Below are 461,373 nucleotides of genomic sequence, written 5' to 3'. Positions count from 1 at the left end.
CGCCGCGGCCCTGACCACGCTCCTCATGGGCTTCGTCGGCAAGGTCCCGCTGGCCCTGGCCGCAGGCCTTTCCGTCTCGGGCGTGCTCTCCTCGCAGGTCGCCCCGCAGATGACCTGGCCGCAGGCCATGGGCATGTGCGTGATGTACGGCGTCGTGATCTGTCTCCTGGTCGTCACCGGCCTCCGGGAGATGATCATGAACGCGATCCCGCTCGCGCTCAAGCACGCGATCACCATGGGCATCGGCATGTTCGTCGCCCTGATCGGCCTCGTGAAGGCCGGCTTCGTCGGCAAGGGCTCCGAGTTCGGTCCCCCCGTCCAGCTCGGTTCGGTCGGTGAGCTCGCCGGCTGGCCCGTCCTGATCTTCTGCGTCACCCTGCTGACCATCTTCATGCTGCAGGCCCGCAAGGTCCCCGGCGCGATCCTGATCGGCATCGTCGGCGGCACCGTGCTCGCCGCGATCCTCAATGCCGTCGCGGACATCGACGCGAAGGCCTGGCGCAACGGTCCGCCCACCCTGGACGGCTCCGCGGTCTCGATGCCGGACTTCTCGCTCTTCGGCAAGGTCGAGTTCGGCGGCTGGGGCGACGTCGGCGTCATGACGGTCGGCATGATCGTCTTCACCCTGGTCCTCGCCGGCTTCTTCGACGCGATGGCCACCATCATCGGCGTCGGCACCGAGGCCAAGCTCGCCGACGACAAGGGCCGTATGCCGGGCCTGTCCAAGGCGCTGTTCATCGACGGCGCCGGTGGCGCCATCGGTGGCGTCGCGGGCGGCTCCGGCCAGACCGTGTTCGTCGAGTCCGCCACCGGTGTCGGCGAGGGCGCCCGCACGGGCCTCGCCTCCGTCGTCACGGGCCTGTTCTTCGCCGCCTGCCTCTTCTTCACCCCGATCACGCAGATCGTCCCGGGTGAGGTCGCCTCCGCGGCCCTGGTCGTCATCGGCGCGATGATGATGCAGAACGCCCGCCACGTGGACTGGGCCGACACCGCGACCGCCATCCCGGTCTTCCTGACCGTGGTGGTCATGCCCTTCACGTACTCGATCACCCCGGGTGTCGCAGCCGGTGTCATCTCCTACGTGGCCATCAAGGTCGCGCAGGGCAAGGCCCGCGAGATCGGCGCCTTCATGTGGGTCCTGACCGGTGTCTTCCTGGTCTTCTTCGCCCTCCACCCGATCGAGGCGTGGCTCGGTGTGAAGTAAGGCCGGGCCCGTGATCAAGACCTGACCCTCCACGCATCCGATACTGGAAACCGAACCTCTCCGAGGAGGCCGCACATGCTGGACATCGCCGAAGAACTGAACCGGTGGGTCGAGCAGGGACGTGACTTCGCCGTCGCCACCGTGGTGGCGGTCGGCGGGAGCGCGCCCCGGCAGCCCGGAGCCGCACTTGCCGTCGACGGTGAGGGCACGGCCATCGGCTCGGTTTCCGGCGGATGCGTGGAGGGCGCGGTGTACGAGCTGTGCCGGCAGGCGCTGGAGGACGGCGAGACCGTCCTGGAGCAGTTCGGCTACAGCGACGACGATGCCTTCGCCGTGGGTCTGACCTGCGGCGGGATCATCGACATCCTCGTCACCCCGGTCCCCGTGGGATCCCCGGCGCGCGAGGTGTTCGCGGCCGCGCTGGCCGCGGCCGCCCGCGGCGAGGCCGCGGCGGTCGCCCGGATCGCGGAGGGGCCGGCCGAGCTCAAGGGCCGCGCCGTACTCGTCCGGGGCGACGGCGGCCGCGAGGGCGGTTTCGGGGGCCACCCCGAGCTGGACCGCACCATCGCCGAGGAGGCCCGCGCCATGCTGGACGCGGGCAGGACCGGCGTGCTGGAGATCGGCGCCGACGGCCGGCTCTGCGGAGAGCCGCTGAAGGTGCTCGTCGAGTCCAGCGTCCCGCCGCCGCGGATGATCGTCTTCGGCGCCATCGACTTCGCGTCCGCCCTGGTGCGGATCGGCAAATTCCTCGGCTACCACGTGACCCTGTGTGACGCGCGACCCGTGTTCGCGACGAAGAACCGTTTCCCCGAGGCGGACGAGATCGTCGTCGAATGGCCGCACCGCTACCTCGAGGCACAGTCCTCGGCGGGCTCGGTCGACGGCCGGACCGTCCTGTGCGTGCTCACCCACGATGCCAAGTTCGACGTGCCGCTCCTGGAGCTGGCCCTCAAACTGCCCGTCGCCTACGTCGGCGCCATGGGCTCCCGCCGTACCCACGAGGACCGCAACAAGCGGCTCCGCGAGGTCGGCGTGACCGAGCTCGAGCTCGCCCGGCTGCGCTCCCCGATCGGCCTGGACCTCGGCGCCCGCTCCCCGGAGGAGACCGCGCTGTCCATCGCCGCCGAGATCGTCGCCAACCGCCGCGGCGGCTCCGGCGCGGCCCTCACCGGAGCGCACATACCGATCCACCCGGACACCTCGAACACGGTGATCGGCAGGATCGGCTCCGTCGCTTGAAGGACGTGAAGGCACGGGCGTGAAGGCGCGGGCGTGAAGAAACGGGCGTGAAGAAGCGGGTGTGAAGAAAAGGGCGTGACCCGAGGGTTGCGCCCTTTTGCTGTTCCGCCTATTTTACCGGCCGGTAACAACGCTTCCCTGCAACGGAGTTGAGCGGATGTCCAGGACCGCACGCACCGCCCGCACGGCCCGCACCGCCCGTACCCCCGTACGTACGCTCCTCGCCGGCTGTGCGCTGGTCGCGGCCTCGCTCGCCGGGGGCACCGCATCGGCCTCCGCCCCGGCCGCGGGCCCCGCCGCCGGCCCCGGCGTCCGCGAGGTGCTGTTCGTCGGCAACAACTGGGAGGGGACCGCCGATGTGCTCGCCTCCACCGGGGACCTCGCCAAGGTCGGCCGGATCAATATGATCCCCGACAAGGAGGAGCGGCTCCGGGAGATCTACCTCAATCCGATCAAGCTCGGCTTCTTCCTCGGCATCCGCAACACCGCGGGCGAGGGCCACGACCAGTTCGTGGACGACATGTACACCACTGCGGACGGCACCGCCGTGGTCGCCTCCCGTCCCAGCTTCGCCGACGTCGTCTCGATCGACGTGCGGACGGGCCGGGTCAACTGGCGCTTCCCCGTCGCCGGCTACCGCTCCGACCACATGGCGGTCTCGCCGGACGGCACCCGCGTCGCCGTCTCCGCCTCCACCGCCAACACCGTGCACGTTCTGGACATCGCCACCGGGCGGCAGCTCGGCTCCTTCCCGACCGGCGACAAGCCGCACGAGAACACCTTCTCCCGTGACGGCCGCTACCTGTGGAACAGCTCCATCGGGGACGTCACCTCCGCCCTCGACGCGACCTGGCTGGACTGGACGAAGGGCGACCGGAAGATCACCGTCGTCGACGCGCAGACCTTCCGCACGGTCCGCGTGATCGACATGCGCGAGCGCCTGAACGCCTTCGGCCGCCCGGACCTGTCCGATGCCGTCCGGCCCATGTCGTTCAGCCCTGACGAGTCCAAGCTCTACTTCCAGGTGTCCTTCTTCAACGGGGTCGTCGAGTACGACGTGGCCACCGACCGGATCACCCGGATCAAGGAGCTCCCCCGCAACCCCGCCACCAACGCGGACCGCACCACCTGGGTCAACGACTCCCGCCACCACGGCATGTCCATGAGCCCGGACGGGGCCAAGCTCTGCATCGCGGGCACCATGGACGACTACGCCACCGTCGTGGACCGCGCCACCCTCGCCGAGGGGCCGCTGGTCCAGGCCGACAAGCCGTACTGGGCCACCGTCGACGGGGACGGCACGGCCTGCGTGATCTCCGAGAGCGGCGCCGACCGGGTCACCGCCATCGACTTCGCCACCGGGACCAAGCGGGTCTCCGTCCCGGTCGGCGACCACCCCCAGCGCGTCCGCCTCGGCCACGTCCCGACGGGCTGGACGGGCCCGCAGTAGCAGGTTTCGCCCGCCCGGGTGGCGGTACCGGGCCTCTCCGAGCCCGCTGCCGGGCCTCCCCGCCGCCGGGCTGGTCCGCGACACCCGGGCACGGCGGCGGCACGGCGGCACTTGACACGGCGCACAGAGCTCCTGCCGCACACCGCGGACGAGTTCCGGGGGAAAACTCCCTGAGCAGGTCTTCAGGTCGACGGGCATATGGAGCCGACCGAATGGCCCGGCAAGTACGCCGTCCGTTCTCGCGGGGTGAGGTCGCGGTTGACGGCCCGGCAGATCCTCTGGATCGCTGCGGCAGGTCGTGGGAGGACGGCATCCCACAAGCGCGCGGTCTTGTCAGTGCTTCCGGTGGCGAGAGTGCGGCCATCGGGACGGAACGCCACCGAGTTCACGAGGCTGCTATGGCCGTCCATGGTCGTGCGGGTCTTGCCGGAATCCACATCCCATAGACGCACGGTGTTGTCGGTGCTTCCGGTGGCGAGGGTGCTTCCGTCGGGACTGAACGCCACCGAATTCACTTGGGCTGTGTGCCCGATCAAGGTGGTGCGGGTTTTGCCGGTGTCCACATCCCACAGCCGCACCGTCAAGTCGTGGCTGCCGGTGGCAATGGTGTGGCTGTCGGGACTGAACGCCACCGAATTCACCTGGTCGGTATGCCCGTCCACGGTGGTGCGGGTTTTGCCGGTGTCCACATCCCACAGCCGCACCATGTTGTCACGGCTGCCGGTGGCAACGGTGTGGCCGTCGGGACTGAACGCCACCGAAGGCACCTTGCCGGTGTCCCCGGCCAAGGTGGTGCGGATTTTGCCGGTGTCCACATCCCACAGCCGCACGGCGTTGTCGCCGCTGCCGGTGGCAACGGTGTGGCTGTCGTGACCGAATGCCACAGAACTCACCAGGCCGGTGGGTTTGGTCAGGGTGGTGCGGGTGGTGCGGGCGTCCACATCCCACAGTCGCACGGTGTTGTCGCGGCTGCCGGTGGCGAGAGTGCGGCCATCGGGACTGAACGCCACCGAGAGTACCGGGGCGGTGTGACCGGTCAGGATGGCCTGAAGCTTGCGGGTGCCCACGTCCCACAGCCGCACGGTGCTGTCGCCGCTGCCGGTGGCAAGGGTACGTCCGTCCGGACTGAACGCCACCGAGAGCACCGGGGCGGTGTGACCGGACAGGGGGGTGCGGGTTTTGACGGGGACCACGTCCCACAGTCGCACGGTGTTGTCGCGGCTGCCGCTGGCGAGGGTGCGTCCGTCCGGACTGAACGCCACGGAGAACACCTCGTCGGTGTGACCGACCAGAGTGGTGCGGGTGGTGCGGGTGCTCACGTCCCACAGTCGCACGGTGTTGTCGCCGCTGCCGGTGGCGAGGATGCGGCCGTCAGGGCTGAACGCCACCGAATTCGCCAGGCCGGTGTCCCCGACCAGGGTGCGGGTCTTGCCCGTGGCCACGTCCCACAGTCGCACGGTGTTGTCGCTGCTGCCGGTGGCGAGGGTGCGTCCGTCCGGACTGAACGCCACCGAGAACACCTCGCTGGTGTGGCCGGTCAGGGTGGCGCGAAGCTCGCCGCTGTCCCAATTCCACAGCCGCACGGTGTTGTCGCTGCTGCCGGTGGCGAGGGTGCGTCCGTCCGGACTGAACGCCACCGAGAACACCTCGCCGGTGTGACCTTTCAGGGTGGTGCGGGTCTTGCCCGTAGCCAGCTCCCACAGCCGCACGGTGTTGTCGCTGCTGCCGGTGGCGAGGGTGCGTCCGTCCGGACTGAACGCCACCGAGAACACCTCGCTGGTGTGACCTTTCAGGACAGCGTGAGGCTTGCCGGTGTCCGCATCCCATAGCCGCACGGTTTTGTCGCGGCTGCCGGTGGCGAGAGTGCGTCCATCGGGACTGAACGCCACGGAGAGCACTTCGCCGGCGTGACCAGCCAGGGTCACACGAGACCTGCCGGTTGCCACATCCCACAGCTGCACGGTTTTGTCGCTGCTGCCGGTGGCGAGAGTGCGTCCGTCCGGACTGAACGCCACCGAGAAGACCGGGGCGGTGTGCCGCCCGGACAAGCGCGGATGTACCGGGAGGGCTGCGGCGATCTGCAGGCTTTCCATGGATTCGGCGGTGGGGCTGGTGCGGTACGCCTGGACGGCCAGCAGTGAGGCGAGTTCGGGGTTTGCGTGCATGAGTCTTGAGGACTGGGCGGACAGCTGTCGGGACAGAGCCGCCTGCCGTTCGGTGACAGCTGCTTGCCGTTCCCTGACAGCTGTCCGCCACTGCCACAGGGCGCCGCCCGCTGCGAGGAGGGCGAGTACCAGCAGGCCGGCCAGGACCGTGTTGAGGCGTCTGCTCCGCCGGATGACGGCCTGTTGGCGGTCCTTGCTCGCGGCGAGGAAGGCTGCAATGCCTCCCGGGAGACGGCGTTTCTGTGACCAATCGAGGCCTTCCGCCAGCGCTGTGCCCCCGAGGAGGTCACCCGGGTCGGCTTTGTCGGCCCAGCGGTCGCGCTGTTCTCGGGTGTGGTCGAACCATTCCTGGAAACGGTGGTCCTGGCCGACCCACTCCCGCAGTGTGCCCCAGTCGCGGATGAGTGCGTCATGGATCAGCTCGGCCACCGGCTGCCCGGGAGGGGCGTCAGGGCGCCGGGGGTCGCGGAGCGTCTGGGTGGTGATGATGCGATGGCGGGTGAGGGCGGCGATGACGTCGTCGACGGCCTTGTCGCTTGCAGTTCCACCGTCGAGGCTCGCTGCCAGGTCGCGCAGTTCGTCGAGCGGGACCTGGGCACGGGTGGCGGGAATGTCGTGGCTCGGGTCGGCCGGGCGCACGAGGGAGGTCAGGATCCGCTGCGCGATGGGCCGGTGACCGGCGGGCAGCCGCTCGAGGGCCGTGTCGCACCAGGTCGTCAGGCTTCCGGTGACCGCTCCGATGCGCCGGTACTCGTCGTGGGTGAGGTATCCGTCCTGGCGTCGCTGCCACAGCTGGCTGAGGGTCAGCTCGAGCAGGGGCAGTACCGTGGCGGGCACGTGGTGGGCCACCGCTCCCTCGCGGGTCGTGGCGAGGACGTCGGTGATTATCTGCTCGGGCAGCCCCGGCTGCAAGCGGAGCCCCACGTCCAGGGCGGGCAGGGTGATGATGTCGTGCAAGTCCTGCCGGCTCAGCGTGCCCGGAACGTTGAGGAGTCCGGGTGTCGCGGCTTCCAGGAGCTGGGGAGCCAGGGCAGCCAAACGGGGGTAGAAGTCGTCGCGCATGATCAGGACGACGCTGAGCTCGCTGTACGCATGGACCTCCGCGGTGATCTGGTCCACGACGGCCAAGCCCCGCTCCTGCCGTTCACCGTCGGCCGGCTGGGTGAGGAGCTCTTCGAACTGGTCGATGACCAGCACGACACGCTGAGCCCCGGGTTCGGACGCCAGTCGGCGGGTCACGGCCGCGGCGAGTCCGGCGGTGGCGGCCCCGGGCAGCCCGGCGCGTTCGAGTTCGGCCGGCAGGTCCTGCCTCGGGCGGGCGATGACGGGCAGCCAGCGGTCGCTGCCCGGCAGCTCGCCCGCGGCCAGCGCACGCAGGACACCGGCCTGGATCAGTGAGGATTTTCCTGAGCCGGAGGGGCCGAGCAGCAGCGTCAGCCGTCGGTGCCGGGACAGGCTGTCCAGTACCTGCCGTACCGCGTCCTTCCGGCCTTCGAACCACCGGGCATGCTCCGCCGTGAACGGCTCCAGCCCCCGGTAGGGACACACCTCCTGCTCGGCCAGCGCCGGCCAGACCTCCCGCAGGACCTGTGTCGGGGTGGCATAGGCGATGCCCAGCCCCCTCCCGTGCTCGTCCGGGGCCGTGATCTCGGTGAGCATGCCGATGACCAGGCCGGTCACCTCGTCGAGGACCGGCCCGCCACTGAACCCTGTGGTCAGGTCGTTGGCACGGGTCAACTGCAGGTGTACGCCCCTGCCCTCGACGGCCGACAGCAGACCGCCGGCCTTGCCGTAGCCCCAGTGGCCGCCCGGCGGGGCCTGGGCGGGGAACCCGTACGAGCACACGTCGTGGCCCCGGCAGCCCGCCGCCGAGCCCAGCGGCAGCGCCTCCACACCCGCCGGGGTGGTGCTCAGGCGTACGACGGCCACGTCCTCGTCCTCAGGGGCCCGCCACGCCTCGTCCAGGACCAACCCCTCGACGCGGGGCGCACCCGCCGCGTGGGGGAAAGCCAGCCGTACGCTCTCGCCGGGCCCACCGCCCACGCCCTGGACGACATGTGCACACGTGACGACGATGTCTTCGGCCACCAGGAAGCCCGCCCCGGCCACCGCCCCATGGTCGCCGAGGATCTGGACCACGGCAGGGGGCAGTCCTCGGGCGCGGTCGCTGTCGGGCCCGGGCTCCCCGTCGGCGCTGACCACCGCCATGGCTACACCTCCGCATATGGTGCCGCTCCGCTGCCGGCGGGCCTGCATCGGGGTCTTGGCCAGCGTCGTCGACTCCAACGCCTGCCGCATCCCGGAATGGGCCGGGCGAGGGAGCGAGCCCGACCGGCGGATCCGGCCTCCGGGCGGCGGGGCGGCGGGGGTGGCGGTAGTGGCGAGCGGCCGCCCCGCCGCCGGGGCGGGATCAGGCGGGCAGGGAGATGCGGGCCGCCGACATGCCGAAGGAGGAGCTCCAGGCTCCGGGGGCCAGCCCGGTGGGCTTCGGGTACAGGTCCTCGTCGCGGTAACGGCGTACGCTCTGGTGCCAGTTGAGGACGGCGACCATCCAGTCCTCCAGCTCCCGCACGTACGCGTCGAGCGAGGCGCGCGCCTGCCGGTCGAGGCCGTGGTCCTCGTACAGCACCGGCAGCTGGTGGTCCCGGATGTGCTCGAACTCCCGGGTGCGCTGCTCCAGCAGGTCGGCGACGATCGCGAACGCCTGCGGGTAGTCGATGTCGAAGAAGTTCTGGGTGACGAGGACATGGTTGTGGACCTCGCCCTCGACCTCGATCTCCTTCTGGTACGAGTGGAGGTCGTTGACGATGCACCCGACGTCCGCCGCCGCGCTCTCCAGCGAGCGCATCACGCCGTCCCGGTAGACCTCGGGCGGGACGCCGTCGCCCTCGTGGCCGAACTTGGCCAGGAACATCGTCAGGTACGAGCCGAACGTGAAGCGGCGCATCTCGGCGTAGTCGACCGGGTCGGGAATCCGGTTCACGACGGCGTTGCCGATCTCCCAGACCCAGCTGTCCAGCATCCCGATCACGTGCCCGCGGAACTCCGCGCGCATCGCAGCGCTCATCCCGGCGACGGTGCGGGCCCACAGGTCCTTCAGGCTCAGCTCCATGGCGGTGACCGGCTCCGGGGCCTCGGCCGGGTCGACCGGGATCATGGAGATCAGCCGGTCGGTCGCAGCCCGGGCCGCGCCGGGTGACTTCGAGCCGCCGAAGACCTTGGGGTAGTAGTCGTCCGCGTACGTGCCCCAGGCCAGCCACTGCGCGCTCAGGCTCAGCGCCTCGGGCGTGGCGTCGGGGTCGATGCCCGCCGAGCACAGCGCGAAGTCCATGCCGACGAGCTTGGCCTCGTCCCAGATGTCGGAGCCGGGGTCGCCGGGCTGCGGATGCAGCAGGCCCATCTCCCGGCACCAGACCACCAGTTCCCGGCGCGCCCGGTCCAGGTGCGGACTGAGGGTGAGCGGGAACGGCATGTGGAACTCGGGCAGCAGCGAAGGGCCCACCTTCTGGAACGGCACGTGTGTGAAGCTGCGTCGGCGCATGTCCATGGCGCGGGGGGTGAACACCGAGCGCAGGTCGAGGGAGGCGGCTCCGGGCCCGCTGGGCATGAAGGGCAGGGTGAGCGGGGCCGCCGCCCCTGCCCTGGCCTCCTCGTTCATGTAGCGGCTGGAGACCATGTGCCATTCGTGGCCGCCGGACTGCCAGTCCTGCAGGCCCTTCGCGTACGCGAGTACGGACGCCTGCTCGACGGGGTCGAGTCCGTGCCGGGCGGCGAGCGCGGGGACCTCGGCGAGGGCCGTGTGCTCGAACTGCTGGAGCCGCGAGGTCAGCAGGTCGTTCGACAGGTCGGCGGCCTCCTGGGTGGTGCACTTCAGGAAGGTCTCCAGGACCAGGACGGCGTTGGAGAGTTCGCCCTCCTGCTCCACCTCGCGCTGGTAGGAGAAGATGTCGTTGCGGAGGTGCACCGCGTCGGAGAACGCGTCGCGCAGCACCTCGAGCGGGCGCGCGTGCGCCACCCGGGTCGGCACCTCGGCGGACACGTACTCGATCAGCCCCGCGGACCAGGGGGCGCCGCCGACCTTGCGGCGCATCTCGATGTACTCGAGCGGGTTGGCCACCCGGCCGATGTTGATGTTGTGGAGCTCCCACATCGACTCGTTGAGGAGGTTCCTCGTCGACTCGGAGAATCGTTCCCGCCAGTCCATCGACATCGCGGGCACCGTCCGCGACCACAGGTCCCTGAGGCCCGCCTCGACCGGGTTCGCGGGCTCGGGGAACCCGTCGGCGAGGTCCATCGGCATGAATGCGGCCAGCCCGTCGAGGTACTCCTTGGCGCCCTCGCGGTCCTGGGTGCGCTTGTAGACCTCCAGGAAGTGGTCGTCGAAGAAGAACACCCACACGTACCAGTCGGTGACCAGGTCCAGTGCGTCGCCGCCGCAGTCGGGGTGCGTGTACGAGCACAGCAGCGCGTAGTCGTGCGAGTCCAGGTCCTTCTGCGTCCAGACGCCGGACCCCTCCAGCATCCCGAAGTCGCGGGCCCACTGCCGGGTGTGCGTTCTCGCGGCCTCCAGGTGCGGGTTCTGTCGTGCCGGATAGGGCACGTAGAAGTCCGGCAGTCGAAACGGCTGTGTCACGGCGGGATGGACCTTTCCGTCCGAGGGCGCGGGGCCCTTGCCTGCGGCCCCCCGCACGAGATCAGCAGTGCCCTACCCCGGTTGCCGCCGGGACAAGGGAGAGTTCACCGCTTCAGGTGACGCACGAGCCGTTCCGGGGCGCAGGCGCCTGGCGGGATATATGGCACCCGTGCCGCGAGGGCCCGCGGCCGGCCCGCCGGGTGCCGGGTCGAACGCCGTATGACCGTCCACGGTTCGCGCTCACCCACATGTGCAGGCAATAAGCCAAATCCGAGAGGTTCCGGTATTCGTGCTGTCACGCGGCGTTCGATTTCATTCGAAGGCGTGGAGGAAGTCCTTCCGGGTATCGGATTCGGTCAGCGCCAAGGCGGAACCATTGACTACTTCCGTCACTTGCGTGTCTACTCGCTGCAACGGCCACGCAACACGGCGGGTGTACCTCCCGTGCATATCAACTGCCGTGCCCGGTCGGACCATTGATGTGCGCAAGCACACGTGAAATAGGGGAAAGACATGAAGAAGACGATTCTCGCCGCCCTGCGCAGCGCCCCGATCTGCCGGGACCTTTCGTTCGTCAAGAAGAGCGAGCCGAGCCTGAAGCAGAGCGCCTGGTACTTCTGGTACTAAGCCGGAAATACCAGCACCGGGCCCGTACCCGGCAGGGCCGACCCCGGCCCTTCCGGCCCCGCCGTGTACGGGCCTTCGGCATTCCCCGGAGCCCTCATATGCCAGCCACACCCCTGGCGCGTGCGCACACGCGCCGCGCCACCGTATTCGCCCCGCGACTCCAGGCACTCATCGACGATCATCTGGGAAAGGATCTCGTCCGGCTGGAGCCGGACACCATCGGAATTGCCGGAGCGGAACTCTCCGACAGAATTCTCGCCGCGCGAAAGGCCACCGAGACCGAGCGGCCGACATTCAAACCCCTGCACGGCCGGTCCATTTCCAAGACCGAGGCCTCTTCCGTGATGCGCACCATCGGAAAGGACGTGCGCAAAGCCCTTGAGCGCCCGATACCGCAGGACACGGATCTGTCGGGGCCGTGGCCCCTCACCGGCCACCACTTCCTCCGCGATCTGATCCTGCGCGACGACCCCGCGCGGCTGCGGATCCTGATGTCCCGGACGCTGGAGATCGACCCGAAGCTGACCTGGTCCACGATCGTCGCCGGAGCCGCGCTCCCGCGCAGGCCCCGGCCCGGCCCGCACCTGACGCACATCGGCAGCCTGTTCGCCGAGGCCGGGGGATACCACGACCGCCGGTACGCCATGGGCATGTACCGGCGCGCGGCCGCTCCCGTCTGCTTCACCGTCTCCACCCTCGTCGCGAACGCCCTGTGGCTCGGCTCCCCGTTCGACGACGGCGACTCGAACCGGAACATCCTCTACGAGGCGATGCGGCTGCTGCCGCCCTCCTGGAACCTGCTGCGCAACCGCAGCCCCGAGTACCCCGCCCTCGACTCCCGCATCGGGCCCGGGGACGACGTACTGGTGCTGCCGCTGCTCACCCACCGCGACCCCGCCCTGTGGGACGCGCCGCAGGAGTTCCGGCCCGCCCGGTGGGACGTCCTCGACCCGGACACCACCCCCGGATACATGCCGTTCGGCCACGCGAGCGAGCGCTGCTGGGGGCGGCACATGGTCATGCCGCTGGCGGAACTCCTGCTCGACCACATCCGCCGGACCGGACTCGTCGTGGCCCCCGGCCAGCGCACCGCCGACGTGCCCCTCGTCGGCCTCCTCGGGGTGAAGACCGTCCACGTCGGCCACAAGAACCGGGTGCACCATGCGTGACCGCAAGACCCACGACCGCCAGGGCCGTGACCGCAACAACGCCGAGATCCTGGCCGACGACTGGCAGGACCGCGCCCACGAGATCTATCGGAGCCGGCGGCAGGACGGCGGCATCCGGTACCTGCGCTACCCCGGCCCCGGAGCGGTCGAGGGCTGGGTCGTCACCGGCCACGCGGAGGCGAAGGCCCTCCTGGCCGACCCGCGGCTGTCGAAGAACCAGGCCGCCCAGCGGTTCGGCCGGCACATCGGGCTCACCGAGGGGCCCGGAGCGGCGATGTTCTCGCACATGCTCAACGCCGACCCGCCCGACCACACCCGGCTGCGCAAGCTCGTCCAGAAGGCGTTCACCGCCCGCCGCACCGCAAGCCTGCGGCCCATGGTCGAACAGCTCGTCGGCGGGCTGCTCGACGCCCTGGAGGGGAAGGCCGAGGCGGAGCTGATCTCGGAGTTCGCCCTCCCGCTGCCGGTTGCGGTCGCCTTCGAGCTGTTCGGCGCCTCCGACGCGGACCACGAGATCCTCCGGATACGGGGCAACAGCCTCGGCGGCGGCCAGGACGACGGCGAGGTCTCCGTCTTCACGGCGGAGAGCATGCTCGGCTACCTGCGCGCCCTCATCGCCCTCAAGCGCGAGAACCCGGACGACGACGGGCTGCTGTCCGCCCTGCTCACCGCCCGGGACGAGGACGGCGACGCCCTCACCGAGGACGAGATCACCTCCATGGCCTTCCTCCTCTTCGTCGCCGGCCACCAGACCACGGTCAACCTCGTCGCCAACGCCGTCCACGCCCTGCTCACCCACCCCGACCAGCTCGCCGCCCTGCGCGCCGGCCCGGAGCTGGTGCACGGCGCGGTCGAGGAGGTCCTGCGCTACGAGTCCCCGTCCGGCCTCGCGTCGTTCCGCTACGCCACCGAGCGCATCAAGGTGGGCGGAGTGACCATCCGGAAGGGCGAGTTCGTCCAGATCTCGCTGCTCGGCGCCGACCGGGACCCGGCCGTGTTCGCCGACCCCGACCGGTTCGACATCGGCCGGACCGACGCGGGCCGCCACCTCGCCTTCGGCCACGGCATCCACCACTGCCTCGGGGCGCCGCTCGCCCGCCTGCAGGGCGAGATCGCCCTCACCCGGATCCTCGAGCGCTTCCCCCGCCTGCGGCTGCACGAGACGCACGAGGCGCGGTGGCAGTCCAACCCCCGCCACCGCGGGCTCCTCAGCCTGCCCGTACGGCTGAGCTGAGCCGCCCGGGAGCCGGAACGCAAAGAGCCGGACCGGCCTTCCCACCCGTACGCGGTGAGGAGGCCGGTCCGGCTCCGTGCGGTGCGGACTACTCCGAGTCGCCTTCCAGGTTGCCCTCCGTGTCCAGGTAGACCTGGCGGAGGGATTCGAGGATCTGGGGGTCCGGCTTCTCCCACATGCCGCGGGACTCGGCCTCCAGGAGGCGTTCCGCGATGCCGTGCAGGGCCCAGGGGTTGGCCTCCTCCAGGAAGGCGCGGTTCGTCGGGTCCAGCACGTAGGTTTCCGTGAGCTTGTCGTACATCCAGTCCGCGACCACGCCCGTCGTGGCGTCGTAGCCGAAGAGGTAGTCCACCGTCGCCGCCAGCTCGAAGGCGCCCTTGTAGCCGTGGCGGCGCATCGCCTCGATCCACTTGGGGTTGACCACGCGGGCGCGGAAGACGCGGGACGTCTCCTCGACCAGGGTGCGGGTCTTGACCGTCTCCGGGCGGGTGGAGTCGCCGATGTACGCCTCCGGCGCCGTGCCGCGCAGGGCGCGGACCGTGGCCACCATGCCGCCGTGGTACTGGAAGTAGTCGTCCGAGTCGGCGATGTCGTGCTCGCGGGTGTCCGTGTTCTTCGCGGCCACCGTGATCCGCTTGTACGCGGTCTCCATCTCGGCGCGGGCCGGGCGGCCCTCCAGGCCGCGGCCGTACGCGTAGCCGCCCCACACCGTGTAGACCTCCGCGAGGTCGGCGTCCGTACGCCAGTCGCGGGAGTCGATCAGCTGGAGGATGCCGGCGCCGTACGTGCCCGGGCGCGAGCCGAAGATACGGGTCGTCGCGCGCCGCTCGTCACCGTGCTCGGCCAGGTCCGCCTGGGCGTGGGCCCGGATGTAGTTCTCCGAGGCGGGCTCGTCCAGGGACGCCGCCAGCCGTACCGCGTCGTCCAGCAGGCCGATCACGTGCGGGAACGCGTCCCGGAAGAAGCCCGAGATGCGCAGCGTGACGTCGATGCGCGGGCGGCCCAGCTCCTCGAGCGGGATCGGCTCCAGGCCGGTGACGCGGCGAGAGGCCTCGTCCCAGACCGGGCGGATGCCCAGCAGGGCCAGCGCCTCGGCGACGTCGTCGCCCGAGGTGCGCATCGCGCTCGTGCCCCACAGGGACAGGCCTACGGAGGCCGGCCACTCGCCGTTGTCCGTGCGGTAGCGGGTGAGGAGGGAGTCGGCCAGGGCCTGGCCCGTCTCCCACGCGAGGCGGGACGGGACGGCCTTCGGGTCGACGGAGTAGAAGTTCCGGCCCGTGGGGAGGACGTTCACCAGGCCTCGGAGGGGGGAACCCGAGGGACCCGCCGGGACGAAGGAGCCGTCCAGCGCGCTCACCACGTGCGCGATCTCGTCGGTCGTGCCGGCCAGCCGCGGGACGACCTCCCGGGCCGCGAAGTCCAGTACGGCCGTCACGTCCGCCGCGTACCCGGCGGCGACCGAAGCCACCGCCTCCGGGGCCCAGTGCGCGTCCTCCATCGCCTGCACCAGCGCGCGGGCCGCCGCCTCCGCCTCGTCGGCGGTCGTACGGGTGGCCGCGGACTCGTCCAGGCCGAGCGCCTCGCGCAGGCCGGGCAGGGCCGTGGTGCCGCCCCAGATCTGACGGGCGCGCAGGATCGCGAGGACCAGATTGACCCGGGCCTCGCCGGTCGGGGCGCCGCCCAGGACGTGCAGGCCGTCCCGGATCTGGGCGTCCTTGACCTCGCACAGCCAGCCGTCGACGTGCAGCAGGAAGTCGTCGAAGCCCTCGTCGTCCGGGCGCTCCTCCAGACCCAGGTCGTGGTGGAGCTTCGCGGCCTGGATCAGGGTCCAGATCTGGGCGCGGATGGCCGGCAGCTTGGCCGGGTCCATCGCCGAGATCTGCGCGTACTCGTCCAGGTGCTGCTCCAGGCGCGCGATGTCGCCGTACGACTCCGCGCGCGCCATCGGCGGCACCAGGTGGTCGACCAGGGTGGCGTGCACGCGGCGCTTGGCCTGCGTGCCCTCGCCCGGGTCGTTCACCAGGAAGGGGTAGATGAGCGGCAGGTCGCCGAGCGCGGCGTCGGGCGCGCAGGCCGCCGACAGGCCGGCGTTCTTGCCCGGCAGCCACTCCAGGTTGCCGTGCTTGCCCAGGTGGATCATCGCGTCGGCGCCGAAGCCGCCGTCCTCGGCGCGCGCCTGGATCCAGCGGTAGGCGGCCAGGTAGTGGTGCGAGGGCGGCAGGTCCGGGTCGTGGTAGATCGCGATCGGGTTCTCGCCGAAACCGCGCGGCGGCTGGATCAGGATGAGCAGGTTCCCGCGGCGCAGCGCCGCGAGCACGATGTCGCCCTCCGGGTTCGCGGAGCGGTCCACGAACATGTTGCCCGGAGCCTCGCCCCAGTGCTCCTCGACGCTTTCGCGCAGCTCGGCGGGGAGCTCGGCGAACCACCGCTTGTAGTCGGCGGCCGGGATCCGGACCGGGTTGCGGGCCAGCTGCTCCTCGGTCAGCCAGTCCTGGTCGTGGCCGCCGGCCTCGATCAGGGCGCGGATCAGCTCGTCGCCGTCGCCGGAGACCAGGCCCGGGATCTCCTCGACCGGGCCGAAGTCGTAGCCGCCCGCGATGAGGGTGCGCAGCAGTTCCACGGCGCTGGCCGGGGTGTCGAGGCCGACCGCGTTGCCGATGCGGGAGTGCTTGGTGGGGTACGCGGAGAGGACGAGCGCGAGCTTCTTGTCGCGCCGCTCGATGTGCCGGAGGCGGGCGTGCCGGACGGCGATGCCGGCGACGCGGGAGGCGCGCTCGGGGTCGGCCACGTACGCGGGCAGGCCGTCCTCGTCGAGCTCCTTGAAGGAGAACGGGACGGTGATCAGACGGCCGTCGAACTCGGGCACGGCGACCTGCGTCGCGGCGTCGAGCGGGGACAGGCCCTCGTCGTTCGCCTCCCAGGCGCTGCGCGAGCCGGTCAGGCACAGGGCCTGCAGGATCGGGACGCCGAGCGCGGCCAGCGCGCCCGCGTCCCACGACTCGTCGTCGCCGCCCGCCGAGGCGGTGGCGGGCTTGGTGCCGCCGGCCGCGAGGACGGTGGTGACGACCGCGTCCGCCGACTCCAGCGCGGCGATCAGGTCCGGCTCCGGAGTGCGCAGGGAGGACACGTAGAGGGGGAGGGCCTGGGCGTCCTGGGCCTCGATCGCATCGCACAGGGCGTGCACGAAGGCGGTGTTGCCGCTCATCTGGTGGGCGCGGTAGTACAGCACGGCGATGCGCGGACCCTCGGTGGTCCCGGGCGTGCGCTCCAGCGGGCCCCAGGTCGGCGCGGCGGCCGGCGGCTCGAAGCCGTGGCCGGTGAGCAGCACGGTGTCGGAGAGGAACCGGGCCAGCTGGTCCAGGTTGGCGGGGCCGCCGTGGGCGAGGTAGCCGTGCGCCTCGGCCGCGATGCCGATCGGGACCGTGGAGGCCTCCATCAGCTGAGCGTCCGGGGCCTGTTCGCCGGTCAGGACCACCACCGGGCGGGTCTGGGCCGGCGCCAGGAGCAGGTCGAGGCCGTCCTGCCAGGCGCGCAGGCCGCCGAGGAGGCGTACGACGACCAGGTCGACGCCGTCGAGCAGCCCGGGCAGGTCGTCGAGGGGAAGGCGGGACGGGTTCGCGAACCGGTACGGCACGGGGCCGTCCGCGGCGCGGGCGCTGAGCAGATCGGTGTCGGACGTCGACAGCAGCAGGATCATGCGGCGGCAGGCCTTCCTCGGGGTTTCCGCGCCCCGGGCAGTGAGGACAGCGGGAGTTCCTGACTCACCCGGCGGATTGCTCTGCAGGGTTCACAGTGGCGGGACCGCGCCGGATTCGCACCGGGCTTCCTCCCGGCGGGCCATGTGGCTCCGCCGCTGGTCATCTTAGGTGGCGATCTCCCTGACCGGGAGTGGGGGTGGCCCGCGCCCGGGCGCCCGGCCGGCGGACCCGCCCCCGCCCCCCGACCCCCCGCGCGCCCCCCGCTCCGCGGAGCGCCGAGCCCGCCCGCGCACCACCGCTGCGCGGAGGGGTGGGTGGTGACGGCCACAGGTCGGGGCGGGGGAATCGTGGGTATGCTCGCCGCCATGCCGCCCCAGCCCCCTTCCGCCGCATCGCGGGACGAACCCGTCATACGCGACCGCGGTGACGCCTGCCCCGGTGCGCTGCGGCTGCACGCCGCGGACGACGGGTTCCTGGCCCGGGTCCGGGTACCCGGCGGGATGCTCGACGCGGACGCGGCCTCGCTGCTGGCCGATGCAGCGGACCGGCTCGGCGACGGGCACATCGACCTCACCTCCCGCGGCAACGCGCAACTGCGCGGCCTCGGGGCGAGCTGCGGCGGCGAACTGCAGTCCGTGCTCGTCCGCGCCGGCCTGCTGCCCGCGCCCACGCACGAGCGCGTCCGCAACATCGTCGCCTCGCCGCTGACCGGCCTCGACCGGCGCGGCCTGCCCGACGTGGCGCCCTGGGTCGCGGAGCTGGACCGGCTGCTGTGCGCGAGCGCGCCCGCGGCCGGGCTGTCCGGCCGCTTCCTGTTCGCCCTCGACGACGGCCGCGGCGACGTCACCTCCCTTGCCGCGGACGTGAACCTGGTCGCCCGGGACGCCGACCGGGCCCTGCTGTGGACGGCCGACCCGGCCGACGCCCTGCTCGTGGCAGCGGCCGACGCGCCCCGGGCCGCCCTCGTGGCGGCCGCATACTTCCTCGACGCCGTCCGGGAAGCCGGCACCCGAGCCTGGCGGGTTGCCGAGCTGCCCGCCGAACAGGCCCTGGGTTCCGGTGAGTTGGGTGTGCGGCTGGCCGCCGCCGGGATCGAGGCCGCCCTCGTACGGGAAGACGCCCGGCGCTCCCCGGCCCCCGAGCCCGGCATCGTCGAAGGCCCCCACGGCACCGCCGCGCTCAGCGTCCTCGCACCGCTGGGCCGCCTGACCACCGCGCAGTGGCGCCTGCTGGCCGGCCTCACGGGCCGCATCCGCCTGACCCCCTGGCGCGGCATCGTCGTCCCCGGCCTGCCCGCCCGCGCCGCCGCACAAGAGCTGGCCACCCTCGCCGAGGCCGGGCTGGTCACCGCCCCCGACGACCCCTGGCGGTCCGTCACCACCTGTACCGGACGCCCCGGTTGCGCCAAATCCCTCGCGGACGTACGCGCCGACGCGCGCGCCGCCGTCACCCGTGCGACCGGCCCCCTGCCCGTGCACTGGTCCGGGTGCGAACGCCGGTGCGGGCACCCCCGCGGCACCGCGTGGGTGGACGTGGTCGCCACCCCCACGGGCTACGACCTCTCCGCGGCCGGCCGCACCCCGCGCCGCGGCCTCCAGACCTCCGAACTTCCCGCGGCCCTAGCGGACGCACGCCGCACCACCTCCCACGACGCAGCGAAGAAATGAGCGAGTACACAGTGTTCGAGTACGAGAAGGACGGCGCGGCGATCTACCGCCAGTCCTTTGCCACGATCCGCGCCGAGGCGGACCTCTCCGGGCTGCCCGCCTCCGTCGCCCAGGTCGCGGTACGCATGATTCACGCCTGCGGAATGACCGACCTGCCCCAGGACCTCGGCTACACCCCCGACGTCGTGCTGCGCGCGCGTGCCGCCCTGACCGCCGGCGCGCCGATCCTCTGCGACGTGCAGATGGTCGCCAGCGGGGTCACCCGCAAGCGGCTGCCCGCCGACAACGAGGTGATCTGCACCCTCTCCGACCCGGCCGTGCCCGCCCTCGCCGCGAAGATGGGCACCACGCGCAGCGCCGCCGCCCTCGAAGTCTGGCGCGACCGCGGCCTGCTGGGGGGCTCCGTGATCGCCGTCGGCAACGCGCCGACCGCGCTGTTCCGGCTGCTCGAGATGATTGAGGAGGGCGCCGCGCGCCCCGCCGCCGTCATCGGCGTCCCGGTCGGCTTCATCGGCGCCGCCGAGTCCAAGGACGCGCTCGCCGCCCACGCCTCCGGCCTCGACCACCTGATCGTGCGCGGCCGGCGCGGCGGCAGCGCCATCGCGGCCGCCGCCGTCAACGCGATCGCGAGCGAGGAAGAATGAGCAGCGCAGCCGGCACCGCAGCCCGCACCGGAAAGCTGTACGGCGTCGGGCTCGGCCCCGGCGACCCCTCCCTGATGACCCTCCGGGCCGTCCAGGTCATCGCCGAGGCCGATGTCGTCGCGTACCACAGCGCACGCCACGGCCGCTCGATCGCCCGCTCGATCGCCGCCGAGCACCTGCGCGCGGACCACGTCGAGGAGCCGCTGGTCTACCCGGTCACCACCGAGACCACCGACCACCCCGGCGGCTACCAGGGGGCGATGGAGGAGTTCTACGAGGAGTCCGCCGCCCGGCTGGCCGCGCACCTGGAGGCCGGCCGGACCGTCGCCGTGCTCGCCGAGGGAGACCCGCTCTTCTACGGCTCGTACATGCACATGCACAAGCGGCTCGCCCACCGCTACGAGGCCGAGGTGATCCCCGGGGTGACCTCGGTGAGCGCCGCCGCCGCCCGGCTCGGCACCCCGCTCGTCGAGGGCGAGGAGGTGCTGACGATCCTGCCCGGCACCCTGCCGGAGGAGGAGCTCACCGCCCGCCTCGCCGCCACGGACTCCGCGGTCGTGATGAAGCTCGGCCGCACCTTCCCCGCCGTGCGCCGGGCCATGGAGGGCAGCGGGCGGCTGGCGGAGGCCCGGTACGTCGAGCGCGCCACCATGGCGGGCGAGCGGACCGGCGTCCTCGCCGACACCGACCCCGACAGCGTCCCGTACTTCGCCGTCGCCGTCGTGCCCAGCCGCATCGGCAACCCCGGCAGCGTGCCGTCCGGGCCCGGCGAGGTCGCCGTCGTCGGCACCGGACCGGCCGGGCCGCTCTGGCTCACCCCCGAGACCCGGCGGGCGCTGGCCGACGCCGAGGTGCTCGTCGGGTACACCACGTACCTGGACCGCGTACCCGTCAAGCCGGGCCAGATCCGGCACGGCTCCGACAACAAGGTCGAGTCGGAGCGCGCCGAGTTCGCGCTCGACCTCGCCCGCCGCGGCAAGCGGGTCGTCGTGGTCTCCGGCGGCGACCCGGGCGTCTTCGCCATGGCCACCGCCGTCCTGGAGGTCGCGGGGCAGCCGGAGTACAAGGACGTGCCCGTACGGGTCCTGCCGGGGGTGACCGCCGCCAACGCGGCAGCCGCCGCGGCCGGGGCACCGCTCGGCCACGACTACGCCACGATCTCCCTGTCGGACCGGCTCAAGCCGTGGGAGGTCATCGCGGAGCGGCTGCGCGCCGCCGCCGCAGCCGACTTGGTGCTCGCCCTGTACAACCCGGGCTCACGCAGCCGGACCTGGCAGGTCGCCCAGGCCAAGGCGCTGCTGCTGGAGCTGCGTTCGCCGCAGACCCCGGTCGTGGTCGCGCGGGACGTGGGCGGTCCGCAGCAGTCGGTCCGCATCCTCGCGCTCGGTGAACTGGAGCCGTCCGAGGTGGACATGCGCACGATCCTGCTGATCGGCTCCTCGCAGACCCAGGTCACGGAGCGGCCGGACGGCTCCCGGGTGACGTGGACCCCGCGCCGCTACCCGGAGGCCTGACCGGCAGGCCGGGCGGCCCCCCTCAGCACTGCCAGAGGAACGCCGCCCGGCCGCAGGGCTCGCAGGCGTGCGCATAGGCGCTGCCGGAGCCGAAGTTGGGGGCGGTGAGGGGGTCCGGCCCCTCCTCCAGCCGGGCGACGAACTCCATCGGGCCGCCGCAGCCGGTGCAGTCGGGCGTCTCGTCGTACTGAAGCCAGTCGGGGGCGCCGCCGAGCTGTCCGAGGACGTGGCACGTCGGGCGTCCGCTCTTCTCGGACCAGGCCTTGGAGGCGGCCCGGTACTCCCGCTCCGCCACCGCCACCCGCTCGACGGTACGGACCGCCCGGAGCTGCCGAACGTCCTCCTCCTCGTCCTCGTCCCCGTCCTCGGCGGTGGGGAGTGCGGGCAGCGGTACCGGCACCAGCCCGGCCGGCGGGAAGAGGTAGGCCCTGTTGCCGCCGGCCGTTGCGCTCCAGTCCTTGCAACTGCCCGGATCGTTCGCGCACATGAAGACGGAGAGGACCCCGCGCCCGCCGTCGAGGACCATCTGCGCGATGAACCGGAGCGGCCCGGAGCAGGTCGTACAGGTGGGCCACTGCGTGCCGGCGGGCGCCAGCGGAAGGCCGCCGATGCGGGTGACCGGGGCATCGGGTGCGGCGGAGCCGTTGTGGATCAGCAGAGTGGTGGTGCTCATGCCGACGAGCGTAGGAGACCCCTCTGACAACGGCTGGGCGGGGTCTACCCCGGGGTTCCCGCGAGCCATTCCAGGGCTGCCTCCAGGCACTCCGCCTCCGCGACGCCCTCCGGGACGGGGGGCCTGCGGACGACCAGGACCGGGATGCCGGCCTCGCGGGCCGCGGTGAGCTTGGGGGCGGTCGCGGAGCCGCCGCTGTCCTTGGTGACCAGGACGTCGATCCGGTGCCGCGCGAGCAGCTCCCGCTCGCCGTCCAGGGTGAACGGGCCCCGGTCGAGCAGGATTTCGAGCCCCGGCGGCACGGGCGCGTCCGGCGGGTCCACCGAGCGCACCAGGAACCAGGTGTCGGCCAGGTGCGCGAACGTGTGCAGGCCCATGCGGCCGGTGGTCAGGAAGGCCCGGCCGCCGAGCTCCGGCAGCGCTGCGGCCGCCTCGGCGAGCGAGTCGGCGAAGTGCCAGTCGTCCCCGGGGCCGGGGGACCAGCCGGGGCGGCGCAGCGCGAGCAACGGGACGCCCGAAAGCGCCGCCGCCCGGGCCGCGTTGAAGCTCATCCGCTCCGCGAAGGGGTGCGTGGCGTCGACCAGGTGCGTGACCCGGTGGGCGGTGATCCAGGCCGCCAGGCCTTCGGGGCCGCCGAAGCCGCCGATCCGCACCTCGCCGGGAGGCAGCACCGGCGCCGCGACCCGGCCCGCGAGCGAGGTGGTCACCCGGTACGAGGGGTCGTGGGCCAGCGCCTCCGCGAGCCGCCTTGCCTCCGTCGTACCGCCCAGGATCAGGACGTGGCGGGCCGGTTCAGCCGCATCGGCCGGATCAGCAGACATGCCGGTCGCGCTCGGGGGAGTACAGGTGGCTGTCGCGGAACTGCTCGGCGCCGAGCGTACGGCCCACGATGATCACCGCGGTGCGGACCAGGCCCGCCTCCTTCACCTGGGCGGCGATGTCGGCCAGCGTGCCGCGCAGGATCAGCTCGTCGGGGCGGCTGGCCATCGCCACGACCGCCACCGGGCACTCGGCCCCGTAGTGCGGCAGCAGTTCGGCGGCGACCCGGTCCACGTAGCGCGTGGCCAGGTGCAGGACCAGCAGCGCGCCGCTGCGGCCCAGGGTGGCCAGGTCCTCGCCGGGCGGCATCGGGGTGGCCTGCTGGGCGATCCGGGTCAGGATCACGGTCTGGCCGACGGTGGGGACCGTCAACTCCCGCTTCAGCGCAGCCGCGGCCGCCGCGAACGCCGGGACGCCGGGCACCACCTCGTACGGGATGCCGGCCGCATCGAGCCGCCGCATCTGCTCCGCGACCGCGCTGAAGATCGACGGGTCGCCCGAGTGGAGCCGCGCCACGTCCTCGCCCGCCGCGTGGGCCCGTACGCACTCGGCGATGATCTCGTCGAGGTTCAGCTGCGAGGTGTCGACCAGGCGGGCGTCCGGCGGGCACTCGGCCAGCAGTTCGCGCGGGACCAGGCTGCCCGCGTACAGGCAGACCGGGGCGGCGGCCAGCATCCGGGCACCGCGCACCGTGATCAGGTCGGCGGCGCCGGGGCCCGCACCGATGAAGTACACGGTCATGTCGTCGGATCCTTTTCGTTCTCTTCGTGCGCTGCTGTGGGAGGGGCCGTCCGAGCCCAGGGCTTGGTCACGGACCACTGGGTGACCGGCATCGCCTGCCGCCAGCCCGTGAAGCCGCCGACCGCCGCCGCGTGCGCGACGGCGAGTTTGACCAGGTCGCCGCCGTGGTGCCGGTAGCGCTCGGTGAGGACCGCCTCCGACTCCAGGGTCACGGTGTTGACCACGAGCCGGCCGCCCGGGGCCAGGGCCGCCCAGGCGGAGTCCAGCAGGCCCGGCGCGGTCAGCCCGCCGCCGATGAACACCGCGTCGGGGGCCGGGAGTCCGGCGAGGGCCTCGGGAGCGGCGCCGGTGACCACGCGCAGCCCCGGGACGCCGAGCGCCGCCGCGTTGCGGGTGATGCGGGCCGCCCGCTCCGGGACGCGCTCCACGGCCACGGCCCGGCAGGAGGGGTGCGTGCGCATCCACTCGATGCCGATGGAGCCCGAGCCGCCGCCGATGTCCCACAGCAGCTCGCCGGGGGCCGGGGCGAGGGCGCACAGGGTCGCGGCCCGTACGTGGCGCTTGGTGAGCTGGCCGTCGTGCTCGTACGCGGTGTCGGGCAGGCCAGGGGTCGCACCGAGCCGCGGGACCTCGCTCTCCGGGCCGCGGCGGCAGTCCACGGCCACCACGTTGAGCGGATCGCCCGGCGCGTGGTCCCAGCTCTCGGCCTGCCCCTCGTACGTGTCCTCGCGCTCGGAGCCGAGCTGCTCCAGCACCCGCATCCGGCTCGGGCCGAAGCCCCGCTCCCGAAGCAGAGCAGCGATCTCGTCCGGGGTCGCCGGTCCGGCGCTGAGCACCAGCACCCGCCGCCCCTCGTACAGCGCGGCCGCGAGCCGGGCCACCGGGCGGCCGACCACCGTGACCACCTCGGTCTCCTCCACCGGCCAGCCCAGGCGGGCACAGGCGTACGACACCGACGAGGGGTGCGGGTGGACCCGCAGAGCGTCCGGCCCGAGCTCCTGCGCCAGAGCCCGGCCGATCCCGTAGAACATGGGGTCGCCGCTCGCCAGCACCGCGATCCGGCGGCCCGCGTGCTCGGCCATCAGCTTCGGCACGGCCGGCCGCAGCGGGCTCGGCCAGGCCACCCGCTCGCCGGCGCACTCGCCGGACGGCAGCAGGTCCAGCTGCCGCGGCCCGCCGATCAGCACCTCGGCCCCGGTCAGCGCGGTACGCGCGGCGGCGGTGAGCCCGGCCCAGCCGTCGGCGCCGAGGCCGACGACCGACACGGGCATGGGGGGCGGTGCGGAGCTCACTGCGCGGTACCTCGGGAACGGGAAGGGAGCGGGTGGACCCGCAGCCTACTGGCCGGGTGACCGGCCCCCGGCTCCACCCCCGCGAAGGGCGAGGTCTACCCTCGGTAACCCCAACGTGACCGCGCCGCTCGACCCACCTCGCGAGGGAGACCGCATGCCTGGCTGGAACGCCGAGAACATCCCGGACCAGAGCGGCCGGACCGCCGTCGTCACGGGCGCCAACAGCGGTATCGGCTACGTCGCCGCCCGGGAGCTCGCCCGGCGCGGCGCGGACGTGGTACTGGCCTGCCGCAGCGCGGCCCGCGGCCGGGCCGCGGTGGTGCGGCTGCGCGCCGAAGTCCCGGGCGCCGAGGTGGAGTTCGTACCGCTGGACCTGGCCGACATGGACTCCGTACGGGAGTTCGCGAAGGCCTACGGACAGCGCAGGCCCTCCCTCGACCTGCTGGTGAACAACGCGGGCGTGATGGCCCTGCCGTTCGGGCGGACCGCCGACGGGTTCGAGACCCAGTTCGGGGTCAACCACCTCGGCCACTTCGCGCTGACCGGCCTGCTCCTGCCACAGCTGCTGGCCGCGGACCCCGGAGCCCGGATCGTCACCGTCTCCAGCGGGTTCCACGCCCTCGGCGACATCGACCTCGACGACCTGAACAGCGAGCACCGCTACCGGCGCTGGATCGCGTACGGCCGCTCCAAGACCGCGAACCTCCTCTTCACCCACGAACTGGCCCGGCGCCTCGAGACCGCCGGCTCCGGGATCGTCGCGGCCGCCGCGCACCCGGGCTACGCCTCGACCAACCTGCACGTCGGGGCATCGCGCCAGGAGGGCCACCGGCCCATGTCCCGGCTGATGGGGGTCGGCGCCGCCGTCCTCGCCCAGTCCGCGGCCTCCGGGGCCCTGCCCACGCTGTACGCGGCCACCGCGCCGGGGGTGCAGCCCGACGCCTTCTACGGACCGCGGCTCGGCTGGCGCGGGGCGCCCGTCCGCTCCTGGCGGGCGAAGTGGACCCTGGACGACACCTCCGGCGAACGGCTCTGGGCGGCCTCGGAGAAGCTCACCTCTATCCCGTACGGCTCCCTCGCGCGCTGAGGTGATCCGGGCCGGGCGCCCCGCCGTGAGCCCGTCCGCCCCCGGGGTGCCCCGGGGCGCCCCGGGCGGGACCTGATCCCGGTTGCGTCCGCCACGGGAGACTCGGCGCCATGGACGACGACACGGACAACCACCCAGAAGCCCACGACCACGCAGTGGTCCTCGGCGCAGGCCTGGCGGGGCTGCTGGCGGCGCGGGCACTCGCCCAGCGGTTCGCGCGCGTGACCGTGGTGGAGCGGGACGAACTGCCGGACACCGGACCGGCCTTCCGGCCCGGTGTGCCGCAGTCCCGGCACGTGCACGTGCTGTGGTCGCGGGGCCTGGAGCTGATGGAGGAGCTGCTGCCCGGGGTCACCCGCGAGCTGCTCGCGGCCGGGGCGGCCCTGATGGAGTCGCCGCGGGACTTCCTGTGGCTGAGCTCCGCCGACTGGTTCCACCGGGTCCCGGGGTCCCGGATCCTGGTGGGCAGCCGGGAGCTGATCGACTGGACGGTCCGCAGGGAGGTCCTGCGGGACGAACGCATCCGGGTCCGCGCCGGATCCACGGCGACCGGGCTCGTCGCCGGACCGGACGGCCGCTCCGTGGCCGGCGTACGGCTGCGCGAGGGCGGCCCGCTGCCCGCCCGCTTCGTGGTCGACGCGACCGGGCGGACCTCCCGGGCCCCGGCCTGGCTCGCCGCCCTCGGCCACCCGGCCCCGGCGACCACCCGCTACGACTCCCGTCTCGGCTACTCGAGCCGCTACTACGAGGTCCCGCCGGATCCGGCCCGCCGCTGGCAGGGCATGTACGTCCAGGGCCGCCCCGACAGCCCGCGCGGGGGCGTGCTGGTGCCCCTCGACGACGGCCGCTGGCTGGCGACCCTGATCGGCAACGGCGAACACGCCCCGCCGACCGGGGACGAGGAATTCCTCGAGTACACCCGGACCCTGCGCACCCCGGCTCTGTACGACGCCCTCCGCGACGCCAAACCGCTCTCCTCGCCGACGGGCTTCCGGAGCACCGCGAACGAATGGCGCCACTACGAGCGACTCGACCGCTGGCCGGCCGGATTCGTCGTCCTCGGCGACGCCGCCTGCCGGTTCAACCCCGTGTACGGGCACGGGATGACGGTGGCCGCCCTCGCGGCGGACGCGCTGGCCGGCGCCATCCGGGGGCTGGCGCCCCGGGAGATCGCCGCGGCCGCCCGGCGGATCCAGCGGCGTACGGCCACCGCCGCCGACGTGGCCTGGCAGATCGCCACCAGCGAGGACATGCGCTACCCGGAGACCGAGGGGCCGCCGCCCGACCGGGCGACCAAGGTCCTGCAGGCCTACATGTCCCGGGTGATCGTGGGTGCGAACGCCGACCCGGAGATCTCCCGGCCCTTCTTCGGCGTGCTGTCGCTGTCGGCCTCGCCGAACACCCTGCTGAGCCCGGGCACGGTGATCCGGGTCCTGTCCAAGTGGCGCCTGCCGACGGCCCCGGAGACCGCCGCCTACCCGCCGCACCACCCCGGCCCGCCGGACTCGGGTTCGTAGGGTCTGCCCGGATACGGCGGGGTCCGGCCGGACACCCCCTGGCTTGATCTTCCTAGCGGGGGGCTGCCACGGCCCGCTCGTACAGGTCGCGTACCGCCTCGTCGAACCGGCTGCTGTACGAGGTCGTCTCGTCCCCGCCCCCGTCGCGGCCGCCGACCACCCCGATCAGGGTGTGCGCGTCGGTCAGCACCGGACCACCGCTCGTGCCGTCGGGTACGTCCGCGCAATCCAGCCGCAGCTGCGCGGGCCCCGCGGCGCGGGCGGTGTTGAAGCATTCCACCGGGTGCTCGGTGTCGTTCGGATAGCCCACGACCCGGGCCGGCGCGGGCAGTTCGGGCCGGAACCGGATCGTATGGGCCCCGGTGGCGTCCTCCAGGCGCTCGCCGGGACGGCCGGGCCGGCGCATCCGGAGGAAGGCCACGTCGTGGTCGGGGTCCTGGTCCTCGGTCCACCGGGGGTCCACGTCGATCCGGGTGGGCACCCAGATCCCGTACGGGGCCTCGCCGTCCCGGTAGCCCGGGGCGAAGACGAGGTTGGTGCGGAAGCCGAAGCTGCCGCGGTACACGCAGTGGGCGGCGGTGGCGATGAGGTCGCCGTCGGGGGAGTGGACCACGCCGGCCGAGCAGTGGTGGTCCTGGTCCCCGTCCTCGCCGGGCGAGAACAGCGCCCCGGTCGCGGGCTCGGCAGCCGCGGGCCGCGCGACCAGCGGGTCGGAGGGCTGCCAGCCGCCCGACCGCCAGTGCACGCCGGCCGGGGGGCCGCCCGTGCCCTGCGCGGTCGGGCCCGGCGGGGCGGATTCCGGCGCCGGGGTCTCCCGTACCGGAGCCTCCTGCGCCGGGACCTCCTGTGCCGGGACCTCCTGTGCCGGAGCCTCCCGCGCCAGGCCGTCCAGCACGGCCGCCGCCGCGCGGTCGGCCTGTGCCGGGTCCTGTACGTAGCTCCCCTCCGCGGGATCCCCGTCCGCGAGGTGCGCCGCGATGCCGCGCAGCTCCCACAGGAACCCGCCACCCCCGATCAGCGCCGCGCAGCACATGCCGACGAGCAGGGAGACCCGTACGGCCCGCCCGTGAACCTTGGTGAACATGTGGCTCTCCCGCCCGGAAACCCCGATCGGCATCCCGATCAACCCCCTGTTCGACGGACGGCGTGATGACGGCAGTTCCGGATCCGGAACGTGTCCGTTCTCACAGCCGGGCACCCGTCATCCGCCGTCCTTCCGAATGTCACCCAACTCACCTAATCTCCCGGCGAGTTGATTCATGGCGCACCGACTGGGCGGACAGGAGCCGAAAGCATGGGATTGCGGAACCGGATGGCGGGCGCGGTGACGGCGGGCCTGGCGGCCCTGGCCCTCGTACTGGGCACGGCCCCGGCGGGGGCCGCCGCGAGGGGGGCAGGAGCCGACCTCCCGTACGCGGGATCGACCGGCGTCGGCGTGCACAACGCGTACGAGAAGGCCAAGTACCCGTACTTCGCGGACGCCCTCGACTCGGGCGCCGCGATGCTGGAACTCGACGTGTGGACCAACTTCTTCGGCAGCTCCTGGCGGGTCGCCCACGACAACCCCTTCGGCAACGACAACAACTGCGAGAACGCCACGAGCCCCGCCCAGCTGCGCACCAAGTCCCGCAACCAGAACCTCGCGGGCTGCCTCTCCGACATCCGCAGCTGGCACGACGCCCACCCCGGCCACCGCCCGGTCGTCCTCAAGCTGGAGCTCAAGGACGGCTTCGCCGCCAACCTCGGGCGCGGCCCGGCCGAGCTCGACGCGCTGCTGGCCTCGAAGCTCGGCGACGCCGTCTACCGCCCCGGCCAGCTCGCCGCCGGCCACCCCGACCTGGACAGCGCCGCCCGGGCCGGCGCCTGGCCGAGCCGCGCCGCGATGGCAGGGAAGTTCCTGGTGGAGCTGATCCCCGGCACGCTGGAGGAGGGCAACGCCGGCGACACCCTGTGGACCGACCGGGAGTACGCCCAGCACCTGCGCTCCCTCGCCGCCGCGGGCCGGCTCGGCCAGGCCGCCGCCTTCCCCGCCGTGCACCGGGCCGAGGCCGGCGACCCGCGCGCCCGGTACGCCGACGCCTCGCTGCGCCCGTGGTTCGTGGTCTTCGACGGGGACGCGAGCGCGTATGCGGGAGGCTCCATCGACACCGCCTGGTACGACCGCAACCACTACCTGCTGATCGCCACCGACGCCCACAACGTGGCGCCCGCCATCGACGGGGTGCACCCGACCGAGGCCCAGGCCCGGGACCGGGTCGGCCTGATGGCCCGGCACCACGCGTCCATCGCCTCGGCGGACTGGTACCCGCTGCCGTCGGTGCTGGCGACGGTCGTCCCGCGCGGCTAGCACCCGGTACCCTTATTGCGAACTATTCGCAATAAGGGTCTGGTGCAGGTGTGATGACGGGTTCTCCGGTGGTGCTCGGCATCGAGTCCTCCTGCGACGAGACGGGCGCGGGCATCGTGCAGGGCGGCCGGCTCCTCGCGCACGTCGTCGCGTCGAGCATGGACGAGCACGCCCGCTTCGGCGGGGTCGTCCCCGAGATCGCGGCCCGCGCCCACCTGCACGCCTTCAACCCGGTGGTCCGCCAGGCCCTCGACCGGGCCGGACTGCGCGCGGACCAGCTCGACGCGGTGGCCGTCACCACCGGCCCCGGCCTCTCCGGCGCGCTCCAGGTCGGACTGGCCGGGGCCAAGACCCTCGCGTACGCGCTGGGCGTACCGCTGTACGGGGTGCACCACCTGGCCGGGCACGTCGCCGCCGACACCCTGGAGCACGGGCCGCTGCCCGAGCCCTGCGTGGTACTGGTCGTCTCCGGCGGGCACACCTCGCTGCTGCTCGTACGGGACCTCGTACGGGAGCCGATCCTGCACCTCGGGGACACCCTGGACGACGCGGCCGGGGAGTGCTTCGACAAGGTGGCCCGGGTGTTCGGCCTGCCGTATCCGGGCGGCCCTGCCATCGACCGGGCGGCGCGGGGCGGGAACCCGAAGGCGGTGGCGTTCCCCCGCCCGCTGACCGGCGGGCCGCGCGGGGAGGACCCGTACGCGTACTCCTTCTCCTTCTCCGGGCTGAAGACCGCCGCCGCCCGCTGGGCCGAGGGCTGCCGGCAGCGCGGGGAGCAGCCGCCGGTGGCCGACGGCGCGGCCTCGCTCCAGGAGGCGGTGGCCGACGTACTGACCCGCAAGGCGGTCGCGGCCTGCAGGGCGTACGGCGTGAAGACGCTGGTGGTGGTCGGCGGAGTGGCGGCCAACTCCCGCGTCCGGGCGCTGGCGGAACGGCGCTGCGCCTCGGCGGGCATCGAACTGCGGGTGCCGCCGATGACGTTGTGCACGGACAACGGGGCGATGATCGCGGCGATCGGCGACCTGCTGGTCCGCGCGGGCGCGGAGCCGGCGCCGTACGGGCTCACGATCGACCCGTCGGCCCCCCTGGAGTACGCGGCACTCCACCCGGCGGGCTGACCGTCAGCCGAGCAGGCGGGTCCGGTCGAAGGCCGAGTAGCCGTCGATCTCCGGCCGGAACGCGAACACCCCGTCGACGATCAGGACGGCGTCGGCGGGAACGGGCACGGTCTCGGCGGAGTGGTCCCGCTGGGTCAGCGGATCGATGGAACACAGGGCACAGGACGCGGCCTGCGCCGACCGGCAGGGGTCCGGCAGCAGCCGCTTGGCCGCGCGTTTGTCGTAGGCGTAGGCGTTGCGGTAGTAGCCCTCGCCGGACTCCCGGTCGTACAGGTGCCGGTCCTTCCAGGGCTTCTTGAAGTCGTCGAGCGTGGCCCGCAGTACGGTCCGCCGCCCGGCCGCGGCGATCCGCTGGGCCAGCTCGTGCCTACCTGTCGACCTGCCGGAACTGTGTTCCGGTGGGCCCCGGCCGCGCCACGGCGCAGGTGGGTCCCTGCCGTTGCCGTTTCAGGGGCGGCGTCGTTGGTCAGCGGGGTGATCCGGCGGCGCGGGGTCTCCCGACGGCATGACGGACTCGCGGAGGGGTGTACGGACGACATGAGCAGGACTGCCGACGATGTGAAGACGGTGCACCTCACCGCCGAGGTGTACGGGTACCTGGTGGCGCAGGCCGAGCCCCCGAGCCCGGTCCAGGAGCAGCTGATCGCGCGCACGCGCGAGCTCGGCCGCCCGGCGCAGATGCAGGTCCCGCACGAGCAGGGCGTCTTCCTCACCCTGCTGGGCAAGACGGTCGGGGCCCGCCGGATCGTCGAGGTCGGCACCTTCACCGGCTATTCCACGCTCGCCCTGGCCGAGGGCCTGGCGGCCGGCGGGCGGGTCCTGACCTGCGACGTCTCCGAGGAGTGGACGGCGATCGCCCGGGAGGCCTGGAAGGCGGCCGGGGTGGACGACCGGATCGACCTCGAGATCGCCCCGGCCCTGGAGACGCTCCGCGCGCTGCCGCAGGACCCGGTGATCGACCTGGTCTTCCTGGACGCCGACAAGCCCGGCTACCGCGCCTACTGGGACGAGCTCGTGCCGCGCCTGCGCCCCGGCGGGCTGATCCTCGCCGACAACGTCCTGTACGGGGGAGAGGCGGTACACGCGACCGCGCAGGGGAACGCCCTGGCCATCCGGGAGTTCAACGCGCACGTGCGCGCCGACGAGCGGGTCGAGTCGGTGATGCTCCCGATCGCGGACGGCCTCACGCTCGCGCGCAAGCGTGAGGCCGGGGGGGTCCTCGGGGCACCGGGGGCACCTGGGGCATCCTGGGGCGACAACCGCACCCCGAGGAGCCCCAGTTGACCGACCCGGCCATCGACCTGCCCACGAACACGCACCGCCGCCACATCGAGTTCGAGCGCCTGCACAACTTCCGTGACCTGGGCGGCTACCGTTCCGCCGACGGCCGTACCGTCGCCTGGGGCGCGCTCTACCGCTCCGACTCGCTCGGCAAGCTGGCGGGCGCCGACTGGGAGCGCTTCCTCGGGCTGGGCATACGGACCGTCATCGACCTGCGCTACCCCTGGGAGATCGAGGCCAAGGGCCGGATCCCGGAGGCCGAGCGGTTCACGTACGCCAACCTGAGCATCGAGCACCGCCCGTACGACCAGGCCGCGATCGACCCCGGCATCGACCCCTGGCGGTACCTGGCCGACCGGTTCGCCGAGGTGACCGAGGACGGCGTCGAGGAGATCCGCGCGGCGATCGAGCTCATCGCCGCCGACCCCGGCCCGGCGGTCTTCCACTGCACCTCCGGCAAGGACCGCACCGGCCTGATCGCCGCATTCGTCCTGACCCTCCTCGAAGTGTCCGAGGAGGAGATCCTGGCCGATTTCGCGCTCACCGAGCTGGCCACCGCCCGCCTCACGGCCGACTGGCACGCGGCCAACCCGGGCCGCACCATGCGCTGGCCCGCGTACGGCCGCGCCCCGGCGACGATCCTCTCCCTCGTCCTCGCCGACCTGACCACGCGCTATGGCTCCGCGGCCGGCTATCTCGCCACGCGCGTCGGGATCACGCCCGCGACGACGGGCCGGCTGCGGGAGCGCCTGCTGCGCTGATCATGGCCGGAACCTGACACCGGTGTGGCATCTGCCAACCGGGCGTACAGGCTTGTCAGTTGAGGCGGACTTCCCAACAATGCGCATGACAACCGGAGGATCTTCGGTTGCCTCGTGCATCGTGCTTCGTCATCAGAGGGGAACCCCCACATGAACAAGCCTCTCGCCGGCGCCCTGCTCTCGCTGCTCCTGATAGGAGCGGCGGCAGCTCCGGCCGTCGCCTCCGAACCCCAGGACAAGGCCGCGGCGGCCGTCACCGTGAACTACGCGGGGACGGTCGCGCTCAGCAACTGCTCCGGCTCCGTCGTCCGCGCCCCCGGCTCCCTGCCGACCGACCCCGCGCTCGTCCTGTCCAACGGACACTGCATCGAGACCGGCTTCCCGGGGCCGGGCGAGGTCGTCAAGGACCAGCCGTCCAGCCGCTCGTTCTCGCTGCTGGGCGCGTCGGGCTCGCGCGTGGCGACGCTGCGGGCCAGCAAGATCGCGTACGCGACGATGACCGACACGGACATCTCGGTCTACCAGCTGACCAAGACGTACGCGCAGATCCAGAGCCAGTACGGCATCGGCGCGCTCACCCTGAACGACGCCCGCCCGGTGCAGGGCACGGCGATCAAGGTCGTGTCCGGGTACTGGAAGCGGATCTACAGCTGCAACGTGGACGGGTTCGCGTACCGCCTCAAGGAGGGCGAGTGGACCTGGAAGGACTCCGTCCGCTACACCTCGTCCTGCAACACCATCGGCGGCACCTCGGGCTCCCCGGTGATCGACACGACGACGGGCAAGGTCGTCGCGGTCAACAACACGGGCAATGAGGACGGGCAGCGCTGCACGGAGAACAACCCGTGCGAGGTGGACGAGAACGGCACCGTCACCGTCCGCCAGGGCATCAACTACGCCCAGGAGACGTACCTCATCGTCCCCTGCATCGGCGCGGGCAACAAGATCGACCTGAACCGGGCGGGCTGCGCCCTGCCGAAGCCGTAACGCGGTCGGCCGCCCGCTCGGCGGGGCGGGCGGCCACTCGCCCCACCACGGTCGACGGCGGGTCGATCGCCGCGGTCGCCGTCGGCATGTGCCAGCGTTGACCCGATGCAATCCGCCCACGGTGTCCTCACGCCCTTCCTGCAGAGCGACGTCCAGTACCTGGAGAAGGCGCTCCGCACCGTCGCGGTCTACGCGCTGATCCTCGTGCTGCTCCGGATCGTCGGCAAGCGCCAGCTGGCGCAGCTCAGCACCTTCGACCTGGTCGTCATGCTGCTGCTGGCCAACGTCGTGCAGAACGCCGTGATCGGCCCGGACGACTCGGTCGTCGGAGCGGCCTTCGGGGCCGCCGTACTGCTCGCGGTGAACACCGTGGTGGTCCGGGCGGCGGCCCGCTACGAACGGCTGGGCCGCCTGCTGGAGGGCTCCCCCACCACCCTGGCCCGCGACGGCCACTGGCTCACCCCGGTGATCCGCCACTACGGCCTGCGCCGCGCCGACCTGGACGCGGCGGTCCGCCACCAGGGCGGCGACGACGTCACGGAAACCACGGAGGTCACCCTCGAACCGGGCGGCGCGCTGGTGGTCCAGCTGGCGGAACCGGAACAGTCGGCGGACAAGGCGGACATCGCCGCCCTGAGGGCCGACATCGCCGCGCTGCAACGGAAAGTGGACGGCCTGGCGTCCGGCGCCCGCTGAGGCGGTGTGGCCGGAAGCCATCGCTCATTCATTCCAACTTGAGGGTTTTCTCCGCGAGTTGAGGCGTCGTCCACTACGGTCTGCTGCGCAACCACCTCCGACGGGTGGTCGCTCCACATCATCGGGAGTCCATCCGCCCTCGCACGCCGCAGCAGGCGACGCGCCTGGCCGGCTCTGGTGACGGTCTGTGGAGGCGGCGCTTGCGTCGTCATGCAGTTGAGTTCCGCGCTCCTGCAGCGCACCGACGACGCACCCGTCCTCCACCGTGTCCTCCCTTACGCATACCCGTCTCCTCCACGGCCCTGCACCGGCGCCCTTCGCGCCGTCGGCCCGGGTGACCGCATGCGTGCTGGGGCTCCGCGCCGTGCCGGGTGTCGACCCTGAGGAGGTTGCCACCCATGGCTGCCCGTAAGAGCACCTTCCGGTTCCTCGAGCCCCGCCACGAGAACCTGATCTCAGACCCCGTTCCGCTCGACGGCGTGTTCCCCCTGCTGCCGCCGGTCTTCGAGCCCCTGCGCGGCGAACCCGCCCTCTCCGACGGGGAGCCGCCCACCGAACTCGGCAAGGCCGTCATGGAGTGGTACGCCAAGGCCCACGGCTGCCCGCCCGAGGAGACCCCCGCAGGGTTCGTCCGGGCCGTCGAAGCGGTATCGGCCGGCGGTCGGGAGAACATCGAGGCCGTGCGCCGGGCGCAATGGCGGCGCAACCATGCAGGGCTGCTGTCGGTGGCCCAGCTCGTGGTGTGCGTCCCGATGGTGCGCCCGGCCACCGTTCAGCCGCGCATGGCGGCCTCCGCCCAGCGGATCATGCGTGGCCACGGGCAGTCGCTGATCCACGAGGTCGGCTCCGGCCTGCGCATCGAGGCCCGCTCCGCCGAACACCTGATCAACATCACCAAGGCGCAGAAGCAGGTCCGCGACCCGGCCGCTTATGTGGCCGAGGCCGAGAAGGAGTTCACCGACTCGCTCGCCCTGGAAGGCATCCGCGAGGAGATCCGCGGCTTCGTGTACGACATGTACGTGTCCGACGACGAGCGCGGGCACCTCGTCGAGACCGACGACGGCTGGACCCGGGTCAGCGTCGCCCAGTCCTTCATGGGACAGCTGATGGGCACGCACGCGGACCTGTCCACGATGCACTGGGAGTACCCGGACGGCTCCCTGACCGTCCGGGCGCACACCCCGGACAGCATCGAGGCGGCCCACCGGACACTGCGCTTCGAGGAGGCGTCCTTCGCCGTCTGGCCGGCGGGCCGGACCAGGTCCGCGGTGCAGACTTGGCTCGACGGCGCCCCGCTCGAGGCCAAGGCCACGCTGCGCATGATGACGGCCCGGATGGACATCGGCATCGCCGTCCAGCCCTACCGGAGGAACAGCGTCCACGACGTGGTCTACGCCGACATGGCCCGCTTCCACGTCAAGGGGCAGAACCCGACCCTCTGGGGGAAGTCGGACGACGAGGCCTTCAAGGCCCGTACCGTCGTCAACGACCTCGTCCGTCGCAACTACCTCGCCGAGGAGCAGCGCGACGTCTTCTTCGGCGACACGGAAGTGCCCTGGGCGGACGACCCGTCGCGCATCCCCTATCGCAACCGCGTCGTGGCCACCACGCACGTCATGGTCTCCACGGTGGTCGACGATCCTGCCGTCCCCAGCCGGTACGCCGTGGTGCGAGAGACGCTCAAGCGGCTGCGGGTGCCCAACTCGCCCCTGCAGGCGGCGACCACCACCGCGTCACTGGCCGGTCTGGTCGCAGGCCTTGAAGGGGACGGCGAAATGGGCCAGTTCACCGCCGTGACCGCCCGCTCCTTCCGCAAACCGGAGCTGCGCGGCATCGAACACCATGACGGCAACTGGACCGAGCTGATCGACCGGGACGTCGAGGAGATCGCCGAAGGCGCCCGCAGGGAACTGGCGGCATCCGTACAAGCCCAGCGGAACCGCCTCGGCTGCCATCAGCGGGCCCTGGCCGTGCTCGCCCTCGTCGCACACGCAGCCAACCCGGCCCTGCGCAACTACTTCCGGAAGGACGGCGGCACGCGCTCCGACGGCGCCCCGCGCCTGGTCCCGCATCCGTCCTCGATGACCCTGACCGGCCGTGGCGGCCGTGGCGGGGTGACGAAGGTCGAAGCGGACGTCGTGGTCATGAACGCGGCCCGCTCTGCCGAGGGAATCGACCAGCTCGAAGCGATCGTCCGCGCGGCCATCGTCAAGGACCCCGTGGTCCCGCTCGATCCGGCGACCGGCGCAGAGATGCTGGAGGAATGGCTGCGGCGGGCCTGGGCCAAGTCTCCCGGCATCGGTGGCAGGCCCGGCGCGGGCGCGGACGGTTTCGCGGGATCCACGCTGCCCGCCGCCGAATTCCGGGCCGACGGCAGCGACCACCGGGACGGTCAGGGTCTCGGCTCCGCCGTCGCCGTCCCGTTGTGGGCGGACGGTCCGGAAGAGGAGGACGAGCGGCGAGACGCTGGTCCATCCGCCGAGACCGGCACGTGGGAGGAACAGATCTACGCCCTGGCCGACGGCATCGACAACTTGGCCGATCGGGCGCGTGGGCTCGCCAGCATCCGCGTGGACGCCGTAGGAGCCGGTGACGATGAGGAGGACGGGGAGGGCGAGGAGGCCTACGACCCCGACGACGAGAACCTGCCCCTCATGATCGACGAGGTGGGTATCGACCCCGACGTGGAGAACGGCACCGACGAATCCCTCGAAACCCTGCGCCGCTTCCTCCGCCAGGGCGTGATGGCCTACCTCAGGCAGCAGGCCCGCCGGTGACCTCGGCGGAGGCCGAGGCACCGGCCGAGGCGCCCGCCGAGGCAGAGGACCGTGGCGTCGCCAGTACACCGGCCGGGGCCGAGGCCGGCCGCGTCACCGGCACGGTGGCCGTGGACGACGCCGGCCGGCCCATGGTCCGGCGGCCCGAGCACGTCACCGACCGGTGGTGGCAGGACGTGGCTGCCCTCCTCGGCCCGGCCGTGCACGGCACGCCCGCCACGGCCGTGACCGCGGTCTCGATCGTCGTCCGCCGCGACCGGGCCCGGGCCCTGCCCCGGCTGCTCGCCCGCCATCCCGCGGCGGCAGCCCGCTGGACCTGGACCCCGGCCGCCGAACGGCTGCGCGCGGGCGGAGCCGCAGCCGCGGACGGACTGGCCGCGCTGCTCGCCGCCGACACGGCCGAACAGTCCGCGTGGCCGGGCGACATCGACCTCCCGGCCCTGGGCTTCGTCCGGACGCTGCTCCCCTTCCAGCGCACGGCCGCCGCCCGGCTGCTCCGCGCCGGCGGCGGCGCGAACTTCTCCGTGCCGGGCTCCGGGAAGACCACCGTGGCCTACGCCGTGTTCACCGCACTGCGGGCCCGGGGGGCCGCGCACGCCCTGCTCGTCGTCGCACCGCCCTCCGCGTTCGAGGCATGGGTGGAGGAGGCCCGCGCCTGCTTCGCGCCGGACCGGGCGCCCGCCGTCGCCGTACGGCCCCGGGTCATGGCGCGCACCGACACCGTCGTCGTACTCAACTACGAGCGCCTCGGCGACCCGGCGGTGCGCGCCGCGCTCGCCGGCTGGTCCCGCGGGCGGAAAGTCCTCACCGTGTTCGACGAGGCCCACCGCGCCAAGGCCGGCGCAGCCTCCCGGCGCGGCGCGGAGGCGGCGGAACTCGCCCGCCGCGCCGACGCCGTGATGGTCCTGACCGGTACCCCGATGCCCAACCGGCCCCGCGACCTGGAGGCCGTGTTCGACCTGGTGTGGCCGGGGCAGGGACACCGGCTCGTCCACGGCGACCTCGCCCACCTCCGGGACCGGGCCTACGTACGCGCCACCAAGGACGACCTCGAACTCCCGCCCCTGGACCTACGGGTGGAACGCATCAGCCTCGACGCCTCCCACCGCGCCCTGTACGACGCCATGACCAGCCGCGTACGGCGGTGGGCGCAGGACGCCGCCGGGGCCGGGGGATCCGCCTCGGGGGCGGTGGCGGCCCAGGCGGGGCGCGCCCTGTTGCACCTGATCGCGGCCGCGGCCAACCCGGCCGCGGTCTTCGCCCCGGGGCGGCCGTGGTCGCTGCCGCTGGACGGGCCCGGCCACGCGGACCTGGCCTCCCTGGTGGCGGAACCGACCCGGCACATCCGCCCGGCCAAGGTGGTCCGCGCCGCTCAACTCGTGGCGGAGCACCGCGCCCAGGGCCGCAGGACCGTCGTCTGGTCGGGTTTCCTCGGCAACATCGAGGCGCTGGTCACGGCGCTGGCCCGGCACCGTCCGGCCGTCGTCACGGGCGCCACCCCGCTGGACGGCCGCAAGGCCGAGCTCGACCGCTTCCGCCACGACGAGGACTGCTGGGCCCTCGTCGCGACCCCGCAGACCCTGGGCGAGGGGGTCTCCCTGCACCTGGCGTCCAGCGACCAGGTGCACCTGGACCGCGGCTACGCCGCAGGCACCTGGCTCCAGGCCCTCGACCGCACGCACCGCCTCGGCCTGCCCGCCGAGGCCCGCCCCACCTGCACGGTGCTGCTGGCCGCCGACACAGTCGACGAGCGGGTCAACGAGGTCCTCAACCACAAGGTCGCCGCCCTGGCGACAGCCCTCCGAGACCCCGCCCTCCACCCGGTGGCGGACCCCTCCCTCACGGACGGCGACACGGACGCCCTGCTGGGCGACACCGACGCCCTCCGCGAACTGCTCCGCCCCTGGTGACCCACGGCTCTGGCACAGCCGGTCGCGTTTCTCGCTGGTGGGGCGGGGAACGTCCCCGTTAGCATCCGACGATGATCACGTCGGCGGACAAGCCCTTCCACGATGCGGTGCGTCGAGCCGACGTCGGCTGGCTGGCCGGCCATCTTGACGCGCAGCTCTGCCCGCCGGCCGTCTTCGGACTCCTCATCCGGCACGACGATCCCAGCCTGCGGTATCTGGGGCTGGTCCTGCTGACCGAGCGCGTCACGTCGGGCCGGACGGGCGGCGGGCTTGAGACGGCCGAGCTCGCGGGGCTGTTGCCGGCAGTGGTGGAGGGACCGCCGGAGGCGGCGCTCGTCCTGGCGCGGCTCCATGAGCGACTGGGGCCGTATCGCCAGGGGCTCCGCCGGCCGTCATGGCGTACGGCCGAGCTGCCGGCACGGGTGCAGATCGCCTGGCTGCGCGCTGAGCTTCTGAACGAACCGACGGTGATCCGGAAGGAGCCTTTGGGCGAACTGCTGTACCAGGCCGTGCGGGAACTGACCATCACCTGCGCGCACCGGCCCGAGCAACTCGTGAACGAGCTGGTGGACAGCGCCGACCCGGTGTTGCAGGCCGCGGCGCTGCAGTTGGCCCGGCAGGGGCTGCACGCGGGCCTGCTGGCTCCCGCACTGGTTCGCGAGTATGCGATCAGCCTGCTCGGTGTCGACAGCGCAGCCGTCGTCGCCGCCGTACTGCGTGAACTCGCCGAGCCGTGGGCGGCGTTGGATCCCTTGGCGCCGGGACGCCTGTCTCCCTTTCTCGCTGCCGACTCGGTGATCACACGGCCTGAGGTGGCCGATGCCGCAATCCTGGCTGCCGCCCATCACGGGAACCTCGGTCTGCTCCGGCAGGTCGTTGACGATCCGGATCTGCCGCCGGGCCTTCGCCGGCGCGGGATGGAACTGCTCGGTGACCTGGCGGACCGCGGTGACATCGGCGCATTGACGGCCATCGCCGCACGGGACCCTTTGCTGTTCGGCGGGCCGGCGGTGGCATGCCTGCGCGGGCTCCACCGGCGCGGGCACTTCCCGGACGGCTCCCACGTCCCCTCCATCATCGGCCTGGCGCTGGCCGATCACTCGATCCCGCCCGACGACGTCGCCGCGATCCTGTTCACCTGCCGACAGGTGATGCTCCGCGTACTGCTTGATGCGGACGCCGACGATCCGAGCTGGCCGCGGCGGCTCACGCTGCTGGTCGCCCTGGCCGGACAGGGAGCGGGGGAGCTGCCGATCGGGGACGCGATCACACGGGTTCTTCCCTCGGCTCCCGTGCCAGGGCCGTTTCTCGACGCGATCCGGGCATTGCGCCATGTGGATGCCGAAGACGCCGTGATCGCTCTCCTGCCGTCCGCTCCCGCAGCGGCCCTGGAGGCTCTGGAGGCCATCGGCGGGCACCGGACCACGACGGCGTTGAGGGAAGGGCTCGGTCTCGCCACGGCGGAGAGCGTGGGCGTGATCGCGCCGCATCTCCGCGCAGTGCGGAACCGCGCCCTTGAAGTGCTGTGGCATCTGACCAGCGATCCGTCACAGCGACGTGCCGTCCTCGTCCGTCTCGATCCCGCCGATCTGCCGACTCGCATCGCGGCGGATCTCGGTGGCCCCGACGAGCAGGAACTGGCCCTCCTGAGTTCCCACCTGGACCCGGACGAGCCGGTGGCGGCACTGCACAGACTGGCCACCCACGGCGGCGCCGGCACGCTGCCGGTCATCGCGGACCTGCTCCTGCGCATCGTGGCCGACCTGGCGGCGTCCCGGGAACCGGGCGGAGCCGCCCCGCGACTCGAAAGCGGCCGGCCCGCCGGGGAGCCCGTGGTACCCCAGGAGATCCTGGATGCCCTGCACGGCCTGGGCCGCCGTCTCCACGAGCGGGGACGGATCAGGCCGCCCTGCCTGCTCGACGCGGCGACCGCACGAGAGGCCGGACACGCACTCGTCGCGACCATGGGCCTGGACCTGCTGGACCGGCCCGGACTGTCGAGCGTCGAGCAGGCGATCCTCCTCGAACTCCTGCTCCGAGCCCCCTACGCGCATACCCGTGCGCGGGCGCACCGCCTGCTGCGGCACCGCGACCGGCACGTGCGCAAGCACGCGATCGCGTTGCTCGCCCGCGACGCCACCGGCGACGATGCGCAGGCATTGTCGGCGACCTTGATCGCGCTGACCGCCGCCCAGGACATCCAGACCGTCCGGCAGGCGCTGCTCGCACTCGGCCACGCGCGGGCCCGCTGGGCCTCCACCGCGATCGCCGCATGTCTCGACCATCCGAACATGAACATCAAGAAGACCGCCGCCGAGGTCCTCGTCCGCGCGGGCACGCCCAAGGCGGTACCGGCACTGCTCTTCTGGCTCGGGCGACACGACAATCCAGGCCTGCGCAGCTCGCTCATCGAGGCGCTGCGCGCCATCCTCGGCGACGCGTACCTGGCGACCGTCCTCGCCGCCGCCGAACACAGCGAAGACGGCCGCGCCCGCGAACTGCTGCTGGCGGGACTCGACCGCACACTGCCGGCACGCTCGGTCCTCGCACTGGACGACCAGGCATCGCGGGTCGTACCGACCCTGCTCGCCCTGGTGGCGGCCCGCCGGGTCGGCCTCGCTTCCGGGACGATCGAAGAGCTGTCCACGGCCCTGGCCGAGCACGGGATCACCCCGCCCGCGGCGCCGGGGCCGGCGGCGGACATCGGAGCGGACCCGGACGTCAGGTCGCTGACGGTGGACGGCTGGAATCCGTCGGTCGCGCTACGCGTGGCCGAAAGGCATGAGCAGACGCACCCCGCCCGGCTGCGGGTGCTGCGGCCCATGCTGCCGGACTGGCTCTGCCTGGCCGGCTCCGAACCCGCCGTCCGAGGTCACGTACTGCGTCTCATCCTCCGGCTCTGTCCCGCACCGTGGACGACCGGGGAACTGACGGCCTTCGCCCGGTTCACCGGGGTCCTGCTCAAGGGGCTCGAGGGGCTCGACGGGATCGACGGGATCGAAAGGCTCGACGAGGCTTCGGCCGGAGACCGGCACGGTCTCATCGCGGTACTCGAAGCGGTCGCGCCGACGCTGCCGGCGGCTCTGAAGCAGGCAGTCGCCGACGCGGTACGCGCGCTGCGCCCTGCACCCGGGAGCCGGTCCGTACTGGGGCTGCTCCGCGCCCTCGATGCGGTGCTGGTCCGGGCCGACCTCGAGCAGGCTCTTGCTTCGGCCCGGCTGGACGCCAACCCCCGTCAGGCCGAGACCGCTGTGCTGCGGAACGCGTTCGCCGTCCCGCAGTCCCCTGCGCCCACCTCGCAGGCCGAGGCCGAGGCCGAGACGTGGCGAGCCGCGCTGGATACGGCCGTGCGCACGCCGAGCGCCCTGGAGCGATTCCGGCGACTGCGCCGGACGCACGAGGGCGTCCCGGGTTCCCGGGACCGCCTGAGCACACTGATCGATGTCCACGCCTTTGCCGGCCCCGAGGTCCGCCCCGTCCTCATCGACTGGATGACGGACATCCAGCCGCTCGACGTACCGTCCTGGACCATCACCGAGACCATGCACGCGACGGCGCCGCGACCGCGGACGGTCCACGCCGACGACCTCGACCAGCCCCGTTCGACCGCGCTGCGGGAGCGCCTGCTGACCATGCTGCACGCATCCGCTCCGGAGCGCCGGCACACTGCGGCCCTGGCGCTCTTGGAGTGGCCCGAGCCCGAGGCCAGGCTTCCCGTGCTCCGAGCGTTTCTGCGAGGCCGCATCGACGTACCCGTCGGTGTCGACCTGGCCCGCACGCTGAACGCCGTCGGCGAGACGGAGCTCCGCGCGGGTGACGTCCTGCACGACAGGGTCGCCCTCGCGGCAAGCCGGCTCGACCCGTGGGACCTGGAACCGCTGGTCCCGCTCCTGCTGGACTGGTGGGAGCACGATCCGCCGTCCAGCCGTTCCGCAGCCGGGCGGGCGCTGCAGCGGGTCCCCTCCGACGTGCTGGCGGAGCGCCTCGGTGGCCGGCTCGACGCCGGCGCCTGGGGGTTCCTCGACCTGCTCCGCGGGCGTCCCCTGCTGCGCACCCCTGCGCTGACGCAGACCTGTCGGCGGCTGCGTGCCGAAGGGCGCGACGACCTCGCGGACGGGCTGCTCCTCGTCGAGGGCCCGCTGCGCCGCCCGGACGCCGTACGGCAGGACGCCGTGGCGCTGTCAGCGCTCCGTGACCGCGCCCCGGCCGCGTCGACAGGAGCGTCACAACCCCCGTCCCGGCAGCAGCTGCTGGACCTGGCCCGTACCGGCGACCCGATGCAGATACGCCGAGCGCTCGTGCGACTGGCCGAGGGACACAGCGGCCCTGACCCGGACCAGGACCCCGGCCTGCGGGACCTGATCGGTGAGTTGCTGCATCATCCCAAGCCCAAGGTCCGCCTGCACGCCCACCGGACCTCGCGGGCCATGCTGGACCGGCAGACCTATCTGCACCACACGTCGATCTTGCTGGACGACCCACAGCCGGACGTGGTGCGCACGGCGATCCGGACCCTCTCCCACGCGAGTTGGGCACCCGCGATCCCCGCCCTGACCGGGCTGCTGGAACACCCCCACCCCACCATCCGCAAGGCCGCGGCCGAGGGGCTCACCGTCATGGGACCGTCCGCGATCCCCGCCCTCAGACATGCCTCCGCCCATGTCCGTCCCGACAGGCGATCCCTGTACACAGAGGTTCTCGAACAGATCACGACGGCCGAAGCCGAGTAGCGCGCCCTCCCGGTCGCCGATCAGTCACTCGACTCCATCTTCAGGGCGTCGCATCACAACGGAGCGAACGTTGTCTGATGCGATCGGCGGTCGAGAGTCGAGAGCTGTCGGCTACAGCCAGTCGCGCTTCTTGAAGATGACGTACAGGCTGACGCAGACGACCGCCATCAGCAGGATCGCGAAGGGGTAGCCGCCCGCGCTGATCGCGCTCGTCCTGTCCCCGGTGAGCCGACTACGTGGCCTGCCGTCGGCACCGGAAGAACCCGCCACGGCGACAGCGGACGGGCAGCCGGCCCGGCTGAAACGGAGAACGGCGAAGGGCCCCACCGCAAACGGTGGGGCCCTTCGCCCATGTGCCCGATGAGGCACGCCACTTCGCGTTTCCAGGGGTCGGTGGGCCGGTAGTCGTGGTGGTCCTGGGCCTCATGGCGGTACTGCTCGACCCTGCCGTCCCGGAGATGGTCGAAGTCGACCGCGCGCTCAAGTTCCCTGACAAGACCGGTCTCTGACGGCTCATCACTCGTTCCTGATGCTTGCAACCCTCTTCCACTGCCATGTGAACTGTGAAATTGTACGGTCACACTTTCCGCGGCTATGCCAGCTCCGGGAGTGCTCAACTTCCGTTGCCATCACGGTCCGCACCCCCCACCGCCGTGCCCCACGCACGGCTGCCGACCGGCCTGGAGGCCATCGCCATGCGCAAACCCCCCACCCTCAGGAAACTCACCCAACTGCTGATACCCACCGTGGCCGTCGCCGGCCTGGGGCTCGCCGTGCTCGCCCCCAATGGCGCGGCGACCCAGGCCGGCGCTGGGACACCCAAGTCCGCACCGAGGTCGGCCCCCGCCCCACAGCCCGCCTCCGCCACCGTGCTTGCCGCCGATCTCGCACCCGGACACGCCGCCGACCCCGCGCGATCGGCCTCGAAGGCCTCGAAGGCCTCGAACCCCGCGCAACGCCCTCCGCTCCCCGCGACCCAGAACGCCGCAGAGCGCAAGCAGGCTCGCTCTGCGGCGAAGGCCGCGGCGGACTGCAACGTCAGCGACTTCACCTCGAAGACCGGCGCTGCCCTGGTCGAGCAGATCAAGAAGTCGGAAACCACCTGCATCAACACGCTGTTCGGCGTGACCGGTGAAGACTCCAAGGCCCTCTTCCGCGAGGAACAGATGGTCACGGTGGCGAACGCACTCAAGGACGTCGCGACCAACTACCCGGGGGACAACAGCACTTTCGCAACCCAGGTGGTGCTGTACCTGCGCGCCGGCTACTACATCCAGTACAACCAGCCTGAGAACGTCGGTGAATACGGCCCGACGCTGAAGAGCGCCATTCAGGGCGCCCTGGATGCCTTCTTCGGCTCGTCCCACGCCTTCGACGTCACCGAGGCCAACGGAGAAACCCTGGGCGAGACGGTCACCCTGATCGACAGCTCCGGAGAGAACGCCCGCCACCTCGACGTGGTCAAGCGTCTGCAGAAGGACTACGACTCGTCGTACGACCAGTTCTACGGGATGCTCGCGGCAGTCAACAACACCTACACCGTGCTCTTCCGCGGCCACCAGCTGCCGGAGTTCGTGGAAGCCGTGAAGGCGGACCCGAGCGTCCTCACCGGACTGCGTGACTTCGCCGTCGCCCACGACGATCTGCTCGGCACCGACAAGTCCTACCTGGCCAGCAACGCCGGACGCGAACTCGGCCGCTTCCTGCGGCACGCCGACCTCAAGGACACCGTCAAGCCGTTGGTCAAGGAGCTGCTCGGCCGCAGCGAGATCACTGGACGCACCGCCCCGCTCTGGGTCGGCCTCGCCGAGATGACGGATGAGTTCGACAAGGGGAACTGCGCCGAGTACGACTCCTGTGACCTGCAGAACCGTGTGCGCGACGCCGTGCTGACGGTCAAGCACGCATGCGGTCCGAGCGCGAAGATCCTCGCGCAGGAGCTGACCGCGTCCGAACTCTCGGCAGCATGCGACAGCATCCTCAAGCAGGACCCGGTCTTCCACAACATCGTCAAGGACAACGGCCCGGTCAAGGACGACAACAACACCAGTATCGAGATCGTCGCCTTCAACTCCAGTACCGACTACAAGACCTACGCCGGTGTCGTCTTCGGCATCGACACCAACAACGGCGGCATGTACCTGGAGGGCGACCCGGCCGCTGAGGGCAACCAACCGCGCTTCATCGCCTACGAGCAGCCGGCCCAGGACGGCGCCTTCCAGATCTGGAACCTCAACCACGAGTACACCCACTACCTCGACGGCCGCCACGACATGTACGGCGACTTCGCAGCCGGGCAGACCACCCCGACCGTGATGTGGGTCGAGGGTTTCGCCGAGTACGTCTCCTACTCGTACCGCGGCATCACCTACGACAGGGCGATCGAGGAGGCGGGCAAGAACACCTACCAGCTCAGCCGGCTCTTCGGGACCACCTACGACAACGCCGACACCACCCGTATCTACCAGTGGGGCTATCTGGGCGTCCGTTACATGCTCCAGTCGCACCCCGCGGACGTGGCAACCCTGCTCGGCCACTACCGCGCAGGCGAGTACGACGCGGCCCACAGCCTGCTCCGCGACACCATCGGCACCAAGTACGACGCCGACTTCGCAGACTGGCTGAGCAAGTGCGCCGGCGGCGACTGTGGCCAACTGCCGGCCCGGAGCGGCCGGTGACCGGGGCCTCGGTCACCGACAAGAACTGAGGCAGGAGAGCCTGGTGTCCCGCGCATCGTTCGTGCGCGGGACACCAGGCCTGCCTTCGCGGATCCGGGAGCCCCAGCCGAGCGGCTGCAGTCCAGCATGGCCAACTGAAGGCAGCGGAAGAGCAGCGTCATAGCGCCCTTCTGCCATGGCAGGTGCGATGTCCGCCGACTGGGAGGCGGCCGGCGGCAGGGTGGATCGCTTGGTCTGCAGTCCGGCCGCCGCAATCCCCCCACGTTCCTGCCTCTACCCTTGAGGCCGCCGGTTGATGGACGACGAACAGCGATGGAAGCGATGGAACGGGGCGTGCGGTGAAGGCGGGGGAAGCGAATGACGGAGAACTGATAGGCAAGGTACTCGGGGGGCGTTACCGGGTGACCTCCGTGGTCGGGCGCGGCGGTATGGGAGTGGTCGCCCGGGGGGTGGACGAACTGCTGAACCGAGAGGTTGCAGTCAAGGTCCTGCGAGCCTTCACCGACGCCTCCGCGTCCGAACTTGCCGATCTGCGGACCCGGATGCAGCGGGAGGCGCAGGCAGCCGCCCGTATCCGGCACAGCGGTGTGGTCACCGTGCACGACGTGACCGAGGAGCAGGGTCTGCCGGTGATCGTCATGGAATTCGTCGACGGGCCCTCGCTCGACGACGTGTTGACGGAGCGCGGCCCGCTGGAGCCGCGCGAGGCCGCGGCGATCGGCGCCAAGCTGATGGAAGCGCTCGACGCCGCGCACCGGGTCGGCGTACTGCACCGGGACGTCAAGCCCGCCAACGTGCTGATGGAGCACGGTGGGAGGGTCGTTCTCACTGATTTCGGCATCGCCACCATGGAAGCCTCCGACGACGACGCCATGGCCAAGCTGACCCGCAGCGGTGACATCATCGGCTCTCTCGACTACCTGCCACCGGAGCGCGCGCAGGGCAGGGAGCCCGGTCCCGCGTCGGACATCTGGTCGCTCGGCATGACGCTGTACGCGGCTGTGGAGGGCACTTCGCCGTTCCGTCGCACGTCCGCGTGGTCCACGTTGTCGGCCATCGTCACCGAGCCACTGCCGGAGCCCCGCCGGGCTGGACCACTCACGCCGGTGCTCCAGGCGCTGATGGCGAAGGAACCGGAGGACCGGCCCACCGCAGACCAGGCGCGCGGCATGCTGGAGCGCGTCGCCTCGGGCCGGAGGGTGTCCGAGGGCCCGGCTCCCACGCCCATGGTGGTTCCCGGGGCTGCGGCCGCCGTCGTACCGCCCCCCGGGTTCGGCCCCCCGATGTTCCCCCAGCCCACCCCGCAGCCTCATCCTCCGTATGCCGGCTACGCGCAGCCCAACCTGCCGCCGACGCTTCCGCAGCCCGGCGCGCCGGTCGCGGGCCCCACTGGAGTCCCCACTCCCGAAACGAGCCGCACCGCAGCCCGTGGCGCACGCGGCCGCAGCCGCACCCTCATCGCATCAGCGGCCGCCGTCGTACTCCTCGCCGCAGGCGGCGGAATCACCTATGCCCTGACCGGCCAAGAGGGCGACACGACCGCGAACGGTGCGCAGGCGACGCCGCCCGCCGTCAGTTCCCCGGCGGGCAGCGGCCCGTCGTCCTCCGTTGCTCCGGGCGCCTCCTCGAAGCCGTCTCCCTCGGCGAACAAGACGGGTCCCACGACGACGCCCGGCAACAACGGTGCCAAGCCGGCCGCGAGCCCGTCCACCTCTCCGGAGACCAAGCCCAGTTCCACGGTGAAGGAGCCCGCCCCGGTGTCGACGGCCTGCACCGGCTGGAGTCACGAGAACCGCAGCAACGGCTACGGCTACCTGCTCGACAACTCCCACCTCTACACCGGGCCGTACGCGGAGTGCAGCTACGTGTCCGTGGTCAAGACCGGCGTGAAGGTCTATTACCACTGCTACATCACCAACGCCTATGGCAACAAGTGGGTCTACGCCCGTGCCGAGGGCACGAACACCGAAGGCTGGATGTCCAGCACCCACCTCACCCGGGAGAGCGGCACACTGGCCCGCTGCTAGCTTGACTCTGGCGGGGATCTCGGAGCTGTCGAGGTCACCGGGCCGCCGACCTCCGTGGCCGAGACCGCTTCCATGACGGCCGTGCCCAGAGAACGCATCAGTCGGGCCCGGCGCGGGGGCTCCAGCAGGGGGCCGTCGGCATCCTTTGAACGACGACGTACCTGTGAGTACAGCGTGCCCGGCCTGATCCCGATGGCTTGTGCCGCGGCCTGGAGCGAGGGGTGCCGGGGCGCCGTAGCGAACCGGAAGAGCCACTGGCTTCATTGGGGCCGGACAAGTACCGGGCGGAGGATCTCGAGTGCGGTGAAGGCGGTTGTGGCGGCGCAGCGGCGCGCCGTGACGTGGCTGCGGCCGCCTTTGCGGCGCGTGGGGATGCCGTAGGCGCTGGCGTAGGCCGCCTCCGGCTGCTCGTCGTCGCAGGCGAAGCCCTCCCCGAAGCGCGCGTGGACCGCTGCGTGGGGGCCCGCCGATCGGCAGCCCCGGAAGCGGTCCTCGCGGACATGGCGGTCAGCCGGTGCAGGACGACAAGTTCGGGGCGATCTATTCTCCCCAGCCGCGCCCCAGAGCGCGCCTCGCTTCCGATTTTCGGTGGTGCGGATGCACATTGGACATGCGGGCGGTGTCATTGCCTGCTGAGCCTAGAGCCAGTCCCGATGCTTGAAGATGAGGTACAGACTAAGGCAAACTACCGCCATTAGGGCCACGGCGAAGGGGTATCCGAACACCCAGCGCAGCTCTGGCATGGCTTCGAAGTTCATGCCGTAGATGGTTCCCACGAGTGTGGGTGCAAAGAGGATGGCGGCCCAGGAGGAGATCTTCTTGAAGATGTCGTCCTCAACGCGTTGACCTGCGCAGATCGCTGTGTGAGGCGTGCTGACCTGCGGCGTTGCATGTTTCCGACGCTTTCATGGTGAGGCCGAATTGTGCGGTCGATTCTCCCCAGCCGCTCCCCAGCGCTGCTTCATTCTCCCCAGATTCTCCCCAGCCGCAGCGGGTTCTCGACGGTGCTTCCGCTGGTGAGACGGCCCTCCTGGGGCTTGCTGAGCCGCTTCGCACAGTCGAGGCGGCGGCGTGTGGGCCGAGGAGGCGATTCACGGGCTGTCGTACGTGTCACCTCTCGGCCTCCTGCCAGACGGAGGTGAGCGCCGTAACGGGGTCGCTGTCGGCCGGTCCTGCCGGCCACCAGTCGCCGTCGTCATCCTGGAGGTAGGGGTACCAGCGGGCGTCAGGGCCCAGGCGCAGCTGGATGCCGTGGTCGGTGAGAGTGAGGCGGTTGCGCCAGGCCCTGAGGGCGGCCGGGGCGGTGGTCATTTCGGTGAGGGCCCCGGTCAGGGCGCTGCGGGCGGCTGTCATCGCCGTCGGGTCGGGGGTGTAAGGCTGTTCGGCGACGGTGATGCCGGTTGGGCCGCCATACCGCCAGGCGCGGGTGAGGCGGGCGAACGCGGTCGGTCTGGCACCGGTGTTCTGGATGAGGTGGTGGAACCACTCGGGTCCGCAGTTGCTCGCGGCGATCCGTGCCGCGTCCTCGCGCTGGGTCAGGTGCAGGCTGGTGGTGTCGCCCGTGAGTAGCCGGGCAGCGCGTGCGGCGGTGTCCGTCATGAGGCGTTCGAGGTCCGTGGTGGACAGACCGGTGCCGGGTGGCGGGGCGGCGGGCAGTGCGGCGGTGTGGGGGGCCGGTTCGGGGAGATCTGGAAGGGGTGGAGTGTGTTCGGCCAGGGCTGCCCAGGCCGCGTAGGCGCCGACGGCAGGGAGGCCGGCCGGCGCCGGTGGGGTGGAGGTCGCTTGGGCGGCCGTACGGCGGGCGCGCAGCTGGGCGAGGACCTCCTCCCGTCCGCGGCCGCGCAGGGCGAACACCACGAAGGGGTCGGCGTCGATGGTGGAGGCGGTGGCGTAGCAGAGTGCGGCGGCGTGTTTGCAGGGGTAGCCCCAGTCGGGGCAGGAGCATTCGGGGTCGAGTTCGGTGGGCTGCGGGAGCAGGGGGACACCGGCGTGGCGGGCGTCGTCGACGAGTTCGGCGGGCATCTCGCCGTCGAGGAGTGCGGCGAGATGCCCGGCCCGGGCTGCGATGGTGTCGAGGAGGGTGTCCCACTGGGCGTCGGTGAGGACGGGCAGGTGGACGGTGGAGCGGTAGGGGCGGGGCCTGCTGCCCTGGACGGCGGCTTTGACCTGGCCGTGGGCGATGGTGGTCGGGCCCACCATGCCCTGGCGGGCGTAGGTGCGTCCGCGGGACAGGCGCCCCGAGTCCATGGTGGAGTCCTCCAGGGCCGTCACCCATGCCTGGCCCCACCAGGTCTCGGCGAAGGCACGCCTGCCGCGGGCGGGCGTGCGGCGCGGGCCGGGGATCGAAGGGCTCATTCCTGCCTCCCCAGGGCGACGAGTTCGGCGAGATCGGCGTCGGACAGTTCGGTCAGAGCGGCCTCACCGGAGCCGACCACGGCGTCGGCGAGCGCGCGCTTGGATTCGAGAAGCTTCGACACCTTGTCCTCCACGGTCCCCTCCGCGAGGAGTTTGTGGACCTGTACGGGCTTGTCCTGGCCGATGCGGTAGGCGCGGTCGGTGGCCTGGTCCTCGACCGCCGGGTTCCACCAGCGGTCGTAGTGCACGACATGGGTGGCACGGGTGAGGTTCAGGCCGGTGCCCGCGGCCTTCAGGGAGAGCAGGAATACCGGCACCTCGCCGCGCTGGAAGCGGTCCACCATCTCCTCGCGCGCGTTGACGGGGGTGCCGCCGTGCAGGAGGAGGGTGGGGACGCCTCGTTCCGCGAGGTGCTTCTCCAGCAGGTTCGCCATCTGCCTGTACTGGGTGAAGACCAACACCGACTCGCGTTCGGCGGTGATGGTATCGACCAGTTCGTCGAGCAACGCCAGTTTGCCGGAGCGGCCGTGCAGCGGTGTGGACTGGCGCAGGTACTGCGCGGGGTGGTTGCAGATCTGCTTCAGCGCGGTGAGGAGCTTCAGGATCAGGCCGCGGCGGGCGATGCCCTCGGCTTCGGCGATCTTCGCCATGGTTTCGCGGACCACAGCCTCGTACAGGCTTGCCTGTTCGGCCGTCAGCGGCACGACGCGGTCGGTCTCGGTCTTGGCGGGCAGTTCGGGCGCGATGCCCGGGTCGGACTTCCTGCGGCGCAGCAGGAAGGGCCGCACGAGACGAGACAAACGCTCAGCGGCCCGCGGGTCCTCGCCCGACTCGATCGCGCGGGCGTGGCGGTCGCGGAACACGGCGAGTGGTCCGAGGAGTCCGGGGGTGGTCCAGTCGAGGAGCGCCCACAGTTCGGAGAGGTTGTTCTCCACGGGGGTGCCGGTGAGGGCGACGCGGGCGCGGGTGGGCACGGCGCGCAGCTCGCGGGCGGTGACGGCGTACGGGTTCTTGACGTGCTGGGCCTCGTCCGCGGCGATCAGCGACCAGGCGTTCTCGGCGAGGGTCTCCCGGTCGCGGCGCAGGACTCCGTAGGTGACCAGGACGATCTCGTCGTCGGCGAGGTCCTTCAGGTGGCGGTCGCCGCCGTGGTAGCGGCGCACGGGGGTGGAAGGCGCGAACCTGGCTGCCTCGCGCTGCCAGTTGCCGAGCAGCGAGGCGGGGCAGACGACGAGTGTGGGGCCCGCGGTGGCGGGGTCGGTCTGGCGGTGCAGGTGCAGAGCGAGCAGGGTGATGGTCTTGCCCAGGCCCATGTCGTCGGCGAGACAGCCGCCGAGACCGAGCTCGCACATCTCGGCCAGCCAGGCGAGGCCCCGTTTCTGGTAGTCGCGCAGCGTGGCATTCAGTGCGGTGGGCTGCGGGGCGGGGGTGCGGGATTCGGGGTCGCGGATACGGGCGACGAGGTCGCCGAGCGCACCGACCGCCGTGCAGCGAAAGGTCTCCCCGTCCCGCTCCGCTTCGCCGGTCAGCGCGGCGCCCAGCGCCTCCATGGGAGTGAGCGGTTCCATCCGGCGGCGCTTGGCGCGGGCCACCTGCTTCGGGTCGGCGACCACCCACTGGTCGCGCAGCCGGACGAGGGGGCGGCGCGTCTCCGCGAGGGCGTCCATCTCGGCCTCGGTGAGCGGGTCTCCGCCGAGCGAGAGCTGCCAGCGGAAGTCGAGCAGGGTGCCGGCGTCGAGCATGCCGCCCGCGCTGGAGCCGGGCGCGGTGCGTTGCCCGATCTCCGCGGTCGCGGTGAATGCCTTGACGAGCTCGCGCGGCCAGTGCACGTCGACACCGGCGGCGCGCAGGGTGTCGGTGGCGTCGCCCAGCAGCTCGAAGGCTTCGTCGTCGGTCAGCCGCAGCCGGTCCGGAGCAGCGTCCTTCAGCAGCCGGTCGAGCGGTGGCCAGACGCGGGCGCCGCGGCGCAGTGCGAGCAGCGTCTCGGTTTCGGCGTGCGGGCCGAGCAGGCGCTCGGTCTCGGCCGGCTCGCTCCACAGCTGTGCGGCCTCCACGACGAGCGCCGGATCCGCAGCGGTGTGCAGCTGGAGGACGGCCCGGAAGTGCCGGCGGCGTCCCTCGGGTACATCGACCCGCAGCGAGACTCGGACGTCGGCGGTGAACGCGGCAGCGGTCTCCTCGGCCCACTCGTGCAGGGTGGGCACGGCACGCGTCTCGCGCCAGGCGTACGGCAGGGCTCCCATGGCGAGCGGAGCGGCGGGGGTGCGGACCAGGGCGTCGGCGACCGCGTCGCAGAACCGGCGCACCAGCGCGGCCGGTTCGGCGATCCGCAGCGGGGCAGGACCTGGCTCCGGCAGGCAGTGGCCGTGGGGCGGGAAGGCGGCGGCGAGGGCGTCCAGCGTCCGACGCTGGGCCGCGTTGAGGGGGCCCGCCTGCCAGGTGTCGTAGCCGGCGGGGGTGAGGGCCGGGTGAAGACGGCCGTCGGCGAGCAGCCGGAGCGCGAATCGGGCGGCGGTCTGCCAGGCGGCGGCGGACGGGTGCGGTGGCTGTGCCCCAGACAGCGCGGCGACAGCGAGGGCGACGGGCAGCGCGTAACCCTCCGCCTTGCGCCGTCTGACCGAGCGGCCGTGCGGCAAGACGAGCTCCGCCGCCTCGGTCTCGATGCCCGCGGGTGCCGTGCCCTTGGCGGCGGCTGCCCCGGCGGGCTGCCAGAGCAGCAACCGGCCGAGGCGGGACGGCTCGCCGGGCAGGAAGACCGCCGCCCAGCCGTCGTCGAGCAGGCTCCGGGCCCAGGCAGCCGCCTCCGGTGTGGCCAATGGCGGCAGGCTACTCGTGCCTGTGCCCTGCTCCCGTACGAGGACTCGTGCCACTCGCTTTTCGCCTCACCGTCGTCCAGGCGGTCTTCACCGCGTCTTCGTCCACCAGCAGGGTCCGACCCCGCCGTCACCGGCGGGAGTGGGCCTTGTTCGCCGCGGTACGCATGCGCTTGGCCAGCCGCTTGTCGACGCCGCGCAAGCCCTCGCCCAGTTCGGCGAGCACCTGGGCGGTGGCTGGGTGCTCCACTCGCCACAGCTCGTCCACCCGCTGTTCGAGCGACTCCGGCGCCGTGTTCCAGTTCTCCAGGAAGCCCCGGGTCAGCTCCTGCCTCTCCTGAGCACCGGCGAGGATCGACAGTCCGTCGATGAGCAGCCACAGTTCCGACTGCTCCGCCCGCGCCGGGTCCACGTCTGCTTCTGCCCCGAGGCGTGCGCCCAGGGTCGCGGTGGCCACCTGGCGGCACCCCTCGGCGTCGGAGTCCGCTGCCTTGCGCAGCACGCGCAGCGCCCGCGGGTCGTCGAGGTCGGCCAGCACCAGTTGGGCCACGGCGCGCTTCGCCGCTGCCTCGCAGCCGTCTCCCACGCATGCGTCGAGCAGCCCTACCGCGGCATCCGTCGCCGAACGGTGTGCCAGCCACCCTTCGACCTCCCGGCGCATCTCCTCGGGGGAGTAGCCCAGGAGCCCTTGGAGCAGAGCGTCGGCGTCCGCTTCGGCGTACTCACCGAGCAGCGGCGCGGGCACACCGCACTCCATCAGGTACGCGCGGAGCCCGTAGCGGCCGAGTGGGGTGAGCCGCATGCGGTGCCCGCGCTGGTCGTCCCACGACCGGTCCGACGCCGCCGTCGAGGTTCCCGAACCGCCGCCCAGCTCCTGTCCGACCAGGGCGTTCTGGAGTGTGCGCAGATTCTCCTCGGCCGAATCGACGCCGTCACCGGGCTCGTACTCCACCGCGCCCAGCAGGGCGAGCCCTTCGCCGAGTCCCTGGAAGGACGCCGCGAACAGCGCCTGGAAGAGATCGAACTCCGGCCCGTTCTCGCCCACCTCGCGGGCCTTCGCACGCAGGCCGTCGACATTCACCCAGGCGTCGTCCGGGGCGTCGTACAGCAGGCCGACCAGTCCGTCGGCGATCTCGGCCGTCAGCTCGCCCAGCTCACCGTGCCACCCGTCCAGCAGCACCCCCGTCTCACCGATCTCCTCCAGCAGATCGCCCATCGTGGCGGCCCAGAACTCCAGGAGGCCCTCACCGGTGAAGTCGGTTGCCGCGCCACCCCACGCGCGGCCCCCGCTGACCGTGATCAACCCGCCGTCCACGGCGAGCCACCACGGATCATCGAGAACGGCCACGTCCTTGGCGCTGCGCAGCGACTTCAACGCACGAGCCCGCGCGACGGCATCGGCATACGGCGAGTCGTCGCCGGCCAGCTTCCACAGCTGGACCTCCTCGACGGCCGCACGGGCGAGCGCGGGCCGAAGCACCCGGCCGGCGGTGACCTGCCGTCCCTCGCGGCACCAGGCGGCGAGCCGCAGCGCAGCGTCGAAGAGCGGAACACCCCGCACGGCAGCGAAAAGGTCCTCCCGCGGAGCCAGAGTCACCGGGCGCAGCACAGGCACATCCTCAGCCGGTCCGTCGACTCCGGCATCGACCGGACCGCCCACCCCGCACTGCCCGCAGGTACACAACGCCACGTCCTCGGCGGTCAGCCGACGGACACCGCCGCGCCCGGCCCCATCACCGGTCGGCGGCTTCGCTTTGCCGGACACCGTGTCCGGCGTCAGCCGGGCCAGCCGCGCGGTGATCCCGTCCCGGTCGAAGGCCGCCGGATCGTATCCGGCCGCCCGCAGCTCGGCGACAAGCTCACCGTGCGGGCCATCCCCGGCCCCGCCCGGGGTGTCGAGGAACTCCAGCACCTCGGCCAGCCCCCACACGCCGCCGATGTCCTCGGCCGGTACGTCGGCGCGACGCCCGCCGACGCAGCGCACCGCCCGCTCCGCGCCGACCGGGCGCGGCAGTGTCTTCTCCAGCGTGATCCCGTGCTCCCAGTCGTCGCCGAAGTCGTAGACGTAGCGCAGCCGTGCCTTCTCCTCGGCCAGCACGTCGCCGAGCGCGATGGCGTCCTCGTCGCCGACCTCGTGGCCGAAGCCGAGATCGATGCCGGTGAGTCGGGCCGCCTCGCCGTACCCCCGGCCGAACTCGTCGGTGAAGAGATGCAGATGGCCACCCTGCCATCCGAAGGCGACCTGGATGGCGTCGTGCAGCGTCCCGAGCGAAGCATCGGACGGCAGCACGAGGCGCCGCCACAGGGGCGGTCTTGTGCCGTGCAGCACGATCTTCAGCTGGAGATCGGACGGGGCCGTCTTCCCGTCTCGCCGCATCTGCTGCTCCTACCGCACCGGTGCCACTCGAACGGCCCCATCATGGCGCTGCCGGTGTGCCGAGCTCAAACCCGGTTGCGGCGGCCACCGTCCTTCTGGGAACACACGGTCCCGACGCCGCCCGATGCGGACATCCTCTGCCCTCGCGACCTTTCGCAGGGCGGCACAGGCGCTCGGGAGCGCATGGCCCTACCGGCCACGGCTGTCGCAGCCCTCGACATGTGCGGACGCGGCGCGATGCCGGGTTTCGTAGCCCGTCCGGTGTCTGAAGTTCTTGGGGCTGGTCGGTCTTGTCGGCAGGCAGATGCGGTCTCGTCCGGATTCGATCAGTCGATGTCCGGATCACCGGACTCTTCGAGGAGTCGGGCCGCGAGGTCATCGGCCCACTCCACGGCCCAGGTACGAAGAGCGGCGATGGTGGTCTCATCCAGGCCGTAGGCCCCGAAGGCTTCGTCGTCAGTCCACTCGGCGCCCGTGAGGTTCGCCTGCAAGTCCTCGCGCTCGAAGCGGCCACGGGCGTGGCGGCGGCCGAACTCCTCGAGTTCAGAGTTCGTCCAGCGGCGGGAGGCAGCGAACACGTCGATCAGGTCGCGGGGCGCTCCGCGGTCGGCGAGGGCGCGAACCTTGGTCCCGATCACGTCCTCCTCCGCGAGGACGGGCCCGTACGGGCTCTGGGAGACGGGCCGCCAGAAGATTTCCTTCAGGATGTCGACTTCACAGTCCTGCCCGGTGACCGGGTCGGTCACGGTGAAGCGAGCGGACAGCGGGGCAGTTTCCAGCGCCTGCACTTTCCAGCCCCGGGCCTCGAGGCCGCGACAGACTGCGGCCGCGATGTCGGCCATGGGCGCCGGGTTCTCGGTGGCGACATCGAGGTCCTGGCTGGGACGGTTCACGAGGCGGTGCGCCCTCACGGCATACCCGCCGGTGAGGACCAAGGGATACGGCGAGCCGAGGGCGATCACATCCGCCAGGAGCCGCGTGTGCAGCTCCGGCATGTCCGTCACGCGGCTGCCCGGGTGCGGGAGGCGAGCTGGGGAAAGGCGTCCTCCCACACGGTGCGCACGGTGCGACCGACGAGCGTGCGCAGCACGGGCCACAGCTGGAGGAGTAGATCCTGATTGAGGTAGAGGGGCAGGTCGTCGTGCAGGCCCTCGTGCAGGACGGTGCGGTACAGGCCCACGCGCTGGCGAGGTTTGCCCAGGTCGTACGAGGTCATCCCGGACCAGGCCAGGTGCAGCGGCAGCTCTACGACACCGTGCGCCGGCCCGTGCAGCTCGTCCAGCGATTCCGGCAGACGGCGCCGGAACTTCTCCTGGTACAACGCGAGGTCCTCGGCTTCCGCGCCGGAGAGCTCCCTCGGCGCGGGTGCAGGATGCTGTGGGCTGGAGGACATGCCTCCATTATGGCGGCCGCAGAAGCGATGCGGGCCGTGATGCGCGGGCCTGCGCCCAAAGTGAGCCAGGTGTGGCTCCGTGCCGATGTCACTTTCTGTGATCAGTTGCGCGTGCAGCAAGGGCGCCGCGAGATGTTGAGCACGAAGAGGCGAAGTCGCGGATACAGGACGTGGATCGCCAGTCGATTCTCCCCGGATTCTCCCCAACGCCTACAGGAGGGCAAAAGTCCTGGTCAGGGCCTTGCTGGAGGCAGGTAGACGAGATCACCCGTATCTATTCCCCCCCCAGGGACCCCCCACGGCCGCTTCTGTGTCGATCTGTGAGTGATGCGAAAGCGAAGTGTGAAGGATGGCTGAGCGTGATGCGAGGGGCTTAGAGCCAGTCGCGCCGCTTGAAAATCACGTACAAACTGACGCAAACCATCCCCATGAGGCAGATCGCAAGGGGGTATCCGAAGGTCCAACCCAACTCAGGCATGGACTCGAAGTTCATGCCGTAGATGGTTCCCACGAGTGTGGGTGCAAAGAGGATGGCGGCCCACGAGGAGATCTTCTTGATCTCCTCGTTCTGTTCGAAGCCGGCTTCGGCCAGGGCACGCATTTCGGCGTTCTGTTGTTGGGAGACCAGGGTGGCGTTGACCGTCAGGATTTCCGTCAGGGCCTGGCGGAAGCCGTCCACGCGTTCGCTGGTGTGGGTGACGTGGTCGGCCACGTCGCGGAGGTAGCGCTGGAGCTCCTCGTCCGTGCCGTACTTCGCGAAGCCGGCCATCAGGGCGTGGAGCATGCCGACCAGCGGGCGGGTGGCGCGCTGGAACTCGACCATTTCGCGGGAGAGTTCGTAGATGCGGCGGGAGACCTCCGGGTCGCCGCGGAAGACCTCCGTCTCGATCTCGTCCATGTCGTTCTGGACGCCCGCGACGACGGGCGCGTACCCGTCGACCACCACGTCGAGGATCGCGTACAGGGCGGCCTCGGGGCCGAGGGAGAGGAGCTCCGGGGTCTCCTCCATGCGGCGGCGGACCGCGGAGAGGTCCGGGGCGGCGCCGTGGCGGACCGTGATCAGGAAGTCCGGGCCGACGAAGATGTGCAGCTCGCCGAACTCGACCTCCTCCGGGGCGTCGAGGTAGCGCGCCGCGCGCAGGACGACGAAGAGGGTGTCGCCGTAGCGCTCCAGCTTTGGGCGCTGGTGGGCCTCGAGGGCGTCCTCGACGGCGAGCTCGTGGAGGTTGAACTCGGCGGCCAGGGAGTGGAGCTCGGGCTCGGTGGGGCGGTGCAGGCCGATCCAGGCCATGCCGTCGGGCTGGTCGCGCAGCTGGCGGAAGGTCTCCGCGAGGGTCGCGGGGGAGGCGATGCGCCGACCGTCGCGGTAGACGGCGGAGTCGATCACGCTGCGGTGGTTCGGGGGAGGGGCCGGCGCCGGCGCGGGCTTCGGGCCGGGCGGCGGGGATGCGGGTGGCGAGGCGGGCGGGGGCGTGGGGCGGCGCCATCCCGGGCGCTTCCCGGACGGCGAGGGGCGGCGGTCTGGGCGCTCCGACATCGCAGGTCTGCTCCCGGTCGAACGTGTATGTCGAACATGTCTAATCGAACGTGGACTTCGGGCGAGCGGCGGGGTGTTCGGGATATCGGGGCCACCCCCGCTTGCGGACAGTATCTGTCCGCAACGGGGGGTAGCTTGCTGTCCATGGCCTCCCGGACTGCACATCCCGTACTCGACACCCGCTCACTGAACCGTGCCACGCTCGCCCGCCAGCTGCTCCTGAGCCGCGCCGCAATGTCCGCGCAGGACGCCGTCGCGCACCTGCTCGGACTCCAGGCGCAGAACGTGAAGCCGCCCTACTTCCAGCTGCACGCCCGGCTCGCCGGATTCCGGCCCGCCGAGCTCGCGGAGCTGATGGAGTCCCGGCAGGTGGTCCGGATGGTCACCATGCGGTCCACCATCCACACCCACACCGCGCACGACGCGCTGACCCTGCGGCCGCTGGTCCAGGGTGCCCGGGACCGGGAGGTCAACTACTTCCGCAAGGGGCTCGTCGGAGTGGATCTGGAACGGCTCGGCGAGCTCGCGCGGGCGTTCGTCGAGGCCGAGCCGCGCACGATGGGCGAGATCCGGGAGGAGCTGCTCACCCAGTGGCCGGACGCCGATCCGCAGTCCCTGTCCGTCGCAGCGCGGTGCCGGCTCCCGCTCGTCCAGGTCACGCCCCGCGGGGTGTGGGGACGCAGCGGGCAGGTACGGCTCACCACCGTGGAGCAGTGGCTCGACACGCCGGCCGCGGCCGCCGCGCCCGCCCCGCTTGCCGCGCCTGCCCCGCTTGCCCCGCCCGCCGCGCCGCCGGCCCCGCAGGCCGTGGACCACGTCGTGCTGCGCTACCTCGGCGCCTTCGGGCCCGCCTCCGTCAAGGACATGCAGATCTGGGCGGGGCTGACCCGGCTGCGGGAAGCCTTCGAGCGGCTGCGCCCCCAGCTGGCCGTCTTCCGCGACGAGAACGGCGTCGAGCTGTTCGACCTGCCCGACGCGCCCCGGCCCGACGCCGACACGCCGGCCCCGCCCCGCTTCCTCCCGGAGTTCGACAACCTGCTGCTCTCCCACGCCGACCGCACCCGAGTGGTCGCCCCCGAGATCAAGGGGCGCACCTGGGTGGGGAACCAGGCCTACTGCACCCTCCTCGTGGACGGTTTCGTCGGCGGGCTGTGGCGGCTGGAGGAGGGGACCCTGACCGTCGAGCTCTTCGGGAGGGTCTCGAAGGCGGAGAAGGAACACATCGTCACCGAAGGGGAGCGCGTGATCGCCGAGATGACCGAGACCGGCGGCTCCGGCTCCGTACGCTTCGGGTCAATCCACGGCTGACGCCGCTCTGGTGGGGCGTACGGGCGGCACGGCACGATGCCTTCCATGACGCACAACACCGGCGCCACCGCCGAGTTCCTCACCGCACGCGACTTTCTGCTCGAACACCGCGGGGACTACGAAGCCGCCCACGCCGGATTCACCTGGCCGCGCCCCGAGCGCTTCAACTGGGCCCTGGACTGGTTCGACCACATCGCCACCGGCAACGCCGCCGACGCCCTGCGCATCGTCGAGGAGGACGGCACCAGCCGGTCCGTCTCCTTCGCGGAGCTGTCCGTACGGTCCGACTCCGCCGCCAACTGGCTGCGCGACCGGGGCGTTGCGGCCGGCGACCGGCTCCTGGTCATGCTCGGCAACCAGCGCGAGCTGTGGGAGGTCATGCTCGGCGCGATGAAGCTGCGCGCCGTCGTCATCCCCGCCACCCCCCTCCTCGGCGCGGCCGACCTGCGCGACCGCATCGAGCGCGGCCACGTACGGCACGTCGTCGTGCGCGCCGAGGACACCGGCAAGTTCGACGAGGTCCCCGGCACCTACACCCGGATCGCCGCCGGAGCGGACGTACCCACCGGATGGTGCCGGCTCGAGGACATGTACGCGGCCGACTCCCACTTCAGCCCGGACGGCGACACGCTCTCCACCGACCCGCTGATGCTCTACTTCACCTCCGGGACCACCGCCCGCCCCAAGCTCGTCGAGCACACGCACGCCTCGTACCCCGTCGGCCACCTCTCCACCATGTACTGGCTCGGGCTGCGCCCCGGCGACGTGCACCTCAACATCGCCTCGCCCGGCTGGGCCAAGCACGCCTGGTCCAACCTCTTCGCCCCGTGGAACGCCGGCGCCACCGTCTTCGTGCACAACTACGCCCGCTTCGACGCCGAGCGGCTGATGGCCGAAATGGACCGGCACGGCGTGACCACCTTCTGCGCCCCGCCCACCGTGTGGCGGATGCTGATCCAGTCCGACCTCACCAAGCTCCGCACCCCTCCGCGCGAGGCCGTCGCCGCGGGCGAGCCGCTCAATCCCGAGGTCATCGAGAAGGTTCGCGAGGCCTGGGGCGTCACCATCCGCGACGGCTTCGGCCAGACCGAGACCACCCTCCAGGTCGGCAATTTCCCGGGGGTCCCCGTCAAGCCCGGCTCGATGGGGCGTCCGGCGCCCGGGTACGAGATCGTCCTCCTCGACCCCGTCACCGGGAAAGAGTCCCCCGACGAGGGCGAACTCTGCGTGGACCTGCGCAGCCGGCCCGCCGGCGTGATGACCGGCTACCGGGACGACCCGGAGCGCACCGCCGAGGCCATGGCGGACGGGCTCTACCGGACCGGCGACATCGCCTCGCGCGACGAGGCCGGGTACCTCACCTACGTGGGGCGCTCGGACGATGTCTTCAAGGCCTCCGACTACAAGATCAGCCCGTTCGAGCTGGAGAGCGCCCTGCTGGAGCACGAGGCCGTTGCCGAGGCCGCCGTGGTCCCGGCCCCCGACCCGCTGCGGCTCGCCGTGCCGAAGGCCTACATCGCGCTCGCCGCCGGCTGGGAGCCCGGACCGGAGACCGCGCGGGCGCTGTTCGCGCACTCCCGCGCAGTGCTGTCCCCGTACAAGCGGATCCGCCGCATCGAGTTCGCGGAGCTGCCGAAGACCGTGTCCGGCAAGATCCGCCGGGTGGAGCTGCGGGAGCTCACCGCGGCCGGCTCGGGCGCGGAGTACGACGAGGCGGAGCTCGGCGGCTGAGTCCGGTCCGGGTACTGCCGGGGGCGGCCGGCCGTACGGTCGGCCCGCCCTGGCTCCGTACGGCCGGTCAGGCCGGCAGCTGCGCCTCGATCGCGGCGATGACCTCGGGGGACTCGGGCTCGGTGCCCGGCCGGAAGCGCGCCACGACCTCGCCGGCCGGGGAGATGAGGAACTTCTCGAAGTTCCACTGGATGTCGCCCGCCTCGCCGTCGGCGTCCGGGGTCTTCACCAGCTCCTGGTACAGCGGGTGCCGGTGCTCGCCGTTGACCTCGGTCTTCTCCAGCATCGGGAAGGTCACGCCGAAACCGGCCGCGCAGAAGGTCGCGATGTCCTCGGCGTTGCCGGGCTCCTGCCCGCCGAACTGGTTGCAGGGCACGCCGACGACGGTGAAGCCCTTCTCCTCGTACTTGAACTGCAGCCGGGCCAGTCCCGAGTACTGCGGGGTGAGACCGCACTGCGAAGCGGTGTTCACCAGCAGGATCGCCTTGCCCTTGTGGGCCGCCAGGCTGGTGGGCTCGTCGGACAGGGTGGTCAGCGGGATGTCGTACAGGCTCATCGGGCTCTCCTCGGCAGGGAAAGGGCAGGCACGCAGGCACCCAGGCGGGCAAGCGGGCACGCAGGCAAGCAACCAACGGATACGGATATGTGTCCGAGCCTACGTCCTGCCCCGCGGCCTGACCGACCGGCCCGGCCCCGCCCTACGCCCCCGCGCCCACCAGCTGGTCCGCCGGGTCGTTGACCGGCTGCGGCATGCCCGTGAGGTCCATGACGAACAGCGGTATCCCGAGGTCGTCCGCGCGGGAGCGGGCGTCCTCCGTATATCCCGCGAGCGCGAAGTAGACGCTGGTCGCGGAGGCCGTGAGTCCGTTCAGCCAGACGCACTCGACGGCCCGCAGTCCGGCCGGAGCGGTGGTCGGGTCCACCTGCGCCACGAGCCCCGGGGCCCGCAGGTCCACGGCCGCCGAGGGGATGGGCCGCCCATCGGGCTGCCGGACGTCCTGGAAGCCGAGCCACCGCAGGTACAGCGCGGCCGTGGCCACCGCATCCCGGGCGGTACGGATGGTCACCGGGCGGAACGCCGGCCGCGGCACCGGCGCCGCCGAAGGCTGCCCGGGGGCCGGTCCGGGCGTGCCGGATGTACCGGACACGCCGTCCGCGCCGGCCGGCCCGTCCCGCCCCGGCGCGCCCGGCCGGGCCGGATCCGCCTCCCGCCCCTGTCCGCGTACGCCGGGCCGCGGAGGCAGCCCGTCCCGTAAGCCGATCCCCGGCCCCGACCCCATACCCGTCTCCACCGGGTGCACCGGAATCAGCACCACCGTCCCGCACGACGCGCATCCCAGCTCGGGGTGCGGCCACTCGCTCACCCGCCCGCACGCCGTGCACCGCACCGCCACCCAGGCGTCCGACCAGGTGCGGTGCGTCAGCGGCAGGGGCGGCGCCGCGAGGTCCAGGGGCGGGGTGACCGGGCTTCCGCAGGCGCACGGGAAGACCGGGGCGGCGTAGCCGTTCTCGCGCAGACATGCCGGGCAGCGCACCGGTACCGCTTCCGCCATGAGTGCTCGGCCCCCTCCGTCGCTGTGCGTAGGTCCATGCTCCATCACCTGCCACCGACGGGCGAGCCTGCCCTCGATTTTCCCCTCATATTCGGCCGGGTGCCGGTGGTTCGTACAACTCGCTTGCGTGAGACGCGGCATTTGGTGTGTTCCGGGGTGCTGAAGCTCCTTGACGAGCGAGGACTGGCCGCTTAGCTTGTTCCGTATAGCAGAACAAAACTTCCGGATTGTGGAAACGCCCCGGGAAGCAGTCTGACCGCCAGACCCGCAGGAGAACTCGATGCCTCGTATGACAGCCGCCGCCGCTGCAGTGGAGATCCTCAAGCGCGAGGGCGTTTCGCAAGCGTTCGGCGTGCCCGGCGCTGCGATCAACCCGTTCTACCGCGAGCTCAAGAACGTCGGTGGCATCAACCACACCCTCGCCCGCCACGTCGAGGGCGCCTCGCACATGGCCGAGGGCTACACCCGCACCAACCCGGGCAACATCGGTGTCTGCATCGGTACGTCCGGCCCCGCCGGCACCGACATGATCACCGGCCTGTACTCGGCCATCGCGGACTCCATTCCGATCCTGTGCATCACCGGTCAGGCTCCGGTCGCGAAGCTCCACAAGGAGGACTTCCAGGCCGTCGACATCGCCTCGATCGCCAAGCCGGTCACCAAGGCCGCGACCACGGTCCTCGAGGCCGCACAGGTCCCCGGCGTCTTCCAGCAGGCCTTCCACCTGATGCGCTCCGGCCGTCCGGGCCCGGTCCTGATCGACCTCCCGATCGACGTCCAGCTGACCGAGATCGAGTTCGACCCCGACCTGTACGAGCCGCTGCCCGTGCACAAGCCGGCCGCCACGCGGAAGCAGGCCGAGAAGGCCATCCAGTTCCTGCTGGAGTCCGAGCGTCCGCTGATCGTCGCCGGCGGCGGCATCATCAACGCCGACGCCTCCGACCTGCTGGTCGAGTTCGCCGAGCTGACCGGCGTCCCGGTCATCTCCACCCTCATGGGCTGGGGCGTCATCCCGGACGACCACGAGCTCGCCGCCGGCATGGTCGGTGTCCAGACCTCGCACCGCTACGGCAACGCGACGTTCCTCGAGTCGGACTTCGTCCTCGGCATCGGCAACCGCTGGGCCAACCGTCACACCGGTTACAACCTGGACGCGTACCTCGGCGACCGCAAGTTCGTCCACGTCGACATCGAGCCCACACAGATCGGCAAGATCTTCGCCCCCGACCTCGGCATCGCCTCCGACGCCAAGGCCGCGCTGGAGATCTTCATCGAGGTCGCCAAGGAGCTCAAGGCCGAGGGCAAGCTGCCCGACTTCAGCGCGTGGGTCGCCTCCCACCTGGAGCGCAAGGCCACGCTGCAGCGCCGTACGCACTTCGACAACATCCCCATGAAGCCGCAGCGCGTCTACGAGGAGATGAACAAGGCCTTCGGCCCGGAGACGCGCTACGTCACCACCATCGGCCTCTCCCAGATCGCCGGCGCGCAGATGCTGCACGTCTTCAAGCCGCGCCACTGGATCAACTGCGGCCAGGCCGGCCCGCTCGGCTGGACCATCCCGGCCGCGCTGGGTGTCGCCACCGCCGACCCGCAGACCCCCGTCGTCGCCCTCTCCGGCGACTACGACTTCCAGTTCATGCTGGAGGAGCTGGCGGTCGGTGCGCAGCACAAGATCCCGTACGTCCACGTCCTGGTGAACAACGCCTACCTCGGCCTGATCCGTCAGGCGCAGGGCGGCCTCGGCATCAACTTCGAGGTCAACCTGGAGTTCGAGAACATCAACGCCCCGGAGCTGGGTGTCTACGGCGTCGACCACGTCAAGGTCGTCGAGGGTCTCGGCTGCAAGGCGATCCGCGTCACCGACCCGAACGAGCTGGGCGCCGCTCTCGAGGAGGCCAAGAAGCTCGCCGCCGAGTACAGCGTCCCGGTGGTCGTCGAGGCCATCCTGGAGCGCGTCACCAACATCTCGATGAGCAAGACGGTCGACATGAGCGACGTCACCGAGTTCGAGGAGCTCGCGACCGAGCCGGGCCACGCCCCGACCGCGATCCGCCCGCTGGCGGTCTGACGCCCAAGGCGCAGTAGCGGCTGTACGTGACGGCCCCCGTCCCTCCACCAGGAGGAACGGGGGCCGTTCTGCATACTGCTCCGATGGAGAGATCAATGGCCTCGTGGCGCAACACGACGCACGACTGGGCGGCTTCCGTGGACGCCGACCACCTTGCCCACATCCGTGAGAACCAGGCCGTATTCGCCCCTGGCGGCCTTCCCCACCTGCTCTTCGAAGTCGTGGCGTACGCAGCCGACGAGGCGGAGTGCGTCGGCGGGGGACGGTGCACGGTCACGCTCCACGCCGACGGTTCGGTCTCCGTGGCGGACGAGGGCCGAGGCACCGACACCCGCCTCGACGATCACGGCCGGCCGGTGAAGAAGCCGATCATGGCGACGAAGGACCTCCGGTTCTTCGATCACCCCGACGCGCAGATCCTGCCCGACGGCCACCCGCGGCGCGGCATGTCCGTCGTCGCGGCGCTCAGTCAATGGCTCGTCCACACCAACCGCCGCGCAGGCGGAGCCTGGCTCCAGCGCTACGAACACGGCGTTCCCGCGACCGACCTGACACCGGTCGCCGACGACGGCACGACCGGTACGACCGTCCACTTCAGCCCCGCCGAGCCCCTGCGTGCAGCGACCGGACCCATGTCGGACGAACTGGCCGCGCTCACCACGCCGTGGCCGCACCTGGCCATCGACGTCGTCGACCGCCGCGCATGACAAAGCGCCGAGTCACGGGACCGTCCGTGACTCGGCGCTTTGGGTTTGACCGCCCGACGGTACGAGGCTGGCGCGACAGGACATTCGCATCGCCGGGCGGAGTCGTTGGGGAGGCTGTCCTCGGATACAGGGGACTCTGTACATACAGGGGACCCTGTGCACATACAGGGGACCCTGTGCGTGGCCCCTGTATATAAGGAGTGGCTGGGACCGCGACGGGCGGTGACGAGAGCTTCGGCTTCGTCTCCCTCAGGTCAAGAGACGGGCCTCGGCACCCATTACCACCGCACTGGCTCACACGCCCGTCGCGGTCCTCGTCCGGCCCTTACCGCGTACCACCCCTCATCCGGGTCCGCGGTTCGGGCTCGGCACCCGGGACCTGACCTCCCGCCAGGTCCCCGGTGCAGCTATTCGGCTCAGGCGTCGCGCAGGGCGCGGACGGCCTCCTCGACGCGCTTGCCGTAGTCGGCGTCCGCGGCGTGGAAGTGAGCCAGGTTCTTCTCGATGACGTCCTCGAGGGTGACCTGAGACAGGCCGCCGGCGATGTTCGCCACCAGACGCTGCTTCTCGGCCTCCGACATCAGGCGGTAGAGCTCACCGGCCTGGAAGAAGTCGTCGTCCTTGGTGTGGGCCGGGGCCTCGTGGGTGCCCGTGTAGCCGGAGACGGCCTTCGGGGCGCCGAGCGCCAGACCGGTCTCGGCCGGGCCCTGGTACGAGTTGGGCTCGTAGTTCTTGTCGTGGCGCGAGCCGTTGCGGAGCGCCATGACACCGTCGCGGCCGTAGTTCTCGGCCTGCGTCGCCTTCGGGGCGTTGACCGGCAGCAGGGTGTGGTTCACACCGAGGCGGTAGCGCTGGGCGTCGGCGTACGCGAAGAGACGGCCCTGGAGCATCTTGTCCGGCGAGGCGGTGATGCCCGGGACGAAGTTGTTCGGGGAGAAGGCGGACTGCTCGACCTCGGCGAAGACGTTGTCGGGGTTGCGGTCGAGGACCAGACGGCCCACGCGCTGCAGCGGGTAGTCGCTGTGCGGCCACACCTTGGTGAGGTCGAACGGGTTGAAGCGGTACTCCGCGGCCTCGGCGGCCGGCATGATCTGGACGTACAGGGTCCAGCTCGGGTTCACACCGCGCTCGATCGCCTGGAGCAGGTCGGTCTGGTGCGAGTTCGCGTCCTTGCCGACGAGCTCGGCGGCCTGCTCGCCCGACAGGCAGCGGATGCCCTGGTTCGTCTTGAAGTGGTACTTGACGAAGAAGGCCTCGCCCTGCTCGTTCGTCCACTGGTACGTGTGGGAGCCGTAGCCGTTCATGTGGCGGTACGACGCGGGGATGCCGCGGTCACCCATCAGCCAGGTGATCTGGTGCGTCGCCTCGGGGGCGTGCGCCCAGAAGTCCCAGACGTTGTCCGGCTCCTGCTTGCCCGTGAAGGGGTCGCGCTTCTGGGAGTGGATGAAGTCGGGGAACTTGATCGGGTCCTTGATGAAGAACACCGGGGTGTTGTTGCCGACGAGGTCGTAGTTGCCCTCTTCGGTGTAGAACTTCAGCGCGAAGCCGCGCGGGTCGCGGACCGCGTCCGCACCACCCAGCGAGTCGGCCACGGTGGAGAACCGCAGGAAGGTCTCGGTCTTCTTGCCGACCGTGTTCAGGAACGCGGCGCTGGTGTACGCGGTGACGTCGTCGGTCACCTCGAAGTGGCCGTACGCGGCCGAGCCGCGGGCGTGCACCACGCGCTCCGGTATGCGCTCACGGTTGAACCGGGCAAGCTTCTCGAGCAGCTGCTGGTCCTGGATCAGCAGCGGGCCACCGACGCCGGCGGTGGCGGAGTTCTGATTGTCGGCGACCGGGGCGCCGGACTCGGTCGTCAGCGTGCGCTTCGACATGGTGACCTTCCGTACGGGAACCTGCTGACGGAAAGCGTCTTCCGTCATGCGGAACAGCCTAATTTCAGGCCGAACGCAACGTCAACAGTTTGTTGAACAAAGATGGAGAGAGGTGATCCGGACGGTGCCGGCGCTTGGGCGCGACAGGACAGGTGTCAGCACCGGCACCATCCGGAAACTCAGGCCCCCCGAAGGGGGAGGGGCGGCGGCCCGGCGAGCGGGCCGCGGGCTCAGATCTGGGCGCCGGAGAGGCGCTCGACCGCGCGCAGCAGGGCCGAGTGGTCCAGGCCGCCGTCACCCTGGGCGCGCAGCGAGGCGACCAGCTGGGCGACGACCGCGCCGACCGGGAGGGCCGCACCGACGTTGCGGGCGGCGTCGGTGACGATGCCCATGTCCTTGTGGTGCAGGTCGATCCGGAAACCGGGCTTGAAGTCGCGGTTCAGGAAGTTGTCCTTCTTGCGGGTCAGGACCGTGGAGCCGGCCAGACCGCCGTTGAGGACGTCCAGGGCGGCCTGGAGGTTCACGCCCGACTTCTCGAGGAAGACGACGGCCTCGGCGCACGCCTGGATGTTCACCGCGACGATGAGCTGGTTGGCGGCCTTCACCGTCTGGCCGGAGCCGTGCGGGCCGCACAGGACGATGACCTTGCCGAGCGCCTCGAGGATCGGCAGCGCCGCGTCGAAGTCGGCCTGCTCGCCACCCACCATGATCGACAGGACGGCCTCGATGGCGCCGGCCTCGCCGCCGGACACCGGGGCGTCGATGACGCGGATGCCCTTCTCGGCTGCGTTCTTCGCGAGGTCGACCGAGGTCTGCGGGGTGATCGACGACATGTCGATGATCAGCGCGCCGGACTTCGCGTTCTCGAGGATGCCGTTCTCACCGTAGGAGATGGCCTCGACCTGCGGGGAGGCGGGCACCATCGTGATGATGACGTCGGCGTCCTTGACGGCCTCGGCGATCGAGCCGGCGGCGGCGCCGCCGGCGGCGGCCAGGCGGTCCAGCTTGTCCTGCTCCAGCGTGAAGCCGGTGACCGGGTAGCCGGCCTTCAGGAGGTTCTCGGCCATGGGGGAGCCCATGATTCCGAGGCCGATCCAGGCAATCTTGGGGAGGTTGCTCATGACGAGGATCCTTCTCTTAATGCTTTGTACGAAAAGTGCGTGACGTGCCTGGCTGATCGCCTGGACTTGGTCCGCCTACTCGGCGGCGCGGGCCTCGGCCGGCAGCCACGCGAAGGAGGCGGCGGCGTCGGCGGCCTTGTACTCCAGGCCTACGTAGCCCGCGTACCCGGCCTTCTTCAGCTGGTCGAGCAGCTCCTCGAGGGGCAGCTCGCCGGTGCCGGGGGCACCGCGTCCCGGCTTGTCCGCGATCTGGACGTGCCCGGTCTTGGCGGCGTACTTTTCGATGACCTCGGAGAGGTCCTCGTCGTTCATCGCCAGGTGGTAAAGGTCGAGCAGGAACTTGGCGTTCCCGAGGCCGGTGGCCTCGTTCACCTTGTCCACGACCTCGATGCCGGCCGGGGCGCTCACCAGCGGGTAGAGCGGCGACTCGGGCTTGTTGAGGGTCTCGATCAGGAGGATCGCGCCGACGCGGTCCGCGGCCTGAGCCGCCACGACCAGGTTCTTCAGGGCGAGCTCGTCCTGAACGGACGGGTCCACCCCTTCGACGCGGTTGCCGTAGAGGGCGTTCAGCGCCTTGCAGCCGACCGAGGCGGCGAAGTCCGCGGCCACGTTGATGTTGGCGTTGAAGCGGTCCGACTCCTCACCGGGTACCGAGACCGCACCGCGGTCCGGGCCCGGCAGCTGGCCGGCGTAGAAGTTCAGGCCCACCAGCTGGGTGCCGGCGTCCTCAAGAGCCTTCTTGAGGGCGTCGAGCTCCGTCTGGGCGGGGGTGGGGGTCTCGATCCAGGGCCACCACAGCTCGACCGCCGTGAAGCCCGCCGCGGCGGCAGCCGCGGGACGCTCCAGAAGCGGGAGTTCCGTGAAGAGGATCGAAAGGTTCACATCGAAGCGCTGGTCCGTGTATCCCATGAGGGGTGTGCGCTCCTTCCGTATTGCGGAAGTTAGTTTCTGCTTGATGGAAGACTGCATCGGGCTCGTCGCAGATGTCAAGTGCGGACTGCCGAAAAAAGCCGACCGGGAGGTAGCTTGACCAGCGTGCGATTGAGAGTGGAGTTCACGACCGAGCCCTTCGATCTGGAAGAGGCCCCTGCCCATGCCGTGGCTGCTCGCGAGGTCATCCAGAAGGCCCAGCTGGACGCGGTGGACGTAGGTCCGTTCGGCAACACCGCCGAGGGTGACGCCGACGAGGTGCTGACCGCGGTGGCCGCGCTGCTGCGTGACGCGCTGGGGTCCGGGGCCACGCGCGTCTCGCTCCAGGTCAACGTGATCGGGGAGGACGCCCCATGACCGAGCCCCGCGACCACCCGTTCGTCACCGCGGTCAAGCCGCTGGTCGACGCGATGGGCGGCGAGCTGATGGATCCGGCCCAGGCCCTGCCCGACGACGTGGTCCTGTCGTGGGAAGGCCGGGAGCTGCTGGCCGTACGCCTGCCCCAGCTGTCCGACTCGCTGGACCACATCCTGGCGGCGCTGGAGCGCCGGCACGGCGTACCGTTGTCACAGCTCGACCGGAAGTCCAAGCAGGACGTCGTCCGGATACTGGAGGCGCGCGGCGCCTTCTCCGTCCGGCATGGCGTGGAGACGGTCGCGGGCGCCCTGGGCGTAAGCCGCTTCACGGTCTACAACTATCTGAACAGGGAAAACCCCAACAAGAACAGCAAAGCGTGAAGCCTGCTTGACCCGCTGTGACGAGCCGCCGCCCAATTCACCCGGGCGGCGGCTTTTGTGTACGGGAAGTTTCAACAAAGTGTTGACGCCGTGTTGCCGAGGGCGTTAGCTATGCGCAGCCCGTCAAAGCAACAACAGGCCACGGAGGCCTACCGTGACTTCGAGTCCGACCCCGGGTCTCACCCGGTTCAACGCCTTGGACGACAGCGCGGCCACGGCCGAGCTGCACGAGGTGTGCGCCAGTTCGGCATGGGGGGGCAAGTTGCTCGCCCAGCGCCCCTTCGCCACCGCCGACTCCCTGTTCTCCGCGAACGAGGCCGCCATGGCCGAGCTCACCGCCGAGGACCTGGCCGAAGCGATGGCAGGCCACGCGCCGATCGGCCGGCCGAAGCCGGGGGACCCGACCTCCGCCCGGGAGCAGCGCGGCATGGCCGGTGCCTCGGAGGACCTCAAGAACGAGCTCCTCGAACTGAACCTGGCGTACCAGGAGAAGTTCGGCCACGTCTTCCTCATCTGCGCCACCGGTGCGACCGGTGAGTTCATGCGCGACGCGGTCAAGGTCCGGATCGACAACTCGCCGAAGCAGGAGCGGGAGACCGCCCGCGGCGAGCTCGTGAAGATCAACCGGATCCGCCTGACCCGCCTCGTCGAACTCGCAGAACAAGGAGCGTGAGCATGAGCACTGAGACCGCGGCATCGCCGAGAAATTCGGTGTCCACGCACATCCTGGACACCAGCATCGGACGCCCCGCCGAGGGCGTCGCCATCTCCCTGTCGGCCCGTACGGGACTCGACGGCGAGTGGGCGGCCCTGGGCGGCTCCGCCACCGATGCGGACGGGCGCTGCAAGGACCTGCCGGCGCTGCCGGAGGGCACCACCCACGTACGTCTCGACTTCGAGACCGAGACGTATTTCGCGAAGAAGCAAGCCGAGGCGCAGCAGGACGCCCCCCGCGTAAGGGACAGCGGTGCGTTCTTCCCCGAGGTCACCATCACCTTTGCGGTGAACCCGGGCGAGCATTACCACGTACCGCTGCTGCTCAACCCGTTCGGCTACTCCGTTTACCGAGGGAGCTAGCATGGCCACGATTCTGGGCCAGAACCAGTACGGCAAAGCAGAGAACCGCGTCGTCAAGATCACGCGGGACGGCGACACCCACCACATCAAGGACCTGAACGTCTCGGTCGCCCTTTCCGGCGACATGGACGACGTCCACTACTCCGGCTCGAACGCCAACGTCCTTCCGACGGACACCACCAAGAACACGGTGTACGCGTTCGCCAAGGAGTACGGCATCGAGTCCGCCGAGCAGTTCGGCATCCACCTGGCGCGCTGGTTCGTCAACAGCCAGGAGCCGATCCAGAAGGCGCGCATCCGGATCGAGGAGTACTCCTGGGACCGGATCGCCACCTCGGACGCCAACTCCAAGTTCATCGGCTCCGACGAGGTCAACCACTCCTTCGTCCGCCAGGGCATGGAGACCCGCGTCACCCAGATCACGTACGACGGTACGAACTGGGAGGTCATCTCCGGCCTCAAGGACCTGGTCGTCATGAACTCCACGAACTCCGAGTTCTGGGGTTACGTGAAGGACAAGTACACGACGCTGAAGGAGGCCTACGACCGCATCCTCGCCACCCAGGTGTCGGCCCGTTGGCGCTTCAGCTGGTCGGACGACGACCAGCGGATGCCGAACTGGGAGAAGTCCTACGCCGAGACCCGGAAGCACATGCTCCAGGCCTTCGCGGAGACCTACTCCCTGTCGCTGCAGCAGACCCTGTACCAGATGGGTTCGCGCATCATCAATCACCGTTCGGAGATCGACGAGGTCCGCTTCTCGCTCCCGAACAAGCACCACTTCCTCGTCGACCTCGAGCCGTTCGGCCTCAAGAACGACAACGAGGTCTACTTCGCCGCGGACCGCCCGTACGGTCTGATCGAGGCGACGGTCCTCCGGGACGGCGCTGACGCCCGCATCCCCGTGGACATGACCAACCTCTGAGGCACAGCCGAAGAGCGCGGCACGCGCGTCCCGGGGCTCCGCAGTGGCCCCGGGGCCGCGCGACACGTTTCAACTTCCTGAATCGGCACCCGGACGCACCCCGCGGGACGGCAGTACTGTCAGCTGTCGAGGTCCCCGGCTCCGGCACTCAAATCCCCTGGGTCCTGCCGTGCCCCCACCGCCACTGAAAGCACGAGGAAGTCCCATGGCAGCATCGGCAGCGCATGACGGCGCCGTAGAGCGCATCGTCATCGAGAACTGTGCGATTGCGACCGTCGACGCGAACGACACCGAGTACGCCTCGGGCTACGTGGTCGTCGCCGGCAACAAGATCGAGTCGATCGGTGCGGGCAAAGCCCCCGAGAACCTCGACAATGTGGTCCGCCGCATCGACGGCACGGGTCACCTCGTCACCCCGGGTCTGATCAACACCCACCACCACTTCTACCAGTGGATCACCCGTGGTCTGGCCACCGACCACAACCTCTTCAACTGGCTCGTCGCGCTGTACCCGACGTGGGCGCGCATCGACGAGCAGATGGCCTACACGGCCGCCCAGGGCTCCCTGGCGATGATGGCCAAGGGCGGCGTCACCACCGCCATGGACCACCACTACGTCTACCCCAAGGGCTCCGGCGACCTCTCCGGCGCGATCATCCGCGCCGCGTCCGAGATGGGCGTCCGCTTCACCCTCGCCCGCGGCTCCATGGACCGCAGCAAGAAGGACGGCGGCCTGCCCCCGGACCACGCCGTCGAGACCCTCGAGGGTGCGCTCGCCGACACCGAGGCGACGGTCAAGAAGCACCACGACTACTCCTTCGACGCGATGACCCAGGTCGCCGTCGCCCCCTGCTCCCCCTTCTCGGTCTCCACCGAGCTCCTGAAGCAGGGCGCCGAGCTCGCCCGCCGCCTCGGTGTGCGCATGCACACGCACGGCAGCGAGACCGTCGAGGAAGAGCAGTTCTGCAAGGAACTGTTCGGCATGGGCCCGACCGACTACTTCGAGTCGACCGGCTGGCTCGGCGAGGACGTGTGGATGGCGCACAGCGTCCACATGAACGACTCCGACATCGCCGCGTTCGCCCGCACCAAGACCGGCGTCGCGCACTGCCCGTCCTCCAACGCCCGTCTGGCCGCCGGCATCGCCCGCGTCCCGGACATGCTCGCCGCCGGCGTCCCGGTCGGCCTCGGCGTGGACGGCACCGCCTCGAACGAGTCCGGTGAGCTGCACACCGAGCTGCGCAACGCGCTGCTGATCAACCGCCTGAACCCGGTCCACCGCGAGGCCGCCCTCAACGCGCGCCAGGCCCTGCGCCTCGGTACGTACGGCGGCGCCCAGGTCCTCGGCCGCGCCGACAACATCGGCTCGCTCGAGGTCGGCAAGTGCGCCGACCTGGTGATGTGGAACCTCAGCACCCTGGCCCACTCCTCGATCGCCGACCCGGTCACCGCGCTGGTCTTCGGTGCGGCCGCCCCGGTGACCCTCTCGCTGGTCAACGGCAAGCAGATCGTCGAGAACAACCGTCTTCTCTTCGCCGACGAGGACGCCATCGCGGTGTCCACCCGGGAAGAGGCCCAGCGCCTCGCGCGGATCTCCGCGCAGGGCTGATCCCACGGAGTCCGGCCGGGGGGGACGGCCCCCGGCCGGCGGTCGCGGACCCGAGCGGGGTCCGCGGCAGCCGTTCCCGGGAAGCGCCCGAGGGTTTCCGAGGGTGCTCCCGGGGCGGTGACTCGTGCCACCGCTGTTTTCGTCTTCCGCGCGAACGACTCGGGCGAATCGTTTCCGCATGCCGTGGACCACGGCGACCACGGCACCCCCACAACTGAATACAAGGCTCGACTTGCACCGCTTTCGCACCACCTCCAAGACACCATGCCCCTGCCGGCGTGTTCAACCGAACGGAGGAAGCCGTGGCCCAGGCGCCCAGGTTTCGCAAAGATGCAGTCGCAATACCGGAGGAGAAGCACCCGGTCGACGAGACCCTGCCTCCGCTGAAAATGTTCACGAGCGGACTCCAGCACGTGGCCGCCATGTACGCGGGTGTCGTCGCCCCGCCCATGATCGTCGGCCCGGCCGTCGGACTCTCCGCAACGGAGACCGCGTTCCTGATGGGCGCCTCGCTCTTCACCGCGGGCCTCGCCACCCTCCTCCAGACCCTCGGCTTCTGGAAGATCGGGGCCAAACTCCCCTTCGTCAACGGCGTCTCGTTCGCCGGTGTGACCCCGATGATCGCCATCGGCAAGGGTGAGGGCGCGGACGCCATCCCCGTCATCTTCGGCGCGATCATCGTCGCCGGGCTCGTCGGCTTCCTCGCCGCCCCGTACTTCGGAAAACTCGTCCGCTTCTTCCCGCCCGTGGTCACCGGTACGGTCATCACCCTGATCGGCGTGTCCCTGCTGCCGGTGGCCTTCAACTGGTCCCAGGGCGGCAACCGCACCGCCACCGACTACGGTTCGATGAAGAACATCGGCATGGCCGCCGTCACCCTGATGATCGTCCTGCTGATGCGCAAGTTCCTGCGCGGCTTCCTCCAGCAGATCTCGATCCTGCTCGGCCTGGTCGCGGGCACGCTGATCGCCCTCCCGCTCGGCATGACCAGCTTCGACGCCGTCAGGAACGCCTCCCTGGTGGGCTTCCCGACCCCGTTCCACTTCGGCGCCCCGCAGTTCCAGGCCGCCGCCATCGTCTCCATGTGCATCGTCATGCTGGTCTGCATGACCGAGTCCACCGCCGACATCCTGGCCCTCGGCAAGATCGTCGGCCGCCCGGCGGACGCGAAGACCATCGAGGGCGGGCTGCGCGCCGACACCCTCGGCAGCGCGCTCAGCCCGCTGTTCAACGGCTTCATGTGCAGCGCCTTCGCGCAGAACATCGGGCTCGTGGCGATGACCAAGGTGCGCAGCCGGTTCGTCGTCGCCGCGGGCGGCGGCATCCTGATCCTGCTCGGCCTGTGCCCGATCGCCGCCTCCGTCATCGGAGTGGTCCCGCTGCCGGTCCTCGGCGGCGCCGGCATCGTCCTGTTCGGCTCGGTCGCGGCCAGCGGGATCCAGACCCTGGCGGGCGCGGCCATGGAGAAGGGCGAGAACGCCCTGATCGTCGCCGCCTCGGTGGGCATCGGCCTGATCCCGATCGCGGCGCCGGAGTTCTACCACGCGTTCCCGAAGGACCTGCTGGTCGTCCTGGACTCGGGCATCAGCACCGGCTGCGTGGTGGCCATCGCGCTCAACCTGGCCTTCAACCACTTCGGCGCCCAGCGGGCAGCCGGGGCAGCCGCCCCCGAACCGGTACCGGTGCACTGACCCTTTCGGGGTCCGACCTGCCACGGCGGTGCGTACGCCACCCACTGCGGGTGTGGCGTACGCACCGGCCGTCTTTCCGCAGCTGTCCGGGCGGGGGTGGTCAGCCGGCGGTGACGGGGCCGCCCGGAGGAGTCCAGAGCATCAGGTTGCTCATCAGCTCGGCCTGCTCGATCGCGTCGTCGAGCGCGTGGTGGGTGTGCCGGCGGCGGGAGAGCAATTGCTTCGGCATCCGCCCCTTGACGGCCGCGCGCAGCGGTACCCGCGCCTTCGCCGCGTACAGGGTCTTCATGTCGAGGCAGCCGGAGTGCCCGAAGGGGCTGTCGCCGCCGAACCGCATCAAGTACCAGTACAGGAAGGTCCAGTCGAAGGGGGCCGGGTAGCCGCACATCACGGGCTGGGCCCCGACGGAGACTTCCCGCACCCAGGCGCGGAACTCGGCCATGGCCGCCGCGGGTTCGGCGCCCTCCCTGACCAGCCGGTCCCGGTCGAGGCCGCTGACGGCGAGCGCCTCGGGGACGTACTCGTCGCTGATCGGCCGGAGTTCGCGGTAGAAGGTGTGCTGCTCGGGGTCTGCGGCCGTATACGAAGCGCCGTCCTGCCGCCCCGCGACGGCGGCCCCGAAGCTGATCATCGAGTACGGGCCGGGGATCGGGCCGTCGGCCTCGATGTCGACGGAGATGTAGAGGCTGGGACGTGCGGTACGGGCTGGCATGAGCGGGATCATGCCAGCCCGCCCCGCTCCGATCATCCGGTTTCCCGGCGCCGGACACCCCTGAGCCGCCGTCGACGGACGACCTATGGGGTCCGGGGGGTGGAAATCCGGTCCACCGTCCGTACGACCATGCGGCGGCTCGCGAGCCGTCCGCTGAAGGCCATGACCCGGTTCATGCCTCCGGAGATCACGCTCGGCGGCGGGTTCTTCCGGTCCAGCGCCTTCAGTGCGGTGCGCACGACCACCTCGGAGGTCTGCATCCGGGTGCCGCCGGCGGCGTCCTCGGTGCCGACCACGTCGAAGAACTCCGTCTTCGTCGCGCCGGGCGACAGCGCGATGACGCGCAGCCCGGTGCCGTGCGACTCCTGCCACAGGGCCTCGGTGAAACTGAGTACGAAGGCCTTGCTGGCGCCGTAGACGGCCATGTTCGGGACGGGCTGGTAGCCGGCCATGCTGGCGACGTTGACCAGGACGCCCTCGCCACGGCTGCGCAGCCGGCCGATGAAGGCGCGGCTGATGTCGACGACGGCCATCACGTCGAGGCCCACTTCCTGGCGGAGCCGCTGCGGGTCCTCGTCGTGGAAGCGGCCGTAGGTGCCGAAGCCGGCGTTGTTGATGACGCTGGAGACCATGATCCCGCGCCGGTCCACCTCGGCGGCCAGCAGTTCACCGCACCCGTCGACGGACAGGTCCATGGCGATCGGCTCCACCGCGACGCCGTGCGCCGCGGACAGCTGCCCGGCGAGCGCCTTCAGGCGGTCCTCGCGGCGGGCGACGAGCACGAGGTCGGATCCTCGTGCGGCGAGCTGGCGCGCGAACTCGGCGCCCAGGCCCGAGCTGGCGCCGGTGATCAGGGTGGTCCGGCCTCGGTAGTCGACCGCGTTCACAGTGGCTCCTGCCCATGGGATGACATCGTCGGTATCACTGTATGCCCGCTTGGCAGTGACTGCCAAGCGGGCAGTAGGGGTCAAACGGGCGACCCGCCTATATGCTGACCGGATGGGGACCATCGCAACGCAGCCGAGCCTGTGGGACCGCTCCCGGCAGGCCGTGGTCGCGAGCATCTTCGACACGGCCATGCGGCTCTTCGCCGAGCAGGGTTACGAGGCCACGACGATCGCGCAGATCGCCAAGGAAGCGGGCATCTCCCAGCGGTCGCTGTTCCGGTACTTCGGTACCAAGGAGGACATCGTCTGCGGCGAGCAGGAAGAGCTCGGCGAGCTGCTGCGCGCGACGGTGGAGGCCCAGCCCGCCACCGCCACTCCGTGGGAGGCCCTGCGAGCCGGTTTCGAAGTGCTCATGGGCGCGCACGGCGACCCCGGGCAGCTGCTGGAGATCACGGCGCTGATCTTCGACACCCCGTCGCTGCGCGCCCGTTACACGCAGAAGCGGCTGCGCTGGCAGGAATTGGTCCTGCCCGCCGTCACGGCCCGCATGGCCGCAGGAGAGGGCCTGATACCCGGGGTCCGCGCCGCGGCGGTCGTCGCGACCGTCTTCGCCTGCGTGGACGCCGCCACCGAGGCCTGGGTCCGCAGCGGCGGCAGCGCCGACCTGGCGGCCCTCTACGACGAGGCACTCGCCGCCGTACGGGGCTGATCCGGAAGGGCGCCCGCGGAGGTCTCCGCAGACGCCCTCGACCCGGAAGCCACGCCTCAGACGGTGGGCGTGAGGAACATCCCCGTCTGGTCCGCTCCGGCGGTGTTCTTGCAGCCGGAAGCGGAGTTCGCGGGCTGGGCGACGGCCAGGGCCAGGCAGCGGCCGACGGCGAGCTGGCCGAAGTAGTTCGGGTGCATGGACTCCTGGACCGGCCCCTGCGTCTCGCTGCTGTCGATCCAGCGCGCCCACTCGCTCGTCTTCGCCGAGGCGGGCGCCGCGGTGGTCACCTGCTTGCTGGCCTTCGCACACACCTCACGGCCCTGCAGCATGTCCCGCAGGTCCAGGAACTGCACGCCCTTGGCGGCGGCAACGCCCTTGAGTCGACCCGCTATCTGGGGCACCAGCGAGTCGCGCGCCCAGTCCGAGTCCCGGTTCCAGAAGGGGCAGCCGCCGGTGTTGAGCCGGCTCCAGTCGCTCTGCGTGTACCGGTTCTCGGCGCCGCGCGGGATCGGCGACGGGTAGGACTGCAGCACGATCCGGTACGAGGAGTCGGTGTACCCGGCGGCTCGCATCACGGCGCGGATCTCGTCCACGGACTTGCCGACGTTCGCCATGACGCCGTCGATCTTCTCGTCGACCCCGTACTGCTGGTCGTCGTAGCAGTACGAGTTCCAGAGGACGAAGTCGAGCGCGCAGTCCTTGATGATGTCGGCGAAGCCGAGGTCGTTGCCGCCGATGGACAGCGCGATGACCTTCACGTCGTTGGCGGCGGCCACGGCGGCCAGCTGATCGGCCTGCGGGGCCTCGCCCTTGAAGGGCACGCCGCCGTTGGAGGCGCGGAACACGTTCTCGGAAACCGCCCCGGAGCAGGCCAGGTTCACGGCCACGTCGGCGATCGCCCCGGCGCTCTTGACCTCGGCGGAGTCGGAGCGGTGGCACCCGCCGGCGGTGGTGCCGTACACCTTGGCGGGGTCGTAGGTGCTCCCGGAGACCCAGGCGCGGTCGGTCCCGGTGCGATTCCCGCTGTTGGTGAGGCTGTTGCCCTTCCAGCGGCCGGCCTCGCCGGAGATGTAGCTGTCGCCCATGGACACCACGGCGGTGGGCCCGGTCCCGGGACTGGCCACAGAGGTCCCGGCGGAGCCGGCGACCAGAGCACTGGCGGCGAGCGGCAGAACCATCCCGACCCCGGCGAGTCGTCGCACTCGACTGCGGGGCCGGTCCTTGCTGGCGGTGCGGAATCCGATCACGGCGGAACTCCTGCGGTAGGCCATGGCAAAGCCGGAGAGAACTCCGGTACATGGCTGGGGAAGTGGGGGTACCGCCGGCCGGTGGCATCGGAAAGGTGACACGGCGCGCGTTGTTACCGCTAGGTACAGGAAAGTTACGATGGAGTAACAACCGATCGATCGGTCGGCCCGCCAACCCGCTTCGCCCTTGGCCGGATTGCGCTGTTCCCTCGCCGTCCGTTCGCGCTCACCCTGTGAACAGAAGCGCAACCAAGGCGGTCAACGGGGGAGCCACCATGGTCGAGCCGCTCTACGTACCCGTCCTGCCGACGCGCCGCGGCCCGCTCGCGGCGTACTCCCGGCTGGCGCCGTCCCTGCATGCCGCCGTCTCACCGCTGTGGACGATCCCGCTGCGTACGAATCCGGCCGGGGCGCCCGGACTGGCAGCAGTCCGCCTGCGCGGACTTCGCCCGGGCCGGCGGGAACGGCCTCGGGCTGCGGGTCCGTGCGGCCGATGCCGCCTCGGACCAGGGCGCCGAGGAGGTGCGCCGGCTCGTCGAACGCTGAGCCCGACTTCCGCGGAGCCGGGTTCAGTGAGGGCGACCGCTGGCTGCACGAGTGCGCCACGGGTACGGGAACCCCGGGCGTCGGCAACGCCGAGTGGTGGATCCGGGCGGGCCACAGCCGGCACCTCGCCTACGCGGCATGGCGATTGACCGCCTGAAGCACGAAAACGGCTCCGCCCCCGGGCCTGGTGGCGCGGGGGCGGAGCCGGGGTCGACCGCTGTGCGATTCAGTCGACGTCGGGGGGTCAGCCGACGAGCTGGTCGTACGCGGGGAGGGTGAGGAAGTCCGCGTAGTCCGCGTCCAGGGAGACCTGGAGGAGGAGGTCGTGGGCCTGCTGCCACTTGCCGGCCGCGAAGGCCTCCTCGCCGATCTCGGCGCGGATCGCGGCCAGTTCCTCGGCGGCGATCTTGCGGGTGAGGTCGGCGGTGGCCGTCACGGGTTCGCCGGCGTGCTCGAATACGACACCGGCGTTGATCCACTGCCAGATCTGCGAGCGCGAGATCTCGGCGGTGGCCGCGTCCTCCATGAGGCCGAAGATGCCGACGGCGCCCAGGCCGCGCAGCCAGGCCTCGATGTAGCGGATGCCGACCTGGACGGCGTTGCGCAGGCCGTCGTACGTGGGCTTCGCGTCCAGGGAGTCGATCGCGATGAGCTCGCCGGGGGCGACGGAGACGTCCTCGCGCAGGCGGTCCTTCTGGTTCGGCTTCTCGCCGAGGACCGCGTCGAAGGAGGCCATCGCGATCGGGACCAGGTCGGGGTGGGCGACCCACGAGCCGTCGAAGCCGTCGCCCGCCTCGCGGTCCTTGTCGGCCTTGACCTTCTCGAAGGCGACCTTGTTGATCTCGGCGTCCTTGCGGGACGGGATGAAGGCCGCCATGCCGCCGATGGCGTGCGCGCCGCGCTTGTGGCAGGTCTTGACCAGCAGCTCGGTGTACGCCCGCATGAAGGGGGCCGTCATCGTCACCGCGTTGCGGTCCGGCAGGACGAACTTCGCGCCGCCGTCGCGGAAGTTCTTCACGATGGAGAACAGGTAGTCCCAGCGGCCCGCGTTCAGGCCCGCCGCGTGGTCGCGCAGCTCGTAGAGGATCTCCTCCATCTCGTAGGCGGCCGTGATGGTCTCGATCAGGACCGTCGCGCGGACCGTGCCCTGCGGGATGCCGACGTAGTCCTGCGAGAAGACGAAGATCTCGTTCCAGAGGCGCGCCTCAAGGTGCGACTCCGTCTTCGGCAGGTAGAAGTACGGGCCCTTGCCGAGCGAGATGAGGCGCTTGGCGTTGTGGAAGAAGTAGAGGCCGAAGTCGACCAGGGCGCCGGGGACCGGACGGCCGTCGACCTGGAGGTGGCGCTCCACCAGGTGCCAGCCGCGCGGGCGCATCACGACGGTCGCCAGCTGCTCGGCGGGCTTCAGGGCGTACGACTTGCCCGTGCGCGGGTCCGTGAAGTCGATTCGGCGCTCGTAGGCGTCGATGAGGTTGAGCTGGCCGAGGACGACGTTCTCCCAGGTGGGGGCCGAGGCGTCCTCGAAGTCGGCGAGCCAGACCTTGGCGCCCGAGTTCAGGGCGTTGATGGTCATCTTGCGGTCGGTCGGACCGGTGATCTCCACACGGCGGTCGTTCAGCGCGGCCGGGGCCGGCGCGACCTTCCAGTCGCCCTCGCGGACCTGTGCGGTGTCCGGGAGGAAGTCGAGGTGGGAGGTGCGGGCGATTTCGGCGCGGCGCTCGGCGCGGCGGGCGAGGAGCTCGTCGCGGCGGGGCGTGAACCGCCGGTGGAGCTCGGCCACGAACGCGAGGGCCGCCTCGGTCAGGACTTCGTCCTGCCGGGGCAGGGGCTCGGCGTCGACGATGGCCAGCGATGACGGCGCTGGTGCGGACATATCTGTCACTCCTTCAGCGGCGGTGCCTGGCGGCCGCGGGGAATGCTCGCGCAGGACGGCACGCAGTGCCGTCGGGTGTGGAGAGTTCCGAAATACGGTCGCGGGCGCCGTCTGGGGGTTCAGGGCGCTTCTGACCAGTGGATAGTAATTTCCTTATGGTGGAAGTTCAATGGTTTGTTGATGTCGAGATTCTCTGAGTCGACAGACTCCGGCGCCCGGTGGCCCTCAGTGCCACCTTCGTCACTGACCGCTCAACTGTCGCTCGACCTCCGCTCAAGCCAGTCGTGCCAGGTCGGGCGGGGTGTCGATGTCGAAGGCCTCGGCGATGTCCCCGCACTCCACCAGCGTGAGCTCGTTCGCGTGTTCTGTCAGGTGCACCCGCGCGCCCTTGTCCCCCGTCGCCGACGCCGCGATGTCCGCCCAGCGGTCCGCGCCGAAGAGCACCGGGTGGCCGCGCTCCCCGCCGTAGGCCGCCGCGACCAGGCTCGCGGGGGAGCGGTACGCCTCCCGGACCCGCGCCACTGCCGCGGGACCGATGCCCGGCTGGTCCACGAGCGAGACGAGGGCTGCCGAGGCGCCCGTACCGGCGAGCGAGGCGAGGCCGACGCGCAGGGAGGAGCCCATGCCCTCCGCCCAGTCGGGGTTGTCCACGACCACGCAGCCGGTCAGATCCGCCCGGTCGCGGACCTCGGCGGCGGAGGCGCCGAGCACCACGTGCAGCGGACCGCAGCCCGCCTCGCGCAGCACCCGCAGCGCGTTCTCGACGAGCGGGCGGCCGCGGTACTCGAGCAGGGCCTTGGGGCGCCCGCCCAGGCGGCGGCCGCCTCCGGCCGCGAGGAGCAGGCCCGCGATCACGGGGCTTGAGGTCGGGTCTGTGTTGGCTGGCATGTCAGCGATTCTCGCCCCTGTGGGGTGGCCCGTGGCCGCCGCGTCAGGAGGCGTCGTACGGCAGCCAGCCCGGGGCCGAGGCGCAGCGGCTCGCAGATCCGGTTCTCGACGGCAGCCGCCAGGGCGCGTTCGTCGCGGTCGGTCAGTGGGGTCGGCATGGCGGTCTCCTTGCCAATCGGGGGCCAATACCGCGAGTCTGGACTTGGATTGGCCTGGCCGGCAGAGCCAATCGGGGGAGGTTGGCATGGCAAACGGGCGAGTCGTCCAGACGGCGGACAGAACCATCGGCAGCCGCCAGCTCGCGGCCCTGCTGCCCTCCGAGGTGCTGGCCCGCCCCGGCTACCGGTCCCTCGCCGACGCCGTGCGGACCCTGATCCTGGACGGCCGGATCGCCCTGCACGTACGGCTGCCCGCCGAGCGCGAGCTCGCCGAGGCGCTCGGCGCCAGCCGCGCCACCGTCACCGGGGCCTACGACCTGCTGCGCGAGAGCGGCTACGTCCGCAGCCGGCGCGGTTCCGGCACCTGGACCGAGCTCCCCGAGGGCCACGGACCGGTCGGCGCGCACCTGCTGGTCGGCTCCGGCGGCTACACCGCCGACGGTGATCCCGGGATCGACCTGGCCATCGCCGCACTGGGCGCCCCGGAGGACGCGCTCACCGAGGCCCTCGCCTGGGCCGCGCCCCGGCTGCCGGGCCTCGCCCGGAGCCCCGGCTACAACCCCTTCGGGCTGCCCGATCTGCGCAGTGCCGTCGCCGAGCGGTTCACCCGGCGCGGGCTGCCGACCCGGCCCGAGCAGATCCTGGTCACGGCCGGTGCGCAGCAGGCGTTCTCGCTGGTCGTGAGCCTGCTGTGCGGGCCCGGGGACCGGGTGGTGACCGAGAGCCCCACGTACGCGAACGCCCTCGACGCCGTGCGGCACGCCCGGCTGCGGACCGGGTCGATCGCCGTCTCCGAGGCGGGCTGGGACATGGAGATCGCCGAGTCCACGCTGCGGCAGACCGTGCCGAGGCTGGCGTACGTGATCCCGGACTTCCACAACCCGACGGGCCTGCTCATGCCGCAGGAGCAGCGGCTGCGGCTGCTGTCGGCGACGCGGCGGACCGGGACCTGGCTGGTGGTCGACGAGACCATCGCCGACATCGCCCTGGACGTGCCGCCGCCGGCGCCGCTGGCCTCGCTGGCGCCGCGCGGCGGGGCGGACCACGTGGTGACGATCGGCTCGCTCAGCAAGACGCACTGGGGCGGGCTGCGGGTGGGGTGGGTACGGGCCACCGCGAAGATGATCACGGAGCTGACGGCGGTGAAGGTGGCCGTGGACATGACGGGGTCGGTGCTGGACCAGTTGGTGGCGCTGCCGCTGCTGGAGGGGCTGGAGCGGACCCTGCCGGCGCGGCTCGCGCAGTTGCGGGGGCAGCGGGAGGCGCTGGTGGGTGCGCTGGAGCGGCACACTCCGGAGTGGTCGTGGCAGGTGCCGCCGGGCGGGCTGTCGCTGTGGGTGGACCTGGGGGAGCCGGTGAGCTCGGCGCTGGCGGAGCGGGCCGGCGCCTGCGGTGTCCACATCGGGCGGGGGGCGCGGTTCGGGGTGGACCCCGGGACGTTCGAGCATCGGCTGCGGATCCCGTACACGCTGTCTGCGGATCGGCTGGACGAGGCCGTACGGCGCCTCGCGGCGGCCTTCCATGACGGAGTCCCGCTGGCTCCGGCGGTGGAGCGGCCGCACTGGGTGGCGTAGGGAGCGCCGTCAAAGTGGCGTCGCCCGCCCGAAGGGCGGGCCAGGCCCCGCCGGCCTGGGGGCACCTCCCAGCGGTAGCTGGGGGAGGGACGTCGACGACACGACCTAGGGCTGCCGCTTGCGGAAGTAGCCGTTCGCGGCCGGGCGGAACATCAGGGCCACCGCCGTGAGGACGGCGGCCACGTGGATGGTCCGGCTGGCGCCGAAGAGCCAGTCGAGGGCGTCGGCCCGGCCGAGCGCCGCTGATATCGACCCGCCGTCGAGGAGGTGGCCGAGGGGCTCGGCCACCATGGAGGCGGTGCCGAGGATGCCGAGGCCGACCGCGAGGGTCGTCCGGGCCCATCCGGCGCCGGCGCGCATGCGCCGCGCGATCAGGACGGCGGCGGTGAAGACGGTGAGGCGTACGGCCAAGCCGATGCCGATCCCGGAAACGGAGGCCGTGCCGTCGGCGGCCATCCGGCCGACGGCGAGGGCGGTTTCGAAGGCTCCTGCGGCGACGGCGGTCAGCCAGAGGGTGTGGGCGGTGCGGACGGCCTGCGGCGGGGTGACCGTGGCCGGTGCGGTCGTGGCGGACATCGGAGCTCGCTCTCGGGTCGGGGCTCGGTACCCGAATGCTTCCGGCCCGGCGTGCCCCGCGCCCACCTGTGCCCCGGTGTATCCACCCGGGGGCTGGCCCTACCCTCCCCGGCGGAGGGCGCCGCGCGGCGGAGCTACGGGGTGCGGATGAGGCGGCGGGATGTGGCTGTGGCCACCGCTGAGGTGCGGGAGTCGACGCCGAGCTTTGCGTAGATGTGGACCAGGTGGGATTTGACCGTGGCCTGGCTCAGGAAGAGCTTCTTCGAGATCTGCTGGTTCGACAGGCCGTCCGCGACCAGCTGGAGCACCTCCAGCTCCCGCTTCGTCAGCGCCTCCGCGGGCGTGCGCATGCGGTCCATCAGGCGCAGTGCCACCGCCGGGGCCAGCGCCGACTGGCCCGCCGCCGCGGTGCGGACCGCCGCCGCCAGCTCCTCCGGCGGGGCGTCCTTCAGCAGGTAGCCCGACGCGCCCGCCTCCACCGCCGCCAGGATGTCCGCGTCCGTGTCGTACGTGGTCAGGACCAGGACCCTGGGGGCTCCGGGCCGGGCGGTGATCGCCGCCGTCGCCGCCGAGCCGTGCATGCCGGTGCCGAACTGGAGGTCCATCAGGACCACGTCCACCGGCTCCGAGGCGGCCAGCTCCACCGCCCGCTCGGCGGTGGCGGCCTCGGCGACCACCGCGAAGTCCGGCTCGGTGTCCAGCACCGCGCGCAGCCCGGCCCGGACCACCGGGTGGTCGTCGGCCAGCAGCAGGCGGATCGTCATCAGGATGCCTCCAGGGGCAGCGGCAGGGTGACGGCCACGGCGGTGCCCTGGCCGGGGGAGGACTCGACCGTGAACAGGCCGCCGAGGGTCTCGGCCCGCGAGCGCATGGCGGGGAGGCCGAACCCGCCGTCGCCGGAGGGGGCGCAGGAGGGGTCGAAGCCGGTTCCGTCGTCGACGATGTCCAGCGTCACCGAGGCGTCCATGAAGGTCAGGGTGATCTCGGCGCGGTCCGCGCGCGCGTGGCGCACCACGTTGGCGAGCGCCGACTGGGCGATGCGGAGCAGGGCCACCTCGTACGGGGTGGGCAGGACCCGGGGCGCGCCGCTCAGGCAGAACCGGGCCCGCGGCCCCGGCGCGGCCGTGCACAGCCGCTCCAGCGCGGCGGCGAGGGAGCCGTGCTCCAGGTCGGGAGGGGTGAGCGCCCGTACGAAACGACGCGCCTCGGCGAGGTTCTCCTGGGCCGCCTCCCGGGCCTGGCCGATGTGTTCCAGGGCGGGAGCGTCCTGTGGAAGCGACCGCTCCGCCGCGCGGAGCAGGAGCTGGATCGAGGAAAGGCCCTGGGCCAGGGTGTCGTGGATCTCCCGGGCCAGGCGTTCCCGCTCCGCCAGGATTCCGGCGCCCCGCTCGGCCGCGGCCAGCTCGGCGCGGGTGGCGATGAGCTCCTCGATCAGCTCGCGGCGCCGTTCGCTCTCGCGGTACAGCGCCTGATAGCCCAGTACGGTCGCCACCGCCACGGCCCCGCCGAGCAGCGGTCCGAGGAAGGCCCCGGGCGACACCGCGCTGCTCTGCGCGTGCGCCAGGAAGCCGCCGATCGCCGCGCACGCGGTCACCGCGACGGCCGCGACGCCCCAGCGCAGCCGCAGCAGGTGCAGCTCCAGGAAGTACAGCGGGAACGCGATCCACAGCCCGTCGGGGGAGAGCACCAGCAGCCCCGCCCAGGCCGCGCCCAGCCCGGCCAGCCACACCGCCCCGGCGCGCGGCGAGCGGTGCACCGCGGGAGTCAGTACGCCGGCCGCGTACACGGCGGCGAGCACCGCGCAGGCGGCGACCACCCAGCCGGCGCGCGGCGCGGAGGCGGTGACGGCCCGCCCGGCGGCCAGCGCGAGCAGCCCGAACAGCAGCGCGTGCAGGCACAGGCGCAGGATGCGCGAGACGGGGGTGAGGGGACGTGGAGCGAGGGATTCCGGAGTAGCAGCCATGGCCTGAACAGCCTAAGCGGGGCCCTGCGCCCCCCGGTCAATCGAAAGTTTGATGTCCGGATGCGTCCTTCGATACCAGGATCACTACCGTGGCGCGATGCCCTGGGCCCGCGCCGAAGACCAGGGTGGGGATCATGTTCGTCGCATGGAGAGATCTACGGTTCGCCAAGGGCCGCTTCGCCCTCATGGGCTCGGTCGTACTGCTGATCACGCTGCTGGTCGGCCTGCTGTCCGGGCTCACCGCCGGCCTGGCCCGGGAGAACATCTCGGCCGTCACCGGCCTGCCCGCCACCCACCTGGCCTTCGCCGCGCCGACGGGGGACCAGAAGGTGTCCTTCACCAACTCCCAGGTGCCCGAGAAGGCCTGGCAGGCCTGGCGGACGCAGCCCGGTGTGAAGTCGGCGCAGCCGCTCGGCATCCGCACCACCAACGCGGCGGCGGGCGAGCGCACCGCCGCCGTCTCCGTGTTCGGCGTCGACCCGGCCGGCCCGCTCCCGCCGCGCGGCAGCGGCCTCGCCCAGGGGCAGGTGGTCCTCACCGAGAAGGCCGCGAAGGAACTCGGCGGCCTCGCCGCCGGCGGCAAGCTGAAGATCGGCCCGCTCGAGCTGACCGTGGCCGCAGTCTCCGGAACCGCCGCGTACAGCCACACCCCGGTCGTCTGGATGGACCTGGGCGACTGGCAGCGCATCGGCAACCCCGGCACCTCCATCGACACCCTCGCCACCGTGATCGCGCTCGACACCGCCGGATCGGCGGACCTCGCCGCCGGCGACAAGGCGGCCGCCACCAAGGCCCGGACCGTCGACGAGGCCCTCGGCGCCATAGGGTCCTACCAGGCCGAGAACGGCTCGCTCCAGCTGATGCGCGGCTTCCTCTTCGTCATCTCGGCCCTGGTCATAGGGGCCTTCTTCACCGTCTGGACGATCCAGCGCAGCGGGGACGTCGCCGTACTGAAGGCACTGGGCGCCTCCACCCCGTATCTGCTGGGGGACGCGCTCGGCCAGGCCGTGGTCATGCTCGTGATCGGCACCGGCCTCGGTACGGCGATCGCCGCCGGGTTCGGCGCGCTGATCAGCGGCGGCAACGTGCCCTTCGTCCTCGACACCGCGACCGTACTGGCACCCGCCGCGATCATGATCGTGCTCGGCGCCCTGGGCGCGGCCCTGTCCATCCGGCGGATCACCGCCGTCGACCCCCTGACCGCCCTCGGGAGCGCCCGATGACCCTCCTCGTGCACGACGTCACGCTCACCTATCCGGACGGCGAGAGCAGACTCACCGCCCTCGACCGGGTCCGGCTGGACGTGCCCGCGGGCACGCTGACCGCGGTGATCGGACCCTCCGGTTCCGGCAAGTCCAGCCTGCTGGCCGTCGCCGCCACCCTGGTCACCCCGGACTCCGGGCAGGTGGTGGTGGCCGGCCAGGACACCGCGCGGCTGAGCGCGGCCGAGAAGTCGGCCCTGCGCCGCGAGAAGATCGGCATCGTCTTCCAGCAGCCGAACCTGCTGGCCTCGCTCACCGCCGCCGAGCAGCTCCAGGTGATGGCGCACCTCTCGGGCCGCCCGTCGCGGGCGCTGCGCCGCCGGGCGCTGGAACTGCTGGACGCGGTGGGCCTGGCCGACAAGGCCGACAAGCGCCCCCACCAGCTCTCCGGCGGCCAGCGCCAGCGCATCAACATCGCCCGCGCCCTGATGAACGAGCCGGCCGTGCTCCTGGTCGACGAGCCGACGAGCGCCCTGGACCACGAGCGCGGTGCGGCCGTCCTCGACCTGCTGGTCACCCTGACCCGCGAGCGCTCCACCGCGACCGTGGTGGTCACCCACGACCACGCCCACCTGGAGCGGATGGACCGGACGGCGACGATGACGGACGGCCGCCTGACGGAGGCGGCATCGGAGCCGGAGTCCGTCCCGGCGGCCTGAGCGCCCGTACGCACGCGAAGGCCCCGCCCCTGGCACCACGCGAAGGCCCCGCCCCCCTCGCACCACGCGAAGGCCCCGCCCCCCTCGCACCAGAGGGGGCCGGGGCCTTCGTACGTACGGGGCCGGGGGCCCGGGCCGGAACCTACGCGGGGTTCTGGCTCTGCAGGGCCACGGACAGGTCGGCCGCGACGTTCTGGAGGATCGGCACGAAGGACTCGGCCACGGCCTCGGTCACGCGGCCGGCCGGACCCGAGATGGAGATCGCGGCGGCGGTCGGCGAGTTCGGCACCGACACGGCGAGGCAGCGGACTCCTATCTCCTGCTCGTTGTCGTCGACCGCGTAGCCCACCTTGCGGACCTGCTCCAGGGCCTCCAGGAAGCCCTCGGGCGTGGTGATGGTCTTCTCGGTCGCGGCCGGCATCCCGGTGCGCGCCAGCAGGGCCCGTACCTCGTCGGCGGGGGTGTACGCGAGCAGCGCCTTGCCCACACCGGTGGAGTGCGGCAGCACCCGGCGGCCGACCTCGGTGAACATGCGCATGGAGTGCTTGGACGGCACCTGGGCGACGTAGACGATCTCGTCCCCGTCGAGCAGGGCCATGTTCGCCGTCTCGCCGGTCTCCTCGACCAGACGGGCGAGGTACGGCCGCGCCCAGGTCCCCAGGAGGCGCGACGCGGATTCGCCGAGGCGGATCAGCCGGGGGCCGAGGGAGTACCGTCGGTTGGGCTGCTGCCGGACGTAGCCGCATGCCACGAGGGTGCGCATGAGGCGGTGGATGGTCGGCAGCGGCAGACCGCTGGCGGTGGAGAGCTCGCTGAGGCCGACCTCACCCCCGGCATCGGCCATGCGTTCGAGCAGATCGAAGGCGCGCTCAAGGGACTGAACGCCACCGCTGGCGGCGGTGGGCTTGGCGGAAGCGTCGGTGGTGCTGGCGCTGGACGTCGGCACGGCGCGGTCCTTTCGGTGCTGGCAGGCAAGGAATCAGCCTACCGGTCGGTCGGCGTCGGCCCTAGAGCCGGGTCGAAGCCGTCCCCGCCGGTCAGAGGGGGTTTGTCCGGGTGGCGGACGTCCTCGGGAAGTTACCCGCCCGCCCCCGGTGGTGATAGCTACATTCTGGATAGTGAAATCTTAATTCCATCCTGTGGAAACATCCAATTGCGACTCCGGTGTGTCAGTGCTCTGTCCGGACGCTCTTGACTGGCTCCGGATCGGCGGCGAGACTCCGTCAACAGAACGTTGAATTTCGCTCTGTGGAAGTAGATGGGGAGGTTCCGGCGTGTCCCACGACGTGGAACTGGTACTGCGCTCGACTCGCGTCATCACCCCCGGGGGGACGCGCGCCGCTTCGGTCGCCGTCGCCGCCGGGAAGATCGTCGCCGTACTGCCTCACGACGCCGAGGTGCCGGCCGGCGCCCGGCTCGAGGATTTCGGCGACGACGTCCTGCTCCCCGGCCTGGTCGACACCCACGTGCACGTGAACGACCCGGGCCGCACCGAGTGGGAGGGCTTCTGGACGGCCACCCGCGCCGCCGCGGCCGGAGGCGTCACCACGATCCTCGACATGCCGCTCAACTCCCTGCCGCCGACCACCACGGTCGACCACCTCCGCGTCAAGCAGGAGGTCGCCCGCACCAAGGCGCACGTGGACGTCGGCTTCTGGGGCGGCGCCCTGCCGGACAACGTCAAGGACTTGGCGCCGCTGCACGACGCCGGCGTCTACGGCTTCAAGTGCTTCCTGTCGCCCTCCGGCGTCGACGAGTTCCCCCAGCTCGACCAGGAGCAGCTGGCCACCTCCCTCGCCGAGATCACCGGCTTCGGCGGCCTGATGATCGTGCACGCCGAGGACCCGCACCACCTGGACTCCGCGCCGGTCGTCCCCGGACCCAAGTACGCCGACTTCCTCGCCTCCCGCCCGCGCGACGCCGAGAACACCGCGATCGGCAACCTGATCGCCCAGGCGAAGCGGCTGAACGCGCGCGTCCACGTACTGCACCTGTCCTCCTCCGACGCGCTGCCGCTGATCGCCGCAGCCAAGGCCGAGGGCGTACGGATCACCGTCGAGTCCTGCCCGCACTACCTCACCCTCACGGCCGAGGAAGTGCCCGACGGGGCCAGCGAGTTCAAGTGCTGCCCGCCCATCCGCGAGGCCGCCAACCAGGACCTCCTGTGGGACGCGCTCGCGGACGGCACCATCGACTGCATCGTCTCCGACCACTCGCCCTCCACGGCGGACCTGAAGACGGACGACTTCGCGACCGCCTGGGGCGGCATCTCGTCCCTGCAGCTCGGCCTGCCGGCGATCTGGACCGAGGCCCGTCGCCGCGGACGCTCCCTCGAGGACGTCGTGCGCTGGATGTCCGCCGCTCCGGCCGCCCTCGCCGGACTGGCGCAGAAGGGCGCGATCGAGGCCGGCCGCGACGCCGACTTCGCCGTGCTCGCCCCCGAAGAAACGTTCACCGTGGACCCGGCCGAACTCCACCACCGCAACCGGGTCACGGCGTACGCGGGCAAGACCCTGCACGGCGTCGTGAAGTCCACCTGGCTGCGCGGTGCGCAGATCGCCGACCACGGCACCCCGACCGAGCCCACGGGCCGACTCCTCGAAAGGCAGAACTGACTGTGACGGCGATCCCTTCCTTCACCGGCAACGCGAACCCGTACGGAGGCGGCGACCCGTACGCGGACTACCGCACCGCGGACTTCCCCTTCACCCAGTACGCGAACCTCGCCGCCCGTGAGCTGGGCGCCGGTGTCATCGCCGCGAACGACGAGTTCTTCGCCCAGCGCGAGAACCTGCTGATCTCCGAGGCCGCGCACTTCGACCCCGAGGACTTCGGCCACAAGGGCAAGGTCATGGACGGCTGGGAGACCCGCCGCCGCCGTGGCGTCTGCGCCACCCAGCCCTGGCCGACCCCCGACGACCACGACTGGGCGCTCGTACGCCTGGGCGCCCCCGGCGTCATCCGCGGCATCGTCGTCGACACCGCCCACTTCCGCGGCAACATGCCGCAGGCCGTCTCCATCGAGGCCGCCAACTGGGCGGGCGCCCTCGCGCCGACCCCGGAGGAGCTCCAGGGCGACGACGTGAAGTGGACGACCATCGTCGCCCGCACCCCGGTCGGCGGCCACGCGGCCAACGGCTTCGAAGTGGACGTCGTACAGCGCTTCACGCACCTGCGGGTCAACCAGCACCCCGACGGCGGCATCGCCCGCCTGCGCGTCTACGGCGAGGTCGTGCCCGACCCGAAGTGGCTCGACGCGCTCGGCTCCTTCGACGTGGCGGCCCTGGAGAACGGCGGCTCCGTCCAGGACGCCTCCAACCGCTTCTACTCCCCGCCGACCAACACCATCAACCCGGGCCGCTCCCGCAAGATGGACGACGGCTGGGAGACCGCCCGCCGCCGCGACAACGGCAACGACTGGATCCGCTACCAGCTGGTGGCCGACTCCGAGATCCGCGCCGTCGAGATCGACACCGCCTACCTCAAGGGCAACTCGGCCGGCTGGGCCTCGCTGTCCGTCAAGTCCGGCGAGGAGGGCGAGTGGACGGAGTTCCTGCCGCGCACCCGCCTGCAGCCCGACACCAACCACCGCTTCGTACTGGACACCCCGGCGGTCGGCACCCACGTCCGGATCGACATCTTCCCGGACGGCGGCTTCTCCCGCCTGCGCCTGTACGGCTCGCTGACGGAGGCCGGCGCGGCCGCGCTGACCGCCCGCCACCAGGAGCTGGGCGGCTGACGCCGGCCGGTTCCCCGTGACTGCCCCGGGGGCCGACACCCCCGGGGCCCGCACGGCCCGACGGGGCGCACCGCAGCAGCGGTGCGCCCCGTCGGCGTATCCCCGTAGGCGTTACGCCGCGTGGCCGCCGTCCACCGCGAACTCGGCGCCCGTCACATAGGCGGCGTCCGGACCGGCGAGGAAGGACACCATGGCCGCCACCTCCTGCGCGGTGCCGAAGCGCCCGAGGGCCGTCAGTGCGCTCTGCGCGGCGGCGTGGGGGCCGTCCGCCGGGTTCATGTCGGTGTCCACCGGGCCCGGGTGCACGAGGTTCGCGGTGATGCCGCGCCCGCCGAGCTCCCGCGCCAGCGCCTTGGTCAGGCCGGTCAGCGCGGCCTTGCTCATCGCGTACAGGGTGCCGCCCGGGCCGGGGACCCGCGCGGTCATGCAGCTGCCGATGGTGACGATCCGGCCGCCGGAGCCCATCCGTGCGGCCGCGGCCTGGGTGGTCAGGAACACGCCGCGCACGTTGACCGCCAGTACCCGGTCCACCTCGGCCGGGGTCAGGGCGTCCAGCGGCCCGAGTACGCCGATGCCCGCGTTGTTCACGAGTGCGTCGATCCGCCCCAGGCCCCGTACGGTCTCCTCCACCGCGGCGACCGCCTGCGCCGGGTCGCCCATGTCGGCCCGGACCGCCAGGGCGCGGCGGCCGAGCGCCTCGATCTTGCCCACGACCTCCGCCGCGGCCTCCGCGTCGCTGACGTAGGTGAGCGCGACGTCGGCGCCGTCCTCCGCCAGCCGCAGGGCGGTGGCCGCCCCGATGCCGCGGCTGCCGCCGGTCACCAGTGCCACCGCCGTGCTGTTGCTGCTCATGGTTCTTCTCCCTCGTTCTCGCTGCCCGATAAGTCGTTGCGAGTTCAATGAAATAGGGGGAGGGGGGCGGGCGCTGGCGGGAATCGGACCTCGCGTTCGCGCGCGCCGCGCCGATGAGTTCCGGGGCTGCCGGGAGTCTGAACCCGTGCAGGGGAAACCCGTGCAGGAGACACTGGACGCAAGGAGTGCAGAGCCATGGGCAAGCTGACCCTCACCACCTTCGTGACCCTCGACGGAGTGATGCAGGCCCCCGGCGGGCCGGAGGAGGACCCCGGCGGCGGGTTCGAGTACGGCGGCTGGCTGACGCCGTTCTACGACGAGGGCGTGGGGGCGTTCACCACCGAGCTGTTCGACCGGGCCGCGGCCTTCCTGCTCGGGCGCCGGACGTACGAGATCTTCGCCGACTACTGGCCGAAGAGGACCGACCCCACCGACCCGATCGCGAGCCGGCTGAACGGCCTGCCGAAGTACGTGGCCTCGACCACCCTCAAGGAACCGGCCTGGGCGGGGACCACCGTCATCGACGGGGAGCAGCTCCAGAGCGAGATCATGCGGATCAAGGACGGGCTGGAGGGGCACCGGGAGCTCCAGGTGCACGGCAGCGGGCAGTTGGCCAAGTGGCTGCTGGCGCGGGACCTCGTGGACGAGCTGAACCTGGAGGTGTACCCCGTCTTCCTGGGCGCCGGACGGCGGCTGTTCCCGACGGGCGGGCTGCCCACGGCCTATGAGCTGGCCGCCTCGCGCACGACGCCGAACGGCGCCGCCATCCTCACGTACCGCCCGACGGGCCGGCCCACCTTCGGTACCTTCGGCTGATCCCCGTCCACGCCGGCGCCGACCGGGGCCCGGCGTACGGGCCCCGGTCGGGCCCGGGTGAAACCGCTCGACCGCCATGATCGGCTCCGGTACGGTGAGCCGCGCCCGAGGGAGCCGCCGAAGTCTCCACCCGCTTCACGCCGATGGAGAGTCCCTGGTGAGCTCGTCCGCCCTCCTTGCACGCGCTGCCGCCCCCCGCCGGGCCTGGCTCGCCGATCTGCCCGTCCTCGCCGTCGCCGTCGTCTGGGGCGGCAGCTATCTCGCCGCCAAGGGCATCACCACGGGCCACACCGTGGTCGCCGTCCTCGTCCTGCGCTTCGCGCTCGTACTGCCCGTGCTCGCCGTCGCCGGGTGGCAGCGGCTGCGGGCGCTCACCGCCGGGCAGGTGCGCGGCGCGGGCCTGCTGGGGCTCGTACTCGGCGGGATCTTCCTGCTGGAGACCTACGGGGTCGTGCACACGTCCGCCACGAACGCCGGGCTGATCATCAGCCTGACCATGATCTTCACCCCGCTCGCCGAGGCCGCAGTACGGCGCACGGCGCCGTCGGGCGCCTTCCTCGCGGGAGCCGTGGCCTCCCTCGCCGGCGTCGTCCTGCTCACCCAGGGCGCCGGGTTCACCGTCCCCGGCACCGGCGACCTGCTCATCCTCGGCGCGGCGCTCGCCCGGACCCTGCACGTCCTGCTGATGGCCCGGATCAAGGCCGTCCAGGACGCCGACTCGCTGTCGCTGACCACCGTTCAGTTCGGCGGCGCCGTTCTCGTCTTCGCCGTACTGGCCGCCGTGCCCGGCACCGGCGACAGCCCCTGGGCGGCCGCCGCCGGCTTCGGGGCCGCCGAGTGGGCGGGGCTCGCCTTCCTCTCCGTCTTCTGCACCCTCTTCGCCTTCTTCGTGCAGATGTGGGCCGTACGCCGCTCCTCGCCCTCCCGGGTCAGCCTGCTGCTCGGCACCGAACCCCTGTGGGCGGCCGCGGCCGGCATCGCCATCGGCGGCGAACACCTCGGCCCGGCCGGCCTCGTGGGCGCCGCTCTCGTCCTCGGCGGCACGGCCTGGGGCCGCCGCGCCGTGGCCGGATGACCTCGGATGTCGTCCGATCTCGGGCGCATGACCGGAAATCGATGGTCCCAGCACCGAGCGGTCACATTAATGTGACCGCATGCCACAACCGGACATCAGCGTGAACGACGCAGACTTCCACGCAGACCCCTACTCCTTCTACGCCCGGCTGCGCGCGGCGGGACCGGTGCACCAAGTCGAGGTCACGGCCGCCGAGTACGCGCCGACCTTCCTGGTCGTCGGCTACGAAGAGGCCCGCCACGCCCTCAACCACCCGGGTCTGTCGAAGAACTGGATCAGCAGCGCAGTCCTGCCGGGCATTGCGACCACTCCCGCCAACAGCAACATGCTGGAGGCCGACCCGCCGCACCACACCCGGCTGCGCCGCCTGGTCGCCCGCGAGTTCACCGCCCGCCGGGTGCAGGCGATGCGCCCCCGCGTCCAGCAGATCACCGACGACCTGCTCGATGCGATGGCCGGCCGCCCGCAGCGCACCGCCGACCTGATCAAGGCCTTGGCCTTCCCGCTGCCCATGACTGTCATCGGCGAACTCCTCGGCGTCCCCGACCTGGACCGCGAGCGCTTCAGCTACTGGTCCAAGGAGGTCCTCGCGCCCACCTCCGTCACCCCGAGCACCACCGCGCACCAGAAGCTCGGCGACTACCTCGCGGAGCTCGTCGGGGCCAAAGCCAAGGACCCCGGCGATGACCTGCTCAGCGCCCTCATCCGGACCCGCGACGAGGACGGCGACGCGCTGTCGCCCGACGAGCTGATCGGCATGGCCTTCCTGCTGCTGATCGCCGGACACGAGACCACCGTCAACCTCATCTCCAACGGCACGCGCGCCCTGCTGGCCCACCCGGACCAGCTGGCCGCCCTGCGCGCCGACCCCGACGGCCTGCTCGACGGCGCGATCGAGGAGATGCTCCGCTACGACGGCCCGGTGCAGAACACCACCTACCGCTACGCCCGCGAGGACATGGAGATAGGCGGCACCGCCGTCCCGGCCGGAGCCACCGTCCTCGTCTCGCTGGCCGGCGCGGACCGCGACCCCGTGCGGTACGAGGCGCCCGACACGTTCGACATCCGGCGCGCTCCGCAGGGCCACCTCGCCTTCGGGCACGGACTGCACTTCTGCATCGGCGCCCCGCTGGCCCGGATGGAGGGCCGCATCGCGATCCGAGGGCTGCTGGAGCGCTTCCCGGACCTGGCCGAGGACCCCGCCGGGGAGGCGCCGACGTACATCGGGGGCAGCCTGATCCGGGGCGTGACCCGACTGCCGGTGCGCTGGTAGCCGCCGCCCGTGGCCGATCCCGTACCGCAGCCGTCCCCGGGGCCCCTACAGGTCCGGGAGCTCCGCCATCCGGACCGGGCGGCGCTCCCGGCGCGACAGCTCGCAGGCCTCCGCGATCCGCAGCGCGGCCAGCGCCTCCCGGCCGTCGCACGGGTTGGGGCCGTCGCCGCGCACCAGCCGGACGAAGGCCGCCAGCTCCGCCTCGTACGCGGGGGCGAACCGCTCCAGGAACCCCGTCCACGGTTTGCTCGCCGGGGGCGGGCCCTGCGGTTCGGTCGAGGCGATCGGCGTACGGTCGTCCAGCCCGGAGGAGACCTGGTCGAGCTCCCCGGCCAGCTCCATCCGCACGTCGTACCCGGCGCCGTTGCACCGGGTGCCCGTACAGGTGGCCAGGGTCCCGTCGTCCAGGGTGAGGAGGGCGACGGCGGTGTCCACGTCGCCGACCTCGCGGAACATCGCCGGACCCGCGTCGGAGCCGGTCGCGTAGACCTCCGTCACCTCGTGCCCGGTCACCCAGCGGACCATGTCGAAGTCGTGCACCATGCAGTCCCGGTACAGGCCTCCGGACGTCGCCAGGTAGGCGGCGGGCGGCGGCGCCGGATCGGCGGTCATCGTCCGTACGGTGTGCAGCCGGCCCAGGGCTCCGGAGCGCACCAGCTCGCGCGCGGTGCGGCAGCCCGCGTCGAAGCGGCGCATGAAGCCCAGCTGGAGCACCCCGTCCGCGGCGGTGACCTCGCGCAGTACGGTCAGCGTCCGGGCGAGATCGGTGGCCAGGGGCTTCTCGCAGAACACCGGGAGTCCGCCGCGGATCGCCCGCAGGACCAGCTCCGCGTGCCCGTCGGTGGCGCAGGCGACGACCACGGCGTCCACACCCCACTTGAAGACCTGCTCCACGGAGGGCGGCGGTCGCCCCCAGCCGGTCGGCGATGCGCGCCGCACGCGCGGGATCGGCGTCGGCGAGCAGCAGCGAGCCGGCGTCCGGGTGGCGGGCCAGTGCCGCCGCGTGGAAGGAGCCGATCCGGCCCGTTCCGATCACCCCGATGCGCATGCACTCAAAGTGACCCCGTCGGAGGTGGCTGTCAATCTGCCCGACAGTACCCGGATGGCCCAGATGGCCTCGAAGGCCCCGATGACCGCACATGGTCCACTGTGGCGGATACTGAGCGGCTGGAACCGGAATGACCGCTTTGACATCAGCAGCATGCAGGACGAGGGAAGGGCACGCAGACGTGGCTAGGGTTCGGACAGGGGTACGCGTCGTGGGCGCCGTGCTCGCGACGGTACTGGGAGCCTCCCTCGTGGGCTGCAGCAGTACCGGCGGCAAGCGTGCCGAGGACCGGGCGAAGGCCGCCCAGGCGGGCCGGCCCGCCGTGTCCACCCCGCGCTGGACCTTCGCGATGGTCACCCACGCGGGCGACGGTGACACCTTCTGGGACATCGTCCAGAAGGGCGCCAAGGAGGCCGCGGCGAAGGACAACATCAACTTCGTCTACGCCCATGACGACCAGGCACAGCAGCAGGCCCAGTTCGTGCAGAACGCCATCGACCAGAAGGTCGACGGGATCGTGGTGAGCCTGGCCAAGCCCGAGGCGCTCAAGGACGTCATCGGCAAGGCCGTCAAGGCCGGCATCCCGGTGATCACGGTCAACTCCGGATCCGCGCAGTCCGCCGCGTACGGCGCCCTCACCCACATCGGGCAGGACGAGGAGATCGCCGGCGAGGCGGTCGGCACCGAGCTGACCAAGCGCGGCAGGAAGAAGGCCGTCTGCGTCCTGCACGAGCAGGGCAACGTCGGCCACGAGCAGCGCTGCGCCGGGGCGAAGAAGACCTTCGGCGGGGAGATGGAGAACCTGTACGTCGAGGGCACCAACATGCCCTCCGTCCAGGCGGCCCTCCAGGCGAAGCTCCAGGCCGACCCGTCCGTCGACGCGATCGTCACCCTCGGCGCTCCCTTCGCCCCGACCGCGGTCAAGGCGAAGGACGCGGCGGGCAGCAAGGCCGAGGTCGACACCTTCGACCTCAACGCGTCGGTCGCCCGCGACCTCAAGTCCGGCGCCCTCGGCTTCGCCGTCGACCAGCAGCCCTACCTCCAGGGCTACGAGGCCATCGACCTGCTCTGGCTGTACCGCTACAACGCGAACGTGCTCGGCGGCGGCCGCCCCGTACTCACCGGACCGCAGATCGTGACGGCCGACGAGGCCGCCAAGCTGGAGGAGTTCATCAAGCGGGGCAGCCGATGAGCACGGCAACGGCCGGCGACGAGCGGCTCGCCCCCACCTCCCTGGTCCGCAAGCTGCTCGGCCGCCCCGAGCTGGGCGCGGTCGTCGGCGCGGCCGCCGTCTTCGTCTTCTTCTCCTTCGCCGCGCCCAGCTTCCTGCAGGCCTCCAGCCTGAGCACGATCCTGTACTCGGCCTCCACCATCGGGATCATGGCCTGCCCCGTGGCCCTGCTGATGATCGGCGGCGAGTTCGACCTCTCCGCCGGCGTCATGGTCACGACCTCGGCGCTGGTCAGCTCGATGGTCAGCTACCAGATGACCGCGAACGTGTGGGTGGGCGTCGGGGTGTCCCTGCTGGTCACCCTCGCCATCGGCTTCTTCAACGGGTTCATGCTGACCCGCACCAGGCTGCCCAGCTTCATCATCACGCTCGGCACCTTCCTGATGCTGACGGGCCTGAACCTCGGCTTCACCAAGCTGATCAGCGGCTCCGTCTCGACCAAGACCATCGCCGACATGGAGGGCTTCTCCTCCGCCCGCGCGCTCTTCGCCTCGCAGTGGAACATCGGCTCGGTCACGCTCAAGGTCACCATCCTGTGGTGGCTGGCCCTGGTCGCCGTCGCCACCTGGATCCTGCTGCGCACCCGCGCCGGGAACTGGATCTTCGCGGTCGGCGGCGGGGCGGACGCGGCCCGCGCGACCGGCGTCCCGGTCGTCAAGACCCGTATCGGCCTCTACATGGGCGTCGCCCTGTGCGCCTGGATCTCCGGGCAGCACATCCTCTTCTCGTTCGACGTGGTCCAGTCGGGCGAGGGCGTGGGCAACGAGTTCCTGTACATCATCGCGGCCGTCATCGGCGGCTGCCTGATGACCGGCGGCTACGGCTCCGCCATCGGCTCGGCCGTCGGCGCCTTCATCTTCGGCATGACCAGCAACGGCATCGTCTACGCCCAGTGGAACCCGGACTGGTTCAAGTTCTTCCTCGGCGCGATGCTCCTGCTGGCCACGCTGCTCAACGCATGGGTCCGCAAGCGGGCGGAGGCGAAGTGATGACCGAGACCGTGTCCCGGGCCGCGGACGGGAAGACCCCCGCGCCGGCGCTCGTGAAGATGACCGACGTCAGCAAGTACTACGGCAACATCCGCGCGCTCCAGGGAGTCTCCCTGGAGGTCCACGCCGGTGAGATCACCTGTGTCCTCGGCGACAACGGCGCCGGGAAGTCCACCCTCATCAAGATCATCGCGGGGCTGCACCGGCACGACGCCGGCAGCTTCGAGATCGAGGGCGAGGAGACGGCGCTCGCCAACCCGCGCGCCGCCCTCGACCACGGCATCGCCACCGTCTACCAGGACCTGGCCGTCGTCCCGCTCATGCCCGTCTGGCGGAACTTCTTCCTCGGCTCCGAGCCCACCAAGGGCCGCGGCCCCTTCCGCCGCCTCGACGTGGAGTTCATGCGCGAGACCACCCGCGCCGAGCTGCTGCGCATGGGCATCGACCTGCGCGACGTCGACCAGCCGATCGGCACCCTGTCCGGCGGTGAGCGGCAGTGCGTGGCCATCGCCCGCGCCGTCTACTTCGGCGCGAAGGTCCTCGTACTCGACGAGCCCACCGCCGCCCTCGGCGTGAAGCAGTCCGGCGTGGTCCTCAAGTACGTCGCCGCAGCCCGCGACGCCGGTCTCGGCGTGGTCCTCATCACGCACAACCCGCACCACGCCTACCTCGTCGGGGACCGGTTCGTGCTGCTCAAACGCGGCACCATGGCCGGCAGCCACACCCGCGACTCGATCACCCTGGACGAGCTCACCCGGCAGATGGCGGGCGGCTCCGAGCTGGACGAGCTGAGCCACGAACTGGAGCGGGTGGCAGAATCAGGACCGGACCACCCGTCCGGAGCAGCCGATCCGGCGTCCGGCACCACCGCACCCTGAGGGACGACACGACTCGATGAGCACGTACCGGGACTTCACGCTCACCCACCGGGGGTCCGCGCGAGGCACCGTCCTGCGGACCATCGGGACCCGTGAGCGCCGGTCGCACCTGACCGCCCCGCGCGTCCCGACCGTCGGCATCGACATCGGCGGCACCAAGGTGATGGCCGGCGTCGTCGACGCCGACGGGATCATCCTGGAGAAGATCCGCGCCGAGACCCCCGACAAGTCCAAGAGCCCCAAGGTCGTCGAGGACACCATCGTCGAGCTGGTCCTCGACCTGTCCGACCGGCACGACGTCCACGCCGTGGGCATCGGCGCGGCCGGATGGGTCGACGCCGACCGCTCCCGCGTGCTGTTCGCACCCCACCTGGCCTGGCGCGACGAGCCGCTGCGCGACGCGCTGCAGTCCCGGCTCGTGGTCCCGGTCATGGTCGACAACGATGCCAACACCGCCGCCTGGGCCGAGTGGCGCTTCGGCGCAGGGCGCGGCGAGGACCACCTCGTCATGATCACCCTCGGCACTGGCATCGGCGGCGCGATCCTCGAGGGCGGCCAGGTCAAGCGCGGCCGCTTCGGGGTCGCCGGCGAGTTCGGCCACATGCAGGTCGTCCCCGGCGGCCACCGCTGCCCGTGCGGAAACCGCGGCTGCTGGGAGCAGTACAGCTCCGGAAACGCACTGGTCCGCGAGGCCCGCGAGCTGGCCGCCGCCGACTCCCCGGTCGCGCACGACATCATCGCCAGGGTCGGCGGCAACGTCTCGGAGATCACCGGGCCGCTCATCACCGAGCTGGCCCGCGAGGGCGACGCCATGTGCATCGAGCTCCTCGAGGACATCGGCCAGTGGCTCGGCGTCGGCATCGCCAACCTCGCCGCCGCCCTCGACCCCTCCTGCTTCGTCATCGGCGGCGGTGTCAGCGCCGCCGACGACCTGCTGATCGGCCCCGCCCGGGACGCCTTCCGGCGCCACCTCACCGGCCGTGGCTACCGCCCCGAGGCCCGCATCGCCAAGGCCCAGCTCGGCCCCGAGGCCGGCATGGTCGGCGCCGCCGACCTGGCCCGGCTCGTCGCCCGCCGCTTCCGCCGCGCCACCCGCCGGCGCGTCGAGCGGTACGAGCGCTACGCGCAGTGGGGCCTGATCGACTCCCCGGCCACCGCGGACCGCAAGGCGGTGGACACCAAGGCCGCCGAGGCCAAGGCCGCAGACCCGGCGACCGCCGACCCCACGACCGCAGACCTCATGGACGGGGACACGCAGTGACACCGCCCACCCTGCCCCGCCAGGCGCCCGCCCCCGACGAGGGCCGCATGCGGCTCCCCGCGGAGGACCGCAAGCACGTCGTCCGGCGCCGCTGGATCACGGCGATCATCATCCTGCTGCTGGTCGGCGTGCCCGCCGGCTACCTCGCCGTGTCCGCCCAGCAGAGCCGCGAGAGCGGCCGCGACAAGGCCGCCAAGGTCGGCGCGACCAAGGTGCGCCCCGGCTGGCCGTCGAAGGTGCAGCGCAGCATCTACGAGGTGCCGATCCCGCCGAAGGCCTGGCGGGTCGGGTTCCTCGAGACCAACAACTGGCGCACCAGTCGGCTGTACGTGCAGTTCGCGGTCACCCCCGCCGACCTGGACTCCTTCCTCGCCGAGGTCGGCACCGGCCGGGCGGAGATGACCCGCGAGGTCTCCGTCGGGGGGCACGACGCCGCGGTCGCGGGCTGGAGCTGGGGCCCGCAGAACTCCTGGTACGGCACCACTCTGGAGCAGCCGAACCCGCGCCCGACCCGGGACGTCACGGTCGACCTCACGGACCCGGAGAAGCCCCGGGTCTACGTGGTGTCCACGGCGACCCCCTAGCGGCCGGCCCGGCAGCCCCGTGGTACCGCCCGTGTAGCCGTCGTCCCGCCGCTAGCCTGGGATCATGAAGCTCACCAAGCGGCTGCACTCCTGTGTCCAACTGGAGAAGGACGGGCGTGTGCTCGTCATCGACCCGGGCGCCTTCAGCGAGCCCGACGCGGGGCTCGGGGCGGACGCCCTGCTCGTCACGCACGAGCACCCCGACCACTTCGACGAGGGCCGGCTGCGGGCCGCCCTCGACGCGAACCCGGCCGCCGCGCTGTGGACGCTGCGCAGTGTCGCGGAGCGGCTGGCCCCGGCCTATCCGGGCCGCGTGCACACCGTCGGCCACGGGGACGCCTTCAGCGCCGCCGGGTTCGAGGTCCAGGTGCACGGTGAGCTGCACGCCGTGGTCCACCCGGACATCCCGCGGGTCACCAATGTCGGCTACCTGGTGGAGGGTTCGCTCTTCCACCCCGGTGACGCGCTGACCGTGCCCGAGGTGCCCGTGGACACCCTGATGCTGCCGGTGCACGCGCCCTGGAACAAGGTCTCCGAAGTGATCGACTACCTGCGCGAGGTCAAGCCGCGCCGGGCCATCGACATCCACGACGCCTACCTCTCGGACATCGCCCGGCCGATCTACGACCACGCCCTGGCCGCCCTCGGCGGCACCCACCACGGGCGGCTCGCCGCCGGGGACGCCGCGGAACTGTGACTGTCGGAGCCGGGCGGTAGGTTGGACGGCATGCGTATCGCCACGTTCAACGTCAACTCGATCACCGCCCGGCTGCCGCGCCTGCTGGCCTGGCTGGAGAGCTCCGGCACGGATGTCGTGTGCATCCAGGAGACCAAGTGCTCCGCGGAGCAGTTCCCGCACGAGCAGCTGCGCGAGCTGGGCTACGAGGCGGCCGTCAACGCCACCGGCCGGTGGAACGGGGTGGCCCTGATCTCCAAGGTCGGCCTGGAGGACGTGGTCCGCGGCCTGCCCGGCGGCCCCGACTACGAGGGCGTCGAGGAGCCCCGGGCGATCTCCGCCACCTGCGGCGGGGTGCGCCTGTGGTCGGTGTACGTGCCGAACGGCCGCGAGGTCGAGCACGACCACTACGGCTACAAGCTGGACTGGTTCCGCGCGCTGACCGCCGCCGTCGCCGAAGACGCGGCCGGCCCGCGTCCGTTCGCCGTGCTCGGCGACTACAACGTGGCCCCCACCGACGAGGACGTGTACGACCCGGCGGTCTTCGCGGGCTTGACCCACGTGACCCCCGCCGAGCGCGCCGCCCTGGAGGCACTGCGTGCCGCGGGGCTCTCCGACGTGCTGCCGCGCCCGCTCAAGTACGACCGCCCGTACACGTACTGGGACTACCGCCAGCTCGCCTTCCCCAAGAACCGCGGCATGCGCATCGACCTGGTCTACGGGAACGAGCCCTTCACCAAGGCCGTCACCGACGCCTACGTCGACCGTGAGGAGCGCAAGGGCAAGGGTGCCTCGGACCACGCCCCGGTGGTCGTGGACCTGGCGCTGGACGCGTAGCCGCGGCGGCGTGAACGGATCCCGCGCGCCCTGTGGCCAGCGCGGGATCCTGGTGCCAGGCTGGGCGGTATGAACATCCCCTTCCTGGGCAACTGGCTGAACCGGCACGAAACGGAACGGGGTACGGGACTCGCCGCCGCCCTCGCGGACGACCCCGAGGGCATCAACGAGTTGTTCTCGGAATGCGAGATGCTGCGCGTCCACGCGCGGGCGGCCGGGCTGGAACTCGACGAGAGCCCGGCCTCGTTGGAGGCGCTCGACCAGCTGATGCCCCGCTGGCGCCGGGACCCGGTGGCCGTGCCCTGGCTCGGCAACGACGCGGGCCTCTACCTCGGGACCGTGATCATCCGGACCAAGCTGGGCTCCGCCTGGCAGGCGTGGCCCAACGGCCAGCCGGTGATCCGCCTGGCCTCGGGCCGCGAGCTGAACGTGGTGGAGTGGGGGGTGTCCTGGGCGATGACCGGATCCCCCGAGCTCTCCCAGGCCTACGCCGAAGCCTCCGAGGGCTGACCTCCCCGCACCGTCAGGCGGCCACGCCGCCCTGGTGCGCCGGAAAGATCAGCTCCCCCTCGCGGCTGTCCTGGGCGTCGACGAAGAGGTTCCCGTGAACGGAACGCGGGGCTGTTTCATCACCGCGTGGGCTTTATGCCGTCTTTAGGCGTGTCGAGGCGAAGTGCTCTTCCGCGGCTGGATAGTTTGCGCTGACCTCGAGATTCCGACAGGTGGGCAGGGCAGCGCATGGCCGTCGATCCGTTGATCGAGCTGCGGGACGTCAACAAGCACTACGGGGCACTGCACGTACTCCAGGACATCAACCTCACCGTCGGCCGCGGGGAGGTGGTCGTGATCATCGGCCCGTCCGGTTCCGGGAAGTCGACCCTGTGCCGGACCATCAACCGCCTGGAGACCATCGAGTCGGGCACGATCAGGCTCGAGGGCAAGCCGCTGCCCGACGAGGGCAAGGAGCTGGCCGCGCTCCGAGCCGACGTCGGGATGGTCTTCCAGTCCTTCAACCTCTTCGCGCACAAGACCGTCCTCGCCAACGTCTCGCTCGCGCAGATCAAGGTCAGGAAGCGCAAGAAGGACGAGGCCGACAAGCGCTCCCGGGAGCTGCTCGCCCGCGTCGGTCTCGCCGACCAGGCGCCGAAGTACCCCGCCCAGCTCTCCGGCGGCCAGCAGCAGCGCGTCGCCATCGCCCGCGCCCTGGCCATGAACCCCAAGGCGCTGCTCTTCGACGAGCCCACCTCCGCGCTCGACCCGGAGATGATCAACGAGGTGCTGGAGGTCATGCGGCAGCTCGCCGCCGACGGCATGACCATGGTCGTGGTCACCCACGAGATGGGCTTCGCCCGTTCCGCCGCCAACCGCGTCGTGTTCATGGCCGACGGCAGGATCGTCGAGGACCGGACACCGGAGGCCTTCTTCACTGCCCCGGAGAGCGAACGGGCCAAGGACTTCCTCTCCAAGATCCTCAAGCACTGAGGGGCGGGCCGATGAAGCCAACCCGCGGCGCGGGGCCGCGCACCTGCCTCCGCCGCCTCCTCCTCGCCGCCGCCCTGCTGGCGGCCCTCGCCGGCTGCGGCAAGGAGGGCAGCCCCCCGGTCAAGGGCCCGCAGCCCGAGGACCTGCCGGTGTACGAAGTCGCGACGGACTTCCGGCTGCCGGAGTCCCCCACCTGGGAGAAGGCCAGGAAGCGCGGCCACCTGGTGGTCGGCGCCAAGGAGGACCAGCCGTACATGGGGGAGAAGGACCCGGCGAGCGGCCGCTACTCCGGCTTCGACATCGAGATCGCCAAGATGATGTCGGCCTCGCTCGGCTTCGACCCCAAGACGATCGAGTTCAAGACGATCGCCTCCGCCAACCGCGAGACCGCCCTCCAGAACGGCCAGATCGACTACTACGTCGGCACCTACACGATCAACGACAACCGCAAGAAGCAGGTCGGCTTCGCCGGCCCGTACTTCCTGGCCGGCCAGTCCCTCCTCGTCCGCAAGAACGAGAAGGACATCAAGGGCCCGGAGGACCTCGCCGGCAAGAAGGTCTGCTCCGCCGCCGGCTCCACCCCGTACCAGCGGCTCCAGAAGGAGTACCCGCAGGCGGTCCTGGTCGCCTACGACACCTACTCGGTCTGCGTGGACAACCTGCTGACCTACCAGGTCGACGCCGTCTCCACCGACGACTCGATCCTCCTCGGCTACGCGGCCAAGGTCCCCGAGGAACTGAAGGTGGTCGGCACGCCCTTCTCCGAGGAGCCCTACGGCATCGGCGTCCCGCGCAGCGACAACGCCCTGCGCTTCGCCCTCGACGACGCCCTGGAGGCGCACGAGAAGAACGGCGACTGGAAGAAGGCGTACGAGGCCACGCTCGGCCTGTCCGGCGTGCCCGCACCGAAGCCGCCCGCCATCGACCGCTACCCGGCGAAGGCTCGTGGGTTCGGCAATTCCGAAGGTTCCTCGGCCGGGAACCGGGCGGGGGTGGGTGCCTGATGGCGGGGGTACGGGGTGCGGGTTCAGGAACTGTGGCCTGGATGGTCTGTATCCGTTGTCTGGATGCCGCCGAGTTCGGTGTTGTCCAGGGTGCTGGTGTAGCGCTGGGCCGCTTGGAAGCTGAGGCCGAAGAGGTCGGTCAGTCGGCGGGTGTCGCCTCCTGTGGCGAGTGCTTCATGAAGGAATCTGTCGCTGCGCATGGACCGCGTGTTCAGCTTGGGGCCCAGCAGCAGGTAGATCCATCGGTAGCCGACGTGTCCGGTGTTGTTGGCCGTGCGGAAGTGGACGAGCAGGTGGGGGTTGGCCGTGTTGGGCCAGCGGCGGTTGCGGTAGTCGAGGTAGGTGGCCAGCCGTTGCCGGACGGGTTCGGCCAGTGGCACGGTGCGGTCGCCCAGGGTGAGCCGGCCATCGAGGATGTCGGCGAGCTTGAGCCGCTGCATCTGCAGAGACCGCAGTGCGTGGAAGGCGTGGAAGGCCGCGACCAGCGCGCGGGCCGGGTCGGGAGAGTCGAGTGCTTCCTTGATGTCGGTGACGTTCAGCGCAGTGGGGACGCTGTCCGGCTCATGGCCGGTCTTGATCTGGCTGATCGGGTTGGTGAACAGGATCCGTCGGGCTTTGAGGATTCGGAAGACCGACCGCAGCCCCTTGCCGGCTTGAGCTCGCTGGAGGCCGTCGGTGGGCAGGACACGTCGGACGTCGTCGATGCTGATCTCCCGCAGCGAATTCTTCCCCTGGGCTGCCCATGCCCGGATCGGTGGAAGGGCCCAGCCGAGGTAGAGGCGGATTGTTGTGGCGGTGCGAGGACGCTGGCGGGGTGTGGTCGTGCTGCCTTCGTCCATGATCCGGAACCAGGAGCTCAGTTCCTCGGTCATGGGCTCGGGCAAGCCGTGGACCTGGCGCTCGAACCATGTGGTCAGAGCGGGGACACGATCGTCCTCGAGCATTCCGGCTTCGCTCAGGATCGCCAGGACGTGACGGATGGGAAGGTTGACTTCCGTGAGGACGGCGACGTCGGTCGCGGTGATGGCCACTCCGGGGGTGTCCTGGAAGCCGAGCATGATGTTGACGCCGGCTCGGACGTCGCAGATGGTGCCGTGGCTCCAGCCGTAGCGGGCTGCCCGCTCCTTGACCAGCTGTTCGGTCAGGGCCGCCAGGCCGGGGTCCGCGGCCTGGGCCAGGCCGCGTCGGCCGCGGTGGCGAAGTGTGCGGGCCATGTCGAACAGCACCATCTGCCGGTGTGTGGCCGCAGGAAGGGTCGACGGTGTCGGGGGCGAGGAGTACGGTCGTCGGCCTTTGGGTGGTCCGTGGCGGGAGAACAGGTCGGCGATGAAGAGCTGTTGCCCGTGCTGGCTGGTCTCTTCCAGCGTTCCCAGTGCCCGGGCTCCGCGGAGCATGGCGGCCTGCTTGCGGCACAGACGGCACACGTTTTCGATGTCGAGGAGCGACGAGTGTCCGCAAATGCGGCACGGGCCCGAGACCGAGTAGGTGCGGCGCCAGCTGTTGCATCCCTTGCAGTGCCACCGCAGATGGCGTTCGGCGCCCCAGGCAAGGCAGTTGACGCAGGAATCGACCGGTGGACGCGCCGAGGGATGGCAGCGTTCGCAGAGACCGGAGGCGTAGTAGAGGCTGCGAGAGCCACAGCGCAGGCAGGGTGGCGGGGTCACCGGCCCGCCGGGCCAGCAGGTGAAGCAGTACTCGACCCTCGGCATGGCCAAGGGCCGGACGCCGCAGATACTGCACATCGTCTTCCACGGCTTGCTCATGCCGGCGGCGCCGATCGCGGCCTGCCCCACCGGGGTGCCACCGTAGCGGCCACCGTGGGAGCAGTTTCCTCCTGCGGTCTCCTGGCGGCCACGGCTTCAGGCTCGCGAATGAGCAGGTCCGTCGGGTCGCAGTCCAGGACAGCGCAGATGATGTCGAGGTCGTCGAGCCGGACCGACGTCGGCGTGGTGGTCCACAGCGCCGACATCTTGCCCGCGCTGATCTCCAGGCCGGCCTCTGCCAGGCGGCGGCGCATCTCGGTGGACTTCCAGATCCCGCGTTCGGCTGCCTTCATCCGCAGGTTCCAGCGCATCTCGTCATCCGATCTCCTGGCCCAGACGGGCTGCCACACGTGCGTTGGCGCTGGTCCAGGCAAGCTCAATGTGTTCTTCACGAACATGGATGTAGCGGGTCGTCGTCGACAGCCATTCATGGCCGAGCAGGTCCTGGATGGCCTTGAGGTCCAAGCCCCGTCCGTAGAGCGAGGACGCGCAGAAGTGCCGCATTCCGTGCGGCGTGAGCTGTCCCGACCAGGCAGGCAGCCATGTCCTGACGGCCTGGATGAATCCGGAACGCAGGGCATCCGCACCGACTCTCAGGCACCGGTCGGAGGCCGCATCCCGTCGCTCGCTGGGGAACATCGGTGCGTCCGGCTCGGCGTAGTCGGGGCCGTAGTGGGGTCGGACCTCGGCCAGCCACCAGTCCATCAGGTCGCAGACCTGGTCGATACCAGGCACCAGCCGTGTCTTGGGGCCCCGGCCCCGGCTGCCCTTGCCGTGGCGGACATGGAGCTTCCCGAAGTCACCGAAGTCGGGACGCCAGTCACGGATATCGAGCATCACCGACTCGGTGATCCGAAGACCCACCCGGCGCCACAACGAGGCGGCCATGTAGTTCCGGGCCGAAGGCAGGTACTTGCGTGTTCCGGGGAGCGACTGACGCCATGCATCGAAGAGCCCGCTGACGTCATCGGCCGACGGCGGCACTCGTCCGGCACCGTACTCGGCATGGCTGGGCCGGTTGTACTCGTCGATCGGCTGCGTCAGCACATAGCCGGTGCGGGCATGGACCTCGCCCTGGTACCGGGCCATGAGGAAGTCGTAGAACCGGGCGATGGCACGGGCCTTGTCGTAGACCGTGGCCCGGGCCTGCAGCCTCTCCTTGCGCAGGTAGGCAAGGAATCGGTCGGCGTCACTGGCCTGCACCGTCCATACCGGGCGGCCGGTGAAGCGGACGAACTCGAACAGGGCCGCGCGGTCACCGGCCAGCGAACCATCGGTGATCCCTGCGCCGACCCCCGCAAGCAGGAACTGGTCGATCAGCTCTTGTTCGTAGTCAGCGAGTTCCTCGATCGAGGCGGGAGTTCTCGCATCGGCCAGGGACCGCACAACGGCCAAACCCATTCTGGCCACCTCAGTTCATCGGAGACGCACATGAGGCAGGAATACCGTGGATCCCTCAGGAATCCCGACGGTTCCTCACAAACAGATCCCCTCCGAGTGAACCTCAGCTGGCCTGCACACACAGGTGACCTGGCCTCTCTATCCTCCGCCGAACCCACGGCATCTCGGACAAGCTGAGGGGACAGCACACCACCATGCACGTACTCACGGAGAACTTCTCGGTCTACGGGAAGGGCTTCCTCGGGACCGTCCAGCTCACGGTCTACGCCTCGCTCCTCGCCCTCGTCCTCGGCTTCGTGATGGCCTCCTTCCGCGTCGCGCCCGTCGGCTCCTTCCGGGTCTTCGGCACGGTCTGGGTCACCGTGCTCCGCAACACCCCGCTCACGCTCCTCTTCTTCGCGGTGCTGCTGGGCCTGCCGCGCTTCGGGGTGGTGCTGCCCTTCCAGGTGTTCGCGGTCCTCGCGCTGGGCTGCTACACGTCCGCCTTCATCTGCGAGGTCCTGCGCTCGGGCATCAACACCGTGCCCAAGGGCCAGGGCGAGGCCTCCCGCAGTCTCGGCATGACCTTCACCCAGACCCTGGGCGCGGTGGTCCTGCCGCAGGCCTTCCGCACCGTCATCCCGCCCATCGGCTCCACGCTGATCGCGCTCGCCAAGAACTCGGCGATCGCCGGCGCCTTCAGCGTCAACGAGCTGCTGGGCACGTACAAGACCCTCAACGAGCTGGGCTACAGCATCGTCTGGACGTTCTTCTGGATCGCCGTCGGCTACCTGATCATCACCCTGTCCATCAGCGCGCTCTTCAACGTGCTGGAGAAGCGCTGGGGGATCACCCGATGACCGCGCACGCCCTCCAGGGGGACCTGGAGTCCACCGCCCTCTACGACCTGCCCGGCCCGCGGACCCGGCGCCGGCACTTCCTCTACGGGATCGCCTCGACGGTGGTGATCCTCGGCCTGCTCGCCTGGATCCTCTACCTCCTCTTCGACACCGACCAGTTCACCGCCGCCAAGTGGAGCCCCTTCACGTACAAGGGCATCCAGGAGCTGCTGCTCAGGGGGCTGGGGAACACCCTCAGGGCCTTCCTGTACGCCTCGGTGTTCTCGCTCGTCCTCGGCGCGGTGCTCGCGACCGGGCGGCTGTCCGTGCACCGGCCGGTGCGCTGGGCGGCCACGGTGTGCGTGGAGTTCTTCCGGGCGATGCCGGTGCTGGTGATGATCTTCTTCATCTTCGTCGCACTGAAGGTCCAGCCGCTGCCCGCGCTGGTGGCGGGGCTGACCCTGTACAACGGCTCGGTCCTCGCCGAGGTCTTCCGTACGGGCATCAACTCGGTCGACAGGGGCCAGCGGGAGGCGGCGTACGCGCTGGGCATGCGCAAGACCCAGGTCATGACGTACGTGCTCAGCCCGCAGGCGGTCCGGGCGATGCTGCCCACGATCATCAGCCAGCTGGTGGTGGCCCTGAAGGACACCTCGCTCGGGTACCTGATCACGTACGAGGAGTTCCTGCACGCGGGCAAGCTGATCGCCTCGAACCTCGACTACGACCTGCCGTTCATCCCGGTCGTGATGATCATCTCCCCGATCTACATCGGGATGTGCATGCTGCTCTCCTGGTTCGCCGGCTGGGTGGCGCGGTTCGAGCGGCGCAGCCCGAAGACCGAAGCGGTCGAGGTCGTCGAGGACGAACCCGGAACGGTGCTGCCGGGCGGTCCTCGGTAGCTCCGAAGAGCCGCCCCGTCCGGCAGCAGCCGCAGATCACTGCTCGCGCAGAGGTACCGAGACGTACGAGGGATCGGTGCGCGGCGAGGAGAAGGTCAGCTGTGCGCCGGTGGGGTTGTGCTCGATTTGAAGTGCTCTCCTGGCTGAAGCCGGGAGATTCCTGCTTACCTTGCGGTAGCGGGCTTGACGCGCTTGGCGCGCCTGACGACTGCCCTCCCGGCAGCCGGGACGAGCGCGAGGCCCATCCGGTACAGGTGCAGGACGTTGCGGGCTGCGTTGTGGTCGGCGTTGCCCGACCAGCCGCAGTCCGGGTTCTTGCACACGAACACGGCCTGTGACTCCCGGCTCCCGGGCGTGGTGTGGCCGCACGCTGAGCAGCGTTGGGAGGTGCCGGGGGCGGGGACCTTGTGCAGGGTGCCGCCGTGCCGGGCGGTCTTGTACGCCAGCATGGCGGCTGTCCGCCCCCACGCCTCCCCGCTGATGGAGCGGTTCAGCCCGGACTTCTGGGCGACGTTCTTCCCCGGCACTTCGATGGTGCCCCTGGCCGACTTGACCATGTTCGTGATGGCGAGTGCTTCGACCACGACAGTGCCGTATCTGCGGGCGATGGCGGTGGTCGTCTGGTGCTGCCAGTCCACGGCTCTGCGCTTGGCTTTCGCGCGGAGTCCCGCGATCTGGTCGTATGTGTGGTGCAGTCGGCGGCTGGTGCGCTCGCCGGGCTTGCGGTGTGCCTTGCGCCGGGCGGCACTCTGCTCCAGGCGCAGGAGCTTTGCCTTCTCTCGATCGGTCAACCACTCATCGTGCTCGTACGTGTCGCCGTCCGACAGGGCGATCGGCACGGTGACACCCACGTCGATCCCGACCTCCGGCCCCTGGTGGGGTGCGGGCAAGACGTCCAAGGCCTGAACGCGGAAGGCGATGTGCCAGCCGAGCGCGTCCTTGACCAGCCGCGCTCCGGTGATCCGGTTTTCCGCGTTGGCATGCTTGCCCACGGGCAGGTCCTTGGTCCACCGGAAGCGGACCCGGCCCACCTTGGGAATGTTGACCAGGCCCCAGCGGCGGTGGACGCGGACGATGTTCAGGTCCCGCCCCTGTGGAATGTCCACGGACATCACCGTGCGGATGCGGCCTTTGAAGTTCGGAGCGTCTGCGCGACCGTCCCAGCAGTTCTTCCACGCCTGGAAGTACGTCTTCAGCACCGCTTGCGCGGCCTGCGCGGGAAGGGCAGCGAGGAAGTCGATATCCTCGCGGGCTTTCCGGATTGCGGCATCCGCGTTTCCGAGAGTCCGCTTTTCCTTCGACATCATCCGCCACCAGGCGTGCAGCAGGTTCCACATGGTGCGGGCCGCGTGTGCCTGGCGGTCGGCCTTCAACACCTCAGCAGGCGACAGCGCAAGCCGGACACGGTGCCCGAACTGCCGCTTGACCAGAGTGTCTTGACCCATGACAGAGAACCTAGCATTGGTTCATATCGCCAGGCCTGAACCCTGACCCCGACGTCAGAGCCGGTCGCCATGTTGTCCACCACCTGCACGTTCACTTGGTTTTTGTCACCAAGTACCGGCGGAACGCGTTCACCGACGCCATGCCGAACTGCACCGAAGAGATCATGCGGGAGGTATGCGCCGACTTCGAAGCCGAGCTGAAACAGTTCAACGGCGAACAGGACCACGTACACCTGCTCGTGCACTACCCACCCAAGGTGCAGCTCTCCAAGTTGGTCAACTCCCTCAAGGGCGTCAGCTCCCGCAGGCTCCGCCAGGAGTACAACAGCCACGTCCGCCGGTACCTGTGGGGTGGACACTTCTGGTCCGGCTCCTACTTCGCCGGCTCATGCGGCGGCGCACCCCTGACCGCCGTCAAGCAGTACATCGAAAACCAGCAGCGCCCCGTCTGACCGTCACCCCGCAGGCGCAGAGCACCCCGGCGCTCCGCGCCTCCGGGCCGAAGACGGCCTCCACCCCCGCCCTGAAGAGCGGAGCACCGGCCAAGATCAGAGGTAGATCGACTGGATGATGTCGGCCCAGCCGCTGAGCGCGACGACGGCTTTGATCCGGGGCCGTGCGCCGAGGCCAGCAAGCTGATGCCCGCGCCGTACGAGACCCCGCCGAGGCCGATGTGGCCGCCGTCGGCAGGGGTGTTGGCCAGCGCCCAGTCGATGACGGCGGAGACGTCGGGGGTGTCGGGCGGGCCTGTCCGCGGATCAGCCGTTCTGGGGAGTGCCGCCCGCACCGCCGGCCAGGGCGCTCTTGGCCTTCCACTCGTCCCAGGACAGGTTCCACTCGCCGTAGCCGTTGCCGATCTCGGCCTTGCCCTTGGAGCCGTCGCCGACGACCTCGACCAGGTCGCCGACCTGGGCTTCGGCGAAGAGCGCCTTCGCGTCGGAGTCGCTCATCCCGACGCAGCCGGAACTGCTGTTGGCCCGGCCGAAGTTGCCGCTGTTCCACGGCGCGGCGTGGATGTACATGCCCGACCAGGTCACCCGCATCGAGTAGTCGACCATCTTGTCGTAGGAGTCGCCCAGGCCCACCGTCTGGGAGTCCATCCGGATGGTGCCCTCCTTGCTCATCAGCACCATCTTCCCGGACCAGGAGGCCTTCTGGCCGCCGGGCGTGCCCGCCGAGATCGGAATGGTCTTCACCGCCTGGCCGTCCTCGGTCACCGTCATCTTGTGGGTGTCCAGGTTCACCTGGAGCCGGCGGTCCTTGCCGATCTTGAACGCGGTGTCGTAGTCCTTGACGAACATCCCGCCGCCCTGGCCCGAGTCCACCCCGTTGAGGTTCATCTCGACCTTGACCTCGGTGCCGGACTTCCAGTACTCCTTCGGCCGCCAGTCCACCCGGTCGTTGCCGGTGTAGTCCTTGAACCAGCCCCAGGAGCCCTCGGTGTTGTTCGAGGTGGTGACCTTCAGGTGCTTCTCGACCTCGGCCTTGTTCTTCACCGGGTTGTCGAACACGATCGAGACCGGCTGGGCGACGCCCACCACCGGACTGGCCTTGCCCGGGTTGATCGTGACCTTGTTCACCTTGTCCGCGGCGACCGTCTTGAACTGGGCGCCCGCGCTCTGGCTGTCGGTGTTCTGCGCCTCGACCTTGTAGTCCGTGCCCGGCGAGGCGTTGCGCTCGGAGGTCCACGTCTTGCCGTCGTCGGCTATCTTCCCGGGCAGTTCGCCGCCCTTGCCGTCGGACACCTTCACCAGGGACAGCTTCCCCTCGGCGAGGGTCACCTTCACCGGCTCGCCGGGCTTGGCCTGATCGCCCGTGAGGTTCACGGATATGGCCATGTCCGGCTTCTTCTTCATCTCCGCCTTGCCGGAGTCGTTCCCGCCGCCGCTCCCGCCCGAGCCGCCCCCGCAGGCGGTCAGCGCGGCGGCCATGAGTGCGGTCCCGGCCAGCATGGCGTGGCGACTGCGTGCGATACGGCGTGTGCGGCTCAACGAAAACCCCTCCAAGTAATGATCGTCCGCAAAAGGAGATGCGAACGGCACGACTGTAGGTTGCGTAATCCGCCGAAAAGATCCGACTTTCGGTTGTGACGTGGACCGCAGCGAAACGGTCATCGTCCGGTCACAATCGCCGCGCACTTCGGTCATGGACACCTGTGAGAGTCCTGTGCATCCCGCATCCGCATCCCGGGTTCCCGGACGTACAGGAAGGCCGATCCGTCGTGTGCGCACTGCTCGTGACCCCCGCCCAGCGACACCAGTCCCCGGACCAGGAGCTGAGTGTGCGTCCGCTGTCCGTTCCGGAATACCAGGCCTTCCTTTCCAGTAACCGGAACGCGAGCTTTCTCCAGTACCCGTCCTGGGCCGGGGTCAAGGACCTTTGGCGCTCGGAAAGGGTCGGATGGCACTACCCCGACGGGGAAATAGCCGGTGCCGGACTGGTCCTGTACCGCCAATTCCCCGGCACCCGTAAATACTTCGCCTACCTCCCCGAGGGCCCCGTCGCCGACTGGTCCGACCCGGACATCGACCGGTGGCTGGACCCCTTCAAGCGCCATCTGCGCGCGGCCGGCGCCTTCGCCGTCCGGATCGGGCCCACGCCCGCCTACCGCCGCTGGGACGCCGCCGCCGTCAAGTCCGGTACCGGACCCGGCCGGCAGATCTCCGACGTGCTCGCCACCGAGGTCGACCCGGTCGGCGCCGCACTCGCCGACCGGCTGCGCACCCGCGGCTGGAAGCGCTGCGGCGGCGAGGACGACGGCGACGCACAGCCGCGCCACGTCTTCCGCGTACCCATCGCCGGCCGGTCCCTCGACGAGCTGTGGTCCGGCCTCAACCAGGAGTGGCGGCGCAATGTGCGCAAGGCCACGAAGTCCGGCGTGGAGACCGTCCTCGGCACCGCCGCCGACCTGCCCGAGTTCTACCGGCTGCTGCGCATCACCGAGGAGCGCGACGGCTTCCGCCTCGGCCGCTCGCTCGCGTACTACCAGCAGCAGTACGAGGTCCTCAACGCCGAGGCGCCCGGCCGGATGCGCCTCTACCTGGGCATCCACCAGGGCGAGATCCTCGCCGCGCACACCATGATCGTGGCCGGGAAGCGGGTCTGGTACCAGACCGGCGCCTCCGCCGACCACCGCCGCGAGGTCCGCCCCAGCAACGCCCTGCAGTGGCGCATGATGCGGGACGCACACACCCTCGGCGCGGACGAATACGACATGCGCGGGGTACCCTCCACCCTTGACCCCGACGAACGTTCTTTCGGGCTGCTGCGCTGGAAGCTCGGCACCGGCGGGCAGGTCGTCGAAACGCTCGGCGAGTGGGAGACCCCGATGGACGGATACGCCAACACGGCGCTCCACAAGGCGTTCCAGGCCTACCTGGCCCGCCGGTGACGGCCACCGACACCAGACCGGCGACCGGTCCGTCCGCCGAAGGAACAGCCGCCGAAGGCACCGCGGAGCCGGCACCGGGGAAGACCTCGGTGCTGCGCAGCGGCGCCCTCATGGCGGCCGGCTCGATCGTCTCCCGCGCCACCGGCTTCGTCCGCTCCGCCGTCGTCGTCGCCGCGCTCGGCACCGGGCTGCTCGGCGACAGCTACGCCGTCTCCAACACCGTCCCGAACATCCTGTACATGCTGCTCATCGGCGGCGCGCTCAACGCCGTCTTCGTGCCCGAGCTGGTCCGGGCCGCCAAGGAGCACCAGGACGGCGGGGCCGCCTACACCGACCGGCTGCTGACCGCCTGCACCACCGCCCTGGTCGTACTCACCGCCGCCGCGGTCGTCGCGGCGCCGCTCATCGTCTCGGCGTACACCGACTACACCGGGAGCCAGGCGAGCACCACCGTGGCCCTCGCCCGGTACTGCCTCCCGCAGATCCTCTTCTACGGGCTGTTCACCCTGCTCGGCCAGGTGCTGAACGCGCGCGGCCGGTTCGGCGCGATGATGTGGACCCCCGTCCTCAACAACATCGTGATCATCGGCGTCTTCGGGCTGTTCCTCGTGGTCTCCCAGGGCAGTCATGGAGGTGCGGACGGGCTGACTTCCGGTGAGACCCGCCTCCTCGGCCTCGGCACCACCGCCGGCATCGTCCTCCAGGCCCTCGCCCTGGTCCCCTCGCTGCGCGCCGCCCGCTTCCGCTGGCGCCCCCGCTTCGACTGGCGCGGCAGCGGCCTCGCCCGCCCGCTGCGCAACGCGGGCTGGCTGGTCATGCTCGTCTTCACCAACCAGATCGGCTACTGGGTCGTGACCCGGCTCTCCACCACCACCGGCCGGCGCGCCGTGGAGGCCGGCCTCGCGGGCGGCGCCGGCTACACCGCCTACAGCAACGCCTACCAGCTGTGGATCGTCCCGCAGGGCATCATCACCGTCTCCCTGATCACCGCCCTGATGCCGCGGATGAGCGGCGCCGCCTCCGACGGCGACCTCGCGGCGGTTCGCCGGGACGTCTCGTACGCGCTGCGCTCCAGCGCCGCCCTGGTCGTTCCCGCCACCTTCGTGTTCCTCGCCCTCGCCCCGTGGGTGATGGGCGCCGTATTCGAGTACGGGCGCACCACCGCCGCCGACATCGAAGTGATGGCCGGCATGCTGATGGCCTTCGCACCCGGCCTGATCGCCTTCTCCGGCCAGTACGTCCTCTCGCGCGGGTTCTACGCCCTCTCCGACACCCGGACCCCGTTCTTCCTGAACCTGGTCATCGCCGCCCTGAACGCCGGGCTGTCGCTCACCGCGTACCTCCTGCTCCCGCCGCGCTGGGCCGTCACCGGCATGGCGGGCGCCTACTCCGTCGCCCTGTTCGCGGGCCTCGCGGTCACCGCATACACCCTCGCCCGGCGGCTCGGCCCGCGCGCGGGGACCCGTACCGAGCGACGCACCACCGCGGCCCGCACCCACCTGCGGCTGCTCGTCGCCTGCCTGCCCGCGGCCGCTGCCGGGTACGCGGCCGCCCGCGCGTCCGAGCGGTTCGGCGACTTCGCCGCCGTCGGCGCGGGAACCGCGGCGCTCGCGCTCGTCGTCGTCCTGCTCGCCAGGCCGCTGCGCCTCACGGAAATCACCGACCTGCTGGACTCCCTGCGGCGGAAAATCGGCCGTTAGCAGGAGAGCAAGCCCCCCATCACCTTGGACAATGACCGGATGCCACGCGTACTGCTGATCGAGGACGACCCTTCCATCAGGGAAGGAGTGAGCCTCGGCCTGCGCCGCCGCGGCCACGAGGTGAGCGCCGCCGAGACCGGCGAAGCGGGCCTCGCGCTGATGGGGAGATTCCTCCCGGAGCTGGTGCTGCTCGACCTCATGCTGCCCGGGATGAACGGCGTGCAGGTCTGCCGCCGCATCCGCGAGACCAGCCAGCTCCCGATCATCATGCTGACCGCCCGCGGAGACGACTTCGACATAGTCGTCGGCCTCGAGGCCGGCGCCGACGACTACATCGTCAAACCCGCCCGCACCGAGGTCATCGAGGCCCGCATCAAGGCCGTGCTGCGCCGGCTCGGCGCCCCTTCGGGCAGCCGTCCCGAGGTCGAGTTCCACGGAGAGCTCGCCATCGACCGCGCCGGGCTGACCGTCGCCAAGAACGGCGAGCGGGTCCCCCTCGCCCCCAGCGAGATCAAACTCCTGCTGCACCTGTCCGCCTCGCCCGAGCAGGTCTTCTCCCGCCAGCAACTGCTCGAGTACGTGTGGGACCACAGCTACCACGCCGACGCCCGGCTGGTGGACGCCTGCGTACGCCGCCTGCGCACCAAGGTCGAGGACCCCGACGGCAGCCCCCGCTACATCCAGACCGTGCGCGGCTTCGGCTACCGCTTCGGACCGCTGTGAGGCGCATCGCGCCGCTCGGGCTGCGCACCCGGCTGATCGCGGCCTTCCTGCTGGTCGCCGCGATCAGCGCGGTGACCACGGCCACGCTGACCTACCAGCAGGCCCGCACGGCGGTCCTCAAGCAGAGCCAGGACACCGCGGTCATCACCCTGCGGGACCTCGTGGGCAGCCAGCCCCTCGACCTGCCGCTGGACCAGGCGCAGCTCCAGCGCATCGTCAACGAGCTGGGCAAAAAGGGCAAGCCGAACCCGTGGAACGTCTTCGCCGAGTACGGCACCCTGCGGGCCTCCAGCACCACCGCGCCCACCTCCACCGTGGTGACCGAGCAGCTCCGCCGCCAGGTGACGGCCCATCCGCACGGCGCCTTCCAGCGGGTGACCGACGCCTCCGGCACCCCGTACCTCACCGTCGGCATGCCGGCCGTCTTCCTCCACCACGAGACCCGGGAACCCACCGGCCTGGTCATCTTCGCGACGATGCGCCTGACCACCGAGGGGAAGACGGTCGAGGCCATGGTCGAAGCCGCCCAGCGCGGCGCCGTCCCGGGCCTGGCCATCGCCGTCGTCCCCGCCCTGCTCGCCGCGCGCAGCGTGCTGCGCCCGGTACGGGACATGCGCCGCGCAGCCCAACGCCTCGGCCGCGGCCGCCTCGACACCCGCATCGAGGTCCGCGGCGCCGACGAGCTCGCCGGCCTCGCCCGTACCTTCAACGAGACCGCCCGCGCCCTCGAACAGTCCGTGAGCGAACTGCGGGAGGCCGAGATCCGGGCCCGCCGCTTCGCCTCCGACGTCTCCCACGAGCTGCGCACCCCGCTGTCGGGGATGCTCGCCGTCACCGAGGTCCTGGACGAGGACGCCGAGCGGCTGGACGCCGACACGGCCGCCGCCGTGCGGCTGGTCAGCGCCGAGACCGGCAAGCTCGCCGTCCTCGTCGAGGACCTCATGGAGATCTCCCGCTTCGACGCCCGCGCCGCCGAGCTCAACCTCGACGACGTGGACATCGCCGAGGCCGTGCAGAAGACCCTCGAGCTCCGCCGCTGGGACGACGAGCGGGTGGTCACCGACCTGCCGCGGCAGGTCCGCGCCCGGCTCGACCCGCGCCGCTTCGACGTGGTCCTCGCCAACCTCGTCGGCAACGCCCTCAAGCACGGCGGCGCCCCGGTACACGTCACCGTGCGCCCCGAATCGCGGATCGGCGGCCCCCGGCTGCTGATCGAAGTCGCCGACAGCGGGCCCGGCATCGCCCCCGAGGTGCTGCCGCACATCTTCGACCGGTTCTTCAAGGCCGACGCCGCCCGTACCCGCTCCGCGGGCAGCGGCCTCGGCCTCGCCATCAGCCTGGAGAACGTCCGGCTGCACGGCGGTACCCTGCGCGCCGCGAACGGGCCCGCCGGGGGAGCGGTGTTCACCCTCGACATGCCTCTGGAGGCCGGCGCGTGACCCGGGTACGGACGGCCGCGGCCGCCGCCCTGCTGCTGGGCGGACTGCTGCTCACCGGCTGCGGGATCAAGCCCACCGGGGTCATCGAGAGCGGAGACGCTGGGAAGGTGGTCTTTCCCGACCCCCACACCAAGGGGACGGTGTACTTCGTGACGTCCGACGGGCGGCTCTTCCCCGTACCCGAGAGCGAGCAGCCCGCCGAGTCGGCGGTATCCGTCCTCATGCGGCTGCTCATCGGCCCCCTCGACAAGGAGAAGGCCGCAGGCCTGGAGACCCGGGTGCCCGCGCCTGCCGACAGGAAGCCCCCCTTCGGCCTCTCGTCGAGCATCGTGTCCGGGGAGACCCTGGAAGTCCGGCTGCCGTTCGCGGTCGCCGGCCTGTCCGAGACGGCCCGCCGTCAACTCGTGTGCACGGCGGCCTCCGTCGACGCGCGGTACGCGGTGGTCCTGCGCGGCCCGGACACCTCGGTCGGACCCGCCCGCTGCGACCTCGGCCGCTGATCGCCCCCTTGCGGGACCGCCGGTACCCCGGCCACGGTGACCCCATGGACCCCGCCGCGTACGTGCCCGACGTCTTCGACCCCCGGATCTACGGCGCCGGGATCCCGTACGAGAGCTACCGGCTGCTGCGCGACCGGCACCCGGTCGCCTGGCAGGCGGAGCCGGAGATCCAGGGCTGGCCCGCCGGCCCCGGCTTCCGGGCCGTCACCCGGCACGCCGACGTGGTCCGGGTGCTGCGCGACCACGCCACGTACTCCTCCTGGCTGGGTGCCACCCAGATTCGCGATCCCGACCCGGCCGACCTGCCGTTCCTGCGGCGCACCATGCTCAACCAGGACCCGCGCCGCAGCGCCGGCGACCACGGGCGGCTGCGCCGGCTGGTCTCCCGCGCCTTCACCCCCGCCCGCGTCGACGCCTTCGCCGGCCGGGTCCGCGAACGGGCCCGGACCCTGCTCGCCACCGCACGCGCGAAGGCCGAGGACGGCGCCGCCGACCTGGTCCGCACGGTCACCGACGAGTACGCGCTGCTCAACCTGACCGACCTGCTGGGCGTCCCGGCCGCCGACCGGGGCCTGCTGCTGGAGTGGACCGTACGGATCATCGGCTACCAGGACCCCGAGGACGCGCCCGCGCCCCTGCTCGGGCCCGACGGAAAGCCCCTCAACCCGCGCTCCCCGGCGCTGCTCGGCGAGATGTTCTCGTACGCCCGGGAACTGGCCGCCCACAAGCGCGCGCACCCCGGCGACGACGTCATGACCGCGCTCGCCGAGGCCGGACTGGACCCGGCCGAGCTGGAGATGTTCTTCTTCCTGCTCACCGTCGCCGGCAACGACACCGTACGCAGCGCCGCGCCCGGCGGACTGCTGGCACTGGCCCGCGACCCGGGCGCGTACCGGCTGCTCGCCGACGGCCGGGCCCCGATGCACACCGCGGTCGACGAACTGCTGCGCGTGCACCCACCGGTGCTCAGCTTCCGCCGTACGGCCGCCGTCGACACCGAGCTCGCCGGGCAGCCGATCCGCGCCGGGGACAAGGTGGTGGTCTTCCACGCCTCCGCCAACCACGACGAGCGCGTCTTCACCGACCCCGGGCGCCTCGACCTCGGCCGGACGCCCAACGCGCACGTCTCCTTCGGGGACGGCCCGCACGTCTGCCTCGGCGCCCACTTCGCCCGGCTCCAGCTGCGCGTCCTCTACGAGGAGTGGCGCGCGGCCATGCCGGCCCCGGAACTCGCGGGCCCGCCGCGCCGGCTGGTGTCGAACTTCATCAACGGGATCACGCGGCTGCCGCTGCGGGTGTCCGGGCCGGCCGGGTGACGTCCGCCAGCAGCTCGACCACGTCCGGGCCGTACGCGTCGGAGTTGTTGACCTTCAGCACCACGCAGAAGGAGTCCCCGCGGTAGCGGCGCGCCAAGTCCTTGTGGTGGCGCGCCAGGTAGCGGGCGCCCGCCTGGTTGCTGATCGCGGTCTGCCCGGAGACCAGGAACACCGGCCGGCTTCCCGGCCCGGTCGTCAGCCGGGCCAGCAGCACGTGGTCGATCTGGCCCTTCTGCCAGCGGTACGTCTCCTCGCCGACGCGGATCGCCCCGCGGTCCGGACCCGGCTCGGTGGACAGGTCGACCCGGACGCCCGGCAGCATGGAGGCCAGGTGCGCCGCCGTCCGGGCATTGGACACCGGCCCGCCCACGCAGAACTCGGCGCGCTCGCCGAAGCCTTGGCGGACGGAGTCGTGGGAGACGATCTGGAGATTTGCCCCGCAGTCCTTGATCAGGGCGGATATCTCCAGCAGCGCGAAGGCGTCGTTGCGGTGCACCGACCCCTCGGTGCCGCCCATCTGCCGGTTGACCACGAACAGGCAGTCGGAGCCCGTGGGCAGGCCGAAGAAGGCCTGCTTGCGGCGCAGCGTACGGCGCCACAGATAGGTCCGGGTGAACCAGCCGAAGCCGCCGCTGATGGCGGTGGCCACCACCCCGAGCACGATGTTGCGCACGTCTTCGTTCATGGGCCGGATGCTAGCCCGCAGGGAGTCTTCCTGACGCGGGGGGTGCGGTGAAGTTAAAGTGCCGAGTTCAGGCCTGTCCGGTGGGGTCCGACAGGCCGTCGACTGGAGGTACGGATGCGTCGTTCCGCCACACGTCAGTTAGTGCTCGTCGCCCTCGCCGGAGCGCTGGTGTCCACCGGCGCGGCGGCCCCGCCGTCAGAGGCGGTGGCGTCCGCGGGGGGCACTCCCGCCAAGGTCCCGGTCGCCGCCGGCTACGGCGGGGCCGTCGCCAGTGTCGACGCCGACGCCTCCGCAGCCGGCATCGCGGTCCTGCGTTCCGGCGGCAACGCCGTGGACGCCGCCGTCGCGACCGCGGCCGCGCTCGGGGTGACCGAGCCGTACTCGGCCGGCATCGGCGGAGGCGGCTACTTCGTCTACTACGACGCCAAGTCCCGCCGGGTGCAGACCGTCGACGGCCGCGAGACCGCGCCCGCCACGGCCACCGCCGGCCTCTTCCAGGAGAACGGCGTCCCCATCCCCTTCGAGCAGGGCCAGACCAGCGGCCGCTCCGTCGGCGTCCCCGGCACCCCGGCCACCTGGAAGAGCGCCCTCGACGCCTGGGGCACCCGCCCGCTCGGCCAACTCCTGAAACCCGCCGAGAAGCTGGCGCGCGACGGGTTCACCGTCGACCCGACCTTCCGGGCCCAGACGGAGCTCAACCAGGACCGCTTCAAGGACTTCCCCGACACCAGGAAGCTCTTCCTGCCGGGCGGCGCCCTGCCGGTGGTCGGCTCCACCTTCAAGAACCCCGACCTGGCGGCCACGTACGCGGAACTGGCCCGCAAGGGCACGGGCGCGCTGTACTGGGGCCCGATCGCCGAGGACATCGTCCGGGCGGTGCGCAAGCCCCCCGTGGACCCGGCCGCCACCCGGATCGTCCGCTCGGGCGATCTGACCACCGGCGACCTGCGCGCGTACGAGACCAAGCGGCAGGCCCCGACGCAGGTGAGCTACCGGGGCCTCGACGTGTACAGCATGGCGCCCTCGTCCTCGGGCGGCACCACCGTCGGCGAGGCGCTCAACATCCTCGAGCGCACCGACCTGTCGAAGCTGTCCGAGACCCAGTACCTGCACCGGTTCATCGAGGCCTCGCGGATCTCGTTCGCCGACCGCGGCCGCTGGGTCGGCGACCCGGCCGCCGAGAACGTGCCGACGCGGGAGCTGCTCTCGCAGCGGTTCGCCGACTCGCGCGGCTGCCTGATCGCCCCGGACCGGACGCTGACCAGCCCGCTGGCCCCCGGCGACCCGCGTCACCCGGCGGCCTGCGGCGGCTCCGGCCAGGCCGCCCCGACCACGTACGAGGGGGAGAACACCACGCACCTGACGGTCGCCGACCGCTGGGGCAACGTCGTCTCGTACACGCTGACGATCGAATCCACCGGCGGCAGCGCGATCACCGTCCCGGGCCGTGGCTTCCTGCTGAACAACGAGCTGACCGACTTCTCGTTCGCCCCGGCGGCTCCCGGGGTCCCGGACCCGAACCTGCCCGGCCCCGGCAAGCGGCCGCGCTCGTCCATGTCCCCGACCATCGTGCTGGAGCACGGGCGTCCGGTGCTCGCGGTGGGCTCCCCGGGCGGGGCCACCATCATCACCACCGTCCTGCAGACCCTGATCGGGCACCTGGACCGGGGGCTGCCGCTGGTCGACGCCATCGCGGCGCCGCGGGCCAGCCAGCGCAACCAGACCACCACCGAGCTGGAGCCGGGCCTGTGGAACAGCCCGCTGCGCAGCGAACTGGAGGCGCTGGGACAGAGGTTCCGGCAGAACCCGGAGATCGGCGCGGCGACCGGGGTCCAGCGGCTCCCGGACGGGCGCTGGCTGGCCGCGGCCGAGACGAGCCGGCGGGGCGGGGGCTCGGCGATGGTGGTGCACCCGCACGGCAAGCCGTAGGACTCAGAGCGTGGTGAGGATCCTCGGGCCGTCGGCGGTGATCGCGACCGTGTGCTCCGCATGCGCGGCGCGGCTCCCGTCGACGGTCCGCAGGGTCCAGCCGTCCCCGTCGCACCGGTAGTCGTCCGTACCGCCGGCGACCAGCATCGGCTCGATCGCGAGGACCATGCCGGGGCGCAGCTTCATGCCGCGCCCAGGGCGGCCCTCGTTGGGCACGCCCGGGTCCTCGTGCATGCTGCGGCCGATGCCGTGGCCGCCGAACCCGTCCGGGACGCCGTAGCCGGCGGAGCGGCAGACCGAGCCGACGGCGTACGCGATGTCCCCGATCCGGTTGCCGGGCAGCGCGGCGGCGATGCCGGCCGCGAGGGCCGCCTCGGCGGTCTCGATCAGCCGCAGGTCGGCCGGGCGCGGCCGGCCGACGGTGAAGCTGACCGCCGCGTCCCCGACCCAGCCGCCGAGCTTCGCCCCGCAGTCGATGCTGACCAGGTCGCCGTCGCGCAGCCGGTAGCCGTCGGGGATGCCGTGGACGATCGCGTCGTTGACCGAGGTGCAGATCACCCCGGGGAAGGGCACCGGCGCGAACTCCGGCCGGTAGCCGAGGAACGGCGAGCTCGCGCCCGCCCCGGAGAGCACCTCGCGGGCCACCCGGTCCAGGTCCAGCAGGGACACCCCGACCCGCGCGGTCTTCCGTACGGCGGCCAGGGCCTCGGCGACGACCCGGCCCGGGGCGCGCATTGCATCGATCGACTCTTCCGTCTTCAGTTCCACCATGCCAATAACTATACCGGTATTTCTATCCCGGTATAACTTTCACGGGATAGTTATTGGGGGAGCGGGTAGGATGCGGGCATGGTCCGCACCCCTCTCACCCCCGAAGAGCGCGAGCGCGGCGAGCGCCTGGGCGCACTGCTGCGCGAGGCCCGCGGCGGCCGCAGCATGGTCGAGGTCGCGGCGAGCGCCGGGCTGTCCGCCGAGACGCTCCGCAAGATCGAGACCGGCCGTGCGCCGACCCCGGCGTTCTTCACCGTGGCCGCTGTGGCCGAGGCGCTCGGTCTGTCCCTGGACGAGGTGCTGCGCCGCTGCGCGTTCGTGCCCGCCTGACGCCGTTGTGGGCCCTTGCCGGCCCGCTGCGACCCTGCTCGGCCCTTCCCGGCCCGCGGACCTGCGGGTTCTTTCGGGCGGGCCCGGCGGGCCGAACGGCCCAATCGGTGGTGGGGGCGGCCGGACGCGGGGCAAGCGTGAAGGCGTGTCAGTCTCGAACGCTTCCACACGACTCGCTTTCGGACTCCTGGGCGCCGTCCTGGCGGCGGGTCTGCTGCTTGCCGTCTGCGCGGCGCCGGAGGGCCGGGCCGATGCCGGGCGCCAGGGTGGCGCGGCCCTCCCCGATGCGGGCGCCGCACCGCGCCCGCACCCCGCTCCGGGTGGGGGATTACGGGACAGCCCTTAGGCTCCGCGGATGACTCTCGATGAGCTGGACCAGGGCAAGTACGTCAGCCTCACCACGTTCCGCAAGGACGGCACACCCGTCGCGACGCCCGTGTGGGCGGTGGCGGACGGCGGTGAGCTGTACGTCTGGACGCGCAGCGATTCCTGGAAGGTGAAGCGGATCCGCAACAACGGGCGGGTCACGGTCAGCGCCTGCGATGTGCGCGGGCGGGTCGCGGAAGGGGCGCCCGTGCTGGAGGGTGAGGCGCGGCTGCTGGACGAGGCGGGGCTGAAGCGGGTGCGCAAGCTGATGCTGCGGAAGTACACCTGGCAGTTCTGGGGGCTGGACGTGCCGGCGGCGGTGTTCCGGCTCGGGAAGCGTCCGCACACCGCGATCGCCGTCAAGCTTTGAGACTCCCGTAGCCCGCCCGTAACACCGGTGGGGTCCAATGCGGGCATGGAGACCGCGACTTCGCTGGTGATCGGTCAACTCTCGGGCTACTTGCGCGGGTTGACGCAGAGGCTCGATCCGGGGGCAGGTTGGTACGGGGAGTTCCTGCGCCGGGATCCGGAGGGTCTGCGGGCCTGCCTGGACGGGGCTGCGATGCCGCCGTGGGACGTGCTGGAGTCGCTGCTCAGCGACCTCGCGGGGGCCAGGGGCGCCGAGTCCGCGCAGCGGGAGACGCAGTACGCGGCCCGGCTGCGGGCCGCGGCCGTCGAGGTGTGGGACCGGCTGCCGGGCGGCGCGGAGGAACTGCGGACCCTGCTGGCGGCGGCCGCCGACCAGCGGGCCGTCTCGGACGCGGCGACGCGCACCCTCACGGCCCGCCTGGCCGCGACGACGGACCGCACCGAGGCGGAGGCACTGACCCGGGAACTCGCCTGGACCCGCGACGACGCAGCCAGGGCCGCCGCCCGCCAGCAGGACCTGACCTCCCGCCTGACGGCCCTGTCGGCGCCCACCCCGGAGCCGGCCCCGGCCTGGCCGCCCGCCGACCCGCTGCCCGCCGCTGCTTGGCGTGGCGACCCGCCGGCCGAACGTGCCCCGTACCAGGACCCGCACGGCCCGGACCTGGGCAGCCGGGGCGGTGGCTCCTGGTCCGCCGAGGCCGAGGCCGAGGCTGAGGCCGCGGATGCGGTGCAGGCGCCCGGGGCGTGGGCCGGGGTGGGGGACGGTGGACCCTTGCCCGGGGTGCCGCGGCAGCGGGAGGCGGGGGAGGACCGGGCGGAGCCGCCCGTCGGGCGGGCCGAGGGGCGGTGGCTGCGCGGGGCGCGGCGGGCCGGCGGGGCCCGCTACGCCGGCGCCGCGGTCCCCGAGGCCTCTGCCTCCTTCACCCCGCCGCCCGGGCTCCCGGACGCGGACGCCGCTCCGCCCCGCGGCGCCCGCTTCGGCCGCCCCGACCCCGACCCCGAGCCCTCCGCTCTCCGCGGGACGATCGGCCGGGCCCGTTTCGCCCCGGCGAGGCCGGAGCCGCAGTCCGCCGACGAGTCCGGTTCAGCCTCGCCCGAGGCGCAGGCGCAGGTGCAGTCCACCGCCTGGGACCACTTCGCCCCGCCGGAGGCGGAGGTGCACGCCGCCGCCGGGGTCGGGTTAGCGGCGGCGGAGCCGGGCCGGCACTCCGCCGGCGGAGTTGCAGGGGTGGTCGGGCGGTTGGTGGTCTTGCGGGCTCAGGGGCGCAGTGGGGAGGCGCATGCGGTGCTCTGCGAGGCCGCCGCCGGGCCCGCCGAGTGGTTGCCCGGGTTCGCCGCCGAGCTGGTCCGTGCCGGGCTCGGTGCGGACTGGGCCACACTGCTGTGGGAGGCGGCCTCGCTCCCGCCCGAGCGGCTCGCCGCAGCCGCCGCCGCCCTCGGTGAAGCAGGCCGGCACGCCGACTGCGAGGCCCTGCTGCGTCAGGGCGCGTCCCGCCCCGCCGCCGAGATCGCCGACGCCGCCCTGGCCCTGGCCGCCGCCGGCCGGACCCACGAGGCCGACTCCCTGCTCGGCGCCTTCGTCAAGGTCCGCACCGCGGAGGAGGCGGTCCGGCTCGCGCGCCGCGATCCGCAGTGGTTCACCCCCCGGCTGCTCCGGGCCGCCGAGGCCCTGTCCGGCACGCATCACCGTGACCTCGTACACGCCCTGCGGGTTGCGAAACCGCCCGTCCATTGAGCGGATTCGACCGCCCGTTGTCATAACCTGATCGACTCACCCAACCGCGCACGGCGGTCTTGCCCCACGGTGTGACGAGGCCTACGTTCTACTCCCTACGCATATCGTCTACGTGCGTAGAACTCGGCGTTCCCGTCGCGAGGAGCAGCTCATGGCCCAAGTCGTCCGCGCCGCACTCGTCCAGGCCACCTGGACCGGAGACACCGAGTCGATGATCGCCAAGCACGAGGAGCACGCCCGCCGGGCCGCCTCGCAGGGTGCGCAGATCATCGGCTTCCAGGAGGTGTTCAACGCCCCGTACTTCTGCCAGGTCCAGGATCCCGAGCACTACCGCTGGGCCGAGCCCGTCCCCGACGGGCCCACCGTCCAGCGCATGCAGGCGCTCGCCCGCGAGACCGGCATGGTCATCGTCGTACCGGTCTTCGAGCTCGAGTCCGAGGGCTTCTACTACAACACCGCCGCCGTCATCGATGCCGATGGCAGCTACCTCGGCAAGTACCGCAAACACCACATCCCCCAGGTCAAGGGCTTCTGGGAGAAGTACTACTTCCGCCCGGGCAACCTCGGCTGGCCCGTCTTCGACACCGCCGTAGGCCGCGTCGGCGTCTACATCTGCTACGACCGCCACTTCCCCGAGGGCTGGCGCGCCCTCGGCCTGGCAGGCGCCCAGCTCGTCTTCAACCCGTCCGCCACCTCCCGCAGCCTGTCCTCCTACCTGTGGCAGCTGGAACAGCCCGCCGCGGCCGTCGCCAACGAGTACTTCATCGCCGCGATCAACCGCGTCGGCCAGGAGGAGTACGGCGACAACGACTTCTACGGCACCAGCTACTTCGTCGACCCCCGTGGCCAGTTCGTCGGGGAGGTCGCCAGCGGCAAAGACGAGGAACTCCTTGTCAGGGACCTCGACTTCGACCTGATCAAGGAGGTCCGCGACCAGTGGGCCTTCTACCGCGACCGCCGCCCCGACGCCTACGGAGGGCTCGTTCAGCCGTGACCGACCCGATCCCCCTGCACAGCCGCCACCAGGCCGTCCTGCCCGACTGGCTCGCGCTCTACTACCGGCGCCCCATCGAGCTCACGCACGGCGAGGGCCGCCACGTCTGGGACGCCGACGGTAACCGCTACCTCGACTTCTTCGGCGGCATCCTCACCACGATGACCGCCCACGCCCTGCCCGAGGTCACCAAGGCCGTCTCCGAGCAGGCCGGCCGGCTCATCCACTCCTCCACCCTGTACCTCAACCGCCCGATGATCGAGCTGGCCGAGCGGGTCGCCGCCCTGTCCGGCATCCCGGAGGCGCGGGTCTTCTTCACCACCTCCGGCACCGAGGCCAACGACACCGCCCTGCTGCTGGCGACCGCGTACCGCCGCTCCAACCAGATCCTGGCGATGCGCAACAGCTACCACGGCCGGTCCTTCTCCACCGTCGGCATCACCGGCAACCGCGGCTGGTCCCCGACCAGCCTCTCGCCGCTCCAGACGTACTACGTCCACGGCGCCGTGCGCTCCCGCGGACCCTTCGCGCACCTGAACGACGCCGAGTTCACCGCCGCCGCCGTCGCCGACCTCGAGGACGTGCTCGGCCAGGCCCGCGGCGGCGTCGCCGCCCTCATCGCGGAACCCGTCCAGGGCGTCGGCGGGTTCACCGCCCCGCCCGACGGGCTGTACGGGGCCTTCCGCCGGGTCCTCGACCGGCACGGCATCCTCTGGATCAGCGACGAGGTGCAGACGGGCTGGGGCCGTACGGGAGAGCACTTCTGGGGCTGGCAGGCCCACGCCCAGAACGGGCCGCCGGACATCCTCACCTTCGCCAAGGGCATCGGCAACGGCATGTCCATCGGCGGGGTCGTGGCCCGCGCCGAGGTGATGAACTGCATCGACACCAACTCCATCTCCACCTTCGGCGGCTCCCCGGTCACCATGGCGGCCGGCGTCGCCAACCTCGCGTACCTGCTGGAGCACGACCTCCAGGGCAACGCCCGCCGCGTCGGCGGCCTGCTCCTGGAGCGGCTGCGCGCCATCGCCGCCACCGTGCCCGCCGTACGAGAGGTCCGCGGCCGGGGCCTGATGGCCGGGCTGGAGCTGACGAAACCCGGCACCGACGAGGCCGATCCGGACGCGGCCGCCGCCGTCCTGGAGGCCGCCCGCGAAGGCGGTCTGCTGATCGGCAAGGGCGGCGGGCACGACACCAGCGTGCTGCGCATCGCGCCGCCGCTGTCCCTCACCGTCGCCGAGGCGGAAGAGGGCGCCGACATCCTCGAACGGGCCCTGAGCAGCATCGTGTAACCGGAGGCGCCGCACATGTCCATCCGCACCCTCATCCGCGGCGGCCTCGTCATCACGGCCGCCGACGAGCTCCATGCCGACGTCCTGGTCGAGGACGGCCGCGTCGCCGCCCTCGCGGCCCACGGATCGGCGGCCGCCGAGGCCTGGACCGCCGACCGTACGATCGACGCGAGCGGGAAGTACGTCATCCCCGGCGGGGTCGACGCCCACACCCACATGGAGCTGCCCTTCGGCGGGACCGCCGCCTCGGACACCTTCGAGACCGGCACCCGGGCCGCCGCCTGGGGCGGCACCACCACCATCGTCGACTTCGCCGTGCAGAGCATGGGCCAGGCGCTGCGCCAGGGGCTCGACACCTGGTACGACAAGGCCGACGGCAAGTGCTCCATCGACTACGCCTTCCACATGATCCTCTCGGACGTCAACGAGGGGACCCTGAAGGAGATGGACCACCTGATCGGGGAGGGTGTCACCTCGTTCAAGCTGTTCATGGCCTACCCCGGCGTCTTCTACAGCGACGACGGGCAGATCCTGCGCGCCATGCAGCGGGCCTCCGGCAACGGTGGGCTGATCATGATGCACGCCGAGAACGGCATCGCGATCGACGTCCTCGTCGAACAGGCCCTGGCCCGCGGGGAGACCGATCCCCGCCACCACGGCGAGGTCCGCAAGGTTCTCCTCGAAGCCGAGGCCACTCACCGGGCGATCCAGCTCGCGCGCGTCGCCGGCTCCCCGCTGTACGTGGTCCACGTCTCGGCGCAGGAGGCGGTCGCCGAGCTCGCCGCCGCCCGCGACAAGGGCCTGCCGGTGTTCGGGGAGACCTGCCCGCAGTACCTGTTCCTGTCCACCGACAACCTCGCGGAACCCGATTTCCAGGGCGCCAAGTACGTCTGCTCCACCCCGCTGCGGCCGCGCGAGCACCAGGCCGCGCTGTGGCGGGGTCTGCGGACCGACGACCTCCAGGTGGTCTCCACCGACCACTGCCCGTTCTGCTTCCGCGGCCAGAAGGAGCTCGGCCGCGGCGACTTCTCGAAGATCCCGAACGGGCTGCCGGGCGTGGAGAACCGGATGGACCTCCTCCACCAGGCCGTCCTGGACGGGCACATCAGCCGCCGCCGCTGGATCGAGATCGCCTGCGCGAGCCCGGCCCGGATGTTCGGCCTCTACCCGCAGAAGGGCACCATCGCGCCCGGCTCCGACGCCGACATCGTCCTCTACGATCCGCACGCCGAGCAGGTCATCTCCGCCGAGACGCACCACATGAACGTGGACTACTCGGCGTACGAGGGCAAGCGGATCACCGGACGCGTCGACACCGTGCTCTCGCGCGGCGAACTCGTCATCGACCGGCGCGAGTACACCGGCCGGGCCGGCCACGGGGTGTACATCCCCCGCTCCACCTGCCAGTACCTCTAAGGAACCGTGATGGACTTCGGCCTCGTCCTCCAGACCGACCCGCCCGCCTCACAAGTCATCAGCCTCATGAAGCGCGCCGAGCGCAACGGCTTCCGCTACGGCTGGACCTTCGACTCCGCCGTGCTGTGGCAGGAGCCGTTCGTCATCTACAGCCAGATCCTCGCGAACACGCAGACGCTGCACATCGGCCCGATGGTCACCAACCCCGGCACCCGCACCTGGGAGGTCACCGCCTCCACCTTCGCCACCCTCAACGACATGTACGGCAACCGCACGGTGTGCGGGATCGGCCGCGGCGACTCCGCGATGCGGGTCGCCGGGCGCAAACCGAACACCCTGGCCCGGCTCGGGGAGGCCATCGACGTCATCCGGGACCTCGCGGAGGGCCGGGAGGCCGAGGTCGACGGGAACCGCCTGCGGCTCCCGTGGATCCGGGACGGGAAGCTCCCCGTCTGGATGGCCGCGTACGGGCCGAAGGCGCTGGCCCTGGCCGGCGAGAAGGCGGACGGGTTCATCCTCCAGCTCGCCGACCCCTACCTCACCGAGTGGATGGTCGGCTCGGTCCGGGAGGCCGCCGAACGGGCCGGCCGCGACCCCGACGCGGTCAAGATCTGCGTGGCGGCGCCGGCGTACGTGGGCGAGGACCTGGCCCACGCCCGCGACCAGTGCCGCTGGTTCGGCGGGATGGTCGGCAACCACGTCGCCGACCTCGTCGGCCGTTACGGCGAGCACTCCGGCATGGTGCCGGACGCCCTCACCGAGTACATCAAGGCCCGCCAGGGATACGACTACAGCCACCACGGCCGCGCCGGGAACCCGTCCGCCGACTTCGTGCCGGACGAGATCGTGGACCGCTTCTGCCTGCTCGGCCCGCCCGAGGCCCACATCGAGAAGCTGCGGACCCTGCGCGGCCTGGGCGTCGACCAGTTCGCGTTGTACGACATGCACGACGCGAAGGAGGACACCATCGACGCGTACGGGCAGCACGTCATCCCGGCGATCAACGGCTGACGACTCGGTCCGCGCTCCCGGGAGTTGCCCCGAGCGCCCCCTGCACCGCCTGTGCCCAGGTGACGGTGCAGGGGGCGCCGCCGTTCTGTGTGAGGCGCACAACAATTGCTTTGTGCGCGGCAGCGCCTGGCTGTTTGATCACTCAGACGAGTGATCCAGTCCCAGGTGATCGCCTGGGACGCTGCCAGGAGGAAACTTGAGTACAGCCACCGAGCCCCGTCACCGCACGGGCATAGGCACGGACGGCATCCGCTACGTCCACACACTCGGCCCGCACGGGACGAACCTCGAAGCCGCCGCCCATGAATGGCTGCGCCGCCGGGGGGTCACGGGGGAGGTCGAACTCCACGCGTCACTCGAGGAAGCCCTCGAAGCGGTGCCCGACGACGGGGAGCATGCGCTCGCGGCCTGCGCCGTCTATCCGGCGTTACACACCCTGACCTTCGGGAACCTGCACCGGCTGCACATGGTCGACAGCTTCATCATGCCGACGCACAGCATGGTCCTGGCCAGCATGGGAGCGGACGCCCCGCTGACCGTCTCCACGCACCCCGCCCCGGTGGGACTGGTCTCGCCGCAGGCCGAGGCCCGCCTCGTGCTCAGCAATTCCCAGGCCGCCATCGACTGCGCCGCCGGCCTGAGCGAGGGCTGTATCACCACGATCGTCGCAGCCGAGCGGCACGGGATGCGCGTCCTGCGGGACTTCGGCCCGGTGCCCATGGTCTTCACCATCCACCAGGTGCTCGCATCGGCCGGCCGGCCGGACACCGCGGGAGCGGCGCTGTGACGACCGGAGCCCCGACCAGCGCCCCGGCCAGCGCCCCGATCGGTGCCGCCTCGCGCGCCGAGGCGAAGGACCTCACCGGATCGCTCATCCCCAAGGTCAACCGGTTCCGCCTCCGCCAGGCCGACGACGGTACGGTGACGGCCCCTCAGGCGGCCGATCGCGAACTGCTCGCCGGGATCCGGGACGAGGCCGCCGCCTGGTACGGCCGTAACGGACGGGCCCGCCAGGCCGATGCCCTCGTGGCGGACGTGGACGGCTGGATCGCCGCGGGCCTGGACACGCCGCCCGACTTCGCCCGCTCCCGGGACGCGCTCGAGCCGCCCGCGGACGGTGAGCACGTGTTCTTCCTGGCTCCCGCGCAGACCACCAACAGCGTCCCGCCCGTGGGAAAGCGGCTCGACTGCTTCTTCGCACTGCGCAAGGAACCCGACGTGCTGCCCCGGCTGGCCACGTCCTTCCCGCACCCCAAGAACAACTGCCAGTCCCTGGTGCTCATCGCGGGCAGCCACGGGTTCGCCCACGGCAACTGCATCGTGTTCTTCCCCGAGAACGTGGCCGCGCCCGACAAGGTCGAAGACCAGCCTTACGCGATGTTCTTCTACAACAAGATGCGGAAGATCCACGAGACTTACGCCCTGCCGGGCGCCGAGGCGGTCCTCACCGCAGAGTCCGTACCGCGGGCCTCGTCCGGCCTGGCCCCGGAGGTCTGCTTCGAGGCCCGTGCGATCTGGGGATACCTGCACGACTCCATGCACTACCAGGGCCGCTGGCCGTTCGATCAGCACATCACTCTGAAGATGAACTGGTTCGTCGGACTCCTGGAGGAGACCAAGGTCGACGCCAAGACCGCCCTCGCCTGCGCGGACGGCGGGGTCCCCTTCGCGCAGGAACAGATCGCCATGATCCTGCTGGAGCGGGTCTTCCGGTACCCGCAGGCCGATGACGCGACGCGCAACTTCGATTCCGGCACGGGCGTCTTCCTCTATTCCTGGCTGCGCGCCCACGGCGCGCTGACCGGGTCGCCCGAGGCCGGCGGCCTGCTCCACCTGGACTGGGACAAGACCCTCCACGCCCTGCGTGAGTACGTCGCCACCGTCGAGCGGCTCGAGGACCACGTACGCACCGACGACGAGTACCGGGCCGCGGCCAGGGAACTCGTCCGCGCGTACCTGCCCGCGGGTGAGGCGAAGCAGCGGTTCCGCTTCACTGAGGACCAGAGCGTCCTGCTGCGGGCCAAGCGGACGCTCGCCGGGCTGCCGCCGCTGCGGTTCGCGGACGCGGAGTGGTGAGTCTGCGCCATGAGCGGTGAGCGTCCCGGGAGGGGCAGCCTCGGCACCCCGGCCCTGTCCTGCCTGATGGTGCTGCTGCTGGCGACGGGATGGGTGGTCTCCGGCAAGCTGGTCAGCGACACCCCGCCGCTCGCGGTGGCGGCCGGCCGCACCGCGGCCAGTTTCGTCGTCATCAGCGCGATCTCCGCGCTGCGGCCCCGGACATGGACGGCGATCCGGGTCACCGGCGGCCGCCGCGGGGCCGTCGTGCTGCTCGCGTTCCTGGGCTTCTTCGCCTACTACACGGGCACCCTGCTGGGCATCGACCGGATGGGTGCCTCCCGGGTGGGCCTCGTGGTGTCGCTCCTCCCCTGCATCACCTTCGTGATCGGCATCGTCGCCTTCCGGGAACAGGCAGGCACCCGCCGGGTCCTGGGAACCCTGCTCGCCGTCGCGGCGGCCCTCGGCTACGCGCTGGCAGACGGCCCGGCGCGTACCGACGCCGGAACCGGAGTACTCGTCACCGGGGTCCTCTTCGCCCTCGCCGGCACGTTCGCGTACGCCCTGTACGGCTACGTCTACCGCAAGCACATGTCCGACGTCCCGCCGCTGGCCGCCCTTCCGGCGGTCACGGGCGCGGGCACGGTCATGCTCGGGGTGGCCGCGGCCGTATGCGTGCCGCTGGGCGGCATCAGCGCCGCCCGGTGGGCCGGAGTCGCCGTGCTCGGCGCGGTACTGACGGCGCCCGTCTTCGTCATCTCCCATGAACTGATCCTGCGCAAGGGCCCCCTGTTCACCTCCTCCGTCGCACTGGTGGTGCCGTTCCTGGTGCGCCTGGGGGAGTGGGCGTGGGGTGAGGCGGACGCTCCCGGTCCCGCCTCGCTCCTCTTCCTCGCACTCTGCTCGGCGGGCGTGTGGATGACCGTCGCCCCGGTCCGCCCGCCGGCCACGGAGGAAGACCCGCCCCTGAGCCCGAACCAGACCGAAAGAAGCACATCGTGACTGAGCCACACCCCCCACGCCCCACCGTCGTCCTGGTCTACCAGCGCACGTCGCTGCCCTGGATCTTCGCGGGCGCGCAACGGGCCGGCATCGACATCGTCCTGGTCCCGCGCCCCGACGAGTCCGTGTCCCCGGACCGTCTGCCACCCGCCGTGGTGGAGCTGCTCCACCTGGACGTGGAGGGGGATCCGGCCAAGGCCCTCGGCGTCCTGAAGCAACGCCATGAGAGCGCCCCGTTCGACGGCATCACGACGCTCTACGACCCCGCGGTGCCCTTCGTCGCCGACGTGGCCGAGGCCCTCGGCCTTCCGGGTCTGGGCCGCGAGACGGCCCGTGCCGTGCAGGACAAGCGGATCATGCGTCGCCGGCTGGCCGAAGCGGGCCTGAACGTACCCGGCTTCGTCGCCGTGGACGACCCGGGCGCGTGGACCGACGCCACCCGCCTCACCTTCCCGGTGGTGGTCAAGCCGGCCAACGGCTTCTCCAGCCTCGGCGTGACCAAGGCCGACAGCCCGCAGCAGCTCGCCGCCGTGGTCGACGAGGTGTGGGAGGTCTGCCGGAACAATCTGAACCACGTCGCGGGTCTCGTCGTCGAGGAGTACCTGGACGGCCCGGAATTCGCCGTGGAGTCCCTCGCACACCGCGGCGAGGTCCAGGTGCTGTCCATCGGCTACAAGGGCGAGCCGGCCGGCCCGCACTTCGAAGAAGGCGTCTACCGGGCCCCGGCCGCGCTCCCGCCCCACGTCCAGGAGGCCGTGGTACGCGAGGTCGTCGCCGCCCACGCCGCCCTCGGGGTGACCGACGGCCCGACCCACACCGAACTGCGGCTGCGCGGCGGCGAGAAGCCCTACCTGCTGGAACTCGGCGCCCGCATCGGCGGCTCCGGCGTCTCCCACTACATCGCCGAACACGTCGCCGGAGCCGATCTGGCCGCGGACGCCCTGCGCGTCGCCGCCGGCCTCGGCCCCGCCTCCCTGCCCGGCCCGCCGGCGCAGCCGGCCCGAGCCATCGGTGCGGCCGCCAACTACATCGTGCCCTGCGGCGGCTCCGGACGGATCACCGCCATCCACGGCCTGGACGAGCTGGCCGAGGACCCCCGGGTGGACCACGTCGTCCAGATGCTGCATCCGGGTGACGTCGTACGGCCCTACCCCGAGTTCACCGGCTATCCGGCGTTCGTCCTGTCCCACCACCCCTCCACCGAGGACGCCGAGGCGTTCCACGGCACCATCGAGCAGATCGTCCGCATCGCATACGCACCGGTGGAGGGCGCGCAGTGACCACTCCGGCTCTCGACGACCGTGACGGGCACATCTGGCTGGACGGCCGGTTCGTCCCCTGGCGCGACGCCCGCCTGCACGTGCTCACCCATGGTCTCCACTACGGCGGCGGCGTCTTCGAAGGGGAACGCGTCTACGACGGTCACGTCTTCAAACTGACCGAGCACTCGCAGCGGCTGCACGACTCGGCGCGTGAACTGGGCTTCAGCATCCCCTTCTCCGTCGCCGAGCTGGACGGGGCGACGCTCGAACTCGTCGCCCGACAGGGCATCGGCGACGGCTACGTCCGACCGGTGGCATGGCGCGGCAGCGAGCAGATCGGCGTGGCCGGTGCGGGCACCTCCGTCCATGTCGCGATCGCCACGTGGGAATGGCCGCACGTCTTCTCGGCCGACGCCAAGAACAGCGGCATCCGGCTGGGGACCTCGCGCTGGCGTCGCCCGGCGCCGGACACCGCGCCCGTCCGGGCCAAAGCGGCTTCCCTGTACAACATCTGCACCCTGGCACGGGACGCCGCCGACGCCGCCGGCTTCGACGACGCGCTGCTCCTGGACTATCGCGGCCTCGTCGCGGAGGCCACGGGAGCCAACATCTTCCTCGTGGCGGGGGAAGAGCTGCACACCCCCACCGCGGACTGCTTCCTCGCGGGCATCACCCGGGCGACCGTGCTGGATCTGGCGCGGGAGCTGGGCATCCGCGTCGTCGAACGTGATGTCCGCCCCGAGGAGCTCGGCGGGTTCGACGAGTGCTTCCTCACGGGCACCGCCTACGAGGTGCAGCCCGTCCGGTCGATCGACGCGCACGAGTACACGGTGGGCAGGACGACGACCGCCTTGAAGGAGGCGTACACCGAGCTGGTTCACACGACGAACCGGACCGCCGCTCTCCGTTGAGTGGTGGCCGGGGCCGCCGAGGCGTCAGGCGCCGCGTTCGCGCAGCGCGCGCGGACGCGGCGCCTGACGCCGCGGCGGCCCCGGCGGGGCCACCGTGGTCCGAGTGAGCCGCACCGCGTCGACGAGCGCGGCGTGCCACACCACGGCACGCGGACCGGCATGGGCCACACTCGAGGGCGCACGGCCCGCCGGCCGAGGAGACGGGACGGTCGCGGAGAGCTCACCGAATACATCGAGACCCGCCGGGGGTATGACTACAGCCACCGCGACAGCCACCACGCCCGCGGGGCGCGGCGCGAGGGAGGCCACCATCGACGCCTACGGGCAGCACATGATCCCGGCGCTCAGAACCTGACCCGGAACCCCACCCGACCTGAAGGGGCGTGCGCACATGCCGGACCACACGATCGGCGACACCGCGGACCGCGTCGAGCTCGCTCCCGGCGAGGTCCCCTCCGACGGCCGTTTCGCCAACCCCGACCTGCTGCCCGTACCCGTCGAGGCCAGGCGCTGGACGACGTACAACTTCACGGCCCTGTGGGTCGGCATGGCGCACAACATCCCGTCCTGGCTGCTCGCCTCCGGGCTGGTGGCCCTGGGGATGGACTGGAAACAGGCCGTCTTCACCATCGCGCTGGCCAACCTCATCGTGCTGGTGCCGATGCTGCTCACCGGGCATGCCGGCCCCAAGTACGGGATCCCGTTCCCGGTGCTGGCCCGGGCCTCGTTCGGGGTGCGCGGAGCCAATCTGGCCGCGCTGATCCGGGCGGCCGTGGCCTGCGCCTGGTTCGGGATCCAGACCTGGATCGGCGGGTCCGGGATCTTCGTCCTGCTCGGCGAGATCTTCGGGGGCTGGGAGGACGCGGGGCAGATCGCCGGGCAGCCCTGGCCGCTGTGGCTGTGCTTCCTCCTCTTCTGGGTCCTCGAACTCGCCATCATCTACCGGGGGATGGAGGCCCTGAGGCGCTTCGAGAACTGGGCCGCGCCGTTCGTCATCGTCGGCGCGTTCGCGCTGCTGGTGTGGATCGGGGTGAAGGCGGGCGGCTTCGGCGAGCTGCTCGCCCAGCCGTCCAAGCTCGGCTGGGGCGAGGACTTCTGGCCGGTCTTCTTCCCGTCGCTGATGGGGATGATCGCCTTCTGGTCCACGCTCTCGCTCAACATCCCGGACTTCACCCGCTTCGGCGCCGGCCAGCGCTCCCAGATCCTCGGACAGACACTGGGGCTGCCGACGACGATGACCCTCTTCGCGCTGCTGTCGGTGTTCGTCACCTCCGGCTCGGAGGCGGTGTACGGCGCCCCGATCTGGGACCCGGTGCAGCTGGTCGCCAAGGCCGACAGCGTCTTCGGGCTGCTCTACGGCCTGGTCACGGTGCTCGTGGCGACGATCTCGGTGAACATCGCGGCGAACGTCGTCTCCCCGGCGTACGACCTGGCCAACCTGGCCCCCCGCCTGATCAACTTCCGCAGGGGTGCGCTGATCACGGGCGTGGTCGGCGTACTGATCATGCCGTGGAAGCTGACCTCCACCCCCGAGCTGTACATCTTCACCTGGCTCGGCCTGGTCGGCGGCCTGCTCGGCACGGTCGCCGGCATCCTCATCGCGGACTACTGGCTCGTGCGGCGCACCCGGCTCTCGCTGCCCGACCTGTACCGGGAGGGCGGGCCGTACTGGTACACGGGCGGCTGGAACTTCCGGGCGCTGGCGGCGTTCCTGGTCGGCGGGGTGCTGGCCATCGGCGGATCGCACTCGGCCCCCGGCCAGGGCCCCTTCCCCGAGGAAGGCCTGATCCCCTTGCTGAAGCCCCTGGCGAACTACGGCTGGGCGGTGGGCGTGGCCTCGTCCTTCCTCCTGTACACGGCGCTCATGAGCCGGGAACATCCCGAGCGCTGACGTCCCGGCCCTGGGCGTCCACCGCCTCGGCGAAGCGGGTGTCGAGCACGATCTCCTGCCAGGTGCAGCAGTCGGCGGCCTCGACGGCGACCTCCGCTCCGCACCCGGCACACGCGAGGTTCGGCCCGTCGAGGCCCATGGGCCCGCAGCAGCCGATCCGGCGCCGCTCGATGGGCTCGACCCCGCGGATGTCGCCGGGGCTCACCACCACGGCCGTCCCCGGCGCGCGCGGCGCTCCACCCCGCGGCCGTCCCTTCGGCGCCGGGCCCCAGGAGAAGCGGGAGGGCTCCGGGTCGTAGGCGTACGTCCCGGGCGCCATCCGCGGCGGACACGGCTCCACGGGCGCCTCGAACGGGGCCCACGTCGAGCTCTCCGGGGGGATCGGCACCTCCCGCACCGCGGTGGTCAGCTCGGTCCGGCAGCGCACGCAGCGAAATACGATCACCGCTCCATGGTTCCCCACCGGACCGGACGCCTGCGCCGCCGTGGCCCGCGGCACCCGGAGTCCACCTGGAGTCCAACCGGCGGACGCCGATTGTCGGTGGGGTTTGTCAGCCGGGCGTGGTCTGATGGGGGCATGATCGAAGAGTTCCTGGCCCAGAACCTGTCCGCGGTGGAAGAAGCGGTCCGCAAGGCGGCGGCGATCGAGATCATGCCGAGATTCCGGCAGCTCGCCGAGCACGAGGTGGACCAGAAGAGCGGCCCGCACGACCTGGTGACCGTCGCCGACCGCAAGGCCGAGGAGCACCTCACGGCCTCGCTGACGCACCTGCTGCCCGGCTCCGCCGTGGTCGGCGAGGAAGCCGTGCACGCCGACCCGACCGTGTACGGGGCGCTGCGCGCCGACGCGCCGGTCTGGATCGTCGACCCCGTCGACGGCACCCGGCAGTTCGTCGCCGGCGACCCGGCCTTCTGCACCCTGGTGGCCCTGGCCCACCGCGGGGAGATCCTCGCCTCCTGGACCTTCGCCCCGGCGCTGGACGAGCTGGCGACCGCCGTGCGCGGGCAGGGTGCGTACGTCAACGGTGAGCGGATCCACAGCGGTTCGCCCGAGCCGGGCGCCGCACTGCGCGTCGCCATCGCCCACCCGCTGTACACCTCCGACGAGGACAAGGCGACCCTGGCCCGGCTCGACGTGCCCGGGGTCACGGCCCGCCCCTGCGGCTCCGCCGGCCTGGAGTACCTGAAGGTGGCCCGCGGTGAGATGGACGGCCTCGCCTTCACCTGGCCCTCGGCATGGGACCACGCGGCCGGACTGCTGCTGGTCGCCGAGGCGGGCGGCGCGCAGAGCACTGTCGCCGGAGTCCCCTTCCGGGTGGACCGGGACAACGAGCTGCCGTTCGCCGTGGGTCGCGACGAGGCCACGGCCGTACGGATCCGCGACCTGCTCCGCGGCGCGTAGGACAGTCCAACCGGGTGCGGGCCGGGGCGCTCGTGGACGGGCCGAATATCCTGGAAGCGCAGCCGCCGCCGGACGAAGGAGTCTCAAGGTGCCGTCGATTCTCGATGCGGTCGTGGTGGGGGCGGGGCCCAACGGGCTGACGGCCGCCGTCGAGCTGGCCCGGCGCGGCTTCTCGGTGGCCGTTTTCGAGGCCGCGGAGACGGTCGGCGGCGGGGCCCGCACCGAGGAGCTCACCCTCCCGGGCTTCCGGCACGACCCCTGCTCGGCCGTGCACCCGCTCGGCATCGGCTCGCCGGTGTTCGCCACCATGCCGCTGAAGCGGTACGGGCTGGAGTGGCTGCACGCCCCGCTGCCCATGGCGCACCCCTTCGACGACGGCACGGCCGCCGTGCTCTCCCGCTCCGTCTCCGAGACGGCCGCCTCCTTCGGGCCGCGGGACGCGGGCACGTACCGGCGGCTGGTGCAGCCGTTCCTCGGCAAGTGGGACACCCTCGCCCGGGACTTCATGTCCCTGCCGTCGACCGCCCTGCCCCGGGACCCCGTCACCCTGGCCCGCTTCGGGCTCGCCGGACTGCCGCCCTCCACCTGGCTGCTGAACCGCTTCCACGATGAGCGGGCGCGGGCGCTGTTCGCCGGGCTCGTGGCGCACGTCATCGCCCCGCTGGGCGGGATCGCGACGAGCGCCGTCGGCCTGGTCTTCGCCCTGGCCGCGCACGCGGGCGGCTGGCCGATGCCGCGCGGCGGCTCGCAGTCGATCTCGGACGCCCTCGCCGGATACCTGCGCGACCTCGGCGGCATGGTCCACACCGGCTTCGAGGTCAAGCGCCTCGACGACCTGCCGCCGGCCCGGGCGTACGTCTTCGACACCTCGCCGACCGCGCTGGCCCGGATCGCCCGGCTGGGGCGCGCGTACGACGGCTACAAGTACGGCGCCGGCGTGTTCAAGCTCGACTACGCCCTGTCCGGGCCCGTGCCCTGGACCGCCGAGGCGCCGCGCCGGGCCGGCACCGTCCAGATCGGCCCGCGCGCCCGCGACATCGACGCCGCTCTCCAGCTGGCGACCGGCGGGCGGGCCCCCCGCAACCCCTTCCTGATCACCGCCCAGCCCACCCTGGTGGACCCCGGCCGGGCGCCGGAGGGGAAGCACGTGTTCTGGGCGTACGGGCACGTCCCCGCGGGCTGGGGCGGCAACCTCACCGACGCCGTCGAGCGGCAGATCGAGCGCTTCGCCCCCGGCTTCCGTGACCTGGTGCTGGCCCGCGCCACCGCCGGCCCGCCGGAACTGGCCGCCCGCAACCCCAACTACGTCGGCGGCGACATCGCCTGCGGCGCCGCCTCCGGGATCCAGCTGCTGCTGCGGCCCAAACTGTCCCTGTTCCCGTACACGACGGCCCACCCGGCCGTGTTCCTCTGCTCCTCGGCCACCCCGCCCGGCCCCGGCGTGCACGGCATGTCCGGGCACAACGCGGCCAAGGCCGTCTGGCGGCACCTGCGAAAGGCCTCCTGATGGTGCGCATCACCCTCGTCCAGGGCGACATCACCGCCGAGCGGGCGGACGCGATCGTCAACGCGGCGAACTCCTCGCTGCTCGGCGGCGGGGGAGTGGACGGAGCCATCCACCGGCGCGGCGGCCCCGAGATCCTGGACGCCTGCCGGGCGCTGCGCGCCTCCCAGTACGGCAAGGGCCTCGCGACGGGCCGGGCCGTGGCCACGACGGCGGGCCGGCTCCCGGCCGACTGGGTGATCCACACGGTGGGCCCGGTCTGGTCCCGGGACGAGGACCGCTCGGAGCTGCTGGCCTCCTGCTACCGCGAGTCCCTGCGGGTCGCGGCCGAGCTGGGCGCCCGTACGGTCGCCTTCCCGGCCATCTCCACCGGCATCTTCGGCTGGCCGATGGACGATGGCGCCCGGATCGCGGTGGAAACGGCCCGCGCGGCCGCGGCGCCGCCCGTGGAGGAGGTCCGCTTCGTCCTCTTCGACGAGTCCGCCTATGACGCGTTCGCCCGCCGGCTCCCCTGACCGCCCACGGTTGCGACGTACCGCGAACGGCAGGCCTGCCGGGCGGACCCCGGGTGCTCATGGGTGCACGCAGCGTCGATACCATCACGGGGCTCCATACCCCCGAACCGTATCGGTGTCGCGGACACCGCAAGACTTCCAGAGGCTTCATGTCCGACACGCCCGTCCTTGCCGAGGACCGCGTCCCGGCGCCCGCCAGGGCTCCGCAGGCAGCCCCCGACTCCGCCCGGCGTCGCCGGAAGGTGTGGTCGAGGGGCGGCGGTGCCGGGCGGGCGGCCGGTGAGGCGAAGTCCGCGCGGGCGCCGCGCATTGCCGTGCTGGACGGGCTGCGGCTGCTGGCGGCGCTGTCGGTGGTCCTGTTCCACTACCTGGCCGGCACCGGGACGATCCCGTGGCAGCGGACGTCGGTCGAGCTGTTCCCCACGCTGCACCGGGTCGCCGGGTTCGGCTGGCTGGGCGTGGTCTTCTTCTTCATGATCAGCGGGTTCGTCATCTGCATGTCCGCCTGGGGCAAGTCGCTCCAGCAGTTCTGGCAGGGCCGGATCCTGCGGCTGTTCCCGCTCTACTGGGCGGCGGTCGTGCTCGCCTCGGCGGTCGCCCGTCTGGGCCCGCACACCCCGGGAGAGCAGCGGGTCACCGTCGGGCGGATGCTCACCAACCTGACGATGCTGCAGGAACCCCTCGGCGTGAACGGCATCGACAACGTCTACTGGACGCTCTGGGTCGAGCTGCGTTTCTACCTGATCTTCTCGCTGGTCGTCCTGCTGGGCACCAGCCACCGCCGGGTCGCGAACTTCTGCTGGCTCTGGGCGCTGGGCTCGGTCCTGGCCCCGGCGTCGGGCATCAAGCTGCTCGACCAGCTCCTGGTGCCCGCGTGGGCGCCCTTCTTCATCGCCGGCATGGCCTTCTACCTGATCCGCCGGGCGGGCCGCATCGAGGGCGAGACCCTGGGCATCCTGGCGCTGTCCTGGCTGCTGATGCAGCACTGGCTCCCGGCGATCATGGAGGGCGAGGGACACGGCATCAACTGGAAGGTCTGCCTCGCCGCGATCACCGCGATGTACCTGCTGATGGGCCTGATCGCCCTCGGGAAACTCGACTGGATCCAGTGGCGCTGGCTGCCCGTCGCGGGCGCCATCTCCTACCCGCTCTACCTCGTGCACCAGTCGCTGGGCGTGCGCGTGATCTGGCGATGGAACGAGCAGTGGGGCGCATGGCCGACCCTGCTCGGAGTGATCGCAGGCGCAGTGCTGATCGCCTGGCTGCTGTACCGCCTGGTGGAACGGCCCCTCGTCCCGCTGCTCCGCCGCCTGATCGCCCCGGCCACGCCGACATCCCGGTGATCCTCGTCGGACAACCCGACGGCCACACCACAACCCCACGCCACTCGACAGCGCCCGGCAGGCACACCGCTCCCTGCCGGGCGCAGGTGTTTCTCACGCCTGAAAAATGGCCGATTATCAACCATTGATTTCGCAAAACCGCTGCAACCATGCTGACCAGTGGCACAACTCGGCACTGCCGCCACGGAAACTCGTACCGAAGCCATCGCCGCGCGCGTCGACGACCTTGCCGACTGGGTACGGCAGATCCGCCTCACCACCGCCTCGGTCCAGAACGCCAACAGCAACCGCTGCCTGTACGTCGGCTGGCGTACGCCCGACAACAACGCCCCCGCCCTGCAGGCCGACTGTGCCCCGGAGTACGCCGACCAGCTGTGGAAGTTCGAGCCGGTCGCCGGTGGCGGTTACCAGATCCGCAACACACACAACAGCCGCTGCCTCGTGGTGTCGTGGCGCACCCCGGAGTCGGGCGCGCCCGTCACCCAGATCGACTGTGACCCGCAGTACGCCGACCAGGTCTGGAAGCTCTGACACCACCACGGAGGTCACCCTCGCGGACCGAGGGTGACCTTCGTGACCTCCGTGACCTTCCGTGATCTGCCGCACACCGCCCACCGGCCTTCCGGCGGAAGCGGCCGGGTGTGTCGGTGGAGGTCGCTAGGCTTCTGGGATGAGCCTTGTCGACGCGCCCACCGAGACCCCCGATGCCCTGCAGGTGCTGCACCGCGTCTTCGGATACGACTCCTTCCGCGGCGAGCAGCAGCAGATCATCGAGCACGTGGCCGGCGGCGGTGACGCGCTGGTGCTCATGCCGACCGGCGGCGGCAAATCGCTCTGCTACCAGATCCCGGCGCTGGTCAGAGACGGTACGGGCGTGGTGATCTCGCCGCTGATCGCGCTCATGCAGGACCAGGTGGACGCCCTGACCGCCCTCGGGGTGCGGGCCGGGTTCCTCAACTCGACCCAGGACCCGTACGAGCGGCAGGCCGTCGAGCAGGCCTTCCTCGCCGGTGAGCTGGACCTGCTGTACCTGGCCCCCGAGCGGCTGCGCACCGAGGGCACGCAGCGGCTGCTCGACCGGGGCACGGTGTCGCTCTTCGCGATCGACGAGGCGCACTGCGTGGCCCAGTGGGGCCACGACTTCCGGCCCGACTACCTCGCGCTGTCCATGCTGCACGAGCGCTGGCCCAAGGTGCCGCGGATCGCGCTGACCGCGACGGCCACCGAGGCCACGCACGCCGAGATCGCGGCCCGCCTGGGCCTGGCCGAGGGCGACGCCCGGCACTTCGTGGCCAGCTTCGACCGGCCCAACATCCAGTACCGGATCGCCCCCAAGAACAACCCGACCCGGCAGCTGCTGGAGCTGATCCGCACCGAGCACGAAGGCGACGCCGGGGTCGTCTACTGCCTGTCGCGGGCCTCCGTGGAGAAGACGGCCGCGTTCCTGGTGGAGAACGGCATCGACGCGGTCGCGTACCACGCGGGCATGGACTCCCGTACGCGCGCGGCGAACCAGGCGCGCTTCCTGCGGGAGGACGGGGTCGTGGTCGTGGCCACGATCGCGTTCGGCATGGGCATCGACAAGCCGGACGTGCGGTTCGTGGCGCATCTGGACCTGCCCAAGTCGGTCGAGGGCTACTACCAGGAGACCGGCCGCGCAGGCCGCGACGGCGAGCCGGCCACGGCCTGGCTCGCGTACGGCCTCCAGGACGTGGTGCAGCAGCGCAAGATGATCGAGGGCTCCGAGGGCGACGAGACGCACCGCCGCTCCCTGGCCGCGCACCTCGACGCGATGCTCGCGCTCTGCGAGACGGTCGAGTGCCGCCGGGTGCGGCTGCTGGCGTACTTCGGGCAGGCGGCCGCCGGGCCGTGCGGCAACTGCGACACCTGTCTGACGCCCGCCGAGTCCTGGGACGGCACGGTCGCCGCGCAGAAGCTGATGTCCACGGTGTGGCGGCTGGCGAAGGAACGGCGGCAGAAGTTCGGCGCCGGCCAGATCATCGACATCCTCCAGGGCAAGAAGACGGCCAAGGTCATCCAGTTCGACCACGACGCGCTGTCGGTCTTCGGGATCGGCGCGGACCTGAGCACCGCGGAATGGCGCGGGGTCGTACGGCAGCTGCTGGCCTCGGGGCTGCTGGCGGTCGAGGGGGAGTACGGGACGCTGGTGCTCACGGACGCCAGCGGCGAGGTGCTGGGCGGCCGCCGCAGCGTTCCGATGCGCAAGGAGGCGGCGCCGGCCGCGGCGTCCCGCAGGTCGTCCGGTTCGGGCTCCGGCTCCGGGAAGGCCGCCCGCGTTCCGGTCGACCTGCCGGCGGCGGCCGTGCCGGTCTTCGAGGCCCTGCGCGCCTGGCGGGCGGCGACCGCGCGCGAGCAGGGCGTCCCGGCGTACGTGGTCTTCCACGACGCGACGCTGCGGGAGATCGCGACCCGGACGCCCGCCACGGTGGAGGAGCTGGGCACGATCAGCGGCGTCGGCGAGGCGAAGCTCGCCAAGTACGCCGAGGGGATCCTCGACACCCTGGCCGGGACCGGCGGTACCGCCGAGCCCGCGTCCGCGCCCTCCCAGGCACCGCCGGAGCCTGCGGCCCCGCATGCCGACGAGGAACCGCCCTTCGACTTCGACGACACGGACCCGCCCTGGGACGACTGGGAGTAGCCGGGCCACAGGCCGGGGGAGGGCCCGAGGACTACGCCGCGTCGTCGGTGCGGTCCTCGTCCGGGTCCTCCTCCTCGGCCCCGTCGGGGTGCGCGGCGCACGGGGGGCACAGGCGCGCGTACTCCGCCATCACCTCCTCGACCGTCTCCCTCTGCTTGCGCTCGCACGCCTTCTTGCGCGATTCCTCCTTGCAGACGAGCTCGGCGCGGGCGCCCTCCAGTACGGCGATCGCCTGCCAGCCCTTGAGCACGCACAGCAGCGCCTTGCACAGGCAGTCGACGAACTCGGAGACCGTCTCGAAGCCCCGCCAAGCCTCCGCGATGCGGCGCAGCAGCACCAGCAGGCGCGCGTAGAGGCGTACGACGTCCTTGCCCAGGACCGCGTCGCAGACGTCCGCCAGCAGCTGGGCCGCCTCCGTCTTGATCTTCGCCGCGCGTTCGGGCAGCGCCGTCAGCTCGCCGTCCAGGTCGGTGAAGCAGGCCGCGGCCTTCACGGTGTCCGCCGTGTACCGGGCGATGCGCGCCGAGAGCGTCGCGACCGTGTCGTCCCTGCCGACCGTGTCGTCGAACTCGCACCCGCAGTCGTCCACGCAGCAGCCCCAACCGCCCTGGCACCTGCGGATGTCGTCGAAGACCTTGTCGACGGCCTGCTGCAGACAGTGGCGCTGCTCGTGCGTGACCCGGCAGCGGATCTGCTCGCGGACCTTGCCGAGCGTCGCCGCCGCCTCGTCCAGATCGGTCTTCGCGGCCAGCCGCGCCTTCGTGTACTGGGTTCGGGCGCTGTTGAACTTCTCCTGGAACTCCCGCAGCTGGGGCAGGTGTTCCTGGGTGACCTCGGCCCGGCGCTGGATGCCCGCGGCGACGCAGGCGAGTTCGTCGATCGCGCCGGGATCGCAGCCGCCGCCTGTGCTGGTGCCGGCCGGGTGGTGGTGCGGGGTGCTGCTCATGGTGGGCTCTCCTGGGTGAGGGGGCAGGCGCCCCCGAGTGTGGGCCGGGCGGTGTCACCGGCTCGTCGCCCGGCCATCGCCGGGGGCTCGCGGCCCGGCCGTCACCGGCGCCCGGCCTCGGGGGCCCGCAACGCCCCCGTGACGGGAGGGGCCGCAGCATCGGCCCATGGCTGGATACCGGGCACTCGCCGCCGTGGGGCGCAGCGTCGTCGCGCTGCTCAACCGGCGCTTCGCCGACGAGATCCCGGCGGGGCGCCGCCCGGAGGCCGTCCTCGCCGGGCCCGTCGACTTCGACAAGGTGGACACCCCGGGCTCCGTCATCCGCAACCCGGCGGTGTCCGTCTACTGCTACCGGCTGAGCATCGACCGCGAGACCCGGCCCGCGCTGGCGGCGATGGCGGCCCAGGACGGGCTGCCCCGGCTGCCGCTGCGGATGCACCTGATGATCGCCGCCTGGGACCAGTTCGTGGAGGCCGAGCTCGAATGGCTGGGGCTGGTCGCCCGCGTCCTGGAGAGCGAGGGCCTGCTCACCGGGCCCCTGCTGCACCCCAGCGGGGACTGGCTCGCCGGGGACTCGGTGCAGATCGTCCCCGACGAGCTGGCGATGGACTCGATGAGCGAGGCCTTCCAGGCGATGACCACCGACTACCGGCTCTGCCTGCCGTACGTCGCCCGGGTCATCCGGATCGACGGGCCGGCCGGGCCGGCTCCGGGCGAGGTCACCGTCGTCACCGCCGGGACGGCGCCGGAGCCGCGCCGATGACGCCGGGCGCGCCGATGACCCCCGGCGGGCCGGCCGGGCGGATCACCGTGGAGGCCGGCCGGGTCGACGTACTGCACCGGCTCGCGCTGGCCGTCCGGCCCCTCGACGCCAGGAGCCGCGCCGCCGCCGGGCCGGGGCTGCGCGTGGGGTACGAGGACCACCCGGTCCCCGGGCGCCGACAGCGCGGGGAGGACCTCGTCCGGCCCCTCGAAGGGCACGGCGCCACCGGGTTCGTGCTGCGCCACGCCACCGCGGGCAGCCTCCCCGCCGCCGTCACCGTTCGTGTCGACGACCCCGCGCGCCGCTGGATCCCGCGCCGTTTCTCCGTACCGCTGTGGACCCGCGCGGAACTCTCCGGCTCCGACGAGCAACCGCCCACCGCACCCCATGTCCGCGCCGACGCCCGCCTGTTGATCCCCTGGCTGCTGCCCGGCCCCGGTCACCCCGTACCGCAGGGCACGACCGGCCTCCGGTTCCGCGTCACGCGCCCCGACGCCGCCTCCACCCCCGTGCGCTGGCCCCGGGTGGACGCCTTCGGGCCCGGCGGCGTCCCGCTCGGCTGGGCCCACGGCGACGAGCACGGCCAGGTGCTGCTGCTGATCGACGGGGTCGGGGTGCTCCCGTACCCGGCGCCCTCACAGTTCCCCGTCGCGCTGCGCACGCATGCCCCCGACCCGGTGGCCGCCCCCCAGGCGGATGCGCCTGCCGATCCGCTGTCCGGCCTCGTCGCCGAGCCGGTCGTCCGCAGCGCCAACCCGCCCCGCCCGCAGGACCTCGACAACGAGGTGCTGCGCGGTACCTCCCGCCCCGCCGGGTACCGCACCGCCGCCGCGGACACCGTCCGCACCCTCACCGTCGGCCGGGTGGTCCGCGCCGCCGACCTGCCGCACACCCCCGCCTGACCCGTGACCGAGGAGACCCGTACATGCCCGAGTACCTGACCCCCGGCGTCTACGTCGAGGAGACCAGCTTCCGCTCACGGTCCATCGAGGGCGTGCCGACCAGCACGTTCGCCATGGCGGGGCGGACCGCGTACGGACCCGTGCCGTACATCCTGCCGGGCGGTCCCACCGTGCTGCCCGGACCGGCGCTGGTCACCAGCTTCACCGAGTACGAACGGGCCTTCGGCGGGCTGAAGATCGGCGAGGACGACTGCCAACTCGCCCTCGCCGCACGCGCCTTCTTCGCCAACGGCGGGCGCCGGCTCTACGTGTCCCGGGTCTTCCCGTTCGTGCGTACGAGTGCCGCCGAGGACGCACCGCCCGCCGTCGACGCCAACTTCGCCTCCCTGGCCGTCCCCGCGCAGGGCACCCCGCTGCTGTACTGGCGGGCCCGCTGGCCGGGCTCGGCGGGCGCCAGGATCTCCGTCGCGGTGACGTTCCGGCGCGGCAAGAACATCCTCGTCGCCGGCGGCGACGGAACGCCCCGGCTCACCGGGGTGCAGCAGGGCGCCGCCGTGGAGGTCGTCCAGCTGAGCGGCGGGGCGGTGCCGTCCCCCTCCGACGACACACCGCCGGTGCCCGACAAGGTCAGGACCGTCATCCGGCGCGCCGACGGAGTCCTCGGATATCTGAAGGGCCAGGCCGACTTCGAGCCCGTTGCGGCCGGAACCGCCGCCTTCCACCTGACGCTCGCCGTCACCGTGCGCCTGGACGACCGCGTCGACGTCTACAACGAGCTCGAGCTCGACGACCGGCACCCGCGCTCGGTGGGCCGCGTACTCCAGGCCGCCGACCCGGCCGACGAGTTCTCCCTCGTCTGGCTGGACACCGTGAAGCCCGCGGCCGGAGCGCCCCCGCCGGGCCCCGGCGCCCGGCTCGACGCCCTCCTGTCCCTCGGGCAGCCCGGCGTCCACCTGGTCCACGGCGGCGACGGGCTCGAACTGTCGGCGCAGGACCTGGGCGGCAAGGAGGCCAACCCGGACAGCCTCACCGACCCCGCGCGCGGCCTCGGCGCGCTCGCCGAGATCGACGACATCGCCATCGTCGCCCTCCCGGACACCGTCACCCTGGATCCCGGTGCACAGAAGACCGCGGTGGACCTCCTCATCGGACACTGCGAGCGGCTGCGCTACCGGATGGCGATCGTCGACCCGCCCCGCGACAGCTCGATCTCCGAAGTGCGCCGGTTCCGCGCCCAGTTCGACACCAAGTACGCCGCCCTCTACTACCCGTGGGTCCGGATCACCGACCCGGGCCGCCGCCCCGACCCGGGCGCACCGCCGCCCGTCCTGGAGGTGCCGCCCTCCGGGTACGTCGCCGGCATCTACGCCCGCAGCGACGTCGAGCGCGGTGTGCACAAGGCCCCGGCCAACGAAGTCCTCCTCGGCATCAACGACTTCACCGCGAACGTGACCTACGACCGGCAGGCCGTCCTCAACCCGGAGGGCATCAACGCCCTGCGCTTCTTCGAGGGCCGGGCCCGGCGCGTGTGGGGCGCCCGGACGATGAGCTCGGACCCGGAGTGGAAGTACGTCAACGTGCGCAGGCTCTTCATCTACCTGGAGCACTCCATCGAGAAGTCCACCCAGTGGGCGGTGTTCGAGCCGAACAACGAGCGGCTGTGGGCCTCCGTCCGGCAGACCGTCGAGGACTTCCTGATCGCCGTCTGGCGGACCGGCGCCCTGCTCGGCACCAAGCCCGAGGAGGCCTTCTTCGTCCGCTGCGACCGCACCACCATGACCCAGAACGACCTCGACAACGGGCGGCTGATCTGCCTGATCGGCGTGGCACCCACCTACCCCGCCGAGTTCGTCGTGTTCCGCATCGGACAGTTCACGGCCGACGCGCAGCGCAGCTGACCCCGGCACCGACACCGACGGGCCCAGGAGAGCGGGAGACACCCCATGGCCACGCGCAACAACCCCTACGGAGCCTTCAACTTCCTCGTCAAACTCGGTGACACCGGAGGCGAGGACCAGATCGCCGGCGGCTTCTCCGACTTCAGCGGAGCCGGCAACGAGGTGAAGTTCTCCGAGTACCGCAACGGCAACGACCCCGAGAACCACGTCCGGAAGATCGCCAACACCAATACGACGAACGACGTCACCCTCAAACGCGGAATCATCGGCGACCTGCGCCTCTTCAACTGGATCAAGGCCACCCGCGAGGGCGCGTACGACGCCCGCACCGTGACCGTCACCCTGCACGACGAGGGACGCCAACCGGTCTGCGCCTGGGTGCTGCGCGCCGCCCAGCCCAAGAAGTGGGTCGGCCCCACCCTCACGGGCAAGGGCGGCGGAGAGGTCGCGATGGAGGAGCTCCACCTCGTCGCCGAGCGCATCGACTTCCAATCCCTTTGAAACCTCCCCGCCCTGAAGGGCGGGGATTCCTAGCTCACTTTGCCTGACCCCTAGCAGGGGGCGGGTCTTACAAGATCAGCACTAGCCGGGTTGAGACCAGCCCGGACGAGCATCACGCGGGCGGAGTTCTTGTCCCTGGGAGACGAGACTCCGCATGCGGTGCACGTGTACGTCCTTTCGGAAAGGGGAAGTGCGTGCTTGGTTCTCGCTCCGCACTGTGCGCAGTCCATGGTGGTGTGCGGGGGGTGCACGAGGTGCAGATTCCGGCCGTGCTTGCGGGCCTGCTCGATCAGGGCCGACTTCGTGGCACTGATCGCGGCGTCGGCCGCCTTGCGGGCCATGGTGGACTTCGCGAGGAAGCGCGGCCGGAAGTCTTCCACGGCGAGGTGGTCGAAGTCCCGGACGATCGTCTTGGCCCACTTTCGGCCGGTGTCCTGCCGCTGACGGGCGATCTTCTTCGACACCTTCGCCGCAGCCTTCCGGGCCTTGCGGTAGCCGACGGTGTCGGGCCGGTTCCTGGGCGTCGCGCGGCGGGCCATCATCCGCTGGTAGCGGGCGAGCCTGGCGGTGGCGGTCCTGCCGTGCTCGGCGTGCGGGAGGTCATGGGCGTCGGAGGTGGTGGTAGCGGTCTCCTTCACGCCCCAGTCCACACCGACCACCGCTCCGGTCACCGGCAGCGGCTGCCTCTCGGCCGTCACGACGAACGACGCGTACCAGTGCCCGAGGCTGTCTCGGTACACACGCACGCTGGTGGGGGCGGATGGCAGGTCACGCGACCAAACGACCGACAGCACGGTCCCGCCCGCCAGGTGCAGACGACCGTGCTTGATCGAGAACCCGCGCCGCGTGTAGTTCAGCGACGGCGAGGCCTCCCGCTTCCGCTTGATCCGGGGCATTCCGGCCCGCTGCCGCATCGGCAGCCTCGCCCTGATGTCTTTCATCGCCTTGGCACGGGACTTCGCGAAGTCCCGGATGGTCTGCTGCTGTGGTACCGAAGCACCCTCACGCAGCCAGGCCATCGACCGACGGGCCTCGGTCAGCATCTTGTCGAGCTGCGCCGGACCGCACGTGATCTTCTGCTCGGCGTCCTTGTTGACGGCGTGGACCTTGCGGGACATCGCCACGCACTCGTTCCACACCCACCGGCACCGCGCCCAATCGGCTTCAAGCCGGGTCAGCGCGGTCGACGAGACGCGCAGCCGGTACGTGTACCGGGCGCGCCCGGTCACGTCATCGGCCAGTGGTGTCGTCGCCATGATCGCAACCTAACAGCCGCCACTGACAACGGAAGAGAGTGCAGGTCAGGGCAGACATGCAGAGAACTCCGCCGCTTCGTGGCTCCGCTCCAAGGACCCATTCCTCCCCGGCCTGAAGGCCGGGACGTGCTGGGAGAAATCAGGTGACCCCCGCCGGATTCGCCGGACTGCGCCTGGGGGCGCCCGGGGTGTACCGCGATGCGCGTCGGCCGCCGCCTTCCTTCCGGCCGGTGCGCCTGGACATCGCCGGGTTCGCCGGTGTGGCACCCCGCGGGCCCGTCGACGAGCCGGTCGCCGTCGACCGCTGGACCGACTACCAGCGGTACTTCGGCGGCTTCGAGGGGCCCGGGCTGCTGCCCTACGCGGTACGGGCCTTCTTCGCCCAGGGCGGTGTACGGGCCCATGTCCTGCGGGTGGCGCCGCTCCCGCGGGCCCCGCATCCCGCCGCGGAGGAGGCCTGCGCCCTGCACCGGGTCACGCTGGCCCGCGCGGACGCACCCGGCGCCGACCCCGGCAGCGGGACGCCCTGCGAAATCGGGCTGCGCGCCCGGAACGAGGGAGGCTGGGGCGGGCTGCTCTCGGTGCGCTGGGAGTTCACCGGCGCCGGGCAGTTCGAGGCCGCCGTGACCGGCCGGGACCTGGCCCTGCCCGAGGGGCGCACCCCGCCGGCCGGTTCCGTGCTGCGCGTGCGGGGCGCCGGGCTGCCGGCCGCCGGGAGCTTCTTCCGCATCCTCGAACTGGCCGAGCGCCAGGACGCGTCCGGGCAGCGCAGCCGGGTCGCGGTCCTCGACCGGCCGCCGGGCGGTGGAATCGGCCTCGGCCTCGGCCGCAGCGCCCGGCCGCCGACCGTCGAGGCCGAGCTCGTCACCGCCACCGTCACCGTGGCCGACGGCGACCCCGCCCACCCCCGCCGGGAGCGGTTCGCGGAGCTCGGGCTGGGCCCCGCGCACCCCCGGTACGCCGCCGCCGTACTGGCCGCCGAATCCCTGCTGGTGGCCCCCGACGGGACGTGGCCCCCGGCACTGCTCCCGCCGGACGCCTTCCTCGGCTCCGCCCTCTCCCGGCCCGTCCGCCCGGGCGCCGACCGCTACGGGGGCATCGGCGCCGACAGCTTCCAGGGGCCGGTCCCCGTCGAACTGCTGCCCGTCGGCGGCGCCGAGAGCATCGAGGACCCCGGATCCTCCGGGGCCGTCGGCATGGACCGGATGGCCCTCGTCCCCGAGGTCGCGCTGCTCTGCGTACCCGATCTGCTGTGGCAGTACGGCGAGGCCCTCCCCACCACCGAGACCCCGCCGCGGGACGTCGGCGCCCGCTTCGCGCCCTGCCCGCCGGCGCCCGCGCCCATGACCCTGCACCCGGCACGCCCGCGCGGCCTGCTCCTGGACGCCGCCCAGCTGCCCGAGATCCTGCGGCGCCAGCAGCGGCTCGTCGCCCTGGCGGAGCGACAACGGCGGTTCGTCGCCCTCCTCGACGTGCCGCCGGGGCTTCCCGTCCGCGCCGTCGCCCGCTGGCGGGCCGCCTTCGACAGCACGTACGCCGCCGCGTACCACCCCTGGCTCGGGGTCGTCGCGCCCGACGACCCGGAGCGCAGGGCGGTGCACGTCCCGCCCTCCGGGTTCGCCGCCGGGATCATCGCCGAGCGCGAGCGGAGCCTCGGACTGCCCTGGGGCCCGGCCAACGTCCTGGCCGCCGGCGCCGTGACCGCGGTGCAGCGGCTCGGCGACGCCGACTGCGACGAGCTGCACCTGCTCGGCATCGACGTGTTCCGCGCCGAACGCGACGGCTACCGGCTCGCCTCGGCCCGCACCCTCTCCCGGGACCCCGACTACGTGCAGCTCGGCGTGCGCCGGCTGATGACCATGCTGCGGCTCGTCCTGGACCGGCAGGCGCAGGGGCTGGCCTTCGAACCCCACACCCCGCAGCTGCGCGAGGAACTGCGCGGAGCCGTCGTCCGGCTGCTGCGCGGGCTGTACCGGAGCGGCGCGTTCGCGGGCGACAGCGAGGACGAGGCCTTCTTCGTACGCTGCGACGAGCGCCTCAACCCCGGCTGGTCCCAAGGGCTCGGACGGCTGGTCGCCGAGATCGGCGTGGCCCCCGCGCACCCCCTGGAATACCTCGTCCTGCGGATCGCACAGGACGCCGACGGCGCCGTGGCGGTGACATGAGGTGAACGTGCCCGAGCTCGTGCAGACCTTCAGATTCCGGGTGCGGCTCACGCGCAGCGCCACGCCCGGCCGGACCGCCGAGCCACCTCCCGTCATCCCCCGGCCGCCGTCCGAGGCCGGCGCGCCCGGTTCCGCGGCGGTCGGCCCCGGCGCGGCGGACCGGGCCCCCGACCGGCTCGGCGACGGCGGGTTCCAGGAGTGCGCCGGGCTGGCCCTGGAGGCCGACGTCCGCGAGTACCTGCAGGGCGGCGCGAACGACGAAGTGGTGCGCCGGGTGGGGCGGGTCAGGCTCCAGCCGCTCGTCCTCAAACGGGGCATGCTCGTCGCCTCGGACGGGGGGAGCGCCGACACGAGCCTGTGGGACTGGCTGCACGGCATGGTCGCCGGCGGCGCCCCCGTTCCCCGGTACGACGGCGACGTGGAGGTGCTCGACCCCGCGGGCCGACGGGTCGTCGCGCACTGGACGTTCGTCCGGGGACTGCCGCTGAAGATCACCGGACCGACGCTCAACGCCCGTACGGGGGAGATCGCCGTGGAGGAACTGCACATCGCCCACGAGGGCCTGCGCCTGGAGCGGACCCCGTGACGGCCCTGGTCCACGCCACCCTGCAGCGGCTCACGGTGACCGCCCAGCCCGGGAAGGACCAGCCGCCGCTGGTCAAGGAGGCCGAGGACAGCCGGCCCCTCGAAGTGCAGTTCAACCCGGCCACGCTGCGGATCAGCCGCAACAACAACGTCGACCGGGGTGGGACGACCACGAGGAACCAGAAGGTCCAGCATCCCGCCCAGGAGGGCTCGACCCTCACCTTCGACCTCGAATTCGACACCGCCGAACAGCGCGGCGGCGGTCAGTACGTCGACGTACGCCGCTGGACCGCCCTGGTACGGCAGTTCGTCGAACCCCCGGCGAAGACCTCCGACCCGCCGCCGGCCGTCCGCTTCGTCTGGGGCACGCTCCGCTACAACGGCATCGTCACGCAGGTCAACGAGGAGCTCGACCACTTCGCGCCCGACGGGACCCCGCTGCGGGCCAAGGTCGGGGTGACCATCGTCGAGCAGAACTTCGCGTACCAGGCGCACGCCGAGGGCCCCGCCACCCGCGACGCCCGGACCGCCACCGAGGCCGGCGACCAGCGGACCGGAGCCGCGCCCGGCACCTCCGGCACGAACCGGCCCCGGCAGGTGGTCCAGGCCCAGGACGGCGAGTCCGCCCAGCAGTTGCTGTCCCGGCTCGGGCTCGACCCGGCGGCCTGGCGCGGCGCGATGAGCGGGCTCGACAGCCCGCTGACCCTGGCCGCGGGGGCCTCCGTCCAGCTGGGCGCGGAGGTCTCGGCGGGGTTCGCGGCCGCTGCCGGGATCAGCCTCTCGGCGGGCTTCGCCGGGGACGCCGCGCCGACCTCCGTCGGGGGCCTGGCCGCGGCGCTGGGCACCGGCGGCGGGCCCGGGGCGGATCCGGCGCTCGCCGGCTTCGTCCTCAGCGCCGGGGGCGGGATCGCCGCGTCGGCGGACATCGTGGCGGGCGCCGCAGTGGACTGCGCCACCTCGCGGGCCCGGCAGAGCTTCGAGGTGCCGGCCGCCGCGGCAGCGGGCCCGCCGGGCGGCGCGGTCCCGGCCGGCTCGCCCGTACGCGAACCGGCCCGGCCCGGACCGGCCGGGTACGCCCCGCCGCAGGTCCCCGACCGGCGCTCCCTCGGCTACGGCCGGGGCATACCGCTGCGGGCCCGCGCCGATCCCGGGACCCTCGCCGAGGTCCGGGCCGGCGGCGGCCGCAGCCTCGCCGACCGGGCCCGGCGCGAGGAGATCGCGCCGCCCGACCCCGGGGCCGCCCCGTGGGAGCGGCTGCCGGCCGCCGCTCCCGGCCGGGCCGCCGCCGACTGCGAGCAACGCGGCCGTGACGCGGGCCGGACCACCCTGAGGTGGACACCGCGAGGAGGCCCGCCATGAGCGTGTACATCGGAGAGCTGCACACCGACGTCGTGCCCGCGGGCGGCGCCGCCCCGCCGGCCGCCGGCCAGGACCGGGCCGGCGGGAAGTGGGCGGCCGCCGAGCACCACCGCGAGGCCTGCGAACGGGCCGCCTGGCTCGCCGCCCGCGTCGCGGCGGAGGGCTTCGATGACTGAGCCGGCGATCGCGGTCGTCTCGCCCGTCTTCGAAGTGGGCGGCGCCCTGGTCAGGGACCTCGCGCGGGACTGCGTACGCCTGGAGGTCGCCGAAGGCGTCGAGGGACTGCGCACCCTGCGCGCGCACTTCCTCGCCGTCGGCGCCGGGGCCAAGGGCCCCCAGGACCGGCTGCGGCACCTCGACGGGTCCACGGTCGGCCTCGGCAGCGCCCTCAAGGTCGCCCTCGGCCCGCCCTCCCGCCAGCGCTACGTCTTCGAAGGCGTCGTCTCCGGCCTGGAACTCGTCCTCGGCGACGGCGAACCGCCGCTCGTCCTCGTCCACGCCGAGGACGCCCTGATGCGGCTGCGGATGACCCGCCGGATGCGCACGTACCACGACACCACCGACGCGGGAGTCGCCGAGGAAGTGGCGCGCGAGCACGGGCTCGCCGCCGACGCGGACGTCCCCGGGCCCCGCTACGACGTCCTGCAGCAGCTCAACCAGAGCGATCTGGCCTTCCTGCGGGAGCGGGCCCGGTTCGTCCAGGCCGAGCTGTGGGCCACCGGCCGCACCCTGCACTTCCGCCCCCGCGGCAGCCGCGGCACGACCCCGCAGACCCTCGTCTACGGCAGCGAGCTGATGTCGGTCCGGCTCGCCGCCGACCTGGCCCACCAGCGCAGCGAGGTCGTCGTCACCGGCTACGACGCCGACCGGCGCGAGGTCGTCGACGAGCGCGCCGGCCCCGAGGTCGTCGAGGCGGAGACGGCCGGCGGCCGCACCGGGGCCGGACTCCTGGCCCGGGCACTGGGGCCCGGCGCCAGCCTGCGCGTCCGGGAGGCCGCCCTGACCGCCGAGGAGGCCGAGACCTGGGCGCGCGCCGAAATGCTGCGCCGCGGACGCCGGTTCGTGACCGTCGCGGGCACCACCAACGGCAGCCCCGATCTCGTCGTCGGCGGCAGGCTCACCCTGCGCTCGGTCGGCGCGCCGTTCGAGGGGGAGGGGTACCACGTCACCCGGATCCGGCACACCTTCGACGCGGACCACGGCTTCCGCACCCGCTTCGACGCCGAACGCTCCAGCCTGAACGAGGTGGTGTGATGTCCCTGCCCGCTCCCGCGGACGGCTCCGCCCCCGGCTACTTCGGCGTCTACCCGGCGTTCGTCACCGACATCGTCGACGAGAAGCGGCTCGGCCGGGTCGAGGTCCGCTTCCCCTGGCTCGGCACGGACGGGGACCGCGACGTACGCGCCTGGGCCACGCTCTGCTCCCCGTACGCCGACGACGAGCAGGGCCTGCTGGTGCTGCCCGAGGTGGGCAGCCAGGTCGTCGTCGCCTTCGAGGCGGGCAACCCGCGCCGCCCGTACGTACTCGGCGCGGCCTGGAACGGCCGCACCGCCCTGCCGCACGAGCCGGAGGACGCCAACAACCTGCGCGCCCTGCGGTCGAGGGCCGACAGCAGGCTGGAGTTCGACGACACCCGGGGCGCGGCCAAGGTGCGGATCACCATGGCGTCCGGCCACGAGGTGACCCTCGACGACGCCACGCAGCAGGTGACGATCCGGCACAGCGGCGGATGCGTGGTGCGGCTGACGCCGACCGCCGTGGAGGTCCAGGCGAACGTGTCCGTCGACGTCAAGGCGCCCGTGGTCGCGGTCAACGCCCCGCTGTCCACCTTCAGCGGCCTGGTGAAATGCGGAACGCTGGTCACGGAGCAAGTGGTGATCTCCCCGGCCTACACCCCCGGCGCCGGGAACATCTGGTGACCGCCGCAGCCGCAGCCGCAGCCGCAGCCGCAGCCGCGGCCGCCGACGGGCACGGCCACGGCTTCAAGGTCCTCGCCCCCTGGTACGCCTGCGAGCGCGGGCACTTCGACCGCTTCGACCCCTCGGCGCACACCCCGGCGCTGCAGAAGTACGCCTCCGCCGAGTTCGTCCGGGCGCTCGTGGCGGATCCGCGCGACTCGCTGCGGTTCGACCCCGACGAGGACGTCTGGTCGTACCCCGTACCCGTCGACCTCACCGACCGAGGCCCGGGACGGGCCCGGTTCGCCACCCATCAGCTCGTCCGCACCCGGCTGCGCAAGCTCTACCAGCCCAGCCACGAGCGGTTCTACGCGGTCGTCGTCGAGCTCTTCTGCGACCGGCCCGGGCTGCCGCGCCCGCAGTCCGCGGAAGGCCTCGAGGTGGGGTTCGTGATGCGCCGGCGCCACGTGGAGATGAGCGCGCCGCCGAAGGTGCTGCGCACGCTCTCCCGCAGGCTGACCTCCGAGCTGCGCGCGGCCGGTAACCAAGCCGGCTCGGACGCGGGACCCTACCTGTCGGAGGCCCAGGACGTGCTGTGGGCCGACCTGGCGCACCGTACGGCGTTCGAGGAGGCGAACCGCGAACTCCTCGGCCAGGTCGATCTGAAGAAGAAGACCCAGGCGTGGATGGCCGGAGCCGCGGGCGGGCAGTGGCGCAGGCTCGGCGAGCCGCCGCCGGCCGGCCGGCCCGAGGACCGGGAGCAGGAGCTGCCGATGTGGCGGCTGCCCGCCCGCTCGGGCGACTGCGGGCACGGAGCGCCGCCGCCGGAGCGGTCGCTGTGGTTCGGGGTGGTGCCGACCGGCTCCGCCGACCACGACGACCGGGGCGCCCCCAAGCTCGACGACCGCTCCGTGTACGAACTGCGCTGCTTCGTACGGCGCACCCCGCGGCCGGGCCACGAGCACTGCCCGCCGCAGGTCTCCTGGAGCAAGCCCACCGAGCCCTTCCGGCTCGCCCCGTTCTTCGACCCCGAAGGCACCAAGAACCGGAAGATCTCCATCACGATGCCCGACTTCCGGGCGGTGGCCGCCCGGGCCGCCGCGCCGCCCGGTCCCGGCGGGGTGGCGATCACCAGCCCGCCCGGCTCGCAGATGTCCTTCGATCCGGGCGGCGGCACCCCGAGCGGCGGCTCGGTCGGCGGCACCGTCCCGCGGACCTGCACGTTCGCCCTCGAGATCTTCATGATCGTGGCGTTCTTCGTGTTCAGCATGTTCCTGCCGATCGTGGTGTTCCTCTTCCAGCTGTGGTGGCTGCTCGCCCTGCGCTTCTGCCTGCCGCCCTCGCTGGAGGCGGCCGCCGCGCTGAAGGCCTTCTTCGACGGCACCAGGACCCTGGCCGACATGGGACAGGCGGAGACGGACGCCTTCGACGAACTCCTCGGCGCCAAAGGCGCGGGCGCCCGCCTCAGGGAAGCGAGCGACGCCTTCGCCCAGGACGACCTCGACGACCTGGTGGACCTGGTCACACCGCCCGCCACCGCCCCGGTCCCGGCGGCGCCCCGGCCGGAGCCACCGGTCGACGACCCGCTGTGCGAGGGGGGATGAGATGGCCGCTCCGGCCCCCGCGGCCCGGGAACCGGCCCGCGCTCCCGTCCCGGCTCCCGCTGCACCCGCACCGGCCCCCGCGGGCCCCGCGCCCGCCGCCGCACCCGGAAAGCTCGCGGACGAGCTGTCCCGCGTCGTCGTCGCGCCCGACGTCCCGAAGGAGGAACTGGCCCTGCAGGGCGGGGCGGCGCTCGCCGTGCCCGCACCGGTCGGGGAGTACCTGGACCGCAAGGGGGCCGCGGGCGGGCCCGTACGGGTCCGCCTCGGCCAGGTCGCGGCCGGCACCCTCCACCTCCACAAGACCGACCAGGGGATCGTCACCGGACCCGGGAGCGGGTTCCAGTCGATCCCGCTGCTGCACCCGCTGCTCCTGCCGCTGCGCACCGAGGGCATCGAGCCGGTGCTCGCCCTGCGCGTCCACGGCGGCGTACTGGAGGGGCACGCCTCGGCGCGGGTGAAGGGCGTTCTGCTGGACGGCCCGCTCGCCCTGCTCGCCCGGATGGAGGGCTGCGCCAAGGCGCTGGGCTGGCACGGAGTGGGCGGTCTGCGCCTGCCGGGCGTGGAGAACGAGCTGCGCGGCGCGACTCTCGTCGTGAAAGCCGGCGGGATGTCCTTCACGCTCGGCGGCTTCCTCAGCGCCTCCGGCAGCCTCGGCATCGCGGGCGAGCTGGTCACCTTCGACGCCGTGGCGAAGGGCACCGTGGCCGGGCTCGGCTCCGTGGAGGTGCCGGTGGTCCGGGGGCCGGACGGGGCGCTGTCCGGGAAGGCGGTCGTCGACGTGGCGCTGCGCGGGTTCACCGGGCAGGTGACGGCCGCCTTCGCGGCGGGGCTCGTCGACGTACGGGGCACCGTGCGGTACGCGAACGACAAGTTCGACGGCCAGGTGACGCTGGTCGCCACCGATGCCCGGACCGCAAAGGAATTGACGGACAGTCAACTCCCCGAGCAGGTCAAGTCCTCGAAGGCGGTGACCGGGGAAGCGGCGGCTCCGGATGCCGCGGCGGCCCCGGCGGAGCCCGCGGGTCCGCGGCCCGGCCCCCGGGTGGTGGCCGGCTGGGGCGCGGTCAGCGTGCAGCTGGCGGACTGGCTGCGCGGTGAGGCGCTGATGGTCGTCGACCACCACGGTGATGTGACGGTGGTCGGCAAGATCCTGCCGAAGATGGACAAGCCGCTCTTCGAGCAGAAGAAATACCTCAAGCAGCTCGCGAAGTTCGAGGTCCGCGCCCTCTACGGAGTCCCGCTGGTCGGCAACGTCTTCCTGTTCGCCAGCATCGGCCTCGAAGCGGAGGCGAGGGTCGGCCCCGCGACGCTCGACCGGATGGAGCTGACCGGCACCTGGTCGACCAAACCGGAGGTGCTCAAGAGCTTCGGCCTGACCGGCACCCTCAACATCTCCGCCTACGCGGGCCTGCGGCTCAAGGGCGAGGGCGGCGCGGGCATCCAGCTCCTCGGCCACGACATCAAGGCGGGCATCGCGCTCATCGCGCTCGCCGGGGTCCGCGGCTACGTCGAGGCCACGCCGGTGATCGGCTACCGGGAGGTCGCCGATCCGAAGGCGGGCAAGCACGGGGAGTTCTTCCTGGCCGGGCACATGGAGATCGCGGCCCAGCCCTTCCTGGGTCTCGGCGGCGAGCTCTTCGTGGAACTGGACAGCCCGTGGTGGTCCCCGGCGCCGGACAAGCGCTGGAACTGGCCGCTGGCCCAGCTCGAATACCCGCTGCCCGGGGAGTTCGGCATCGGGGCGGATGTCGAACACGTCCTGGGATCGGGGAAGGTCCCCGAGATCACCTTCGGCGAGGTGGATTTCAGCGCGGACAAGTTCCTGACGGACCTGGTGGGCGACCACGTCCCGGCCAAGTCGGCCAAGGACGAGCAGAAGAAGGGCGCCTGGAAGGACCCCGGCGGCCCGGCAGCCCCCGCCAAGGCCCCGGCCAAGACCCCCGCCAAACCCGCGGCGAAGGCCCCGCCGAAGGCCGCGGCCCCCACCCCCGCCCCGGCCAGGGGCAAGCCGGCGGCGCCGGAGGCCGCGCCCCCGTCCCCGGCCGTCCAGCACCGCTGGCTCGCCGGGCTGCACGCCCTGGGTGCGCTCGCGGAGAGGTCCCACCGTGACCCGCAGGACGCGGCCGAACTGCGCGACGCCCTGGCCGGGATCAAGAAGACGCACGGCTTCACCGCCCTGGACGCGGAGCTGGTCGCGGGCAAATGGCAGGTCACGGCCGCCATGAACCCGACCACGAAGAAGGTCCCGCAGATCGATGCCGACGTCGGGGCGGCAGGACCGGGACGGACGGCGGTGGCTGCGGATCCCGCGCCGAAGACCGACGAAGAGCTGACCGCGTACGTGCGCAGGCTGTGGAACCGGATCCGCCAGGCTCGCCTCCGGCAGCCCGTGCCCTCCGGAGGGCCGATCGCGCAGAGCCTCAACGAGACCGACAGGAAGGTCCTGCGGAAGGTGTTCCCCGGGGTCCCTCAGGCAGGCATCACGCTCCGGGATCTCGCGGTGTACCTCCACGAGGCCGCGGAAGCGGCCGGCGCGGCCGACAGCGCGACGGCGCTGGCCAAGGAGCAGGCCGAGGCCCGTGAGCGCACGGCGTCGGCGACGGTCTACTCGACCCTGGCGGGTTCCAAGGTGCCCAGTGCGAAGGAGAAGGTCGTGAACAGCCGCGCGAAGGGCCTGGACGAGTATGCGCTGCTGCCTCTCGCTCCGGCCGAGATCTCGTACGACCACGTCGTGTCCAAGAAGGAGTTCTCCGGGCTGCCGGGCGTGGCCGAACTGAGCCACGCGGAGCGCATGGCGATCCTGCACAACGAGGCCAACGTGCGACTGCAGAAGCGGGGCCCCAACAGCTCGCGGGGGGAGACCCCGTGGCCGCAGGCCGAGTGGATGCACAAGTGGTACGACCCTGCGGCCATGGCCCGGGCCGTCCGGCTCTACCACGAGGCGCGGACGTACGTCGTGGGCCGGATCGCCGCCAAGGCGAAGGGGCGGACCTGACGGGGCATCCGAGACGCCACGGTGACGGCCGCCCGGCAGGATCGGGATTATGACCGTGAGCACAGCGACGACCGGGGCCGCGGGCCCGTTGGAGGCGGCGGCCGGCGAGGCCCGGCTCGGGACCGGGGTGCGGTTCCCGCTCCGGCCCGGAAGCGGCGGCGGGCTCGGGTGGGTCGCGGGGGCCGCCGCGGTCCGGCAGTCCGTCGAGACGATCCTCGACACCGAGCCCGGAGAGCGCATCATGCGCCCCACCTTCGGCTGCGGACTGCGCCGCCACCTCATGGCCCCCAACACCCCCGCCACCCGTACCGCGATCGCCGCCGAGATCGCCGAGGCGCTCACCGCCTGGGAGCCCCGGATCCGGGTCACCGAGGTCGCCGTGACCCCGGGGGAGGAGCCGACCCTGGTGTGGATCGACATCGCCTACGTACACCTGCTCGACCTGCGCCCGGCCAACCTCGTCTACCCCTTCTACCTGCGGTAGAGGCCGGGTGACGACGGTATGCCGCTGATCGGCCCCATCCTCGACGACCGCACCTTCGAACAGCTCCGGGACGAGCTGGTCAAGCGGATCCCGGTCTACGCGCCCGAGTGGACCGACCACAACGCGGGCGATCCCGGCATCGCCCTGCTCGAACTCTTCGCGCACCTCGGCGAGTCACTGCTCTTCCGCTTCAACCAGATCCCCGACGCCACGAAGGTCGCCTTCCTGCGGCTGCTCGGCGTCCGGCCGCGCCCCGCGCTCACCGCCCGCACCCTCCTCGTCCTGGAGACCGAACGCCCCGAGGGCGTGCAGGTGCTGCGCGGAGCCGAGGCCCGGGCCGGCGCGGTCGCCTTCGAGACCGACAACGAGGTCGTCGCCTGGCCCCTGGAGACCCTCGCCGTCGGCAAGACGCCCGCACCCGAGGCCCCCGGCTCCGCCGAGAGCCGACGCCGGCAGAACGCGGTCGAGGCCCTGCCGAAGGGCGAGCGCAAGCGGGTGGCCTCCGGGGCTCCCGTCTCCTTCTACGTCACCACCGCCGTTCCCGACGACCCGCTGGACCCCGACCTGCCGCCCCTCGACGTCAGCACCACCCTCGACCGGTCCCTGTGGATCGCCCTGCTCGCCAAGAACACCACCGACCCCCGCCTGCTCGCCGGCCGGACGCTCTTCGTCGGCGTCGTCCCCGACGAGCAACTCCCGCGCCCCTACGACCTGCGCGCCCGTGACCCCCACGACCCCACCCGGATGCGGGCGGGTGACCTCGTGAGCGCCCCGCCCGGCTTCCTCTGCGAGCTGTGGAACGGCCCCGAAGCCCCCACCCCCTTCACGCCCCTCGCCGTGCTCGGCGACACCAGCCGCGGGCTCACCACCACCGGCGTGGTCTCCGTCGAGCTGCCCGCCGCCTTCCCCACGCACCCCCGGGGCCGCACCGGCAGCGGCGGCCTGCACAGCCCGCCGCCGCTCGACGACGAGAAGACCGCCGCCCGGGTCCTGGGCTGGCTGCGCGTACGCCGGCCCGCCGACGAGAACGACGCCATCCACCGCATCCGCTGGGTCGGCGCCAACGCCGTCGGCGCCGTCCAGGCCCGCACCGCCGCACCCGAACTCCTCGGCACCGGCACCGCCGACGCCGGCCAGGTCCTGCGCCTCACCAGGCACCCCGTCCTCGCGGGCAGCGTCCGGCTGGAGGTCGAGGAGGCCGACGGCTGGCGGCCCTGGACCGAGGTCGAGGACTTCGCCGCCGGCGGCCCCTTCGACCGGCACTACACCCTCGACGCCGACGCCGGACTCGTCCGCTTCGGCACCCGCTGCCGACTGCCCCAGATCGGCGAACGCATCCGCGTCCTCGCCTACCGGTACGGCGGCGGCTCCGCCGGGAACGTCCCGGCGGGCGCCATCGGCGCACTCACCGGCGTCGCCGGCGTCAAGGTCACCAACCCGCTCCCGGCGTACGGCGGCGCCGACGCGGCCTCCCTCGCAGACGCCCTCGACGCCCTGCCCGCCGAGGTGCACCGCCGCGACCGGGCCGTCACCTCCGAGGACTTCCGCTCCCTCGCCCTCGAAGTCCCCGGCGTACGGCGCGCCGAGACGCTGCCCCTGCTGCACCCCGACACACCCACCCAGCCCGCCGCCGGCGTCGTCAGCGTGCTCGTCCTTCCCACGGAGGACCTGCGCGACCCCGGCGCCCCGCTGCCCGACCTCGCCCTGCTGCGCCAGGTGGCCGCGTACCTCACCCCCAGGCGTCTGGTCACCACCGAGCTGTACGTCATCCCGCCGACCTACGTGGACATCGCCGTGTCCGTGGGCATCCGGACCCGGGACGGCTACCAGCCCGACGCGGTGCGCCGCTGGGTCGAGCTGATCCTGCGCCAGTACCTCGCCCCGCTGCCGCCGTACGGTCCCGAGGGCGCGGGCTGGCCGCTGGGCCGGGCCGTGCGGCGCGCCGAACTCGAGGCCGTCGCCGTCCAGGTGGAGGGCCTGGAGTACCTCGAGGACGAACTGCTGCTGGCCCGGCGCGCCGGTACGGGATGGACCCCGCTGCCCCTCGTCCCGCTGAACCCGTGGGAGGTGCCGCGGCTCGCCGGGATCACCGTCGTCACCGGCAGCCCGCTGCCCGTCGGCGCAGGCTACGGCTCCCCGCCACCGCCCCCCGGCGACCCCGTCGTCGTACCGCTGCCCCCGGAGGTGTGCTGATGTACGGCGACCGCGCGATCGGCGTCCTGGCCGACCCGGACCAGTGGCTGCGCTGCCGCCACGAGTCCACCGCCCTCCTCGACGAGGGCGGGGTCTGCCTCGCCTGGGAACCCGAGCCGGAGGCGGGGCCGGACCCCGGTGCGGCCGGGCACGGACCCGCCGGGCTCGCCTTCGACCGCTGGGGCCGCGCCTACCGCTCGTACCCGCGCGCCGGACGCGTGGAGGTCATCCCGCCCGGTGGCGGCGACGAGGGCGCGCCCCACCACCGGCCGGGCACCCTGTGCGTCCCGCGCGGCCTCGCCGTGGACGCCGCCCAGCGGCTGTTCATCGCCGAGTCCGGCGCCGGCGCCGTCCACGTCGTCGACCTGTGGGGCGAGCGGCTGCTGCGCCGGGTCCCCGTCCGCAGCGCGGACCGGCCGCACCGCCGGCCCCTCGACGTCACCGCCCACTGCGGGGCGGTGGCCGTCCTCGTCACCCGGCCCGCCGGGGTCGTGCTGCTCCAGGGCCGCCGCGGCCCGCTGCGCGGACCCGTACTGCGCCGCCCGCCCGGCAGCGACGGCCTGCGCCCCACCCGGATCGCCGACCACGCCGGGCACCTCCACGTGCTGTGGACCGGGGCGGCCGGCGGGCGCGCCGTCGTCGCCCGCGCCGACGGCACCGTCCCGCTCGTCGTGGACGACGCCACCGACCTCGATCTGACCGCCGACGGGGCACTGGTCGTGGCCCGGGCCCCCGGGCAGCCGTTCCGGCGATTCCGTACGGACGGCCATGCCTGGGCCGAGATCGAACCCCTGCGGGCCCCCGGCTACGACGGCGGCGCCATGACCGTCGACCCCGACGGCCGCGTCGCGTTCACCACCGCCGACGGCCTCGCCCGTACCGCCGGGCCCGCCGCCCGGTACACCCCCGCCGGGAGCGTCATCGGCTACCGCCTGGACGCCGGCGAGTACCGCACCCGCTGGGGCCGGCTGTTCATGGACGCCTGCATCCCGCCCGGCACCGAGGTCCGCGTCAGCTTCCTGACCACGGACGAGGACACCGTCCCCGACCCGCTGCCCTGGTCGCCGCCCGTCCGCGGCCCGCGCTCCGTGCGCCATGCCGACCGCACCCCGCCGCTGCCCTCCCGCGCCCTCTACGCCGACCGGCTGCCGCCCTCCGCGCCGCTGTTCCGGCGCCCGACCGGCCGCGAACTGCCCTGGGCGCAGATCGACCCCGACGACGGGTTCGAGACGTACGAGGCCCCCGTGCAGGCCCCGCCCGGCCGCTACCTGTGGATCGTGCTCCGGCTCGCCGGCACCCTGCGCCTGAGCCCCCGCATCCGGGGCCTGCGCGTGGAGCGGCCCGGACACCGGCTGCCCGCGGCGCTCCCCAGGGCCTGGAGCCGGGACGAGGCCGACGCCGCTTTCCTGCAGTGCTTCCTCGCCCCCGCCGAAGGCCTGTTGCACGAACTGGACTCCCGTGCCGCCCTGCGCACCCTCCTGCTCGACCCCCGGGCCACCCCGCAGGAGGCCCTCGGGTGGCTGGCCGGGCTGCTGGGCCTGGCCCTGGACCGGCGCTGGCCCGTGGCCGCCCGGCGCGAGCTGATCGCCCAGGCGTACGACCTGTTCCGCATCCGCGGGACGGTGGCCTGCCTCGAACGCATCCTGCGGCTCTATCTCCCGCTGCCCATCAGCGTGGTGGAGCACTGGCGGCTGCGCGGACTCGGCGGAGCGGTGCTCGGCGCCGGACCCGGCGGAGCCCCCGCACCGGCCGTCGGCGGCGCGGCAGGCACCTCCGGGGCGCTGGGCCGGTTCACCGTGGGCGGCACCCGGCCCGGAGAGGACGGCTACACCGCCACCGCACACCGGTTCAGCGTGCTCATCCCCGCCGATCCGAGCGCCGGGCAACTCGACGTCGTCCGCGCCATCGTGGAGGCCCACAAACCGGCCCACACCCTCGTCGACATCTGTCCGCTCGGCGCGGGCATGCGGATCGGCCGCACCCTGCACCTCGGGCTCACCTCCGTCGTCGGCCCGGGCGCGGCCTGGGGTCCCGCGGTCGTCGGCCGGGTCCGGGTCGGCGAGGACGGCATCGTGGGCGTGCCCGCCGCCGGCTCCCGCGTCGGCGAGAGCACCATCGCCGGGGCGGTGCGCGTCGGATGAGCGGCCCCACCGTGGTCATCGACCGGCTGTCGGCGACCCTGCGCCACGACCCCGCCGAGGAGCCGCCCGCAGCGGACCGGCTGCGCGGACCGCTGCGGCACGCGGTCGACGGCGCCCTGGAGTCGGCCCTGCGCGGCCTGGTCCTGCCGCCCGGGCACTGGTGCCTGGCCCGCCTCGACCTGACCCTGGGCCTCGACCTGGCCCGCCCCGATCCGGCGCTCGCGCGCGACTGGTCCGAGGCGGTCGCCGCCGCGATCGAACGGACCGTACGCGAGGGCCGCGCGGCCGCGCTCGTGCACTACCGGCACGACGTGGAACTGCTCGCCGACGCGGTCGCCGGCCTCGCCGCCGGGCGCCGCGAACGGCTGTGGGCCTGGCGGCAGACCGGCATCCTCCGCCCCGGCGACCCCGCCCCGGACGCGGCGCCCGGCCCGGCGCTGCTCGCCGCACTGGAACGCCACCCGCAGCACGCCGCGGCCGCCGTGCTCCGCGCCGCCGAGGACTGCGGGCTCGCCGCACTGGACCGGGCGTGGGGGCGCGACGGCTGGCAGCGGCTGGCCGCCCTCGCCGCCGGTCGGGACCATGCGTCGGAGGAGGCCGCCGGACCGCCGCCGCCCGGCCCCGGTACCCGTGCGCGCGCCCGGGCCCTGCTCGCCGGATCGCGGCTGGCCGCGCTGGTCCGCGAGAGCGGGCTGCGCCCCGCCGGACCGACCCTGGCCGCATGGGCCGTGCTCGTCCTCGCCGAAACCGACCCGGCATCCCTGCAACGGCCCTCCGCCCGCCCCGGGCTGCGCGGGCTGCTGGCGGACGGCCTGCGGACCCTCGGCGGCGCCCCCGCGCTGCCGGATCCCGAACAGGTCCCGCAGCTCGGGGAGTTGCCGGACACCGGGGCGGCCGCCGAGCCCGCCGGGTCCGGTGAGCAGGCCCCGGCGCAGCCCGCCGACCGCCCCGAGGCCCCGCCGGGCCGGGGCGCGCCGCCGCAGGAGCCCCCCGCCGCCATCCCGCCCCGCGCCGATGCGGCCGGGACCGGCCCGGCGCCGGCCGCCCCCGCGGCCGGCGACCCCGGTGCGCAGGGCCCCGTACGGGCACCCCGGCAGGACGGTCCGCCGGCCGAGGAGCCGGCCGCCGATCCGGCGGGCGGCGCGGCCACCGGCTGGGCCGGGCTGCTGTTCCTGCTCGCCGCGGCGGCCGAGACCGGACTCCCGGACCGTGCCCTCGGCGAACCAGCCCTCGCTGCACGGCCGTTGCCCTGGGTGCTGCACGCCGCCGCCCGCGCCCTCGTCCCCGCCCTCGCGCCCGGGGACCCGGCCGCCCTCGCCCTCGCCGGGCTCGGCCCCGACCGGGCCGCCGGGCTCCTGCGCGCCGCCGTGGCGGCCCCGCCCGAGCAGGCCGCCGTGAGCGCGCTCGCCGCCGACTGGGCGCGGGCCACCGCCGCCCGCCTCGGCGACGAGCGGTACGCGGACGACCCGTTCGGCGCCGTCGCCGCCGTCGCCCGCCGCCCCGGCCGGATCACCGCCGAGACCGGATGGATCGAGGTGCACCTCGCCGTCGGCGACACCGACCTGGCCGTCCGCCGCGCCGGGCTGGACCTCGACCCGGGCTGGGTGGGCTGGCTCGGCGCGGTGGTGAGGTACCGCTATGTCTGAGCGCATCAGCCGCGACCTCTCCCGCCGGGCCGCCGCCGTCGCCGTCCGGGTGGCCGAGCTGCTCGAGACCCTGTGCAGCGAGGAGGCGGTCGGCGGATCCGCCGCGTTACTGCGCGACTGGGCCGAGAGCGCCACGCACCGCGCCGCAGCCGCAGCCGCCCCCGGCACGCGGCCCCCGGCCTTCACCCCGCTCGACCGGCTCGTGGACCGGTTCGGGCTCGGCTCCCTGGAGACCGAACTCGTCCTGTTCGCCGGGCTCCCCGAGGAACACGAGGGCCTGGCCCGGACGTTCCGCACCATGAACCCCGGCGGCGCCCCGCACCCCAGCGTGGGCCTCGCGGGCCTGCTGATCGACTGCGCGGCCCGTACCGGAGCCGAAGGCGGCGGACCAGGGCACGCACCGGACCGGGTCGTCCTGCGCCGGCTGCTCCACGAAGGCCCGGCCGTACGGGCGGGCGTGCTCGCCCTCACCGGCGACGGCCCCTTCCACGAACGCTCCCTGACCCTCGCCGACGGGCTGTGGGAGGCCCTGCACGGCTACCCCGCCTGGCCCGCCGCGCTGGAGGAGGCCGACCCCGGCCCGCCGGTCGCCGGACTCGACGGCTGGCTCGAACTCCCCGAAAGCGTCCGGGCCGTCGCCGCCCTGCGCTCGCGCGAGCCCCGCGTCCTGCTGGTCGGCGCCCGGGACGAGACCGTCGCGCTCAGCCGCTGCGCCGCCCTCGCCCGCGCCGCCGGACTCGGCCTGCTCGCCGCCCGGACCCGCCCCGAAGACCCCGGCGCCATGGGGCTGCTGGGGCTGCACGCCGCCGTACGGGACGCCGTGCCGCTGCTGGTGGTGCCGGCCCCGGCGGGCGGGGCGGGCCCGGTCACCCCCGCCGTCGGCCGGATCCCCGGGCCGCTGCTGATCTGCGCCGCGCCGGGCACCGTACGCCCCGGGCCGCAGCGGCCCGTACTCACCGTGCCGGTCGGGCCGATCGGCACGGCGGACCGGCGCACGGCCTGGCGGGCGGCCCTGCCCGAAGCACCGGAACACGCCCCGGAACTGGCGGCGCGGCACCCGCTCGACCCGGCGCTCACCGCCCAGGTCGCCCTCGACGTGCACGGCCGCGCCGGGCTGGCCCCCGATGCGGAGGAGGCCGGGGGCAGCCCGGACGTCTCCGGCGCCATCCGGGCCCGCGCCGGGGCGCTGCTGCCCTCGGGCGCCGACCTGGTCAGCCCGGACGCCCGCTGGCCGCGGCTCGTCCTCGGCGGGGAGGCCGACGGGCAGCTGCGGGACGCGGTGGCGCGGCTGCGCCACCAGGCGCTGGTGCTGGACGACTGGCGGCTGCGGGAGGCCGCCCGGGCCGCCCGCGGCGTACGGCTGCTGCTCACCGGGCCGCCCGGTACCGGCAAATCGCTGGCCGCCGAGGTACTGGCGACCGAGGCGGGCCGGGACCTGCTGGTGGTCGACGGCTCCGAGCTGGTCTCGAAGTACATCGGCGAGACGGAGAAGAACCTCGCCGCCTGCTTCGAAGTGGCCGAGCGCACGCAGGCGGTGTTCCTCCTCGACGAGGCCGACGCCCTGTTCGCCACCCGTACGGAGGTCTCCGAGGCCAACGACCGGTTCGCGAACATGGAGACGGCCTATCTGCTCCAGCGGCTCGACCGGTTCGACGGGCTGGCCGTGCTGACGACCAACCTGCGGCAGAACATCGACGCCGCGTTCATCCGCCGGATGGACTTCGTCGTGGAGTTCCCGCTCCCCGACGAGGCGGGCCGGTACCGGATGTGGGAGCTGCACCTGCCCCGCGCCCTGCTGCACGCCGACGTGGACCTGGCGGGGCTCGCGCAGTACTACCCGGTGCCCGGCGGCTGGATCCGCAACGCCGCGATCGGCGCGGCCTTCCGGGCGGCGGACGACGGGGGAGCGGTCCGCCAGGGCCACCTCGTCGACGCGATGCGGCGCGAGTACGGGAAGGCGGGCCGCCCCTTCCCCGGGGAGCCGGCCCGGCCGGGCGGCGCCGCCGCGGACCGGCGGGCCGCGCGGGCCCTCGACTCGGCCGTCGGCCCTGCATTCGACTCGGCCGTCGGCTCCGCGTCCCCCTCCGCCCACTTGGTGATCGACAGGCGTACCCAGAAGGAGAGCTCATGACGGCGCTCGGCTCCGGCAGCACCCCGTGCGGCTGCGGCGGCGGGTCCGCCCCGGACCTGCCCACCGACCCCGCGCACGGAGGCGGGCCGTGCGATCCCGGCCCCTGCGGCGGGGACGAGCTGCCCGTCAACCCCTTCCTCGCGCTGCGCGTGGCCTTCGGGATGCTGCTCGGCGAGGACGACTTCCGCGTCCTGATGGGCAATCCGCGCGGCAAGCTGATGCTGCACAACGCCTGGCTGCACGGCCCCGGCGTCATCTGGGGGCTCGGGGTCGCCCGCGACGGCGACGAGCTCCGGGTGCTGCCCGGGCTGGCCGTCGACGGGCTCGGCCGCGAGCTCACCCTGGAGACGGCCTGGTGCGTGTCCCTGACCGCATGGGCCCGGGACTGGATCGACGCGCACCCGCCGCAGGAGGGCCCGCAGACCGCCGCCTCGCCCGCAGCCGAGGACTCCGAGCCCGGGCCTCCCCGGCGGCGTACCGTCGAGGCCTGGATCCTCGCGGAGTTCGCGTCCTGCCCGGACCGGCCGGTGCCCGCCCTGGCGGACCCGTGCGACGTCACGCGCCGGCACGACGACTTCTCCCGGATCGTGGAGACCGCGCGGATCACCATCCGCTCCACCGCCCCCGCGCCCTGGCGCCCGTACCACCGCGTACGGGTCCTCCTCGGCCTCGACGAGGCCGTCCCGGGGGACGCCGCAGGCCAGGAGGCACTGCGGGAGGCCGCCGAAGTGGCCCGGGTCCCGGCGCACCTGCGGGCGCCGGCCCTGCTCGCCGCGTTCCGCCGGCTGGCCGCCGCAGACGCCACCGCACTGGCGCCGGAGCGCGAGGAGGGCGACATGTGCCCGCCGTGGGCGCCGGTGACGGAGGACCACGCCCCCGTCGTCCTCGCCCGCCTCACCGTCGAACTCACCGAGTACGACGGCTGCGTACGGATCGAGGAGGTGCGCGCCGACCCGTCCGTCCGCACCGCGGCCCTGCCCACCACCACCGTCCAGGAGCTGGTGTGCGGCCTGGCGCCCGGGATCATCGGCGCCGCCGCCGAGGCGGACGCCGGCGGCCCGCGCCTGATCCGCGGCTCCCTCGCCTGGAGCCGCGAGCACACCGTGCTGAGCTTCGAGGTCACCGCCCCGCTCGCGGCGGGCTCCGCCGAACCGGAGGGCATCGAGATCACCTCGCTCTCCGGCGCCGGCCGGGGCTGGGCGAGCGACGAGGTCGCCGGGATCCGGGTGTCGGCCGACGGCCGCCGGGTCAAGGTGGACCTCGACCAGCGGCCCGCGTACGAGACGGTCCGCATCCGCGTCCGCGGCACCGGGCCCAAGCCGCTGTACGGCGAGCACCCGCGCGCGCCCTTCGCGGGCCTGGAAGGCGGCCCGCCGGGCACTGCCGACGAGGGGAACGACGCCGTCGTCACCGTCCATCTGCCGCGCCAGGCGGCCCCCGGGAGGACCGAGGAATGACGATCAGCGAAGCCGCCGCCACGGGGGTCCCGCCCGCCGACCCACCGACAGGGCCGCCCGCCACCCCGTCCGCGACCGCCGACGGCGGGATCGACCGGCTGAACGCCTTCGACGGGCTGTTCCTGCGCGCCGAACACCTCAACCGCATCCAGGACTACGCCCGCGAACTCGCCCTGGCCGTCGGTGCGGCGGGCGGCCCCGGCGTGGTCGAGGGCTACGAGGTCAGCGTCAAGGACGGCATCCTCCGTGTCGGAGGCGGCCTCGCCGTTTCCCCGGAGGGCCGCCCGCTGCGCTCGGAACGCCTCGTCACGCTTCCGCTCACCGGCCTGAAACCCGGGCTCGACGGGTTCTGGTGGGTCGAGGTGGCGCCCGACTCCCGGCCCTACGGCGATGCCCCGGTGCAGGGCAGCTACTGCGACGACCCGTGCGCGGGTACGGGCACCACCCGGCGTCCGTACGTCTCGGAGGGCGTCCGGATCCGGCTGGCGGAGGGCACCGAGCGGGGCCTCGACAACCAACTGCCCGCCTCCCGGCGCAACTTCCTCGCCTCGCGGATCTTCGCGGCCGAACGCACGGAGCACTCCCCGTGGCCGTACGGGACGGGCAGCGCACACCTGCCGCCCTCCTGGACCCCGCCGTCCGCGAGCCCCGGACGGCCCGGGACCGTCCGGCTCGCGGTGCTCCTGCGCGACCCCGGCAGGCCCGACGGGTGGGAGGTCGACATCTGGGCCGCCCGCCGCGACCGGGCCGCGGCCCCGCCGTACCGGTACTGGCAGTCACGGCTCGGCATGCGGCCCTGGGACGCGTACACGGCCCAGATCCTCCAGTTCCAGGACCAGTTGACGCAGGTGCTGGGAGCCGTGGAGGCGCCCGCGGCCGATCTGGGCCCGCTGCTGGAGCAGTTGGCCCTCATCGGGGAACAGCAGTTCCTCAAGAGCCACACCAAGGACCAGCTCGGCCAGGAGGTCGCACGGCTCATCACCGGAATCGGCGAGGGCGCCCTGATCAGGCCGGCGGCCGCCGGCGCCGGCCCGTACACCCTGGAGCAGCTGGGCATCGCGGAGCTGCCGCCCGCCGGGTACCTGCCGTTCACGCCCGAGCCGGAGCAGCGCGCCGCCCTCGGCGGGATCCGTGCGCTCCTGGGGCAGCAGGTGGACCTGAGGTATTGCTCGTGCGCGCTCGCCGATGTCGCCCGAGCGGTGGAGGAGGCGCAGCACCGCGACCGCATCCGGCTGGCCGAGCCCGTCGGCGTGGACATCCTGCTGCCCGTCGACGACCGGGAGACACCGGTCGGCAACTGGGTCGCGTTCGTCAGGAGGGAGCAGCGCCACTGCTACGACCCCGGGGACGGCAGTGACCGGAGGAGCGAGGAGGGCACGCAGAGCACGGAGAGCGCGGAGACGGATGAAAAAATAGCACTCGGTGACTGATCGGTGACGGTGCGCGCATAGCATATGCGGTCGGACTTCTATGCAGGAGGACCGCCTATGAATCAGCAGTTCCTCGAGTCACCGGTCCGTGTTCCCGGGCAGGGGGAGGCGCCGGCCCTCCACCTCCTCGGCGGCCCGCGCGTCGTCCATCAGGGGAGATGGCTGGACGTGCCGGAAGGGGGCAAGCGCCTGCTCGCGTTCGTCGCGCTCAACGGCGGCCGGGTCGAACGCCGGCATGCCGCGGGCACGCTGTGGCCGTCCGGCGACGACCTGAGGGCTGCGGGGAACCTGCGGTCCGCGCTGTGGCGGCTCAAGGCCTCCGGCATCGACCTGCTCGACTCCGACAAGTGCTCGCTCGCCGTGCGCGAGCACACGGTCGTCGACCTGTACGTCCTGTACGGCTGGGCCGGGCGGCTCATCGGCGGCACCGCCACCAGCCAGGACCTCTCGGTGCTGAAATGGCGTACCGACGCGCTCGATCTGCTGCCCGGCTGGTACGACGACTGGGTGCTGCTGGAACGCGAACGCGTCCGCCAGCGGCTGCTGCACGCCCTGGAGGCGCTCAGCCGCGAGCTGGCCCGCGTCGGCCGGCACGCCGAAGCGGTGGAGTCCGCGCTGGTCGCGGTGAGCGCCGAACCGCTGCGCGAAAGCGCCCAGCGGGCCCTGATCGAGGCCCACTTGGCGGAGGGCAACCTCATCGAGGCGATGCGCACCTACGACACGTACCGCGACCTCGTGAAACGCGAACTCGGGGTGGAACCGGGGTACGAACTCTCCGGCCTGATACGCAACTTCTGCCGCTCCGCCACCCGTACCCGCGAGGTGGTGGCCGCCCGGGTGCGCCACGCCTGATCCAGGGCCAAGCTGGAGGCATGAGCGACGACCGGCCGGGCCGGCGCAGTACGGAACTGCGGCTGGCCCTCGCAATGCGCGGCGGGGTCAGTCTCGCCGTATGGATGGGCGGGGCCTGTTGTGAGACGGCGGCGCTCCGGGCGGCGTCCGGGCAGCAGCCCGCCCCGGGAACGAGCGTCTACGCAGGGCTGCTGGACACGTGCGGATACGAGGACGTCGACATCGACGTCCTCGTCGGAACCAGTGCAGGGGGGATCAACGGCGTCCTGCTGGCCTGCCACCTCGTGTACGGGATGCCCTTCGGCCGGGGCGTGCGGGACCTGTGGCTGCGCCTGGGCGACCTCGAAGGGCTGCTGCGCCGCTCCACCCCCTTCCACGTGCCCGCCTCGCTGATGCGCGGGGACGAGGTCTTCTACAAGGAGCTGCGCGGTGCGCTGGGCCGGCTCGTCGACGAGGCCCCGCCGGACCGGCGGCCGCCCGCCTCGCTGCGGCTGATCCTGACGGCCACCCGGCTGCGGCCCCGCCGGGACCTGGTCCGGCCCACCCTCGGACGGCCGCTTCCGGTCGGGCGCTCCCACGCCTACTTCCGCTTCCGGCACCGCGGCGCCCTGACGGACTTCCCCGACGACGTCACGGGCGCGGCCCGTGAGACGGCGCTGGACCGGCTGGCGTACGCGGCGCGGACCTCCTCCTCGTTCCCGGGAGCCTTCGAACCGGGCCGGGTGTACGTCGGCAACGGCGCGCAGCCCGTCGAGGACCCGCCCCGGGTGGACATGCGCGGCGTCAGCAGCGAGAGCGGCCACCCCGACGAGGACCTGAACGGCTGCGCCGAACTCATGGACGGCGGGCTGCTGGACAACATCCCCGTCGCCTGGGCGGTACGGGCGGTAGCCGGGGCCCCGGTGGCCCGCAAGGCCGACCGCCGGCTGCTGTTCCTCCAGCCGGTGCCCCCGTTCCCGCCGCCTCCCGAGCCGGGCGGCAGCCGGCGCGTCACCCGGCTGGTGCGGATGGCCGCGAAGTCCCTGGCCGTGAAGACCGGCTCGGAATCCCTGCGCGACGACGCCCTCGAACTGCGCGCCGCCGAGGCCGCGGCCGAGCAGCAGCGGGCCGTCCTCGGGGTGCTGCCCCTGACCCTCACCGAGCTGTACGACGCGGCGATGGCCCGGCTGGACCCGTACGCCCGCACGGCCGGCCGGGCGGAGGCGCAGCGGCTGATCCGGCTGCTGGCGGACCCGGCGGAGGTGACCGGCCCGGACGCGCTGCCGCTGCCCGCGGGCCCGGGGCCGCTGGAGGCGCTGGACGAGAGCGCGGCGGAGGGCTCGGCGGCCCTCTTCGCCCGGCTGCGCCGGGCGGCGGACGGCCTGGCGGTGGAGCCCGGCACGCTGCCGGGCCCGGGGTACTCGCCGCTGGCCCTCGCACGTACCGTACGGCTGCTCATGGACTGGCTGAGGGCGTACGAGTCCGGTGCCGGGCCGGTGGAGGCGGAGCTGGTGGAGGCGTACCGGACACGGCTGTTCGCGTGCCGCTCCGCCGTCGCCACCCTGAACGCCGCTCGGGACCGGCTGCTGCTCGGCCGCTACCGGGCCGCCCTGTCCCTCGGGCTGATGCCCACCGATGCCACCGCCCCGTACGGAGAGGCGACCTGTCTGCTGGGCGCCCTCATGCCGCCCGTGCCTCCGCCCGAGGCCGCGCCCGCGCACTGGGAGACCTGGGCGGCGAACCTTGCGGCGGCGGTCGGCGCCGGCTCCCCGCCCGAGGTCCCCGCGACCGGCCCGGCGGAGGTCCCGGAGGGCTTCGGCCACCTGTGGGAGCGGCTGGCGGACCTGGGCCAGGAGATCGGCCTGGACCTGAGCCCCGACGTCGACGGCTACGAGGCCCTCCACGCGGCTGCCCGCGGCGCCGGCCCGCCGATGGCCGAGGCGCTGGCGTACGCCGAGGTGCTGCTCGGCCCGCTGCGCCCCGACCCGCTGGCCGAGGCCACCGACATCGACTTCCACACCGTTTCGGCGGCCGACACCAGTTGGGCCACGCGCACGGTGCTGCCGCAGGTGGCCCCGGACTCCCCGGAGGACATGGTCAGGGCCAAGCTCAGCGGCAACCAGCTGAACAACTTCGCCGCGTTCCTCAGTGCCCGCCGGCGGATGAGCGACTGGACCTGGGGCCGTCTCGACGGGGCCGCCGCCCTCGTGTCGGTCGTCGCCACCGACGAGCGCCTGCACGACGCGTTCGGGGACCCCGCGGACCTCACGGCGCTCGGCGAGGAGATCGCCGGGGGAGATGGCACTCGGCCCGCCGTTCACGGAGCTCTGGGCGCAGGACGTCACCACCCGGCCGGACGTGGCCCCCTGGGACCGGGTGCGGGACGTGCTCACCGCGGTCCGCCAGCACGAGATCCTCCACGAGGAACTGCCACTCCTCGCCGAGCTGCACCGCAAGGGCTTCCGGGGCGGCAACCGGCCCCCGGACTCCCCGCCGAACCCGCCGGGCCTGCCCACACGGGCCGCGTTCGACGCGGCCCTGGCGTCCTTCCGCGAGATCGGCGCCGAGGAGGCCGGCCGGCTGCTCCGGGCGCGGGATCCGCGCCGGGCGGCCCTGCGCACCGGGCTCCTCGCCTGGCCGGCGCTCCAGCCCACGGGCAGAGCCGGGGCCCGCCTGGTACAGGGCCTCCTCGGCGTGCTGAAGCCGCTGGTCTGCCTCCCGGCGCTGGTCGGGGTCGTGGCACCCGTACCGGCCCTGTGCGCGGCCGTGCTGATGTGGACGGGCATCGCCTTCTCCACCGGCGACTGGTCCTCGCACCCCGGCCACGTCCCGGTCTGCCTGTACGCCATGGTCGCCCTGGCGGCACTCGTCCGGCAGCGGATCCGGCCCGCCCGGCTGCGCGTCCCGGCCCTCCTGGTCGCGACGGCGGGACCACCCGTCGCCCTGTGGCAGCTGCGCGGCCTGCACACGCCGGACGTCGGTGACGGCGCCCGCACGCTGATCGTCGGAGCCGCGTTCGCCCTCGCCGCCGCGGCCGTGCTGTACGTCGGCACGGACCGGTGGGCGCTGCTGCCGGGGGCCGCCGCCGTCGCGGGAGTGATCGCCGGCCTCGTCCAGTGCGGCCGCCCGGGGCTCGGCGGCTGGTGGGCCGCCCTCATCCTCTACGCCGTCCTCTTCTGGGTCACCTTCGTCCTGCCCTGGCTGTACCCGAGGCCGCGCCTGCCCGTATCCGGGGCCGCCGACCGCACCGGCCGACACAGCGCCCCGCGCCGATCGCTCGGATAGGGTGAATCGGTAGGAATCAGGCCCCCCGGGGTGAGGTCGGTGCGGTGGACACATACCAGTCGACGAGCGAGGTCCCGGATCAGCCGGGCGCGGCTGTCGGGTACGCCGGTGTGCTCCGCGAGCTGCTGCCGATGGCCCTGTGGCGGGAGGACGCCGACGGACTCATCGTCGAATGGTCCCTGGCCGCCCAGGACCTGCTCGGCCACAGCCCCGAGGACATCCTCGGCCTCCCCGGCACCTCCGTGCTCGTCCCCGAGACCAACCACGAGCTCGCCGACGACCTGACCCGGCGCGTCCAGGCGGGTGAGACGGTGGTCGGCACCCTCCCCGTACGCCACCGCGACGGGCACCGCGTCACCATGGAGATGTGGATCGTCCCCGCCATCGACCCGCAGGGCCGTACGGGCGCGATGCTGATCGCCGCGGAAACCTCCGAGGTCCTGCGCATGCGGGACTCGCTCGCCGCCCTCCAGAGCCTCTTCACCCAGTCGCCCATCGGCCTCGCCACCCTCGGTCCCGACCTCCGCTTCCTGCGCGTCAACGACGCACTGGCCCGGATGAACGGCGTCTCGGCCGCCGACCACCTCGGCAAACGGCTCACCGAGGTCGTGCCCGGCGTCAACGCCGTCGCGCTCGAGGCGACGATGCAGCAGGTCATGGACCGGGGCACCGCCGTCGTCGACGTCCGCCGTACCGGCCGCACCCCGGCCGACCCCGAGCACGACCACACCTGGTCCTGCTCGTACGCCCCGCTGCTGGACGGTTCCGGGCGCCCGCTCGGCGTGATCGCCTCCCTCATCGACATCACCGAGAGCCAGCAGGCCCAGGTCGAGGTCGAGCGGGCCCGCCGCCGCTTCGCCGTCCTCGCCGAGGCCGGCACCCGCATCGGCACCACCCTCGACCTGGACCAGACCGCCCGGGAGATCGTGCAGGTCCTCGTACCCCAGCTGGCCGACTCGGCCGACGTACAGCTGCTGGAGGCCGTCCTCGCGCCCGACGACGCTCCGGCCACCCACCAGGGCATGCTGCGCCGCATCGCGGTCGAGTTCCCCGACCCGGACGCCCCCACCGCCCGGCTGGCACCCGGCCAGACCTTCCAGATCCCGGCGGAGTCGGTCTACGAGCAGGTCATCGCCGAGGGGCGGCCCATGAACCTCTACGTGTCCGACGTGCACGCGCTGGTCCCCGACCCGCGCGCCACGGAACTGCGCGACTACCTCGCCACCCTCGGCTCCGCCCGCCTGATCCCGCTCGTGGCCCGCGGCACCGTGCTCGGCGCGGTCACCGTGACACGGTTGCGCGGCCGCGAGCCCTTCGACGAGCAGGACTGCGTGCTCCTCGACGAGGTGGTCGCCCGCGCGGCGCTCAACATCGACAACGCCCGGATGTACACCAACCAGCGGCGGGCCGCCCTGACCCTCCAGCGCAGCCTCAGCAACAGCGCCCTGCCCGAGGTCACCGGCCTCGAACTCACCGGCCGCTACCTGCCCGCCAGCGACCACGACGTCGGCGGCGACTGGTTCGACGTCATCCAGCTGCCCGGTGGCCGCACCGGCCTGGTCATCGGGGACGTCATGGGCCACGGGATCCACGCCGCCGCCGTCATGGGACAGCTGCGCACGGCCGTACGCACCCTCGCCCGCCACGACGTCTCCCCGACCCGGCTGCTGCGCTCGCTCGACGCCGCGGTCGCCGACCTCGGCGAGGACGAGATGGCGACCTGCGTCTACGCCGTCCACGACCCGGCCACGGGCGGCTGCACGATCGCCCGCGCCGGCCACCCGCCCCCGGCGGTGGTCACGGCCGGCGGGGAGGTCACCTTCCTCGACGGCCCGCCCGGCACCCCGCTGGGCACGGGCGGGCAGGAGTTCCGCACCGAGGAGGTCGCCCTGCCGCCCGGGAGCCTGCTCGTCCTCTACACCGACGGCCTCATCGAGGCCCGCGACCGCGACCTCGACCAGGGCATGGCCCAGCTGGGGCGGGCGCTGCGCGACGCCGGGCAGCCGCTGGACCGGCTGTGCGACGAGATCCTGGCGCGCCTGCTGCCGGGAGCCCCGCAGGACGACGTGGCGGTCCTGCTCGCCCGTACGGTGGCCTCCAGGCCCGCTGACCGGCCGGTGGCCCCGCGCGCGTGACGCCGGCGCCCCGGGCCGTCACCAGGCCAGGTCCTCCAGCGATTCCAGGTCCCTCACCGGCAGCGCCGGCTCCGGACCGCCGGTCAGCGGCAGCTCGGCCCAGATGACCTTGCCGCGCTCGGTGTACCGGGTGCCCCAGCGCTCGGCGTACTGCGCGACCAGGAACAGGCCGCGGCCGCCCTCGTCGGTGGTGGCCGCGTACCGCAGGTGCGGCGAGGTGCTGCTGCCGTCGGACACCTCGCAGATGAGGTTCCGGTCGCGCAGCAGCCGTACCCGGATGGGCGCGGTCCCGTACCGGATGGCGTTGGTGATCAGCTCGCTGAGGATCAGCTCGGCCGTGAACGCGATGTCCCCCAGCCCCCAGGCGGCGAGCTGCGCCGAGCCCGCGTTGCGCACCCGGGAGACCGCGGCCGGGTCGGCGGGCACCTCCCACTCCGCGATCCGTTCCGCCTCCAGCCGCCGCGTGTCGGCGATCAGCAGGGCGATGTCGTCGCTCGGGGACGGGAACAGCAGCGCGGCCAGCACGTCCGCACAGGTCTGCTCGGGGCTGCGGCCGGACTGGGAGAGCGTCTCGGCCAGCAGGTGGAGGCCGGTGTCGAAATCCCGGTCGCGGTCCTCCAGCAGGCCGTCCGTGAACAGCACGAGCCGGGTCGACTCCGGCAGCAGCAGCTCGGTGGCCTCGAAGGGCATGCCGCCCACGCCCAGCGGCAGCCCGGCGGGCAGCTCCGGGAACTCCACGCCCCCGTCGGGCCGGACCAGGGCCGGTCCGGGGTGCCCGGCGCTCGCCATCGTGCAGACCCCGGAGACCGGGTCGTAGACCGCGTACAGGCAGGTGGCGCCCGTGACACCGGCCGACTCGCCCGCGCCGTCCCCGGCGTCCTCGGCGTCCCCGGACTCGTTCTGGTCGATCCGGTGGATCAGCTCGTCCAGGTGTCCCAGCAGCTCGTCGGGCGGCATGTCCAGGGTGGAGAAGTTGTGCACGGCGGTCCGCAGCCGGCCCATCGTGGCCGCCGCGTGCACCCCGTGCCCGACGACGTCGCCGACGATCAGCGCCACACGGGCGCCGGCGAGCGGGATCACGTCGAACCAGTCCCCGCCCACCCCCGCCTTCGCGGGCAGGTACCGGAAGGCCACGTCCACCGCGCTCTGGTCCGGCAGCACCCGGGGCAGCAGGCTCCGCTGGAGGGCCACGGCCGTCGCGTGCTCGCGGGTGAAGCGGCGGGCGTTGTCGATGGAGACGGCCGCCCGCGCCCCCAGCTCCTCCGCGAACGACAGGTCCTCCTCGTCGAAGGCCTCCGGGGTGTCGGCGGCCCGCCAGAAGTTGGCCATGCCGAGGACCACGCCGCGGGCCTGCAGCGGCACCGAGATCAGCGAGTGCAGCCCGTACCCCAGCGCCTCGCGGGTGCCCGCCTCGTCCTGAGCCCGCCAGCCCATCGCCGCGTTCAGATCGGCCGCGAGCACCGCGTGCCCGGCGTCCAGGGCCGCCGCCATCGGAGCGGTGGGCACCTCGAAGCGGATGATGTCGCCGACGTGCTGCAGGGGATGGCCGGTGCGCACCCCGCTCATCGCCGCCCTGCGCATCTGCGAGTACATGCCGGTGGCCGGCGAGGGCTCCTCGCCCTTCAGCACCGGCTCCAGCAGCTCCACCGTGACGAAGTCCGCGAACCGGGGCACGGCCACCTCCGACAGCTCCTCGGCGGTCCGCACCACGTCCAGCGTGGTCCCGATCCGCACCCCCGCGTCGTAGAGCAGCTGGAGCCGCTCCCGGGCCACCTCGGCGCGGCCGGAGAGCGCGGCGAGCTCCGTGGTGTCGCGCAGGGTCATGACGCTGCCGGACGGGTGCCCTCCGTACGGCTTGGTCGGGCGGACGTTGACGGCGAGGAGCCGGTCGCCCGCCAGGTGCACCTCGTCCGTCGCGACCCGCCCGGACACCAGCAGCGAGGTGGTGCGCGGGTCGAGCCCCAGCTCGCCCACATGGCGCTGCTCGGCGTCGGGCGGCAGGTTCAGCAGCCGCCGGGCCTCGTCGTTGGCGAGCAGCAGCCGCTCGTCGGCGCCGATGATCAGGACGCCCTCGCGGACCGCGTGCAGGACCGCCTCGTGGTGCTCGTTGATCCGGGCCATCTCGGCCTCGCCCAGGCCCCGGGTCTGGCGCCGCAGCCGCCGGCTGACCAGGGCGGCGCCGCCCGTGCCGAGCAGCAGTGCGCCGGCCGCGGCGCCGAGCAGCAGCGGCAGCTGGCCCTCGACCACGTCGGAGACCTTGGCGACCTCGATGCCGGTGCCGACCAGGCCGACGACCGCCCCGCTCGCGTCCCGTACGGGGACCACGGCGCGGACCGCATCGCTCGGCGACCCCTTGAACACCTCGGTGAACGACTGCCCGCCGACGGCCCGCGAGAGGTCGCCGGTGGCCCGTTTGCCGATCAGCTCCGGCAGGGGGTCGGTGTAGCGGACCCCGTCGGGCGTCATCACGGCGATGAAGTCGACGCCCGAGGCCCGCCGGGCGCCCTCGGCCAGGGGTTGCAGTTCGGCCGTCGGGTTCGGCGTCTTCAGGGCTTCGGGGAGGCCGGGGGCGTGCGCGAAGGCTTCCGCGGCCGCGAGGGAGCGGTGGCGCGCATCGCGCTCGGTGTCGTACCGCTCCTGGAACACGAGGGCCAGCGAGGCGGCCGCGATCAGCAGCACCACGATGACCGCCTGGAGCGCGAAGACCTGACCGGCGACACTGCGGGCGCCCAGGGAGAGGCGCGGCGGCAGGCCCGGGTCGCGCCCGGCCGGCTGCCCGGGCGGGGATCCCCTGGGTCGACCCAAACGTCCGGTCATGAGCCATTTCTAACACTGTCACCGGGATTTGGGCGGGGCTGCTGGTGTGGCGATCGCCGCACTGCGGTACGCACGGGGGCCGAGGCCCACGTACGAGGTGAAGTGCTGGCGGAACGTGACCTCGCTGGCGAAGCCCGCGCGCCGGGCCACTTCCGGAACCGGATGGTCCGTGCGCTCCAGGAGCTTGCGGGCCTCGTCCAGGCGGTGGCCGAGGAGCCAGCGGTGCGGGGTGGTCCCGGTGGCGGCGACGAAATGGCGGGCGAAGGAGCGCGGCGACATGCCCGCCCATCGGGCCAGCGTGGCCACGGACAGCGGCTCGTGCAGATGGCGCAGGGCCCGCTCCCGTACGGCCGCCAGGGCCTCGGCGGTCCGGTCCGCCGCCGGGGTGGGCCGGTCCAGGTACTGGGCGTGGCCGCCGGTCCGGAACGGGCCCGTCACCATGGACCGGGCGATGGCGGCGGCGGCCTCCGCGCCGTGGGCCTCCCGTACGAGGTGCAGGCAGAGGTCGATGCCGGAGGCCACCCCCGCGGAGGTCCACAGCCCGCCGTCCTCCACGTACAGCGGGGCGTCCTCGACCAGCACGGAGGGATGGCGCGCGGCGAGCTGCGGAGCCAGCCACCAGTGCGTCACGGCCCGGCGGCCCGCCAGCAGGCCCGCCTCCGCGAGGATGAACGCCCCCGCGCACAGTGCGGCGACCGGCACGCCCCGGGCGTGCGCGTCCCGCAGGGCGGCGAGGACCGGCTCGGGTGTCGGGGCGGCGGGCTCGGCCAGCGCCGGCACGACGACGAGATCGGCCTCGGCGAGCCAGTCGAGCCGCCGGTCGGGTGCCAGGGTGAGCCCGCCGGGCAGCGCGATCGGCTCGGTGTCCACGGCGCACCGGCGCAGCTCGAAGCGGGGGACGCCGAGGTGGCTGCGGTCGGGGCCCCAGACCTCCGTGATGACGGCGAGGTCGAAGCTGCGGATGCCGGGCTGGACGACGACGGCTACACGATGCATGCTGCCATTCTGGCAGGATCCCATCGTTTCGGGTCCCGGTTGCCGCTGTCGACACACCGTCCGGCGGAAGATCATGAAGCCATGACGAAGAACGAGATCGCACTCGCCCCGAACGCAGCCCTGCTGGTCATCGACGTGCAGAAGGGCTTCGACGACGCCTCCTACTGGGGCCCCCGCAACAACCCCGCCGCCGAGGCCAACATCGCCGCCCTGATGAACGCCTGGCAGGAGTCCGGCCGCCCCGTGGTGCTCGTCCAGCACGCCTCGCGGGCCGCCGGCTCGGTCCTGGCCGCCGACCGGCCCGGCCACGCCTTCAAGGACTTCGTGGCCGACCGGGCGGGGCAGGAGTCCCTGCTGGTCACCAAGACCGTGAACTCCTCCTTCTACGGCACCCCGGACCTGGCCGCATGGCTCACCGCCCAGGGCATCGGCCAGCTCGTGGTCTCCGGGATCCAGACCAACATGTGCGTCGAGACCACAGCACGGATGGCCGGGAACCTGGGCTACGACGTGCTCGTCCCGCTCGACGCCACCCACACCTTCGACCTCGAGGGCCCGGACGGGCTCCGGCTGACGGCCGACCAGCTGGCCACCGCCACCGCCGTCAACCTCCAGGGCGGCGGCTTCGCCCGCGTGGTGACCACCGCTCAGCTGCTCGCCGCCTCCGGGGCGCCGGCCCGGCTCACCGCGTAGCAGCGGCGCCGGCCGCAAACGCCGAGGCCCGGCACCCCCACTCGGGGGGCGCCGGGCCTCAACCGGCCGGTGCCGGCCCGCTCGCGGCGGATCAGAGAACGTCGGCGGCGATGTGGGCCGCAACCCGCTCCAGCAGGGGACCCGCGTTCGGGATGGACTTGGCCGGGTCGGGCTCCAGGTCCGTCAGCGGGTACGCCTTGCGGATGCCGGCCGCCTCCAGGGCCTCCTGGCCCAGCAGCAGCCGCCCGCACACCGCCACGACGGGCTTGCCCGCCGCGCGCGCCGCCGCCGCGACACCGGCCGGGGCCTTGCCGTGCAGCGTCTGCTCGTCCAGCGAGCCCTCACCGGTGATCACCAGCGTCGCCCGCTCCAGCGCCGGGGCGAACCCCAGCACCTCCAGCATCAGCTCGATACCGGGCCGGAACGACGCGCCGAGCAGCAGCGCCCCGTACCCGATGCCGCCCGCGCCACCCGCACCCGGCGCGGCGGCCAGCCGGCCGGCCTTCTCGCCGATCGACTTCTCCAGCACCACCGCGAAGTGCGCCAGCGCCGCGTCCAGCGTCGCCACGTCCTGCGGCGACGCCCCCTTCTGCGGGCCGTAGACCGCAGGCGCGCCCTTCGGGCCCGTCAGCGGGTTGTCCACGTCGCTGGCCAGGACGAGGTCGACCTCCGCGAAGCGCGGGTCGATCCCGGACAGGTCGGCGGACGCCAGCTCCGCGAGCGCGCCGCCGCCCGGACCGACCGGTTCACCGTTCGCGTCCAGGAACACCGCACCCAGCGCGGCCAGCATGCCCGCACCGCCGTCGGTGGTGGCGCTGCCGCCCACGCCGAACACGATCGAGCGCGCCCCCGCGTCCAGCGCGGCCTTCAGCAGCTCGCCCGAGCCGTACGTGGTCGCCGTCAGCGGGGCGAACACACCCGCCGGCAGCAGCTGCAGCCCGGAGGCCTCCGCCATCTCGACCACGGCGGTGCCGTCACGCAGCGCGAAAGCTGCCGTGACCTGCTCGCCGAGCGGTCCGGTGACCCGTACCTCCCGGCGTTCGAACCCGGCCGCCACGGCGGCCGCGACCGTGCCGTCGCCGCCGTCCGCGACGGGGAGGGTCTCGATCTCCACGCCCGGTACGGCCTTGCGAAGGCCCGCCGTCACCCGCTCCGCGACCTGAACGGCCGTGAGCGAGCCCTTGAATTTGTCCGCGGCGATGAGCACGCGCGCGGTCTCAGTTACTGCTCCGTCCGTCACCTTGCTAATCCCTTGCTATCGAACAGTGCAGTCGCGCCCCCATGAGCCTATCCGGAGGATCCTCCTATGCCCATGCGTGGCCTGGGTCACGTCCGGCGCGCCATGCCCCTAAATACGGATATACGCCTGCATAGTGTGGCCGCATGAGCGCGGAATCGCTGGAAGACGCACGTCCGGAGGGTCCGGACCCCGAACCGGACCGCGCCGTCGTCACCATCGGGGTGATCACCGTGCTGGCCGATTTCGCCTGGTTGTTCGTGATCGCCGCCGACGTCTTCCTCGTCATGTGCGTCGTCCTCGCGATCAGCCGGTTCGGCCGGATCCGGCTCGGCGCCGACGACTCCGAACCCGAGTTCACGAACCTCGCGTGGATCGCGATGATGTTCAGCGCTCAGTGCCGCCTTCGTCCCGCTGATGGGGGAGGAGCGAGCAGGCGGCCGGCCCGGCAAGGCCGTCGACCTGCTCGCCGTCTTCGCGACCGTCTTCGGGACGGCGACCAGCCTCGGCCTCGGGGCGCTCCAGGTCGCCGAAGGTCTCCACCGGCGCCTTCACCGACAGCACCTGGCTCGGCGCGTGGACGATCTTCTACTGGGCAGGCGGCCTCAAATCCCTGCAGACCGCCACCATCCTGGTCGCGCTGCCCTTCGTGATCGTCATGCTGCTGCTCTGCTGGGCCCTGGTGAAGGAGCTCCGCGAGGACCCCGGAGCGGGTCCCGCCCGCCACCACGCCCTGCACGGGATGCGGGACGCGGTCACGGCCATGGTCGGCGACGCCCTCACCGACCATGGCCCGGCCCGCCACCCCGGCCTGCGCCGCGTCGCCGAATCCCCCCGCTGCGACCGCGACGACCCACCCGCCCCCAACACCCCGGACGCGTGATCCCGCCCGGTGGGGCCGCTGGGTAGGGTTACGGCGTGACCACCACGGATGACTACGCCACGTACATCGCGAGCCTGCCCCGGGTGCTGGCCGGCGCCGCCGCCCTCTACCGGGACGCCGAGGGCCGGGTGCTGCTCGTCGAGCCCAACTACCGTGAGGGCTGGGCCCTGCCGGGCGGCACCATCGAGTCGGACCAGGACGAGTCCCCGCGCACGGCCGCCCGCCGCGAGAGCGCCGAGGAGATCGGCCTCGACCTGCCGCTCGGCCGGCTGCTCGCCGTCGACTGGACGCTCGGCGAGGGCCGCCCGCCGCTGGTCGCGTACCTCTATGACGGCGGCGTGCTCGACGAGGCGCAGCTCGCCTCGATCAAGCTCCAGGAGGAGGAACTGCTCTCCTGGCGACTGGTCGAGCCCGCCGAACTCACCACGTACCTCCCCGGATCGCTCGGCCGGCGCACCCGAGAGGCCTACCGGGTCCTCGAGTCCGGCGAGGGCGCCGCGGAGCTGGAGAACGGCACGCGCCCGGTCTCCTCGTGACACCGGGCTTACTTCGAGCAGGACAGAATCATCTGATGATCACGATGTACGCCTGGCCCAGCACCGCCGACGGGCCCGACGCCCTGCCCATGGTCCACTTCACCACCGAAGAGCAGGCGGGCGGCGAGGTCACCGCCGAGGGAACGCCGGTGTGGCTGTTCGACACCGCGATACGCGAGGGCGGCTGGGCCCAGTTCACCGATTTCGAGGGCTGGTCCGTCCCCGCCGCCGGCTGGCAGGCCTTCTACCGCCGCGAGGACGACCTCCTTGCCGTGACCGGCCCCGGCGCCTGCGAGGGCTGGTACCAGGGCAACCTCGGCGCCGACGCCGACTGGGTGGCGGCAGCCACCGCCCAGCAGAGCGTGGTCCTGCTCGCCGCCCCCGTCCAGCACCCCTCGCTCTTCGGCTACGCGGTGGAGGCGGGCGCCGCGTTCGCCCTGCTCGTCCCGCTCGCGCTGGTCTGACGCGCTCCGGTCCGACTCACGCCGGTCCTATCAAAGAGTGGCCTCGCCGGCCTCGAAGGCCAGCAGCCGCACCTTGCGCTCGACGCCGCCCCCGTAGCCGGTCATGCTGCCCGAGGCGCCGATCACCCGGTGGCACGGCACGATGATGCTGACCGGGTTCTTCCCGTTGGCCAGGCCCACCGCGCGCGAGGCGTTCGGCTTGCCGAGCTTGGCCGCGAGCTCCCCGTACGACCAGGTCTCGCCGTACGGGATCCGTACGAGCTGGTCCCACACGCTGCGCTGGAACGCGGTGCCCTCCAGTCTGACGGGCACGTCGAACTCGGTGAGTTCCCCGGCGAAGTACGCGGCCAGCTGCCGCACGACCTCGGGGAACGGTTCCTCCGTCGCGGCGACCCGCTCCCCGAAGGACTCCTCGGCGGGCCGGTGCCGCTGCCCGGTCATGTACAGGCCGCTGAGGACGCCGTCCGTGGCGACCAGGGTGAGCCGGCCGTAGGGGCTCTCGACGACGGTGTGCTGCCTGGTGCTCATGGTGTTCGTGGTGCTCATGACGGGATGCACTCCTCAGACGGGCAGGTGGTTGACGGGGTGGGCGTCGGTGGCCCACAGGTACTGCACGGCGTACGCGCGCCAGGGCCGCCAGCCGGCCGCCCGGGCAGTGAGCGCCACGGGGGTGGACGGCAGCCCGAGCTCCTTCGCGGCCCGCCGGACCCCGAGGTCGGACGGCAGGAAGGCGTCGGGATCGCCCAGCGCCCGCATCGCGATCACCTCGGTGGTCCACGGGCCGAACCCGGGCATCGCGGTCAGCTGCGCGCGGGCCGCCTCCCAGTCGCTGTCGATGCCGAGCGGGAGCGAGCCGTCGGCCAGCGCGCCGACGAGGGTCGTGAGGGTGGTGCGCCGGCTCGCCGGGAGGGCCAGGGCCTCCGGGTCCAGGGCGGCCAGCGCCTGCGGCGACGGGAACAGGTGGGTCAGCCCGCCCTCGGGATGGGGGTCGGCCACCGGTTCCCCGTACGAGGTGACCAGCCGGGCGGCGTGCGTACGGGCCGCCGCGGTGGACACCTGCTGGCCGAGCACCGCCCGTACGGCGAACTCCGCCGCGTCGACCGTCCTGGGCACCCGGCGCCCCGGGGCCTTGTCCACGAGCGGGGCCAGCAGCGGGTCGGAGCGCAGCTGCTCGTCGACCGCCTCGGGGTCGGCGTCGAGGTCGAGCATCCAGCGGCAGCGGCTGATGGCGATGGTGAGGTCGCGCAGGTCGGTGAGGGCGAGCTGGCAGCCGATGTGGTCGGGCTGCGGGGTCAGTGCGACGACCCCGGTGCCGTACGGGAGCCGCAGCGTCCGGCGGTACGCGCCGGACCGCCACTCCTCGACGCCGGGGACGGCGGTCGCGGCGAGGTGGCCGAAGAGGTTGTCGGGGTTGAGTGGAGCCCGGAACGGCAGGCGCAGGCTGATGGTCCCGGGGACCCTCGGGCCGGCCGGTGTCGCTGCGCGGCTCGCCTTCCCGGCCCGCAGGCGCAGCTCGCCGGGGGCGAGGGCGAAGACCTCGCGGACGGTCTCGTTGAAGGTCCGGATGGAGGAGAACCCGGCGGCGAAGGCGACGTCGCCCATGGGCAGCTCGGAGGTCTCGATGAGCAGCCGGGCGGTCTGGGCGCGCTGCGCCCGGGCGAGGGCGAGGGGCCCGGCGCCGAGCTCGGCGTTCAGCTGCCGCTCGACCTGGCGGGTCGAGTACCCCAGCCGTGCCGCGAGCCCGGGGACGCCCTCGCGGTCCACGACGCCGTCCCGGATGAGCCGCATCGCCCGGGCGACGGCGTCGGCGCGGGCGTTCCACTCGGGGGAGCCGGGGGAGGTGTCGGGCCGGCACCGCTTGCAGGCCCGGAAGCCGGCCTGCTGGCAGGCGGCCGCGCTGGGCAGGAAGGTCATGTTCTCGACCTTGGGCGGCACCGCGGGACAGCTGGGGCGGCAGTAGATCCCGGTGGTCCGCACGGCGGTGAAGAACCACCCGTCGAAGCGGGCGTCCTTCGACTGCACGGCCCTGACGCAGCGCTCGGTGTCGGTGTACATGGCTCCAGGATCCCGGCCCGGCCCCCGCGGGGCTGGCGATTTTCCGACATCAAGCGTAGCCGCCGGCGCATGCGAAAGCCCCCGGCGCCTGACGGCGGCCGGGGGCCTCGTACCACTGCGGTGCTCCGGGTTACGGGAGCTGTGACGCCGCTCGCGCCTCTCGGCGGTTGTGGCGGAACGTGTTCGCGCGACGGGTCGTCGCGAACAGCGGGATGGTCGCCGCCATGGCGATCTGCAGCGCGCAACCCGCCTGGAGCAGCATCTGACCGCCCGGGGCGTCGAACGCCCAGGCCGCCAGCAGGCCCATGGCCCCGATGATCCAGCTCAGCATCGCCACCGCGAGGACACCCCGCGGCTTCGGGTACTCGACTCGGCTCACCATCAGCCAGGCCACCCCGATGATCGCCAGCAGCGTCGGGACGAACGGCAGCTCCAGCAGCACGATCGAGACGACCGTCAGCGCGCCGAAGGGGCTCGGCATGCCCTGGAACATGCCGTCCTTCATCGTCACGCAGCTGAATCTCGCGAGTCTGAGCACCACGGCCAGCAGCACCACGATCGCGGCCAGCGCCGACATCTTCTGCACGGCGTCGTCGGCGACCATGCCGTACACGAGCACGAAGTACGCGGGAGCCAGGCCGAAGCTGATCAGGTCGGACAGGTTGTCCAGCTCGGCGCCCATCGGCGAGCTGCGCAGCTTGCGGGCCACGATGCCGTCGAAGAGGTCGAAGACCGCGGCGAGCAGCATCAGTATCACTGCCGTCGCGGCGCTGTTACGGGCCATGCCCGACTCGCCGCTGCCGGTGAGGTGCGGGATGAGGATCCCGGTGGTGGTGAAGTACACCGCCATGAATCCGCACGTCGCGTTGCCGAGGGTGAGGGTGTCCGCTATCGACAGCCGCAGCGAGAGCGGCATGTCGTCCTCGGCGGATTCCTCCTCCGCGGCCTCGGGCACCCACCCACCCGACGGTGTGGTGGGAGTCTCAGGGTCAGTCACGGTCAATTCGGGTCACCCCCGCGGTGGTGGCCTGACCGACCTCGACCGCGACCTCGACACCCTCGGGGAGGTAGATGTCGACGCGGGAGCCGAAGCGGATCAGACCGATGCGTTCGCCCTGCTCCACCTTGGTACCGGCCGGCAGGTACGGGACGATGCGGCGTGCGACGGCGCCGGCGATCTGCACCATCTCGATGTCGCCGAGCTCGGTGTCGAAGTGCCAGACAACGCGCTCGTTGTTCTCGCTCTCCTTGTTGAACGCCGGGACGAACCCGCCGGGGATGTGCTCCACGGACGTCACCGTGCCCGCGAGGGGCGCGCGGTTGACGTGGACGTTCAGCGGGCTCATGAAGATCGCGACCCGGGTCCGTCCGTCCTTCCACGGCATGATGCTCTGCACCACACCGTCGGCGGGCGAGATGACCCGGCCCTGCGTGATCTCACGCTCGGGGTCGCGGAAGAACCACAGCATGCCCGCCGCGAGAGCGGTGGTGGGCACGGCCACTGCCGCCCAGCGCCCGGACTTGCGGGCCCGGGTGAGGCTGAGCGCAGCGGTGGCGACGGTCGGCAGAAGCCACGGCGATGCTCCGCGTGCGAGACGTCCACCGAGGATGCCGACGCGAGGTGCAGAGGTTTGGCTGTGGGGCATGGATGACCTTCGTAGCGGGTGATTGCCGCGCCGCAAACAGGGGGACGGGACGGCGGCTTTACTGGAATGCTATCGGTTGCACGCAACAACTGGGCAAGCCAGAAGCCGAGTCGATGGCCGCAGGCCAGTGACTGCCAGTGATTCTTTTGCGACGAACCCATGGAGGATCCGCCGCAAAAGGGACTTTCAGCCCTGGAGTCGGTACTCCTCGAGAAGGCGCCGACCGATGATCATTTTCTGGATCTCGGCGGTACCTTCACCGATCAGCAGCATCGGTGCCTCGCGGTAGAGGCGCTCGATCTCGTACTCCTTCGAGAATCCGTAGCCGCCATGGATACGGAAGGCGTCCTCCACCACCTCCTTGCAGTATTCGGAGGCGAGGTACTTCGCCATCCCTGCTTCGAGGTCGTTTCGTTCCCCGGAGTCCTTTTTGCGTGCTGCATTCACCATCATCGCATGGGCGGCCTCGACCTTGGTAGCCATCTCGGCCAGCTTGAACTGGATGGCCTGGTGCTCGGCGATCGCCTTGCCGAAAGTGTGACGTTGCTGGGCATACGAGACACCCAGCTCGAACGCACGCTGAGCGACACCGCAGCCACGCGCCGCCACGTTGACGCGGCCGACCTCGACGCCGTCCATCATTTGGTAAAACCCTCGGCCCGTCTGGCCTCCGAGGACCCGATTGGCCGGAATGCGCAGTCCGTCCATGATGAGCTCGGTCGTGTCGACGCCCTTGTAGCCCATCTTGTCGATCTTGCCCGGGATGGTCAGGCCGGGACGGACCTCACCGAAGCCGGGCTCCTTCTCGACGAGGAAGGTCGTCATCGACTTGTGCGGGGCCGTGCCCTCGGGGTGGCCTTCGTCACTTCGCACGAGGACCGCCACCAGCGTGGAGCTGCCGCCGTTCGTCAGCCACATCTTCTGGCCGTTCAGGACGTACTCGTCGCCGTCCTTGACCGCCTTGGACGTGATGGCCGACACGTCGGAGCCCAGCCCCGGCTCGGACATCGAGAACGCGCCGCGCACCTCTCCCAGCGCCATGCGGGGCAGGAAGTGGTCCTTCTGCTCCTGCGTGCCGTGCTGCTTGAGCATGTACGCCACGATGAAGTGCGTGTTGATGATGCCCGAGACGGACATCCAGCCCCGCGCTATCTCCTCGACGCACAGTGCGTAGGTGAGCAGCGACTCACCCAGGCCGCCGTACTCCTCGGGGATCATCAGCCCGAAGAGGCCGAGCTCCTTGAGGCCGTCGACGATCTGCTGCGGGTACTCGTCACGGTGTTCGAGCTCGGTCGCGACCGGGATGATCTCCTTGTCGACGAACTCCCGGACGGTCTTGAGGATCTCCCGCTGGACGTCGGTGAGCCCGGCGGTCTGGGCGAGTCGGGCCATGGCTACTTCCCCTGTTCCTTCAGCTGCGGGCGGCCGGGCTGCTCGCCGCCGCGCTCCTTGATGTACGTCTCGGTCGGGACCATCACCTTGCGCCGGAAGACGCAGACGAGGGTGCCGTCCTGCTTGTAGCCCTTGGTCTCCACGTAGACGATGCCGCGGTCGTTCTTCGACTTCGACGGGGTCTTGTCGAGGACCGTGGTCTCGCCGTAGATGGTGTCGCCGTGGAAGGTCGGCGCCACGTGCCGCAGGGACTCGATCTCCAGGTTGGCGATGGCCTTCCCGGAGACGTCCGGCACGGACATGCCCAGCAGCAGCGAGTAGATGTAGTTGCCCACGACCACGTTCTTGCCGAAGTCGGTCGTGTTCTCCGCGTAATTGCTGTCCATGTGGAGCGGGTGGTGGTTCATGGTCAGCAGGCAGAAGAGGTGGTCGTCGTACTCGGTGACCGTCTTTCCGGGCCAGTGCTTGTAGACCGCCCCGACCTCGAACTCTTCGTAAGTGCGTCCGAACTGCATCGGGATCAGGCCTCCGGGATCTCGAACTTGGTGGTGCGCTGCATCCCGGCCGCGCGGCCCTTGCCCGCGATGACCAGGGCCATCTTGCGGCTGGCCTCGTCGATCATCTCGTCGCCGAGCATGGCCGAGCCCTTCTTGCCGCCGGCCTCGGAGGTGCACCAGTCGTACGCGTCGAGGATCAGCTCGGAGTGGTCGTAGTCCTCCTGGGAGGGGGAGAAGACCTCGTTCGCCGCGTCGACCTGGCCCGGGTGCAGCACCCACTTGCCGTCGAAGCCCAGCGCCGCTGCCCGGCCCGCCACCTCGCGGTACGCGTCCACGTCGCGGATCTGGAGGAAGGGGCCGTCGATCGCCTGGAGGTTGTGCATGCGGGCCGCCATCAGGATCCGCATCAGGATGTAGTGGTACGCGTCCGCCGGGTAGCCGGGCGGCTGCATGCCCACGACCAGCGACTTCATGTTGATCGAGGCCATGAAGTCGGCCGGGCCGAAGATGATCGTCTCCAGCCGCGGCGAGGCGGCCGCGATCTCGTCGACGTTGACCAGGCCCTTGGCGTTCTCGATCTGCGCCTCGATGCCGATCTTGCCGACCTCGAAGCCCATGGTCTTCTCGATCTGGGTCAGCAGCAGGTCCAGCGCCACGACCTGCTGGGCGTCCTGGACCTTCGGCAGCATGATGCAGTCGAGGTTCTGGCCCGCACCTTCCACGACCGTGATGACGTCGCGGTACGTCCAGTGCGTGGTCCAGTCGTTGACGCGCACGACCCTGGTCTTGCCGGTCCAGTCGCCGTTGTTCAGTGCGTCCACGATCGTGTGGCGGGCGCCCTCCTTGGCCAGCGGGGCGCAGGCGTCCTCGAGGTCGAGGAAGACCTGGTCGGCCGGCAGGCCCTGGGCCTTCTCCAGGAACCGCGGGTTCGATCCCGGAACCGCGAGGCAGGAGCGGCGGGGCCGCAGCCGGTTCACGGGAGACGTGGGCGTGGTCATGCGGGGACCTCCAGAGGGTCGAGCTTGTTCGCTTTCCGGATCTCGTCGACGATACGGCCGATGATCTCCGTGATACCGAAGTCCTTGGGTGTGAAGACGGCGGCGACTCCGGCCGCCTTGAGGGCGATGGCATCGGCGTTCGGAATGATGCCGCCGAGCACGACGGGGATGTCACCCGCCCCCGCCGTACGGAGGCGTTCCAGCACGTCCGGCACGAGCGCGCTGTGCGAACCGGACAGGATGGACAGTCCCACGCAGTGCACGTCCTCGGCCAGCGCCGCCGAGGAGATCTCCTCGGGCGTCAGCCGGATGCCCTGGTAGACCACCTCGAAACCGGCGTCGCGGGCCCGTACGGCGATCTGCTCGGCGCCGTTGGAGTGCCCGTCCAGGCCGGGCTTGCCGACCAGCAGGCGCAGCCGGCCGGAGCCCAGGTCCTCGGCGGTACGGGCGACCTTCTCGCGGACGTGGGCCATCGGCGTGCCGGCCTCCGCGGTGACGGCCACCGGGGCCGAGGAGACCCCGGTCGGGGCGCGGAACTCGCCGAACACCTCGCGCAGTGCGTTCGCCCACTCGCCGGTGGTGACACCGGCGCGGGCGCACTCCAGGGTGGCCTCCATCAGGTTCTCGGTCCCGGCCGCGGCCTGCTTCAGCCGGTCCAGGGCCTGCATCACCGTCGGGAAGACGAACGGGTCGCCGTTCCCCTGCCGGTCCGAGGACTCCTGACGCTCCTCGCGCCAGCGGCCGATGCGCTCGACGGTCAGGGCCTCCGTCGCCGGGTCCACCGTCATGATGGCGCCGTCCAGGTCGGCGGTGAGCGGGTTCTCCTCGGTCTGCTGGAAGCAGTTGACGCCGACGATCTTGTCCTCGCCGGCCTCGATCCGGGCGCGGCGCTCGGCGTGCGAGGAGACCAGCTCGCCCTTCAGGTACCCGGACTCGACGGCGGCCATCGCGCCGCCCATCTCCTGGATCCGGTCGATCTCGGCCAGGCAGTCGGCGACCAGGGAGTCGACTTTGGCCTCGATGACGTGGGATCCGGCGAAGATGTCCTCGTACTCCAGCAGGTCGCTCTCGTGCGCCAGGACCTGCTGGATGCGCAGCGACCACTGCTGGTCCCAGGGCCGGGGCAGGCCCAGCGCCTCGTTCCAGGCGGGCAGCTGCACGGCGCGGGCGCGGGCGTCCTTGGAGAGCGTGACCGCCAGCATCTCCAGCACGATGCGCTGGACGTTGTTCTCCGGCTGAGCCTCGGTCAGGCCCAGGGAGTTGACCTGGACGCCGTAGCGGAAGCGACGCTGCTTCTCGTTCTCGATGCCGTAGCGCTCGCGGGTGACCTTGTCCCAGATGCGGCCGAAGGCGCGCATCTTGCACATCTCCTCGACGAAGCGGACGCCCGCGTTCACGAAGAACGAGATACGGGCGACCACCTCGCCGAAACGATCCTCCGGGACCTGGCCCGAGTCGCGCACCGAGTCCAGCACGGCGATCGCGGTCGACATCGCGTACGAGATCTCCTGGACCGGGGTGGCCCCGGCCTCCTGGAGGTGGTACGAGCAGATGTTGATCGGGTTCCACTTCGGGATGTGGTTGACCGTGTACGCGATCATGTCCGTCGTCAGGCGGAGCGAGGGCCCGGGCGGGAAGACGTGCGTCCCGCGCGAGAGGTACTCCTTGACGATGTCGTTCTGGGTGGTGCCCTGGAGCAGGGCGATGTCCGCGCCCTGCTCCTCGGCGGCCACCTGGTAGAGCGCCAGCAGCCACATGGCGGTGGCGTTGATCGTCATCGAGGTGTTCATCTGCTCCAGGGGGATGTCCTGGAACAGCCGCCGCATGTCGCCCAGATGGGAGACCGGGACCCCGACCCGGCCCACCTCGCCGCGGGCGAGGATGTGGTCGGGGTCGTAGCCGGTCTGCGTCGGAAGGTCGAACGCGACCGACAGGCCGGTCTGGCCCTTGGCGAGGTTGCGGCGGTACAGCTCGTTGGACGCCTCGGCCGTGGAGTGGCCGGCGTACGTCCGCATGAGCCACGGACGGTCTTTCTGGCGCTCTGTCATCTCAGGCTGTCCCTTTGGCCCTTGAACGGTCTCAGATGTTCCGGAAACGGTTGATCGCCTCGAGGTGCGTCGCGCGCATCTCGTGGTCGCGGACACCGAGGCCCTCCTCGGGGGCGAGGGCGAGCACGCCGACCTTGCCCTGGTGGAGGTTGCGGTGGACGTCGTACGCGGCCTGGCCCGTCTCCTCGAGGGAGTAGACCTTGGACAGCGTGGGGTGGATCTTGCCCTTGGCCACCAGGCGGTTGGCCTCCCAGGCCTCGCGGTAGTTGGCGAAGTGCGAGCCGACGATCCGCTTGAGCGACATCCACAGGTAGCGGTTGTCGTACTCGTGGTTGTAGCCCGAGGTCGAGGCGCAGGTGACGATGGTGCCGCCCTTGCGGGTGACGTACACGGAGGCGCCGAAGGTCTCGCGGCCCGGGTGCTCGAAGACGATGTCCACGTCCTCGCCGCCGGTCAGCTCGCGGATGCGCTTGCCGAAGCGCTTCCACTCCTTCGGGTCCTGGGTGTGCTCGTCCTTCCAGAACTTGTAGCCCTCGGCGCTGCGGTCGATGATCGCGGTCGCGCCCATCGCGCGGCAGATGTCCGCCTTCTGCGCGCTGGAGACGACGCAGATCGGGTTGGCGCCGCCGGCCAGCGCGAACTGGGTGGCGTACGAGCCGAGTCCGCCGCTGGCGCCCCAGATCAGGACGTTGTCGCCCTGCTTCATGCCGGCGCCGTTGCGGGAGACCAGCTGGCGGTAGGCGGTGGAGTTGACCAGGCCGGGGGAGGCGGCCTCCTCCCAGCTCAGGTGGCCGGGCTTGGGCATCAGCTGGTTGGACTTGACGAGTGCGATCTCGGCGAGACCGCCGAAGTTCGTCTCGAAGCCCCAGATGCGCTGCTCGGGATCGAGCATCGTGTCGTTGTGGCCGTCCGAGGACTCCAGCTCGACCGAGAGACAGTGCGCGACGACCTCGTCGCCGGGCTTCCAGGCGTTGACGCCGGGGCCGGTGCGCAGCACGACGCCCGCGAGGTCCGAGCCGATGACGTGGTACGGGAGGTCGTGGCGCTTGGTGAGCTCCGACAGGCGCCCGTAGCGCTCCAGGAAGCTGAAGGTGGACACCGGCTCGAAGATCGAGGTCCACACGGAGTTGTAGTTGACCGACGAGGCCATGACGGCCACCAGGGCCTCGCCCGGGCCGAGCTCCGGCACGGGCACCTGGTCGAGGTGCAGGGACTTGCGCGGGTCCTTCTCGCGGGTGGTGAGCCCTGCGAACATCTCCGCCTCGTCCTTGTGCACGGTGATCGCGCGGTACGAGTCGGGGAGCGGCAGGGCCGCGAAGTCGGCGGCCGTAGCGGCCTGCGACTGGATCGCGTCCAGGATGTCCTTCACGGTGTGCCTCCGGCGAGCGCTGAGGGTGCGCTGAGGGATACGCGGGTGCGTGGAACGGGTGTGGTGTGGGTCGTGCGGTACTGCGAGTGCCGTCGGTCCGGCGGAGCTGTGGTGCTGGCGCGTGCCCGTGGTGAGGCGTGCGCGCGGTGCCTGGTGACGCAGGCATCCGGGGCGCGGTTCGTGCCGAGTGGGCGTGGACCGCGGGGACATCCGGACGAGATTCAACGTATGGCACCCCGTGTCACCCGGCAAGGCACCGCGTGCCAAAACTTTCTCTCATTTGCCTATTGACCTGCGCAGATGAGCGATGATCGATCAGAGTTACCCGTGAGTAGGGGCAAGTCGGACAAACAAAAGCGGCCGCCCCCGGAACGGGGGCGGCCACTGTGATGTGTGTGACTCGACGGGTGTGACTACTGCTTGTTCCTCAGCGCTTCCTCGATGGTCCGCATGACCTCGTCGAGCGGGGCGTCCGTACGGGCCACCGCCACCAGCACCTCGCCCTGCGTGCGGACCGCCGCCGGCGCGGCCGGGGCCGGCGCCGTGCCCAGGGTCCGGCCCGCGCCGATCCCCGTACCGAAGGTCTTCCGCACGATCGAGAAGGCGTGGTCCAGCTGCGCCTCCACGTCCCCCTGGCCACCCGCCCGCAGCCAGCGCCGCAGCACGTGGTTGTGGGCCGTGACGACCGCCGAGGCGGCCACCTCGGCCAGCAGCGGGTCGTCGTTGCCGTCGTGGTGGTCGGTCTCGTCGAAGTGGGCCAGCAGATAGCGGGTGAACAGCCGCTCGTACCGGGCCACCGAGGCGATCTCCCGCTCCCGCAGCGCCGGCACCTCGCGGGTCAGCCGGTAGCGCTCCACCGACACCGCCGGCGAGGCGGCGTACATCTTCATGACTTCCTTGATCCCGCGGCACACCGTGTCGAGCGGGTGCTCGTGCGCCGGGGCCACGTCCAGCACCGCCTCGGCCCTGGTCAGGGTGTCGTCGTGGTCCGGGAAGATCGCCTCTTCCTTGGAGCGGAAGTGCCGGAAGAAGGTCCGGCGCGCCACCCCCGCCGTCGCCGCGATCTCGTCGACCGTCGTCGCCTCGTACCCCTTGGTCGCGAACAGCTCCATCGCGGCGGCGGCGAGCTCACGGCGCATCTTGAGCCGCTGCGCGGCCGCCTTGGTGCCGGCCGTGCTCTCCGGGCTGTCGGAGGCCGTGGCGGTGCGGGGCGAGGTCTTGGCGGGCTGGGACATGGATCGAAAGTACTTCATTTGCGCAGGGGAGCGCGCCTGAGGGGGGTGGGACGGGGGTGGATGCGGGGGAGAGCCCGCACTGGGCTCGGAAGGTATGGCCTGCCGTGAGGGTCCGGCAGACCCGAGCAGCCCTCCCCACGCATCCGGCTCTTGGGGCACCTGGCCAGGGCGCTGCTTACCGGCGGGCGTACTCACGGAATCCGCGGCCGGTCTTCCGGCCCAGGCAGCCCGCCGCCACCAGGTGCTCCAGCAGCGGGGACGGGGCCAGTCCCGGGTCGCGGAACTCCTTGTGGAGGACCTTCTCGATCGCCAGCGAAACGTCCAGACCGACGACGTCGAGGAGCTCGAACGGCCCCATCGGGTAGCCGCCGCCCAGCTTCATGGCGGCGTCGATGTCGTCGAGGCTGGCGTAGTGCTGCTCGACCATCTTGACGGCGTTGTTCAAGTACGGGAACAGCAGCGCGTTCACGATGAAGCCGGCCCGGTCCCCGCAGTCCACCGGGTGCTTGCGCACCTTCGTGCAGATCTCGCGGACCGTGGCGTGCACGTCGTCGGAGGTCAGGACGGTCCGGACCACCTCGACCAGCTTCATCGCCGGCGCCGGGTTGAAGAAGTGCATGCCGATCACGTCCTGCGGACGCGAGGTCACGCGGGCGACCGCGATCACCGGCAGCGAGGAGGTGGTGGTGGCCAGCACCGCGCCCGGCTTGCAGACCTTGTCCAGGGCCGCGAACAGCTCCTGCTTGACCGCCAGGTCCTCCGCGACGGCCTCCACGGCCAGGTCCACGTCGGCGAACGCGTCCAGCGACCCGGCCGGGGTGATCAGGGCCAGCGTCTGCGCGGCGCCCTCCTCGGTCAGCCGGCCCTTGGACACCGCACGGCCCAAGGACTTGCCGATCGCGGCCTTCGCGGCGTCCGCCTTCTCCTGGCTGCGGGCGGCGAGCACCACCGCGAAGCCGGCCTGCGCGAAGACCTGCGCGATACCGCTCGCCATGGTGCCGGAGCCGGCCACGCCGACCGAGGCGACCGGACGGCCCTCGCCGAGCCGGGCCCCGTCCAGCGGGGTCTGCGCGTCGCGGACGATCGTGGAGCTGCCCGGCTCCTCGTACGTGTAGAAGCCGCGCCCGGACTTCTGCCCGGTCAGGCCGGCCTCGGCGAGGTGGCCCAGGATCGGGGCCGGGGCGTGCAGCCGGTCGCCGGAGGAGGAGTACATGGCCTCCAGGACGGTCCGGGCGGTGTCCACGCCGATCAGGTCGAGCAGCGCGAGCGGGCCCATGGGCAGGCCGCAGCCGAGCCGCATCGCCGCGTCGATGTCCTCGCGGGAGGCGTACTTCGACTCGTACATCGCGGCGGCCTGGTTGAGGTAGCCGAAGAGCAGGCCGTCGGCGACGAAGCCGGGGCGGTCGCCGACCGAGACGGGCTCCTTGCCGAGCTCGCGGGCCAGCACGGTGACCGCCTCGACCGCCGTCGGGGCGGTGAGGACGCTGGAGACGACCTCGACCAGCTTCATCGCCGGGGCCGGGTTGAAGAAGTGCAGGCCGAGGACGCGCTCGGGACGCTGCGACTCGGCGGCGAGCCGGGTCACCGACAGGGCGTTGGTACCGGTCGCCAGGATCGTGCCGGGCCGGACGATCGCGTCGAGCTCGCGGAAGAGGCGCTGCTTGACCTCGTAGTTCTCCGGGACGACCTCGATGACGAGATCGGCGTCGGCCGCGGCGGTCAGCTCGGTGAAGGTGCGGAAGCGGGCCAGAACGCCCTCCCGCTCCTGCTCGGTGAGGCGCTCGCGGGTCACCGAACGGGCCGTGGCGGCCGCGAGGGAGGCGGTGGCCCGGCGGGTGGCGGTGTCGCTGATGTCGATGCCGATGACCTCGCGGCCGGCCCGGGCGAGGACCTCGGCGATGCCGGTGCCCATCGTGCCGAGGCCGACGACGGCGATGGTCTGGAGGGGGGACTGACTGGACGTGGACGGAAGGTCCATCGCGGGACTCCAGTGGAAGAGGGTGACGACTGAGGGCGGCGCGCGGCGCACGACGCGCGGCAGAGATCCCGGCCCCGGGGAAGGGCGGGGCGGAGAGAGCGGCGGACCCTGTCCCGGGGCCACGCCGTACACGAGAAGCACTCGAGGCAGCGGAGGCACACGAGGTACGTGATGTACCCGGGGTGCCTGATGTGCCTGAGGTACCGAACACGAGGTACCGAACCGACTGGTACGGGGCGGCTGCGTCACCAGGCCGGCCTCGTACGTTGAAGGGAGCGTAACCCGCCGGTAACTGGCGCGCCAGAGCGCGGAGATGTGACCTGTACCGCCCAAATGTACCGATCATCGATCATCGATCACCCATCTGCGGAAACCCGCCGCGGCGGCGCCCCCACCCCCCTAGGGTGGCCGGGTGAACGACGTGCTGGAGCGCCTGCGAACGGAATCCGGGCAGTCCCCACCGTACGAGGAACTGCTCGCGGCGGACCCCGACGCGCTGGCGGCCTCCCTGACCTCCGCCGGGCTGCCGCTGTGGGCCCGCGAGCTGGCCGCCTACCGCCTCGGCCTGGCCGGGGACCGGCGGGCCTTCGAGCCGCTGGTGCTGCTGCTCAACCACCGGGACCCGCCACGCTGCGCGGCCGCCGCGGAGGCGCTCGCCGTACTGGGGGACCCGCGTACCGCCCGCGCGGCGGCCGCCCTCGCCACCAACACCCTGCGCACGGCCTACGCCCTCCAGCCCGTACGGCTGCTCACGGCCCTGCGCGCCCCCGAGTCGACGCCGGTCCTGATGGCCACCCTGGCCCGCCTGCTGTCCCCGCACGACCCCTACTGGCGGGTGGCCCTGGCCTGTGTCGAGGGACTCGGCGCCCTCGCCGACCCCCGGTCCCGCGAGGTGCTGACCCGGGCCCAGTCCCATCCGCGCCTCGCGGTGGCGGCGACGGCCGCGCTGCGCGCGCTCGGCTGACATGATCGCTCGCATGAGCGAACGCGACGACAGCCACATCACCCGCCTGGCCGCGCCGGAGGGCGTCCACCCCGGTACGGGCTACAGCCATGTCGCCTGGGGCACCGGGCGGTTCATCGCCGTCTCCGGCCAGTGCGCCTTCGACGAGCAGGGCGAGATCGTCGGCGCGGGCGACGCCTCCGCGCAGGCCCGCCAGGTGTTCGAGAACCTGCGGCGCTGCCTGGCAGCGGCCGGGGCGACCTTCGACGACGTCGTGAAGCTGACCTACTTCGTCACGGACGTCGCACACCTCCCGGCGGTACGCGAGGCACGCGACGCGGTCATCCCCGGCGACCGGCAGCCGGCCTCCTCGGCAGTCCAGGTCGCCGCCCTCTTCCGGCCCGAACTCCTGCTGGAGGTGGAGGCCTTCGCGGTGCTGCCGATGCCTGCGGACCGGTAGGCCGGGTCAGCGGGCCGAGGACGGTTCGCCCTGCACGGGGACGGCGGCGGGCCCGCGGCCCGCACCGCCCGGCTGCCGGGGCACCAGGATCACATCGGGCCCGGCCGCAGCCGCGGCCGGGGCGGCCGGGGCGGCCGTCGTGGCCGGGGAGGCCTGCGTGGACGGCCGGTGGCGCTCCGCCGCCCGCTGGACCCGCCGGCCGAGACGCTGCGCCGGCAGCTCCACCAGCCGGTACATCACATGGCTCGCGGCCAGCAGCACGGCGAGGAAGATCCCCGTCCAGGCGAACTTCCCGAGCGTCGACGAGGGCATCGGCGGAACTCCGAGCAGCGGCCCGAGGGTACGCAGCAGCGGGAAGTGCAGCAGGTACAGCGAGAAGCTGATCGCACCGAGCCAGGTCAGCACCTTCGGGAAGCGCCGGTTCCGCAGGAGGAAACCGAGGCCGAACAGGACCCAGGCCGCCAGGTAGGAGAGCGAGAAGGCCTTCCAGCCCGAGGTCCACGTGTGCACCTGGACCCCGTTCCGGTTGTACAGCCACCCGGCGAGCACGCCCGCGGCGACCACGAACCCGCAAGCGAGCAGGGCCGGGGCCCGGCGGAGCCCGCCGTGCTGCGCACGGAAGACCGCGGTGCCGGCGAACATCGTCGCGGGGATCAGCAAGGTCTCGAACGTCACCGCCCGGCTGTTCAGCGTGAGCAGCACCAGGCCGAGTCCGCCGAGCAGCACGGCGCCCGCCCCGGTCGGCTTCCGGTTGCCGCTGAGCACACCCCAGAAGCCCAGCAGGAAGACCGGGGTGACGATCAGCAGGAGCAGCCGGACCGAGCCGAGCTCCGTCAGCAGGAGCTGCGGGGCCAGGGCCGTGCCGATCGCCAGCGCGGCGCCGGCGAAGGCCACCGCGATCACGCCGCTGTGCCGGTGCAGGCCACGGGTGAACAGGGCGGTGACGAAGAAGTAGAAGACCATCTCGTAGCAGAGGGTCCAGGTGACGTTCATGCCGTTGCGGACGCCGAGCAGGTCCTGGAGCATCAGGCCGTTCGCGATCAGCGAGGCGACGTTGTCACCGGTGCGCAGCAGCGAGGTCGAGCCGTCCCCGGCCGGCAGCATCACGATCGAGGCGGCCAGCGCGACGATGAGCGCCGGGTAGATCCGGAAGATCCGGCCGATCCAGAAGGCCCGGACATCGCCCCGGCGCTCCAGCGAGGCCGGGATGATGTAGCCGCTGACGATGAAGAAGAGCATGACCCCGAACACACCGAGGTCGAAGTTCCGCCGGACCAGCTCGCCGAACGGCAGCATCCGCAGCACGTCGAAGTGGTGCAGGGCCACGACCAGGGCGGCGAAGCCGCGCAGCGCGTCCAGCCAGCCGAGCCGCGCGCCGGTGGCTGCCGGGGCCTCGGCGGTCTTCCGCCGAGCGAGTAGGGGTATGTGCTGCTTCACCGCAGGGACCCTAGCTCATACCCGGCCGGCCCGCCCCTGTTCACCGCAGCGTCGGGGACGGGCCGGGCGGAGCCGGTACGAGTGGCGTCGATCCGGGACGAACTCGGGCGAACCGGATTGCCCGCGAGCCGGCGAACCGCCCCTAGCCGCGGAAGCCCAGCAGGCCGTGCAGCGCCGCGCCGCCCGCGGACGGGGGCACCGCGCGGGTGGCCGCGGTCGGCTTCGGGGCCGCCTGGGAGGGGCAGGTCGCATCCGAGGCCCCGCCCGTCCGCAGGTACGCCGCCACCTTCTCGTCCAGGCACTTGTTGCCGCTGAGCGCGATCCCGTGGTTGCCGCCGCCCTCCTCGACCACCAGCGCCGAGCCCTTCAGCTTCCCCTTCATGCTCAGCGCCCCCTCGAACGGAGTCGCCGCATCGTCCGTCGCCTGGAGGAGCAGGGCCGGCGGGAGATCGGCGTTGGTCACGTCCGGCGCCGCCAGCGGCTCCGTCTGCCAGAACGCGCACGGGGCGTTGTACCAGGCGTTGTTCCAGGTCATGAACGGCGCCTTCGCATGGGTGCGCCACATGTCCGTGCGCCACTGGTTCCAGTCCGTCGGCCAGGCCGAGTCGCGGCACTGCACCGCCGTGTACACGCTGTAGCTGTTGCCTGCGGACGGCTCCACCGCCCCGAACCGCTCGTACGCCGCCACCAGCGGCTTCGGGTCTCCGGTCACCGCGTACGCCGAGAAGGCCTCGGCAAGGACCGGCCAGTAGCCGTTGTAGTAGCCGCCCGGCATGTAGGTGTCCTCCAGCTCCGACGGGCCCACCTTGCCGCCCGCCGGTGTCGTACGCAGGGCGTCCCGCATCGCGTACCAGCGCTCCTCGACCCCCGCCGGGTCGGTGCCGAGCTTGTACTTCTCGTCGTACTGGGCCACCCAGGCCAGGAAGGCCTTGTGGCGGGCGTCGAAGGCCTGGTCCTGCGCGAGGTTGTCCTCGTACCAGACCCCGCCCGGGTCGACCACGGAGTCCAGGACGAGGCGGTGCACCCGGTCCGGGTGGAGTTTGGCGTACACCGCGCCCAGGTAGGTCCCGTACGAGTAGCCGAAGTAGCTGACCTTCGCCGCGCCGAGGGCGGTGCGCAGCACCTCGATGTCGCGGGCGGCCGAGACGGTGCCGATGTAGGGGAGCACGTCCGCGTGCTTGGTCTGGCAGGACTCGGCGAAGGACTTCACCCGCTCCAGGTTGGCCTGCTCGGTCTGCAGGTCGCGCGGGACGGAGTCCGGACGTACGGGGGTGAAGTGGCCGGGCCCGCAGTCGAGGGTGGGCTCGCTCTTGCCGACGCCCCGCGGGTCGAAGCCGATCACGTCGTACTGGGCGGCGACGTCCTTGGGCAGCGCGGAGGCGATGAACCCGGCCAGCGCCCGGCCGCTGCCGCCGGGGCCGCCGGGGTTGACCAGCAGCGGGCCCTGGGAGGTGCGGGCGGTGTGCGGGACCCGGGTCAGGGCCAGGGAGATCTGGCGGCCCGCGGGCCGGTCGTGGTCCAGCGGGACCTTGAGGGAGGCGCACTGCAGCGTCGGGTAGCGCTGGGTCGCACAGCCGGTCCAGCGCAGCGCGGCGGGCGCGGCGGCGGCGCGGGCCGGCGCCGCTGCCGTCGGCGTGGCACCGGCCGGGCTCGTGACGACGGCGGCCACCGTCGCGGTGGCGATCGAGAGCAGGACGGCGGCGCGCTTCGTGAAGGGGCCGCGCTTCTTCGCGGGGTGCAGCATGGGGCCTCCCAGCCGAGGGTTCTGGGCGGAATCGTCCCGGAAACCGTGCCTGGAAGGCGGGATTGGGCTGCTGATTGGCCCGATGTGATGAGCTTTCAGGGGCCGTACGAGGTCACAGGAGGCTGAGCTGGGTGGGGCCGGCGGGCGCGGGCTCGGCCGGGCGTTCGAGGACGGCGACCCTGCGGGCCGCGGCCTGCCGGGAGGGGCCGATGCCGAATTCCGCCGCGAGCTCGTGGACTTGCCGGGTGATCCGCCGCTGGTACCAGGTGGGCGCGTACGCGCCGCCGGCGTACATCCGCTCGTACCGCTCGACCAGGTGGGGATGGTGGGCCCGCAGCCACGCCGTGAACCACTCGCGGGCGCCCGGCCGCAGATGGAGTACCAGGGGTGTCACGGAGGTCGCCCCGGACTCGGCGACGGCCCGCACCGTGGCCCGCAGCTGCTCGGGGGAGTCCCCGAGGAAGGGGATCACCGGGGCCATCAGCACCCCGCACTCGATCCCGGCGTCGGTCAGGGCCCGTACGGCGGCCAGCCGGGCGGCGGGGGAGGGCGTGCCGGGTTCGACCGTCCGCCACAGGGCGGTGTCGGTGAAGCCGACGGAGACGGAGATGCCGACGTCGGCGACGTCGGCGGCCTGCTGCAGGAGGGGGAGGTCGCGCAGGATGAGCGTCCCCTTGGTCAGGATGGAGAAGGGGTTGGCCCGCTCGGTCAGGGCCTCGATGATCCCGGGCATCAAACGGTAGCGTCCCTCGGCGCGCTGGTAGCAGTCGACGTTGGTGCCCATGGCGATGTGCGCGCCGGTCCACCGGCTCGAGGCGAGTTCGCGGCGCAGCAGCTCGGGGGCGTTGGTCTTGACGACGATCTGGGAGTCGAAGCCGATGCCGGTGTCGAGGTCGAGGTAGCTGTGGGTCTTGCGGGCGAAGCAGTACACGCAGGCGTGGCTGCATCCGCGGTACGGGTTGACCGTCCACTCGAACGGCATCCGCGAGGCCCCGGGCACCCGGTTGAGGACCGAGCGGGCGCGGATCTCGTGGAAGGTGATCCCGCGGAACTCGGGGGTGTCGAAGGTCCGCGTGACGACGGAGCCGGCTCCGAAGAGCGCCCCCGCGTTCGCCGTGGTCCCGGGTCCGTCGGTCAGATTGTCCCAGCGCATGAGCGCCTCCCTCGGTAGCTCGGCCCGAGAATAGAACAAACGTTCCCATGATCGTGCGGACGCCACTGCTGACGGTCCGGGTGGCGGGTGGCGGGTGGCGGGTGGTGGGTGGCGGGTGGCGGCGGCGACGACGCCGACCCGGTCCTGGCGTTCTTCTCGGCTGGGCCTGTCCGGCTTCTTCGGGGAGTGTGGACGGCGCGCCGTGCAATGCCGTCCGGCAGGCCGAGGCTCCTGCGGGACGGCATTGTTGTCACAGAGACGTGGAAAAGCTCAGGGCTACGCCCACTTCTTGTCGACCTTGATGGTGCCGTCCGCTCGCTTGACGGCCTTCCAGCCGTCGACGTGCTCGCCCTTGTCGGGGTGGTTCTTGTTCCTGTGAGGGGTGGCGTCGAAGTCGTCGTTGAAGGTGACCTCGGCGCCGACCGGCTCATTCTTCAGCAGTTTCTCCGCAACCTGCTTTGCTTCGTAGGAATTCACGTGGAGTGCCCTTTCGTTTGCGGATCACGTCAGTGGAAGCCGGCTACTGAGTCGCGAGCCTGAATTGCAGCTCTTGGATTTCCGGAAACAATTCCTTGTTCATGCGGTTGAGTGCTTGCAGGGCGAGTGAATTTCGCTGCAAACTTCTCACCTGGTCGGCACGCGTGTCCGGGGGGTTCGGCTTGCTGCGCCGGAACATTCCCTTGGGCTCCGGAGTGGGCGGAAGGAGCCTGGCGGCAGCGGAGGCGATGCTGTTTTCGTCATCGTGATCGCCGCGCTCGACAGCGGCAACGAAGGCCTTGAGTGTCTCGACTTCGGCAAATAGCTCGGCGAGCCTTGCCCGCATTTCATCTGGACTCATGGGTCGTCTTCTTCTGCTAGGCAATCAGCTGGCAGGAAGGTGTCCGGCAGGATCATACGGTTGGCCGATCATCGGCTGTTCGGTGCGAAGCTACCTGATGCCGGAGTACGCCGCCTAGGTGCGGTCATGCGGATACGAAGTCTTTACCCGGTCGGGTTGTTTCGAACGCAATACCTATTTCTGACCGCCCGTTCATCCTCGCTGAGCGGGGTATATGGCGCCCGGGCATCAGGAATCGCGGCGCCATGAGCGCCGAAATTGGCTCTCTTATCAGAAATGCCAGCGCGGTGTGCTGCGACCGGCGGCCTACGTCGGCGGGCGCATGCGGAAGTTGTACGACGGGGGGAGCGGGCGGTCCGTCATGCGGGTCCAGACCTCCGAGAGGATCTCGTCGCCCTCGCGGAGGTCGGGCAGTTCGAAGCCCTCCTCGAACACCCGGCGGGCCGCGCCCACATGGCCCTCCTCCGCCAGCAGCCGGGCGGCCAGCAGGCGGAACCGGCCCTCCTCGCGGAGCGCCGGCCGCAGCCGGTCCCACACCGCCCGCGCCGCCGGCAGGCGACCCGCCGCCAGCAGCGCCGTCATCGCCTCCCGCCCCAGCGCGGACTCCGCGGCCGTCCACGGCTCGCCGCCCCGGCTCTCCTCGGTCAGGTCCTCGAAGGCCTCGGCGAACCGCTGCGCGGCCCGCGCCGGGTCGCCGGCCAGCGCGTCCGCCACCGCCAGGCAGCGCAGCAGCGGCCACCGCGAGGGCGCCAGCGCCAGGCCGCGCTCCCAGCTGCGCACCGCCTGGGCCACATCGCCCGCATGCCACTGGGCCACGCCCAGGTGGTATTCGGTCAGCGGATCCGCCGGGGCGGTCTCCAGCATGTCCCGCCAGTGCAGGGCCACCAGGCTGGGCCCCGGCGGCGCCACCCGCCTCGGGGCGGGGAAGACCCCGGTACGCCACAGCTCCAGCCAGGGCGCCTGCGCCTCGCCGAGCCCCGCTCCCTCGAAGGGGGTGCCGGGCAGCTTGTGCCCGCCGCACAGCACCTCCAGCGCGCCCCACCCCGAGCCCGTGGCCAGCCGCTCCCCCGGTTCGGTGTCGGCGGACCCGCGCCACGCCTCGTACGCCTCCTCGACGCGCTCCCGGGGCAGGGCCGCAGCCAGGGCCGCTTCCGCGGCGGACCGGGCCGACGCCCAGTCGGGGCCGTGCACCGACGCCGGGTCCGCGGCCAGGGGCCCGTACGCCTCCAGCCAGCTGAACTCGGCCCCGGCCTCGAGCCGTACGTGCTCCAGCTGGGTCCGGGCGAGGCCGGCCTGGATCTCGGCGTAGCCGCCGGTGCCGGGCTCGGTCAGCCACTCCTGCCAGCGCCGGCCGCCCTCCCCCGCGCCCCAGACGAACAGCTTGCGTCCGCGCAGCCGGGCCGTGGACGTCTGGACGAGGCCGCGCCCCTCCGCGTCCAGCGAGGCGATCCAGGGCCGGGCCCCGGCCGGGACCTCGTAGAAGAAGTCGGCCGGGTACGTGCTGCGCAGCGGGTACGTGCGGTCCTCGCCCTCCCACTGCGGTACGGGGATCCGCCGCAGGGCCCGCTCGTACCCGAAGTGCCAGGCCTCGTCGGCGGGGGCGAGCACCCGGGTGCCGGGGTCCTCCGGGACGGCGATGTTGGACCACCAGTAGACGGGGGCGGACCGCTCGTGCGGGTTGCGGATGCGGACGCCGACGTACAGGAACTCCGAGTCCTCCGGCAGCCACAGGTCCACCTGGAACGGGAGGTCGCGCAGTCGCTCCCACTCCCAGAGCCGGACCATCACGCCCCCGTCGGGCGCCGGTACGAGCGCGGCGTGCAGCGGGGCGCAGGAGAGGGTGGTGTGGCCGGTGGCGCCGATGTTCCACTCGATGCCGCCTGAGAACCAGGCGCCGTTGAGTGCGAAGTTGGCGGGCTGGAACACCGGGTTGCGGTACAGCAGTTCACGGCCGGTGGGCACGTGCACGAGGGAGTGGACCCGGCCGCCGAGTCCGGGCAGCACGGTGACCCGCAGGTGTGCGTTCTCGATGACGACGGCCTCGAACTCGCGCTCCTGCCTGCGCCGTTGGTACCCGTCCAGCAGGCGTACGGGCAGCAGCGAGCGCAGCGGCCCGTAACCGATCTGCCGGGCCATGTCGCGCGGCAGCCCCTCGCGCCCGGGGGCACCTCCCGGCGGTAGCCGGGGGAGCCCGTCCAGTGCGTGCGCGTCGGCGGGCGCGCGCAGGACGGGCAGCGGGTTCTCGGGCCCCAAGGGGGCTGCGGGCAGGGTCAGTACGGCGCGGCGGACGGTGGTGGCCATGCAGGAAATGGAACACGCCACGGCGGCCGGTGCACAGGGGTTCCGCGGATCACCACCGGTCAGGATTACGCAAAGCCCTGGCCGGAGCGCTACCCGAACGACCCGGGCGACCCGGCCACTGCGAACGACCCCGCCTACGCGAACGCCCCCGCGACCAGGTCGGCGAGCAGCTCCCCGGCCCGCAGCTCCGGGTCGAGGTCCGGGTCGTAGATCGTGACGTTGAGCCCGATGCACCGCGGGGACCCCACCAACACGCCGAGCAGTTCGGACAGTTCGCCGGGGAGGAGTCCGCCCGGGTCGGGGCTGTCGACGGCGGGCATCACGGCCGGGTCCAGCACATCGGCGTCCAGGTGGACCCAGAACCCGTCGGTGTCCGGCCGATGCAGTCCGTCCAGCGCAGCGCGCGCCACCGGGGCGGCGCCGCGGGCCCGGATGTCCCCGACGGTGGCCGCGGAGATTCCCGCCGCGCGCAGCTCCGGCAGGTCCCCGTCGCCGTCGCGCAGTCCGAAGAGCCGTACGTCCTCGTCCCGGAGGTAGGGGCCGAGCCCGTCGAGGTCGGCCAGGTCGGCCTGGCCGCGGCCGGTGGCGAGCGCGAGCTCCTCCCCGGCGGCTGCCCCGACGGGCCCGTTGACGGCCTCGTTGCCGGGGTGGCGGAAGTCGGCGGAGCCGTCGATCGCGGCCAGCCCGTACCGCCCGAGGCGGCGCATGGCGAGGGAGGCGCCGAGCTGGATCGAGCAGTCCCCGCCGAGGACGACGGGGAACTCCCCGGCCCCCAGGTGCGCCCCGATGCGGTCGGCGAGGGCGAGCGTGTACGTGGCGAGGGGGCCGGCGTGGAAGACCCCGTCGCCCTCCTTCCAGCTGCCGCGGTCGTAGCGCGGCGGCACCACGACCCCGCCCTCGCGGGCGCCGAGCCGGCTCAGCAGGCCCTGGTCGCGCAGGGCGCCCGCCAGTTTGTAGACACCGGGGACGGTCCCGGGCGCGGACGGGCGCAGACCCAGGTTGGACGGGGCGTCGAGGAGAACCAGGCTTCGCATGCCTTCATCCTGCGCGATCGGCGCCCGCGGGACCACACATCTCGGCGGTGATCGCCCAGCGCTCGTGATCGCGCCAGGCCCCCTCGACGAAGAGGAAGTCCGGCGAGAACCCCTCCAGCCGGAACCCGGCCCCGCGCACCAGCGCGAGGGAGGCGGCGTTGCCCGGCTGGATGTTGGCCTCCAGCCGGTGCAGTCCCAGGCCGCCCTCGTCCTCGGGGGTGAAGGCGTACCCCACGACCAGCCGCAGCGCCTCCCGGAACAGCCCGCGCCCGGCGGCGTGCGCGAAGGCGCCGTAGCCGAGCGCCCCGCAGTCGAAGGCGCCGCGGACGATGTTGTTGACGTTGACGAACCCGGCGATGGCCCCGGTCTCGCGCTCGCAGACCAGGAACCCTGCCCGGCTCCCGCCCTCGATCAGGCGCGTCGCGTACGGCTCGTACTCCTCGATCGTCGCGGGCGGGGACAGCCACGGGCGGTGGAGGTCCCGGCTCTCGTGCACGCGTGCGGTGAACTCGGGGCCGTCGGCGAGCCGGAACGGCCGCAGGCCGACGTGCTCCCCCTCGCGGAGGTACGTGGAATATGACATTCGCCCAGGCTATGAGGTGTGGCAGGATCCCCGACGTGATCATCGACCTGGACACCGAAGAACTGCTGCGCGCGGCGGTACACAACAACGCCGAGTGGTGCGCGGCGGTCAGCGGCGGCGGCTCGTTCGCGGACGACGTATGGACCAGTGCGCTCCGCACCCCGCCGTACTACCCCGACGGCGTGACCCTGACCCGCGAGGCCTCGGCGGAAGCGCTGCTGGCCGGGATGGACACCGGCTCCCCCGGCTGCTCGGTCAAGGACAGCTTCGCCGTGCTCGACCTGGCCCCGTCGGGCTTCGAGGTCCTGTTCGCAGCAGAGTGGATCCACCGCCCGGCGCAGGCCCCGGCTCCGGTCCCGGCCACTGCTGCCACACCCGCACTGACCTGGTCCCGTGTCGCCGGCTCCGGGGAGCTGGCCGCCTGGGAGGCGGCGTGGGACGGCGGGGAGAGCACCGGCCTGTTCCACCCGGGCCTGCTCACCGAGGAGATCGCCTTCCTCGCCGGCCGGTCCGCCGACGGCCGCATCGTCGCCGGAGCCGCGGCCAACCGGACGGGCCGGGTCGTGGGCCTGTCCAACGTGTTCACTGCGGACGGCACCCCGGACGACGAGGCCTGGACGGGCGCCCTCGCCGCGGTCGCGGACCTCTGGCCCGGCCTCCCGGTCGTCGGCTACGAGGCCGGGGACGACCTCGACACCGCCGTCCGCCACGGCTTCGCCCCACTGGGCCCGCTCCGCGTCTGGCTGCGCAGCGCCTAGAGGGGTCTCGGCGCCAGCACCAGCTTCGGGACGTCCGTCCGGTCGAGGCCGAACACCTGCGTGTACAGGGAGAGTTCGGCCTCCAGTGCGCGGATCATGGTGTCCGCCCGCCGGAAGCCGTGGCCCTCGCCCTCGAAGGCGACGTACGCGTGCGGCACCGGGCGGCCCCGGAGCGCGGCCAGGAAGCGCTCCGCCTGGGCCGGCGGGCAGACCGGATCGTCCAGGCCCTGGAGCAGCACGAAGGGTGCGGTGATCCGGCCGGCGCGGGCCACCGGTGAGCGCTCGCGGCAGCGTACGGCCAGGGTCTGCGGCGGTCCGGCCAGGCCGTCGATGTACCGGGACTCCAGGTCGTGGGTCTCCTCGGCGAAGCCCAGCAGGTCCAGGACGGGGTAGATGATCGTCCCGCAGGCGTACAGGTCGGTGGCGGCCAGCGAGGCGGCCGCCGTCCAGCCACCCGCGCTGGCGCCCCGGATGGCGAGCCGGTCCGGGTCCGCGGTGCCCTCGGCGGCCAGCGCCCGGGCCACCGCCGCGCAGTCCTCCACGTCGACGACGCCCCACTGCTCGCGCAGCCGCTCCCGGTAGGCGCGCCCGTAGCCGCTGGAGCCGCCGTAGTTCACCTCGGCCACACCGATGCCGCGCGAGGTGAAGTAGGCGATGTGCAGGTCGAGTACGGGCGGCACGTGGTCGGTGGGGCCGCCGTGCGCCCACACCACGTACGGGGGCAGTTCGTCGGCGGGGGCCCGGCGCGCGGGGTGGTGCGGCGGGTAGACGTGGGCGTGGATCTCCCGGCCGCCCGGACCGAGGAAGGTCCGGCTCTGCGGTTCCGGGTAGTACGAGGGGTCCACCGGGTCCACCCCGGCCGCGCCGACCACCCGGGCGTGCCCGTCCCCGGTGTCGAGCTCCACCACCTCGTAGGCGCTGCGCGGGCTGGCGGCGACCCCGTACACGCGGCTGCCGTGCGCGGCGAGGGTCGGCTGCCAGGCCGTCCACGGCCCGGCGGCGTCCACCAGGTCGCCGCTCTCCGGGTCGAGGATGCCGAGCACCGAGGAGCCCTGGCCGTGCAGGACGGCGAGGAGGCCTCCGGGAAGCGGGGCGAGCCAGCTCAGCCCGGGTTTCCACAGGGGGCCGCCGAACTCCTCCTCGCGCGGGCACAGGTTGACGGCCTCGCCGGTCGCCGCATCCAGCCGGTACGGATTCCACCAGCCGCTGCGGTCGCTGACGGCGAGGAGGTCCCCGCCGGGGGTCCACTCCACCTGGGCCACGGACTCCTCGGGACCGCCGAGCACGGTACGGGCCCCGGTCAGCGTCCCGTCGGCCGCGACGTCGGCGAGGCGCACCTCGGTGCCGTCCCACGGCATCCGGGGGTGGTCCCACACCAGCCAGGCCGCGTGCAGCCCGTCGGGGGACAGCCGGGGTCCGGTGGTGAACCGGTGCCGGTCGTCGGTCAGTTCGCGGACGAGGGAGCGGTCCTCGGCGGCCGAGCCGTCCAGCGGTACGGCGGCCGGCACCCGGCGCACGTCGGTGGGCGCCGGGCCGGTGAACTCCTCGAGCACGCACCACACTTCACCGCCCCGCAGGACGGGGTCGGCCCAGCGCAGCCCGCCGCCGACCGCGGAGAGCGGGGTGAGGGGCCGCGGGGCGGAGCCGCCGGGCGCGTCGGGCTCGTACGCGTACATCCGCTGGTCGGCGAAGTGGACGAACACCACCAGGGGCCCGCCCGCGGACCGTTCGGTGCCCGCCCAGGGCCGGCCGCCGTACTCCGTGACGCGGCTGCGGACGTTCCACGGGGCGGGCAGCACCGAGGCCTCGGGGCCGCCGTCGGCGGGCCGGCGCACCAGGGTGCGGCGGCCGCCCTCGGCCGGCCGGGGCTCGGTCCACCACACCTCGGGGCCGACGGTGCCGAGGTACTCGGGCCGCCCGTCGAGCGAGGCGGCGACCGCCGCGTCGATGGGCGAGGGCCAGCTGCCGTAGGGCCCGGTCGCCGCCGCCATCACCGGCTCCCCCTCACAGGGTCCGCAGGGCGTGGTCGAGGACGCGCACGCCGAAGTGCAGGGCGTCGACGGGGACCCGCTCGTCCACGCCGTGGAAGAGGGACCAGTAGTCGAAGCCGGGCGGCAGTTTCAGCGGGGAGAAGCCGTATCCGGTGATCCCGAGCCGGGAGAACTGCTTGGCGTCGGTGCCGCCCGCCATACAGAACGGCACCACGTGGCCGTCGGGGTCGAAGCGCTCCACGGACTCGCGCAGGATCGCGAAGGTCCGCCCGTCCACGGGGGCTTCGAGGGCCGCCTCGCGGTGGTGGAACGCCCAGGTGACGTCGGGGCCGGTGAGTTCGTCGAGGGTGGCGATGAACTCGGCCTCGCTGCCGGGCAGCATCCGGCCGTCCACGTAGGCGGTGGCCGTACCCGGGACGACGTTGAGCTTGTAACCGGCGCTGAGCATGGTCGGGTTGGCGCTGTTGCGTGCCGTCGCCTCGACGAGGAGGCCGGCCGGGCCGAGTTTGCCGAGGACGGCATCGAGGTCGAAGTCTCGGGCCCGGGGGTCGACCGACAGGCCCTGGAGGGCGGCGAGTTCGGTGATGCAGGCGGCGACCGTGCCGGTGAGCCGGACGGGCCACCGGTACTCGCCGATCCGGGCCACGGCGGCGGCGAGCCGGCTGACGGCATTGGCCCGGTTGGGCTTGGAGCCGTGGCCGGTCGTGCCGTGGGCTGTCAACTTCAGCCAGGCGGTGCCACGTTCGCCGGCCGCGATCGGGTAGAGGGCCTGGCCGGGTCCGTTGTGCAGGGTGAAGGCGCCCGATTCGCTCAGGCCCTCCGTACAGCCCTCGAAGAGGTGCGGGTGCTGGTCGGCGAGGAACCCCGAGCCGTCGACCCCGCTGTCCTCCTCGTCCGCGGTGTAGGCGATCACGATGTCGCGGCGCGGCCGGCAGTGTTGCCCTCTCTTGGCTGCGCGCGCCCAGGCCCGTACGACGGCCAGCACCATCGCGTCCATGTTCTTCATGTCGACGGCGCCGCGGCCCCAGACCACCCCGTCGCGGATCTCGCCGGAGAAGGGGTCCACGCTCCAGTCGGCGGCCTCGGCGGGGACCACGTCGAGGTGGCCGTGGACGAGGAGGGCCTCCGCGCCGGGGTCGGTGCCCTCGATCCGGGCCACCACGTTGGTGCGGCCGGGCGTGCGTTCGAGCAGGACCGGCTCGAGGCCGGCTGCGGCGAGCCGCTCGGCGACGTACTCGGCGGCGGGGCGCTCGCGGCAGTCGCCGCCGCCCCGGTTCGTGGTGTCGATGCGGATCAGGCCGGAGGTGAACTCGACGGCTTCGTCGAGCGCCACCCGGTCGACGGGGGACTCCGAGGCGGAGGGCTCCCCGGTGGGCGTCTCCTCGGCCGGGCGCTGGGGGGTGACTGCGGGCATGTCAGCCATACTGCTCCTCCACGGCTGCCGAGACGACCGTCGTGACCGCCTTGAAGGTCCGGATCCCCTCGTACATCGTCTCGCTGGTGTACGCGACCCTGCGTTCTCCGGAGCCTTCGACGCCCGGGACGACGGTCGCGGCCATCGCCAGGTGCTCGGCGTCGAACTCCAGCTCCACGGTGTACGGCCCGCCGCGCGTGGGTTCCCGCCGTACGGCGAGGGCCGCGGCCTCCTTGGCTGCGGCCCGGATGTCGGCGGCGGTACGGGCCGGGGTGCGGCAGACGGCGGCGTAGCGGGAGACGTGGTCCTTGACGGCGACCTTCACCGCGTCCGGGGCGTAGCCGTCGGCGTCGATGCAGGTCAGGTCGTCGCCGGTGACGAGGACCACCGGCACTCCGTACTCGGCGACGACGTGGGCGTTGAGCAGTCCCTCGCTCGCGCGGATGCCGTTCAGCCAGACCCCGGTGATGGAGTTGGCGAGGTAGGTGTGGGCGAGGACGCCCGGCGTTCCGGCGCCGGTGTGGTAGCCGACGAAGGCGATGCCGTCGACGTCGCCGTGCTGGACCCCCTCGACCATGGTGAGGGACTTGTGGCGGCCGGTGAGCATCTCGGCCCGCTCGTCGAGCTGTTCGAGCAGCAGGTTCCGCATGGACCAGTGGGCCTCGTTGATGAGGACCCGGTCGGCGCCGCCGTCGAGGAAGCCGAGTGCGGCCGCGTTCACGTCGGAGGTGAAGAGGTGGCGGCAGCGCTCCCACTCGGGCGTGCCGGGCAGGACGTCGGCGGGCCAGGTGACGCCCGTGGCGCCTTCCATGTCGGCGGAGACGAGGATCTTCATCGGGCCCCCCGGGCGGTCGGCTGCCACGGCGCGGCCGACACGGACGGAGCCGCCCACGCAGGCTTCCACCCTAGCCGCCCGGGCCCGCTCCGGCCGGGGGCCACGCCCGGGCGTTCGCCCACGGTGTCGCCGGGAGGTCACACCCGGGCCGGGGGCTCACCTCCGCCGGGAAATCCACCCGATCCGGTGAGCCGCCCGGCGCCGTTGCCGGGCAACGGCCTTGCTCAGCCCTCGACTTCGGCGGCAAGGTTGGCCAGCAGGGTGTCGTAGATCCGGCCGAGGCCCTTGGGGGCGAAGGTGCGCTCGAAGAAGCCGCCGATGCCGCCGGCGCCGTTCCAGACGGTGGTGACCACTGCCTTGGACTTGCCCTCGCCGGCCGGGGTGACGACCCAGGTGGTGACCATGGTGGAGTTGCGGTCCTTCTCCACGAGCTGGCCGTCGGTGGGCTCGGTGACCTCCAGCAGGCAGTCGCGCACGCGCTTGCTGGTGGCCTGGAGCTTCCAGTGGACGAGGGTGCCCTCGCCGTCGCCGCCCTCGCGCACCTCGTACTCGCTGAAGTGCTCGGGCAGCATCTTCGCCCGGGTCCCGGTGTAGTCCGCCAGCGCGTCGAACACGGTCTCCGCGTCAGCCGCGATGATCCGCTCCGTGGTGGCTTCGACCTGCGCCATAGCTGTTCCTCCAGCAGTTGTCTTCGCTCGTCGCGGCAAGCCAACCACCTCCGGGGCAAGGGCCCAAATCCGGGTAGGACGTGACGGCGGGGGAGGACGGGGAAACGTGTCCCCGGGGGAAGGCGGAGGGTCAGGCCCGGGCCAGGATTTCGCCGTTCAGGACCGAGAACCAGGCGTCCGGGGCCGTGCCCCAGCGGTGCCAGGCCTCGGCGACGGCGGACAGTTCGGCCGCGGTCGCGTGGCCGCCGCCCGTCGCGAGGGACGCGTACGCCGAGGCCGTCGTACGGTCCGCCCACAGGGAGGACCACCACGCGATCTCCTCGGGAGTGGCGTAGCACCAGGCCGTCGCCGACGAGGACACCTCCGTGAAGCCCGCCGCCTTCGCCCAGGACAGCAGGCGGCGCCCGGCGTCCGGTTCGCCGCCGTTCGCGCGGGCCACCCGGCGGTACAGGTCCTGCCACCCGTCCAGGCCCGGCTCCGCCGGGTACCAGGTCATCGCCGCGTAGTCCGCGTCCCGGGCGGCCACGATCCCGCCCGGCCGGCACACCCGCCGCATCTCGCGCAGCGCCTGCACCGGGTCGCCGACGTGCTGTAGCACCTGGTGGGCGTGGACCGCGTCGAAGGAGTCGTCCGGGAAGTCCAGCGCGTGGACGTCCGCCGTGGCGAACGTGACGGCCCCGGCCAGGCCGCGCTCCTCCACGTACTCCGCGGCCTGCTCCAGGACGTCCTGCGCGGCGTCGACCGCGGTCACCCGGCCGCCCGGCGCGACCAGTTCCGCCAGGTCCGCCGTGATCGTGCCCGGGCCGCAGCCCACGTCCAGGACCGACATCCCCGGCCGCAGCTCGCCGATCAGGTACGCCGCCGAGTTCGCGGCGGTGCGCCAGCGGTGCGAGCGCAGAACGGATTCGTGGTGCCCGTGCGTGTAGACAGCCGTTTCCTTGGCACTCATGACCCGACTCCTCCTCGTCGTTGAAGCGTTGTGATCACCGTAGGGGATGGGTTCGGGATATGAGATATGTGTTTTGACATGTGGACACCATCCTTGCGCTGCACGGGAATCGGACAGGTCGGTGGCAGGGCAATACGGGTGCGAGGACAGTGGGCTCCAGAGACGGGACCCCCTGGCAGAGGACGGTGGGAGCCATGCCGGACACGCTGCTCGAACAGCACGCCGAGGCCCTGCGGCTCTTCGGCGAGCGGGTGCGCGCCGTCGCGGACGGCCAATGGGACGCCCCGACGCCGTGTACGGAATGGACCGTGCGCGACCTGGTCAACCACCTCACCGGCGAGCAGCTCTGGATCCCGCCGATGGTCACCGACGGCCGCACCGTCGAGGAGATCGGCGACGCGTTCTCCGGCGATGTGCTCGGCGAGGACCCGGCCGGGGCCTGGGACCGCGCGGCGGCCGCCGCGCACGCCGCGTTCACCGCTGCCGGGGCGCTGGACCGCACGGTCAGGCTCTCGTACGGGCCCGCACTGGGCCGGGCGTACTGCGCGGAGCTGACCGCCGACTGCGTCGTGCACACCTGGGACCTCTCCCGGGCCATCGGAGCCGACGACCGGCTCCCGGACGGCCTGGTCGAGTTCTCCCTCAAGGAGGTCATGCCGTACGCCGACGGGCTCGCGGCCGGCGGGATGTACGCCGCGCCGCTGGACGTGCCGGCGGGCGCGGACGCCCAGACCCGGCTGCTGGCCATGGTGGGCCGACAGGGCTGAGCCCCCGAGCCCGTGGCCCTCGGCCCCGCGGAGGGCGACAACAGGCGTACCCCTGCAAATAACCGTATAAAGGGCATGGTCAAGGGCGTGGCCGGTCGGCGGCACGTACGGAGCCGGCAGCCCGTACGGAGTCGGCGGTATGTACGGAACGGGGAAGGCAGGGCGGCGAGGTGTCGGGGATGCAGCGCACGGCGGAGGGCCGGGGTCCGGTCCGGTACGGGCCGCCCGCGCCCCAGCCCGGACTGCCCGTGCTGCCCGAGCTCACCGCCGTGATCGCCGCGGCCGCGGAACGGTCCGCCCCCGAACCCCCGGGCGGCGGGGAGCCCGTACGCGAGGCCGCGTGCCGGCACTGGGGGAGGCGCGGGCTCCCCACCGAGCCGGAGAACGTCGCCGCCGGGCCCGGCGCGCCCGGTCTCCTGCTGGCGCTGCTCGGCGCGTACGGGGGCGATGTCATGCTGCCCCGGCCCTGTCCCGCCTGGTGGACGCCGCAGGTCCGGCTGCTGGGACGGCGGGCCTACCACGTGCCGACCCCGGCCGAGTGCGGCGGCATCCCGGACCCGTACGCCCTGCTGGAGACCGTACGGCGGGTGCGGGCCGAGGGCGGCGACCCGCGCGTACTGCTGCTGTCGGTGGCCGACGACCCGACGGCGACCGTGCCCCCGCCCGAAATGCTGCGCGAGGCCTGCGAGGCCGCCGGGGACGCCGGGCTGTTCGTCGTCAGCGACGAGAGCTGGCGCGACACCGTCCACCGGCCGCACGACACCCTCGTCCTGAGCCCGGCCGAGATGCTGCCCGACTCGGCCGCCGTACTCCTCGACCTGTCCGGTGCACTGCTGCCCGCCGGGTGGCCGGCCGCCGTGGTCCGCTTCCCCGGCACCCCGCGCGGCACCTGGCTGCGGGCCCGCACCCTCGACATGCTCACCGCGACCGGCGCCCTGGTCGCGGGCCCGGTCGCCGGGGCCGCCGCGCACGCCCTCGACGAGCCCGACGCCGTGGCCGGCCGGGCCTATGCCGCGGCCGCGCTGCACGGGGTGGTCGCCGCCGCGGCCCACCGGGAGCTGCTGGCCGTCGGCGCCCTCGCTCGGCCGCCGCAGGCCGGGCGGCACCTGTACGCGGACCTGGGCCCGCTGCGCGCCGGGCTGGCGCGGCAGGGGGTCCGTGACGCCATGGAACTGGAGGACTACCTGGGCGGCCGGCTCGGCGCACCCACCCCCGGCGGGCAGCGCTTCGCGGACGACCTGGGCGCGCTGCGGGTCCGCCTGTCGACCGGCCCGCTGCTCGGCGCCACCCCGGAGGAGCGGCTCGCCGCGCTCACCGCGCGCGACCCGCTCGCGCTCCCGCACGTACGACGCTCCCTGGACCTCCTCGGATCGGTCCTGGCCGGGCTGACCTCCTGACCGACTTTCGCCGACGCTGCGGATCGGCTGAAGGGGGCGTCCCCCGGGCCGGGGAGCGGAAGGGTCAAAGGCTGCGCAAGCGGCGCCAGAGGGTGGGAGCCGCGCTGATCAGGAGCGTGAGCGATACCGCCAGGGCCACGCCCTTCCAGGGCTCCGAGAACAGGGAGCCGCCCAGGATGCCGATCAGGCAGTACGTCGCCGCCCAGGCCAGGCAGGCCGGGGCGTCGCCGCGGGCGAACCGGCGTAGCGGGAGGCGGGCCAGCAGGCAGGCCAGCATCACCGGGATGCGGCCCGCCGGGACCAGTCGGGAGACCACCAGGACCAGGACCCCGTGTTCGTCCAGCTTGCGCTGCGCCTGCGCGAGCCGCTCGGGAGTCGCGCGCCCGCGCAGCGCCTCCAGCCAGCGCGAGCCGTTGCGGGAACGCACCCCGCGCTGCCCCAGCCAGTACAGCGCCACGTCACCGGTGAACGCCGCCACCGCCCCCACCGCGAACACCAGCAACAGCCCGAAGGGCAGCGACTGGTGATGGAACGCCACCACTGCAGCCGTGCTCACCAGCGCCCCCGTCGGGATCACCGGTACCAGTGCCCCCAGTGCCACCAGCAGGAACAGCGCCGGGTAGCCCACCGCCTGCTGGGTCGTCTCCGGCGGCGCCTGGCCGACCCCCGCCCCCGCCGCCGCTGCCGCCAGCTCGCGCCATGTCACGGCAGCCGCACCCGCTCGCCGTGGTCGGGCACCTGTACCGTCACCTTCGGCGCCAGCTGCCGGGCCAGCCGTACGAACTCTTCACCCGGCGCGTGGAATTCGTGCGGCCGCACCGCGTCCAGCCCGATCGGCCAGTACGTCCCGTAGTGCACCGGCACCGCCGCCGCCGGCGCCAGCGAGGCCAGTGCCTGCGCGGCCCGGCCCGCGTCCAGGTGCCCCGGCCCCAGGTACGGGCCCCAGCCGCCGACCGGCAGCAGCGCCACGTCCACCGGCCCGACCTCCTCGGCCATCGCGTCGAACAGCCCGGTGTCCCCGGCGAAGTACGTCCGGGCCGAGCCCTGGACCACGTACCCGAGCGCCGGCGCGAGATGCGGACCGAACGGCAGCCGCCGCCCGTCGTGCCGCGCACTGACCGCCCGTACCCGTACGCCGGCCCGTACGCCGACCTCGTCGCCCGGAGCCATCTCCGTGACCGCCAGCCCGCGCACCCCCGCGACCCGCGCCAGCCCCGGCACGGCCCGGCGCGCCCCGCGCGGCACCAGCAGCCGGGTTCCGGGCGCCAGCCGGGCCAGCGACGGCAGGTGCAGATGGTCGGCATGCAGGTGCGACACCAGCACCGCGTCCGCCTCGGCCGCCTCGGGCGGGGGCAGCGCCCCGCGCCGCCGCCGCAGATGCGCGAGCCGCCGGGCGAACAGCGGATCCGTCAGCAGCCGCACCCCGGAGTCCTCGACCGTGCACGTGGCGTGCCCCCACCAGGTGATCTCCACCGACACCGGGCCTCCCCGTCGCCCTCGTCTCCCCGGACCCCTCGAGCCTAGGTCGTGTCGTCAAAGTCGCGTCTGGCTGGCGCCGCCCTTCGGGCGGCCGACGCCACTTTGACGACACTCCCTAGGGCGTATCTTGCCGGTCAGGCCGGGCTCGACCGGCAAGACACCCCCTGAGCCTGCCCCGCCGCTGCGCCCGGAACCGAAGGCCGCAGCCCCCTCCTCCCGGGCGGCGGATCGGAGTAGGGTCGGGCGGCATGGATGAGCTGCGCGTGGCCGCGATCGCCAGCCTGGCCCCGCTCGAGGATCTGGACACCGACCCCTTCGTCGTCGACACCCGGAGCCAGCACGCCATGTGCGCCCGCTGGGCCGCCGGCCAGGGCTACGTCGTGACGAGGGAGCTGCTCTTCTACGGGCTGCGCGCCGACCACTGCGGGCTCTGGTGCGATGTCGACGCCGGGCAGGTCGACCTGTTCGTCGCCGCCAACCACCGGGTACTGGCCCGTGCGCTGCGCTCCGTCGAGGAGTTCACCGCCGAGTGCGAGCGGCGCGGCGTACGGCTGGAGACCGCCGGGCTCGCCGAACCGCAGTACACCTCCGCCATGAAGGCCGAGGTGCACCGCCGGCTGTCCATGCCGACCGCCGGTTACGACGGCACGTAGCAGCCCCACTCCCGCCCCGCGCCCCGGCTCCCGGCGCCGCGCCTTCCGTACGTCCGTGCGCCACCCCTGTCACCCGGCCTCCTCCGCTGCCCTGTGCGACGCTGGAGGGTGCGGCGCGGCCGCGCGCGGGGCGCGGGTCCGGGGGAGACACGAGGCGGTACGGCGTGTGGCGAGGACGGTGGCGGACCACGGGCAGCGCCCTGGCACGGGTGATCATCGTCTGGGCGGTGTCCACCCTCATGATGCTCGCGCTCGCCGGTATCCTCCCCGACTTCCGGCTGCAGTCCGGCGACGGCGACAGCGTCACCGAGATCGGGCTGACCGCGGCCTGGGGCGCCGGGGCCTTCGGCCTGCTGAGCGCGCTGGTGTGGCCGGTGCTGGTCCGGGCGCTGCTGCTGGTGCCCGCCCTGGTCCTCGGCCTGCTCGTCTTCTTCCTCAACGGCTCGCTGCTGCTGCTCGCCCTCAGCCTGATCCCGTCCGGCCGCGGCGAAGTGGCCCCGGAGACCGCCGTGGTGGTGGCCGCGGTGATGTCCGCCGTCGCCTCGGCGACCTCCACCGCGCTCGCCGTACGCGACGACGGGGCGTACCGGCGCAGGCTCTACCGGCTCGCCGACCGCCGCCGCCGGCGGATGCGGCACAAGGACGCGCCCGGTGGCCGGGAGACCGCCCCCGCACTGGTCTTCCTCCAGCTCGACGGGGTCGGGTACGAGGCGCTGCGCCGCGCCGCGGGCAGCGCCCTGATGCCCACGGTGGCCGGCTGGCTGGACGGCAGCCACCGCATCACGTCCTGGCGCACCGACTGGTCCAGCCAGACCGGCGCCAGCCAGCTCGGGATCCTGCACGGCTCCAACTTCGACGTGCCGGCCTTCCGCTGGTACGAGAAGGACACCGGCGAGGTGGTGGTCTGCAACCGGCCCACCAGCGCCGCCGAACTCCAGCGCCGGGCCATCACCCGCACCGGCGACGGCGGGCTGCTCACCCTCGACGGGGCGAGCCGCGGCAACCTGTTCAGCGGGGGCGCTGACCAGCTGGCCCTCGTCCTGTCGGTCTCGGCGCGGCGGGGCCGGGCGAACCGCTCCCGCGCCGGCTACTTCGCGTACTTCTCCGACCCGGCGAATGCCGTCCGCACCGCACTGTCCTTCGTCGCCGAGGTCTTCCGGGAGCTCGGCCAGTCGCTGCGGGCCCGGCTGCGGGGGGAGCGGCCGCGGGTCGCCCGGGGCGGGCTGTACCCGCTGATCCGGGCCTTCGCGACGGTGGTCGAACGGGACGTCGTGGTGGCGGCGGTGATCGGCGACATGCTCGCGGGGCGTGCCGCGATCTACGCGGACCTGGTCGCCTACGACGAGGTCGCGCATCATTCGGGGCCGCAGGGCCGCGACACCGACCAGGTGCTGGCCCGGCTCGACCGGAGCCTCGCGCTGATCGCCCGCGTCGCCGAGCACGCACCCCGGGAGTACCGGATCGTGCTGCTGTCGGACCACGGCCAGAGCCCGGGGGAGACCTTCCTGGGCCGCTACGGGCTGACGCTGAAGGACCTGGTCCGCGCGGGCTGCGGGCTGCCGGTCTCCCGCCGGGCCGGGCGCACCCGCAGTGGCGCCGAGGCCCGCGCGGCGGTGCTCGCGGCCCTGCACCGGCCGGTGGAGGAGGGCGCCGAGGCCCACCCCGAGCGGGGCCCGGACCCGGTGGTGCTGGCCTCGGGCAGCCTCGGGCTGATCTCCTTCCCGGACGTGCCGGGCCGGGCCTCGAGGGAGCGGATCGAGCAGGCGCACCCCGCTCTGCTGGCGACCCTGGCCAACCACCCGGGCATCGGGTTCCTGCTGGTGGACGGGCAGGTGCTGGGCCCGGGCGGGGCGGCGGCCCGCCTCGACGAGCCCGGGGCGGCGGAGGAGCTGCTGGCCCGGTTCGGGCCGGGTGCGGCGCAGGCGGTCCGCCGGACCGACGCCTTCCCGCACGTGGCCGACGTCATGGTGAACTCGGCGTACGACCCGCGGACCGGGTCGGTGCACGCCTTCGAGGAGCAGATCGGCTCGCACGGAGGCCTGGGCGGGGAGCAGGGGCACCCGTTCCTGATGTGGCCGACGGAACTGTCGGAGCCGGAGCCCGGCCTGGTGGGCGCGGAGGCGGTGCACGAGGTGCTGCGGCGCTGGCTGCGGGAGGCGGACGGGCCCCAGGTACCGCTGACCGCTTTGGCGCAGGATCCACGGCCGGAGCGGTCCGTGGGCGGAACGTTTCCTTCCATCGGGGTGCCCGTGCAGGACGAAAATCGCTGATTTGGTACGGCTTTTGGTGTGCCCGACGATATGTCGACCTGTCCAGCATATGAAACACCCGAGGCGTACCACCCGTGAGCTCCACCCTGCACGCTCCTGCCCCCGCCCGGACACCGGGCGACCCGACACCGGCCGAGGAGGCGGCGAGCCCCCACGCGCGCCGCTTCGGCCTCCCGATCGCGACCTGCCTGGTCATGGGCAACATCATCGGCGGCGGGATCTTCCTGCTGCCCGCCTCGGTGGCGCCCTTCGGCACGATCAGCCTGGTCGCCTTCGGTGTGCTCACCGCCGGTGCGATCGCCCTCGCCCTCGTCTTCGGCCGGCTCTCGCAGCGGCTCCCGCAGACCGGCGGCCCGTACGTCTACGCCCGCGCCGCGTTCGGCGACTTCGCCGGCTTCCTCGCGGCCTGGAGCTACTGGATCACCGCCTGGGTCTCGAACGCGGCCCTCGCCGTGGCGGCCGTCGGCTACATCAGCGTGCTCTTCCCGGCCGTGGGGGAGCACAAGGCGGCGATGTGCCTGGCCGCCCTCGCCGTGCAGTGGCTCCCGGCGCTCGCCAACCTGGCCGGCACCCGCTACGTCGGCACCGTCCAACTGGTCGCCACCGTACTGAAGTTCGTCCCGCTGCTGCTGGTCGCGGTGGGCGGGCTGTTCTTCTTCGACCCGGCGAACCTCGGCCCCTTCCAGGCCACCGGCCAGAGCCCCGTCGGCGCGGTCTCCGCCGCCGCGGCGATCCTGCTCTTCAGCTACCTCGGCGTGGAGTCGGCCGCCGTCAGCGCGGGCGAGGTCCGCGACCCGGCCCGCAACGTCGGCCGGGCCACGATCCTGGGCACCGCCGGCGCGGCCGCCGTCTACCTGCTGGGCACCCTCTCCGTCTTCGGCCTGGTCCCCCACGAGAAGCTGGTCTCCTCCGAGGCCCCCTTCACCGACGCCGTCAACGGGATGTTCGGGGGCACCTGGGGCGGCACCCTCGTCGCCTGCGCGGCCGTGATCTCGATGCTCGGCGCCCTCAACGGCTGGACCCTGCTCAGTGCGCAGACCCCGTACGCCGCCGCCCGCGACGGGCTCTTCCCGAAGGCCTTCGAGGCGAAGAAGCGGGGCGTCCCGGTGGTCGGCGTGCTCGTCACCGCCGTCCTGGCCTCCGGCCTGACGATCTACAACTACACGCTGGGCTCGGACGGGGTCTTCGAGGTCCTCGTCCTGGTCACCACCTTCACGGCGACCGTCCCGTACCTGCTCTCCACCGCCGCGCAGATCTACTTCCTGCTCTCCGGGCAGTCCGAGCGCGTCCACCGCGGCCGCCTGGTCCGCGACGGCGTCCTCGCCGGCCTGGCCTTCGGCTTCTCGATGTGGCTGGTCGCCGGCTCCGGCTACGCGGCCGTCTACCAGGGCGTCCTGTTCCTCTTCGCGGGCGTCCTCGTCTACGCCGCGATGTCCGCCCGAAAGCACCGAGCCGGGCACCGAGCCACCGCCTGACCTGCGCGGTAGTTTGGAATGAGAGGAAACGAGAGGACAAGCAGGGGGCAGTGAAGGGGTCGCCATGTCCGCGATCAGAGAAAGCATCGACATCTCCCGCAGTCCCGAAGACGTCTTCGACTACGTGACGGACCCCACGCACCTGCCGGAGTGGCAGGACAGCGCCGTCTCCGCCCGCCCGCTCGACGGCGCACCCCTCCACGTCGGTTCGAAGGTCAGGGTCACCCGGCGCATGGGCAAGCGGGAATTCCCGATGACCATGGAGGTCAAGGAGCTCGACCCGCCGCGCAGCTGGCGCCTGCACGGGCTCGACGGACCCGTACGCGGCGATGTGCGCGGGACCATCGAACCCCTCGACGGCGGAAAGCGCTCGCGCGTGACCCTCGACCTCGACTTCGAGGCCCACGGCATCGGCAGGGTCATCGCACCGCTCGTGGTCAAGCCGTACGCCCGCAAGGAGATGCCGCGCAACGAGGAGAAGCTGAAGCACCTGCTGGAGCACTGAGACTGCGCGGCAAGGGCCTCGGGGACCTCCTGGGCGAGCCGCTGCCCCACGCGGGCAGCCTCCCGTAACACCGACCTGGACGATTTCTACCGGCGCGGCCTCGTCCAGGGCTTCGACCTGCACGCCCACGGGGAGCGCGGACTGCTGCCCGTCGGACTGGTCCAGGAGATCCGGGCGCTGGCCCACCCGCCCGTGCCCTGGGACGCGCAGCTCGCCCGCTGGTTCGGCGAGTACGCGCCCCGGCCCGAGCCCGTACGGTCCTACGCGCGCCCGGCACGCCGCCAGGCCTCCACCCCGGACATCCCCCGCGCGGGCCGGTGCTTCCCGCCCGAGGAGATCGTCCGCTGCACCTTCGGCGTGGTCCTCGACACCTCGGGGTCGATGCCGACGGCCCTGCTCGGCAAGGCGCTGGGCGCGATCGCCTCGTACGCGGAAGCCCGCGACGTACCGGCGGCACGCGTCGTGTTCTGCGACGCGGCGCCGTACGACGCGGGCTATCTGCCCCCCACCGAAATCGCGGGGCGGGCAAAGGTGCGCGGGCGGGGCGGGACCGTGCTCCAACCCGCGATCGACCTGCTCCGGCGTGCGGAGGACTTCCCTCCGCAGGCCCCGGTGCTGGTGATCACGGACGGGTGGTGCGACACCCTGCGGATCCGGCGCGAGCACGCCTATCTGGTTCCGCAGGGTGCTTCCCTGCCGTTCGCGCCCCGGGGGCCGGTCTTCCGACTGGCCTGAGGGCGCGGGCCGGCTCAGTCCAGGTAGTCGCGCAGCACCTGCGAACGCGACGGGTGGCGCAGCTTCGACATGGTCTTGGACTCGATCTGGCGGATGCGCTCACGGGTGACCCCGTACACGCGGCCGATCTCGTCCAGGGTCTTCGGCTGGCCGTCGTTCAGGCCGTAACGCATCGAGACGACGCCCGCCTCACGCTCGGAGAGCGTGCCCAGGATCGACTGCAGCTGCTCCTGGAGGAAGGTGAAGCTCACCGCGTCGGCCGGGACGACCGCCTCGGAGTCCTCGATCAGGTCACCGAACTCGCTGTCGCCCTCCTCACCCAGGGGGGTGTGCAGGGAGATCGGCTCGCGGCCGTACTTCTGGACCTCGATGACCTTCTCGGGGGTCATGTCGAGTTCCTTGCCCAGCTCCTCCGGAGTGGGCTCCCGGCCGAGGTCCTGGAGCATCTGGCGCTGGACGCGCGCCAGCTTGTTGATGATCTCGACCATGTGGACGGGGATGCGGATGGTGCGCGACTGGTCGGCCATGGCACGCGTGATCGCCTGCCGGATCCACCAGGTCGCGTACGTGGAGAACTTGAAGCCCTTGGTGTAGTCGAACTTCTCCACCGCGCGGATCAGGCCGACGTTGCCTTCCTGGATCAGGTCCAGGAAGAGCATGCCGCGGCCGGTGTAGCGCTTGGCCAGCGAGACCACGAGACGGAGGTTGGCCTCCAGCAGGTGGTTCTTGGCGCGGCGGCCGTCCTCGACCAGGATCTCCAGCTCGCGCTTGAAGGCGGGCTTGTGGTCCTCCTCCTCCTCGAGCTTGTACTCGGAGAAGAGGCCCGCCTCGATGCGCTTGGCGAGCTCGACCTCCTGCTCGGCGTTGAGGAGCGGCACCTTGCCGATGAGCTTGAGGTAGTCCTTGACGGGGTCGGCGGTGGCGCCGGCCACCATGACCGTCTGCGCCGGGGCGTCGTCCTCGTCGTCGTCGGACAGGACGAAGCCCTGGGTGCCGCCGGCCTTGGGGGCCTCCTCCTCGGCATCGTCGCCGAGGTCCTCGGCGGCCCAGTCCTCACCCTCGGCGGCCGGGGTCTCGCCCTCGTCGGAATCCTTGGCGCTGGTCTTCTTGGCCGCGGCGGTCTTCTTCACCGCGGTCTTCTTCGCGGCGGTCTTCTTGACCGTCCGCTTCTTCGGCTCGGCGGCGGCGTCGGCCGTCACCTCGTCCTCGGTGGCCGCGGCCGGCGAAGCGGATATCGCCGCCGCGGTGGCCGGGCTGGTGGCCGAGGCCTTGCGCGCACCGATGGGGCGCGGCGCGGCGGCCGCCTTCTTGGTCACGGTGCGGGCAGGCGCGGCGGCCGCCTTGCGGGGCTTCTTCGCGGCAGCCTTCGTGGCGGGGGCGGCGCTGACGTGCAGCGCGACACCCTCCTCGTCCAGGACCTGGTTCAGGCTGCGCAGGACCCGCTTCCACTGGTCCACCGGGATGCGGCCGGCCTCGAAGGCCTGGCGCACGTCGTCACCGTTGATGTGACCCTGCTCGCGGCCGCGCTCTACGAGCGCGACGAGGGCCTCCGATTCGGCGATCTCCGGAGGGAACGTACGGGACGGGCTGAGCGACACAAGGAGCCTCTCGTTGCGAACAAATATGGAGTGGGCGGGACATCATCGCGCGAACTCGGGAAACAGACCCGAGGGGGGTCTGTATTCCGGGGCCGCGCGAGGACACCTGTCGGTTCATCGCATGCCCGAGTCGATTCGTTACGCGCTGAATTGAGTGACCTGCGCCACGCTGTGGGCGCGCAACCGATCGGCCGTGGATCCGTCCGCGTCTCAGCCGCCTTTCCCGTCAGCCCGTTTTGCGGGCTTCGATGAGGAAACGGGCGGTATGCGCCACGAACGGACCGTCGCGTTCGATCTGTTCGTGGAGCTCGCGCAGCCGGTCCCGGTACTGCCCGACCGTGAAGCCGGGCACCATCCAGATCACCTTCCGGAGAAAGTAGATCACGGCTCCGATGTCGTGGAACTCCGTACGCAGTCTTTCGGAGCGCAGATCGACGACCTCGAGGCCGGCCCGGGTGGCGTCGGCGTCGGCGTCGTCGGGGTGCCGGGCACGCCGGACCTCCTCCGGCTGCGGGCCGAGGAAGTACTCGACGAGCTCGAAGACGCTCGCCGGTCCGACCTGCTGCGAGAGGTAGGTGCCGCCCGGCGTCAGCACCCGCGCGATCTCCTCCCACCAGATGGTCACCGGGTGCCGGCTGGTCACCAGCTCGAAGGCGTCGTCGCCGAAGGGCAGCGGCGGCTCGTCGGAGTCCGCGACCACCACCGCGCCCAGCGGGTGCAGCAGCCGCGTCGCCTTCTCGATGTTGGGAGGCCAGGACTCGGTGGCCACCGTCAGCGGTGGCAGCGGACCGGACCCGGCCAGGACCTCGCCGCCGCCGGTCTGGATGTCCAGCGCGGACCGGACCCGGGCCAGGCGCTCGGCCATCAGCCGCTGGTAGCCCCAGGAGGGGCGCTGCTCGGTGGCCCGGCCGTCGAGCCAGGAGAAGTCCCAGCCGTCCACGGAGACGGACTCGGCCTCGGCGACAAGATGGTCGAAAGTGCGCGTCATGTATTGATCGTCCCAGGTCGGACGCCCGGCTTCCACCGGATTGGTCGACTACAGTGGTCGGCGGGCCGTGACTGGCGTTCGGGTGGATCACCACCGGGGAGCGGCCCGGCGTACCGCGCACTCCGGTACGCCGACTGCCGCGCGCCTGGGCGAACCGCGATCCGCAGCGACGTTCAGGAGACCCCGTGACGACTGCCCAGACTGCCCCTGTCACCGCCGCCGGCCTCGCCCGGCTGATGGACGGCACCGCCCTCGCCCGCCGCATCTCGGAGCAGACCGCCGTCCTCGCGGCGAAGATCACCGAGCGCACCGGTACCGCTCCCTGCCTCGCGACCGTGCTGGTCGGCGAGGACCCGGCGTCCGTCACGTACGTACGGATGAAGCAGAACCGTTGCGCCAAGGCCGGGATCACCTCCCGCCACGTGGAGCTGCCGGCCGAGACCACCACCGAGGAGCTCGTCGCCGCCCTCACGGCCCTCTCCGAGGACCCGGAGATCAGCGGCATCCTGCTGCAGCACCCCGTCCCGCACCACATCGACGAGCGCGCCGCCTTCGAGGCCATCGCCCCCGGCAAGGACGTCGACGGCGTCACCATGCACTCCTTCGCCGCCATGGGCTTCGGGCTGCCGGGCTTCGTCTCCTGCACCCCCGGCGGGATCATGCGGCTCCTCGCCGAGTACGACGTGGACCTGACCGGCAAGCACGCCGTCGTCGTCGGCCGCAGCGCGATCCTGGGCAAGCCGGCCGGCATGCTCCTGCTGGAGCAGAACGCCACCGTCACCTACTGCCACTCCCGCACCGTGGACCTGCCCTCGATCGTGCGCCAGGCCGACGTGCTGGTCGCCGCCGTCGGCAAGGCCGAGTTCATCCGCGGCGAGGACATCAAGCCGGGCGCCGTGGTCCTGGACGCCGGCTACAACGAGGGCAACGTCGGCGACGTCCACTTCGAGTCGGCCGCCGCCCGTGCCTCGCTGATCACCCCGGTCCCCGGCGGCGTCGGCCCGATGACCATCGCCGTCCTGCTGGAGCAGACCGTCCAGGCGGCCGCCGCCCAGGCGGGGCTCGCGCTCGCGGAGCTCTGATCCGCCCCGCACCCGCACCCGCACCCGCGCACGGTGAACGGTGAACGGTGAACGCCCCGGGCCCTTCGGCCCGGGGCGTTCCGCATCCCCGGGTGTCCGATTTCTTACGCCCGCCACCGGCGAGGCGACCGGTGCGCAGCCACCCTGCCGGGCGCGGTGCAGGGCGGGGTGCAGGGCGGCGTGCAGGGCCGGAGGCCCGACGTCCTGAGGCAGCCGACCAGGTCGTCGCGGCGGTGCCGTGGTGGCGTTCCCCGGCCGTCCTCACCAAGCGCCTCAAGGGACCCACGGATGCGGAGCACCCGGCCGAGGAGCCGGCGAACCGGTTCACGCAGCAGCCTGACGGAGGCCGGGGAGGGGGCGGTATGTTTTGCGCCGGGGCGCGCGATGACACGTGCAACACGTTTCCTGGGGGAACTGCTGATGGACCTGTTCACGCCACTGGAGCTGCCCAACGGGACGGCCCTGCCGAACCGCTTGGCGAAGGCCGCCATGGAGGAGAGCCTCGCCGGGTCCGGCCAGCTGCCGGACGAGCGCATCGAACGGCTCTACCGCCGCTGGGCCCAGGGCGGCGCCGGGCTGCTGATCACCGGGAACGTCATGGTCGACCGCCGGGCGCTGACCGCGCCGGGGACGATCGTCCTCGACGCCCGCTCCCCGCTCGGCCCCTTCCGCCGCTGGGCCGAAGCCGCGTCCTGCGGCGGCGGCCGGGTCTGGATGCAGATCAACCACCCCGGCCGGCAGGTCGGCTCGGAGATGCCCGGCACGGCCTGGGCGCCCTCCGACATAGGGGTGAGCCTCGGCAGGCACACCAAGCGCTTCGCCCGCCCCACCGCGATGACCGAGGCCGACATCGAGGCCACCGTCGCCCGGTTCGCGGTCACGGCCCGGCGGGCCGAGGAGGCCGGCTTCGACGGGGTGCAGATCCACGCCGCCCACGGCTACCTCCTCAGCCAGTTCCTCTCCCCGCTCGTCAACCGGCGCACCGACCGCTGGGGCGGCAGTCTGGAGAACCGGGTCCGGCTGCTCACCGAGGTCGTCGGCGCCGTCCGCGCGCAGGTGGGCCCCGGCTTCGCGGTCGGGGTCAAGCTCAACACCGCCGACTTCCAGCGCGGCGGCTTCGACACCGAGGAGGCGGCGCAGGTCCTCGCGGTCCTCGGCGGCCTCGGCGTCGACCTGGTCGAACTGTCCGGCGGCAGCGTCGAGAGCCCCGCGACCCTGGGCCGCACCGCCGATCTGCGGACGCTGGAACGCGAGGCGTACTTCCTCTCCTTCGCCGAGCAGTTCCTGGGCTCGGCCACGATGCCGCTGATGCTGACCGGGGGGATAGGCCGCCAGGCGACCGCGCAGAAGGTCCTGGAGCGCGGTGTGTCCGTCGTGGGGCTCGCCTCGGCCCTGGCGTTCCGCCCCGACCTGCCGGCCCGCTGGCGCGCCGGGGAGGACGTACGGGTGACGGTGGAGCGGCTGCACTGGAAGGACCGGGACCTGGCCGGCGCCGGGCTGCTGGCCTTCGTACGCTTCCAGCTGCACCGGCTGGCCCGCGGCCTGGAACCGCGCCCGGAGGCCTCCCCGCGGGCGACGTTCGCCCTCGACCAGCTCCAGCACTGGCGCAGGGTGCGGGCGTACGGGGCCTGGCTCGCCCGCAACCCCGAGCCCGAGGACGCCCTCGCCGGCTGACGCCGGCCTCCGCGCGGGCCGCTCACAGGGTTGCCGGGTCCCGCCGTACGGCCGCCACGATGGGGGAGGCGCGGAACTCCCGGGCCAGTGCCGCGAGCGGCCGGGAGTCCAGCCGGTACGGCTCGGGCAGCCCCTGATCGGCCTCGGCGGGGTGCTCCCCGGCGCCGTCCGCGTCCGCCGGGACGAGAGCCTCGGCGGCTTCGGCGGCCTCGGCGGCCTCCCGGCGCCGGCAGGCCGCGGCGAGCATGGCGGCATCGGCCACGACCGAGGCCTGCGACTCGCACATGCCCTGGCCGAGCGCGGCCTCGTACGCGGCGCCCCGTACGGCCGGGTCGAACCAGCGGCCCAGCGCCAGGATCCCGTCGTCGATCACCGACTCGCGGTGGATCAGCCGGATCCCGATCGGCGACCACCAGGTCAGCGGCACGGTCGTCACGCTCGACGCGGCGAACCCGCGCAGCGCCTTCCACAGCGGGTGCAGCCGCCGGTACCGGCTGAAGTCCCGCCAGGCCGCCGAGCCGCCGACCAGCGGCACGATGAACCCCGACCCCACCATCAGGGCCGCCGCGGAGGCGAACGGCGGGGCCACGTACGTCGACAGGCCGTCCCAGTCGCGGCCCGCCCAGCGGGCGCCCACCGCCGCCCACTTCGTGACGAGGTAGCCCAGGTCCAGCAACCCGCCGAGCACGATCAGGGCCAGTCCGGTGCGCAGCGGACGCAGCGAGGGGCGCACGCGCAGCAGCCACTTCCAGCACAGCACGGTGAGCGTCGAACTGCCCACGGTGTGCGCGAGCAGGTAGCAGACGATCATCTCGCGCAGCCAGGGCGTGTTGGCGTAGTACGTGTCCAGGTCGCGCAGCCGCTCCACCGGCGCGTCGCCGATCGCGAAGAGGACGACGATGAGCAGCGTGACGGCGCCGAACGCGGCCACCGTCAGCCGGGTCGCCCGCCGGACCACCGCGGGCGGGCCGCCGCCCCACTGCAGGACCAGCACGATGCACGACCCCGAGAACGCGGTCAGCACGCTGTACACCAGCGGGGCCGAGAAGTTGACGATGCCGGTGAGCCGGTTGACCGCGGAGATCGTCGGCGGAGCCGCCAGGAACATGACCATGCAGCCGACGACGAGCAGGGTGCACACGGCCCGCATGAGCGGCTGGTCCCAGCCCCGGCGCAGGGTCGGCGCCTTGATCAGCAGTGCCAGGATCATCACCGATCCCGGTACGTACAGGATGAGACCGTCGGTCATCGCGCCTGGCCGACGGGACCGACCGGACCGACCGGACCGACCGGGCCCACGGGGTCGACCGGACCCGCCGGGCCGACCGGGCCGGACCCCTGGTCGAGCCCCGCGACGGCCCGCTCGGCCGCGGTCAGCGGCGGCGCCTTCAGCGCGCCCCGGTCCGAGGCGCGCAGCACGTGCCAGACCACCGAGGGGCGCAGCCAGTACGTGGGCGGGCTGCTCATGGTGATGACCTGGAGGAACGCGGCGGTCAGCGCCTCCCGCGTGGTGGCCCCGGTCATCAGCCGGCTGACGTACGCGTTGAGCATCCCGGCGCCGGCCCGCGGCTTCATGCCGGTGGCCCCGGGATACAGGATGTCCTGCGAGGTGGCGAGCTCCCAGGCGGTGGCCACCTGCGGGACGAGCGCGCGCTGCGCCTCACGGCCGAAGCCGGGATGGGCGAGGCCCTTGGCGCGCAGCAGGGCGCGTACGGCCAGCAGGCCCTGGGCGGCGACCGTCATGCCCTGTCCGTACAGCGGGTTGAAGGTGGCGACGGAGTCGCCGACGGCGAAGAAGCCGTCGGGCAGGTCCGCCTTCTCGAAGTAGACCCTGCGGTTGGCCGTGCCCTGGGTGACGGCGACGTCCGTGAGGGGCTTCCTGCCCTCGAGGAGCTCGCCGACGACGGGATCGCGGATGCCCTTGGCGAACGGGATGAACTGCTCGGGGTCGCCGGTGGGCTGGCCGCCTCGGGTGCCGGACAGGGTGGCCTGCCACTGGCCGTTCTCGATGGGCACGATCGTCGCCGTCTGCCCGGGTATGTGCACCCGCGGATCGGACTGCATGTTGACGATCGGGAAGCCCATCTCGTGGGCTCCCGCGGGGGCTTCGAAGATCCGGGTCGCGTACACCAGGCCGGAGTCGACCTGGGCCTGTCTGATCCCGCCGACCCCGAGTTCGTGCAGCCAGGCCCGGGCCCGGGAGCCGCGCCCGCTCGCGTCCACCACGAGGTCGGCGGTCAGCAGCCGGCCCGCCTCGCCGGGGGTGTCGACGCGGACGCCGGTGACGCGGGCCGCCGTACCCTCCAGGGCCTGTACGCGGCTCTGCTGGAGCGTGGTGACGCCGCGCAGGCCGATCACCCGGGCGCGGACCACCGAGTCGAGGAGGTCGCGGCTGCACGAGATGTTGAACTGCTTCTCCCCGCAGCGCGGGATCCAGCCCTGGGCGGTCTTGGTGACCAGGTCGGTGGGCAGGCTGCGGCGGATCGCGCCCGCCGCCGTCCAGTCGTCGGTGATGCCCGGGAGTAGCTTCTCGATGGCGCGGGCCCCGCCCGACCACAGGACGTGGACGTGCCGGGCCTGCGGCAGTCCGCGCCGCGGCGCCGGGCTGTCGGGCAGCGTGTCGGCGTCGATGATCGTGACCGTCGCGTGCTCGGCGAGCACGGCCGCAGCGAGCAGGCCGGCCATGCTGCCGCCGATGACGACGGCGTGGCGGGGCGGAGAAGACTGGGTCATCGAGGTGCTCTCTGTCCAGGGCCGTGCGAGGGCAGCGGCACGTGAGGTGCGTCGGGGGGAAGACGGTGGTCACCGGGGCGTCATCGGTGCGCCGCGGGGACGTGCACTCAACGGCCCCAGCCGAGCGAGGTCTTGATGCGCTCGATCGCCTCGGGGAACCGTTCCTCGCGGGGTCCCGGCAAGTACGCCTTCAGGACCTGGCCGAGGTACAGCCCGAACGTCTCGGCCCGGATCTCCGCCGGATCCTCCCGGTCCGCGCGGGCGGCCGCCTGCCGGACCACGCTGCCCAGTCCGGCCTCCGAGTGCAGCAGCTCGGCGAGATCGCCCCGCTGCCCCGTGAGCCGGGCCGCCACGGCCATGCCCGGGCCGTGACTGTCACACGTGCCTTCCTCCAAGTGCCATAACTCGTGGCAGGCGATGACAAGTTGGTGCTCGGGCCGGGTGCGCTCCTCGATGACGAGCAGGTCGCGCTCCTCCATCTCCAGCCACAGCCCGCTGGCCGTGTCGGGCGGGAATCCGGCGAACCGGAACTCCACCGGCCGGCCGCCGCGCCGGCGGCCGTACGCGGCGCACAGACTCCCGATGATCTCGGCGGCATCGGCCGGCTGCGCCAGGCGCGCATCCGCCAGCAGATCTCCGCCGAGTTTCCGCATGGTCCGTGTGGTCCTCATGGCGCTCCCCCCTCGGCAGCCTTACGGTCGTCGGGCACCGCCGCGTGGAGCGGGCGTCCGCTCTCCGCGCCCGGGCGCCCCAGCCGGCCCTCGCGCGCCAGCAGGTCGTCGAGGTGGTCGGCCAGCGACTTCCAGCCCGCCGGAGAGAGCCGTCCGGCCCGCGTGACGATGCTCCCCACATCGTGCGCCCGCAGCACGGCGAGCATCGGGTTTTCGGCGTTCCGTCCGGCGGTTTCCAGCTCGTGCTCGATCCCGGTGAGTGCGGTGGCGAGCGCCTCGGTGTCGTCGGCCAGCAGGAAGCCGCCGTCGACCCCGTAGAAGCGCTGGATCCCGGCGGCCGCCGCGAGGTTGGGCAGGCCCTCACCGCGCGCGAGACGGGTCAGCGACTGCCCCGATGCGTCGAAGGAGTGGGCGATGGCCGCGAGGGAGTGGGCCTGGCCGTCCGCGCGCAGCCGGGTGCGGCGCAGGTGCTCGAACCGCTGGTGCACCTGCTCCTTCAGCGGGAGCCGGGGCGGTGCGCCGTCGAGGGTGAGCCGGATGTCGTGCGGGGGCATGCCCGTCAGGTACGAGAGGTGCTCGAGGTCGTCCGCGGCCTCGGCGCCGGTGGTGGCGAGGGCGTGTTCCACCGCGCACTGGCTGTCGGCGAGGAGGAAGCCGGAGTAGACCCCGAAGAACCGCTGCACGCCCGCCGCGTGGCCCAGCCTGGGCATCCCGGTGCCCGCGTTGAGGGGGCCGAGGGAGGCGCCGGGCGCGTGGAAGTCCTCCGCGATGGCGGCGAGTGACCACTCCCGGCCGTGCTTGTCGCGGCGGGTGGCCCGCAGCCGCAGGAAGCGCCGGTGGACCCGCCGGCTCAGCGGCGGTTCGGGCGTGGTCCCGGCAACGACCTCGGGGACGAGCGCGGGTTCGACCCCGCAGAGGCGGCTCAGCCGCTCCGGGGACAGCACCTCGGCCGGGTCCCGGCCGCTCCGCTCCGCCAGCGCCGCGACGCGGGCCCACGCCGAGGCCAGGTCGGGTCGGGCGGAGGCTGACACCGTGAGGTTCTCCGTATGCCGAGAGGACGTTCGAGAGCTTCAGCTCCGTGCAGCGTAGCCCGCAGCCCCCGGCGAAACAGGAGATCCCCCACCTTTCTTGCGATGTGAGTCAAAAAAGGTTGGCACGACCCCCGCCGGGCCGGGCATGACCTCGGAGGTAATCGACCCCGGCGCGCAGCGGTGGGCACAGTGGAGCCATCGGGTTCCGAGTCCGCGCACTCGGCCTCGGAACCCGTTCCCACCAGCGCATTCGAGCGCGTGGCCGCCCGCCCGTGCCCCGCCCCGACCTTCGACGGAGGCTGATCCGCCATGTCCGCAACCCTGCTCGGCAGCGTCGCCCGCACCACCGTCCCGCAGACCGCGCTGCGCCGCTTCCTGGCCCTCGACTCCGTGGTCACCACCGGGAACGGCCTTGCGTACGCCGCCTTCTCCGCCCCGCTCGGCCGGTTTCTCGGCGTCGGCCAGGCCACCCTGCTCGAACTCGGCCTGTTCCTGACCCTCTACGGGGCCGGCGTCGGCCTGCTGGCCTCGCGCCGCCAGCCGCCGGTCCTTGCGGTGAAGGGCGTCATCGAGGCCAACTGCGCCTGGGTGGCCCTCAGTCTGGTCTCACTCCTCCTCTGGGACGCGCCCACCACCGCCGGCCTGGTGTGGATCCCGCTGCAGGCCCTCACCGTCGCGGCCTTCGCCCTCTTCCAGCAGCTGGCGCTGCGTCAGGCCTCAAGGCCCCAGTGAGCGCAGGTATTTCACCGTCGCCGCGTCGGCCGGCAGGAGGGTCTCGATGGCCAGCTCGGCGACCGTCACGTCCATCGGCGTGTTGAACGTCGCGATCGAGGAAACGAAGGAGAGCAGGTGCCCGTCGTGCTCGATCACCAGCGGCAGCGCGATGTACGGGACGGCCTCCTCGGGTGCGGCGTCCCCCGGCCGGTCGGCGAGCGGATAGGCGGACACCTCCTCGTACAGCGCGCGCAGCGGAGCGGAGCGCGCCAGCGCGATCTGCCGCTCCATCTGGGCCAGCAGATGCCCGCGCCACTGGGCGAAATTGCGGATCTTCGGCGCCAGGCCCTCCGGGTGCAGGGTGATCCGCATGGCGTTCAGCGGCGGGACCAGCAGGTGCTCCGGCAGGCCGTCGAGCAGCATCGCGATGCCCCGGTTGGCGGCGACGACCTGGTACGCGGCGTCCACGACCAGCGCCGGATACGGCTCGTAGCCGGTCAGCAGCCGCTCCAGGCCCTCGCGCAGCGCCTCCATGGCGGGGTCGTCCAGCGGGGTCTGCGCGTAGCGCGGGGCGTAACCGGCCGCGAGGAGCAGGGCGTTGCGCTCGCGCACCGGTACGTCGAGGCGGTCCGCGAGCCGCAGGAGCATCTCCTCGCTCGGCCGGGACCGGCCGGTCTCGATGAAGCTGATGTGGCGGGAGGAGGAGTCGGCGCGGCCCGCCAGCTCCAGCTGGCTGATGCCGCGCCGCTCCCGCCAGGTACGCAGCAGGGCTCCGACGGACGGGGTGGAGGTCATGCCCACGACGGTAGCCCAGAGGGGGTCAGCCCAGGTCGAAGGCGTTGCGCAGGCCGAGCCGGTAGCGCCACAGGTCGTGCCGCTTGAAGGACTCCACCTCCGGAGCCCGGTACATCGGCAGGACCGCACACCGCTCCGCCTTCGAATCGTCGCGGTCCAGAAGGGCGTTGACGGCAGCGCGGGCCGAGGCGTTGGCGCCCTCCATCGTCGCCAGATCGATGTCGACGGCCACGTAGTCCCCGCTGAGGAAGAAGTTGGGGACCCGCGTGTCCGCGCTCGGCCGGTTGTGGAAGGTGCCGGTGGGGTGGATCAGCAGCTGGTCCTGGTTGGTCGGATTCGGGGTGCCGAGCCCGTCCACCCCCGGGTCCAGGAACCAGGAGTGCAGGGTGCGGTCCGTCAGCAGTGTCTTCCCGGTGTCGTTGAGGGAGGCCTTCAGCTGCGCCCACACCTCGCGGGCGACCTCCTCGCGGGTGCACTGCTTGGCCGTCTTCCCGTACAGGATCCCCGGCTTGTCCCAGTCCGAGATGTCCACCGACAGGCAGTCCACCGCCACTCCGTCGCCGTAGTCGGCCGGGAAGTCGCGGGCCGGCCAGTGCTCGGCCTGCTGGATCGCCGTCAACGACCAGGGCGAGTCGATGCAGTTGAGGTGCCCGTGGACGAGGGGTGCGCGCTCGGTGAGGTAGAACTGGATGCCGGTCATCCAGTCGGTCTCCAGCCGGTCGCAGCGGCCCAGCATCGGGTCCGCGGCCCGCAGCCCCGCACTCCAGGTGCGCCGGGCGTGCTCGACCGGCAGCGCGCTGACGTAGTGGTCGGCGGTGACGGTCTGCCGGGCCCCCGCCGGGTCCAGGACCGCGACCCCGCTCACCCGGCCGTTCCCGTACTGCACCTCCTGCACCGTCCAGCCGATCCTGAACTCCACGCCGAGCGTGCGCAGATGGGCCTCCCACGGATCGATCCAGGCCTCGTTGGTCGGCAGGTTGAGGATCCGGTCCGGCGGCCCGTCCGCCCCGCGCCCCAGCGCGTTGAAGACGAAGGCCTCGCCCAGGGCGCCGACGGTACGGGTGGAGGCCTCCTCGGCCTTGGTCGCGACGATGTTGCGGGTGATGCCCACTGCGAGGATGCGCTGGTACTCGTTCGACATCTGTGCGGCCCGCACGAACTCCCACCAGGGGGTGTGCTCCCAGACCTCGTTGCGGCGCTCGTCGCAGCTGGTGAGGAAGACCAGCACGCGGTCGACGAAGTACGCGGTCTCGTGCGGCGGCAGCCGGACCAGCGACTGGAGGATGCCGGTCAGGGCGCGGCGGATGTCGTCGGGCGTCAGCTCGGCGGGGGAGTGGCCGGGCCAGGGGATGGGCGCGCGCAGGTCCTCCCGGCCGGCGGCCCGGGCGAACATCATCTCGGGCGGGGCGACGAGGTTGTCCCACACGCCGTGGGCGTTGCCGGGGAAGGGGATGCGCCGCATGGTGTCGGGCAGGTTGTGGTAGATGCCCGGGATGAAGCGGAAGCCGTGCTCGGCCGGCAGCGGCCGGCGGCCTCCGCGGGCGCTGCCCGGGACGTCCATGCTGCGGGCCTTGCCGCCGAGCGCGCGGCGCTCGTACACGGTGACGGCGTAGCCGCGCTCGGCGAGTTCGTGGGCCGCGGTGAGCCCGGCGACCCCGCCGCCGAGGACGGCGACGCGGCGGCCGGTGGGTTTCGGTGCCGAGGACTGCGCATGGGCGTGGGCGGGGGCGGCCAGGGCCCCGGAGGCCCCCAGCGCCCCGGCGGTGGCCGCCGCCCCCGCGCCCGCGATGAACGTGCGCCTCGAACTGCCCGTGCGCGTCATGAGGAAGCCCCTTCGGAGTCGTCGGCAGCGTGTGCATTACCGGCGGTAACAGTCACGTCCGGCGCAGGAGCATAGGGGCGACACCGTGGACCCGGAAGGCGCGGAAGTACCCGCACGCACTATGGCGCGAAACCTTCCCTCGGGCGTGCGCTGTGGGAACCTTGACCCCACGTCAGAAATCGGGCCCGAACGGTGAAGGAGCATGCCGATGGCAGACGAGCCGCTTTCGCAGAAGGAGATCGAGGACCGGTTGCGGGAACTCCCCGGCTGGGCCTTCGAGGACGACCGGATCATCCGCACCTACCGGCTGGGCACCCACTTCGCGGCGAGCGCCCTCGTCGCGCACATCGCCGCGGTCCAGGAGGAGTTGAACCACCACTCCGACCTCACCCTCGGCTACAACACGGTCCGGGTGTCGGTCAACACGCACAGCGCGGGCGACGCCGTCACCGGCGCCGACTTCGCGCTCGCCGAGCGGGTCGAGGCCCTCGCCCCCGCCCACGGCGCGAGCTGATACCGACGGCGAAGCCGGGGTACGGGCGACGGGCGGGCGCGGCACCGGCCGATCGGCGCCCGCCCCGCGCCCGGCGCGAACACGCCCGGCGCGAACACGCCCGGCGCGAACACGCCCGCGCGGCACGCTACGACGCGGCCGCCCGCCGCCCCGCCCCGGCTAACCCGGGCCGGGGAGGACCGGCTCCAGGCGCCACCACTGCGACGGCGAATCGGTGTCCTCGCACTGACGGGCCCGGCCCTCCTCGTCCCCCTCCAGCGGCAGCCCGCTGATACAGGCGATCAGGGACACCACACCGGGATCGTCGAGATGCTCCTCGACGATCCACTCCTGCGCGCCGAACGCGTTCGGCCGCCACACCTGGACCCGGGTGCCGCTCTCCGCCGACGCGTTCGCGACATCGAGCCGCTTGTCGTTGTGCACGCTGACGACGTGGACGATCCCGCCGCCGCTGTGCACCGGCGAGATCCGCCACTGCCGGGCGGCCGGGGGCCCGGCCGGCTCCTCGGGCCCCACCCGTACCCGGGTGCCGCCCTCCAGCTGGAGCAGCAGCCCACTGGCCGCGTTGCGCACCAGGTACACCCCGTCGGGGACGCTCACACCGCACTCCTCAGTAGTCGAAGACGGCCGGGTCCGGCCCGATCCGCCGGGCCGCGGGACCCGTACCCGGCGCGTCCAGCGCCGCGAGGTCGGCGGCGTCCAGTTCGAAGCCGAAGACGTCCAGGTTTTCCCGGATCCGCGCCGGGGTCACGGACTTCGGGATCACGATGTTCCCGAGCTGCAGGTGCCAGCGCAGCACCACCTGGGCGGCGGAGCGCCCGTGCCGGGCCGCGACCCCGGCGACGGCCGGGAGCGTCAGCAGCTCCTTGCCCTGGCCGAGCGGGGACCAGGCCTCGGTCGCGATGCCGAGCCGGCGGTGCAGGGCGCGCAGCTCGGCCTGCGGGAAGAGCGGGTGCAGCTCGATCTGGTTCACGGCCGGGACCAGGGAGCTCTCGGCGCCGAGCCGCTCCAGGTCCGCCGGGCGGAAGTTCGACACTCCGACGGCGCGGGCGCGACCGCTCGCCGCGATCTCCTCGAAGGCCTTCCAGATGGCGACGAAGCCTTCGCGCATCGGGCGCGGCCAGTGGATCAGGTACAGGTCGATGTGGTCGAGGCCCAGCTTGGCCAGGGAGTCGTCGAACGCGCGCAGCACCGCGTCCCGGTCCCACGCCTGCGACGGCCCGTTCCACAGCTTGGTGGTGACGAACAGTTCCTCGCGCGGCACCCCGGCCCCGGCCAGGCCCCGGCCGGTGCCCTGCTCGTTGCCGTAGACGGCCGCCGTGTCGATGCTGCGGTAGCCCGCCTGCAGCGCCGCCCCGACCACCCGCTCGGCCTCGGCGTCCGGAACCTGCCAGACGCCGAAGCCGAGCTGGGGCATGAGCGTGCCGTTGTTGAGCGTGATGCTGGGGACCTGGTTCACGTCTGGCTGTTCCCTCGGATCGCGGTCGGTACGGGGGGCGACAACCGGCCGCCCCTGCGACGTATTCCCGCCAGGCCCCGCAGGGATCGGACACACCGTCAGGACGTACCCAGATAGGCCTCCCGGACGAGCGGATCGGCGCGGACCTCGGCGGGAGTGCCCTCGGCGAGGACCGTGCCGAGGTCCAGGACGACCACCCGGGTGCACAGGTCCATCACGAAGGCCACGTTGTGCTCCACCAGCAGCACCGCACACCCCTCCTCCTCGGCCAGCCGCCGCACGACCGCCGCGAGCTGCTCGCGCTCGGGCGCCGCCAGCCCGGACGCGGGCTCGTCCAGCAGCAGCACCCGCGGCGGATCGGCCACCGCGCGGGCCAGCTCGACCATCCGGGCCTGACCGACCGGCAGCCCGCCCGCGTACGCCGCCCCCAGCGCGCCGATCCCGCAGGAGGCGAGCACCCGCTCGCCCTGCTCCCGGCGCCCCCGCTCCCGGCGGCGCCGGGTCGGGGAGCCGAGCAGGTCGGCGGCGATCCCGCCCCCGCCACCCCGCCACTCCTGCGCGACCAGCACGTTGTCGGCCACGCTGAGCTGCCCGAACAGCTGCTGGCGCTGAAAGGTCCGGCGCATCCCGTGCCGGGCCCGCCAGACGGGGGAGCGCCGGGTGATGTCCGCCCCGTCGAGCAGCATCCGCCCCCGGTCGGGCCGCCGGATCCCGGACAGCACGTCGAACAGCGTGGTCTTCCCGGCCCCGTTCGGCCCGATCAGCCCGCACACCTCGCCGGCGCGGACCCCGAGGTCCACCCCGGTGAGCGCCTTCACCCCGCCGAACCGGACGCTGATCCCGGCGCCCTCCAGTACGTAAGGCATCGTCATCGCGCCATCCCCAGATAGGCCGCGGTGAGCCGGTCGGCCTCCACCTCGGCGCGCGGACCGCACCAGGAGACCCGGCCCTGGGAGAGGTACGCGACGGTGTCGGCGACACCGAGGATCCCGGCGGCCTTCTCCTCGACCAGCAGCAGCGCGGTGCCGGCGTCCCGCAACTCGGTGAGCAGCGCGTACACCTCCTCCACGACGCGGGGAGCGAGCCCCAGCGAGGGCTCGTCGGCGACCAGCACCTCGGGCGGGCGCTGCAGCAGCGGAGCGAGGGCCAGCATCTGCTGCTCCCCGCCGGACAGCGCCCCTGCGGGGACGCCCCGCCGCTCCCCGAGCCGGGGGAACCGGTCGTAGACGGCGGTCCGCGCGTCCGCCTCGCGGAGGTACAGCGCGAGGTTCTCCTCGATGGTCAGCGCCGGGAAGACGCCCCGCCCTTCGGGGGCGAGCAGCACCCCGCTCCGGGCGCGCCGTACGGCCCGCTCGCGGGTCACGTCCCGTCCGTGTACGCGGACACTCCCGCCCACGGCATCGACCGCCCCGGCGGCGACCCGGCAGGCGGTGCTCTTCCCGGCCCCGTTCGGTCCGAGCACGGCGAGGATCTCCCCCTTCCGGACGGCGAGATCGACCCCGTGCAGTACGAGCCCCCCGTCGTACCCGGCGGTGACCCCGCGCAGCTCCAGGGCGGGCGCCGTCGGGTCGTGCCCTGACGGGCCTTCCCCCACCCCGCCCCTTCCCGACCCCGCCGAACATGCGGCTCCGCCGCGTGGGGTGGCTCCGCCCCGGACCCCGTACGTGCGCTGCGCGCCCGCGGCACCGAACGCCGGGCGGGCTGAATCAGCCTCGCCGGCCTTCGAGGCGCTGGGGGTGCCCCCAGCGGTGGCTGGGGGAGGGTCCGGGGGCGGAGCCCCCGCCGGGTCCAGGACGGAGCCACGGGACGGGGGGCTGGGGGCAGAGCCCTCGGTTCCGGGAGGGGGCGGGGCGGGGGACGAGCCGCCCCCAGGGCTCCCCGCACCCCCGCCGAAGGCCGCGGCCCGCCGCTTCGCCAGCCGCACCGGAACGGCTGCGCAATACCCGTCCGGATCGTTGGCCAAGGCCAACCCCGCCAGCCCGAACAGGATCACCGGCAGGTGCGCCGACTCCGTCACGTAGTCGGACAGCAGCCGCGGGGCCACCGCGAAGACCACCCCCGCGACCACCGCGTACTGCGGCCGCCGGACCCCCGCGGCCACCACCACCGCCAGCCACACCAGCCCCGTCATCGCCGTGAAGTCCGTCGCCGTGATCCGGGTGTTGTACGAGGCCACCAGCACGCCCCCGAACCCGGCCAGCCCCGCCGACAGCGTGAACAGCAGCAGCTTCGTGCGCAGTACGGAGACCCCCGAGGCCATCGCCGCCGCCGGAGCCGACCGCACGGCCAGCATGGCCCGCCCCGACGGCGAGTTCCGCAGCGCGCTCAGCCCGGCCGCGCACACCGCGACGACCACCACCAGCGCCACCCCCAGCGCCCGGTCGTCCCCCAGGTCCACCGGCCCGAACACCGGCCGCGGGACCGACCACCCGGAGTCCCCGTTCCGCAGCCACCGCAGCTGGAACAGCACCTGGTCCGCGAGGAACGCCAGCGCCAGCGTCGCCAGCGCCAGGGTCCTTCCCCCCAGCCGCAGCGCGGGCAGTGCGACCAGCGCCCCGAGCAGCGCCGCCACGCACGTCCCCACCGCCAGCGCCGCCACGAACGGCCAGCCCCGGCTCATCAGCAGCCCCGCCACCAGCGCGGCCCCCGTGACGAACGTGCCCTGAGCCAGCGACACCATCGCCCCGAGCCCGGTCACCACGGTGAAGGACATGAACACCAGCCCGAGCGCCAGCCCCTGCGCGAGCAGCCCGCTCCAGAACGGCGTGGTCACCGTGTAGAAGGCCACGCACAGCGCCCCGGCGAGCGCCGCCCACACCCCCCACCGCCGTCCCCACGAGGCCCCCGCCAGATGGTCCACGGGCGCCGCGTCCACGGCCGCGGTCCCCGCCGTCCGGGCCCGCCGGGTCAGTACGAGCAGCCCGCCGAACAGGATCAGGAACGGCACCGCCGTCCGGAACCCGGTGATCCCCTCGGCGAACGACGCGTACCCGGCCACCAGGTTCTGCAGCACCCCCAGACCCAGCCCGCCCGCGAACGCGAGCGGTACGGACGCGAAGCGCCCGAGCACCGCCGCCGTCGCCGAAACGAACAGGAACAGGGTGAAGTCGTGCGCCGACAGCCCCAGCAGCGGCGTCGCCAGCACCCCCGCCAGCCCCGCCAGTCCGGAGGCGATCATCCAGGCCACCGACGAAAGCCGGTCGGCGCTGATCCCGCGCAGCTCGGTCAGCGAGCGGTTGTCGACGGCCGCCCGCAGCTGCAGCCCCAGCCGTGTGTGCCGCATCAGCACCCACAGGGCCACCGCCACCACCGCCGTCACCACCCAGGTGATCAGCTGGTCGGAGTCGATGCCGACGCCCTCGTCAAGCTGCCAGGACTTCGCCGGGCTCGGCCCCACGCCCGGCAGCCCGAACTGGTTCTCCGCGGGTTTCACGGGCGCGCCCGCATCCCCCAGCAGCTCGACGGCCCACAGTCCGGCCGCGGGCAGTGCGACCAGCAGCCCGATCGTGGCCACGATCTGCGCGGTCTCGCCGATCCGCGCGAGCCGCCGGAACATCAGCCGGTCCAGCCCCCACCCGAGCCCGGGGGCCAGTACGCACACCACCAGCAGCGCCGCAGGTACCGCCGGCCACCCCAGCCCGGAGTGCACCTCGTAGAAGGTCAGCGCGCACAGGTAGGCGGTGGCCCCGTGCGCGAAGTTGAACAGCCCGGACGCCGAGTACGACAGCACCAGCCCGGTGGCGAGCAGTGCGTACAGGGCTCCGGAGACCAGACCGCTCAGGACGAAGACGAGCAGATCTCCCATGGGACCGCGCCTACTTGAAGGGGATCGGCGCGTGGCACTTGAACGGTACGGACACCTCGTACGCCCCGTTCTTCAGCTGGACCAGTGCACCGCAGCCGAAGCTGTCCTTCTGCCCCTTGGGCTCGGCCCGGTCGCCGACGAGGGTTCCGGTGTCGGAGAAGCTCTGCGCGGCGTTCTGGAAGTGCGTGACGGTGAGGTCCTTGCCCGCCTTCTGCGCAATGGACACGAACAGGTCCGCCGACATGTACCCGGTCAGCATGTGCATGTTCAGGGGCACGTCCTGGCCACCCGAGGCGGCCTTGATGTCCGCCTTGAACCGGGTCATGGCCGGGCTCGTCGACTCGAAGGGCTCGAACTGGAGCAGGACGTGCACCCCGTCGAGGGCCTGCTTGGTGGCATCCTTGGCGAGCAGCCCCGGGTCGTAGTCGGTGGGGTCGGAGAGCAGCCCCTTGTACCCGCTGCGCTTGAGCGCCGTGAACAGGCCGATGTTGTTCGGGGTCTGCATGACGGAGACGACGGCGTCGGGTGCCTTGCCGTCGTTGCTCTCCAGGATCTCCTTCACGTACGCCGACCAGTCGCTCGGCACCGCCGTCGCGGGTACCGAGGCCTTGGCGTACGCGACCTTGAACCCGGCGCTCGCGAAGCCCTGCTGGAAGGTGCGGATGCCGAACTTCCCGGCGTCGCTGTCGTTGGCGATGACCGCGACCGACTTGCCCTCGGCCTGGCCGAGGATCTGGGCGATGCCCTCGGGCCAGGTCTGGTTCAGGGTGCCGCCGGGGGAGGGGACCAGGCAGCCGTTGAACCCGTAGATGTACTTGGGCCCGCAGAAGGAGGGCAGGGTGCCCCAGCCGAAGGTGGGGACCTTCTCCTGCTCCAGGAAATCGGCACCGGAGAAGGTGACCGAGCTCATCGGGGAGATCGCGAAGACCTTGTCCTGCTGGACGAGTTTGCGGGCGGCAGCCATGTTCTTGGCGGGGTCCTGGCCGTCGTCCTCCGCGCCCAGGTACTCGATCGTGCGCCCGTAGATCCCGCCCTCGGCGTTGGCCCTCATGTACCGGGCCTTGGCCCCGAGGTCGGTGTCCTTCTTGCTGTAGCCGCTGGCACTGGTCATGGAGACGATGCCGCCGACCTTGATCGACCGGTCGCTCACCCCGCGGAAGTTGGCGGCCGCGCCGGCATCGGACGTGCGGGGGGAGCTGCTGTTGGAGGCGGAGTTGCAGGCGGAGACGAGCGCGAGCGCCGCCGCCGCGGCGGCCAGGGTGCGGATCGGTCGCAACATGTGTGGGATCCCCTCCGGTCGGAATCCCCGCATTCTGTGGGTGACCTGACGGATCGTCAATATCGCTGACGAAGGTGAAATGACGCACCGTCAGTTAACTGCTGCGGGGGCCGTCAGGGCTGGTAGAGGGCCGCCACCTCCGTCGCGTAGGCCTTCTCGATCGCCCGCCGCTTCAGCTTCAACGAGGGTGTCAGCAGACCCTGTTCCTCCGTGAACTGCTCCGCCAGCACCCGGAAGGTGCGGATCGCCTCGGCCTGCGAGACCAGCGTGTTCGCGGCCACCACCGCCCGCCGGACCTCCGCGGTCAGATCCGGGTCGTGGACCAGCTGCGACGCGGGCATCTGCGGGCGCCCTCGCATCGACAGCCAGTGCGCGATCCCCTCCATGTCCAGCGTGAGCAGGGCGGCCACGTACGGCCGGTCGTTGCCCACGAGCACGCACTGCGCGACCAGCGGATGCGAGCGCACCCGCTCCTCGAGGGCGGTCGGCGAGACGCTCTTGCCGTTGGAGGTCACCAGGATCTCCTTCTTGCGCCCGGTGATGGTGAGGTACCCGTCCTCGTCCAGCCGGCCCAGGTCGCCCGTCGCCAGCCAGCCGCCGCGCAGCACCTCCTCCGTGGCGCGGGGGTCGTTGAGGTACCCGCTGAAGATGTGGCCGCCGTGCAGCCAGACCTCCCCGTCGTCGGCGATGTGCACCGTACTGCCCGGGATCGGCCGGCCCACCGTGCCGTACTTCGTCGCGCCCGGCGGATTCGCGGTGGCCGCCGCGCAGGACTCGGTCAGTCCGTAGCCCTCGAACACCGTGATCCCGGCCCCGTCGAAGAACAGCCCGAGGCGGCGCGACATCGCCGACCCGCCCGACATGGCGTGCCGCACCCGGCCGCCCATCGCCTCGCGGACCTTCCCGTACACCAGCTTCTCGAAGAGCTGGTGCTCCATGCGCAGCGTGGCCGAGGGGCCCGGCCCGACGCCGAACGCCTTCTGCTCGCGCGCCTCCGCGTACCGTACGGCCGCCTCGACCGCCCGGTCGAAGGGGCCCGTACGCCCCTCCGCCTCCGCCTTGCGGCGGGCCGCCGCGAAGACCTTCTCGAAGACGTACGGGACCCCCAGCACGAACGTCGGCCGGAACGCGGCGAGGTCCGGCAGCAACTCGGCGGCCGCCAGCACCGGCTGGTGCCCGAGCTTGACCCGTGCCCGGACGGCCGCCACCTCCACCATCCGCCCGAAGACATGGGCGAGCGGCAGGAACAGCAGCGTGGAGGGCTGCTCCCCGGGCCCGGCCTGGAAGACGGACTCCCAGCGGGCCACCATCGTGTCGGCCTCGTACATGAAATTGCCGTGGGTGAGCACACAGCCCTTGGGGCGGCCGGTGGTCCCCGAGGTGTAGATCACGGTGGCGACGGCGTCGGGCGTGACAGCGGCGCGGTGCCGGTGCACCAGGTCGTCGGCGACCCCGCGGCCGTCCGCGACGAGCGCCTCGACGGCCCCGGCGTCGAGCTGCCACAACCGCCGCAGGTGCGGGAGCCGCTCGATGACGGACCCGACGGTCATGGCCTGGTCCTCGTCCTCGACGACGCAGGCGGTGCAGTCGGAGTCCTGGAGGATCCAGTGCACCTGCTCGACGGACGAGGTCGGGTAGACGGGGACGGGCTGGGCACCGATCGCCCACAGGGCGAAGTCGAACAGGGTCCACTCGTACCGGGTCCGGGACATGACGGCGACCCGCTCCCCGAACCGGACCCCCTGGGCCAGCAGCCCCTTCGCCAGCGCGAGCACCTCGGTGGCCAGCTCCCCGGACGTCACGTCCCGCCAGACCCCGTCGGCCTTGCGCCCGAGCACCACCCGGCCGGGATCCTCCTGGGCATGCCGGAAGACGGCGTCGGCGAGCCCGCCGACGGGCGCCGCCAAAACGACTGGTGGGACGGTGATCTCGCGCATGCCCCGCTCCTCTCCGCGCAGCGCGGCGACGCTACCCCACACCTCCCCGCGGTTGATCACCGTGTGAAGACCTCCACAAGACCTCCTCAGGGAGCTGCGGAAGGGCCGGCCGGAGGTGCGGAAGGGCCGCCCGGGAAGACACTCCCCGCGGCGACGGCCCGGAAACGCCGGGCGCCCCGCCGATCGTGCGCCGCAGGGGGGTACCGGGGCGCGAGCTCAGCCGTTCGCGGCTGCCGGCCCGCCCGGAACGAAGGAGTCCAGCGCCGCGTCGAAGTGGCTCCGCGCCTCCGCGAGCCGGCCGACGGGCGCGGACACCCACACGTCGTACATGCGTCCGTTCTCGTCCCAGCAGACGTCGAAGGTGTGCCGGGCGCCTTCGGCGGCGGTGAAGCCGTTCCAGGTGAACTCCCACAGGGCGGCGGGCAGTCCGTTGTGCGTGGTCGGGACGACCGTGCCGTCGCGGTAGCCGGGGTTGGTGGCCGGGCCGTTCGCGTGCGAGAGCCGCATGACGGCGACCGGCCCGTCGGACACCGCCGGCTTCACCTTGACGCCGATACGGAAGACCCCGTCCGGCGACACGTAGAAGACCCGCTCGTCGTCGGTGGAGCGCTGGAAGCCGTCGGGTACGGCGAGGCTGAAGCCCGCCGGGTCGGACACGGACCGGTACCCGGCGGGCGCGGGCTTGGCGGGCCCGGCCACCGACGGGGGCGCGGTACGGACGGGGGCCGGCGTCGGCGAGAGGGTCTGCGCGGGCTTGGCGTCGGCGGAGGCCCGGCTCCATCCGGAGGCCGTGGCGGTGGGCGTCGTCTCCCGTGCGCCGTCCGCCGACCGGTCGCCGAGCTGTGAGGTGACGGCCACGGCGCCGGCGACCGCGACGGCGAACAGCGCGGCGATCAGCCCCGCCCGCAGAGCGGGCCGGGCCCGCCGGGCCGGGGCGGAGGGCTGCGGGACGTGCTCGGTCGGCGAGTAGCCGCCTGCGGCGTCCGCCCCGGATGCGGTCCCGGTCGGCGGTGCGCTCACCGGACTCGGTGGCGGTACCCGGTCGGCGACGACGGGGACCTTGCCGGTGCTCACGTACGCCGACAGCAGCCGCTCGGCCTCCGCCGCCCCCATCCGCCGCTCCGGGAGGCGTTCCAGCAGGCCGCGGATGACCGGAACCAGCGGCCCCGCCTGCGCGGGCGGCCGGATCTCGTCGTACACGACGGCATGCAGGACCCCGCCGAGCGAATCGCGGTGGAACGGCGACTCGCCGGTCAGCGCCGCGCACAGCAGGACGCCGAGCGACCACAGGTCGGATTCGGGTCCCGCGACCGCTCCCTGCATGCGCTCGGGCGAGGTGTACTCGGGCGAGCCGACGAACGCGCCGGTCTCGCTGATGGTGGTGGACCCGGCGAGCCGCGCGATGCCGAAGTCGGTGAGCACCACCCGCCCGGTCCCGGCCTCCATGAGGACGTTGGCCGGCTTGACGTCCCGGTGGAGCACCCCGCGCGCGTGCGCCGCGGTCAGGGCGCCGAGCATGGCCAGCCCGGTCCGCGCGGTCTCGGCAGGGGTGAGCGGCCCTTCGGCCCCGAGCCGGTCGGCCAGCGAGCCGCCGTCGACGAGCTCCATGACGATGTGGGGGCGCCCGTCGTGCTCCACGACGTCGTGCACGACGACGACGTGCGGATGCCTGACCTGAGCGACGGTCCGGGCCTCCCGCAGCGCGGCCTTGGCGTCCGCACCCCCGTCGACATGGAGCTCCTTGACGGCGACGGGACGCCCGAGGAGCTCGTCGGAGGCCCGCCAGACGGTCCCCATGCCGCCTCTGCCCAACCGCTTCTCCAGGCGGTACCGCCCGGCGATCACGATGCTGCTGTCCGGCCCGTCGTGCGACACGTTGCTTCCCCTCCGACCCCGTGGCGCCCCATGATGCCGCACAACCGGATCCACCCCCGCCGCCCGAGCCGGACAACGCAAGGCCACCGCACCCCCCACGCAAAAAACCCCACCGAAGTGGGGTTTTTGTTTTGTGTCCGAGGGGGGACTTGAACCCCCACGCCCGATAAAGGGCACTAGCACCTCAAGCTAGCGCGTCTGCCATTCCGCCACCCGGACCAGGTGGTCGGCCCCGGTTTCCCGCGGCGACAAGGACAACAATAGCAAAGGATCGGGGTGGTTCCGACCAGGTATTCGGGCCCGGGCCGCTCGCTGACCTGCGCGCATGTCTCCGCGGGGGCGGCGAGACTCCGCGTCTCGCGGGTCGGCGGGCCGCCGCGGTGCGCTCGGCCCTCAGCCGGTCGTCGTTGTGCCGCCACGCGAGGCCCGCTGGGCCCCGGCCGCCGTGGCATCCGCTACGGGCAGCGGATGACCTGGCCCGCGTACGAGAGGTTGCCGCCGAAGCCGAAGAGGAGGACCGGGGCGCCGGTGGGGATCTCGCCGCGCTGGACCAGCTTCGAGAGGGCCATCGGGATGCTGGCGGCCGAGGTGTTGCCGGAGTCCACGACATCGCGGGCGACGACCGCGTTGACGGCGCCGATCCTCGCGGCGAGCGGCTCGATGATCCGCAGGTTCGCCTGGTGCAGGACGACGGCGGCCAGCTCCTCGGGGGCGACCCCTGCCTTCTCGCACACCTTGCGGGCCAGCGGCGGGAGCTGGCTGGTGGTCCAGCGGTAGACGGACTGGCCCTCCTGGGCGAAGACCGGCGGAGAGCCCTCGATCCGCACGGCGTGCCCCATCTCCGGGACCGAACCCCACAGGACCGGGCCGATGCCGGGCTCCTCGCTGGCCTCGACCACGGCCGCGCCCGCACCGTCGCCGGTCAGTACGCAGGTGGTGCGGTCGGTCCAGTCGGTGATCTCGGTCATCTTGTCGGCGCCGATGACCAGGGCGCGGGTGGCGGAGCCGGCCCGGATCGCGTGGTCGGCGGTGGCCAGGGCGTGGGTGAAGCCCGAGCAGACGACGTTGAGGTCCATGACGGCCGGGCTGCCGCCCATGCCCAGCTTGGCGGCGACGCGGGCGGCCATGTTGGGCGAACGGTCGATCGCGGTGGAGGTGGCCACCAGGACGAGGTCGATGTCGTCGGGGGACAGGCCGGCGCCGGCGAGCGCCTTGCCCGCGGCCTGGAAGGCCAGCTCGTCCACCGGTTCGTCGGGGCCCGCCATGTGCCGGGTCTTGATGCCGACCCGGGAGCGGATCCACTCGTCGTTGGTGTCGACCATCGCCGCGAGGTCCTCGTTGGTGATCACTTTCGCGGGCTGGTAGTGCCCTAGCGCCACCACGCGTGAACCGGTCATGGGCGGGGTCCCCCCTCGTACGGAAGTCAGGATCACCCAGCTTGACCTGCTACTGGTGGGTACATGTGCACGTGACCCAACAGGATTACCTGCCCTGAATTTGGAGATTCCGGAGGATCTTCCTGCCGGGAGCACCCTGGAACGGCGATCCGGGAGAATGGGCCCGTCAGCTGCACGACGAGGTGCACGACGAGAACAGAACGGGCGGGCTGATCACCATGGGACGGGTCACCGAGCGCCGTCGTGTCGTCCGGGTGCGGAACGGGGTGAGCGGAGTCCGCCCGGACACGCTGGTCGCCGAGGAGCCGCTGGAGATACGGCTGAGCGGCAAACCGCTCGCCATCACGATGCGCACCCCCGGCGACGATTTCGCGCTGGCGGTGGGCTTCCTGGTGAGCGAGGGCGTGCTCGGCTCCGCATCGGACGTACAGGCCGTGACTTACTGCGAGGGGGCGACGGAGGACGGCTCGAACACCTACAACGTGGTCAACGTGCAGCTCGCGCCCGGGGTGGTGCTGCCGGACATCACGCTCGAACGGAACGTCTACACCACCTCCTCCTGCGGCCTGTGCGGAAAGGCCAGCCTCGACGCGGTGCGCACGGCGACCCGCTTCCCGCTCCGGCGGAGCGCGGCCGAAGACACCGTACGGATTCCCGCGGAGCTCCTGGGCGAGCTGCCGGACCGGCTCCGCGCGGCACAGAAGGTGTTCGACCGCACCGGCGGCCTGCACGCTGCCGGGCTGTTCTCCCCGCAGGGCGAGCTGCTGGACCTGCGGGAGGACGTCGGCCGGCACAACGCCGTCGACAAGATCGTCGGCCGGGCCTTCCAGGCCGGTCTCCTGCCGCTGGCGGGCGCGGTGCTGCTGGTGTCCGGCCGGGCCTCGTTCGAGCTCGCACAGAAGGCGGTGATGGCGGGCATCCCGATCCTGGCCGCCGTCTCGGCGCCGTCCTCGCTGGCCGTGGACCTGGCCCTGGAGTCGGGCCTGACCCTGGTCGGCTTCCTGCGCGGGCAGAACATGAACATCTACGCGGGCGAGGAGCGGATCACCCTGTAGCGGTTCCCCGGGCGCCCCCGCGGTCCGGTCCTTCGGCCTGTGGTCTTCCGGTCCTCCGGTCAGCGGCCCCGGCGGGTGCGCCGCTTCGTTTCCGGCCTGGGCTTGGGCTCGGGCGGGTCGATGCGGTGGAGGTCCAATGTCGCCGGGACGGGGGTGACGCCGGGGCCGCCGGATTCCGCCCACGCGATGACCTCGTCGGTCGCGGTGTCGTCCAGCGCCCAGCCGAACCAGGCCGCTCGGGCGCCCCGGCGGCGCGCTTCGGTGGTGGGCTGGACCACGATGACATTGGCCTGGGCGCACGGCCCGAGGCACTCGCTCGTACGGACGGCCAGCCGGCCCCCCGACGCGGCGGCGGCCTCACGCAGCCGGGCCAGCTGGCCGGCGTGGTCGGAGCCGGGGTTCTTGCGGGGGTCCCCGCAGCAGCAGCCGCGGCAGACCACGAGGGTGCAGGGGCGTTCGGCGTGGGCGGCGAGCGGGCGAATCCAGGTCACCGCCGCACGTTACCGGGCCTGCCGCGCAGGGTGTTGGGGCCCGGGGGAGACCTCCGCCACATGTCCGGCGGGCAGTTCGCCGTCCGCTGCGGCCCCGGCGTCCCGGGCGCGGCGGCGCGCCAGCACCGCACACACCATCAGCTGCATCTGGTGGAACAGCATCAGCGGCAGCACGGCGAGGCTCGCCTGGGCCCCGAACAGCACGCTGGCCATGGGCAGTCCGGCCGCGAGGCTCTTCTTCGACCCGGCGAACTGGATGGCGATCCGGTCCGCCCGGCCGAACCCGAGCCGCTTCGCCCCGTACCAGCTGACCAGGAGCATGACGGCGAGCAGTACGGCCTCCACCGCCAGCAGTGCGGCCAGGCGCGGGACGCTGACCTGGTGCCAGATCCCGGCGGCCATGCCCGCGCTGAAGGCGGCGTAGACGACGAGCAGGATCGAGCCGCGGTCGACGAAGCCGAGGACCGTCTTGTTCCGGACCAGGAAACCGCCGACCCAGGGGCGCAGCACCTGGCCCAGCAGGAAGGGCAGCAGGAGCTGGAGGACGATCTTGACGAGGGAGCCGAGGGAGAACCCGCCCCCGCTGTTGCCGAGCAGACCGGCGGCGAGGAGCGGGTGAGGAAGATGCCGGCGAGGCTGGAGAACGAGCCCGCGCAGATCGCCGCGGGGACGTTGCCGCGGGCGATCGAGGTGAACGCGATCGAGGACTGGATGGTCGAGGGGACCAGGCACAGGAAGAGCAGTCCGCTGTGGAGCGGGGGCGTGAGGAGGGTGGGGACCAGCCCGCGGGCGGCCAGGCCGAGCAGCGGGAAGAGGACGAAGGTGCAGGCCAGCACGGTCAGGTGGAGCCGCCAGTGGCGCAGGCCGTCGAGGGCCTCGCGGGTGGACAGCCGGGCACCGTAGAGGAAGAAGAGCAGGGCCACGGCACCGGTGGCGGCGCCCTCGGCGACGGAGCCCGCCGGCCCGCGGGCGGGCAGCAGCGCGGCGAGGCCGACCGTGCCGAGGAGGGCCAGGACGTACGGGTCCAGGGGCAGCCAGGAAGGTATCTGCGGGCGGCGCATGTACGGGGCTCTCTTGCTGTCGTGGTGGTGGCGGGGCGGGAGCGTGCCCCGTGTGCCTCCTCATCGTGGCGCTCGGCCGGTGATCGGGAAACCTGCACACCGCACTTACTGTCATTGCGGTTCGTGATGGCCGTGGGAGCATGAAGCCATGCCTGCCATGTACGACCCGGTCCAGTTGCGCACGTTCCTCACGGTGGCCCAGACGCTCAGCTTCACCCAGGCCGCCGGCCGGCTCGGCGTCCGGCAGTCCACGGTGAGCCAGCACGTACGGCGGCTGGAGGAGGCGACGGGACGGCAGCTCTTCCTCCGGGACACGCACAGCGTGGAGCTGACGGAGGACGGCGAGGCGCTGCTGGGCTTCGCCCGGACCATCCTGGAGGCGCACGAGCGGGCGGCGGCCTACTTCACCGGGACACGGCTGCGGGGGCGGCTGCGGTTCGGGGCGTCGGAGGACTTCGTGCTGACCCGGCTGCCGGAGATCCTGGAGGGCTTCCGGCACGAGCATCCCGAGGTGGACCTGGAACTGTCGGTCGAACTGTCCGGGACCCTGCACGAACGGCTGGACGCAGGGCGGCTCGACCTCGTCCTGGCGAAGCGGCGCGGCCCGGGGGACGAGCGGGGCCGGCTGGTGTGGCGGGACCGGATGGTGTGGATCGGCGCGGAGGGGCTGCGGGTGGACCCGGACCGGCCCGTACCGCTGATCGTCTTCCCGCCGCCGGGGATCACCCGGGCCCGGGCACTGGAGGTGCTCGAGCGGGACGGGCGGGCGTGGCGGATCGCGTGCACGAGCGGCAGCCTGAGCGGGCTGGTCGCGGCGGCGCGGGCAGGCCTGGGCGTGATGGCGCACACGCGGGGGCTGATCCCGCCGGGGCTGGTCCGGGTGCCGGGGCTGCCTGACCTCGGCTCGGTGGAGTTCGCGCTGCTGCGGGGCGAGCGGAGCTCGCAGGCGGCGGAGGCACTGGCGGCCGCGATCCTCTCGGGCGCAGACCGCCTCACCCGCCCCGCCTGACCGTCCCGGCGGCGGGGCTGGAAGGGGCTGGGTCAGGTGCCCAGGATCAGGAGGCCTTCGGACTGGGGGAGGCTGCCCGGGGTGAGGGGGGCGAAGGTGAGGGGGAGGGCCAGGCGGGGCGGACCGGATTCCGGGCGCGGGTCGAAGAAGTACGCCGCCTCCGCCGCGGTGTCGCTGACCAGGTGGGGACCGGCCGGGGACGGCGTGGCCCGGGTCAGTGGGGTGCGGAAGAGACTGCGGAGGTGGCGGAGGGTCTCCGGAGTGACGTGCGACGGACGGGGGAGGGGGGTGGCCGTCGCGGCCTCCCCGGCGTCCGGGGCCTCTGCGACAGCCGGGGCGGCCGGCGCGTCCGGGGGGATCGCGCCCGACAGGAGCAGCGCCAGGAGCACCGGGACGGCCTTGCGGCGCAGGGCCTCGGTGGCCTCGGGCAGCCGGTGGGCGCGGTTCGCGGGCAGCGACAGCGCGAGGCTCCCGGCGGCGTCGCCGGTCGCGATCGGCACCGCCGAGCACACCACACCCGGTGAGTACTCGCGCAGGTCGAAGACCGGCGCGCCCGGAGCCAGCGCGTCGAGGGCGCTGAACAGCACTCGGCTGTCGGTGATCGTCCGAGGGGTGAACCGGGCCGGCCGGTACCGGGCGACATGGTCGCGGCGGAGGTCGTGGTCGAGCTGGGTCAGCAGGCACTTGCCGACGGCGCTGGCATGCGCCGCGGCCTTGAAGTCCACCCACTCCTGCACCGGCGGCGCCCCCGGCCCGTCGGCCATCTGGGTGATCCTGACCTCCCCCTCGGCATACCGGCTCAGGTACACCGCGGCGCCCGCGCTGTCCCGGGCCAGTGCCAGGGTGCGCTGGAGCTGGCCCGCCAGCCCGCTGCCGCCCGGGGCGGCGAGCCGGTCGAGGGCGGGCCCGCGCGCGTACACGCCCGCGCCCGGCCGGTACGCGTACTCCTCCTCGCACAGCATCGCCAGCAGCGGCCACAGCTCCGCCTCCGCCAGACCGGCCTCCCGCCCCAGCTGGCCGGCCCGTACCCCCAGCGGATGCTTCTCGAGGACCCGTACGACGGCCAGCGCGCGCCGCGCCTGGGCCAGGGCCTCGCTCGTCCCGCCCCGAGCGCGGCCGTCGCGCGCCGCCGACGCCAGCGCGGGATGCCGCAGCGGCCCCGCGCCCAGCCGGGTCCGCTCCGGGGACTGCGCCACCACCGGGGGCGCCGGCCGGAACGCGTCGAGCGCCGAGGGCAGTCCCGGCCTCGGCAGCGGCACCTGGCCCAGATCGGGATCGTCGAGCTGGTCGACGTAACGCAGAACCGTCGCCTGCGCGCACAGCCGCACCTCGCGCAGATCCCGCCGGCCGTTCGGCCGGAAGCCGCGCCGGCCCAGCTCGCGCGCCCAGATCCGCGCGTCGTGGTGCTCCCCTCGCCGCGAGTGGTCGAGGAACAGGCAGTACGCGGCCGGTGCGGTCCGCGCCCGCCCGGAGCCGGCGGCGAACTGCCACCAGAAGCGGGCGCCTTCGCGCAGCCCGGCCAGGTGCAGCAGGCAGCCGAAGACGACCGCCCCGGCCAGATCGGTGTGCCCGCTCTCGACGAAGGCCGTCAGCTGCGCCTCGGCCTTCGGGGTGCACACGGCGGCCAGGCAGACGGCCTTCAGGTCGCGCCGGGCCCGTTCGGAGTCGAGCGGGCAGTCCCGCGCGGGGTCGCTCCACCCGTACGCCCGGCGCCGGGAGGGCGCCGCGGCGGCCTGCCCCCGGGCGGCGCGCAGCAGCCGCGCCTCGGCCGCGCCCAGGTCGTAGTGCGGGTACCGGTCGCGGACCCCGGCCCGGGTCAGGAACTCGGTCAGGGAGCGGCGGGTGGCGTCGCCGCCGCGCTCCTCCTTGCCCTCGCGCCGCCTCATGATTCGGCGGAGGTGTCGAGCAGGCGGGCGAGCCGCCGGTGGGCCTGGCCGAGCTGCGAGCGGACGGTGGCCTCGTCGACGCCCATCACGGAGGCGGCTTCGCCGGGGGTGCACTGGAGCCCGTAGCGCAGCAGCACGGCGTCGCGCTGGCGCTCGGCGAGCCGGGACACGGCGGAGTAGAAGCGGATGGTGTCGGTCAGCACCTCGTACCGGTCGGCGTGGGCATCCTTGAGGGCGGCCTCGAAGGCGCTGATGTCCATCGGTTCGGGCCAGGTGCTGCGCCGCTGCTGCCGGTCGACCAGCCGTTGCTTGAGGATGGTCCAGGCGTAGGCGTCGAGCCGGTCCATGTGGAGCATTCGTAACCACTCGTTCATGATCGAGTCGAAGGTGGCGTCCACCGCGTCCTCGGCAGCCTTGTCGGAGCCCAGCTGCAGGTACGCGAAACGCATGTACGAGGGCCGCCGGTTGGCGTGGAACGCCCAGTACGACAGGCGTGCCGTCGGGTTCCACTGACTCATCGGCGTCGGCCGCCGCCGTCGGCTGGGCAGTCCCACGGCCCCACCGGACTCCTCTGGTCCGCCATCGCTCACCGTTCCACCTCACCTCATCCCCTGTGCGCGGACAGCCTGGCAGTGCGGGCGCACCCGGGGGGCGCAGAAGAGAGACGTCGAGAGATTACGTTCGGTGATGATCGGCGCGTGACCGACTTCGACCGCCCGCGGGCCCAGTCCGCGCATACGCATATGCCGGGGCCAAGCCGGGCCGCCATGCACCGGCGTACGCCGTGTGACCAGCCAGGACGACCCCCGCGGCAGGCCCGCCCGCCGAACCCCGGACGCCGGTCCGCGGTGATCCGGTCCGGCTGTAGCATGGGCCCACTGCGAGGGCCGTGACGGAGAGGTCACGTCCCTCGCTTTTGCGTTATGTCCACCCCGAAGAAATGCGGCGCGTGGCCTTTCGGCGGTTCGATACGATGAACCGCATCACAATCCGTCACGGCACGTTGTCACCGCATAGACGAAATGGAGCATCCGAGGATGGCTCGACACCTGATCACCAGCGCGCTTCCCTACATCAACGGGATCAAGCACCTGGGCAACATGGTCGGGTCGATGCTTCCGGCGGATGTGTACTCCCGGTACCTCCGCCAGCGCGGCCACGACGTCCTCTACATCTGCGCCACCGACGAGCACGGCACCCCCGCCGAACTCGCCGCCAAGGAGGCCGGCGTCTCGGTCGCCGAGTTCTGCGCGCAGGCGCACGACGCCCAGAAGGCGGTCTACGACGGCTTCGAGCTGTCCTTCGACTACTTCGGCCGCAGCTCCTCGCAGCAGAACGCCGAGATCACCCAGCACTTCGCGCGCCGGCTGCAGCAGAACGGCTTCATCGAGGAGCGTGCGATCCGGCAGGTCTACTCGCCGGTCGACGGCCGCTTCCTGCCGGACCGCTACGTCGAGGGCACCTGCCCGCACTGCGGCTACGACAAGGCCCGCGGCGACCAGTGCGAGAACTGCACCCGCGTCCTGGACCCCACGGACCTGATCGAGCCCCGCTCGGCCATCTCCGGCTCCACCGAGCTCGAGGTCCGTGAGACCAAGCACCTCTTCCTCCTCCAGTCCAAGCTCCAGCACGAGGTCGAGGCCTGGGTCGCGGAGCACGAGGAGGAGTGGCCGCAGCTGGCGTCCTCCATCGCCCGCAAGTGGCTGACCGAGGGCCTGCACGACCGCGCGATCACCCGCGACCTCGACTGGGGCGTCCCCGTCCCGGCCGACACGTGGCCCGAACTGGCCGCCGACGGCAAGGTCTTCTACGTCTGGTTCGACGCCCCGATCGAGTACATCGCCTCCACCAAGGAGTGGGCGGACGCCGATCCGGCCACCCGCGACTACAAGTCCTGGTGGTACGAGGCCTCGGACGTGCGCTACACGCAGTTCATGGCCAAGGACAACGTCCCGTTCCACACGGTGATGTTCCCCGCCACCGAGATCGGCACCCGCGAGCCCTGGAAGAAGGTCGACTACGTCAAGGCCTTCAACTGGCTGACGTACTACGGCGGCAAGTTCTCCACCTCGCAGAAGCGCGGCGTCTTCACCGACCAGGCGCTGGAGACCCTCCCGGCCGACTTCTGGCGCTACTTCCTCATCGCCAACGCGCCCGAGTCCGACGACTCGTCCTTCACGTGGGAGCACTTCACCGCCACGGTCAACAAGGACCTCGGCGGCACCCTCGGCAACTTCGTCAACCGCGTGCTGACCTTCTCCCGCAAGAAGTTCGGCGACGAGGTCCCGGCGGGCAGCCCGGCCGGCGAGGTCGAGGCCAAGCTGGGCGAGCAGATCGCCGAGCTGCTGGCCGAGTACGAGGGCCACATGGAGTCCCTCCAGTACCGCAAGGCCGCGGCCGCGCTGCGCGCCCTGTGGTCCGCCGGCAACGCGTACCTCGACGAGAAGGCCCCCTGGCTGGAGGTCAAGACCGACCTGGACGGTGCGGCACTCACGCTGCGCACCGCGATGAACCTGATCCACCTCTACTCGGTGGTCTCGGAGCCGTTCATCCCGGCCTCGGCGCGCGTCATGCGCTCCGCGTTCGCGCTCGCCGACGACACGGCGACGTGGATCACCCCGGAGCAGGCCAGGTCGCTGGACGCGGTCCCGGCGGGCACGCCGTTCACCGTGCCGCCGGTCCTCTTCGCGCGGATCACCGAGGAGGACCTGGAGTCCTACCGCGAGCGCTTCGGCGGCACCGAGGCCGGCTGACCTCCCCCGTCCGAGCCAAGGGGCGCGACCTTCCGGGGTCGCGCCCCTTTGCTGTACCCCCTGCCCGTTACGCGGGCGCGGCGAGGTAGGGGAAACCCGACCCCGAAGTGTCCACCTGGGTGGGCAGACCCGGCCGGGGTGCGCGGCTGGAATGGGCCCATGACCCCTTCCCGTAGTGTCCGTCCCGTCCTTCAGACGACCGGCTGGCTCGTGGCGGCTGCCTGGGCGCTGTCCTTTCCGCTCTTCTCCTCACTGGGGCCGCACCGGCTGTGGGGCTGCTGCGCGGCGGCCGGCTACCTGTGCGCCGCATCGCTCACCGTCCGGCGGCCGAGGGCCGCCGTCGCGGCCGCCCTCGTGGGAGCCGTCGCCGTCCCGCTGCTGTGGCTGGTGCTGACCGGCCAGGGGCAGTCCGAGGTGATGGTCGTGGAACGCTCCGGTCGGCTGCTGCTGGAGACCGGGCGGATGTACGTGGACCAGCCCGCCGGAGTGGACGAGTACACGCCGTACCTGCCGGGCATGGCGGCCCTCGGCATCCCGCACACGGTGCTGGGACGGCTGGGCGACGCCCGGATCTGGTGCGCGGCGGTCCTGTTCGGCGGGATGTGGGCGGGGCGCCGCCTGCTCGGCGGGGCGCGGTCGCCCCTGGTGCCCGTGCTGGTGGCCTCGCCGGTGGTGGCGCTGCCGTTGGCGGTGAGCGGGGTGGACCTGCCGCTGGCCGGGCTGTGCTGCCTGGCGCTGGCAGCGGCTGCGGCGGGGCGGCCGGTCCTGGCAGGGGCGGCCCTCGCCGGGGCGTGCGCGCTGAAGTGGACGGCGCTGCCCGCGGTGGCCGTGGCGGTGGCCCTGCTCGCCGCCTGCCGGGGTGGCCGGGCGGCGGTGCGCTGCGCTGTGACGGCGGCTCTCGGCACGGCCGCGCTGGTGCTGCCGAGCGTGCTGCTCCAGCCGGCGGAGACGGTGCGGCAGGTGTTCGCCTTCCCGACCGGGCGGGCAGAGGTGCCCACCCCGGCGAGCAGCCCGCTGCCGGGACACCTGCTGGCCGAACTGGGCACCTGGGGCTGGTGGCTGACGGTGGCTCTGCTCGCGGTGGGCGGACTGGCAGTCGCGCTCTCGCTGGCGGTGCGGCCGCCGCGCACGCTGGTGGCGGCGGCCGACCGCCTCGCGATCGGCCTCACGCTGGCCTTCCTGCTGGCCCCGGCGGGGCGCTTCGGCTACCTGGCGCTACCGGTGCTGCTGGTGGTCTGGGCGCGCTCGGTGGCCGGCCCCGGGTTCTCCCGCATCGTGGCCGGCTCCGCGGGCCGGGGTGACGTCAGGGGCGGGGCCGAGATGCATTCCTCGGACGCGTAGTTTTCCCGCGGGGGCCGTTTCCCGGCCGGATCCCGGAGGGGTGGGGGAAAGAGGTCAGCCCTCCGCGCCCCGCAGGTGGGCCAGCACCGCCAGGACACGCCGGTTGCCCTCGGTCGGATCGAGGTCCAGCTTCATGAAGATGCTGCTCGCGTGCTTGACGACGGCCGCCTCGGTGACGAACAGCCGGGCTGCCAGGGCTTGGTTGTTGAGGCCCTCGGCCATCAGGGCCAGCACCTCGCGTTCGCGCGGGGTGAGCCGGGCGAGCGGCCGGTCCGCCGCCTGCCGGCCCAGCAGGACCCGGACCACCTCGGGGTCGATGACCGTCTGGCCCCCGGCGACCCGTTCGAGGGCGTCGAGGAACTCCGCCACCTCGCCGACGCGGTCCTTGAGCAGGTAGCCCAGCCCGGCCGGACCGCCCGCCGCCGGGCCGGCGGTGAGCAGCTGGGTCGCGTACGCCGTGGCGACGTACTGCGAGAGCACGAGCACCGGCAACGAGCCGTCCCGGGAGCGCAGTTCGAGGGCGGCGCGCAGGCCCTCGTCGCGGAAGCCGGGCGGCATCCGGACGTCGGTGACGACGGCGTCGGGCCGTTCGGCCCCCACCGCCCGTATCAGTTCCTCGGCGTCGCCGACGGCGGCGACGACGTGGTGGCCGCTACGGGTGAGGAGTTCCGTCAGCCCGGCGCGCAACAGGACGGAGTCCTCCGCGAGGATCAGCCGGAGCACGGCACCTCCACGCGGAGTTCGGTCGGACCGCCCACCGGACTGGACACCACCAGCCTGCCCTGCAACATCGCCACCCTGTCCGCGAGACCCGCCAGGCCCGCTCCCGCGCCGGGATCGGCCCCGCCGCGGCCGTCGTCGGTGACGGAGAGAGTCAGCCGACCCCCGTCGACCTTACCGGCGATCCCGATGTGCGAGGCGCCGCTGTGCTTGGCCGCGTTGGCCAGGGCCTCGGTGACGGTGAAGTACGCCGTGATCTCCACCGGTTCGGGCAGCCGGGGCACGTCCAGGTCGACGGTCACCGGCACCGGATGGCGCAGCGCGACCTCCGCGACGGCCGCCGCGAGCCCGTGGTCGGTGAGCACCTGCGGGTGGATCCCCCGTACGAGGTCCCGCAGTTGCTCCAGCGCCAGCCGTGCTTCACCGCGGCCCCGGGCCACCAGGGCGGCCGCGTCGGCGGCCTGCGGCACCCTGCGCAGCTCCAGCTCGGCGAGCCCGAGGGTCATGCTGAGGGCGACCAGTTGCTGCTGGGCGCCGTCGTGCAGATCCCGCTCGATCCGCCGCCGTTCGGCCTCGAAGGCGTCCACGAGGCGGACCCGGGAGCGGGTCAGCTCCAGCACCCGGGCGTCCTCCTCGCGCGCCCCGAGCAGCAGCCGCGCGGTCTTCACCTGAGCCCCTGCGAGGAGCCCTCCCGCGTACGCGGCCACCACGAGCCCGGCCAGTCCGACGGCGGTACCGGCCAGGGCTTCCAGCGGTCCGGAGACCGGCCTGCCGGGGATCAGCATCACGGTCTCGGGGGCAAGGGCCCACACGATGACCGGGCTCGCCACGAGGATCAGCGAGAAGGCGAGCAGCGTGACGACCCCGAATCCGGCCGCGGCGAACACTGGCCCGACCAGGGCCGCGTACCCGAGCTCCCGCCACGTGGCCCGCTCGCGCAGCCGGGTCCGCAGCCAGGCGGCGGTGCCGGCTCCGGCGAGCGAGATGTGCGGATCCGGAACGGGGACGGGCTCCACCCACCGCAGCCGCCACCGCTCGAACTGCCCGAGCGGTACTGCGCCGGCCACCGCACCGAGCAGCAGGAGCAGCCCGATCCCTGCCACGGCCAGCAGCACCCCCAGCCCGACGAGCAGCGCCAGCGCGAGCAGGACCCCGTACCCGAGGAGGATCCCGCTGCCGAGGTACGCCCAGCAGCGCCACGGCCACCGGGAGGCGAGGAAACGGCCCGGCCGCTTCAGCGCCGCCCAGACGGCGACGGCCGGCTCGGCGGCCTCCTCGGCGGCGGCGGGTTCGGACACGCGGGACATCCGGCCAGCCTAGGCGAGCCCGTACCGGACCCCGAAGGGGTACCTGTCCGGCGGGGCTGCTCCGATCATGGGGCCGGGGGGCGAGCGGGGTGCAGTGGCGGAATAGGCCGGGCCGGTTAATGGTCTTTATGAGAGCACGGGCCGCAAAAAGGGCAACCTGATGCTCTACGGAGGTCATCATGGATGTGCTGGTGCTCATCGGCCGTCTGCTTTTCATCGGCCTCTTCGCCGCTTCCGGGGTGAACCACCTGACCCAGACGAAGGCGATGGCCGGATACGCGGCATCCCGCGGGCTGCCCCTCGCCGTCCCCGCCACCGTCGCCAGCGGGCTGGCCATGCTCGTCGGCGCCGTGAGCGTGGGCGTCGGGCTGTGGGCCGACATCGGGGCGTTGCTGCTGGCCGCGTTCTCCTTCTCGGTGGCCGTCCTGATGCACGGCTTCTGGGCGGAGAAGGACCCGCAGGCCAAGATGATGGAGCAGGTCCAGTTCTTCAAGGACGTGTCGCTGGGCGGCGCGGCCCTGGTCATGTTCGCGTTCTTCGCCTACGCCGGCCACGACCTCGGGCTCATGGTCACCGGCCCGGCGCTGTCCCTCGGCTAAGGGCTGTCCCGTAATCCCCGGCGGATCAGCGCGCGGCGTCGGATGCGGTGCATCGCAAGGCGGAGGAGCGTCCTCATACGGCGTCGTGCGCCCGCCGGGGCTTAGGCGCTGTCGTTCGGCGCGCGCCCTCCTGCCGCCGATGGCCTGAAGTAGCCCATCCGTCGGGGATCTTGACGCGTCTGCAGCGTATCGAAGCGCTCCCGTGATCGTTTCTTCAGCCGGAACCCTCACAACCGTCCCCCCGCTACCGCCGGGGGCGGCCGACGGAACGGGAGGACGCGCGGTGACCGCTTGGCAGTACTTCGCCGGAGCAGGCCTGGTGGCGGCGCTCTGCCCGCTGCAGGGCCATGTGGCGGTCGCGGACGACGGCACGGGACCCGTTCCCGGCCAGGGTCAGGGCCACGGCCACGGGGCCCGGCTCGACGTCTGCGTGCCGACCGGGCAGCCGCGGCCGCCCGCCGCCACGCCCCCTGCCGCCACACCCCCCGCGGTCCGGCCTCCGGTACGGGCCGTCCTGCCCGGCGCCGAGCGGCCGACCGTCCATCACCCCGGGCGGGGCCCCGCGCCGGCGGTCGCCGTACCCGAGCCGCCGCAGCCGCCCCGGCCGACGGCGAAGGCGAGGGCCGCGGAGCCGGAGCCTGCGCCGCCCGCGCCGAGTCCCGGGGCGGTGGCGGAGCCGGCGCCGGGCGAAGCGCCGGCCCCGCCCCGGCCCGCAGCCGCGGCCGCGCCCGTGAGCGCCTTCCACGTGCGTCCGTACCACTCGATCGCCCTGGAGCGGCGCGGCCCGGGCGGTATGTCCACCGTCATGCTCATGGTCGTCGTCACCACCCCGGCCGTGCTCGCCGCCGCCGCGCTGCGGCCGCGTTCCAAGAGCCGCGGCTGACCCCGCCGCGCCCTGCACCCACCCACCGATCCACCTACGGGAGAACCCTCGTGTCCGAATGGCTGGTCCTGGCCGTCGCCATGGCGCTCGTCTGCGCCCTCGTCCTCGCCTGCACCGCGCTCCGGCACCGCCGGGTCGCGGAGGACGAGGACACCAGCGAAACCCCCGACGTCATCGAGTACATGACGATGATGGTGGGCGTGGTCTACGCGATCGTGCTCGGCCTGGCCATCGCCGGCGTCTGGGAGGCGCGCGGCGCCGCCGAGGACAGTGTGCGCCGCGAGGCCCAGTCGCTGTACGAGGTCACCCAGCGCGCCGACGTCTACCCGGCCCCCGTCCGCGACCGGATCCGTGGCGAGGTGGACGCGTACGTCTCCCACACCGTCGCCGTGGACTGGCCGCTGCTGACCGCGGGCCAGGGCGCGTCCCCGCAGGGCGCCGAGCTGCTCGGCAAGCTGCGCAGCGACGTCACCCACCAGAACCCGACGAGCGAGCTGCAGGCGCAGGCCTACCAGCCGCTGCTGGACCACATCGCGGCCGCCGACGACGCGCGCCACTCGCGCATGCAGGCCGACGAGTCGACCCTGCCGAGCGTGGTGTGGTTCGGGCTGCTGGTCGGCGGGCTGGTCACGGTGGGGCTGATCTTCACCCTGCAGATCCGCCGGTCCGGGCGGGAGCTGCTGCTGGCCGGGCTGTTCAGCGCGCTGATCGTGTTCCTGCTGTTCATGGTGTGGAGCTTCGACGCACCCTACGGCCGGGAGGGAATCGATTCCGCGGGCCCGTTCCAGGACCTGTTCCCGAAGGTGGCGCTGGCCGCGGCCGAGCGCTGACGCCCTGAGGCCGCCGGAGCGGGGCGCGAGCGGGCCGGCTCAGGCCGGCCCGCTCCCCGTCAGCGTGACCCGCCGTCGTACGGCGGCCACCACCGGCGAATGCCGCAGCGCGTGGGAGATCCGTACGAGGTCGCGCGCGCTGCCGAGGGTGTCGAGGACGCTCTCCTCGCTGGCTCCGATGACCGCGCCTTCCGGGTCCGCCGAGCGGGCCTGGACGGCGGCCGCGACCATCGCCGCGTCGGCGACGGCGCGTGCCGTCTCGTCCTCCGCCCCGTCCGCGAGGGCCCGCGCGTACGCCTCGTCGCGGCGGCCCAGGTCGAAGTACGGGCCGAGGTGCAGGAATCCGTCGTGGATGTCCGACTCGCGCTGGATCACCCGCAGTTCGGCCGGGGCCCACCAGGACATCTGCACGCAGGGCGTGCCGACGGGCGCGCCGATCTGGACCTCGTGCCACAGCGCGCCGAGCCGCCGGTACGTCGTCCAGGTCTGCCAGCTGTCGGACAGCCGCTGGCACAGCAGGGGCAGTACGAAGCCGATCGCACTGATCAGCGCGCCGACGGAGGCGAGCGGCGGGGCGATGAAGGTGCTCAGGCCGTCGAGGTCGTGGCCCGCCCAGCGGGCGACGACGGCGGAGATCTTGGTGGCGTCGTAGCTGAGGTTGAAGATGTAGCCCGAGACGATGATCATCAGGCCGATCCGCAGCCAGCCGTGCACCTGGAGGGACCAGCGCCAGCACATGGCCACCATCACGACGGCCGCCACCAGGTGCGCCGTCAGGTAGAGGGCGATCATCTGCTGGATGTACGGGGTGTTGGCGTAGTAGGTGTCGAAGTCGCGCAGCCGCTCGACCGGGGCCTCACCGAGCAGGAAGAGCACCACCAGCACCACGACGACCGCGGTGTATCCGAGGATCCAGCGGCGCGAGATGCGCCGGGTCACTTCGGGCGGGCCGCCGCGCCAGTTCACGATCAGTACCAGGCAGGCGGCGCTGAACAGGGTGATCAGGCAGTAGACGAGCGGTGCGGAGAAGTTGGTGACGCCGGTCCAGCGGTTGACCGCCTCGATGGTGGGCGGAGCGGCGAAGGTGAACACCGATCCGGCCAGGATCAGCAGGGCACAGACCGACCGCAGCAGCGGGTCGCGCCAGTTGTTCCGTAGCGCCGGCAGCTTGAAGGCGAGTGAGACCGCCAGGGCGGCTGCCGGTATGTAGTAGTCCTGGCCGTTCAACGGTCGTTCCTGTGCCCCCGGTATCCGAGCGAGGCCTCGATGCGGCCCGCCAACTGGTCACGCTGTGCGGGCGCCCGGTGGCTCGCGGAACCGGCGAGCCAGGTCCGGCAGCGGCTGCCCAGCAGTAAACCGAACGTCTCCGCCTCGGTCTCCTCCGAGACGTCGGCGCGCGTGCGCGCGGCGACGCGTCGGACGGTCTCCCCGAGATCGGCCTCGTCGCTCAGCAGCCGGGCGGCGACGGCGGCTCCGTCGACGTGGTGGCTGCAGTGGCCGGCCTTCATGTGCCACAGCTCGTGGCCCAGGATGACCAGCTGGTGGTCCGGTGCGGTGCGCTCCTCGATGACCACCAGATCGCGGTCCGCCATGTCGAGCCACAGGCCGCTGGCCGTCCCCGGCGGGAACGAGGCCATCCGGAAGTCCACCCGGCGGCCGCGGTGCTTGCTCATGCCCTCGCAGAGGGCGGCGTAGAGGTCCACGGGTTCCACGGGCGCGGTCAGCCGGAGCCCGGCCACCAGTTCGCTGCACAACCGGCGCTGCTCTCTGCCTATGCTCACCGTTCTCCCCGTCGGCGCGGATCCGGATCAGGACTCAAGGATCAGACCCAGACTCTCGACTGGGTCATCATTCATTCGGTTTGACGCTTTCGAGAAGCATGTCCAGCCATTCGGTCACCTTGTCCCGGTGCTTGTCGCTGGGCAGTTGGGCGGCGCGCCAGGCGATGCCCCGGACACCGTGGTTCTGGAGGAGTCTTGCCAGCGGATCGCCGGTCGAAGCCGCCGGGGCGGGTACGGTTTCGCGCGTGCGGCCCGCGAAGTCCTGGAGCAGCTGCTGCTCGGTCCGCTGGAGCGCGTCGGTGAGGGCTTCCGCGTCGTGCGCGGTGAGGAAACCGGCGTGGACGCCGAAGAACCGCTGGATCGCGTCGCAGTGCTCCATGGTGGGCCTGCGGTCGCCGTTGATCAGGGCGCCGGCCTGCTGGCGCGACATGCCGGCGCCGTCCGCGATCTCCTGCTGCGTGTAGCGGCGCCCGTTGGGCTTCAGCCGGGTGCGCCGGAGCAGGTCGAGACGCTGGAGGAAGCGCGTCTGCAGACAGGGCTCGACGGCGGGCCGGCCGTCCAGCAGGGACCTGACCACGTCGGCGGGGACGCCGGAGGCCTCTGAGAGGCGGCGCAGGTCGAAGACCTTGTTCAGGTCGCGGCCCATCTTGCCCGCGAGTTCGGCGACGCGCGTGACGGTGGCTGCCAGGGGCGCGTTGGCCACCGCGACGGGAGCCGGGAAGCCGTCTGTCACCAGTGGTTCTCCTAGATCGCGGCGGGGTCGGTACGGGCACAAGGTCGGCTTTTGGAATCTAGCCGAGGAGCCGCCACAGGGCCAGAACTTGCCACAGCTGTGGCGGGAATGAGCTGTCAAGAGGCTGGAATTGCCACGATAGTTGACACTCGAATGAAGTCGGTAGCAGGATCGCCACAGGTAATTGAAGATCCAGACCGTGAAGAGGGGGAGCTCTCGGTGCCACATCTCGCAGCGGTGGGCCCGTCCGATGGCCTCGCCCGAGCCGGTGAGGAGCGCCTGGCGGGCGAGGAGTCCGCACGCGGCGCAGTGCGGTCGGAGCGACGCAAGGAGATTTTGCGCCAGCGGCGCGAGGAGCTCGGCCTGAGCCAGGAAGACCTCGCCGCCCGGCTCCGTATCAGCGTCCGCGCCTACGGGAACTGGGAGCGCGGCCTGGTCAAGGAGTGGACGGACCGCAAACTGCTCGCCCTGGCCGAGGCCTTGGAGATGAGCGAGCGGCAGTGCTTCTGGCTCTTCCGCGTCATGGTCGACCGGGACCCCCCGCCGACCTGGCGGGCGGCCGAGGAGAGCCGGCTGCCCCAGGACCCCGCCCAGCGCGACTACCTGTGCGACTATGCGGCACTCATGGAGGCCGTGCCCTACCCGAGCTTCCTGGTGGACCACCGCTGGGACGTGGCGCTCACCAACTCGGCGTTCGACAAGCTCTTCCAGTCGGTGCGCCCCCACCCGACCGCCCTGCCCGACGACAACTTCCTGCGCTTCGTGCTGTTCCACCCGGACGCCGCAGCCGTGCTGGAGGACCACGAACCGGCCTGGTGCGTCCCGCTGCTGGCCCAGTTCGCGAACGCGCTCGCCGCCGCCCCGGAGGACGAGGGCCTGAGCAGCATCCGCCAGGAGGTGGCCCGCGACCCGTTCATGGAGGCGGCCTACCGCTACGGGGTGCCGCACTGGCTGAGCACCCACGGGGCCGACGCCGCCGAGCGCGACGGGGCCGTGCGGACCGTCCGCCACTGGGACCCGCGCTGGGGGCACGTACGCTGCCGGCTGGTGGCCGAATCCAGCCGCATGCTCGACGGGATGGGCCTCACCCGGATCACCATGGTCCTGTCGACGCCGCAGGGCGCGGCGACGGGTCCGGTCCCCGGCGCCGCCGCCCCGCTCCACCTGGGACCCCGGCTGCGCGCCGTCCCGTCGCTGGAGGACTGAGCGACCGGGCCCCCGCCGCGCCGCCCGGCAGGGGACACTGGAGCCCTCCATCATGTGTCGATCACGTGCCACGGAGCGGATGCCACGGATCGTGGCACCGATCGTGGCACGGGCGAAGGGCGGTAGGGCGTGCGGCTGACCATCCTCGGCGGGGGCGGATTCCGGGTACCGCTCGTCTACGGTGCACTGCTCGGCGACCATGCCGAGGGCCGTGTCACCCAGGTGACGCTGTACGACGAGGACCCCGCCCGGCTCGGCGCCATGGCCCGGGTGCTCGCCGACCAGGCGACCGCCTCCGGAGCGCCCGACGCCCCGGCCGTCACCGCCACCGGGGATCTCGACGAGGCCCTGCGCGGGTCCGACTTCGTCTTCTCCGCCATCCGCGTCGGCGCCCTCGAGGGGCGCGCCGCGGACGAGCGGGTCGCCCTGGCCGAGGGCGTGCTGGGCCAGGAGACGGTCGGCGCGGGCGGGATCGCGTACGGCCTGCGGACGGTTCCGGTCGCCCGGGAGATCGCCCGCAGGGTCGCCTGTACCGCCCCCGAGGCCTGGGTCATCAACTTCACCAACCCGGCGGGGCTCGTCACCGAGGCCATGGCCGAGGAGCTCGGCGACCGGGTGATCGGGATCTGCGACTCCCCGGTGGGACTCGGCCGGCGCGTCGCCCGGCTGCTCGGCGCCCGCCCGGAGGAGGCCTGGATCGACTACGTCGGCCTCAACCATCTGGGCTGGCTCCGCGGGCTGCGCATCGGCGGCCGTGACGAACTGCCCCGGCTGCTGGCCGACACCGAAGCGCTGGAGTCCTTCGAGGAGGGCCGGCTGTTCGGGGCCGAGTGGCTGCGCTCGCTCGGCGCGATCCCCAACGAGTACCTGCACTACTACTACTTCAACCGTGACACCGTACGGGCGTACACGGAGGCCGAGCAGACCCGCGGCGCGTTCCTGCGCGACCAGCAGCGCGGCTTCTATGCCGAGGCGGGCCGCACGGACAGGCCGGCCGGGGCGGCGCTGGCCGCCTGGGACCGGACCCGGGCCGAGCGGGAGGCCACGTACATGGCCGCGAACCGCGAGGCGGCGGGCGTCGGCGAGCGCGACGAGAGCGATCTGGAGTCCGGCGGGTACGAGAAGGTCGCGCTCGCGCTGATGCGGGCCATCGCCCGGGACGAGCGGGCCACGCTGATCCTCAACGTCCGCAACCGCTCGACCCTGTCCGTGCTCGACGCGCAGGCGGTCATCGAGGTGCCCTGCCTGGTCGACGCGAACGGCGCGCACCCGGTGGCCGTGGACCCGCTGCCGCTGCACGCGGTGGGCCTGGTGACCTCGGTCAAGGCGGTCGAGCGGGAGGTCCTCGCGGCCGCCGCGAGCGGCTCCCGGGCCGACGCCGTCAAGGCCTTCGCGCTGCACCCGCTGGTGGACTCGGTCGGGGTGGCCCGGCGGCTCCTGGACGGCTACGCGGCCGAGCACCCGGGGCTGGCCTACCTGCGCTGATCCCCCGCCGGGAAGCCCGGCGGAGGTCCCTCGTACGGCCCAGTGCGCATGCGGCGGGGTGGGGGCGCTGTGAGAGTGCGAGATGTGACGACTGCCCCCGCCGAAGCCTCCGCCGCAGCCGCGGCGCCTCCTGAGCTCGACCGGCGGCGGCGCAATGTCGTCTTCGGCACGATCATGCTGGGCGTGCTGCTCGCGGCCCTCGACCAGACGATCGTCGGGACCGCCCTGCCCACGATCGTGGCGGATCTCGGCGGCGGGGACCACATGTCGTGGGTGGTGACCTCCTACCTGCTCGCGGAGACCGTCGCGACGGTGCTGGTGGGAAAATTCGGCGACCTCTTCGGCCGGAAACTGATCTTCCAGATCTCGGCGATCGTCTTCATCACCGGCTCGTTCCTGTGCGGCCTGGCGAGCAACATGTCGCTGCTCATCCTGTGGCGGGGGGTCCAGGGCGTCGGCGCCGGCGGCCTGATGGTCACCTCCATGGCCCTGATCGCCGACGTGGTCCCCTTGCGCGAACGCGGCAAGTACCAGGGCGCGATCGGCGCCGTCTTCGGGGTCGCGACCGTCATCGGGCCCCTGCTCGGCGGCCTGTTCACCGACCACCTGACCTGGCGCTGGGCGTTCTACGTGAACGTCCCGATCGCGATCCTGGTGGTGATCGCGGCGGCCCGGACGATCCCCTCGGTCCGGGCCGCCGGGGGGACCCGTATCGACTACCTGGGCATCGCCCTGGTCGCGGTGGGCTCCAGTGCCCTGATCCTGGCCACCAGCTGGGGCGGGAACGAGTACGCCTGGGGCTCCGCGACGATCATCGGGCTCTTCGTGCTCGGCGTGCTGGCCCTGGCCCTGTTCTGCCTGGTCGAGACGCGGGCGGCGGAACCGATGCTGCCGATGCGGCTGTTCCGCAACCCGGTCTTCACGGTCTGCTCGGTGCTCAGCTTCGTGGTCGGCTTCGCCATGCTCGGCGCGATGACGTTCCTGCCGACGTACCTGCAGTTCGTGGACGGGGATTCCGCCACGGTCTCGGGCGTACGGACCCTGCCGCTGGTGATCGGCCTGCTGATCGCATCCGTCTTCAGCGGCAACGTCACCAGCAAGACCGGGCGGTACCGGATCTTCCCCATCGTGGGCTGCCTGGTGATGGGGATCGGGCTGTACCTGCTGTCCCGCATGGGTCCGGAGACCGGCGCCTGGCTGGAATCGCTGTACATGTTCGTGCTCGGTGCCGGGATCGGCCTGTGCATGCAGGTCCTCACGATCGCCGTGCAGAACACCGTGGACTACGCCGACCTCGGCACCGCCACGTCAGGCGTCACGTTCTTCCGTACGCTCGGCAGCTCGTTCGGCACCGCCGTCTTCGGCACTATCTACGCCAACACCCTGGGCCCTGCGCTGGACAAGGCGGTCGCGGAGGCCGCCCGGGCCACCGGCGGCGATCCGGCGCAGCTGGCCGAGGCGGCCCAGAGCCCCAGGGGCGTCCACGGGCTCGACCCGGCGGCGGCCGGGCCGATCGTCGAGGCGTACGCGCAGACGCTGCACACGGTGTTCCTGTGGACCGTGCCGGTGGCCGGGATCGGCTTCGTCGTCGCGCTCTTCCTCAAACAGGTCCCGCTGCGCGACACCGCCCGCGCGGCGTCGACGGACATGGGCGACGGCTTCGCCTCACCGGTCACGGCCTCCGGCAACTCGGCCAAGCTGCTGGAGCTGGCGGTCGGCACGCTCGTGCGGAACATGGGGCCGGAGACGGCGCGGGCGATCGTGAACGCCTCGGACACCCGGCTGGACGTGGCGGGCGCATGGGCGGTGATGCAGGTGGAGCTCATGACCCGCACCGTCGGGCACGCCAGCCTCGGACTCGTCGCCTCGCGCCGCTCCCTGCCCCCGGAGGTCCTGCTGCCCGTCTTCGACCGGATGATCGAGGAGGGCTACCTGACCCACGAGGGCACCTTCTTCACCCTCACGGCGGCGGGGGAGCGGGAGGCGGCGACCATCTCGAAGGCATGGGGCGACTGGCTCGGCGACCAGCTGGAAAAGGACCGCGGCCGCCCGCGGAGCGAGGAACTCCGGGCGGCGGCCGACGCGATCGCGAAGCGGCTGCTGGCGGAGGACCTGCGCGAGGGCCACTTCGCGCAGAAGGCCCCGGCGGGGGTGTGATCCGGCGTCGCGCCCGGCAGCCGGGTGAACGCCCCGGTCAGAGCCCGGTGCGGCCGCTGGTGATGCGGTTCCACAGGGAACGGGTCGCGCCGAAACCGCTCTCGTGCACCCAGACGTGCGTGCAGGACGGGCACTGCAGGTGCAGCAGGCTGCCGGTGTTGGACAGCAGGTAGCGCCAGTGCTCGGAGCACGTGCGCTGCTGCTCGCACGGATCGCACCCGCGACTGTCGTTGCAGCTCGGACAGGTGACCCACGCGCGGCGCCCGATGTCCGCCTGCGGGTCAAGCGGCAGCACGGCCGCCCCCGCGCGAGGGCAGCACGCCGGCCGCGACCAGGTCGTCGTACACGCGCTGCTGCTCCTCGTCGAGGCCGGAGTACAGCAGGTCGTACGCCGCCTCCTCGCCGCGCAGTACCTCGATCGGGTCCCAGTCGGAGCCGAGGGCTTCCATGACCTGGGCCCGGCGGAGCACCTCCTGCGCGGTGAGGTCGACGGTGAAGTCGACCAGCGCCGGGGTGCCCGGGCCGGTGGGGGGTGTGGGGTGGTGTGGGGCCATACGTCTGAACTTAGGTATGCCTTCTTTCCTGTGGCAAGAGGGGGTGGGAGATGTCACAGGAGGTCGGCGGCCCCTGCGGGCGGGTCCCACGCCGCCGGACCCTTATGCCGCCGGGCCCTGTGCCGTCGGGTAGTCGTAGGACGGGACGGGCGGCAGGGTGGGCCCGAGCTCGGGGCGCCACGTGCGCAGGACCCCCGTCGAGGGGGCGTACAGGGCATCCGGGATCCCGTCCGGGGCGAACCACTGCCAGCGCAGGATCTTGTGCGGCTCCGTGACCCGGGGGGTGCCCTCGGCGGAGGTGGTGACGGCCCCCGCGGTCAGGCGGGTCACCCCGGCCTTCGGGGAGAGCTGGACGGTCAGGATCCGGACGTCCTCGGGAGCCACCCGCAGATCGGTCTCCTCGGCCAGTTCCCGGGCCGCGGCCTGCTCGAAGCTCTCCCCGGGGTCGACCTTCCCGCCGGGCAGCTCCCAGCGGCCGTCGTGCGCCTGCCCGAGGAGCACCCGGCCCTCGGCGTCGGCCACGACCAGCCCGACGCCGACGACGGCGTTGGGCTGCGGGACGGCCCGGGCGGGGCGTTCGGGCCGGTCGTTCGGCGTCGTCATCGCTGTGCTCCGCTTTCCTGCTTCGGTGGGGTGGTGGGTCTGGCGCGTACGTGGATCCGCTCGCCCTGCGGTCCGAAGAGGCTGAGGAACTCGGCGGGCTGCGGACCCGCATTGAAGAAGGCGTGCGGGGTGCGGGTGTCGAACTCGGCGGCCTCCCCGGCGCCGAGTACGAGGTCGTGCTCGCCGAGCAGCAGCCGGACCTGCCCCGAGAGCACGTACAGCCACTCGTAGCCCTCGTGGACCTGCAGCTCCGGGTCGACCGGCGGCCCGTCCAGGGGCGGCAGGATCTGCTTGAACGCGTGCACCCCGCCGAAATTGCGGCTGAGCGGCACGTACGTGCAGCCGTGCCGGACGAACGGCCGCGGGCGGATCCGCGGATCGCCCGTCTCCGGCGCGCCGACCAGCTCGTCCAGCGCCACGCGGTGCGCCTTGGCCAGCGGAAGCAGCAGCTCCAGCGTCGGCCGGCGCTGCCCGGACTCCAGCCGGGAGAGGGTGGAGAGCGAGATCCCGGTGGCCTCGGCGAGCTGGGCGAGGGTGCTCCCGCGCTGCAGGCGCAGGGCGCGCAGCCGTGGCCCGACGGCGGTCAGCACGTCCGCGAGTTCCTCGTCGTCCTGCTGCCGCTGGTCGTCCCGCTGCCGTTGCGGCTGCTCCTCGGTGGCCATGGCTCCATTTGCCGGTTCGGCAAGAGTATTTGTCAAGCGGGCGCCTGCGGCCACACCCTCACCGGTATGGACAACGCAACGGACGGCATCGGCATCGGCGACGACAGCGACATGCAGGCGGGCTTCTTCGACGTGGTGGTCGTGGGCGGCGGGACCGCCGGACTCGCCGGGGCGCTGACCCTGGCCCGGGCCCGCCGGTCGGTACTCGTACTCGACTCCGGCAGCCCACGCAACGCCCCCGCCGCCCACCTGCACGGGTACCTGGGCCGGGACGGGGCGAGCCCGGCGGAGCTGCTGGCCGTGGGGCGGGCGGAGGTCGCCGGGTACGGGGGCGGGATCCGGTCCGGGGCGGCCGGCACCGCGATCGCGGCCGACCGGCTGCCCGGGGGCGGCTTCCTGGTCCGGTGCGCCGACGGGTCGGCGGTCAGGGCCGGCCGGCTGCTGATCGCCACCGGCCTGGCGGACGAGCTGCCGGAGATTGCGGGGCTCCGGGAGCGCTGGGGGCGGGACGTGCTGCACTGCCCGTACTGCCACGGCTGGGAGGTCCGCGACGAGCCGATTGCGGTGCTGGCCACCGGCCCGGTCGCCGTGCACCAGGCGCAGATGTGGCGGAACTGGAGCCAACGGGTCACCTTGCTGTCCCACACCTGGCCGCTCAGCGGCGAGGACCGGGAGCTGCTGGCCGCCCTCGGCATCGCGGTGGCGGAGGGCGAGGTGACCGGCCTCGACGTCGTCGACGGCCGGCTGGCCGGGGTGGCCCTGGCCGGCGGAGGCGCCGTGGCGTGCACGGCCCTCGTGGTGGGGCCGCGGTTCACCGCCCGCGCCGGGGTGGCGGCGAGCCTGGGACTGCCCGTCGCCGGCGTGGAGCGGGCCGGGGTGGCGATCGGCACCTGCCTGGAAGCGGATCCGGCGACGGGGGCCACCGCGCTGCGGGGCGTCTGGGCGGCCGGGAACGTGGCCGGCCCGATGGAGCAGCTGGCCGGCGCGGCCGCGGCCGGGGTGCGTGCGGCCGTGGCGATCAACACCGACCTGATCGAGGAGGAGACCCGGCAGGCCCTCGAGGCCCACCGCTCGGGCAGGAACGTGGGCTGAGCGGTCTCGGGGGAGTGGGGCACGCCTCCACCGAGACCGCTTAGGCGTAGCGCATCGGACAGGTGTGCGGGTTTCGGTCAGGGCCCGTCCGTGCAAGCTCTGAGCGGTCTGATCTTCGTACCGTTTCATCGGCTCAGAGGCTCGGGGGGCACGCAATGGCACATGTGATGGTCATCGGCGGAGGTGTCGGAGGGCTGGCGACCGCACTGCTCGCGGCGCGGCACGGACACACCGCCGAACTCTTCGAACGGGACACACGCGCCCCCGGCGCCGCACTCGACCGGGACTTCTTCGGCTGGCACCGGCCCGGCGTCCCGCAGGCCACCCAGCCGCACGCCCTGCTCGGCGCGGCCCGCACCGTGCTGCGGGACGAACTGCCCGACGTCCACGCGGAGATGCTGCGGCTCGGCGCCCGCGAACGGCACGAGCTGGACTGGTTCGAGGTACGCCCGCCCGCGCGGCCCGGCGACGAGGACCTCGTGATGCTGCAGGCCCGGCGCATCGTGCTGGAGAGTGCGCTCGCCACGGCCCTGCGCGCCGAACCGGGGGCGGTCATGCACCACGGGGAGCCCGTGACCGGACTGACGACGACCGGGCTGACGGACACCGGGCCCGGAGCGTCCGGGGTGCGCGTGACGGGCGTGACCACGCAGGACGGTGCGTACGCGGCGGACCTCGTCGTGGACGCGGGCGGACGGCGCGGCGGGGTCGAGCGGCTGCTGGCCGCGGCGGGCTGCCGTCCGGCGCTCGTGGAACGCCACCGCACGGGACTGGCGTACTTCTGCCGCTGGTACCGGCTGCCCGAGGGGCTGGAGGAGGGCCCGCGCCGGCCGTGGGCGGTGACCGGCGGCACGTTCGCCGGCTGCGCGGTCTTCCCGGCCGACAACCGGGTGTTCGCCGTGACCCTGTTCGTCCACACCCGGGACACCACCCGCTCCGCGCTGCGCGATCCCGCCGTCTTCGAGGCCGCAGCCCGGGCCTTCCCGCCCGGCGCGGCCTGGCTGGACCTGGGCGCCGAACCGCTGTCCGGCGTACTGGCCACGGCGAGCCTGGACAACCGGTGGACCGCGCTCGTCGACGAGCAGGGGCCGGTGGCGACCGGACTGGTGCCGGTCGGGGACGCGATCACGCACACCAACCCGACGCTCGGGCAGGGCACCTCGCTCGCGCTGTGGGCCGCCCGCAGGGTGGCCCGTACGGCGCACCAGGACCCCGGATCGGCGCGGTTCGCCGCCGAGTACCACGCGTGGGCCGTACGCACCCTGAAGCCGTGGTTCGACTTCCAGGTGGTGGCCGACGCGGCCATCGGCGAACGGTTCGCGACCCGGGCCGGGCGGACGGGGACGGCCCGCGAGGTGGCCGCGCTGTTCGAGTGCGCCCTGGAGGATCCCGAGGTGATGCGGGCCCGGGCGCGGGTCCGGCACCTGGCCGAGCCGCCGGAGCGGGCGTACGCGGACCCGGACGTCCGGGCCCGGGTGGCGCGCTGGCTGGCGGCCCGGCCGGACTACGCGCCGCACGTGGTGGGCCCGGACCGGGAGGAGTGGGAGAAGCTGACGGCGGGGTCCTGAGGACGGGTCCTGCGGCGCCGGGCCGGGGGAGGCCGCCTACGCGCCGGCGGTCGGGCCGAGGACCTCGGCGAGGTCGTAGCCGACGACCTCCTCGAGCTGGGCGTACGTACAGCTCTCCGGTGCCCGGTCGGGCCGCCAGCGGCGGAACTGGGCGGTGTGCCGGAAGCGGTCGCCCTCCATGTGGTCGTACGCCACCTCGCAGACGCGTTCGGGGCGCAGCGGCACCCAGGAGAGGTCCTTCTTGCCGGTCCAGCGGCTCTGCGCGCCGGGCAGCCGGGCGCTCTCGTGGGCGGACTCCTCGGCCCAGGCGGCCCACGGGTGCCCGGTGGTGTCGTCCATCCGCAGCGGTGCGAGCTCGTCCACCAGATCGGCGCGGCGCTTCATCGGGAAGGCGGCGCAGACCCCCACGTGCTGGAGGGCGCCGTGGTCGTCGTGCAGGCCCAGGAGCAGCGATCCGACAATCGGACCGCTCTTGTGGAAACGGAAACCCGCGATGACGACGTCGGCCGTACGCTCGTGCTTGATCTTGAACATGAGACGGGCATCGGGCCGGTAGGGGAGATCGAGCGGTTTGGCGATCACCCCGTCGAGCCCGGCGCCCTCGAACCGCTCGAACCACTCCTGCGCGAGCGCGGGGTCGGTGGTCGCAGGCGCGAGATGAACGGGGGGCCGGGCGGTGGACAGGGCGTCGGCGAGGGCGGTGCGGCGGTCGGTGAGCGGGGTGTCGAGGAGCGCCTCGTCGCCGAGCGCGAGCAGATCGAAGGCGACGAAGCTGGCAGGGGTCTTCTGCGCCAGCATGTCGACACGGGACTGCGCGGGATGGATCCGCTCGGTCAGCCGGTCGAAGTCGAGCCGCCCGCCGTGAACGATGACGATCTCGCCGTCCACCACGCAGCGGGGCGGCAGGTTGTCCTTCAGCGCGGTCACCAGCTCGGGAAAGTACCGGGTCAGGGTCTTGCCGGTGCGGCTGCCGATCTCCACTTCGTCGCCGTCGCGGTGCACGATCGCCCGGAAGCCGTCCCACTTCGCCTCGTACTGCATACCCGGCGGGATCTTGGCCACCGACTTGGCGAGCATCGGCTTCACGGGCGGCATAACGGGCAGATCCATGTCTTAGATTCTGCGGTGGTACGCCCCGACCCGCCCGGTATGCGCACCTGGCCGGGCCCGCCTACCGTGGCGCACATGGGTGCATCCGGTAATGCGATCGAGCTGGACGCGGGCGGGCGGACGGTGCGGCTGTCCAGCCCGGACAAGGTGTACTTCCCCGAGCGGGGCCTGACGAAGCTGGACGTGGCGCAGTACTACCTGGCCGTGGGCGACGGGATCACCCGCGCCCTGCGCAACCGGCCCACCACCCTGGAACGCTACCCCGAAGGGGTGGAGGGCGAGTCCTTCTTCCAGAAGCGCGCCCCCAAGAACCTGCCCGACTGGATCCCGACCGCCCACATCGAATTCCCCTCCGGGCGGTCGGCCGACGAGATCTGCCCGACCGAGCCCGCCGCCGTGCTGTGGGCGGCCAACCTGGGCTGCCTGACCTTCCACCCCTGGCCGGTGCGCCGCGAGGACACCGACCGGCCCGACGAGCTGCGCATCGACCTGGACCCGCAGCCGGGCACCGACTACCACCATGCGGTGATCTGCGCCCACGAGCTGCGCGACGTACTGGAGGACCTGGGCCTGCGCGGCTGGCCCAAGACCTCGGGCGGACGCGGCCTGCACGTCTTCGTCCCGATCGAGCCGCGCTGGACCTTCACCGAGGTCCGGCGCTGCGCAATCGCGATCGGCCGGGAGCTGGAACAGCGGATGCCCGGCAAGGTGACCACCGCGTGGTGGAAGGAGGAGCGCGGCGAGCGGATCTTCGTCGACTACAACCAGACCGCCCGCGACCGCACCATCGCCTCCGCCTACTCCGTACGCCCGCGCCCGCACGCCCCGGTCTCGGCCCCGCTGCGCTGGGACGAGATCGACTCCGCCGAGCCCCGCGACTTCGACATCACCACCATGCCCGCGCGCTACGCCGAACTCGGCGACCTGCATGCGGACATGGACGACCACGCCTTCACCCTGGACGCGGCCCTGGAACTGGCCGACCGCCACGAACACGACCACGGCCTGGGCGACATGCCGTACCCGCCGGACTACCCGAAGATGCCGGGCGAACCGAAGCGCGTCCAGCCGAGCCGCGCGAAGCACGAGGACTGAGCCCGCTGTCAGTGGCGGGTGCCATGCTCGTAGTGAGGACGGAAGGAGTACGGGTCATGCTCACGACGGACTACAAAGACGGTTCCCCGAACTGGGTCGACCTCGGCACGCCCAACCTCGACGGCGCCGCCGGGTTCTACACCGGACTGTTCGGCTGGGACTTCCGGCCGGGCGGCGAGGAAGCCGGCGGATACGCGATGTTCCACCTCGACGGCAAGACGGTGGCGGGCGGCATGGCCGTCGCGCCGGAGGAGGTCCGGTCGGCCTGGACGCTGTACTTCCAGAGCCCCGACGCGGACGCCACTGCGGCCGCCGTGGTCAAGGCGGGCGGCACGGTGGCCGTCGAACCCAGGGACGTCATGGGCCTCGGCCGGATGGCCATCTTCGCCGACCCGGCGGGGGTCACGTTCTCGATCTGGCAGCCGGGCAGGATCGAAGGCCTCGGTGCGGTGACCGACGTCGGCACCCTGTGCTGGACCGAGCTGTACACGGGCGATGTGCAGGCGGCCGCGGCCTTCTACGGCTCGGTCTTCGGCTGGGAGATCAGCGAGATGCCCTTCGAAGGCGGCTCGTACACGATGGTCAAGGCGGCGGGCACGCCCGACGACGCGGCCTTCGGCGGCCTGGTCCCGATCGGCTCGGACCCCGTGGAGGATGCCGAACGCCCCTACTGGACCCCGTACTTCGAGGTCGCGGACTGCGATGTGACGGCGGCCAAGGCCGAGGAGTCGGGTGGCAAGGTCCGGCTGTCGCCGGTGTCCATGGAGGGCGTCGGCCGCTTCGCGAAGCTGGCGGACCCCTACGGTGCGCGGTTCGCGGTCATAGCCAGCGCTCCCACGCCGGGGGCCTGAGGCCCTGCGTCGGCCGGGGAGTGGGCCCGTGTTGATCAGGCGTTGATCGGACGTCCATCGGCGGCGGTGAGTATCTCCGGCATGTCGATGAACACCGCTACCGCCACCACTGCCACCACCGCGCCCGCCTGGTACGACCTCGCCCTCTGCGCCCAGACGGGCCCGGGCTTCTTCTTCCCGGAGCCCGGCTCGTCCCTGCGGGACGCGAAGCGGCTGTGCGGGGCGTGCGAGGGCCGCGTGGCATGCCTGGAGTACGCCCTGGCCAACGACGAGCGCTTCGGCGTCTGGGGCGGCCTCTCGGAGTCGGAGCGCCTCGCCCTGCGCCCGCGCAGCTGACCGGGCCCGACGGCTGCGCAGGCCTGACGACGGCGCAAGCCCGACGGCCGCGCAACACGAAGCCCTGGCAGAGTACGGCTCTGCCAGGGCTTCGGTGACCGGTCCGAGCGGTCAGGCCTTGCGTGCCGCGATGCGGGCCGCGCGGGCGGCCAGGCGCTCGTCGAACTTGCGGGCCTCGGAGTCCAGCCCGTTCATGAAGAGCCCCAGCTCCTCCTGGGCCTTCCGGCCCTCGGGGCCGAGACCGTCGATGTCCATGATCTTGAGGAAGCGGATCACGGGGCTCAGTACGTCGTCGTGGTGGATCCGCAGGTTGTAGACCCCGCCGATCGCCATCTGGGCGGCCATGCGCTCGAAGCCGGGCATGCCGTGTCCGGGCATCCGGAAGTTGACCACGACGTCCCGCACGGCCTCCATCGTCAGGTCCGGGGCGAGCTCGAAGGCGGCGCCCAGCAGGTTCCGGTAGAAGATCATGTGCAGGTTCTCGTCCTGCGCGATGCGGGCCAGCATCCGGTCGCAGACCGGGTCACCGGACTGGTGGCCGGTGTTCCGGTGCGAGATGCGGGTCGCGAGCTCCTGGAAGGCCACGTAGGCCACGGAGTGCAGCATCGAGTGGCGGTTGTCGGACTCGAAGCCCTCCGACATGTGCTGCATGCGGAACGCTTCGAGCTTGTCCGGGTCCACGGCGCGCGAGGCCAGCAGGTAGTCGCGCATCACGATGCCGTGGCGGCCCTCCTCGGCCGTCCAGCGGTGCACCCAGGTGCCCCAGGCGCCGTTGCGCCCGAAGAGCGTGGCGATCTCGTGGTGGTAGCTGGGGAGGTTGTCCTCGGTCAGCAGGTTCACGACCAGCGCGATCTTGCCGATGTCGGTGACCTTGGACTGCTGCGGGTCCCAGGCCTCGCCGTCCTCGAAGAAGCCCGGGAAGTTCCGGCCGTCGCTCCACGGGACGTACTCGTGGGGCATCCAGTCCTTGGTGACCTTCAGATGGCGGTTGAGTTCCTTCTCGACCACCTCTTCCAGCGCGTACAGCAGCTTGGCGTCGGTCCACGCCTCCGAGCTGCCGAGGTGGGGAGAGGTGATCGTCACGGGTGCTCCTGGGGACAAAGCGAATTACCTACGGTTCCGTAGCCTACGAACCCGTAGGTTAAGCGGAGCGTGAGGAGCCGCCAAGCCCCAGGCGTTCATATGCCCGGTTACATCCGGTTATCTATGCAGTTTGTGGGCGTGCCAGAAGGGCGTGAGAGAGCGAAAGTCACGCCGACAGGTGGTCCCCGACGCCATTCCTTGACGCCGGGGACCGGGACGGCGGGGACGGGCGCAGCCCGTCACTCGTGCCAGAGTGCCTCCCGCACCTCCTCGGCCGTGGTCGGCCGCATCTCGCCGTCGAGCATCAGCCACCGCGTGATCCCGATCGACTCCAGGAACGGCACGTCATGGCTCGCCACCAGCAGCGCGCCCTCGTACGACTCCAGCGCGCCCGTCAGCTGTCGCACGCTCGCCAGGTCCAGGTTGTTCGTCGGTTCGTCCAGCATCAGCAGCTGCGGAGCCGGCTCCGCCAGCAGCAGCGCCGCCAGCGCCGCCCGGAACCGCTCGCCGCCCGACAAGGTGCCGGCCGGCCGGTCCGCCCGCGCACCCCGGAGCAGGAAGTGCGCGAGCCGCGCCCGGATCAGGTTGTTCGAGGCCTGCGGGGCGAAGCGCGCCACGTTCTCGACCACCGAACGGCTCTCGTCGAGCACGTCCAGCCGCTGCGGCAGGAACCGCGTCGGCACATGGGTCACCGCATCGCCGGACGCCGGCGCGAGCAGCCCCGCGATCGTGCGCAGCAGGGTCGTCTTGCCCGAACCGTTGCGGCCCACGAGCGCGATCCGCTCCGGACCGCGCAGCTCCCACTCGCCCACAGCCCTGGCCCCGTGCACCAGGTGCACATTGCTCAGGGTCAGGACCCGACGACCCGGCGGGACCTGCGTGGCGGGCAGCCGGATCCGGATCTCGTCGTCGTCCCGGACGGCCTCCACCGCCTGGTCCAGCCGCTCCTTCGCCTGCGCCAGCTTCTCGGTGTGCATGATGCGGTGCTTGCCGGCCGACTCCTGGGCCGCGCGCTTTCGGGCACCCATGACGATCTTCGGCTCGCGTTTCGAGTCGTTCATCTTCTGGCCGTACCGCTTGCGCCGCGCCAACTTTCCGTGGGCGTCGGACAGTTCCCGCTTCTGCCGCTGTACGTCGGCCTCCGCGACCCGGACCATCCGCTCGGCCGCGTCCTGCTCGGCGGCGAGCTGCTCCTCGTACGCGCTGAAGTTCCCTCCGTACCAGCGGACTTCGCCGTCGTGCAGGTCGGCGATCTGGTCGACCCTCTCCAGCAGCTCCCGGTCGTGGCTGACCAGGAGCATCACCCCGGACCAGGACTCGACCGCCGCGTACAGGCGGCGCCGGGCGCGCAGATCGAGGTTGTTCGTCGGCTCGTCCAGCAGCAGGACGTCGGGGCGGGCGAGCAGCAGGGCCGCGAGGCGCAGCAACACGCATTCGCCGCCGGAGAGTTCGCCGACCGTACGGTCCAGGCCGATCCGGGCGAGCCCGAGCTGGTCGAGGGCGGCCAGGGCCCGTTCCTCGACATCCCAGTCGTCGCCGACCGCGGCGAAGTTCGCCTCGGTGGCCTCGCCCGCCTCGATGGCGTGCAGGGCGGCGCGGGTGGCACGGATGCCGAGCGCCTCGTCGACGCGCAGGGCTGTGTCGAGAGTGACGCTCTGCGGCAGGTGTCCGACGGTGCCGGCCACCGACAACTGGCCGTCGGACGGGGTCAGTTCACCTGCGAAGAGCTTCAGCAGGGTGGACTTCCCGCAGCCGTTGAGCCCGATCAGACCGGTACGGCCGGGGCCGACGGCCAGGTGGAAGTCCTCGAAGACGGGAGTGCCGTCGGGCCAGTCGAAGGACAGGGCGGAACAGGTGATGAAAGCAGGGGCATGACTCATGGAGGCCTCCAGGTTGCGTGAGTGGTGCGTGCAACGCGGGGAGACAGCCGACGGTGGATACAGCCACAGCCACGGCCACGGCCATTGCGTCACGGTCACGGCCAGGGGCACGTGCTGACGAGGGTGGCGCGTTCGGTCGGTGTCTCGAACCTCAGACGAACAATGTCCTGCTCCGTTTCGACGGCGGTGGGGCGCCTACGAAACTACGGGCGGCCGGGGCCGCCCGCAAACGAATAACAGCGGCGGATCGGGCGGTTCGGCGTCAGCGGGGATCGCGCATGAGCTCGGCCAGGCTGTGGTCCATGTCGAGGTACAGGTGCTCCAGCCCCGGCGGCACGACCGTCGCGGCCCGTTCCAGGAACCGGTGCAGTTCGGCCGTCAGCATCAGCACGATCGCCACGCCCTCGGGCGCGTGGAACTCGATCGTGGTCCGGTCGATGTCGTACGGCCGCACCCGCACGTCGCCCCACCCCGTCGGGCGGTCCAGCCCCGATTCGAGGAGCTCGCGCGCGAAGGTCCACGAGACCTCGACGCCCTCGAGGGTGGCGGGGGCGGGGAAGGCCATGCGCACGGCGAAGGGATCCGCACGGTCGTAGCAGAGCGTGACGGGTACGGTCTCGACCTTCGGGGCGGTGGCGACCAGACGGGCCTGCACGGCCTGCTCGATAACAGTGATCAAGGCTCGCTCCCTTGCGGCGGATCTGCTGCCGGGCGTGGGTGGAACCCGGCAACCGGATAGACGCCGGAATCGGCAAATCCGTGCATGCGAACTGACGTGAGCTGTGTCACCGATTGGCTGGAACGCGTCCGTTTGATCGCACAGAGTGACGGCGCGAGTGGGTGTGAGGGGTGCGCGCGAAGGGGCCTCAGTCGCTGCCGCACGCTCCGGAGTGGTCGCAGAACGGCTGGTTACCGCTCACTCCACAGGCGCAAAGCATCGCCCTGGTCTCCCTGCGGACCGTCCCGTCGTGGGTCGTCACGCGCAGATCGCCGCGCATCACGAGCTGGCCGGCGGGCGATCGTACGACCGTGGTCGGCCGGTCCGGCTCCTCGGCCGGCCCGTCGTCCGCGAGCCGGTACTGCAGCGCGCCCGAGGGGCAGCGGCGGATCACCTCGGCCACCCGCTCCGGCTCGGCCCCGTCGGGCTGCACCCACGGACGCTTCCCCGAGTCGAACACCTCGGGCAGTCCGCCCACGCACTCGGCGGCGTGCAGACACCGGCCGGTGTCGTACGTGACGGTGATGCGCTTGCCGTCGTAGGCCTTGGGCTCCTTGGAGGGCATGGCCTCAGCGTAGGAACGCGGCGGCCCGGATGCACCCTGGACGCCGGATCCGGGGTGCATTAGCTTCCGGCGCCATGAGACTTCTGGGAGTTGGCATGTGCGCGGCGGCTCTGACGGTGGGGCTGCTGGCCGCCCCCGCATACGCGGAGGAGGACGTTCCCGACGCGCAGGGGTACGACGTGCAGGGGTACGACGCGCAGGGGTTACGGGGCGTGGGCTGGGCGCTGAAGGCGACCGGCAAGGACTCCCGATTCCGCGGGCTGGCCGCGGTCAGCCGCTCCACGGCCTGGCTGGCCGGCTCCAAGGGCACGGTGCTGCGCACCGTGGACGGCGGCCGCAGCTGGCGCGACGTCTCACCGCCGGGCGCGGTCGCGGAAGGCCTGGAGCTGCGTGACATCGAGGCCTTCGACGCACGGCGCGCGGTGGCCCTGTCCATCGGGGAGGGCGAGGCGTCACGGGTGCTGCGCACCGAGGACGGCGGCGCCACATGGACCGAGACCTTCCGCAACCCCGACCCGCGCGCCTTCTACGACTGCCTCACCTTCTTCGACTCCCGGCACGGGCTGGCCATGAGCGACCCGGTGGACGGCAGGTTCCGGATCCTGTCGACGGACGACGGCGGCCGGAACTGGTCGGTGCTGCCGAGTACGGGCATGCCGGACGCCCTGCCGGGCGAGGCGGGCTTCGCGGCCAGTGGCCAGTGCCTGGTGAGCGCCGGGTCGCGCGACGTCTGGCTGGCCACGGGCGGCGGTGCGGCCGCCCGGATCCTGCACTCGGCGGACCGCGGCCGCACCTGGCGGGTCGCCGAATCGGGCATCCCGGCGGGCGACCCGGCCAAGGGGGTCTTCGCCCTGGCCTTCCGCGACCGCACGAGGGGCCTCGCGGTCGGCGGCGACTACCGCACCGGCGAGGCTTCCCCGCAGGCCGCGGCCGTATCGGCGGACGCGGGCCGCACCTGGCGCCCGGCCCACACCCCGCCACCCGCGTACCGCTCGGGCGCGGCCTGGCTCCCGCACCTGCGCGACGCGGGCCTGGCGGTGGGCCCGACCGGCACGGACGTCACGACGGACGGCGGCAGGAGCTGGCGGTCGCTGACGCCGGGCTCGTTCGACACCGTCGACTGCGCCGGCGACGGGGGCTGCTGGGCGGCGGGGGAGAAGGGGCGGGTGGGGAGGCTGGAACCGCAAGAGGGGTCGTGACGCTCGATCAGGAGTGGGGGTGCTCGGCGGGATGCCCTGTGGGGTGTCCTGTGGGGTGTTCCGTTGGGTGTTCTGTGGGGTGTTCCGTGGAGTGGTGAACAGGTCCATTCCCGGGTAGCGGCCGGTGACGAAGCCCGCCGCCTTGTACACGGGCTCGCCGTCGGAGCCGGCGTGCAGCTGGATGTGGTGGATCCCGTTGCCGTTCAGCCAGGCGGTGAGCCCGTCGACGATCCGCTCGAGGAACCACCCACGGGCGACATCCCGCCAGGCGGCATCGAGAGGCCGGGGCCAACCCCAAGGGCGGCAAGGGCCACGGCCGAAGCCGACCAGCTCGGGTATGCCGGCGGGGTCTGCGGGGTCTGCCGACTCGGTGTCGGTGTGGGTACGGGGGCGTCCCGTCAGTCCACTGTCCTTCCGGTGCGGTCCGGGCCGTCAAGGGCGCTCCTCCTTCGTCGTCGCGTCGCTTCGCGATGGCCTTCGGCCACCCTTGACTGCCCGGCCCACCCCGGAAAGACAACAGACTGCCGGGAAGCCCCCGAAGGATGGCCGGGGGGTTCAGGGTTCCGATCAGCTCCGATCAGAGATGCTGAGCAGGGGTGCCCGTCCATCCGCACTCAGCCCACCAGGACCAGCGATCCGGGCCGGTGATGGTGCGCTGGGAGGGGACGGCTCCCTGAAGGGCCCATAGTTCCCCTTTCCGGGTCAGGGTGGGGTCAACCTGCACCAGACAGCGACCAGATGCCCATGCCGGTGCGAGTAGGCCCGTGGACGCGTCAGATCGCTACGCGCTCCTCTCTGCGAGGCGTCCGACGACCGGCTGGGGCTGGGGGTCGGCGAGGGCGTGGTTCGGCCTGCGCCGAACGGGTCGACGATGGGGTCCGACGACGTTGCGGCCTGGGCATTTCAGAGCACCGTCATAGGGTGGCCGTCGTTCACGGGGGACGGAAGAACGGACACGTTCATGGCGTACGAACTACGGGACCGCGCGATCTTTCGTGCCACCCGGACTCCTGACACCACCGCCACCCACGACGTCGGCCTGCTTGTGCTTCGGCTCGTCGTCGGCCTCACCATGGCCGGCCACGGCACACAGAAGCTCTTCGGCTGGTTCAAGGGCCCGGGCCTCACCGCGACCGGCAAAGGCTTCTCGATGAGTGGCTATCCCGCCGGGGATGCCATGGCTGTGATCGCCGGACTCTCCGAGATCCTGGGTGGCCTCGGTCTCGCGCTCGGCCTGCTCACTCCGCTCGCCGGTGCGGCCTTGACCGGTACCTTCATCAACATCCTCGCCATTCGGGGCTTGAGTACCTTCTTCGCCCCCAAGGGTGTGGAACTCGAGTCGGTGCTCTTCGCCGGAGTCGTCGCCCTCACCCTCACCGGGCCGGGCCGCTCTTCCGTCGACCACTTCCTCCCCGTCCTGCGTGAGTCGCGGCCCCGGTACTCCGTCCTCGGGCTGCTCCTGGGAGTCGTAGCGGGATTCGTCGTCCTCCTCATCCGCGACTGACCCCCCTTCAACCGCCGTCCTGGAGTCGTCACCAGCGCGCTTGTCGTCCACATGAGGGCATTCCGAGGCGAAAAAGCGGCCAGACGGAGTCTGCTGCCGGATTTCTCGACCTCACACTCCGACAGGCGCCCATTCACCCCTTACCCGGCCGCCAAAACGGGACAAAACCCGCCCTCGCGTCGCTGGGGACGTGTGTAGCGATCGTGGGCGGCTTGTGAGCGGCCCCAGCCGGTCGTCGGACGCCTCGCAGAGAGGAGCGCGTAGCGATCTGACGCGTCCACGGGCCTACTCGCACCGGCATGGGCATCTGGTCGCTGTCTGGTGCAGGTTGACCCCACCCTGACCCGGAAAGGGGAACTATGGGCCCTTCAGGGAGCCGTCCCCTCCCAGCGCACCATCACCGGCCCGGATCGCTGGTCCTGGTGGGCTGAGTGCGGATGGACGGGCACCCCTGCTCAGCATCTCTGATCGGAGCTGATCGGAACCCTGAACCCCCCGGCCATCCTTCGGGGGCTTCCCGGCAGTCTGTTGTCTTTCCGGGGTGGGCCGGGCAGTCAAGGGTGGCCGAAGGCCATCGCGAAGCGACGCGACGAAGGAGCGCCCTTGACGGCCCGGCACGCACCGGAAGGACAGTGGACTGCCGGGAAGCCCCCGTACCCACTCCGACACCGAGCACACGGACCCCGCCCCATGACCTCCCGACCGACCTCTCCCGACGCGGACCGCACGAACCCCGCCCCCCGCGCCCGCCCCCCCGCCCCCGCCCCCTAACCCACCGGATTCTCCCGCACCGCCGCCAGATCCCCCGACGTCTTCGTCGCGATGAACTCCGTGATGCGGTACTCGCAGACGCCGGCCAAGGTGAAGGGGTCCTCTGCCGCGATGCGTTCGATCTCCGCGCGGGAGACCCCGGCCGCCAGGACGATGCCGCCGTCGCGCGGGACCTTGCGGCCCGAGGCGAGGAAGACGCCCGATGCGTAGTAGCCGTCCAGCCAGGCGATGTGCGCGTCCATCTCCTCTTCGACGGCTTCGACGGGTGCGGTGTAGGTGAGCTCCATGACGAACATGATCGCCAGGCTACGCTCGCACCATCATGACGAGCGTAAAGACCCCCGCCGACGAGGCCGAGGCCCGGGCGATACAAGACGAACTCCGCCATCACGTCGTGCTCGACGAGACCGGCCCGCCGCCCGGACGCGGGCTGGTCGCGGGCGTGGACGTCGCCTACGACGACGAGCGCGACCTGGTCGCCGCCGCGGCCGTCGTCCTCGACGCCGCCACCCTCGAGGTCGTCGAGGAGGCGACCGCCGTCGGGCACGTCAGCTTCCCGTACGTGCCCGGGCTCCTCGCCTTCCGGGAGCTGCCCACCGTGCTGGCCGCGCTGGACGCCCTCACCGCGGCCCCCGACCTCGTCGTCTGCGACGGCTACGGGCTCGCCCACCCCCGCGGCTTCGGCCTCGCCTGTCACCTCGGGGTGGTCACGGGCCTGCCGAGCATCGGCGTCGCGAAGAACCCGTTCACGTTCACCTACGAGGAGCCCGGCGCCCTGCGCGGCGACGCCGCGCCGCTGCTCGCGGCCGACGGCGCCGTCGTCGGGCGGGCGCTGCGTACGCAGGACCGGATCAAGCCGGTGTACGTCTCCGTCGGCCACCGGGTCTCGCTCGACAACGCCTGCGCCCACGCCCTCGCGCTGAGTCCCCGCTTCCGGATCCCCGAGTCCACCCGGCACGCCGACTCCCTCTGCCGACGGGCCCTGCGCGAAGCCTCCTGACCACCGCCTGCTACTTCTGCTACTTCTGCGCGGCCACCCGGAAGCGGATGCCGGCCTTCTGGAGCCGGTCCAGCAGGGCGTCGCCCATCGCCACCGCCGTGGTGAGCTGGCCGGCTCGCTCCGGCAGGGCGTCGTACGCGAGGCACAGCGCCGACTCCGCCAGCATCTTGGCGGTCTCCCCGTAGCCCGGGTCGCCGCCCGAGACCTCGGTGAACACGCGTCGGCCGCCGCCCTCGCCCACGAAGCGGACCGTGAACCAGCTGCGCGCCCGGCGCTCCGCGTCCGGGCCGCGGCCCGGCTCCCAGCGGCTCATCAGCCACCGCCGGGCCGCCGGGAGCTGTGCCAGGGCCGCCGTCGCGCCGACCGCCGCCGTACCGCCGACGGCGACCGGGAGGTGCTTCACCGAGGCGTACTGCCGGTAGCGGAAGTCCGGCCCGTACCGCTCCAGCGCGGCCGCCGAGCGGGTCACGATCCGGGGGTCCAGGGTCGGCAGCGGCAGCGCCCAGGCCCCGGTCTCCCGGCTGAACCGCGGGGCGCCCAGGGGTCCCCGTACGCGTCGTTCCAGCAGCCGGGGCTCGTGCAGCCGGCGCTCGTGCGCCGCGGCCAGGGTCTGCGGCCCGCGGCCCATGACGGTGAGGACGGAGGCCAGGGTCCCGCCGGAGAAGACCGCGTTGGACCGCATGAACCCGTCCACCCGCAGCGGCACGCCCTCCGGTAGTCGTCCCACGGTGAAGTAGGCGCCGAGGTCGGCCGGGATCGAGTCGAAGCCGCAGGCGTGGACCAGCCGCGCGCCGGTCTCCCGGGCCCGGGCGTCGTGCTCGACGTACGTCCGGTCCACGAACTCCGGCTCGCCCGTGAGGTCCACGTAGTCCGTGCCGGCCGCGGCGCAGGCGGCCACCAGCTCCGCGCCGTACAGGACGTACGGTCCGACGGTCGTGGCCAGGACCCGCGTGGAGGCGGCCAGTTCCCGTACGGCCTGTGCGTCTGCGGCGTCCGCGCGGAGCAGCGGCAGCGACGCGCACCCGGGGTCGAGCGCGGTCAGCCGCTCGCGCAGCCGCTCCAGTTTGCCGAGGTCGCGGCCGGCGAGGGCCCACCGGCAGCCGGCGGGGGCGTGCGCGGCGAGGTACTCGGCGGTCAGGGCCCCGACGAACCCGGTCGCGCCGAAGAGCACCACGTCATAGGCCCGGTCACGATGGCGCTCACGCCCCACGGCCTCGTCGCTCCGGCGAACCTCTTCGTTCATCACGGCTCCTCCCTGCTCCCGGCTCCTGTCGGTGGCTGAGGCTAGCGCGCGGCCACGGTACGAAGAACAGCGCCCCGGGGGCGGCCTGGACGGCCGTTCCCGGGGCGCTGCATCCGGCGCAGGAAGGATGGGTCAGTTGTCCTGGTACATGCCGAAGACGTCGACGACGAGGTCGATGTTGCCGTCGCTCTGGTTCCAGAAGTCGATGACGCCGGTGCCGCCGGTGCTCGCCTGGACCAGGTTCGGGACGGTCTTGCCGGTCGTCCAGTTCAGGGTGGAGGAGGTGGGCGGCGCGGGCGGGCCCGCCGCGTCGTTGTCGTACTCGTCCAGCGTGTTGGGGTCCGGGGCGACCGCGAGGAAGCCGCTGTCCTTGGTGTTGGTCACCGTGGCGTTCAGGACGAAGCCCGTGACGCCGGAACCGGGCTCGGCCATCGCCGTGTAGATGTAGTCGCGACCGGCCAGGGGGCCGTAGACCGGGTCCTTGGGGTCGCGGGTGTCGATCATCCGCTCCGGGGTGAACGGCAGGTAGGAGCCCTTGCTCTGCGGGCTGTAGTAGCCGACGACGTCGACGATGACGTCGGCCGGGTTCCAGCCGCCGTTGCGGACGCTGATCTTCCCGTCGGGGCCGACCGGGACGATCACCGAGTTGGCGACGGTCTGGCCCGTGGTGAAGTTCACGTTGGACGCGGTCGGAGCCTGCTGGCCGCTCGGGTAGACGGTCAGGTGGCCGTCGCTGCGCGGGTTGGTGACGGTCACGTTGAGCGCCACGGCGGTGACGCCGGAGGCCGGCACCTTGCCCAGGCCGGTGATCTGGGTGCTGAAGGACCCGTACCCGGCGAGCTGGCCCTTGGCGGTGCCCGTGCCGCTGCGGGTGTCGACGAACCGCTGCGGCGTCAGCGGGGTGTAGCCGCTGGAGGCGGTCTGCGTGAAGTAGCCGGTGACGTCGGCGATGAGGTCGACCGACTCCCAGCCGCCGTTGTACAGGTTGACGTAGCCGTTCGGGCCGACCGGCACGATGACCAGGTTCGGGACCGTCTGGCCGGGGACGAAGTTGACGTTCGACGTGCTCGGACGGTCGTCGCCGTCGGCGAAGGCGGTGACGTGGCCGCCGCTGGTGGTGCCGGTGACGGTGACGTTGAGAACCACCGCGGTCACGCCGGCGGGGATGGAGCCGTTCCCGCCGACCTTCAGGTGCGCGGAGGTGTACGCGGCGACCTTGCTCTTCGGGGCGCCGGTGCCGTTGCGGGTGTCCAGCAGACGGGTCGGGCCGTACGGGGTGTAGTCCGAACCCGCGGTCGTGAACGCCACCTCGTTGGTGACCGTGGTGTTGGCCGCCGTGTCCGTCACGGTGACCTTGACGGTGTAGGTGCCGAGCTCCGCGTAGGTGTGCTCGGAGGACACGATCTGGGTGCCGGAGGCCGAGGCGGCGGTCGTGGCCCCGTCGCCCCAGGCGATGCTGATGTCGAGCGGGGTGGCCGAGCTGGTGACGGAGCTGTCCAGCGCGATCGCGTGCGCGCTGACGGCGAACGCGTCCAGGCCGACCGCGAGGGTCGGGTTGGCGGCGTCGGCGGCTTCCGCCATGGGGGCGGCCGCGAGCCTGCTCTTGGCGGCCGGTGCGGTCGCCGCGGTCTGCCGGGTCGAGTGGTCGGCCGGGCTGTGGAACGTGGGGCCGTCCTTCACGCCGGCCTGGGTCAGGTCGGGCGTGGTGACGCCACGGGCACCGCCGGCGGCCGGGTCGGCCGCGTGGGCCATGCCCGGTATGAGAGAAATGCCGGCCGCGAAGACGGCCGCAGATGCTGCGAGTCGGCGGTAGGACACCGAGCCCCCTATGTTTCCGTGAGCCCTTGGCCAGGGCTGAAAGCTCGCTCAGATTACATAGCTCCTGAGCTTCCGGTTAAGGCCCCCCGCCTTAACTTCGCCCGCCTGCCGGGAGCGCCCCGAAGGCGGCCTGGAAATCACCTTCGGTCTGCTGTGATCAGCGGTTTTGACTTCTCGTATCAGTTGTCCGGGTAGGCCCCGAAAAGATCGAAGGCGAGGTCGATGTCGCCATCGATCTGATTCCGGTAGTCGATGGAGCCGGTGCGAAAGGCCGTGACGGTCCGGTTGCCCGGACGGTGTCGGGGGCCGGCGCTAGCGTGAGGAGCGACTGTCCGTGCGAGCAGGTGTGACCTGTGCTGAGTGGAGGCGTCCAGGAAGGCTGCGGTGCGCAAGTGGGAGGCGGTGCGGGAGTTCGCCCGCGGGCTGCCGGAGGCCGTCGAGGAGTTTCCGTGGGGTCCGGAGGACTGCGTCGTGAAGGTCAACAAGAAGATCTTCGTCTTCCTGGGCAACGCCGACGGCCCGCAGCCGCCCGGGCTCTCCGTGAAGCTCAAGGACGAGGCGCTGCACGGCCACGCCATGACCGCGCCCGGGGCGGAGCCGACCGGGTACGGGCTGGGGAAGGCCGGCTGGGTCTCCCTGCCGCTGGGGGAGAAGGGGGCGCCGTCCCTCGAGGTGCTGTGCGAATGGGTGGAGGAGAGCTACCGGACGGTCGCCCTCAAGCGGCACCTGAAGGAGCTCGACGCGCGGCTCGTAGGGCGCCCCGGGGCGCGAAACGAGTCAACCGGCTAAGCGCTTGCTCTTGTGCTGAGTGGAACACGTTCCTAGCATCGCTGGTGTTACATCAGTTGTGTCACACAGTGGCGGTAGTGGTGCCAGGGATGCTGGGGGCTCGATGGCAGTGACAGGGAACGTGCCCGGCAACGGCCCGCTCGCGGGCGTGCGCGTCGTCGAACTGGCGGGCATCGGCCCGGGCCCGTTCGCCGCCATGCTCCTCGCCGATCTCGGTGCGGACGTCGTACGGGTGGACCGTCCCGGCGGCGGCGGGCTCGCGGTCGATCCCGCGTACGACGTCACCAACCGCGGCAAGCGGTCCGTCCTGGTCGACCTGAAGTCAGCCGAGGGCCCCGCCCGCGTGCTGGACCTGGTCGAGCGGGCCGACGTGCTCATCGAGGGCTTCCGCCCCGGAGTCGCCGAGCGGCTCGGCGTCGGCCCCGCCGACTGCCACGCCCGCAATCCGGGGCTCGTCTACGGCCGGATGACCGGCTGGGGCCAGGACGGCCCGCTCGCGCACACCGCCGGGCACGACATCGCGTACATCGCCGTCACCGGCGCCCTCGGCATGATCGGGAATCCGGGCGAGCCCCCGGCCGTCCCCGCCAACCTCGTCGGGGACTACGCGGGCGGCTCGCTCTACCTGGTCATCGGGGTCCTCGCGGCCCTGCAGCACGCCCGCACCCCGGGCGGCACCGGCCAGGTCGTGGACGCGGCCATCGTCGACGGCACCGCCCACCTCACCGCCATGATCCACGGGATGATGGCGGCCGGCGGCTGGCAGGACCGGCGCGGGGCCAATCTCCTCGACGGCGGCTGCCCCTTCTACGGCACGTACGAGACCTCCGACGGCCGGTACATGGCGGTCGGCGCGCTGGAGCAGCAGTTCTACGACACCTTTGTGGAACTGCTCGGCATCGAGGACGGGGCCCCGGCCCGCAAGGACATGGCCCGTTGGGGCGAGCTCCGCGAGACCGTCGCCGCCCGCTTCAAGTCCCGTACGCGGGAGGAGTGGACGGCGGTCTTCGAGGGCTCCGACGCCTGCGTGGCACCCGTACTGTCCCTGCGCGAGGCGCCGCAGCACCCGCACCTCGCCGCCCGCGCCACCTTCACCGACTTCGGCGGGATCGTGCAGCCCGCCCCCGCGCCCCGGTTCTCGGCCACGCCGGTCGCGGTGGCCTCAGGCCCGGCGCAGCCGGGGGCCGACACCGAATCCGTGGCCCGCGACTGGGAAGTGCCGGGCCTGACCGCGAAGGGCGAGGGCGCCTGATGGAACTCTCCATGATGCTCGACTACTCCGGGGACCCGCGCCGGGCCGCCGACGAGGCGGCGGCGCTGGAGGCGGCCGGGCTCGACGCCGTGTGGGTCGCCGAGGCCTGGGGCTTCGACTCCCCGACGATCATGGGTTATCTGGCAGCACGCACCGAGCGGATGAAGATCGGCTCGGCCATCCTCAACGTCTACTCCCGCACCCCCGCCCTCGTCGCCCAGACGGCGGCCGGGCTCGACGCCATGTCGGGCGGCCGGGCGCTGCTGGGCCTCGGCGCCTCCGGCCCACAGGTCGTCGAGGGCTGGCACGGGAAGCCGTACGACAAGCCGCTCGGCCGGACCCGCGAGACCGTCGAGCTGTGCCGCCGGATCTGGCGCCGCGAGACGATCGACCACCACGGCATCACCGACATGCCGCTGCCGCCCGAGAAGGGCGGCCGGCACGGCAAGCCGCTGAAGATCCTCACCCGGCCGGTCCGCGACGCGATCCCCGTGTACATCGCCTCGCTCGGTCCCGCGAACGTACGGATGACCGCAGAGATCGCCGACGGATGGCTGCCCACCCTGTTCATCCCGGAGAAGGCGCACACGGTGTGGGGGAGCGCCCTCGCCGAGGGCGCGGCCCTGCGCGCCCCGGAGCTCGGCCCGCTGCAGACCGTGGCGGGCGGGCTGCTCGCGATCGGCGAGGACGCGGCCGCCGTACGGGACCTGGCGCGCCCGCAGATCGCGCTGTACGTCGGCGGGATGGGCGCGGTCGGCAAGAACTTCTACAACGACCTCGCCGTCGCCTACGGCTACGAGGAGGAGGCCCGCAAGATCCAGGAGCTCTACCTCTCCGGCCGCAAGCGCGATGCGGCGGCCGCCGTCCCGGACGAGTTCTGCGAGCTCATGACGTTGTGCGGGCCGCAGAGTTACGTACGCGAGCGGGTCGAGGCCTTCCGGGAGGCGGGCGTCACCATGCTCAACGTCACACCCGTCGGTGCCGAGCCGGCCCGGCTGATCGAAACCGTCAAGAGCTGGCTCTAGGGGGCCCCGATGCAACGCCGCATCTTCGACGCCGACCACGAGGCGTTCCGCGAAACGGTCCGCACCTTCCTCACCAAGGAGGTGCTGCCGCACTACGAGCAGTGGGAGAAGGACGGCATCGTCAGCCGTGAGGCCTGGCGGGCCGCCGGCCGGCAGGGCCTGCTGGGCCTGGCCGTCCCGGAGGAGTACGGGGGCGGCGGGAACACCGACTTCCGCTACGCGGCCGTGATCGCCGAGGAGTTCACCCGGGCCGGGGCGGCCGGGCTCGCGATCGGCCTGCACAACGACATCATCGGCCCGTACCTGACCTCGCTCGCCACGGAGGAGCAGAAGCGGCGCTGGCTGCCCGGCTTCTGCTCGGGCGAGACGATCACGGCGATCGCGATGACCGAGCCGGGCGCGGGCTCCGACCTCCAGGGGATCCGGACCAGCGCCGAGGACCGGGGCGACCACTGGGTGCTCAACGGCTCCAAGACCTTCATCTCCAACGGCATCCTGGCCGACCTGGTGGTCGTGGTCGCCAAGACCACCCCGGAGGGCGGGGCGCACGGACTGTCGCTGCTGGTGGTCGAGCGGGGCACGGAGGGCTTCGAGCGCGGCCGCAACCTCGACAAGATCGGCCAGAAGGCGCAGGACACCGCCGAGCTGTTCTTCCACGACGTACGCGTCCCCAAGGAGAACCTGCTCGGCGAGCTGAACGGCGCGTTCGTCCACCTGATGACCAACCTCGCGCAGGAGCGGATGGGCATCGCGATGGCCGGCATCGCCGCCGCCGAGTACCTGCTGGAGATCACCACCGCGTACGTGAAGGAGCGCGAGGCCTTCGGGCGGCCGCTCTCCAAGCTCCAGCACATCCGCTTCGAGATAGCGGAGATGGCCACCGAGTGCGCCGTCACCCGCACCTTCCTGGACCGCTGCATCGTCGACCACTCCAACGGCGAGCTGGACCACGTCCACGCCTCGATGGCCAAGTGGTGGGCGACCGAGCTCCAGAAGCGGGTCGCCGACCGCTGCCTGCAACTGCACGGCGGGTACGGCTACATGAGCGAATACCGGGTCGCACGGGCCTTCATCGACGGCCGCATCCAGACCATCTACGGCGGCACGACCGAGATCATGAAAGAGATCATCGGCCGTTCGCTGCTCGGCTGACCGCCCCCATCGACGACCTCCCCCATCGATGACCTCCCCCTTGGAAACCTCCGAAAGGCTTGACCAGTGAGCACCGAAGCTTACGTATACGACGCGATCCGCACCCCGCGCGGCCGCGGCAAGGCCAACGGCGCCCTGCACGGCACCAAGCCGATCGACCTGGTCGTCGGCCTCATCCACGCCCTGCGCGAGCGCAACCCCGGCCTGGACCCGGCCACCATCGACGACATCGTCCTCGGCGTCGTCGGCCCGGTCGGCGACCAGGGATCCGACATCGCCCGGATCGCGGCCATCGCCGCGGGACTCCCGGACACGGTGGCCGGCGTACAGGAGAACCGCTTCTGCGCCTCCGGCCTCGAGGCCGTCAACATGGCCGCCGCCAAGGTCCGCTCCGGCTGGGAGGACCTGGTCCTCGCCGGCGGCGTGGAGTCCATGTCCCGCGTGCCGATGGCCTCCGACGGCGGCGCCTGGTTCAACGACCCGATGACCAACTGGGACACCGGCTTCGTCCCGCAGGGCATCGGCGCCGACCTGATCGCCACCATCGAGGGGTTCTCCCGGCGCGACGTGGACGAGTACGCCGCGCTCTCCCAGGAGCGCGCGGCCACCGCGATCAAGGAGGGCCGGTTCGCGAAGTCCGTCGTCCCGGTGACCGACCGCAACGGCCTGGTCGTCCTGGACCACGAGGAGTTCGTCCGCCCGGGCACCACGGCCGACACCCTCGCCAAGCTCAAGCCGTCCTTCGCGGACATCGGCGACCTCGGCGGCTTCGACGCCGTCGCCCTGCAGAAGTACCACTGGGTCGAGAAGATCGACCACGTCCACCACGCGGGCAACTCCTCCGGCATCGTCGACGGCGCCTCGCTCGTCGCCATCGGCACCCGCGAGGCGGGCGAGCGGAACGGCCTGGCGCCCCGCGCCCGGATCGTCTCGGCCGCAGTCTCCGGCTCCGAGCCCACCATCATGCTCACCGGCCCCGCCCCGGCCACCCGCAAGGCCCTCGCCAAGGCCGGCCTGACCATCGACGACATCGACCTGATCGAGATGAACGAGGCCTTCGCCGGCGTCGTGCTCCGCTTCGTCAAGGACATGGGCGTCTCCCTCGACAAGGTCAACGTCAACGGCGGCGCCATCGCGCTCGGCCACCCGCTCGGCGCCACCGGCGCCATGCTGCTCGGCACCGTCATCGACGAACTGGAGCGCCAGGACAAGCGCTACGGGCTCGTCACCCTCTGCGTCGGCGGCGGCATGGGCGTCGCCACCATCGTCGAGCGCCTCTGAACCGCGTCCTGTATCCCCCAGACCTCCTCTCAGACACGGAAGTAGCGAGAACATGAGCGAGTCCACCACGATCCGCTGGGAACAGGACGAGACCGGCGTCGTCACCCTGATCCTCGACGACCCGGGCCAGTCCGCCAACACGATGAACCAGGCCTTCAAGGACTCCATCGCGGCGATCGCCGACCGCGCCGAGGCCGAGAAGGACTCCATCCGCGGCATCATCTACACCTCCGCGAAGAAGACCTTCTTCGCGGGCGGCGACCTCAAGGACATGATCGGGCTGCGCCCCGAGCACGCGCAGCTCGCCTTCGACACCGGCACCGCGATCAAGAGCTCGCTGCGCCGCATCGAGACCCTCGGCAAGCCCGTCGTCGCCGCCATCAACGGAGCGGCCCTCGGCGGTGGTTACGAGATCTGCCTGGCCTCCCACCACCGCATCGCCCTCGACGCGCCCGGCTCCAAGATCGGCCTGCCCGAGGTCACCCTCGGCCTGCTCCCGGCCGGCGGCGGCGTCACCCGCACCGTGCGCCTGATGGGCATCGCGGACGCGCTGCTCAAGGTCCTGCTCCAGGGGACCCAGTACAACCCCCAGCGCGCTCTGGACAACGGCCTCGTGCACGAACTGGCCGCCACCCCCGAGGAGATGCTGGCCAAGGCCCGCGCCTTCATCGACGCCAACCCCGAGTCGAAGCAGCCGTGGGACGTGCCCGGCTACAAGATCCCGGGCGGTACGCCGTCCAACCCGCGCTTCGCCGCCAACCTCCCCGCGTTCCCCGCGAGCCTCAAGAAGCAGCTGAACGGGGCCCCGTACCCGGCCCCGCGCAACATCCTGGCCTGCGCCGTCGAGGGCGCGCAGGTGGACTTCGAGACCGCGCTGACCATCGAGGCCCGCTACTTCACCGAGCTGGTCACCGGACAGACCGCCAAGAACATGATCCAGGCGTTCTTCTTCGACCTCCAGGCCGTCAACGCCGGCCGCAGCCGCCCGCAGGGCATCGCGCCCCGCAAGGTCACCAAGGTCGCCGTCCTCGGCGCCGGCATGATGGGCGCGGGCATCGCGTACTCCTGCGCCCGCGCGGGAATCGAGGTGCTGCTGAAGGACGTCACCCCCGAGGCCGCCGCGAAGGGCAAGGCGTACTCCGAGAAGCTGCTCGACAAGGCGCTCTCCCGCGGCCGTACGACCGAGGCCCAGCGCGCCGAGCTGCTCGCCCGGATCACCCCGACCGCCGAGGCCGCCGACCTGGCCGGCTGCGACGCCGTCATCGAGGCCGTCTTCGAGGACACCTCCCTCAAGCACAAGGTGTTCCAGGAGATCCAGGACGTCATCGCCCCCGACGCGCTGCTCTGCTCCAACACCTCCACGCTGCCCATCACGGGCCTCGCGGAAGGGGTTTCGCGGCCCGAGGACTTCATCGGACTGCACTTCTTCTCGCCCGTCGACAAGATGCCGCTCGTGGAGATCATCAAGGGCGAGCGCACCGGCGACGAGGCCATCGCCCGCGCCTTCGACCTCGTACGGCAGATCAACAAGACCCCGATCGTGGTCAACGACTCGCGCGGCTTCTTCACCTCGCGCGTCATCGGCCAGTTCATCAACGAGGGCGTGGCGATGGTCGGCGAGGGTGTCGAGCCCGCCTCCATCGAGCAGGCCGCGGCCCAGGCCGGCTACCCGGCCAAGGTGCTCTCCCTGATGGACGAGCTGACCCTGACCCTGCCCCGCAAGATCCGCAACGAGTCCCGCAAGGCCTTCGAGGCCGAGGGCCGGACCTGGACCTCGCACCCCGCGGACACGGTCATCGACCGGATGGTCGACGAGTTCGGCCGCCCCGGCCGCAGCGGCGGGGCCGGCTTCTACGACTACGACGAGAGCGGCAAGCGGGCCGGTATCTGGCCGGGCCTGCGCGAGCACTTCGCGAAGCCGGACGCGGAGATCCCCTTCGAAGACATGAAGGAGCGGATGCTCTTCTCCGAGGCCCTGGACACCGTCCGCTGCCTCGACGAGGGCGTGCTCACCTCGATCGCCGACGCCAACATCGGTTCCATCATGGGCATCGGCTTCCCGGCCTGGACCGGCGGCGTGATCCAGTACATCAACGGCTACGAGGGCGGCCTGGCGGGCTTCGTAGCCCGCTCCCGCGAGCTGGCCGACCAGTACGGCGAGCGCTTCACCCCGCCGACCTCCCTGGTGGAGAAGGCCGAACGCGGCGAGACGTACACCGACTGATCCCGCTGCGGGCGGCGTTCACTCGGACCCGGGCGTTCACTCCGAGCCGGTGGGCTCCGAGACGAACGCCGCCCGCAGTTCTTCCTTCAGTGACCGCTGGAACGCGGTCACCAGGGCCTGGACCACCATCGGCTGCATGTGCGCCGACAGCGCCTTCATCGACTCCACCCGCTCCGGATCGCTCTCGCCCTCCGTGAACGGGCCCCACACCTCGTCCCGGAACAGCGCCGTCAGCTGGTGCGCCGCCGTCCGTGCGTGCTCCAGCAGCACCTTGCGCGCCACCAGGATCGTCTCGTGCGCGATCGGCACGTCGAGCAGCGCGACCCCCAGCCGCAGCAGCCCCACGTCCACCCGGAAGCCGTCGCCCGAGGCGGCGAGCACGTTCATCGCGGTCAGCCGCCGCACGTCGTTGTCCGACAGGGTGCGCCCGGCCCGCCTCTCCAGCTCCTCGCGCGAGACCTCCTGGGCCGCGTCCGGGGCCCAACTGGCCACCATCGCGCGGTGGATCGCCAGGTCGTGCGCGCTCAGGTCGTCGGGCAGTGCGTCCAGATAGCGCTCGATGGCGGACAAGGTCATGCCCTGGTGCTGCAGTTCCTCGATCAGGGCCAGCCGGGACAGGTGCTCCGGCCCGTAGTGGCCCACCCGGCGAGGACCGATCACGGGAGGGGGCAAAAGCCCGCGGGTGCTGTAGAACCGTACGGTGCGCACGGTGACGCCCGCCCTGGCCGCCAGCTCGTCGACGGTGAGCGTCGGCTCCGGTGCCTGGTCGGTCATCGTCCGTGCCTCGCTCTCTGCTCCACAGCTTGGGTTCAACAGTATTGCTGTCGCACCAACGATGTGAAACGGCCAGGAGCTGCCCATGACCACGAAACTGCGACTGCCCGGACGACCCGAAGAGCTCACCCTCCCCGCGCTGCTGGCGCGCAACGCCGCCGAGTACGGGGATCTCCCCGCCCTCTCGTGGCGCGAGGGCGACGGCTGGACGACCCTCAGCTGGACCGAGGTCCGCCGCAAGGTCGCCGTCCTCGCCTCCGGATACGCCGCCCTCGGCATCGAACGCGGCGAACACGTCCTGATCATGATGGGCAACCGCCCCGAGCACTGGCTCAGCGACCTGGCCCTCGTCCACCTCGGAGCCGTCCCCGTCACCGTGTACGGGACCTCCGCGCCCGAGCAGATCGCCCACATCGCCCGTCACAGCCGGGCCCGGGTCGCCCTCCTCGAGGGCGCCCGCGAGCTGGCCCGGTGGGAACCGCTGCTCGCCGACGGGCAGGTGCCCCTGGAGCGGCTGGTCGTGGCGGAGGCCGCCGATGCGGGTACGCACCGTACGTACGGCTCCCTGCACGCGAGCGGCGCCCGTACGCACCGCCCCGACGCCTTCGAGAAGGCGTGGCAGGAGACCCGCCCCGAGGACCCGCTGACCGTCGTCTACACCTCCGGCACCACCGGCGACCCCAAGGGCGTCCGGCTGACCCACCGCAACATCATGCTCCAGTCCATCCGCCTCGACCGGCGCGTGGACCTGCCCGAGCACGCCGAGCACATCTGCTACCTGCCGTTCGCGCACATCGCCGAGCGGATCCTCGGCATGTACCTGCCGCTGCTGCGGGCCGCCCACGTCCGGCTCGTCGCCGACCCGGCCGCCGTGGGGAGTGCCGTCCGCGAGCTGCACCCGGTGCAGTTCTTCGGCGTGCCCCGGGTGTGGGAGAAGCTCGCCGCGTCCGTACGGGCCGTGCTCGCGCAGCTTCCGGCCGCGCAGCGGGACGCCATCGAGGCCGCGAACGACCTCGCCCGCGCCCGGGCGGGCCACCGGGAGCGCGGCGAGCAGATCCCGGCCGCGCTCGAAGCCTCGTACGCCCGGGCCAAGGAGCAGGTGCTGGACCCGCTGCTGGGCCTGGCCGGGCTGGACCGGCTCCGGTGGACGGCCAGCGCCACCGCGCCGATGCCGATCGACGTCGTGCGGTTCTGGGCGGGCTGGGGGATCACCATCATGGACGCCTGGGGGCTCACCGAGACCTCGGGCGTGTGCACGGTCAACAGCCCGGACGGCTTCCGGCTGGGCTCGGTGGGGCAAGCGATCGAGGGGCTGGAGCTGCGGCTCGCCGAGGACGGGGAGATCCTCACGCGGGGCGGGACCGTCTTCGGCGGCTACCTGCGGCCCGACGGCTCGCTGGAGAGCGCGCACGACAGCGGGGGCTGGTTCCCGACCGGGGACATCGGCCGCCTCGACGAGGACGGGTTCCTCTGGCTGACCGACCGCAAGAAGGAACTCATCATCACCTCGAACGGCAAGAACGTCTCGCCGGCCCTGGTGGAGAACACCGTCAAGGAGCATCCGCTGATCGGCCAGGCCCTGGTGCACGGCGACGGCCGCTCCTACCTCGTCGCCCTGCTCGTGCTGGACGGGGAGCTGGCCCCGGCGTGGGCGGCGGCCCGCGGCATCGAGGCCGGCTCGCTCGCCGGGCTCGCGGCGCACCCGGCCGTCCGGGAGGAGGTCGCCCGCGCGGTCGAGGCGGCCAATGCCCGGCTCAACCGGACCGAGCAGATCAAGCGGTACCGGCTGCTGACGCAGGAGTGGGGCCCGGAGACCGGGGAGCTCACCCCGTCGCTGAAGCTGCGCCGCCGGGTGGTCCGGGAGAAGTACGGAGCCCTGATCGACGGGCTGTACGAGGAGCCGTACGACGACGGGCACGAGGGCCCCTACGAGGGCGCGCACGAGGGCCCGCCCGGGGCCGTGTAGCCCGGATGGCCCTGTCCGGTGGGCGCAGCGCCGCCCACCGGACGAGGGTGGGAGGATGCCGGAGCCCCGTTTCAGCCGCGAGGAGATCCAGGCCCTCGCGCAGCTCAGCCCGTTCGAGCTGAAGGACAGGTTCATCCAGCTCGCGCAGGCGGCCCAGGCCGGCGAGCCGGGCCAGAAGGGCACCGCCGCCCGCGCCATGCTCAACGCGGGCCGCGGCAACCCCAACTGGATCGCCACCGGCCCCCGCGAGGCCTTCCACGCCCTCGGCCACTTCGCCCTGGACGAGTCCCGTCGCGTGTGGACCGCAGACAACCTCGGCGGGATGCCCGAGCGGCAGGCGATCGGAAAGCGCTTCGACGCGTGGATCCGGCGCCACCCGGACCTGCCCGGCACCGAGCTGCTGGCCGCGTGCGTCGCGTACGCCCTCTCGCGGTGGGGGTTCGACCAGGACGCCTTCGTGCACGAGCTGACCGATGCCGTCACCGGCGACAACTACCCGGTGCCGGACCGGATGCTGGTCCACGCCGAGCAGGTCGTCCGCGGCTACCTCGACTTCGAGATCTTCGGCGACCGGCCGGCCGTGGACCGGCTGTCGCTGTTCGCGACCGAGGGCGGCACGGCCGCCGTGTGCTACATCTTCGACTCGCTCGTACAGAACGGGATCCTGCGCAAGGGCGACAAGATCGCCCTGATGACCCCGGTGTTCACCCCGTACATCGAGATCCCCGGGCTCGACACCTTCGAGTTCGAGGTGGTCGACGTCAGCGCGAACCTGTTCGCCGAGACGGGCGTGCGCCAGTGGCGCTATCCGCCGGAGGAGATCGCCAAGCTCGCCGACCCGGAGGTCAAGCTCGTCTGCCTGGTCAACCCGAGCAACCCGCCGTCCCTGGCGCTGAGCGACCGGGTGGCGCAGCAGATCAAGGAGATCGTGGCCACCGCCAACCCGCGGCTGCTGATCGTCACCGACGACGTCTACGGCACCTTCGTACCCGGGTTCCGCTCGCTCGCCGCCGAACTCCCGCGCAACACGCTGCTGGTGTACTCGTACTCCAAGCACTACGGGGCGACCGGCTGGCGCCTCGGCGTCATCGGCCTGCACGACGACAACGTCATCGACGAGATGATCGCGGAGCTCCCGCAGGAGCAGAGGGACCGGCTCGCCCGCCGGTACGGCTCGCTCAGCCTGGAGCCGGAGCGGATCCGCTTCATCGACCGGATGGTCGCGGACTCCCGCTCGGTGGCCCTCAACCACACGGCGGGACTCTCCCCGCCGCAGCAGGCGCTGATGGTGCTCTTCTCGCTGTTCGACCTGCTGGACGAGGGCCAGGAGTACAAGGAGCGCATCCGCGGGATCGTCCACCGGCGCCTCGGCCTCCTGCTGGAGGGCGCGCAGATGAAGATCTCCGACGACGACAGGCGGGCCGGGTACTACGTGGAACTCGACCTGCTGGCCGAGGCGGAACGCGTCCACGGCAAGGACTTCGCGGACTTCCTGGAGAAGAACTACGAGCCGGTCGACCCCCTGTTCCGCCTCGCGGAACAGACCTCGGTGGTCCTCCTGAACGGCGGCGGCTTCGACGGACCGCAGTGGTCGGTCCGCGTCTCCCTGGCCAACCTCGACGACCTGGACTACCTCAAGGTCGGCCACCATCTGCGGGCGATCTTCCAGGAGTACGCGGCGGAATGGCAGCGCGCGCAGGCGGAGGCCGACGGCTGAGCTGCGTGCCGGGGCGGTCCCGCGGGTGCCCGTCGCGCGGCGGCACCCGCGGGAGCGCGGACTAGCGGCCGATCAGCGGGTAGTGGTCGGAGAGGTTGGTGTACGTGTACGAGGTGCCCCAGCTGGAGACGGTCCAGGGCGCCGACTGCTCCTTGACCACGTTGTTCTCCCAGCCCGCCGGACGGGCGTTGCCCTTGCGGTACAGGACGTAGTCCAGGTCCTCGCGCGGGTCGGTCGGGTAGCGGTAGTTCGCGATGGAGTTCAGCGCGGTGTCGAAGGAGTACGGGTGACCCGTGCGCGTGTCGGAGTTCGCCAGGTCGGCATTGGCGAGCATCGACGCGAGCTCAGGGGTGCGGGAGTCGACGTTCATGTCGCCCGCGACGATGACCTGCTCGTTCGCCGGGATGTTCTTGCCGTCCAGGAAGGCGTCTATTGCCTTGAACTGGCGGGCGCGCATCTCCGCCGCCTCGCCCGCGCCGCAGCCCGGGTCGGTGGACTGCGCGTGGGTGCCGACCACGTGGACGTTGGTGCCGTTGACGTTCAGCACCACGTAGGCGAAGCCCTTGTTGGACCACCAGTCGGCGCCGCAGGCGTCCTTGTAGACGACCTGCTCCTTGCGGATGATGGGCCACTTGCTCAGGACGGTGACGCCGCCGTCCTCGGGCGTGGTGGAGGAGTACGCGCCGCCTGTCGCGTCCCAGCCGCTCTTGCTGCGGCCGACGACCGGGGTCTGGTACGGGTACTGCGCCGAGGCGTTGGACTTCAGGGCGTCCGAGGCGCCGTTGTCGAAGGCCTCCTGGAGCACGACCACGTCGTGGCCCTGGAAGAAGGACGCCTTGGGGATCTCCGAAGCGCGGTGGTCCTGGCCCCAGTTGGGGTAGAGGTTCTTGCTCATCAGGAACACGTTGTACGTCAGGACGCTGAGCCGCGGGGCCGCGGCGCTCTCCGCGGCCGAGGCGGCCGGTGCGCTGGTGGCGGCCAGCGCGCCGACGGCGATCGCCGCAACGGCCGTGGCGGCGGCACGGCCCGGGCGGAGCTTGGTGTGCAGCATGAGGTCTCCATCGTTCCTGCAGGGGGGAGATCGACTCCGTCATCCAAGCAGCCGCGGTTACCTCTGGGTAACACCCGTGACAAGACTTTCTGTCCGGGAGCGGACGACTGGCCCTCGCATACTGGAACCATGAGAGAAACAGGGCTTCCCGCACCCGGACCGACGGCCGCGCGCCGCCCCGATCCCGAGCCGCCGGCGCCCGGCGGGGTGCTCTGGACCATCTCCGGCGACATCCGGGCCCTGCTGATGCTGCCCGCCGCCTTCACCATGCAGGTCGCCCACCCCGCGATCGGGGCCGGCGTCGACGAGCACTCGGTCTTCCGCACCGACCCCTGGGGGCGCGGCGAGCGCTCGCTGCGCTCCGTCCAGCTGTGGGTGTACGGCGGGGAGGAGGCCGCCGAGGAGGGCCGCCGGGTGCGCCGCCTGCACAAGGAGATCCAGGGCATCGACACCCGGGGCCGGCGCTACCACTCCCTCGACCCCGCCTGCTACTCCTGGGTGCACGCCACCGGGTTCCCGATCTACCTGTACGCCGGGCGCTACCTGCTGCGCCGCTTCACCCCCGCCCAGGAGCGGCAGCTGTACCGGGAGTGGCTCCAGGTGGGCCGGATCCTCGGTGTCCGTGACCGGGACATGCCGCAGAGCATCGAGGAGTACTGGGTCTACTACCGCCGGATGCTGGCCGAGGAGATCGAGCCCACCAAGGTCGCCCGCGAGCTGGTCGCCACGGACGTGCCGCTGCCCCGGCCCGAGGGCGGCTCGCTGCCGGTGCGGCTGCTGCTGCGGCTCACGTGGCCGGTGCTCCGGGCGGCGTTCCTGCACTTCCGGGCCTTCGTCACCGTCGGGTACATGCCGCCCGACGCGCGCGCCGCCATCGGGCTGGAGTGGAGCCCGGCCCAGGAGCGCAGGCTCCGGCGGTTCAGCACGGCCGTACGGCTCCTCGTACCGCTGCTCCCGGAACGGCTGCGGTACCTGCCGATCGCGCGGGCGGCGCGGGAGCGGTGGCGCGCCGGCGCCCCCTGAGGGGCGCCGGCGCGGGGTACCCGTACGAGCGGGATGCGACCGGGAATGCGACCGGGAATCAGTGCTCGTGGATCGTGTTCGTCTCGGCGATCTTCTTCCAGGACTTCGGCTCCACCGGCTTCGCGGCGGGGGCCTTGAAGGACCGGGCGGTCGGGGCCGCGGCGGCCGGCGGGGCGAACGCCGGCTTGCCCGGGGTGTACAGCCAGGTCTCGAACAGCTGGGCCAGCGGCTTGTTCGACACCTTCTCCGCGTACCGGACGAAGTCCCCGACCTTGGCGTTGCCGTAGGCCCGCTCGGTCGGCCAGCCCTTGAGGATCTGGAAGAACTTCTCGTCGCCGATCTCGTTGCGCAGAGCCTGCAAGGCGATCGCGCCGCGGTCGTAGACGGCCCCGTGGAACTGGTTGTCCGGGCCCGGGTCGCCCGGCTTGACCTGCCAGAACGGGTCGTCCGCCGCGCGCAGCCCGTACGCCCAGTCGGCGAGCTCCTGCGCAGTGCCTTCGCCCTCCTTCTCCGACCAGAGCCACTGGCTGTAGCGGGCGAAGCCCTCGTTGATCCAGATGTCCTTCCAGCCGTCGACGGAGACGCTGTCCCCGTACCACTGGTGGGCCAGCTCGTGCACGACCACCGAGACGTTGGCGCCGTTCGAGAACTGCTTCGGGCTGTAGAACGGCCGGGTCTGCGTCTCCAGCGCGAAGCTGGAGGGCACGTTCGGCACGTAGCCGCCCAGGGCGTTGAAGGGGTACGGCCCGAAGACCCCCTCCAGCCACTCGGCGACCTCGCCGGTCCGCTCCACGCTCGCGCGCGCCGCGCCCGCGTTGTCGCCGAGGTCCTTGCTGTACGCGTTGAGGATGGGCAGCCCGCTCGCCGTCTTGTCGGTCGTGACGTCGAACTTGCCGATGGCGAGGGTGGCGAGGTAGGTGGCCTGCGGCTTGTTCGAGCGCCAGTTGTACCGGGTCCAGCCGAGCCGGGAGCTCTGCGACTGGAGCACACCGTTGCTGATGGCCTGCGTACCGTCGGGGACGTTGACCGAGATGTCGAAGGTGGCCTTGTCGAGCGGGTGGTCGTTGCTCGGGAACCACCAGACGGCCGAGTCGGGCTCCTGCGCCGCGATACCGCCGTCCGGGGTGCGCTGCCAGGCCGACCAGCCGTCGATCTTGAACTCCGAGGGCTTTCCTGCGTACTTGACGACGACGCTCGCCGGCTTGTCCTTCTGCAGCGGCTGGGCGGGGGTCACCTCCAGCTCGTGGTCCCCGGACGTGGCGAACTTCGCCTTGGCGCCGTTGACCCGGATCTCGCTGACCTTCAGGCCGAAGTCCAGGTTGAAGCGGGAGAGGTCCTGCTTGGCGGTGGCCAGCAGGGTGGCGGTGCCCTCCAGCAGGTCCGTCTTCGGCTGGTACTGCAGGCGCAGGTCGTAGTGGGACACGTCGTATCCGCTGTTGCCGCTGGCCGGGTAGTAGGGATCACCGATACCCGGGGCCCCTTGGACCGAACTCGCCGCCGACGCCGGGATCACCAGCAGGAGGGAAGCGGCGAGCACGCTCGGGGCGATGACTTTGCGGTGCACGAAGAGCTCCAATGGGTAGGGAGTCAGTTCCGATCAAGGCCTTGTCGTCCGACCGTATTCACGCCTGACCCCCCACGTCATGTCCATGGCCCCTGCTGTCACACGATCGCCATTCGGCCGTCACGGGCCGGCGGCTGCACCGGGCCCGGACTGCGGCGCAGCCGGGCGCTCACCCTCCCGAAGAGGATGAAATCGGGGTGCGCGTACCGCCGGCTCCCGGGGCGCCGAAGTGCCGAAGAAAGGCCGGAAAGTGAGTGCGGCCGTCCGATGACGTTCGGCCCTCAGATGCCGTTCAGCTTCGACTGCGTCGACTGGAACTGGTTGCCGATGCCGGTGTCGTTGCTCGCGAACAGGCCCGAGGCGCCGCGCAGTGCGGTCTTCTCCGCCGACAGGCGGCCCATCAGGTTCTTCACCTGCTGGTCCCAGGTGTCCGCGACCTTCTTCAGGCCGGCGGCCGTCTCCCAGCCCTCGAAGCCCTTCTGGGCGGTGCCGGTGTCGGTGTCCGCGTGCTCCGCGGCCTTCTTGGTGTTCGGCTCCAGCTCGTTCTCGATCGTGTTCGCCGCGGTCTTCTTCTCGGCCGGCGTCGAAGCGAAGTCCCCGGACCCGCCCGGAACGAACGGCCCCATCGGCTTGGCCGGCCCGGTCGGCCCCGTCGGTCCGCTCGGATCGGCAGGCACGTGGTTCAACCGCATGCCGACCTGCAGGTCCGACACCTGACCGCCATCACCTGACATGTTCACGCCTCCCCGTTGGCATCGGGTCGATCCTATGCACGGCAACTGCATACCGGCCAAGCGCCCCTTGCCAATCTCACGTTTCCTTCACGGTCCGGCGAGCGGCCCGGACTACCGGACATACTGAGCGGTCGGTAACCTGAGCGTATGACGATTCCTGTGCGCGCAGCCCGCAACTGTTGGCATGCAGCGATCAACCCGCTGCACGCGACCATCTACTTCTCGCCCGACCTGGGCGAGGAGTTCGCCGCCCTCGGTGTCACCGAGCGGCCCGCCGTGAACCTCGCCTCGCGGTCCGCCGCCATGGGCGCCGTCGGAGCCGGGACGGTCACCGCCACCTTCTACAACTACCGCCACGACTTCGTCGCCCGGCACCTGCCCGCCGTCTGGGACACGATCACCCCCGAGCAGGCCCTCGCCGCCCGGCTGCGCGCCGCCGACAGCACCCTGCGCCGGCTGCTCGGCAACGAGACCGTCGAGTCCCCCGAGCTCGCCGAGGCCGCCGACCTCGCCCTGCGCGCCACCGAGGGCTGCAGCCGGCACGCCCGGACCCTGTACGCCGCCCACGCCGACCTCCCCGTACCCGAGGAGCCGCACCTGCGCCTGTGGCACGCCACCACCCTGCTGCGCGAGCACCGCGGCGACGGCCACCTCGCCGCCCTGCTCATCGCCGGGCTGGACCCGCTCGAGGCCCTGGTCAGCCACACCGCCACCGGCCGCGGCATGACCGCGAAGTGGAACAAGGCCATCCGCGGCTGGGAGCAGTCCGACCTGGACGCTGCCGCCGACCGGCTGCGCGAGCGCGGGATCCTCACCGCCGACGGCGAGCTCACCGAGGAGGGCAAGGCCGTACGCGAGCGCCTCGAGACCGACACCGACCGCCTCGACGCGGCCCCGTACGAGCACCTCGGCGCGGACGGCCTGGCCCGGCTCGCCGAACTCGGCGGCGGATTCGTGATGAAGGCCTTCGCCGCCGGCGCCTTCCCCGCCGACGCCTTCGGCAAGGCCTGACGGGGCCGGGCACAGGCCCGGGCGCGGGGCTCCCCGCCCCCGTCACCGCCACCTGCCACAATTGGCAGCCTTCCAGTGCAAACGAAGGCAGGCGGGACCCGATCGTGACGATGTCCATCGAAGGCAGGATCGCCGAGGAGCTCGGCGTACGGGAGCGGCAGGTCAAGGCCGCCGTCGAGCTGCTCGACGGCGGCTCCACCGTGCCGTTCATCGCGCGCTACCGCAAGGAAGCGACCGAGATGCTCGACGACGCCCAGCTGCGCACCCTCGAGGAGCGGCTGCGATATCTGCGCGAGCTCGAAGACCGGCGCGCGGCGATCCTGGACTCCGTACGGGAGCAGGGCAAGCTCGACGCCGAGCTGGAGGCCCGGATCAACGCGGCCGACACCAAGGCCCGGCTGGAGGACATCTACCTCCCGTTCAAGCCCAAGCGGCGCACCAAGGCGCAGATCGCCCGCGAGGCCGGCCTGGAGCCGCTCGCCGAGGGCCTGCTGGCCGACCCGTCGGTGGATCCGGCCGCCGCCGCGGCCGCGTTCGTGGACGCCGACAAGGGTGTCGCGGACCCGGCCGCCGCGCTGGAGGGCGCGCGCGCCATCCTCAGCGAGCGGTTCGCCGAGGACGCCGACCTGATCGGCGAGCTGCGCGAGCGCATGTGGGGCCGCGGCCGGCTCGCCGCGAAGGTCCGCGAGGGCAAGGAGGAGGCGGGCGCCAAGTTCGCCGACTACTTCGAATTCGCGGAGCCCTTCACCGCGCTGCCCTCGCACCGCGTCCTCGCCATGCTGCGCGGTGAGAAGGAAGACGTCCTCGACCTCACCCTGGAGCCGGAGGACCGCGAAGACGCAGCGAAGCCCGGCCCGTCCACGTACGAGGGCATGGTCGCGCGCCGCTTCGGCGTGAACGACCGCGGCCGCCCCGGCGACAAGTGGCTGGCCGACACCGTCCGCTGGGCCTGGCGTACGAAGATCCAGGTGCACCTCGGCATCGACCTGCGGATGCGGCTGCGCGCCGCCGCCGAGGACGAGGCCGTCCGGGTCTTCGCCGCCAACCTGCGCGATCTGCTGCTCGCGGCCCCCGCCGGCACCCGGGCCACGCTCGGCCTCGACCCGGGCTTCCGTACCGGTGTGAAGGTCGCCGTCGTGGACGCCACCGGCAAGGTCGTGGCCACGGACGTGATCTACCCGCACGTCCCCGCCAACAAGTGGGACGAGTCCCTCGCCAAGCTGGCGCGCCTCGCGAAGGAGCACGCGGTCGAGCTGATCGCCATCGGCAACGGCACCGCCTCGCGCGAGACCGACAAGCTCGCCGGGGACCTGATCACCCGCCACCCGGAGCTGAAGCTCACCAAGGTGATGGTGTCCGAGGCGGGCGCCTCCGTGTACTCGGCCTCCGCGTTCGCCTCGCAGGAACTCCCGGACATGGACGTATCGCTGCGCGGCGCGGTCTCCATCGCCCGCCGCCTCCAGGACCCGCTCGCCGAGCTCGTCAAGATCGACCCCAAGTCGATCGGCGTCGGCCAGTACCAGCACGACCTCGCCGAGGTGAAGCTCTCGCGCTCGCTCGACGCGGTGGTCGAGGACTGTGTGAACGGCGTCGGCGTGGACGTCAACACCGCCTCCGCGCCGCTGCTTTCGCGCGTGTCGGGCATCAGCGGCGGCCTCGCCGAGAACATCGTGGCCCATCGCGACGCCAACGGCCCCTTCCGCAGCCGCAAGGCGCTCAAGGACGTGGCCCGGCTCGGCCCGAAGGCGTACGAGCAGTGCGCGGGCTTCCTGCGGATCCGCGGCGGGGACGACCCGCTGGACTTCTCCAGCGTGCACCCCGAGTCCTACCCGCTGGTCCGGGGCATGGCCAAGACGGCCGGCAGCGAGGTGGCGGCCCTGATCGGCAACAGCGGCGTACTGCGCTCGCTGCGGCCGGAGCAGTTCGTCACCGAGGCCTTCGGCCTGCCGACCGTGACGGACATCCTGCGCGAGCTGGAGAAGCCGGGCCGCGACCCGCGGCCCGCCTTCAAGACGGCCACGTTCAAGGAGGGCGTCGAGAAGATCGGCGACCTGGCGCCCGGGATGATCCTGGAGGGCGTGGTCACCAATGTGGCCGCCTTCGGCGCGTTCATCGACATCGGCGTCCACCAGGACGGGCTGGCCCACGTCTCGGCGTTGTCGAAGAACTTCGTCAAGGACCCGCGGGACGTGGTCAAGCCGGGCGACATCGTCCGCGTGAAGGTCATGGACGTGGACATCCCGCGCAAGCGGATCTCACTGACCCTGAGGCTGGAGGACGAGGCCGACCGCTCGGCGGGCGCACCCCGGCAGCGCGAGGACCGCCAGGACCGCCAGGACCGGCAGGACCGGCAGGACCGGCGCGGCGGCGGCCGTCCCCCGCAGCAGCGCGGAGGCGGCCAGGGCGGCGGCGGCCAGCGCCAGGGCGGCAGCCAGGGCGGCCAGCGCCAAGGCGGGGGCCAGGGTGGCCAGCGCCAGGGCGGCCAGGGCGGCAGCGGCTCCCCGGCCCCGGCCAACAGCGCGATGGCGGACGCCCTCCGCCGCGCCGGCCTCACCGGCGCCCCCGAGGACCGCCGCAAGCGCTGACCTTGCGCAGCCCGCGGCTCCTTGGGCGGTCGGCCGAAGGAGCCGCGGGCGCCGACTTCCTGCAGATCGTCAACTCCGAGCCGCCGCACGGGAAATATGGGACTCTGCGATCCCAGACCTTCCGCGAGCGGGGAGTGGCACGGACGGATGAAGCAATGGCTGGCCGAACGGGGCGTCCACTATCTGTTCCTGCTCTTCTCCGCCGTCCTCGGTGTGGCCGTCGCCGTCGTCTCCGTGTGGGCGGACGGGGCCCAAGGGGCCGACAAGCGGCAGTGGGCCCTCATAGCCGGCGTCTCCGCCTTCGGCGTCGTCCTGATCACCCACTTCGAGAAGCGCCTGGTGGAGAAAGGCAAGAAGCGGGCCGAGGACCGAGCCATCCGGGCGGAGGCGGGGATGGCGCAGCTGTACACGACGACGCTGCGTCCCCTGAGCGACAAGATCAAGGCGCTGGCGGAGTTCTACGCGACCGCGGCCCCGCTCCCGTCCATGCTGCCCGCGCAGACCGTCGCCGACCTGGACGACATGCGCAAGGACATCCTCGATCAGGTCCTGGCCGGAGCGGTCGACCTCACGGCTCCCCCGATGGGGCCGAGCTACCTCCCCCGCGCGCGGTGCAGTTTCTACCTGTACGACGCCGCCACGGGCGGTTTCACGCTGGAGGCCAGCTTTCCCGGGTACCGGCCGCCCAGAGCCGTCATCGACCCGGTCGGCGCGGCGCACATGAAGAACGAGATCCTCGGCGGCGGCGGCAAGACCTTCAGGATCGACGGCGAGCAGGTGACGCGGTCCTATCTCATCCCCGAAGGCACGGGATACGAAGCGGTCATCGCCGTCCCCGTCATCCACGGAACCCAGGAGATAGGCGTACTCTCGGTCGACGCACCCCGCTTCGCGGACTTCATCGATCCGCACGTGACGCTCATGGAATCGCTCGCCCGCATCCTCGCCGCCTCCTACGCACTGAAGTAAGGGAGGCTTCCGATGGCTTCGCAGGATCCAGGCGAATCCCGCCAGGCGCCGACGCCGGCACCCGGGCGGTCCGACGAACACCCCATGCCCCCGCACCTGGAGGGTGTCGGTCCCGAGAACTGGCATCGGCTGCTGGAACACGAGCGCGTCCGCCAAGCCGCCCTCGACGCGGCACGCCGCCACGTGGAGGCCGAACTGGACCGTCCGCGCGAGCGGAGCCTGTCGAACCTCGGCGTCACCGCCGTCGCGTCGGTCGTGTTCGGCGTCATCGCCGTCGCCCTGTTCGCCACGGGCTTCGGGCAGTGGAGCATCCTGCCGCTGGCCCTGCTGGTACCGGCGTTCCTGCTGGCCCTGCGCTACGCCCTGCTGGTGCTCCGCGCGGGCACGCAGGAGAGGCCGTAGCGGCGGGGGGAAATCCGAGGGTGTGGTTGTAGCCACCGGCGGTTGGTGGGGCGGGTTCCGGGGTGGCCGAATAGGCACCCCACCTGGGCAGCTGCCTTGCGAACTCCCGTACAAGATCTGTAGGCATGGTGGAACGCCCGTTCGCCGACTGGTGAACGGGCTTCCGTTTCTCCCCTCAGGACCCCACTCCCAGAGGCCGCCTTGAAGGCACAGGACGCCATGCCCACGCCCACGCACGCCTACCGACGCTGCCCGCGAAAGGGTCCGAAGAGGGATCACATGCCCCACTCGCAACCCAGCCTCCGTAAACGGTGCGAGAAGATTCTCGGCCATCTGGATCTGACCCATCCCTTCTCCCTCGAAGGGCTGTGCAACCGGATCGCCGAGCAGCGCGGGCGCCCCATCCGACTGCACCCGCTTCCCAAGGAGGCGGCGGAATCCGGGGTCTGCGGGCTGTGGGTGGGCACGGCCACCGTCGACTACGTCTTCTACGAGGCCCAGACCACCCCGCTCCACCGCGAGCACATCGTGCTCCACGAGCTCGGGCACATCCTGTTCGGCCACCACTCCCTGGAGGCGGAGGACACCGACGGGCAGGCCCCGGTCGTCCTCGGCCGCACCAACTACACCACCAGCCAGGAGCGGGAGGCGGAGATGCTCGCCAGCATGATCCGCATCCGTACGACGGGTCCCTGCCCGCAGTCCGCCGCACCCCGCGGCACCCTCGCCTGGCTGGAATCCGCCATGGGTTACGGGCGGGGGAACCATGGGCGCCGCTGAGCTCACCGCCTTCGGCGACTGGCTCGCCGTGCCCAGCGTGGTCTGCCTCTGGATCGCGGTCCTGCTGCGCGCCCCGGCCGCCCTGCGCTCCCCGCAGCAGCGCGGCCTGTGGCTCGCCGTCGCCACCGCCGCCGCGGCGATGACCCTGAACCTCCCGGACATCGTCACGTACGCGATGCGGGATCCGGACTACGCGCACTCCGTCGGGCTCGTCCGCAACCTCATCGGCGTGCTCTCCGCGGGCACCGTGCTCTACTTCGTCGCCGCCGCCACCCGCGGTCGGGTCCTCCAACTCGCCGCCTGGACGGGCACGGTGGCCTGGCTGACCGTCCTCGTGGTGCTGGACGCCGCCGCGCCCGCGCACGGCACGCACACCATCCCGACGCAGGGCGATCCGGTGCCCTCCCTGGCCTACTGGCTGTTCCTGATCTCCGCGCACCTCCTCGCCAACATCACCTGCGTCTCCCTCTGCTGGCGCTACAGCCGCCGCAGCGAGAGCCGGGGCCTCGCCGCCGGGCTGCGGCTCTTCGGCCTCGGCACCGCGCTCGCCGGCCTGTTCTGGTTCGTGTATCTCCTCAAGGCCCTGTTCGGCAGCACCTGGGCGATGCCCGCCCTGCCGCTGATGATGAACCTGCACGGGCTGCTGCGCGCCGCCGCGATCCTCGTGCCGACCCTGTTCGTCCTGCGCCGCACGAGCGCCGACATCGCCACCGCCTGGCGGCTGTGGCCGCTGTGGCACGACCTGGTCCAGGCCGTCCCGCACGTCGCCCTCACCAAGCCGCGGGCCGGCCGGGTCGTGGAGCTGCTGTGGCCGCCGGTGCCGCGCAACCTGCTGGTGTACCGCAAGGTGATCGAGACCCGCGACGCGATCCTGATCCTCGGCGAGTACGTCGCCCCGGGCGCCTGGGACCTCGCCCGCGGCCATGTCACCAGGCAGGGGATCCCCGAGCAGCGGCGCACCGCGGCCGCGCTGGCCTGCGTACTGAAGGAGGCGCGGCAGGCGAAGCTCGCAGGACGGCCCGGACAGCCGGGGGAGGACGCGGCCTGGGAGCTGCCGGCCGCGATGCAGACCTCCGCCGAGGGCGGCGACCTGGACGACGAGGCCCGGTTCCTGGTCGACGTGGCGCAGGCCTACGGCTCGCCGGCGACCACGGACTTCACCCCGGAACGCCCGAACGCCGTGCAGGACCTGGGGACCTGAGGACCTGAACCCTGAACAACCGTAGGAAGTGACGTTCTCTTGACCACCGTTCTGATCACCGGGGCCAGTGCCGGACTCGGCGCCGCCTTCGCCCGCGGCTTCGCGGCCAAGGGCTGCGACCTCGTCCTGGTCGCCCGCGACAAGGACCGCCTCGAAGCCGTGGCCCGGGAGCTCGGCCGGGAGTTCGGCACGGCCGGCGAGGTGCTGCCCGCCGATCTGCTGGACGACGCGGACTGCACGGCCGTCGCCGAGCGGCTCGCCGACCGGGACCGGCCCGTGGACATCCTGGTCAACAACGCGGGCTTCGGGCTCCCCGCGCCGTTCCCGTACAGCCCGGTCGAGGACGAGGAGCGGATGCTCGACCTGCTGGTGAAGGTCCCGCTGCGGCTCACCCACGCCCTGCTGCCGCGGCTGCGCGAGCGCCGCCGGGGCGCGGTGGTGAACGTCTCCTCGGTGGCCGGTCTGCTGCCGACCGGGACGTACGGGGCCGCCAAGGCCTGGGTCACCGCGTTCAGCGAGTCCCTGCGGGTGGACATGGCGCCGTACGGGGTCCGGGTGCTCGCGGTGGTCCCGGGGTTCACCCGCACCGAGTTCCAGGCGCGGGCCGGGATGGACGTCAGCGCCCTGCGCGAGGCGGTGTGGCTGGAGCCCGAGGCCGTGGTGGCCAAGGCCCTGCGGGACCTGGCCCTGCGCCGGCCGGTGAGCATCACCGGCCGCCGCTACCAGGCGTACGCGCTCGCCGTACGGCACCTGCCGCGCGGCCTCGTGGCCGAGCGGCTGGCCCGCAAACGCCGCGCGCCGCAGCAGTAGCCTGCGGGCTAGAGCTCGGTGACCTTGCCGTCCGCGACCTCCAGGCGGCGGGTCACGTGCACCGCGTCCAGCATCCGGCGGTCGTGCGTGACCAGCAGCAGAGTGCCCTCGTACGCCTCCAGGGCCGACTCCAGCTGTTCGATCGCCGGAAGGTCCAGGTGGTTCGTGGGCTCGTCCAGCACCAGCAGGTTCACCCCGCGGCCCTGGAGCAGCGCCAGGGCCGCCCGGGTGCGCTCGCCGGGGGAGAGCGTGGCAGCCGGGCGCAGTACGTGCACGGCCTTCAGGCCGAACTTGGCCAGCAGGGTCCGGACTTCGGCCGGTTCGGTGTCCGGGACCGCCGCGCAGAAGGCCTCCAGCAGCGGCTCGTCCCCGAGGAAGAGCCCGCGCGCCTGGTCCACCTCGCCGATCAGCACACCCGAACCGAGCGTGGCCGCACCGGAGTCGGGCGCCAGCCGGCCGAGCAGGACGGCGAGCAGGGTGGACTTGCCCGCGCCGTTGGCGCCGGTGATCGCCACCCGGTCGGCCCAGTCGATCTGCAGGCTGGCCGGGCCGAAGGCGAAGTCCCCGCGCCGGACGGCCGCCTCGTTCAGGGTGGCGACGACCGAGCCGGAGCGCGGCGCCGCCGCGATCTCCATGCGCAGCTCCCACTCCTTGCGGGGCTCGTCGACGACATCGAGCCGCTCGATGGCGCGCTGCGTCTGGCGGGCCTTGGAAGCCTGCTTCTCGCTCGCCTCGCTGCGGAACTTCTTGCCGATCTTGTCGTTGTCCGTTGCCTTGCGGCGGGCGTTCTTGACGCCCTTGTCCATCCAGCCGCGCTGCATCTGGGCCCGGCCTTCGAGCGCCGAGCGCTTGTCCGCGTACTCGTCGAACTCCTCGCGGGCGTGCGTACGGGCCCGCTCGCGCTCCTCCAGGTACGCGTCGTAGCCGCCGCCGTAGAGGTTGATCTGCTGCTGGGCCAGGTCCAGTTCGAGGACCTTGGTGACGGTCCGGGTCAGGAACTCGCGGTCGTGGCTGATCACGACCGTGCCCGCGCGCAGGCCCTTCACGAACTGCTCGAGGCGCTCCAGACCCTCCAGGTCCAGGTCGTTCGTCGGCTCGTCGAGCAGGAAGACGTCGTAGCGGGAGAGCAGCAGCGAGGCGAGGCCCGCGCGGGCCGCCTGACCGCCGGACAGCGCGGTCATCGGCAGGTCCAGGCTTACGGCGAGCCCGAGCTCGTCGGCGACCTCTTGGGCCCGCTCGTCGAGGTCGGCGCCGCCGAGGTTCAGCCACTGGTCCAGCGTCGTCGCGTACGCGTCGTCCGCGCCGGGGGTCCCGTCGACCAGGCCCTGGGTCGCCACGTCCAGCGCCGTCTGGGCGGCGGCGACGCCCGTACGCCGGGCCAGGAACTCCCGTACGGACTCCTCTGCGCGCCGCTCCGGCTCCTGGGGCAGGTGGCCGACGGCGGCGGTGGGCGGGGAGAGCCTCAGCTCACCGGTCTCGGGCGTGTCCAGGCCGGCGAGCAGGCGCAGCAGGGTGGACTTCCCGGCGCCGTTGACGCCGACGAGGCCGATGACGTCGCCGGGCGCGACGACGAGGTCGAGATCGGCGAAGAGCGTGCGCTCACCGTGCGCGGCGGTGAGGTTCTTGGCGACGAGGGTTGCAGTCATGGTCCGTCGATCCTATCCGCGCCCCTCCGCTCCGCCGGACCGTGGCCGTAAAGGTGGGATGGACGTCATTGCGGTCATCGACAGGGCGTCACACCATGGGGTCATGTCGTTGCGAAAAGTGCTCGTCGTCCTCTACGACGGGGTGCAGAGCCTGGACGTGACCGGGCCCGTGGAGGTGTTCGCCGGGGTCGCCCGCTTCCCGGGGCGGGCCGGGGACGGGTACGCGATCCGTACGGTGTCCCCGGGCGGGGCGCCCGTACGGACGAGCAGCGGGCTCACGCTGGTGCCGGACGGGGACCTGGCGAGCGCGCGGCCGGGACCGGGGACCACCGTGCTGGTGCCGGGAGGCCAGTACCGGGGGGACTTCGAGCCGCGGCTCACCGCATGGCTGCGCGTGCACGGGGAAGGCGCGGAGCGGCTGGTCTCCGTGTGCACGGGCGGGCTGCTGCTGGCCGAGGCCGGGCTGCTGGACGGGCGGCGGGCCACGACGCACTGGTACGTGTGCGAGCAGATGGCCCGGGACTACCCGAAGGTGACGGTCGAACCGGATCCGATCTACGTACGGGACGGCCGGGTGGCCACCTCGGCGGGGGTCACGGCGGGGATCGACCTCGCGCTGGCGCTGGTGGAGGAGGACCACGGCCGGGAGCTCGCGCTGGACATCGCGCGGCACCTGGTGGTGTTCCTGCGCAGGCCCGGGAACCAGGCGCAGTTCAGCGCGCAGCTGGCGGCGCAGACCGCGCAGCGGGATCCGTTGCGGGAGGTGCAGCAGTGGATCACGGAGCATCCGGGGGCGGACCTGAGCGTGGAGTCCCTGGCGGCGCGGGCCAGGCTGTCGCCGCGGCACTTCGCGCGTGCGTTCCAGGTGGAGACGGGGGTGACGCCGGGGCGCTACGTGGAGCGGGTGCGGGTGGAGCACGCGCGGCGGCTGCTGGAGGACTCGGGGGACGGCGTGGCCCAGATCTCCCGGGCCTGCGGCTACGGCACGCCGGAGGCCCTCCGGCGGGCCTTCGTGAAGACCCTGGGCCAGCCCCCGGCCGAATACCGCCGCCGTTTCGGCCCCGACCGCACGTGACCGACCCGCCCCCGCGCCTGAAACGCCGGCGGGGCCGGATTCGCCGGCGCCGTCTGACCAGATCACCAATCAGGAGGAAACATGCAGATCGCAGTCCTGCTCTACGACCGGTTCACCGCGCTCGACGCCATCGGGCCCTTCGACACCCTCGGACGGCTTCCCGACGCCGAGGTCGTGTTCGTGTCGGAGCGGCCCGGGCCGGTGCGGACCGACAACGGTTCGCTCGCGCTCGTCGCCGACAAGGGGCTCGACGAGGTGACCCGGCCCGACATCGTCATCGTGCCCGGCGGGCCCCACCCCGAGGTGGAGATGGAGAACCCGGCCGTCATCGACTGGCTGCGCTCCGTCGACGCCACCACCACCTGGACCACCTCCGTCTGCACCGGCTCGCTCCTCCTGGCCGCCGCAGGGCTGCTCAAGGGGCGGCGGGCCGCAGGACACTGGCTCTACCTGGACCGGCTGCCCGCCTTCGGCGTCGAACCCACCGGCGAGCGCGTCGTGTACGACGGGAAGTACGTCACCGCCGCCGGGGTGTCCTCCGGCATCGACATGGGCCTCGGCCTCCTCGGCCGCATCGCCGGCGACGAGTACGCCCAGAGCGTCCAGCTCATGACCGAGTACGACCCCCAGCCGCCCTACGACGCCGGCTCGCCCGACAAGGCCCCGGCCGAGATCGTGGCGCGGCTGCGCGCGGTCAACCCGCTCGGCCCCCGGTAGTCCAGCCGAACGACGGGGTACGGCGTTCCAGGAACGCGGCGACGCCCTCCGCGGTGTCGCCGCTTCCGGCCGCCTGCTCCGCCCAGTACCCGTCCCGGTCCGTGCGCCCGTCCGCGAACTCCTTGGCCGCCGCCTGCGTCAGCTGCGAGCGGGTGGTCAGGATCCGGGCGAAGTCCGCGACCCGCTTGTCCAGTTGCCCGGCCGGCAGCAGCTCGTTCAGGAAGCCCGCGCGCAACGCGTGCTCCGCGTCGATCAACTCCGCAGAAAAGAGAAGGTACTTGGCCACCGCCGGGCCGACCAGCGCGGCCAGCCGGCGGGTCGAGGACGCGGCGTAGACGATGCCCAGCCTCGCCGGGGTCACCCCGAACGACGCCCCCTCCTCCGCGAAGCGCAGATCGCAGGCGGCAGCCAGCTGGCTGCCGCCGCCCACGCAGAACCCGCGGATCGCCGCGAGCGTCGGCTTCGGGAAGGCGGCCAGGGCCTCCTCCGCCGCCACGGCCAGGGCCTGCGGTTCCGCGTCCCCGGCCAGGGAGGAGATGTCGGCTCCCGCGCAGAAGGTCGGGCCGGCTCCGGTCAGGACGAGCACCCGTACGGCCGGGTCGGCCGCGAGCCCGTCCAGCAGCTCCGGGAGGGCCTGCCACATCGCCGCGGTCATGGCGTTGCGCTTGGCGGGATGCGAGATGACGACAGTGGCGACCCCGTCGGCCACCGTGTGCAAGAGCGCTGCGTCCATGCGCCGGATGCTATCCCGGTCGGCCGAACCTATGATCAAGGGGAGTCCGTCCGGGGGGTGCTGAAAGGTGGCACGACCATGGGCGCAGACGGTTCCGCGGCCGGGACCAGGGCCGGTGCCGAGGCCACGGACAAGAAGCACCTCAAGCGGAGTTTCGGGCTGCTGGCCGTGCTCGGGTCGCTCTTGGTGGTGGCCGGGCTGGTGGGTCTGTTCTACGCCGCCTTCGCCACCCTGACCACGATGTTCCTGTTCGGCTGGCTGCTGCTGGCCGGCGGCCTGGTGGGCCTTGTCCAGGCGTTCCAGTCCCGCAGGAGCAACCACTTCTGGCTCGCCGTCGTCGTCGCCGCGATCAACATCGCCGCCGGCTTCGTGATCCTGCGCCGGCCCGAGGCGAGCGCCGAGGCGCTGACCATGTTCGCCGCGCTGTTCTTCCTCATCGGGGGGCTGTTCCGGCTGGTCGGGGGCCTGGTGGTGCGCGGGTCGCACCTGGGGCTGAACCTGGTCCAGGGAGCCTTCGGCATCCTGCTGGGCTTCCTGATCCTCTCCAACTGGCCGGGCAACAGCCTCTATGTGATCGGAACCTTCTTCTCCCTCGCCCTCTTGTTCGACGGGCTGAGCCTGCTGGTCCTGGGCATGAGCGCCCGGCGCATTCTGGGCTTGGTCAGGGAAGACGAGGTCCCCGCGGCAGCCGGCGGGGCGGGAGGCACGGCCGATAAGGGTCCCGCAGAAGATCAGGAACAGTCGCACAACTGACGCTGTCATACGCCAACGGTCAGAAAGCGTCCGATTGACGCTGACTTCTGGTCAGGGGTCCGGTCCGGACCAGCCCGTTCCCCACTCTGGACGCGTGGAGACGATCGAGCGTGAAGACGGGGGCCGGGAGATGGATGTCAGCGGGAGCGTCCCGCCAGCCAAGGAGGGTGAGCCGGAGGCGCCGGCCGACCCCCTCGCGTACGAAGGCGTGTGGCGGTTCACCGTGCCCGCTGTAGAAGAATCCGTTCCGCAGGCCCGCCGCGCCGTCCGCGACCTGCTCGGCCGCCAGGGCGTCCCGGCCCACCGGGACCTGGTGTACTCCCTGCTGCTGATCGTCTCCGAACTGGTGACGAACTCGGTCCGGCACGCGGCCCTGCTCTCGCCGGAGGTCGCGGTCGAGGTCGCCATCGGCCGGGAGTGGGTACGGGTGGCCGTCGAGGACAACCACCCGTACCGCCCCAAGGCGCTGGAAGCGGACTTCGGCCAGACCGGCGGCCGGGGCCTGCTCCTGGTGCGCGAGATCACGCTCGAGTCCGGCGGGGTCTGCGACGTCGAGCACACCTCGACGGGCGGCAAGGTCATCTGGGCGGCCCTGCCGCTCACCACGCCGACCACGCCGGCCGCGCGGACCCCCGCGGTCTGAGCCGACCGCGAGGTCCGAGACCCCGCGGTCCGAGACCCTGCGGCCGCAGCGGCGTACGGGCTACCAGCCCGCGGCATCACCGGTCAGTTCCCGGATCGCGGGCCGGGCCGCGTCCAGCACGGTCATGAACCAGGCGGAGAACGGCGCCTCGGCGTGTCGCTTGGCCAGCTCCTCGGCGGTGACGAACGCGGTGTCGCCGACCTCCTCCGGATCCGGCCCCAGCTGCGCCTGTGCCAGTCCCACGAACAGGTGGTTGTACTCCTGCTCCACCAGACCCGACGCGGGGTCCGGGTGGGTGTAGCGGACGGTCCCCGCCTCTGCGAGCAGCGAGGGCGACAGGCCCAGCTCCTCGTAGGTCCGCCGGGCCGCCGCCGCGAACGGAGACTCCCCGGGGTAGGGGTGGCCACAACACGTGTTCGACCAGACGCCGGGGGAGTGGTACTTCCCGAGGGCCCGCTGCTGGAGCAGCAGGCGGCCCTGCTCGTCGAAGAGGAACACGGAGAAGGCCCGGTGCAGCAGGCCGGGCGCCTGATGGGCGGAGAGCTTCTCCGCCGTGCCGATGGTATTGCCGGACTCATCGACCAGTTCGAGCATGATCGGTTCCTGAGTGCCGGTGCCGGGGGACGCGGTGTTCGCGGCGGTGGCTGGTGTGGTCGGCATACCCATCCTTCGCTTCGGACTTCGGCCTTCAGTCTGCCGTACAAAAGAGGCTTGTCCCCACTTCGGTGATCTGCGCATGTCCGCCCCCGCCGCGTGGTAAGCGGCGAGGGGCAGATCACACGAGCGGTCAGATCCCGAAGGGCGCCGGGTACGCGATGGTGCCCTGCGCCACGGGCGCGGAGGCGTCCAGCACCAGCGCCATCATCGCCTCGTCGGGCACCTCGAACGGGGCCCGGATCCCGAACCGCGAAGCCGGTACGAAGCCGAAGCGCGGGTAGTACGCCGGGTGCCCGAGGACCAGGACCAGCGCCTCCCCCAGCTCCTCGGCCGCCGCGAGGAGCGCCCGTACGACCGAGCTGCCGGCGCCCGAGCGCTGGTGCGCGGGATGGGCCGCGACCGGAGCGAGGGCGAGGGCCGGGACCCCGTCGACCTCGCAGCGGGTCAGCAGGGCGTGCGCCGCCACGGACCCGTCCGGGCCCTCGGCGACGTACGACAGCCCCGGCAGCCAGGAGGCGTCCGCGCGCAGCGCGTCCACGAGGTCCGCCTCCAGCGGGGTCTCGAACGCCGCCAGGTTGACGGCCCGCACGGCGGCCGCGTCGGCCGGGGTCTCGGGCCGGGTGCGCCAGGCGCTGCGGGTGTTGTCGGTGTTGTTCTTGTCACCAGTGATGTCGGTCAACGCGAACCCTTGGGAAGGGGCTCCGGCCGACGCGGCGGATCGGTGTGATCAGGCCTGGCCGGACGCCCGGAAGGAAGAGGGGATGAACCGGAGTTCGCCGCGCTCGGCAGCGACCACTGCGACGGTCATCGACCCACCTCCTTCTCGCTCAGCTGTTCCGACGGTTCCACAAGACGTTTCACCCTAACATCCAGTCGGTTTGTGGTATCTGGGCGTGATCGTCAATGATGATCGCGCCAGGGCCCGTGGCCCCGGAATATTAGGCTTATCGGGGAGTAAACGGGTGGTGAACCCCGGCTTCCTTTCATCCGATAGCCTCTGCCGACGTGCCGCCGCCCCCACCAGACGGCCGTCCAGTGTTCGCTGCAAGGAGTGAGTTCGTCTGTCGACCGTCATCCTCACCGGCCTGCCGGTCCCCGGATCACCGCTCACCGACGAGCTGCGCTCCCTCGGCTTCGACGTCCGCCCGGCCGCCGGGCCTGAAGACACCGCTGCGGTGCTGGCCGGCGTACCCGCCGACCAGCGTGTTGCCGTCGTCGACAGCGCCTTCGTCGGGCACGTCCACGCGCTGCGGCTCGCGCTGACCGACCCGCGCTTCGAGGCCTGCGCAGTGACCGGCGCCCTCGCCGTCCAGCCCGGTGCCCGCGCGGCCCTGGACAAGGCCACGGCCCTCCCGGTGCAGGGGGACGGCCCGTACGCGGACCGGCTCGCCGCCGCCGTCGAGGCCGCCGGGACCACCGTCCAGCGCCCCGAGCTCGGCACCCTGGTCGCCGCCGTGCCCGCCACCGGCGCGGAGCGCGCCGCGGCGGACGCCGCCGTCGCCGCCGTCGACGACGAGGCCGTGCGCCTGCGCACCGCCGTGAAGTCCCGCGACGGGTTCTTCACCACCTTCTTCATCAGCCCGTACTCGCGCTACATCGCCCGCTGGTGCGCCCGCCGCGGCCTGACCCCGAACCAGGTCACCACCGCCTCCCTGATCACCGCGCTGATCGCGGCCGGCTGCGCCGCCACCGGCGAGCGCTGGGGCTACGTCGCCGCCGGCGTGCTCCTGCTCGTCTCCTTCGTCCTGGACTGCACGGACGGGCAGCTCGCCCGCTACTCGCTGCAGTACTCGACGATGGGCGCCTGGCTCGACGCGACCTTCGACCGCGCGAAGGAGTACTCCTTCTACGCGGGCCTCGCGCTCGGCGCGGCAAGGAACGGCGACGACGTCTGGGCCCTCGCGCTCGGCGCGATGATCCTCATGACCTGCCGGCACGTCGTGGACTTCTCCTTCAACGAGGCCAACCACGACGCCACGGCCAATACGAGCCCCACCGCGGCCCTGTCCGACAAGCTCGACAGCGTCGGCTGGACGGTCTGGGTCCGCCGGATGATCATCCTGCCGATCGGCGAGCGCTGGGCCATGATCGCGGTGCTCACCGCGGCCACCAGCCCCCGGATCGTCTTCTACGCCCTGCTCATCGGCTGCGCCTTCGGCGCGCTCTACACCACCGCCGGCCGGGTGCTCCGCTCGCTGACCCGGAAGGCCGAGCGCACCGACCGGGCCGCCCAGGCGCTGGCCGACCTCGCCGACTCGGGCCCGTTGGCCGACCTCGCGGGCCGTGTCGTGGGCCGGATGGCCCCCGGCGCCGGGATCGCCGCCGCCGTGATCGGCTCGGTGGCCCTGCTGTGGACGGCCTGGGCGTACGAGTTCGGCGCCCGCCAGGTGATCATCGCCGCCGTGTTCTACGCCGTGCTCGCCGGAGCGGCCGTCGCCCGCCCCCTCAAGGGCGCCCTCGACTGGCTCGTCCCGCCCGTGTTCCGGGCCGCCGAATACACCACCGTGCTGGTCCTCGCTGTCAAGGCGGACGTCCCCGGGGCCCTTCCCGCGGCATTCGGACTGGTTGCGGCGGTCGCCTACCATCACTACGACACGGTCTACCGCATCCGCGGTGGCTCGGGCGCGCCTCCGCGGTGGCTCGTGTGGACGATCGGCGGTCACGACGGCCGGGTGCTGCTGACCGTGGTCCTGGCCTCCGTCCTGGCGACGCGCGCCACGGACTTCCCCGTCGCGCTCACGGCCCTGGCCGTGTTCGTGGCACTCGTGGTGCTCGTGGAGAGCATCCGCTTCTGGGTCTCCTCCGGGGCACCCGCCGTACATGACGAAGGAGAACCAGCATGATCGGCCTTGTACTCGCTGCCGGTGCCGGACGCCGCCTGCGTCCCTACACCGACACCCTGCCCAAGGCCCTCGTGCCCGTCGGCCCCGAAGGCGACGAGGAAAGCCTGACCGTGCTGGACCTCACCCTCGGCAACTTCGCCGAGGTCGGCCTCACCGAGGTCGCGATCGTGGTCGGCTACCGCAAGGAAGCCGTCTACGCGCGCCGGGAGGCCCTGGAGGCCAAGTACGGCGTCAAGATCACGCTGATCGACAACGACAAGGCCGAGGAGTGGAACAACGCCTACTCCCTGTGGTGCGCGCGTGACGTCCTGAAGCAGGGTGTGATCCTCGCCAACGGCGACACCGTCCACCCGGTCTCCGTCGAGCGGACCCTGCTCGGCGCCCGCGGCAACGGCCAGAAGATCATCCTCGCGCTCGACACGGTCAAGAGCCTGGCCGACGAGGAGATGAAGGTCGTCGTCGACGGCGCCAAGGGCGTCCAGAAGATCACCAAGCTGATGGAGCCGTCCGACGCCACCGGCGAGTACATCGGCGTCACGCTCATCGAGCCGGAGGCCGCCGAGGCCCTCGCCGAGGCGCTGAAGGCCACCTTCGAGCGCGACCCCGACCTGTACTACGAGGACGGCTACCAGCAGCTCGTCAACGACGGCTTCGTCATCGACGTGGCCCCCATCGGCGACGTCAAGTGGGTCGAGATCGACAACCACGACGACCTCGCCAAGGGCCGGACGATCGCATGCCAGTACTGACGAGGCTCATCCCCTCCCCGGTCGTCGTCGACATCAGCCGCGGCGCCATGGACGACCTGGCCGGCCTCCTGGCCGACCAGCGGATCTCGGCGTCCGGCAAGCTGGCGATCGCGATCAGCGGCGGCTCCGGCCAGGTGCTGCGCTCCAAGCTGGAGCCCGTACTGCCGCACGCCGACTGGTACCCGGTCGTCGACGGCACGATCGACTCCGCCGTGAAGCTGGCCGACGACATAAAGGGCCGTCGCTACGACGCCGTGGTCGGCCTGGGCGGCGGCAAGATCATCGACGTGGCGAAGTACGCCGCGGCGCGGGTCGGGCTGCCCATGGTGGCCGTCGCCACCAACCTGGCGCACGACGGCATCTGCTCGCCCGTGGCCACGCTGGACAACGACAACGGCCGCGGCTCCTACGGCGTGCCCACGCCGATCGCGATGGTCATCGACCTCGACGTGATCCGCGACGCCCCGGTGCGGTTCGTCCGCTCCGGCATCGGCGACGCGCTCTCCAACATCTCGGCCATCGCCGACTGGGAGCTCTCGCACAAGATCACCGGGGAGCCCGTGGACGGCCTGGCCGCCGCCATGGCCCGTACGGCCGGCGAGGCCGTCCTGCGCCACCCCGGCGGCTGCGGCGACGACACGTTCCTCACCGTGCTCGCCGAATCCCTGGTGCTCACCGGCATCGCCATGTCGATCAGCGGGGACACCCGGCCGGCGTCCGGCGCCTGCCACGAGATCAGCCATGCCTTCGACCTGCTCTACCCGGGGCGCTCCGCGCTCCACGGCGAGCAGGTCGGCCTCGGCGCCGCCTTCGCGATGTTCCTGCGCGGCGCCGACGAGCAGGCCGGGCTGTTCGTCGAGTCGCTCCGCGGCCACGGACTGCCCGTGCTGCCCGCCGAGATCGGGTTCAGCGTGGACGAGTTCGTCGCGGCCGTCGAGTACGCCCCCCAGACCCGTCCGGGACGCTTCACGATCCTGGAGCACCTCAATCTGTCCGCAGCCGAGATCAGGGACGCTTACGCCGACTATGCCAAGACCATCCGTAGCTGAACTCCGGCCCGTCGTTCACCCGCCGGGCGTCAAGGACCGGCGCAGTGGCGAGCACTGGGGCGGTCGCCTGTACATGCGCGAGATCTCCCTGCGCATCACCCGGGTCCTGGTGAACACCAAGGTCACGCCCAACCAGCTGACCTACGTGATGACCCTCGCCGGTGTCCTGGCCTGCCCGGCGCTGCTGGTGCCGGGCATCTGGGGCGCCGTCCTCGGCGTGGTGGCGGTCCAGCTGTACCTGCTGCTCGACTGCGTCGACGGCGAGGTCGCCCGCTGGAAGAAGCAGTTCTCGCTCTCCGGCGTGTACCTGGACCGGGTCGGCGCCTACCTGTGCGACGCGGCGGTCCTCGTCGGCTTCGGCCTGCGCGCCTCCGACCTGTGGGGCACCGGGCGGATCGACTGGCTGTGGGCCTTCCTGGGCACCCTCGCGGCCCTCGGCGCCATCCTGATCAAGGCCGAGACCGACCTGGTCGGCGTGGCCCGGCACCAGACCGGCAAGGCGCCCGTCGCGGAGGCCGCCGCCGAGCCGCGCTCCTCCGGCATGGCGCTCGCCCGCCGGGCCGCGTCCGCGCTGAAGTTCCACCGGCTCGTCCTCGGCATCGAGGCCTCGCTGCTCATCCTGCTGCTGGCCGTCCTGGACCAGATGCGGGGCGACCTGTTCTTCTCCCGGCTCGGCGTCGCCGTACTGGCCGGCATCGCCATGCTCCAGACCGTGCTGCACCTGGTCTCGATCCTGGCCTCGAGCAGGCTCAAGTGACGACGGCGATGCGGCTGGGCGCCGTGATCATCACCATGGGCAACCGCCCCGACGACCTGAAGGCGCTCCTCGACTCGGTGGCCCGCCAGGAGGGCGACCCGGTCGAGGTCGTCGTCGTCGGCCAGGGCGTCGAGGTCACCGGCCTCCCCGACGGTGTGCGCTCCGTCTCACTGCCCGAGAACCTGGGCATCCCCGGCGGCCGCAACGTCGGCATCGAGGCCTTCGGCCCCGGTGGCCGCGAGGTCGACGCCCTGCTCTTCCTCGACGACGACGGGCTGCTGGAGCGCACGGACACCGCCGAGCTGTGCCGGCAGGCCTTCGCCGAGGACCCGAAGCTCGGGATCGTCAGCTTCCGGATCGCCGATCCGGAGTCCGGCGAGACCCAGCGCCGGCACGTGCCCCGGCTGCGCGCCGCGGACCCGATGCGCTCCTCCCGCGTGACCACCTTCCTGGGCGGCGCCAACGCCGTCCGTACGGAGGTGTTCGAGCAGGTCGGAGCGCTGCCGGGTGAGTTCTTCTACGCGCACGAGGAGACCGATCTGGCCTGGCGGGCGCTCGACGCAGGGTGGCTGATCGACTACCGGGCGGACATGGTGCTCCTGCATCCGACGACCGCCCCCTCCCGGCACGCGGTCTATCACCGTATGGTGGCCCGTAACCGGGTGTGGCTCGCCCGCCGTAACCTGCCTGCCCCGCTGGTCCCGGTCTACCTGGGCGTCTGGCTCCTGCTGACGCTGCTGCGCAGACCGTCGGCGCCGGCGCTCAAGGCCTGGTTCGGTGGGTTCAAGGAGGGCTGGACGACCCCCTGCGGTCCCCGGCGCCCCATGAAGTGGCGTACGGTCTGGCGGCTGACCCGGCTGGGTCGACCGCCTGTCATCTGACACGCCCGCGTCTGAGAACATGACGCGATCACGGAACGTGCGTGATCCCGAACATGCAAGATCACGGGCCGAGCGCCCCAGGCCCGATGCCACCTTCTGCCGCATCTTGAAGACGGAAAGTTTCAACTTGTGAGTGACACAACCCAGGATGGCGCCCTCGCCACGAGCAAGCCGCCGTCCGAAGACGCGGGGCTGAGCCCCGCGGAGCTCGCCAGGAAGTACGGCCTGTCCGTCAGCGGTGCCCGGCCGACCCTGGCCGAGTACGTGCGCCAGCTCTGGGACCGGCGCCACTTCATCATGGCGTTCTCCCGGGCCAAGCTGATGGCCCAGTACAGCGAGGCGAGGCTCGGCCAGATCTGGCAGGTGGCGACCCCGCTGCTCAACGCGCTGGTGTACTACCTGATCTTCGGCCTGATCCTGAACGCGGGCCGGGGGATGGAGAAGGGGGTCTACATCCCCTTCCTGGTGACGGGCATCTTCGTCTTCACCTTCACCCAGAGCTCGCTGATGGCGGGAGTCCGGGCCATCCCCGGCAACCTCGGCCTGGTCCGCGCCCTGCACTTCCCGCGCGCCTCCCTGCCGATCTCCTTCTCGATGCAGCAGCTCCAGCAGCTGCTGTACTCGATGATCGTCGTGGTGGTCGTCACGGTCGGCTTCGGCAACTACCCGAGGCTGTCGTGGCTGCTGGTCATCCCGACCCTGGCGCTCCAGTTCATCTTCAACACCGGCCTCGCGCTGGTCTTCGGGCGGATGGGTTCCAAGACCCCCGACCTCGCGCAGCTGATGCCGTTCCTCACGCGTACGTGGATGTACGCCTCGGGCGTCATGTTCTCGATCAGCGGGGCGCTCGAGGAGAGGGACGTGCCCGCGTGGGTCTCGGACGTGCTCCAGTGGAACCCGGCGGCGATCTACATGGACCTGGTCCGGTTCGCGCTGATCGACGACTACGGCCGGGAGAACCTGCCGCCGCACGTCTGGGCCTTCGCCGTCGGCTGGGCCGTCGTGATCGGCCTCGGCGGTTTCGTGTACTTCTGGAAGGCTGAGGAGCGTTACGGCCGTGGCTGAGAACTACCGGGGCGACGTCCCCACCGTCATCGCCGACGACGTGCACATCGTCTACCGCGTCAACACCGGCAGCTCCGGCAAGGGCAGCGCCACCGCAGCGCTGAGCAAGATAATGCGCCGGGGCAAGGGCGATGCGCCGGGCGTCCGCCGGGTGCACGCCGTGCGCGGCGTCACCTTCACCGCGTACCGCGGCGAGGCCATCGGTGTCATCGGCTCCAACGGCTCCGGCAAGTCCACCCTGCTGCGCGCCATCGCCGGCCTGCTGCCCTGCGAGTCCGGCAAGGTCTACACCGACGGCCAGCCCTCGCTGCTGGGTGTCAACGCCGCACTGATGAACGACCTCACCGGTGAGCGCAACGTGGTCCTCGGCGGTCTTGCGATGGGAATGAGCCGGGAGCAGATCCGGGAGCGATACGACGACATCGTCGACTTCTCGGGCATCAACGACAAGGGCGATTTCATCTCCCTTCCGATGCGCACGTACTCCTCCGGTATGGCCGCGCGCCTGCGCTTTTCCATTGCGGCGGCGAAGGACCACGACGTTCTGATGATCGACGAGGCTCTGGCCACCGGTGACCGAAAGTTCCAGGTGCGTTCCGAGGAGCGCATCCGCGAACTCCGCAAGCATGCCGGAACCGTTTTCCTGGTGAGCCACAACAACAAGTCCATCCGCGACACCTGCAGCCGTGTGCTGTGGCTGGAGAAGGGTGAACTGCTGATGGACGGGCCCACCGAGGAAGTCGTCTCGGCCTACGAGAAGGCGACCAGCGCCTGACGCGGTCCGTGCCGGCCCCCGTCGCCTCGAGCGCCGGGGGCTTCGGCATGCCCGCGACGCCCGGCGCCGACATTCGGTAGCGGAGTGAATACCCGAGAGGCTGCCGCGGCGTTGTACAGCGTAAGCTGGAGCAGGCCTCAATCGCGGTCAGAGGGGACGATTCCCCGCAGGTGAACAGCCTGGGGTACCCCGGGGAAAGTCCGGCGGCGTGTCCGAAATAGGATGTATTGGGTCGGCAGTGTAGAACGGGAGACGTGACGGCAATGGCTACGGGAATTCTCCGGCCCCCAGGCATTACAGCCGTCCCCCGCGCGGGCGGCGGGCGGTGACCCCCGGGCACGGTATCCGGCCACGGCGGGACGCGGCCCCCACAGCCCCCGACGCCCACGCGCGCGCCACCCTCGGCAAGGCGCGGACGGAGAACTTCCCCGTCGCCCCGTCCTTCCTCCCGCGCGCCTGGCGCGACGGCCTGATGGCGGTGTACGGGTACGCCCGCCTGGTCGACGACATCGGCGACGGCGACCTCGCCCCCGGCGGCCACGACGCCGTACTCCTCGGCCTCGACCCCGCCGCGGCGGACGACCGGCTCGCGATGCTCGACGCGTTCGAGGCGGACCTGCGTCGCGTCTTCGGCGGCTCCGACGGCCCGCCGCGGCACCCCCTGCTGCTGGCCCTCCAGCCCGTGGTCCGCGCCCACGGCCTCACCCCCGAGCCCTTCCTCGGGCTCATCGAGGCCAACCGCCAGGACCAGCACGTCACGCGCTACGAGACGTACGGCGACCTGCTCGCGTACTGCGAGCTCTCCGCGAACCCGGTCGGCCGCCTCGTGCTGTCCCTCACCGGCACCAGCACCCCCGAGCGCATCCGCCGCTCCGACGCCGTCTGCACCGCCCTGCAGATCGTCGAACACGTACAGGACGTCGCGGAGGACCTCGGCCGGGGCCGCATCTACCTCCCGGCCGAGGACATGCGCCGCTTCCACGTGACCGAGGCCGACCTCAAAGCCCACCACGCGGGCGCATCCGTACGGTCCCTGGTCGCGATCGAAGCCGAACGCGCCCGCGACCTCCTGAATGAAGGCACCCCGCTCGTGGGTAGCGTGCACGGCAGGCTCCGGCTGTTGCTCGCGGGCTTCGTGGGAGGAGGGCGTGCCGCCCTGCGAGCCGTCACCGCCGCCGGCTTCGACGTACTCCCCGGCCCGCCCAAGCCCACCAGGAGCGGCCTGCTCCGCGAGGTGGCCACCGTCCTGCGCACAGCGCCGAGAAAGGGGTGAGCCCGACCGTGGAGGGTTCCGCACACACGTCCGCACCGTCCGCACCGGTCCTGGCGGCCTACAGCTACTGCGAGGCCGTCACCGGTTCGCAGGCGCGCAACTTCGCGTACGGCATCCGGCTGCTGCCCTCCGACAAGCGGCAGGCGATGTCCGCGCTGTACGCGTTCTCCCGACGCGTCGACGACATCGGCGACGGCACGCTGGCCCCCGAGGCGAAGCTCGCCCGGCTCGAGGAGACCCGCGCCGTCCTCGGCCGGATCCGGGCCGAGGAGATCGACGAGGACGACACCGACCCGGTCGCCGTCGCCCTCGCCCACGCGGCCCGCCGCTTCCCGATCCCGCTCGGCGGCCTCGACGAGCTCATCGACGGCGTCCTGATGGACGTCCGCGGCGAGACCTACGAGACCTGGGACGACCTCAAGGTCTACTGCCGCTGCGTCGCCGGAGCCATCGGGCGGCTCTCCCTCGGCGTGTTCGGCACCGTGAACACCGGAGGCCTCGGCGCATCCGAGGCGGCACGCGCCGACGAGTACGCCGACACCCTCGGCCTCGCCCTCCAGCTCACCAACATCCTGCGCGACGTCCGCGAGGACGCCGGCAACGGGCGCACCTACCTGCCCGCCGAGGACCTCGCCAAGTTCGGCTGCTCGGACGGGTTCGGGAGCGACCGGATGCCCGCCGGGGCCGACTTCGCCGGACTCGTCCACCACGAAGTGCGGCGCGCCCGCGCCCTGTTCGTCGAGGGCTACCGGCTGCTGCCCATGCTCGACCGGCGCAGCGGCGCCTGCGTCGCCGCCATGGCCGGCATTTACCGGCGCCTCCTCGACCGGATCGAGCGGGAGCCCGAGGCCGTGCTCCGCGGCCGTGTCTCGCTGCCCACGCACGAGAAGGCGTACGTCGCCGTCCGCGGCCTGTCCGGCCTCGACGCGCGGACCATCTCGCGGCAGAGCACGCGGAGGCGCATGTGACCCGGCCGACCCGCCCGACGCCCCGGCCGGGCGCCGGCGCAACCCCCGTGTGCGCGGCCGCGTCCCTCCAGGCGGGCGCCGCAGGCCACGGCACCGGGGAGGGCTCATGAGCGGCAGTGACAACCGCGCCGTCGTCATCGGCGGAGGCCTCGCCGGAGTGAGCGCCGCCCTCGAACTCGCCGACGCGGGAGTTCAGGTCACCCTGCTCGAAGGCCGCCCGCGGCTCGGCGGCCTCGCCTTCTCCTTCAAGCGCGGCGAGCTCACCGTCGACAACGGCCAGCACGTCTACCTGCGCTGCTGCACCGCCTACCGGTGGTTCCTCGACCGCGTCGAGGGCGCCGCCCTCGCACCGCTGCAGGACCGGCTCGACGTACCCGTACTCGACGTCGCCCACCCCGGCGGACCGCGCCTGGGCCGGCTGCGCCGCACCGCCCTGCCCGTACCCCTGCACCTGGCGAGCTCCCTGGCCCGCTACCCGCACCTCTCGCTCGCCGAGCGGGCGAGCGTCGGCCGCGCCGCCCTCGCGCTGCGCCGGCTCGACCCCGCCGACCCGGCGCTGGACGGCCTGGACTTCGCGACCTGGCTCGGGCGGTACGGCCAGAGCCCGCGCACCATCGAGGCCCTGTGGGACCTCGTCGGCATCGCCACGCTCAACGCCACCGCCGACCAGTCCTCGCTGGGCCTGGCCGCCATGGTCTTCAAGACCGGCCTGCTCTCCGAGAACGGCGCCGCCGACATCGGCTGGGCCTCGGTCCCGCTCGGCGACCTGCACGACACCCTCGCCCGCAAGCAGCTCGACGCCGCCGGCGTACGCACCGAACTGCGCACCCGCGTCACCTCCGTCTCCCGTACGCAGGACGGGAACTGGTGCGTCGAAACCGAGGGCGCGTCCGTCGACGCGGGCACCGTCGTCCTCGCCGTCCCGCAGCGCGAGGCCCACGGACTGCTGCCGCCCGGCGCGCTCGCCGACCCGGACAAGCTCCTCGACATCGGCACCGCGCCCATCCTCAACGTCCACGTGGTCTATGACCGCAAGGTGCTCAAGCAGCCCTTCTTCGCCGCGCTCGGCTCCCCGGTCCAGTGGGTCTTCGACCGCACCGACGCCTCCGGGCTGCCCGACGGCGGCCAGTACCTGGCCCTGTCCCAGTCGGCCGCCCAGGACGACATCGACGAGCCCGTCTCGGTGCTGCGCACGAAGTATCTGCCCGAGCTGGAACGGCTGCTGCCGGCCGCGCGGGGCGCCAAGGTACGGGACTTCTTCGTCACCCGGGAGCGGACGGCCACGTTCGCCCCCACCCCCGGCGTCGGCCGGCTGCGCCCCGGGGCGCGGACCGACACGCCGGGCCTCTACCTCGCCGGTGCGTGGACCGCCACCGGTTGGCCCGCGACCATGGAGGGCGCTGTCCGCAGCGGACTGAGCGCGGCGCACGCCGCACTCGCCGCACTCGGCCGCCACCGGGAGCACCCCCTGCAGGAGGCGGCATGACGATCACCAGCACGACCGGAACAGCACGTACAGGAAACAGAGGAGAGCCAGTGAACCCGGGGAATCCGGCTGTGGAGAACACGGATGCCGGCAACGGCGCAGCCGGAGGGGGCGTGGAGAAGGCGGACACGATCGCCCTCCTGGAGCGCGGCCGCACGTTGTCGACTCCCGTGCTCCGCGCCGCAGTCGACCGGCTCGCGGCGCCCATGGACACCGTCGCCGCGTACCACTTCGGCTGGATCGACGCCCAGGGCAACGCGGCGGACGGCGACGGCGGCAAGGCCGTCCGCCCCGCCCTCGCTCTGCTCTCCGCCGAGGCCGCGGGAGCCGCGGCGGAGGTCGGCATCCCCGGCGCGGTCGCCGTCGAGCTCGTCCACAACTTCTCGCTGCTGCACGACGACCTGATGGACGGCGACGAGCAGCGCCGCCACCGCGACACGGTGTGGAAGGTGCACGGCCCGGCCCTCGCGATCCTGGTCGGCGACGCGCTCTTCGCCCTCGCCAACGAGGTCCTGCTGGAACTCGGCACCGTCGAGGCCGGCCGCGCCGCGCGCCGGCTGACCACCGCCAGCCGCAAGCTCATCGACGGCCAGGCCCAGGACATCTCCTACGAGCACCGCGAGCGCGTCAGCGTCGAGGAGTGCCTGGAGATGGAGGGCAACAAGACCGGCGCCCTGCTCGCCTGCGCGGTCTCCATCGGCGCCGTCCTCGGCGGCGCGGACGACCGTACGGCCGACAAGCTCGAGGAGTACGGCTACCACCTCGGCCTCGCCTTCCAGGCCGTCGACGACCTCCTCGGCATCTGGGGCGACCCGGAGGCCACCGGCAAGCAGACCTGGAGCGACCTGCGCCAGCGCAAGAAGTCCCTGCCGGTCGTCGCCGCCCTCGCGGCGGGCGGACCCGCCTGCGAGGAGCTCGCGCAGCTGCTCGCCGCCGACGCCAAGAGCAACGACTTCGAGAACTTCTCGGAGGAGGAGTTCGCGGCCCGCGCCGCGCTCATCGAGGCCGCGGGCGGGCGCGAGTGGACCGCCGAGGAGGCGCGCCGCCAGCACGCGATCGCCATCCGCGCGCTGGACGACGTGGACATGCCGCAGCGGGTGCGCGAACAGCTCGTCGCCCTCGCCGACTTCGTCGTCGTGCGCAAGAGGTGATCGCCACCCGAGCAGGGATATGACTCGCGAGTCGCCGGCCGGCGCCACCTGACAGGAGCGCCCGGCCGACGGCATACCCCAGCACAGCAGAGGACAACTGCCACGTAAGGGGAAGCCATGACAGCGACGACCGACGGTGCCGGTACCCCCGGCGCCGACCCGGATTTCACCATGCCGGACACGGTGCAGGGTGCGCAGGAGGCCGCCGCACGGGCCACCCGGCACCTGCTTGCGCGCCAGGACGCGGCCGGGTGGTGGAAGGGGGACCTGGAGACCAACGTCACCATGGACGCCGAGGACCTGCTGCTGCGGCAGTTCCTCGGGATCCGGGACGAGGCCACCACGCAGGCCGCCGCCCGCTTCATCAGGGGCGAGCAGCGCGAGGACGGCACCTGGGCCACCTTCCACGGCGGGCCGCCCGAACTCTCCGCCACCATCGAGGCGTACGTCGCCCTGCGGCTCGCCGGCGACGCGCCCGACGCCCCGCACATGGCCCGCGCCTCGGCCTGGGTCCGGGCCCACGGCGGGATCGCCGCCGCCCGCGTCTTCACCCGGATCTGGCTGGCCCTGTTCGGCTGGTGGAGCTGGGACCACCTCCCCGAACTCCCGCCCGAGCTGGTCTTCCTGCCGCCGTGGGTGCCGCTGAACATCTACGACTTCGGCTGCTGGGCCCGCCAGACCATCGTGCCGCTGACCGTGGTCTCCGCCATGCGCCCCGTCCGCCCGGCCCCGTTCGCCCTCGACGAGCTGCACACCGACGCGCGGCGCCCGTACCCCGCTGCCAACCGCCTGGCCCCGCTGGTCAGTTGGGAGGGCGCCTTCCAGCGGATGGACAAGGTGCTGCACGTCTACCGCCGGTTCGCCCCGCGCCGGCTGCGCAAGGCCGCGATGGACACCGCCGCCCGCTGGATCATCGAGCGCCAGGAGAACGACGGCTGCTGGGGCGGGATCCAGCCGCCCGCCGTGTACTCCGTCATCGCCCTGCACCTGCTCGGGTACGACCTCGCCCACCCGGTGATGCGGGCCGGGCTGGAGTCCCTCGACCGGTTCGCGGTGTGGCGCGAGGACGGTCCCCCCGGGCCTGACGGCCGGGGAGGTGCCCCCACCCGGATGATCGAGGCCTGCCAGTCCCCGGTCTGGGACACCTGCCTCGCCGCCATCGCCCTGGCCGACGCCGGTCTCCCGCCCGACCATCCGGCCCTGGTGAAGGCCGCCGACTGGATGCTCGGCGAGGAGATCGTCCGCACCGGCGACTGGGCGGTGCGCCGACCCGGACTCGCCCCCGGCGGCTGGGCGTTCGAGTTCCACAACGACACCTACCCCGACATCGACGACACCGCCGAGGTGGTCCTCGCGCTGCGCCGGATCAAGCACCCGGAGCCGGCCCGGGTCGAGGCGGCCATCGCCCGCGGAGTGTCCTGGAACCTCGGCATGCAGTCCGGGAACGGCGCCTGGGGCGCCTTCGACGCCGACAACACCAGCCCCTTCCCGAACCGGCTGCCGTTCTGCGATTTCGGCGAGGTCATCGACCCGCCGTCGGCCGACGTCACCGCCCACGTGGTGGAGATGCTCGCCGTCGAGGGCAAGGCCGCCGACCCGCGGACCCGGCGCGGCATCGCCTGGCTGCTCGCCGAACAGGAGTCCACCGGCGCCTGGTTCGGCCGCTGGGGCACCAACTACGTGTACGGGACCGGGTCGGTGGTCCCGGCCCTGACGGCCGCGGGCTTCGCCCCGGCTCATCCCGCGATCCGGCGGGCCGTGCGCTGGCTGGAATCCGTACAGAACGACGACGGCGGGTGGGGCGAGGACCAGCGCTCGTACAAGGACCCGGAGTGGGCCGGGAAGGGGGCCTCGACCGCCTCGCAGACCGCTTGGGCGCTCATGGCGCTGCTTTCGGCGGGAGAGCGCGACGGCAAGGCCGTCGAGCGGGGCATCGGGTACCTGGTGGAGACCCAGCGGGGGGACGGCTCCTGGGACGAGCCGTACTTCACCGGAACCGGCTTCCCCTGGGACTTCTCCATCAACTACCACCTGTACCGGCAGGTGTTCCCGCTCACCGCGCTCGGCCGCTACCTGTACGGGGAACCCTTCGCGCCCGGGGAGGCCTGATGGCCGACGCCGCCCGCGCCGACGGCCCCCAACGGTCCGAGCCGCCCGCACCGCTGCTGGTCGCCTGCGCCCTGCGCATCGAGCAGGCGGCCCTGCGCAGCGGCGGAGGCCGCGGCGCCGCCCGCACCGCACCCGGCTACTCCGTCCTGCGGACCGGCATGGGCCCGCGCGCCGCCGAGCGGGCCGTCGGCCGGGCGCTCGCCGAGCCGGGGCTGCACCGGGCCCCCGTCCTCGCCACCGGGTTCTGCGCCGGGCTGGTCCCCGGCATGAGCCCCGGCGACCTCGTCGTCGCCGAGGAGACCCGGGACCCGCGGGGCGCCGTCGCGTGCGCCGGCACCGCCCTGCTCGCCGAGGCACTGGCCCGGGCCGCTCCGGGCCGGACCGTGCACACCGGCGCACTGACCGGATCCGACCACGTCGTCCGCGGCCAGGAACGCGCCCAGCTGCGCGCCACCGGCGCCATCGCGGTCGACATGGAGTCCGCGGCCACCCTGTGGACGGCCACCCGGGCCGCCGCAGATGGCTGGAACCGTCCGGTTGCGGCCGTCCGGGTGATCGTGGACGCTCCGGAGCATGAGCTCGTCCGTATCGGCACGTTCCGCGGTGGAATATCGGCCTTCCGCGTATTGCGTGCCGTACTGCCCGCGTTTCATGACTGGCACCGTTCTTTGCTGCTCCCCAGGAGGTGAGCCAGATGGCCATGCCACTGCGACAGTCCATCAGGGTCGGGACGTATCTTCTCGAACAGAAGCTCCGCAAGCGTGAGAAGTTCCCGCTGATCGTCGAGCTGGAACCGCTCTACGCCTGCAACCTGGCCTGCGAGGGGTGCGGGAAGATCCAGCACCCGGCCGGCGTGCTCAAGCAGCGCATGCCGGTCGCGCAGGCCGTCGGCGCCGTCCTGGAGTCCGGCGCCCCCATGGTGTCCATCGCGGGCGGCGAGCCCCTGATGCACCCGCAGATCGACGAGATCGTCAGGCAGTTGGTGGCGAAGCGGAAGTACGTGTTCCTGTGCACCAACGCGATGCTGCTGCGCAAGAAGATCGAGAACTTCACCCCGTCCCCGTACTTCGCCTTCGCGGTGCACATCGACGGGCTGCGCGAACGGCACGACGAGTCGGTGGCCAAGGAAGGCGTCTTCGACGAGGCGGTCGCCGCCATCAAGGAGGCGAAGAGGCGCGGGTTCCGGGTCACGACCAACTCCACCTTCTTCAACACCGACACCCCGCAGACGATCATCGAGGTGCTCAACTACCTCAATGACGACCTCAAGGTCGACGAAATGATGATCTCGCCCGCCTATGCCTACGAAAAGGCCCCTGACCAGGAGCACTTCCTGGGCGTCGAGCAGACCAGGGAACTCTTCAAGAAGGCCTTCGCGGGCGGAAACCGGGGCCGCTGGCGGCTCAACCACTCCCCGCTCTTCCTCGACTTCCTGGAAGGCAAGGTGGATTTCCCCTGCACCGCCTGGGCCATTCCCAATTACTCCCTCTTCGGCTGGCAGCGCCCCTGCTATCTGATGAGCGACGGCTACGTGCCGACGTACCGGGAACTGATCGAGGAGACCGACTGGAGCAAGTACGGCCGCGGAAAGGACCCGCGCTGCGCGAATTGCATGGCGCACTGCGGCTACGAGCCCACTGCCGTCCTCGCCACCATGGGCTCCCTCAAGGAGTCCCTGCGCGCGGCCCGGGAGACGGTCTCGGGGAACCGGGAGAAGCAGTGACCGGCTTCGACCTCCGCGCCCTGCTGGACGAGCGGGGCGGGGAACGGTACGAGCTGCACACCAGGCACCTCAACCACCAGCTGCCCCGGATGCTGCACACGATCGGCTTCGACAAGGTCTACGTACGGGCCGAAGGCGCACACTTCTGGGACGCGGACGGCAACGACTACCTGGACATGCTGGCCGGGTTCGGCGTGATGGGCCTGGGCCGCCACCACCCGGTGGTCCGCCAGGCCCTGCACGACGTCCTGGACGCACAGCTCGCCGATCTGACCCGCTTCGACTGCCAGCCGCTGCCCGGGCTGCTGGCGGAGAAGCTGCTCTCGTACAGCCCGCACCTGGACCGGGTCTTCTTCGGCAACAGCGGCACCGAGGCCGTGGAGACCGCCCTGAAGTTCGCCCGGTACGCCACCGGGCGAACGAGGGTTCTCTACTGCGACCACGCCTTCCACGGGCTGACCACGGGTTCGCTCTCGGTCAACGGGGAGGGCGGGTTCCGGGACGGCTTCGCGCCGCTGCTGCCCGATACGAAGATCGCCCTCGGGGACCTGGCGGCCCTGGAACGGGAGCTGAAGCGGGGCGACGTCGCCGCCTTCGTCGTCGAGCCGATCCAGGGCAAGGGCGTGCTCGCGGCCCCGCCCGGGTTCCTGCTCGCGGCGCAGGAGCTGCTGCACCGGCACAAGGCACTGCTGATCGCGGACGAGGTGCAGACGGGGCTCGGCCGGACCGGCGAGTTCTACGCGTACCAGCACGAGCCGGGCGTGGAGCCGGACCTGGTGTGCGTGGCCAAGGCCCTGTCGGGCGGCTATGTGCCGGTCGGCGCGACCCTGGGCAAGGACTGGATCTTCAAAAAGGTCTATTCGTCCATGGACCGGGTGCTGGTGCACTCCGCCAGCTTCGGATCCAACGCGCAGGCGATGGCGGCCGGGCTGGCGGTGCTCTCCGTCATGGACGACGAGTCGGTGGTCGCGAACGCCCGCGCGATGGGCGACCTGCTGCGCGGCCGGCTCGCGGCGCTCGTGGACGAGTACGAGCTGCTCCACGAGGTACGGGGGCACGGCCTGATGATCGGCATCGAGTTCGGGCGGCCGTCCTCGCTGGGGCTGCGCAGCCGGTGGACCATGCTCCAGGCGGCCCGCAAGGGGCTCTTCGCCCAGATGGTCGTGGTGCCGCTGCTGCAGAAGCACCGGATCCTGACGCAGGTCTCCGGCGACCATCTGGAGGTCATCAAGCTCATCCCGCCGCTGATCGTGGACGAGCGGGACGTCGACCGGTTCGTCGGCTCCTTCCGCGCGGTCATGGACGAGGCGCACGGCGGGGGCGCACTGATGTGGGACTTCGGCAGGACGCTGGTGAAGCAGGCCGTCGCCGGCGGCTGACGGCCTGCTCCGCTGCCCGGTTTCCCGGTCGGGCTGTCGGCCGGGTTATCGGTCGAGCAGCTGCTCCCGCAGCCGGCCGAGGGTCTCGGGCGTGAGTCCGAGGCCCTCGGCGAGGTACCGGTCGACCCCGCCCCAGTGCTCGTCGATGGTGTCGAAGGCGGCCGTCAGGTACTCGGCGCGGGCGTCGAAGAGCGGGGCGAGCAGCTCCATCACCTCGGGGGAGCGGGCCTCGGGGGCGTCGCTGGTACGGCGCACCCGGTAGCGGCGGTGCGGGGCGTTGGACTCCAGGTAGTCCGCCACGATCGCCTCGCGCTCGACGCCCAGCGCGATCAGGGTGACGGCGATCGACAGGCCGGCCCGGTCCTTGCCGGCCGCGCAGTGCATGAGCGCCGGAATGCTGTCCTCGGCGAGGGCGTGCACGACCCGGCCGTGCTCGGCGGTGCGGTGCTCGATCATCGAGCGGTACGAGTTGGCCATCCGGGCGGCGCCCTTGCCCTCGCCCAGGATTCCGCGGAGCTGCTCGAGATCGCCGCCGCGGACCATCTTCCAGAATTCCTTGCCGTCGGCCGGATCCGACAGCGGGATGTTGACGTTCCGCACGCCGGGAAGCTCGACGTCGAGTCCCTCGAGGGCGTGGTCGGCGCCGTTGCGGAAGTCGAAAATCGTGTGGAGGCCGAGCGATGCGAGGAATTCTGCATCGGTTTCGGTGGCATGTGCCAGATGTCCGCTACGGAACAGTTTTCCTGGCTTGACCCTCCGCCCGTCGGCGGTCGGCAACCCGCCCACATCGCGGAAGTTGCGCACTCCGGCCAGCTCCGGCTCCGGAACGGGCTCCGTCCGCGGGGACTGGGGTATCTGCTGGGTCACGGGAACTCCTCCGCGTCGTCGTGAGATGTCCGAATTGCGCTACTTGAGGCCAACTTGCCGTCACTGGAGGCGAGATCGGGCGCAGCCCCGTGAGGCAGATCATACGGTGACCGTGAGTGCCTGATCGTCGAAGTCGAAAGGCCCGGCCGGGGCGGTTGTTGGCGGCGGGGAATGGACGGAGGGTGACCGGAATTCCGTCGAACTCCCCGTCCTGTGAATCCGTCAGGAAATTCGTGGCTTGTTCCGTGTGGCTCAACTCGATTACCTTCGCGATCGATCCGGATGGACCGCCGAATCCTGCCGCCGTCCGGAAACCGCACCCGACTATTCACGCGCGCGGCAGGAGCGGGGGAACCAGGTAAGCCGCTGTTCCCGATCTTTGTATCGGCGCAGCTCGGGGTGAAGCCGTACATGTTCCGTTCATGTGCGGCCGGACATCTCCAGTCCGAACCCGACAGCTCACCTCGCAGGCGACGGAGAGGAATTCGCCATGCCTGCAAAGGGTAAGCACCGCCGTCCCAAGTCCCGTTCCGTGGCGCGCGGCTTCGCCGTCGCAGGCACCGGTGGTGCGGCCCTCGCACTGCCGCTGCTGGGTGCCGTCGGCGCCCAGGCGGCCGGTGCCCCGGCCGTCGCCCCCGCCGCGGCTCCCGTGCAGGCCCCGCAGGTTCCGGCGGCGCTGCAGGCCGCGCCCGCCGCTGCCGCGCAGTCCGCGCCGGCCGTCTACACGGTCGTGCCGGGCGACTACCTCTCCAAGATCGCCCAGGACCGCCACCTCTCGGGCGGCTGGCAGCAGCTGTACGCCGACAACCGCGAGGCCGTCGGCACCAACCCGTCGCTGATCCACCCCGGGCTGAAGCTGACCCTCGGTGCGCAGGGCGAGGCGGCTCCGGCCGCGCAGGCTCCGGCCGAGAAGTCCGCTCCGGCTCCGGCGAAGAAGTCCTCGGCCTCGCCCTCGCAGGACAAGGGCTCCGCGGACGTCGCGCCGGCCCCTGCCGCCCCCGCCCCCGCGGCCGCAGCCGCCGCCGCGCCCGCCAAGAAGAGCACCGCCGCCAAGTCCGCCGCCGGTACGGTCAGCGCCGCCGGCTTCGTCGCCCCCGTCGGCGGAGGGATCTCCACCCAGTACAAGACCCCCGGCGCCATGTGGTCCAGCGGCTACCACACCGGTGTCGACTTCATCGCGAGCTCCGGCACCACCGTCCGGGCCGTGGGCGCGGGCACCGTGGTCTCCGCCGGCTGGGCCGGCGCGTACGGCAACGAGGTCGTCATCCGGCACGCGGACGGCAAGTACTCCCAGTACGGCCACCTGTCCCAGCTCTCCGTCTCGGCCGGCCAGAGCGTCACCGGCGGCCAGACCCTCGGCCTCTCCGGCTCCACCGGCAACTCGACCGGCCCGCACCTGCACTTCGAGATCCGCACCGGGCCGTCCTACGGCTCGGACATCGACCCGCTGGCCTACCTCCGCACCAAGGGCGTGAGCATCTGACGGCTCCCGCCGTCGGACAGAGGCAACCGGACTCGTGAGGCCGGGACCCGAGGGGGGTCCCGGCCTCACGCCCTGTTATTCCGTACCGACCAGGTGGTATAGATCACGGTCCGTCAACCCCTGCCTACGGTGGCGTAGGTCACGCGCCGGGGTGAAAGATGTGTTCTCGTGGCAGCGACGAAGACGACACTCAAGACCATCGGCTCGTACGCGGCGATCGGGGACAGCTTCACCGAGGGTGTGGGGGACCCGGGACCCGGGGAGACCTTTCTCGGCTGGGCGGACCGGCTGGCCGTACTCCTGGCCGATCAGCGCGAGGAAAACGAATTCCGGTACGCGAACCTGGCCGTGCGGGGGCGCCTCCTCGACCAGATCGTGGCCGAACAGGTCCCCCGGGCCAAGGAGCTCGCACCTGACCTGGTGAGCTTCTGCGCCGGCGGCAACGACATCATCCGGCCCGGCAGCGACCCGGACGACGTGGCGGAGCGGTTCGAGGCGGCCGTCGCCGACCTCACCGGAGCCGTCGGCCACGTCATGATCACCACCGGCTTCGACACCCGCGGCGTGCCGGTCCTCAAGCACCTCCGGGGCAAGGTGGCCACGTACAGCGCCCATGTGCGTGCCATCGCCGACCGCTACGACTGCCCGGTGCTCGACCTCTGGTCGCTGAAGTCCGTACAGGACCGGCGGGCTTGGGACGACGACCGGCTGCACCTCTCGCCCGAGGGGCACACCCGGGTCGCGCTGCGCGCCGCCCAGGTGCTGGGGTTCGAGGTGCCGGCCGACCCCGACCAGCCGTGGCCGCCGCAACAGCCGCGCGGCTCGGTGGACGTGACCCGGGACAACATCCAGTGGGCACGGGAGTACCTGGTGCCGTGGATCGGGCGGCGGCTGCGCGGGGAGTCCTCCGGGGACCACGTGGAGGCGAAGCGTCCGGACCTGCTGCCGCTGTAGCCCGGCGCAGGAGGGGCGGAGTGACGGGGCGGCGGGGTAGCCGAGTAGGAGAAGGGGACGGGGCAGGAGGACGGGGGCGCGCGGCGGAATCCTTCGGGGCCGGTGCGCGTTGGCATGGTGATAGACCGGAAACCAGTACGGCCTCTCACGCCCATCCGTCCCACCCTCCCAGGAGGCGCTTTGACCGGCTCCCGTCCCCTGCGTCCACGGCTGCGTGCCCTGCGGCCCGAAGCCTTCGGCGCGGATCCGTCCGGCGCACGCCTGGAGCGGATCCAGCGCTCGCCGAACTTCGCCGACGGTGTCTTCCAGAACCCGGTCGGGGCCCGGACCAGGCCTTCCGGCTCCATGATGGAGTTCGCCAAGATCTACTTCCACAAGGAGCAGCGGATCCGGCGCAACCCCGGAGCTCCCATCCCGGTCTACCCGACGACTCTCGCCGAGCTGGCGAAGCCGCCAGTCAGCGGGTTGCGCCTGACATGGATGGGGCACTCGGGCGTACTTGCGGAGATCGACGGGCGGCGGGTGCTGTTCGACCCGGTGTGGGGTGAGCGGTGCTCGCCCTTCCCGTTCGCCGGGCCCAAGCGGCTGCACCCCGTACCCGTACCGCTGGCCTCGCTGGGGCCGGTCGACGTCGTGGTGATCTCGCACGACCACTACGACCACCTCGACCTGCCGACCATCAAGGAGCTGGCCGGTACGGACACGGTCTTCGCCGTCCCGCTCGGCGTCGGCGCCCACCTGGAGCGCTGGGGGGTGTCGCCGGACCGGCTGCGCGAGCTCGACTGGAACGAAGGCACCAAGATCGCGGGACTCTCGCTGACGGCAACGCCGGCCCGGCACTTCTGCGGGCGCGGCCTGCGCAACCAGCAGAACACCCTGTGGGCCTCCTGGGTCGTCGCGGGCGACGAGCACCGGATCTTCCACAGCGGCGACACCGGCTACTTCCCCGGGTTCGGGGAGATCGGCGCCGAGCACGGCCCCTTCGACGCCACGATGATCCAGATCGGGGCCTACTCGGAGTACTGGCCCGACATCCACATGACCCCCGAGGAGGGCATGCGCGCCCACCTCGACCTCCAGGGTGGGATCCCCCACGGCACGATGCTGCCCATCCACTGGGGCACCTTCAACCTGGCCCCGCACCCGTGGGACGAACCCGGCGAGGGCACCGTGACCGCGGCCGAGGCCACCGGCGCGGCGATCGCGCTGCCGATCCCGGGCCAGCCGTTCGAGCCGGGCGACGCCGGTGCCCCGAGCGAGCCGTGGTGGCGCCCGTTCGTGGCGTCGGCCCCGCCCATGCCCGCCACACCGTCCCGCCCGGTCGCGATCGCGCGTCCGCCGGCCGCGGCGCACGAGGAACCGGAGGCCGTCGGCTCGTAGCGCGTGTCCGCCGGGCGCCGCTCCGGAGCAGCCGCCGGCACGGGGTGGTGCGTCGCGTACGGCGGCTGCGAACGTGCGCCCCCGGCGGATTCGGGCTGCCGTACGAGCGCTCCATCGGGAGCGGGAAGCAGCCCGGGCAAGTTCCCCAACTGGCTGTCAGGGGCGGGATCGTGCGGTCTAGCGTGGGTATCCGGTGATCAACACCGGGCCCCGGAACCCCCGGGGGCCCGGGCCCCACGTAGAGGACGCCGATGTCCGGACTCCGCGCCGCCCGCCACGCCCCGTCGAGACACGCCGTCACCGGTCCCGGCCGGCAGATACGCCCCCAGCTGCTCCGCGCCTCCCTGCTGCCGGCGCTCGCCGCGGCGCTCAGCGGAGCCGCCGCGGTGATCTTCACGCTGCAGCTCGGCGGGGGCGCGGGGGAGCGGGACGCCCGGCTGTGGCCGGTCCTGGCCGGCTGCGCCCTGCTCGTCGTCGGCGCACTGGCCGCCGCCCTGCTCGGGGCCCAGCGCTCCGCCAAGGCCGTCCGGGACCGCTGCGAGGCCCTGCGCCGCTCCAGCGTGCGCGGACGCCAGGAGCTGCGGACCGCCGCCGAGCGGCTGGAGCGGGGCGAGCCGCCGGTCCGCCCGGTCCGCGGCGGCCCGACGGGACCGCCGCCCGGCAGCGACCCGGATCGGGTGGACGAGTTCTGGCTGCTCTCCCAGGAGCTGCGCGGCGCCCGCGAACAGGCGCACACCACCCTCGTACGGCTGGCCGGGCCGGCCGCGCCGTCCGACAGCGACCGCAAGGTCGAGGTCTTCGTCAACCTCGCGCGCAGGCTCCAGTCCCTCGTGCACCGGGAGATCTCGCTGCTCGACGAGCTCGAGGACACGGTCGAGGACCCCGACCTCCTCAGGGAGCTCTTCCACGTAGACCACCTCGCCACCCGGATCCGCCGCCACGCCGAGAACCTGGCCGTGCTCGGCGGCGCCGCCTCCCGGCGCCAGTGGACCCGGCCCATCGACCTGAGCGAGGTACTGCGCTCCTCCGTCGCGGAGGTCGAGCAGTACACGCGGGTCAAGGTGGTACCCCCGGCGGGCGGCACCGTCCGCGGCCACGCCGTCGCCGACGTGGTGCACCTGCTGGCCGAACTCGTCGAGAACGCCACCGTGTTCTCGGCCCCCGACACCGACGTGGTGGTGCGCGCCGAACGGGTCACCGCGGGCATCGCCGTCGAGGTGGAGGACCGCGGGCTGGGCATGCCGGCCGCGGAGCAGCACCGGATGAACGCGCTGCTCGTCGACCCCGACCAGATCAGCGTCCGGCATCTGCTGGCGGACGGGCGGATCGGCCTGTTCGTCGTTTCGGCGCTGGCCCGCCGGCACGGGATCGCCGTCGAGCTCAAGTCCAACATCTACGGCGGCGTGCTCGCCGTGCTCGTGCTGCCGCAGGAACTGCTGGGGGCGGAGGCGCCCAGCGCCGCCGACGCGCTCGGGGGCTCCCGGGCCACCTCGTGGGGGACCGGGGAGGGAGGCGTCATGCCCCCGCTGGAGCCCGTACGGGTGGCCGTGCCACAGCCGAAGCCGGAGCGGCAGGTGCGACCGGAGCCGGAGCGGCAGCCGCGACACGAGCCGGCCCCGCGACGGGAGCCGCAGCCGCAGCCCCGGCGGGAGCCCGAGCCGGCTGCCGCGCGGCTGCCGCAGGCGGCACCGACGTGGGCGGCTCCGCCCGCGCCGCGCCCGCACACGCGTACGCAGCCCGGGGCGGTGCGCCAGGAGACGGACCGCTGGGAGCCGAGGGAGACGCCGGCCGCCGAGACGACCCTCGACCTGGGCATGGACCTGGGTCTGGGTCTGGGTCCGGACGTGACGCAGGGCCGGACCCCGGGCATGGGCCCGGCCGCGGGGACATCCGCGGGGACATTCGCGGCGACATCCGTGGGGACATCCGCGGGGCTGGACGGTCGCGAGCCCGTGCCCCCGGCGCCGGTCCCGGCCCCGGCGCCCGTGTCCCCGCCGCCCGTACCCATGACGGTGTCCGTACCGGCCGCCCGGACGGACCCGGACCGGCCGCCCCTGCCCCGCCGCCGGGCCCAGCACCACCTCGCCCCGCAGCTGCGGGACGCCCCCGCCCCGCGGCGGGCCGACGCACCCGAACAACCCGTGCACGACCCGGGTCTGATGGCCGCCTTCCAACGGGGCTTCGGCCTCGCCCAGTCGGAGAGCCAGCCATGACCCCGACCTCTCACCTCAGCAAGGAGCGCACCACCATGGGCGGCGAAGCGGCGACGAAGACCGGTCGGCTCTCGGATCTCGACTGGCTGCTCGGCGGCCTGGTCCAGCGGGTCCCCTACACGCGCAGTGCGGTACTCCTCACCGCGGACGGGCTCGTCACTTGCGTGCACGGCCTCGACAACGACAGCGCCGACCACCTGGCGGCACTGGCGTCCGGGCTGTACTCGCTCGGACGGAGCGCCGGATCCCGGTTCGGGGACGGCGCGGAGGTCCGGCAGGTCGTGGTCGAGCTCGACTCCGCGCTCGTGTTCGTGTCGGCCGCCGGAACGGGCACCTGCCTGGCGGTCCTGGCCGACCGGGAGGCCGACGCGGGCGTGCTCGGCTACGAGATGGCGATGCTCGTCAAGAGCGTCCGGCCGTACCTGGCGGCCCCGCCGCGGCGGCCCGCAGGCGACCCGGAGTGATGCGCGCCGCCCGCGCCACGTACGGCATGGGGGTCCCGCGCGACACGCCCTGGCTCGACGACTCGGCGGGCCGGGTGATGCGCCCGTACACGGCCAGCGGCGGGCGGACCCGGTCCGCCGTCGCACTCGACCTGCTGTCCCTGGTGACCGCGACGGGGGTACGCCCGCGCGGTCCCCTCGGCACGGAGCACACGCTCGCGCTGCGCCTGTGCGCGGGCTCCGTGGCCGTCACCGTCGCCGAGGTGGCCGGACAGCTGCGGCTGCCGGCGGTGGTGGTGAAGGTGCTGCTGTCCGACCTGATGGAATACGGGGCCGTCACGGCGCAGGCGCCGCGGTTCCCGGGCGGCGGGTACCTCGCCGCCGACGACCAGAACCTGCTCCGGGCGGTGCTCGATGGCCTACGCCGACGACTGTGACACCCGCCGCGCCGCCGTCCTGCCCGCGACGCTGAAGATCCTTGTCGCGGGCGGTTTCGGGGCGGGCAAGACGACCTTCGTGGGCGCGGTGAGCGAGATCGAGCCGCTGTGCACGGAGGAGCTGCTCAGCGGGCTGAGCGAGGGCCCCGACCCGCTCGACGGGGTCGAGGCGAAGACGTCGACGACCGTCGCGCTCGACTTCGGCCGGCTCACCCTGGACGAGCGGCACGTCCTGTACCTCTTCGGCACGCCGGGGCAGCAGCGCTTCTGGTTCCTGTGGGAGGAGCTGTGCGCGGGCGCGCTCGGCGCGGTGGTGCTCGCGGACACCCGCCGGCTCGCCGACTGCTTCCCGGCCGTGGACTTCTTCGAGCGGCGCGGCATCGGGTTCATCGTCGCCGTCAACGAGTTCGACGAAGGCCACCGCTACACCGCCGGCGAGGTCCGCGAGGCGGTGGGGCTCGGGCCCGAGGTGCCCGTCGTGCGGTGCGACGCGCGGCTGACGAGCTCCGGGACGGGGGCCCTGGCCGCGCTGGTCCATCACCTGCTCTTCACGGCGGCGGCGGACAGATCGGCGAGGTCGGCGATTTCAGCGAACGCAGTGAACTCAGGGAGCTCGGTGAACGCACCGAATTCAGCGATTACAGCGACTTCAGCGACTTCAGCGACTTCAGTGAAGTCTTGGGATGGGGGGAACCCGCGATGACGTACTTCGAGTCGACCGGCCACCTGCTGCTCACGCCGGTGGACCGGGAGGCGCCCGCACGCACGGTCCGGCTGCGCGAACTGGGCCTGGGGGAACGGGCGGACACGGAGCTCGACGCCTTCGCCCGGCAGATCGCCGACGTACTGGAGGCCCCGTACGCGGGGGTCAACTTCATCGGCGAGGAACGGCAGTTCTTCGCCGGTCTGCACCACGCTCCGGACGCCCCGGCGAGCGGGTATCCGGCGCGGGTACTGCCCCGGGACCACGGGTACTGCCCGCATGTGGTGGTGCGGCGCCGGGCGCTGGCGCTGGAGGACGTACGGGACTTCGCGCGGTTCGCTGGCAACGCGGTGGTGGACGAGAGCGGGGTGCGCTCGTACCTGGGGGCGCCGCTGACCGACCGGCAGGGGATCGTCCTGGGCACCGTGTGCGTCGTGGACCTGGAGCCGCGCAGGTGGGGGACGGCGGGTCTGGCGACCGCCAAATCCCTGGCCGCAGAGCTGCTGGAGATCATCCACGCACGCGAGGACGGCCTGCGGGCGGGCTGAGGGGCGGGCTGAGGGCGTACGCAGGGACCGCTGCCCGGGGGCGGCTGTCAGTGCCGGGCGTTACGGTCGACGACATCAGCCCGAAGCCCGACCGGTGGCCGGAGAGGAGTCGCGGGATGGCCGTGACCGCCGAGGACGTCCGTACGACCGCGCTGTCGCTCCCCGACAGCAGCGAGAAGCTCGCCTGGGGCATGCCCACGTTCCGGGTGGGCGGGAAGATATTCGCCGCCCTCGGCGAGGACGACGCCTCGATCGGGGTGAAGTGCCCGAAGGAGGACCGTGCGGAGCTGATCGCCGCCGAGCCGGACAAGTTCTTCCTCCGGGAGGGCCACGACGATAACTACGCCTGGCTCCGCGTCCGCCTGGCGGCGCTGGAGGGCGCCGCCGAGCTGCGCGCGATCCTGGTCGACTCGTGGCTCCACGCGGCTCCCAAGCGCCTGGCCGCGGCCCATCCGGAACTGCCGGGGCACTGAATGCAGCTCACCGGAGGAAGGCGCTGATCCGCTCGCGGAGGGAGTGCGGGTCCAGACCGTGCGCGGCGGTGTGCTCCTCGAGCGTGCCGTAGCGGCGGAGCTCGGCGCGCCCGACGCCGAGGCCGAGGACCCGGTGCGGAACCTCCGACAGGGCTTGGGCCGCGGCCCCGGTGGAGGTGCCGGCCAGGTACGGCTCGACGAGCACGACGTCGGTCGTGGCGCGGCCGACGGCCTCACGCAGAGCCGCGTCGTCGAAGGGCCGCACGGTGGTGGCGTACAGGACGGTCGCGTCCAGCCCCGCCGTCGCGGCGAGGACGTTGTCCAGCAGTGGGCCGACCGCGACGACGACACCGGCCCCTGCGCTGCCCTCCCGTACGGTCCGAAAGCGCAGGCCGTCCACCGGGCGCGGTGCGGCGTTCGACTGCTGGGAGAGCCGGACGTACACCTTGTCGTCCCCGGCGGCATACGCGTGGCGCAACAGCGCCTCGGCCTCGTCCGGGTGCCCCGGCACGTGGACCGTCCAGCCGTCGAGGGTGTCCATCAGGGCCACGTCACCCGGCGCCATGTGGGTGAACCCGCCGGCCGGCCAGTCGTAGCTGGCGCTCGCGCTGACCAGGACCCCGCCGGTGCCCTGGTGCCCGAAGTCCAGCTTGACCTGCTCGAACGGCCGCTCCACCAGGAAGCTGGCGAAGGTGTGCATGATCGGCCGCAGCCCGGTGAGGGCCAGCCCGCCGCCGACTCCGACCAGCAGCTGCTCCCTGATCCCGACGTTGATCACCCGCTCCGGGTGGCGCTGCCGGGCGGGCCGGAACCCGTCCATGGTGATCTCGGCGAGCACGAGCGCAAGCCGAGGATCCTCGTCGAGCGCGCGCGACGTGGCGGAGACGAACCGCTCCCGCATGGTGTCCATGATTCCCCTGTCCTACTGCTTCTTCTCGACACGGGCGATGACGGCGTGCGGCCGGCCCGGATGCGGTGTGGTGAAGGCGGCGTGCAGCGCCGCGTGGTCCCGGCCGTCGACGGTCACCGCCGACCAGCCGGCCGCCTCGAAGCGGGAGGCGATCCCGCCGCGCCAGCCGTGGGTCGCGGAGTCGTTGTCGATCACCACGGTGTGCAGCCGCTCCAGCCCGGCCGCGCCGGCGTACGCGAGGGCCTCGTGATTGCTGCCCTCGTCGAGCTCGGCGTCCCCGATCAGCACCCACACCGCCGGCTCGTCCAGCCCCTGCGCCTGCAGCCCGAGCGCACTGCCGACGGCGAGCGGCAGCCCGTGCCCGAGCGAGCCGCTGCCGATCTCCACTCCGGGGATCAGGGTGCGGTCCGGGTGGTGCCCGAGGGGGGACCCGTACGAGCCGAAGCCGCTCAGCCAGTCGACCGGGAAGAACCCCTTGGCGGCGAGTACGGCGTAGTACGCCATCGGCCCGTGCCCCTTGGAAAGCAGGAACCGGTCCCGCCCGGGCTCCTCGACGCCGGCCGGCCCGACGCGCAGCACCCGGTCGTAGAGCACCCAGAGCACGTCGAGGGTGGAGGTGGCGGCGGGCCCGTGCTTCTCGGCCCCGGTCATGAGCGCCATGAGCCGGCTCAGATCGTCGTAGCGGAACGCCGTGTCCGCGGTTGCCTGTGTCATGCACCGATCGTGCAACCTCAAGTCAGCTTGAGGTCAAGCGCCTCCTCCGCACGCCCCGGCCCCGAGAAAGCTGCGCGCGACCACCCCGCGAAGTGCGGTATTGTTCTCCTGCGCGTTCAACCAGGGGAAACCCCAGGTCAGCGGGCATCGGGACGTGGCGCAGCTTGGTAGCGCACTTGACTGGGGGTCAAGGGGTCGCAGGTTCAAATCCTGTCGTCCCGACTGTGCTTTACGCACGTCGGAGGCCGTCTTCTCAGAAATGGGAGGACGGCCTTTTCCGTGCCCGAAGTCCTGGTGGTCGCGGTGCGGTCGCACGTCCCCTGCGGGGCTGGTCCGCCAAGGCGGTGTCGTCGGGGGCGAGGTCGACGGCGAGGAGTTGTTCGGCGGTGCGGCGGGTTGTCGGCGGCCGGGTCGGGTGAGTGATCAGCTCGAACTCGACGACCGTGTTGGTGCGGCCCTCGCCCAGGCAGGCCATGACGCTGTCGGCCAGTGCCTCGGCGATCCGCTCGGGGCCGGCGGTGGCGTACTCCTCGGCCCAGGACCGCACGAAGCCGGCGAACCGGTCGGCGGCGCGCTCCAAGGTCCGGCTGTGTGGTGCCACCCGGGATTCCACGCGTCTGGCCGCCGCAAGGACCCTGGTCGCGGAACACCGGCGACCCCGCCCCCCGCGCCCTTCGGGGGTGGCGTCGTCGGTGTTCCGGTCGACGGAGCGGCGTGGCGTGTCACATGGCCGGTCATCCTCCATGTGCGGCATGTTCTGCTCAGTGACGAGTGTCCGAAAACCGCGGTATCTGTGGAGGTGTCCCGGTGCGTCCGAGTGATGGTGGTCGGGATCAGCCTGGTGACACGTCACGCTCGTCGGCGTCGGGTGGGCGGAGACCGGAACCCGCGGGGCCACGGCAAGCGGGGGAGCCGCGTCCGGTGGCGAGCGCTCCAGCTACCGCATCAGACTCCGGCGGAGAGCGGCGGGCCGGCCCGGAGCGGGTGCGGGCTGTTCTGCGTTCCGTCGTGCCGCCCGCGCCGCCGCCGGGGCCGACGCGCCCGGAGTTCTGGCGCAGCCCGCTGCGGGGGCCGTGGCTGACCGCGGTGTTCGGCCTGATCCTGCTCGTCGGCGTGACGGTCCTGTTCGTGACCGGGCTGCTGTCGTACGCCGCGTACAACCCGGACCTGGCGCGGGTCAACGACCAGACGCCCGACAAGGGGTGGCTCGGCTTCTATCTGTTCTCCTGGCCGACCTCCCCGTACTGGCTCTACCGGCTGACCCAGGGCGTGCACGTGGTCCTGGGCGTCGTTCTCGTCCCCGTTCTGCTGGCGAAGCTGTGGTCGGTCATCCCCAAGCTGTTCGAGTGGCCGCCCGTGCGGTCGGTCAGCCATGGCATCGAGCGACTGTCCCTGCTGCTCCTGGTGGGCGGTGCCGGCTTCGAGTTCGTCACCGGCATCCTCAACGTGCAGCTGCACTACATCTTCCCGGGCTCCTTCTACGTCCTGCACTTCTACGGGGCGTGGGTGTTCATCGGAGCCTTCGTCGTGCACGTGACCTCGCGGCTGCCGCGAGCACTCCGCGCCGTCCGGGCCGGACCGGTGCAGCCGCAGGCCGGTACAGAGGAGGCGGCAGGGCTGGTCCCGCCCCGGCCGGCGCCCCCGACCATCTCCCGCCGGGGCGCCCTGGGCCTGGTGGGGCTGGGGTCCCTGGCGCTGTTCGTGGTGACGGCCGGGCAGAGCGTGGGCGGTTGGTGGCGCCGGACCGCGCTGCTCGCCCCGCACGGCCAGGACCCCGGTTCCGGGCCGAACGGCTTCCAGATCAACAAGACCGCGGCATCCGTCGGCATCCGGCCGAGCGACATCGGCCCCGCCTGGCGGCTGACCGTACGAGGCTCCGGCCGCCAGGTCGTCCTGACCCGTGAGGAACTGCTGGCCATGCCGCAGCACGAGGCGGCCCTGCCCATCGCCTGCGTGGAGGGCTGGTCGACCCCCGACCAGCTGTGGAGCGGCGTACGGCTCACCGACTTGGCCGCCCTCGTCGGACGGGGCACGGACACCCCGCAGGTCCTGGTGGAATCCGTACAGCGAGGAGGGCCGTTCAGCTCGGTCGTCCTGAGAGACAACCAGGTACGCGACCAGCTCTCACTGCTGGCCGTACGCGTCAACGGGGCTGTCCTCTCGCCCGACCACGGCTACCCGGCCCGCGTGATCGTCCCCGGCGCCCCCGGCGTCCACAACACCAAATGGGTCACCCGCCTCACCTTCGGAGCGCCGGCATGAGCGGCACGACCGCCTTCCGGCGGCGCTACGGAGCCTCCCCGCTCCACCTGCTCCTCGTACTGGCCTCCTTCGCCCTCGCCGCCTACGCCGGCGTGCGCCTGCTCAAGGGAGACACCCTGGGCGTGGCCCTGTGGTTCGTCGGGGCGGCACTCCTCCACGACCTCGTGCTGCTCCCCCTGTACTCGGTGACCGACCGGGCCGTGCAGCTGCTGTTCCGGGGGAGGGCGGGCGCGGGGGAGGGCCCGCCGAGACCGAGCGTCAACTACGTGCGCGTCCCGGCCTGCGTCTCGGGGCTTCTGCTGCTGGTCTGGTGGCCGCTGATCCTCCGCCGGGTAAGCCACTACACCGCGGCCACCGGACTCCCGGCCGACGTCTTCCTGGGCCGCTGGCTGCTGATCACCGCCGGCCTCTTCGTCGCCTCGGCCGCGACCTTCCTCGTCCGCGGTTGGCACGGATCAGGGCCCCGACGACGAGCGGCACGACGTCAGCGGCAGGGCCGTAGGGCCACGAAGTGACGGTGCTCCTCGGCGGTCCACCGTTCGGCCGTTCTCCAGCCCGACACCCGGGCATACCGGCCCAGAGCCGCAGCACCCACCACCGCCCAGGGGAAGACGTTCACCGAGAAGCGGATGTTCGGCGGCCTGTCCTTCCTTCTGGGCGGACACATGAGCGTGGGCGTGGTCGGCGACGAGCTCATCGCCCGGGTGGGTCCGGACCGGGCCGAGGAGGCGCTCGCCCGGCCGGAGGCCCGGCCCATGGAGTTCACCGGCCGCCCGATGCGCGGCTGGGTGACGGTCGCAGGCCCTGCCCTCGCGGAGGACTCCGTCCTGCGGCACTGGGTGACGGCGGCGGTGGCCTTCGCCTGCACGCTTCCCCCGAGGTAGCGCAGCCGACGGGTGCACGCGCCTGCTTACCGAGGGCCAGATGGCGCCCCTTGGGGACCACTTGGGGACCAGCGTCCATGTCGACGGGTGCCCAGCACGTACGGAAGCGCACGCTGTGCGCCCTTGATCGTTTCCGGGGAAAACCTGGTGGGTGATCGTCGACGGCGGGTAGGGTCTGGCCGTCGGTGGTGATCACGGGGGACGGGCGGGGCGGGCATGGAGCGGGCGACGGGGTCGGCGGAGCTGGTGGCGCTCGTGGGAGAGCGGGTGCGGCTCGAGCCGCTCGAGCTCCGGCACCACGACGGGCTGTGCGAGGCGGTTCGCGACGGCAGCCTGTGGAATCTCGCGGTGACGCTCGTCCCGCATCCGGATGATGTCCGTGGCTTCATCGAAGACGCGATGGCGGCCCGCGCCGAGGGCACGCAGCTCCCGTACGCGACGGTGGACGCGGCCACCGGGCGGGTCATCGGCTCGACGCGGCTGATGATGATCAACACCGCACAGCGGCGGCTGGAGATCGGCTGGACCTTCCTCGCGGAGTCCTGGCAGCGGACCGGCATGAACACCGAGGCGAAGCTGTTGATGCTGATGCATGCCTTCGAGGTGATGGGGATGAACCGGGTCGAGCTGCTGACGGACGTGCGGAACACGAAGTCGCGGACGGCGATATCCCGGCTGGGCGCGACGCTCGAGGGTGTCCTGCGGCACCACATGGTCATGCGGGACGGCTGGATACGCGACACGGCGGTGTACAGCATCACCCGGCCGGAATGGCCGCAGGCGAAGCAAGCGCTGGAGGCCCGCGTGACGGGCCGCCCCGCGGCCCGTAGCCACGAAGACGCAGCGGCCGGCAGCTGAGGGCTGTCCCTCAGGCCGCTGTCGAGCGGCTTACGGGGTGCAAGTGCCTGAGCCGATGAACTGGCGTTCATTCGTGTACGGGTTGTACACGGCGACGGCCCAGTGGGTGTAGTTCCAGCTCCTGTTGCTGTTGAACTCGGCGATGAGTTTGCGGCAGACGGCTTCCTCGACGGCGCCTTTGAGATTGGATTGGGAAGCGCGGCTCGCAAAACGGTTGTCGGGGTCGTCGGTCCATACGTAGGCGGCGTTCTCGACGGGGTCGAAGCCGAGGGTGATGCCGTCGGACGCGCCGATGGGGGCTTCGTTCGTCTCGGCGGTGTTGGTGTTCCAGGTGGCCGTGACGGCTTTGGCCGTGGCGTCGGCCACGCGGATCTCTGCCTTGTCGCTGCTGGGGATCTCCGCAGTCGCCATGCCGGACTCGTCGCCGCGCCATTGGCCGGCGATCTCCGTGAAGCAGCCGTCAGTGGCAGTTCCGTAGCCGATGGCCGACGCGTTGACGTCACCGTCGGATGTCTTCCAGTAGACCGAGAAGCGGCCGTACGGCCAGGTCGTGGGGGCGTTCTTGAGGCGGTGTGCGAGCACGGTGCACACGGCCATCTGCGCGGCCCGGCGGAACACTTCCCGGTAGTGGTCGGGGAGTTGGGGGACCGGCCCGCCGGTCACGATCAGGGTCTGCGCGCGCAGGTTGAACGTGACCGTGGGCTTCATGAAGGCCATGTCCTTCGTGGCCAGCATGGATGTCATCCGGTCGCGGATCGACTGCTCGGCCTCCCGCTCCCGAGGACTGCCGGCGGTGGCGCTGGTCCGCCATTCGTCCGGGTGCGGCTGGGTTTCGTCACCGGATCGGGTGTAGGCGGGGTCGGGTACTCCCGCCAGCGGATCCGTGGGGACCCTGACGGTTCGTGCATCGACCGGGGTTGCGGTCATGGCTTCGGCCGGGATGGAGGAGGAATCGGTCGCGGCGGACGCGCCGTGGAGGGGCGAGGCACTGACTGCGCTGCTGGGTGCGGTGCCGGTGACGACGCGGTCCTTGGTGTCGAAAGCGACGATGCTGCCCGCGACGGCGGTGCCCGCGGCTGCCGCGGCGACGGCGGCCATGAGCGCGCGCTTGCGGGTGGACGCGGCCGGGGTGCGCCAGGCGGGGTCCTCCACGCCCGGCACGTTCCACTCGCCGGTGACGAGGTGGTCGGCCCGCGTCGCTCCCGGCCCTGCGCCGGCGGTGAGTACGTGGGTCGCCTGGGTGGCGAGGAGCCGCGCGCACTCCTCCGCTGCCGAGCCGGCGGTCATCCGTTCGTCGGGGCTCTTCGCGAGGGCCTTCTCCACGGTCCGGCGCAGTTCCCCGGGGAGGCCGTCGAGATCGGGATCGCCGGACATGACGCGGTACGCGACCACGTCCGGGGCTCCCGTGCCGAACGGCAGGCGGCCGGTGGCGGCGTAGGAGACGAGAGCGCCCCACGCGAACACGTCGCCCTCGGGGCCGGCGGTGCCGGTGCGGTAGTGCTCGGGGCTGATCCAGCCCGGAGTGCCGGTCATCACGCCGGTCCGGGTCACGGACGTGCCGTCGGCGGCGTGGGCGATCCCGAAGTCCAGGACGCGCGGCCCGGCGGGAGTGAGGATGACGTTCTGCGGTTTGACGTCCCGGTGGACGACGTCGGCGGCGTGGATGGCGGCGAGGGCCCGGGCGGTGCCCGTGGCGAAGGCGTACAGGGTGCCGCCGGAAAGGGGGCCGTGCACGGCCAGGTGCTGTTCGAGGGTGAGGCCCGGGGCGTAGGCGGTGGCCAGCCACGGGGTTTCGGCATCGGGGTCGGCCGCAAGGAGGGGGATGAGGCACGGTCCCTGGACGCGGGCGGAGAGCTGCACCTCGCGGCGGAAGCGGGCCCGGAACTCGGGGTCCTCGGCGTGTGCGGGGTGGACGACCTTGACCGCGACGCGCAGCCCGGCCGGATCGAGGCCGGCGTGAACCGTGCCCATGCCGCCCGCACCGAGTCGGCCGATGATCCGGTACGTGCCGACCCGCTTGGGGTCACCGGCGCGGGCGGGCTGCACACGCCCGCCGGAGCGAGCAAGGCTCACAGGGTTCCGTTCGTCTTGTGCGGTCGAGCGTCACGAGGCCGGCGCATCCGCCGGAAGAGTCCCAGCATGGCGGACGGATGGAATCCGCGGAGGCCGTTCTCCCATTCGGGGAGGACGGCCTCTTCGTGTTCCCGGCGGGTGGGTTCAGGCGCGGATCTCGAAGCCTTCGAGGGCCTCGGGCTGTTCCTCGTGGAGCTGGACGCGGGTCACGTCGGCGCCGCTCGGGCCTCGGTGGGCCCAGTCGAGCATGCGGGCGACCGCGGCCGCGGGTCCCTCGAACACCGCCTCGACGGTCCCGTCCGGGAGGTTGCGGACCCAGCCGGCCACGCCGTGATCGAGGGCGGTGCGGCGGCAGGTGTCGCGGAAGAAGACGCCCTGCACCACGCCGTGGACGATCACTCGGCTGCGCACTCGTTCCATGGGCCGACCATAGCCGGGAGGACGGCGATCGGCACGGATCGTGGTCGGCCCGTCACGGAGTGCCGCTCCCGGAAATCTTCACGCGGTGAAAGTGGAGGGGGTGCCTCCCGTTACATCCCGACCTGATGTGGAGAGGGCGGCCGCTGCGGGTGGTGGGGGTCTGGGTGGGTTTGGGCTTCGGGGGTGATGGGGTGTTCTGTTTTGTTACTCGATCTTGTGGAGAACCCGTGGCGATCCGTCGAATCAATCGGAAAGCCCGCCGAGTGAACGGTCACCTGGCGCGAGAGAGGGCGTCAACGCGGTTGGCCGGGTGACCCGTTCGCGTGCTTACATCTGCCCACCGAAGTGATGTTCGGGAGTGGTCGGACCGCCTTGTTGCAGACCGCCCACGCCATTTGAGAAACATTCAGACAACTGAAGGGTGCGCACATCATGCGTAACGACATCGAGACCCGTGAGATCGCCGACGACGAACTGGACGCGGTTTCCGGCGGTGTCAGCATTTCCGGTGGCCTCCTCGGCGCCGTCACCGGCGACGTCTTCCACGTCGTGAACACCGTGACCTCGCTGGACACGGTCCACGGCGCGCTGGCCCTGCCCGGCCAGGTCGAGGGCATCGTCGGCGTTCGCGCCGGTGTCGCCGGCCTCTGAGCCGAGCCGGCCAGCAGCGCGCGTGAACCCCGGGACGTCACCGTTCCGGGGTTCACGGGTGCCCGTTTCAAGAATGCAGAATGCAGGCGAAGGATAGCTCGTGCAGTTCCGTCAAAAGGCGCTCTCCAAGCTGCAATCGCCCGAAGAACTCGATCTGCCCGTACGTTTCGCACGCCCGCAGGGCCGGCTCGTTCTCGCCGTCACCGTCGTCGTCATGGCTGCCGCGGCTTTCTGGGCATTCACCGGATCCGTCTCCTCCAAGCTGAGCGCACCCGGCATCCTCACGCATACCGAGGGCAGTTATCTGCTGCAGAGCCCGTTCGCCGGACAGGTCACCGCCGTGCTCGCCAAAGAAGGCCAACTGCTGTCCCCGGGCGCGCCGCTGCTCCAGCTCGCCACGGACCAGGGTGAGCGGACCGTACGCGTGGTCGCCGGAGGGCGGGTGACGACCCTGGTCGCCAAGACGGGCTCGGTCGTCACGACAGGCGCGGACGTCGCGACCGTGGAACGCGTGAAGAACGCGGACGACCCCCTGGTCGCCGTGCTCTACCTGCCCGGCGCCGGCGCCGCGGAGATCCGCGTGGGCGCCCCGGTCGACCTGACCGTCCAGTCCGCCCCCCAGCAGCAGTTCGGCGTGCTGCGCGGGCGCGTCAAGGAAGTCGGCCGCGCGCCCCAGACGCAGGCGCAGCTCACCGGCTTCCTCGGCGACTCCCGCCTCGCCGCCCAGTTCGCCCGCCAGGGCAACCCCGTCGCCGTGCTCGTGCAGCTCGAACGCTCCTCCGCGACCACCTCCGGCTACCGGTGGTCCTCCGCGGGCGGGCCCCCCTACCCCGTCGACTCCACGACACCGGTCACCGGAGCCGTCCACCTCGCCGCACAGCGCCCCGTCGATTGGCTGCTTCCGTGACCGTGCCGCAGCACACCTCCCCGAACCGGCCCCGCTCCCGGCCCCCGGCCGCCCGGGTCCCGGCCGGCGGGCGCCGGCGCCGCCGTCCGGCCGTCCCCAAGGGCCGCACGCCCCGTACCGTACGCACGCCCACCGTGCTGCAGATGGAGGCGGTGGAGTGCGGCGCCGCCGCGCTGGCCATGGTGCTCGGCCACTTCGGCCGCTTCGTGCCCCTGGAGGAGCTGCGTATCGCCTGCGGGGTGTCCCGGGACGGCTCCCGCGCAGGCAACCTCCTCAAGGCCGCCCGCGGTTACGGGCTGACGGCCAAGGGCATGCAGATGGACCTGGCCGCGCTCGCCGGGGTGAACCCGCCGGCCATCCTGTTCTGGGAGTTCAACCACTACGTCGTCTACGAGGGCATGGGCCGCCGCCTCGGCCGCCGGGGCGTGTACATCAACGACCCCGGCAAGGGCCGCCGGTTCGTCCCCATGGAGGAGTTCGACACCGGCTTCACCGGCATTGCGCTCGTCTTCGAGCCCGGCCCGGGCTTCCGCCGCACCGGCCGCAAGCAAGGTGTCATGAGCGCGCTGCCGGCCCGTCTGCGCGGCACGTCGGGCACCATGCTGGCCGCCATGGTCTCCAGCCTCCTGCTGGTGGCTGTCGGTGCGACGGTGCCCGCGCTGAGCCGTACGTACATCGACATGTTCCTCATCGGCGAGCAGACGTCTCTGCTGGGCGTGCTCTTCGCCTCGATGGCGGCGGCCCTGGTGCTCACGGCCGTGCTCACCTCCCTGCAGCAGGCCAACCTGCTGCGCGGCCGCATCATCTCCTCGACGCTCGGCAGCGCCCGCTTCCTGCGGCACCTGCTCCGGCTGCCGGTCGCCTTCTTCACCCAGCGCAACCCGGCCGACCTGGTCCAGCGCCTCCAGTCCAACGACGCGGTCGCCGAGACCCTCGCCCGGGACCTGGCCGCCGCGGGCGTCGACGCCGTGGTGGTCGTGCTCTACGCGGTGCTGCTGTGGACGTACGACCCGCAGCTCACCGCCGTCGGCGTGCTCATCGCGCTGCTCAACATCGCGGCCGTGCGGATCGTGATGCGGGTTCGGGCCACCGGCACGCAGAAGCTGCGCGCCGAGAGTGCCCGGCTCACCAACACCTCGTACAGCGGCCTCCAGCTCATCGAGACGATGAAGGCCACCGGCGGGGAGAACGGTTTCTTCCGCCGCTGGGCCGGCCAGCACGCGGTCACCCTCGACGTGCAGCAGCGGCTCGGCGTCCCCAGCGCCTGGCTGGCCGTCGTCGCGCCGACGCTGGCCGCGCTCAACAGTGCGCTGATCCTGATGATCGGCGGCCTGCGGGCGGTGGAGGGTCACCTCTCGGTCGGCCTGCTCGTCGCCTTCCAGGCCCTGGTGACCAGCTTCACCGCGCCGATCACCCGCCTGGGCGGCGTGGCCGGCCGGATCCAGGACTTCGCCGCCGACGTCGCCCGCCTCAAGGACGTCGAGAACTTCCCCGTCGACCCGCTCTACCTGCGGGACGCGCGGGGCGAGGCCGCCGCCGGTACCCGCCGGCTCAAGGGGCACGTGGAGCTGGACGGCATCACCTTCGGCTACAGCCCGCTGGACGCACCTCTGCTGAAGGACGTCTCGCTCGCGGTCGGCCCCGGGCAGCAGGTCGCGCTCGTCGGCGGCTCCGGCAGCGGCAAGTCCACCGTCTCCCGGCTGATTTCCGGCCTCTACACCCCCTGGGCTGGCACCATCCGCATCGACGGGATGCGGCTGGAGGACATCCCGCGCGGCGCGCTGGCCGCCTCCGTCTCCTTCGTGGACCAGGACGTCTTCCTCTTCGAGGGCACCGTCCGCGACAACGTCGCGCTGTGGGACCCCTCCATCCCGGACGAGGCCGTCATCGCCGCCCTCCAGGACGCCGCCGTGTACGACGTGGTCGGGCGCCGGGCCGGCGGCATCCACAGCCGCGTCGAGCAGGACGGCCGTAACTTCTCGGGCGGCCAGCGGCAGCGCCTGGAGATCGCCCGCGCCCTGGTGCGCCGCCCCAGCGTCATGATCCTGGACGAGGTGACCAGCGCCCTGGACGCGGCGACCGAGCAGATCGTCATCGACAACCTGCGGCGCCGGGGCTGCGCCTGCGTGGTGATCGCCCACCGGCTCAGCACCGTGCGCGACAGCGACGAGATCGTCGTGCTCGACCGGGGCACGGTCGTGGAACGCGGACGGCACGAGTACCTGATCGCCGCACAGGGCGCGTACGCCCGACTGGTGAAGGAGCACTGAGGTGACATCTCCACACCAGACCCACCAGACGCACCAGACCCACCAGACCCATCAGACGCACATGACCTACACGGCCCATCAGGCCCACCAGACTTACGAGCCCCACCAGGCCCACATCGCACCCGATCCGGTCGTGGCGGCCCTCGGCGGCCTCGGCACGGCGGTCGACTGCACGGGCCTGCGCAGCCTGTCGCTGGAAGGCCCGCTCGTACTGTGGCTCGTCGTGCAGGGCGAGCTGGACCTGTTCGCCGTCGACGCCGCCCAGGCGGGCCACTGGCACTTCCTCGGCCGGCTCGAGTCGGGCACGCTGCTCCTGGGCCCGGCCGAGGGCCCCGCCCACACGCTGACCGGGCGCCCGCTGCAGGGCTGCGTACTGCGCCGCATCGAGCTGCGCGAGCTGTACCGCCCCGAGCACGGCGCCCAGGGAGTCCCCGCGGACGGAGCCTGGGGGTGGCACGCCGATCCCTGGCAGAACGGGTTCGCCGAAGCGGCGCCCAGCCCCCTCGAGGACGCCTTCGCCCGCGGCATCGGCCGCGGTCTGCGCGTGCTGTACCAGGCGCCGCTGGAGGGCCGCGCCACCGCCGGCCCCGGCGGGGCCGACGAGGACATCCTGTGGATGCAGATCCCTCCGGGGAGCGTGCAGTACGGCGCCGTGTACGAGACCCACAACGCCGCGGCCGGCATGTCCGCACCCGCCGGCACGCTCCTCGTCGACGGGGCCGTGTGGCAGGGCATGGTGGACCAGCAGTACCGGCTGCTGGACGCCCTGGACCGCTGGATCGAGCAGGACGAGCGCGCCCACGAGGACCGCACGGCCGCCGGCATCGAGGCCGGCGAGGCCGCCCGTACCCAGGCGGACCGCACCCTGCTCGCCTCCATCGGCCGCTCCCGCGGGGGCTCCCGCCGCGATGCGGGCCACGACGCGACCTTCGCCGTGTGCCGTCTGGTCGCGGCCGCAGCCGGCATCGCCCTGACCGAGCCGACGGGCGGCGCCGCCGCAGCCTCCGAGCGGACGGACCCCGTCGAACGCATCGCGCTCGCCTCCCGGATCCGCACCCGCGCCGTCCAGCTGGGCGGGCGCTGGTGGCGGGAGAACAGCGGACCTCTGGTCGGCCGGCGCGCGGACGACGGGACCCCCGTCGCGCTGCTGTGGCGGCGCGGCCGGTACGAGGCCGTCGACCCCGCCACCGGCGCGCGCGAACGCCTCGGCCAGGGCGGCGCGGACGCGTTCGAGCCGCACGCCGTCATGTTCTACCGCCCGCTGCCCGACCGGAAGCCGGGCCTGCTGCACCTGCTCCGCTTCAGCGTGCGCGGCAGCGGCGCGGACCTGCGCAGCCTCGTCGTGGGCGGGCTGGGCGCCGTCGGCCTCGGCGCGGTCGTCCCCGTGGCCACCGGCCGGGTGCTCGGCGCGTACGTCCCGCACGCCGAGGAGAGCCTCATCGTGCAGACCGCTCTGGCGCTCATCGCCACCAGCGTGGTCTCGGCAGCCTTCATGCTGCTGCAGAACATCTCCCTCCTGCGCATGGAGGGCCGCATCGAGGCCACCTTGCAGCCGGCCGTATGGGACCGGCTGCTCCGGCTGCCGGTGACGTTCTTCGCCGGCCGCTCCACCGGGGAACTGGCCGGCGCGGCCATGGGCATCAGCTCCATCCGCACCGTGCTGTCCGGCATCGTCTCGGTGTCCCTGCAGGCGGGCACCGTCGGCACGATCAACCTCGTGCTGCTGCTCGTCTACAGCGTGCCGCTGGCGCTGGCCGCGGTCGGCATGCTGCTCGCCATCGCCGTCGTCTTCCTGGGCCTGGGACTGTGGCAGCTCCGCTACCAGCGCCGGCTGATCAGGATCGGCAACAAGCTCGACAACCAGGCGTTCCAGACCCTGCGCGGTCTGCCCAAGCTGCGCGTGGCCGCGGCCGAGAGCTTCGCGTACGCCGCGTGGGCGCGGGAGTTCGCCCGTACCCGCGAGCTCCAGCAGCGCATCGGCCGGATCAAGAACGTCGTCACGGTGCTCAACGCGGTCTATCTGCCGCTGTGCACGCTCGTGATGTTCATGCTGCTGGCCGGACCGGCCCGCGGCAGCCTGTCCGCCGGTGAGTTCCTCACGTTCAGCACCGCCGTGACGATGATGCTGTCCTCGGCCACCCAGCTGACCGGCGCCCTCCTCTCGGCCGCCGCCGTGCAGCCGATGTTCGAGCAGGTCAAGCCGCTCCTCCAGGAGACTCCCGAGGTGCGCGGCTCCAGCATCCGGCCGGGCGAGCTCGGCGGCGCCGTCGAGGTGAAGAACCTCTCCTACCGGTACGCCGACGACGGGCCGCTCGTCCTGGACGACGTGTCCTTCCAGGTGCGGCCCGGTGAGTTCGTCGCGGTCGTCGGGGCCAGCGGCTGCGGCAAGTCGACCCTGCTGCGACTGCTCATCGGTTTCGACCGGCCCGCCTCCGGCAGCGTGCTGTACGACGGCCAGGACCTGGCCGCACTCGACCAGGCGGCCGTGCGCCGCCAGTGCGGTGTCGTCCTGCAGAACGCGCAGCCGTTCTCCGGCTCGATCCTCGACTGCATCCGCGGCTCCGGCGCGTACTCGCTCGAGGAGGCGGCGGAGGCCGCCGCTCTGGCGGGCCTCGCCGAGGACATCAACGCCATGCCCATGGGCATGCACACCGTGCTGGCCGACGGCGGCGGCACCGTCTCGGGCGGCCAGCGCCAGCGGCTGATGATCGCCCAGGCGCTCATCGGCAAACCGCGCATCCTCTTCCTGGACGAGGCCACCAGTGCGCTGGACAACGAGGCCCAGCGCGTGGTCATCGAGTCCACCCGCGCTCTGCGTGCGACCCGCATCGTGATCGCCCACCGGCTGTCCACCGTCATGGACGCCGACCGGGTGATCGTGATGTCGGACGGCCGGGTCGCCCAGCAGGGGCCGCCCGCCGAACTGCTCGCCGATACGCAGGGCCTGTTCCACGAGCTGGTCCGCCGTCAGGTCGGATGACCGGCAAGACACCCCTACGGCCCGAAGTGGACGTACGAGGCCCAGGCCAGGGGCCGGTACGGATCCTCGCGGCGGATGTGGACGACCGCCTCGTGCAGGGCGTGGGCGGCGCGGGACGGGTGCAGGGCGCCCGCGGAGTCGCCGAGGACCCCGTACAGCCTCTCCGTGACCCGCCGCGCGGTGTCGTCCCCGACGGTCCACAGCGTCGAGACGACCTGCCGGAAGCTGCCCAGCAGCAGGGCGCCGGCCAGGTGGATCGCCTCGTTCGGGAGCTCCGTGCCGCCGACCGCCGTCTGGCAGGCGGACAGGACCGCCAGCTCCGCCGACTCCAGGTCGAGCCGGGCGAGCTCGGGCACCGTCAGCGGACCGTCGTACAGGTACAGGGCCCCCTGGGCGGGGTCGGCGAGGTTCTGGCCGCCGTGGCAGGCGAAGTGGACGCAGCTGTGCGAGCGCAGCAGGTCCAGGACCACCGCCCGGGTGGCCTGGGCGTCGGCCAGGACCGTGTGCCGCCCGGGGAAGCGGCGCCGCAGTGCCTCCGCCTCCTGCCGTACGCCCGGCAGCGGTTCCAGCGAGGGCGCGTACCCGGGCCGCTCGCTCACCGCCGGGACGAGCAGTCGGCGCGGCCGTTCCGGAGCGGCCGGGGTCCTGCGCGCCCGGGCCAGGGCCCGCAGGGTCGGCATGTACGAGGACACCACCCGCTCCACCACCGCGTCGTACGGCCGTTCGTCGTCGGGATCGTGGTAGCCCGCGGCATGCACCGGCAGCAGGGCCAGCGGCCCCGTGGCGCACCACCACAGGCGCCGCCCCCGCCGGTCCGCCGCCTCCGGGGCGTCCAGCACCGGTGAGGCGACCGTGTCCCACAGCCACTCCAGGGTGTCCAGGACCGTCTGCTGCACGGGACCGGTCGGCGCTCCCGGACGCCCGATGCGGTCCACGGCCGCCAGGTACCGCTCCGTACGGCGCTGCGCCTCCTCCGCGTCCAGACCGGGCAGCGGGACCAGCCGGACCTGACCCGGGGTCACCACCAGGGCGTCGCAGCGGTAGCGGCTGACGTTGACGAGGACCATCGGCCCGGCGGCGGTCGCCTGCGACAGCTCCGCGAAGGGGAGCGGGAGCATGAAGTACGCGAAACCCGGCTGGAGCCGGATCTCCGCCACCAGCGCCTCCCACTCCCGGGCCAGCCGGCGCTGCCGCTGCGTGCCGTCCGCGACGGCGTTGCCGTCGCCGTCGACCAGACTCGCTCCCTGCTCCAGCCCCGCCCGCAGACCGTCGAGCCGCCGGGCCGGCTCGGGGTGGGCCCGCGCCAGCTCCGTCAGGTCCGTACGGGCGTCCAGGGCCTGCCCCCACAGCACGGAGCGGCCCTGGTCGAGGAGTTCCACGGCCTCCTCCAGCCGCCCGCAGGCGATGGCGCAGGCCGCGGCCTCGCTCGCCACGTGCGAGCGCGGCGCGAGCAGCCGCTCGCGGTCGCCGCGGTCCAGACCGCGCCAGGCGGTCAGCGGCAGCAGCCCGACGGCCGCCGCGAAGCCGTCCGCGGCCGGCTCCCAGCCGGCCAGCCCGGCCTGAGCGCGCGCCGCACCGAAGACGCCCCAGCCGACCGCCGCGTCCAGCCTCTCGTGCGCCGGCGAGGTCAGGCACTGCACCGCCTCGGCGAACCCGCCGAGTGCGGCCCCGGCGTCGTCCTCGCCGGCGCGGCCGCCCTCACGCTCCCGTGTCATGTCGCTGCGGTCGGCCATCATGTGCGCCCACGACAGCAGCGCGTGCGCGCGCCGCGGCGAGGCGGGACGCATGCCCGCGACCACGGCCCCGGCCTCGGCGACGGCGGCGTCGAGATCGCCGGGGTCGCCGCGCAGCAGCGCCCGGTCCCACAGCGCCAGGGCGAGGTTGGTCCGCGCCGAGGTGCCCGGGTTGCCCGGCAGCTGGACGGCGACGGCCTTGCGGCCGAGGGCGACCGCCTCGTCGAGGTCGGCCGGCAGGCCGCGGGCCGTGTGGCGGCTGCGGAGCCGGGCGGAGAGGTTGGGCAGGGCCCACCGCCTGACGATCGCAGCCGATGCGGGCGAGATCTCCTCGGCCACGGCCAGGACCTGGCGGCCCAGCTCGATCGACCGGTCCAGGTCGGCGCAGTCCCCGGTGAACCGGTGGCGCAGCGCCAGGGCCGTGCCCAGGACCGTCAGGCGTGCGCAGTGCGCGGGCCGGTCGTACGGGCGGCCCGCTTCCACCGACCGCTGCGCAGCCGCCACCGCCTCGTCCAGATCGCCGCGCGCGCCGTCGCGTTCGAAGCGGCGTACGTAGGCGGCTGCCAGCGCGGACAGTTCGTCGCCCCGGTCCGGCTCCATCTGCAGGACGGCGTCCACCCGGCTTCCCGCGACGCGGCGCAGCTCCTCCGGGTCCGCGTCCGGCATCCCGAGCAGCATCCGCAGTTGCTGCAGGTTGGGGGTGGGCCCGTACGCGCCGAGGCGCAGGTGCTCGACGGCGCCGTCGAGGTCGAGAGGGTCCCCGTCCCGCTCGAACCGCCGCAGCAGCAGTACGCCGACGCGGCCCTCGATCACCGGGCGGCCGGGGTGCCCGTCCGGCATGCCGCCGAGCACCCGGTGCCCGAGGTCCAGCGCCGGGCCGAACACCGCCGGGTCGCCGGTCCGTTCGTAGCGCGAGATGTACTCGGTGAGGCGGTGGTCGTACTGGACCACCGCGGTGCCGTCGCCCCCTTGTCGGCCGGCCTGCTCCGGCGGGACCTCGGGCGTGCCCTTCGGCGAGATGAACTCGGCGTTCCTCAGGAGTGGGTCGATGCCCTCCTCCTGCCGCACTCTCCGCTCGCGCCGCCGGCCGGCCACCACCTCCAGCAGGTGGCGCGCCTGTTCCCGCAGCTCGTCGTCCGCCGGGAGGTGGGGCAGTGCGGCGGACAGGCAGGCGTGGGCCCGGTCGAGGTCGTGGCCGGTGCCGGAGATCTCCTGCCGGCACACCAGGGCCTGGCCGAGGTTCACGGCATTGAGGCAGTACGGCTCCCCGGGCGGCCGTACGAGGTCCAGGCCCTGGCGCAGAGCGTCGACCGCCGCGTCGAGATCGGACAGCTCCCCGGACCGCTGCCAGCTCAGGAGGAGGTTCTTGCCGAGGTGGTGCAGGCAGTGCCAGCGCTGGTCCCCCCGGAGCGGCGGCCGGAGCCCGATGAGCATGCGGTACAGGGAGATCGCGGAATCGAGATCCGCCGCCGTGGGGGAGTGGTCGTAGCGCGACTCGGTGGCCTGTGCCAGCAGGAGCAGGTACGCCACCTGGTTGGCGGGGTCGCCCCGGTGCCGCAGGCGTGCGGCTTCGCGGGCGAACTCCAGGGCGGCTTCGAGATCGGCCGGGTCCTTGGTCCCGGTCCGGTAGCGGGCCAGCAGGGCGGAGCCCAGGTGCGCGCTGTAGGCGCCGCGGTCGGCGAAGTCCTCCGGAAGTTCCCGCAGGGCCGGGCCCAGCAGTTCGATGCCCCGGTCGCGGGAGAGGGGGTCCGGATCCGCCTCGGCGCGCAGGATCAGCCGCCTGGCCTCCTCGGCGCGCTGGTGCGGCAGTGCCGGGGCGCGGCGCGGCGCGGCGGCCGGCTGTGCGCCGGCCGCGGCCCGCTCCCGCCGGAGGGAGCGGAGCGTGCCGTTCCACCGTGCCCGCTCGGCGGGATCCGTCAGACCCCCCGGTCCGACGGCCGAGACCATCACGGCAATGGTCTCGTCGAGGTCGTCGACGGATCCGGTCAGCTCGTGGCGGCGGTTCAACACCGAGGCGAGACACGTGAGCTGGGCTCCGCGCGGCACCGCGTTCGGGACCATGCCCGGGGCGGTGGCGGAGCGCAGCAGGTCGATCGCCTCGTCGAGGTCCCCGGCCGCTCCCGAGTGGTTGTACCGGGTGTACAGGGCGCCGCCCAGCGCCGTCAGGGCGTCGACGCGGTCCGGGCCCTGCCGGGTCCGCAGCGCCAGCAGTTTGCGGCATACCTCCACGGTGACGGCCGCGTTCTCCGGAGTGTCGTCGCGGGCGAGTTCGTGGGTCAGCGTCGCAGCCAGCACCTGGAGGAACACCTCGCGTCGGCGGCCGGCGGCAGCCGGGGCCAGGGCGAGCGCCGCCCGGGCCCACACGAGGGCGCCTTTGAGATCGCCGGGTTCGGCCGTCCGCTCGAAGCGCTCGAGCCATTCCGTGGCGAGCAGCAGACGCAACTCGGCGCAGTGCGGCTGGTCTTCGGGCAGGTCCGACAGGGCGCGCTGCAGGGCGACGAGCCCCATCAGCCCGTCCTCGCCGCTGCGCTGCTCCGCATCGAGGAGGGCTCGGGCCGCCTTCACCCGGGCCGCCGGATCGGCGCCGAACTCCACGGCCAGTTCCCAGAGTCCGGCAGGCACCTCATCGGGCAGGGTGTCGTGCAGCAGGCCGACGAGCTTGACCGTGGCGGCGAGATCGGGCAGTGCGGCCTGCGGCCGCTTCAGGCTCTCGGCCCGCGCCAGCAGGAGCAGGCCGACCAGCAGCATGGCCCGGCCGCGGGGTTCGGACCGGGCCGGCTGCCCGTCGGCCGCCGCCAGCAACTGCTCGGCCTCGGCGTCGAGTCGGGGGTCTTGCAGTCCACCCCCGCGCCCCGACTTCAGGTACTCCTGCACTGCCTGCTCGATCCCACCCCGCGCACTGCCGCGCCAGCGCCACCGCATGCCAGACGACCTCCCTGCCGTTGCCAACACGGTAGCTGTGTGTCGCCATCCGGTGCCAGTCGGTAATCTCGCCGTGACGCCCGACCGGTAGGGGCGGTAGGGCGGAAGGGGTGGGAGCCGATGGCCGCGCAGGAACCGAGCGGGACGAGCGGGACGAGCGAGCCGACCGAGAGCGAGGCGCTGGCGCTGTGGTGCGCCCGGCTGGCAGGGCTGCGCGACCATGCGCGGGTGACCGGCGTGGCCGAGCGGCTGGAACGCGACGCGGCGCGGGTCCGGCAGGGCGGCTCCGCGCAGCGCGCCGTACGCAAGTGGCTTCAGGAGGACGGGGATCCGGCTGATCCGGGCACACCGCAGCGCAGTTGGTCGGACCGGGGGAGTTCGGCGATGGTGGGCTTTCCCGGTTCCCCGCGTACGCCGTCCGCGGGCGCCGGCCGCTACGGCTGCCCGAGCGAGCGGTGCGACCGTACCGCCGGGCGCGACGCACAGGGCCACGTCCCGGCGTGCCATGCGTACGGCGCGGCCATGCGGCCCCTCGGCCCGGCCGCCGACACCCGATGATCACCGGGATCCTCTCCGAGGTCGGCAGACACGTCAGCAGCCGCTGGTTCAGGTCGGTGCTGCTGCCGGGGCTGCTCCTGGTGCTGGTGGCCGCCGCCGGATTCCACCTCGGGCACGCGCACGCCCTCGACGCCGGCCGGCTGTCCGCCTGGCTGGACGGCCTCGCCCGGCGCTGGCGGGCCACGCCGGCCCGGGCGGCGGTGGACATCGCCCTGGTCCTGCTGGCCGCGGGCACCGCCGGCACGGTTGCGGGCGTACTCGGCCGCGCGCTCGAACGGCTCTGGCTGGCCCCGGTGGAGTGGGGCGCGGCGCGCCGCCGCCGGCGCCGGGCCCTGCAGGCCGCCGAGCGGGCCGACGCCGGTGTGGTGGAGGCGTACCTGCCGCGCCGCCACACCTGGATGAGCGACCGGGCACGGCTGGTCGAGACCCGGATCCGCGCCCAGTACTGGTTCGATGCGGCTGCGGCGTGGCCGCGCGTATGGCTGCTCGTCGCGGACGAGGTGCGCCAGCCCGTGCAGGCGGCGCGCACCGGCTTCGCCGAGGCGGTCACGCTCGCCGGGTGGGGGTGCCTCTACCTGGTCACCGGGGTGTGGTGGTGGCCCGGGCTGATCGCCGGCGGCTGTGTGCTCCTCGCGGGCTGGCGGCGTTCGCGCGCCGCCTTGGAGGAGTTCTCCACCCTGATCGAGGCGGTGCTCGACATCCACCACCGGGACCTCGCCGCGGCCCTGGGCGTGGTCGTGGGGGAGGCGGGGGTGACCGAGGGCGAGGGGCGCAGGATCGACGACATCCTCCGCAAGGGCGCCGGCTGACCCGTCAGCCCCGCGCCGGAGCCGCGACCTGAGCTGCATCCGGGGATTGCGCGCCGGCCCGGCCGCCGACCGGGGAGCCTTCCTCCCCGGGCAGGGCGAACACGCGCAGGAAGACCTGCGAGAGCGGGCCGATGGCCAGCGCGTACGCCACGGTGCCGACGCCGGCCGTTCCGCCCAGCAGGACACCGGCCGCGAGGACCGTGAGCTCGATCCCGGTCCGCACCAGCCGCAGCGACCGCCCGGTCCGCCGGTGCAGCCCGGTCATGAGGCCGTCGCGGGGCCCCGGCCCGAAGCGGGCGGCGATGTAGAGGCCGGTCGCGACACCGTTGAGGACGATGCCCGCCGTCAGCACGGCGGCCTGCGCGAGCGTGCCGTGCACGTCCGGCATCAGCGCGAGCGTGGCGTCCATGGACAGGCCGACGGCGAACACGTTGGAGACGGTGCCCAGCCCCGGCCGCTGCCGCAGGGGTACCCACAGCAGCAGGACCAGCGCCCCGACGGCCACCGATACCGTGCCGATGCTCCATCCGGTGAGCTCGGCGAGCCCCTGGTGGAAGACGTCCCAGGGGTCCAGCCCCAGACCCGCGCGGACCAGGAACGCCGAGCTCGCGCCGTACAGCGCGAGCCCGACGTAGAGCTGCAGGAGTCGACGCGTGAGACGCCGCGCGGGGCGGGCGGGGGCGAGGGGCACCGGTGGAGCCTTTCAGGGAGCCAAAGACCGACAGGCCTCACGATGTGGCATCCCCCGGACGGCCGGACAGGGCCAATCCAACCTAAGTGGCCTTACTTCGGTGGCCTCGGTTCCGGTGGCGCGCCGACCGGTCCCCCTCGTGAGAACAGGCACATTTTTGCCCCGGTTAGTCCGAATTGGTGAATGCTGGTCTCCGGTCCACACCGACGCACCAGCGCCACCGGCACCGGGAGAGACGAGAGACATGCGACGCGTACACCGCCTCACGATCAACCGGCGGACGGCCCTCCCCCTCGTGGGCGGGGCCGCCGTCCTCGGCTTCGGCGGCCTCTACCTCACCGGTCTGGCCGTGGCGGGCGACGCGATCGCCGACGGCACCCACGTACGCGGAGTCGACATCGGCGGAATGAGCCGTACGGAGGCCGAGGCGGCCCTCGACCGCACGCTCGGCCGGGCCGCGGCCGCCCCGATGGAGCTGCGGATCGGCGACCGCACCGAGAAGGCCGCCCCCGCCGCCTTCGGGCTGTCCCTGGACACCGCCGCCACCGTCGACCGCGCCGCGCAGGGGGGAGCGGACCCCTTCACCGTGATCGGGCGGCTGCTCACCCCGGCCGAGGACCACGAGGTCGAGCCCGTGATCCGTACGGACGGCGCGACGAGCACGTCCGAGGTCGACCGGATCGCCGCCGCCGGACGACAGGCCCGCGACGGCGACGTCACCTTCGAGGGCGGCACGGCCAAGGCGACCGCCCCCGTCACCGGAATCGCCGTGCGCGCCGACCGGGCTGCCGACACCGTCCGCGCCGCCTACCTGCGCCCGCAGGGCGGCCCGGTCACGCTCCCGGTGGACCGGAAGCCGCCCGCCGTGGGTCAGCAGGAGACCGCACGGGCCTTGAAGGAGTTCGCCGAGCCCGCGATGTCCGGCCCGATCACCCTCACGGTGGCCGGAAAGACCGTGACGCTCACCCCCGCCGTGCTCGGCCGGCACCTGGCGGTCGAGCCCGACGCCCACGGCCGGCTGGTTCCGAAGCTCGACTCCAAGGGGCTGCTGGCCGACCCCGCGGTCGCCCGGCAGGTGGCCGCCGCCACCAGCCCCTCCCGCGGGGCCACCTTCCGCGTCGACTCCGCCGGCCGGGTGGTCGTCGCCCAGGACGGGCGCTCCGGGATCCAGGTCACCGAGAAGGCCTTCGCCGACGCCGTCGTCCCGCTGCTGACGCGCTCGGGCGCCGCCCGTACCGGTGAGGTCGCCGTGAAGACGGTCCACCCGCGCCTGACCGCCGAGAACGCGCAGCGCCTCGGCATCAAGGAGAAGGTTTCCTCCTTCACCGTCAAGTTCCCGGCCGCGCCGTACCGCACCACCAACATCGGCCGGGCCGTGGAGCGGATCAACGGCTCCGTCGTGCTGCCGGGCGAGACGTGGAGCTTCAACAAGACGGTCGGCGAGCGGACCAAGGAGAACGGCTTCGTCGACGGCATCATGATCAACGACGGCCAGTTCGTGAAGTCCCCCGGCGGTGGTGTCTCGGCGGTCGCGACGACCATGTACAACGCGATGTTCTTCGCGGGCGTCAAGCCGCTGGAGCACGGGGCCCACTCCTTCTACATCGAGCGGTACCCCGAGGGCCGCGAGGCCACCGTCGCCTGGGGCACCCTCGACCTGCGCTGGAAGAACGACTCCGGCCACGCCATCTACGTCCGGGCCGAGTCCACCGACACCTCGGTGACCATCAGCCTGCTCGGCACGAAGAAGTACGACGAGATACGCGCGACCCAGGGCCCGCGGACGAACACCACCCCGCCGGCCAAGCGCACGGGCTCCGGTCCGACCTGCGAGGTGCAGACCCCGCTGGAAGGCTTCGACGTCGCCGTCGACCGGGTCTTCGTCCAGGGCGGGCAGGAGGTCAAGCGCGAGACCTACCGTACGCACTACACCCCGCGCGACGAGGTCACCTGCGAACCGCAGACCCCGGCGAGCCCGGCCGCCCCGACGCCCTCGGCCGGCTCCGCGACCGTGACCGGCCCGGCGACTCCGGCCGCCTCGGCGGCCCCGGCCCCGGCCGCGCCGAAGCCGGGCCGCGCCTGACGGACTGCCGCCGACGGGGCCCGGCCGGCCGGGCCCGTCGGCGCCGCCGAGCCCCGCTAGACGAAGGGGGAGGCCGGGCGGGCGCGCCACGACTGCGCGGGATGGTGCACCACCGACGCCAGGTTGCGGTCCCAGTGGGCACGCCGGTGCCGGGCGGAGTGCGGCGCGCGGGGCACATGGGCCGTGCGCGCCATGATGACCAGGGCGGCCGTGAGGGCCGCCAGTTCTATGTGGTCCGGTCTGCCCCGGACCACCCTTATCCGGTGCCGGCGTATCACCAGGACACCGGCAGGGTCTTGGGCCCGCGGATCAGCGCTCCGGCCTGCCACTCGATCTGCTCGCGCGGCACGGCCAGGGCCAGGCGCGGGTAGCGGTCGAGCAGCGTGGTGACGATGATCTCGGACTCCATCCGGGCCAGCATCGAGCCGACGCAGTGGTGGGGGCCGTTCCCGAAGGCCATGTGGGCGATGGGCCCGCGGTCGAAGTCCAGCGTGTCGGGGTTCGGGAAGACCTCGGGGTCGCGGTTGGCCGCCAGGTACGAGGAGTACACCGTCTCGCCGGCCTTGACCGTGACGCCCGCGATGTCCACGTCCCGCGTGGCGATCCGCGGGAGGCCCACCCCGCTGCGGTGCGGGATGAAGCGCAGCAGCTCGTCGACGGCCTGGGGGATCAGCTCCGGCTCCCTGCGCAGCCGTTCGAGGTGCTCCGGATGGGTGAGGAGTGCGAAGATCATGTTGGCGCTGTTGTTGCGCACCGCGTGCGCACCGCTCACCAGGATCGCGGTGGCGATGGAGACGGCCTCCGGATCGGTGATCTCACCGGCGTCGGCGGCCGCGGCGAGGACCCCGGCCAGGTCGTCGCTCTGCTTCTCCCGTCGCATGGCGAGCAGGGCGACGACGCACTCGCGCACCGTCTTCAGGGCGTCGGTGCTCTTGTCGGGCGCCGGGCCGGGCGTCATGATCACGTTCGCCCAGGAGGTCATGTTCCTGCGCATGTCCTGCGGCATCCCCAGCAGGTCGGCGACGGCCGCGAGCGGGAACGGGCCGTGCAGGTGCTCGACCAGGTCCGCCGGCGAGCCGTGCCGCTCCATGCCGTCCAGCAGGCTGTCGGCGGTCCGCTGCACGGTCGGCCGAAGCTTCTGCATGCTCTTGCCGGTGAAGGCCCGTGCGACCACGCGGCGCATGTCGTTGAGGCGCGGCGGGTCGGCGTAGTTCATGGACGCCTGCTGTGAGGCGATGGCATGCGGGGAGGAGGCGGTGATCGTACGGCCGACCAGTTCCTGCCTGCTGAAACGCGGGTCGGTGGTGGCCGCCTTCACGTCGGCGTAGCGCGCCATCAGCCAGGCGCTGCCCTGGCCGTACGGCAGCTGGATCCGGGCGGCGCGTTTGTCCCGCAGGCGGTCGTGCAGGAACGGGTCGAAGTCGAGCGCCTCGAAGTCGTCCAGGTTCCAGCAGTGCACCGGTTCGCCCGAGGCCGGGTCCGTCTCCGGCTCGAGAGCCGTGTGCGGGTCTGACGTCATGGTTCATCTCCCTGCGTGGATGTCACCCCCCAAGGCGCGATTCCGCGGGAAATCGGCACAGCCATCCCTTCCCTCTCGTCACACGCTCCGCTGCCTCCACGGCGCAGCGTCACCGGATTGGCTCATGTCCCCAACGCCGTAGTCCCGCGCGCGCATCGGCCAAAGGTCCGTGAGGCTGTGTCAGACACGAAAGGAGAGCCACCCATGGCGACTCTGTGCAGGCCAACGGTGTGCGTGCCCGAGCACGTGATCACGATGGAGCAGACCCTGGATCTGTGCCGTTCGGTGCACGCGGACCATCCGCAGCTCGACCTGGCGCTGCGTCTGATCCGCAACACCGGCGTCGCGAAGCGGCACATCGTGCGCCCCATCGAGGAGACCCTCAAGCACCCCGGTTTCGAATCGCGCAACGCGGTGTACGAGGTCGAGGCCAAGCAGCGGGTCCCGGCGGTGGTGCGGCAGGCGCTGGAGGATGCGCAGCTGCGTGCCAAGGACATCGACATGATCATCTACGTGTCGTGCACGGGCTTCATGATGCCCTCGCTGACCGCCTGGATGATCAACGCGATGGGCTTCAGGACGGACACCAAACAGCTCCCCATCGCCCAGCTGGGCTGCGCGGCGGGCGGGGCGGCGGTCAACCGGGCCCACGACTTCTGCACCGCCTACCCCGAGGCGAACGCGCTGATCGTGTCCTGCGAGTTCTGCTCGCTCTGCTACCAGCCCAGTGACCTGGAGGTCGGCAACCTGCTCTCCAACGGCCTGTTCGGCGACGGCGTCGGCGCCGCCGTCGTCCGGGGCAAGGGCGGCACCGGCATGGAACTGCACCGCAACAGCTCGTACATCATCCCCCAGACAGAGGACTGGATCATGTACGACGTCAAGTCCACCGGGTTCCACTTCAAGCTCGACCGGCGGGTGCCCGGGACCATGGAACCACTCGCCCCGTCCCTCAAGGAGCTCGCAAAAGCCCATGGCTGGGACGCCGCCGCACTGGATTTCTACATCATCCACGCCGGTGGGCCCCGCATCCTGGATGACCTGAGCAAGTACCTCGGTGTGGCACCCGAGGCATTCCGCTTCAGTCGGGCCACACTGACCGAGTACGGCAACATCGCCAGCGCCGTCGTCCTGGACGCACTGCGCCGGCTCTTCGACGAGAACGCCACCGCTGACGCCGCGCGGGGCCTGCTGGCCGGTTTCGGCCCGGGCATCACCGCAGAGATCTCACTGGGCAGCTGGACCTCGGATCGAGGGACCGGGTGAGGGAGGAATCCGAAGAATGCTGAAGGACGGCCCCGCAACCGCAAGGCCACCCATCACGCACTGGCCCACCCCGGCCCTGGACGGGGTCGACTTCGACCCCGTCCTCGCCGAACTGATGCAGGCGGGTCCGATCACCCGGATCCGCCTGCCGAACGGAAGCGGGTGGGCCTGGCTCGTCTGCCGGTTCGACGACGTGCGCATGGTGGCCAACGATCCCCGGTTCAGCCGCAAGCTGGTCGCGGAACACGACGTCACCCGGCTGGCCCCCCACTTCATCCCCGCGCCGGGCGCGGTCGGGTTCGAGGACCCGCCCGACCACACCCGGCTGCGGCGCACCGTCGCCGCGGCCTTCACCACCAGCGGGGTGGAGTCCCTGCGCACCCGGGCCAAGGAGATGCTCGACACCCTCGTCGACGGGATCCTGCGCGACGGCCCGCCCGTGGACCTGACCGAGCGCCTGCTCGCCCCCTTCCCGCTCGCCGTCGTGTGCGAGCTGATGGGCGTCCCGGAGAGCGACCGGCCCATGGTCCACGAATGGACCAGCCTGATCCTCTCCTCGGCCCAGGGCGCCGAACGCAGCGAGCAGGCGAAGAACGACATGTGCGCCTACCTGGGCGGACGCATGCGCAACGGAGAAGTGGCCGGCGGTGACAGCGTCATCGGGCTCCTCGTCAAGGCCGTCGAGGCCGGCGAGGTCACCGCCGAGGAGGCCACCGGACTCGCACTCCTCATCCAGATCGGGGGTGAGGCCGTCACCAACAACGTGGGCAACATGGTCTACATCCTGCTCACCCGGCCGGACCTGATGGAACGGATGAGGAGCGAGCCCGCCCTGCGGCCCTCGGCACTCAACGAGCTGCTGCGCTACATCCCGCACCGCAACGCCGTCGGCCTCTCTCGGATCGCCCTCGAGGACGTCACCGTGGCCGGCCAGCTCATCCGGGCGGGCGAAGCGATCTACGTTTCCTACCTCGCGGCCAACCGCGACCCGGACGTCTTCCCCGCCCCCCACGAACTGCAGCTGGACCGCAGCCCCAACCCGCACGTCTCCTTCGGGTACGGACCCCACTTCTGTCCCGGGAACATGCTGGCCCGCCTCGAGTCCGAACTGCTCGTGGACGCGCTGCTCGACCGCTTCGCGGACCTGCGCTTCAGCGTTCCCCCGAGCGAGCTGGGCTGGCGGCCCGGTGCCCTCATCCGCGGGCCCGAAGGTCTGCCCGTGACCTGGTCATGACCGCGCACATCGCCCGCGACGGGCTGCTCGTACCACCTGGTCATGGCCGCAAGCTGCACACCGACGCCCAGCAGGTCACGTTCAAGGTCACCGGGGAGCACTCCTCGGTGGCCTCGAGCTTCGAGGTCGTCGTACCGCCCGGTTTCGACGTCGGGGCACACCTGCACACCCGGAGCGAAGAGTTGTTCTACGTCCTGGAGGGTGAACTCGACGTCATGGCCTTCGAGCCGCGCGTGCGTTCCGGGGACGACTGGAGACACTGGGAAGCGCTCGACGGACGTCAGGTCGTCCGTGCCACGCCCGGAACCGTCATCGTGGTTCCGCCCGGTTGTCCGCACGCCTTCGCGAACCCCACCGGCGAACCGGCCCGGATGTTCTTCCAGGCCTCACCGCCGCCCGATCACGAGCGGTACTTCGAGGAGCTCCTCGAGCTGCTCGACACGAGTGCCACCCCGGATCCCGCAGCGATCCGCGAACTGCGGATTCGCTACGACATCGAACAGCTCACGCCGCTGCGCCACGAGCTGTCCTGACGACCGACACCGCACCACATTCCCACCCACCCCCATGCTCGGGAGAAACATCGATGCTGCGTACTCGCCGCACCCTACGTACCGCCTCGTACACCCTGGCCGGCACGGTCGCCGTGGCCGCCTCGTTCGCCGCGGGCCCGGCACAGGCCGCCGAACCCCTGCCGTCCCACTGGTGCTACGTCAACGGTGTCGAGGCCCCGCCCGGACAGGAGGTGCGAGGCACGTCGGCCGACGACACGATCGTGTGCGAGAACGACGTCGAGAACGCGATCATCTACGGCGGTGGCGGCAACGACAACATCCGCGTCAAGGGCATGCTCATCGACGCCCAGGTGCTCGGCGGCGAGGGCGACGACACCCTCCAGGTCAACAACCTCTCCCCGCGCAACGGCAACGCGTCGGTGCGGGGCGGTGCGGGCAACGACACCATCATCACCGCCCTCGTGGTGGGCACCGCGGAGCACGGAGCCACCGTCTACGGCGACCACGGCGACGACAAGATCACCACCGGCAGCGTCATGGGCCAGCCCGGCGAGTACGAGCGCGGCGGCGGCCAGGTCTTCGGCAACGACGGCAGCGACCTGATCCGCACGGGCAACGTGGACCTCGGCGGCCGGGTCCTCGGCGGCAGCCAGAACGACGTCATCGAGCCCAAGTCGGTCGGCGCCGAGTCCGCGGGCATCGTCCAGGGCGGTCCCGGCGACGACACGGTCCGCGGCCTGAACGACAGCGTCCTGACCATCGGACCGGGCTACGGCCAGGTCGACGGCGGGATCGGGACCAACTCCTGCCGGGTGAAGCACTTCTCGACCGGCGACCGGGTCCGCAGCTCGCTGGCGAACTGCCCGTCCACCGAAGCGGCCCCGCCGGCCCCGACCGCCCCGGTCTCCCCGGTCACTCCCGCCGCCCCGGCGTCTCCCGCCAAGCCGGCCTCCCCGGCGGCTCCCATGTCCCCCGCCAAGCCGGCCTCCCCGGCGGCTCCCATGTCCCCCGCCAAGCCGGCCTCGCCGGCGGCTCCCATGGCCCCCGGCGCCCACTCACCGCGCTGACGGGCGGCGGCCCCCGGGCGCGCCGTGTGCGCGCTCCATGGACAGGCCGCCGGGAAGCAGGAACAGGGTCAGCACCGCGCCGGCGGAGAAGAGCACCGCCGATGCCGTGAAGACCGTGTGGTAACCCTCCAGGGCAGCCCGCGCCATCAACTCCGGCGTGGGCTGCCGGCCCGCCAGGGAGCGGGCGACGGCTCTGGCGCCAAGGGCGCTCATGAGCGCCGTGCCGACGGAGCCGCCGATCTGCCGCATGGCGTTGACCGTCGCGGAGCCGACCCCCGCGTCCCGCGGGTCGATGCCGGCCGTGCCGAGGTTCATGGCGGCCGCCGTGATCAGGCCCATCCCCAGCCCCGTGGCCACCTGGCCCGGCAGCACGTCGAGGACGTACGGGCCGGTCGCCGTCACGTTCGCCAGCCAGGCCATGCCGCCCGCCGACAGCAGCATGCCGGTGACGATGCGCGGGCGCCCGCCGATCCTGCCGAGCAGCCCCATGTTGCTGCCGATCGCGCCGATCATGGTGCAGCCGGACATCGGCATGAAGGCCAGGCCGGTCTGGTCCGGGCTGTATCCGCGGGCGTGCTGGAAGTAGTACGTGAGGAACAGGAACACCCCGAACATGCCCACCCCGGTGATGAACACGGACGTCAGCGCCGTGCCCCGGACCCGGTCGAGCACGATCCGCAGCGGCAGCAGCGGGTGTGCGCTGCGGCGCTGCCACCAGACGAACGCGGCGAGCAGGACGGCGCCGGTGGCCAGGCAGCCCAGGATCCGCCCGGCCGGCCAGCCGTGGGGGCCGGCCTTGGCGAGGCCGTAGACCAGGCAGAAGAGCCCGGACGACGCCAGCACCGTACCCGGCAGGTCCAGCCGGGGAGGGGTGGTCGGCGCGGACCGCTTGAGCAGCAGCACACCGCCGATGACGGCGACGGCGGCGAAGAGCAGGTTCACGTACATGGTCGAGCGCCAGCTCAGGTGCTCGGTGAGGAACCCGCCCAGCAGCAGCCCCACGGCGCCCCCGGACGCGGCGAGCGCTCCGAACACGCCGAAGGCCTTACCGCGTTCGGCGGGGGCGGAGAACGTGGTGGTGAGCAGCGACAGCGCGGCCGGGGCGAGCAGCGCCGCGAAGACGCCTTGCAGGGCGCGGGCGGTGACGAGGACTCCGAAGGTGGCCGCCGCGCCGCCCACCGCGGAGGCCGCGGCGAAGCCGATCTGCCCGATGAGGAAGGCCCGCCGCCGTCCGAACAGGTCGGCCAGCCGCCCGCCGAGCAGCAGGAGACTCCCGAAGGTGATGGCGTACGCGGTCACCACCCACTGCCGCTGGTCGTCGGAGAATCCGAGGTCGGCCTGGGCCGAGGGCAGGGCGATGTTCACGATGGTGGCGTCGAGGACGACCATGAGCTGGGCGAGGCCGATGACGGCAAGGATCCACCACCGGCGCGGATCGGGCTGCGCGGCGGCGTCTGGGGCGGCTGAAGTGGTACTGGTTCCGGGGCGGGTCGGCTCTGCGGACATGGTGGTACTCCATGGGTTCCGCTCGTTCTCGCTCGCGAGAGGGCGTGCGCGAATGCGTGTGCGTGGACTGTCTGGTTCGACGATGCGTGAGCCGGCCCCGTCACCCGCGCGCCACGCCACGATGCCGTCCGGATGGACCAGTGGAGCGTTCGTTTCTGCTACCGCTTCCCCCTGTTCGCCTTCCCTTCGGCGTCCTTCTTCCTCTTGCGGGGGGTGCCGGCCGGGCGGCCGGCGTGGAGTTCCAGCGGGCCCGTGCCCTCCGTGCGGGCGCGCAGGCAGGCCTCGATCTGGCGGCGCAGGGACGGCTTGACCAGGGCGCGCAGCTCCGCGGCAGGCACCGCCCGCCAGCGGAGCAGTTCGAACGGGGCGAGGCGGATCCGGGCCAGCGTGGCGCCGTCCAGGATCCCGCCGTCGTAGAGGAAGCGGATGCGGGCCGGATAGCCGGGCTTGTGGGCCCAGTTCACGCCGAGCAGCCGGCCCGGTTCGAGGTCGAGGCCGAGTTCCTCGTGCACCTCCCGCCGGGCGGCGGCCCGCGGGGTCTCGCCCAGGTCGCTGTCGATCCCGCCGCCCGGCAGGTTCCAGCGGCCCGGCCTGCCGTACGAGGGCTCCACCAGCAGGATCCCGCCGGCGGAGTCGGTGAACAGCACGCTCGCCGCGGTGACGGCCTTGGGGCGGGCGGCCCGGTGGCTCGCGGCGTCGAAGGAACCGGCGTGTTCGAGGGCCGTACGCCGCGCCGGGTCCAGCCCGGCCGGGGAGCCGGGCTGGGCCACCCCGTCGACGAGGTGCGCGAGGGAGCCGGAGTACAGGGCGTCCAGGCCGGCGCGCAGCCGGGGCGCGATCCGGGCGGGCAGCGCCGCGTACGCCTCCTCCGGCGGGAGCCAGCGGGCCGCGGCGACCTCGCCGTCCGCGAAGGAGATCGCGGCGGCCTGCTCCGGCGAGAGCGGTCCGACGAGGTGGACGTGGGCGATGAGGGAGCGGCCGAGCACGCCGGGCCGCCGGGAGTCCACGGCGAGCAGCCGGCCGACCGGCACGGACAGGCCCAGCTCCTCCTTCAGCTCGCGGGCCAGCCCTTCCTCCGGGGTCTCGGTGTCCTCGACCGTGCCGCCCGGCAGTTCCAGGTCCGCCTTGTACGAGGGTGTCAGGACGAGGACCCGCCCGTCGGTGTCCAGCACGATCCCGGTGGCGGCGACGAGCGGGGAGGGCCGGGCGGCGTAGTACGCGCGCACCGCGTCGGGGGAGGGGTGGTCGGACGGTCGGTCGGCCGGGCGGTCGGGCACTGCGGACTCCTGTGGTCGTGCGGCGGTACGGGGCGGATCCGTACCCCGCGCGGGCCGCCGCGGTCCGCGGTCCGCGGTCGGCGGTCAGGCCCGGGCCAGGAGCATCCCGCCCATCGTGACCATGGTCGCCGCGACGAGCCCGTCCAGCACCCGCCAGGCCGGGGGGCGCGCCAGCAGACCGCCGAGCAGCCGGGCGCCGTAGCCGAGCGTGCCGAACCAGATCAGGCTGGCCAGCCCGGCCCCGATGCCGAAGGCCCAGCGCAGGTCCCCGCGGTCGGCGGCGAGGGAGCCGAGCAGCAGGACGGTGTCCAGGTAGACGTGCGGGTTGAGCCAGGTCATGGCCAGGCAGGTCAGCATGGCCCGGCGGCGGGACCCGGCGATGGCCCCCCCGGTGTCCAGGGCGGCGCCCGGGGTGGGCCGCAGCACCCGGCGGGCGGCGAGGAATCCGTAGCAGATCAGGAACCCGCCGCCGGCGATGGCGACCGCGGTCAGGGCGGCCGGCCACGCGGTCACGAAGGCGCCGACCCCCGCGACGCCGAGGGCGATGAGGGCCGCGTCGGAGACCGCGCAGATCGCGACCACGGCGAGGACGGCCTGCCGACGGGCCCCCTGCCGCAGGACGAAGGCGTTCTGTGCGCCGATGGCGACGATGAGGGAGAGTCCGGTGCCGAAGCCGGCGAGTGCCGCCGCGATGATGCCGTGTGTCATGTCTCCGACCGTAGGCAGCGGCGTGGTTTCAGTACAGCTAAAGATTTTTACGTACCCTTAGCGCTCGTGATGGACGAACTTCCGCTGGACCAGGTACGGACCCTGCTCGCCGTGGTGGACGAGGGCACCTTCGACGCGGCGGCCGCGGCCCTGCACGTGACCCCGTCCGCCGTCAGTCAGCGGGTCAAGGCGCTGGAGCAGCGGACCGGGCGGGTGCTGCTGATGCGGACGAAGCCGGTCCGGGCGACCGAGTCCGGGCAGGTGGTGGTCCGGTTCGCCCGGCAGCTGGCCCGCCTGGAGCGGGACGCGCGCGCCGAGCTCGGGATGGCGCAGGAGTCGGGCGGCCCGGTGCGGCTGCCGATCGCGGTCAACGCCGACTCCCTCGCGACCTGGTTCCTGCCGGCGCTCACGCAGGTGCCGCAGGATCCGCCGGTCTTCTTCGAACTGCACCGGGAGGACGAGTCGCACACGTCGGCGCTGCTGCGGGAGGGCCAGGTGATGGCGGCGGTCACCTCCTCGCCGGACCCGGTGGCGGGGTGCACCGTACGCAGGCTGGGGCTGGCGCGGTACCTGCCGGTGGCGAGCCCCGGGTTCGCGGCGCGGTACCTGGCCGGAGCGCTCGAGGACGGTCTGCAGGAGGCCCCGCTGATCGTGTTCGACCGGCGCGATGTGCTCCAGGACGTGTTCGTACGGTCGCTGACCGGCAGCCGGGACGCCGGGGCGGGGCCGCTGCGCCACCACGTGCCGACCTCGGAGGGGTTCTGCGACGCGGTGGCGGCCGGGCTGGGCTGGGGACTGGTGCCCGAGCCGCAGGCGGAGCCGCTGGTGCGCGCGGGCGGGCTGGTGCTGCTGGTGCCGGGGCGGCCGCTGGACGTGCCGCTGTACTGGCAGCAGTGGAAGCTCGACTCCCCGGCGCTGTCGACGGTGGCGCAGGTGATCGCGGCCGCGGCGGCCCGGGCACTGCGCCAGGACAGGGTCCGGCCCGCTTAGGGGGTGTCCGGCGGATCAAGGTCGCCAGCCCCCTTAAGCTGCGGTCATGGAGTCCTACACGATCGGTCAGGCGGCGCGGCTGCTCGGCGTGAGCGTCGACACCGCCCGGCGCTGGGCGGATGCCGAGCGGTTCCGCACCCGACGGGAGGGCACGCGGCGGATGGTGGACGGGCCGGACCTGGCCGCGTTCTGCGTGGAGGCCGCCCAGGAGGGCGGAGAAGCCGAGGATGCCCCGTACACCTCGGCGCGCAATGCCTTCCCGGGCATCGTCACCGCCGTCAAGCTCGGTACCGTCGACGCCCAGGTCGAGATCCAGGCCGGTCCCCACCGCATCGTGTCGCTGCTGACGCGGGAGGCGGTGGAGGAGCTCGGCCTCGAGGTGGGTGCACGGGCCGTGGCCCGCGTGAAGTCGACGAGCGTGTTCATCGACCGGGCCTGACGGGGCCGATCGGCGACGGTGGCAGACTGGCCGCTGATCCGCCGAAGGGAAGTACCCCGTTGTCCATGTTCAGCAACTTGCGCCGGGCCGTGCGTCGCGGCTACCGGCGGGCCGTCGATCTGAGCCACCCGGCCCGCTCCCCGCTCGGCAGCGCGGTGGTCAACTGCGTGGTCTACGTGGACGGCACACGGCAGGACGGCTGCGCCGAGGCCGAGGAGGCGCTGCGGCGGGTCCGCAAGACGGGCGACGGGTTCGTCTGGATCGGCCTGCACGAACCGGCGAAGGAGGAGCTCGCCGGGCTCGCAGAGCTGTTCGGCCTGCACCCCCTCGCCGTCGAGGACGCCGTGAACGCGCACCAGCGCCCCAAGGTGGAGCGGTACGACGACATACTGTTCTCCGTCTTCAAGACCGTGCGCTACGTGGAGCACGAGGAACTCACCGCGACGAGCGAGGTCGTGGAGACCGGCGAGCTGATGGCGTTCACCGGCGAAGACTTCGTCATCACCATCCGGCACGGCGGCCACGGCACGCTCGGCCCCGTCCGCGAGAGCCTGGAGGCGGCGCCGGAGCAACTGGCCAAGGGGCCGGCGTCGGTTCTGCACGCCATCGCCGACCACGTCGTCGACGACTACGTGGCCGTCACGGACGCGGTGCAGAACGACATCGACGCCGTCGAGACCGCCGTCTTCAGCGAGTACGGCGGGCGCGGCGACGCGGGCCGCATCTACCAGCTCAAGCGCGAACTGCTGGAGCTGCGCCGGGCGGTGGCCCCGCTGAGCCGGCCGCTCCAGCATCTGGCCACGCAGCCGATACCGGTCATCCCGCCGGACGCCCGCGCGTACTTCCGCGACGTCGCCGACCACCTGACCCGGGCCACCGACCAGATCGGCGCGTACGACGGCCTGCTCGACTCCATCCTGCAGGCGCACCTTGCACAGGTGACCGTCGCGCAGAACGAGGACATGCGCAAGATCACGGCGTGGGCGGCCATCGTCGCCGTGCCGACCATGGTCTGCGGGGTCTACGGCATGAACTTCGACAACATGCCCGAGCTGCACTGGACCTACGGCTACCCGATCGTGGTCGGCGTCATGGCCCTCGCCTGCTTCGCCATCCACCGGGGGTTCCGCCGCAACGGCTGGCTCTGAGCCGCGGATTGACCAGCAGCCCCACCGGCACACATGGCGTGCCCGGGTATTGAGCTGTCCCGAGCTCTGGTAGTAAAGTTTCCTAACGAAGTCGGGTAAGCCTCAACTCCCCCATGGAGGTCTTGTGTTCACCCCCCACCGCAAGAGAATGGCCATCGGCGCCCTGCTCGGCAGCGCCCTGCTCGCCGTACCGGTGACCGCCCACGCCACCGCGGCGCCCGCCCCCGCTTCCGCCCCTGCGTCCGCCGCCGTGTCGGCCGCGGCCGTCGGGCTCGACGATCCGGCGAAGAAGGACATCGCCATGCAGATCGTCTCCAGTGCGGAGAACTCCTCGCTGGACTGGAAGGCGCAGTACAAGTACATAGAGGACATAGACGACGGCCGCGGCTACACGGCCGGCATCATCGGCTTCTGCTCCGGCACCGGCGACATGCTCGACCTCGTCGAGTACTACACCCAGGTCAAGCCCGGCAACGTGCTCGCCAAGTACCTTCCGGCGCTGCGCAAGGTCGACGGCAGCGACTCGCACGCCGGTCTCGACCCGAACTTCACCAAGGACTGGGCGAAGGCGGCCCAGGACGGCGAGTTCAAGAAGGCCCAGGACCACGAGCGCGACCGGGTCTACTTCAACCCCGCCGTCAAGCAGGGCAAGTCCGACGGGGTCGGCGCGCTCGGCCAGTTCATCTACTACGACGCCATCGTGATGCACGGCGACGGCACCGACTCCACCAGCTTCCGCAACATCCGCAAGCGGGCCCTGTCCAAGGCCAAGCCCCCGGCCCAGGGCGGCAGCGAGACGACCTGGCTGAACGCCTTCCTCGATGCCCGCGTCTGGGCGATGAAGCAGGAGGAGGCGCACAGCGACACCAGCCGTGTCGACACCGCGCAGCGGGTCTTCCTCAAGAAGGGGAACCTGAACCTCAACACCCCGCTCGACTGGAAGGTCTACGGGGACTCGTTCCACATCGGCTGAACCGGATCGGCTGAACCGGTCGATGCATCCACGGCGTCCCGTGCCGGGCTCCCTGCCCGGCGCGGGACGTCCGTGCGTGCGGCGACGGGTTCAGGTCGCGGAGCCGTAACGATGTGGGCGCGGACGGGCCCGCTCCGGGAGTTGCGGGGCCTCGCGCGTGCCGGCGTGGAGCGCCTCAAGGGCCTCTCCAACCGCACAAATAGGGCCCTGTCGCCCTTGTTTCGTCACCCCGTGTGACCTGACACCACCGGTGGGTTCCAAGTGGCGCCCGGTGCCGGTGTTTTTGGTCGACGAACCCGAGGGGAGCGGCACTTCTGGCCACTGGGGAACTGGCTTGACCGCCACATAAGCGGGGCATAAGTTCTGCCTCGGCTTGCTCCAGCAGGACGGGCCGACGAACCGTCCTCTGGGGGGACCCATGAACTACTACACCGACGTTCTGAAGAAGTACACCGTCTTCTCCGGCCGCGCCCGCCGGCAGGAGTACTGGATGTTCACCCTCTTCAACCTGATCGCCCTGATCATCGTTGCCGTCCTCGACAACGCGATCGGCACCTACCCGCTCCTCTACGCGATCTACGCGCTGGCCGTCTTCCTCCCGGGCCTGGCCGTCGGTGTCCGCCGCCTGCACGACACCGGCAAGTCCGGCTGGTGGATGTTCATCGCCCTCGTCCCGCTGGTCGGCGGCATCTGGCTCCTCGTCCTCATGGCGACCGAGGGCCAGCCGCAGCCGAACGAGTACGGCCAGAACCCGAAGGCCGTCCAGGCCTGAACAGGCCCGCAAGCCTGAGCACCTGAGTTGCCTGAGCGCCGCCCCCGGCTGGAAACAGCCGGAGGCGGCGTTTTCGCCTTCTGCGGGGTCGCGCGGGGCCGGAGGTGACGCGCGTCTCCCCGGGACTCGGGCAGGGGGCTGTCCGGACCGGCCCGATCACGAGATATCTTGATGTCGAGCAATGTTGCAGACGAGAGACGCAGACTGTGGAGCGGAGCATCCGGTGACTGACTCGACCATCATCTACACGCACACTGACGAGGCCCCGGCCCTCGCGACGTATTCCTTCCTGCCTGTGGTCCAGGCCTACGCGTCGACGGCCGGTGTGAATGTCGAGACCCGTGACATCTCCCTGGCCGGTCGCATCATCGCCAGCTTCCCCGAGCACCTCGAGGAGGGCCAGCGGATCGCCGATGCCCTCGCCGAGCTCGGCGAGCTGGCGAAGACGCCGGAAGCGAACATCATCAAGCTGCCCAACATCTCGGCTTCGATCCCGCAGCTGAAGGCCGCGGTCGCCGAGCTCCAGGGCCAGGGCTACGCGCTCCCGGACTACCCGGACGACCCGAAGACCGACGAGGAGCGCGAGATCCGCGCCCGCTACGACAAGGTCAAGGGCAGCGCCGTCAACCCGGTCCTGCGTGAGGGCAACTCCGACCGCCGCGCCCCCGCCTCGGTCAAGAACTACGCCAAGGCCCACCCGCACCGCATGGGCGCCTGGTCCTCCGAGTCGAAGACGAACGTCGCCACCATGGGCGCCGACGACTTCCGCTCCACCGAGAAGTCCGCCGTGATCGCCGAGGCCGGCACGCTCCGCATCGAGCACGTCGCCGCCGACGGCGCCACCACCGTCCTGCGCGCGTCCGTACCGGTCCTGGCCGGCGAGGTCGTGGACGCGTCCGTCCTGCACGTCGACGCGCTGCGCACCTTCCTGGACGCGCAGATCGCCCGCGCCAAGGCCGAGGACGTCCTGTTCTCCGTGCACCTCAAGGCCACGATGATGAAGGTCTCCGACCCGATCGTCTTCGGCCACGTGGTCCGCGCCTTCTTCCCGAAGACCTTCGCGAAGTACGGCGAGGTCCTGGTCGCCGCCGGCCTGTCCCCGAACGACGGCCTCGGCACCATCCTGAACGGCCTCGACGGCGTCCCGCACATCGGCGCCGAGATCAAGGCCTCCTTCGAGGCCGAGATCGCCGAGGGCCCGGCCCTCGCGATGGTCGACTCGGACAAGGGCATCACCAACCTGCACGTCCCGTCCGACGTCATCGTCGACGCCTCCATGCCGGCCATGATCCGCACCTCCGGCCACATGTGGGGCCCGGACGGCAACGAGGCCGACACCCTGGCCGTCCTGCCGGACAGCAGCTACGCCGGTGTCTACCAGGTCGTCATCGACGACTGCCGCGCGCACGGCGCCTTCGACCCGTCCACCATGGGCTCGGTGCCGAACGTCGGCCTCATGGCCCAGAAGGCCGAGGAGTACGGCAGCCACGACAAGACCTTCGAGATCGCCGCCGCGGGCACCGTCCGCCTCGTCGACGCCGCGGGCAACACGGTCCTGGAGCAGGAGGTCGCCGCCGGCGACATCTTCCGCGCCTGCCAGACCAAGGACGCGCCGATCCAGGACTGGGTCAAGCTCGCCGTCACCCGCGCCCGCGCCACCGGCGTCCCGGCCGTCTTCTGGCTCGACGAGGGCCGCGCGCACGACGCGCAGCTGATCGCCAAGGTCAAGACGTACCTGGCCGAGCACGACACCGACGGTCTCACCATCGAGATCCTCTCCCCGGTCGAGGCCACCGCGTACTCCCTGGAGCGCATCCGCCGCGGCGAGGACACCATCTCGGTGACCGGCAACGTGCTGCGCGACTACCTGACCGACCTCTTCCCGATCCTGGAGCTGGGCACCAGCGCCAAGATGCTGTCGGTCGTCCCGCTGATGAACGGCGGCGGCCTCTTCGAGACGGGCGCCGGCGGCTCCGCCCCGAAGCACGTCCAGCAGCTGGTCAAGGAGAACTACCTGCGCTGGGACTCCCTCGGTGAGTTCCTCGCGCTGGCCGTCTCCTTCGAGCACCTCGCGACCACCACCGGCAACGCCCGCGCCCAGGTGCTGGCCGACACCCTGGACCGCGCGACCGGCTCCTTCCTCAACGAGGACAAGTCGCCGAGCCGCAAGCTGGGCGGCATCGACAACCGCGGCAGCCACTTCTACCTCGCCCTGTACTGGGCGCAGGAGCTGGCCAAGCAGACCGACGACGCCGCGCTGGCCACCGCGTTCGAGGCGCTCGCCAAGACGCTGGGCGAGCAGGAGGAGACCATCGTCGGCGAGCTCATCGCCGTCCAGGGCTCCCCGGCCGACATCGGCGGGTACTACCAGCCCGACGCCGCGAAGGCCTCGGCGGTCATGCGGCCGTCCGCCACCTTCAACCAGGCGATCGCGACCCTCGCGTAACGTCCGGACGTTGTGAAGGGTTCCGCCCCGGTCGGCAGCCGCCGACCGGGGCGGAACCGTCTGTGAACCCGTCTGTGGGCCCGTACGCGGCCCGTACGCGGGCACCGGGCGCCGGAAACCCGGTTGCAGGGCGGTCCCGCCGGCGGCTAGGAAGTCCCCGTGATTCAGGGAACCCTGGCCGGGCTGCGCGCCCGGCACGCCGATGACGTAGCCGTGCTCCACGCCGAGCTCTACGAAGACGTGGCGACGCGGTCGCGCGCCGGATCCGGGCCGTGGCGCCCGATCGCCGCCGGCGCCGGGCACTCCCCGTTCGAGCCCGCCGCCCCGTCCGACAGCGTGGCGGTCTTCTCGGTGGTCGACGCCGCTTCCGGATCGCTCGCGGGCGATGCCGTGCTGTGGGGCATCGACGCCCACAACCGCTGCGCCCACCTCGGGATCTCACTGCTGCCCGGCTGCCGGGGCCGCGGCTTCGGCGCGGAGGTCGTCCAGCTGCTGTGCCACTACGGGTTCACCGTGCGCGGGCTGAACCGGCTCCAGGTGGACACCCTCGCCGACAACAGCGCCATGATCAGCGCCGCGACGCGGGCGGGCTTCACCCTGGAGGGCACCCTGCGGCGCTCCGCGTGGGTGTCGGGGGCCTTCGTCGACGAGGTGATCCTGGGGCTGCCGGTGGAGGAGTGGAAGCACGTGGCCTGAGGAGGTGTCCGGCGGGCCACTGGTGGCCCTGTGGCTGGTGCGTTAGCGTGCCGCCGGGGGTCTGGGGGGATACGGGTGGCGCGTCGCAACAACACGTCCTGCGCGGGCATCGGCTGCGCGGGCTATCTGCTGCTCAACGTGGTGGGGCTCGTCGGCACCCTGCTCGCGTTCCCCGTGCTGATGCCCGACCTGATGGCCCGGCAGACCCCGCCGCTGAAGGTGGCGGGCGCCGGCCAGTGGGCCGTCGTGTACGGCATCCCGGTCGTCGTGGCCTGCGTACTCGTCGCCATCGCGGGCCGCGGGGGGCGCGTCACCTGGTGGACGTTCCTCGCCCGGGTGGCCGTCATGCTCGCCGCGGTCGCCGCCGTGGTGACCTACGCCGAGGGGCAGGTCGCCGAGCAGCCCTGGAACGTCCGGATGAGCATCGAGGCCTGCGCCGCCGGGTTCGCGGCCCTCGTCGTCCACCTGGGCGTGCGCCGGTGGGACAGGTCGGCAGGGGCGCGCCCCCGGCCGGGCGAGGTCTGGCTGGCCATGGTGCCGCTGCGCGAGGACCCGGAACAGCAGCTGCGGCACTACTGCGTGGTCCTGGCGACCGGGCCGGGCGGCGCTCGGGTCGCCCAGATCACCAGCAAGGACAAGGACGGCCGGCGCAACCACGTCCGGATCCCGAACCACGGCTGGGACGAGGTCTCGGGCCGCCCCCACTGGGTGGAGATCGGCCGCGAGCCGCGTGTGGTGCCCTACGGCAAGTTCCTCAAGTCCCGGCCCCAGGGCCCGTGCCCGGACGCCGTGTGGGCCCAACTGCAGGCCCGGCTGCCCGCGGGCCCCGCGGCCGTGCCGGCTCCGCGCTCCCCCGTCCCCCGGCTGCTGGAGCGGATCCTGCGCAAGTACCACGGCTGACGGGAAGCCCGCCGCATCGGCCCCGGCCCCCGGCTCCCGGATCAGAGGCGGTGCACGCGTTCCCCCTCGAAGGCCAGCGGGGACGGGCCCGCGGCCAGGATGCGCAGCCCCGGGGCCGCGGTGAGCAGGTTCCGCAGCCAGGCCAGCGTCTGCGGCGCGAGCAGGTCGGTGCCGTCCAGGACGAGCAGCATGTCCCGCTCCGCGAGCCACGAGAAGGCGTTCGCCGTCCCGCAGGGCAGGAAGGGCATGCCCGGTACGCAGCCCAGCGCGGCCGTCAGCTCGCGCAGGCCGAACGGACGGTCCATCACGACCACGGCGACGCCGTCGCAGAAGTTGGACGAGAGCCGCTCGGCGATCTCCCGCACCAGCAGGCTCCGGGGCTCCCGGAACCGCCCGGTGACCGTCAGGACCCGTCCCCGCCGGACGGCGGTCAGCAGTCTGGACAGCTCGTCGGACGTCGCCGGCAGCGTGCCGGCACTGCCTGAATCCCTCATCGGCACGATGCCCCCCATTGCATGCGTGTCCGTGCGCGGCCAAGGGTTCTTTCGGGCCGCGTAGCGATGATTATGCGTCAGTTCTGCAGAAAGGCCAGGGGAATGTCGTATTCCGGAGAAAGGCCCGGGCCGCCCCGGGCCGCCCTCCGATCATCGCACTTGTACACCCGGCGAACCTTTGTCCATTCGGCCAGGTGGGGCATCGTGACGCGCGCGGCGACCGTCCCGTGGCCGGATGGTGATCACGGGCCATGACCACGGTGCTCCCTCGGCGGCGGCCGGAACCGTCAGCGGGACCTTCCGCGCCCTCACGCCCACCCGGCCCGGTGCGGTGCCCGAGGCAGCGCACCGGCGCCTGCCGCCACCACCGCTTCGGTCCGCCGCGCATGGTGCCGTTCCAGGTCCTCCTCCCGGTAGCGCCGGGTCTCCGCGTGCCAGGTGGCGATCCCGGCCATCCACTGCTTGAGCTCGTCCGCGTACCGGTCCAGTGCCGCCCGCGCCGCCGCATCCAGCCCGAAGTCCCGGTACATGGCGGGGAACTCCTTCTCCAGCACGTGCTCGAACTGCTTCATCCGCGAGGTCATCAGATCGTTCACGACCCCGAGCGCCGTCCGGTAGTCGCAGCCGAAGAAGGTCTCCGTGACGACCAGCATGTTGAGCAGCTCGCCCTCGTACTCCACCTCCTTCTGGTACGAGTACACGTCGTTCATCAGCGCCGAGCAGTCGAAGGCCGCCGCCTCCAGCGACTGCATCGCCGCGCTCTCGTACACGGCCTCCGGTACGACGTCCATGTGGGCCATCCGGGCCAGCGAGGCCGTCATGGGCGAGCCGAAGGTCACCCGGCGCATCTCCAGGTAGTCCACCGGATCCGGCACCCGGTGGGCCGCCTGGTTCTCCACCTCCCACAGCCAGCTGTCGAGCACGGCGTCCATCGCCGCCCGGAACATGCGCCGCCCGGCCGGCGCCATCGGCGTGATCGTGCGCAGCCAGACGTCGGCGAGCCCCCGTTCCACCGCGTTCACCGGGGGAGCGGTGGGCGCCTCGGGCTCCAGCGGCATGAGCGCGCGCAGCCGGGCGTCCTGGGCCCGGGCCCCGGCCAGGTCGCGGGTGGCGCCGAAGCGGAGCGGGTAGAGGTCGTCCGCGTACGTGCCCCAGCTCAGCCAGGCCGCGCTGACGTCGAGGTCCGCGGCCGAGGCCTTCGGGTCGATGCCCGCCGAGCAGAGCGCGAAGTCGAAGTCGACGGCCTTGTCCTCCCACCACAGGCCCTCGTCGAACATCCCCATCGCGCGGTTCCACTCCACCAGCCGCCCGCGGGCGCCCTCCAGGTGCGGGTTGAGCCGGTTCGGGTACGGCAGGTAGAACTCCGGGATCACGGACGGGCCCACCGGGTGCGGGGTGCGGGTGTGCCGCCGGAGGCGGTCCGCGCCGCCGGTGATGCCCAGCAGCGCCTTGAAGCCCGAGGTGGCGCTGCCCAGTCCGGAGGGTCCGGCGGGCAGGCCCGCCCGCCGGTTCATGTAGCGGCTGGAGCGCAGATGCCACTCGTGGCCGCCGGACTGCCAGTCCTGGAGCCCGCGGGCGTACGTGAGCACCGCCGTGACCTGCTCCGGGGTCAGGCCGGCCCGCACGGCCATCGGGGGCAGCTCGGCGAAGAAGGTGTGCTCGAACTGCTGGAGGCGCGAGGTGAGCAGCCGGTTCAGCTGATCGGCCGCCTCCTGGGTGGTGCACCCGAAGAACGTCTCCAGCACCAGCACCCCGTTGCTGAGTTCGCCCTCCTGGCCGACCTCCCGCTCGTACGAGAACAAGTCGTTGCGGAAATGCACCGAGTCCGCGAAGCAGTCGCGCAGCACGCGCAGCGGCCGCTCGGCGGAGACGGCGGCGGGCACCTCGGCGCCCACGGCGTGCTCGACGAGCCCCGCCGACCAGGGCGCGCCGCCGACCTTGCGGCGCTGTTCGACGTACTCGACCGGATTGGCGACCCGGCCGATGCTGATGTTGTCGAGCTCCCACAGGGACTCCACGAGGAGATTGCGGGTGCTGAGCGAGAAACGGGCGATCCAGTCCGGCGAATGCCCGGGGACGGTCCGGGCCCACAGGTCGGCGAGCCCCGCCTCCACGGGGTTGCGGGGCTCCGGGGTCTGCGCGTTCCCGGCGTGGCCGGGTGAGCCGTCGGGCATGAACAGGGCCAGGCGTTCCAGTGCGGTCCGCCCGCCTGTCCGGTCGCCGGGGCGCTTGAAGACCTCCAGGAACCAGTCGTCGAAGAAGAACACCCACACGTACCAGTCGGTGACCAGCGAAAGCATCGGAGCATCGCACTCGGGGTGGGTGTAGGCGCACAGCAGCGCGTAGTCGTGCGCCTCCAGGTCGGCCTGCTCCCATACGCCGGAGCCCTCCAGCATGCCCATGCCGCGGGCCCAGTCGAGGGCGTGCGCGCGGGCGCGAGCCAGGTGCGGGTTGAGGCGGGCGGGGTGCGGGACGTAGAACTCGGGCAGTTCGAAGGGCTGCGCGCTCCCTGTGCTGCTCATGCGGCCGCCGCCCTCAGTCGTCGAAGCGTGAGATCTCTACGTTCTCCAGCACCCCGACGGCGTCGGGCACCAGGATGGCCGCCGAGTAGTAGGCGGTGACCAGGTAGGAGACGATCGCCTGCTCGTTGATGCTCATGAACCGGACGGACAGGCCCGGCTGGTACTCGTCGGGCAGGCCCAGCTGGTGCAGCCCGATGACCCCCTCGTTGTCCTCGCCGGTGCGCATGACCAGGATCGAACTGGTCCGCTCCTTCGTGACCGGAATCTTGTTGCAGGGCAGCAGCGGCACCCCCCGCCAGGAGGGCATCGAATGCCCCTGGAACTCGACGGAGGCCGGGTACAGCCCGCGCCGGCTGCACTCGCGGCCGAACGCGGCGATCGTGCGCGGGTGCGCGAGGAAGTACTGGGAGCCGCGCCGCCGGCTGAGCAGCTCGTCCATGTCGTCCGGGGTGGGCGGGCCGGTGCGGGCGTAGATCCGCTGCTCGTAGTCGGCGTTGTGCAGCAGCCCGAATTCCGGGTGGTTGACCAGCTCGCTCTCCTGGCGCTCCTTGAGGGCCTCGATCGTCAGCCGCAGCTGCTGTTCCGACTGGTTCATCGGCTGGTTGTAGAGGTCGGCGACGCGGGTGTGCACCCGCAGCACGGTCTGGGCGACGCTCAGTTCGTACTCGCGGGGGCTCAGGTCGTAGTCGACGTACGTGCCGGGCAGCATGACCTCGCCGGTGTGGCCGGCGGACAGGTCCACGGCCTCGCTGCCCTTGCGGCCCACGCGCTCCGCCTCCAGGTAGGCCTCGGCGTGCCGGCGCAGGGCGGGGGAGCGGTTCAGCGCCTCGTCCCAGTTGCCCCGGTTGTACGTCATGGTCACCACGTCGGTCTGGGCCCGGGCGGTGAACTCCCAGCGGGCGTCCGGCAGCGGGTGGTGGCCGAAGTGGTCGCCGTCGCTGAGGACGCCGAGGCTCGCCTCGTCCCCGTACGCGCCGGCGCCGAGCCGCTCGATGCGGCCGTGGGCGACGAGGTAGATCTTGTCGACGGGCTCGCCGCTGCGGACGATCACGTCTCCCTTGCGGAACTCCTCCTTGACGAACCGGTCCGCGATCGACTTGACGACCGCGTCGTCGGGGAAGTGCCGGAGCATGCCGAGCTCGCGCAGCATGGGCGGGATGACCCGGAGTTCGGACCCGGTCTTGACGAAGCTGATGCGCCCGTCGCCGAGGGTGTAGCTGACCGTGCGGTTGACCCGGTAGGTGCCGCCGCTGGTCTGGACCCACGGGAGGATCTTCAACAGCCAGCGGGAACTGATGCCCTGCATCTGCGGGGCGGACTTGGTGGTGGTCGCCAGGTTCCGCGCCGCATCGGTGCTGAGGCTCTGGCGGGCGCTGCGGGTCGGGTGTGCGGCGGCGCTCTCTTCGGTCGTCGGGTCGACAGACATGACGGAACGTCCTCTCGGTCGGTCTTCCTGGCTCCGGATGCGGCGTCGGTGACTGTCCTGCGCAGCGGCCCGGGTGCGGGTCGCGCACGTCGCGTACGTCGCGTACGGGGGCGATCGGAAGGAGCGACCCCGCTTGTGCGTGATCCGCTGTGCTCCCGCACGCCACGCACACCCGGTGTGACCGGGTGCCACCGTGTGCACACGTCTTAGTTAGAGGCAGGGCGGCCCCACCCGGTACACGGGCCCCTGTCCCACCCTGTTGAATCTCCGACCGTGTTGAAGCGCTGGACACACGTACGAGTTGGGCGGTTCTGGATGGCGAAGCGTGACCCCAACGGACAACTCCGCACCCTCCTCATCGAAGCCCGCTGGAGCGGGCAGGACTTCGCACGGGCCGTCAACGGCATCGCGGCCGAGGCCGGCCTCACCCTCAGCTACGACCGGACCTCCGTCTCCCACTGGCTCGCGGGCACCAGGCCGCCCGCCCACGTCGTCGACCTTGCCGCCGAGGCGCTGAGCCGGCGCACCGGGCGCCGGATCGCCGCCGCCGACACCGGGCTCGCCCGGCCCGCCGGGGCGAGGGCGCGGGAACGCCCCGGCGGCGGGGCGCACGACGCGGACGTCCTCGCCACGGCCGCCCTGGCCGGTGCACAACTGCCCGACTGCGGGCCGGACTTCGGGGTCGGCGCGCTGGGCGAGATCCCGGTCTACTCCTCCGCGTGGCGGCCGCCGGAGGAGCAGCAGCCGGCCCATCCGGGGCAGGCCGGCCCGAGGGCCGGGGTACGGGCCGAGGCGCGGGCCGGGGTACGGATCGGACAGGACCACGTACGGGCCGCCGAGGCGGTGCTCCCGGTCTTCCGCAACGCCGACATGATGTTCGGCAGCGGGCTCGCCCGGCCCGCCCTGACCGCGTACCTCGCCACGACCGTCGCCCCGTGGCTGCGGGCCGACGCGCCGCCCTCCGTACGCCACCGGCTGCTCGGCGCCACCTCCCGGCTGGCCTACACCGCCGGGTTCCTGTGCTTCGACAGCAACCAGCACGGTGTGGCCCAGGCCTACTACCGGGCGGCGCTGCGGCTGGGCCGGGAGGCCGGAGATCCGCAGTGCCACGCGCCCGTGCTGCGGGCGATGAGCGTGCAGGCCCACCACCTCGGCCACCGCACGCAGGCGCTGGAGCTCGCGGAGGCGGCCGCACGGGAGGCGGGGCGGCTGCCGGCGCTCCAGGCGGCGTTCGTCACCGGGCAGCTGGCCGTGGCGGAGGCCGCCTGCGGGGACCGGCGGGCCGCGGTCGCCCATCTGGCGGGCGCCCAGCGGCTGCTGGACCGCTCGGCCGGGCAGAGCGCGCCGATCGGCGACTACCACCAGGCCGCGCTGTGCCACCAGCAGGCGGAGGCGCTGGCCGCGCTGGGCGACGGCCGGGGCGCCATCGCCGCGCTCGGGGCCTCGCTGCGCCACCGGCCGGCGGCGGAGCGGCGGGCGCGGGCGGTCACGGCGGCCCGGCTCGCCGAACTCCACCTGGGCCAGGGGCATCTGGAGCGGGCCTGCGCCGCCTGGCACGAGGTGCTGGACGTCGTACCGCAGCTGGAATCGGCCCGGGTGACGGACGCGCTGCGCCGGATGCGGGGGCGGCTGCGGGCGGTCCGTGCGAGTGGGGTCGTACGGCCGCTGCTGGAGCGGGTGGCGGCCGGGACGTAGCGGCGCCCTCGTCGTACATCCGTTCAGAGCTTCAACTGCGCGGGATTTTCAACAGGGCCGGTGCCGGGGCGGCTACCCGTGCGCCGGGCCCGCATCGCACTGTCATGCCATGCAGAAGCATCCGCCCGCTGCCGACCCCGCCCACCCGCCCGACCTGTCCGCCCTGCCTGCTCTCCCCGGCCTGCCTGACCTGTCCGGCCTGACCGGCCTGCCTGACCTGTCCGTTCTGTTCGACCCGCCCGTACCGCCCGCCCCGCCCGTACCGCCCGCCCCTCCCGTTCCGTCCCGCGCCGCGCTGCTGGCCCGGCTGCGCGGGGGTCCCGGCGGACCGGGCACCAGCAGCCTGCGCATCCGTCCCGCCCTCCCGCCCCCGGCCCCGGCCGTCGTCCCCGCGCCGACTCCGGCTGCCGTACCGGCCCCCGCGGCGCCCGGCCGGTCCCGGGGGAACCCCGCCGTCCCCGAGCTGTACTGCCCGCCCCCGCAGCGCGACGACCCGGCCCTCGCGGACGCGGTCGAGGACCGGCTCATCGCCTGGGCCGAGGAGACCGGGATCTACGCCGGCCGGCTGGACGAGGTACGGGCGCTCTCGCTCGGTCGGTACACCATGCTCACCTACGCCCACGTCGAGGACCCGGACCGGCTGCTCGCCCCCGCCAAGTGCACCCTCGCCCAATGGGCCACCGACGACTACTACTGCGACGACGAGAGCGCCGGCGCCGTCCCGCTCCGGATCGCCACCCACCTGTCCCAGGCCCTGGCCGCCATCGACCCGGCCCATCTGCCGGCCCGCTACGCGCCCCTGCTGGAGCAGGCCATGTGCGCCGACCCGGTCCTCGTCGCGCTGCGCTCCAGCACCGAGCACCTGTCCCGGTACGCCACCCGCTCCCAGCTCACCCGCTACCGGCACGAGATGGCCGCGCTCTTCTCCGGCTACACCGCCGAGGCCGGCTGGCGCGTCTCCGGCCGCACCCCGCCGGTCTGGGAGTTCCTCGCCGTCCGCCAGGACAACAGCTTCATCCCCACCATGGTGATGCTCGACCCGGCGGGCGGCTACGAGCTCCCCGTCGAGGCGTACGCCGACCCGCGCGTGCGGGGCGCGGTCCTCAAGGCGGCCTCCGCCAGCGTCATCGTCAACGACCTCTACTCCATGCACCGCGAGGACGAGAGCGCCGCCGTCAACTACAACCTGCCGGCCCTGATCGAGGCCGAGGAGGGCTGCTCGCGGGCCGAGGCGGTCCGCCGCTCCGCCGACCTCCACGACGAGCTCGTCCACGCCTTCGAGGAGGAGTCGGCCCTCCTCTCCGCGGCCGGATTCCCGCCGCTGATCCGCTTCCTGGCCGACGTATGGGCCTGGCTCGGCGGAAATCTGGAATGGCACCGCACGACTGCCCGCTACAACCCCGCGGGCCGCGCCCCGGCCCAGGACAGCGGCCCGACGCAGGGCCGGACGCACGGCCCGACGCACGGCCGGACGCACGGCCCGGAGCAAGGCCCGACGCACGGAGGGACCCCGGCATGACCACCCCCGAAGCCCCCGCCCCCGAGGCCGAAGAGGCGGCCCGGCAGGCCGCCCTCAGCACCGCGGCCGCCCGCAACCTCGCGACGACCACCAAGTCCGTCCCCCAGATGCAGGGCATCAGCTCCCGCTGGCTGCTGCGCGTACTGCCCTGGGTGAACGTCGGCGCGGGCACCTACCGCGTCAACCGGCGCCTGAGCCACGCCGTGGGCCGGGGCAGGGTCTCCTTCGTGCAGACCGGCGCCGACGACGTGCGGATCCTCGCGCCCACCCTGGGCGAACTCCCCACCCTCAAGGGCTTCCAGGACCAGGAGGTCCTCGAGGACCTCGCCGTGCGCTTCGTCAAACGGGACCTGCGCGCGGGCGACACCCTGGTCGAGGAGGGAGCCCCCGTGGAGGAGGTCTTCGTCATCGCCCACGGCCGCCTCGAGAAGCGCGCCCAGGGCAAGTACGGCGCGCCGGACGTCCTCGGCGTCGTCGCCGACGGCGACCAGCTGGGCGACGACGCCCTCGGCCGGCCCGAACCACGCTGGGACTACTCCGTTCGGGCCGCCACCGCCGGCACCGTGATGGTGCTGCGCTGGCGCGCCTTCCAGGAGGTCCTGGAGCGCTCCGCCGCCCTGCGCGCCCACCTCGGACAGTACGTGGAGAACGGCCGCCGCCCGGTCAACCGGCGCGGCGAGGCGGACATCGAGCTCGCCTCCGGCCACGCGGGCGAGACCCTGCTGCCCGGCACCTTCGTCGACTACGACCTCAGCCCGCGCGAGTACGAACTCTCCCTCGCCCAGACCGTCCTGCAGATCCACACCCGCGTCGCCGACCTCTACAACGACCCGATGGACCAGTTCGAGCAGCAACTTCGCCTGACCGTAGAGGCTTTGCGCGAGCGTCAGGAGTGGGAGCTCGTCAACAACCGGGAGTTCGGGCTGCTGCACAACGCCGCGTACGAGCAGCGGATCAACACCTGGTCCGGGCCGCCCACCCCCGACGACCTCGACGAGCTGCTCACCATGCGCCGCGGCACCAAGGTGCTGCTGGCCCATCCCAAGGCCATCGCCGCCTTCTTCCGCGAGTGCAACAAGCGCGGGCTCGTCCCCGACAACGCCGAGGTGCAGGGCAAGTCGGTACCCGCCTGGCGCGGGATCCCGCTGCTGCCCTGCGGCAAGATCCCGATCGTCGGCGGCCACACCAGCTCGATCCTCGCGCTGCGGACCGGCGAGGAGCAGGAGGGCGTCATCGGCCTGCGGCCGACCGCGATCCCCGAGGAGTACGAACCCGGCCTGAACGTCCGCTACATGGGCATCGACCAGCGTTCGATCATGTCCTACCTGGTCAGCGCCTACTACTCGACGGCCGTTCTCGTCCCCGACGCCCTCGGGATCCTGGAGAACGTGAACGTCGCGGGCGCCCGCTCCTGACCTCCGGGCGGGCCGGGCCGGCCCCGGTCGATGCCGGTGCCCCTGCGAACGGTTGTCCGGAAGCCGCCGATCGGCTCTACTGCTGTGCAAGTCCCGCATCCGGGGCACAGCGCAGGGGAGGGCATCCACGATGAGTTCACACCGCCGCCGCCGGGGGTTCCGGGGCCGGCCGCTGCTGACCCTGTCGGCCGCCGCCTTCCTCCTCGTCGGCGTCTGCGCCGCCGCCGGCATCGCCTGGGACCCGTTCGCCCGCGCCTCCGGCCAGGACGGCGCCTCCGCCGCCGTGATCGGCACGCCCTGGTCCGCCGGTCCCGACACGGGCTCCGGGAGCCCCGCGCCGAGCGCCACCGGTCAGGCCTCGCCCGCCCCGAGCGGGAGCCCGGGTGGTGAGGGCCAGGGCGGTGCCGCGGGCGCGGGGGATGCCGCCGGTCAACGGCCCGCCGGAGCCCTGCCCTTCGACCTGCCCGGGCCGGCCGCCCTGCGCACCGGCGGCGCGGGCAGGAAGCTGGTCTTCGCGCACTACTTCACCCCGTACCCGCTCTCGCTGGACAACGCGAGCGCCGACGCCGACTACTACACCCGCAACTACCTGAACCCGGGCGGGGAGAACGGCAAGCACGAGCGGTACGGCGGTCTGCTGCGCGACCGGCCGCTGCCCGTCCAGCCCAAGGGCGGCAACTGGGAACGCGCCAACCTCGAGCAGGAGGTGCGCACCGCCCGCGCCGCCGGGCTCGACGGGTTCACGCTCGACATGCTCTCCCTGTCCGGGCCGAACCGGGACCGCGCCCACCTCCTGATGGAGGCCGCCCATGCGGTCGACCCCGCGTTCAAGATCATGCTGATGCCGGACATGACCTCGCTGAACACCGACGACCCCGGCGTGCTCGCCGACGCCGTCGCCGCCCTCGGCAAGGCCCCCGCCGCGCACCGCCTCGGCGACGGCCGGCTCGTCGTCTCCCCCTTCAAGGCGGAGGCGAAGGACGTTGCCTGGTGGACGCAGGTCCTCGACCTCCTGAGGACCCGGCACGGCATCCGCACCGCCTTCGTCCCGACGTTCCTCGAATTCGGCGCCAACAGCGCACGGTTCGCGCCGATCAGCCACGGCTTCTCCGAGTGGGGCAGCCGCAGCTACGTCGGCCAGGAGAGCGCCACCCGCGACGTGCAGCGGGCCCACGGCATGGGCAAGATCTGGATGCAGCCCGTCTCGGTCCAGGACGCCCGCCCCAACCAGGGCATCTACGACGAGGCCGGCAACACCGCCACCCTGCGCTCCACCTGGACGCACGCCATCGACGACGGCGCCGACTGGGTGCAGCTCACCACCTGGAACGACTACTCGGAGGGCAGCCAATTCGCGCCCTCGCTGCACAACGGGTACGCGTACCTGGACCTTTCCTCGTACTACCTGGCCAAGTTCAAGACGGGCAGCTGGCCGAAGATCGTCCGCGACACGCTCTACGTCTCGGCCCGCACCCAGTTCGCCGCGGCCGACCCCACCGGCACCCAGTCGCTGGTGATGTCCCTGCGCAAGGGCAGTGCCGCGCCCCGCGACTCGGTGGAGGTGCTCAGCTTCCTGACGGCCCCGGCGACCGTCCGTACGGCGGTCGGCACGGCCCAGGACGAACACGAGGCCCCGGCCGGCATCCACTCCGCACTGCTCCCGCTGCGCCCGGGCACCAGCTCGGCGGTGGTGGTCCGCGGCGGCAAGCCCGGCACGGAGGTGAAACTGCCCTACGCGGCGGACCGCACGGTGAAGGTCCAGGACCTGCAGTATTACGCCGTCACCAGCGGGCGTGACTGAGGGCCGTACCGGCCACCTCGGCGGGATTGGCCCTTCCGGGCCGTCCGGGGCGGCCCGCATCATGCGGGCAACCGCACACCACCCCTCGGAGGACCCGTGACCGACCCGACCGCCCCCGCCGCTCCGTTGCGTCCTGCCGCCCCCGCCGTGTTCCCGGGGGGACCCGGGCTGTTCCGGCTGGATCCGGAGGTCGCCCACCTCAACCACGGGTCCTTCGGCGCCGTACCGCTGCCCGTGCAGGAGGCCCAGGCTGCGCTCCAGGCGGAGCTCCACGCCGATCCCGACGCCTTCTTCGTCGGCGCCGCGGACCGGATCGCCGGCGCCCGCGCCCGTATCGCACGGCACTTCGGCGCCGACCCCGACGGCATCGCCTTCATCGGCAACGCCACCGAGGGCGCCAACCTCGCCCTCGACGCCGTCCCGTTCGCCGACGGCGACGAGATCCTGGTCACCGACCACGGATACGGCACGGTCGTCGCGGCCGCCGCCCGCCGCGCGCGCGTCAACACCGTGGCCCTGGACCCGTACCTGCCCGACGAGGACGCCGTACGCGAGACCGTGCTGGCCGGGCTGACGCCCCGTACCAAGGTGGCGCTGCTCGACCACATCAGCTCGCCCACCGCCCGGCTCATCGCCTCGCCCCGGCTGCTCGCCGACCTGGCCGCCCGCGGGGTCACCACCGTCGTCGACGGGGCGCACGTCCCCGGCATGGTCGCGGACCCGCTCGCCGGGGGCGCCGACTTCTGGTTCGGCAACCTGCACAAGTGGGGGTACGCCCCCTCCGGCAGCGCCGTCCTCGCCGTCGCCCCCGGACACCGCGGCCGGGTCCGGGCGCTGGTGCCCTCCTGGGAGGACGGGGACGGGTTCCCCCGCTCCGTCGAGAACCGCGCCACCGCCGACTACACCGGCTGGCTCGCCGCCCCCGAGGGCCTGGACCTCCTCGACCGGCTGGACGCCGCGAAGGTGCGGGCCCACAACAGCGCCCTCGCCGCCCACGGCGCGGCCCTGCTCGCCGAGATCCCCGGGATCACCCCGCTCCCGTACACCGAGGGCCTCGCGATGCGCTCCCTGCGGCTGCCGCCCGGCACCGCCGAGACCCCGGAGGCCGCCCGCGCCCTGCGCGAGCGGATCGCGGCGGAGCAGGGCATCCGGGTGCTGGTCTGGCCGTGGCCGGGCGGCGGCGGCATCCGCGTCTGCGGGCAGGTCTACAACCGGCCCGAGGAGTACGAGCGGCTTGCCGCCGTGCTCCCCGGCTACGTCGGATGACGGCGCCGGACACCCCCTAGCCGCGCCGGAGCAGATACGTGTCCATGATCCAGCCCTTGCGGGCGCGGGCCTCGGTCCGGAGCTCCTCGATCCGGCCGGCGACCTCCGCCAGCTTCCCCGAGACCAGGATTTCGTCCGGGGTGCCGACGTAGGCGCCCCAGTAGATGAAGAGGTCCTGGTCGAGGTGGGCCGTGAAGGCGTGCCGCGCGTCCAGCATCACCACCACGTCGTCCACGTCCTGCGGCCAGCCCTCGGCCAGCCGCCGCCCGGTGGTGATCTGGACCGGCCGGCCGACCCGGTTCAGGTTGGTCCGGTGCCGGGCCAGCAGCGAGGAGATGCTGCTGATGCCGGGCACGACCTCGTGCTCGAACGCCACCCGGCCCCGCTCCAGCACCTCGTCCAGGATGGCGAGCGTGGAGTCGTACAGCGAGGGGTCGCCCCAGACCAGGAACGCCCCGGTCTCGCCGTCCGCCAGGTCCTCGGCGATGAACCGCTCGAAGATCTCGGCCCGCGCGCTGCGCCAGCCGTCCACCGTCGGTGCGTACCGGTCCGGGGTCCGGTCCCGGTCCGGGTCGCGGCCCTCCACGAGCCGGTGGCCGGGGCGGGCGTGCTCGTCGAGCATCGCGCGCCGCAGCCCGGTCAGATCCGCCTTCTCCTCGCCCTTCTCCAGGATGAGGAATGCGTCCGCCGCGCCGATCGCCTTGACCGCCTGGAGGGTCAGGTGGTCCGGGTCGCCCGCGCCTATGCCGATCACTGAGAACTTCTTCACGCCGCTATTCTGCCCGTCATGCGTGCCGCCCTGTTCGTCACCTGCGTCAACGACGCGCTGTACCCCCGGACCGGCATCGCCGTCGTACGCCTGCTGGAGCGGCTCGGCGTCGGCGTGGACTTCCCGGCGGCCCAGAGCTGCTGCGGCCAGCCGCAGTACAACACCGGCTACCGGCGCGAGAGCGAACCGCTGCTGCGGCGCACCGCCGAGGCCTTCGCGGGGTACCCGTACGTGGTCACCCCGTCGGGTTCCTGCGCCGCGATGGTCCGCACCCACTACCCGCGCATCGCCCGCCTGGCGGAGCAGGAGGGGCGGGGCTCCGGGCTGGCGGCGCTGGCCGGGGACCTCGTACCGCGCGTCCACGAGCTGACCGAGTTCCTTGTGGACGTACTCGGGGTGACCGATGTGGGCGCGTACTTCCCGCACACCGTCACCTATCACCCCTCCTGTCACGGCTTGCGGGGGCTCGGGCTGGGGGACCGCCCGCGGCGGCTGCTGGCCGCCGTCAAGGGCCTGGACCTGGTCGAGCTGCCCGGCGCCGAGGAGTGCTGCGGCTTCGGCGGGACCTTCGCCGTGAAGAACCCGGACGTGTCCGCGGCGATGGGCACCGACAAGATCGACAGCGCGGTGGGGACGGGCGCGGACGTGCTCTGCGGGGCCGACAACTCCTGCCTGGCCCACCTCGGCGGGATCCTGCGCCGCAGGGGGGACACGATGCGCGCCCTGCACCTGGCCGAGATCCTGGCCTCGACGGAGGAGGAACCGCTGCGATGACGGGGACGTTCATGGGGATGCCCGCCTTCCCCGCCTTCCCGGATGCGGCGCGGCAGGCCGTCGGGGACGGGGTGCTGCGCGCCAACCTCCGCCGCGCCACCCACACCATCCGCGACAAACGGGCCCGGGCCGTCGCCGAGCTGGCCGACTGGGACCGGCTGCGCGCGGCGGGCAAGGCCGTCAAGGACCACACGCTGCGCCACCTGGACCGCTACCTGCTCCAGCTGGAGGAGTCCGTGACGGCCGCGGGCGGCACCGTCCACTGGGCGGCCGACGCGGACGAGGCCAACCGGATCGTGACCGGGCTGGTGCTGGCCACGGGCCACCGAGAGGTGGTCAAGGTCAAGTCCATGGCCACCCAGGAGATCGGCCTCAACGAGGCCCTCGAGGCGGCCGGGATCGCCGCGTACGAGACGGACCTGGCCGAGCTCATCGTCCAGCTCGGCCACGACCGCCCGTCGCACATCCTGGTCCCTGCCATCCACCGCAACCGGGCCGAGATCCGGGACATCTTCGAGGCGGAGATGGGCCGCCTGGGCCTCCCGGCGCCGGACGGGCTCGGTGACGACCCGCGCGAACTCGCCGAGGCGGCGCGCCTGCACCTGCGCGAGAAGTTCCTGCGCGCGAAGGTCGGGGTCTCCGGCGCCAACTTCATGGTCGCCGAGACGGGCACGATGGTCGTCTTCGAGTCCGAGGGCAACGGCCGGATGTGCCTGACGCTGCCCGAGACCCTGATCTCGGTGGTGGGCATCGAGAAGGTCGTGCCGGCCTTCCGGGACCTGGAGATCTTCCTCCAGACGCTGCCGCGCTCGTCGACGGCCGAGCGGATGAACCCGTACACGACGATGTGGACGGGCACCACTGACGGCGACGGCCCCTCCGCCTTCCACCTCGTCCTCCTCGACAACGGCCGCACCGACACCCTCGCCGACGAGGTGGGCCGCCAGGCCCTGCGCTGCATCCGCTGCTCCGCCTGCCTGAACGTCTGCCCGGTGTACGAGCGCGCCGGCGGCCACGCGTACGGCTCGGTCTACCCCGGGCCGATCGGCGCCATCCTCAGCCCCCAACTACGGGGTACGGGCAGTGAGATCGACGCCTCGCTGCCGTACGCGTCCACCCTGTGCGGGGCCTGCTACGAGGTCTGCCCGGTCGCCATCGACATCCCCGAGGTCCTCGTCCACCTGCGCGAACGGGTGGCCCAGGGCGGCCCGGTGACCCGGGAGGGCATCCGCGTCCGGATCCGCCCCGCGCACGGCCACACCGCCGAACGGGCCGCGATGCGGGCCGCCCGGCTGCTCCTGGACCACCCGGGCGCGCTGCGTGCGGGGGAACGCCTCCTGGCCCGGTCCCGCCGGCTCCGGCCCCGCCGCCTGCCGGGTCCCGGCCGGGCGTGGACGGACACCAGGGACCTCCCGGAGCCCCCGCCGGAACCGTTCCGCGACTGGTGGTCCCGGGAGCGGGGAGGGCAGGAATGAGCAGCAGGGACCGCATCCTGGGCCGGATCCGGCGGGCGGTGGCGGACGGCGCCCCCGACCCCGCCGTCCCGCGGGACTACCTCCCGGTCCACGGCGCCCGCACCCCGGCAGAGACGGCGGACCTCCTCGCCGCCAACCTGTCCGAGTACCGCGCCAAGGTGCACCGCACGGACGAGGACGGCCTCGCGCTGCTCCTTGTGCGTCTGCTGGCCGAGCGGGGCGCGCGGAGCGTCCTCGTCCCGCCCGGCCTGCCCCCGTACTGGCTCGCGGCGGCGGACACCACCCGCGTCCACGACCGCGCAGCCTCCACCCCGTACGAACTGGACGCGGTGGACAGCGTGGTGACCGGCTGCGCCCTGGCGATCGCCGAGACCGGCACGATCGTCCTCGACGGCGGCCCCGGGCAGGGCCGGCGCCGTATCACCCTGATCCCGGACCACCACATCTGCGTGGTCCGGGTCCCGGACCAGGTGGTGGACTCGGTCCCGCGGGCACTGCCCCTGCTGGACCCGGCGCGACCGCTGACCTGGATCTCCGGACCCTCCGCCACCAGCGACATCGAACTCGACCGGGTGGAGGGTGTGCACGGCCCGCGCACCCTGGAGGTGGTCCTGCTGACCGGACCAGCAGAATGAGTCCCATGCCCGCATACATCGCCCTCACCGCCCTCGTCGTCCGCGACTACGACGAGGCCATCGACTTCTACACCCGTGCCCTCGGCTTCACCCTCGTCGAGGACACCGCGCGCCCCGACGGCTCCCGCTGGGTCGTGGTCCGCCCGGACGGCGCCACCGAGGCAGCGCTGCTGCTGGCCCTCGCCAAGGACGAGGCCCAGCGCTCCCGGGTCGGGGACCAGACGGGCGGCCGGGTCGGCTTCTTCCTGTACACCGACGACTTCGCCCGGGACCACACCCGGATGACTGCGGAGGGCGTCCGCTTCCTGGAGGAGCCGCGCCACGAGGCGTACGGCTCGGTGGCCGTCTTCGAAGACCTCTACGGCAACCGCTGGGACCTCCTCGAGCCGGCGTAGCCCACTGCCGCGACCACCCGCATTGGCCGCTTCCGGGGCCTGGGCCGACGGTCGGCCGCCGCGCCGGCCCCGGTCGGAGCCCTGGCGCGCGCCCGCCGCCCCGGTCGGCCGCATCGGTTGCCATCGGCCCGCCTGCGGTCAGGCGGGGTTCGGCCGGTCCGGACGGGAGGCGAGCTGCGGAGCCTCTGCCGCCGCGTCGACCGCCGGCCCGGCCTCCACGCGCAGGGCCAACTCCCGGGCCCAGCGGACCAGGCCCGGCACATCGATCCCGTACGGAGACTGCGCCCCGCCCGGCCCGGCGACTGTCTCCGGCGCCGTCGCCGTGTCCCGCCCCGCCAGGGCAAGAGCGTCGGACCCACGGCGCAACAGGCGGGCGCCGCCGACGGCGTTTCCGCGCGCGGCGTGCGTGAGGCCGACCGCCAGCTGCGCGAGAGCCCGCCACAGCGGTGCCTCGGCCGGCGGGCCGGACTTCCAGGCGTCCTCGAACACCTCGTGCGCGTGGAACGGCATCCCGGCGTCCAGCAGCCGCTGCGCCTCTGCCAGCGTCTCGGCGGGCGTCCGCACGACCCCCTCGGGCTGCCGCTCCACCCCCGGCGCCCCGTAGGGCAGCGGCCGCCCCAGCCCGTCCCGGGGCCGCGCGCTCCGCGCCCGCCCCTCACCGTCCCGATCCCGTCCGTTCACCCGGCCATCCTCTCTCCCGCCGGAAACCCGTGCATGCGCACCCCTCTACGTGGGGTAATGTTCTGCATGTGCCGCAGGGACGGGGGAAACCCCAGATCAACAGCACAACGGGACGTGGCGCAGCTTGGTAGCGCACTTGACTGGGGGTCAAGGGGTCGCAGGTTCAAATCCTGTCGTCCCGACTCGAAAGAGTCGTAGATAAGGGGCCGTTTCGGAGAAATCCGAAACGGCCCCTTATCGTTTTCCGGCACCTTCGGGGCGCCGATCGGCCGTCCGCCCCAGGCCAGTCGAGGGCGGACGGCCCGTCTCACGACTACTCGCCTGCGGGGGACAGCTCCTCGGTGACCCGTTTGACGAATTCGGTGGCCGACTGCTCCAGCGCTTGTGGCTCGGCGGTCAGGCCGATGAAATCGGGCAGCCTGTACCCGAGCTCTGCGAAACGGGATGCGATGGCGTGGGGGGTGCGCTTCGTGGCGTTGGCAGCCTGCAGGATGTGAGTGGGTCGGACCGGATCGTCGAAGCTGAGCCAGGGTGGCGCTGCATCCAGATCACGGCTGATGATCCTGAGATCGTCCGGTTCTGCCGAAGGCAGGCGGATGGCTGGAGCGCGGAAGCCGAATTCGGTGAGACGGGAGGCCACGTATTCGATGGTGTGTCCGGTCGCGGACGCGGCCAGCGCCATGTGGGCGGGATGAACACTCTCGTACAGGTCCAGCCAGGGTGCTCGTTCGTTGACGTTCTGGCTGAGGATGTGCAGGTCGCCAAGTTCGAATCGCGGTGTCGGATCGGCAGGCATGCGGTAGCCGAGCTTGGTCAGGCGGTTGACGATGTGGTCGGTGGTGCATCCGGTGGCGGTCGCGGCTTGGTTGATGTGGGCGGGGTGCACCGGTTTGCCGGGCCCGAGCCAGGGCGGGTGTCCTGTGAGGTCTTCGCTGACGATGAGGAGGTCGCCCGTCTCGAGCCGGGGAAATGGTGCGGCGGAGGCGGGGAAGCCCAGTTCCTCGAGGCGAGCGGCGACTTCCTCGGTGGACCACCCGGTCGCGGCGGCGGCCTGCACCACGTGACCGATGTCGACCGGCGTCTCGGGGTCGAGCCAGGGCATCTGCCCGTCCAGGTCGCGGCTGAGGATGACCAGGTCGTCAGGTCCGAATTGCGGTATGGAACGGGTGAGCACGTGGTAGCCCAGCTTGGTCAGGCGGTTGATGATGTGGTCGGTGGTGTGCCCGGTGACGGTCGCGGCTTGGATGATGTGAGCGGGGGGCACCGGCTTGCCGGAGCCTAGCCAGGGCGGGCTTCCTGAGAGGCGCTCGCTGATGATGGTGAGATCGCCGGATTCGAGCCGGGGCAATGGTGTGGACGGTGTGGCGAAGCCGAGTTGCTCCAGGCGAGCGGCAACTTCCTCGCCGGACCGTCCGGTCCTGCGGGCGGCCTGCACGATCAGTCCGAGGCTGATCTCGGAGGCAGGGAACGACGCCGACCCCGGCCACCCCAGATCGGCTTCGCTCGTCTCCCATTTCGGCATCAGAAGGTAGATGTCAGACGGCACGGGCAGGGCCGAGGAAGAGGGCTTGGTGACGACCAACCCCGGAAAGAAGCCTGAATTCGTCAAAGCCTCCATCCTGAAGTTCTCGACATACCTCATCCTGGTGTGACGGCTCAGGAAGAGTTCGTCTTCGCCGAACGGAGAATTCAGGCGGCGACTGTCTTCCGCGAAATAGCCGGACTTGGTGATGTCCACCTCGCGCTCTGCGATCCGCCATGGTGCGAACCGGACTTGCACCGCTTCCGCAAAGATGTCATCGGCCAGCCCCGGGCTCTCTTGCAGCACCCGCGCCAGCCAGTCATGCCGGAAGACGGCGTCCTTCGCGCCCAGCAGGCTGGGGATCTCCTGCCGAAGCAGCCGTTCGATCTCGGCGGTGTCCACGTTGATGATCCGCCGCCGGTCCACGGTGAGCCGGGGCGTGTGCTGGCCCGACAGGTTCACCACCGCCCCGAAGCGGTGTTCTCCGGCCCACAGGCCGTCTGCCAGCACCGCGCCTTCGGTACTGCACCACCAGACTGCGGGCGTCGAGCCGGCCACGGTGACCACGCCCTCCACGCGCGCGGCGTCCGGATCGTGGGGATCGTCAGCGCCCAGCGGAGCCATGTCGCACAGGACGTTGGCCTCCCAGAGCTGCGTCTCTCCCCGGTCGTCGCGCGCAGTGACTTCGAACTCGGACAACCACAGGATGCGGCGCAACACGTCGACACAGGACGCGACCTCGGACGACCTGAGTCTGAGGCGGACGGTGGTGTAGGCGTCGGGACAGCGCTCCAGCCGCTGGATGCGGAACAGGGAGCCGGGGCCGGCGATCTCGACGCGCAGGTGCTCGCCCGGCAGTCCGTCGGGAGTGAGCCGGCAGGTGGTGACGGTGATGTCGTCCGCCAGCATGAAGTAGCTGAGCACGCCCACGCCGAACTGGCTGTTGGGGTGCATGGAGATGCCGTGTTCCCGCCACCTCGCCCGCTCCTCCATGTACTCCGGCAGGTCGGCGAACCGCATGCCGGCATGCGAGAACACGTCCCGGAGTTCGATCTCGCCCATGCCGATCCCGTTGTCACGGCATTCCAGGTACGGGCCCTTCTCGTCGACTCCCTGGGTGAAAGTGATGGTGCCGACGTACGGTGCCAGCCGGGATCCGGTGGCGCGCAGGTATTTCGTACGTGCTTCTCGGTAACGGCAAGCGTCCAGGGCGTTCTGGTAGAGCTCGCGGATGGCGAGGGCAGGATCTCCGTAGAGCTCCTCGCCCATCAACAGTTCCTGGATACGGTCGTCGGCGAGCCGAAATCTCAGCTCGGTCGACTCGTACGCACAGCGGCCGTTCGCCTCCGTAGCGGGAACCACCTGCTCGGCGGTGACGTGCAGGGGGAGATTGCGCAGCAGTGCCGGCCGTTCCTCGTCTCCGGTACTGATGTCGATCCGGGCCAGAAACGTGTCGAGGGTGGAGGCGTGCTGGCGCAGACCGAGGTCGACCGCGAGGTGGCTGCAAGTGGCGCTCAGCACCCGGGTCCTCCCATTCGATTCCCAGCGGAAGTCAGCCAGCGTGCTGTGAAGGCTCGGGAGGTCGACGGCGTAGCCGATGCCGATGTGGTCCACCAGCACGTCGGGCAGGGCGATCGGGTCGATCGCGAACAGGTGGGCGATACGCAGCAATTCTGCGAGCTGGTGCGTGCGGACCCGCTGCGCGGTCTCTGCCACTCCCACGCCACGGGGCCTGGTGGCGGCTTCCTCGAGCACCCCGGGGAGCCTGGGGGAGCGCAGGAGCCGGGCCATCAGCGAGGGCTCCAGAACATCCTCGACGAGTCGCTTCTCCCGCGGAGAGCGCTGGCCCAGGGGCACTGCGAGGTGATCCAGCAGGGTCTCGACGGAGGCGGGCTCGTAGAACCTCGCCTGCCGGAGGAGCCAGCGGTGGAAGAGCCACCAGCCGATCGCGTCGGCCGCGCCGCGGTCCTTGCTCCGCATGGCCCGGCGGACCAGCCGGGGCTGGCCCCGCAGGAACAACTCGTAGCTTCGCCGGGCCCGTGACGTGCTCTGCACGTCCGCGAGGTTGGTCGGGTCGATGGCGCTGTATTGGCTCGCGTTGTGCTTCCAGAACGCGGCGTGCAGGTACGGATGGGTGACGAGCAGGAAGACCTCGGCCGCCGAGAGCTCGAGTTCGGCGGGGCGCAGGCTGCTGTCCAGTAGCAAGCTGTCGGTCCACTCGGCCATCCGATCGGTGAAGGACAGGGAGTGCCACGGGTCATCGGTGAGCGCCGCGCTGTCCCGCGTTGTCGCTGCGGCCGCCCGGGAGGCCAGTGCTGTGGCGGTGTCGCGCAGCAGGGGCAGTCCGCGCTCGTCGGCGACGTAGTTCCACAGCGGATGGTCGCGCGCCGCCGCCACCCACTCGTGCTCATCGGGTGGCGACGCCGCTCCGTACCCGGCGCTGCCTTCCGCTGTCCCCACGTACGCCCGGTTCCGGGCGAGCACGATCTGGTGACCGAGGTCGCGCGTGCTCATCCTGGGCTGGGGAACTCGGAGGCCCTCGACCGTCTTGCCCTGGAGCCTGGTGTGAAGGGCGTTGAAGACGTCGGTCATGGTGAGTTCGGAAAGGTGCTCACCCCTGCGCCCGCCGGTCAGTTCGCCGCTGAGCCCTTCCCGCAGCAGGCCGGTGAGTTCCGTGGTGAAGACGCTGCCCTCCGGCAGACACAGGGAGCGCTCCGTGTCCGCCGCCGAGGTCAGGACGCAGGCACCGGTGATCTCCATGTCCAGCTGCGTCGGAGTCTGTTCGTCCGACATGGACAGGGCCCGGCCGCTGAAACAGCAGTCGATGACGACCACTTTCCGCTGCGCGGCCGAGCCTGAGACAAGGTCACGGATGTCGTTGTACTTCACCGAGTGGTACGGGCGATGTCCGCTGGAGTCCTGCGTGGCCAGGAAGAACGAGCGGTCGCGGCCGCCGAAGTGCCCGTGTCCCGCGTAGTAGACCAGCAGCAGATCGCTGGCCTCCTCCGCGGCGTCGTGCAAGGCGTCCAGCATCTGCTGCTGCGTCCCGTCGTGTGGCACGACGATGCAGTCCTCCTCCGCCAGTCCGCCGACGTCGTCGCTGGTGAGCAGCTCGCGCAAGGCCGGCACGTTGTGGCGGACGCCGTCCAGCGGGGGCAGCTGGCGGAAATCGTGGACGCCGAAGAGGACGGCCCGCGATCGGCCGACACCTGAGGTCACTCGTCTGCTCCCCCGGGTCGGGTGTCGTTCAGACGGCGCAGCAGGTCGGCCAATTCCTCCGAGGAGAGGTGGCCGATGCTCACCGTGCTGTCCCCGTGTACGAGGCGCTGCCCACCGTGCTCTCCGTCCGCGGCAGATCCCCGCTGCTCGTCGCGCTTCACGGAACGCCAGGTCACGTAGGCGAGCGCAAAGTTCGCGATGTCGACGGCACTGCCCACGACGACGTCGAGCGCCTCCAGCGCGCCCATCGTCGGGCCGGGTCCTGTGACCGTGGCGATCGGCAGCCGGGCGGTTCCGGGATCGTCGGTCAGCCATGATTGGAGGTCGACGAGCGACTCCTCGTCGCCGTTCGCCAGAATACGAAACTTCATCCCCACCGTCCCGGACGTGTGAACGTGCAACGTTGCTGTGAGCCTAGCCATGTGAGCGCCGCCACTCACCGGATTGCGTCAATCCAGGAGGAAGCAGAAGTCACCTGCACACCCGTCTCGGACCACCCGCCCGTGCAAGGCCCACCGGCGTTGGGTGGCGGGAACCAGCCGATCCGTGAGGGACGGCGTGACCAGCGTGGTGCGGTGGGGCGGAACGGGCGGAGGACGGGCGCCGCCGGGGCTGTCGGGGGCGGCGTAAGGCGTGTCTGGAGTCCTGGTTGACCGCGAGTTTCGGCCAGATCGGGGGAGTCTCAACCCGCTTGCTGTGTCCGCATCATGACCTGCTGTCAAGGGACCTGCATATAGACGCTAAGATTCCGGGCCGTTGTCATATGATCATTCGCTTTCGATCGTTTGAGGGTTCTGATGGTTCGCGTGGGATCGTCGCCCGGAAGTCCAGGGCCCACCTCACCCGTCGCATGGGCGCTGCCCGCCCTGCTGACCGCCGCCGCTGCGGCGATCGCCGTGGCGCAGGTGTCCGCACCTGCCCGCACCCCCGTCGCCTGGATCGGCGCCGTGGCCTTCGTGGCCGTGGCCCTCTCCTGCGGTGAGGCCGCCCGGCGCGGCAAAACGGTGGCCGCGCTGCGGCTGACGGTGGCCGCGCACGAGGCGGCCCTGCGCCGGCAGCAGGCCGAGACCGTACGGCTGGCGCAGGAGCTGCTGCCCGATGTCGTGGAGCGGCTGCGCAAGGGGGAGTTCCCCGAGGAGGTGCTCGCCTCCCTGGAGGAGCCCGAGACCCACGGGCCCGGCCTGACACCGGAGTTCAGGGCGGCGCACCAGGCCGTGCTGCGCTCGGTGCTCGACGCCGTCGTCGCCGAGGAGGACCTGCGCGACTCCGCGCAGCGCGCCTTCGTCAACATCGCCCGCCGTGTCCAGGCCATCGTGCACCAACAGGCCCAGGAGCTGCGGGAGATGGAGGACCGGCACGGCCGCAGCCCGGACGTGTTCGGCGACCTGCTGCGGCTCGACCACGGCACGGCCCTCATCGGCCGTCTCGCCGACTCCATCGCCGTTCTCGGCGGGGCGCGGCCCGGCCGCCAGTGGAGCAAGGCCGTCCCGCTGTACAGCGTGCTGCGCGGTGCCATGTCGCGGATCATCGACTACCAGCGCGTCGAGCTCCACTCGGTTTCGCAGGTCGCCGTCGTCGGACCGGCCGTCGAGCCGCTCATCCACGCGCTCGCCGAGCTGCTGGACAACGCCACCCGCTACTCGCCGCCGCAGACGAAGGTCCATCTGACCGCCGTCGACGTGAACTCGGGCATCGCCGTCGAGATCGAGGACGGCGGCGTGAGCATGAGCGAGGAGGCCCGCAAGCGCGCCGAGCGCATGCTCCGCCAGGCGCAGCAGGGCATCGACCTCACCGACCTCGGGGAGACCCCGCGCCTGGGCCTCGCCGTGGTCGGCCGGCTCTCGCAGGCGTACGACTTCCAGGTCTCGCTGCGCTCGTCGGCGTACGGCGGCGTACGGGCCGTGCTGGTCATCCCGCAGCAGCTGATCACCACCGCGTCCGCCGCGACCGGCGTCGCCCACGGCATCGGCACCGCCTCGGGCCCCCGCGCCGCGCTCCCGCCGGCCGGCACGGCAACGACCCAGGCAGCCTCGGCCGCCACCGCAGAGGCCGGCGTGCCGGCCGCCCGCCCGGTCACCGGCCCCCGGATGCCGGCAGTCCCCGACGAGGTACCCGCCGTGACCGAGCGGACCCCGAACGGCCTGCCGCAGCGCCGCCGCAAGACCCGCGCCGTGGCGCCGGAGCCGATCGCCACCGGCGACCGGATCACGGCAGCGGCCGAGGCGGCCGCCGAGCGCGCCGGATACGGGTACGGAGCCGTGCCCGAGCCCGCGTCCGATCCCCGGCCCGAGGTCCAGCCCGGGATGTGGCTGGCCGCCTTCCAGGGCGGCCTGTCCGGGGAGAGCCAGCCGGCCGCGAGCGAGACCGCCGCGAGCCGGAGCGGCGCAGCAAGCCAGAACACAGACGCCTCGCCGGCCTCGGCGAGCAAGGGGGAACAGCCATGAGCCAGCAGCAGACCAATATGGACTGGATGCTCAAGGACCTGGCCGAGGGCGTCCCGCAGACCCGCCACGTCATCGTCCTGTCCGCCGACGGCCTGCGCATGGCGCAGTACGGCGCGGAGACCGACACCGCCGACCGGCTCGCCGCCGCCTGCGCCGGACTGCAGAGCCTCGCCGGCGCCGTCGCCTCCGAACTCCCGGGCAGCAGCGGGCGGATGCGGCTCGTCGTCATCGAGATGGACGGCGGCTTCTTCTACCTGATGGCGGCCGGTGCCGGCGCCTTCCTCGCCGTACTGGCCGACGAAGGCGTCGACGCAGGCCTGATGGGCCAGCGCATGCGCGACCTCGTCGCCCGGATCGGAGAACACCTGAGCAGCCCGCCGCGCCGCGACGGGCAGCCGGCGTGAGCAACCCCGGCGGCGACTGGGAGGACGGCACCCCGGAGCGGCTCTACGTGATCACCGGCGGCCGCAGTGGCGGGTTAGTCCCCGCCCACGTCGACCTCGTCACGCTGATCATCGCCAAGTCGGGGCCCAAGCCCGGGATGCAGCCGGAGCACGCGGCGATCATGCGGCTGTGCCAGTCGCCGCTCTCGGTGGCCGAGATCTCCGCGTATCTCGGCCTGCCGGTGAGCGTGGTCACCGTACTCCTCGGTGACCTGCTCGCCGCCGGACACGTGCTCTCCCGCCCACCCGTCGCCCCCGCCAAACTCCCGGACCTGGCACTGATTGAGGCAGTCATCGATGGACTTCGAAAGCTCTGACCGGGCCACCGCGCCCCGGCGCGAGGACGCGCTGCCGGCCACGGCCGCCGCCGCAGTCAAGGTGGTGATCGTGGGCGGCTTCGGGGTCGGCAAGACGACCCTCGTCGGCTCGGTCAGCGAGATCCGGCCGCTCACCACCGAGGAGACGATGACCCAGGCCGGGGTCGGCGTCGACGACACGGCGGGGGTGGAACGCAAGACCTCCACCACCGTGGCCATGGACTTCGGCCGCATCAGCATCAACGAGGAGCTGGTGCTGTACCTGTTCGGCACGCCCGGCCAGGAACGCTTCTGGTTCCTGTGGCGCGGCCTGTTCGAGGGCGCGCTCGGCGCGGTGGTCCTGGTCGACACCCGCAGGCTGGAGGTCAGCTTCGACGTGCTCGGCCGGCTGGAGGAGCGCGGTGTGCCGTTCGTGGTCGCCGTCAACTCCTTCCCCGACGCGCCCGAGCACCCTCTGGAGGACCTGCGCGCCGCCCTCGACCTGCCCGCGTCCGTACCGCTCGTCTTCTGTGACGCCCGGCGGCGCGACTCCAGCCGCGACGTCCTGATGACGCTCATGCGCTACCTGCACTCCCTCGCCGCGACCCCGGAGGCACTGTGAGCACCACCCCCGTCCCCCAGCCGGGTCCGGCCGCCCCGCCGCCCGGCTGCCCGGCCCACCGGCTCTACGGCCCCGAGGCCGAGGCCGACCCCATGGGCCTGTACGAGAAGCTGCGCGCCGAGCACGGCGCGGTGGCCCCCGTCCTCGTCCAGGGTGACCTCCCGGCCTGGCTGGTGCTCGGCCACCGCGAGAACCTGGACGTGGTGCGCACCCCCTCCCGGTTCGCCCGCGACCCGCGCCACTGGCGGGACCAGCAGGAGGGAAACGTTCCCGCCGACCACCCCCTGACACCGATGACCGCCTGGCAGCCCGCGTGCCACCTCGTCGAGGGCGTCGAGCACGAGCGGCTGCGCGGGGCGATCACCGAGTCCCTGGTGCGTTTCGACCGCCGCGGCATACGCCGCTACGTCAAGCGCTTCGCCGACCAGCTGATCGACGCCTTCGTACAGACCGGGAAGGCCGACCTCGTCGAGGACTTCGCCGAGCCGCTGCCGATGCTGGTGATGACCCAGCTCGTCGGGGCGCCGGAGTCCTACGGACCCCGTCTCGTCGAGGCCGCCCGCGACATGATCCAGGGCACGGAGACGGCCGTCGCCAGCTTCGAGTTCGTCTCGGTCACCCTCCGCGAGCTCGTGGAACGCAAGCGGGAGGTGCCCGGACGGGACTTCACCACCTGGCTCGTGGAACACCCCACGGCACTCAACGACGACGAGGCCGTCGAGCACCTGCGGCTCGTGCTGATCGCGGCCTTCGAGACGACCGCCAACCTGATCGCGAACACCCTGCGCATGGTGCTCACCGATCGCCGTTTCCGCGCGAACCTGTCCGGCGGCCACATGACCCTCCCGGACGCCCTGGAGCAGGTCCTGTGGGACGAGCCCCCGTTCATGACGATGCTCGGACGCTGGGCCACCGGTGACACGGAGCTGGCCGGAACGCGGATCAAGGCGGGCGACATGCTGCTGCTCGGGCTGGCGGCGGGCAACGTCGACCCCGAGATCCGGCCCGATCTCAACGTGCCCGTCCACGGCAACCGCTCCCACCTGGCCTTCAGCAGCGGTCCGCACGAGTGCCCCGGACAGGACATCGGCCGGGCCATCGCCGACACCGGCATCGACACCCTGCTGACACGCCTGCCCGACCTGGAGCTCGCCGTCCCCGAGGACGAGCTCCGGTGGACCTCCTCGCTGCTGTCGCGTCACCTGGTGGCACTGCCCGTACGGTTCACCCCGCGCGGCGCCACCGTCACCGGCACCACGCCGGTACCCGCAGCGCAGCGGCCGGCGGCGGCGCCCCCGGCCCCGCCGGCCGCCCCGTTCACGGAGGAGCGGCCCGCGGGCCGGGCCTCGTGGTGGTCGCGTCTGCTCGGGCGCGGCTGAGGCCGGCGAGACCCGGCCGCCTCAGTGCGACGGGGCGTCGAGCTGCTGCCACCACCAGGCGAGAGCCTGGACCGGCAGCGGCTCGACGCTCGGGTCACTGGGCGTGTCGGTCCAGGTGATGTCGTACGAGGCCCCCTCGACCGGAAGCTTGTTGCGGTTGCGCGGACTGGCATAGCGCGGCGCGCGGTCGTGGTACTCGGTGTCGCCCACGATCCAGTGTTCCAGCGCGGTGAGGTACCTGCCGAGCTGCTCGTCGGCGCCCCGCGCCAGCTGCCGGCCCAGCCGCACGAACAGAGTCATCGACCGGTCCCGCAGGGCGTACGCGGCGGGCAGCGCCTCGGCGGGCGTACAGCCGTGCTCCTCGGCCAGCACGTTGAGCAGGTTCTGCTCCAGCGGCTCGTGGTGGTCGTCCTTGTTGTACGAGAACAGGTCGTTGTCGCACGCGACGATGAACCCGGCGGCTTCGGTCATGGCCTGGACGGGCGGCGAGTACAGCACGTCGGCCGGCACGTCGATACCGGCCGCCGCCTCGCACCAGGTCAGCAGGAACCGCGTGCCGCCGATCCAGCTCCGCGTCGCCGCGAAGTCGTTCAGGCCCGGCATGGTGCCCCGCTCGGCGTGGGCGGCCTGCGAGGCGGCGCCGAGCAGCCACTCCTGCGTGCCCTCCGTGAAGCGGCGCAGCTGGAACGGAGTGAGTACGGCCCGGGTGCGGGCCGCGAGGTCCTCCAGCGCGGCGCTGTGCGGCCCGGGCGGCAGCAGGCCGGTGCCGGGCGCCTCGAGGACGCGGAGCAGCCGGGTCCCGTGGGCGACGACGGACGCGGTGGGCGTCGCGCCGGCGCCGGAGTCCTGCCAGTCGTCCGCGGCGAAGGCCCAGTAGCACCACTGGGCGAAGACCAGCATGGTCTCCACGTCGCCGTGGGGGACGATCCGGCTGACGAGGTCGGCGCTGCGCGAGGCCAGTCCCCAGGCGCGCTCGGTGGCGTCGGGGTACAGACCGAAGGCATCGATCCAGGCGATGGAGCGCTCTTCGAGCTCGGCCGCCTTGGGGTGGATCAGACCCCTCTCGAACGGCCAGTAGAACGGCGGCAGTTGCCAGCCGATCCGGGAGGGGTGGGTGTTGTCGCCGTACGCGGGTGCCATCGGTCAGCTGCCCCCGCCGAGACGGAACAGCAGCAGCCGGGTCTCCAGCGCGTGGTCGCGCCAGATGCGGAACAGCTTGCCGTGCGTGATGGCGGACTCCCGGAGCCGCTCGGGCGACCAGTGGGACGGGGCGCCGGGGCTCTCCACGCGGTCCAGCTCGGCGGTGTTCCAGGCCATGGACTGCACCCAGAACTCGGCGACGCGGTCGGTGACGTCCTCGTCCTGCTCCAGCTCGAAACCGGCCGCCTCGGCGGCGGCGAGGTACTCGGTGAGGGTGCCGAGGCGTGTCTTGTAGTAGCCGTCGATGAACTCGGTCCACTCGGGCCGGCAGATGAAGTGCTCCTGGATCCCGAACCAGCCGCCGGGCTTCAGGGATTCGGCCACGACCTGGAAGAGCCGCTCGCGGTCCATGTAGCCGGAGCTCTCGTTGGCGTACGCGGCGTCGTACTTCCGGTCGGCGGTGAAGGCGTGCACGTCGGCCAGGAGGGGGGTGACGCGGTCGCCCACACCGGCCTGGCGGGCGAAGTCCTCGATCACGGGTATGTGATCGGCCGCGACGGTGAGCCCGGTGACCGTCGCACCGTGCTCCTGGGCCCAGTAGAGCGACCCGCCGCCGACTCCGCAGCCGATGTCGAGGACGCTGCCGGGGGGAGTGGAGTACGCCCCCCAGCTGCGGGCCGCATGCTCGACGATGGCTTCCTGGGACTCCACGATGCGGCGTTTGAGCACGCGTTGGGCGACCGTGGTGTTCGGTGTGGCACCCGGGACGAAGAGGCCCATGTGGAAATGGACCCGGGGTCCCGGGCCGTACTTGTGGAGGATCTCCACGGTCTTGCCGCTGTAATAGAGCGGTACTTGGCTCTCGTCGAAGTCCTGGCCACCAGCGGGGGTCTGGATGACAAGGTTGCTGTCCATCGGTTCTCCGGTCCTGCGTCGCGTGGGGGTGTCAATCGGCCGCCCCACTCTGCCCATAAGTGATCGATAAAAGTCCTCGTTCACTTGGGTGATGAGCATAACCACAGCTGAAACGGCATCAATTCAGGCCATTTGATGTCACGTCAGATATAGCCATACGTGAATGGCCGGATACCGTCAGGCGTTGAGTGCGGAGATGATCTCGGCGGTCGTGGTGACCTTGCCGATGCGCGGGAAGATCTTGCCGAACGAATGGGCGTGGGACGCGGGGTCCGTGTCGGCGGTGGCGTCTTCGGCGAAGACCAGGGAGTAGCTGTGCTCCCAGGCCGTACGCGCGGTGGACTCGACGCCGACGCTGGTCGAGATGCCGGCCAGGACGATCCGGTGGATGCCGCGGCGGCGCAGCTGGAGGTCGAGCTCGGTCCCGGTGAAGGCGCCCCAGTGGCGCTTGGTCACGACGACGTCGCCGAGGGCGGCGAGCTCGGCCGGGATCTCCGAGAACGCGGCGGGCGGCGCGGCGGCCGGACCCGGGCGGTCGACGTCCGTGGTGGGCAGGTCGCCGCCGTCGGGCGACCACGCGACCCTGACCAGCACCACCGGCAGCTTGTGGGCGCGGAACGCCTCGGCAAGGGCGACGCCGTTCCCGAGGATCTCGGCGGCGGGCCTGGTGGTGGGCAGCCCCAGGATCCCCTGCTGGAGGTCGATGAGGACCAGGGCGGTGCCGTCGTCGAGGGTCAGGCGGGTGCGGTCGGCTGCGGCGGTCATGGGGTCTCCTCCGGTGGATCCGGGCGTCACGGGTCATGTCCATGAAACCGGGGGCGCGCCTCGCCTGCGGCCGGGTCCGCGCCGACCGGCGTGGCGGCGACCGGGCGACCCTCGCTCCTAGAATGGGAACATGTGTGCGAATGCAGGGGAGTCCCGGCCCGACCTGACCCCGGCGCTGACCGGGGCGGAGCTGACGCGCTGGTACTGGACGCTGGCCGAACTGTACGCGCTCGCACGGGAGATGGGCCTGTCCGCCGGGGGTGGCAAGGTGGCGCTGACGGCCCGGCTGGCCGCCGCACTCGACGGGATCCGGACGCCGGAGCCGGTCCGGGCCCGGCGCCGCCCAGGGCGGCAGCTCACGGCCCCCGTCGACGGCGGCACCGTGATCCCGCAGGGCCAGCGGTGCAGCCAGGTGCTCCGGGAGTACTTCGTCCGGGAGATCGGGCCCGGATTCCACTTCGACGCCTTCATGCGGGACTACGTCGCCCAGCATGCGGGACACACCCTCGCCGAGGCCGTCGCCCACTGGCACGGCACCCGCGCCCGGGCTGCCGAACCCCAGGAGGTCGCCGCCCAGTTCGAATTCAACCGGTTCCTGCGCGACTGGCACGCCCGCCACCCGGAGGGCACCCGGCAGCAGGCCCTGGCCGCCTGGCAGGCCCACCGAGCCCTCCCGAAGGACTGACCCCGGCCACCCGCCGCTCAGGCGCCCGGTGCGGGCTCCGGGGTGGCAGGCTCCGGCAGCCGCCGGGCCAGGGCCCAGGCCAGCAGGGGGAGGACGGCCAGGGGGAGCAGGGCGGTCCGCACGGAAGTGGCGTCCGCGACGCCGCCGATGAAGGGGCTCGCCACGCCGCCCACGCTGACCGTCAGGCCGAGGGTGACCCCGCTCGCCGTGCCCATACGGGCCGGCAGGTAGTCCTGGCCCAGCGTGACCTGGAGCGAGAACGGCACGTACAGGGCGGCGGCCGCCAGCGCCGCGCAGACGTACACCAGGGGCAGCGGCAGGAAGAGCACCCCGGCGATGGCGGGGGCGGCCGCCGCGTACGCCCGGTGGACGGTGGTGACCCGGCCCCATCGGGAGGCCAGCCGGCCGCCGAGCAGGGTGCCGCCCGCGCTGCCCGCGAACAGGGCGAACAGGGCCACGGCCCCGGCGGTTTCACCGCCGCCGCGCTCGCGTACGTACAGGGCGATGAACGTGCTCAGCCCGATGAACGCGACGGACCGGACGACCACCACGAGGGAGAGCCGCAGGAACGCCCGGCGGTCCTCGGGTCCGGCCGCCGGGTCCGCGCTTCCTGCCGCCTGTGCTGCCGCCGGTCCGGCCGTCCGGTCCGGCGCCGGCCGGGGGAGGTTCAGTACGACGCCGAGCGCCGCGGGGAGGGCCAGCAGCCACCAGCCCGCCGGCCCGTGCACCGACAGGGCCCCGACGACGAGCAGCGGCGCGCACGCGAAGCCGATGTTGCCGCCGAGCGCGAACCAGCTCATCGCCGCGTGCCCGGGGCCGCCCGCGCTCGTGCGGACCAGCCGGGCGGCCGCCGGGTGGTACGCGGCGACACCCAGCCCGGACAGGGCGACCGCGGCGACGGTGGCCGGATAGCCGGCGTCCGCGCCGACGAGGGCGATGCCCAGGCCGGCGGCGGCCGTGCTCAGCGGGATCAGCCACGGCATCGGCCGGCGGTCGGCCAGCGCTCCGAACAGCGGCTGGACCACGGAGGACAGCAGCGAGGCGGCCAGCACGATGCCGGAGGCGGCGGCGTAGCCGTACGCACGCTCCGAGACCAGGAAGGGGACCAGCGCGGCGACGGCGCCCTGGTAGATGTCGACGCAGGAATGGCCGGCGGCGTAGGCCGCGATGCGGCGGCGCCGCACGGGACGCGTCCTCGTCGGGGCGAGCTGCTCTGCAGCGGTCTTCGATGGGTTCACCGATCGAGGATCTCCGGTGTCGGGGGCGGCCCGCTTCCGATAAATTGCCGGGTGATGCAGAAAATCCGCCACACTCCCCGGGCCGCGACGAGCATCCGCGAGCTCGACACCGACGTCGGGATCGACCCGCACCGGCACGACGACCACCAGATCGCCTACGCCGGTTCCGGGGTGCTGTCCATCACCACCGACGCCGGTACGTGGGTGGCGCCCACGACCCGCGCCCTGTGGATCCCGGCCGGAACGGTGCACGAGCACCGCGCGTACGGGCGTACCGACCTGCACTCCGTCGGCCTGCCGACGCACCTCAACCCGCTGTCCCTCGACACCCCCGCCGTGATCGCGGTCGGGCCGCTGCTGCGGGAGCTGATCCTGGCCTACACGCGGGCCCCCGAGGACGACAGCCCCCAGCGGCGCCGGATGCTCGGCGTGCTGCTCGACCAGCTGCGGGCCTCGCCGCTGCAGCCGCTGCACCTGCCCGCGCCCGCCGACCCCCGGCTGGCGGCGGTGTGCGCCCTGCTGCACGCCGATCCGGCGGATTCCCGCGGGCTGGCCGCGCTGAGCGCGGCCGCCGGCGCCGGGGCGGGCGAGCGGACGCTGAGCCGCCTCTTCCGCGCCGAGCTGGGCATGACCTTCCCGCAGTGGCGCACCCAGCTGCGGCTGCACCAGGCGCTGCGGCTGTTGGCCGTCGGCACCCCGGTCACCGCCGTCGCGCACCGCTGCGGCTGGTCCTCCGCGAGCGCCTTCATCGACGTCTTCCGCCGTGCCTTCGGCCACACCCCCGGGACCCATCCCGGCCGGCTGCCGTAACCCGCGCCCGCGCGTCCTACGGCCGTCCGTACCGCAGCTGGACCACGCCGTTGCCGAACGTGCGCGTGCCCTCGAGGCGGAGCGGTACCGGGGCGGGGGTCGGCGGGAACAGGGGTCTGCCGCGGCCGATGCGCACCGGGTGCACATAGATGTGGTACGCGTCCACGAGGTCGTGGCGCAGGAACGAGGCGGTGAGATCGGCTCCGCTCAGCGCCAGGTCGCCTCCCGGGGCCGCCTTGAGCGCGGCGACCTCCGCCGGGACGACGTCCCGCACGAGCGTGGAGTTCCAGCCGAGGTCGGCCTGCTGCATCGTGCGCGAGTACACGTATTTCGGCATGTCCCGCCAGATGCCCGCGAACTCGGCCATCGGCCCGCCGACGGCCGGGTCGGCATCGGCGGTCGGCCAGACCCCCGCCATCAGCTCGTAGGTGACGCGGCCCTCCAGGAAACCGCTCATCGCGCGGGTCTTGTCATTGAAGTGCTGATGCAGCTCGTCGTCGACGAGGTGCCAGTCGATCTCCCGTTCGGGCCCCTCGAAGAAGCCTTCGAGGGAGACCGCACTCATCAGAATGATCTTCCGCATGTCCGCCCACGCTACATACTGGCCGGTGTGAAGACCGAAGAAGCCGTCGACGACACGGTCCTGCTCGCCACCGATGGCCGGACGGGGCTGATCACCCTCAACCGTCCCAGGGCCCTCAACGCCCTCACCCACCCCATGGTGCTGCGGATCGACGAAGCCCTGCGCGCCTGGGAGCAGGACTCCGCCGTCGACCAGGTCCTCATCCGCGGCGCCGGTGAACGAGGCCTGTGCGCCGGCGGGGACATCCGGGCCATACACGACGACGCCAAGGCCGGAACTGCAGCCTCCGCCGGCTTCTGGCGCGACGAGTACCGGCTCAACGCCCGGATCGCCCGCTACCCCAAGCCGTACGTCGCCCTCATGGACGGCATCGTGATGGGCGGCGGTGTCGGCGTCTCGGCCCACGGCAGCGTCCGTGTCGTCACCGAGCGCTCCCGCGTCGCCATGCCGGAGACGGGCATCGGCTTCGTGCCGGACGTCGGCGGCACCTACCTGCTCGGCCGCGCCCCCGGCCTGCTCGGCACCCACCTCGCGCTCACCGGCACGGCCGTGGGGGCCGCAGACGCGCTGCTGTGCGGACTCGCCGACCACTTCGTGCCCGCCGACCGGCTCCCGGAACTGACGGCCGCCCTCGCCGGATCGCCCGCCGGCGAGGTGCCGGCGCACTTCGCCGGGACCCCCGCCCCCGGGGAACTGGCCGGGCAGCGCGCCTGGATCGACCGCTGCTACGCCGCGGACACCGTCGAGGAGATCGTCGAGCGGCTGCTGGCCGAGGGCGATCCGGCCGCCAAGGAGACCGCCGAGACGATCCTGGCGAAGTCCCCGACCTCGCTCAAGGTCACCCTGACCGCCCTCCGCCGGGCCCGCGGACTCGGCTCCCTGGAGCGGGTGCTGGAGCAGGAGTTCCGCGTCTCCTGCCACGCCCTGCGCGCGCCCGACCTGGTGGAGGGCATCCGGGCCCAGGTCGTCGACAAGGACCGCAACCCCCGGTGGTCCCCGCCCGCGCTCGCCGACGTCACCGACGCGGACGTGGAGCGGTTCTTCGCCCCGCTCGGCGAGGCCCGCGAACTCCGGCTGCCCTGAGACCGCCGGAGTCGCCCTGACCGGTCGGCGCGGTCAGCGGTAGCCGGTCACATCGGCCGGGCGGCCCGGGTCCTGGACCTCGACCATGTACCGCCAGGCGTCCGGCCGGCTGCCATCGAGGTCCGTGAACCCGTAGACCCGGGCCAGCTGCCCGCTGGAGAGCGACTGCCCGTTCCAGCGCGACACCTCCGGGTCCGCGGCGAGCGCCGCGACCGCCCGCCCGACGTACGACGGCGTCTCGGAGATGGCGAAGTGTGGGACCTTCTCCAGCGCGTCCCGCCAATTCGCCTCGGTCACCCCGAAGTTGTCCAGCATCATCTCCGAGCGCAGCCAGCCCGGTGTCAGCGCCACCGCCGTCGCCCCGCGCGTCCCCAGCTCGTGCCCGAGCGCGAACGCCATCCGCAGGACGGCCGACTTGGCGAGGTCGTAGAAGAACGACACCCGGTAGTTGCCCGCGTTGTAATCGGCCGTGCCGTCCGTCATCTCCACCACCAGCCCGCCCGGCTCGCGCAGCATCAGCGGCAGCGCGAAATGGCTGGTGACGGCATGGGTGTCCACTGCGAGCCGCAGCATCCGCAGCCCGTTGTCCAAGTCGTGCTCCCACACCGTGCTGTCCCACTCGAAGAGCTGCTCGCCGCCCCAGATGTCGTTCACCAGCACGTCGAGGCGCCCCTGCTCGGCGTCGATCCGCCCGACCAGCGCCTCCACCTGAGCCGGAACCAGGTGGTCCGCGACCACGGCGATGCCCTGCCCGCCCGCCGCCGTGACCAGCTCCGCCGTCTCCTCGACGGTCTCCGGCCGGTCGTACTCCGAACGGCTGCCGCGCGTACTGCGCCCCGTCACGTACACCGTCGCGCCCTGCGCGCCCAGCTGGACCGCGATACCCCGCCCCGCGCCCCGCGTCGCCCCGGCCACCAGGGCGACCTTGCCTTCGAGAGTCCCCCGTGCTTCCGCCATGGCCCGACCCTACGCCGCGGGGGACCCGCCGGGCACGGAAGCACGGACGCGCGCCGCTGGCCGGATCGGCGCCCTTTCAGGCACCTCGTCCGGCGGGATACGACTGGGCAGCCGAACCCCGTCCTGGACAAGGGAGACGCCCGACCGATGACCACAGCAGACATGACCAGCTTCGACGACGTCTACGTGCTTCCCGACCCCCGCGGGTACTTCACCGGCCTCGGGCCGTACGGGTACCGGACACCCGCCCACGCCCAGCCGGTGTTCCGTGCCCTGGCCGGCGAACTGGACGCCGGACGGCGGACGATGCTCGACCTGTGCTGCTCGTACGGGATCAACGCCGCACTCGTGAACCACGACGTGACCCTGCACGAGCTGTACGCGCACTACACCTCGCCCGAGGCGGCCGGGCTGACCACCGCCGAACTGATCCTCCGCGACCGCGACTTCTACGCCGCCCGGCGCCGTCCCGAGGCCGTACGGGCCATCGGCATCGACGTCTCGGGCCCCGCCGTGGACTATGCGGTGGCCGCCGGCCTGCTCGACGAGGGGTACTGCGTGAACCTCGAGACCGCCGAGCCCGGGGACCGGCTGCGGCGCTCCGCAGCCGGCGTCGGCCTGATCACCATCACCGGAGGCACCAGCTTCCTCACCGAGCGCACGTTCGCCCGGCTGCTCACCGCCGTCGGCCGGCCGGTGCCGGTGGCCGCCTTCGTCCTGCGCACCCACGACTACCGGGCGATCACCCGCTGCCTGGAGTCCTACGGGCTCACCGTGGAGCGCGCCGAAGGAACCAACCCCCAGCGGCGCTTCACGGATCCCGGAGAACAGCAGCGCGCGGTCGCCACCGTCACCGCGCTGGGCGAGGACCCGGCAGGGAAGGAGTCGGCGGGCTGTTTCCACACCCGCCTGCACCTGGCCCGGCCGGTGTCCGCGCCGGTCAGAACCAGGTGAGGGTCAGCGCGAACGTGGTGCTCGAGCTCGCCCCGGCCGAGTCGGTGGCGGTGGCCGTCACCTGCACGGTCCCGCTCGCCCATGGCTTGCCGCTGATGCGGCCGGTGCCCGCGTCGATCGTCAGGCCGAACGGCAGACCGGTGGCGGCGTACCGGATCGGCGGCCTGCCGCCGGTCGCGGTGAGCCGGATGGTGCAGGACTGGTTGAACTTGCAGCTCTGCGGGCCGGGGTCGGCGAGCTGCAGAGCACCGGGGGTCGAAGTGGGCGTCGGGGTCGGCGTGGGAGTGGGAGTCGGCGTCGGTGTCGGTGTCGGTGTCGGTGTCGGTGTGGGCGTGGGGTCCGTGGAGCCGCCGAACACCTCGCCGATCGGCTGCACGTTCGCCGCGTTCCCGGCATGCGTCGACGTGCCGAACAGGTCCTCGAACGTGCGCAGCAGATGGTGGTGGCTGTAGGCGGTGGCGTACTTGCCGGTCTTGACGTTCGCCCCGGAGAACACGGTCGCGATCTGGTTGGAGCCGAGGTAGTTGTCCTCGTCCCACGTCAGCACCAGCAGGCTGTTGTTGGCCTTTGCCCACTGCGCGTAAGCGTCGATGTTGTTCTTCGTCCAGGTGTCTCCCGTGTTGACCGAGCAGGAGTGCATGTCGTTGCACTGGTTCGGGACGACGAACGACAGGTTCGGCAGCGCCGCGAAGTTGTTCTGCGGGAACTGCGCCCAGGTCTTTCCGGTGCTGAGCGGCACGTTCTTGAAGGCGAACCACGGATTGTGCTTCTGTGCGTACTGGCCGTTCGTGCAGGCCGTGGACCCCTCGGCCGGCAGGTCCTCGTTGTACGACGCGAACGTCTTCCCGGCCGCGATCAGTTCCTGGCCGAGGTTCGCGGCGGTCATCGACTGCGGGGTGTAGCAGCCGTCCCCGGTGATGCCCTGGGTGCCGCCGGAGAACAGGTTGAAGTAGTTCGGCTGGCTGGGGTGGGTCAGCGCCTTCATGCCGGTCAGGCTCGCACCGCCGTTCGCCAGCTGGTTGATGTACGGGGCGTTCGCGCTGCCGATGATCTCGCCGTACTGCTTGTTCTCGTAGACGACGACCACCACGTGGTCGTACGAAGGCAGCCCCGCGGCGGCGGCCGCCGTCCGGGCCGTCTGCGTACTGCCGTCCGCTGCCTGCGAGTTGGCCACGGTGAAGGCGCCCAGCAGACCGAGCGCGCCGACTGCTGCCACGAGCGCGGACCTACGGGTCCTTCGTCTCGCGACGGCCTTGGGTGAGGGCATGAGCGGTTCCTCCTCGAGATCGGTGGTTCATTCCTCCCGCCGGGCCGCACCGGCCACGGCGATGTTCAGGAAGCGGGGTACCGGCCGCCCCCGGTCGCGGAAGTCCTCCGCGACCGCGGCCCGCACCGCCGCCAGACGCTCTTCGGGCAGCAGCACCAGGACGCTCCGCCCCGGCCGCGGCCCGGGCGGCCCCGGCGGCCAGACGCTCAGCGCCCCCGCCCGGCCGGCGCAGGCCACCGCCCGCGCCAGCGCCGCCCGCAGGTCCGGGTGCCGCGGATCCGTGCGTACGGCCAGCAGCACCAGCCGCGCGCCCGAAGCCCCCGGGTCGAAGGCGACGTACCGGTGCGGCCGCGCCGGATCCCGGTCCGCCGGCAGCGCCTCGCCCGGCCGGGCGAAGAGCACCGCCCGGTGCAGCGCCTCATCGCCGTCCGGCAGCGCCCCGGCCAGCAGCCGGGCCAGCTCGGTACGGTCCGGGTCCGTGCCCGGCGGCGTGTGGGCGTCGACCACCGCGAGAGCCACCGCGCAGTCGGCCGGCTCCGCGGTGGCCAGCCCGGCGGCGGCCGTGAGCGAGCCCTGCACGTGCAGATCGGTCCCGCCGCGGCCGTACCCGGCCCGGCCCAGGGCCCGCAGTACCGCGTACGGCCTGACGGCCCAGGCAGTCATCGCGGGCGCCGGCCCGGACAGCACCAGCGGAACGTCGCAGCTGTCGGCGGGGTGCCCCAGGGAGCTGAGCCGCACCAGGCCGTCGCTGCGCGGCGCCGCGGCGGCCGCCACCGGCCAGCCGGCCGCCGCCACCAGCCCCGGCGATCCCAGGTGGAAGGCGTACGGGGCGCTCCAGACGGCCGCCGGGGGCCGGCCGTGAGCGGCCTCCAGGGCATAGGCGACGAGCCGGAACAGCGGGTCGGCGGTGGCCCGCCGGGCGATGTCCTGCCCGGCGGGGGCGCCTTGCCCATCGGCGGGGGCCGCGGTCACGGTCCCTCCTTGCGGGCCAGCATCCGGTAGGCGTTCCCGCCGTCCGTGCGCCGGGCCGCGGCCGTGCGCAGCGCGTCGAGCACCGCCGCGCCGGCGAAGCAGGGCAGCGCCGCCACCCGTACGGCCCCGGCCAGGGTCCGGCTGCCCGGCGTGGCCGGGGGACCCCACGGGCGGTCCGGATCCGGGGCCAGCCGCGTCGCCGTCAGCGCCACCGCGCCGAAGAAGTCGTTGCCCTGATGGGCCGCGCCGTGCTCCTCGGCCAGGACGGTGAACCCCCGATCGGCCAGCGCCTCCCGCAGGTTCGCGGCCGGGATCAGGTGCTGGTGCTGCGGCTGGAACCAGGGCAGCCAGGCCGATCCCAGCAGCCGGGCCATCCGCGACTCCGGATCGGGGAGTTCGATGGCCAGATGCCCGCCGGGGGCCAGCACCTCGGCCGCCGTGTCCAGTTCGGCGAGCGGGTCCCGGGTGTGCTCCAGGTAGTGGTACATGCTGACCACCTCGTACCGGCCGGCCAGCTTCGCCGCGAACTCCGGGAACTGGCCCTGGAATCCCGTGGCCACCCAGCCGCGCCGCTCGGCATCGAGCACCCCGTCGCCCATGTCCAGCCCGTCGAAGCGGGTACCGGGCCAGACGGCCCGCGCCGCATTGCAGAAGTGGCCGTGCCCGGTGCCGACGTCCAGCCAGGAAGCGGGAGTCCCGTACGGGCGGAGCATCTCGGCCCGCGCCCGGTACGCCGCGCCGAGCCGGCCGAAGACCGTCCCGGCGCCCTCCCCGCCGCGGCCGTCGTAGAAATCGCGGTAGTAGAACTCCAGTCCCTCCAGCGTCAGCCGGGGATTCTGGAAGACGTGCCCGCAGTCCCCGCACTGCTCCAGGGTGAACCGGCCGGGCTTGCCCTGGAGCAGGTCCGGGACCCGGACCCGGACGGTGAGCTGCCGGGACCCGCACCAGGGGCAGTCCGGGCGGTGAGGCTCGAAGAACCGGTCGGTGCCGCCGGCCAGCTCGGCCCGGTACGAGGCCGCCCGCGCGGTGTCCGCCGCGCCGCGGGGCGTACGGGCGGCCGCGGCGGCGGTACGCAGGCCGGCGCCGAGGGAGCGCACCGGCCGGGCGGCGGTCGCCCGGGCCAGATCGGCGGGGCGCAGCGGGCCGCCGCTCCCGCCGAGGGTGAGGTACGGCTGGAGCCAGTACAGTCCGGCCGCCGCCGCGCCCCACCGGCCCTGGCGCAGTACCGCACCCGCCAGCACCGCCAGCCCGGCGAGCTGTGCGGCGGCCAGGGCACCAGGCGGCAGCCCCTGGGCCCGCAGCTCGGCGACCCGGCCCGGCCCGGTGGCGCCGAGGCCGGGGCGCCCGGAGCTGAGCGCCGGGGCGACGGCCAGACCGGTGGCGTCGGCCGCGAACTCCTTCAAACGGCGGACGAGCGCGAGGAGTTCCGCCGGGTCGCGTGGGGGCGTGTCGGCATCCACCCCGGCCCGCGAGAGCACCTCCTCGGCCACGAGCACGGCATACCCGCAGCCGCGCCCCTCGCCGAGCCGGTCCTGCCGGTAGCCGGCCGGGTCGACCAGGCGCAGCAGCCCGAGAGCCCGCTCGGCGGCGAGGTCGGCCGGGAGCAGGTCGAGCACCCGCAGGCCTTCCCGGTCGGCGTACGCGCAGGCGGTCAGGAACGTCGCCGCGTCGGGTTCCACGCCCCGCGCGGTCAGCAGCCGCCACCCGGCGGCGCGCGGCAGACCGGCCGATGCGGCCGGGGCGATCGGGGGCGCGGGCAGCACGGGCAGGGCCCGCAGCCGCCGCCGCGCGCGTACGCTGCCCGCACCGAGCGCGGCCAGCAGCACGACGGAGGTCCACGGGACCTCGCGGAGGGCGAGCCGTGCCGTCGGCATGGGGGTTGTCAGGCGGGTCTGGGGTGTCACAGGAGTTTCTCCAACCGGTCGGCCGCGGCGCAGGCTCCGCCCGCCGCGGCGAAGGAGGCCTGGATCCGCCGGGCGGCCCGGCGGGGGCCGGCGTCGTCCAGCACGGCCGTGAGCGCGTCCCTCAGTTCCTCGGTCCGGGTCCTGCCGAACCGGACCCGGACCCCGGCCCCCGCTCCGACGACCTGCCGGGCCACGATCGGCTGGTCGTCCCGGATCGGTGCGACCACCAGCGGCAGCCCGTACGCGAGTGCCTCGCAGACGGTGTTGTGGCCGCCGTGGCAGACCACCGCGTCCAGGTGGGGGAGCAGCTCCAGCTGCGGCACCCGCTCCAGCAGCAGCACGTTCCCGGGCACCGCCCCGACCAGGGCCGCGGGGGCCACGAGCACCAGCTGCACCTCGTCGGCCAGCCGCTCGGCGGCGCCCAGCACCGCTCCGTAGAACCGGCCGCCGGCCTCCTGGTTGAGGGTGCCCAGCGACACCAGGACCCGGCGGCGTTCCGGGTCGAGCCGCTGCCAGGGGAAACCGGGCGGGTGCGGGCGGGTCCCGAAGGCAGGCCCGACGAAGGCGTAGTGCGGCGGGAAGTCGTCCTGCGTGCCGATGAGTTCGGGAGTCGAGAACACCAGGACGAGGCGTTCGGAGAACCGCGGATCCCAGCCCGTCCCGTCCGCCCCCTTCCCTCCCGCCGTCCCGTCCGCCTTGTCCGTCCCGCACTCGGCGAGGAACCCGGAGATCTGCTCGTCGACCCACTCCCCGACCTTCGGGAAGTCCGCGAACGGCCGGGTCAGCTCGGCGGACGTGCTTGCGGAGGTGGCCCAGGGAATCCCGAGCCGGCGGGCGATCACCGGCCCGGCGAGGGCCTGTTGATCGGCGACCATCAGGTCCGGCGCGAAGCCGCGGACCGCATCCGTCACCCCCGGCACCATCGCCCGGGCCAGCGGCACCAGCGCCTCCTCCCACAGGAAGCGCAGCGCGCCGACCCCGCGCAGATCGCGCCAGCGGTCGTGCAGCGCCGCGTACCCGCCGCCCGCCTCCTCGCCGGCCGGCAGGATCCGGGCGTGCGCGGGCAGCAGCCGGGCCAGCGCCCCGGCCGGCCCGGTCCAGGCGACCTGGTGGCCCCGGGCGGCGAGTTCGGCCCCGACGGCCACGGTCGGATTGACGTGCCCGGCCAGCGGCGGCACCGTGAAGAGCACCCTCATGGCACCAGCGCTCCCGCCCGCGCGGCCGTCACCGCGGCCGTCGCTTCGAGATGGGCCAGCACGGCCTCCCGCAGGGCGCCGCTGTTCTCCTTCAGTACGTCGTGCCCGAGGCCTGGCAGGATCCGCAGCACCGTGCTCGCCTGCGGTGCGTGCCGGGCCAATTCCTGTGCTCCTGGGACGAGTTCGGAGTGCTCCCCGCACACGATCAGGAGCGGGCAGCGCAGTCGGGCGTAGTCGGCGGGGGTGAAGGTGCGGCTCGCCGCGATGTCGTCGATCAGGCTGGTCCGGTTGAGGAGCTCGTCGGCGATCGCCGTCAGATGGGCGGCCTTGCGCAGCCGGAGGCCGAGCAGCTCGGCGGGTACGGGACTGCCCTCCAGGCTCAGGGCGGCTGCGGACAGCGTGTCCACCATGTTCTCCACCCAGGCCCCGCTGAGCGGGGGTTCGAGCAGGGTCAGCCCGGCGACCAGATCCGGCCGGGCGAGCGCGGCGTGCAGGGCGAGGGTGCCGCCGTGGCTGTTGCCGACCAGGTGCACCCGGCGGTGCCCGAATCCCAGCGCGCCGAGCAGCGCGAGGAGGTCCCGTACGGCGGTGCGGGTGTCGTAGCCGGTGGCGGGGCGTTCGGTGCGGCCGTGGCCGCGCAGATCGTAGAGGACAGCCTCGTGGCCGGCGCGCGCCGTGGGCAGGGCGAGGGGGCAGTAGAAGGAGGAGAGGTTGTCGACGACCAGTCCGTGCAGGAACACCACGACCGGCTGATCGGCGCGGCCGCTCCCTTCGGTCCCGTCGGGCAGGTCTTGGCGGTCGGGGACGGCGGCCGGGAGCCGCTGGACGTGGAAGCGGAGCGAGTTCGCGTGGACGAAGGCCATGGCGGGCTCAGCCGGCCGAGGCGGTCGGCGTGGCCGCCGCCCGGGCGAGGGAGGCATGGGTGACCCGGCCGATGTGCGTGACCAGTTCGCCGACGGACATCGCGAGAATCGCGTCCATGTCCTTCTCGGCGAGGAAGCCCATGAGGTCCACCTCGGCGCCGTAGCGATGGTGGAGCAGCTCGGCGAGGGCGACGAACTCGATGCTCTCCAGGGCGAGATCCTCGTTGAACCTGGTCTTCATCGTGACCTCCTCCGCAAGCAGGAACTCGTCGCCGACGATCTCCACGAGCATGCCGGTGATCTCGGCGAGGATGTCAGTGGCCATGGCTGGTCTCCGTGAGGGTGAAGGGGACGGGGGTGCGGACCGGCGCCGCGGGGTGGGCGGTCCAGGCGACGACGTGGCCGTCGGGCAGGAAGGACGTATCGAGGGCGTACGGGTGTCCGTCGGGGGACAGCACCCGCAGCCCGCCGGAGCCGGGGTCGTCCACCGCCCGCCAGGCGCGCGGGCGGCCGCCGAGGCCGGTACCCGCCGCCTTGGCCGCGGCCTCCTTGGCGCACCACAGAGCGGTGAGCGCGCCCGGCAGGCCCGTGCCCTCGCGGGCGGACAGGGCTTCGGCCAGGGAGAGTTCGTCCGGAGTGAGGGCGATCCGGATCAGCGCGTCGGGGTCGGCGGTCACCGGCTCGACGTCGATCCCGACCGCCAGGGACCGGTGGGCGACGGCGACGGCGATCCGGTCCTTGTGGGCGAGGGAGAGCCGGAAGCCGGAGGCCAGTGCGCCCTCGGGCACGGGCCGCCCGTGGGGATCGTTTGCGACGGGGACCTCCGCCGGGAACACCGGCCCGGCACCGCCGTCCCACAGCTGCTGCCGCAGCGCGTCCTTGGCCGCGATCCGGCCCAGCAGCCACGGCGCCCGGGCGCGGGGAGGCAGTTGTTCGTACACCGCCCGCTCGGCGGCCCCGAGGTAGCGGCGCATGACCAGCTCCTGCGACGCGGGGTCGGTCCACCGGCGCCGGGCCAGGCACCAGCCGGCGGGCTGCGGTTCGCCGATGCCGCACACCTCCGGGGTGAACTTCATCGGCCAGACCCGCTCGTCGGCGCCGAAGCGACGGTACGTCCAGCCCCCGATCCGGGCCCACACCTCGCCGGTGGTGCGGCTGAGCTCGAGGTCGCCGCGCACGGTGACATCGCGGACCTCGCGGATACGGGCGGTGGCGGCGACCAGCTCGCCGGCGGCGGGCGGGGGCCCGAAGAACCGGATGCGGTCGACGGTGGCCGGGAACACCAGCCGGTCGACGGGCAGTTCGAGCTGCATCCAGTGCCCGAACAGCTGCCCGGCGGCGTCCAGCAGCGCCCCCGGGTCGGGCAGGGCCCGCAGTACTCCGCGGATACCGTCCGCGCCCACGGTCCGTACCTCGTGGATGCCGGCGAAGCGGGGGCCGTGGAACATCCACCGGTCCCGGTACAGGGCCTCGGCGCTGACGGGGGCGGGGCGAGGATGCCGCAGCGGAGCGGTGTCGGGCGCGGGCGGCTGCCCGTGGCCCGGTCCGAGCAGGACGACGACGGAGGCGTACGGGCCGAGTCCGATCCGGATCCGCCCGGGCCCGTCGCTGCGGGCGCTGACCTCGACGTCGACGGCGGGCGCGGCGGGGAGCCAACGCAGGGCCCGCACGTCGTCGTAGCCGATGAGGTCGGCGCCGGGCGGGGCGTGCCGGCGGGCCGCGTCGGCGGCCAGCTCCAGCATGGTCGTCATGGGCACGACGGGGAACCGGTCGGAGTCCTCGGGCCAGCCGTCGGGCTGCAGGTAGACGCAGTGGTCGCGTACGTAGGGCATGGCGTCGAGGGACACCCGCAGCCGGTACGTCCCCGTGGCCCTCCCCGAAGCAGCACGGTCCGCACCCGCTTCGGGCCCCCCGCGGACGGTCGACCAGGCCTCGGTGACGGCCTGCGCGGCCGCGCGGGTATCGGCGAGGACGGTGTCCAGCGCGGACAGCGGCCCCGGCCGATCGCCCACCTCCTGCCGGGGAGCCGGACCCCCCAACGCGGCGCGGGCCCGCTCGCCCAGGCGAACCAGAGGCGACCCGAGGTCCAGCGCGACGGCCCTGCCGGGGACGGCGTGGCCCGCGGCGGTCGGCGGGGCGGGGGCGGGGTCCGGCGACAGGCGGGCCCAGTTCGGGGCGTGGCCCTCGGCCCAGAGCGCGGCGCAGGTGCGGCGCAGGGCGGGCAGGCCCGCGAGCCGGGGGGACGAGGTGGCCACCGAGAGGTGGGGGCGGTCCCGGAGGGTGTCCTCGACGAAGCCGGGCAGGCTGCCCGGGCCCAGCGCGACGAAACTCCGGACGCCCGCGTCCTCGTACAGCCGCAGCGTCAGCTCCCTGAAGCGGACCGGTTCCAGGAGGTGCCGCACCACCAGGTCCCGGACGGCATCCGCGGCCGCGGGGAAGGGGGCGAGCGTCGTCGCCGACCACACCGCCGCCGCCCCCGCCCGCACCGGCAGCCGGTCGAACGCGGAGCGCACCTGCCCGAGGTACGGCTCCCACATCGGCGTGTGGAAGCCCGAACGGAACGGCAGCTCCTGCCCGAGCACCCCCTCCGAGCGCAGCCGCTCCAGGACCCGGCCCACCCCGGAGGGTTCCCCGCAGACCACCGACTGGTGCGGGCAGTTGTCATGGCTGACCACCACCCCCGCCACGCCGTGCAGCGCCGCCTCCGCCCGCGCCGCCCCGCACCCGAGCGCCGCGTAGACGAGATCGGGGACCTTGAGCGAATCCGGCCGCAGCGAATCCAGGAAGGAGTCCGCCGCGTCCTGCGGATACATGCCGGCGGCCACCATCGCCGCCCACTCGCCCAGGCTGTGGCCCGCCAACACGTCGGCCTCGATGCCCAGTTCGGCCAGGACCCGGGCGAAGAACCGTCCCGCGGCGATCGCGTCGAGGGCCCGTTCCATCAGCTCCCCGCCCCGGCTCAGCCGTGGCGCGGGGAGGCCCAGCCGGTCCGCGACGTCGTCCACCACCGGTGCGAACTCCGGTTCCAGGCCGGGGAACAGGAAGGCCACCCGGCCGCCCAGCGGCTCCGGCGTGAACCAGACGTCCCCACGGCCCCGCCAGGCCCGGCCGCGAGCCACCGCCTTCGCGGCCAGCGCGAGCCGCTGCGGAGTCGGCCCGACCACCGCCAGCCGGCACGGCCCGTCGCCCGCGGACCCGGGACCGGCGCCCGGTCCGGCTGTCCGCTCGGCGAGCAGCTCGGCCAGCTCCGCCGGACCGTCCGCCGCGAGCAGGAGTACGTCGTCCCGCCCGCCCGGGGCGGCCACCGGCGCGGCCGCGGCCCCCAGGGGCAGGAAGCGGCGTACCGGAGGCGCCGGGCGGGCGGCTCCCGGGGCCTCCTCCAGCACCACGTGCGCGTTGATCCCGCCGAAGCCGAACGCGTTGACGCCCGCCCGGCGCGGCGCCGGCCCGCGCTCCCACGGCTCCGCCTGCGTGATCGGCCGCATCCGGGTCCGGGCCAGGTCCGGGTGCGGATCCGTCAGGTGCAGGGTCGGCGGCAGCGTCCCCTCGTACACCGCGAGCGCCGCCTTGATGAGCCCGGCCATGCCCGAGGCCTGCATCGTGTGCCCGAGCATCGACTTCACCGAGCCGAAACCGATGCCGCCCGGCTCGGCGTCCCCCGCCGGGCCGAACACCTGAGCCAGGGTGTCCAGTTCGGCGGCATCGCCGACCGGGGTCCCTGTACCGTGCGCCTCCAGCATGCCCAGCGCGCCGGCCGCCCGCGGGTCCAGACCGGCCTCCCGCCAGGCCCGTTCCAGAGCCCGTACCTGGCCGGCGACCAGCGGGCTCATCAGGCTCGCCGCCCGCCCGTCCCCGGCCACGCCCGTACCGCGGATCACCGCGTAGATCCGGTCGCCGTCCCGTTCCGCGTCCGCCAGCCGCTTCAGCAGCACCACCCCGGTCCCCTCGGAGAGGAGCGTCCCGTCGGCCAGCCGGTCGAACGGCCGGATCCGCTCGCTCGGGCTGAGCGCCCGCAGCTGGGTGAACACGCTCCACAGCGTGGCGATGTGGCAGTGGTGCACGGCCCCCGCGACCACCGCGTCGCAGCGCCCGCCGGCCAGCAGCCCCACCGCCTGGTCCACCGCCAGCAGCGAGGAGGCGCAGGCCGCGTCCAGGGTGTAGGCGGGGCCGCTGAAGTCCAGCCTGTTCGCCGTCCGGGCGGCGGTGAAGCTCGGCACCAGCCCGATCGAGGCGTCGGGCCGCTCCGGCCCCAGCGCGTCCTGGAAGGCGGCGCGCACCGCGGCGATCCGCCGCTCGCCCAGCTCGGGCGCCAGCTCGCGCAGGGTCTGCGCCAACTGGTGGGCCGTACGCACCCGTTGGTCCAGCCGGGCGGTGGCCACTCCCATGAACCCGCCGCGCCCCAGGACCACCCCGATCCGCGAGCGGTCGGCGGGGAGCCGGTCCTCGCCGCCCGCGTCGGCGATCGCCTCGGCCGTCGCGTGCAGGGCCAGCATCTGGTCCGGCTCGGCCCCCTCCACCGCGGCCGGCATGATCCCGAACCGGGTCGGGTCGAAGACGGCCAGGCCGTCGATGAAACCGCCCCGCCGGCAGTAGAACCGGTCGCCGGCCGCGGGACCGGCTGCGCTGCCCGGCTCGTAGTACACCTCCGGATCCCAACGCCCGGGCGGTACCTCGCCGATGGCATCGGTACCGGCGAGCAGGTTGCGACGGTACGCGGCCAGGTCCGGTGCCCCGGGGAACACCGCGCCCATCCCGACGATCGCCGCGTCGGCCGGCCGCGGGCCCCGCCCCGCCCCGTGCCCGCGCTCACTCATCGCCCTCGTCCTCCTCGGCCGTCAGGACCACCTGGACGTCGGTTCCGTACGCGAGCTCGGCGAGGAACGCGGCGGTGGCGGCCTCGGCGGAGAGCAGCGGGACCCCGCGCCGGGCGTACGTGCGCTCCAGCTCCGGTGTGACCATCCCGCCCGCCTCCGCGGCCCAGGGGCCCCAGTCGACGGACAGCACCCGGCCCGGCAGGAACGCCGACCAGGCGTGCGCCAGGGAGTCGAGGGCGTCGTTGGCCGCGGCGTAGTCCGTCTGGCCGCGGTTGCCGTACACCCCGGAGACACTGCCGAACAGGGCCAGGAACCGCGGCGCGGGCCCCGGTCCGTGCTCGGCGGCCGCGGCCGCGAGGTTGCGGGCTCCGGTCACCTTCGTGGTGAACACCTCGGCGAAAGCGTCCGGTTGCTTGTCCCGCATCAGCCCGTCGCGCAGCACCCCGGCGCCGTGCACGATGCCGTCGAGCCGGCCGTGCCGCTCCCGTACGTCGGCCACGACGGCCCGTACGGCCTGCTCGTCGGTGACGTCGGCGCGGTGGTAGCGCACGGAGGCCGCCACCGCGGTGAGCGCGGACAGGGTGGCCCGTACTTCGCGCCCGGCGAGGATCCGCGAGGCCGCGGCCTCGATCTCGGCGGGCTTGCGGAGGCCGTCGGCGATGAGGGCGGCGCGCAGTGCGACCCGGTCGGTGGCCTGGGCGAAGCGGTCCGCCTCGGCGGCGGGCCGGGGCGTACGTCCGACCAGCTCGACGTGGCATCCGGTGGCGCGGGCCAGCGCGAGGGCGGTCCGGGCGGTGATCCCGCGGGCCCCGCCGGTCAGCAGGACCACGGATCGGGCGTCCAGCGGCGGCGTCCCGTCGCCGGCGGCGGCGGGCAGGGGAGCGGGCACCGGGCGGCGGGTGATCCGGACCCCCTCGGCGGTGTACCCCACGGAGGAGCCGTCCCCGTGCACGTCGCCCAGCTCGGCCAGCAGCTGCGCCGCGACCCGCTCGGGATCCTCCTTGGCGCTCACCTCCACGGCGCGGATCAGGCTGCCCGGGAACTCGAGGGCTGCGCTGCGGGCGAAGCCGTGCAGGCCGGCGCCGGGGGCTCCGCCGGGTGTGGTGGCGAGCAGGAGCCGGCGGACCCCGCCGGTGAGTACGCGCTGCAGTGCGGGGAACGCGCCGGGCAGCACCGGCTCGGCGCCGGCCCGCAGCCCGGAGAGGTCGACGATCCCGTCGAGCCCGGCAACGCCCTCGGCATCCGCCTCGGCCAGGACGCGCACCTCGGCGCCGTGCCCCCGCAACGCCGTGGCGAGCGCGGCCGACATCCCCTGCCCGTCGTCGACCACCCCGACCTGCAGCCCCCGAACCCCTTCCGCCTCCGCGACCACACCCGCCACGACCACGTCCTCCACCCGCAACCGCCGCACCCCGAACCCGCGGCCCGCGGGCCCGGCCGGCTCGGCTGAGCCGGCCCGGAGCCCGTCGGCGGCCGAGCCGGCCGGCTCGGCCGCGCCGGAGAGGGCGCCGGCTGTGGATCCGGCCGGATCGGATGCCGTCGCCGCATACCCGCCGCCGTTCCTGCCGGCCCGGTCGGCCGTACCGCCTGCGAGGCCGTGGGCCGGGAGCGGCGTTGGCTCCAGTGGCGGCAGAGCCCCGGCCGAGGGGGATGCGGCAGGTCGTGCGGCAGACGCCGACGCCGGCGCCGTATCGGCGGCCGGGGCTGTCGTGTGCGACGTGACCCAGTCGACGATGCCGTTCAGGGTCTTGAGGCGGGAGAGTTCCTCGACCGCGGACTCGGCGGAGCCGTCGGGGTCCTGCGGGAGTCCGATGCGGTCGGCCAGGGCGCCGATGATCTCGACGCGCTTGATGGAGTCGATGGACAGGTCCGCCTCCAGGTCCAGCTCGGGGCCGAGCATGTCGTGCGGGTATCCGGTGCGGGTGTGCACGATGTCCAGGACGACGTCCATCACCTCGTCGGCGGACCTGGGTCCACGGTCTGAGCCGGTGTCATGGGCGGGCTGTCCGCCCGCGTCGGCCCAGAGCTGCCCTGGGCCGGCCCGGCCGGGCAGCCCCGTGCCCTGGGCGGGAAGCGCGTCCGCCGGGGTGGGCCACGGGCGGTCCGGGGCCTCGGCCGACGGCCGTGCCGCAGGCGAACCGGCGCCCAGGAAGCCCAGCAGGACGTCCCGTTGGGCCTCGATCAGTTCCCGGGAGCCGCGCAGGTACGCGAGGACCGCCTCCTCGCGGCGGTCCGCCGCCTCCTCGCGGCGGTCCGCCGGCGCCGACGCGGCAGACGCCGCCGCCGGAGACGCCGGGACCACCCGCCGGGCCGGCTGCAGGCCACCCGGCACCGGGGTGCCGTCCGCGGTGCGGACCAGGTGGCCGTCGACCAGCCAGCCCGGCCGCCGCGGGGCCCGCTCCGGCAGCCGGGTGCCGCGGCCGCGGAACAGGGCCTCGGGAGCCACCGGCACGCCTGCCGCAGCCAGTTCCGCCAGTGCGGTGACCAGCCGGAACAGGCCGTGCTCGCCCGGCACGTCCAGCGGGACCACCGTGTGCGGCCGGTCGCGCAGGATCCGGCCCAGCAGGCCGGAGAGGACCCGCCCGGGCCCCGCTTCCACGAACGTCCGGACACCGGACGCGTACATGGCCTCCACCTGTTCCACGAACCGGACCGGCTCCGCGACCTGGCGCGCGGCAAGGCTTCGTACCGCCTCGGCGCCGGCGGGGTACGGACCGGCCGTGGTGTTCGACCAGACCGGGACGGCGGCGTCGGCAACCGCCGCCGCGGCCAGCTCCTCGGCCAGCGCGGCGGCCGCCCCCGCGACCACCGGGCTGTGGAACGCGCACGCCACCTCGATCGGCTCCGCCGGGAGCCCCGCCGCCCGCAGCGCCGCCACCGCCTCGGCCACGGAGGCCGCCGGGCCCGATATCGCGCACTGCCGCGGCGCGTTGTGGTTCGCGACCACGCACCCGGACCGTGCCGCGATCTCCCGCACCTCCTCCGGCGCGGCCGTCACCGCCGCCATGGAGCCCGGATCCGCCCCCGCGGCCGCGAGGATCGCCTCGGCCCGGCGCGCGCTCAGCCGCAGCAGGCTCTCCGTGTCGTACACGCCGGCCGCCCACAGCGCGGTGAGCTCCCCGTACGAGTGCCCGGCCACGCAGTCCGGCCGTACGCCCAGCTCCCCGAGCAGCAGATACGCTGCCGCGCCGGCCAGCCCGAGGGCCGGCTGGGCGATCCGGGTGTCGGTGACCGCCGCCCGCTGCGCCGCCCGATCCGCGGCGCTGAAGGCGCCCGGCGGGAACACCGCCGAGACCACGGCCCGCGGAGCCGTCTCGAGCAGCCCCCGCAACGCCGGGAACGCGATGAACAACTCGCCCAGCATTCCAGGGCGTTGACTGCCCTGGCCGGGGAACAGGAACGCCACCTTCCCGGGATCGGCCGCATCCTCCCGTACGTGGACCCCCTCGCCCGCGGTGAAGCCCCGGGCCCGCTCCAGCCGGGCCGCGAGCTCGTCCGGATCCCCGGCCACGACCGCCACCCGCACCGGGCCCGAGCCCTGCCCCTCGGCGGCGGCCTCCGCCGCGAGATCACGCAGTGCCCACGGCCGCCCGGCCGCCTCGTTCTCCTCCAGCCGGGCCGCGAGCCGGGCCATCGCCCGCCCCGCCGCCCGCCGGTCCTCGCCGCGGAAGCAGAACAACTCGGCGGGCCACTCCTCCAGCCCGTGCGCGGCCTCCTCGGCGCCCCCGTAACCGGCCAGCACCGCGTGGTAGTTGGTGCCGCCGAAGCCGAAGGCGCTGACCCCGGCGATCCGCCGCTCGGCGGGGACCGCCCACGGCCGGGCCTCGGTGGGGAAGGCGAACGGGCTGGTCTCCGCCTGCCAGGCCGGGTTCGGCGTCTCGATGTGCAGGGTCGGCGGCCGGACACCCGTGTGGACCGCCCGGGCGGCCTTGATCAGCCCGGCCAGCCCGGCCGCGCACTTGGTGTGCCCGAGCTGCGATTTCACCGAGCCCAGCGCGCACGATCCGGGCGCCGCCCCGGATGCGGCGAACAGCTCGGTCAGTACCGTCAGTTCGGTGCTGTCCCCGACCACCGTGCCGGTGCCGTGCGCCTCGATCAGCCCCACCTCGCCGGGGGTGATGCCCGCCCGCGCGTAGGCCCGCTCCAGGGCCCGCCGCTGCCCCTCCGGCCGGGGCGCGGTCAGGCCGAGGGACCGCCCGTCGCTGGCCGCCCCGACCGCCTTGACCACGGCGTAGACCCGGTCGCCGTCCCGCTCCGCGTCCGCGAGCCGCTTGAGGACCAGTGCGCCCACGCCCTCGCCGAGCGCGATCCCGTCGGCCGCCGCGTCGAAGGGCCGACAGCGCCCGCTCGGGGACAGTGCCCGCACCGAGGAGAACATCAGGTAGTCGTTGATCCCGTTGTGCACGTCGGCGCCGCCGCACAGCACCATGTCGCTGTCCCCGTCGCGCAGTTGGCGGCAGGCCAGGTCCAGTGCGGCCAGCGAGGAGGCGCAGGCGGCGTCGACGGTGCAGTTGGCGCCGCCGAGGTCGAGCCGGTTGGCGACCCGGCCCGCGATCACATTGGCGAGGATGCCGGGAAAGGAGTCCTCGGTGAGCCGGGGCAGCTGCTCGTCCAGCCCGGGCGGGAGTTCGCCCAGGTAGGCGGGGTGCAGCGCGCGCAGCCCGTACGCCCCGGCCAGCTCGGTACCGGCCTCGGCGCCGAAGACCACCGAGGTACGGGAGCGGTCGAACTCCCGGTCCCGGCCGTACCCCGCGTCCCCGAGGGCCCGCGCGGAGATCTCCAGGGCCAGCAGCTGGACCGGCTCGACGGCGGCGAGCGAGGCCGGCGGGATGCCGTGCGCGAGCGCGTCGAACGGTACCGGGTCGAGGAAGCCGCCCCAGCGCGAGGGGGTGCGCTCGCCGGCCCGCGCCGGGTCGGCGTCGTAGTAGAGCGCCGGGTCCCAGCGCTCGGGCGGCACCTCGGTCACGGCGTCCGTCCCGGCGAGGATCCGGGCCCAGTAGGCGGCGAGATCGGGCGCGCCCGGGTAGGCGCAGGCCATGCCGACGATGGCGATGTCCAGCGGGTCGGCCACGGGCTCCCCGGGGGCCGGCCCGTCCTGCCCGGCGGCCGCCAGCTCGGCGGCGCGCTGCTCCAGCAGCCCGGTCGCGCCCTCGGTGACCTGGGCGTGCAGGGCGGCGACCGTAGTGGTCCCGGTACGGAGGGTCGCGGCCTGGCCGATCATGAACAGACCTTCCGCGTACTGCTGTTGCTCGTCCACCCGCTCCAGCGGTGCCGGCGCCGCCGCGCCCCGCCGCAGCCCCTTGCTCGCGATCCGCAGCCGCCCCAGGTTCAGCCGCTCCAGCTCCTCCCACACGGCGCGCGCCTCGGTCCCGCCCTCCACGAGCCGCTGCCGGGTCGCCTCGAACGCCTCGGCGTACGGAGTGGCCGCGCAGCGCGTGGCGTGCCCGGGAGCCGTGTGCAGCAGGACCGTCTCCGTGCACTCGACCGCCGCCTGCTGGAAGCCCGGCAGCACCGCGCCCGCGGCCACCGCCTCCTGCGTGAACAGATACGCGGTCCCCATCAGCACCCCGATCCGCGCGCCCCGCTCGGCCAGCGGCGCGGCGGCCGCCACCGCCATCGCGGCGGAGCGTGCGTCGTGGATGCCGCCCGCGAACAGCACGTCCAGGGCGGCCGGTTCGGGACATCCCAGGAGCAGCTCGATCTGCTCCTCCCACAGCGCGAACGAGGTGCGCGGCCCGACGTGGCCGCCGCATTCCAGCCCCTCGAACACGAACCGCCGTGCCCCTTCGGCGAGATACCGTTCCAGCAGCCCCGGCGAGGGCACGTGCAGGTGCGTCGCGGTCCCGGCCGCCTCCAGCGGCGCCGCCTGGGCCGGGGTGCCGCCGGCGATGATCGCGTGCGGCGGCCGGACCTCGGCCACGGCCGCCAGCTGCTCCCGGCGCAGCTCGGGCGGGGCGAAGCCGAGCAGGCCCACGCCCCAGGGGCGGTCCCCGAGCCGCTCGGCCGTCTCGGCGAGCAGTTTGCGTACCTCCGCGCCGTCCATCACCGCGAGCGCCAGGTACGGGACCCCGCCCCCGGCGGCCACCGCCTCGGCGAAGGCGGCCTGGTCGCTGACCCGGGTCATCGGCCCCTGGGCGACAGGGAGCGGCCGCAGCAGCGGCCGGGTGCGCACCGCGGCCTCCAGGTGCCCGGTGACGGCCGCCCGTACGGCCTGGAGCACCCCGCCCGTCGTCCGGTACCGCGCGGCCAGCCGGGCCGCCGAAGCGCCGTCCTGCCCGACCGGCAGCAGCTGGGTCCGCAGGTCCCGGGCTCCGAGCAGCGCGGCGGCCGGACCCTCGGGCGGGGTCAGGTCGGGCCGCGCGTACACCCGGTGACCGTCGTGCAGCCGGGTCTCGGAGCCGTCCATGGCCCGGAGTGCGGCGGCCACTTCGGCAGGCAGGGCCGCCTCGCCCTCCGCGGTCAGGGCCAGTTGTACGTCGACCAGCACCCCGGCGGCTCCGCCCGCGACGGCCGCGGCCGCCGTGTGCGGCCCGATCCCGCCCCGGGCGAGCACGGGCACCCCGAGTCCGGGCCCGGCCAGCAGCTGCTGGAGCAGTACGAAGGTGGTGGCCCCGCCCACCCGGCCGCCGGCCTCGTGCCCCTTCGCGACGAGCGCCACCGCCCCGGCGGCCACCGCGATGAGGGCCTCCGCCCGGCCGGTGACCTCGGCCCAGGCACGCCGCCGCCCGCCCTCGGCCCAGGCGGCCATCTGCTCCGGGGTGTGCTGCGCGGGGTCGGCGACGAGCACCGTGTCCACCTCGGGCGGCAGGTCCTCGGGCCCGAGCGGGCATCCGGCGGGCACCCGCACCCCGTACCGGCGCCGGCCGCCGAGCCGGCGGGCGAGCTCCGCGAAGCCGCGGCGGGCGGCCGCGGGATCCCGGCCGAGGTCGAGCAGCCCGAGGGACCCGGCCCGTTCGGCGGCGATCACGATGCGCGGATGCGGTTCCTCGAACGGGCTGACCGCGACGACCAGGTCACGGGTGGCGGCGGATCGCGGGGGCTGGGGGGTCACGAGCGCTCCTCTGGTCGGTGCTGTGTGACATGTCGCAATGCGTGACAGCGCATCCGGCGCACCGTGGCGCCCCCCGGCACACCCCGGCGCGCACCAGGGGCGCACGGAAGCCGGACGCGGCTGTACGGGGGAGTGCGGGGGGTGCAGGGAGTGCGGGGGGTGCGGGGCGCGTGCGCTGGTCGTGCCGTGGGGGGCGTGCGCGGGCGTGGTCTCCCGCCGGGAGGCGGTGCTCGGGCCGCCCGGGCGACCCGAGCACCTGCACGGGCGGGTTTGAACAGTGGTCAACTTCCCTGATGCCGCGATGCATCGTGCGGTGGCCGCCCTGCACTGTCAACGGTCATGCGGAGTAAGCCGTTTCGCCTCTTCGGCGCCGGCGGCCGCCCCGGAATGCGCCCCGGCGGGTCCCGCTGCCGCCCCACCGGGGCCGGTGGCCTGCGCCGATCCCGCCCGCGCGGGGCCGACCCCGGCGCACCGGTGGCCGTACCGCACCGGGCCGGGCTCATGCCGCACCGGCATACCTTGTCGCCCACCGGGCATGAACTCCGCTCCGGGGGTGGGTATTTGTTCACCCCTGCGGCCCTTACGGGTGCGGCATGGCGAGGTTACCGTCCGGTCATGACCCCCACCCTCGCGCAGCTTCGCTACTTGGTGGCCGTCGCGGACTGCCGTTCCATCACCGGCGCTGCCGCCTCGGTCTTCGTCGCCCAGTCCGCCCTGTCGCGGGCCATCCAGGCCATGGAACGCGACCTCGGAGTCGAACTCCTCGCCCGCCGGGGCAGGGGCGTGGACCTCACGCCGGAAGGGGCCCGGGCCGTCCGGCTCGCCCGTACCGTCCTCGACGCGGTGGAGGCGATCGACGACATCGGGACCGCGCACGGCGGCGGCGTCCGGGTCGTCCTGACCCTCGTCACCACCCCCACCCTGGCCCTGGACCTGGCCGCCGACCTGGTGCCGGCCTTCACCGAACGGCACACCGGAGTGGACATCCGGCTCCAGCAGCACGACAGCCGGGAGTCCCTCGTGCAGGAGCTCACCACGGGCAGAGCAGAGTTGGCCCTGGTGGACCTGCCGGTGGACAAGGAGCTGTCCACGCACCACATCCAGGAGCGCGAGGTGGTGCTGATCTCCCCGAACGGCTGCAAACTGCCCGACCCGATGCCCTTCAGACTGCTCGACGGCCTTCCGATGGTGCTGCCGACCCCGGGCGCCGGCCGGCGCACCGAGATGGAGGCCATGTTCAGCTGCCTGGGAGTACGCCCCGTGCCCTCCCTCGAGGCCGACGAACGGCTCGCCTGGGTGACGGGCGTGACGGACGGCCGCGGCTCGGTCATCTGGTACCGGGACGTGGCCGTGCGCGCCTTCGGCGACCGCGCGGAGATCCGCTCCTTCTCCCCGCCCCTGCTGCGCCCGGTGGGGATCGCGCACGCCCGGCGGCCGCTGAGCCGCGCGGCCCGGGCGTTCATCGCGCACGCCCGGCACAAGGCACCCGTACGGGAGCCGGCGCGCTGACCGAAAACCACCGGCAGGTCGCGGCAGCCATGCCCGCACGGCATTGAACCATGTTCAAAGGGGTGTCCGCCGGCCCTGGCGGAGGTGCCTGACGTGCCATCACATTGTGTGCATGTCCCGACTCCTCACGCCCCCACGGGCCGCCGCGCTCGCGACCGCGGCCCTCGCCACGCTCCTCCCGGCGGCCGTCTGGATGGCCAGTGCCACCGCCGCCCCGGCCGGCCTGCCCGCCTCCGCGCCCGCTCCCGCCGCGGCCCTGGCTCCGGAGAAGAAGTGCACGCTCCCCGGCGGCCTGGCCGAGCTCAGTGGACTCGCCATGAGCCGCAAGCACCCCGGCGTGTTCTACGCCGTCAACGACAGCGGCAACACCAACCAGGTCTTCGCCGTCGACTGCACCACGGCGACCGGCCGGCTCCGGGCCACGTACACCGTCTCCGGTGTCGGCAACACCGACTGGGAGGGGCTGGCCCTCGGCAAGGACGCGGCCGGCCTTCCGGCCATCCTGGTCGGCGACATCGGCGACAACTTCAGCGGGCGCGCCGAGATCACCGTGCACGCCTTCGCCGAGCCCGAGCAGCTCGCCGATACCACCGTCACGCCGGTGACGTACCGCTTCGCCTACGCGGACGGCAGGCACGACGCCGAGTCCCTGCTCACCGACCCCGTCACCGGGCAGCTCTACGTCGCGAGCAAACTCATCGGCGCGGCCGGTCAGTTGTACAAGGCCCCGCTTCCCCCGCTGACCGGGCAGGTCAACACCCTCACCGCGGTCCGCCCGGGTCCGGTCTTCGCCACCGACGGCGCGTTCTCGCCGTCCGGCGCCTCGTACACCCTGCGCAGCGGCGGGCCGCTCGGCGCCAATACCGCCACCGTGTACGACACCGCGGGCACCAAGCTCGCGGACGTCGCCCTGCCCGCCCAGTCCCAGGGCGAGACCGTCACGTACGCGGACTGCACCAGCCTGCTCGTCGGATCGGAGAACGACACCCAGATCTGGCGGGTCCCGCTGCCCCCGGAGGTCACCCCGGGCTGCGGCACCACACCGACGCCCACGCCCACCCCCACTCCCACCCCCACGCCCACCGCCACGCCCGGCCCGGGCGATCTGAAGGTCGCCGACCCCGGCCCGCAGACCTGCAAGTTCAACCAGTCCTGCACCATCCGGCTCACCGCCACCGGCGGCAAGCCGCCCGTCCGCTTCGCTGCCGCCGGCCTGCCGTTCGGCCTGGCCCTCGACACCGCCTCCGGCCGTATCACCGGCAAGCCCTGGGGCAGCGGCACCGTGCAGGTCACGGTGACCGCAACCGACTCCACCGGGGCCACCGCGAGCACCGCCTTCCCCCTCACCCTCACCTGGTTCTGACCCCGGACAGGGCGGACTTGTACAACCCGGCCTCCAGGCCGCACTGTTGGCCGAGTTTCGTCCATACGGTCAGGAGAACCCGCTTGTCACCCGACAACGCACCCGCGCCCGCGCCCGCGTACGTCATCGACCCCGCCGGCGGCTGCCCGCACGCCCTCAACGCCCGGCTGCGCGCCCAGGGCTCCGTGGCGGACGTCGTCCTGCCCGGCGGGGTCCCCGGGGCGGTCGTCCTCGGGCACGAAGCGCTGAAGGAGTTCCTCGCCCACCCCGACGCGGCCAAGGACGCCCGGCACTTCCCGTCCCTGCACGACGGCACCATCCCGCCGAACTGGCCGCTGCGGGCGTTCGCCAACGCCCAGGGCATGCACACTTCCGACGGCGCCGACCACCGCAGGCTGCGCTCCCTGGTCGGCAACGCCTTCACCGCCCGCCAGGTGGAGCGGCTGCGGCCACGCATCGAGGAGCTGACCGCCGGGCTCCTCGACGACCTCGGCCGGGCCGCTGCCGAGGCCCCCGACGGTGTCGCGGACCTGCGCGCCCACTTCGCCCTGCCACTGCCGATGAGCGTCATCTGCGAGCTGCTCGGCGTGGACCCCGAGTACCGGGGCCGGCTGCACCACCTGTCCCACACGGTGATCATCGCCACCGACACCACCCCCGCCGAGGCGATGGCCGCCGTACGGGAGCTCGTCGAGCTGATGGGCACGATAGCCGCCGCCCGCCGCGAGAAGCCGGGCGACGACCTGACCAGCGCGCTGATCGCCGCCCGCGAGGGCGACGGCGACCGGCTCAGCGAGGCCGAACTCATCGGCACCATGCGCCTGATGCTCGTCGCCGGCCACGAGACCACCCTCAACCTGATCAGCAACGCCGTCCGCGCCCTGTGCACCCACCGCGACCAGCTCGCCCTGGTGCAGGAGTCCAAGGCCACCTGGTCCGACGTGGTCGACGAGACCCTGCGCTGGGACGGACCGGTCAGCTGGTTCCCGTTCCGGTACCCCACCCGCGACCTGGCCGTCGACGGGACCGTGATCCCGCAGGGCACCCCGGTCCTCGCCGGCTACACCGCGGCCGGCCGCGACGAGGCCTTCCACGGCCCGGACGCCGACCGCTTCGACATCACCCGCCCCACCGCTGCCCGCAACCTCTCCTTCGGGCACGGCGCGCACTACTGCGTCGGCGCCCCGCTCGCCCGCCTCGAGGCCGTCATCGCCCTGGAGCGGCTCTTCACCCGCTTCCCGGACCTCGACCTCGCCGTCCCCGAGCCCGAACTCCCGCACCAGCGCAGCTTCATCGGCAACAGCGTCGACTCCCTGCCCGTCCGCCTGACCCGGCCGTAGCTACCGGCCGTCTCCGGGCGGCGGGAGCTCCGTGCTCAGCCAGCCCAGCGCCTCCGGATACATCCCGGTCCAGGTCTGGAAGTTGTGGCCGCCGGCCGGGCGGACGAGGGTCCTCACCCGGACCCCGCTGCCCGCCGCGGCCCGGCTGAAGGCCTCCAGCTGCTGCGGCGGGCTGTCCTTGTCCTGCGCCGAGGTGGCCAGGAACAGCCCGACGTCGGCCCGCTTGGCCTGCCGGACCAGCCACAGGGGGCTGTTGCGCTCGCGCAGGGCCGGGTCGGCCAGCACCTCCGGGTCTCCCGCCAGCGGGTCCGGGTCCAGGGCCGCGCCCGCCCGGAACACCTTGGGGTACTGCAGCGGCAGCTTGGCCGCGCAGAACGCCCCGGTCGACACGCCCATCACCCCCCAGCCGCCGGGCTCGCGCAGGGTACGGAAGTTCTTGGCGACCAGGTCCGGCACGTCCTCCGCGAGCCAGCCGGCCACCTTCCGCGTCGGCGTGTTGCTGCAGTCCGTGTTCACCCCGCCCGGGTAGATCTCCGGGATCACGAGGATGAACGGGTGCGCCGCGCCCAGCCGGACCAGCTGCTCCAGCGCACCGGGCATGTTGCCCAGGTCGATCCAGGTCCGGGGCGAGCCCGGATACCCGTGCAGCAGCATCAGCACCGGGAACCGGGTCTTCTGCGCGCCCGGGGCCCGGTACTCGGGCGGAGTCCACACGATCACCTGCCCGGCGAGTTTCGAATGCGAGCCGCGGAAATAGGTGGTCTGCGTACCGTCGCCGCCCTGCGTGAACTTGGCCCGGCCCAGCGGCGGCCCCGTCATCGCCGAGGAGTTCTGCACGTTCTCCGTGCCCAGCAGGTCGTTCCAGGAGGAGTAGAGCCCGTAGCTGCCGTTGATCCAGGTCGCGATCACCGCGATGGACGTCAGCTGGCACAGCCCGATCATCAGCACCCGCACGGGCCACCGCACCCACCCGGGTCCCGGGATCCGGTTCCACAGCAGCAGGGCGGCGAGCATGGCGAGCGCGGTGACGGCGATCAGTGTGACGAGGAACGACGTACTGGTCAGCTCCACGAGGGCCGGCTCCTGACGTGCGGGTCGGTTTCCCAGGGTGTCCGCATCATCCCTTCCTCCGGGAGGCGGGGCGGACACGCACCGACACCGAGTGCCACCCGGTCGCCCCGTCGGGGACGGTCCCGGTGCGCACGCCCGTCTGGACGGCGCCCGTGCCGTCCGTGGCGCGGACCTCCAGCCTGTGTGCGCCGGGGGTCGCCTCCCACACCCACACCCACTGCCGCCAGGTGTCGTTGCCGTCCGCGGCCCCCAGCCGGGCCTCGTGCCACGGGCCCGCGTCGACCCGTACCTCGACCCGGGAAATCCCGCGGTGCTGCGCCCATGCCACCCCGGCCACCGCCACCCGGCCCTCCTCCGGCTCGGCGGACGGGCGCGGGGTGTCGATCCGGGACTGGGTCTTGACCGGGGCCTGCTGCGCCCAGGACCGGCGCACCCAGTACGCGTCGTACGCCGCGAAGGTCGTCAGCCGCAGCTCGCGCAGCCATTTGCACGCCGAGACGTACCCGTACAGGCCCGGTACGACCATCCGTACGGGGAAGCCGTGCGCGAAGGGCAGCGGCTCGCCGTTCATCCCGACGGCCAGCAGCGCGTCCCGGCCGTCCATCACCGTCTCGACGGGCGTGCCGATCGTCATCCCGTCCACCGAGCGCGCCACGAGCTGGTCCGCCGGACCGCCCTGCGAGGGCGGCCGGACCCCCGCCTCGCGCAGCAGGTCGGCCAGGCGCACGCCGAGCCAGCGGGCATTGCCCGCGTACGGGCCCCCGACCTCGTTCGACACGCAGCAGAGGGTGATGTCGTGCTCGACGAGCGGCCGGGCCAGCAGCTCGCGCAGCCCGAATTCGAGCGGGTTCGAGACGCCCTCGCCGTGGATGCGCAGCCGCCAGGTGTCCGCGTCCACCCGGGGGACGACCAGGGCGGTGTCCACCCGGTAGAAGTCCCGGTTGGGCGTGATGAACCGGGAGATCCCGGGCACCCGCAGGTCCGCGCCGGGCGGGACGGGCGGCGCGGGCACGGCCGGCTTCGGCAGGACCAGATCCGCCCGGGATGCCGTGGCCCCCGCCGAGCCGTACGCGCCGAGCCGGCGCCCCGCGTACCCGATCCCGGCCGAGGCCACGAGGGCCGCGGCGACCAGCCGGCCGAAGCCGCGCCGGTCGACCGACCAGGCCCCGCCCGGCGGCGCGCCCACCGGGCGGGGCCCGGTCAGCGCGCGGACCAGCAGGAACAGCACCCCGGCGGCGGCCAGCCCGCCCACCAGCGACGGCAGTGCGTCACGCCAGGTCGCCTCCGGCCGGCTGAGCGCGGCCACCGCCCCGACCAGCCCGAAACAGCCGGCGAGCACGATCCCGGCGGGCAGGTGCCGTACGGCGAGCACCCCGGCCAGGGCGGCGACCGCACCCAGCACGACGATGATCCCGAGGGCCAGCAGCAGCTTGTCGGCGGTGCCGAACTCCCGGATCGCCCATTCCTTGACGCCGACCGGCGTACGGTCGACGACGGCTCCGCCGACCGCGGTGATCGGGGAGGATTCCGGCCGGACGGCCGCCGAAGCCAGCTCCGCCACGGCCAGTCCCGCGCAGGCGGCGACCAGCCCGCAGACGGCACCGCCCAGGATGCGGCGCCGCCGCCCCAGGTCTGCCTTCACACGGGTCATGCGCAGTCACCGTCCGCCGCGAAGCCGGATACCGGGTGCCGGACACCGGATACCGGGTGTCGGGCGCCGGTACGGGAGGGGACCCGCCCGCCGGCTCCAGTGTCACTCCGACCCGGGCGGGCCCGCGCCCGGCCGCGCCCGTTCGGCCCCGTCCGGGTCAGTGCACCGGCGCCGGCGGCACCCAGCGCCCGGTGCGGGGCGCCTTCACCCCGTACTCGGCTTTCAGCTCGGCCGGGATGGCGTGGTGCATGACCCGGCCCCGGGTCAGCGCGGACAGCTCGAAGCCGGCGAGCAGCGAGCCCGCCTTGTCCAGCGCCCACTCCGCGAAGGGGCTGCTGTCCTCGATGGTCTCCAGAAGCCCCAGGAACACGGGGACGGCCTTGGCCGCCGAGTCCCAGGGGCTGCGCGGGATCTCCAGCCAGTCGCCGATGGTGTCGCCGACCAGGTAGCGGACGGTGGCCGGGACCATGGGGTCGAAGAGCGTGCCGGGGACCACGTCCTCGTACAGCCGCAGCAGCTGCGCGCCCAGGCCGACTCCCTCCGGCGAGGGGCCGAGATGGCGCAGCAGGTAGAGGTCGCAGTACGCGCGGGCCTCGGCGAGGTTCTCCGGTACGGCCGACATGTCGCAGCCCAGCAGGGCGGCCACGACCCGCCAGGCGTAGTAGTAGGCCTCCGCGCCCTCCTCGCTCATGTGGATGCCGAGCCGGTGCATGGCGTCGAGCACCAGCAGCGAGAAGAAGGTCTGCCCGGCGATCATGTCCTCCTGGCAGATCGGGAGGCCGTCCCGCTCGACGTCCCAGTGGCCGCCGTGGCGCAGGTGGTGGCGCACCGCCGCGTGCAGCAGCCGGACCTTCTGCGCGGCAGGGATGAACTTGCTGCCCTCCGCGAAGGAGTCGGTCCGCATGAGGTACGTGACGAACTGGCCGGTGTTGGCCATCCGCCGGGAGGGGTACGCGAGCGAGTGCGTCGAGGAGAGCAGCCGGGCCATCCGGGGGACGGCGTAGCTGACGGGCATCGCGGCGAAGGACAGGCCGGTGTTGATGTGGGCGGCGTTGTCCATGAAGAACAGCCGGGCCTGTTCCATGACGTCCCAGTCGACCCAGGCCGGGGGCACGGCGGTGGCCTCGAAGTAGCCACGCGCGGAGGCCGGGAGACGCTCGGGGAGCGGGTCCCCGGCGGTGGTGAAGAACCGCATGAGCGTGTTGAAGTCGCCCACCTCCTTGCGGTGGAACAGCGCGGCGACGGTCTCGTCGGCGAGCGGATCACCCTGGGCGGACAGGGCGTCGAGGGCGGCGTCGTCGTAACGGGGTCGTGGTGAGGCGGTGTTGGCGGTGGTCACTTCACTCGTCCTTCTCGTCTGTTCGGGAGCGCGCGCGGGCGCGCGGGTACGCGAGCGGGGGCGGGGGTGCGGGATCCGGAGGCCTGAGCGGGTCGGGGGCCGACGGCAGTGGGCCGGGCGCCGCCCGCGGCTACAGCGAGCGCTCGGCTGCGGTTCCGGCGAGCTCGCACAGCGCGGACCGCGCCTCCGCGGGCATCGGCACGGCGTCCAGCGCGGCGGCGGCCCGGGCGATGCGCTCCCGGATCATGTCCTCGACCTGCTGCCGCGCCCCGCAGCGCTCCATCAACTCACGTACGGCCGCGGCCTCTTCCTCGGCAAGGTCGGGCCGGCCGACCAGCTTGGCGAGCAGCCGCCGGTCGTCGGCGCCGGCCGCCGCGACGGTCAGCGCGAGCAGCGCGGTCGGTTTGCCGTCCCGCAGGTCGTCCACGTTCGACTTGCCGGTCCTGGCCGGGTCACCGAAGGTGCCCAGCAGGTCGTCGCGCAGCTGGAAGGCCTCGCCGAGCGGGAGCCCGTACGCGGAGAAGGCATCCAGCAGGGCGCGGGATCCCCCGCCGAGGGTGGCGCCCAGGTGCAGCGGCCGCTCGACGGTGTACTTGGCCGTCTTGAAGCGGGCCACCTCCAGCGACTCCGCCACCTGAGGCTCCCGGGCCGGCTGCGCCCGGGTGCGCAGCACCTCCAGGAACTCGCCCGCCATCGTCTCGCGCAGCAGCGTGGACCAGAGGGGGACGGTCCGGGCCAGATAGGCGCCGGGCAGCCCGCAGGAGCTGAAGACGTGTCCGGCGTACCCCATCAGCAGGTCGCCGAGGATCATCGCGAGGGCGGTGGAGCGCTGTCCGGCGGCGGCGAAGGCGGCATGCGCGGTGAGCCGGCCGTGCCGCATCCGGCTGTCGTCGATGATGTCGTCGTGGGTGCAGGCGGCCGCGTGGACGAGCTCCATCGCGGCCGCGGCCCGGATCACGCCCTCGCAGTCGGGCTGCCCCGCCGCCCGCCAGCCCCAGTACAGGTACGCGGCCCGGATCCGCTTCCCGCCCGCCAGCGAGCGGCGCAACTGCTCGGACAGCGGGAAGAGTTCGACGTGCAGCCCGAGCAGCGCCTGTTCCTCCTCGTCGGCCAGCCGGACCAGCACCTCGTCGATGCGCTCCTTGAAGCCGGTGTGGTCATGCACGGGGGTGGCCCTCGCCCGCGACGCGCTCGGCGGCCCGCCGGGCCATGGTCTCCAGGTGGTTCTCCGTTCCCGCGCCCGCCCGGCGGGTGGCCAGCTCGCCGCGCTTGCGCAGTTCCACGACCCCGTCCGTGAGCAGGTCCCGCAGGTCGGGGCGGCGCAGTACGTCCTGGGCCCGGTCGGCGGACTGCCGTAACTGGTCGAGGGCCAGATCGGCGACCCCGGCGGCGAGGAGCGTCAGCAGCTCCAGGGTCACGGCGGGCTTGCGGTCCCCGGCGGGCCCGTGGTCCCCGGTGGGCGTGGCGTCCTGGGCGGCGTCCTGCGGCCCGGGCTGTGCGGGATGCCCGGGCTGTCCGGGCCGTTCGCGTCCGGTCTGGGACATGCTCGGTGCACTCCTGCTGGCGTCGGGCCGTCACGGCGTCGGAAGGGGCGGTCGCCGGATGCTCCGACGGCCGCCCCTGATCGTTCCGGACAGTCAACCGAGTGCCCGTCCCGTGCGTCGAACCGCAGGAGGGTTTCTCCCTCGCACGGGTACCGGGATTCCCACGGGCGGGTGATGATCAGAGCATGATCCGACCGCCGCCGCGCCGGGTGGTGTAGAAGGTCAGCGGGCGCCCCCCTCCCAGGACTTCAGGGCCGTGGCGACGGCCGTGGCCAGGGTGTGCGGATCCCCGCTCGGGCCGTTCGCCCCGCTCGGATGCCGGGTGGTGCGCCGGGCCCAGTCCTCCTCGTACGCGTGCCAGTCGATCTCCCGGGGCGCCGCCCGCCGGACCAGTGACTCCTCGAGCGTCTCGAAGTAGGCCGCCCAGCGGGGCGCGTACAACTCCCCGACCAGTCCGCTCCATTCGCGGTTCGCATAGTCGTGCAGGAAGCCGCCCTCGCTGGTGCTGCGCCGGCCCCACACACTCAGGATCGAGCGGGCGTCGTACTCGTACCGGTCCTGCTCGGCCTCGTCCGCGCCCCAGGAGCGGGCCGCGGAGAGCCAGTTGCCGAGCAGGAAGTTCGGGTCGGAACCGGTGATCGCATCCAACTGCCGCTCCCCGTCCGCCCATTGCCCGGTCAGCTCGCGGAACCGGGCCAGGTCCTTGGCCTCGTAGGCCGCCTTGATCTTCGGCAGCAGCACCCGCGAGTGGTTGGCGAGGGCCTGCCGGGCGGTGTCCACCAGGTCGAAGCGGTAGGCGCTGGAGCCGCGCAGCTTCGGATCCACCTTGAGCAGGTGGTCCAGGGCCCGGCGGACCGCATCGGCCGGGTAGCGCATCGACTTGGGGCTCCAGTACGCCGAGCCCACCGCGGTCAGGCCGGGCCGGGCGGTGAACAGGCTGTCCTGGGACTCCGACCACAGGCCCGAGGAGGTGCTGTAGGGGCCCTTGCGCAGCTCCTCCCAGGCGGCCGCCGCCTCCTTGTCGGGCCGCCCGTACCGGCGGCCCGCGAAATCGGCGAACCACGTGCGCTGGTCGATCGTCCCGGGCTCCCAGGCGAGATCGGTGAACAGGTCGAAGGCGGCCGGGTTGGTGCCGGTGGCCTCCGGCAGGTAGGCGATGCCCTTCAGCGCACTCTTGGTCTTGGCCCGCCAGGGACCGAACCGCTCGATCCACACCGAGGAGTTGGCGCCGATCGTGGTGTGCCCGCCGAAGTTGTAGATCGTGCCCATCGCGTACGGGGCCCCGCCCCAGCGCGCCTCGCGGTCCAGGCGGTTGTAGCGGTCGGACAGCCCGTCGAGGATGAGCAGCTTCGAGGTGTCCACCCCGGCGAGCAGCTCCGCCTTCGGGCTGTCCTGCCAGCCCAGCACCGCCCACATCGCGCCCGGGTGCGCGGCGTGCAGCGCCGACTGGACGGCGCCGGCGGCCGCCTTCACGTCGACATTTCCCGCCTTCCCGCCCTCGTGCAGCGGGCTCATCCGGTACATCGTGCTGTCCCCGAACACGGCGCGCTGCTCCGCGTAGTACGTGGCGGCCAGCTTCCCGAACACCGGCGAGGACGGGTCCAGCCAGTCGGGCCGGTCGAAGCCCGCCCAGTCGCCCTGCGCCACCGTCGTCCCGCCCGGGTTGCGGGCGGCGAACCCCGGCGGCACCGTGCCGAAGTAGCCCGGCAGCACCGGGGTCATGCCGAGCCCGCGCAGCTGCTCGGCGATCCGCCCGCCGAGCTCGGCGCGCTCCTGCATCAGCCGCTCGGAGACCGGGCCGCCGAATCCGCTCAGGTTCTGCAGCAGCCACCAGCTCTGGTGGCCGGGGCCG

At 72.5% G+C, this 461,373-nt stretch carries 377 protein-coding genes, 3 tRNA genes, 9 pseudogenes and 3 riboswitches (2 of these 392 running past the window's edge); of the genes and pseudogenes, 230 read left to right on the top strand and 159 right to left on the bottom strand.

Translation table 11 applies throughout. The annotated features are described in order from the left end of the window. The 3 genes from OHT74_RS09035 to OHT74_RS09025 all read left to right on the top strand — a co-directional run. Positions 1 to 1,204, top strand: the 3' portion of a protein-coding gene (locus tag OHT74_RS09035) for an NCS2 family permease (protein WP_266662407.1). The gene continues 260 nt to the left of window position 1, outside the view; only the last 1,204 of its 1,464 coding nucleotides appear in the window; its start codon lies off the left edge, out of view; the stop codon is at positions 1,202 to 1,204. 75 nt (positions 1,205 to 1,279) lie between these two features. After that, positions 1,280 to 2,443, top strand: coding sequence for an XdhC family protein (locus OHT74_RS09030; RefSeq protein ID WP_266662405.1), 1,164 nt, complete (start codon positions 1,280 to 1,282; stop codon positions 2,441 to 2,443). A 157-nt stretch (positions 2,444 to 2,600) separates the two neighbouring features. Further along, the gene (locus OHT74_RS09025) at positions 2,601 to 3,893 is read left to right on the top strand and encodes a YncE family protein (protein WP_328619966.1); all 1,293 of its coding nucleotides are present in this window, start codon (positions 2,601 to 2,603) and stop codon (positions 3,891 to 3,893) included. A gap of 182 nt (positions 3,894 to 4,075) precedes the next feature. On the opposite strand, the gene OHT74_RS09020 is transcribed toward OHT74_RS09025, so the two are convergent. Further along, positions 4,076 to 8,356 carry an nSTAND1 domain-containing NTPase gene (locus OHT74_RS09020; RefSeq protein ID WP_328619965.1) on the bottom strand — a complete coding sequence of 1,427 codons (4,281 nt, stop codon included), beginning with the start codon at positions 8,354 to 8,356 and terminating at the stop codon, positions 4,076 to 4,078. A gap of 112 nt (positions 8,357 to 8,468) precedes the next feature. After that, positions 8,469 to 10,691: a terpene synthase family protein gene (locus OHT74_RS09015; protein WP_328619964.1), complete on the bottom strand. Its 2,223-nt coding sequence runs from the start codon at positions 10,689 to 10,691 to the stop codon at positions 8,469 to 8,471. A 725-nt stretch (positions 10,692 to 11,416) separates the two neighbouring features. On the opposite strand from OHT74_RS09015, the gene OHT74_RS09010 reads away from it, so the two are divergent. Beyond that, on the top strand, positions 11,417 to 12,487 hold the full coding sequence (locus OHT74_RS09010) for a cytochrome P450 (RefSeq protein WP_328619963.1): 1,071 nt from the start codon (positions 11,417 to 11,419) through the stop codon (positions 12,485 to 12,487). Then, entirely contained in the window at positions 12,480 to 13,721 is a 1,242-nt protein-coding gene (locus OHT74_RS09005; RefSeq protein ID WP_328619962.1) for a cytochrome P450 family protein, read from the top strand. The genes OHT74_RS09010 and OHT74_RS09005 overlap by 8 nt, the downstream gene beginning before the upstream one ends. 88 nt (positions 13,722 to 13,809) lie before the next feature. On the opposite strand, the gene cobN is transcribed toward OHT74_RS09005, so the two are convergent. Beyond that, a complete protein-coding gene (gene cobN, locus OHT74_RS09000) occupies positions 13,810 to 17,418 on the bottom strand; it encodes a cobaltochelatase subunit CobN (protein ID WP_328619961.1) in 3,609 nt (1,202 codons plus the stop codon). Positions 17,419 to 17,451: 33 nt separating this feature from the next. After that, positions 17,452 to 17,590, bottom strand: a riboswitch (cobalamin riboswitch). 194 nt (positions 17,591 to 17,784) lie between these two features. Between cobN and cobG the strand changes: the two genes are divergently transcribed. From cobG to OHT74_RS08985, 3 genes are read left to right on the top strand one after another with little or no spacing between them, the layout of a single operon-like run. Beyond that, positions 17,785 to 19,086 carry a precorrin-3B synthase gene (cobG, locus tag OHT74_RS08995; protein WP_328619960.1) on the top strand — a complete coding sequence of 434 codons (1,302 nt, stop codon included), beginning with the start codon at positions 17,785 to 17,787 and terminating at the stop codon, positions 19,084 to 19,086. Continuing rightward, positions 19,083 to 19,730: a precorrin-8X methylmutase gene (locus tag OHT74_RS08990; RefSeq protein WP_328619959.1), complete on the top strand. Its 648-nt coding sequence runs from the start codon at positions 19,083 to 19,085 to the stop codon at positions 19,728 to 19,730. Before cobG ends, OHT74_RS08990 begins: the two co-directional genes overlap by 4 nt. Continuing rightward, positions 19,727 to 21,244, top strand: a complete 1,518-nt coding sequence (locus OHT74_RS08985; RefSeq protein ID WP_328619958.1) for a precorrin-2 C(20)-methyltransferase — start codon at positions 19,727 to 19,729, stop codon at positions 21,242 to 21,244. The genes OHT74_RS08990 and OHT74_RS08985 overlap by 4 nt, the downstream gene beginning before the upstream one ends. 22 nt (positions 21,245 to 21,266) lie before the next feature. Here the strand turns inward: OHT74_RS08985 and OHT74_RS08980 are convergent, their stop codons facing one another. Genes OHT74_RS08980 through cbiE form a run of 4 tightly spaced genes read right to left on the bottom strand, consistent with a single transcriptional unit; the run spans position 21,267 to position 24,748 of the window. Further along, positions 21,267 to 21,917, bottom strand: coding sequence for a hypothetical protein (locus tag OHT74_RS08980; RefSeq protein ID WP_328619957.1), 651 nt, complete (start codon positions 21,915 to 21,917; stop codon positions 21,267 to 21,269). Positions 21,918 to 21,961: 44 nt separating this feature from the next. Next, positions 21,962 to 22,738: a cobalt-precorrin-6A reductase gene (locus OHT74_RS08975; protein ID WP_328619956.1), complete on the bottom strand. Its 777-nt coding sequence runs from the start codon at positions 22,736 to 22,738 to the stop codon at positions 21,962 to 21,964. Next, on the bottom strand, positions 22,728 to 23,477 hold the full coding sequence (cobM, locus tag OHT74_RS08970) for a precorrin-4 C(11)-methyltransferase (RefSeq protein ID WP_328619955.1): 750 nt from the start codon (positions 23,475 to 23,477) through the stop codon (positions 22,728 to 22,730). Before cobM ends, OHT74_RS08975 begins: the two co-directional genes overlap by 11 nt. Then, complete coding sequence (gene cbiE, locus OHT74_RS08965) at positions 23,474 to 24,748, bottom strand: precorrin-6y C5,15-methyltransferase (decarboxylating) subunit CbiE (protein WP_266672588.1); 1,275 nt, start codon at positions 24,746 to 24,748, stop codon at positions 23,474 to 23,476. The genes cobM and cbiE overlap by 4 nt, the downstream gene beginning before the upstream one ends. A gap of 175 nt (positions 24,749 to 24,923) precedes the next feature. Between cbiE and OHT74_RS08960 the strand changes: the two genes are divergently transcribed. Together OHT74_RS08960 and OHT74_RS08955 are read left to right on the top strand one after the other, a co-directional pair. After that, complete coding sequence (locus OHT74_RS08960; protein ID WP_328619954.1) at positions 24,924 to 25,856, top strand: oxidoreductase; 933 nt, start codon at positions 24,924 to 24,926, stop codon at positions 25,854 to 25,856. 110 nt (positions 25,857 to 25,966) lie between these two features. Then, entirely contained in the window at positions 25,967 to 27,373 is a 1,407-nt protein-coding gene (locus tag OHT74_RS08955; protein ID WP_328619953.1) for an FAD-dependent oxidoreductase, read from the top strand. 52 nt (positions 27,374 to 27,425) lie between these two features. Here OHT74_RS08955 and OHT74_RS08950 read toward each other — a convergent pair whose 3' ends face one another. After that, positions 27,426 to 28,457 carry a trypsin-like serine peptidase gene (locus tag OHT74_RS08950; protein WP_328619952.1) on the bottom strand — a complete coding sequence of 344 codons (1,032 nt, stop codon included), beginning with the start codon at positions 28,455 to 28,457 and terminating at the stop codon, positions 27,426 to 27,428. 210 nt (positions 28,458 to 28,667) lie between these two features. Between OHT74_RS08950 and OHT74_RS08945 the strand changes: the two genes are divergently transcribed. From OHT74_RS08945 to OHT74_RS08905, 9 genes are all read left to right on the top strand, one after another. After that, positions 28,668 to 29,720 (top strand): phosphatidylinositol-specific phospholipase C domain-containing protein, encoded by a 1,053-nt coding sequence (locus tag OHT74_RS08945; RefSeq protein ID WP_328619951.1) that lies wholly within the window; start codon positions 28,668 to 28,670, stop codon positions 29,718 to 29,720. 53 nt (positions 29,721 to 29,773) lie between these two features. Further along, a complete protein-coding gene (gene tsaD / locus OHT74_RS08940) occupies positions 29,774 to 30,838 on the top strand; it encodes a tRNA (adenosine(37)-N6)-threonylcarbamoyltransferase complex transferase subunit TsaD (RefSeq protein ID WP_328619950.1) in 1,065 nt (354 codons plus the stop codon). Between the two features lie 537 nt (positions 30,839 to 31,375). Then, a complete protein-coding gene (locus tag OHT74_RS08935; protein WP_328619949.1) occupies positions 31,376 to 32,122 on the top strand; it encodes an O-methyltransferase in 747 nt (248 codons plus the stop codon). Then, a complete protein-coding gene (locus tag OHT74_RS08930; RefSeq protein WP_328619948.1) occupies positions 32,119 to 32,880 on the top strand; it encodes a tyrosine-protein phosphatase in 762 nt (253 codons plus the stop codon). Before OHT74_RS08935 ends, OHT74_RS08930 begins: the two co-directional genes overlap by 4 nt. Positions 32,881 to 33,030: 150 nt before the next feature. Continuing rightward, positions 33,031 to 33,867: a S1 family peptidase gene (locus tag OHT74_RS08925; RefSeq protein ID WP_328619947.1), complete on the top strand. Its 837-nt coding sequence runs from the start codon at positions 33,031 to 33,033 to the stop codon at positions 33,865 to 33,867. A 105-nt stretch (positions 33,868 to 33,972) separates the two neighbouring features. After that, positions 33,973 to 34,563, top strand: coding sequence for a DUF421 domain-containing protein (locus tag OHT74_RS08920; RefSeq protein WP_328619946.1), 591 nt, complete (start codon positions 33,973 to 33,975; stop codon positions 34,561 to 34,563). Between the two features lie 398 nt (positions 34,564 to 34,961). Continuing rightward, positions 34,962 to 37,340, top strand: coding sequence for a hypothetical protein (locus OHT74_RS08915; RefSeq protein ID WP_328619945.1), 2,379 nt, complete (start codon positions 34,962 to 34,964; stop codon positions 37,338 to 37,340). Further along, entirely contained in the window at positions 37,337 to 39,250 is a 1,914-nt protein-coding gene (locus tag OHT74_RS08910) for a DEAD/DEAH box helicase (protein ID WP_328619944.1), read from the top strand. The genes OHT74_RS08915 and OHT74_RS08910 overlap by 4 nt, the downstream gene beginning before the upstream one ends. A 71-nt stretch (positions 39,251 to 39,321) precedes the next feature. Beyond that, positions 39,322 to 43,980 (top strand): HEAT repeat domain-containing protein, encoded by a 4,659-nt coding sequence (locus OHT74_RS08905; RefSeq protein WP_328619943.1) that lies wholly within the window; start codon positions 39,322 to 39,324, stop codon positions 43,978 to 43,980. Between the two features lie 111 nt (positions 43,981 to 44,091). On the opposite strand, the gene OHT74_RS08900 is transcribed toward OHT74_RS08905, so the two are convergent. Beyond that, positions 44,092 to 44,250, bottom strand: coding sequence for a hypothetical protein (locus tag OHT74_RS08900; protein ID WP_328619942.1), 159 nt, complete (start codon positions 44,248 to 44,250; stop codon positions 44,092 to 44,094). Positions 44,251 to 44,633: 383 nt separating this feature from the next. Here OHT74_RS08900 and OHT74_RS08895 point away from each other — a divergent pair, with 383 nt between their 5' ends. Both OHT74_RS08895 and OHT74_RS08890 read left to right on the top strand, forming a co-directional pair. After that, complete coding sequence (locus OHT74_RS08895) at positions 44,634 to 46,658, top strand: collagenase (protein ID WP_443047321.1); 2,025 nt, start codon at positions 44,634 to 44,636, stop codon at positions 46,656 to 46,658. 401 nt (positions 46,659 to 47,059) lie between these two features. Then, complete coding sequence (locus tag OHT74_RS08890; RefSeq protein WP_443047320.1) at positions 47,060 to 48,685, top strand: protein kinase domain-containing protein; 1,626 nt, start codon at positions 47,060 to 47,062, stop codon at positions 48,683 to 48,685. A gap of 638 nt (positions 48,686 to 49,323) precedes the next feature. Here OHT74_RS08890 and OHT74_RS08885 read toward each other — a convergent pair. From OHT74_RS08885 to OHT74_RS08855, 7 genes and pseudogenes are all read right to left on the bottom strand, one after another. Then, positions 49,324 to 49,509 (bottom strand): annotated as a pseudogene (locus OHT74_RS08885) (CorA family divalent cation transporter); the annotation flags it as partial. A 286-nt stretch (positions 49,510 to 49,795) separates the two neighbouring features. Beyond that, complete coding sequence (locus tag OHT74_RS08880; protein WP_328619940.1) at positions 49,796 to 51,040, bottom strand: SWIM zinc finger family protein; 1,245 nt, start codon at positions 51,038 to 51,040, stop codon at positions 49,796 to 49,798. Beyond that, positions 51,037 to 53,856 carry a DEAD/DEAH box helicase gene (locus tag OHT74_RS08875; protein ID WP_328619939.1) on the bottom strand — a complete coding sequence of 940 codons (2,820 nt, stop codon included), beginning with the start codon at positions 53,854 to 53,856 and terminating at the stop codon, positions 51,037 to 51,039. Before OHT74_RS08875 ends, OHT74_RS08880 begins: the two co-directional genes overlap by 4 nt. A 127-nt stretch (positions 53,857 to 53,983) precedes the next feature. Then, the gene (locus tag OHT74_RS08870; RefSeq protein WP_328619938.1) at positions 53,984 to 56,230 is read right to left on the bottom strand and encodes a plasmid pRiA4b ORF-3 family protein; all 2,247 of its coding nucleotides are present in this window, start codon (positions 56,228 to 56,230) and stop codon (positions 53,984 to 53,986) included. A gap of 326 nt (positions 56,231 to 56,556) precedes the next feature. Further along, entirely contained in the window at positions 56,557 to 57,225 is a 669-nt protein-coding gene (locus OHT74_RS08865; protein ID WP_266662339.1) for a nucleotidyl transferase AbiEii/AbiGii toxin family protein, read from the bottom strand. Positions 57,226 to 57,230: 5 nt separating this feature from the next. Further along, the gene (locus OHT74_RS08860; RefSeq protein WP_266662337.1) at positions 57,231 to 57,623 is read right to left on the bottom strand and encodes a hypothetical protein; all 393 of its coding nucleotides are present in this window, start codon (positions 57,621 to 57,623) and stop codon (positions 57,231 to 57,233) included. A 373-nt stretch (positions 57,624 to 57,996) separates the two neighbouring features. Beyond that, entirely contained in the window at positions 57,997 to 59,160 is a 1,164-nt protein-coding gene (locus OHT74_RS08855; protein ID WP_328619937.1) for a magnesium and cobalt transport protein CorA, read from the bottom strand. Between the two features lie 144 nt (positions 59,161 to 59,304). On the opposite strand from OHT74_RS08855, the gene OHT74_RS08850 reads away from it, so the two are divergent. Together OHT74_RS08850 and OHT74_RS08845 are read left to right on the top strand one after the other, a co-directional pair. After that, the gene (locus OHT74_RS08850) at positions 59,305 to 60,468 is read left to right on the top strand and encodes a winged helix DNA-binding domain-containing protein (protein WP_328619936.1); all 1,164 of its coding nucleotides are present in this window, start codon (positions 59,305 to 59,307) and stop codon (positions 60,466 to 60,468) included. A gap of 45 nt (positions 60,469 to 60,513) precedes the next feature. Next, a complete protein-coding gene (locus OHT74_RS08845) occupies positions 60,514 to 62,199 on the top strand; it encodes an AMP-binding protein (RefSeq protein WP_328619935.1) in 1,686 nt (561 codons plus the stop codon). Positions 62,200 to 62,266: 67 nt separating this feature from the next. Here the strand turns inward: OHT74_RS08845 and OHT74_RS08840 are convergent, their stop codons facing one another. Further along, positions 62,267 to 62,755 (bottom strand): glutathione peroxidase, encoded by a 489-nt coding sequence (locus OHT74_RS08840; RefSeq protein ID WP_328619934.1) that lies wholly within the window; start codon positions 62,753 to 62,755, stop codon positions 62,267 to 62,269. A gap of 142 nt (positions 62,756 to 62,897) precedes the next feature. Further along, the gene (locus OHT74_RS08835; protein ID WP_328619933.1) at positions 62,898 to 63,752 is read right to left on the bottom strand and encodes a hypothetical protein; all 855 of its coding nucleotides are present in this window, start codon (positions 63,750 to 63,752) and stop codon (positions 62,898 to 62,900) included. 289 nt (positions 63,753 to 64,041) lie between these two features. Here OHT74_RS08835 and gcl point away from each other — a divergent pair, with 289 nt between their 5' ends. Together gcl and OHT74_RS08825 are read left to right on the top strand one after the other, a co-directional pair. Continuing rightward, on the top strand, positions 64,042 to 65,820 hold the full coding sequence (gcl, locus tag OHT74_RS08830; RefSeq protein WP_266672584.1) for a glyoxylate carboligase: 1,779 nt from the start codon (positions 64,042 to 64,044) through the stop codon (positions 65,818 to 65,820). An 83-nt stretch (positions 65,821 to 65,903) separates the two neighbouring features. Then, entirely contained in the window at positions 65,904 to 66,527 is a 624-nt protein-coding gene (locus OHT74_RS08825; RefSeq protein ID WP_328619932.1) for an ATP-binding protein, read from the top strand. A 416-nt stretch (positions 66,528 to 66,943) separates the two neighbouring features. On the opposite strand, the gene OHT74_RS08820 is transcribed toward OHT74_RS08825, so the two are convergent. The 3 genes from OHT74_RS08820 to OHT74_RS08810 all read right to left on the bottom strand — a co-directional run bounded on the left by OHT74_RS08820 (position 66,944) and on the right by OHT74_RS08810 (position 70,431). Continuing rightward, on the bottom strand, positions 66,944 to 68,401 hold the full coding sequence (locus OHT74_RS08820; RefSeq protein ID WP_266672582.1) for a catalase: 1,458 nt from the start codon (positions 68,399 to 68,401) through the stop codon (positions 66,944 to 66,946). A 230-nt stretch (positions 68,402 to 68,631) separates the two neighbouring features. Beyond that, positions 68,632 to 69,522, bottom strand: a complete 891-nt coding sequence (locus OHT74_RS08815) for a 2-hydroxy-3-oxopropionate reductase (protein WP_266662326.1) — start codon at positions 69,520 to 69,522, stop codon at positions 68,632 to 68,634. Positions 69,523 to 69,597: 75 nt separating this feature from the next. Next, a complete protein-coding gene (locus OHT74_RS08810; RefSeq protein ID WP_328619931.1) occupies positions 69,598 to 70,431 on the bottom strand; it encodes a TIM barrel protein in 834 nt (277 codons plus the stop codon). A gap of 126 nt (positions 70,432 to 70,557) precedes the next feature. Between OHT74_RS08810 and OHT74_RS08805 the strand changes: the two genes are divergently transcribed. From OHT74_RS08805 to OHT74_RS08775, 7 genes are all read left to right on the top strand, one after another. Beyond that, positions 70,558 to 70,809: a thiamine-binding protein gene (locus OHT74_RS08805; RefSeq protein ID WP_328619930.1), complete on the top strand. Its 252-nt coding sequence runs from the start codon at positions 70,558 to 70,560 to the stop codon at positions 70,807 to 70,809. After that, positions 70,806 to 71,189 (top strand): helix-turn-helix domain-containing protein, encoded by a 384-nt coding sequence (locus OHT74_RS08800; protein ID WP_266662320.1) that lies wholly within the window; start codon positions 70,806 to 70,808, stop codon positions 71,187 to 71,189. Before OHT74_RS08805 ends, OHT74_RS08800 begins: the two co-directional genes overlap by 4 nt. Before the next feature lie 154 nt (positions 71,190 to 71,343). Further along, on the top strand, positions 71,344 to 71,862 hold the full coding sequence (gene uraD / locus OHT74_RS08795) for a 2-oxo-4-hydroxy-4-carboxy-5-ureidoimidazoline decarboxylase (RefSeq protein WP_328619929.1): 519 nt from the start codon (positions 71,344 to 71,346) through the stop codon (positions 71,860 to 71,862). A 2-nt stretch (positions 71,863 to 71,864) separates the two neighbouring features. After that, positions 71,865 to 72,266: a hydroxyisourate hydrolase gene (uraH, locus tag OHT74_RS08790; RefSeq protein ID WP_266662316.1), complete on the top strand. Its 402-nt coding sequence runs from the start codon at positions 71,865 to 71,867 to the stop codon at positions 72,264 to 72,266. 1 nt (position 72,267) lies between these two features. Beyond that, positions 72,268 to 73,191: a factor-independent urate hydroxylase gene (gene pucL, locus OHT74_RS08785; protein ID WP_266662314.1), complete on the top strand. Its 924-nt coding sequence runs from the start codon at positions 72,268 to 72,270 to the stop codon at positions 73,189 to 73,191. A 205-nt stretch (positions 73,192 to 73,396) separates the two neighbouring features. Then, positions 73,397 to 74,800: an 8-oxoguanine deaminase gene (locus tag OHT74_RS08780; protein WP_266997767.1), complete on the top strand. Its 1,404-nt coding sequence runs from the start codon at positions 73,397 to 73,399 to the stop codon at positions 74,798 to 74,800. Between the two features lie 302 nt (positions 74,801 to 75,102). After that, the gene (locus OHT74_RS08775; protein WP_328623285.1) at positions 75,103 to 76,491 is read left to right on the top strand and encodes a nucleobase:cation symporter-2 family protein; all 1,389 of its coding nucleotides are present in this window, start codon (positions 75,103 to 75,105) and stop codon (positions 76,489 to 76,491) included. A gap of 100 nt (positions 76,492 to 76,591) precedes the next feature. Here OHT74_RS08775 and OHT74_RS08770 read toward each other — a convergent pair whose 3' ends face one another. After that, the gene (locus OHT74_RS08770) at positions 76,592 to 77,203 is read right to left on the bottom strand and encodes a 3'-5' exonuclease (RefSeq protein ID WP_328619928.1); all 612 of its coding nucleotides are present in this window, start codon (positions 77,201 to 77,203) and stop codon (positions 76,592 to 76,594) included. Between the two features lie 83 nt (positions 77,204 to 77,286). Beyond that, on the bottom strand, positions 77,287 to 78,090 hold the full coding sequence (locus OHT74_RS08765) for an SDR family NAD(P)-dependent oxidoreductase (RefSeq protein ID WP_328619927.1): 804 nt from the start codon (positions 78,088 to 78,090) through the stop codon (positions 77,287 to 77,289). Positions 78,091 to 78,202: 112 nt separating this feature from the next. Between OHT74_RS08765 and OHT74_RS08760 the strand changes: the two genes are divergently transcribed. Next, on the top strand, positions 78,203 to 78,799 hold the full coding sequence (locus tag OHT74_RS08760; RefSeq protein WP_328619926.1) for a TetR/AcrR family transcriptional regulator: 597 nt from the start codon (positions 78,203 to 78,205) through the stop codon (positions 78,797 to 78,799). Positions 78,800 to 78,855: 56 nt separating this feature from the next. On the opposite strand, the gene OHT74_RS08755 is transcribed toward OHT74_RS08760, so the two are convergent. Next, a complete protein-coding gene (locus OHT74_RS08755) occupies positions 78,856 to 80,046 on the bottom strand; it encodes a GDSL-type esterase/lipase family protein (protein WP_443047319.1) in 1,191 nt (396 codons plus the stop codon). 357 nt (positions 80,047 to 80,403) lie between these two features. On the opposite strand from OHT74_RS08755, the gene OHT74_RS08750 reads away from it, so the two are divergent. Together OHT74_RS08750 and OHT74_RS42110 are read left to right on the top strand one after the other, a co-directional pair. Next, a complete protein-coding gene (locus OHT74_RS08750; RefSeq protein ID WP_266662306.1) occupies positions 80,404 to 80,592 on the top strand; it encodes a hypothetical protein in 189 nt (62 codons plus the stop codon). Next, complete coding sequence (locus tag OHT74_RS42110; protein WP_353962353.1) at positions 80,540 to 80,749, top strand: beta family protein; 210 nt, start codon at positions 80,540 to 80,542, stop codon at positions 80,747 to 80,749. Before OHT74_RS08750 ends, OHT74_RS42110 begins: the two co-directional genes overlap by 53 nt. An 87-nt stretch (positions 80,750 to 80,836) precedes the next feature. On the opposite strand, the gene aceB is transcribed toward OHT74_RS42110, so the two are convergent. Next, complete coding sequence (gene aceB / locus OHT74_RS08745) at positions 80,837 to 82,465, bottom strand: malate synthase A (RefSeq protein ID WP_328619925.1); 1,629 nt, start codon at positions 82,463 to 82,465, stop codon at positions 80,837 to 80,839. A 273-nt stretch (positions 82,466 to 82,738) separates the two neighbouring features. Further along, the gene (locus OHT74_RS08740; RefSeq protein WP_328619924.1) at positions 82,739 to 83,353 is read right to left on the bottom strand and encodes a nucleotidyltransferase family protein; all 615 of its coding nucleotides are present in this window, start codon (positions 83,351 to 83,353) and stop codon (positions 82,739 to 82,741) included. Positions 83,354 to 83,597: 244 nt separating this feature from the next. On the opposite strand from OHT74_RS08740, the gene yczR reads away from it, so the two are divergent. Continuing rightward, complete coding sequence (yczR, locus tag OHT74_RS08735; protein WP_266662300.1) at positions 83,598 to 85,085, top strand: MocR-like transcription factor YczR; 1,488 nt, start codon at positions 83,598 to 83,600, stop codon at positions 85,083 to 85,085. 105 nt (positions 85,086 to 85,190) lie between these two features. Here the strand turns inward: yczR and OHT74_RS08730 are convergent, their stop codons facing one another. From OHT74_RS08730 to OHT74_RS08720, 3 genes are all read right to left on the bottom strand, one after another. Further along, positions 85,191 to 85,661, bottom strand: a complete 471-nt coding sequence (locus OHT74_RS08730) for a hypothetical protein (protein ID WP_328619923.1) — start codon at positions 85,659 to 85,661, stop codon at positions 85,191 to 85,193. Positions 85,662 to 85,795: 134 nt separating this feature from the next. Further along, positions 85,796 to 86,425: a response regulator gene (locus tag OHT74_RS08725; RefSeq protein ID WP_266662296.1), complete on the bottom strand. Its 630-nt coding sequence runs from the start codon at positions 86,423 to 86,425 to the stop codon at positions 85,796 to 85,798. Further along, positions 86,425 to 87,624 carry a sensor histidine kinase gene (locus OHT74_RS08720; RefSeq protein ID WP_328619922.1) on the bottom strand — a complete coding sequence of 400 codons (1,200 nt, stop codon included), beginning with the start codon at positions 87,622 to 87,624 and terminating at the stop codon, positions 86,425 to 86,427. The genes OHT74_RS08725 and OHT74_RS08720 overlap by 1 nt, the downstream gene beginning before the upstream one ends. Positions 87,625 to 87,758: 134 nt before the next feature. Between OHT74_RS08720 and OHT74_RS08715 the strand changes: the two genes are divergently transcribed. Together OHT74_RS08715 and OHT74_RS08710 are read left to right on the top strand one after the other, a co-directional pair. Further along, positions 87,759 to 88,847 (top strand): ABC transporter permease, encoded by a 1,089-nt coding sequence (locus OHT74_RS08715; RefSeq protein WP_266662292.1) that lies wholly within the window; start codon positions 87,759 to 87,761, stop codon positions 88,845 to 88,847. Further along, positions 88,844 to 89,545, top strand: coding sequence for an ABC transporter ATP-binding protein (locus tag OHT74_RS08710; RefSeq protein WP_328619921.1), 702 nt, complete (start codon positions 88,844 to 88,846; stop codon positions 89,543 to 89,545). Before OHT74_RS08715 ends, OHT74_RS08710 begins: the two co-directional genes overlap by 4 nt. A 142-nt stretch (positions 89,546 to 89,687) precedes the next feature. Here the strand turns inward: OHT74_RS08710 and OHT74_RS08705 are convergent, their stop codons facing one another. Next, a complete protein-coding gene (locus OHT74_RS08705) occupies positions 89,688 to 90,491 on the bottom strand; it encodes an IclR family transcriptional regulator (RefSeq protein ID WP_266662288.1) in 804 nt (267 codons plus the stop codon). A 328-nt stretch (positions 90,492 to 90,819) separates the two neighbouring features. On the opposite strand from OHT74_RS08705, the gene allB reads away from it, so the two are divergent. Together allB and alc are read left to right on the top strand one after the other, a co-directional pair. After that, the gene (gene allB, locus OHT74_RS08700) at positions 90,820 to 92,160 is read left to right on the top strand and encodes an allantoinase AllB (RefSeq protein ID WP_328619920.1); all 1,341 of its coding nucleotides are present in this window, start codon (positions 90,820 to 90,822) and stop codon (positions 92,158 to 92,160) included. Between the two features lie 2 nt (positions 92,161 to 92,162). After that, positions 92,163 to 93,284 carry an allantoicase gene (gene alc, locus OHT74_RS08695; protein WP_328619919.1) on the top strand — a complete coding sequence of 374 codons (1,122 nt, stop codon included), beginning with the start codon at positions 92,163 to 92,165 and terminating at the stop codon, positions 93,282 to 93,284. Positions 93,285 to 93,395: 111 nt separating this feature from the next. Here the strand turns inward: alc and OHT74_RS08690 are convergent, their stop codons facing one another. Further along, a complete protein-coding gene (locus tag OHT74_RS08690) occupies positions 93,396 to 94,136 on the bottom strand; it encodes a 3-oxoacyl-ACP reductase family protein (protein ID WP_328619918.1) in 741 nt (246 codons plus the stop codon). A 195-nt stretch (positions 94,137 to 94,331) separates the two neighbouring features. Here OHT74_RS08690 and OHT74_RS08685 point away from each other — a divergent pair, with 195 nt between their 5' ends. From OHT74_RS08685 to OHT74_RS08675, 3 genes are all read left to right on the top strand, one after another. Next, complete coding sequence (locus OHT74_RS08685) at positions 94,332 to 94,952, top strand: dihydrofolate reductase family protein (protein ID WP_328619917.1); 621 nt, start codon at positions 94,332 to 94,334, stop codon at positions 94,950 to 94,952. A gap of 157 nt (positions 94,953 to 95,109) precedes the next feature. Beyond that, a complete protein-coding gene (locus OHT74_RS08680) occupies positions 95,110 to 96,027 on the top strand; it encodes a DMT family transporter (protein ID WP_328619916.1) in 918 nt (305 codons plus the stop codon). Between the two features lie 79 nt (positions 96,028 to 96,106). Then, on the top strand, positions 96,107 to 97,300 hold the full coding sequence (locus OHT74_RS08675; protein WP_328619915.1) for a cytochrome P450 family protein: 1,194 nt from the start codon (positions 96,107 to 96,109) through the stop codon (positions 97,298 to 97,300). A gap of 45 nt (positions 97,301 to 97,345) precedes the next feature. Here OHT74_RS08675 and OHT74_RS08670 read toward each other — a convergent pair. Then, positions 97,346 to 98,348, bottom strand: a pseudogene (locus OHT74_RS08670) (Gfo/Idh/MocA family protein). A gap of 181 nt (positions 98,349 to 98,529) precedes the next feature. On the opposite strand from OHT74_RS08670, the gene OHT74_RS08665 reads away from it, so the two are divergent. The 10 genes from OHT74_RS08665 (at position 98,530) to OHT74_RS08620 (ending at position 107,290) form a co-directional block, all read left to right on the top strand. Continuing rightward, entirely contained in the window at positions 98,530 to 99,540 is a 1,011-nt protein-coding gene (locus tag OHT74_RS08665) for a sugar ABC transporter substrate-binding protein (RefSeq protein WP_443047318.1), read from the top strand. Further along, positions 99,537 to 100,568, top strand: coding sequence for an ABC transporter permease (locus OHT74_RS08660; protein ID WP_266662270.1), 1,032 nt, complete (start codon positions 99,537 to 99,539; stop codon positions 100,566 to 100,568). The genes OHT74_RS08665 and OHT74_RS08660 overlap by 4 nt, the downstream gene beginning before the upstream one ends. Continuing rightward, positions 100,568 to 101,446: an ATP-binding cassette domain-containing protein gene (locus OHT74_RS08655; RefSeq protein WP_328619914.1), complete on the top strand. Its 879-nt coding sequence runs from the start codon at positions 100,568 to 100,570 to the stop codon at positions 101,444 to 101,446. The genes OHT74_RS08660 and OHT74_RS08655 overlap by 1 nt, the downstream gene beginning before the upstream one ends. A gap of 16 nt (positions 101,447 to 101,462) precedes the next feature. Next, positions 101,463 to 102,707 carry an ROK family glucokinase gene (locus tag OHT74_RS08650; protein WP_328619913.1) on the top strand — a complete coding sequence of 415 codons (1,245 nt, stop codon included), beginning with the start codon at positions 101,463 to 101,465 and terminating at the stop codon, positions 102,705 to 102,707. A gap of 47 nt (positions 102,708 to 102,754) precedes the next feature. Then, on the top strand, positions 102,755 to 103,291 hold the full coding sequence (locus tag OHT74_RS08645) for a hypothetical protein (RefSeq protein WP_328623283.1): 537 nt from the start codon (positions 102,755 to 102,757) through the stop codon (positions 103,289 to 103,291). A 64-nt stretch (positions 103,292 to 103,355) separates the two neighbouring features. Continuing rightward, entirely contained in the window at positions 103,356 to 103,988 is a 633-nt protein-coding gene (locus OHT74_RS08640; RefSeq protein ID WP_266997796.1) for an MBL fold metallo-hydrolase, read from the top strand. Positions 103,989 to 104,018: 30 nt separating this feature from the next. Beyond that, positions 104,019 to 104,804 (top strand): exodeoxyribonuclease III, encoded by a 786-nt coding sequence (locus tag OHT74_RS08635; RefSeq protein WP_266662262.1) that lies wholly within the window; start codon positions 104,019 to 104,021, stop codon positions 104,802 to 104,804. A gap of 69 nt (positions 104,805 to 104,873) precedes the next feature. Next, positions 104,874 to 105,314 carry a DUF6278 family protein gene (locus OHT74_RS08630; RefSeq protein ID WP_266662260.1) on the top strand — a complete coding sequence of 147 codons (441 nt, stop codon included), beginning with the start codon at positions 104,874 to 104,876 and terminating at the stop codon, positions 105,312 to 105,314. 228 nt (positions 105,315 to 105,542) lie between these two features. Then, entirely contained in the window at positions 105,543 to 106,286 is a 744-nt protein-coding gene (locus OHT74_RS08625; protein WP_266634630.1) for an amino acid ABC transporter ATP-binding protein, read from the top strand. Positions 106,287 to 106,297: 11 nt separating this feature from the next. Beyond that, positions 106,298 to 107,290, top strand: a complete 993-nt coding sequence (locus OHT74_RS08620; RefSeq protein WP_328619912.1) for a glutamate ABC transporter substrate-binding protein — start codon at positions 106,298 to 106,300, stop codon at positions 107,288 to 107,290. Between the two features lie 23 nt (positions 107,291 to 107,313). On the opposite strand, the gene OHT74_RS08615 is transcribed toward OHT74_RS08620, so the two are convergent. From OHT74_RS08615 to OHT74_RS08605, 3 genes are all read right to left on the bottom strand, one after another. After that, positions 107,314 to 108,684 (bottom strand): hypothetical protein, encoded by a 1,371-nt coding sequence (locus OHT74_RS08615; protein WP_328619911.1) that lies wholly within the window; start codon positions 108,682 to 108,684, stop codon positions 107,314 to 107,316. 365 nt (positions 108,685 to 109,049) lie between these two features. After that, the gene (locus tag OHT74_RS08610) at positions 109,050 to 109,364 is read right to left on the bottom strand and encodes a helix-turn-helix domain-containing protein (protein ID WP_328619910.1); all 315 of its coding nucleotides are present in this window, start codon (positions 109,362 to 109,364) and stop codon (positions 109,050 to 109,052) included. Between the two features lie 4 nt (positions 109,365 to 109,368). Next, positions 109,369 to 110,439: a tyrosine-type recombinase/integrase gene (locus tag OHT74_RS08605; RefSeq protein ID WP_328619909.1), complete on the bottom strand. Its 1,071-nt coding sequence runs from the start codon at positions 110,437 to 110,439 to the stop codon at positions 109,369 to 109,371. 209 nt (positions 110,440 to 110,648) lie between these two features. Between OHT74_RS08605 and OHT74_RS08600 the strand changes: the two genes are divergently transcribed. Beyond that, positions 110,649 to 111,293 (top strand): amino acid ABC transporter permease, encoded by a 645-nt coding sequence (locus tag OHT74_RS08600; protein ID WP_266662252.1) that lies wholly within the window; start codon positions 110,649 to 110,651, stop codon positions 111,291 to 111,293. Beyond that, the gene (locus tag OHT74_RS08595; RefSeq protein WP_328619908.1) at positions 111,290 to 112,174 is read left to right on the top strand and encodes an amino acid ABC transporter permease; all 885 of its coding nucleotides are present in this window, start codon (positions 111,290 to 111,292) and stop codon (positions 112,172 to 112,174) included. Before OHT74_RS08600 ends, OHT74_RS08595 begins: the two co-directional genes overlap by 4 nt. Before the next feature lie 164 nt (positions 112,175 to 112,338). Here OHT74_RS08595 and OHT74_RS08590 read toward each other — a convergent pair whose 3' ends face one another. After that, positions 112,339 to 113,619, bottom strand: coding sequence for an RNA-guided endonuclease InsQ/TnpB family protein (locus OHT74_RS08590; protein WP_328619907.1), 1,281 nt, complete (start codon positions 113,617 to 113,619; stop codon positions 112,339 to 112,341). Positions 113,620 to 113,654: 35 nt separating this feature from the next. Between OHT74_RS08590 and tnpA the strand changes: the two genes are divergently transcribed. Further along, positions 113,655 to 114,071 (top strand): IS200/IS605 family transposase, encoded by a 417-nt coding sequence (tnpA, locus tag OHT74_RS08585; protein WP_328623282.1) that lies wholly within the window; start codon positions 113,655 to 113,657, stop codon positions 114,069 to 114,071. Between the two features lie 102 nt (positions 114,072 to 114,173). On the opposite strand, the pseudogene OHT74_RS08580 reads toward tnpA, so the two are convergent. Further along, positions 114,174 to 114,367: pseudogene (locus OHT74_RS08580) on the bottom strand (CocE/NonD family hydrolase); the annotation flags it as partial. Positions 114,368 to 114,377: 10 nt separating this feature from the next. Beyond that, positions 114,378 to 115,610, bottom strand: coding sequence for an Ig-like domain-containing protein (locus OHT74_RS08575; protein WP_443047317.1), 1,233 nt, complete (start codon positions 115,608 to 115,610; stop codon positions 114,378 to 114,380). A 284-nt stretch (positions 115,611 to 115,894) separates the two neighbouring features. On the opposite strand from OHT74_RS08575, the gene OHT74_RS08570 reads away from it, so the two are divergent. Genes OHT74_RS08570 through OHT74_RS08545 form a run of 6 tightly spaced genes read left to right on the top strand, consistent with a single transcriptional unit; the run spans position 115,895 to position 122,688 of the window. Continuing rightward, a complete protein-coding gene (locus OHT74_RS08570; RefSeq protein WP_443047697.1) occupies positions 115,895 to 117,010 on the top strand; it encodes a lipid II:glycine glycyltransferase FemX in 1,116 nt (371 codons plus the stop codon). Continuing rightward, entirely contained in the window at positions 117,007 to 118,710 is a 1,704-nt protein-coding gene (gene murJ, locus OHT74_RS08565; protein ID WP_443047316.1) for a murein biosynthesis integral membrane protein MurJ, read from the top strand. Before OHT74_RS08570 ends, murJ begins: the two co-directional genes overlap by 4 nt. 39 nt (positions 118,711 to 118,749) lie before the next feature. Beyond that, the gene (locus tag OHT74_RS08560) at positions 118,750 to 119,433 is read left to right on the top strand and encodes a response regulator (protein ID WP_266662239.1); all 684 of its coding nucleotides are present in this window, start codon (positions 118,750 to 118,752) and stop codon (positions 119,431 to 119,433) included. Then, entirely contained in the window at positions 119,430 to 120,872 is a 1,443-nt protein-coding gene (locus tag OHT74_RS08555) for a HAMP domain-containing sensor histidine kinase (protein WP_328619905.1), read from the top strand. The genes OHT74_RS08560 and OHT74_RS08555 overlap by 4 nt, the downstream gene beginning before the upstream one ends. After that, complete coding sequence (locus OHT74_RS08550) at positions 120,869 to 121,372, top strand: hypothetical protein (RefSeq protein ID WP_266662233.1); 504 nt, start codon at positions 120,869 to 120,871, stop codon at positions 121,370 to 121,372. The genes OHT74_RS08555 and OHT74_RS08550 overlap by 4 nt, the downstream gene beginning before the upstream one ends. 44 nt (positions 121,373 to 121,416) lie before the next feature. Next, on the top strand, positions 121,417 to 122,688 hold the full coding sequence (locus OHT74_RS08545; protein ID WP_266662231.1) for a cytochrome P450: 1,272 nt from the start codon (positions 121,417 to 121,419) through the stop codon (positions 122,686 to 122,688). Here the strand turns inward: OHT74_RS08545 and OHT74_RS08540 are convergent. Beyond that, the gene (locus OHT74_RS08540) at positions 122,648 to 123,373 is read right to left on the bottom strand and encodes a hypothetical protein (RefSeq protein WP_266662228.1); all 726 of its coding nucleotides are present in this window, start codon (positions 123,371 to 123,373) and stop codon (positions 122,648 to 122,650) included. The genes OHT74_RS08545 and OHT74_RS08540 overlap by 41 nt on opposite strands. A 114-nt stretch (positions 123,374 to 123,487) precedes the next feature. Here OHT74_RS08540 and ggt point away from each other — a divergent pair, with 114 nt between their 5' ends. Continuing rightward, complete coding sequence (ggt, locus tag OHT74_RS08535) at positions 123,488 to 125,302, top strand: gamma-glutamyltransferase (RefSeq protein WP_328619904.1); 1,815 nt, start codon at positions 123,488 to 123,490, stop codon at positions 125,300 to 125,302. 3 nt (positions 125,303 to 125,305) lie between these two features. Here the strand turns inward: ggt and map are convergent, their stop codons facing one another. Next, positions 125,306 to 126,073: a type I methionyl aminopeptidase gene (gene map, locus OHT74_RS08530; RefSeq protein WP_266662216.1), complete on the bottom strand. Its 768-nt coding sequence runs from the start codon at positions 126,071 to 126,073 to the stop codon at positions 125,306 to 125,308. Positions 126,074 to 126,151: 78 nt separating this feature from the next. On the opposite strand from map, the gene OHT74_RS08525 reads away from it, so the two are divergent. The 13 genes from OHT74_RS08525 (at position 126,152) to OHT74_RS08465 (ending at position 140,707) form a co-directional block, all read left to right on the top strand. Next, positions 126,152 to 126,403: a helix-turn-helix domain-containing protein gene (locus OHT74_RS08525; protein WP_053786654.1), complete on the top strand. Its 252-nt coding sequence runs from the start codon at positions 126,152 to 126,154 to the stop codon at positions 126,401 to 126,403. 355 nt (positions 126,404 to 126,758) lie between these two features. Then, positions 126,759 to 127,139: a PPOX class F420-dependent oxidoreductase gene (locus tag OHT74_RS08520; RefSeq protein ID WP_266662213.1), complete on the top strand. Its 381-nt coding sequence runs from the start codon at positions 126,759 to 126,761 to the stop codon at positions 127,137 to 127,139. A 45-nt stretch (positions 127,140 to 127,184) separates the two neighbouring features. Further along, on the top strand, positions 127,185 to 128,873 hold the full coding sequence (locus OHT74_RS08515; RefSeq protein WP_328619903.1) for a hypothetical protein: 1,689 nt from the start codon (positions 127,185 to 127,187) through the stop codon (positions 128,871 to 128,873). Positions 128,874 to 129,024: 151 nt separating this feature from the next. Continuing rightward, the gene (locus OHT74_RS08510; protein ID WP_266662209.1) at positions 129,025 to 129,867 is read left to right on the top strand and encodes a nitrilase-related carbon-nitrogen hydrolase; all 843 of its coding nucleotides are present in this window, start codon (positions 129,025 to 129,027) and stop codon (positions 129,865 to 129,867) included. Further along, positions 129,864 to 131,159, top strand: a complete 1,296-nt coding sequence (locus tag OHT74_RS08505; protein ID WP_266662203.1) for an aspartate aminotransferase family protein — start codon at positions 129,864 to 129,866, stop codon at positions 131,157 to 131,159. Before OHT74_RS08510 ends, OHT74_RS08505 begins: the two co-directional genes overlap by 4 nt. Before the next feature lie 15 nt (positions 131,160 to 131,174). Beyond that, positions 131,175 to 132,575: a dihydropyrimidinase gene (gene hydA / locus OHT74_RS08500; protein WP_266662201.1), complete on the top strand. Its 1,401-nt coding sequence runs from the start codon at positions 131,175 to 131,177 to the stop codon at positions 132,573 to 132,575. 9 nt (positions 132,576 to 132,584) lie between these two features. Further along, complete coding sequence (locus tag OHT74_RS08495) at positions 132,585 to 133,586, top strand: TIGR03842 family LLM class F420-dependent oxidoreductase (protein ID WP_328619902.1); 1,002 nt, start codon at positions 132,585 to 132,587, stop codon at positions 133,584 to 133,586. Between the two features lie 196 nt (positions 133,587 to 133,782). After that, the gene (locus OHT74_RS08490; protein ID WP_266662197.1) at positions 133,783 to 134,373 is read left to right on the top strand and encodes a bacilysin biosynthesis protein BacA; all 591 of its coding nucleotides are present in this window, start codon (positions 133,783 to 133,785) and stop codon (positions 134,371 to 134,373) included. Further along, entirely contained in the window at positions 134,370 to 135,662 is a 1,293-nt protein-coding gene (locus OHT74_RS08485; protein ID WP_328619901.1) for a DUF6421 family protein, read from the top strand. The genes OHT74_RS08490 and OHT74_RS08485 overlap by 4 nt, the downstream gene beginning before the upstream one ends. A gap of 9 nt (positions 135,663 to 135,671) precedes the next feature. After that, positions 135,672 to 136,643 carry a DMT family transporter gene (locus OHT74_RS08480; RefSeq protein WP_328619900.1) on the top strand — a complete coding sequence of 324 codons (972 nt, stop codon included), beginning with the start codon at positions 135,672 to 135,674 and terminating at the stop codon, positions 136,641 to 136,643. Next, positions 136,640 to 137,923 carry an ATP-grasp domain-containing protein gene (locus OHT74_RS08475; RefSeq protein WP_328619899.1) on the top strand — a complete coding sequence of 428 codons (1,284 nt, stop codon included), beginning with the start codon at positions 136,640 to 136,642 and terminating at the stop codon, positions 137,921 to 137,923. Before OHT74_RS08480 ends, OHT74_RS08475 begins: the two co-directional genes overlap by 4 nt. After that, positions 137,920 to 138,816 carry a branched-chain amino acid aminotransferase gene (locus OHT74_RS08470; RefSeq protein WP_328619898.1) on the top strand — a complete coding sequence of 299 codons (897 nt, stop codon included), beginning with the start codon at positions 137,920 to 137,922 and terminating at the stop codon, positions 138,814 to 138,816. Before OHT74_RS08475 ends, OHT74_RS08470 begins: the two co-directional genes overlap by 4 nt. A gap of 391 nt (positions 138,817 to 139,207) precedes the next feature. Continuing rightward, the gene (locus OHT74_RS08465) at positions 139,208 to 140,707 is read left to right on the top strand and encodes an NCS1 family nucleobase:cation symporter-1 (protein WP_266662183.1); all 1,500 of its coding nucleotides are present in this window, start codon (positions 139,208 to 139,210) and stop codon (positions 140,705 to 140,707) included. Here the strand turns inward: OHT74_RS08465 and OHT74_RS08460 are convergent. Next, positions 140,679 to 141,152 (bottom strand): hypothetical protein, encoded by a 474-nt coding sequence (locus OHT74_RS08460; protein WP_328619897.1) that lies wholly within the window; start codon positions 141,150 to 141,152, stop codon positions 140,679 to 140,681. The two genes, OHT74_RS08465 and OHT74_RS08460, sit on opposite strands and share 29 nt — an antisense overlap. 132 nt (positions 141,153 to 141,284) lie before the next feature. Here OHT74_RS08460 and OHT74_RS08455 point away from each other — a divergent pair, with 132 nt between their 5' ends. From OHT74_RS08455 to recQ, 6 genes are all read left to right on the top strand, one after another. Then, complete coding sequence (locus OHT74_RS08455) at positions 141,285 to 142,109, top strand: inositol monophosphatase family protein (RefSeq protein WP_328619896.1); 825 nt, start codon at positions 141,285 to 141,287, stop codon at positions 142,107 to 142,109. Positions 142,110 to 142,197: 88 nt separating this feature from the next. Then, positions 142,198 to 143,616, top strand: a complete 1,419-nt coding sequence (locus tag OHT74_RS08450; protein ID WP_266662177.1) for a phytoene desaturase family protein — start codon at positions 142,198 to 142,200, stop codon at positions 143,614 to 143,616. Further along, positions 143,616 to 144,128, top strand: a complete 513-nt coding sequence (locus OHT74_RS08445; protein WP_266662175.1) for an O-acetyl-ADP-ribose deacetylase — start codon at positions 143,616 to 143,618, stop codon at positions 144,126 to 144,128. The genes OHT74_RS08450 and OHT74_RS08445 overlap by 1 nt, the downstream gene beginning before the upstream one ends. A 149-nt stretch (positions 144,129 to 144,277) precedes the next feature. Beyond that, positions 144,278 to 145,471 (top strand): acyltransferase family protein, encoded by a 1,194-nt coding sequence (locus OHT74_RS08440; RefSeq protein ID WP_328619895.1) that lies wholly within the window; start codon positions 144,278 to 144,280, stop codon positions 145,469 to 145,471. A gap of 159 nt (positions 145,472 to 145,630) precedes the next feature. Continuing rightward, positions 145,631 to 146,002 (top strand): RICIN domain-containing protein, encoded by a 372-nt coding sequence (locus OHT74_RS08435; protein WP_328619894.1) that lies wholly within the window; start codon positions 145,631 to 145,633, stop codon positions 146,000 to 146,002. Positions 146,003 to 146,141: 139 nt separating this feature from the next. Further along, positions 146,142 to 148,130 carry a DNA helicase RecQ gene (gene recQ, locus OHT74_RS08430; protein WP_328619893.1) on the top strand — a complete coding sequence of 663 codons (1,989 nt, stop codon included), beginning with the start codon at positions 146,142 to 146,144 and terminating at the stop codon, positions 148,128 to 148,130. A gap of 31 nt (positions 148,131 to 148,161) precedes the next feature. Here the strand turns inward: recQ and OHT74_RS08425 are convergent, their stop codons facing one another. Beyond that, positions 148,162 to 149,076 (bottom strand): hypothetical protein, encoded by a 915-nt coding sequence (locus OHT74_RS08425; protein WP_328619892.1) that lies wholly within the window; start codon positions 149,074 to 149,076, stop codon positions 148,162 to 148,164. A 166-nt stretch (positions 149,077 to 149,242) separates the two neighbouring features. Here OHT74_RS08425 and OHT74_RS08420 point away from each other — a divergent pair, with 166 nt between their 5' ends. The 4 genes from OHT74_RS08420 to OHT74_RS08405 are packed head-to-tail and all read left to right on the top strand — an operon-like array spanning position 149,243 to position 153,140. Beyond that, on the top strand, positions 149,243 to 149,839 hold the full coding sequence (locus OHT74_RS08420) for a DUF4255 domain-containing protein (RefSeq protein ID WP_266662165.1): 597 nt from the start codon (positions 149,243 to 149,245) through the stop codon (positions 149,837 to 149,839). Beyond that, positions 149,836 to 150,741 (top strand): hypothetical protein, encoded by a 906-nt coding sequence (locus tag OHT74_RS08415; protein WP_328619891.1) that lies wholly within the window; start codon positions 149,836 to 149,838, stop codon positions 150,739 to 150,741. The genes OHT74_RS08420 and OHT74_RS08415 overlap by 4 nt, the downstream gene beginning before the upstream one ends. A gap of 23 nt (positions 150,742 to 150,764) precedes the next feature. Beyond that, positions 150,765 to 152,639 (top strand): phage tail sheath family protein, encoded by a 1,875-nt coding sequence (locus OHT74_RS08410; RefSeq protein ID WP_266662161.1) that lies wholly within the window; start codon positions 150,765 to 150,767, stop codon positions 152,637 to 152,639. 45 nt (positions 152,640 to 152,684) lie between these two features. Continuing rightward, on the top strand, positions 152,685 to 153,140 hold the full coding sequence (locus tag OHT74_RS08405; protein ID WP_030155191.1) for a phage tail protein: 456 nt from the start codon (positions 152,685 to 152,687) through the stop codon (positions 153,138 to 153,140). A 50-nt stretch (positions 153,141 to 153,190) separates the two neighbouring features. Here OHT74_RS08405 and OHT74_RS08400 read toward each other — a convergent pair whose 3' ends face one another. Then, the gene (locus tag OHT74_RS08400) at positions 153,191 to 154,396 is read right to left on the bottom strand and encodes an RNA-guided endonuclease InsQ/TnpB family protein (RefSeq protein ID WP_328619890.1); all 1,206 of its coding nucleotides are present in this window, start codon (positions 154,394 to 154,396) and stop codon (positions 153,191 to 153,193) included. A 143-nt stretch (positions 154,397 to 154,539) separates the two neighbouring features. On the opposite strand from OHT74_RS08400, the gene OHT74_RS08395 reads away from it, so the two are divergent. The 18 genes from OHT74_RS08395 (at position 154,540) to OHT74_RS08310 (ending at position 182,735) form a co-directional block, all read left to right on the top strand. Next, positions 154,540 to 156,561 carry a phage tail sheath subtilisin-like domain-containing protein gene (locus OHT74_RS08395; RefSeq protein ID WP_328619889.1) on the top strand — a complete coding sequence of 674 codons (2,022 nt, stop codon included), beginning with the start codon at positions 154,540 to 154,542 and terminating at the stop codon, positions 156,559 to 156,561. A 7-nt stretch (positions 156,562 to 156,568) separates the two neighbouring features. Continuing rightward, on the top strand, positions 156,569 to 157,147 hold the full coding sequence (locus OHT74_RS08390) for a phage tail protein (RefSeq protein ID WP_266997834.1): 579 nt from the start codon (positions 156,569 to 156,571) through the stop codon (positions 157,145 to 157,147). Next, positions 157,144 to 158,505, top strand: a complete 1,362-nt coding sequence (locus OHT74_RS08385; RefSeq protein ID WP_328619888.1) for a CIS tube protein — start codon at positions 157,144 to 157,146, stop codon at positions 158,503 to 158,505. The genes OHT74_RS08390 and OHT74_RS08385 overlap by 4 nt, the downstream gene beginning before the upstream one ends. Next, the gene (locus OHT74_RS08380; RefSeq protein ID WP_266662151.1) at positions 158,502 to 158,681 is read left to right on the top strand and encodes a hypothetical protein; all 180 of its coding nucleotides are present in this window, start codon (positions 158,502 to 158,504) and stop codon (positions 158,679 to 158,681) included. Before OHT74_RS08385 ends, OHT74_RS08380 begins: the two co-directional genes overlap by 4 nt. Next, a complete protein-coding gene (locus OHT74_RS08375; RefSeq protein ID WP_328619887.1) occupies positions 158,674 to 159,759 on the top strand; it encodes a phage late control D family protein in 1,086 nt (361 codons plus the stop codon). The genes OHT74_RS08380 and OHT74_RS08375 overlap by 8 nt, the downstream gene beginning before the upstream one ends. Then, a complete protein-coding gene (locus tag OHT74_RS08370; protein ID WP_328619886.1) occupies positions 159,759 to 160,424 on the top strand; it encodes a phage baseplate assembly protein V in 666 nt (221 codons plus the stop codon). The genes OHT74_RS08375 and OHT74_RS08370 overlap by 1 nt, the downstream gene beginning before the upstream one ends. Continuing rightward, positions 160,421 to 162,007 carry a hypothetical protein gene (locus OHT74_RS08365; RefSeq protein WP_328619885.1) on the top strand — a complete coding sequence of 529 codons (1,587 nt, stop codon included), beginning with the start codon at positions 160,421 to 160,423 and terminating at the stop codon, positions 162,005 to 162,007. Before OHT74_RS08370 ends, OHT74_RS08365 begins: the two co-directional genes overlap by 4 nt. Position 162,008: 1 nt before the next feature. Further along, positions 162,009 to 165,002, top strand: a complete 2,994-nt coding sequence (locus OHT74_RS08360; protein WP_328619884.1) for a hypothetical protein — start codon at positions 162,009 to 162,011, stop codon at positions 165,000 to 165,002. A gap of 49 nt (positions 165,003 to 165,051) precedes the next feature. Then, positions 165,052 to 165,486 carry a GPW/gp25 family protein gene (locus OHT74_RS08355; protein ID WP_328619883.1) on the top strand — a complete coding sequence of 145 codons (435 nt, stop codon included), beginning with the start codon at positions 165,052 to 165,054 and terminating at the stop codon, positions 165,484 to 165,486. Positions 165,487 to 165,504: 18 nt separating this feature from the next. Further along, the gene (locus tag OHT74_RS08350) at positions 165,505 to 167,679 is read left to right on the top strand and encodes a putative baseplate assembly protein (protein ID WP_328619882.1); all 2,175 of its coding nucleotides are present in this window, start codon (positions 165,505 to 165,507) and stop codon (positions 167,677 to 167,679) included. Beyond that, positions 167,679 to 169,820 carry a phage tail protein gene (locus OHT74_RS08345; RefSeq protein WP_328619881.1) on the top strand — a complete coding sequence of 714 codons (2,142 nt, stop codon included), beginning with the start codon at positions 167,679 to 167,681 and terminating at the stop codon, positions 169,818 to 169,820. The genes OHT74_RS08350 and OHT74_RS08345 overlap by 1 nt, the downstream gene beginning before the upstream one ends. Further along, entirely contained in the window at positions 169,817 to 171,466 is a 1,650-nt protein-coding gene (locus tag OHT74_RS08340) for a hypothetical protein (protein ID WP_328619880.1), read from the top strand. The genes OHT74_RS08345 and OHT74_RS08340 overlap by 4 nt, the downstream gene beginning before the upstream one ends. After that, positions 171,459 to 173,597 (top strand): ATP-binding protein, encoded by a 2,139-nt coding sequence (locus OHT74_RS08335; RefSeq protein WP_328619879.1) that lies wholly within the window; start codon positions 171,459 to 171,461, stop codon positions 173,595 to 173,597. Before OHT74_RS08340 ends, OHT74_RS08335 begins: the two co-directional genes overlap by 8 nt. Beyond that, on the top strand, positions 173,594 to 175,054 hold the full coding sequence (locus OHT74_RS08330) for a hypothetical protein (RefSeq protein WP_328619878.1): 1,461 nt from the start codon (positions 173,594 to 173,596) through the stop codon (positions 175,052 to 175,054). The genes OHT74_RS08335 and OHT74_RS08330 overlap by 4 nt, the downstream gene beginning before the upstream one ends. After that, entirely contained in the window at positions 175,051 to 176,484 is a 1,434-nt protein-coding gene (locus tag OHT74_RS08325; RefSeq protein ID WP_328619877.1) for a hypothetical protein, read from the top strand. Before OHT74_RS08330 ends, OHT74_RS08325 begins: the two co-directional genes overlap by 4 nt. Before the next feature lie 57 nt (positions 176,485 to 176,541). After that, positions 176,542 to 177,336 carry an AfsR/SARP family transcriptional regulator gene (locus tag OHT74_RS08320; protein ID WP_328619876.1) on the top strand — a complete coding sequence of 265 codons (795 nt, stop codon included), beginning with the start codon at positions 176,542 to 176,544 and terminating at the stop codon, positions 177,334 to 177,336. A 20-nt stretch (positions 177,337 to 177,356) separates the two neighbouring features. Beyond that, entirely contained in the window at positions 177,357 to 180,299 is a 2,943-nt protein-coding gene (locus OHT74_RS08315) for a patatin-like protein (protein WP_328619875.1), read from the top strand. Positions 180,300 to 180,644: 345 nt separating this feature from the next. Continuing rightward, positions 180,645 to 182,735 carry a SpoIIE family protein phosphatase gene (locus tag OHT74_RS08310; RefSeq protein WP_328619874.1) on the top strand — a complete coding sequence of 697 codons (2,091 nt, stop codon included), beginning with the start codon at positions 180,645 to 180,647 and terminating at the stop codon, positions 182,733 to 182,735. 18 nt (positions 182,736 to 182,753) lie between these two features. On the opposite strand, the gene OHT74_RS08305 is transcribed toward OHT74_RS08310, so the two are convergent. Both OHT74_RS08305 and OHT74_RS08300 read right to left on the bottom strand, forming a co-directional pair. After that, positions 182,754 to 185,552, bottom strand: a complete 2,799-nt coding sequence (locus tag OHT74_RS08305; protein WP_328619873.1) for a SpoIIE family protein phosphatase — start codon at positions 185,550 to 185,552, stop codon at positions 182,754 to 182,756. 18 nt (positions 185,553 to 185,570) lie between these two features. Further along, entirely contained in the window at positions 185,571 to 186,548 is a 978-nt protein-coding gene (locus OHT74_RS08300) for a GlxA family transcriptional regulator (RefSeq protein ID WP_266662117.1), read from the bottom strand. A gap of 81 nt (positions 186,549 to 186,629) precedes the next feature. On the opposite strand from OHT74_RS08300, the gene OHT74_RS08295 reads away from it, so the two are divergent. Continuing rightward, positions 186,630 to 187,241 carry a cysteine hydrolase family protein gene (locus tag OHT74_RS08295; protein WP_328619872.1) on the top strand — a complete coding sequence of 204 codons (612 nt, stop codon included), beginning with the start codon at positions 186,630 to 186,632 and terminating at the stop codon, positions 187,239 to 187,241. A gap of 91 nt (positions 187,242 to 187,332) precedes the next feature. Here OHT74_RS08295 and OHT74_RS08290 read toward each other — a convergent pair whose 3' ends face one another. Continuing rightward, positions 187,333 to 188,481 carry a glycerate kinase gene (locus tag OHT74_RS08290; protein WP_266662113.1) on the bottom strand — a complete coding sequence of 383 codons (1,149 nt, stop codon included), beginning with the start codon at positions 188,479 to 188,481 and terminating at the stop codon, positions 187,333 to 187,335. Between the two features lie 143 nt (positions 188,482 to 188,624). Between OHT74_RS08290 and OHT74_RS08285 the strand changes: the two are divergent. The 3 genes and pseudogenes from OHT74_RS08285 to OHT74_RS08275 all read left to right on the top strand — a co-directional run bounded on the left by OHT74_RS08285 (position 188,625) and on the right by OHT74_RS08275 (position 190,361). Then, positions 188,625 to 189,361: pseudogene (locus OHT74_RS08285) on the top strand (BCCT family transporter). A gap of 35 nt (positions 189,362 to 189,396) precedes the next feature. Beyond that, a complete protein-coding gene (locus OHT74_RS08280) occupies positions 189,397 to 189,897 on the top strand; it encodes an NUDIX domain-containing protein (protein ID WP_266662107.1) in 501 nt (166 codons plus the stop codon). Between the two features lie 35 nt (positions 189,898 to 189,932). After that, positions 189,933 to 190,361, top strand: coding sequence for a hypothetical protein (locus tag OHT74_RS08275; protein WP_266997869.1), 429 nt, complete (start codon positions 189,933 to 189,935; stop codon positions 190,359 to 190,361). 30 nt (positions 190,362 to 190,391) lie between these two features. Here OHT74_RS08275 and OHT74_RS08270 read toward each other — a convergent pair whose 3' ends face one another. The 11 genes from OHT74_RS08270 to OHT74_RS08220 form a co-directional block, all read right to left on the bottom strand. Then, positions 190,392 to 190,907, bottom strand: a complete 516-nt coding sequence (locus OHT74_RS08270) for a methylated-DNA--[protein]-cysteine S-methyltransferase (RefSeq protein WP_328619871.1) — start codon at positions 190,905 to 190,907, stop codon at positions 190,392 to 190,394. Positions 190,908 to 190,922: 15 nt separating this feature from the next. Further along, the gene (locus tag OHT74_RS08265) at positions 190,923 to 192,416 is read right to left on the bottom strand and encodes an AlkA N-terminal domain-containing protein (protein WP_328619870.1); all 1,494 of its coding nucleotides are present in this window, start codon (positions 192,414 to 192,416) and stop codon (positions 190,923 to 190,925) included. 130 nt (positions 192,417 to 192,546) lie between these two features. Continuing rightward, on the bottom strand, positions 192,547 to 193,371 hold the full coding sequence (gene pssA / locus OHT74_RS08260) for a CDP-diacylglycerol--serine O-phosphatidyltransferase (protein WP_266662099.1): 825 nt from the start codon (positions 193,369 to 193,371) through the stop codon (positions 192,547 to 192,549). Between the two features lie 34 nt (positions 193,372 to 193,405). Beyond that, positions 193,406 to 194,062, bottom strand: coding sequence for a phosphatidylserine decarboxylase (locus OHT74_RS08255; RefSeq protein WP_030868027.1), 657 nt, complete (start codon positions 194,060 to 194,062; stop codon positions 193,406 to 193,408). Between the two features lie 186 nt (positions 194,063 to 194,248). Next, the gene (locus tag OHT74_RS08250; protein WP_030868030.1) at positions 194,249 to 195,454 is read right to left on the bottom strand and encodes an acyl-CoA dehydrogenase family protein; all 1,206 of its coding nucleotides are present in this window, start codon (positions 195,452 to 195,454) and stop codon (positions 194,249 to 194,251) included. Positions 195,455 to 195,456: 2 nt separating this feature from the next. Continuing rightward, positions 195,457 to 195,969 (bottom strand): MaoC family dehydratase, encoded by a 513-nt coding sequence (locus tag OHT74_RS08245; RefSeq protein ID WP_030155134.1) that lies wholly within the window; start codon positions 195,967 to 195,969, stop codon positions 195,457 to 195,459. Between the two features lie 5 nt (positions 195,970 to 195,974). Beyond that, positions 195,975 to 196,949, bottom strand: coding sequence for an HpcH/HpaI aldolase/citrate lyase family protein (locus OHT74_RS08240; protein WP_030292956.1), 975 nt, complete (start codon positions 196,947 to 196,949; stop codon positions 195,975 to 195,977). Next, positions 196,946 to 198,997, bottom strand: a complete 2,052-nt coding sequence (locus OHT74_RS08235) for a protein meaA (protein ID WP_266662095.1) — start codon at positions 198,995 to 198,997, stop codon at positions 196,946 to 196,948. The genes OHT74_RS08240 and OHT74_RS08235 overlap by 4 nt, the downstream gene beginning before the upstream one ends. A 31-nt stretch (positions 198,998 to 199,028) precedes the next feature. Next, on the bottom strand, positions 199,029 to 200,366 hold the full coding sequence (gene ccrA / locus OHT74_RS08230) for a crotonyl-CoA carboxylase/reductase (protein WP_266662093.1): 1,338 nt from the start codon (positions 200,364 to 200,366) through the stop codon (positions 199,029 to 199,031). Between the two features lie 413 nt (positions 200,367 to 200,779). Beyond that, a complete protein-coding gene (locus tag OHT74_RS08225) occupies positions 200,780 to 201,601 on the bottom strand; it encodes a TetR family transcriptional regulator (RefSeq protein WP_328619869.1) in 822 nt (273 codons plus the stop codon). Positions 201,602 to 201,776: 175 nt separating this feature from the next. Beyond that, positions 201,777 to 203,579: a 3-hydroxyacyl-CoA dehydrogenase family protein gene (locus tag OHT74_RS08220; RefSeq protein ID WP_328619868.1), complete on the bottom strand. Its 1,803-nt coding sequence runs from the start codon at positions 203,577 to 203,579 to the stop codon at positions 201,777 to 201,779. Positions 203,580 to 203,991: 412 nt separating this feature from the next. Here OHT74_RS08220 and OHT74_RS08215 point away from each other — a divergent pair, with 412 nt between their 5' ends. Next, positions 203,992 to 204,543, top strand: coding sequence for an adenylosuccinate lyase (locus OHT74_RS08215; protein ID WP_266662087.1), 552 nt, complete (start codon positions 203,992 to 203,994; stop codon positions 204,541 to 204,543). A 13-nt stretch (positions 204,544 to 204,556) separates the two neighbouring features. Then, entirely contained in the window at positions 204,557 to 204,982 is a 426-nt protein-coding gene (locus OHT74_RS08210) for a RidA family protein (RefSeq protein ID WP_266662085.1), read from the top strand. 6 nt (positions 204,983 to 204,988) lie between these two features. Here OHT74_RS08210 and OHT74_RS08205 read toward each other — a convergent pair whose 3' ends face one another. The 8 genes from OHT74_RS08205 to OHT74_RS08170 form a co-directional block, all read right to left on the bottom strand. Then, positions 204,989 to 206,419, bottom strand: coding sequence for an acyltransferase family protein (locus OHT74_RS08205; RefSeq protein WP_328619867.1), 1,431 nt, complete (start codon positions 206,417 to 206,419; stop codon positions 204,989 to 204,991). 142 nt (positions 206,420 to 206,561) lie between these two features. Then, the gene (locus tag OHT74_RS08200) at positions 206,562 to 208,163 is read right to left on the bottom strand and encodes an alpha/beta hydrolase (protein ID WP_328619866.1); all 1,602 of its coding nucleotides are present in this window, start codon (positions 208,161 to 208,163) and stop codon (positions 206,562 to 206,564) included. A gap of 112 nt (positions 208,164 to 208,275) precedes the next feature. Next, positions 208,276 to 209,316, bottom strand: a complete 1,041-nt coding sequence (locus tag OHT74_RS08195) for an Rv2578c family radical SAM protein (RefSeq protein ID WP_328619865.1) — start codon at positions 209,314 to 209,316, stop codon at positions 208,276 to 208,278. Between the two features lie 276 nt (positions 209,317 to 209,592). After that, complete coding sequence (locus OHT74_RS08190; RefSeq protein WP_328619864.1) at positions 209,593 to 209,793, bottom strand: hypothetical protein; 201 nt, start codon at positions 209,791 to 209,793, stop codon at positions 209,593 to 209,595. A gap of 43 nt (positions 209,794 to 209,836) precedes the next feature. Next, complete coding sequence (locus OHT74_RS08185; RefSeq protein ID WP_266662075.1) at positions 209,837 to 210,154, bottom strand: hypothetical protein; 318 nt, start codon at positions 210,152 to 210,154, stop codon at positions 209,837 to 209,839. Between the two features lie 306 nt (positions 210,155 to 210,460). Continuing rightward, the gene (locus OHT74_RS08180; protein WP_328619863.1) at positions 210,461 to 212,455 is read right to left on the bottom strand and encodes a DUF5107 domain-containing protein; all 1,995 of its coding nucleotides are present in this window, start codon (positions 212,453 to 212,455) and stop codon (positions 210,461 to 210,463) included. Positions 212,456 to 212,589: 134 nt separating this feature from the next. Continuing rightward, the gene (locus OHT74_RS08175; protein ID WP_328619862.1) at positions 212,590 to 213,489 is read right to left on the bottom strand and encodes an arginase family protein; all 900 of its coding nucleotides are present in this window, start codon (positions 213,487 to 213,489) and stop codon (positions 212,590 to 212,592) included. A gap of 4 nt (positions 213,490 to 213,493) precedes the next feature. Beyond that, positions 213,494 to 214,072 carry a GNAT family N-acetyltransferase gene (locus tag OHT74_RS08170; RefSeq protein ID WP_266662069.1) on the bottom strand — a complete coding sequence of 193 codons (579 nt, stop codon included), beginning with the start codon at positions 214,070 to 214,072 and terminating at the stop codon, positions 213,494 to 213,496. Between the two features lie 11 nt (positions 214,073 to 214,083). Here OHT74_RS08170 and OHT74_RS08165 point away from each other — a divergent pair, with 11 nt between their 5' ends. Further along, a complete protein-coding gene (locus OHT74_RS08165) occupies positions 214,084 to 214,830 on the top strand; it encodes a hypothetical protein (RefSeq protein WP_328619861.1) in 747 nt (248 codons plus the stop codon). Here the strand turns inward: OHT74_RS08165 and OHT74_RS08160 are convergent. The 5 genes from OHT74_RS08160 to OHT74_RS08140 form a co-directional block, all read right to left on the bottom strand. After that, entirely contained in the window at positions 214,827 to 216,821 is a 1,995-nt protein-coding gene (locus OHT74_RS08160; protein WP_328619860.1) for a prolyl oligopeptidase family serine peptidase, read from the bottom strand. The genes OHT74_RS08165 and OHT74_RS08160 overlap by 4 nt on opposite strands. A 13-nt stretch (positions 216,822 to 216,834) precedes the next feature. Then, positions 216,835 to 218,235 carry a M20/M25/M40 family metallo-hydrolase gene (locus tag OHT74_RS08155; RefSeq protein ID WP_328619859.1) on the bottom strand — a complete coding sequence of 467 codons (1,401 nt, stop codon included), beginning with the start codon at positions 218,233 to 218,235 and terminating at the stop codon, positions 216,835 to 216,837. Between the two features lies 1 nt (position 218,236). Next, positions 218,237 to 219,070, bottom strand: a complete 834-nt coding sequence (locus OHT74_RS08150) for a M55 family metallopeptidase (RefSeq protein WP_328619858.1) — start codon at positions 219,068 to 219,070, stop codon at positions 218,237 to 218,239. 224 nt (positions 219,071 to 219,294) lie between these two features. After that, positions 219,295 to 219,738, bottom strand: a complete 444-nt coding sequence (locus OHT74_RS08145) for an SRPBCC family protein (protein WP_266662059.1) — start codon at positions 219,736 to 219,738, stop codon at positions 219,295 to 219,297. A gap of 130 nt (positions 219,739 to 219,868) precedes the next feature. Next, the gene (locus OHT74_RS08140; RefSeq protein ID WP_328619857.1) at positions 219,869 to 220,687 is read right to left on the bottom strand and encodes a methyltransferase domain-containing protein; all 819 of its coding nucleotides are present in this window, start codon (positions 220,685 to 220,687) and stop codon (positions 219,869 to 219,871) included. 194 nt (positions 220,688 to 220,881) lie between these two features. Here OHT74_RS08140 and OHT74_RS08135 point away from each other — a divergent pair, with 194 nt between their 5' ends. Continuing rightward, complete coding sequence (locus OHT74_RS08135; protein ID WP_328619856.1) at positions 220,882 to 221,454, top strand: TIGR03086 family metal-binding protein; 573 nt, start codon at positions 220,882 to 220,884, stop codon at positions 221,452 to 221,454. 179 nt (positions 221,455 to 221,633) lie between these two features. Beyond that, complete coding sequence (locus OHT74_RS08130) at positions 221,634 to 222,851, top strand: aminotransferase class I/II-fold pyridoxal phosphate-dependent enzyme (protein ID WP_266662053.1); 1,218 nt, start codon at positions 221,634 to 221,636, stop codon at positions 222,849 to 222,851. 64 nt (positions 222,852 to 222,915) lie between these two features. On the opposite strand, the gene OHT74_RS08125 is transcribed toward OHT74_RS08130, so the two are convergent. Both OHT74_RS08125 and OHT74_RS08120 read right to left on the bottom strand, forming a co-directional pair. Next, positions 222,916 to 223,557, bottom strand: coding sequence for a DedA family protein (locus tag OHT74_RS08125; protein ID WP_328619855.1), 642 nt, complete (start codon positions 223,555 to 223,557; stop codon positions 222,916 to 222,918). Then, entirely contained in the window at positions 223,554 to 224,330 is a 777-nt protein-coding gene (locus tag OHT74_RS08120) for an MBL fold metallo-hydrolase (RefSeq protein WP_328619854.1), read from the bottom strand. Before OHT74_RS08120 ends, OHT74_RS08125 begins: the two co-directional genes overlap by 4 nt. A 248-nt stretch (positions 224,331 to 224,578) precedes the next feature. Between OHT74_RS08120 and OHT74_RS08115 the strand changes: the two genes are divergently transcribed. The 5 genes and pseudogenes from OHT74_RS08115 to OHT74_RS08095 form a co-directional block, all read left to right on the top strand. Continuing rightward, positions 224,579 to 224,983: a hypothetical protein gene (locus OHT74_RS08115; protein WP_266997912.1), complete on the top strand. Its 405-nt coding sequence runs from the start codon at positions 224,579 to 224,581 to the stop codon at positions 224,981 to 224,983. Positions 224,984 to 225,147: 164 nt separating this feature from the next. Next, on the top strand, positions 225,148 to 227,253 hold the full coding sequence (locus OHT74_RS08110) for a phage holin family protein (protein WP_328619853.1): 2,106 nt from the start codon (positions 225,148 to 225,150) through the stop codon (positions 227,251 to 227,253). Positions 227,254 to 227,327: 74 nt separating this feature from the next. Then, the gene (locus OHT74_RS08105; protein WP_443047312.1) at positions 227,328 to 228,728 is read left to right on the top strand and encodes an amino acid permease; all 1,401 of its coding nucleotides are present in this window, start codon (positions 227,328 to 227,330) and stop codon (positions 228,726 to 228,728) included. 64 nt (positions 228,729 to 228,792) lie between these two features. Then, the gene (locus tag OHT74_RS08100) at positions 228,793 to 229,233 is read left to right on the top strand and encodes an SRPBCC family protein (RefSeq protein ID WP_328619852.1); all 441 of its coding nucleotides are present in this window, start codon (positions 228,793 to 228,795) and stop codon (positions 229,231 to 229,233) included. Positions 229,234 to 229,235: 2 nt separating this feature from the next. Continuing rightward, positions 229,236 to 229,968 (top strand): annotated as a pseudogene (locus OHT74_RS08095) (vWA domain-containing protein); the annotation flags it as partial. 14 nt (positions 229,969 to 229,982) lie between these two features. Here the strand turns inward: OHT74_RS08095 and OHT74_RS08090 are convergent. Both OHT74_RS08090 and OHT74_RS08085 read right to left on the bottom strand, forming a co-directional pair. Then, positions 229,983 to 231,566: an RNA polymerase sigma factor gene (locus OHT74_RS08090; protein WP_266662035.1), complete on the bottom strand. Its 1,584-nt coding sequence runs from the start codon at positions 231,564 to 231,566 to the stop codon at positions 229,983 to 229,985. A 226-nt stretch (positions 231,567 to 231,792) separates the two neighbouring features. Then, on the bottom strand, positions 231,793 to 232,554 hold the full coding sequence (locus tag OHT74_RS08085) for a methyltransferase domain-containing protein (protein ID WP_328619850.1): 762 nt from the start codon (positions 232,552 to 232,554) through the stop codon (positions 231,793 to 231,795). Between the two features lie 57 nt (positions 232,555 to 232,611). Then, positions 232,612 to 232,712: riboswitch (ZMP/ZTP riboswitch) on the top strand. 78 nt (positions 232,713 to 232,790) lie between these two features. Between OHT74_RS08085 and OHT74_RS08080 the strand changes: the two genes are divergently transcribed. Both OHT74_RS08080 and OHT74_RS08075 read left to right on the top strand, forming a co-directional pair. After that, positions 232,791 to 233,636: a bifunctional 5,10-methylenetetrahydrofolate dehydrogenase/5,10-methenyltetrahydrofolate cyclohydrolase gene (locus tag OHT74_RS08080; RefSeq protein ID WP_266999729.1), complete on the top strand. Its 846-nt coding sequence runs from the start codon at positions 232,791 to 232,793 to the stop codon at positions 233,634 to 233,636. Between the two features lie 384 nt (positions 233,637 to 234,020). After that, on the top strand, positions 234,021 to 235,310 hold the full coding sequence (locus tag OHT74_RS08075; protein ID WP_266662031.1) for an NADH:flavin oxidoreductase/NADH oxidase family protein: 1,290 nt from the start codon (positions 234,021 to 234,023) through the stop codon (positions 235,308 to 235,310). Between the two features lie 22 nt (positions 235,311 to 235,332). On the opposite strand, the gene OHT74_RS08070 is transcribed toward OHT74_RS08075, so the two are convergent. From OHT74_RS08070 to OHT74_RS08055, 4 genes are all read right to left on the bottom strand, one after another. Beyond that, positions 235,333 to 236,559, bottom strand: a complete 1,227-nt coding sequence (locus OHT74_RS08070; protein ID WP_328619849.1) for an MAB_1171c family putative transporter — start codon at positions 236,557 to 236,559, stop codon at positions 235,333 to 235,335. Continuing rightward, positions 236,556 to 238,043, bottom strand: a complete 1,488-nt coding sequence (locus OHT74_RS08065; protein ID WP_328619848.1) for an NAD(P)/FAD-dependent oxidoreductase — start codon at positions 238,041 to 238,043, stop codon at positions 236,556 to 236,558. The genes OHT74_RS08070 and OHT74_RS08065 overlap by 4 nt, the downstream gene beginning before the upstream one ends. Positions 238,044 to 238,150: 107 nt before the next feature. Then, positions 238,151 to 238,714: a toxin-antitoxin system, toxin component gene (locus OHT74_RS08060; protein WP_266662025.1), complete on the bottom strand. Its 564-nt coding sequence runs from the start codon at positions 238,712 to 238,714 to the stop codon at positions 238,151 to 238,153. Next, positions 238,711 to 239,745, bottom strand: coding sequence for a hypothetical protein (locus tag OHT74_RS08055; protein WP_328619847.1), 1,035 nt, complete (start codon positions 239,743 to 239,745; stop codon positions 238,711 to 238,713). Before OHT74_RS08055 ends, OHT74_RS08060 begins: the two co-directional genes overlap by 4 nt. Before the next feature lie 309 nt (positions 239,746 to 240,054). Here OHT74_RS08055 and OHT74_RS08050 point away from each other — a divergent pair, with 309 nt between their 5' ends. Next, positions 240,055 to 240,477, top strand: coding sequence for a hypothetical protein (locus OHT74_RS08050; RefSeq protein WP_328619846.1), 423 nt, complete (start codon positions 240,055 to 240,057; stop codon positions 240,475 to 240,477). Here OHT74_RS08050 and OHT74_RS08045 read toward each other — a convergent pair. Beyond that, complete coding sequence (locus OHT74_RS08045) at positions 240,463 to 241,254, bottom strand: helix-turn-helix domain-containing protein (RefSeq protein ID WP_266662004.1); 792 nt, start codon at positions 241,252 to 241,254, stop codon at positions 240,463 to 240,465. The genes OHT74_RS08050 and OHT74_RS08045 overlap by 15 nt on opposite strands. A 25-nt stretch (positions 241,255 to 241,279) precedes the next feature. Then, entirely contained in the window at positions 241,280 to 243,076 is a 1,797-nt protein-coding gene (locus OHT74_RS08040) for a hydroxysqualene dehydroxylase (protein WP_328619845.1), read from the bottom strand. A 208-nt stretch (positions 243,077 to 243,284) separates the two neighbouring features. Here OHT74_RS08040 and OHT74_RS08035 point away from each other — a divergent pair, with 208 nt between their 5' ends. Next, entirely contained in the window at positions 243,285 to 243,590 is a 306-nt protein-coding gene (locus OHT74_RS08035) for a 4a-hydroxytetrahydrobiopterin dehydratase (RefSeq protein ID WP_266997932.1), read from the top strand. 159 nt (positions 243,591 to 243,749) lie between these two features. Here the strand turns inward: OHT74_RS08035 and OHT74_RS08030 are convergent, their stop codons facing one another. The 9 genes from OHT74_RS08030 to OHT74_RS07990 form a co-directional block, all read right to left on the bottom strand. After that, the gene (locus OHT74_RS08030) at positions 243,750 to 244,190 is read right to left on the bottom strand and encodes an RICIN domain-containing protein (protein WP_266662001.1); all 441 of its coding nucleotides are present in this window, start codon (positions 244,188 to 244,190) and stop codon (positions 243,750 to 243,752) included. 10 nt (positions 244,191 to 244,200) lie between these two features. Then, a complete protein-coding gene (locus OHT74_RS08025; protein WP_266662000.1) occupies positions 244,201 to 245,049 on the bottom strand; it encodes an aldo/keto reductase in 849 nt (282 codons plus the stop codon). A 98-nt stretch (positions 245,050 to 245,147) separates the two neighbouring features. Next, entirely contained in the window at positions 245,148 to 245,921 is a 774-nt protein-coding gene (locus OHT74_RS08020) for an ABC transporter ATP-binding protein (RefSeq protein ID WP_328619844.1), read from the bottom strand. Beyond that, a complete protein-coding gene (locus tag OHT74_RS08015; RefSeq protein WP_328619843.1) occupies positions 245,918 to 248,854 on the bottom strand; it encodes an ABC transporter permease subunit in 2,937 nt (978 codons plus the stop codon). The genes OHT74_RS08020 and OHT74_RS08015 overlap by 4 nt, the downstream gene beginning before the upstream one ends. Positions 248,855 to 248,864: 10 nt before the next feature. Further along, entirely contained in the window at positions 248,865 to 250,133 is a 1,269-nt protein-coding gene (locus tag OHT74_RS08010) for an ABC transporter substrate-binding protein (RefSeq protein WP_328619842.1), read from the bottom strand. 113 nt (positions 250,134 to 250,246) lie between these two features. Then, positions 250,247 to 252,070, bottom strand: a complete 1,824-nt coding sequence (locus OHT74_RS08005) for an AMP-dependent synthetase/ligase (protein WP_328619841.1) — start codon at positions 252,068 to 252,070, stop codon at positions 250,247 to 250,249. A 216-nt stretch (positions 252,071 to 252,286) separates the two neighbouring features. After that, on the bottom strand, positions 252,287 to 253,867 hold the full coding sequence (locus OHT74_RS08000) for a serine/threonine-protein kinase (protein ID WP_443047696.1): 1,581 nt from the start codon (positions 253,865 to 253,867) through the stop codon (positions 252,287 to 252,289). Positions 253,868 to 254,079: 212 nt separating this feature from the next. Next, positions 254,080 to 254,164, bottom strand: a tRNA-Leu gene (locus OHT74_RS07995). 236 nt (positions 254,165 to 254,400) lie between these two features. Then, on the bottom strand, positions 254,401 to 255,342 hold the full coding sequence (locus tag OHT74_RS07990) for a beta-ketoacyl-ACP synthase III (RefSeq protein ID WP_266661995.1): 942 nt from the start codon (positions 255,340 to 255,342) through the stop codon (positions 254,401 to 254,403). Between the two features lie 218 nt (positions 255,343 to 255,560). Between OHT74_RS07990 and fdhD the strand changes: the two genes are divergently transcribed. Further along, on the top strand, positions 255,561 to 256,397 hold the full coding sequence (gene fdhD / locus OHT74_RS07985; protein WP_266661994.1) for a formate dehydrogenase accessory sulfurtransferase FdhD: 837 nt from the start codon (positions 255,561 to 255,563) through the stop codon (positions 256,395 to 256,397). A gap of 59 nt (positions 256,398 to 256,456) precedes the next feature. On the opposite strand, the gene OHT74_RS07980 is transcribed toward fdhD, so the two are convergent. Both OHT74_RS07980 and OHT74_RS07975 read right to left on the bottom strand, forming a co-directional pair. Then, complete coding sequence (locus tag OHT74_RS07980; RefSeq protein WP_266661993.1) at positions 256,457 to 256,888, bottom strand: (2Fe-2S) ferredoxin domain-containing protein; 432 nt, start codon at positions 256,886 to 256,888, stop codon at positions 256,457 to 256,459. 9 nt (positions 256,889 to 256,897) lie between these two features. Continuing rightward, positions 256,898 to 257,949, bottom strand: a pseudogene (locus OHT74_RS07975) (bile acid:sodium symporter family protein). Between the two features lie 157 nt (positions 257,950 to 258,106). On the opposite strand from OHT74_RS07975, the gene OHT74_RS07970 reads away from it, so the two are divergent. Next, on the top strand, positions 258,107 to 258,958 hold the full coding sequence (locus OHT74_RS07970) for a LysR substrate-binding domain-containing protein (RefSeq protein WP_266672560.1): 852 nt from the start codon (positions 258,107 to 258,109) through the stop codon (positions 258,956 to 258,958). Positions 258,959 to 259,326: 368 nt separating this feature from the next. On the opposite strand, the pseudogene OHT74_RS42105 reads toward OHT74_RS07970, so the two are convergent. After that, positions 259,327 to 260,046: pseudogene (locus tag OHT74_RS42105) on the bottom strand (IclR family transcriptional regulator domain-containing protein); the annotation flags it as partial. Between the two features lie 794 nt (positions 260,047 to 260,840). Next, positions 260,841 to 261,362, bottom strand: coding sequence for an RNA polymerase sigma factor (locus OHT74_RS07960; protein WP_328619838.1), 522 nt, complete (start codon positions 261,360 to 261,362; stop codon positions 260,841 to 260,843). A gap of 519 nt (positions 261,363 to 261,881) precedes the next feature. Between OHT74_RS07960 and metG the strand changes: the two genes are divergently transcribed. Then, entirely contained in the window at positions 261,882 to 263,597 is a 1,716-nt protein-coding gene (metG, locus tag OHT74_RS07955) for a methionine--tRNA ligase (protein ID WP_266661990.1), read from the top strand. A 159-nt stretch (positions 263,598 to 263,756) separates the two neighbouring features. Beyond that, a complete protein-coding gene (locus OHT74_RS07950; RefSeq protein ID WP_328619837.1) occupies positions 263,757 to 264,938 on the top strand; it encodes a glycosyltransferase 87 family protein in 1,182 nt (393 codons plus the stop codon). A 54-nt stretch (positions 264,939 to 264,992) separates the two neighbouring features. On the opposite strand, the gene OHT74_RS07945 is transcribed toward OHT74_RS07950, so the two are convergent. Beyond that, positions 264,993 to 265,661 carry a response regulator transcription factor gene (locus OHT74_RS07945; RefSeq protein WP_328619836.1) on the bottom strand — a complete coding sequence of 223 codons (669 nt, stop codon included), beginning with the start codon at positions 265,659 to 265,661 and terminating at the stop codon, positions 264,993 to 264,995. After that, positions 265,649 to 266,965, bottom strand: coding sequence for a sensor histidine kinase (locus tag OHT74_RS07940; protein ID WP_328619835.1), 1,317 nt, complete (start codon positions 266,963 to 266,965; stop codon positions 265,649 to 265,651). Before OHT74_RS07940 ends, OHT74_RS07945 begins: the two co-directional genes overlap by 13 nt. Positions 266,966 to 267,144: 179 nt before the next feature. Between OHT74_RS07940 and OHT74_RS07935 the strand changes: the two genes are divergently transcribed. The 3 genes from OHT74_RS07935 (at position 267,145) to OHT74_RS07925 (ending at position 269,277) form a co-directional block, all read left to right on the top strand. Further along, entirely contained in the window at positions 267,145 to 267,564 is a 420-nt protein-coding gene (locus OHT74_RS07935) for a DoxX family protein (protein WP_266661986.1), read from the top strand. 283 nt (positions 267,565 to 267,847) lie between these two features. Further along, a complete protein-coding gene (locus tag OHT74_RS07930) occupies positions 267,848 to 268,447 on the top strand; it encodes a hypothetical protein (RefSeq protein WP_328619834.1) in 600 nt (199 codons plus the stop codon). 50 nt (positions 268,448 to 268,497) lie between these two features. Continuing rightward, positions 268,498 to 269,277 (top strand): bestrophin-like domain, encoded by a 780-nt coding sequence (locus OHT74_RS07925; protein WP_328619833.1) that lies wholly within the window; start codon positions 268,498 to 268,500, stop codon positions 269,275 to 269,277. Between the two features lie 39 nt (positions 269,278 to 269,316). Here OHT74_RS07925 and OHT74_RS07920 read toward each other — a convergent pair whose 3' ends face one another. The 3 genes from OHT74_RS07920 to OHT74_RS07910 form a co-directional block, all read right to left on the bottom strand. After that, positions 269,317 to 270,504 (bottom strand): MAB_1171c family putative transporter, encoded by a 1,188-nt coding sequence (locus OHT74_RS07920; RefSeq protein WP_266661982.1) that lies wholly within the window; start codon positions 270,502 to 270,504, stop codon positions 269,317 to 269,319. Then, positions 270,501 to 271,058 carry a toxin-antitoxin system, toxin component gene (locus OHT74_RS07915; RefSeq protein ID WP_266661981.1) on the bottom strand — a complete coding sequence of 186 codons (558 nt, stop codon included), beginning with the start codon at positions 271,056 to 271,058 and terminating at the stop codon, positions 270,501 to 270,503. Before OHT74_RS07915 ends, OHT74_RS07920 begins: the two co-directional genes overlap by 4 nt. 67 nt (positions 271,059 to 271,125) lie before the next feature. Next, the gene (locus OHT74_RS07910; protein ID WP_266634886.1) at positions 271,126 to 271,791 is read right to left on the bottom strand and encodes a helix-turn-helix domain-containing protein; all 666 of its coding nucleotides are present in this window, start codon (positions 271,789 to 271,791) and stop codon (positions 271,126 to 271,128) included. A gap of 219 nt (positions 271,792 to 272,010) precedes the next feature. Here OHT74_RS07910 and OHT74_RS07905 point away from each other — a divergent pair, with 219 nt between their 5' ends. From OHT74_RS07905 to OHT74_RS07895, 3 genes are all read left to right on the top strand, one after another. After that, positions 272,011 to 272,997: a helix-turn-helix domain-containing protein gene (locus OHT74_RS07905; RefSeq protein ID WP_266661979.1), complete on the top strand. Its 987-nt coding sequence runs from the start codon at positions 272,011 to 272,013 to the stop codon at positions 272,995 to 272,997. Between the two features lie 129 nt (positions 272,998 to 273,126). Further along, complete coding sequence (locus OHT74_RS07900) at positions 273,127 to 274,482, top strand: 6-phospho-beta-glucosidase (RefSeq protein ID WP_328619832.1); 1,356 nt, start codon at positions 273,127 to 273,129, stop codon at positions 274,480 to 274,482. An 84-nt stretch (positions 274,483 to 274,566) separates the two neighbouring features. Then, positions 274,567 to 276,639 (top strand): MDR family MFS transporter, encoded by a 2,073-nt coding sequence (locus tag OHT74_RS07895; protein ID WP_328619831.1) that lies wholly within the window; start codon positions 274,567 to 274,569, stop codon positions 276,637 to 276,639. Between the two features lie 37 nt (positions 276,640 to 276,676). Here OHT74_RS07895 and OHT74_RS07890 read toward each other — a convergent pair whose 3' ends face one another. The 4 genes from OHT74_RS07890 to OHT74_RS07875 all read right to left on the bottom strand — a co-directional run bounded on the left by OHT74_RS07890 (position 276,677) and on the right by OHT74_RS07875 (position 278,458). Further along, the gene (locus OHT74_RS07890) at positions 276,677 to 276,934 is read right to left on the bottom strand and encodes a hypothetical protein (protein ID WP_266661973.1); all 258 of its coding nucleotides are present in this window, start codon (positions 276,932 to 276,934) and stop codon (positions 276,677 to 276,679) included. Next, complete coding sequence (locus OHT74_RS07885; protein ID WP_266997971.1) at positions 276,921 to 277,193, bottom strand: DUF6400 family protein; 273 nt, start codon at positions 277,191 to 277,193, stop codon at positions 276,921 to 276,923. Before OHT74_RS07885 ends, OHT74_RS07890 begins: the two co-directional genes overlap by 14 nt. A 102-nt stretch (positions 277,194 to 277,295) precedes the next feature. Further along, the gene (locus OHT74_RS07880) at positions 277,296 to 277,796 is read right to left on the bottom strand and encodes a nucleotide triphosphate diphosphatase NUDT15 (protein ID WP_328619830.1); all 501 of its coding nucleotides are present in this window, start codon (positions 277,794 to 277,796) and stop codon (positions 277,296 to 277,298) included. Continuing rightward, positions 277,793 to 278,458: a helix-turn-helix domain-containing protein gene (locus tag OHT74_RS07875; protein ID WP_266661967.1), complete on the bottom strand. Its 666-nt coding sequence runs from the start codon at positions 278,456 to 278,458 to the stop codon at positions 277,793 to 277,795. Before OHT74_RS07875 ends, OHT74_RS07880 begins: the two co-directional genes overlap by 4 nt. 66 nt (positions 278,459 to 278,524) lie before the next feature. On the opposite strand from OHT74_RS07875, the gene OHT74_RS07870 reads away from it, so the two are divergent. Further along, positions 278,525 to 279,550 (top strand): NAD(P)/FAD-dependent oxidoreductase, encoded by a 1,026-nt coding sequence (locus OHT74_RS07870; RefSeq protein ID WP_328619829.1) that lies wholly within the window; start codon positions 278,525 to 278,527, stop codon positions 279,548 to 279,550. A gap of 155 nt (positions 279,551 to 279,705) precedes the next feature. Continuing rightward, the gene (locus tag OHT74_RS07865; protein WP_328619828.1) at positions 279,706 to 281,118 is read left to right on the top strand and encodes an NAD(P)/FAD-dependent oxidoreductase; all 1,413 of its coding nucleotides are present in this window, start codon (positions 279,706 to 279,708) and stop codon (positions 281,116 to 281,118) included. Positions 281,119 to 281,154: 36 nt separating this feature from the next. On the opposite strand, the gene OHT74_RS07860 is transcribed toward OHT74_RS07865, so the two are convergent. Continuing rightward, positions 281,155 to 282,228 (bottom strand): ATP-dependent DNA ligase, encoded by a 1,074-nt coding sequence (locus OHT74_RS07860; protein ID WP_328619827.1) that lies wholly within the window; start codon positions 282,226 to 282,228, stop codon positions 281,155 to 281,157. Positions 282,229 to 282,303: 75 nt separating this feature from the next. Between OHT74_RS07860 and ligD the strand changes: the two genes are divergently transcribed. From ligD to OHT74_RS07845, 3 genes are all read left to right on the top strand, one after another. Then, positions 282,304 to 283,323, top strand: a complete 1,020-nt coding sequence (ligD, locus tag OHT74_RS07855; RefSeq protein WP_266661961.1) for a non-homologous end-joining DNA ligase — start codon at positions 282,304 to 282,306, stop codon at positions 283,321 to 283,323. Between the two features lie 56 nt (positions 283,324 to 283,379). After that, positions 283,380 to 284,174 (top strand): VOC family protein, encoded by a 795-nt coding sequence (locus OHT74_RS07850; protein ID WP_328619826.1) that lies wholly within the window; start codon positions 283,380 to 283,382, stop codon positions 284,172 to 284,174. A gap of 81 nt (positions 284,175 to 284,255) precedes the next feature. Further along, complete coding sequence (locus tag OHT74_RS07845; protein WP_053790266.1) at positions 284,256 to 284,510, top strand: WhiB family transcriptional regulator; 255 nt, start codon at positions 284,256 to 284,258, stop codon at positions 284,508 to 284,510. 111 nt (positions 284,511 to 284,621) lie between these two features. Here the strand turns inward: OHT74_RS07845 and OHT74_RS07840 are convergent, their stop codons facing one another. The 4 genes from OHT74_RS07840 to OHT74_RS07825 form a co-directional block, all read right to left on the bottom strand. Next, complete coding sequence (locus tag OHT74_RS07840) at positions 284,622 to 285,593, bottom strand: acyl-ACP desaturase (protein WP_328619825.1); 972 nt, start codon at positions 285,591 to 285,593, stop codon at positions 284,622 to 284,624. Positions 285,594 to 285,832: 239 nt separating this feature from the next. Next, complete coding sequence (locus tag OHT74_RS07835; RefSeq protein WP_328619824.1) at positions 285,833 to 287,473, bottom strand: ABC-F family ATP-binding cassette domain-containing protein; 1,641 nt, start codon at positions 287,471 to 287,473, stop codon at positions 285,833 to 285,835. 262 nt (positions 287,474 to 287,735) lie between these two features. Beyond that, positions 287,736 to 288,152, bottom strand: a complete 417-nt coding sequence (locus OHT74_RS07830; RefSeq protein WP_266661952.1) for an SsgA family sporulation/cell division regulator — start codon at positions 288,150 to 288,152, stop codon at positions 287,736 to 287,738. A 187-nt stretch (positions 288,153 to 288,339) separates the two neighbouring features. Then, the gene (locus OHT74_RS07825) at positions 288,340 to 288,756 is read right to left on the bottom strand and encodes a (4Fe-4S)-binding protein (protein WP_266997986.1); all 417 of its coding nucleotides are present in this window, start codon (positions 288,754 to 288,756) and stop codon (positions 288,340 to 288,342) included. 74 nt (positions 288,757 to 288,830) lie between these two features. Here OHT74_RS07825 and OHT74_RS07820 point away from each other — a divergent pair, with 74 nt between their 5' ends. Both OHT74_RS07820 and OHT74_RS07815 read left to right on the top strand, forming a co-directional pair. Further along, on the top strand, positions 288,831 to 289,955 hold the full coding sequence (locus OHT74_RS07820; RefSeq protein WP_328619823.1) for a WD40/YVTN/BNR-like repeat-containing protein: 1,125 nt from the start codon (positions 288,831 to 288,833) through the stop codon (positions 289,953 to 289,955). A gap of 961 nt (positions 289,956 to 290,916) precedes the next feature. Beyond that, positions 290,917 to 291,459: a DoxX family protein gene (locus OHT74_RS07815; RefSeq protein WP_328619822.1), complete on the top strand. Its 543-nt coding sequence runs from the start codon at positions 290,917 to 290,919 to the stop codon at positions 291,457 to 291,459. A gap of 767 nt (positions 291,460 to 292,226) precedes the next feature. On the opposite strand, the gene OHT74_RS07810 is transcribed toward OHT74_RS07815, so the two are convergent. Further along, complete coding sequence (locus OHT74_RS07810) at positions 292,227 to 292,526, bottom strand: YciI family protein (protein WP_328619821.1); 300 nt, start codon at positions 292,524 to 292,526, stop codon at positions 292,227 to 292,229. Between the two features lie 26 nt (positions 292,527 to 292,552). Here OHT74_RS07810 and OHT74_RS07805 point away from each other — a divergent pair, with 26 nt between their 5' ends. Further along, entirely contained in the window at positions 292,553 to 293,230 is a 678-nt protein-coding gene (locus OHT74_RS07805; RefSeq protein ID WP_328619820.1) for an endonuclease V, read from the top strand. Between the two features lie 19 nt (positions 293,231 to 293,249). On the opposite strand, the gene OHT74_RS07800 is transcribed toward OHT74_RS07805, so the two are convergent. Together OHT74_RS07800 and OHT74_RS07795 are read right to left on the bottom strand one after the other, a co-directional pair. Then, positions 293,250 to 294,473, bottom strand: a complete 1,224-nt coding sequence (locus OHT74_RS07800; RefSeq protein WP_266661940.1) for a saccharopine dehydrogenase family protein — start codon at positions 294,471 to 294,473, stop codon at positions 293,250 to 293,252. 132 nt (positions 294,474 to 294,605) lie between these two features. Then, positions 294,606 to 296,225, bottom strand: a complete 1,620-nt coding sequence (locus OHT74_RS07795) for a PKD domain-containing protein (protein ID WP_328619819.1) — start codon at positions 296,223 to 296,225, stop codon at positions 294,606 to 294,608. A 426-nt stretch (positions 296,226 to 296,651) separates the two neighbouring features. Between OHT74_RS07795 and OHT74_RS07790 the strand changes: the two genes are divergently transcribed. From OHT74_RS07790 to OHT74_RS07765, 6 genes are all read left to right on the top strand, one after another. Next, positions 296,652 to 297,080 (top strand): MmcQ/YjbR family DNA-binding protein, encoded by a 429-nt coding sequence (locus OHT74_RS07790; protein WP_328619818.1) that lies wholly within the window; start codon positions 296,652 to 296,654, stop codon positions 297,078 to 297,080. A gap of 103 nt (positions 297,081 to 297,183) precedes the next feature. Further along, complete coding sequence (locus tag OHT74_RS07785) at positions 297,184 to 298,332, top strand: CaiB/BaiF CoA transferase family protein (protein WP_328619817.1); 1,149 nt, start codon at positions 297,184 to 297,186, stop codon at positions 298,330 to 298,332. Further along, positions 298,332 to 299,357, top strand: a complete 1,026-nt coding sequence (locus tag OHT74_RS07780; protein ID WP_266661934.1) for an LLM class F420-dependent oxidoreductase — start codon at positions 298,332 to 298,334, stop codon at positions 299,355 to 299,357. The genes OHT74_RS07785 and OHT74_RS07780 overlap by 1 nt, the downstream gene beginning before the upstream one ends. A 9-nt stretch (positions 299,358 to 299,366) precedes the next feature. Next, positions 299,367 to 300,509 (top strand): acyl-CoA dehydrogenase family protein, encoded by a 1,143-nt coding sequence (locus OHT74_RS07775; RefSeq protein WP_328619816.1) that lies wholly within the window; start codon positions 299,367 to 299,369, stop codon positions 300,507 to 300,509. A 66-nt stretch (positions 300,510 to 300,575) separates the two neighbouring features. Next, on the top strand, positions 300,576 to 301,790 hold the full coding sequence (locus OHT74_RS07770) for an acetyl-CoA C-acetyltransferase (RefSeq protein ID WP_266661930.1): 1,215 nt from the start codon (positions 300,576 to 300,578) through the stop codon (positions 301,788 to 301,790). Positions 301,791 to 301,842: 52 nt separating this feature from the next. Continuing rightward, positions 301,843 to 304,014, top strand: a complete 2,172-nt coding sequence (locus tag OHT74_RS07765) for a 3-hydroxyacyl-CoA dehydrogenase NAD-binding domain-containing protein (protein WP_328619815.1) — start codon at positions 301,843 to 301,845, stop codon at positions 304,012 to 304,014. 36 nt (positions 304,015 to 304,050) lie between these two features. Here the strand turns inward: OHT74_RS07765 and OHT74_RS07760 are convergent, their stop codons facing one another. Further along, positions 304,051 to 304,788, bottom strand: coding sequence for a MerR family transcriptional regulator (locus OHT74_RS07760; RefSeq protein ID WP_328619814.1), 738 nt, complete (start codon positions 304,786 to 304,788; stop codon positions 304,051 to 304,053). A gap of 85 nt (positions 304,789 to 304,873) precedes the next feature. On the opposite strand from OHT74_RS07760, the gene OHT74_RS07755 reads away from it, so the two are divergent. Then, positions 304,874 to 306,754: an AMP-dependent synthetase/ligase gene (locus tag OHT74_RS07755; protein WP_328619813.1), complete on the top strand. Its 1,881-nt coding sequence runs from the start codon at positions 304,874 to 304,876 to the stop codon at positions 306,752 to 306,754. 55 nt (positions 306,755 to 306,809) lie between these two features. Further along, positions 306,810 to 308,471 (top strand): bifunctional aspartate transaminase/aspartate 4-decarboxylase, encoded by a 1,662-nt coding sequence (locus OHT74_RS07750; protein ID WP_266661922.1) that lies wholly within the window; start codon positions 306,810 to 306,812, stop codon positions 308,469 to 308,471. Positions 308,472 to 308,532: 61 nt separating this feature from the next. Here the strand turns inward: OHT74_RS07750 and sph are convergent, their stop codons facing one another. Beyond that, a complete protein-coding gene (sph, locus tag OHT74_RS07745; RefSeq protein WP_328619812.1) occupies positions 308,533 to 309,522 on the bottom strand; it encodes a sphingomyelin phosphodiesterase in 990 nt (329 codons plus the stop codon). Positions 309,523 to 309,651: 129 nt separating this feature from the next. On the opposite strand from sph, the gene OHT74_RS07740 reads away from it, so the two are divergent. After that, positions 309,652 to 310,545 carry an oxygenase MpaB family protein gene (locus tag OHT74_RS07740; protein WP_328619811.1) on the top strand — a complete coding sequence of 298 codons (894 nt, stop codon included), beginning with the start codon at positions 309,652 to 309,654 and terminating at the stop codon, positions 310,543 to 310,545. A gap of 58 nt (positions 310,546 to 310,603) precedes the next feature. On the opposite strand, the gene OHT74_RS07735 is transcribed toward OHT74_RS07740, so the two are convergent. Beyond that, positions 310,604 to 312,109 carry a M1 family metallopeptidase gene (locus OHT74_RS07735; protein ID WP_266661916.1) on the bottom strand — a complete coding sequence of 502 codons (1,506 nt, stop codon included), beginning with the start codon at positions 312,107 to 312,109 and terminating at the stop codon, positions 310,604 to 310,606. Positions 312,110 to 312,390: 281 nt separating this feature from the next. Next, complete coding sequence (locus tag OHT74_RS07730; protein ID WP_443047305.1) at positions 312,391 to 312,843, bottom strand: hypothetical protein; 453 nt, start codon at positions 312,841 to 312,843, stop codon at positions 312,391 to 312,393. A gap of 147 nt (positions 312,844 to 312,990) precedes the next feature. On the opposite strand from OHT74_RS07730, the gene OHT74_RS07725 reads away from it, so the two are divergent. From OHT74_RS07725 to OHT74_RS07695, 7 genes are all read left to right on the top strand, one after another. Then, on the top strand, positions 312,991 to 313,854 hold the full coding sequence (locus tag OHT74_RS07725; RefSeq protein WP_328619810.1) for an SCO6745 family protein: 864 nt from the start codon (positions 312,991 to 312,993) through the stop codon (positions 313,852 to 313,854). Positions 313,855 to 313,958: 104 nt separating this feature from the next. After that, positions 313,959 to 316,439 (top strand): Tex family protein, encoded by a 2,481-nt coding sequence (locus tag OHT74_RS07720; protein WP_328619809.1) that lies wholly within the window; start codon positions 313,959 to 313,961, stop codon positions 316,437 to 316,439. A gap of 147 nt (positions 316,440 to 316,586) precedes the next feature. Next, entirely contained in the window at positions 316,587 to 317,408 is an 822-nt protein-coding gene (locus OHT74_RS07715) for a GAF domain-containing protein (protein WP_328619808.1), read from the top strand. 84 nt (positions 317,409 to 317,492) lie between these two features. Continuing rightward, positions 317,493 to 317,810: a hypothetical protein gene (locus tag OHT74_RS07710; RefSeq protein WP_266661910.1), complete on the top strand. Its 318-nt coding sequence runs from the start codon at positions 317,493 to 317,495 to the stop codon at positions 317,808 to 317,810. 279 nt (positions 317,811 to 318,089) lie between these two features. Beyond that, a complete protein-coding gene (locus OHT74_RS07705; protein WP_266661908.1) occupies positions 318,090 to 318,590 on the top strand; it encodes an ImmA/IrrE family metallo-endopeptidase in 501 nt (166 codons plus the stop codon). After that, on the top strand, positions 318,577 to 319,791 hold the full coding sequence (locus OHT74_RS07700; protein WP_328619807.1) for an MAB_1171c family putative transporter: 1,215 nt from the start codon (positions 318,577 to 318,579) through the stop codon (positions 319,789 to 319,791). Before OHT74_RS07705 ends, OHT74_RS07700 begins: the two co-directional genes overlap by 14 nt. 39 nt (positions 319,792 to 319,830) lie before the next feature. Then, on the top strand, positions 319,831 to 320,601 hold the full coding sequence (locus OHT74_RS07695) for an SDR family NAD(P)-dependent oxidoreductase (protein WP_266661904.1): 771 nt from the start codon (positions 319,831 to 319,833) through the stop codon (positions 320,599 to 320,601). An 8-nt stretch (positions 320,602 to 320,609) separates the two neighbouring features. On the opposite strand, the gene OHT74_RS07690 is transcribed toward OHT74_RS07695, so the two are convergent. Continuing rightward, positions 320,610 to 322,247 (bottom strand): ABC-F family ATP-binding cassette domain-containing protein, encoded by a 1,638-nt coding sequence (locus tag OHT74_RS07690; protein ID WP_328619806.1) that lies wholly within the window; start codon positions 322,245 to 322,247, stop codon positions 320,610 to 320,612. Positions 322,248 to 322,350: 103 nt separating this feature from the next. On the opposite strand from OHT74_RS07690, the gene OHT74_RS07685 reads away from it, so the two are divergent. Further along, entirely contained in the window at positions 322,351 to 323,322 is a 972-nt protein-coding gene (locus OHT74_RS07685) for a GlxA family transcriptional regulator (RefSeq protein ID WP_328619805.1), read from the top strand. A gap of 81 nt (positions 323,323 to 323,403) precedes the next feature. Continuing rightward, positions 323,404 to 324,039: a DJ-1/PfpI family protein gene (locus OHT74_RS07680; protein WP_328619804.1), complete on the top strand. Its 636-nt coding sequence runs from the start codon at positions 323,404 to 323,406 to the stop codon at positions 324,037 to 324,039. Here the strand turns inward: OHT74_RS07680 and OHT74_RS07675 are convergent. Continuing rightward, positions 324,017 to 324,772 (bottom strand): enoyl-CoA hydratase/isomerase family protein, encoded by a 756-nt coding sequence (locus OHT74_RS07675; RefSeq protein ID WP_266661896.1) that lies wholly within the window; start codon positions 324,770 to 324,772, stop codon positions 324,017 to 324,019. The genes OHT74_RS07680 and OHT74_RS07675 overlap by 23 nt on opposite strands. A gap of 78 nt (positions 324,773 to 324,850) precedes the next feature. Here OHT74_RS07675 and OHT74_RS07670 point away from each other — a divergent pair, with 78 nt between their 5' ends. Together OHT74_RS07670 and OHT74_RS07665 are read left to right on the top strand one after the other, a co-directional pair. Further along, positions 324,851 to 325,525 (top strand): HdeD family acid-resistance protein, encoded by a 675-nt coding sequence (locus OHT74_RS07670; protein ID WP_266998043.1) that lies wholly within the window; start codon positions 324,851 to 324,853, stop codon positions 325,523 to 325,525. Between the two features lie 130 nt (positions 325,526 to 325,655). Further along, positions 325,656 to 326,168, top strand: a complete 513-nt coding sequence (locus tag OHT74_RS07665; RefSeq protein ID WP_443047695.1) for an ATP-binding protein — start codon at positions 325,656 to 325,658, stop codon at positions 326,166 to 326,168. A 60-nt stretch (positions 326,169 to 326,228) separates the two neighbouring features. Here the strand turns inward: OHT74_RS07665 and idi are convergent, their stop codons facing one another. Together idi and OHT74_RS07655 are read right to left on the bottom strand one after the other, a co-directional pair. Continuing rightward, entirely contained in the window at positions 326,229 to 326,828 is a 600-nt protein-coding gene (gene idi, locus OHT74_RS07660) for an isopentenyl-diphosphate Delta-isomerase (protein ID WP_328619803.1), read from the bottom strand. Between the two features lie 127 nt (positions 326,829 to 326,955). Continuing rightward, complete coding sequence (locus OHT74_RS07655) at positions 326,956 to 327,504, bottom strand: GNAT family N-acetyltransferase (RefSeq protein WP_328619802.1); 549 nt, start codon at positions 327,502 to 327,504, stop codon at positions 326,956 to 326,958. A gap of 382 nt (positions 327,505 to 327,886) precedes the next feature. On the opposite strand from OHT74_RS07655, the gene OHT74_RS07650 reads away from it, so the two are divergent. From OHT74_RS07650 to OHT74_RS07580, 15 genes are all read left to right on the top strand, one after another. Next, positions 327,887 to 329,668, top strand: coding sequence for a DUF5941 domain-containing protein (locus tag OHT74_RS07650; protein WP_328623278.1), 1,782 nt, complete (start codon positions 327,887 to 327,889; stop codon positions 329,666 to 329,668). Beyond that, positions 329,665 to 330,417, top strand: coding sequence for a phosphocholine cytidylyltransferase family protein (locus tag OHT74_RS07645; RefSeq protein WP_266661888.1), 753 nt, complete (start codon positions 329,665 to 329,667; stop codon positions 330,415 to 330,417). The genes OHT74_RS07650 and OHT74_RS07645 overlap by 4 nt, the downstream gene beginning before the upstream one ends. Beyond that, the gene (locus OHT74_RS07640) at positions 330,405 to 331,466 is read left to right on the top strand and encodes an iron-containing alcohol dehydrogenase family protein (RefSeq protein ID WP_328619801.1); all 1,062 of its coding nucleotides are present in this window, start codon (positions 330,405 to 330,407) and stop codon (positions 331,464 to 331,466) included. Before OHT74_RS07645 ends, OHT74_RS07640 begins: the two co-directional genes overlap by 13 nt. Further along, positions 331,444 to 332,223, top strand: a complete 780-nt coding sequence (locus tag OHT74_RS07635) for a CDP-alcohol phosphatidyltransferase family protein (protein ID WP_266661884.1) — start codon at positions 331,444 to 331,446, stop codon at positions 332,221 to 332,223. Before OHT74_RS07640 ends, OHT74_RS07635 begins: the two co-directional genes overlap by 23 nt. An 8-nt stretch (positions 332,224 to 332,231) precedes the next feature. Beyond that, a complete protein-coding gene (locus OHT74_RS07630) occupies positions 332,232 to 333,104 on the top strand; it encodes a glycosyltransferase family 2 protein (protein WP_443047693.1) in 873 nt (290 codons plus the stop codon). 129 nt (positions 333,105 to 333,233) lie between these two features. Beyond that, positions 333,234 to 334,169 (top strand): ABC transporter permease, encoded by a 936-nt coding sequence (locus OHT74_RS07625; protein WP_266661880.1) that lies wholly within the window; start codon positions 333,234 to 333,236, stop codon positions 334,167 to 334,169. After that, the gene (locus tag OHT74_RS07620; RefSeq protein ID WP_266661878.1) at positions 334,162 to 334,944 is read left to right on the top strand and encodes an ABC transporter ATP-binding protein; all 783 of its coding nucleotides are present in this window, start codon (positions 334,162 to 334,164) and stop codon (positions 334,942 to 334,944) included. The genes OHT74_RS07625 and OHT74_RS07620 overlap by 8 nt, the downstream gene beginning before the upstream one ends. Before the next feature lie 325 nt (positions 334,945 to 335,269). Next, positions 335,270 to 336,217: a squalene synthase HpnC gene (hpnC, locus tag OHT74_RS07615; RefSeq protein ID WP_443047304.1), complete on the top strand. Its 948-nt coding sequence runs from the start codon at positions 335,270 to 335,272 to the stop codon at positions 336,215 to 336,217. Beyond that, positions 336,214 to 337,185 (top strand): presqualene diphosphate synthase HpnD, encoded by a 972-nt coding sequence (gene hpnD / locus OHT74_RS07610; RefSeq protein WP_328619800.1) that lies wholly within the window; start codon positions 336,214 to 336,216, stop codon positions 337,183 to 337,185. The genes hpnC and hpnD overlap by 4 nt, the downstream gene beginning before the upstream one ends. Before the next feature lie 106 nt (positions 337,186 to 337,291). Beyond that, positions 337,292 to 338,671 carry a hydroxysqualene dehydroxylase HpnE gene (gene hpnE / locus OHT74_RS07605; protein ID WP_328619799.1) on the top strand — a complete coding sequence of 460 codons (1,380 nt, stop codon included), beginning with the start codon at positions 337,292 to 337,294 and terminating at the stop codon, positions 338,669 to 338,671. Positions 338,672 to 338,721: 50 nt separating this feature from the next. Continuing rightward, positions 338,722 to 339,822, top strand: a complete 1,101-nt coding sequence (locus tag OHT74_RS07600) for a polyprenyl synthetase family protein (RefSeq protein WP_389591608.1) — start codon at positions 338,722 to 338,724, stop codon at positions 339,820 to 339,822. A 117-nt stretch (positions 339,823 to 339,939) separates the two neighbouring features. Further along, positions 339,940 to 341,931, top strand: coding sequence for a squalene--hopene cyclase (shc, locus tag OHT74_RS07595; protein ID WP_443047303.1), 1,992 nt, complete (start codon positions 339,940 to 339,942; stop codon positions 341,929 to 341,931). Next, complete coding sequence (locus OHT74_RS07590; protein WP_328619798.1) at positions 341,931 to 342,620, top strand: phosphorylase family protein; 690 nt, start codon at positions 341,931 to 341,933, stop codon at positions 342,618 to 342,620. The genes shc and OHT74_RS07590 overlap by 1 nt, the downstream gene beginning before the upstream one ends. Before the next feature lie 5 nt (positions 342,621 to 342,625). Then, positions 342,626 to 343,654, top strand: coding sequence for an adenosyl-hopene transferase HpnH (hpnH, locus tag OHT74_RS07585; protein ID WP_266661868.1), 1,029 nt, complete (start codon positions 342,626 to 342,628; stop codon positions 343,652 to 343,654). After that, positions 343,651 to 345,033, top strand: coding sequence for an aspartate aminotransferase family protein (locus OHT74_RS07580; protein ID WP_328619797.1), 1,383 nt, complete (start codon positions 343,651 to 343,653; stop codon positions 345,031 to 345,033). Before hpnH ends, OHT74_RS07580 begins: the two co-directional genes overlap by 4 nt. Before the next feature lie 45 nt (positions 345,034 to 345,078). Here the strand turns inward: OHT74_RS07580 and OHT74_RS07575 are convergent, their stop codons facing one another. Further along, the gene (locus tag OHT74_RS07575) at positions 345,079 to 345,900 is read right to left on the bottom strand and encodes a tyrosine-protein phosphatase (RefSeq protein WP_266661864.1); all 822 of its coding nucleotides are present in this window, start codon (positions 345,898 to 345,900) and stop codon (positions 345,079 to 345,081) included. A 311-nt stretch (positions 345,901 to 346,211) separates the two neighbouring features. After that, positions 346,212 to 346,388, top strand: a riboswitch (cyclic di-AMP (ydaO/yuaA leader). A gap of 2 nt (positions 346,389 to 346,390) precedes the next feature. On the opposite strand from OHT74_RS07575, the gene OHT74_RS07570 reads away from it, so the two are divergent. The 9 genes and pseudogenes from OHT74_RS07570 (at position 346,391) to OHT74_RS07530 (ending at position 354,534) form a co-directional block, all read left to right on the top strand. Then, positions 346,391 to 347,383, top strand: coding sequence for a LysM peptidoglycan-binding domain-containing M23 family metallopeptidase (locus OHT74_RS07570; protein WP_328619796.1), 993 nt, complete (start codon positions 346,391 to 346,393; stop codon positions 347,381 to 347,383). 168 nt (positions 347,384 to 347,551) lie between these two features. Beyond that, complete coding sequence (locus tag OHT74_RS07565) at positions 347,552 to 348,337, top strand: SGNH/GDSL hydrolase family protein (RefSeq protein ID WP_266661860.1); 786 nt, start codon at positions 347,552 to 347,554, stop codon at positions 348,335 to 348,337. A 180-nt stretch (positions 348,338 to 348,517) separates the two neighbouring features. Then, entirely contained in the window at positions 348,518 to 349,717 is a 1,200-nt protein-coding gene (locus OHT74_RS07560; RefSeq protein WP_328619795.1) for an MBL fold metallo-hydrolase, read from the top strand. A 251-nt stretch (positions 349,718 to 349,968) separates the two neighbouring features. After that, positions 349,969 to 351,930 (top strand): ATP-binding protein, encoded by a 1,962-nt coding sequence (locus tag OHT74_RS07555; RefSeq protein ID WP_328619794.1) that lies wholly within the window; start codon positions 349,969 to 349,971, stop codon positions 351,928 to 351,930. Positions 351,931 to 351,965: 35 nt separating this feature from the next. Then, positions 351,966 to 352,394: a roadblock/LC7 domain-containing protein gene (locus OHT74_RS07550; protein WP_328623277.1), complete on the top strand. Its 429-nt coding sequence runs from the start codon at positions 351,966 to 351,968 to the stop codon at positions 352,392 to 352,394. Between the two features lie 26 nt (positions 352,395 to 352,420). Continuing rightward, positions 352,421 to 352,810 carry a DUF742 domain-containing protein gene (locus OHT74_RS07545; protein ID WP_328623276.1) on the top strand — a complete coding sequence of 130 codons (390 nt, stop codon included), beginning with the start codon at positions 352,421 to 352,423 and terminating at the stop codon, positions 352,808 to 352,810. Then, positions 352,788 to 353,372: pseudogene (locus OHT74_RS07540) on the top strand (GTP-binding protein); the annotation flags it as partial. The gene OHT74_RS07545 and the pseudogene OHT74_RS07540, both read left to right, overlap by 23 nt. Positions 353,373 to 353,509: 137 nt before the next feature. After that, positions 353,510 to 354,061: a GAF domain-containing protein gene (locus tag OHT74_RS07535; RefSeq protein ID WP_266661852.1), complete on the top strand. Its 552-nt coding sequence runs from the start codon at positions 353,510 to 353,512 to the stop codon at positions 354,059 to 354,061. A 116-nt stretch (positions 354,062 to 354,177) separates the two neighbouring features. Then, positions 354,178 to 354,534 (top strand): MmcQ/YjbR family DNA-binding protein, encoded by a 357-nt coding sequence (locus tag OHT74_RS07530; protein ID WP_328619792.1) that lies wholly within the window; start codon positions 354,178 to 354,180, stop codon positions 354,532 to 354,534. Positions 354,535 to 354,541: 7 nt separating this feature from the next. Here OHT74_RS07530 and OHT74_RS07525 read toward each other — a convergent pair whose 3' ends face one another. Beyond that, entirely contained in the window at positions 354,542 to 355,444 is a 903-nt protein-coding gene (locus OHT74_RS07525; RefSeq protein WP_266661848.1) for a transketolase family protein, read from the bottom strand. A gap of 12 nt (positions 355,445 to 355,456) precedes the next feature. Next, positions 355,457 to 356,158, bottom strand: a complete 702-nt coding sequence (locus OHT74_RS07520; RefSeq protein ID WP_328619791.1) for a transketolase — start codon at positions 356,156 to 356,158, stop codon at positions 355,457 to 355,459. A gap of 148 nt (positions 356,159 to 356,306) precedes the next feature. Between OHT74_RS07520 and OHT74_RS07515 the strand changes: the two genes are divergently transcribed. Continuing rightward, positions 356,307 to 356,380 (top strand) — tRNA-Pro (locus tag OHT74_RS07515). Positions 356,381 to 356,411: 31 nt separating this feature from the next. On the opposite strand, the gene OHT74_RS07510 is transcribed toward OHT74_RS07515, so the two are convergent. Further along, positions 356,412 to 356,759, bottom strand: a complete 348-nt coding sequence (locus tag OHT74_RS07510) for a hypothetical protein (RefSeq protein WP_328619790.1) — start codon at positions 356,757 to 356,759, stop codon at positions 356,412 to 356,414. 383 nt (positions 356,760 to 357,142) lie between these two features. Here OHT74_RS07510 and OHT74_RS07505 point away from each other — a divergent pair, with 383 nt between their 5' ends. The 4 genes from OHT74_RS07505 (at position 357,143) to OHT74_RS07490 (ending at position 360,162) form a co-directional block, all read left to right on the top strand. Then, a complete protein-coding gene (locus tag OHT74_RS07505; protein ID WP_443047302.1) occupies positions 357,143 to 358,420 on the top strand; it encodes a molybdopterin-dependent oxidoreductase in 1,278 nt (425 codons plus the stop codon). Next, a complete protein-coding gene (locus OHT74_RS07500; RefSeq protein ID WP_328619789.1) occupies positions 358,417 to 358,935 on the top strand; it encodes a hypothetical protein in 519 nt (172 codons plus the stop codon). The genes OHT74_RS07505 and OHT74_RS07500 overlap by 4 nt, the downstream gene beginning before the upstream one ends. Before the next feature lie 150 nt (positions 358,936 to 359,085). Beyond that, positions 359,086 to 359,304, top strand: coding sequence for a TfoX/Sxy family protein (locus OHT74_RS07495; RefSeq protein WP_328619788.1), 219 nt, complete (start codon positions 359,086 to 359,088; stop codon positions 359,302 to 359,304). A 216-nt stretch (positions 359,305 to 359,520) separates the two neighbouring features. Further along, complete coding sequence (locus OHT74_RS07490; protein ID WP_328619787.1) at positions 359,521 to 360,162, top strand: GNAT family N-acetyltransferase; 642 nt, start codon at positions 359,521 to 359,523, stop codon at positions 360,160 to 360,162. A gap of 30 nt (positions 360,163 to 360,192) precedes the next feature. Here the strand turns inward: OHT74_RS07490 and OHT74_RS07485 are convergent, their stop codons facing one another. Both OHT74_RS07485 and OHT74_RS07480 read right to left on the bottom strand, forming a co-directional pair. After that, positions 360,193 to 362,235, bottom strand: coding sequence for a serine/threonine-protein kinase (locus OHT74_RS07485; protein WP_328619786.1), 2,043 nt, complete (start codon positions 362,233 to 362,235; stop codon positions 360,193 to 360,195). 144 nt (positions 362,236 to 362,379) lie between these two features. Further along, positions 362,380 to 362,655 carry an acylphosphatase gene (locus OHT74_RS07480; RefSeq protein ID WP_266661809.1) on the bottom strand — a complete coding sequence of 92 codons (276 nt, stop codon included), beginning with the start codon at positions 362,653 to 362,655 and terminating at the stop codon, positions 362,380 to 362,382. A 432-nt stretch (positions 362,656 to 363,087) separates the two neighbouring features. On the opposite strand from OHT74_RS07480, the gene OHT74_RS07475 reads away from it, so the two are divergent. The 4 genes from OHT74_RS07475 (at position 363,088) to OHT74_RS07460 (ending at position 369,463) form a co-directional block, all read left to right on the top strand. Next, positions 363,088 to 363,306: a hypothetical protein gene (locus tag OHT74_RS07475; protein ID WP_053788601.1), complete on the top strand. Its 219-nt coding sequence runs from the start codon at positions 363,088 to 363,090 to the stop codon at positions 363,304 to 363,306. Positions 363,307 to 363,406: 100 nt separating this feature from the next. Then, positions 363,407 to 364,213: an HlyD family efflux transporter periplasmic adaptor subunit gene (locus OHT74_RS07470; RefSeq protein ID WP_328619785.1), complete on the top strand. Its 807-nt coding sequence runs from the start codon at positions 363,407 to 363,409 to the stop codon at positions 364,211 to 364,213. Continuing rightward, positions 364,210 to 366,483 (top strand): NHLP family bacteriocin export ABC transporter peptidase/permease/ATPase subunit, encoded by a 2,274-nt coding sequence (locus OHT74_RS07465; protein WP_443047301.1) that lies wholly within the window; start codon positions 364,210 to 364,212, stop codon positions 366,481 to 366,483. The genes OHT74_RS07470 and OHT74_RS07465 overlap by 4 nt, the downstream gene beginning before the upstream one ends. Positions 366,484 to 366,544: 61 nt before the next feature. Further along, complete coding sequence (locus tag OHT74_RS07460; RefSeq protein ID WP_328623273.1) at positions 366,545 to 369,463, top strand: NHLP bacteriocin export ABC transporter permease/ATPase subunit; 2,919 nt, start codon at positions 366,545 to 366,547, stop codon at positions 369,461 to 369,463. A 14-nt stretch (positions 369,464 to 369,477) separates the two neighbouring features. On the opposite strand, the gene OHT74_RS07455 is transcribed toward OHT74_RS07460, so the two are convergent. Then, the gene (locus tag OHT74_RS07455) at positions 369,478 to 374,118 is read right to left on the bottom strand and encodes a CHAT domain-containing protein (RefSeq protein WP_328619784.1); all 4,641 of its coding nucleotides are present in this window, start codon (positions 374,116 to 374,118) and stop codon (positions 369,478 to 369,480) included. 120 nt (positions 374,119 to 374,238) lie between these two features. Here OHT74_RS07455 and OHT74_RS07450 point away from each other — a divergent pair, with 120 nt between their 5' ends. Together OHT74_RS07450 and OHT74_RS07445 are read left to right on the top strand one after the other, a co-directional pair. Next, positions 374,239 to 374,676 (top strand): hypothetical protein, encoded by a 438-nt coding sequence (locus OHT74_RS07450; RefSeq protein ID WP_328619783.1) that lies wholly within the window; start codon positions 374,239 to 374,241, stop codon positions 374,674 to 374,676. Next, positions 374,673 to 375,485, top strand: a complete 813-nt coding sequence (locus tag OHT74_RS07445; RefSeq protein ID WP_266661801.1) for a hypothetical protein — start codon at positions 374,673 to 374,675, stop codon at positions 375,483 to 375,485. The genes OHT74_RS07450 and OHT74_RS07445 overlap by 4 nt, the downstream gene beginning before the upstream one ends. A gap of 4 nt (positions 375,486 to 375,489) precedes the next feature. Here the strand turns inward: OHT74_RS07445 and yczE are convergent, their stop codons facing one another. Continuing rightward, positions 375,490 to 376,176, bottom strand: coding sequence for a membrane protein YczE (yczE, locus tag OHT74_RS07440; protein ID WP_266661799.1), 687 nt, complete (start codon positions 376,174 to 376,176; stop codon positions 375,490 to 375,492). Between the two features lie 244 nt (positions 376,177 to 376,420). On the opposite strand from yczE, the gene OHT74_RS07435 reads away from it, so the two are divergent. Continuing rightward, positions 376,421 to 378,259 (top strand): VanW family protein, encoded by a 1,839-nt coding sequence (locus OHT74_RS07435; protein WP_328619782.1) that lies wholly within the window; start codon positions 376,421 to 376,423, stop codon positions 378,257 to 378,259. Between the two features lie 56 nt (positions 378,260 to 378,315). On the opposite strand, the gene OHT74_RS07430 is transcribed toward OHT74_RS07435, so the two are convergent. Further along, entirely contained in the window at positions 378,316 to 378,513 is a 198-nt protein-coding gene (locus OHT74_RS07430) for an acyl-CoA carboxylase epsilon subunit (protein ID WP_266661795.1), read from the bottom strand. Between the two features lie 20 nt (positions 378,514 to 378,533). Beyond that, positions 378,534 to 379,778: a cytochrome P450 gene (locus tag OHT74_RS07425; protein ID WP_266661793.1), complete on the bottom strand. Its 1,245-nt coding sequence runs from the start codon at positions 379,776 to 379,778 to the stop codon at positions 378,534 to 378,536. 204 nt (positions 379,779 to 379,982) lie between these two features. On the opposite strand from OHT74_RS07425, the gene OHT74_RS07420 reads away from it, so the two are divergent. The 4 genes from OHT74_RS07420 to OHT74_RS07405 are packed head-to-tail and all read left to right on the top strand — an operon-like array spanning position 379,983 to position 383,860. Further along, a complete protein-coding gene (locus OHT74_RS07420; protein WP_266661790.1) occupies positions 379,983 to 381,044 on the top strand; it encodes a type III polyketide synthase in 1,062 nt (353 codons plus the stop codon). 16 nt (positions 381,045 to 381,060) lie between these two features. Continuing rightward, the gene (locus tag OHT74_RS07415; RefSeq protein ID WP_266661788.1) at positions 381,061 to 382,278 is read left to right on the top strand and encodes a cytochrome P450; all 1,218 of its coding nucleotides are present in this window, start codon (positions 381,061 to 381,063) and stop codon (positions 382,276 to 382,278) included. Beyond that, entirely contained in the window at positions 382,275 to 382,811 is a 537-nt protein-coding gene (locus OHT74_RS07410; protein ID WP_266661786.1) for a cupin domain-containing protein, read from the top strand. The genes OHT74_RS07415 and OHT74_RS07410 overlap by 4 nt, the downstream gene beginning before the upstream one ends. A gap of 53 nt (positions 382,812 to 382,864) precedes the next feature. Continuing rightward, on the top strand, positions 382,865 to 383,860 hold the full coding sequence (locus tag OHT74_RS07405; protein WP_266661784.1) for a hypothetical protein: 996 nt from the start codon (positions 382,865 to 382,867) through the stop codon (positions 383,858 to 383,860). On the opposite strand, the gene OHT74_RS07400 is transcribed toward OHT74_RS07405, so the two are convergent. The 3 genes from OHT74_RS07400 to OHT74_RS07390 form a co-directional block, all read right to left on the bottom strand. Next, positions 383,849 to 385,366 (bottom strand): DHA2 family efflux MFS transporter permease subunit, encoded by a 1,518-nt coding sequence (locus OHT74_RS07400; protein WP_266661782.1) that lies wholly within the window; start codon positions 385,364 to 385,366, stop codon positions 383,849 to 383,851. The two genes, OHT74_RS07405 and OHT74_RS07400, sit on opposite strands and share 12 nt — an antisense overlap. Positions 385,367 to 385,524: 158 nt before the next feature. Further along, entirely contained in the window at positions 385,525 to 386,643 is a 1,119-nt protein-coding gene (locus OHT74_RS07395) for an NUDIX hydrolase (protein ID WP_328619781.1), read from the bottom strand. An 84-nt stretch (positions 386,644 to 386,727) separates the two neighbouring features. Further along, positions 386,728 to 387,351 (bottom strand): LysE/ArgO family amino acid transporter, encoded by a 624-nt coding sequence (locus OHT74_RS07390; RefSeq protein ID WP_328619780.1) that lies wholly within the window; start codon positions 387,349 to 387,351, stop codon positions 386,728 to 386,730. A 69-nt stretch (positions 387,352 to 387,420) separates the two neighbouring features. Here OHT74_RS07390 and OHT74_RS07385 point away from each other — a divergent pair, with 69 nt between their 5' ends. From OHT74_RS07385 to OHT74_RS07350, 8 genes are all read left to right on the top strand, one after another. Further along, positions 387,421 to 388,341, top strand: coding sequence for a LysR family transcriptional regulator ArgP (locus tag OHT74_RS07385; RefSeq protein ID WP_328623272.1), 921 nt, complete (start codon positions 387,421 to 387,423; stop codon positions 388,339 to 388,341). Positions 388,342 to 388,387: 46 nt separating this feature from the next. Further along, positions 388,388 to 388,780, top strand: coding sequence for a TOBE domain-containing protein (locus OHT74_RS07380; protein ID WP_266661776.1), 393 nt, complete (start codon positions 388,388 to 388,390; stop codon positions 388,778 to 388,780). 65 nt (positions 388,781 to 388,845) lie between these two features. After that, positions 388,846 to 389,928 (top strand): magnesium/cobalt transporter CorA, encoded by a 1,083-nt coding sequence (gene corA / locus OHT74_RS07375; protein WP_266661774.1) that lies wholly within the window; start codon positions 388,846 to 388,848, stop codon positions 389,926 to 389,928. A gap of 148 nt (positions 389,929 to 390,076) precedes the next feature. Next, positions 390,077 to 390,901 carry a chitosanase gene (locus tag OHT74_RS07370; RefSeq protein ID WP_328623271.1) on the top strand — a complete coding sequence of 275 codons (825 nt, stop codon included), beginning with the start codon at positions 390,077 to 390,079 and terminating at the stop codon, positions 390,899 to 390,901. A 418-nt stretch (positions 390,902 to 391,319) separates the two neighbouring features. Beyond that, positions 391,320 to 391,673, top strand: a complete 354-nt coding sequence (locus tag OHT74_RS07365) for a DUF805 domain-containing protein (RefSeq protein WP_266661770.1) — start codon at positions 391,320 to 391,322, stop codon at positions 391,671 to 391,673. Between the two features lie 223 nt (positions 391,674 to 391,896). Beyond that, positions 391,897 to 394,119 (top strand): NADP-dependent isocitrate dehydrogenase, encoded by a 2,223-nt coding sequence (locus OHT74_RS07360; protein ID WP_328619779.1) that lies wholly within the window; start codon positions 391,897 to 391,899, stop codon positions 394,117 to 394,119. Between the two features lie 159 nt (positions 394,120 to 394,278). Then, on the top strand, positions 394,279 to 394,815 hold the full coding sequence (locus OHT74_RS07355) for a GNAT family N-acetyltransferase (RefSeq protein WP_328619778.1): 537 nt from the start codon (positions 394,279 to 394,281) through the stop codon (positions 394,813 to 394,815). A gap of 75 nt (positions 394,816 to 394,890) precedes the next feature. Further along, the gene (locus tag OHT74_RS07350; RefSeq protein WP_328619777.1) at positions 394,891 to 395,715 is read left to right on the top strand and encodes a hypothetical protein; all 825 of its coding nucleotides are present in this window, start codon (positions 394,891 to 394,893) and stop codon (positions 395,713 to 395,715) included. A gap of 41 nt (positions 395,716 to 395,756) precedes the next feature. Here OHT74_RS07350 and OHT74_RS07345 read toward each other — a convergent pair whose 3' ends face one another. The 3 genes from OHT74_RS07345 to OHT74_RS07335 all read right to left on the bottom strand — a co-directional run bounded on the left by OHT74_RS07345 (position 395,757) and on the right by OHT74_RS07335 (position 400,157). Continuing rightward, on the bottom strand, positions 395,757 to 396,209 hold the full coding sequence (locus OHT74_RS07345; protein ID WP_266661762.1) for a hypothetical protein: 453 nt from the start codon (positions 396,207 to 396,209) through the stop codon (positions 395,757 to 395,759). 308 nt (positions 396,210 to 396,517) lie between these two features. Further along, complete coding sequence (locus OHT74_RS07340; RefSeq protein WP_328619776.1) at positions 396,518 to 398,731, bottom strand: terpene synthase family protein; 2,214 nt, start codon at positions 398,729 to 398,731, stop codon at positions 396,518 to 396,520. 13 nt (positions 398,732 to 398,744) lie between these two features. Further along, positions 398,745 to 400,157, bottom strand: a complete 1,413-nt coding sequence (locus OHT74_RS07335; RefSeq protein ID WP_266661758.1) for a family 2B encapsulin nanocompartment shell protein — start codon at positions 400,155 to 400,157, stop codon at positions 398,745 to 398,747. 315 nt (positions 400,158 to 400,472) lie between these two features. Here OHT74_RS07335 and OHT74_RS07330 point away from each other — a divergent pair, with 315 nt between their 5' ends. The 5 genes from OHT74_RS07330 to OHT74_RS07310 all read left to right on the top strand — a co-directional run bounded on the left by OHT74_RS07330 (position 400,473) and on the right by OHT74_RS07310 (position 407,853). Further along, positions 400,473 to 401,852, top strand: coding sequence for a hypothetical protein (locus OHT74_RS07330; RefSeq protein ID WP_328619775.1), 1,380 nt, complete (start codon positions 400,473 to 400,475; stop codon positions 401,850 to 401,852). Positions 401,853 to 401,961: 109 nt separating this feature from the next. Continuing rightward, positions 401,962 to 403,371, top strand: coding sequence for a family 2 encapsulin nanocompartment cargo protein terpene cyclase (locus OHT74_RS07325; protein WP_328619774.1), 1,410 nt, complete (start codon positions 401,962 to 401,964; stop codon positions 403,369 to 403,371). Continuing rightward, positions 403,368 to 404,786: a family 2B encapsulin nanocompartment shell protein gene (locus OHT74_RS07320; protein WP_328619773.1), complete on the top strand. Its 1,419-nt coding sequence runs from the start codon at positions 403,368 to 403,370 to the stop codon at positions 404,784 to 404,786. Before OHT74_RS07325 ends, OHT74_RS07320 begins: the two co-directional genes overlap by 4 nt. Positions 404,787 to 404,916: 130 nt before the next feature. Continuing rightward, on the top strand, positions 404,917 to 406,587 hold the full coding sequence (locus OHT74_RS07315) for a glycoside hydrolase family 71 protein (protein ID WP_328619772.1): 1,671 nt from the start codon (positions 404,917 to 404,919) through the stop codon (positions 406,585 to 406,587). Positions 406,588 to 406,683: 96 nt separating this feature from the next. Further along, positions 406,684 to 407,853, top strand: coding sequence for an aminotransferase class V-fold PLP-dependent enzyme (locus OHT74_RS07310; RefSeq protein ID WP_328619771.1), 1,170 nt, complete (start codon positions 406,684 to 406,686; stop codon positions 407,851 to 407,853). Positions 407,854 to 407,869: 16 nt separating this feature from the next. On the opposite strand, the gene cobF is transcribed toward OHT74_RS07310, so the two are convergent. Further along, positions 407,870 to 408,622 carry a precorrin-6A synthase (deacetylating) gene (gene cobF, locus OHT74_RS07305; RefSeq protein WP_266661746.1) on the bottom strand — a complete coding sequence of 251 codons (753 nt, stop codon included), beginning with the start codon at positions 408,620 to 408,622 and terminating at the stop codon, positions 407,870 to 407,872. 18 nt (positions 408,623 to 408,640) lie between these two features. Between cobF and OHT74_RS07300 the strand changes: the two genes are divergently transcribed. Genes OHT74_RS07300 through OHT74_RS07285 form a run of 4 tightly spaced genes read left to right on the top strand, consistent with a single transcriptional unit; the run spans position 408,641 to position 411,901 of the window. Continuing rightward, positions 408,641 to 409,396: a (Fe-S)-binding protein gene (locus tag OHT74_RS07300; protein ID WP_266661744.1), complete on the top strand. Its 756-nt coding sequence runs from the start codon at positions 408,641 to 408,643 to the stop codon at positions 409,394 to 409,396. Beyond that, on the top strand, positions 409,393 to 410,871 hold the full coding sequence (locus OHT74_RS07295) for a lactate utilization protein B (protein WP_328619770.1): 1,479 nt from the start codon (positions 409,393 to 409,395) through the stop codon (positions 410,869 to 410,871). The genes OHT74_RS07300 and OHT74_RS07295 overlap by 4 nt, the downstream gene beginning before the upstream one ends. Further along, positions 410,868 to 411,506 carry a LutC/YkgG family protein gene (locus OHT74_RS07290; RefSeq protein ID WP_328619769.1) on the top strand — a complete coding sequence of 213 codons (639 nt, stop codon included), beginning with the start codon at positions 410,868 to 410,870 and terminating at the stop codon, positions 411,504 to 411,506. Before OHT74_RS07295 ends, OHT74_RS07290 begins: the two co-directional genes overlap by 4 nt. A gap of 5 nt (positions 411,507 to 411,511) precedes the next feature. Further along, positions 411,512 to 411,901, top strand: coding sequence for a VOC family protein (locus tag OHT74_RS07285; RefSeq protein ID WP_266998222.1), 390 nt, complete (start codon positions 411,512 to 411,514; stop codon positions 411,899 to 411,901). Between the two features lie 138 nt (positions 411,902 to 412,039). Here OHT74_RS07285 and OHT74_RS07280 read toward each other — a convergent pair whose 3' ends face one another. Continuing rightward, complete coding sequence (locus tag OHT74_RS07280; RefSeq protein WP_266661736.1) at positions 412,040 to 412,582, bottom strand: DUF309 domain-containing protein; 543 nt, start codon at positions 412,580 to 412,582, stop codon at positions 412,040 to 412,042. A gap of 108 nt (positions 412,583 to 412,690) precedes the next feature. Here OHT74_RS07280 and OHT74_RS07275 point away from each other — a divergent pair. Then, positions 412,691 to 412,764: transfer RNA gene (locus OHT74_RS07275), tRNA-Pro, on the top strand. 131 nt (positions 412,765 to 412,895) lie between these two features. Here the strand turns inward: OHT74_RS07275 and OHT74_RS07270 are convergent. The 3 genes and pseudogenes from OHT74_RS07270 to OHT74_RS07260 all read right to left on the bottom strand — a co-directional run bounded on the left by OHT74_RS07270 (position 412,896) and on the right by OHT74_RS07260 (position 417,694). Beyond that, complete coding sequence (locus OHT74_RS07270) at positions 412,896 to 416,696, bottom strand: wHTH domain-containing protein (protein WP_328619768.1); 3,801 nt, start codon at positions 416,694 to 416,696, stop codon at positions 412,896 to 412,898. Between the two features lie 21 nt (positions 416,697 to 416,717). Beyond that, positions 416,718 to 417,323 (bottom strand): annotated as a pseudogene (locus tag OHT74_RS42100) (caspase family protein); the annotation flags it as partial. Next, entirely contained in the window at positions 417,320 to 417,694 is a 375-nt protein-coding gene (locus tag OHT74_RS07260) for an effector-associated constant component EACC1 (RefSeq protein ID WP_266998271.1), read from the bottom strand. The pseudogene OHT74_RS42100 and the gene OHT74_RS07260, both read right to left, overlap by 4 nt. A gap of 426 nt (positions 417,695 to 418,120) precedes the next feature. Here OHT74_RS07260 and OHT74_RS07255 point away from each other — a divergent pair, with 426 nt between their 5' ends. Genes OHT74_RS07255 through OHT74_RS07235 form a run of 5 tightly spaced genes read left to right on the top strand, consistent with a single transcriptional unit; the run spans position 418,121 to position 422,507 of the window. Next, entirely contained in the window at positions 418,121 to 419,767 is a 1,647-nt protein-coding gene (locus OHT74_RS07255) for a sensor histidine kinase (protein ID WP_328619766.1), read from the top strand. Then, positions 419,764 to 420,171, top strand: a complete 408-nt coding sequence (locus OHT74_RS07250) for a roadblock/LC7 domain-containing protein (protein WP_054223664.1) — start codon at positions 419,764 to 419,766, stop codon at positions 420,169 to 420,171. The genes OHT74_RS07255 and OHT74_RS07250 overlap by 4 nt, the downstream gene beginning before the upstream one ends. Beyond that, complete coding sequence (locus OHT74_RS07245; RefSeq protein ID WP_266661724.1) at positions 420,168 to 420,527, top strand: DUF742 domain-containing protein; 360 nt, start codon at positions 420,168 to 420,170, stop codon at positions 420,525 to 420,527. The genes OHT74_RS07250 and OHT74_RS07245 overlap by 4 nt, the downstream gene beginning before the upstream one ends. Next, a complete protein-coding gene (locus tag OHT74_RS07240; RefSeq protein ID WP_266661722.1) occupies positions 420,508 to 421,128 on the top strand; it encodes a GTP-binding protein in 621 nt (206 codons plus the stop codon). The genes OHT74_RS07245 and OHT74_RS07240 overlap by 20 nt, the downstream gene beginning before the upstream one ends. After that, positions 421,125 to 422,507, top strand: a complete 1,383-nt coding sequence (locus tag OHT74_RS07235; protein WP_266661720.1) for a cytochrome P450 — start codon at positions 421,125 to 421,127, stop codon at positions 422,505 to 422,507. Before OHT74_RS07240 ends, OHT74_RS07235 begins: the two co-directional genes overlap by 4 nt. Before the next feature lie 21 nt (positions 422,508 to 422,528). Here OHT74_RS07235 and OHT74_RS07230 read toward each other — a convergent pair whose 3' ends face one another. The 3 genes from OHT74_RS07230 to OHT74_RS07220 all read right to left on the bottom strand — a co-directional run bounded on the left by OHT74_RS07230 (position 422,529) and on the right by OHT74_RS07220 (position 425,327). Next, positions 422,529 to 423,647 carry a terpene synthase family protein gene (locus OHT74_RS07230; RefSeq protein WP_328619765.1) on the bottom strand — a complete coding sequence of 373 codons (1,119 nt, stop codon included), beginning with the start codon at positions 423,645 to 423,647 and terminating at the stop codon, positions 422,529 to 422,531. Positions 423,648 to 423,650: 3 nt separating this feature from the next. After that, the gene (locus OHT74_RS07225) at positions 423,651 to 424,562 is read right to left on the bottom strand and encodes an SAM-dependent methyltransferase (protein WP_328619764.1); all 912 of its coding nucleotides are present in this window, start codon (positions 424,560 to 424,562) and stop codon (positions 423,651 to 423,653) included. Positions 424,563 to 424,739: 177 nt separating this feature from the next. Beyond that, entirely contained in the window at positions 424,740 to 425,327 is a 588-nt protein-coding gene (locus tag OHT74_RS07220; protein WP_328619763.1) for a hydrolase, read from the bottom strand. Positions 425,328 to 425,457: 130 nt separating this feature from the next. On the opposite strand from OHT74_RS07220, the gene OHT74_RS07215 reads away from it, so the two are divergent. Next, positions 425,458 to 426,012, top strand: a complete 555-nt coding sequence (locus tag OHT74_RS07215) for a DUF6434 domain-containing protein (protein ID WP_328619762.1) — start codon at positions 425,458 to 425,460, stop codon at positions 426,010 to 426,012. Positions 426,013 to 426,029: 17 nt separating this feature from the next. Here OHT74_RS07215 and OHT74_RS07210 read toward each other — a convergent pair whose 3' ends face one another. Beyond that, positions 426,030 to 427,250 (bottom strand): MFS transporter, encoded by a 1,221-nt coding sequence (locus OHT74_RS07210; protein WP_443047300.1) that lies wholly within the window; start codon positions 427,248 to 427,250, stop codon positions 426,030 to 426,032. A 54-nt stretch (positions 427,251 to 427,304) separates the two neighbouring features. Between OHT74_RS07210 and OHT74_RS07205 the strand changes: the two genes are divergently transcribed. Beyond that, complete coding sequence (locus OHT74_RS07205; protein ID WP_266661707.1) at positions 427,305 to 428,060, top strand: AraC family transcriptional regulator; 756 nt, start codon at positions 427,305 to 427,307, stop codon at positions 428,058 to 428,060. Between the two features lie 16 nt (positions 428,061 to 428,076). Here the strand turns inward: OHT74_RS07205 and OHT74_RS07200 are convergent, their stop codons facing one another. Then, on the bottom strand, positions 428,077 to 428,643 hold the full coding sequence (locus tag OHT74_RS07200) for a dihydrofolate reductase family protein (RefSeq protein ID WP_328619761.1): 567 nt from the start codon (positions 428,641 to 428,643) through the stop codon (positions 428,077 to 428,079). A 27-nt stretch (positions 428,644 to 428,670) separates the two neighbouring features. Here OHT74_RS07200 and OHT74_RS07195 point away from each other — a divergent pair, with 27 nt between their 5' ends. Continuing rightward, a complete protein-coding gene (locus OHT74_RS07195) occupies positions 428,671 to 429,726 on the top strand; it encodes an enoyl-CoA hydratase/isomerase family protein (RefSeq protein ID WP_266998289.1) in 1,056 nt (351 codons plus the stop codon). Positions 429,727 to 429,759: 33 nt separating this feature from the next. Here OHT74_RS07195 and OHT74_RS07190 read toward each other — a convergent pair whose 3' ends face one another. Continuing rightward, positions 429,760 to 430,683: an SDR family oxidoreductase gene (locus OHT74_RS07190; protein WP_328619760.1), complete on the bottom strand. Its 924-nt coding sequence runs from the start codon at positions 430,681 to 430,683 to the stop codon at positions 429,760 to 429,762. Positions 430,684 to 430,830: 147 nt separating this feature from the next. Here OHT74_RS07190 and OHT74_RS07185 point away from each other — a divergent pair, with 147 nt between their 5' ends. Further along, on the top strand, positions 430,831 to 431,637 hold the full coding sequence (locus OHT74_RS07185; RefSeq protein WP_266661695.1) for a hypothetical protein: 807 nt from the start codon (positions 430,831 to 430,833) through the stop codon (positions 431,635 to 431,637). Here the strand turns inward: OHT74_RS07185 and OHT74_RS07180 are convergent. From OHT74_RS07180 to OHT74_RS07145, 8 genes are read right to left on the bottom strand one after another with little or no spacing between them, the layout of a single operon-like run. Beyond that, positions 431,624 to 432,904: an alkaline phosphatase family protein gene (locus OHT74_RS07180; protein WP_323139538.1), complete on the bottom strand. Its 1,281-nt coding sequence runs from the start codon at positions 432,902 to 432,904 to the stop codon at positions 431,624 to 431,626. The genes OHT74_RS07185 and OHT74_RS07180 overlap by 14 nt on opposite strands. Before the next feature lie 27 nt (positions 432,905 to 432,931). Continuing rightward, on the bottom strand, positions 432,932 to 433,876 hold the full coding sequence (locus OHT74_RS07175; protein ID WP_328619759.1) for a galactokinase: 945 nt from the start codon (positions 433,874 to 433,876) through the stop codon (positions 432,932 to 432,934). Further along, complete coding sequence (locus OHT74_RS07170) at positions 433,873 to 435,750, bottom strand: class I SAM-dependent methyltransferase (protein ID WP_328619758.1); 1,878 nt, start codon at positions 435,748 to 435,750, stop codon at positions 433,873 to 433,875. The genes OHT74_RS07175 and OHT74_RS07170 overlap by 4 nt, the downstream gene beginning before the upstream one ends. Before the next feature lie 26 nt (positions 435,751 to 435,776). Beyond that, positions 435,777 to 436,976 (bottom strand): glycosyltransferase, encoded by a 1,200-nt coding sequence (locus OHT74_RS07165; protein WP_328619757.1) that lies wholly within the window; start codon positions 436,974 to 436,976, stop codon positions 435,777 to 435,779. After that, a complete protein-coding gene (locus OHT74_RS07160; protein ID WP_328619756.1) occupies positions 436,973 to 437,839 on the bottom strand; it encodes an alpha/beta fold hydrolase in 867 nt (288 codons plus the stop codon). The genes OHT74_RS07165 and OHT74_RS07160 overlap by 4 nt, the downstream gene beginning before the upstream one ends. Positions 437,840 to 437,846: 7 nt before the next feature. Then, positions 437,847 to 438,164 carry an acyl carrier protein gene (locus OHT74_RS07155; protein WP_266635248.1) on the bottom strand — a complete coding sequence of 106 codons (318 nt, stop codon included), beginning with the start codon at positions 438,162 to 438,164 and terminating at the stop codon, positions 437,847 to 437,849. After that, entirely contained in the window at positions 438,154 to 442,653 is a 4,500-nt protein-coding gene (locus OHT74_RS07150) for a beta-ketoacyl synthase N-terminal-like domain-containing protein (RefSeq protein WP_328619755.1), read from the bottom strand. Before OHT74_RS07150 ends, OHT74_RS07155 begins: the two co-directional genes overlap by 11 nt. After that, positions 442,646 to 449,704 carry an SDR family NAD(P)-dependent oxidoreductase gene (locus tag OHT74_RS07145; protein WP_328619754.1) on the bottom strand — a complete coding sequence of 2,353 codons (7,059 nt, stop codon included), beginning with the start codon at positions 449,702 to 449,704 and terminating at the stop codon, positions 442,646 to 442,648. Before OHT74_RS07145 ends, OHT74_RS07150 begins: the two co-directional genes overlap by 8 nt. 615 nt (positions 449,705 to 450,319) lie before the next feature. On the opposite strand from OHT74_RS07145, the gene OHT74_RS07140 reads away from it, so the two are divergent. The 3 genes from OHT74_RS07140 to OHT74_RS07130 all read left to right on the top strand — a co-directional run bounded on the left by OHT74_RS07140 (position 450,320) and on the right by OHT74_RS07130 (position 453,916). Continuing rightward, positions 450,320 to 451,213: a LysR family transcriptional regulator gene (locus tag OHT74_RS07140; protein ID WP_328619753.1), complete on the top strand. Its 894-nt coding sequence runs from the start codon at positions 450,320 to 450,322 to the stop codon at positions 451,211 to 451,213. A gap of 112 nt (positions 451,214 to 451,325) precedes the next feature. Next, positions 451,326 to 452,576: an Ig domain-containing protein gene (locus OHT74_RS07135; RefSeq protein ID WP_328619752.1), complete on the top strand. Its 1,251-nt coding sequence runs from the start codon at positions 451,326 to 451,328 to the stop codon at positions 452,574 to 452,576. Positions 452,577 to 452,659: 83 nt separating this feature from the next. Continuing rightward, positions 452,660 to 453,916: a cytochrome P450 family protein gene (locus OHT74_RS07130; protein WP_328619751.1), complete on the top strand. Its 1,257-nt coding sequence runs from the start codon at positions 452,660 to 452,662 to the stop codon at positions 453,914 to 453,916. Here OHT74_RS07130 and OHT74_RS07125 read toward each other — a convergent pair whose 3' ends face one another. The 6 genes from OHT74_RS07125 to OHT74_RS07100 form a co-directional block, all read right to left on the bottom strand. Then, complete coding sequence (locus tag OHT74_RS07125) at positions 453,917 to 454,987, bottom strand: alpha/beta hydrolase (protein ID WP_328619750.1); 1,071 nt, start codon at positions 454,985 to 454,987, stop codon at positions 453,917 to 453,919. A gap of 46 nt (positions 454,988 to 455,033) precedes the next feature. Beyond that, complete coding sequence (locus OHT74_RS07120) at positions 455,034 to 456,638, bottom strand: molybdopterin-dependent oxidoreductase (RefSeq protein WP_266661671.1); 1,605 nt, start codon at positions 456,636 to 456,638, stop codon at positions 455,034 to 455,036. A 157-nt stretch (positions 456,639 to 456,795) separates the two neighbouring features. Continuing rightward, positions 456,796 to 457,977 (bottom strand): oxygenase MpaB family protein, encoded by a 1,182-nt coding sequence (locus OHT74_RS07115; RefSeq protein ID WP_266661669.1) that lies wholly within the window; start codon positions 457,975 to 457,977, stop codon positions 456,796 to 456,798. A 130-nt stretch (positions 457,978 to 458,107) separates the two neighbouring features. Beyond that, entirely contained in the window at positions 458,108 to 459,142 is a 1,035-nt protein-coding gene (locus tag OHT74_RS07110) for a polyprenyl synthetase family protein (protein ID WP_328619749.1), read from the bottom strand. Continuing rightward, positions 459,135 to 459,521: a hypothetical protein gene (locus OHT74_RS07105; protein ID WP_328619748.1), complete on the bottom strand. Its 387-nt coding sequence runs from the start codon at positions 459,519 to 459,521 to the stop codon at positions 459,135 to 459,137. Before OHT74_RS07105 ends, OHT74_RS07110 begins: the two co-directional genes overlap by 8 nt. A 222-nt stretch (positions 459,522 to 459,743) precedes the next feature. Then, positions 459,744 to 461,373, bottom strand: the 3' portion of a protein-coding gene (locus OHT74_RS07100) for an alpha-N-acetylglucosaminidase (protein WP_328619747.1). 701 nt of this gene lie beyond the right edge of the window; 1,630 of the gene's 2,331 nt are visible here — the last part of the coding sequence; the start codon falls outside the window, past its right edge — the gene reads right to left on this strand; the stop codon is at positions 459,744 to 459,746.

Source organism: Streptomyces sp. NBC_00354 (assembly GCF_036106915.1).
In the GTDB taxonomy this organism is placed as follows: Bacteria; Actinomycetota; Actinomycetes; order Streptomycetales; family Streptomycetaceae; genus Streptomyces.
This window is presented reverse-complemented; position numbering and strand designations above follow the sequence as displayed.

Bases quoted from the DNA above. Each gene is read 5' to 3' on its own strand.
- OHT74_RS09030 (WP_266662405.1), top strand. From the start codon at position 1,280: ATGCTGGACATCGCCGAAGAACTGAACCGGTGGGTCGAGCAGGGACGT.
- OHT74_RS09025 (WP_328619966.1), top strand. From the start codon at position 2,601: ATGTCCAGGACCGCACGCACCGCCCGCACGGCCCGCACCGCCCGTACC.
- OHT74_RS09020 (WP_328619965.1), bottom strand. From the start codon at position 8,356: ATGCGGCAGGCGTTGGAGTCGACGACGCTGGCCAAGACCCCGATGCAG.
- OHT74_RS09010 (WP_328619963.1), top strand. From the start codon at position 11,417: ATGCCAGCCACACCCCTGGCGCGTGCGCACACGCGCCGCGCCACCGTA.
- OHT74_RS09005 (WP_328619962.1), top strand. From the start codon at position 12,480: ATGCGTGACCGCAAGACCCACGACCGCCAGGGCCGTGACCGCAACAAC.
- cobN (WP_328619961.1), bottom strand. From the start codon at position 17,418: ATGATCCTGCTGCTGTCGACGTCCGACACCGATCTGCTCAGCGCCCGC.
- cobG (WP_328619960.1), top strand. From the start codon at position 17,785: ATGCCGCCCCAGCCCCCTTCCGCCGCATCGCGGGACGAACCCGTCATA.
- OHT74_RS08990 (WP_328619959.1), top strand. From the start codon at position 19,083: ATGAGCGAGTACACAGTGTTCGAGTACGAGAAGGACGGCGCGGCGATC.
- OHT74_RS08985 (WP_328619958.1), top strand. From the start codon at position 19,727: ATGAGCAGCGCAGCCGGCACCGCAGCCCGCACCGGAAAGCTGTACGGC.
- OHT74_RS08980 (WP_328619957.1), bottom strand. From the start codon at position 21,917: ATGAGCACCACCACTCTGCTGATCCACAACGGCTCCGCCGCACCCGAT.
- OHT74_RS08975 (WP_328619956.1), bottom strand. From the start codon at position 22,738: ATGTCTGCTGATCCGGCCGATGCGGCTGAACCGGCCCGCCACGTCCTG.
- cobM (WP_328619955.1), bottom strand. From the start codon at position 23,477: ATGACCGTGTACTTCATCGGTGCGGGCCCCGGCGCCGCCGACCTGATC.
- cbiE (WP_266672588.1), bottom strand. From the start codon at position 24,748: ATGCCCGTGTCGGTCGTCGGCCTCGGCGCCGACGGCTGGGCCGGGCTC.
- OHT74_RS08960 (WP_328619954.1), top strand. From the start codon at position 24,924: ATGCCTGGCTGGAACGCCGAGAACATCCCGGACCAGAGCGGCCGGACC.
- OHT74_RS08955 (WP_328619953.1), top strand. From the start codon at position 25,967: ATGGACGACGACACGGACAACCACCCAGAAGCCCACGACCACGCAGTG.
- OHT74_RS08950 (WP_328619952.1), bottom strand. From the start codon at position 28,457: ATGTTCACCAAGGTTCACGGGCGGGCCGTACGGGTCTCCCTGCTCGTC.
- OHT74_RS08945 (WP_328619951.1), top strand. From the start codon at position 28,668: ATGGGATTGCGGAACCGGATGGCGGGCGCGGTGACGGCGGGCCTGGCG.
- tsaD (WP_328619950.1), top strand. From the start codon at position 29,774: ATGACGGGTTCTCCGGTGGTGCTCGGCATCGAGTCCTCCTGCGACGAG.
- OHT74_RS08935 (WP_328619949.1), top strand. From the start codon at position 31,376: ATGAGCAGGACTGCCGACGATGTGAAGACGGTGCACCTCACCGCCGAG.
- OHT74_RS08925 (WP_328619947.1), top strand. From the start codon at position 33,031: ATGAACAAGCCTCTCGCCGGCGCCCTGCTCTCGCTGCTCCTGATAGGA.
- OHT74_RS08920 (WP_328619946.1), top strand. From the start codon at position 33,973: ATGCAATCCGCCCACGGTGTCCTCACGCCCTTCCTGCAGAGCGACGTC.
- OHT74_RS08915 (WP_328619945.1), top strand. From the start codon at position 34,962: ATGGCTGCCCGTAAGAGCACCTTCCGGTTCCTCGAGCCCCGCCACGAG.
- OHT74_RS08905 (WP_328619943.1), top strand. From the start codon at position 39,322: ATGATCACGTCGGCGGACAAGCCCTTCCACGATGCGGTGCGTCGAGCC.
- OHT74_RS08880 (WP_328619940.1), bottom strand. From the start codon at position 51,040: ATGAGCCCTTCGATCCCCGGCCCGCGCCGCACGCCCGCCCGCGGCAGG.
- OHT74_RS08870 (WP_328619938.1), bottom strand. From the start codon at position 56,230: ATGCGGCGAGACGGGAAGACGGCCCCGTCCGATCTCCAGCTGAAGATC.
- OHT74_RS08865 (WP_266662339.1), bottom strand. From the start codon at position 57,225: ATGCCGGAGCTGCACACGCGGCTCCTGGCGGATGTGATCGCCCTCGGC.
- OHT74_RS08860 (WP_266662337.1), bottom strand. From the start codon at position 57,623: ATGTCCTCCAGCCCACAGCATCCTGCACCCGCGCCGAGGGAGCTCTCC.
- OHT74_RS08855 (WP_328619937.1), bottom strand. From the start codon at position 59,160: ATGTCGGAGCGCCCAGACCGCCGCCCCTCGCCGTCCGGGAAGCGCCCG.
- OHT74_RS08850 (WP_328619936.1), top strand. From the start codon at position 59,305: ATGGCCTCCCGGACTGCACATCCCGTACTCGACACCCGCTCACTGAAC.
- OHT74_RS08845 (WP_328619935.1), top strand. From the start codon at position 60,514: ATGACGCACAACACCGGCGCCACCGCCGAGTTCCTCACCGCACGCGAC.
- OHT74_RS08840 (WP_328619934.1), bottom strand. From the start codon at position 62,755: ATGAGCCTGTACGACATCCCGCTGACCACCCTGTCCGACGAGCCCACC.
- OHT74_RS08835 (WP_328619933.1), bottom strand. From the start codon at position 63,752: ATGGCGGAAGCGGTACCGGTGCGCTGCCCGGCATGTCTGCGCGAGAAC.
- gcl (WP_266672584.1), top strand. From the start codon at position 64,042: ATGACAGCCGCCGCCGCTGCAGTGGAGATCCTCAAGCGCGAGGGCGTT.
- OHT74_RS08825 (WP_328619932.1), top strand. From the start codon at position 65,904: ATGGAGAGATCAATGGCCTCGTGGCGCAACACGACGCACGACTGGGCG.
- OHT74_RS08820 (WP_266672582.1), bottom strand. From the start codon at position 68,401: ATGTCGAAGCGCACGCTGACGACCGAGTCCGGCGCCCCGGTCGCCGAC.
- OHT74_RS08815 (WP_266662326.1), bottom strand. From the start codon at position 69,522: ATGAGCAACCTCCCCAAGATTGCCTGGATCGGCCTCGGAATCATGGGC.
- OHT74_RS08810 (WP_328619931.1), bottom strand. From the start codon at position 70,431: ATGGGATACACGGACCAGCGCTTCGATGTGAACCTTTCGATCCTCTTC.
- OHT74_RS08800 (WP_266662320.1), top strand. From the start codon at position 70,806: ATGACCGAGCCCCGCGACCACCCGTTCGTCACCGCGGTCAAGCCGCTG.
- uraH (WP_266662316.1), top strand. From the start codon at position 71,865: ATGAGCACTGAGACCGCGGCATCGCCGAGAAATTCGGTGTCCACGCAC.
- pucL (WP_266662314.1), top strand. From the start codon at position 72,268: ATGGCCACGATTCTGGGCCAGAACCAGTACGGCAAAGCAGAGAACCGC.
- OHT74_RS08780 (WP_266997767.1), top strand. From the start codon at position 73,397: ATGGCAGCATCGGCAGCGCATGACGGCGCCGTAGAGCGCATCGTCATC.
- OHT74_RS08770 (WP_328619928.1), bottom strand. From the start codon at position 77,203: ATGCCAGCCCGTACCGCACGTCCCAGCCTCTACATCTCCGTCGACATC.
- OHT74_RS08760 (WP_328619926.1), top strand. From the start codon at position 78,203: ATGGGGACCATCGCAACGCAGCCGAGCCTGTGGGACCGCTCCCGGCAG.
- OHT74_RS08750 (WP_266662306.1), top strand. From the start codon at position 80,404: ATGCCGCCGTCTCACCGCTGTGGACGATCCCGCTGCGTACGAATCCGG.
- OHT74_RS42110 (WP_353962353.1), top strand. From the start codon at position 80,540: ATGCCGCCTCGGACCAGGGCGCCGAGGAGGTGCGCCGGCTCGTCGAAC.
- aceB (WP_328619925.1), bottom strand. From the start codon at position 82,465: ATGTCCGCACCAGCGCCGTCATCGCTGGCCATCGTCGACGCCGAGCCC.
- OHT74_RS08740 (WP_328619924.1), bottom strand. From the start codon at position 83,353: ATGCCAGCCAACACAGACCCGACCTCAAGCCCCGTGATCGCGGGCCTG.
- yczR (WP_266662300.1), top strand. From the start codon at position 83,598: ATGGCAAACGGGCGAGTCGTCCAGACGGCGGACAGAACCATCGGCAGC.
- OHT74_RS08730 (WP_328619923.1), bottom strand. From the start codon at position 85,661: ATGTCCGCCACGACCGCACCGGCCACGGTCACCCCGCCGCAGGCCGTC.
- OHT74_RS08725 (WP_266662296.1), bottom strand. From the start codon at position 86,425: ATGACGATCCGCCTGCTGCTGGCCGACGACCACCCGGTGGTCCGGGCC.
- OHT74_RS08720 (WP_328619922.1), bottom strand. From the start codon at position 87,624: ATGGCTGCTACTCCGGAATCCCTCGCTCCACGTCCCCTCACCCCCGTC.
- OHT74_RS08715 (WP_266662292.1), top strand. From the start codon at position 87,759: ATGTTCGTCGCATGGAGAGATCTACGGTTCGCCAAGGGCCGCTTCGCC.
- OHT74_RS08710 (WP_328619921.1), top strand. From the start codon at position 88,844: ATGACCCTCCTCGTGCACGACGTCACGCTCACCTATCCGGACGGCGAG.
- OHT74_RS08690 (WP_328619918.1), bottom strand. From the start codon at position 94,136: ATGAGCAGCAACAGCACGGCGGTGGCACTGGTGACCGGCGGCAGCCGC.
- OHT74_RS08685 (WP_328619917.1), top strand. From the start codon at position 94,332: ATGGGCAAGCTGACCCTCACCACCTTCGTGACCCTCGACGGAGTGATG.
- OHT74_RS08675 (WP_328619915.1), top strand. From the start codon at position 96,107: ATGCCACAACCGGACATCAGCGTGAACGACGCAGACTTCCACGCAGAC.
- OHT74_RS08660 (WP_266662270.1), top strand. From the start codon at position 99,537: ATGAGCACGGCAACGGCCGGCGACGAGCGGCTCGCCCCCACCTCCCTG.
- OHT74_RS08655 (WP_328619914.1), top strand. From the start codon at position 100,568: ATGACCGAGACCGTGTCCCGGGCCGCGGACGGGAAGACCCCCGCGCCG.
- OHT74_RS08650 (WP_328619913.1), top strand. From the start codon at position 101,463: ATGAGCACGTACCGGGACTTCACGCTCACCCACCGGGGGTCCGCGCGA.
- OHT74_RS08645 (WP_328623283.1), top strand. From the start codon at position 102,755: ATGCGGCTCCCCGCGGAGGACCGCAAGCACGTCGTCCGGCGCCGCTGG.
- OHT74_RS08640 (WP_266997796.1), top strand. From the start codon at position 103,356: ATGAAGCTCACCAAGCGGCTGCACTCCTGTGTCCAACTGGAGAAGGAC.
- OHT74_RS08635 (WP_266662262.1), top strand. From the start codon at position 104,019: ATGCGTATCGCCACGTTCAACGTCAACTCGATCACCGCCCGGCTGCCG.
- OHT74_RS08630 (WP_266662260.1), top strand. From the start codon at position 104,874: ATGAACATCCCCTTCCTGGGCAACTGGCTGAACCGGCACGAAACGGAA.
- OHT74_RS08625 (WP_266634630.1), top strand. From the start codon at position 105,543: ATGGCCGTCGATCCGTTGATCGAGCTGCGGGACGTCAACAAGCACTAC.
- OHT74_RS08620 (WP_328619912.1), top strand. From the start codon at position 106,298: ATGAAGCCAACCCGCGGCGCGGGGCCGCGCACCTGCCTCCGCCGCCTC.
- OHT74_RS08615 (WP_328619911.1), bottom strand. From the start codon at position 108,684: ATGCTCCGCGGAGCCCGGGCACTGGGAACGCTGGAAGAGACCAGCCAG.
- OHT74_RS08610 (WP_328619910.1), bottom strand. From the start codon at position 109,364: ATGCGCTGGAACCTGCGGATGAAGGCAGCCGAACGCGGGATCTGGAAG.
- OHT74_RS08600 (WP_266662252.1), top strand. From the start codon at position 110,649: ATGCACGTACTCACGGAGAACTTCTCGGTCTACGGGAAGGGCTTCCTC.
- OHT74_RS08595 (WP_328619908.1), top strand. From the start codon at position 111,290: ATGACCGCGCACGCCCTCCAGGGGGACCTGGAGTCCACCGCCCTCTAC.
- OHT74_RS08590 (WP_328619907.1), bottom strand. From the start codon at position 113,619: ATGGGTCAAGACACTCTGGTCAAGCGGCAGTTCGGGCACCGTGTCCGG.
- OHT74_RS08560 (WP_266662239.1), top strand. From the start codon at position 118,750: ATGCCACGCGTACTGCTGATCGAGGACGACCCTTCCATCAGGGAAGGA.
- OHT74_RS08545 (WP_266662231.1), top strand. From the start codon at position 121,417: ATGGACCCCGCCGCGTACGTGCCCGACGTCTTCGACCCCCGGATCTAC.
- OHT74_RS08540 (WP_266662228.1), bottom strand. From the start codon at position 123,373: ATGAACGAAGACGTGCGCAACATCGTGCTCGGGGTGGTGGCCACCGCC.
- ggt (WP_328619904.1), top strand. From the start codon at position 123,488: ATGCGTCGTTCCGCCACACGTCAGTTAGTGCTCGTCGCCCTCGCCGGA.
- map (WP_266662216.1), bottom strand. From the start codon at position 126,073: ATGGTGGAACTGAAGACGGAAGAGTCGATCGATGCAATGCGCGCCCCG.
- OHT74_RS08525 (WP_053786654.1), top strand. From the start codon at position 126,152: ATGGTCCGCACCCCTCTCACCCCCGAAGAGCGCGAGCGCGGCGAGCGC.
- OHT74_RS08520 (WP_266662213.1), top strand. From the start codon at position 126,759: ATGACTCTCGATGAGCTGGACCAGGGCAAGTACGTCAGCCTCACCACG.
- OHT74_RS08515 (WP_328619903.1), top strand. From the start codon at position 127,185: ATGGAGACCGCGACTTCGCTGGTGATCGGTCAACTCTCGGGCTACTTG.
- OHT74_RS08510 (WP_266662209.1), top strand. From the start codon at position 129,025: ATGGCCCAAGTCGTCCGCGCCGCACTCGTCCAGGCCACCTGGACCGGA.
- hydA (WP_266662201.1), top strand. From the start codon at position 131,175: ATGTCCATCCGCACCCTCATCCGCGGCGGCCTCGTCATCACGGCCGCC.
- OHT74_RS08495 (WP_328619902.1), top strand. From the start codon at position 132,585: ATGGACTTCGGCCTCGTCCTCCAGACCGACCCGCCCGCCTCACAAGTC.
- OHT74_RS08480 (WP_328619900.1), top strand. From the start codon at position 135,672: ATGAGCGGTGAGCGTCCCGGGAGGGGCAGCCTCGGCACCCCGGCCCTG.
- OHT74_RS08465 (WP_266662183.1), top strand. From the start codon at position 139,208: ATGCCGGACCACACGATCGGCGACACCGCGGACCGCGTCGAGCTCGCT.
- OHT74_RS08455 (WP_328619896.1), top strand. From the start codon at position 141,285: ATGATCGAAGAGTTCCTGGCCCAGAACCTGTCCGCGGTGGAAGAAGCG.
- OHT74_RS08445 (WP_266662175.1), top strand. From the start codon at position 143,616: ATGGTGCGCATCACCCTCGTCCAGGGCGACATCACCGCCGAGCGGGCG.
- OHT74_RS08440 (WP_328619895.1), top strand. From the start codon at position 144,278: ATGTCCGACACGCCCGTCCTTGCCGAGGACCGCGTCCCGGCGCCCGCC.
- recQ (WP_328619893.1), top strand. From the start codon at position 146,142: ATGAGCCTTGTCGACGCGCCCACCGAGACCCCCGATGCCCTGCAGGTG.
- OHT74_RS08425 (WP_328619892.1), bottom strand. From the start codon at position 149,076: ATGAGCAGCACCCCGCACCACCACCCGGCCGGCACCAGCACAGGCGGC.
- OHT74_RS08420 (WP_266662165.1), top strand. From the start codon at position 149,243: ATGGCTGGATACCGGGCACTCGCCGCCGTGGGGCGCAGCGTCGTCGCG.
- OHT74_RS08415 (WP_328619891.1), top strand. From the start codon at position 149,836: ATGACGCCGGGCGCGCCGATGACCCCCGGCGGGCCGGCCGGGCGGATC.
- OHT74_RS08410 (WP_266662161.1), top strand. From the start codon at position 150,765: ATGCCCGAGTACCTGACCCCCGGCGTCTACGTCGAGGAGACCAGCTTC.
- OHT74_RS08405 (WP_030155191.1), top strand. From the start codon at position 152,685: ATGGCCACGCGCAACAACCCCTACGGAGCCTTCAACTTCCTCGTCAAA.
- OHT74_RS08400 (WP_328619890.1), bottom strand. From the start codon at position 154,396: ATGGCGACGACACCACTGGCCGATGACGTGACCGGGCGCGCCCGGTAC.
- OHT74_RS08380 (WP_266662151.1), top strand. From the start codon at position 158,502: ATGAGCGTGTACATCGGAGAGCTGCACACCGACGTCGTGCCCGCGGGC.
- OHT74_RS08375 (WP_328619887.1), top strand. From the start codon at position 158,674: ATGACTGAGCCGGCGATCGCGGTCGTCTCGCCCGTCTTCGAAGTGGGC.
- OHT74_RS08370 (WP_328619886.1), top strand. From the start codon at position 159,759: ATGTCCCTGCCCGCTCCCGCGGACGGCTCCGCCCCCGGCTACTTCGGC.
- OHT74_RS08360 (WP_328619884.1), top strand. From the start codon at position 162,009: ATGGCCGCTCCGGCCCCCGCGGCCCGGGAACCGGCCCGCGCTCCCGTC.
- OHT74_RS08355 (WP_328619883.1), top strand. From the start codon at position 165,052: ATGACCGTGAGCACAGCGACGACCGGGGCCGCGGGCCCGTTGGAGGCG.
- OHT74_RS08350 (WP_328619882.1), top strand. From the start codon at position 165,505: ATGCCGCTGATCGGCCCCATCCTCGACGACCGCACCTTCGAACAGCTC.
- OHT74_RS08345 (WP_328619881.1), top strand. From the start codon at position 167,679: ATGTACGGCGACCGCGCGATCGGCGTCCTGGCCGACCCGGACCAGTGG.
- OHT74_RS08340 (WP_328619880.1), top strand. From the start codon at position 169,817: ATGAGCGGCCCCACCGTGGTCATCGACCGGCTGTCGGCGACCCTGCGC.
- OHT74_RS08335 (WP_328619879.1), top strand. From the start codon at position 171,459: ATGTCTGAGCGCATCAGCCGCGACCTCTCCCGCCGGGCCGCCGCCGTC.
- OHT74_RS08330 (WP_328619878.1), top strand. From the start codon at position 173,594: ATGACGGCGCTCGGCTCCGGCAGCACCCCGTGCGGCTGCGGCGGCGGG.
- OHT74_RS08325 (WP_328619877.1), top strand. From the start codon at position 175,051: ATGACGATCAGCGAAGCCGCCGCCACGGGGGTCCCGCCCGCCGACCCA.
- OHT74_RS08320 (WP_328619876.1), top strand. From the start codon at position 176,542: ATGAATCAGCAGTTCCTCGAGTCACCGGTCCGTGTTCCCGGGCAGGGG.
- OHT74_RS08315 (WP_328619875.1), top strand. From the start codon at position 177,357: ATGAGCGACGACCGGCCGGGCCGGCGCAGTACGGAACTGCGGCTGGCC.
- OHT74_RS08305 (WP_328619873.1), bottom strand. From the start codon at position 185,552: ATGACCGGACGTTTGGGTCGACCCAGGGGATCCCCGCCCGGGCAGCCG.
- OHT74_RS08300 (WP_266662117.1), bottom strand. From the start codon at position 186,548: ATGCATCGTGTAGCCGTCGTCGTCCAGCCCGGCATCCGCAGCTTCGAC.
- OHT74_RS08295 (WP_328619872.1), top strand. From the start codon at position 186,630: ATGACGAAGAACGAGATCGCACTCGCCCCGAACGCAGCCCTGCTGGTC.
- OHT74_RS08275 (WP_266997869.1), top strand. From the start codon at position 189,933: ATGATCACGATGTACGCCTGGCCCAGCACCGCCGACGGGCCCGACGCC.
- OHT74_RS08270 (WP_328619871.1), bottom strand. From the start codon at position 190,907: ATGAGCACCACGAACACCATGAGCACCAGGCAGCACACCGTCGTCGAG.
- OHT74_RS08265 (WP_328619870.1), bottom strand. From the start codon at position 192,416: ATGTACACCGACACCGAGCGCTGCGTCAGGGCCGTGCAGTCGAAGGAC.
- OHT74_RS08255 (WP_030868027.1), bottom strand. From the start codon at position 194,062: ATGCCCCACAGCCAAACCTCTGCACCTCGCGTCGGCATCCTCGGTGGA.
- OHT74_RS08250 (WP_030868030.1), bottom strand. From the start codon at position 195,454: ATGGCCCGACTCGCCCAGACCGCCGGGCTCACCGACGTCCAGCGGGAG.
- OHT74_RS08245 (WP_030155134.1), bottom strand. From the start codon at position 195,969: ATGCAGTTCGGACGCACTTACGAAGAGTTCGAGGTCGGGGCGGTCTAC.
- OHT74_RS08240 (WP_030292956.1), bottom strand. From the start codon at position 196,949: ATGACCACGCCCACGTCTCCCGTGAACCGGCTGCGGCCCCGCCGCTCC.
- OHT74_RS08235 (WP_266662095.1), bottom strand. From the start codon at position 198,997: ATGACAGAGCGCCAGAAAGACCGTCCGTGGCTCATGCGGACGTACGCC.
- OHT74_RS08225 (WP_328619869.1), bottom strand. From the start codon at position 201,601: ATGTCCCAGCCCGCCAAGACCTCGCCCCGCACCGCCACGGCCTCCGAC.
- OHT74_RS08220 (WP_328619868.1), bottom strand. From the start codon at position 203,579: ATGGACCTTCCGTCCACGTCCAGTCAGTCCCCCCTCCAGACCATCGCC.
- OHT74_RS08210 (WP_266662085.1), top strand. From the start codon at position 204,557: ATGAGCGAACGCGACGACAGCCACATCACCCGCCTGGCCGCGCCGGAG.
- OHT74_RS08200 (WP_328619866.1), bottom strand. From the start codon at position 208,163: ATGCTGCACCCCGCGAAGAAGCGCGGCCCCTTCACGAAGCGCGCCGCC.
- OHT74_RS08195 (WP_328619865.1), bottom strand. From the start codon at position 209,316: ATGCGCTGGGACAATCTGACCGACGGACCCGGGACCACGGCGAACGCG.
- OHT74_RS08185 (WP_266662075.1), bottom strand. From the start codon at position 210,154: ATGAGTCCAGATGAAATGCGGGCAAGGCTCGCCGAGCTATTTGCCGAA.
- OHT74_RS08180 (WP_328619863.1), bottom strand. From the start codon at position 212,455: ATGGCCACCACCGTCCGCCGCGCCGTACTGACCCTGCCCGCAGCCCCC.
- OHT74_RS08175 (WP_328619862.1), bottom strand. From the start codon at position 213,489: ATGCGAAGCCTGGTTCTCCTCGACGCCCCGTCCAACCTGGGTCTGCGC.
- OHT74_RS08170 (WP_266662069.1), bottom strand. From the start codon at position 214,072: ATGTCATATTCCACGTACCTCCGCGAGGGGGAGCACGTCGGCCTGCGG.
- OHT74_RS08165 (WP_328619861.1), top strand. From the start codon at position 214,084: ATGAGGTGTGGCAGGATCCCCGACGTGATCATCGACCTGGACACCGAA.
- OHT74_RS08160 (WP_328619860.1), bottom strand. From the start codon at position 216,821: ATGGCGGCGGCGACCGGGCCCTACGGCAGCTGGCCCTCGCCCATCGAC.
- OHT74_RS08155 (WP_328619859.1), bottom strand. From the start codon at position 218,235: ATGCCCGCAGTCACCCCCCAGCGCCCGGCCGAGGAGACGCCCACCGGG.
- OHT74_RS08150 (WP_328619858.1), bottom strand. From the start codon at position 219,070: ATGAAGATCCTCGTCTCCGCCGACATGGAAGGCGCCACGGGCGTCACC.
- OHT74_RS08145 (WP_266662059.1), bottom strand. From the start codon at position 219,738: ATGGCGCAGGTCGAAGCCACCACGGAGCGGATCATCGCGGCTGACGCG.
- OHT74_RS08140 (WP_328619857.1), bottom strand. From the start codon at position 220,687: ATGAGTGCCAAGGAAACGGCTGTCTACACGCACGGGCACCACGAATCC.
- OHT74_RS08135 (WP_328619856.1), top strand. From the start codon at position 220,882: ATGCCGGACACGCTGCTCGAACAGCACGCCGAGGCCCTGCGGCTCTTC.
- OHT74_RS08130 (WP_266662053.1), top strand. From the start codon at position 221,634: ATGCAGCGCACGGCGGAGGGCCGGGGTCCGGTCCGGTACGGGCCGCCC.
- OHT74_RS08115 (WP_266997912.1), top strand. From the start codon at position 224,579: ATGGATGAGCTGCGCGTGGCCGCGATCGCCAGCCTGGCCCCGCTCGAG.
- OHT74_RS08100 (WP_328619852.1), top strand. From the start codon at position 228,793: ATGTCCGCGATCAGAGAAAGCATCGACATCTCCCGCAGTCCCGAAGAC.
- OHT74_RS08085 (WP_328619850.1), bottom strand. From the start codon at position 232,554: ATGACGCGCACTTTCGACCATCTTGTCGCCGAGGCCGAGTCCGTCTCC.
- OHT74_RS08080 (WP_266999729.1), top strand. From the start codon at position 232,791: ATGGACGGCACCGCCCTCGCCCGCCGCATCTCGGAGCAGACCGCCGTC.
- OHT74_RS08075 (WP_266662031.1), top strand. From the start codon at position 234,021: ATGACACGTGCAACACGTTTCCTGGGGGAACTGCTGATGGACCTGTTC.
- OHT74_RS08070 (WP_328619849.1), bottom strand. From the start codon at position 236,559: ATGACCGACGGTCTCATCCTGTACGTACCGGGATCGGTGATGATCCTG.
- OHT74_RS08065 (WP_328619848.1), bottom strand. From the start codon at position 238,043: ATGACCCAGTCTTCTCCGCCCCGCCACGCCGTCGTCATCGGCGGCAGC.
- OHT74_RS08060 (WP_266662025.1), bottom strand. From the start codon at position 238,714: ATGAGGACCACACGGACCATGCGGAAACTCGGCGGAGATCTGCTGGCG.
- OHT74_RS08050 (WP_328619846.1), top strand. From the start codon at position 240,055: ATGTCCGCAACCCTGCTCGGCAGCGTCGCCCGCACCACCGTCCCGCAG.
- OHT74_RS08045 (WP_266662004.1), bottom strand. From the start codon at position 241,254: ATGACCTCCACCCCGTCCGTCGGAGCCCTGCTGCGTACCTGGCGGGAG.
- OHT74_RS08040 (WP_328619845.1), bottom strand. From the start codon at position 243,076: ATGACGCGCACGGGCAGTTCGAGGCGCACGTTCATCGCGGGCGCGGGG.
- OHT74_RS08035 (WP_266997932.1), top strand. From the start codon at position 243,285: ATGGCAGACGAGCCGCTTTCGCAGAAGGAGATCGAGGACCGGTTGCGG.
- OHT74_RS08020 (WP_328619844.1), bottom strand. From the start codon at position 245,921: ATGACGATGCCTTACGTACTGGAGGGCGCCGGGATCAGCGTCCGGTTC.
- OHT74_RS08015 (WP_328619843.1), bottom strand. From the start codon at position 248,854: ATGGGAGATCTGCTCGTCTTCGTCCTGAGCGGTCTGGTCTCCGGAGCC.
- OHT74_RS08010 (WP_328619842.1), bottom strand. From the start codon at position 250,133: ATGTTGCGACCGATCCGCACCCTGGCCGCCGCGGCGGCGGCGCTCGCG.
- OHT74_RS08005 (WP_328619841.1), bottom strand. From the start codon at position 252,070: ATGCGCGAGATCACCGTCCCACCAGTCGTTTTGGCGGCGCCCGTCGGC.
- OHT74_RS08000 (WP_443047696.1), bottom strand. From the start codon at position 253,867: ATGGGGACCGTCTGGCGGGCCTCCGACGAGCTCCTCGGGCGTCCCGTC.
- OHT74_RS07990 (WP_266661995.1), bottom strand. From the start codon at position 255,342: ATGACCGGTTCACGCGTGGTGGCGCTAGGGCACTACCAGCCCGCGAAA.
- fdhD (WP_266661994.1), top strand. From the start codon at position 255,561: ATGGGACGGGTCACCGAGCGCCGTCGTGTCGTCCGGGTGCGGAACGGG.
- OHT74_RS07970 (WP_266672560.1), top strand. From the start codon at position 258,107: ATGTACGACCCGGTCCAGTTGCGCACGTTCCTCACGGTGGCCCAGACG.
- OHT74_RS07960 (WP_328619838.1), bottom strand. From the start codon at position 261,362: ATGAGTCAGTGGAACCCGACGGCACGCCTGTCGTACTGGGCGTTCCAC.
- metG (WP_266661990.1), top strand. From the start codon at position 261,882: ATGGCTCGACACCTGATCACCAGCGCGCTTCCCTACATCAACGGGATC.
- OHT74_RS07950 (WP_328619837.1), top strand. From the start codon at position 263,757: ATGACCCCTTCCCGTAGTGTCCGTCCCGTCCTTCAGACGACCGGCTGG.
- OHT74_RS07940 (WP_328619835.1), bottom strand. From the start codon at position 266,965: ATGTCCCGCGTGTCCGAACCCGCCGCCGCCGAGGAGGCCGCCGAGCCG.
- OHT74_RS07935 (WP_266661986.1), top strand. From the start codon at position 267,145: ATGGATGTGCTGGTGCTCATCGGCCGTCTGCTTTTCATCGGCCTCTTC.
- OHT74_RS07885 (WP_266997971.1), bottom strand. From the start codon at position 277,193: ATGGCCCCACACCACCCCACACCCCCCACCGGCCCGGGCACCCCGGCG.
- OHT74_RS07880 (WP_328619830.1), bottom strand. From the start codon at position 277,796: ATGACGACGCCGAACGACCGGCCCGAACGCCCCGCCCGGGCCGTCCCG.
- OHT74_RS07875 (WP_266661967.1), bottom strand. From the start codon at position 278,458: ATGGCCACCGAGGAGCAGCCGCAACGGCAGCGGGACGACCAGCGGCAG.
- OHT74_RS07870 (WP_328619829.1), top strand. From the start codon at position 278,525: ATGGACAACGCAACGGACGGCATCGGCATCGGCGACGACAGCGACATG.
- OHT74_RS07865 (WP_328619828.1), top strand. From the start codon at position 279,706: ATGGCACATGTGATGGTCATCGGCGGAGGTGTCGGAGGGCTGGCGACC.
- OHT74_RS07860 (WP_328619827.1), bottom strand. From the start codon at position 282,228: ATGGATCTGCCCGTTATGCCGCCCGTGAAGCCGATGCTCGCCAAGTCG.
- ligD (WP_266661961.1), top strand. From the start codon at position 282,304: ATGGGTGCATCCGGTAATGCGATCGAGCTGGACGCGGGCGGGCGGACG.
- OHT74_RS07850 (WP_328619826.1), top strand. From the start codon at position 283,380: ATGCTCACGACGGACTACAAAGACGGTTCCCCGAACTGGGTCGACCTC.
- OHT74_RS07845 (WP_053790266.1), top strand. From the start codon at position 284,256: ATGTCGATGAACACCGCTACCGCCACCACTGCCACCACCGCGCCCGCC.
- OHT74_RS07835 (WP_328619824.1), bottom strand. From the start codon at position 287,473: ATGAGTCATGCCCCTGCTTTCATCACCTGTTCCGCCCTGTCCTTCGAC.
- OHT74_RS07825 (WP_266997986.1), bottom strand. From the start codon at position 288,756: ATGCCCTCCAAGGAGCCCAAGGCCTACGACGGCAAGCGCATCACCGTC.
- OHT74_RS07820 (WP_328619823.1), top strand. From the start codon at position 288,831: ATGAGACTTCTGGGAGTTGGCATGTGCGCGGCGGCTCTGACGGTGGGG.
- OHT74_RS07815 (WP_328619822.1), top strand. From the start codon at position 290,917: ATGGCGTACGAACTACGGGACCGCGCGATCTTTCGTGCCACCCGGACT.
- OHT74_RS07810 (WP_328619821.1), bottom strand. From the start codon at position 292,526: ATGTTCGTCATGGAGCTCACCTACACCGCACCCGTCGAAGCCGTCGAA.
- OHT74_RS07805 (WP_328619820.1), top strand. From the start codon at position 292,553: ATGACGAGCGTAAAGACCCCCGCCGACGAGGCCGAGGCCCGGGCGATA.
- OHT74_RS07800 (WP_266661940.1), bottom strand. From the start codon at position 294,473: ATGAACGAAGAGGTTCGCCGGAGCGACGAGGCCGTGGGGCGTGAGCGC.
- OHT74_RS07795 (WP_328619819.1), bottom strand. From the start codon at position 296,225: ATGGCCCACGCGGCCGACCCGGCCGCCGGCGGTGCCCGTGGCGTCACC.
- OHT74_RS07785 (WP_328619817.1), top strand. From the start codon at position 297,184: ATGGCAGTGACAGGGAACGTGCCCGGCAACGGCCCGCTCGCGGGCGTG.
- OHT74_RS07780 (WP_266661934.1), top strand. From the start codon at position 298,332: ATGGAACTCTCCATGATGCTCGACTACTCCGGGGACCCGCGCCGGGCC.
- OHT74_RS07775 (WP_328619816.1), top strand. From the start codon at position 299,367: ATGCAACGCCGCATCTTCGACGCCGACCACGAGGCGTTCCGCGAAACG.
- OHT74_RS07765 (WP_328619815.1), top strand. From the start codon at position 301,843: ATGAGCGAGTCCACCACGATCCGCTGGGAACAGGACGAGACCGGCGTC.
- OHT74_RS07760 (WP_328619814.1), bottom strand. From the start codon at position 304,788: ATGACCGACCAGGCACCGGAGCCGACGCTCACCGTCGACGAGCTGGCG.
- OHT74_RS07755 (WP_328619813.1), top strand. From the start codon at position 304,874: ATGACCACGAAACTGCGACTGCCCGGACGACCCGAAGAGCTCACCCTC.
- OHT74_RS07750 (WP_266661922.1), top strand. From the start codon at position 306,810: ATGCCGGAGCCCCGTTTCAGCCGCGAGGAGATCCAGGCCCTCGCGCAG.
- sph (WP_328619812.1), bottom strand. From the start codon at position 309,522: ATGCTGCACACCAAGCTCCGCCCGGGCCGTGCCGCCGCCACGGCCGTT.
- OHT74_RS07740 (WP_328619811.1), top strand. From the start codon at position 309,652: ATGAGAGAAACAGGGCTTCCCGCACCCGGACCGACGGCCGCGCGCCGC.
- OHT74_RS07730 (WP_443047305.1), bottom strand. From the start codon at position 312,843: ATGTCAGGTGATGGCGGTCAGGTGTCGGACCTGCAGGTCGGCATGCGG.
- OHT74_RS07725 (WP_328619810.1), top strand. From the start codon at position 312,991: ATGACGATTCCTGTGCGCGCAGCCCGCAACTGTTGGCATGCAGCGATC.
- OHT74_RS07715 (WP_328619808.1), top strand. From the start codon at position 316,587: ATGAAGCAATGGCTGGCCGAACGGGGCGTCCACTATCTGTTCCTGCTC.
- OHT74_RS07710 (WP_266661910.1), top strand. From the start codon at position 317,493: ATGCCCCCGCACCTGGAGGGTGTCGGTCCCGAGAACTGGCATCGGCTG.
- OHT74_RS07705 (WP_266661908.1), top strand. From the start codon at position 318,090: ATGCCCCACTCGCAACCCAGCCTCCGTAAACGGTGCGAGAAGATTCTC.
- OHT74_RS07700 (WP_328619807.1), top strand. From the start codon at position 318,577: ATGGGCGCCGCTGAGCTCACCGCCTTCGGCGACTGGCTCGCCGTGCCC.
- OHT74_RS07690 (WP_328619806.1), bottom strand. From the start codon at position 322,247: ATGACTGCAACCCTCGTCGCCAAGAACCTCACCGCCGCGCACGGTGAG.
- OHT74_RS07685 (WP_328619805.1), top strand. From the start codon at position 322,351: ATGTCGTTGCGAAAAGTGCTCGTCGTCCTCTACGACGGGGTGCAGAGC.
- OHT74_RS07680 (WP_328619804.1), top strand. From the start codon at position 323,404: ATGCAGATCGCAGTCCTGCTCTACGACCGGTTCACCGCGCTCGACGCC.
- OHT74_RS07675 (WP_266661896.1), bottom strand. From the start codon at position 324,772: ATGGACGCAGCGCTCTTGCACACGGTGGCCGACGGGGTCGCCACTGTC.
- OHT74_RS07670 (WP_266998043.1), top strand. From the start codon at position 324,851: ATGGGCGCAGACGGTTCCGCGGCCGGGACCAGGGCCGGTGCCGAGGCC.
- OHT74_RS07665 (WP_443047695.1), top strand. From the start codon at position 325,656: ATGGATGTCAGCGGGAGCGTCCCGCCAGCCAAGGAGGGTGAGCCGGAG.
- idi (WP_328619803.1), bottom strand. From the start codon at position 326,828: ATGCCGACCACACCAGCCACCGCCGCGAACACCGCGTCCCCCGGCACC.
- OHT74_RS07645 (WP_266661888.1), top strand. From the start codon at position 329,665: ATGATCGGCCTTGTACTCGCTGCCGGTGCCGGACGCCGCCTGCGTCCC.
- OHT74_RS07640 (WP_328619801.1), top strand. From the start codon at position 330,405: ATGCCAGTACTGACGAGGCTCATCCCCTCCCCGGTCGTCGTCGACATC.
- OHT74_RS07635 (WP_266661884.1), top strand. From the start codon at position 331,444: ATGCCAAGACCATCCGTAGCTGAACTCCGGCCCGTCGTTCACCCGCCG.
- OHT74_RS07630 (WP_443047693.1), top strand. From the start codon at position 332,232: ATGCGGCTGGGCGCCGTGATCATCACCATGGGCAACCGCCCCGACGAC.
- hpnE (WP_328619799.1), top strand. From the start codon at position 337,292: ATGAGCGGCAGTGACAACCGCGCCGTCGTCATCGGCGGAGGCCTCGCC.
- shc (WP_443047303.1), top strand. From the start codon at position 339,940: ATGACAGCGACGACCGACGGTGCCGGTACCCCCGGCGCCGACCCGGAT.
- OHT74_RS07590 (WP_328619798.1), top strand. From the start codon at position 341,931: ATGGCCGACGCCGCCCGCGCCGACGGCCCCCAACGGTCCGAGCCGCCC.
- hpnH (WP_266661868.1), top strand. From the start codon at position 342,626: ATGGCCATGCCACTGCGACAGTCCATCAGGGTCGGGACGTATCTTCTC.
- OHT74_RS07570 (WP_328619796.1), top strand. From the start codon at position 346,391: ATGCCTGCAAAGGGTAAGCACCGCCGTCCCAAGTCCCGTTCCGTGGCG.
- OHT74_RS07555 (WP_328619794.1), top strand. From the start codon at position 349,969: ATGTCCGGACTCCGCGCCGCCCGCCACGCCCCGTCGAGACACGCCGTC.
- OHT74_RS07550 (WP_328623277.1), top strand. From the start codon at position 351,966: ATGGGCGGCGAAGCGGCGACGAAGACCGGTCGGCTCTCGGATCTCGAC.
- OHT74_RS07545 (WP_328623276.1), top strand. From the start codon at position 352,421: ATGGGGGTCCCGCGCGACACGCCCTGGCTCGACGACTCGGCGGGCCGG.
- OHT74_RS07535 (WP_266661852.1), top strand. From the start codon at position 353,510: ATGACGTACTTCGAGTCGACCGGCCACCTGCTGCTCACGCCGGTGGAC.
- OHT74_RS07530 (WP_328619792.1), top strand. From the start codon at position 354,178: ATGGCCGTGACCGCCGAGGACGTCCGTACGACCGCGCTGTCGCTCCCC.
- OHT74_RS07525 (WP_266661848.1), bottom strand. From the start codon at position 355,444: ATGGACACCATGCGGGAGCGGTTCGTCTCCGCCACGTCGCGCGCGCTC.
- OHT74_RS07520 (WP_328619791.1), bottom strand. From the start codon at position 356,158: ATGACACAGGCAACCGCGGACACGGCGTTCCGCTACGACGATCTGAGC.
- OHT74_RS07500 (WP_328619789.1), top strand. From the start codon at position 358,417: ATGAGCGGCACGACCGCCTTCCGGCGGCGCTACGGAGCCTCCCCGCTC.
- OHT74_RS07495 (WP_328619788.1), top strand. From the start codon at position 359,086: ATGAGCGTGGGCGTGGTCGGCGACGAGCTCATCGCCCGGGTGGGTCCG.
- OHT74_RS07490 (WP_328619787.1), top strand. From the start codon at position 359,521: ATGGAGCGGGCGACGGGGTCGGCGGAGCTGGTGGCGCTCGTGGGAGAG.
- OHT74_RS07480 (WP_266661809.1), bottom strand. From the start codon at position 362,655: ATGGAACGAGTGCGCAGCCGAGTGATCGTCCACGGCGTGGTGCAGGGC.
- OHT74_RS07475 (WP_053788601.1), top strand. From the start codon at position 363,088: ATGCGTAACGACATCGAGACCCGTGAGATCGCCGACGACGAACTGGAC.
- OHT74_RS07460 (WP_328623273.1), top strand. From the start codon at position 366,545: ATGACCTACACGGCCCATCAGGCCCACCAGACTTACGAGCCCCACCAG.
- OHT74_RS07455 (WP_328619784.1), bottom strand. From the start codon at position 374,118: ATGCGGTGGCGCTGGCGCGGCAGTGCGCGGGGTGGGATCGAGCAGGCA.
- OHT74_RS07450 (WP_328619783.1), top strand. From the start codon at position 374,239: ATGGCCGCGCAGGAACCGAGCGGGACGAGCGGGACGAGCGAGCCGACC.
- OHT74_RS07445 (WP_266661801.1), top strand. From the start codon at position 374,673: ATGATCACCGGGATCCTCTCCGAGGTCGGCAGACACGTCAGCAGCCGC.
- OHT74_RS07435 (WP_328619782.1), top strand. From the start codon at position 376,421: ATGCGACGCGTACACCGCCTCACGATCAACCGGCGGACGGCCCTCCCC.
- OHT74_RS07425 (WP_266661793.1), bottom strand. From the start codon at position 379,778: ATGACGTCAGACCCGCACACGGCTCTCGAGCCGGAGACGGACCCGGCC.
- OHT74_RS07420 (WP_266661790.1), top strand. From the start codon at position 379,983: ATGGCGACTCTGTGCAGGCCAACGGTGTGCGTGCCCGAGCACGTGATC.
- OHT74_RS07415 (WP_266661788.1), top strand. From the start codon at position 381,061: ATGCTGAAGGACGGCCCCGCAACCGCAAGGCCACCCATCACGCACTGG.
- OHT74_RS07410 (WP_266661786.1), top strand. From the start codon at position 382,275: ATGACCGCGCACATCGCCCGCGACGGGCTGCTCGTACCACCTGGTCAT.
- OHT74_RS07405 (WP_266661784.1), top strand. From the start codon at position 382,865: ATGCTGCGTACTCGCCGCACCCTACGTACCGCCTCGTACACCCTGGCC.
- OHT74_RS07400 (WP_266661782.1), bottom strand. From the start codon at position 385,366: ATGTCCGCAGAGCCGACCCGCCCCGGAACCAGTACCACTTCAGCCGCC.
- OHT74_RS07390 (WP_328619780.1), bottom strand. From the start codon at position 387,351: ATGACACACGGCATCATCGCGGCGGCACTCGCCGGCTTCGGCACCGGA.
- OHT74_RS07385 (WP_328623272.1), top strand. From the start codon at position 387,421: ATGGACGAACTTCCGCTGGACCAGGTACGGACCCTGCTCGCCGTGGTG.
- OHT74_RS07380 (WP_266661776.1), top strand. From the start codon at position 388,388: ATGGAGTCCTACACGATCGGTCAGGCGGCGCGGCTGCTCGGCGTGAGC.
- corA (WP_266661774.1), top strand. From the start codon at position 388,846: ATGTTCAGCAACTTGCGCCGGGCCGTGCGTCGCGGCTACCGGCGGGCC.
- OHT74_RS07370 (WP_328623271.1), top strand. From the start codon at position 390,077: ATGGCCATCGGCGCCCTGCTCGGCAGCGCCCTGCTCGCCGTACCGGTG.
- OHT74_RS07365 (WP_266661770.1), top strand. From the start codon at position 391,320: ATGAACTACTACACCGACGTTCTGAAGAAGTACACCGTCTTCTCCGGC.
- OHT74_RS07345 (WP_266661762.1), bottom strand. From the start codon at position 396,209: ATGAGGGATTCAGGCAGTGCCGGCACGCTGCCGGCGACGTCCGACGAG.
- OHT74_RS07340 (WP_328619776.1), bottom strand. From the start codon at position 398,731: ATGAGCAGCACAGGGAGCGCGCAGCCCTTCGAACTGCCCGAGTTCTAC.
- OHT74_RS07335 (WP_266661758.1), bottom strand. From the start codon at position 400,157: ATGTCTGTCGACCCGACGACCGAAGAGAGCGCCGCCGCACACCCGACC.
- OHT74_RS07330 (WP_328619775.1), top strand. From the start codon at position 400,473: ATGGCGAAGCGTGACCCCAACGGACAACTCCGCACCCTCCTCATCGAA.
- OHT74_RS07325 (WP_328619774.1), top strand. From the start codon at position 401,962: ATGCAGAAGCATCCGCCCGCTGCCGACCCCGCCCACCCGCCCGACCTG.
- OHT74_RS07320 (WP_328619773.1), top strand. From the start codon at position 403,368: ATGACCACCCCCGAAGCCCCCGCCCCCGAGGCCGAAGAGGCGGCCCGG.
- OHT74_RS07315 (WP_328619772.1), top strand. From the start codon at position 404,917: ATGAGTTCACACCGCCGCCGCCGGGGGTTCCGGGGCCGGCCGCTGCTG.
- OHT74_RS07300 (WP_266661744.1), top strand. From the start codon at position 408,641: ATGCGTGCCGCCCTGTTCGTCACCTGCGTCAACGACGCGCTGTACCCC.
- OHT74_RS07295 (WP_328619770.1), top strand. From the start codon at position 409,393: ATGACGGGGACGTTCATGGGGATGCCCGCCTTCCCCGCCTTCCCGGAT.
- OHT74_RS07290 (WP_328619769.1), top strand. From the start codon at position 410,868: ATGAGCAGCAGGGACCGCATCCTGGGCCGGATCCGGCGGGCGGTGGCG.
- OHT74_RS07285 (WP_266998222.1), top strand. From the start codon at position 411,512: ATGCCCGCATACATCGCCCTCACCGCCCTCGTCGTCCGCGACTACGAC.
- OHT74_RS07270 (WP_328619768.1), bottom strand. From the start codon at position 416,696: ATGACCGACGTCTTCAACGCCCTTCACACCAGGCTCCAGGGCAAGACG.
- OHT74_RS07260 (WP_266998271.1), bottom strand. From the start codon at position 417,694: ATGAAGTTTCGTATTCTGGCGAACGGCGACGAGGAGTCGCTCGTCGAC.
- OHT74_RS07255 (WP_328619766.1), top strand. From the start codon at position 418,121: ATGGTTCGCGTGGGATCGTCGCCCGGAAGTCCAGGGCCCACCTCACCC.
- OHT74_RS07250 (WP_054223664.1), top strand. From the start codon at position 419,764: ATGAGCCAGCAGCAGACCAATATGGACTGGATGCTCAAGGACCTGGCC.
- OHT74_RS07240 (WP_266661722.1), top strand. From the start codon at position 420,508: ATGGACTTCGAAAGCTCTGACCGGGCCACCGCGCCCCGGCGCGAGGAC.
- OHT74_RS07230 (WP_328619765.1), bottom strand. From the start codon at position 423,647: ATGGCACCCGCGTACGGCGACAACACCCACCCCTCCCGGATCGGCTGG.
- OHT74_RS07225 (WP_328619764.1), bottom strand. From the start codon at position 424,562: ATGGACAGCAACCTTGTCATCCAGACCCCCGCTGGTGGCCAGGACTTC.
- OHT74_RS07220 (WP_328619763.1), bottom strand. From the start codon at position 425,327: ATGACCGCCGCAGCCGACCGCACCCGCCTGACCCTCGACGACGGCACC.
- OHT74_RS07215 (WP_328619762.1), top strand. From the start codon at position 425,458: ATGTGTGCGAATGCAGGGGAGTCCCGGCCCGACCTGACCCCGGCGCTG.
- OHT74_RS07205 (WP_266661707.1), top strand. From the start codon at position 427,305: ATGCAGAAAATCCGCCACACTCCCCGGGCCGCGACGAGCATCCGCGAG.
- OHT74_RS07200 (WP_328619761.1), bottom strand. From the start codon at position 428,643: ATGCGGAAGATCATTCTGATGAGTGCGGTCTCCCTCGAAGGCTTCTTC.
- OHT74_RS07190 (WP_328619760.1), bottom strand. From the start codon at position 430,683: ATGGCGGAAGCACGGGGGACTCTCGAAGGCAAGGTCGCCCTGGTGGCC.
- OHT74_RS07185 (WP_266661695.1), top strand. From the start codon at position 430,831: ATGACCACAGCAGACATGACCAGCTTCGACGACGTCTACGTGCTTCCC.
- OHT74_RS07180 (WP_323139538.1), bottom strand. From the start codon at position 432,904: ATGCCCTCACCCAAGGCCGTCGCGAGACGAAGGACCCGTAGGTCCGCG.
- OHT74_RS07170 (WP_328619758.1), bottom strand. From the start codon at position 435,750: ATGCCGACGGCACGGCTCGCCCTCCGCGAGGTCCCGTGGACCTCCGTC.
- OHT74_RS07165 (WP_328619757.1), bottom strand. From the start codon at position 436,976: ATGAGGGTGCTCTTCACGGTGCCGCCGCTGGCCGGGCACGTCAATCCG.
- OHT74_RS07160 (WP_328619756.1), bottom strand. From the start codon at position 437,839: ATGGCCTTCGTCCACGCGAACTCGCTCCGCTTCCACGTCCAGCGGCTC.
- OHT74_RS07155 (WP_266635248.1), bottom strand. From the start codon at position 438,164: ATGGCCACTGACATCCTCGCCGAGATCACCGGCATGCTCGTGGAGATC.
- OHT74_RS07150 (WP_328619755.1), bottom strand. From the start codon at position 442,653: ATGAGTGAGCGCGGGCACGGGGCGGGGCGGGGCCCGCGGCCGGCCGAC.
- OHT74_RS07140 (WP_328619753.1), top strand. From the start codon at position 450,320: ATGACCCCCACCCTCGCGCAGCTTCGCTACTTGGTGGCCGTCGCGGAC.
- OHT74_RS07135 (WP_328619752.1), top strand. From the start codon at position 451,326: ATGTCCCGACTCCTCACGCCCCCACGGGCCGCCGCGCTCGCGACCGCG.
- OHT74_RS07120 (WP_266661671.1), bottom strand. From the start codon at position 456,638: ATGACCCGTGTGAAGGCAGACCTGGGGCGGCGGCGCCGCATCCTGGGC.
- OHT74_RS07105 (WP_328619748.1), bottom strand. From the start codon at position 459,521: ATGTCCCAGACCGGACGCGAACGGCCCGGACAGCCCGGGCATCCCGCA.